General features: G+C 67.8%; 446 protein-coding genes, 2 tRNA genes, 1 other RNA gene and 2 pseudogenes (1 of these 451 cut by a window edge). 217 read left to right on the top strand and 234 right to left on the bottom strand.

What is annotated here, in order from left to right; all coding sequences use genetic code 11:
* The 3 genes in view from BGO82_RS07175 to BGO82_RS07165 are tightly spaced (at most 29 nt apart) and all read right to left on the bottom strand, a layout consistent with a single transcriptional unit that may run on beyond the window.
* Window positions 1-996, bottom strand: the 5' portion of a protein-coding gene (locus BGO82_RS07175) for a hypothetical protein (protein ID WP_291304880.1). The gene continues 507 nt to the left of window position 1, outside the view; the window shows 996 of its 1,503 coding nt (coding positions 1-996); its start codon is at window positions 994-996; its stop codon lies off the left edge, out of view.
* Between the two features lie 12 nt (window positions 997-1,008).
* Entirely contained in the window at window positions 1,009-2,862 is a 1,854-nt protein-coding gene (flgK, locus tag BGO82_RS07170; protein ID WP_291304879.1) for a flagellar hook-associated protein FlgK, read from the bottom strand.
* Window positions 2,863-2,891: 29 nt separating this feature from the next.
* A complete protein-coding gene (locus BGO82_RS07165) occupies window positions 2,892-4,658 on the bottom strand; it encodes a flagellar hook-basal body complex protein (RefSeq protein WP_291304878.1) in 1,767 nt (588 codons plus the stop codon).
* Between the two features lie 227 nt (window positions 4,659-4,885).
* Between BGO82_RS07165 and BGO82_RS07160 the strand changes: the two genes are divergently transcribed.
* Both BGO82_RS07160 and metA read left to right on the top strand, forming a co-directional pair.
* Window positions 4,886-5,761, top strand: a complete 876-nt coding sequence (locus BGO82_RS07160; protein ID WP_291304877.1) for an ATPase — start codon at window positions 4,886-4,888, stop codon at window positions 5,759-5,761.
* Window positions 5,762-5,798: 37 nt separating this feature from the next.
* Window positions 5,799-6,710, top strand: coding sequence for a homoserine O-succinyltransferase (gene metA, locus BGO82_RS07155; protein ID WP_291304876.1), 912 nt, complete (start codon window positions 5,799-5,801; stop codon window positions 6,708-6,710).
* Window positions 6,711-6,723: 13 nt separating this feature from the next.
* Here the strand turns inward: metA and BGO82_RS07150 are convergent, their stop codons facing one another.
* Window positions 6,724-7,152, bottom strand: a complete 429-nt coding sequence (locus BGO82_RS07150) for an SRPBCC family protein (protein ID WP_291304875.1) — start codon at window positions 7,150-7,152, stop codon at window positions 6,724-6,726.
* 182 nt (window positions 7,153-7,334) lie between these two features.
* Here BGO82_RS07150 and BGO82_RS07145 point away from each other — a divergent pair, with 182 nt between their 5' ends.
* Window positions 7,335-8,834 carry a YcjX family protein gene (locus tag BGO82_RS07145; RefSeq protein WP_291304874.1) on the top strand — a complete coding sequence of 500 codons (1,500 nt, stop codon included), beginning with the start codon at window positions 7,335-7,337 and terminating at the stop codon, window positions 8,832-8,834.
* Window positions 8,831-9,859: a TIGR01620 family protein gene (locus BGO82_RS07140; RefSeq protein ID WP_291304873.1), complete on the top strand. Its 1,029-nt coding sequence runs from the start codon at window positions 8,831-8,833 to the stop codon at window positions 9,857-9,859. Before BGO82_RS07145 ends, BGO82_RS07140 begins: the two co-directional genes overlap by 4 nt.
* Here BGO82_RS07140 and BGO82_RS07135 read toward each other — a convergent pair.
* The gene (locus BGO82_RS07135) at window positions 9,856-10,404 is read right to left on the bottom strand and encodes a DUF2269 family protein (RefSeq protein ID WP_291304872.1); all 549 of its coding nucleotides are present in this window, start codon (window positions 10,402-10,404) and stop codon (window positions 9,856-9,858) included. The two genes, BGO82_RS07140 and BGO82_RS07135, sit on opposite strands and share 4 nt — an antisense overlap.
* A 197-nt stretch (window positions 10,405-10,601) precedes the next feature.
* Here BGO82_RS07135 and BGO82_RS07130 point away from each other — a divergent pair, with 197 nt between their 5' ends.
* On the top strand, window positions 10,602-11,177 hold the full coding sequence (locus BGO82_RS07130) for an NAD(P)H-dependent oxidoreductase (protein WP_291304871.1): 576 nt from the start codon (window positions 10,602-10,604) through the stop codon (window positions 11,175-11,177).
* Window positions 11,178-11,289: 112 nt separating this feature from the next.
* On the opposite strand, the gene BGO82_RS07125 is transcribed toward BGO82_RS07130, so the two are convergent.
* From BGO82_RS07125 to BGO82_RS07085, 9 genes are all read right to left on the bottom strand, one after another.
* Complete coding sequence (locus tag BGO82_RS07125; protein ID WP_291304870.1) at window positions 11,290-11,838, bottom strand: DUF2269 family protein; 549 nt, start codon at window positions 11,836-11,838, stop codon at window positions 11,290-11,292.
* A 126-nt stretch (window positions 11,839-11,964) separates the two neighbouring features.
* Window positions 11,965-12,294: a 2Fe-2S iron-sulfur cluster-binding protein gene (locus tag BGO82_RS07120; RefSeq protein WP_291304869.1), complete on the bottom strand. Its 330-nt coding sequence runs from the start codon at window positions 12,292-12,294 to the stop codon at window positions 11,965-11,967.
* On the bottom strand, window positions 12,291-13,319 hold the full coding sequence (locus tag BGO82_RS07115; RefSeq protein WP_291304868.1) for an NAD(P)/FAD-dependent oxidoreductase: 1,029 nt from the start codon (window positions 13,317-13,319) through the stop codon (window positions 12,291-12,293). The genes BGO82_RS07120 and BGO82_RS07115 overlap by 4 nt, the downstream gene beginning before the upstream one ends.
* Before the next feature lie 120 nt (window positions 13,320-13,439).
* Window positions 13,440-14,717, bottom strand: a complete 1,278-nt coding sequence (locus tag BGO82_RS07110) for a phosphoadenylyl-sulfate reductase (protein WP_291304867.1) — start codon at window positions 14,715-14,717, stop codon at window positions 13,440-13,442.
* 203 nt (window positions 14,718-14,920) lie between these two features.
* Window positions 14,921-16,579 carry a nitrite/sulfite reductase gene (locus BGO82_RS07105; RefSeq protein ID WP_291304866.1) on the bottom strand — a complete coding sequence of 553 codons (1,659 nt, stop codon included), beginning with the start codon at window positions 16,577-16,579 and terminating at the stop codon, window positions 14,921-14,923.
* Complete coding sequence (locus BGO82_RS07100; protein ID WP_291304865.1) at window positions 16,566-16,871, bottom strand: DUF2849 domain-containing protein; 306 nt, start codon at window positions 16,869-16,871, stop codon at window positions 16,566-16,568. Before BGO82_RS07100 ends, BGO82_RS07105 begins: the two co-directional genes overlap by 14 nt.
* Window positions 16,872-18,221 (bottom strand): siroheme synthase CysG, encoded by a 1,350-nt coding sequence (cysG, locus tag BGO82_RS07095; protein ID WP_291304864.1) that lies wholly within the window; start codon window positions 18,219-18,221, stop codon window positions 16,872-16,874.
* A 141-nt stretch (window positions 18,222-18,362) separates the two neighbouring features.
* A complete protein-coding gene (locus tag BGO82_RS07090; RefSeq protein WP_291304863.1) occupies window positions 18,363-18,683 on the bottom strand; it encodes a 2Fe-2S iron-sulfur cluster-binding protein in 321 nt (106 codons plus the stop codon).
* Between the two features lie 56 nt (window positions 18,684-18,739).
* Entirely contained in the window at window positions 18,740-19,135 is a 396-nt protein-coding gene (locus BGO82_RS07085; RefSeq protein WP_291304862.1) for an Hpt domain-containing protein, read from the bottom strand.
* Window positions 19,136-19,476: 341 nt separating this feature from the next.
* On the opposite strand from BGO82_RS07085, the gene BGO82_RS07080 reads away from it, so the two are divergent.
* Window positions 19,477-24,585, top strand: a complete 5,109-nt coding sequence (locus BGO82_RS07080) for a hypothetical protein (protein WP_291304861.1) — start codon at window positions 19,477-19,479, stop codon at window positions 24,583-24,585.
* Between the two features lie 69 nt (window positions 24,586-24,654).
* Here the strand turns inward: BGO82_RS07080 and BGO82_RS07075 are convergent, their stop codons facing one another.
* From BGO82_RS07075 to BGO82_RS07055, 5 genes are all read right to left on the bottom strand, one after another.
* The gene (locus BGO82_RS07075; RefSeq protein WP_291304860.1) at window positions 24,655-25,017 is read right to left on the bottom strand and encodes a cupin domain-containing protein; all 363 of its coding nucleotides are present in this window, start codon (window positions 25,015-25,017) and stop codon (window positions 24,655-24,657) included.
* Complete coding sequence (locus BGO82_RS07070) at window positions 25,010-26,203, bottom strand: MFS transporter (protein WP_291304859.1); 1,194 nt, start codon at window positions 26,201-26,203, stop codon at window positions 25,010-25,012. The genes BGO82_RS07075 and BGO82_RS07070 overlap by 8 nt, the downstream gene beginning before the upstream one ends.
* A 163-nt stretch (window positions 26,204-26,366) precedes the next feature.
* Entirely contained in the window at window positions 26,367-27,209 is an 843-nt protein-coding gene (locus tag BGO82_RS07065; RefSeq protein ID WP_291304858.1) for a UDP-2,3-diacylglucosamine diphosphatase, read from the bottom strand.
* A 47-nt stretch (window positions 27,210-27,256) separates the two neighbouring features.
* Window positions 27,257-27,850: a LysE family translocator gene (locus BGO82_RS07060; protein ID WP_291304857.1), complete on the bottom strand. Its 594-nt coding sequence runs from the start codon at window positions 27,848-27,850 to the stop codon at window positions 27,257-27,259.
* 60 nt (window positions 27,851-27,910) lie between these two features.
* On the bottom strand, window positions 27,911-28,999 hold the full coding sequence (locus BGO82_RS07055) for a glycoside hydrolase family 3 N-terminal domain-containing protein (protein ID WP_291304856.1): 1,089 nt from the start codon (window positions 28,997-28,999) through the stop codon (window positions 27,911-27,913).
* A 103-nt stretch (window positions 29,000-29,102) separates the two neighbouring features.
* Between BGO82_RS07055 and BGO82_RS07050 the strand changes: the two genes are divergently transcribed.
* A complete protein-coding gene (locus tag BGO82_RS07050; RefSeq protein WP_291304855.1) occupies window positions 29,103-30,368 on the top strand; it encodes an Hsp70 family protein in 1,266 nt (421 codons plus the stop codon).
* 3 nt (window positions 30,369-30,371) lie between these two features.
* Here BGO82_RS07050 and BGO82_RS07045 read toward each other — a convergent pair whose 3' ends face one another.
* Both BGO82_RS07045 and acs read right to left on the bottom strand, forming a co-directional pair.
* Complete coding sequence (locus BGO82_RS07045) at window positions 30,372-32,075, bottom strand: bifunctional diguanylate cyclase/phosphodiesterase (RefSeq protein WP_291304854.1); 1,704 nt, start codon at window positions 32,073-32,075, stop codon at window positions 30,372-30,374.
* An 85-nt stretch (window positions 32,076-32,160) separates the two neighbouring features.
* A complete protein-coding gene (gene acs, locus BGO82_RS07040) occupies window positions 32,161-34,104 on the bottom strand; it encodes an acetate--CoA ligase (protein WP_291304853.1) in 1,944 nt (647 codons plus the stop codon).
* Between the two features lie 157 nt (window positions 34,105-34,261).
* Between acs and BGO82_RS07035 the strand changes: the two genes are divergently transcribed.
* Complete coding sequence (locus tag BGO82_RS07035) at window positions 34,262-34,882, top strand: GNAT family protein (protein ID WP_291304852.1); 621 nt, start codon at window positions 34,262-34,264, stop codon at window positions 34,880-34,882.
* 575 nt (window positions 34,883-35,457) lie between these two features.
* On the opposite strand, the gene BGO82_RS07030 is transcribed toward BGO82_RS07035, so the two are convergent.
* The 6 genes from BGO82_RS07030 to BGO82_RS07005 all read right to left on the bottom strand — a co-directional run bounded on the left by BGO82_RS07030 (window position 35,458) and on the right by BGO82_RS07005 (window position 41,071).
* Window positions 35,458-36,783, bottom strand: a complete 1,326-nt coding sequence (locus BGO82_RS07030; RefSeq protein WP_291304851.1) for a polysaccharide biosynthesis C-terminal domain-containing protein — start codon at window positions 36,781-36,783, stop codon at window positions 35,458-35,460.
* Window positions 36,780-37,877 carry a GNAT family N-acetyltransferase gene (locus BGO82_RS07025; RefSeq protein ID WP_291304850.1) on the bottom strand — a complete coding sequence of 366 codons (1,098 nt, stop codon included), beginning with the start codon at window positions 37,875-37,877 and terminating at the stop codon, window positions 36,780-36,782. Before BGO82_RS07025 ends, BGO82_RS07030 begins: the two co-directional genes overlap by 4 nt.
* A gap of 187 nt (window positions 37,878-38,064) precedes the next feature.
* Entirely contained in the window at window positions 38,065-38,733 is a 669-nt protein-coding gene (locus BGO82_RS07020; RefSeq protein ID WP_291304849.1) for a TerC family protein, read from the bottom strand.
* 107 nt (window positions 38,734-38,840) lie between these two features.
* Window positions 38,841-39,104, bottom strand: a complete 264-nt coding sequence (locus BGO82_RS07015) for an EscU/YscU/HrcU family type III secretion system export apparatus switch protein (RefSeq protein WP_291304848.1) — start codon at window positions 39,102-39,104, stop codon at window positions 38,841-38,843.
* Complete coding sequence (locus tag BGO82_RS07010) at window positions 39,101-40,924, bottom strand: flagellar hook-length control protein FliK (RefSeq protein ID WP_291304847.1); 1,824 nt, start codon at window positions 40,922-40,924, stop codon at window positions 39,101-39,103. The genes BGO82_RS07015 and BGO82_RS07010 overlap by 4 nt, the downstream gene beginning before the upstream one ends.
* Window positions 40,925-40,995: 71 nt before the next feature.
* A tRNA-Lys gene (locus tag BGO82_RS07005) sits at window positions 40,996-41,071 on the bottom strand.
* Between the two features lie 116 nt (window positions 41,072-41,187).
* Between BGO82_RS07005 and BGO82_RS07000 the strand changes: the two genes are divergently transcribed.
* Window positions 41,188-42,054 carry a mechanosensitive ion channel family protein gene (locus tag BGO82_RS07000; protein WP_291304846.1) on the top strand — a complete coding sequence of 289 codons (867 nt, stop codon included), beginning with the start codon at window positions 41,188-41,190 and terminating at the stop codon, window positions 42,052-42,054.
* A 7-nt stretch (window positions 42,055-42,061) separates the two neighbouring features.
* Here BGO82_RS07000 and BGO82_RS06995 read toward each other — a convergent pair whose 3' ends face one another.
* The 4 genes from BGO82_RS06995 to BGO82_RS06980 form a co-directional block, all read right to left on the bottom strand.
* Window positions 42,062-42,829, bottom strand: a complete 768-nt coding sequence (locus BGO82_RS06995) for an aldolase/citrate lyase family protein (protein WP_291304845.1) — start codon at window positions 42,827-42,829, stop codon at window positions 42,062-42,064.
* Window positions 42,830-42,834: 5 nt separating this feature from the next.
* The gene (locus BGO82_RS06990) at window positions 42,835-44,406 is read right to left on the bottom strand and encodes a 2-isopropylmalate synthase (RefSeq protein WP_291304844.1); all 1,572 of its coding nucleotides are present in this window, start codon (window positions 44,404-44,406) and stop codon (window positions 42,835-42,837) included.
* A 129-nt stretch (window positions 44,407-44,535) separates the two neighbouring features.
* The gene (locus tag BGO82_RS06985) at window positions 44,536-44,661 is read right to left on the bottom strand and encodes a hypothetical protein (protein ID WP_291304843.1); all 126 of its coding nucleotides are present in this window, start codon (window positions 44,659-44,661) and stop codon (window positions 44,536-44,538) included.
* Between the two features lie 72 nt (window positions 44,662-44,733).
* Entirely contained in the window at window positions 44,734-45,162 is a 429-nt protein-coding gene (locus BGO82_RS06980) for a hypothetical protein (protein ID WP_291304842.1), read from the bottom strand.
* Window positions 45,163-45,221: 59 nt separating this feature from the next.
* On the opposite strand from BGO82_RS06980, the gene BGO82_RS06975 reads away from it, so the two are divergent.
* Window positions 45,222-45,677, top strand: coding sequence for a GNAT family N-acetyltransferase (locus tag BGO82_RS06975; protein ID WP_291304841.1), 456 nt, complete (start codon window positions 45,222-45,224; stop codon window positions 45,675-45,677).
* 5 nt (window positions 45,678-45,682) lie between these two features.
* Here BGO82_RS06975 and BGO82_RS06970 read toward each other — a convergent pair whose 3' ends face one another.
* Together BGO82_RS06970 and BGO82_RS06965 are read right to left on the bottom strand one after the other, a co-directional pair.
* The gene (locus BGO82_RS06970) at window positions 45,683-46,570 is read right to left on the bottom strand and encodes a PhzF family phenazine biosynthesis protein (protein ID WP_291304840.1); all 888 of its coding nucleotides are present in this window, start codon (window positions 46,568-46,570) and stop codon (window positions 45,683-45,685) included.
* A gap of 66 nt (window positions 46,571-46,636) precedes the next feature.
* Complete coding sequence (locus BGO82_RS06965; RefSeq protein WP_291304839.1) at window positions 46,637-47,134, bottom strand: heme-degrading domain-containing protein; 498 nt, start codon at window positions 47,132-47,134, stop codon at window positions 46,637-46,639.
* A gap of 189 nt (window positions 47,135-47,323) precedes the next feature.
* Here BGO82_RS06965 and BGO82_RS06960 point away from each other — a divergent pair, with 189 nt between their 5' ends.
* Window positions 47,324-47,497 (top strand): DUF1127 domain-containing protein, encoded by a 174-nt coding sequence (locus BGO82_RS06960; protein WP_291304838.1) that lies wholly within the window; start codon window positions 47,324-47,326, stop codon window positions 47,495-47,497.
* 63 nt (window positions 47,498-47,560) lie between these two features.
* Here the strand turns inward: BGO82_RS06960 and BGO82_RS06955 are convergent, their stop codons facing one another.
* From BGO82_RS06955 to BGO82_RS06945, 3 genes are read right to left on the bottom strand one after another with little or no spacing between them, the layout of a single operon-like run.
* A complete protein-coding gene (locus BGO82_RS06955; protein WP_291304837.1) occupies window positions 47,561-48,283 on the bottom strand; it encodes a hypothetical protein in 723 nt (240 codons plus the stop codon).
* A 47-nt stretch (window positions 48,284-48,330) separates the two neighbouring features.
* Window positions 48,331-49,350 (bottom strand): ketol-acid reductoisomerase, encoded by a 1,020-nt coding sequence (ilvC, locus tag BGO82_RS06950; RefSeq protein WP_291304836.1) that lies wholly within the window; start codon window positions 49,348-49,350, stop codon window positions 48,331-48,333.
* Between the two features lie 11 nt (window positions 49,351-49,361).
* Window positions 49,362-50,015 (bottom strand): TetR/AcrR family transcriptional regulator, encoded by a 654-nt coding sequence (locus tag BGO82_RS06945; protein WP_291304835.1) that lies wholly within the window; start codon window positions 50,013-50,015, stop codon window positions 49,362-49,364.
* 212 nt (window positions 50,016-50,227) lie between these two features.
* Here BGO82_RS06945 and BGO82_RS06940 point away from each other — a divergent pair, with 212 nt between their 5' ends.
* The gene (locus tag BGO82_RS06940) at window positions 50,228-51,319 is read left to right on the top strand and encodes a Xaa-Pro peptidase family protein (protein ID WP_291304834.1); all 1,092 of its coding nucleotides are present in this window, start codon (window positions 50,228-50,230) and stop codon (window positions 51,317-51,319) included.
* A 131-nt stretch (window positions 51,320-51,450) separates the two neighbouring features.
* The gene (locus tag BGO82_RS06935; RefSeq protein WP_291304833.1) at window positions 51,451-52,203 is read left to right on the top strand and encodes an SH3 domain-containing protein; all 753 of its coding nucleotides are present in this window, start codon (window positions 51,451-51,453) and stop codon (window positions 52,201-52,203) included.
* Here the strand turns inward: BGO82_RS06935 and BGO82_RS06930 are convergent.
* From BGO82_RS06930 to BGO82_RS06910, 5 genes are read right to left on the bottom strand one after another with little or no spacing between them, the layout of a single operon-like run.
* Window positions 52,200-53,162 (bottom strand): acetylxylan esterase, encoded by a 963-nt coding sequence (locus BGO82_RS06930; RefSeq protein ID WP_291304832.1) that lies wholly within the window; start codon window positions 53,160-53,162, stop codon window positions 52,200-52,202. The two genes, BGO82_RS06935 and BGO82_RS06930, sit on opposite strands and share 4 nt — an antisense overlap.
* A gap of 47 nt (window positions 53,163-53,209) precedes the next feature.
* Entirely contained in the window at window positions 53,210-54,322 is a 1,113-nt protein-coding gene (locus BGO82_RS06925; protein ID WP_291304831.1) for an NAD(P)-binding domain-containing protein, read from the bottom strand.
* Entirely contained in the window at window positions 54,319-56,337 is a 2,019-nt protein-coding gene (locus tag BGO82_RS06920) for an FUSC family protein (RefSeq protein ID WP_291304830.1), read from the bottom strand. The genes BGO82_RS06925 and BGO82_RS06920 overlap by 4 nt, the downstream gene beginning before the upstream one ends.
* A 10-nt stretch (window positions 56,338-56,347) precedes the next feature.
* Window positions 56,348-57,280, bottom strand: a complete 933-nt coding sequence (locus tag BGO82_RS06915; protein WP_291304829.1) for an aminoglycoside phosphotransferase family protein — start codon at window positions 57,278-57,280, stop codon at window positions 56,348-56,350.
* Between the two features lie 50 nt (window positions 57,281-57,330).
* On the bottom strand, window positions 57,331-58,593 hold the full coding sequence (locus tag BGO82_RS06910; RefSeq protein ID WP_291304828.1) for a DUF763 domain-containing protein: 1,263 nt from the start codon (window positions 58,591-58,593) through the stop codon (window positions 57,331-57,333).
* 122 nt (window positions 58,594-58,715) lie between these two features.
* Here BGO82_RS06910 and BGO82_RS06905 point away from each other — a divergent pair, with 122 nt between their 5' ends.
* The 3 genes from BGO82_RS06905 to BGO82_RS06895 are packed head-to-tail and all read left to right on the top strand — an operon-like array spanning window position 58,716 to window position 60,058.
* The gene (locus BGO82_RS06905) at window positions 58,716-59,093 is read left to right on the top strand and encodes a metalloregulator ArsR/SmtB family transcription factor (RefSeq protein ID WP_291304827.1); all 378 of its coding nucleotides are present in this window, start codon (window positions 58,716-58,718) and stop codon (window positions 59,091-59,093) included.
* Window positions 59,086-59,568, top strand: coding sequence for an SRPBCC domain-containing protein (locus BGO82_RS06900; protein WP_291304826.1), 483 nt, complete (start codon window positions 59,086-59,088; stop codon window positions 59,566-59,568). The genes BGO82_RS06905 and BGO82_RS06900 overlap by 8 nt, the downstream gene beginning before the upstream one ends.
* Window positions 59,569-59,596: 28 nt before the next feature.
* On the top strand, window positions 59,597-60,058 hold the full coding sequence (locus BGO82_RS06895; protein ID WP_291304825.1) for a VOC family protein: 462 nt from the start codon (window positions 59,597-59,599) through the stop codon (window positions 60,056-60,058).
* A 200-nt stretch (window positions 60,059-60,258) separates the two neighbouring features.
* Here the strand turns inward: BGO82_RS06895 and BGO82_RS06890 are convergent, their stop codons facing one another.
* On the bottom strand, window positions 60,259-61,581 hold the full coding sequence (locus BGO82_RS06890) for a PQQ-dependent sugar dehydrogenase (protein WP_291304824.1): 1,323 nt from the start codon (window positions 61,579-61,581) through the stop codon (window positions 60,259-60,261).
* A gap of 159 nt (window positions 61,582-61,740) precedes the next feature.
* On the opposite strand from BGO82_RS06890, the gene BGO82_RS06885 reads away from it, so the two are divergent.
* The 3 genes from BGO82_RS06885 to BGO82_RS06875 all read left to right on the top strand — a co-directional run bounded on the left by BGO82_RS06885 (window position 61,741) and on the right by BGO82_RS06875 (window position 64,216).
* Window positions 61,741-62,865, top strand: a complete 1,125-nt coding sequence (locus BGO82_RS06885; RefSeq protein WP_291304823.1) for an NADH:flavin oxidoreductase/NADH oxidase — start codon at window positions 61,741-61,743, stop codon at window positions 62,863-62,865.
* Window positions 62,866-63,006: 141 nt separating this feature from the next.
* Window positions 63,007-63,687 (top strand): hypothetical protein, encoded by a 681-nt coding sequence (locus BGO82_RS06880; RefSeq protein ID WP_291304822.1) that lies wholly within the window; start codon window positions 63,007-63,009, stop codon window positions 63,685-63,687.
* 94 nt (window positions 63,688-63,781) lie between these two features.
* Complete coding sequence (locus BGO82_RS06875) at window positions 63,782-64,216, top strand: hypothetical protein (protein WP_291304821.1); 435 nt, start codon at window positions 63,782-63,784, stop codon at window positions 64,214-64,216.
* Window positions 64,217-64,228: 12 nt separating this feature from the next.
* On the opposite strand, the gene BGO82_RS06870 is transcribed toward BGO82_RS06875, so the two are convergent.
* The 5 genes from BGO82_RS06870 to BGO82_RS06850 form a co-directional block, all read right to left on the bottom strand.
* Window positions 64,229-66,148 carry a potassium transporter Kup gene (locus tag BGO82_RS06870; RefSeq protein ID WP_291304820.1) on the bottom strand — a complete coding sequence of 640 codons (1,920 nt, stop codon included), beginning with the start codon at window positions 66,146-66,148 and terminating at the stop codon, window positions 64,229-64,231.
* Between the two features lie 439 nt (window positions 66,149-66,587).
* Window positions 66,588-67,190: an NAD(P)H-dependent oxidoreductase gene (locus BGO82_RS06865; RefSeq protein ID WP_291304819.1), complete on the bottom strand. Its 603-nt coding sequence runs from the start codon at window positions 67,188-67,190 to the stop codon at window positions 66,588-66,590.
* A 237-nt stretch (window positions 67,191-67,427) separates the two neighbouring features.
* Window positions 67,428-68,183 (bottom strand): pyridoxine 5'-phosphate synthase, encoded by a 756-nt coding sequence (locus tag BGO82_RS06860; protein WP_291304818.1) that lies wholly within the window; start codon window positions 68,181-68,183, stop codon window positions 67,428-67,430.
* A gap of 189 nt (window positions 68,184-68,372) precedes the next feature.
* Window positions 68,373-68,927 carry an acetolactate synthase small subunit gene (ilvN, locus tag BGO82_RS06855; protein WP_291304817.1) on the bottom strand — a complete coding sequence of 185 codons (555 nt, stop codon included), beginning with the start codon at window positions 68,925-68,927 and terminating at the stop codon, window positions 68,373-68,375.
* Complete coding sequence (locus BGO82_RS06850; RefSeq protein WP_291304816.1) at window positions 68,927-70,696, bottom strand: acetolactate synthase 3 large subunit; 1,770 nt, start codon at window positions 70,694-70,696, stop codon at window positions 68,927-68,929. Before BGO82_RS06850 ends, ilvN begins: the two co-directional genes overlap by 1 nt.
* A gap of 265 nt (window positions 70,697-70,961) precedes the next feature.
* Between BGO82_RS06850 and BGO82_RS06845 the strand changes: the two genes are divergently transcribed.
* Window positions 70,962-71,831, top strand: coding sequence for a 50S ribosomal protein L11 methyltransferase (locus BGO82_RS06845; protein WP_291304815.1), 870 nt, complete (start codon window positions 70,962-70,964; stop codon window positions 71,829-71,831).
* A gap of 67 nt (window positions 71,832-71,898) precedes the next feature.
* Here the strand turns inward: BGO82_RS06845 and BGO82_RS06840 are convergent, their stop codons facing one another.
* Entirely contained in the window at window positions 71,899-72,033 is a 135-nt protein-coding gene (locus BGO82_RS06840) for a hypothetical protein (RefSeq protein WP_291304814.1), read from the bottom strand.
* Window positions 72,034-72,178: 145 nt separating this feature from the next.
* Between BGO82_RS06840 and BGO82_RS06835 the strand changes: the two genes are divergently transcribed.
* Window positions 72,179-74,008, top strand: coding sequence for an aminopeptidase P family protein (locus BGO82_RS06835; RefSeq protein ID WP_291304813.1), 1,830 nt, complete (start codon window positions 72,179-72,181; stop codon window positions 74,006-74,008).
* A 139-nt stretch (window positions 74,009-74,147) separates the two neighbouring features.
* On the opposite strand, the gene BGO82_RS06830 is transcribed toward BGO82_RS06835, so the two are convergent.
* From BGO82_RS06830 to BGO82_RS06770, 13 genes are all read right to left on the bottom strand, one after another.
* Entirely contained in the window at window positions 74,148-74,651 is a 504-nt protein-coding gene (locus BGO82_RS06830; protein ID WP_291304812.1) for a hypothetical protein, read from the bottom strand.
* A gap of 237 nt (window positions 74,652-74,888) precedes the next feature.
* The gene (gene ligA / locus BGO82_RS06825) at window positions 74,889-77,075 is read right to left on the bottom strand and encodes an NAD-dependent DNA ligase LigA (protein ID WP_291304811.1); all 2,187 of its coding nucleotides are present in this window, start codon (window positions 77,073-77,075) and stop codon (window positions 74,889-74,891) included.
* Entirely contained in the window at window positions 77,072-78,742 is a 1,671-nt protein-coding gene (gene recN, locus BGO82_RS06820; protein ID WP_291304810.1) for a DNA repair protein RecN, read from the bottom strand. The genes ligA and recN overlap by 4 nt, the downstream gene beginning before the upstream one ends.
* Window positions 78,743-78,835: 93 nt before the next feature.
* Window positions 78,836-79,735, bottom strand: a complete 900-nt coding sequence (locus BGO82_RS06815) for an outer membrane protein assembly factor BamD (protein ID WP_291304809.1) — start codon at window positions 79,733-79,735, stop codon at window positions 78,836-78,838.
* Window positions 79,736-79,819: 84 nt separating this feature from the next.
* Entirely contained in the window at window positions 79,820-80,794 is a 975-nt protein-coding gene (lpxC, locus tag BGO82_RS06810; RefSeq protein ID WP_291304808.1) for a UDP-3-O-acyl-N-acetylglucosamine deacetylase, read from the bottom strand.
* A gap of 102 nt (window positions 80,795-80,896) precedes the next feature.
* Entirely contained in the window at window positions 80,897-82,543 is a 1,647-nt protein-coding gene (gene ftsZ / locus BGO82_RS06805) for a cell division protein FtsZ (protein WP_291304807.1), read from the bottom strand.
* 160 nt (window positions 82,544-82,703) lie between these two features.
* Window positions 82,704-84,017 carry a cell division protein FtsA gene (gene ftsA, locus BGO82_RS06800; protein ID WP_291304806.1) on the bottom strand — a complete coding sequence of 438 codons (1,314 nt, stop codon included), beginning with the start codon at window positions 84,015-84,017 and terminating at the stop codon, window positions 82,704-82,706.
* Window positions 84,014-84,985, bottom strand: a complete 972-nt coding sequence (locus tag BGO82_RS06795; RefSeq protein WP_291304805.1) for a cell division protein FtsQ/DivIB — start codon at window positions 84,983-84,985, stop codon at window positions 84,014-84,016. Before BGO82_RS06795 ends, ftsA begins: the two co-directional genes overlap by 4 nt.
* Window positions 84,973-85,893, bottom strand: coding sequence for a D-alanine--D-alanine ligase (locus BGO82_RS06790; RefSeq protein WP_291304804.1), 921 nt, complete (start codon window positions 85,891-85,893; stop codon window positions 84,973-84,975). The genes BGO82_RS06795 and BGO82_RS06790 overlap by 13 nt, the downstream gene beginning before the upstream one ends.
* Window positions 85,894-86,086: 193 nt before the next feature.
* Window positions 86,087-87,091: a UDP-N-acetylmuramate dehydrogenase gene (murB, locus tag BGO82_RS06785; RefSeq protein WP_291304803.1), complete on the bottom strand. Its 1,005-nt coding sequence runs from the start codon at window positions 87,089-87,091 to the stop codon at window positions 86,087-86,089.
* Entirely contained in the window at window positions 87,088-88,512 is a 1,425-nt protein-coding gene (gene murC, locus BGO82_RS06780; RefSeq protein WP_291304802.1) for a UDP-N-acetylmuramate--L-alanine ligase, read from the bottom strand. Before murC ends, murB begins: the two co-directional genes overlap by 4 nt.
* Window positions 88,509-89,603 carry an undecaprenyldiphospho-muramoylpentapeptide beta-N-acetylglucosaminyltransferase gene (murG, locus tag BGO82_RS06775; protein WP_291304801.1) on the bottom strand — a complete coding sequence of 365 codons (1,095 nt, stop codon included), beginning with the start codon at window positions 89,601-89,603 and terminating at the stop codon, window positions 88,509-88,511. Before murG ends, murC begins: the two co-directional genes overlap by 4 nt.
* Window positions 89,600-90,766: a putative peptidoglycan glycosyltransferase FtsW gene (locus tag BGO82_RS06770; RefSeq protein ID WP_291304800.1), complete on the bottom strand. Its 1,167-nt coding sequence runs from the start codon at window positions 90,764-90,766 to the stop codon at window positions 89,600-89,602. The genes murG and BGO82_RS06770 overlap by 4 nt, the downstream gene beginning before the upstream one ends.
* 153 nt (window positions 90,767-90,919) lie before the next feature.
* On the opposite strand from BGO82_RS06770, the gene BGO82_RS06765 reads away from it, so the two are divergent.
* Together BGO82_RS06765 and BGO82_RS06760 are read left to right on the top strand one after the other, a co-directional pair.
* Window positions 90,920-91,162 carry a hypothetical protein gene (locus BGO82_RS06765; RefSeq protein ID WP_291304799.1) on the top strand — a complete coding sequence of 81 codons (243 nt, stop codon included), beginning with the start codon at window positions 90,920-90,922 and terminating at the stop codon, window positions 91,160-91,162.
* Window positions 91,159-91,563, top strand: a complete 405-nt coding sequence (locus BGO82_RS06760) for a type II toxin-antitoxin system VapC family toxin (RefSeq protein ID WP_291304798.1) — start codon at window positions 91,159-91,161, stop codon at window positions 91,561-91,563. The genes BGO82_RS06765 and BGO82_RS06760 overlap by 4 nt, the downstream gene beginning before the upstream one ends.
* On the opposite strand, the gene mraY is transcribed toward BGO82_RS06760, so the two are convergent.
* The 15 genes from mraY to rarD form a co-directional block, all read right to left on the bottom strand.
* Window positions 91,560-92,645 (bottom strand): phospho-N-acetylmuramoyl-pentapeptide-transferase, encoded by a 1,086-nt coding sequence (gene mraY / locus BGO82_RS06755; protein ID WP_291304797.1) that lies wholly within the window; start codon window positions 92,643-92,645, stop codon window positions 91,560-91,562. The two genes, BGO82_RS06760 and mraY, sit on opposite strands and share 4 nt — an antisense overlap.
* A 21-nt stretch (window positions 92,646-92,666) precedes the next feature.
* Window positions 92,667-94,073, bottom strand: coding sequence for a UDP-N-acetylmuramoyl-tripeptide--D-alanyl-D-alanine ligase (gene murF / locus BGO82_RS06750; RefSeq protein ID WP_291304796.1), 1,407 nt, complete (start codon window positions 94,071-94,073; stop codon window positions 92,667-92,669).
* Complete coding sequence (locus BGO82_RS06745) at window positions 94,073-95,512, bottom strand: UDP-N-acetylmuramoyl-L-alanyl-D-glutamate--2,6-diaminopimelate ligase (RefSeq protein ID WP_291304795.1); 1,440 nt, start codon at window positions 95,510-95,512, stop codon at window positions 94,073-94,075. The genes murF and BGO82_RS06745 overlap by 1 nt, the downstream gene beginning before the upstream one ends.
* 165 nt (window positions 95,513-95,677) lie before the next feature.
* On the bottom strand, window positions 95,678-97,384 hold the full coding sequence (locus BGO82_RS06740; protein ID WP_291304794.1) for a penicillin-binding protein 2: 1,707 nt from the start codon (window positions 97,382-97,384) through the stop codon (window positions 95,678-95,680).
* Entirely contained in the window at window positions 97,384-97,761 is a 378-nt protein-coding gene (locus BGO82_RS06735; protein ID WP_291304793.1) for a hypothetical protein, read from the bottom strand. Before BGO82_RS06735 ends, BGO82_RS06740 begins: the two co-directional genes overlap by 1 nt.
* Window positions 97,758-98,741, bottom strand: a complete 984-nt coding sequence (rsmH, locus tag BGO82_RS06730) for a 16S rRNA (cytosine(1402)-N(4))-methyltransferase RsmH (RefSeq protein WP_291304792.1) — start codon at window positions 98,739-98,741, stop codon at window positions 97,758-97,760. The genes BGO82_RS06735 and rsmH overlap by 4 nt, the downstream gene beginning before the upstream one ends.
* A gap of 108 nt (window positions 98,742-98,849) precedes the next feature.
* On the bottom strand, window positions 98,850-99,248 hold the full coding sequence (locus BGO82_RS06725) for a type II toxin-antitoxin system VapC family toxin (protein ID WP_291304791.1): 399 nt from the start codon (window positions 99,246-99,248) through the stop codon (window positions 98,850-98,852).
* Complete coding sequence (gene vapB, locus BGO82_RS06720; protein ID WP_291304790.1) at window positions 99,245-99,511, bottom strand: type II toxin-antitoxin system VapB family antitoxin; 267 nt, start codon at window positions 99,509-99,511, stop codon at window positions 99,245-99,247. The genes BGO82_RS06725 and vapB overlap by 4 nt, the downstream gene beginning before the upstream one ends.
* Window positions 99,512-99,573: 62 nt before the next feature.
* An RNA gene (gene rnpB, locus BGO82_RS06715) (RNase P RNA component class A) lies at window positions 99,574-99,948 on the bottom strand.
* Window positions 99,949-99,991: 43 nt separating this feature from the next.
* Complete coding sequence (locus tag BGO82_RS06710) at window positions 99,992-100,708, bottom strand: DnaJ family molecular chaperone (protein WP_291304789.1); 717 nt, start codon at window positions 100,706-100,708, stop codon at window positions 99,992-99,994.
* A 53-nt stretch (window positions 100,709-100,761) separates the two neighbouring features.
* Window positions 100,762-101,634 (bottom strand): hypothetical protein, encoded by an 873-nt coding sequence (locus BGO82_RS06705; RefSeq protein ID WP_291304788.1) that lies wholly within the window; start codon window positions 101,632-101,634, stop codon window positions 100,762-100,764.
* Between the two features lie 132 nt (window positions 101,635-101,766).
* On the bottom strand, window positions 101,767-102,663 hold the full coding sequence (metF, locus tag BGO82_RS06700) for a methylenetetrahydrofolate reductase [NAD(P)H] (RefSeq protein WP_291304787.1): 897 nt from the start codon (window positions 102,661-102,663) through the stop codon (window positions 101,767-101,769).
* The gene (locus BGO82_RS06695) at window positions 102,660-103,619 is read right to left on the bottom strand and encodes a metalloregulator ArsR/SmtB family transcription factor (RefSeq protein WP_291304786.1); all 960 of its coding nucleotides are present in this window, start codon (window positions 103,617-103,619) and stop codon (window positions 102,660-102,662) included. Before BGO82_RS06695 ends, metF begins: the two co-directional genes overlap by 4 nt.
* A gap of 489 nt (window positions 103,620-104,108) precedes the next feature.
* Entirely contained in the window at window positions 104,109-105,230 is a 1,122-nt protein-coding gene (locus BGO82_RS06690; protein ID WP_291304785.1) for a DUF2336 domain-containing protein, read from the bottom strand.
* Window positions 105,231-105,385: 155 nt separating this feature from the next.
* The gene (gene rarD, locus BGO82_RS06685; protein WP_291304784.1) at window positions 105,386-106,330 is read right to left on the bottom strand and encodes an EamA family transporter RarD; all 945 of its coding nucleotides are present in this window, start codon (window positions 106,328-106,330) and stop codon (window positions 105,386-105,388) included.
* A 175-nt stretch (window positions 106,331-106,505) separates the two neighbouring features.
* Between rarD and BGO82_RS06680 the strand changes: the two genes are divergently transcribed.
* Window positions 106,506-106,958 (top strand): host attachment protein, encoded by a 453-nt coding sequence (locus BGO82_RS06680; protein WP_291304783.1) that lies wholly within the window; start codon window positions 106,506-106,508, stop codon window positions 106,956-106,958.
* A gap of 1 nt (window position 106,959) precedes the next feature.
* Here the strand turns inward: BGO82_RS06680 and BGO82_RS06675 are convergent, their stop codons facing one another.
* The 4 genes from BGO82_RS06675 to tam all read right to left on the bottom strand — a co-directional run bounded on the left by BGO82_RS06675 (window position 106,960) and on the right by tam (window position 110,059).
* A complete protein-coding gene (locus BGO82_RS06675; RefSeq protein ID WP_291304782.1) occupies window positions 106,960-107,931 on the bottom strand; it encodes a toll/interleukin-1 receptor domain-containing protein in 972 nt (323 codons plus the stop codon).
* A gap of 67 nt (window positions 107,932-107,998) precedes the next feature.
* Window positions 107,999-108,535: a hypothetical protein gene (locus tag BGO82_RS06670; RefSeq protein ID WP_291304781.1), complete on the bottom strand. Its 537-nt coding sequence runs from the start codon at window positions 108,533-108,535 to the stop codon at window positions 107,999-108,001.
* A gap of 82 nt (window positions 108,536-108,617) precedes the next feature.
* Complete coding sequence (locus BGO82_RS06665) at window positions 108,618-109,124, bottom strand: hypothetical protein (RefSeq protein ID WP_291304780.1); 507 nt, start codon at window positions 109,122-109,124, stop codon at window positions 108,618-108,620.
* Between the two features lie 170 nt (window positions 109,125-109,294).
* Window positions 109,295-110,059 carry a trans-aconitate 2-methyltransferase gene (gene tam / locus BGO82_RS06660; RefSeq protein ID WP_291304779.1) on the bottom strand — a complete coding sequence of 255 codons (765 nt, stop codon included), beginning with the start codon at window positions 110,057-110,059 and terminating at the stop codon, window positions 109,295-109,297.
* 158 nt (window positions 110,060-110,217) lie between these two features.
* On the opposite strand from tam, the gene BGO82_RS06655 reads away from it, so the two are divergent.
* Window positions 110,218-111,597 carry an FAD-binding protein gene (locus BGO82_RS06655; RefSeq protein WP_291304778.1) on the top strand — a complete coding sequence of 460 codons (1,380 nt, stop codon included), beginning with the start codon at window positions 110,218-110,220 and terminating at the stop codon, window positions 111,595-111,597.
* A 74-nt stretch (window positions 111,598-111,671) separates the two neighbouring features.
* Here BGO82_RS06655 and BGO82_RS06650 read toward each other — a convergent pair whose 3' ends face one another.
* The 4 genes from BGO82_RS06650 to mepA form a co-directional block, all read right to left on the bottom strand.
* The gene (locus tag BGO82_RS06650) at window positions 111,672-112,259 is read right to left on the bottom strand and encodes a GNAT family N-acetyltransferase (protein WP_291304777.1); all 588 of its coding nucleotides are present in this window, start codon (window positions 112,257-112,259) and stop codon (window positions 111,672-111,674) included.
* A 4-nt stretch (window positions 112,260-112,263) separates the two neighbouring features.
* Window positions 112,264-113,283: an LLM class flavin-dependent oxidoreductase gene (locus tag BGO82_RS06645; protein ID WP_291304776.1), complete on the bottom strand. Its 1,020-nt coding sequence runs from the start codon at window positions 113,281-113,283 to the stop codon at window positions 112,264-112,266.
* A 122-nt stretch (window positions 113,284-113,405) separates the two neighbouring features.
* The gene (locus BGO82_RS06640) at window positions 113,406-114,893 is read right to left on the bottom strand and encodes an aminotransferase class V-fold PLP-dependent enzyme (protein WP_291304775.1); all 1,488 of its coding nucleotides are present in this window, start codon (window positions 114,891-114,893) and stop codon (window positions 113,406-113,408) included.
* A 115-nt stretch (window positions 114,894-115,008) separates the two neighbouring features.
* Window positions 115,009-115,857: a penicillin-insensitive murein endopeptidase gene (mepA, locus tag BGO82_RS06635; RefSeq protein WP_291304774.1), complete on the bottom strand. Its 849-nt coding sequence runs from the start codon at window positions 115,855-115,857 to the stop codon at window positions 115,009-115,011.
* A gap of 130 nt (window positions 115,858-115,987) precedes the next feature.
* Here mepA and BGO82_RS06630 point away from each other — a divergent pair, with 130 nt between their 5' ends.
* Entirely contained in the window at window positions 115,988-116,623 is a 636-nt protein-coding gene (locus tag BGO82_RS06630; RefSeq protein WP_291304773.1) for an MT-A70 family methyltransferase, read from the top strand.
* A 261-nt stretch (window positions 116,624-116,884) separates the two neighbouring features.
* On the opposite strand, the gene BGO82_RS06625 is transcribed toward BGO82_RS06630, so the two are convergent.
* The 5 genes from BGO82_RS06625 to BGO82_RS06605 form a co-directional block, all read right to left on the bottom strand.
* A complete protein-coding gene (locus tag BGO82_RS06625; RefSeq protein WP_291304772.1) occupies window positions 116,885-117,379 on the bottom strand; it encodes a BglII/BstYI family type II restriction endonuclease in 495 nt (164 codons plus the stop codon).
* Window positions 117,380-119,035 (bottom strand): energy-dependent translational throttle protein EttA, encoded by a 1,656-nt coding sequence (ettA, locus tag BGO82_RS06620; protein ID WP_291304771.1) that lies wholly within the window; start codon window positions 119,033-119,035, stop codon window positions 117,380-117,382.
* A gap of 108 nt (window positions 119,036-119,143) precedes the next feature.
* Entirely contained in the window at window positions 119,144-119,827 is a 684-nt protein-coding gene (locus tag BGO82_RS06615) for a DUF2461 domain-containing protein (RefSeq protein ID WP_291304770.1), read from the bottom strand.
* 105 nt (window positions 119,828-119,932) lie between these two features.
* Window positions 119,933-120,883, bottom strand: coding sequence for a hypothetical protein (locus tag BGO82_RS06610; protein ID WP_291304769.1), 951 nt, complete (start codon window positions 120,881-120,883; stop codon window positions 119,933-119,935).
* A 190-nt stretch (window positions 120,884-121,073) separates the two neighbouring features.
* Window positions 121,074-122,105 carry a hypothetical protein gene (locus tag BGO82_RS06605; protein WP_291304768.1) on the bottom strand — a complete coding sequence of 344 codons (1,032 nt, stop codon included), beginning with the start codon at window positions 122,103-122,105 and terminating at the stop codon, window positions 121,074-121,076.
* Window positions 122,106-122,595: 490 nt separating this feature from the next.
* On the opposite strand from BGO82_RS06605, the gene BGO82_RS06600 reads away from it, so the two are divergent.
* Genes BGO82_RS06600 through ureC form a run of 6 tightly spaced genes read left to right on the top strand, consistent with a single transcriptional unit; the run spans window position 122,596 to window position 126,614 of the window.
* A complete protein-coding gene (locus tag BGO82_RS06600) occupies window positions 122,596-123,471 on the top strand; it encodes an urease accessory protein UreD (protein ID WP_291304767.1) in 876 nt (291 codons plus the stop codon).
* Window positions 123,472-123,774 (top strand): urease subunit gamma, encoded by a 303-nt coding sequence (locus BGO82_RS06595; RefSeq protein ID WP_291304766.1) that lies wholly within the window; start codon window positions 123,472-123,474, stop codon window positions 123,772-123,774. It begins immediately after the preceding gene.
* A gap of 8 nt (window positions 123,775-123,782) precedes the next feature.
* Window positions 123,783-124,088, top strand: coding sequence for an urease subunit beta (locus tag BGO82_RS06590; RefSeq protein WP_291305687.1), 306 nt, complete (start codon window positions 123,783-123,785; stop codon window positions 124,086-124,088).
* The gene (locus tag BGO82_RS06585; protein ID WP_291304765.1) at window positions 124,088-124,498 is read left to right on the top strand and encodes a hypothetical protein; all 411 of its coding nucleotides are present in this window, start codon (window positions 124,088-124,090) and stop codon (window positions 124,496-124,498) included. The genes BGO82_RS06590 and BGO82_RS06585 overlap by 1 nt, the downstream gene beginning before the upstream one ends.
* 2 nt (window positions 124,499-124,500) lie before the next feature.
* Window positions 124,501-124,884: a hypothetical protein gene (locus BGO82_RS06580; protein WP_291304764.1), complete on the top strand. Its 384-nt coding sequence runs from the start codon at window positions 124,501-124,503 to the stop codon at window positions 124,882-124,884.
* A 20-nt stretch (window positions 124,885-124,904) separates the two neighbouring features.
* Entirely contained in the window at window positions 124,905-126,614 is a 1,710-nt protein-coding gene (gene ureC / locus BGO82_RS06575; RefSeq protein WP_291304763.1) for an urease subunit alpha, read from the top strand.
* Here ureC and BGO82_RS06570 read toward each other — a convergent pair.
* Entirely contained in the window at window positions 126,577-127,299 is a 723-nt protein-coding gene (locus BGO82_RS06570; protein ID WP_291304762.1) for a formyltransferase family protein, read from the bottom strand. The genes ureC and BGO82_RS06570 overlap by 38 nt on opposite strands.
* A 132-nt stretch (window positions 127,300-127,431) precedes the next feature.
* On the opposite strand from BGO82_RS06570, the gene BGO82_RS06565 reads away from it, so the two are divergent.
* Genes BGO82_RS06565 through BGO82_RS06535 form a run of 7 tightly spaced genes read left to right on the top strand, consistent with a single transcriptional unit; the run spans window position 127,432 to window position 130,894 of the window.
* On the top strand, window positions 127,432-127,893 hold the full coding sequence (locus BGO82_RS06565; RefSeq protein ID WP_291304761.1) for a DUF29 domain-containing protein: 462 nt from the start codon (window positions 127,432-127,434) through the stop codon (window positions 127,891-127,893).
* Window positions 127,890-128,261, top strand: coding sequence for an MliC family protein (locus tag BGO82_RS06560; protein WP_291304760.1), 372 nt, complete (start codon window positions 127,890-127,892; stop codon window positions 128,259-128,261). The genes BGO82_RS06565 and BGO82_RS06560 overlap by 4 nt, the downstream gene beginning before the upstream one ends.
* Window positions 128,262-128,265: 4 nt before the next feature.
* Window positions 128,266-128,700: an urease accessory protein UreE gene (locus BGO82_RS06555; RefSeq protein ID WP_291304759.1), complete on the top strand. Its 435-nt coding sequence runs from the start codon at window positions 128,266-128,268 to the stop codon at window positions 128,698-128,700.
* A 1-nt stretch (window position 128,701) separates the two neighbouring features.
* A complete protein-coding gene (locus BGO82_RS06550; protein ID WP_291304758.1) occupies window positions 128,702-129,364 on the top strand; it encodes an urease accessory UreF family protein in 663 nt (220 codons plus the stop codon).
* Window positions 129,361-129,792 (top strand): DUF3995 domain-containing protein, encoded by a 432-nt coding sequence (locus tag BGO82_RS06545; protein ID WP_291304757.1) that lies wholly within the window; start codon window positions 129,361-129,363, stop codon window positions 129,790-129,792. The genes BGO82_RS06550 and BGO82_RS06545 overlap by 4 nt, the downstream gene beginning before the upstream one ends.
* Window positions 129,789-130,421, top strand: coding sequence for an urease accessory protein UreG (gene ureG, locus BGO82_RS06540; protein WP_291304756.1), 633 nt, complete (start codon window positions 129,789-129,791; stop codon window positions 130,419-130,421). Before BGO82_RS06545 ends, ureG begins: the two co-directional genes overlap by 4 nt.
* On the top strand, window positions 130,421-130,894 hold the full coding sequence (locus tag BGO82_RS06535; RefSeq protein ID WP_291304755.1) for a GNAT family N-acetyltransferase: 474 nt from the start codon (window positions 130,421-130,423) through the stop codon (window positions 130,892-130,894). Before ureG ends, BGO82_RS06535 begins: the two co-directional genes overlap by 1 nt.
* Here BGO82_RS06535 and glgX read toward each other — a convergent pair.
* The 6 genes from glgX to BGO82_RS06505 are packed head-to-tail and all read right to left on the bottom strand — an operon-like array spanning window position 130,891 to window position 142,128.
* Entirely contained in the window at window positions 130,891-133,059 is a 2,169-nt protein-coding gene (glgX, locus tag BGO82_RS06530; protein WP_291304754.1) for a glycogen debranching protein GlgX, read from the bottom strand. The two genes, BGO82_RS06535 and glgX, sit on opposite strands and share 4 nt — an antisense overlap.
* Before the next feature lie 22 nt (window positions 133,060-133,081).
* The gene (locus BGO82_RS06525; RefSeq protein ID WP_291304753.1) at window positions 133,082-134,713 is read right to left on the bottom strand and encodes an alpha-D-glucose phosphate-specific phosphoglucomutase; all 1,632 of its coding nucleotides are present in this window, start codon (window positions 134,711-134,713) and stop codon (window positions 133,082-133,084) included.
* Entirely contained in the window at window positions 134,694-136,154 is a 1,461-nt protein-coding gene (gene glgA / locus BGO82_RS06520) for a glycogen synthase GlgA (RefSeq protein WP_291305686.1), read from the bottom strand. Before glgA ends, BGO82_RS06525 begins: the two co-directional genes overlap by 20 nt.
* Window positions 136,154-137,425 carry a glucose-1-phosphate adenylyltransferase gene (gene glgC / locus BGO82_RS06515; RefSeq protein ID WP_291304752.1) on the bottom strand — a complete coding sequence of 424 codons (1,272 nt, stop codon included), beginning with the start codon at window positions 137,423-137,425 and terminating at the stop codon, window positions 136,154-136,156. The genes glgA and glgC overlap by 1 nt, the downstream gene beginning before the upstream one ends.
* A 20-nt stretch (window positions 137,426-137,445) precedes the next feature.
* Window positions 137,446-139,638, bottom strand: coding sequence for a 1,4-alpha-glucan branching protein GlgB (glgB, locus tag BGO82_RS06510; RefSeq protein WP_291304751.1), 2,193 nt, complete (start codon window positions 139,636-139,638; stop codon window positions 137,446-137,448).
* A 12-nt stretch (window positions 139,639-139,650) separates the two neighbouring features.
* Entirely contained in the window at window positions 139,651-142,128 is a 2,478-nt protein-coding gene (locus tag BGO82_RS06505; RefSeq protein ID WP_291304750.1) for a glycogen/starch/alpha-glucan phosphorylase, read from the bottom strand.
* A gap of 153 nt (window positions 142,129-142,281) precedes the next feature.
* Here BGO82_RS06505 and BGO82_RS06500 point away from each other — a divergent pair, with 153 nt between their 5' ends.
* On the top strand, window positions 142,282-144,165 hold the full coding sequence (locus BGO82_RS06500) for an acyltransferase family protein (protein ID WP_291304749.1): 1,884 nt from the start codon (window positions 142,282-142,284) through the stop codon (window positions 144,163-144,165).
* Between the two features lie 146 nt (window positions 144,166-144,311).
* Here BGO82_RS06500 and BGO82_RS06495 read toward each other — a convergent pair whose 3' ends face one another.
* Window positions 144,312-146,168, bottom strand: a complete 1,857-nt coding sequence (locus BGO82_RS06495) for a monovalent cation:proton antiporter-2 (CPA2) family protein (protein ID WP_291304748.1) — start codon at window positions 146,166-146,168, stop codon at window positions 144,312-144,314.
* A 50-nt stretch (window positions 146,169-146,218) separates the two neighbouring features.
* On the bottom strand, window positions 146,219-147,469 hold the full coding sequence (locus tag BGO82_RS06490) for an AI-2E family transporter (RefSeq protein ID WP_291304747.1): 1,251 nt from the start codon (window positions 147,467-147,469) through the stop codon (window positions 146,219-146,221).
* A 112-nt stretch (window positions 147,470-147,581) separates the two neighbouring features.
* Here BGO82_RS06490 and BGO82_RS06485 point away from each other — a divergent pair, with 112 nt between their 5' ends.
* The gene (locus BGO82_RS06485; protein ID WP_291304746.1) at window positions 147,582-148,523 is read left to right on the top strand and encodes a nucleoside hydrolase; all 942 of its coding nucleotides are present in this window, start codon (window positions 147,582-147,584) and stop codon (window positions 148,521-148,523) included.
* 196 nt (window positions 148,524-148,719) lie between these two features.
* On the opposite strand, the gene BGO82_RS06480 is transcribed toward BGO82_RS06485, so the two are convergent.
* Window positions 148,720-150,114, bottom strand: coding sequence for a sulfotransferase (locus BGO82_RS06480; protein ID WP_291304745.1), 1,395 nt, complete (start codon window positions 150,112-150,114; stop codon window positions 148,720-148,722).
* A 131-nt stretch (window positions 150,115-150,245) separates the two neighbouring features.
* Between BGO82_RS06480 and BGO82_RS06475 the strand changes: the two genes are divergently transcribed.
* On the top strand, window positions 150,246-150,905 hold the full coding sequence (locus BGO82_RS06475) for a hypothetical protein (RefSeq protein ID WP_291304744.1): 660 nt from the start codon (window positions 150,246-150,248) through the stop codon (window positions 150,903-150,905).
* A gap of 1 nt (window position 150,906) precedes the next feature.
* The gene (locus BGO82_RS06470; RefSeq protein WP_291304743.1) at window positions 150,907-151,524 is read left to right on the top strand and encodes a LysE family translocator; all 618 of its coding nucleotides are present in this window, start codon (window positions 150,907-150,909) and stop codon (window positions 151,522-151,524) included.
* 149 nt (window positions 151,525-151,673) lie between these two features.
* On the opposite strand, the gene BGO82_RS06465 is transcribed toward BGO82_RS06470, so the two are convergent.
* Window positions 151,674-153,053 carry a phosphomannomutase gene (locus tag BGO82_RS06465; protein WP_291304742.1) on the bottom strand — a complete coding sequence of 460 codons (1,380 nt, stop codon included), beginning with the start codon at window positions 153,051-153,053 and terminating at the stop codon, window positions 151,674-151,676.
* Between the two features lie 298 nt (window positions 153,054-153,351).
* Between BGO82_RS06465 and BGO82_RS06460 the strand changes: the two genes are divergently transcribed.
* From BGO82_RS06460 to BGO82_RS06445, 4 genes are all read left to right on the top strand, one after another.
* The gene (locus tag BGO82_RS06460) at window positions 153,352-154,047 is read left to right on the top strand and encodes a helix-turn-helix transcriptional regulator (RefSeq protein WP_291304741.1); all 696 of its coding nucleotides are present in this window, start codon (window positions 153,352-153,354) and stop codon (window positions 154,045-154,047) included.
* Between the two features lie 7 nt (window positions 154,048-154,054).
* The gene (locus BGO82_RS06455; RefSeq protein WP_291304740.1) at window positions 154,055-154,621 is read left to right on the top strand and encodes a DNA-3-methyladenine glycosylase; all 567 of its coding nucleotides are present in this window, start codon (window positions 154,055-154,057) and stop codon (window positions 154,619-154,621) included.
* A gap of 111 nt (window positions 154,622-154,732) precedes the next feature.
* Window positions 154,733-154,990 (top strand): hypothetical protein, encoded by a 258-nt coding sequence (locus BGO82_RS06450; RefSeq protein WP_291304739.1) that lies wholly within the window; start codon window positions 154,733-154,735, stop codon window positions 154,988-154,990.
* 42 nt (window positions 154,991-155,032) lie between these two features.
* Window positions 155,033-155,108, top strand: a tRNA-Ile gene (locus BGO82_RS06445).
* 30 nt (window positions 155,109-155,138) lie between these two features.
* Here BGO82_RS06445 and BGO82_RS06440 read toward each other — a convergent pair.
* From BGO82_RS06440 to BGO82_RS06430, 3 genes are read right to left on the bottom strand one after another with little or no spacing between them, the layout of a single operon-like run.
* Window positions 155,139-155,387, bottom strand: coding sequence for a hypothetical protein (locus tag BGO82_RS06440; RefSeq protein ID WP_291304738.1), 249 nt, complete (start codon window positions 155,385-155,387; stop codon window positions 155,139-155,141).
* A 14-nt stretch (window positions 155,388-155,401) separates the two neighbouring features.
* A complete protein-coding gene (locus tag BGO82_RS06435) occupies window positions 155,402-156,031 on the bottom strand; it encodes a PilZ domain-containing protein (protein WP_291304737.1) in 630 nt (209 codons plus the stop codon).
* Between the two features lie 12 nt (window positions 156,032-156,043).
* A complete protein-coding gene (locus tag BGO82_RS06430; RefSeq protein ID WP_291304736.1) occupies window positions 156,044-157,039 on the bottom strand; it encodes a DUF2336 domain-containing protein in 996 nt (331 codons plus the stop codon).
* 429 nt (window positions 157,040-157,468) lie between these two features.
* Between BGO82_RS06430 and BGO82_RS06425 the strand changes: the two genes are divergently transcribed.
* A complete protein-coding gene (locus BGO82_RS06425) occupies window positions 157,469-158,464 on the top strand; it encodes an AraC family transcriptional regulator (RefSeq protein ID WP_291304735.1) in 996 nt (331 codons plus the stop codon).
* Here the strand turns inward: BGO82_RS06425 and BGO82_RS06420 are convergent.
* Window positions 158,394-159,389, bottom strand: a complete 996-nt coding sequence (locus BGO82_RS06420; RefSeq protein ID WP_291304734.1) for a LysR family transcriptional regulator — start codon at window positions 159,387-159,389, stop codon at window positions 158,394-158,396. The genes BGO82_RS06425 and BGO82_RS06420 overlap by 71 nt on opposite strands.
* A gap of 178 nt (window positions 159,390-159,567) precedes the next feature.
* Here BGO82_RS06420 and BGO82_RS06415 point away from each other — a divergent pair, with 178 nt between their 5' ends.
* The 5 genes from BGO82_RS06415 to BGO82_RS06395 all read left to right on the top strand — a co-directional run bounded on the left by BGO82_RS06415 (window position 159,568) and on the right by BGO82_RS06395 (window position 163,950).
* Entirely contained in the window at window positions 159,568-160,572 is a 1,005-nt protein-coding gene (locus BGO82_RS06415) for a nucleoside hydrolase (protein WP_291304733.1), read from the top strand.
* The gene (locus BGO82_RS06410) at window positions 160,572-161,891 is read left to right on the top strand and encodes an extracellular solute-binding protein (RefSeq protein WP_291304732.1); all 1,320 of its coding nucleotides are present in this window, start codon (window positions 160,572-160,574) and stop codon (window positions 161,889-161,891) included. The genes BGO82_RS06415 and BGO82_RS06410 overlap by 1 nt, the downstream gene beginning before the upstream one ends.
* Window positions 161,892-161,941: 50 nt before the next feature.
* Window positions 161,942-162,814, top strand: a complete 873-nt coding sequence (locus tag BGO82_RS06405; protein ID WP_291304731.1) for a sugar ABC transporter permease — start codon at window positions 161,942-161,944, stop codon at window positions 162,812-162,814.
* Window positions 162,811-163,644: a carbohydrate ABC transporter permease gene (locus BGO82_RS06400; protein ID WP_291304730.1), complete on the top strand. Its 834-nt coding sequence runs from the start codon at window positions 162,811-162,813 to the stop codon at window positions 163,642-163,644. Before BGO82_RS06405 ends, BGO82_RS06400 begins: the two co-directional genes overlap by 4 nt.
* A 66-nt stretch (window positions 163,645-163,710) precedes the next feature.
* On the top strand, window positions 163,711-163,950 hold the full coding sequence (locus BGO82_RS06395; protein WP_291304729.1) for a hypothetical protein: 240 nt from the start codon (window positions 163,711-163,713) through the stop codon (window positions 163,948-163,950).
* Here BGO82_RS06395 and BGO82_RS06390 read toward each other — a convergent pair.
* Entirely contained in the window at window positions 163,947-164,879 is a 933-nt protein-coding gene (locus tag BGO82_RS06390; protein WP_291304728.1) for a LysR substrate-binding domain-containing protein, read from the bottom strand. The genes BGO82_RS06395 and BGO82_RS06390 overlap by 4 nt on opposite strands.
* 237 nt (window positions 164,880-165,116) lie before the next feature.
* Here BGO82_RS06390 and phnA point away from each other — a divergent pair, with 237 nt between their 5' ends.
* Genes phnA through BGO82_RS06375 form a run of 3 tightly spaced genes read left to right on the top strand, consistent with a single transcriptional unit; the run spans window position 165,117 to window position 169,281 of the window.
* The gene (gene phnA / locus BGO82_RS06385; RefSeq protein WP_291304727.1) at window positions 165,117-166,373 is read left to right on the top strand and encodes a phosphonoacetate hydrolase; all 1,257 of its coding nucleotides are present in this window, start codon (window positions 165,117-165,119) and stop codon (window positions 166,371-166,373) included.
* A 10-nt stretch (window positions 166,374-166,383) separates the two neighbouring features.
* Entirely contained in the window at window positions 166,384-167,841 is a 1,458-nt protein-coding gene (gene phnY, locus BGO82_RS06380) for a phosphonoacetaldehyde dehydrogenase (protein ID WP_291304726.1), read from the top strand.
* A 60-nt stretch (window positions 167,842-167,901) separates the two neighbouring features.
* Window positions 167,902-169,281, top strand: a complete 1,380-nt coding sequence (locus BGO82_RS06375) for an aspartate aminotransferase family protein (RefSeq protein WP_291304725.1) — start codon at window positions 167,902-167,904, stop codon at window positions 169,279-169,281.
* A gap of 62 nt (window positions 169,282-169,343) precedes the next feature.
* Here BGO82_RS06375 and BGO82_RS06370 read toward each other — a convergent pair whose 3' ends face one another.
* From BGO82_RS06370 to BGO82_RS06265, 22 genes are all read right to left on the bottom strand, one after another.
* Window positions 169,344-170,867 (bottom strand): alkaline phosphatase family protein, encoded by a 1,524-nt coding sequence (locus BGO82_RS06370; protein ID WP_291304724.1) that lies wholly within the window; start codon window positions 170,865-170,867, stop codon window positions 169,344-169,346.
* Entirely contained in the window at window positions 170,864-171,913 is a 1,050-nt protein-coding gene (locus BGO82_RS06365) for an ABC transporter ATP-binding protein (RefSeq protein WP_291304723.1), read from the bottom strand. The genes BGO82_RS06370 and BGO82_RS06365 overlap by 4 nt, the downstream gene beginning before the upstream one ends.
* Entirely contained in the window at window positions 171,910-172,746 is an 837-nt protein-coding gene (locus BGO82_RS06360; RefSeq protein WP_291304722.1) for an ABC transporter permease subunit, read from the bottom strand. Before BGO82_RS06360 ends, BGO82_RS06365 begins: the two co-directional genes overlap by 4 nt.
* Window positions 172,734-173,651 (bottom strand): hypothetical protein, encoded by a 918-nt coding sequence (locus tag BGO82_RS06355; protein ID WP_291304721.1) that lies wholly within the window; start codon window positions 173,649-173,651, stop codon window positions 172,734-172,736. Before BGO82_RS06355 ends, BGO82_RS06360 begins: the two co-directional genes overlap by 13 nt.
* Before the next feature lie 3 nt (window positions 173,652-173,654).
* Window positions 173,655-174,782, bottom strand: a complete 1,128-nt coding sequence (locus tag BGO82_RS06350) for an ABC transporter substrate-binding protein (RefSeq protein WP_291304720.1) — start codon at window positions 174,780-174,782, stop codon at window positions 173,655-173,657.
* 297 nt (window positions 174,783-175,079) lie between these two features.
* Complete coding sequence (locus tag BGO82_RS06345) at window positions 175,080-177,197, bottom strand: ADP-ribosylglycohydrolase family protein (RefSeq protein WP_291304719.1); 2,118 nt, start codon at window positions 177,195-177,197, stop codon at window positions 175,080-175,082.
* A 26-nt stretch (window positions 177,198-177,223) separates the two neighbouring features.
* Window positions 177,224-178,057, bottom strand: coding sequence for a carbohydrate ABC transporter permease (locus tag BGO82_RS06340; RefSeq protein WP_291304718.1), 834 nt, complete (start codon window positions 178,055-178,057; stop codon window positions 177,224-177,226).
* Window positions 178,054-178,899: a sugar ABC transporter permease gene (locus BGO82_RS06335; RefSeq protein ID WP_291305685.1), complete on the bottom strand. Its 846-nt coding sequence runs from the start codon at window positions 178,897-178,899 to the stop codon at window positions 178,054-178,056. Before BGO82_RS06335 ends, BGO82_RS06340 begins: the two co-directional genes overlap by 4 nt.
* 141 nt (window positions 178,900-179,040) lie before the next feature.
* Window positions 179,041-180,363: an extracellular solute-binding protein gene (locus tag BGO82_RS06330; protein ID WP_291304717.1), complete on the bottom strand. Its 1,323-nt coding sequence runs from the start codon at window positions 180,361-180,363 to the stop codon at window positions 179,041-179,043.
* A 19-nt stretch (window positions 180,364-180,382) separates the two neighbouring features.
* Window positions 180,383-181,384: a LacI family DNA-binding transcriptional regulator gene (locus BGO82_RS06325; RefSeq protein ID WP_291304716.1), complete on the bottom strand. Its 1,002-nt coding sequence runs from the start codon at window positions 181,382-181,384 to the stop codon at window positions 180,383-180,385.
* Window positions 181,385-181,489: 105 nt separating this feature from the next.
* The gene (locus BGO82_RS06320; RefSeq protein WP_291304715.1) at window positions 181,490-181,639 is read right to left on the bottom strand and encodes a hypothetical protein; all 150 of its coding nucleotides are present in this window, start codon (window positions 181,637-181,639) and stop codon (window positions 181,490-181,492) included.
* Window positions 181,636-182,457, bottom strand: a complete 822-nt coding sequence (locus tag BGO82_RS06315) for a polysaccharide deacetylase family protein (protein ID WP_291304714.1) — start codon at window positions 182,455-182,457, stop codon at window positions 181,636-181,638. Before BGO82_RS06315 ends, BGO82_RS06320 begins: the two co-directional genes overlap by 4 nt.
* Window positions 182,458-182,657: 200 nt before the next feature.
* Window positions 182,658-183,569, bottom strand: a complete 912-nt coding sequence (locus tag BGO82_RS06310) for an ATP-binding cassette domain-containing protein (RefSeq protein ID WP_291304713.1) — start codon at window positions 183,567-183,569, stop codon at window positions 182,658-182,660.
* A complete protein-coding gene (locus BGO82_RS06305) occupies window positions 183,562-184,380 on the bottom strand; it encodes an ABC transporter ATP-binding protein (RefSeq protein WP_291304712.1) in 819 nt (272 codons plus the stop codon). Before BGO82_RS06305 ends, BGO82_RS06310 begins: the two co-directional genes overlap by 8 nt.
* Window positions 184,377-185,267, bottom strand: a complete 891-nt coding sequence (locus BGO82_RS06300) for an ABC transporter permease (protein WP_291304711.1) — start codon at window positions 185,265-185,267, stop codon at window positions 184,377-184,379. Before BGO82_RS06300 ends, BGO82_RS06305 begins: the two co-directional genes overlap by 4 nt.
* Window positions 185,268-185,269: 2 nt before the next feature.
* Window positions 185,270-186,247 carry an ABC transporter permease gene (locus BGO82_RS06295; RefSeq protein ID WP_291304710.1) on the bottom strand — a complete coding sequence of 326 codons (978 nt, stop codon included), beginning with the start codon at window positions 186,245-186,247 and terminating at the stop codon, window positions 185,270-185,272.
* A gap of 64 nt (window positions 186,248-186,311) precedes the next feature.
* Window positions 186,312-187,970, bottom strand: coding sequence for an ABC transporter substrate-binding protein (locus BGO82_RS06290; protein WP_291304709.1), 1,659 nt, complete (start codon window positions 187,968-187,970; stop codon window positions 186,312-186,314).
* A gap of 31 nt (window positions 187,971-188,001) precedes the next feature.
* Window positions 188,002-189,027 carry a glycoside hydrolase family 3 N-terminal domain-containing protein gene (locus tag BGO82_RS06285; protein WP_291304708.1) on the bottom strand — a complete coding sequence of 342 codons (1,026 nt, stop codon included), beginning with the start codon at window positions 189,025-189,027 and terminating at the stop codon, window positions 188,002-188,004.
* A 14-nt stretch (window positions 189,028-189,041) separates the two neighbouring features.
* Window positions 189,042-189,527 (bottom strand): GNAT family N-acetyltransferase, encoded by a 486-nt coding sequence (locus BGO82_RS06280; protein WP_291304707.1) that lies wholly within the window; start codon window positions 189,525-189,527, stop codon window positions 189,042-189,044.
* A 106-nt stretch (window positions 189,528-189,633) separates the two neighbouring features.
* Complete coding sequence (locus BGO82_RS06275) at window positions 189,634-190,467, bottom strand: carbohydrate ABC transporter permease (RefSeq protein ID WP_291304706.1); 834 nt, start codon at window positions 190,465-190,467, stop codon at window positions 189,634-189,636.
* Window positions 190,467-191,336, bottom strand: a complete 870-nt coding sequence (locus tag BGO82_RS06270; protein WP_291305684.1) for a sugar ABC transporter permease — start codon at window positions 191,334-191,336, stop codon at window positions 190,467-190,469. Before BGO82_RS06270 ends, BGO82_RS06275 begins: the two co-directional genes overlap by 1 nt.
* 171 nt (window positions 191,337-191,507) lie before the next feature.
* Complete coding sequence (locus BGO82_RS06265) at window positions 191,508-192,830, bottom strand: extracellular solute-binding protein (RefSeq protein ID WP_291304705.1); 1,323 nt, start codon at window positions 192,828-192,830, stop codon at window positions 191,508-191,510.
* Between the two features lie 118 nt (window positions 192,831-192,948).
* On the opposite strand from BGO82_RS06265, the gene BGO82_RS06260 reads away from it, so the two are divergent.
* On the top strand, window positions 192,949-193,560 hold the full coding sequence (locus tag BGO82_RS06260; protein ID WP_291304704.1) for a GNAT family N-acetyltransferase: 612 nt from the start codon (window positions 192,949-192,951) through the stop codon (window positions 193,558-193,560).
* 17 nt (window positions 193,561-193,577) lie between these two features.
* On the opposite strand, the gene BGO82_RS06255 is transcribed toward BGO82_RS06260, so the two are convergent.
* Complete coding sequence (locus BGO82_RS06255; RefSeq protein WP_291304703.1) at window positions 193,578-195,332, bottom strand: glycogen debranching protein; 1,755 nt, start codon at window positions 195,330-195,332, stop codon at window positions 193,578-193,580.
* A 292-nt stretch (window positions 195,333-195,624) separates the two neighbouring features.
* Here BGO82_RS06255 and BGO82_RS06250 point away from each other — a divergent pair, with 292 nt between their 5' ends.
* Window positions 195,625-196,851, top strand: a complete 1,227-nt coding sequence (locus BGO82_RS06250; RefSeq protein ID WP_291304702.1) for an ROK family transcriptional regulator — start codon at window positions 195,625-195,627, stop codon at window positions 196,849-196,851.
* Between the two features lie 3 nt (window positions 196,852-196,854).
* On the opposite strand, the gene BGO82_RS06245 is transcribed toward BGO82_RS06250, so the two are convergent.
* A complete protein-coding gene (locus BGO82_RS06245) occupies window positions 196,855-197,517 on the bottom strand; it encodes a GntR family transcriptional regulator (RefSeq protein ID WP_291304701.1) in 663 nt (220 codons plus the stop codon).
* A 173-nt stretch (window positions 197,518-197,690) separates the two neighbouring features.
* Between BGO82_RS06245 and BGO82_RS06240 the strand changes: the two genes are divergently transcribed.
* From BGO82_RS06240 to hpt, 5 genes are all read left to right on the top strand, one after another.
* Window positions 197,691-199,019: an extracellular solute-binding protein gene (locus BGO82_RS06240; protein ID WP_291304700.1), complete on the top strand. Its 1,329-nt coding sequence runs from the start codon at window positions 197,691-197,693 to the stop codon at window positions 199,017-199,019.
* A gap of 61 nt (window positions 199,020-199,080) precedes the next feature.
* The gene (locus BGO82_RS06235) at window positions 199,081-199,992 is read left to right on the top strand and encodes a sugar ABC transporter permease (RefSeq protein ID WP_291304699.1); all 912 of its coding nucleotides are present in this window, start codon (window positions 199,081-199,083) and stop codon (window positions 199,990-199,992) included.
* Entirely contained in the window at window positions 199,989-200,870 is an 882-nt protein-coding gene (locus tag BGO82_RS06230; protein ID WP_291304698.1) for a carbohydrate ABC transporter permease, read from the top strand. Before BGO82_RS06235 ends, BGO82_RS06230 begins: the two co-directional genes overlap by 4 nt.
* Window positions 200,871-200,876: 6 nt before the next feature.
* The gene (locus BGO82_RS06225; protein ID WP_291304697.1) at window positions 200,877-201,929 is read left to right on the top strand and encodes a mannonate dehydratase; all 1,053 of its coding nucleotides are present in this window, start codon (window positions 200,877-200,879) and stop codon (window positions 201,927-201,929) included.
* A gap of 91 nt (window positions 201,930-202,020) precedes the next feature.
* On the top strand, window positions 202,021-202,560 hold the full coding sequence (hpt, locus tag BGO82_RS06220) for a hypoxanthine phosphoribosyltransferase (protein ID WP_291304696.1): 540 nt from the start codon (window positions 202,021-202,023) through the stop codon (window positions 202,558-202,560).
* A gap of 49 nt (window positions 202,561-202,609) precedes the next feature.
* Here the strand turns inward: hpt and BGO82_RS06215 are convergent, their stop codons facing one another.
* Window positions 202,610-202,903, bottom strand: coding sequence for a hypothetical protein (locus BGO82_RS06215; RefSeq protein ID WP_291304695.1), 294 nt, complete (start codon window positions 202,901-202,903; stop codon window positions 202,610-202,612).
* 223 nt (window positions 202,904-203,126) lie between these two features.
* Between BGO82_RS06215 and BGO82_RS06210 the strand changes: the two genes are divergently transcribed.
* A complete protein-coding gene (locus BGO82_RS06210; RefSeq protein ID WP_291304694.1) occupies window positions 203,127-203,477 on the top strand; it encodes a hypothetical protein in 351 nt (116 codons plus the stop codon).
* A gap of 73 nt (window positions 203,478-203,550) precedes the next feature.
* Here BGO82_RS06210 and BGO82_RS06205 read toward each other — a convergent pair whose 3' ends face one another.
* Genes BGO82_RS06205 through BGO82_RS06195 form a run of 3 tightly spaced genes read right to left on the bottom strand, consistent with a single transcriptional unit; the run spans window position 203,551 to window position 207,095 of the window.
* Window positions 203,551-204,510 carry a substrate-binding domain-containing protein gene (locus BGO82_RS06205; RefSeq protein WP_366246924.1) on the bottom strand — a complete coding sequence of 320 codons (960 nt, stop codon included), beginning with the start codon at window positions 204,508-204,510 and terminating at the stop codon, window positions 203,551-203,553.
* Between the two features lie 57 nt (window positions 204,511-204,567).
* Window positions 204,568-205,575 carry an ABC transporter permease gene (locus tag BGO82_RS06200; protein WP_291304693.1) on the bottom strand — a complete coding sequence of 336 codons (1,008 nt, stop codon included), beginning with the start codon at window positions 205,573-205,575 and terminating at the stop codon, window positions 204,568-204,570.
* Entirely contained in the window at window positions 205,572-207,095 is a 1,524-nt protein-coding gene (locus BGO82_RS06195) for a sugar ABC transporter ATP-binding protein (RefSeq protein WP_291304692.1), read from the bottom strand. Before BGO82_RS06195 ends, BGO82_RS06200 begins: the two co-directional genes overlap by 4 nt.
* A 197-nt stretch (window positions 207,096-207,292) precedes the next feature.
* Here BGO82_RS06195 and BGO82_RS06190 point away from each other — a divergent pair, with 197 nt between their 5' ends.
* Window positions 207,293-208,357, top strand: a complete 1,065-nt coding sequence (locus BGO82_RS06190) for a LacI family DNA-binding transcriptional regulator (protein ID WP_291304691.1) — start codon at window positions 207,293-207,295, stop codon at window positions 208,355-208,357.
* 4 nt (window positions 208,358-208,361) lie between these two features.
* Here the strand turns inward: BGO82_RS06190 and BGO82_RS06185 are convergent, their stop codons facing one another.
* Entirely contained in the window at window positions 208,362-209,801 is a 1,440-nt protein-coding gene (locus BGO82_RS06185; protein ID WP_291304690.1) for an aldehyde dehydrogenase family protein, read from the bottom strand.
* 154 nt (window positions 209,802-209,955) lie between these two features.
* On the bottom strand, window positions 209,956-211,110 hold the full coding sequence (locus BGO82_RS06180) for a fumarylacetoacetate hydrolase family protein (protein WP_291304689.1): 1,155 nt from the start codon (window positions 211,108-211,110) through the stop codon (window positions 209,956-209,958).
* Between the two features lie 175 nt (window positions 211,111-211,285).
* Between BGO82_RS06180 and BGO82_RS06175 the strand changes: the two genes are divergently transcribed.
* The gene (locus BGO82_RS06175) at window positions 211,286-212,011 is read left to right on the top strand and encodes an SIMPL domain-containing protein (protein WP_291304688.1); all 726 of its coding nucleotides are present in this window, start codon (window positions 211,286-211,288) and stop codon (window positions 212,009-212,011) included.
* A 53-nt stretch (window positions 212,012-212,064) separates the two neighbouring features.
* Here BGO82_RS06175 and BGO82_RS06170 read toward each other — a convergent pair whose 3' ends face one another.
* Window positions 212,065-212,889: a sulfite exporter TauE/SafE family protein gene (locus BGO82_RS06170; RefSeq protein WP_291304687.1), complete on the bottom strand. Its 825-nt coding sequence runs from the start codon at window positions 212,887-212,889 to the stop codon at window positions 212,065-212,067.
* Window positions 212,886-213,311 (bottom strand): secondary thiamine-phosphate synthase enzyme YjbQ, encoded by a 426-nt coding sequence (locus BGO82_RS06165; RefSeq protein WP_291304686.1) that lies wholly within the window; start codon window positions 213,309-213,311, stop codon window positions 212,886-212,888. Before BGO82_RS06165 ends, BGO82_RS06170 begins: the two co-directional genes overlap by 4 nt.
* A gap of 177 nt (window positions 213,312-213,488) precedes the next feature.
* On the opposite strand from BGO82_RS06165, the gene BGO82_RS06160 reads away from it, so the two are divergent.
* Entirely contained in the window at window positions 213,489-216,053 is a 2,565-nt protein-coding gene (locus tag BGO82_RS06160; protein ID WP_291304685.1) for an OmpA family protein, read from the top strand.
* Window positions 216,054-216,084: 31 nt separating this feature from the next.
* On the opposite strand, the gene BGO82_RS06155 is transcribed toward BGO82_RS06160, so the two are convergent.
* Together BGO82_RS06155 and BGO82_RS06150 are read right to left on the bottom strand one after the other, a co-directional pair.
* Window positions 216,085-216,414 carry a helix-turn-helix transcriptional regulator gene (locus tag BGO82_RS06155; protein WP_291304684.1) on the bottom strand — a complete coding sequence of 110 codons (330 nt, stop codon included), beginning with the start codon at window positions 216,412-216,414 and terminating at the stop codon, window positions 216,085-216,087.
* 131 nt (window positions 216,415-216,545) lie between these two features.
* Window positions 216,546-217,457 carry an alpha/beta hydrolase gene (locus BGO82_RS06150; protein ID WP_291304683.1) on the bottom strand — a complete coding sequence of 304 codons (912 nt, stop codon included), beginning with the start codon at window positions 217,455-217,457 and terminating at the stop codon, window positions 216,546-216,548.
* A gap of 112 nt (window positions 217,458-217,569) precedes the next feature.
* On the opposite strand from BGO82_RS06150, the gene BGO82_RS06145 reads away from it, so the two are divergent.
* The 11 genes from BGO82_RS06145 to BGO82_RS06095 all read left to right on the top strand — a co-directional run bounded on the left by BGO82_RS06145 (window position 217,570) and on the right by BGO82_RS06095 (window position 229,330).
* A complete protein-coding gene (locus tag BGO82_RS06145; RefSeq protein WP_291304682.1) occupies window positions 217,570-218,298 on the top strand; it encodes a glycosyltransferase family 39 protein in 729 nt (242 codons plus the stop codon).
* A gap of 42 nt (window positions 218,299-218,340) precedes the next feature.
* On the top strand, window positions 218,341-219,063 hold the full coding sequence (locus BGO82_RS06140) for a hypothetical protein (RefSeq protein ID WP_291304681.1): 723 nt from the start codon (window positions 218,341-218,343) through the stop codon (window positions 219,061-219,063).
* Between the two features lie 70 nt (window positions 219,064-219,133).
* Entirely contained in the window at window positions 219,134-220,621 is a 1,488-nt protein-coding gene (locus BGO82_RS06135) for a glycosyltransferase family 39 protein (RefSeq protein WP_291304680.1), read from the top strand.
* Window positions 220,618-222,084 carry a glycosyltransferase family 39 protein gene (locus tag BGO82_RS06130; protein ID WP_291304679.1) on the top strand — a complete coding sequence of 489 codons (1,467 nt, stop codon included), beginning with the start codon at window positions 220,618-220,620 and terminating at the stop codon, window positions 222,082-222,084. Before BGO82_RS06135 ends, BGO82_RS06130 begins: the two co-directional genes overlap by 4 nt.
* A complete protein-coding gene (locus tag BGO82_RS06125; RefSeq protein ID WP_291304678.1) occupies window positions 222,081-223,556 on the top strand; it encodes a glycosyltransferase family 39 protein in 1,476 nt (491 codons plus the stop codon). Before BGO82_RS06130 ends, BGO82_RS06125 begins: the two co-directional genes overlap by 4 nt.
* Window positions 223,557-223,615: 59 nt before the next feature.
* Entirely contained in the window at window positions 223,616-224,134 is a 519-nt protein-coding gene (locus BGO82_RS06120) for a TIGR00645 family protein (protein WP_291304677.1), read from the top strand.
* Complete coding sequence (locus BGO82_RS06115) at window positions 224,131-225,612, top strand: glycosyltransferase family 39 protein (RefSeq protein ID WP_291304676.1); 1,482 nt, start codon at window positions 224,131-224,133, stop codon at window positions 225,610-225,612. Before BGO82_RS06120 ends, BGO82_RS06115 begins: the two co-directional genes overlap by 4 nt.
* Window positions 225,609-227,078, top strand: coding sequence for a glycosyltransferase family 39 protein (locus BGO82_RS06110; RefSeq protein WP_291304675.1), 1,470 nt, complete (start codon window positions 225,609-225,611; stop codon window positions 227,076-227,078). Before BGO82_RS06115 ends, BGO82_RS06110 begins: the two co-directional genes overlap by 4 nt.
* Before the next feature lie 137 nt (window positions 227,079-227,215).
* Entirely contained in the window at window positions 227,216-227,638 is a 423-nt protein-coding gene (locus tag BGO82_RS06105; RefSeq protein ID WP_291304674.1) for a hypothetical protein, read from the top strand.
* A gap of 351 nt (window positions 227,639-227,989) precedes the next feature.
* A complete protein-coding gene (locus BGO82_RS06100; protein ID WP_291304673.1) occupies window positions 227,990-229,039 on the top strand; it encodes an LLM class flavin-dependent oxidoreductase in 1,050 nt (349 codons plus the stop codon).
* Between the two features lie 123 nt (window positions 229,040-229,162).
* A complete protein-coding gene (locus tag BGO82_RS06095; RefSeq protein ID WP_291304672.1) occupies window positions 229,163-229,330 on the top strand; it encodes a hypothetical protein in 168 nt (55 codons plus the stop codon).
* Window positions 229,331-229,345: 15 nt separating this feature from the next.
* Here the strand turns inward: BGO82_RS06095 and BGO82_RS06090 are convergent, their stop codons facing one another.
* From BGO82_RS06090 to rpoD, 5 genes are all read right to left on the bottom strand, one after another.
* Complete coding sequence (locus BGO82_RS06090) at window positions 229,346-229,567, bottom strand: hypothetical protein (RefSeq protein WP_291304671.1); 222 nt, start codon at window positions 229,565-229,567, stop codon at window positions 229,346-229,348.
* Window positions 229,568-229,641: 74 nt separating this feature from the next.
* Entirely contained in the window at window positions 229,642-229,947 is a 306-nt protein-coding gene (locus tag BGO82_RS06085) for an HlyU family transcriptional regulator (RefSeq protein ID WP_291304670.1), read from the bottom strand.
* A gap of 5 nt (window positions 229,948-229,952) precedes the next feature.
* Window positions 229,953-230,159 carry a type II toxin-antitoxin system HicA family toxin gene (locus BGO82_RS06080; protein WP_291304669.1) on the bottom strand — a complete coding sequence of 69 codons (207 nt, stop codon included), beginning with the start codon at window positions 230,157-230,159 and terminating at the stop codon, window positions 229,953-229,955.
* A complete protein-coding gene (locus tag BGO82_RS06075) occupies window positions 230,156-230,359 on the bottom strand; it encodes a type II toxin-antitoxin system HicB family antitoxin (protein WP_291304668.1) in 204 nt (67 codons plus the stop codon). Before BGO82_RS06075 ends, BGO82_RS06080 begins: the two co-directional genes overlap by 4 nt.
* A 10-nt stretch (window positions 230,360-230,369) precedes the next feature.
* Window positions 230,370-232,496 carry an RNA polymerase sigma factor RpoD gene (gene rpoD, locus BGO82_RS06070; protein WP_291304667.1) on the bottom strand — a complete coding sequence of 709 codons (2,127 nt, stop codon included), beginning with the start codon at window positions 232,494-232,496 and terminating at the stop codon, window positions 230,370-230,372.
* A gap of 37 nt (window positions 232,497-232,533) precedes the next feature.
* Between rpoD and BGO82_RS06065 the strand changes: the two genes are divergently transcribed.
* Window positions 232,534-232,845, top strand: a complete 312-nt coding sequence (locus BGO82_RS06065) for a hypothetical protein (RefSeq protein WP_291304666.1) — start codon at window positions 232,534-232,536, stop codon at window positions 232,843-232,845.
* A 327-nt stretch (window positions 232,846-233,172) separates the two neighbouring features.
* On the opposite strand, the gene dnaG is transcribed toward BGO82_RS06065, so the two are convergent.
* On the bottom strand, window positions 233,173-235,107 hold the full coding sequence (gene dnaG / locus BGO82_RS06060) for a DNA primase (RefSeq protein ID WP_291304665.1): 1,935 nt from the start codon (window positions 235,105-235,107) through the stop codon (window positions 233,173-233,175).
* A 111-nt stretch (window positions 235,108-235,218) separates the two neighbouring features.
* Between dnaG and BGO82_RS06055 the strand changes: the two genes are divergently transcribed.
* Window positions 235,219-236,097, top strand: coding sequence for a YihY/virulence factor BrkB family protein (locus BGO82_RS06055; protein WP_291304664.1), 879 nt, complete (start codon window positions 235,219-235,221; stop codon window positions 236,095-236,097).
* Here BGO82_RS06055 and BGO82_RS06050 read toward each other — a convergent pair.
* The gene (locus tag BGO82_RS06050) at window positions 236,094-236,657 is read right to left on the bottom strand and encodes a DUF308 domain-containing protein (RefSeq protein WP_291304663.1); all 564 of its coding nucleotides are present in this window, start codon (window positions 236,655-236,657) and stop codon (window positions 236,094-236,096) included. The genes BGO82_RS06055 and BGO82_RS06050 overlap by 4 nt on opposite strands.
* Window positions 236,658-236,830: 173 nt before the next feature.
* Here BGO82_RS06050 and BGO82_RS06045 point away from each other — a divergent pair, with 173 nt between their 5' ends.
* Complete coding sequence (locus BGO82_RS06045) at window positions 236,831-238,003, top strand: MFS transporter (RefSeq protein ID WP_291304662.1); 1,173 nt, start codon at window positions 236,831-236,833, stop codon at window positions 238,001-238,003.
* Window positions 238,003-239,157 (top strand): MFS transporter, encoded by a 1,155-nt coding sequence (locus BGO82_RS06040; RefSeq protein ID WP_291304661.1) that lies wholly within the window; start codon window positions 238,003-238,005, stop codon window positions 239,155-239,157. The genes BGO82_RS06045 and BGO82_RS06040 overlap by 1 nt, the downstream gene beginning before the upstream one ends.
* A 6-nt stretch (window positions 239,158-239,163) precedes the next feature.
* On the opposite strand, the gene BGO82_RS06035 is transcribed toward BGO82_RS06040, so the two are convergent.
* The gene (locus BGO82_RS06035) at window positions 239,164-239,613 is read right to left on the bottom strand and encodes a GatB/YqeY domain-containing protein (protein ID WP_291304660.1); all 450 of its coding nucleotides are present in this window, start codon (window positions 239,611-239,613) and stop codon (window positions 239,164-239,166) included.
* A 133-nt stretch (window positions 239,614-239,746) separates the two neighbouring features.
* On the opposite strand from BGO82_RS06035, the gene carA reads away from it, so the two are divergent.
* A complete protein-coding gene (gene carA, locus BGO82_RS06030) occupies window positions 239,747-240,952 on the top strand; it encodes a glutamine-hydrolyzing carbamoyl-phosphate synthase small subunit (protein ID WP_291304659.1) in 1,206 nt (401 codons plus the stop codon).
* A gap of 69 nt (window positions 240,953-241,021) precedes the next feature.
* Here the strand turns inward: carA and BGO82_RS06025 are convergent, their stop codons facing one another.
* Both BGO82_RS06025 and BGO82_RS06020 read right to left on the bottom strand, forming a co-directional pair.
* Window positions 241,022-241,381, bottom strand: coding sequence for a hypothetical protein (locus tag BGO82_RS06025; protein WP_291304658.1), 360 nt, complete (start codon window positions 241,379-241,381; stop codon window positions 241,022-241,024).
* A gap of 249 nt (window positions 241,382-241,630) precedes the next feature.
* Window positions 241,631-242,551: a neutral zinc metallopeptidase gene (locus tag BGO82_RS06020; protein WP_291304657.1), complete on the bottom strand. Its 921-nt coding sequence runs from the start codon at window positions 242,549-242,551 to the stop codon at window positions 241,631-241,633.
* 211 nt (window positions 242,552-242,762) lie between these two features.
* Here BGO82_RS06020 and BGO82_RS06015 point away from each other — a divergent pair, with 211 nt between their 5' ends.
* The 5 genes from BGO82_RS06015 (at window position 242,763) to BGO82_RS05995 (ending at window position 248,271) form a co-directional block, all read left to right on the top strand.
* The gene (locus BGO82_RS06015) at window positions 242,763-244,748 is read left to right on the top strand and encodes a bifunctional 2',3'-cyclic-nucleotide 2'-phosphodiesterase/3'-nucleotidase (protein ID WP_291304656.1); all 1,986 of its coding nucleotides are present in this window, start codon (window positions 242,763-242,765) and stop codon (window positions 244,746-244,748) included.
* A 185-nt stretch (window positions 244,749-244,933) separates the two neighbouring features.
* Entirely contained in the window at window positions 244,934-245,452 is a 519-nt protein-coding gene (locus tag BGO82_RS06010; RefSeq protein WP_291304655.1) for a hypothetical protein, read from the top strand.
* A 99-nt stretch (window positions 245,453-245,551) separates the two neighbouring features.
* Complete coding sequence (locus BGO82_RS06005) at window positions 245,552-246,043, top strand: hypothetical protein (protein ID WP_291304654.1); 492 nt, start codon at window positions 245,552-245,554, stop codon at window positions 246,041-246,043.
* A gap of 105 nt (window positions 246,044-246,148) precedes the next feature.
* Window positions 246,149-247,261, top strand: coding sequence for a cyclopropane fatty acyl phospholipid synthase (gene cfa, locus BGO82_RS06000; RefSeq protein ID WP_291304653.1), 1,113 nt, complete (start codon window positions 246,149-246,151; stop codon window positions 247,259-247,261).
* A 5-nt stretch (window positions 247,262-247,266) separates the two neighbouring features.
* Window positions 247,267-248,271, top strand: a complete 1,005-nt coding sequence (locus BGO82_RS05995; RefSeq protein WP_291304652.1) for a ribonuclease — start codon at window positions 247,267-247,269, stop codon at window positions 248,269-248,271.
* Between the two features lie 14 nt (window positions 248,272-248,285).
* On the opposite strand, the gene BGO82_RS05990 is transcribed toward BGO82_RS05995, so the two are convergent.
* Window positions 248,286-248,471, bottom strand: coding sequence for a hypothetical protein (locus BGO82_RS05990; protein ID WP_291304651.1), 186 nt, complete (start codon window positions 248,469-248,471; stop codon window positions 248,286-248,288).
* A 184-nt stretch (window positions 248,472-248,655) separates the two neighbouring features.
* On the opposite strand from BGO82_RS05990, the gene BGO82_RS05985 reads away from it, so the two are divergent.
* The 3 genes from BGO82_RS05985 to BGO82_RS05975 are packed head-to-tail and all read left to right on the top strand — an operon-like array spanning window position 248,656 to window position 251,494.
* Complete coding sequence (locus BGO82_RS05985; protein ID WP_291304650.1) at window positions 248,656-249,441, top strand: ABC transporter ATP-binding protein; 786 nt, start codon at window positions 248,656-248,658, stop codon at window positions 249,439-249,441.
* A gap of 17 nt (window positions 249,442-249,458) precedes the next feature.
* Window positions 249,459-250,982: a permease gene (locus BGO82_RS05980; protein ID WP_291304649.1), complete on the top strand. Its 1,524-nt coding sequence runs from the start codon at window positions 249,459-249,461 to the stop codon at window positions 250,980-250,982.
* Window positions 250,983-251,035: 53 nt separating this feature from the next.
* Window positions 251,036-251,494, top strand: a complete 459-nt coding sequence (locus BGO82_RS05975) for a GNAT family N-acetyltransferase (protein ID WP_291304648.1) — start codon at window positions 251,036-251,038, stop codon at window positions 251,492-251,494.
* Here BGO82_RS05975 and BGO82_RS05970 read toward each other — a convergent pair.
* Window positions 251,485-251,835 carry a DUF6665 family protein gene (locus tag BGO82_RS05970; RefSeq protein WP_291304647.1) on the bottom strand — a complete coding sequence of 117 codons (351 nt, stop codon included), beginning with the start codon at window positions 251,833-251,835 and terminating at the stop codon, window positions 251,485-251,487. The two genes, BGO82_RS05975 and BGO82_RS05970, sit on opposite strands and share 10 nt — an antisense overlap.
* Before the next feature lie 76 nt (window positions 251,836-251,911).
* Between BGO82_RS05970 and BGO82_RS05965 the strand changes: the two genes are divergently transcribed.
* On the top strand, window positions 251,912-252,850 hold the full coding sequence (locus BGO82_RS05965; RefSeq protein WP_291305682.1) for an EamA family transporter: 939 nt from the start codon (window positions 251,912-251,914) through the stop codon (window positions 252,848-252,850).
* A gap of 50 nt (window positions 252,851-252,900) precedes the next feature.
* Here the strand turns inward: BGO82_RS05965 and BGO82_RS05960 are convergent, their stop codons facing one another.
* Complete coding sequence (locus BGO82_RS05960; RefSeq protein ID WP_291304646.1) at window positions 252,901-253,773, bottom strand: aldo/keto reductase; 873 nt, start codon at window positions 253,771-253,773, stop codon at window positions 252,901-252,903.
* A gap of 242 nt (window positions 253,774-254,015) precedes the next feature.
* Here BGO82_RS05960 and BGO82_RS05955 point away from each other — a divergent pair, with 242 nt between their 5' ends.
* The 3 genes from BGO82_RS05955 to BGO82_RS05945 all read left to right on the top strand — a co-directional run bounded on the left by BGO82_RS05955 (window position 254,016) and on the right by BGO82_RS05945 (window position 256,417).
* Window positions 254,016-255,431, top strand: coding sequence for a hypothetical protein (locus BGO82_RS05955; protein WP_291304645.1), 1,416 nt, complete (start codon window positions 254,016-254,018; stop codon window positions 255,429-255,431).
* 47 nt (window positions 255,432-255,478) lie between these two features.
* Window positions 255,479-255,784, top strand: coding sequence for an ATP-dependent Clp protease adapter ClpS (clpS, locus tag BGO82_RS05950; protein ID WP_291304644.1), 306 nt, complete (start codon window positions 255,479-255,481; stop codon window positions 255,782-255,784).
* A 150-nt stretch (window positions 255,785-255,934) separates the two neighbouring features.
* Window positions 255,935-256,417: a hypothetical protein gene (locus tag BGO82_RS05945; RefSeq protein WP_291304643.1), complete on the top strand. Its 483-nt coding sequence runs from the start codon at window positions 255,935-255,937 to the stop codon at window positions 256,415-256,417.
* 12 nt (window positions 256,418-256,429) lie between these two features.
* Here the strand turns inward: BGO82_RS05945 and BGO82_RS05940 are convergent, their stop codons facing one another.
* Window positions 256,430-256,717 carry a DUF2277 domain-containing protein gene (locus BGO82_RS05940; protein ID WP_291305681.1) on the bottom strand — a complete coding sequence of 96 codons (288 nt, stop codon included), beginning with the start codon at window positions 256,715-256,717 and terminating at the stop codon, window positions 256,430-256,432.
* A 188-nt stretch (window positions 256,718-256,905) separates the two neighbouring features.
* On the opposite strand from BGO82_RS05940, the gene carB reads away from it, so the two are divergent.
* Window positions 256,906-260,223, top strand: a complete 3,318-nt coding sequence (gene carB / locus BGO82_RS05935) for a carbamoyl-phosphate synthase large subunit (protein WP_291304642.1) — start codon at window positions 256,906-256,908, stop codon at window positions 260,221-260,223.
* Window positions 260,224-260,242: 19 nt separating this feature from the next.
* On the opposite strand, the gene BGO82_RS05930 is transcribed toward carB, so the two are convergent.
* Window positions 260,243-260,560 carry a transcriptional regulator gene (locus tag BGO82_RS05930; RefSeq protein WP_291305680.1) on the bottom strand — a complete coding sequence of 106 codons (318 nt, stop codon included), beginning with the start codon at window positions 260,558-260,560 and terminating at the stop codon, window positions 260,243-260,245.
* Between the two features lie 36 nt (window positions 260,561-260,596).
* On the bottom strand, window positions 260,597-261,595 hold the full coding sequence (locus BGO82_RS05925) for a methyltransferase (RefSeq protein WP_291304641.1): 999 nt from the start codon (window positions 261,593-261,595) through the stop codon (window positions 260,597-260,599).
* A gap of 170 nt (window positions 261,596-261,765) precedes the next feature.
* Here BGO82_RS05925 and BGO82_RS05920 point away from each other — a divergent pair, with 170 nt between their 5' ends.
* The 4 genes from BGO82_RS05920 (at window position 261,766) to BGO82_RS05905 (ending at window position 265,438) form a co-directional block, all read left to right on the top strand.
* On the top strand, window positions 261,766-262,623 hold the full coding sequence (locus BGO82_RS05920; RefSeq protein ID WP_291304640.1) for a DMT family transporter: 858 nt from the start codon (window positions 261,766-261,768) through the stop codon (window positions 262,621-262,623).
* 118 nt (window positions 262,624-262,741) lie between these two features.
* The gene (locus tag BGO82_RS05915; RefSeq protein WP_291304639.1) at window positions 262,742-263,542 is read left to right on the top strand and encodes a phytanoyl-CoA dioxygenase; all 801 of its coding nucleotides are present in this window, start codon (window positions 262,742-262,744) and stop codon (window positions 263,540-263,542) included.
* 151 nt (window positions 263,543-263,693) lie between these two features.
* A complete protein-coding gene (locus tag BGO82_RS05910) occupies window positions 263,694-264,476 on the top strand; it encodes a sulfite exporter TauE/SafE family protein (RefSeq protein ID WP_291304638.1) in 783 nt (260 codons plus the stop codon).
* 260 nt (window positions 264,477-264,736) lie between these two features.
* Complete coding sequence (locus BGO82_RS05905) at window positions 264,737-265,438, top strand: endonuclease/exonuclease/phosphatase family protein (protein ID WP_291304637.1); 702 nt, start codon at window positions 264,737-264,739, stop codon at window positions 265,436-265,438.
* 40 nt (window positions 265,439-265,478) lie between these two features.
* On the opposite strand, the gene BGO82_RS05900 is transcribed toward BGO82_RS05905, so the two are convergent.
* Genes BGO82_RS05900 through ltaE form a run of 3 tightly spaced genes read right to left on the bottom strand, consistent with a single transcriptional unit; the run spans window position 265,479 to window position 267,921 of the window.
* Window positions 265,479-266,168: a DUF1295 domain-containing protein gene (locus BGO82_RS05900; protein ID WP_291304636.1), complete on the bottom strand. Its 690-nt coding sequence runs from the start codon at window positions 266,166-266,168 to the stop codon at window positions 265,479-265,481.
* Window positions 266,152-266,811 (bottom strand): TetR/AcrR family transcriptional regulator, encoded by a 660-nt coding sequence (locus tag BGO82_RS05895; RefSeq protein ID WP_291304635.1) that lies wholly within the window; start codon window positions 266,809-266,811, stop codon window positions 266,152-266,154. Before BGO82_RS05895 ends, BGO82_RS05900 begins: the two co-directional genes overlap by 17 nt.
* Window positions 266,812-266,859: 48 nt before the next feature.
* Window positions 266,860-267,921, bottom strand: a complete 1,062-nt coding sequence (ltaE, locus tag BGO82_RS05890) for a low-specificity L-threonine aldolase (protein ID WP_291304634.1) — start codon at window positions 267,919-267,921, stop codon at window positions 266,860-266,862.
* Window positions 267,922-268,311: 390 nt separating this feature from the next.
* Here ltaE and BGO82_RS05885 point away from each other — a divergent pair, with 390 nt between their 5' ends.
* The 3 genes from BGO82_RS05885 (at window position 268,312) to greA (ending at window position 270,127) form a co-directional block, all read left to right on the top strand.
* On the top strand, window positions 268,312-268,524 hold the full coding sequence (locus BGO82_RS05885; RefSeq protein WP_291304633.1) for a cold-shock protein: 213 nt from the start codon (window positions 268,312-268,314) through the stop codon (window positions 268,522-268,524).
* Window positions 268,525-268,876: 352 nt separating this feature from the next.
* Window positions 268,877-269,488: a TetR/AcrR family transcriptional regulator gene (locus BGO82_RS05880; protein ID WP_291304632.1), complete on the top strand. Its 612-nt coding sequence runs from the start codon at window positions 268,877-268,879 to the stop codon at window positions 269,486-269,488.
* Window positions 269,489-269,650: 162 nt separating this feature from the next.
* On the top strand, window positions 269,651-270,127 hold the full coding sequence (gene greA, locus BGO82_RS05875) for a transcription elongation factor GreA (protein ID WP_291304631.1): 477 nt from the start codon (window positions 269,651-269,653) through the stop codon (window positions 270,125-270,127).
* Window positions 270,128-270,169: 42 nt separating this feature from the next.
* Here greA and BGO82_RS05870 read toward each other — a convergent pair whose 3' ends face one another.
* Both BGO82_RS05870 and BGO82_RS05865 read right to left on the bottom strand, forming a co-directional pair.
* The gene (locus BGO82_RS05870; RefSeq protein ID WP_291304630.1) at window positions 270,170-271,156 is read right to left on the bottom strand and encodes a methyltransferase; all 987 of its coding nucleotides are present in this window, start codon (window positions 271,154-271,156) and stop codon (window positions 270,170-270,172) included.
* 76 nt (window positions 271,157-271,232) lie between these two features.
* The gene (locus tag BGO82_RS05865; protein ID WP_291304629.1) at window positions 271,233-272,243 is read right to left on the bottom strand and encodes a helix-turn-helix transcriptional regulator; all 1,011 of its coding nucleotides are present in this window, start codon (window positions 272,241-272,243) and stop codon (window positions 271,233-271,235) included.
* A gap of 243 nt (window positions 272,244-272,486) precedes the next feature.
* Between BGO82_RS05865 and trxB the strand changes: the two genes are divergently transcribed.
* Both trxB and BGO82_RS05855 read left to right on the top strand, forming a co-directional pair.
* Window positions 272,487-273,437, top strand: coding sequence for a thioredoxin-disulfide reductase (gene trxB / locus BGO82_RS05860; RefSeq protein ID WP_291304628.1), 951 nt, complete (start codon window positions 272,487-272,489; stop codon window positions 273,435-273,437).
* Complete coding sequence (locus BGO82_RS05855) at window positions 273,438-274,334, top strand: LysR family transcriptional regulator (RefSeq protein WP_291305679.1); 897 nt, start codon at window positions 273,438-273,440, stop codon at window positions 274,332-274,334.
* Here BGO82_RS05855 and BGO82_RS05850 read toward each other — a convergent pair whose 3' ends face one another.
* Window positions 274,335-275,042 (bottom strand): MgtC/SapB family protein, encoded by a 708-nt coding sequence (locus tag BGO82_RS05850; RefSeq protein WP_291304627.1) that lies wholly within the window; start codon window positions 275,040-275,042, stop codon window positions 274,335-274,337. It lies immediately after the preceding gene.
* A gap of 79 nt (window positions 275,043-275,121) precedes the next feature.
* Here BGO82_RS05850 and BGO82_RS05845 point away from each other — a divergent pair, with 79 nt between their 5' ends.
* The 4 genes from BGO82_RS05845 (at window position 275,122) to BGO82_RS05830 (ending at window position 280,030) form a co-directional block, all read left to right on the top strand.
* Window positions 275,122-275,913 (top strand): trypsin-like serine protease, encoded by a 792-nt coding sequence (locus BGO82_RS05845; RefSeq protein ID WP_291304626.1) that lies wholly within the window; start codon window positions 275,122-275,124, stop codon window positions 275,911-275,913.
* Between the two features lie 111 nt (window positions 275,914-276,024).
* Window positions 276,025-276,543: a hypothetical protein gene (locus tag BGO82_RS05840; RefSeq protein ID WP_291304625.1), complete on the top strand. Its 519-nt coding sequence runs from the start codon at window positions 276,025-276,027 to the stop codon at window positions 276,541-276,543.
* Window positions 276,544-276,748: 205 nt separating this feature from the next.
* Window positions 276,749-277,741: a magnesium/cobalt transporter CorA gene (gene corA, locus BGO82_RS05835; protein WP_291304624.1), complete on the top strand. Its 993-nt coding sequence runs from the start codon at window positions 276,749-276,751 to the stop codon at window positions 277,739-277,741.
* 1,149 nt (window positions 277,742-278,890) lie between these two features.
* Window positions 278,891-280,030 carry a hypothetical protein gene (locus BGO82_RS05830; RefSeq protein ID WP_291304623.1) on the top strand — a complete coding sequence of 380 codons (1,140 nt, stop codon included), beginning with the start codon at window positions 278,891-278,893 and terminating at the stop codon, window positions 280,028-280,030.
* Window positions 280,031-280,181: 151 nt separating this feature from the next.
* On the opposite strand, the gene BGO82_RS05825 is transcribed toward BGO82_RS05830, so the two are convergent.
* Entirely contained in the window at window positions 280,182-281,384 is a 1,203-nt protein-coding gene (locus BGO82_RS05825; RefSeq protein ID WP_291304622.1) for a pyridoxal phosphate-dependent aminotransferase, read from the bottom strand.
* 187 nt (window positions 281,385-281,571) lie between these two features.
* On the opposite strand from BGO82_RS05825, the gene BGO82_RS05820 reads away from it, so the two are divergent.
* The 5 genes from BGO82_RS05820 (at window position 281,572) to BGO82_RS05800 (ending at window position 286,121) form a co-directional block, all read left to right on the top strand.
* A complete protein-coding gene (locus tag BGO82_RS05820; protein ID WP_291304621.1) occupies window positions 281,572-281,940 on the top strand; it encodes a hypothetical protein in 369 nt (122 codons plus the stop codon).
* Between the two features lie 87 nt (window positions 281,941-282,027).
* Window positions 282,028-282,453: a CBS domain-containing protein gene (locus tag BGO82_RS05815; protein WP_291304620.1), complete on the top strand. Its 426-nt coding sequence runs from the start codon at window positions 282,028-282,030 to the stop codon at window positions 282,451-282,453.
* 686 nt (window positions 282,454-283,139) lie between these two features.
* Window positions 283,140-283,817, top strand: coding sequence for a Spy/CpxP family protein refolding chaperone (locus BGO82_RS05810; RefSeq protein ID WP_291304619.1), 678 nt, complete (start codon window positions 283,140-283,142; stop codon window positions 283,815-283,817).
* A gap of 148 nt (window positions 283,818-283,965) precedes the next feature.
* On the top strand, window positions 283,966-285,192 hold the full coding sequence (locus BGO82_RS05805) for an aminotransferase class V-fold PLP-dependent enzyme (protein WP_291304618.1): 1,227 nt from the start codon (window positions 283,966-283,968) through the stop codon (window positions 285,190-285,192).
* Window positions 285,193-285,209: 17 nt separating this feature from the next.
* Complete coding sequence (locus tag BGO82_RS05800) at window positions 285,210-286,121, top strand: DMT family transporter (RefSeq protein ID WP_291304617.1); 912 nt, start codon at window positions 285,210-285,212, stop codon at window positions 286,119-286,121.
* Here BGO82_RS05800 and BGO82_RS05795 read toward each other — a convergent pair.
* Window positions 286,096-286,506 (bottom strand): hypothetical protein, encoded by a 411-nt coding sequence (locus BGO82_RS05795; protein WP_291304616.1) that lies wholly within the window; start codon window positions 286,504-286,506, stop codon window positions 286,096-286,098. The genes BGO82_RS05800 and BGO82_RS05795 overlap by 26 nt on opposite strands.
* Before the next feature lie 344 nt (window positions 286,507-286,850).
* Between BGO82_RS05795 and BGO82_RS05790 the strand changes: the two genes are divergently transcribed.
* The 5 genes from BGO82_RS05790 (at window position 286,851) to msrB (ending at window position 290,121) form a co-directional block, all read left to right on the top strand.
* Window positions 286,851-287,456 carry a thymidine kinase gene (locus tag BGO82_RS05790; protein ID WP_291304615.1) on the top strand — a complete coding sequence of 202 codons (606 nt, stop codon included), beginning with the start codon at window positions 286,851-286,853 and terminating at the stop codon, window positions 287,454-287,456.
* Window positions 287,453-287,839: an acyl-CoA thioesterase gene (locus BGO82_RS05785; protein ID WP_291304614.1), complete on the top strand. Its 387-nt coding sequence runs from the start codon at window positions 287,453-287,455 to the stop codon at window positions 287,837-287,839. The genes BGO82_RS05790 and BGO82_RS05785 overlap by 4 nt, the downstream gene beginning before the upstream one ends.
* Before the next feature lie 83 nt (window positions 287,840-287,922).
* Complete coding sequence (locus BGO82_RS05780; protein WP_291304613.1) at window positions 287,923-288,777, top strand: peptidase inhibitor family I36 protein; 855 nt, start codon at window positions 287,923-287,925, stop codon at window positions 288,775-288,777.
* Window positions 288,778-288,927: 150 nt separating this feature from the next.
* On the top strand, window positions 288,928-289,512 hold the full coding sequence (locus BGO82_RS05775) for a peptidase inhibitor family I36 protein (protein ID WP_291304612.1): 585 nt from the start codon (window positions 288,928-288,930) through the stop codon (window positions 289,510-289,512).
* A 198-nt stretch (window positions 289,513-289,710) separates the two neighbouring features.
* Window positions 289,711-290,121, top strand: coding sequence for a peptide-methionine (R)-S-oxide reductase MsrB (gene msrB, locus BGO82_RS05770; RefSeq protein WP_291304611.1), 411 nt, complete (start codon window positions 289,711-289,713; stop codon window positions 290,119-290,121).
* A 102-nt stretch (window positions 290,122-290,223) separates the two neighbouring features.
* Here msrB and BGO82_RS05765 read toward each other — a convergent pair whose 3' ends face one another.
* A complete protein-coding gene (locus BGO82_RS05765; protein ID WP_291304610.1) occupies window positions 290,224-290,571 on the bottom strand; it encodes a YrdB family protein in 348 nt (115 codons plus the stop codon).
* Between the two features lie 47 nt (window positions 290,572-290,618).
* Window positions 290,619-290,822 (bottom strand): DUF2934 domain-containing protein, encoded by a 204-nt coding sequence (locus BGO82_RS05760; RefSeq protein ID WP_291304609.1) that lies wholly within the window; start codon window positions 290,820-290,822, stop codon window positions 290,619-290,621.
* Window positions 290,823-291,310: 488 nt separating this feature from the next.
* Here BGO82_RS05760 and BGO82_RS05755 point away from each other — a divergent pair, with 488 nt between their 5' ends.
* The 7 genes from BGO82_RS05755 (at window position 291,311) to BGO82_RS05725 (ending at window position 298,230) form a co-directional block, all read left to right on the top strand.
* A complete protein-coding gene (locus BGO82_RS05755) occupies window positions 291,311-292,042 on the top strand; it encodes a Crp/Fnr family transcriptional regulator (protein ID WP_291304608.1) in 732 nt (243 codons plus the stop codon).
* Between the two features lie 7 nt (window positions 292,043-292,049).
* Window positions 292,050-292,295: a hypothetical protein gene (locus BGO82_RS05750; RefSeq protein WP_291304607.1), complete on the top strand. Its 246-nt coding sequence runs from the start codon at window positions 292,050-292,052 to the stop codon at window positions 292,293-292,295.
* Window positions 292,296-292,383: 88 nt separating this feature from the next.
* Window positions 292,384-293,541 carry a mandelate racemase/muconate lactonizing enzyme family protein gene (locus tag BGO82_RS05745; RefSeq protein ID WP_291304606.1) on the top strand — a complete coding sequence of 386 codons (1,158 nt, stop codon included), beginning with the start codon at window positions 292,384-292,386 and terminating at the stop codon, window positions 293,539-293,541.
* 355 nt (window positions 293,542-293,896) lie between these two features.
* On the top strand, window positions 293,897-295,270 hold the full coding sequence (locus BGO82_RS05740) for an FAD-binding oxidoreductase (protein ID WP_291304605.1): 1,374 nt from the start codon (window positions 293,897-293,899) through the stop codon (window positions 295,268-295,270).
* 274 nt (window positions 295,271-295,544) lie between these two features.
* Window positions 295,545-296,600, top strand: a complete 1,056-nt coding sequence (cpaB, locus tag BGO82_RS05735) for a Flp pilus assembly protein CpaB (protein ID WP_291304604.1) — start codon at window positions 295,545-295,547, stop codon at window positions 296,598-296,600.
* Window positions 296,597-297,988 (top strand): type II and III secretion system protein family protein, encoded by a 1,392-nt coding sequence (locus BGO82_RS05730; RefSeq protein ID WP_291304603.1) that lies wholly within the window; start codon window positions 296,597-296,599, stop codon window positions 297,986-297,988. Before cpaB ends, BGO82_RS05730 begins: the two co-directional genes overlap by 4 nt.
* Window positions 297,988-298,230: a hypothetical protein gene (locus BGO82_RS05725; protein ID WP_291304602.1), complete on the top strand. Its 243-nt coding sequence runs from the start codon at window positions 297,988-297,990 to the stop codon at window positions 298,228-298,230. The genes BGO82_RS05730 and BGO82_RS05725 overlap by 1 nt, the downstream gene beginning before the upstream one ends.
* A 147-nt stretch (window positions 298,231-298,377) precedes the next feature.
* Here the strand turns inward: BGO82_RS05725 and BGO82_RS05720 are convergent, their stop codons facing one another.
* From BGO82_RS05720 to BGO82_RS05710, 3 genes are all read right to left on the bottom strand, one after another.
* On the bottom strand, window positions 298,378-298,572 hold the full coding sequence (locus BGO82_RS05720) for a dodecin family protein (protein WP_291304601.1): 195 nt from the start codon (window positions 298,570-298,572) through the stop codon (window positions 298,378-298,380).
* Window positions 298,573-298,700: 128 nt separating this feature from the next.
* Complete coding sequence (locus tag BGO82_RS05715; protein ID WP_291304600.1) at window positions 298,701-299,174, bottom strand: tetratricopeptide repeat protein; 474 nt, start codon at window positions 299,172-299,174, stop codon at window positions 298,701-298,703.
* 258 nt (window positions 299,175-299,432) lie between these two features.
* Window positions 299,433-300,533: a helix-turn-helix transcriptional regulator gene (locus BGO82_RS05710; RefSeq protein ID WP_291304599.1), complete on the bottom strand. Its 1,101-nt coding sequence runs from the start codon at window positions 300,531-300,533 to the stop codon at window positions 299,433-299,435.
* A 755-nt stretch (window positions 300,534-301,288) separates the two neighbouring features.
* Between BGO82_RS05710 and uvrB the strand changes: the two are divergent.
* Window positions 301,289-303,430, top strand: a pseudogene (gene uvrB / locus BGO82_RS05705) (excinuclease ABC subunit UvrB); the annotation flags it as partial.
* A 157-nt stretch (window positions 303,431-303,587) separates the two neighbouring features.
* The gene (locus BGO82_RS05700; RefSeq protein WP_291304598.1) at window positions 303,588-303,884 is read left to right on the top strand and encodes a GIY-YIG nuclease family protein; all 297 of its coding nucleotides are present in this window, start codon (window positions 303,588-303,590) and stop codon (window positions 303,882-303,884) included.
* 679 nt (window positions 303,885-304,563) lie between these two features.
* Here BGO82_RS05700 and BGO82_RS05695 read toward each other — a convergent pair.
* Window positions 304,564-305,649, bottom strand: a complete 1,086-nt coding sequence (locus BGO82_RS05695; protein ID WP_291304597.1) for a TIR domain-containing protein — start codon at window positions 305,647-305,649, stop codon at window positions 304,564-304,566.
* A 455-nt stretch (window positions 305,650-306,104) separates the two neighbouring features.
* Between BGO82_RS05695 and BGO82_RS05690 the strand changes: the two genes are divergently transcribed.
* The 5 genes from BGO82_RS05690 to BGO82_RS05670 all read left to right on the top strand — a co-directional run bounded on the left by BGO82_RS05690 (window position 306,105) and on the right by BGO82_RS05670 (window position 308,560).
* Entirely contained in the window at window positions 306,105-306,506 is a 402-nt protein-coding gene (locus BGO82_RS05690; protein WP_291304596.1) for a hypothetical protein, read from the top strand.
* 550 nt (window positions 306,507-307,056) lie between these two features.
* Window positions 307,057-307,320 (top strand): hypothetical protein, encoded by a 264-nt coding sequence (locus tag BGO82_RS05685; protein WP_291304595.1) that lies wholly within the window; start codon window positions 307,057-307,059, stop codon window positions 307,318-307,320.
* 59 nt (window positions 307,321-307,379) lie between these two features.
* On the top strand, window positions 307,380-307,715 hold the full coding sequence (locus tag BGO82_RS05680) for an SH3 domain-containing protein (protein ID WP_291304594.1): 336 nt from the start codon (window positions 307,380-307,382) through the stop codon (window positions 307,713-307,715).
* A 164-nt stretch (window positions 307,716-307,879) separates the two neighbouring features.
* On the top strand, window positions 307,880-308,227 hold the full coding sequence (locus tag BGO82_RS05675) for a hypothetical protein (RefSeq protein ID WP_291304593.1): 348 nt from the start codon (window positions 307,880-307,882) through the stop codon (window positions 308,225-308,227).
* Between the two features lie 108 nt (window positions 308,228-308,335).
* A complete protein-coding gene (locus BGO82_RS05670) occupies window positions 308,336-308,560 on the top strand; it encodes a hypothetical protein (RefSeq protein WP_291304592.1) in 225 nt (74 codons plus the stop codon).
* A 101-nt stretch (window positions 308,561-308,661) separates the two neighbouring features.
* Here BGO82_RS05670 and BGO82_RS05665 read toward each other — a convergent pair whose 3' ends face one another.
* Window positions 308,662-309,102: a hypothetical protein gene (locus BGO82_RS05665; protein WP_291304591.1), complete on the bottom strand. Its 441-nt coding sequence runs from the start codon at window positions 309,100-309,102 to the stop codon at window positions 308,662-308,664.
* 87 nt (window positions 309,103-309,189) lie between these two features.
* On the opposite strand from BGO82_RS05665, the gene BGO82_RS05660 reads away from it, so the two are divergent.
* Entirely contained in the window at window positions 309,190-309,420 is a 231-nt protein-coding gene (locus tag BGO82_RS05660; RefSeq protein ID WP_291304590.1) for a hypothetical protein, read from the top strand.
* Here the strand turns inward: BGO82_RS05660 and BGO82_RS05655 are convergent.
* Entirely contained in the window at window positions 309,371-310,294 is a 924-nt protein-coding gene (locus tag BGO82_RS05655; protein ID WP_291304589.1) for a DMT family transporter, read from the bottom strand. The genes BGO82_RS05660 and BGO82_RS05655 overlap by 50 nt on opposite strands.
* Before the next feature lie 63 nt (window positions 310,295-310,357).
* Window positions 310,358-310,642, bottom strand: coding sequence for a hypothetical protein (locus BGO82_RS05650; protein WP_291304588.1), 285 nt, complete (start codon window positions 310,640-310,642; stop codon window positions 310,358-310,360).
* Window positions 310,643-310,796: 154 nt separating this feature from the next.
* Here BGO82_RS05650 and BGO82_RS05645 point away from each other — a divergent pair, with 154 nt between their 5' ends.
* Entirely contained in the window at window positions 310,797-311,585 is a 789-nt protein-coding gene (locus tag BGO82_RS05645) for an SDR family oxidoreductase (RefSeq protein ID WP_291304587.1), read from the top strand.
* Window positions 311,582-313,459: an excinuclease ABC subunit UvrC gene (gene uvrC / locus BGO82_RS05640; protein WP_291304586.1), complete on the top strand. Its 1,878-nt coding sequence runs from the start codon at window positions 311,582-311,584 to the stop codon at window positions 313,457-313,459. Before BGO82_RS05645 ends, uvrC begins: the two co-directional genes overlap by 4 nt.
* Before the next feature lie 176 nt (window positions 313,460-313,635).
* Here the strand turns inward: uvrC and BGO82_RS05635 are convergent, their stop codons facing one another.
* Window positions 313,636-315,324 carry an MFS transporter gene (locus BGO82_RS05635; protein WP_291304585.1) on the bottom strand — a complete coding sequence of 563 codons (1,689 nt, stop codon included), beginning with the start codon at window positions 315,322-315,324 and terminating at the stop codon, window positions 313,636-313,638.
* 72 nt (window positions 315,325-315,396) lie between these two features.
* Here BGO82_RS05635 and BGO82_RS05630 point away from each other — a divergent pair, with 72 nt between their 5' ends.
* Together BGO82_RS05630 and BGO82_RS05625 are read left to right on the top strand one after the other, a co-directional pair.
* A complete protein-coding gene (locus BGO82_RS05630) occupies window positions 315,397-315,855 on the top strand; it encodes a MarR family transcriptional regulator (RefSeq protein ID WP_291304584.1) in 459 nt (152 codons plus the stop codon).
* A 207-nt stretch (window positions 315,856-316,062) separates the two neighbouring features.
* Complete coding sequence (locus BGO82_RS05625) at window positions 316,063-317,133, top strand: 3-deoxy-7-phosphoheptulonate synthase (RefSeq protein WP_291304583.1); 1,071 nt, start codon at window positions 316,063-316,065, stop codon at window positions 317,131-317,133.
* 78 nt (window positions 317,134-317,211) lie between these two features.
* Here the strand turns inward: BGO82_RS05625 and BGO82_RS05620 are convergent, their stop codons facing one another.
* Window positions 317,212-317,427 (bottom strand): hypothetical protein, encoded by a 216-nt coding sequence (locus BGO82_RS05620; protein ID WP_291304582.1) that lies wholly within the window; start codon window positions 317,425-317,427, stop codon window positions 317,212-317,214.
* 90 nt (window positions 317,428-317,517) lie between these two features.
* On the opposite strand from BGO82_RS05620, the gene pgsA reads away from it, so the two are divergent.
* Genes pgsA through BGO82_RS05600 form a run of 4 tightly spaced genes read left to right on the top strand, consistent with a single transcriptional unit; the run spans window position 317,518 to window position 319,229 of the window.
* Window positions 317,518-318,087, top strand: a complete 570-nt coding sequence (gene pgsA / locus BGO82_RS05615) for a CDP-diacylglycerol--glycerol-3-phosphate 3-phosphatidyltransferase (RefSeq protein WP_291304581.1) — start codon at window positions 317,518-317,520, stop codon at window positions 318,085-318,087.
* On the top strand, window positions 318,084-318,335 hold the full coding sequence (locus BGO82_RS05610) for a MoaD/ThiS family protein (RefSeq protein ID WP_291304580.1): 252 nt from the start codon (window positions 318,084-318,086) through the stop codon (window positions 318,333-318,335). Before pgsA ends, BGO82_RS05610 begins: the two co-directional genes overlap by 4 nt.
* Window position 318,336: 1 nt before the next feature.
* The gene (locus BGO82_RS05605; protein WP_291304579.1) at window positions 318,337-318,789 is read left to right on the top strand and encodes a molybdenum cofactor biosynthesis protein MoaE; all 453 of its coding nucleotides are present in this window, start codon (window positions 318,337-318,339) and stop codon (window positions 318,787-318,789) included.
* Complete coding sequence (locus BGO82_RS05600) at window positions 318,786-319,229, top strand: VOC family protein (protein WP_291304578.1); 444 nt, start codon at window positions 318,786-318,788, stop codon at window positions 319,227-319,229. Before BGO82_RS05605 ends, BGO82_RS05600 begins: the two co-directional genes overlap by 4 nt.
* Window positions 319,230-319,284: 55 nt before the next feature.
* Here the strand turns inward: BGO82_RS05600 and BGO82_RS05595 are convergent, their stop codons facing one another.
* Window positions 319,285-320,175: a branched-chain amino acid aminotransferase gene (locus tag BGO82_RS05595; RefSeq protein ID WP_291305677.1), complete on the bottom strand. Its 891-nt coding sequence runs from the start codon at window positions 320,173-320,175 to the stop codon at window positions 319,285-319,287.
* A 195-nt stretch (window positions 320,176-320,370) separates the two neighbouring features.
* Here BGO82_RS05595 and BGO82_RS05590 point away from each other — a divergent pair, with 195 nt between their 5' ends.
* A complete protein-coding gene (locus BGO82_RS05590; RefSeq protein WP_291304577.1) occupies window positions 320,371-320,823 on the top strand; it encodes a MarR family transcriptional regulator in 453 nt (150 codons plus the stop codon).
* A gap of 21 nt (window positions 320,824-320,844) precedes the next feature.
* Here the strand turns inward: BGO82_RS05590 and BGO82_RS05585 are convergent, their stop codons facing one another.
* The 4 genes from BGO82_RS05585 to BGO82_RS05570 all read right to left on the bottom strand — a co-directional run bounded on the left by BGO82_RS05585 (window position 320,845) and on the right by BGO82_RS05570 (window position 322,848).
* Window positions 320,845-321,111, bottom strand: coding sequence for a YARHG domain-containing protein (locus tag BGO82_RS05585; protein ID WP_291304576.1), 267 nt, complete (start codon window positions 321,109-321,111; stop codon window positions 320,845-320,847).
* 87 nt (window positions 321,112-321,198) lie between these two features.
* The gene (locus BGO82_RS05580; RefSeq protein ID WP_291304575.1) at window positions 321,199-321,540 is read right to left on the bottom strand and encodes a tRNA-binding protein; all 342 of its coding nucleotides are present in this window, start codon (window positions 321,538-321,540) and stop codon (window positions 321,199-321,201) included.
* Entirely contained in the window at window positions 321,533-322,348 is an 816-nt protein-coding gene (proC, locus tag BGO82_RS05575; RefSeq protein ID WP_291304574.1) for a pyrroline-5-carboxylate reductase, read from the bottom strand. The genes BGO82_RS05580 and proC overlap by 8 nt, the downstream gene beginning before the upstream one ends.
* Complete coding sequence (locus tag BGO82_RS05570) at window positions 322,345-322,848, bottom strand: YbjN domain-containing protein (RefSeq protein WP_291304573.1); 504 nt, start codon at window positions 322,846-322,848, stop codon at window positions 322,345-322,347. The genes proC and BGO82_RS05570 overlap by 4 nt, the downstream gene beginning before the upstream one ends.
* Window positions 322,849-323,209: 361 nt before the next feature.
* Here BGO82_RS05570 and BGO82_RS05565 point away from each other — a divergent pair, with 361 nt between their 5' ends.
* Entirely contained in the window at window positions 323,210-324,082 is an 873-nt protein-coding gene (locus BGO82_RS05565; RefSeq protein WP_291304572.1) for a hypothetical protein, read from the top strand.
* Complete coding sequence (locus tag BGO82_RS05560; RefSeq protein WP_291304571.1) at window positions 324,079-324,552, top strand: hypothetical protein; 474 nt, start codon at window positions 324,079-324,081, stop codon at window positions 324,550-324,552. The genes BGO82_RS05565 and BGO82_RS05560 overlap by 4 nt, the downstream gene beginning before the upstream one ends.
* Before the next feature lie 79 nt (window positions 324,553-324,631).
* Here the strand turns inward: BGO82_RS05560 and BGO82_RS05555 are convergent, their stop codons facing one another.
* Window positions 324,632-325,354, bottom strand: a complete 723-nt coding sequence (locus BGO82_RS05555) for a metallophosphoesterase family protein (RefSeq protein ID WP_291304570.1) — start codon at window positions 325,352-325,354, stop codon at window positions 324,632-324,634.
* Entirely contained in the window at window positions 325,351-325,620 is a 270-nt protein-coding gene (locus BGO82_RS05550; protein ID WP_291304569.1) for an accessory factor UbiK family protein, read from the bottom strand. The genes BGO82_RS05555 and BGO82_RS05550 overlap by 4 nt, the downstream gene beginning before the upstream one ends.
* Window positions 325,621-325,705: 85 nt before the next feature.
* Between BGO82_RS05550 and lgt the strand changes: the two genes are divergently transcribed.
* The 9 genes from lgt to BGO82_RS05505 all read left to right on the top strand — a co-directional run bounded on the left by lgt (window position 325,706) and on the right by BGO82_RS05505 (window position 332,373).
* Window positions 325,706-326,521, top strand: a complete 816-nt coding sequence (lgt, locus tag BGO82_RS05545) for a prolipoprotein diacylglyceryl transferase (RefSeq protein WP_291304568.1) — start codon at window positions 325,706-325,708, stop codon at window positions 326,519-326,521.
* Entirely contained in the window at window positions 326,514-327,584 is a 1,071-nt protein-coding gene (locus tag BGO82_RS05540) for an SAM-dependent methyltransferase (RefSeq protein WP_291304567.1), read from the top strand. Before lgt ends, BGO82_RS05540 begins: the two co-directional genes overlap by 8 nt.
* Window positions 327,584-328,351 (top strand): peptidoglycan editing factor PgeF, encoded by a 768-nt coding sequence (gene pgeF / locus BGO82_RS05535; protein WP_291304566.1) that lies wholly within the window; start codon window positions 327,584-327,586, stop codon window positions 328,349-328,351. The genes BGO82_RS05540 and pgeF overlap by 1 nt, the downstream gene beginning before the upstream one ends.
* Window positions 328,352-328,414: 63 nt before the next feature.
* Complete coding sequence (locus tag BGO82_RS05530) at window positions 328,415-329,368, top strand: ribose-phosphate pyrophosphokinase (protein ID WP_366246939.1); 954 nt, start codon at window positions 328,415-328,417, stop codon at window positions 329,366-329,368.
* A 79-nt stretch (window positions 329,369-329,447) separates the two neighbouring features.
* The gene (locus BGO82_RS05525; protein WP_291304564.1) at window positions 329,448-329,807 is read left to right on the top strand and encodes a YciI family protein; all 360 of its coding nucleotides are present in this window, start codon (window positions 329,448-329,450) and stop codon (window positions 329,805-329,807) included.
* A gap of 89 nt (window positions 329,808-329,896) precedes the next feature.
* Window positions 329,897-330,247, top strand: a complete 351-nt coding sequence (locus BGO82_RS05520) for a YciI family protein (protein ID WP_291304563.1) — start codon at window positions 329,897-329,899, stop codon at window positions 330,245-330,247.
* A gap of 89 nt (window positions 330,248-330,336) precedes the next feature.
* Window positions 330,337-330,690, top strand: coding sequence for a YciI family protein (locus BGO82_RS05515; protein ID WP_291304562.1), 354 nt, complete (start codon window positions 330,337-330,339; stop codon window positions 330,688-330,690).
* On the top strand, window positions 330,687-331,928 hold the full coding sequence (locus tag BGO82_RS05510; RefSeq protein WP_291304561.1) for a DUF6596 domain-containing protein: 1,242 nt from the start codon (window positions 330,687-330,689) through the stop codon (window positions 331,926-331,928). Before BGO82_RS05515 ends, BGO82_RS05510 begins: the two co-directional genes overlap by 4 nt.
* A 55-nt stretch (window positions 331,929-331,983) precedes the next feature.
* Window positions 331,984-332,373: a VOC family protein gene (locus tag BGO82_RS05505; protein ID WP_291304560.1), complete on the top strand. Its 390-nt coding sequence runs from the start codon at window positions 331,984-331,986 to the stop codon at window positions 332,371-332,373.
* 51 nt (window positions 332,374-332,424) lie between these two features.
* Here the strand turns inward: BGO82_RS05505 and BGO82_RS05500 are convergent, their stop codons facing one another.
* Window positions 332,425-333,096: a hypothetical protein gene (locus BGO82_RS05500; protein WP_291304559.1), complete on the bottom strand. Its 672-nt coding sequence runs from the start codon at window positions 333,094-333,096 to the stop codon at window positions 332,425-332,427.
* A gap of 255 nt (window positions 333,097-333,351) precedes the next feature.
* Between BGO82_RS05500 and BGO82_RS05495 the strand changes: the two genes are divergently transcribed.
* The 10 genes from BGO82_RS05495 (at window position 333,352) to BGO82_RS05450 (ending at window position 339,557) form a co-directional block, all read left to right on the top strand.
* Window positions 333,352-334,035, top strand: coding sequence for a 50S ribosomal protein L25/general stress protein Ctc (locus BGO82_RS05495; RefSeq protein ID WP_291304558.1), 684 nt, complete (start codon window positions 333,352-333,354; stop codon window positions 334,033-334,035).
* 54 nt (window positions 334,036-334,089) lie between these two features.
* Complete coding sequence (gene pth, locus BGO82_RS05490) at window positions 334,090-334,833, top strand: aminoacyl-tRNA hydrolase (RefSeq protein ID WP_291304557.1); 744 nt, start codon at window positions 334,090-334,092, stop codon at window positions 334,831-334,833.
* Between the two features lie 113 nt (window positions 334,834-334,946).
* On the top strand, window positions 334,947-335,204 hold the full coding sequence (locus tag BGO82_RS05485) for a hypothetical protein (protein WP_291304556.1): 258 nt from the start codon (window positions 334,947-334,949) through the stop codon (window positions 335,202-335,204).
* Window positions 335,191-335,652, top strand: a complete 462-nt coding sequence (locus BGO82_RS05480; RefSeq protein ID WP_291304555.1) for a PIN domain-containing protein — start codon at window positions 335,191-335,193, stop codon at window positions 335,650-335,652. Before BGO82_RS05485 ends, BGO82_RS05480 begins: the two co-directional genes overlap by 14 nt.
* A gap of 8 nt (window positions 335,653-335,660) precedes the next feature.
* Window positions 335,661-336,758 carry a redox-regulated ATPase YchF gene (gene ychF / locus BGO82_RS05475; RefSeq protein WP_291304554.1) on the top strand — a complete coding sequence of 366 codons (1,098 nt, stop codon included), beginning with the start codon at window positions 335,661-335,663 and terminating at the stop codon, window positions 336,756-336,758.
* 5 nt (window positions 336,759-336,763) lie between these two features.
* Entirely contained in the window at window positions 336,764-337,186 is a 423-nt protein-coding gene (locus BGO82_RS05470) for a hypothetical protein (RefSeq protein WP_291304553.1), read from the top strand.
* Between the two features lie 52 nt (window positions 337,187-337,238).
* Window positions 337,239-337,727 carry a MaoC family dehydratase gene (locus BGO82_RS05465; RefSeq protein WP_291304552.1) on the top strand — a complete coding sequence of 163 codons (489 nt, stop codon included), beginning with the start codon at window positions 337,239-337,241 and terminating at the stop codon, window positions 337,725-337,727.
* A complete protein-coding gene (locus BGO82_RS05460; protein ID WP_291304551.1) occupies window positions 337,724-338,281 on the top strand; it encodes a MaoC family dehydratase in 558 nt (185 codons plus the stop codon). The genes BGO82_RS05465 and BGO82_RS05460 overlap by 4 nt, the downstream gene beginning before the upstream one ends.
* A 4-nt stretch (window positions 338,282-338,285) precedes the next feature.
* A complete protein-coding gene (locus BGO82_RS05455) occupies window positions 338,286-338,669 on the top strand; it encodes a hypothetical protein (protein WP_291304550.1) in 384 nt (127 codons plus the stop codon).
* A gap of 54 nt (window positions 338,670-338,723) precedes the next feature.
* Window positions 338,724-339,557: a DMT family transporter gene (locus BGO82_RS05450; protein ID WP_291304549.1), complete on the top strand. Its 834-nt coding sequence runs from the start codon at window positions 338,724-338,726 to the stop codon at window positions 339,555-339,557.
* A gap of 14 nt (window positions 339,558-339,571) precedes the next feature.
* On the opposite strand, the gene BGO82_RS05445 is transcribed toward BGO82_RS05450, so the two are convergent.
* From BGO82_RS05445 to petA, 5 genes are all read right to left on the bottom strand, one after another.
* Complete coding sequence (locus BGO82_RS05445; protein ID WP_291304548.1) at window positions 339,572-340,102, bottom strand: adenine phosphoribosyltransferase; 531 nt, start codon at window positions 340,100-340,102, stop codon at window positions 339,572-339,574.
* A 106-nt stretch (window positions 340,103-340,208) separates the two neighbouring features.
* The gene (locus BGO82_RS05440; RefSeq protein ID WP_291304547.1) at window positions 340,209-340,400 is read right to left on the bottom strand and encodes a hypothetical protein; all 192 of its coding nucleotides are present in this window, start codon (window positions 340,398-340,400) and stop codon (window positions 340,209-340,211) included.
* Window positions 340,401-340,515: 115 nt separating this feature from the next.
* Complete coding sequence (locus tag BGO82_RS05435) at window positions 340,516-341,367, bottom strand: cytochrome c1 (RefSeq protein ID WP_291304546.1); 852 nt, start codon at window positions 341,365-341,367, stop codon at window positions 340,516-340,518.
* 18 nt (window positions 341,368-341,385) lie between these two features.
* Window positions 341,386-342,663, bottom strand: a complete 1,278-nt coding sequence (locus tag BGO82_RS05430) for a cytochrome b N-terminal domain-containing protein (protein WP_291304545.1) — start codon at window positions 342,661-342,663, stop codon at window positions 341,386-341,388.
* A 14-nt stretch (window positions 342,664-342,677) separates the two neighbouring features.
* Entirely contained in the window at window positions 342,678-343,202 is a 525-nt protein-coding gene (gene petA, locus BGO82_RS05425; RefSeq protein ID WP_291305676.1) for a ubiquinol-cytochrome c reductase iron-sulfur subunit, read from the bottom strand.
* Between the two features lie 233 nt (window positions 343,203-343,435).
* Between petA and BGO82_RS05420 the strand changes: the two genes are divergently transcribed.
* The 3 genes from BGO82_RS05420 to BGO82_RS05410 are packed head-to-tail and all read left to right on the top strand — an operon-like array spanning window position 343,436 to window position 345,000.
* Window positions 343,436-343,906, top strand: a complete 471-nt coding sequence (locus BGO82_RS05420) for a tRNA (cytidine(34)-2'-O)-methyltransferase (RefSeq protein ID WP_291304544.1) — start codon at window positions 343,436-343,438, stop codon at window positions 343,904-343,906.
* The gene (gene hemF, locus BGO82_RS05415) at window positions 343,903-344,760 is read left to right on the top strand and encodes an oxygen-dependent coproporphyrinogen oxidase (protein WP_291304543.1); all 858 of its coding nucleotides are present in this window, start codon (window positions 343,903-343,905) and stop codon (window positions 344,758-344,760) included. Before BGO82_RS05420 ends, hemF begins: the two co-directional genes overlap by 4 nt.
* A gap of 60 nt (window positions 344,761-344,820) precedes the next feature.
* Window positions 344,821-345,000, top strand: coding sequence for a DUF1059 domain-containing protein (locus BGO82_RS05410; RefSeq protein ID WP_291304542.1), 180 nt, complete (start codon window positions 344,821-344,823; stop codon window positions 344,998-345,000).
* Window positions 345,001-345,008: 8 nt separating this feature from the next.
* On the opposite strand, the gene BGO82_RS05405 is transcribed toward BGO82_RS05410, so the two are convergent.
* The 3 genes from BGO82_RS05405 to BGO82_RS05395 all read right to left on the bottom strand — a co-directional run bounded on the left by BGO82_RS05405 (window position 345,009) and on the right by BGO82_RS05395 (window position 347,563).
* A complete protein-coding gene (locus BGO82_RS05405) occupies window positions 345,009-346,202 on the bottom strand; it encodes a CCA tRNA nucleotidyltransferase (RefSeq protein ID WP_291304541.1) in 1,194 nt (397 codons plus the stop codon).
* Window positions 346,199-346,828, bottom strand: a complete 630-nt coding sequence (locus BGO82_RS05400; protein WP_291304540.1) for a CoA pyrophosphatase — start codon at window positions 346,826-346,828, stop codon at window positions 346,199-346,201. The genes BGO82_RS05405 and BGO82_RS05400 overlap by 4 nt, the downstream gene beginning before the upstream one ends.
* Window positions 346,829-347,002: 174 nt before the next feature.
* Window positions 347,003-347,563, bottom strand: coding sequence for an N-acetyltransferase (locus BGO82_RS05395; protein WP_291304539.1), 561 nt, complete (start codon window positions 347,561-347,563; stop codon window positions 347,003-347,005).
* A 266-nt stretch (window positions 347,564-347,829) separates the two neighbouring features.
* Between BGO82_RS05395 and BGO82_RS05390 the strand changes: the two genes are divergently transcribed.
* Entirely contained in the window at window positions 347,830-348,786 is a 957-nt protein-coding gene (locus BGO82_RS05390) for a glutathione S-transferase family protein (RefSeq protein ID WP_291304538.1), read from the top strand.
* A gap of 102 nt (window positions 348,787-348,888) precedes the next feature.
* Here BGO82_RS05390 and BGO82_RS05385 read toward each other — a convergent pair whose 3' ends face one another.
* Window positions 348,889-349,371, bottom strand: coding sequence for an NUDIX domain-containing protein (locus tag BGO82_RS05385; protein ID WP_291304537.1), 483 nt, complete (start codon window positions 349,369-349,371; stop codon window positions 348,889-348,891).
* Between the two features lie 96 nt (window positions 349,372-349,467).
* Between BGO82_RS05385 and BGO82_RS05380 the strand changes: the two genes are divergently transcribed.
* Genes BGO82_RS05380 through murD form a run of 3 tightly spaced genes read left to right on the top strand, consistent with a single transcriptional unit; the run spans window position 349,468 to window position 352,986 of the window.
* Window positions 349,468-350,361, top strand: a complete 894-nt coding sequence (locus BGO82_RS05380) for a metallophosphoesterase (protein WP_291304536.1) — start codon at window positions 349,468-349,470, stop codon at window positions 350,359-350,361.
* Entirely contained in the window at window positions 350,358-351,686 is a 1,329-nt protein-coding gene (locus BGO82_RS05375; protein WP_291304535.1) for a hypothetical protein, read from the top strand. The genes BGO82_RS05380 and BGO82_RS05375 overlap by 4 nt, the downstream gene beginning before the upstream one ends.
* Complete coding sequence (murD, locus tag BGO82_RS05370; protein ID WP_291304534.1) at window positions 351,676-352,986, top strand: UDP-N-acetylmuramoyl-L-alanine--D-glutamate ligase; 1,311 nt, start codon at window positions 351,676-351,678, stop codon at window positions 352,984-352,986. The genes BGO82_RS05375 and murD overlap by 11 nt, the downstream gene beginning before the upstream one ends.
* On the opposite strand, the gene BGO82_RS05365 is transcribed toward murD, so the two are convergent.
* Window positions 352,987-354,732: a hypothetical protein gene (locus BGO82_RS05365; protein WP_291304533.1), complete on the bottom strand. Its 1,746-nt coding sequence runs from the start codon at window positions 354,730-354,732 to the stop codon at window positions 352,987-352,989.
* 282 nt (window positions 354,733-355,014) lie between these two features.
* On the opposite strand from BGO82_RS05365, the gene BGO82_RS05360 reads away from it, so the two are divergent.
* The 3 genes from BGO82_RS05360 (at window position 355,015) to BGO82_RS05350 (ending at window position 359,666) form a co-directional block, all read left to right on the top strand.
* Window positions 355,015-355,449 carry a hypothetical protein gene (locus BGO82_RS05360; protein ID WP_291304532.1) on the top strand — a complete coding sequence of 145 codons (435 nt, stop codon included), beginning with the start codon at window positions 355,015-355,017 and terminating at the stop codon, window positions 355,447-355,449.
* 479 nt (window positions 355,450-355,928) lie between these two features.
* Window positions 355,929-357,350 (top strand): MFS transporter, encoded by a 1,422-nt coding sequence (locus tag BGO82_RS05355; RefSeq protein WP_291304531.1) that lies wholly within the window; start codon window positions 355,929-355,931, stop codon window positions 357,348-357,350.
* A 90-nt stretch (window positions 357,351-357,440) separates the two neighbouring features.
* On the top strand, window positions 357,441-359,666 hold the full coding sequence (locus tag BGO82_RS05350) for an EAL domain-containing protein (protein WP_291304530.1): 2,226 nt from the start codon (window positions 357,441-357,443) through the stop codon (window positions 359,664-359,666).
* 12 nt (window positions 359,667-359,678) lie between these two features.
* Here BGO82_RS05350 and BGO82_RS05345 read toward each other — a convergent pair whose 3' ends face one another.
* The gene (locus BGO82_RS05345; protein ID WP_291304529.1) at window positions 359,679-360,668 is read right to left on the bottom strand and encodes a DNA topoisomerase IB; all 990 of its coding nucleotides are present in this window, start codon (window positions 360,666-360,668) and stop codon (window positions 359,679-359,681) included.
* 19 nt (window positions 360,669-360,687) lie between these two features.
* The gene (locus BGO82_RS05340) at window positions 360,688-360,855 is read right to left on the bottom strand and encodes a hypothetical protein (RefSeq protein ID WP_291304528.1); all 168 of its coding nucleotides are present in this window, start codon (window positions 360,853-360,855) and stop codon (window positions 360,688-360,690) included.
* Between the two features lie 134 nt (window positions 360,856-360,989).
* On the opposite strand from BGO82_RS05340, the gene BGO82_RS05335 reads away from it, so the two are divergent.
* On the top strand, window positions 360,990-362,624 hold the full coding sequence (locus BGO82_RS05335) for a CocE/NonD family hydrolase (protein ID WP_291304527.1): 1,635 nt from the start codon (window positions 360,990-360,992) through the stop codon (window positions 362,622-362,624).
* A 166-nt stretch (window positions 362,625-362,790) separates the two neighbouring features.
* Here the strand turns inward: BGO82_RS05335 and BGO82_RS05330 are convergent, their stop codons facing one another.
* The 11 genes from BGO82_RS05330 to uraH form a co-directional block, all read right to left on the bottom strand.
* Window positions 362,791-364,938 (bottom strand): malate synthase G, encoded by a 2,148-nt coding sequence (locus BGO82_RS05330; protein WP_291304526.1) that lies wholly within the window; start codon window positions 364,936-364,938, stop codon window positions 362,791-362,793.
* Window positions 364,938-366,248: a guanine deaminase gene (guaD, locus tag BGO82_RS05325; RefSeq protein ID WP_291304525.1), complete on the bottom strand. Its 1,311-nt coding sequence runs from the start codon at window positions 366,246-366,248 to the stop codon at window positions 364,938-364,940. Before guaD ends, BGO82_RS05330 begins: the two co-directional genes overlap by 1 nt.
* Window positions 366,245-367,468: a urate hydroxylase PuuD gene (locus BGO82_RS05320; RefSeq protein WP_291304524.1), complete on the bottom strand. Its 1,224-nt coding sequence runs from the start codon at window positions 367,466-367,468 to the stop codon at window positions 366,245-366,247. Before BGO82_RS05320 ends, guaD begins: the two co-directional genes overlap by 4 nt.
* Before the next feature lie 204 nt (window positions 367,469-367,672).
* Complete coding sequence (locus BGO82_RS05315) at window positions 367,673-368,764, bottom strand: BMP family ABC transporter substrate-binding protein (RefSeq protein ID WP_291304523.1); 1,092 nt, start codon at window positions 368,762-368,764, stop codon at window positions 367,673-367,675.
* Between the two features lie 32 nt (window positions 368,765-368,796).
* A complete protein-coding gene (locus BGO82_RS05310) occupies window positions 368,797-369,729 on the bottom strand; it encodes an ABC transporter permease (protein WP_291304522.1) in 933 nt (310 codons plus the stop codon).
* Window positions 369,726-370,826, bottom strand: a complete 1,101-nt coding sequence (locus tag BGO82_RS05305) for an ABC transporter permease (RefSeq protein WP_291304521.1) — start codon at window positions 370,824-370,826, stop codon at window positions 369,726-369,728. Before BGO82_RS05305 ends, BGO82_RS05310 begins: the two co-directional genes overlap by 4 nt.
* Window positions 370,816-372,393: an ABC transporter ATP-binding protein gene (locus BGO82_RS05300; RefSeq protein WP_291304520.1), complete on the bottom strand. Its 1,578-nt coding sequence runs from the start codon at window positions 372,391-372,393 to the stop codon at window positions 370,816-370,818. The genes BGO82_RS05305 and BGO82_RS05300 overlap by 11 nt, the downstream gene beginning before the upstream one ends.
* Entirely contained in the window at window positions 372,386-373,240 is an 855-nt protein-coding gene (gene xdhC / locus BGO82_RS05295) for a xanthine dehydrogenase accessory protein XdhC (protein ID WP_291304519.1), read from the bottom strand. Before xdhC ends, BGO82_RS05300 begins: the two co-directional genes overlap by 8 nt.
* Window positions 373,241-373,407: 167 nt before the next feature.
* On the bottom strand, window positions 373,408-375,747 hold the full coding sequence (xdhB, locus tag BGO82_RS05290) for a xanthine dehydrogenase molybdopterin binding subunit (protein ID WP_291304518.1): 2,340 nt from the start codon (window positions 375,745-375,747) through the stop codon (window positions 373,408-373,410).
* Window positions 375,747-377,213, bottom strand: a complete 1,467-nt coding sequence (gene xdhA, locus BGO82_RS05285) for a xanthine dehydrogenase small subunit (RefSeq protein ID WP_291304517.1) — start codon at window positions 377,211-377,213, stop codon at window positions 375,747-375,749. The genes xdhB and xdhA overlap by 1 nt, the downstream gene beginning before the upstream one ends.
* Window positions 377,213-377,569 carry a hydroxyisourate hydrolase gene (gene uraH, locus BGO82_RS05280; protein ID WP_291304516.1) on the bottom strand — a complete coding sequence of 119 codons (357 nt, stop codon included), beginning with the start codon at window positions 377,567-377,569 and terminating at the stop codon, window positions 377,213-377,215. Before uraH ends, xdhA begins: the two co-directional genes overlap by 1 nt.
* A 158-nt stretch (window positions 377,570-377,727) precedes the next feature.
* Between uraH and puuE the strand changes: the two genes are divergently transcribed.
* Both puuE and BGO82_RS05270 read left to right on the top strand, forming a co-directional pair.
* Window positions 377,728-379,149, top strand: a complete 1,422-nt coding sequence (gene puuE, locus BGO82_RS05275; protein WP_291304515.1) for an allantoinase PuuE — start codon at window positions 377,728-377,730, stop codon at window positions 379,147-379,149.
* 27 nt (window positions 379,150-379,176) lie between these two features.
* A complete protein-coding gene (locus BGO82_RS05270; protein ID WP_291304514.1) occupies window positions 379,177-379,872 on the top strand; it encodes a glutathione S-transferase family protein in 696 nt (231 codons plus the stop codon).
* A gap of 17 nt (window positions 379,873-379,889) precedes the next feature.
* On the opposite strand, the gene BGO82_RS05265 is transcribed toward BGO82_RS05270, so the two are convergent.
* Window positions 379,890-380,069 (bottom strand): hypothetical protein, encoded by a 180-nt coding sequence (locus BGO82_RS05265; RefSeq protein ID WP_291304513.1) that lies wholly within the window; start codon window positions 380,067-380,069, stop codon window positions 379,890-379,892.
* Between the two features lie 176 nt (window positions 380,070-380,245).
* On the opposite strand from BGO82_RS05265, the gene BGO82_RS05260 reads away from it, so the two are divergent.
* The 6 genes from BGO82_RS05260 to BGO82_RS05235 all read left to right on the top strand — a co-directional run bounded on the left by BGO82_RS05260 (window position 380,246) and on the right by BGO82_RS05235 (window position 385,202).
* Window positions 380,246-381,067, top strand: coding sequence for a bifunctional allantoicase/(S)-ureidoglycine aminohydrolase (locus BGO82_RS05260; RefSeq protein WP_291304512.1), 822 nt, complete (start codon window positions 380,246-380,248; stop codon window positions 381,065-381,067).
* Window positions 381,068-381,078: 11 nt separating this feature from the next.
* Window positions 381,079-381,570 carry an ureidoglycolate lyase gene (locus tag BGO82_RS05255; protein ID WP_291304511.1) on the top strand — a complete coding sequence of 164 codons (492 nt, stop codon included), beginning with the start codon at window positions 381,079-381,081 and terminating at the stop codon, window positions 381,568-381,570.
* A 64-nt stretch (window positions 381,571-381,634) separates the two neighbouring features.
* Entirely contained in the window at window positions 381,635-382,399 is a 765-nt protein-coding gene (locus tag BGO82_RS05250; RefSeq protein WP_291304510.1) for an META domain-containing protein, read from the top strand.
* Complete coding sequence (locus BGO82_RS05245; RefSeq protein WP_291304509.1) at window positions 382,399-383,022, top strand: nucleoside deaminase; 624 nt, start codon at window positions 382,399-382,401, stop codon at window positions 383,020-383,022. Before BGO82_RS05250 ends, BGO82_RS05245 begins: the two co-directional genes overlap by 1 nt.
* 7 nt (window positions 383,023-383,029) lie before the next feature.
* Window positions 383,030-383,593, top strand: coding sequence for a dihydrofolate reductase family protein (locus BGO82_RS05240; RefSeq protein WP_291304508.1), 564 nt, complete (start codon window positions 383,030-383,032; stop codon window positions 383,591-383,593).
* Between the two features lie 115 nt (window positions 383,594-383,708).
* Window positions 383,709-385,202: a class I adenylate-forming enzyme family protein gene (locus tag BGO82_RS05235; RefSeq protein ID WP_291304507.1), complete on the top strand. Its 1,494-nt coding sequence runs from the start codon at window positions 383,709-383,711 to the stop codon at window positions 385,200-385,202.
* On the opposite strand, the gene BGO82_RS05230 is transcribed toward BGO82_RS05235, so the two are convergent.
* Window positions 385,199-385,474, bottom strand: coding sequence for an acyl carrier protein (locus tag BGO82_RS05230; RefSeq protein ID WP_291304506.1), 276 nt, complete (start codon window positions 385,472-385,474; stop codon window positions 385,199-385,201). The two genes, BGO82_RS05235 and BGO82_RS05230, sit on opposite strands and share 4 nt — an antisense overlap.
* An 88-nt stretch (window positions 385,475-385,562) precedes the next feature.
* On the opposite strand from BGO82_RS05230, the gene BGO82_RS05225 reads away from it, so the two are divergent.
* Window positions 385,563-386,906, top strand: a complete 1,344-nt coding sequence (locus tag BGO82_RS05225) for a hypothetical protein (RefSeq protein ID WP_291304505.1) — start codon at window positions 385,563-385,565, stop codon at window positions 386,904-386,906.
* 289 nt (window positions 386,907-387,195) lie between these two features.
* Here the strand turns inward: BGO82_RS05225 and BGO82_RS05220 are convergent, their stop codons facing one another.
* From BGO82_RS05220 to BGO82_RS05160, 13 genes are all read right to left on the bottom strand, one after another.
* Complete coding sequence (locus BGO82_RS05220; RefSeq protein WP_291304504.1) at window positions 387,196-387,435, bottom strand: hypothetical protein; 240 nt, start codon at window positions 387,433-387,435, stop codon at window positions 387,196-387,198.
* Between the two features lie 90 nt (window positions 387,436-387,525).
* Window positions 387,526-388,038, bottom strand: coding sequence for a hypothetical protein (locus BGO82_RS05215; protein ID WP_291304503.1), 513 nt, complete (start codon window positions 388,036-388,038; stop codon window positions 387,526-387,528).
* Between the two features lie 89 nt (window positions 388,039-388,127).
* Window positions 388,128-388,919, bottom strand: a complete 792-nt coding sequence (locus BGO82_RS05210; RefSeq protein ID WP_291304502.1) for a molybdopterin-dependent oxidoreductase — start codon at window positions 388,917-388,919, stop codon at window positions 388,128-388,130.
* 1 nt (window position 388,920) lies between these two features.
* Complete coding sequence (locus tag BGO82_RS05205) at window positions 388,921-389,766, bottom strand: cytochrome b/b6 domain-containing protein (protein ID WP_291305675.1); 846 nt, start codon at window positions 389,764-389,766, stop codon at window positions 388,921-388,923.
* A gap of 477 nt (window positions 389,767-390,243) precedes the next feature.
* Entirely contained in the window at window positions 390,244-390,891 is a 648-nt protein-coding gene (locus BGO82_RS05200) for a ThuA domain-containing protein (RefSeq protein WP_291304501.1), read from the bottom strand.
* Window positions 390,892-390,974: 83 nt separating this feature from the next.
* Entirely contained in the window at window positions 390,975-391,613 is a 639-nt protein-coding gene (locus tag BGO82_RS05195; protein WP_291304500.1) for a class I SAM-dependent methyltransferase, read from the bottom strand.
* Between the two features lie 66 nt (window positions 391,614-391,679).
* Window positions 391,680-391,931: a GlsB/YeaQ/YmgE family stress response membrane protein gene (locus BGO82_RS05190; RefSeq protein ID WP_291304499.1), complete on the bottom strand. Its 252-nt coding sequence runs from the start codon at window positions 391,929-391,931 to the stop codon at window positions 391,680-391,682.
* Window positions 391,932-391,985: 54 nt separating this feature from the next.
* Window positions 391,986-393,032 (bottom strand): Gfo/Idh/MocA family oxidoreductase, encoded by a 1,047-nt coding sequence (locus tag BGO82_RS05185; protein ID WP_291304498.1) that lies wholly within the window; start codon window positions 393,030-393,032, stop codon window positions 391,986-391,988.
* A gap of 21 nt (window positions 393,033-393,053) precedes the next feature.
* Complete coding sequence (locus BGO82_RS05180; protein ID WP_291304497.1) at window positions 393,054-393,863, bottom strand: ThuA domain-containing protein; 810 nt, start codon at window positions 393,861-393,863, stop codon at window positions 393,054-393,056.
* Window positions 393,864-393,996: 133 nt separating this feature from the next.
* A complete protein-coding gene (locus BGO82_RS05175; protein WP_291304496.1) occupies window positions 393,997-395,007 on the bottom strand; it encodes an ABC transporter ATP-binding protein in 1,011 nt (336 codons plus the stop codon).
* A gap of 5 nt (window positions 395,008-395,012) precedes the next feature.
* Window positions 395,013-395,840, bottom strand: a complete 828-nt coding sequence (locus tag BGO82_RS05170; RefSeq protein WP_291305674.1) for a carbohydrate ABC transporter permease — start codon at window positions 395,838-395,840, stop codon at window positions 395,013-395,015.
* Between the two features lie 38 nt (window positions 395,841-395,878).
* Complete coding sequence (locus BGO82_RS05165; protein ID WP_291304495.1) at window positions 395,879-396,859, bottom strand: sugar ABC transporter permease; 981 nt, start codon at window positions 396,857-396,859, stop codon at window positions 395,879-395,881.
* Window positions 396,860-396,936: 77 nt separating this feature from the next.
* Window positions 396,937-398,199, bottom strand: a complete 1,263-nt coding sequence (locus BGO82_RS05160) for an ABC transporter substrate-binding protein (RefSeq protein ID WP_291304494.1) — start codon at window positions 398,197-398,199, stop codon at window positions 396,937-396,939.
* Window positions 398,200-398,649: 450 nt separating this feature from the next.
* Between BGO82_RS05160 and BGO82_RS05155 the strand changes: the two genes are divergently transcribed.
* A complete protein-coding gene (locus BGO82_RS05155; protein WP_291304493.1) occupies window positions 398,650-399,660 on the top strand; it encodes a LacI family DNA-binding transcriptional regulator in 1,011 nt (336 codons plus the stop codon).
* 9 nt (window positions 399,661-399,669) lie between these two features.
* On the opposite strand, the gene BGO82_RS05150 is transcribed toward BGO82_RS05155, so the two are convergent.
* From BGO82_RS05150 to BGO82_RS05135, 4 genes are all read right to left on the bottom strand, one after another.
* The gene (locus BGO82_RS05150) at window positions 399,670-400,761 is read right to left on the bottom strand and encodes a DUF1513 domain-containing protein (protein ID WP_291304492.1); all 1,092 of its coding nucleotides are present in this window, start codon (window positions 400,759-400,761) and stop codon (window positions 399,670-399,672) included.
* Window position 400,762: 1 nt separating this feature from the next.
* Complete coding sequence (locus BGO82_RS05145; protein WP_291304491.1) at window positions 400,763-401,836, bottom strand: imelysin family protein; 1,074 nt, start codon at window positions 401,834-401,836, stop codon at window positions 400,763-400,765.
* On the bottom strand, window positions 401,836-403,347 hold the full coding sequence (locus BGO82_RS05140) for a di-heme oxidoredictase family protein (RefSeq protein ID WP_291304490.1): 1,512 nt from the start codon (window positions 403,345-403,347) through the stop codon (window positions 401,836-401,838). The genes BGO82_RS05145 and BGO82_RS05140 overlap by 1 nt, the downstream gene beginning before the upstream one ends.
* A gap of 89 nt (window positions 403,348-403,436) precedes the next feature.
* Window positions 403,437-404,693 carry an imelysin family protein gene (locus BGO82_RS05135; RefSeq protein WP_291304489.1) on the bottom strand — a complete coding sequence of 419 codons (1,257 nt, stop codon included), beginning with the start codon at window positions 404,691-404,693 and terminating at the stop codon, window positions 403,437-403,439.
* Window positions 404,694-405,779: 1,086 nt separating this feature from the next.
* On the opposite strand from BGO82_RS05135, the gene BGO82_RS05130 reads away from it, so the two are divergent.
* Genes BGO82_RS05130 through BGO82_RS05105 form a run of 6 tightly spaced genes read left to right on the top strand, consistent with a single transcriptional unit; the run spans window position 405,780 to window position 410,977 of the window.
* On the top strand, window positions 405,780-406,883 hold the full coding sequence (locus BGO82_RS05130; RefSeq protein ID WP_291305673.1) for an ABC transporter substrate-binding protein: 1,104 nt from the start codon (window positions 405,780-405,782) through the stop codon (window positions 406,881-406,883).
* Window positions 406,873-407,811, top strand: a complete 939-nt coding sequence (locus BGO82_RS05125; RefSeq protein WP_291304488.1) for an ABC transporter permease subunit — start codon at window positions 406,873-406,875, stop codon at window positions 407,809-407,811. The genes BGO82_RS05130 and BGO82_RS05125 overlap by 11 nt, the downstream gene beginning before the upstream one ends.
* Window positions 407,808-408,599, top strand: a complete 792-nt coding sequence (locus BGO82_RS05120) for an ABC transporter permease subunit (RefSeq protein WP_291304487.1) — start codon at window positions 407,808-407,810, stop codon at window positions 408,597-408,599. Before BGO82_RS05125 ends, BGO82_RS05120 begins: the two co-directional genes overlap by 4 nt.
* Before the next feature lie 2 nt (window positions 408,600-408,601).
* Complete coding sequence (locus BGO82_RS05115) at window positions 408,602-409,672, top strand: ABC transporter ATP-binding protein (protein ID WP_291304486.1); 1,071 nt, start codon at window positions 408,602-408,604, stop codon at window positions 409,670-409,672.
* A gap of 2 nt (window positions 409,673-409,674) precedes the next feature.
* Window positions 409,675-410,511, top strand: coding sequence for a 3-mercaptopyruvate sulfurtransferase (gene sseA / locus BGO82_RS05110; protein ID WP_291304485.1), 837 nt, complete (start codon window positions 409,675-409,677; stop codon window positions 410,509-410,511).
* A 7-nt stretch (window positions 410,512-410,518) separates the two neighbouring features.
* On the top strand, window positions 410,519-410,977 hold the full coding sequence (locus BGO82_RS05105; protein WP_291304484.1) for a GNAT family N-acetyltransferase: 459 nt from the start codon (window positions 410,519-410,521) through the stop codon (window positions 410,975-410,977).
* Window positions 410,978-411,026: 49 nt separating this feature from the next.
* Here the strand turns inward: BGO82_RS05105 and mmsB are convergent, their stop codons facing one another.
* The 3 genes from mmsB to chvE all read right to left on the bottom strand — a co-directional run bounded on the left by mmsB (window position 411,027) and on the right by chvE (window position 415,017).
* A complete protein-coding gene (gene mmsB, locus BGO82_RS05100; RefSeq protein ID WP_291304483.1) occupies window positions 411,027-412,325 on the bottom strand; it encodes a multiple monosaccharide ABC transporter permease in 1,299 nt (432 codons plus the stop codon).
* A complete protein-coding gene (gene mmsA, locus BGO82_RS05095) occupies window positions 412,322-413,854 on the bottom strand; it encodes a multiple monosaccharide ABC transporter ATP-binding protein (RefSeq protein ID WP_291304482.1) in 1,533 nt (510 codons plus the stop codon). The genes mmsB and mmsA overlap by 4 nt, the downstream gene beginning before the upstream one ends.
* Window positions 413,855-413,964: 110 nt before the next feature.
* On the bottom strand, window positions 413,965-415,017 hold the full coding sequence (chvE, locus tag BGO82_RS05090; protein WP_366246938.1) for a multiple monosaccharide ABC transporter substrate-binding protein: 1,053 nt from the start codon (window positions 415,015-415,017) through the stop codon (window positions 413,965-413,967).
* Between the two features lie 443 nt (window positions 415,018-415,460).
* Here chvE and BGO82_RS05085 point away from each other — a divergent pair, with 443 nt between their 5' ends.
* The 9 genes and pseudogenes from BGO82_RS05085 (at window position 415,461) to BGO82_RS05045 (ending at window position 425,834) form a co-directional block, all read left to right on the top strand.
* Window positions 415,461-416,255, top strand: a complete 795-nt coding sequence (locus BGO82_RS05085; protein ID WP_291304480.1) for a FadR/GntR family transcriptional regulator — start codon at window positions 415,461-415,463, stop codon at window positions 416,253-416,255.
* Window positions 416,256-416,333: 78 nt separating this feature from the next.
* Window positions 416,334-417,293, top strand: coding sequence for a sugar-binding transcriptional regulator (locus BGO82_RS05080; RefSeq protein ID WP_291304479.1), 960 nt, complete (start codon window positions 416,334-416,336; stop codon window positions 417,291-417,293).
* 155 nt (window positions 417,294-417,448) lie between these two features.
* Window positions 417,449-418,750, top strand: a complete 1,302-nt coding sequence (locus BGO82_RS05075; RefSeq protein ID WP_291304478.1) for a sugar ABC transporter substrate-binding protein — start codon at window positions 417,449-417,451, stop codon at window positions 418,748-418,750.
* Between the two features lie 278 nt (window positions 418,751-419,028).
* Window positions 419,029-419,901, top strand: coding sequence for a sugar ABC transporter permease (locus BGO82_RS05070; RefSeq protein ID WP_291304477.1), 873 nt, complete (start codon window positions 419,029-419,031; stop codon window positions 419,899-419,901).
* A gap of 160 nt (window positions 419,902-420,061) precedes the next feature.
* A complete protein-coding gene (locus BGO82_RS05065) occupies window positions 420,062-420,889 on the top strand; it encodes a carbohydrate ABC transporter permease (RefSeq protein WP_291304476.1) in 828 nt (275 codons plus the stop codon).
* A gap of 11 nt (window positions 420,890-420,900) precedes the next feature.
* On the top strand, window positions 420,901-421,908 hold the full coding sequence (locus BGO82_RS05060; protein ID WP_291304475.1) for an ABC transporter ATP-binding protein: 1,008 nt from the start codon (window positions 420,901-420,903) through the stop codon (window positions 421,906-421,908).
* A gap of 11 nt (window positions 421,909-421,919) precedes the next feature.
* The gene (locus BGO82_RS05055; protein WP_291304474.1) at window positions 421,920-423,401 is read left to right on the top strand and encodes a mannitol dehydrogenase family protein; all 1,482 of its coding nucleotides are present in this window, start codon (window positions 421,920-421,922) and stop codon (window positions 423,399-423,401) included.
* A 165-nt stretch (window positions 423,402-423,566) separates the two neighbouring features.
* Window positions 423,567-424,202 (top strand): annotated as a pseudogene (locus BGO82_RS05050) (HAD family hydrolase); the annotation flags it as partial.
* 54 nt (window positions 424,203-424,256) lie between these two features.
* Window positions 424,257-425,834, top strand: coding sequence for an FGGY-family carbohydrate kinase (locus BGO82_RS05045; protein WP_291305672.1), 1,578 nt, complete (start codon window positions 424,257-424,259; stop codon window positions 425,832-425,834).
* Window positions 425,835-425,837: 3 nt separating this feature from the next.
* On the opposite strand, the gene BGO82_RS05040 is transcribed toward BGO82_RS05045, so the two are convergent.
* A complete protein-coding gene (locus BGO82_RS05040; protein ID WP_291304473.1) occupies window positions 425,838-426,326 on the bottom strand; it encodes a nuclear transport factor 2 family protein in 489 nt (162 codons plus the stop codon).
* 161 nt (window positions 426,327-426,487) lie between these two features.
* Here BGO82_RS05040 and BGO82_RS05035 point away from each other — a divergent pair, with 161 nt between their 5' ends.
* The 8 genes from BGO82_RS05035 to BGO82_RS05000 all read left to right on the top strand — a co-directional run bounded on the left by BGO82_RS05035 (window position 426,488) and on the right by BGO82_RS05000 (window position 435,198).
* Window positions 426,488-429,817 (top strand): transglutaminase family protein, encoded by a 3,330-nt coding sequence (locus BGO82_RS05035; RefSeq protein WP_291304472.1) that lies wholly within the window; start codon window positions 426,488-426,490, stop codon window positions 429,815-429,817.
* A 12-nt stretch (window positions 429,818-429,829) separates the two neighbouring features.
* Window positions 429,830-432,241 carry a circularly permuted type 2 ATP-grasp protein gene (locus BGO82_RS05030; protein WP_291304471.1) on the top strand — a complete coding sequence of 804 codons (2,412 nt, stop codon included), beginning with the start codon at window positions 429,830-429,832 and terminating at the stop codon, window positions 432,239-432,241.
* 167 nt (window positions 432,242-432,408) lie between these two features.
* Window positions 432,409-433,287, top strand: coding sequence for a transglutaminase family protein (locus BGO82_RS05025; RefSeq protein ID WP_291304470.1), 879 nt, complete (start codon window positions 432,409-432,411; stop codon window positions 433,285-433,287).
* 172 nt (window positions 433,288-433,459) lie between these two features.
* A complete protein-coding gene (locus BGO82_RS05020; RefSeq protein ID WP_291304469.1) occupies window positions 433,460-433,627 on the top strand; it encodes a hypothetical protein in 168 nt (55 codons plus the stop codon).
* 31 nt (window positions 433,628-433,658) lie between these two features.
* A complete protein-coding gene (locus BGO82_RS05015) occupies window positions 433,659-433,814 on the top strand; it encodes a DUF3309 family protein (protein WP_291304468.1) in 156 nt (51 codons plus the stop codon).
* A gap of 176 nt (window positions 433,815-433,990) precedes the next feature.
* The gene (locus BGO82_RS05010; protein ID WP_291304467.1) at window positions 433,991-434,434 is read left to right on the top strand and encodes a hypothetical protein; all 444 of its coding nucleotides are present in this window, start codon (window positions 433,991-433,993) and stop codon (window positions 434,432-434,434) included.
* A gap of 4 nt (window positions 434,435-434,438) precedes the next feature.
* The gene (locus BGO82_RS05005; protein WP_291304466.1) at window positions 434,439-434,882 is read left to right on the top strand and encodes a hypothetical protein; all 444 of its coding nucleotides are present in this window, start codon (window positions 434,439-434,441) and stop codon (window positions 434,880-434,882) included.
* A gap of 82 nt (window positions 434,883-434,964) precedes the next feature.
* Window positions 434,965-435,198 carry a hypothetical protein gene (locus tag BGO82_RS05000; protein ID WP_291304465.1) on the top strand — a complete coding sequence of 78 codons (234 nt, stop codon included), beginning with the start codon at window positions 434,965-434,967 and terminating at the stop codon, window positions 435,196-435,198.
* Between the two features lie 58 nt (window positions 435,199-435,256).
* On the opposite strand, the gene BGO82_RS04995 is transcribed toward BGO82_RS05000, so the two are convergent.
* Together BGO82_RS04995 and BGO82_RS04990 are read right to left on the bottom strand one after the other, a co-directional pair.
* Window positions 435,257-436,204 (bottom strand): diacylglycerol kinase family protein, encoded by a 948-nt coding sequence (locus BGO82_RS04995; protein ID WP_291304464.1) that lies wholly within the window; start codon window positions 436,202-436,204, stop codon window positions 435,257-435,259.
* Window positions 436,205-436,258: 54 nt separating this feature from the next.
* Complete coding sequence (locus BGO82_RS04990; protein WP_291304463.1) at window positions 436,259-436,951, bottom strand: Crp/Fnr family transcriptional regulator; 693 nt, start codon at window positions 436,949-436,951, stop codon at window positions 436,259-436,261.
* Between the two features lie 205 nt (window positions 436,952-437,156).
* Between BGO82_RS04990 and BGO82_RS04985 the strand changes: the two genes are divergently transcribed.
* Complete coding sequence (locus BGO82_RS04985) at window positions 437,157-437,531, top strand: hypothetical protein (protein WP_291304462.1); 375 nt, start codon at window positions 437,157-437,159, stop codon at window positions 437,529-437,531.
* 5 nt (window positions 437,532-437,536) lie between these two features.
* On the opposite strand, the gene BGO82_RS04980 is transcribed toward BGO82_RS04985, so the two are convergent.
* Both BGO82_RS04980 and BGO82_RS04975 read right to left on the bottom strand, forming a co-directional pair.
* Window positions 437,537-438,085 (bottom strand): RNA polymerase sigma factor, encoded by a 549-nt coding sequence (locus tag BGO82_RS04980; RefSeq protein WP_291304461.1) that lies wholly within the window; start codon window positions 438,083-438,085, stop codon window positions 437,537-437,539.
* Window positions 438,086-438,271 (bottom strand): NepR family anti-sigma factor, encoded by a 186-nt coding sequence (locus BGO82_RS04975; protein ID WP_291305671.1) that lies wholly within the window; start codon window positions 438,269-438,271, stop codon window positions 438,086-438,088.
* 170 nt (window positions 438,272-438,441) lie between these two features.
* On the opposite strand from BGO82_RS04975, the gene BGO82_RS04970 reads away from it, so the two are divergent.
* The 6 genes from BGO82_RS04970 to BGO82_RS04945 all read left to right on the top strand — a co-directional run bounded on the left by BGO82_RS04970 (window position 438,442) and on the right by BGO82_RS04945 (window position 443,788).
* Complete coding sequence (locus BGO82_RS04970) at window positions 438,442-439,236, top strand: response regulator (RefSeq protein WP_291304460.1); 795 nt, start codon at window positions 438,442-438,444, stop codon at window positions 439,234-439,236.
* Between the two features lie 114 nt (window positions 439,237-439,350).
* Window positions 439,351-440,142, top strand: coding sequence for an amino acid ABC transporter ATP-binding protein (locus BGO82_RS04965; protein WP_291304459.1), 792 nt, complete (start codon window positions 439,351-439,353; stop codon window positions 440,140-440,142).
* 89 nt (window positions 440,143-440,231) lie between these two features.
* On the top strand, window positions 440,232-440,987 hold the full coding sequence (locus tag BGO82_RS04960; RefSeq protein WP_291304458.1) for a transporter substrate-binding domain-containing protein: 756 nt from the start codon (window positions 440,232-440,234) through the stop codon (window positions 440,985-440,987).
* A gap of 58 nt (window positions 440,988-441,045) precedes the next feature.
* Window positions 441,046-441,903, top strand: a complete 858-nt coding sequence (locus BGO82_RS04955; protein WP_291304457.1) for an ABC transporter permease subunit — start codon at window positions 441,046-441,048, stop codon at window positions 441,901-441,903.
* On the top strand, window positions 441,900-442,652 hold the full coding sequence (locus BGO82_RS04950; RefSeq protein ID WP_291304456.1) for an ABC transporter permease subunit: 753 nt from the start codon (window positions 441,900-441,902) through the stop codon (window positions 442,650-442,652). Before BGO82_RS04955 ends, BGO82_RS04950 begins: the two co-directional genes overlap by 4 nt.
* Entirely contained in the window at window positions 442,649-443,788 is a 1,140-nt protein-coding gene (locus BGO82_RS04945; protein ID WP_291304455.1) for a succinylglutamate desuccinylase/aspartoacylase family protein, read from the top strand. Before BGO82_RS04950 ends, BGO82_RS04945 begins: the two co-directional genes overlap by 4 nt.
* A gap of 74 nt (window positions 443,789-443,862) precedes the next feature.
* On the opposite strand, the gene ugpC is transcribed toward BGO82_RS04945, so the two are convergent.
* Together ugpC and BGO82_RS04935 are read right to left on the bottom strand one after the other, a co-directional pair.
* Entirely contained in the window at window positions 443,863-444,921 is a 1,059-nt protein-coding gene (ugpC, locus tag BGO82_RS04940; protein ID WP_291304454.1) for a sn-glycerol-3-phosphate ABC transporter ATP-binding protein UgpC, read from the bottom strand.
* Window positions 444,922-445,158: 237 nt separating this feature from the next.
* Window positions 445,159-445,773 (bottom strand): trimeric intracellular cation channel family protein, encoded by a 615-nt coding sequence (locus BGO82_RS04935; protein ID WP_291304453.1) that lies wholly within the window; start codon window positions 445,771-445,773, stop codon window positions 445,159-445,161.
* 71 nt (window positions 445,774-445,844) lie between these two features.
* Here BGO82_RS04935 and BGO82_RS04930 point away from each other — a divergent pair, with 71 nt between their 5' ends.
* Together BGO82_RS04930 and BGO82_RS04925 are read left to right on the top strand one after the other, a co-directional pair.
* The gene (locus tag BGO82_RS04930; RefSeq protein ID WP_291304452.1) at window positions 445,845-446,465 is read left to right on the top strand and encodes a hypothetical protein; all 621 of its coding nucleotides are present in this window, start codon (window positions 445,845-445,847) and stop codon (window positions 446,463-446,465) included.
* Window positions 446,462-447,388 (top strand): acetamidase/formamidase family protein, encoded by a 927-nt coding sequence (locus tag BGO82_RS04925; RefSeq protein ID WP_291304451.1) that lies wholly within the window; start codon window positions 446,462-446,464, stop codon window positions 447,386-447,388. The genes BGO82_RS04930 and BGO82_RS04925 overlap by 4 nt, the downstream gene beginning before the upstream one ends.
* The last annotated feature ends 165 nt before the right edge of the window (window positions 447,389-447,553 follow it).

Below are 447,553 nucleotides of genomic sequence, written 5' to 3'. Positions count from 1 at the left end.
GCTGGTGGCGTGCGCGAAATCCGGCGTGCCGTCCACCCGCTGCACCGGCTGGCCCTGGCCGTTGAAGAAATTGTTCGCCGCCTCGTTGTTCGATGCCGCGACCAGCGTCGTCTGCGCGTGCTTTTGCAGCGCGCTCTGCAGCGCCGTGCTGAAATTGGCCGCCGTCGTCGCCGCATCGGCGCCGATCTGGAACTGGCCGACGTCGGGCGTCCCGGTCACCGCCTTGAGCACGATGCCGTCCGACGTGCCGTCGGGCAGCGTCAGCCCGATGGTCACGCTGTCGCCGGCGAGCGGCACGCCGGTGAACTGCACGTTGAGCGATTGCGGCGGCGTCCCGCCCGGGGTCGTCAGCGTCACCGCGGCGCTGCTGGCGCTCGCCGTGCTGAGCTTGAAGCCGAACGGATGGTTGCCGTCCTCGGTCAGCGATACGTTCGGCGCCGTGCCGCCGATCGTCAGCCGCCCGAGGCCGTCGCCCACATCGGCCTGCTGCCGCTCCGAGGCGACCTGCTTGAACCCGGCCTTGCCGGCCGAGCCGTAGAGGATGCTGTTCATGTCGGCGACCGGCGCCTTGTCGGTCACGCTGCCGCCGAACAGATAGCGGCCGTTGATGTCGCTGTTGAGGATGTTGATGACTTCGTCGAGGCTGCTCGCCGCCTGCACCGGCACGGCGCCCAGCACGATGTCCTGCGAGCCGTAGCTGTTGGGCGTGATCAGCCCGCGCGCATCCTGCTGCAGCGTGCTGAGCCGGGTGGTGAGCTGGTCGAACATGTCGAGCCGGCTGTTCACCACCGTGATGTTGGTCGCATAGCCGTCGAGCCGGCTGATGCGCGAGCGGATCGAGAGGTCGAAATAGCGGTCGCTGCCCAGCTCCGCCAGGTTCGACGCCTTCTGCCCGGTCGACAATTGCGTCTGCAGCGAGGTGAACTGGTTCTGCATGCGCGTGATCAGGTCCATGCTGGTCTGGACCGGATACATCGTGCGGCTGACGACGGACATGCCAGTGACTCCTTACAGATCCAGCAGCTTGGACATCAGGTCCTGCACTGCCGAGATGACTCGCGCATTGGCCGAATAGGCGTTCTGCAGCTCGAGCAGCCGCGCCATCTCTTCATCGACATTGACGCCGTACTCGCTGTCGAGCCGCTGGTTCAGCGCCTGCACTGCCGTCTGCTGCGTGTCGGCGCTGCTCTTGGCGTCGGCGGCGACATTGCCGGTATAGTCCATCGTCTGCGAGATCAGATCGCCGACCGAGCCGGACAGGCGGAACGCCCCGAGGTCCGACACGTTCGATTGCGGCGTGGCAAACCGCATATTGCTGAGCTGGTCGAGCAGGTAGTTGGCGCGGTCGTCGTCGCCCATCGAGCCGCCGGCCTGGTACTGCACCAGGTAGCGGTTGTCGGCGAGAATGGCGCTGTTGATGGTGATGCGCGCCGCGAACCCCAGCTTCTGCCCGCGCCCGCCGAGGCTGTCGGTGTAGGGGGCATCGCCATTGTCGACGAACAGGTTGAGCGCCAGCGCGTTGGCGCCGCCCTGCAGCGAGGTCACGGTGGCGTGGCTGGTCATGCCGTTGACATCGGTGGTGCCGGTCGAGCCGTCGTCGAGCACCTGCACGCCATTGGCCGTCGCCGTCACCGCGAAGCCGCCGCCGAGCGCCCCGCGCACCGACTGCGCCACCTGGGCCATGCCGCCCGAAAAATCGACGCCCACCACATGCGCGCCATTGGCGTCGTAATAGTCGAGCGGCCGCTTGCTGGGGTCATCGACCCGCACGAAACGATAGGTCTGCGTAACGCCGTTCTTGCCGACATCGACAGTAAAATCGTTGCCGTCCTGCAGCGCGCTGAGATCGAGGCTGTAGCCGCTCGGCGCCCCCGCCGAGCCGGCGGGCGTCCCCTGCGTCGTTACCGTGTTCATCGCCTGCGCCAGCGACGCGGCCACCTGGTCGAGCTGGCTCTGCGCCGACACCAGCGATTTGTCGCGCAGATCGGTCAACGCCTTGAGGTTGCCCGACTGCAGCACGTTCTGCTGCACCAGATCGAGCGTCAGCCCCGACGAGCTGATCAGCTTGAGGCTGCCCACCGCGCTCTTGGCCGGGTCGGTGCTGCCGAGCTTTTCCGCCGTCAGCGTCCCCGCGGGGTCGAACTCGAACGTCGCCGCCTTGACGTCCAGCAGGCCGACGCCGGTGCGCGTCATCAGCGCCACCGTACCGTCGTTGCGATACGTCGCCTGCACGTCGATCTGTTCCGAGATCTGCGACACCAGCCGGTCGCGCTGGTCCATCAGCGCCGAGCGCGCCGCCTCGTCGCCCGACTGGCTGGCGAGGTGCTGGTTGATCTGCGCCAGCGATTGCAGCGACTGGTTGAGCACCGTCACGCTCGCCTGCATCTGCGTTTCGGTCGACTGCCTGAGGCTCTGGATGTTGCTCGACAGCGAGTTGAGCGTCGACACCAGGCTCTGTGCCTTCGACACCACCGTGGCGCGCGTCGCAAAATCGTCCGGGCTGGTGCCCAGCGCCTGCAGCGCGTTCATGAAGCTGCCGAACATGGTGTCGAGCGACGCATCTTCGCCCGGCTTGCCGAAATAGGTCTGCAGCTGGTCGAGCACCGCCGACATCGTGGACGTGTAGCCCGAGTTCGACGTCGCCGAATTGTAGTTCGCCTGCAGGCTGGCATCGAAGGCGCGCTGCACCCCGCCCGTCCGGGCGAAGATGGAGTTGACGCCCATCGTGTCGATGACGCTGAGCGACTGCTTGTGGTAGCCGGGCGTGCCCGCGTTCGCGACATTGCGCGACACGACGTTGAGGCTGGCCTGGCTGGTGGCCATGCCGGTCAGCGCGTTGGCGAGCGAAATGCCGAGACCCATGGACGCTTAACTCCGAACCGCCGCGCCGCTCAGCGCAGCATGTTGAGCGCCTGCTGCAGCATCTGGTCGGCCGTCGACACGATCTTGGTGCCGGCCGCATAGGCCTGCTGCGTCACGATCAGCTTGGTGAACTCCTCCGAGATGTCGGTGTTGGAGCTCTCGAGCGACGATCCGATCACCCCGCCGCTGCTGTTGATGATCGGCCCGCCCGAATCCGCCGTCGCCTCGAAGGTGCCGCCGTCGAGCCGCTTCAGCTGGTTGGCGGCATTGAAATTGGCCGTCACCACCTGCGCCGTCTCGACCGTCTGGCCGTTGTCGTACGACACCACGACGCGGCCGTTGTCGTTGATCGCCACCGACGTGTACTGCCCCGCCGGATAGCCGTTCTGGCTCAGCGCCGTAACGCCCGCCGTGCCGTTCGGATCGTTGAACTGGGTGATGCCGCCGGTGCCGAAATTGAGCGAGATGTTGCCCAGCGACACGCCGTCCACCGTCACCCCCGACAGGTCCGTTTCGGTCAGCGCCGGGCTCAGCGCGCCGTCCGAGCCGAAGGTGTAGTCGGTGCCGACGTTCTTCCACATCGTGGTGCCGCCCGTCGCACTGCTGTCCGACAGATAGTAGAGGTTCCACCGGTCGACGCCGCCCACATCGCTGCTGGCGATCTTGGCCCAGCGCAATTGCACGTTGGCCGGCGCGCCGTTGCTGGCATAGACGGTGATGGCGCCGCCCGAGATCGACTCGTTGATGAACTTGTCGGAATCCTGCGCCTTGATGGTCCCGGCGCGCGACGACAATTGCAGCGTCTGCGACACGCTCGGCGAGCTCGAGCCGTTGGTGAAGCCCATGCCCGTCGTGGCGCCGGTGGTGTTGTCGGTGATCGTCAGATTGTTGGTCGTGCCCGCTGCCGTGGCGACGATCTTGCCGCCCGACAGCGAGAAGGTGACGCCCGGCACTGCCGCGTTGAGCGCCGTCAGCACGCCACCCACCGTATTGGTGGTGGTGAGGTCGATATTGGTGCCGGTCGTGGCCGCGCCGGTGTTGGTGAAGGTGATGGTGACGGGCGTGCCCGGCGATGCCGTGGTCCCCACCTGCACCACCAGCGAGTCGCCGTCGCTGGCGATATTGGTCGAGGCATCGCCGGTGGCCGCCGCGGCGCCGGTCGTGCTCGCCGACGTATCGTTGCCGATGCTGCTGTCGAAATCCTGCGGCTTCAGCAATTCGCTGCCCGAGGTCTTGGACTCCTGGTACTGCCCGTTTTTGGGAAGCTGCGGCAGGTTGAGCTGGTAGCTGACGCGCGTCGTCGGCGCCGCCGGCAGGAACGAATTGGAGATGCGGATCACCTGCGGCAGCGAGCTCGAAATGTTGTGCGTGGTCGGGTCGATCGGCAGGCCCTTGAGGTAATAGCCCGAGCCGTTGACCAGATAGCCGTTCTTGTTGATGTCGAAATCGCCGCGCCGCGTGTAGTAGTTCGAGCCGGCGAACACCGAGGCGCCGTCCGTCTGCCCGATCGCCGGCTCGACCACGAAGAAGCCCGAGCCGTTCACCGCCATGTAGGTGGCATTGCTCACCGTCTTGACGTCGCCCTGCTGCGTGTTGGTCGCCTGCGATTGCGCGATCACCGAGCCCGACGTCTGGATCTTGGTCGGCTGGTCCGGGATCATGTCGAGGAAGTCGGTATCGACGCGCTTGAACCCGGTGGTCTGCGAATTGGCGATGTTGCCCGAGATGTTCTCGAGCGCGAACGACTGGGCGCGAAGCCCCGTGACCGCGGTTGAAAGAGCCCCGTAGATACCCATTGCACGTCCCCAATTGCCTGCGGCGGCTCGCGCACGCCTGTTCGGGCTCAGCGATGCAAGCCGGGTGCCAGACTCTCATCTCGTTGAATTTGCAGCATTTCCGGCCGCCGCGCGCCGGCGCGCCCGGCAAATGCGTCCGGGCTGGGCGGCAGATTCTGCCGCCATGCTTGTGCCTTCCCGGCGCTTCCTCTAAACGCGTCAACCGACCCCACCAGGCGAAAAACCCGATGCTGTTCAGGACGCCGGACGAATTTCATGACGCGCCACGTCACGCCGTGACGGTGTTCGGCATGGCCGGCGTCGGCAAGACGCGGCTGGCGGCGCTGCTGCGCCGCTCGCAATGGTTCCACTATTCGGTCGATTACCGCATCGGCACCCGCCACATGGGCGAGTTCATCGTCGACAACTTCAAGGCCGAGGCCATGAAGGTGCCGTTCCTGCGCGATCTGCTGCGCACGGATTCGATCAAGATCGGCTCCAACATCACCTTCGCCAATCTCGATCCGCTGTCGACCTATCTCGGCCGCCCCGGCAACACCGCCAGGGGCGGCCTGCCGCTCGACGAATACCGCCGCCGCCAGGAACAGCACCGCCAAAGCGAGATCGCCGCCCTGCTCGAAGTGCCGCGCTTCATCCAGCGCGCCCACGACCTCTACGCCTACGACAATTTCATCGCCGACACCGGCGGCTCGCTGATCGAGGTGGTCGATCCCGACGACCCCGACGATCCGGTGATCAGGACGCTCGCCGGCAGCACCGCCCTGATCTACATCCGCGGCACCGAAAAGGATGCCGACGAGCTGGTGCGCCGCTTCACGGCCTCGCCCAAGCCGATGTACTACCAGCCGCCCTTCCTCACGAAAAAATGGGCCGAGTTCAAGAAGCTCAACAAGGTGGCCGACGACAACAAGGTCGATCCCGACAAGTTCGGCGCCTGGGGCTTCGAGGCGCTGCTGCACGACCGCCTGCCGCGCTACCAGAAGCTCGCCGACAAATACGGCTACACCATCGACGCCGCCGACCTCGCCACCGTCCGCGACGGCGAGGAATTCGTCGATCTCGTCGCCACCGCGATCAAGGGCCGAATGCGTGAGCTCACCTGAGCCGCCGCCGTTCGCCCCCTAATCTCGAGATCGCCTCATGCCCATCCGCATTCCCGACAACCTCCCCGCCCGCAAGACCCTCGAAGCCGAGGGCGTCGTCGTCATGGATTCGAGCCGCGCTGCGCGCCAGGACATCCGGCCGCTGCAGATCGGCCTCCTGAACCTGATGCCCAACAAGGAGCGGACCGAAACGCAGTTCTCGCGCCTCATCGGCGCCACGCCGCTGCAGGTCGACCTGACGCTGGTGCGCGTCACCGACCACCAGTCCAAGAACACCTCCGAGGACTACCTCAAGACCTTCTACTCGACTTGGGAACAGGTGCGCGCGCGAAAATTCGACGGTTTCATCGTCACCGGCGCGCCCATCGCCCACCTCCCCTTCGAGGAGATCAAATACTGGTCCGAGATGGTCGAGATCATGAAATGGACGCAGACCAACGTCCACCGCACCATGTTCATCTGCTGGGGGGCGCAGGCGGCGCTGCACTACTTCCACGGCGTCCGCCGCTACCGCATGCCGCACAAGGCCTTCGGCGTGTTCCGCCACAGGATCGTCAACCCGCGCTCGGTATGGCTGCACGGCTTTTCCGACAGCCCGATGATCCCGGTCAGCCGCTACAACGACATCGATCGCCAAAGCCTCGGCCCCGACCTCGAGATCCTCATCGACAACGCCGACATCGGCGTCTGCTGCATCGACGACCCCAGGCACCGGGCCGTGCACATGCTCAACCATCTCGAATACGACCACCGCTCGCTGGCCGACGAATATGAGCGCGACGTGAAGGCCGGGCTGAATCCCGCCCAGCCGGTCAACCTCTTTCCCAACGGCGATCCGGCGATCGAGCCCGAGAACCGCTGGCGCAGCCACGCCCATCTGCTGTTCCAGAACTGGATCAACGAGATCTACCAGACCACGCCGTTCGATATGGACCGGATCGGCGCCTGAGCGGGCTTCGGCCCTATTTCGCCTCGGCGGCCCGCTTCAGGCCGTCGAGCATCATCGCCCAGTTCTTGCGGAACTCCGCTCTGGTCTTGTCGTCCACCGGCTGCGTCTTGCCGCGGCCGAACTGCGCCAGCGTCACCCGGCTGCCGTTTCCTTCGGGCGCGATGCGCACGCGGACGGCGTTGTAGCTCTCCGGCGCCTCCTCCGTCTTCGACCAGTGCGTGAAGCTCAGCTCCCGGCCAGGCTCGGCGGTTTCGATCTCGCCATAGTCGGTGAACGCAGTGCCGTTCCAGTCGCCATGCAGGGTGTAGCGCGACCCCGGCGTCCAGTCCGACTCCATGGTTGCGCCCATGAACATCGGCGATTGCCGGTTGGTCATCGCCGACCACACGGTCATCGGGTCGGCGTCGATCGTGGTCTCTACCTCGACAATGGGGTCGGCCATCCTGTCCTCCTCGGTTGGCGCTCCAACGCCTGGCAGGGGCCTGGAGTTGCGGCAGGCCTCCGCTATGGCCACCGCGCCGGCTCGCGACAAGGGCGGCGGACCGGCCGCTGTCTTCACTGTCCGTCCCGCGCCTTGCAATGGCAGGCCGAAAGCCTATTTTTCGAGGCTGGAACGAGGGCCAGATGCCGCAATCGCCAACCACCATCACCGACGAGATCGGCATCGCCCTCGCCAATCTCGCCGACGCCGCGTCCGGCAGCTTCACCCCGACGCTGCGCCTGGGCGTCACCGGCCTCAGCCGCGCCGGCAAGACCATCTTCATCACCGCGCTGATCCACAATCTGCTGACCGGCGGGCGCCTGCCCGGCTTCGCGCCGCTCACCGAAGGCCGCTTCATCGGCGCGCGCCTGGCCGAATCCCCCGACGCCGGCGTGCCGCGCTTCGCCTACGAGCAGCACCTGCAGTCGCTGACGGGCAGGACTCCGGGCTGGCCCGAAAGCACCCGCCGCATCTCGGAATTGCGCATCAGCCTCAAATACCAGTCGCAGCGCTGGTTTTCCGGCTGGTCGGGCCCGTCGACGCTCAATCTCGACATCGTCGACTATCCCGGCGAATGGCTGCTCGACCTGCCGCTCTTGTCGCTGAACTTTGCCGAATGGTCGGCCAGCGCCATCGACCGTGCCCGCCGCCAGGGCGCGCCGGCCGAGGCGGCGGCGTTCATCGAGGCTCTCGCAGCGGCCGACGCCACCCGGCCGGCCACCGACCCCGACGCGGAACGCCTCGCCGCCGCCTTCACTGCCTATCTGCGCGCCAGCCGCGCCGACGCGCACGCCCTCTCCACCCTGCCGCCGGGCCGTTTCCTCATGCCCGGCGACCTCGAGGGCTCGCCGGCGCTGACCTTCGCGCCCTTGCCGCCGCCCGCCGCCACGCCGCGCGCCGGCAGCCTCTACGCCATGCTCGAGCGCCGCTACGAGGCCTACAAGGACATCGTCGTCCGCCCCTTCTTCCGCGATCACTTCGCCCGCCTCGACCGCCAGATCGTGCTGGTCGACACGCTGCGCGCCCTCAACGCCGGGCCGGCGGCCGTCGCCGATCTCGAAACCGCCCTGACCGACATCCTCGCCTGCTTCCGCCAGGGCGACTCCAACCCGCTCACGCGTCTCGTCTCGCGCCGCATCGACCGCATCCTGTTCGCCGCCACCAAGGCCGACCACATCCATCACACCAGCCACGACCGACTCGAAGCCATCCTCAACCGTCTCGTCGCCCGCGCCGCGCGCCGCGCAAAATTCGCCGGCGCCGATGCCGCCTCCGTCGCGCTCGCCGCCATCCGCGCCACGCGCGAGGGCCGCGTGCACGATCTCGACGTGATCATCGGCACGCCCGAGCCGGGCGAAACCCTGGACGGCATCACCTATGACGGCCGGACCGAAATCGCCTTGTTTCCCGGCGACTTGCCGGCATCGCCGGATTCGGTCTTTGAAGCCGGCAGCCCCGGCGACTGGCCGAACGAGCCCGCTTCGGGCCCGGATGGACCGAGCACAAGCAGGCAGGTCGATCTCAAATTCCTGCGCTTCCTGCCGCCGCAGAAGCTCGAGCGCAACGCCGAGGGCGCGCCGGTGCTGCCGCATATCCGCTTCGATCGTGCCCTCGACTATCTGCTCGGAGATCGGCTGAGATGAAGCGCCCCGTCGCCATTCCGCTCAATGCCGCAGGCAGCGTGCCCGCCGTCGAGCTGCGCGCCCCCCGTGCCTTCGCGCCCGACGACGTGCAGGCCGAAAGCGATCGCGTCGATTCCTTTTCCGATCCCCTGCCCGATCCGGCGGACCTGCCGGTCGTGGCGCCGCGCCTCGGCTGGCTGCCGCGCCTGCTCTGGGGCACCGCCGGACTGCTCGTCTCGCTCGGCCTCGGCCTCGCCGTCGACGCCCTGATCCGCAACCTCTTCGCCACCACGCCCTGGCTCGGCTGGCTCGGCCTCACCGTGCTCGGCCTGTTCCTGCTGGCGCTGGTCGCCATCATCATCCGCGAGGCCGCCTCGCTCTGGCGCCTGCGCACCCTCGACCATCTCAAGGCCCAGGCCCTCGTCGTCTTCGGCACCGACAATTTCAAGCAGGCGAGCGCCGTCACCGGCGAATTGCGGTCGATCTACACCGGCCGCCCCGACATGGCGCGGGCCCTCGCCCACTTCGGGACCGACCGGCCGCAGATCTTCGACGGCGGCGAGTTGCTGCGCTTTTCCGAACGCGTGCTGCTGGCGCCGCTCGACGCGCGGGCGCGCAGCCTCACCGCCGCCTCGGCCCGCCGCGTGGCGCTGGTCACCGCCGTGTCGCCGCGGGCCCTGGTCGACATCGCCTTCGTCGTCTGGGAAAGCGTCCGCCTCGGCGGCGCCATCGCCCGCCTCTATGGCGCCCGCCCCGGCCTGTGGGGCACCTGGCGGCTGTTCGGCGCCATCCTCGGCCACCTCGCCGTGACCGGCGGGCTGGTGCTCACCGACGGCGTCGTCGAGCAACTGCTCGGCCAGGGTCTCGCCTCGCGCCTGTCGCAGCGGCTGGGCGAAGGCGTGGTCAACGGCCTGATGACCGTGCGCGTCGGCATCGCCGCCATGCGCGTCGTCCGGCCGCTGCCCTTCACCACCGAGCCGCAGCCGATGGTCAGGGACTTCCTGCCCGAGCTCGCCAATGTGGCGAAATCGGCCGAAAAGCCCTAAGCCACGGCCGGCTTGCGGAACGCCGCCGGCAGCCACGCCACCGCGGCCGCGACCAGCAGCACCGCCATCACCGCCAGCGTCACCCAGTCGCCGGCCTCCGGTTTCAGCACCATGTCGGCCACCACCACGAACAGCAGCACCATGTCGAATTTGGCGATGGTCAGGATTTCGCGGCCGATGGCGACGATCGCCGGCGTCACGCCGCTCGCCGCGTGACCCGCCTCGACCCGCTTGGCCCGCGGCGTCAGCGCCAAGATGCCGATCGCCATGCTCACCGCCACGCCGACCAGCCCGAGGATCACCCACAGCGTCGTCCAGAGTGTGCCCAGCGTCGCGGCGATGACGCCGAACACCAGCGTCGCCACGCTCGCCGGCACATAGACGCGTTCGGCCGCCCAGGCGACCTGCCGCACCACGCCGACGATCTCGGCATCGTTGCGCGCCCGGTCGGCCCGGGCGCCGAGCACGACCATCACGAAGGCGCCGCCGATCCAGATGACCGCCGATGCCACATGCAGGAATTTGACGAGTGCATACCAGTCCATAGCCGCATCCCCCTCAGGCTGTGTCGAACCGATAGTGGGCGGGGAGACTGAACCGTCCTCCCCGCGAGGGCAAGCACCGTTGCGCGCTCGGTGAACAGCCTGTTCGTCAGGCTGCAAACTGTGCCGTCTTGCCGAACCCGCAATCCAGGCACATCTAGTGTCTCAGTCACAAACAGTTACCAACGGGACGGGGTATAATGTACAAGGTTGCGGTTCTGGTCGGCAGCATCCGGCCGAACTCCTCAAATCTGCAATTCGCACGCGCCATCGAGAAGCTGGCGCTCGGCCGGCTGCAGTTCGATTTCATCGATCTGGGCAAGCTGCCCTTCTACGACGAGACGCTGTGGGACGATCCGCCCGCGAGCGTGCTCGACCTCAAGCAGCGGATCGACGCCGCCGACGCCGTGCTGTTCGTCACCCCGGAATACAACCGCTCGATCCCCGGCGTCCTCAAGAACGCCATCGACTGGCCGTCGCGACCGTTCGGCAAGAGCGTCTGGGAGGGCAAGCCCGCCGCCATCGTCGGCGCCACCGCCGGCCAGTCCGGCACCGCCGCCGCGCAGGCGCATCTGCGCTCGATCCTGGTGATCCTCGGCCTCGCCGTGATGGGCCGCCCGGAGGTCTACCAGGTGCTGAAGCCGGGGATGATCGACGAGAACCACCTGATCACCGACGAGCGCACCCGCGACTTCCTCAACCGCTGGGTCGACGCCTATGTCGCCTGGATCGGCCGCTTCGCGGCCCCGCAGCAATTGCGCATCGCCGCGGAATAAGTCCCGCTAAGACAATCCCCCGTCCGCCGACCGAGCCCTCGGTGCCAGCCCTCCCACCCCACGCAGGAGCGCCGGCAGCCCCATCGGGCGGACGGGGGTTCTCCCGGTCCGATCAAGCTGCGGCTGGAGTCCGCGCCAGGATCGGCCCGAGGAAGAACACGGCACCGGCGATCACCGCCACCGCCATCACGCCGAGCACGGCGACATCGCCCGGCCCCGGCTTCGCCACCATGTCGACGATCACCATCAGCATCACGGTGTAGTCGAACTTGCCGACGGTCATCAGCCGCCGGCCGCCCGCGATGGCGCCGGCCATGTCGCCGGCCTCGACCAGCGCGCCGATCCGGCGCCCTTCCGGCTCGAGCAGCAGCAGCCCGGTGAGGAACGTCGAGGCGAAGCCGGCGAGCCCCAGGATCACCCACAGCTCGCCCCACATGCCGCCCAGCGTCGCCACCACCGCGCCGAACACCACCGTCAGCAGCGACGCCGGCACGAACCAGGTCTTGCCCAGCCGGTTCATCAAATCGAGCCCGGCCATCAGCCCCGCATCGTTGTTGGCGCGGCTCGCCAGCAGGCTCGCCACCAGCAGCGTCATGCCGCCGCCGACCCAGGCCAGCGCGCACAGCACGTGCAACAGTTTGAAGATCGTATAGAAATCCATTCGTATCTCGCCAGAAGCCCCCCGCGAAGACGGGCGGCGAGATAGAGCGGCGTGCCTGAACGGCAAATGAATGCCGGAACGCCAGGGCTGCTGGTCGTTCGCAGTGGAACGATCGTTCCGGCGCGTCTACGCCCCGATGGTCTTGCTGGCGCTCGGCGTCAGCGTCAGCTTCAGCCCGTCGAGCCCGTCGTTGAGGATGATCTGGCAGCTCAGCCGCGAATTCGGCTTCTGGTCGAGCGTCGAGTAGATCAGATCCTCCTCGTCGTCGCTCGGCCCCGGCAGCCGCCCGGCCCAGTCGGGGTCGACCCACACATGGCAGGTGGCGCAGCTGCAGGCGCCGCCGCATTCCGCCTTGATGTCGAGCCCCCAGTCGCGCATCACCTCCATCGCCCGCCAGCCCTCGAGCCCCTCGAGCTCGTGCACCTCGCCGGCCTGGTCGGTGACGACGATCTTCATTCCACCACGCCCAGCTTGCGCTGCAGCTTGGTGCTCGACGTCGTGTACTGGAACACCACTCTTTCGTCGGGGCTGACGATCTTCTTGGCCGCCTGCGCCATCAGCGCCGCCTCGTGGAAGCCGGACAGGATCAGCTTCAGCTTGCCCGGATAGGAGTTGATGTCGCCGATCGCAAAGATCCCCGGCTCCGACGTCTGGAACTTCTCGGTGTCGACCTTGACCACGCTCTGGTCGAGCTGCAGCCCCCAATCGGCCACCGGGCCGAGCTTGATGGTCAGCCCGAAGAACGGCAGCATGCGCGTCGCATGCACCATCGCCTCGCCCGAATCCATGGCGAAATGCACCGCGGAGAGCTGCCCGTCGGCACCCTCGAGCTTGCTGATCTGGCCGAGCAGGAAGTTGATCTTGCCCTCCATCACCAGCTCCTTCATGCGGTTGACCGAAGCCGGCGCCGCCTTGAACGCGTCGCGCCGGTGCACCAGCGTCAGGCTCCGCGCGATCGGCTGCAGGTTGAGCGTCCAGTCGAGCGCGCTGTCGCCGCCGCCGACGATCACCACGTCCTGGTCGCGGAAATCCTCGATGCGGCGCACCGCATAGAACACCGACTTACCCTCATAGGCCTCGATGCCGTCCACCGGCGGCCGCTTGGCCTGGAACGAGCCGCCGCCCGCCGCGATCACCACCACCTTGGCGAGGAACGTCGTCTCGGCGTCCGTCGTCAGCAGGAACCGCCCGTCCGGCTGCCGCGCCAGCGTGTTGACGATCTGCCCAAAATGGAATTGCGGCCCGAACGGCGCGATCTGCTTCAGCAGATTGTCGACCAGCTCCTGGCCGGTGACGATCGGAAAGCCCGGAATATCGTAGATCGGCTTTTCCGGATAGAGCTCGGCGCACTGCCCGCCCGGCCGGTCGAGGATGTCGATCACATGGCATTTGAGGTCGAGCAGCCCCAGCTCGAACACCGCGAACAGCCCCACCGGGCCGGCGCCAACAATCACCACATCGGTTTCGATCGGATCGGTCATGCAGTTCCACGTCCCACAAAGTGTCATCCCCGCGAAAGCGGGGACCCGTCTCTCCACCGGAGCCAGCACAGGCTTGGGTCCCCGCTTTCGCGGGGATGACACCGGGGAGAGGAAATGCTCCTACACCGTCTCCGGTGCTTTGCGCAAAAAGGGCCGCGTTCCCACCGGCACTTCGGCGCTGCCGATCGGCTGGTAATAGCGGTTCACCGTCACCAGCGTGCCGGTCTCCAGCGCCTTGCGCGTCGCCGGATGCACCACGACGAACGCGGTGATGCCGCAGCGCCGCATCAGCGTGATCTGGTCCATCAGCACGTCGCCGACGGCCCGGAGCTCCCCCGCATAATGGTAGCGCTCGCTGGCGAGCCGCGCCGTGGTGTAGCCGCGTCCGTCCGAGAATTTCGGGAACTCCACCGCCACCGACGCGAAGCGCCCGAGATCGGCCGCCACCTCCTCGATGGCGTCTCCCGCCCGGATCAGCAGCCCGTTCGGGTGCGGATTACCGAGCACCGCCGCGCGGTTGGCGACGAACATTTCGAGCGGAATATGCGTATAGCGCACCGCCGCCGGATCGTCCCCCTCGGCCCAGGCGCGGAACGGGTCGGCAATGAACTTGCCGTCTTTGAACAGGGTCTTTTCCACCGCGGCCACCGGTTTTGCGATCGCTCCATTGAAGTCGAAATGGATGCCGCACTCCTTCTTGTTGAGTCCGCGCCAGCGGCCGGCGCGTGGGTCCTCGCCCTCGGCGACGACGGTCGTGCACGGGGCACAGCCGATCGACCGGTAGCCCTTAGCGAACAGTGGGTGCTCCGGCAACCCGTGCGCCCGCTTGTAGGCGTTGACGTCGGCGTCCGAGAAATACGCCAGCGGGTTGACCTTGATGCGGTCGTCCGAGGTCAGCTCGAAATGCGGCAGCACGCCGCGCTCGGCCGTCTGATAGCGCTTCCTGCCGGTCACCCAGCCGCCGAAATTGGCGATCTCGGCGTCGAGCGGCTCGGTCTTGCGGATGTGGCAGCACGAATCGGGATCGCTCTCCCACAGCTCGCCGCGCGGATCGAACCGCGTCACGTCCTTGGGGTCGGGCCTGAGCCAGCGCACATTGGCGAGCCCGAGATGCCGTGTCAGGGTTTCGACATAGGTCAGCGTCTCGGGAAAATGCTTGCCGGTTTCGAGGAAATACACCGGCAGGCGCCGGTCGATCAGCGACACCAGATGCAGCAGCACCGCCGAATCCGCCCCGAACGACGACACGATCGCCACATCCTCGCGCAGCACCTCGCTCACCGCATGCCGCAGCACCCCCTCGGCATCCATCTCGTCGAACAGCCCGTTGAGCGCCACGATCTGCAGCGCCCGCCGCGGTGCGGACTCGGGAACGTCGAACGCAAGGTTAGTGGACATGACACACCCTGACGGCAGCCCTCGCAGTCGGGACTCCTTCTCCCGCGTGCGGGGGAAGGTGGCGGCGAAGCCGACGGAAGGGGGCGGCCACGAGCACGGAGCAAGCGGCCTCCCCCTCCACCACGCTGACGCGTGGTCCCCCTCCCCCGCAAGCGGGAGAGGAACGCCGACTGCTCCATCTCATCGAACTGCCGACCGCGACCTCACGCATTTCCATACAGCGCCTCCTTGAACGGCGCGTCGCCCACCCGCCGATACACCTCGATGAACGGCTCGTCCGCCGTCTCGCGCCGCGCGATATACGCCTCCACCAGCCGCTCGATCGCCGCCGGCACCTCGTCGGCAACGAAGCCGTGGCCGAGCGTGTCGCCCAGCGCCGCCGCTTCGGTGGCGTCGCCGCCCACCGTGATCTGGTAGAGCTCGGTGCCCTTCTTCTCGACCCCGAGGATGCCGATATGGCCCACATGGTGGTGGCCGCAGGCATTGATGCAGCCCGAGATCTTGATCTTGAGGTTGCCGATCTCGCGCTGCCGCTCGGGCGCCGCGAATTTGTGCGAGATCGCCTGAGCGATGGGGATCGAGCGCGCATTGGCCAGCGAGCAGAAATCGAGGCCCGGGCAGGTGATCATGTCGGTGATCAGCCCGGCATTGCCGCTCGCCAGGCCCGCCTCGACCAGCCGGTCGTAGACCGTCCGCAGGTCGGCGATCCGCACATGCGGCAGAACCAGGTTCTGCTCATGCGTCACCCGGATTTCGTCGAACGAATAGCGCTCGCCCAGCTCGGCCACCGCCTCCATCTGCTCGGCCGTGCAGTCGCCCGGCGCACCGCCGATCGGCTTCAGCGAAATCGTCACCGACACGTAGCCGGGGTGCTTGTGCGAATGGATATTGCGCTCCAGCCATTCGCCATAGGGCGCGTCGGCTGCCTTCTCCTTCACCACGTCGATCTGCGTCGCGTTCACCAGCTCGAACGGCGGCTCGGCAAAATAGGCGCTGATGCGGTCGAGCTCGGCCTGCGGCAGCGTCAGCACGCCGCCCTTCATCTGCGCATATTCGGCCTCCACCTCGTCGCGCAGCTTGTCGATGCCGGTCTCGTGCACCAGAATCTTGATGCGCGCCTTCCATTTGTTGTCGCGTCGGCCGTAGCGGTTGTAGACGCGCAGGATGCTCTCCAGATAGGCGAGCAAATTCTCGTGCTCGACATAGCCGCGGATCATCTTGGCGATCATCGGCGTGCGTCCCAGCCCGCCGCCGACCCAGATCTCCCAGCCGATCTCGCCGGCCGGATTGGTCACCGCCTTCATGCCGATGTCGTGGAACTTGATCGCCGCGCGGTCGTTCGCCGAGCCGGTCATGGCGAACTTGAACTTGCGCGGCAGGTACGAGAACTCCGGGTGCAGGCTCGACCACTGCCGCAGGATCTCCGCCATCGGCCGCGGATCGATGATTTCGTCCGCGGCGGCGCCGGCGAACTGGTCGGTCGAGATGTTGCGGATGCAATTGCCCGAAGTCTGGATCGAATGCATCTCCACCTCGTTGAGATGCTCGATCATCTTCGGCACATCGCTCAGCCGCGGCCAGTTGAACTGGATGTTGGTGCGCGTGGTGAAATGCCCGTAGCCGCGGTCGTAGGCGCGCGCCAGGAACGCCAGCTTGCGCAGCTGCTTCGAGCGCAGCGTGCCGTACGGAATGGCGATGCGGAACATATAGGCGTGCAATTGCAGGTAGAGCCCGTTCATCAGCCGGAGCGGCCGGAACTGGTCCTCGTTGATCTCGCCGCGCACCCGCCGCATCACCTGGTCGGTGAACTGCGCCGTGCGCTCCTGCACGAACGCGGCGTCGAACTCGTCATATCGATACATGGTCGTCCTGTCCGAGGTGCTGCCGGTCGAAGCGCGGCGCCGTGGGCCCCGCGGCGCGGATGCGCTCGCGGATGCGGTCGGGATAGATCGTGCCGTCGCGCAGTTGCACCGTCTCGATCTCCAGCGAATTGATGCGCATGGTGTTGCGGCTCGCGTCCAGCGCCGCGTCGCGCGCCTCCGCCTCTTCCTTGAGGAAGACGCGCGCCTGCTGCAAATCCTCGACCCAAAGGCCGCTTCTGCTCAGATAGACCGTCGCTCCACTGACCAGCTCGTTGCCGGTGAGAATGTCCATTCATGCCACCTTGAATTTCGCGACCGCCAAATCTTCCGCCGCGGCCCAGTCGCCATGCGCCACCGCCTCGCCGATGAAGATCACCGCCGGCCCGTCTGCCATGTCGGCGCCATCCGCGGCGATGTCGCCCAGCGTGGCGCGGTACAGCGAGCGATTGCGGCGCCCGGCGTTCGCCACCACGCCCACCGGCAGATCCGGCCGCATGCCGCGCCGAAGCAGCTTGCCGGCGGTTTCCATGGCGATCGACTTGCCCATGTAGAGCGCCAGCGTCAGTCCGGCCCCGGCCAGCGCCGCCCAATGGTCGAGCTCGGCGCTGTCGGCGCCGTGCGCGGTGGCGAAGATCACCCCCGGCGATACCCTGCGCAGCGTCACCGGGGTCGCCGTATCGGCGGCTGCGGCCAGCGCCGCGCTCACCCCCGGCACGATCCGATAGCCGATGCCGGCCTTGCGCAGCGCCGCGATCTCCTCGCCGGCGCGCCCGAACACCATCGGGTCGCCGCTCTTCAGCCGCGCCACGCGCTTGCCCTGCCGCGCCAGCCGTACCAGCAGCGCATTGATCTGGGCCTGCGTGAAGGAATGGTGCCCCTTCTTCTTGCCCACGCTGATCCGCTCGGCGTCGCGCCGGCCCATCTCGATCACCGCGTCCGGCACCAGCTGGTCGTGGACGATCACGTCCGCCGCCTGCAGCAGCCGCTGCGCCCTGAGCGTCAGCAGGTCCTCGGCCCCCGGTCCCGCCCCGATCAGCCACACCTCGCCGGCCGCCTCTCCCGCATGCGCGTCGAGCAGCGCCTCGGGCTCGCCGACGCCCGTCACCAGATCCTCGTAGAACCGCCGCGCCTGCAGCTTGCCCAGCGTCGCCGCCACCCGCCCGCGCAGCGATCCGGCGAGCCGCGCCAGCCGCCCGGTGTCGGGCGACAGCATCGCCTCGATCTGCGCCCTCACCAGCCGTGCCAGCACCGGCGCGTCGCCCTCGGTCGACACCGCCACCGTCAGCGGCGCGCGCTCGACGATCGAGGGCACGTAGAAGTCGCACTCGTCCGGCGTATCGACGACGTTGACCGGGATGCCGCGCCGCCGTGCCTCGGCCTTCACCGCGTCCGCGACGGGACTCTTTTCCGCGACGAACACCAGTGCTGCCCCCTCGAGCGCACCGAACCCGCGATGTCCTGACACAAGTTCGTGGTCGATGCCGTCGAAGGAAACGGTCGCTTCGTCCGAAATAATCACGACTGAAGCAGTCGTCTTAGCGGCCAACCGGGCTTTGTTGAGGGCTTCTTCTCCACCGCCGACCACGACGATGCGCTGACCCTTGACCTTGTAGCTGACGGGGAATGTGTTGAGTTCACCCATTCGCGGCCTTTCGCGCCGCGGTATAGTCGACTTTGGACTTTTGCTACAAGCTATTGAAATACAATAGCTTTTATTTTTCCTCGCCGGCCGTCGGGCGCGCCAAACCGTTCTGCCGCCCGACCCGGCGATGGAACGAAATCGCTAGCCCTGCCGCGACGGCACGCGCACGATCAGCCCGTCCAGTTCCGGCTTCACCTTGATCTGGCAGGTCAGCCGGCTGTTGGGCTTCACCTCGAACGCGAAATCCAGCATGTCCTCCTCCATCATCGATGGTGGACCGACGATTTCCATAAAGGAATCATCGATGTAGCCATGGCAGGTAGCGCAGGTGCAGGCCCCGCCGCACTCCGCGATGATGCCCGGCACGCCGTTCATGATGGCGGTTTCCATCACCGTGGAGCCCACCTCCCCCTCGGTCTCGTAGGTGGTTCCGTTGGCTTCGATGAAGGTGATTTTCGGCATGGCGCCGCATATAGCGGTGCCCCTTGCGGGCCGCAAGCCGAGCCTCGGAACGCCGGCTACGCCGCGTCCTGCTGCCGCAGCCGCTGGGCGATGAAGGCCGAAAGCTCCTCGACCGCAACATGCAAATCGTCGATCCGCTCGGGATTGACCGGCGCGCCGGCCCTGAGCTCGCTTTCGGTCACCCGCGCCAGTTCCGCCAGCCCGAACGCCCCGATCCCGGCCGCCGCGCCCTTGAGCGTATGAAGGTTGGTCAGCAGGTCCGGCACCGTGGTGCTGGTTTCGAGCCGGCCGTAATAGACGTGGCTCATCTCGTCGAACAGGCGCAGCACTTCGAGTTCGAGATTGTGGTCGCCGAGTGTCTGACGGCTCAGATGGGCCAGGTCGATCGGACCCCGAATCTGTGCCTGCGGATTGGACGCTTCCGCGGTTTTCGCCGCACTTTGTCCACGCATTTCTGGCCTCACGCACGAATACTGATGACCCTTCGGGGCCGCATGAAAGCCTAGAGCGGCCGGGTGAACAGGCCCTTAAGCCGATCGCTCGCACTGCATCGACCGGCGCCCCGCGCCACCAATCCGCCCAAATTAACCTTTGCTTAAGATACCGCTCGGTTTGCCTCAAATTGAATGTATGGTGAGGCTTACCCGGCGCGCGGCGGCAATGGGGCGGGTCTGGGCGGGCATTTGAATCGCTTTTTACCCAAATGTACCGGAGACCTGAAAGGGCCACCGGTCCATGACAACTCTGATGCCGCCCCTTGTCGCAACAGCCGACGTGAGAGTTGTAGAGAGTTATGGCGAAGAAATCGAACACTCAGGACGATCCCGCAACGCTGGCCTTTTCGGCGGTCGAGGACGCCCTCAAGGACTCCGTTTTCGGGGGTCCCGCGCCGGCCGAACCCGAGGCTCAGCCTGAGCCCCTGATCGCTCCCTCCCGCCCGCAGCAGACCGGCGGCCGCTCCGACCGCGCCCGCGTCGCCGACAAGCAGGCCTCGATGGCCGGCTCGGTCGCCAATGACGATCGCTTCCAGGGCTCGCGCATCCTCTACGGCCTGCAGTCGCGTTCGTCGTCGACGCCCAACCTCGTCGCCATCCTCGTTGCCGCCGCCTGGGTTGTCGCCATCCTCGCCGTGGCGCTGATCCGCAATGGCCGCGATTTCGGCAGCCCGGCCTTCTTCGGCTCCAACGATTTCATCGGCCTCGTCGCCCTCGCCGTCATTCCGGTGCTCGGCTTTTTCGCCATCGCCACCCTGATCCGCCGCGCCCAGGATCTGCGCAACGCCGCAACCGCGGTGACGCATGCCGCCATCCGCCTCGCCGAGCCCGAGACCACCGCGTCCGAGAAGGTCGCCTCGGTCGGCCAGGCCGTGCGCCGCGAGGTCAACGCCCTGGGTGACGGCCTCGAGCGCGCCTTGAGCCGCGCCGGCGAGCTCGAAGTGATGATCCACAACGAGGTCACCGCTCTCGAGCGCACCTATTCCGACAACGAATCCCGCATGCGCGCGCTGATCCAGGAACTGGCCAGCCAGCGCGAGGCGGTGATCACCAATACCGAGCGCGTGCGCGAGGCCATCACCGAGAGCCACACCGGCCTTGTTTTCGACTTGGACATGATCAGCCAGCGCATCGCCGGCACCATCGTGGAATCGGGCGGAAATCTGACCAAGGCGCTCGAAACCGCCGGCAATTCGCTCAACGGCGCCTTCGGCGAGCGCACCGAAAGCTTCGTGTCGCTGATCGACCAGCGCACCAGCCATCTGCTGAGCGCGCTGGACGACAGCGCCAGCCGCCTCAACATCACGCTCGAGGACCGCGCCGGCTCGATCAGCCAGGCCTTCGAGAACCGCACGATGGAGCTGAGCCAGGTCATCGACGCGCGCACCAACGGCCTCACCGAAGCGCTCGACAACCGCGCCACCACCCTCGCCGAAGCCATAGAGAATCGCACGTCCTCGCTGGCGAAGTTGCTGAGCCAGGGCGGCATCACGCTGCTCGACCAGCTGCGCGACCGCGGCCATGAGGTGTCGTCGGCGCTCGACATGATCGGCTCGCGCATCTCCGCCGACATCCAGCAGCGCAGCCGCGAGGCCGAAGCGCTGATGGGCAGCCTGACCAAGCAGCTCGACGAGCAACTCTCGATCCAGATCAACTCGATGGAGAGCAAGCTCCAGACCTCGATGATCGAGCTCGCCGGTGCCCTCGACGACACCACCGAGCGCGCCCGCGTCACCCTGATGGGCGCCGGCTCGCAGAACCTCACGCAGTTCGATGCCCGCCTCGACGAAATCGCCGTGGTCATCGACACCCGCCTGCAATCACTCGACGGCGTCGTCGGCGACAAGGGCGACAAGCTCATCGCCGCGCTCGAAAAGCACAATGCGAGCTTCGCCGCCCGCGCCAACGTGCTGGAGATGGCGCTCGACGAAAAGTCCGGCCATTTCAACGACATTGTCAACCAGCGCACGCGCGAGATGATCGAGACGCTGGGGCAGCGCTCCAAGCAGATCACCGAAGTCATCGGCAACCGCTCACGCGAGATTTCCGACGCCCTCGAGGGCCATTCGCAGATTCTCGCGGACGCCCTCGACAGCCGTACCCAGACCCTGACGGAGTCGCTGCAGTCGCGCACCACCGACCTGGTCGACGCTTTGCAGTCGCACAGTACCGACATGGTCGACGCTCTGCAGTCGCGTACCACCGATCTGGTGGACGCCCTGCAATCGCGCACCGGTGAGATGAGCGACACCCTGCTCGGCCGCGCCCAGGAGATCAACGAACTGCTCGCCGGCCGTACGACGCTGCTCGACAATGCGCTCAACACCCACGTCGCCAACATCGGCACGGTGATGGAGACGCGCTTCTCCAATATCGACGAGACGCTGACGCAGCACTCCAACGCGCTGTCCGCTACGCTCGACCAGCGCACCCAGCTCCTCGCCTCGACCGTGGGCACCCGTTCGTCCGAGCTCAGCGAGGCGCTCAACGCCCGCACCCAGCAGCTCGCCGAAGTCCTCGGCACGCACACCGCGGCCATCGCCGGCGCCATCGGCGACCGCACCATGGAGCTGGCCCGCACCATCGACGCCCAGGGCACCCAGGCCCGCGACAAGATCGACGCCTCGCTGCGCTCGGTCACCGACGTCATGGCCGACCGCGCCACCGCCGTCACCGCGCTCATCGCCAGCAAGGTCGGCGAGGTCAACGACAATCTCGGCCGCGGCATCGACTCCGCCATCCTGCGCATCGCCGATGCCGAAAGCGGCGTGACCGCCCGCATCGACGGCGCCGCCGCCACCGTGGGCGAAAGCGCCCGCAAGGCCGCCGACATCATCGAAACCGGCGTCAACTCGGCCCGCAAGGCGATCACCGACATGGTCGACCAGCGGCTGGGCACCCTGCCCGAAGCGATCACCGCGCGCGCCGACATCACCGCCGAGCGTCTCGCCTCGCTCAACACCGCGATCAACACCGCGCTGGTGCAGTCGATGGCGGATCTCGAGGCCGGCGCCGACCGCATCGAGGAGACCATCTCCAAGCGCATCGTTGCCGCCACCGCCAACATCACGCTCGATGTGGCTGAGACCGCCGACCGTATGGACACCCATGTCCGCCAGGCGATGGAGCAGATCCATTCCGCCTCGCGCGCCATCGACGAGCTCATCTCGATCAAGGCCGTGGCTGCGACCGAAGCCATCGAGGGCCGCGTCAACGCCCTCAACCAGTCCGTGACGCAGCAGACCAACGACCTTGCCGGACTCATCGCCCGCCAGGGCGAGCAGTTCCACGCGGTGGTCGCCGGCCAGTCCGACAGCATCACCTCGCTGGTCGCCGAGCAGGCGCAGAACCTCGCGGCCGTGGTGGCGCAGCAGTCCGACAACATCAACGCCGTGGTCACGCAGCAGACGCAGGGCCTGAGCTCGGTGGTGGCCCAGCAATCCGACAACCTCAGCGCCGTGATCGCGCAGCAGACCCAGGGCTTCAACGCCGTGGTCGAACAGCAGACGCAGAGCGTCAACGCCGTCGTGGCCGAGCATTCGGCGAACCTCAGTTCCGTGGTTGCCCGCGAGACCGAGGCACTCAGCTCGGTGGTCAGCCGCGAGACGCAAACCCTGGGCTCCGTGGTCACCAGCGAAACGCAGAGCCTCGGCTCGGTGATCGCCCGCGAGACGCAGAACCTCGGCGCCGTCGTCGCGCAGCAGGCCGACGCCATCAGCAACGTCGTCACCGAGCAGTCCGGCAGCATCACGGCACTGGTCGGGCAGCACGCCGACACGCTGGCATCGACCGTCGCCGACAGGGCGAGTGCCCTCGAAAACGCACTGCGCACGCACGGCAACATTCTCAACGAGGCCCTCGCCGCCGCCGCGTCGCAGACCGAGCAGATGATGCACACCACCTCCGAACGCATCCAGTCGGATGCGATCGAGGCGTTCACCCGGCTCAACCGCGCCAACGAGATCCTGCAGCAGGTGCTGGAAGGCGCCAACCGCAACCTCACCGAGCTCGAAACCAACGTGGCCAGCCAGACGGCGACCTATTCGTCGACGGTCCGCGACGCCGTTGCCTCGACCGAACAGGCCGGCAACATGGTCAGCGAGCAGGTCAGCGGCCTGCAGTCGACGGTCCGCGGCATGATGGACGAGTTCAGCTCGCTGCTGGGCAACATCAACAGCGAAGTCGCCGCAATCGACCAGGCCGCCGCCTCGCTCAACCAGGCCGGCACGCAGTCCCTCACCCAGCTCGAGGAACGCCGCGCCGCCATGGATGCGCTGTCGCAGAGCTTCACCACTCGCGCCGACGAGATCGACGAGCGGATGCGCGGCTTCGCGCAGTCGATCGCCGACACCATCAACGCCACCGAGCGCCGCCTCCTCGACGCCCGCGCGCAGATGGAGCAGATCCTGTCGGGCTCCGGCGACCAGGTGAATTCGGCGCTCTCCACCGCCACTTCCGAGCTCACCAGCCGCCTCGGCGACTTCCGCGAGGCCGCCGGCGCCGAGACCGAGAAGGCCTCCGACGTGCTGCGCCAGACGCAGGCGACCATGATCCTCGAGATGCAGCAGGCGCTCGAGGAGGCCACCCGCCGCTTCACCGAGACCGCCTCCGCCATGCGCGAGACGGCCAAGGAAGTGGGCACCGAGCTCGAAGCCACCCGCTCCGAACTGGCCCGCGGCGTTATGGAACTGCCTGAGGAAACCAAGACCAGCGCCGCTGCGATGCGCCGCGTCGTCGCCGAGCAGATCGAAGCCCTGAGCGAGCTCAACGCCATCGTGCGCGCCCAGTCGGCCACCCACGACCTGACCGAGCGCCGCTCGGCCCCGCGGCAGGAACCGCGCCCCGAGCCGGTGCGCGCCGCCGAGCCCCCGGCGCCGCGCCCTGCCCCGGTGACGCCGCCGCCGGCCCCGCGCACCGTTACGGTCGCCGAGGCTCCGACGCTCCGGCCCGCGCCGGTTGCCGAGGCGCCGAAGCCCGCCCCGGCCCGCACCGCGGACGATGCGAGCGGCGGCTGGCTGCGCGACGTGCTGCGCAATGCCAACAGCCCGGCGGCCCCGGCCGCTGCGCCGCAGCAGAACCTCACGGCCCTCACCGACGAGATCGCACGCTCGATCGATCCGAGCGCTCTCGGCGACGCTTGGACCCGCTACCAGATGGGCGAGCAGAACGTGTTCTCGCGCCGCATCTACACGCTCACCGGGCAGTCGACCTTCGACCAGGTGAAGCGCCGGCTGACCGCCGACGCCGACTTCGCCAAGAATGCCCAGAGCTATATGAGCGAGTTCGAGCAATTGCTGCAGCGCGCCGCCAGTGGCGCGGACCCGGTCAACGAAACCCGCGCCTATCTCACCTCCGACCGCGGCAAGGTCTACACCATGCTGGCGCACGCCAGCGGCCGCCTCGGCTGAGGCGCCCCGCTTCAGAAGAGAATCTCCAAAGCCCTCTGGCCCCGCTTCGGCGGGGCCTTTGTTTTGGCTTCAGGCCCAGACGTCGTTTGCCGCGGTGCGCTCGCCGCCCTGGTCGCCGGTATTGACCGTGCCGCGCGGCTCGATCAGCAGCAGCTTGACCTCGTGTTCGGCGAACGGCTTGTGCTCGACGCCCTTGGGCACGACATAGAGCTCCCCGGGCCGCACGATCACCTCGCCGTCGCGCAGGTCGATCCTCAGTTCGCCTTCGAGCACGAAGAACGCCTCGTCGGTTTCCGGATGGCTGTGCCAGACGAAATCGCCCTCGATGCGCGCCACCTTGAACTGGTAGTCGTTCAGTTCCGCGACGATGCGGGGCTGCCACTGCTCGGCGATGTGTTCGAGCTTCATCAGCAGATTGATCGATTCAGGCATGCGCTTGCGCTCCCTGGCTCTTGGGCGCCATCAGGCGCATCGAGATGAAGATAAGCACCGCGCCCAGCGCTGCAAACGCCGCCGAGGCGAAATAGGCGCGCACCCCGAGCGGCCCGGCGATCCAGCCGAAGGCCGTCAGCGTCAGCACCGACATCGCCTGCTGCAACACCTGGAAGAAGCTCTGCGCCTCCGCGGCGATGTCCTCGCTGGTCCAGTTGGCGATGAAGTGCACGCAGCCCATGTAGCCCATGGCGAAGGTCACCGAGTGCAGCAATTGCAGCGGCACCAGGATGGCGACGTCCGGCGCCAACGCCATCGCCGCCCAGCGCAGCACCGCGACCACCGCCGAGGCGAGGATCACCAGGCGGGCCGGAAACCGGCCGACGAAGCGCTTGAACACGAACATCATCGCCGCCTCGCTGGCCGCCCCGAGGGCGATCAGGATGGCGATGGTCAGGTCGGGGATGCCTTGCCCCTTCCACAGCAGCGCCTGGAAGCTGTTGAGCACCAGATGCGTCGCGAACACCATCGACCAGCCGACCAGCGGCAGCAGGAACCAGGGCTTCATGACCTCGCGCATCCGGCTGGCCCCGGGCGCCCGGGCCAGGGTCTGTTCGTGTTTCGGCGCCCGGAAATTGGGCAATTGCAGCGCGGCCATGCCGCGCAGCAGCGCCAGGGCCACGAAGAACGGCAGGAACGTGCCGCCCCCGAACCAGGTGACGATCTGCCCGGTGGCAATGGTCATCGCCATGTACCCGACCGTGCCCCAGGCGCGGATGAAGCCGAAATCGGTGCCGTTGCGATTGGTCATGCGCAGCGCCGCCGCGTCGGCCACGGGTCCGATCGCCGCCACCGGAATTGCCGCCAGCGTCCACACCAGCAGGATGCCGGCGAAATCGTGCACGAAGAACAGCCCGATCGGAATGCCCCCGCCCAGCAGCGCGCCGATGACGATCACCTGCCGCCAATCCTGCGCCCGGTCGGCGATCCGACCGACGACCAGGTTCAGCACCAGCATGATGAACACCGGCAGCGAGCCGAGCAGCCCGATTTCGCCCGGACTCAGCCCCTGGTCCTGGAACCAGATGCCGCCATAGGCCGCGGCCGCGCCCGAGGTCATGAAGACCGTGAAATAATAGAGCGTCGCCCGCAATTCCGGCGACCACCAGCGCCGCGCGTCAGCCATCGAGCGCCTCGCCGCGCGACACGCCGCACAGGCAAGGCAACATGCCCTTCGCCCGCTTCGACCAGCTCATTCGGGAAATGCTCCGGAAGCGTGAATCCGCTTCGCCATCAGGATGGACGGAACCACCAGCGAAAACAAGAATGTTGGCGCCGCACCGCGATCGCTAGGGCGACGCCGTTCCGGCGTCGGTGGGCGCCTTGGCCCGCCGCAGCAAGCCGGTGCGCTTCGGCCTGGGCGGCACCGGCGTCTGCTTGTCCCATTTGATCAGCTCGAACTGGCCGTCATGCGTCTCGCAGACGGCGGTGCAGCTCTCCACCCAGTCGCCGGTGTTGATGTAGTGGATGCCCAGCCGGTCGTGCATGTCGGCAAAATGAATATGGCCGCAGATCACCCCGTCGACGCCGGTGTCGCGCGCCTCAAGCGTCAGCGCTTCCTCGAAGCGGCCGATGACGCTCACCGCGTTCTTCACCTTGTGCTTGGCCCAGGCGCTGAGCGACCAGTACGGCCGCCTGAGACGGCGGCGCACCCAGTTGATGAAGATGTTGACCCTGAGCGCCATGCGATAGGCCCAGTCGCCGACGTGGGCGAGCCATTTGGCGTGCGCCACCACCACGTCGAACTGGTCGCCATGCATCACCAGATACGTCCGGCCCAGCGCCGTGGTGTGCACGGTGCGATCGACGAATTCCACCTCGCCGAAATAGGTGCCGAGATATTCGCGCAGGAATTCGTCATGGTTGCCCGGCAGCACCACGATGCGCGTCCCGCGCGCCGCCTTGTCCAGCAGCACCTCGACGAACTCGGTGTAGAGCGGCGGCCAGTACCAGGCCTTGGCCAGCCGCCAGCCGTCGAGAATGTCGCCGATCAGATAGATCGTGTCGGCCTCGTGGTGGCGCAGAAAATCGACGCACTGGGCGATTCGCGTGGGCCGCATGCCCAGATGCACGTCGGACATGAACAGGGTCCGCACGTGTCGTGTCTCTGGGGTGGCGACGGAATCAGCCATCGAACCTCCGGCCGCAGTGAAGGGAGGTCGAACTTACCCTCATCCGCTCACAGAAAGAAGAGAACCACGGAGGCGACGACCAGCACCGCCATGACGATGCCCAGATAGCGCTCGCCGCCGGTGCGCCTGAGCAGCTTTTCCAGCCGTTCGCCGAACACCATCCAGGTCGGCGACGAGGCGGCGCCGATGACGAGGCAACTCGCGCCGAGGATGGCGATCCCCAAGTACCGCCCCGGCCCCGGATCGACCACCATGGCCACGAAACTGACCGCCAGCGCCCACGCCTTGGGGTTGATCCACTGGAATCCGGCGCCCTCAAGGAAGGTCAGCGGCCGCTGCCCGGCCCCCTGATCCTTGATCTTGAGCCCGATCAGCGTCCAGGCGAGGTAGAGCAGGTTGATTGCCGCCAGCACCTTCAGCACCGGCTCGAGCCACGGCAGGTAGCGGAACACCTCGCCGAGCCCGACGCCGACCAGCACCACCATCACCGCAAACCCAATGGTGACGCCGAGCCCGTGCGGCAGGGTACGGCGGAAGCCGAACTTCGCACTCGAGGCCATCAGCATCAGATTGTTGGGTCCGGGCGTGAAAAAGCCCGGGATCGCGGCAACGACGAAGGCCGTGAGGGTGGTCCTGTCCATGGTGCGCTCAATTTAAGTCAGCACCACTGTCCCGGTATCACCAGACCTGTGGGTGGGCAACTACTTCCCGATGCGCGCCTTCATGGCCACGATCCGCGCATAGCTCGCCTCAATCCGCGCCTTGAACGCCGGATCGGCCGCCGCTTCCGCCACCAGGATGCCCCGCACCTTGTCCGAGAGCTTCGGATCGTAGGCGGCGGTGTTGGAGAACAGCAACACGTCGACGCCTGCCTTCACCGCCCGCACCACCGTGTCGTGCAGGTCGAACTGCTTGCGGATCGCCCCCATCTCGAGGTCGTCGCTGACCACCACGCCGGCGAATTTCAACTGCCCGCGCAGCACCCCCTCGATCCAGTCCGGCGACAGCGACGCTGGCAGCTTGGCGCCGTCCGTGCCGGTATAGTCCTTGTGGTAGAGGTGCCCCACCATGACGAAATCGTCGTAGCCGTCGGCGAACAGCGCCTTGTAGGGATCGAGTTCCACCGGGCTCCAGGTCTTGGAGATGTCGACGAAGCCGGCATGGCTGTCCGCCGTGCTCGAACCGTGGCCGGGAAAATGCTTGAGGGCCGTCAGCAGGCCGGCATCGTGATGGGCGTTGATGAAGGCCTCGTCGTAGGCCGTCACGGTCTTGGCGCTCTTGCCGTAGGAGCGGCCGAATTTGGCGATGATCTGGTTCTTCGGATTGACGTTGAGGTCGGCCACCGGGCCGAAATTGACGGTAAAGCCCTCGTCCTTGATGCCGCGCGCCATCTTCGCATAGGCAGCCTCGGCCTGCGCCGGGCTGTCGCTGGCGGCGATCGCCTGCGCCGTGGGCATCTCGGCGAAACCCACAGCGGATGTCAGCCGCTCGACCGCGCCCCCCTCCTGGTCCAGCGTGATGAAGGGCGGCAGGTCCGGCGATGCGGCGCGCAACGCAGAGTTCATCGCCTTTACCGCGGCGAGGCTCTTCACGTTGGTCTTGAGGTACATGACACCGCCGAGCGTTCCCGCAGCGACCTCGTCGCGGACGGCCTTGAACGAGGCATCGCCCGCATCGTCGCCCTTGAAGCCCACGATGATCATCTGCCCCGCCATCTGATCGAGCGACTGGGCGGCCGCCGGGCCGGCAAACAGCCCGGCCAGCAGCAGGGAAACGACGAAACGGATCACGAAGCACCTCGGGCGGGAATCGGCCACGAGCCTTCTCACGCTATTGCGGCGAAACTGCAAACGCCGCTATAGACGCCGCTCCCCGCCAACCCCGAGTTCCGCCATGCCCGATCCATTGCGCCATTGCGGCCTCGACTTCGGCACGTCCAACACCACCCTCGCGGTGGCCCGCGGCAACGCCGCCGCTCGCCTGCTGCCGCTCGAGGACGGCAAGCCGACCATTCCCTCTACCATCTTCTTCGATTTCGACGAGGACCGGACGCTGTACGGCCGCGCCGCCATCGCCGAATATATCTCCGGCACCGACGGCCGCATGATGCGCTCGCTCAAATCCATCCTCGGCTCGTCGCTGGCCGAGGAGAACGTGCGCATCAAGAAGCGCATCGTGTCGTATCTGCAGATCATCGGCGGCTTCGTCGGCGAGCTGAAGGACCGCGCCGAGGCCGATCTCGGCGAGACGCTCGACAGCGTCGTCGTCGGCCGGCCGGTCCACTATGTCGACGACGATCCGCTCGCCGACCGCGAGGCGCAGCAGCAGATGGAGCGTACGGTGCGCTCCAAGGGCTACCGTCACATCGCCTTCCAGTACGAGCCGATTGCCGCCGCGCTCGACTACGAGCAGCAGGTGTCGGGCGAGGAACTGGGCCTCGTCGTCGACCTGGGCGGCGGCACCTCGGACTTCTCGGTAGTGCGCGTCTCGCCGCAACGGGCCGCTGCCGCCGATCGCCAGGGCGACATCCTGTCGACCGCCGGCGTCCATGTCGGCGGCACCGATTTCGACCGCCTGCTGTCGCTGCGCGCGGTGATGCCCGAGCTCGGCTACCAGACGCCCACCGCCGACGGCAAGCGCCCGCTGCCTTCGGCGCCCTATGTCGACCTCGCCACCTGGCACCGCATCAACCAGCTCTACGATCCGGCGATGCTGCGCCAGCTCCGCCATACCGAGCGCGAGGCCCGCGACCCCGAGCGCGTCGACGCGATGATCTCGATCGTCACCCATCGCGACGGGCACCGGCTCGCCGGCGCCGTCGAGGACGCCAAGATCGCGCTGACCGACACCAGCGAGGTCCGCCTCGACTTCGTGGGCGAGGAGGTCGAGCTGCATCCGCTGATCGCGCGCAACGTGCTCGCCGCCGCCATCGCCAACAGCATCGACCGCATCGAGGACAAGCTGCGCGAGGTGGTCGCCATCGCCGGCCTCACCGCCGATCGCATCGACACGCTGATCCTCACCGGCGGCTCGACGCGCATTCCGATGATCCTCGAGCGCCTGCGCCGCAACTTCGCCAACGCCCGCTTCGTCGAGACCGACGCCTTCGGCAGCGTGGGCCTCGGGCTCGCGCTCGACGCGCGGCGCAAATTCGGCTGACGCCTACCCCGCGATCCGGTCCGTCGCCGATTTTTCGGCGAGCATCGCGCGCATTTCCGCCGCCGTTTTCGGCCGGCCGAAATGGTAGCCCTGCCCGACCTTGCAGCCCATCATCTTCAGCATCCACGCCTGGTCGGCGGTCTCGATGCCTTCGGCGATGACGATCTTGTCGAGCGCTTCGCTGAGCATCATCACGGCGCGGACGATCACGCCGGCCTGCTGGTCGCCGGGCAGGCGCTTCACGAAGCTCTGGTCGATCTTGATCTTGTCGATCGGCAGCCGCCCGATATAGCTCAGCGACGAATAGCCGGTGCCGAAATCGTCGAGGGCAATGCCGACGCCGAGGTTACGCAGCCGCTGCAGCGCGTCGGTGACGGCCCGCGCGTTCGACATGAAGATGCCTTCGGTGATCTCGACGTCGAGCCGATGCGCCGGCAGGCCCGAACGGGTCAGCGCCTCCTTCACCTCCCCGACCACGTCGACCAGCTCGAACTGGATCGGCGAAACGTTGACCGAGAGCTTCAGATGCCCCGGCCAGCCGGCAACCTCGCGGCACGCCGCTTCGAGGATCCAGCGGCCGAGCTCGACGATCTTGCCGGTTTCCTCGGCCACCGGAATGAAACGCTCCGGCGACACCGACCCGAGCTCGGGATGCACCCAGCGCATCAGCGCCTCGACGCCGATGACCGTGCCGTCGTCGAGAGAGGCCTGCGGCTGGAACATCAGTGAGATTTCGCCGCGCTCCATCGCCTGCTGCATAGCGGTCTCGAGCTCCTGGCGGGCCCGGAGGCCGGCGTCCATCTCGGGCGAGAACGAGGCGTGCCCCCGGCCCGCTCCCTCGCGGGCGATCGACAGCGCCATGTCGGCGTGGCTCAGCAGGCGGTCGGGGTCGAAGCCGGAGACGCCCGAATGGCTGATCCCCACTTCGGCGCCGATGATCGCCCGGTGCGGGCCGAGCTGGTAGGGCAGCGTCAGGCGGTCCTGGATCAGCTCGCAGAACTGGATGGCCTCGCCACCATCGAGCCCGGGATGTGCCACGGCAAAGCCATGTCCGCCGAGCCGCGCCACATAGGCGGCGCCGGTGGCGCGCAGCCGGCCGACCACCTGCTTCAGCAGCATGTCGCCATGCGCATGGCCGAGCGCGTCGTTGACCGGCTTGAAGCGCGCGAGGTCGATGGCCAGCACCGCCAGCCCTTCGCCGCGTCCGCGTTCGGTCTCGAAGCGCTGGTTGATCGCCGCGCAGAGCCCGGTGCGCGACAGCGCCCCGGTGAGCGGGTCGTGCGAGGCGAGAAAGCTCAGCCGCTCTTCCGCCCGCCGCCGTTCGGTCACGTCCCAGAAATTGAGGCAGGCGATGCGGCCAGAGTCCACCTCGCTGGCGGTCACGGCGTATTGCAGCACCAGCCGGTCGTCTTCGCCCTCGCCCCGGCGGATGACCGCCAGGGCCAGCTCGGTGCTGGCCACGGCGCCGGCGAGCACCTGCTCGATGGCGTGCCGCATGTCCGGCGGCAGCGCCTGCCGGATGCCGTGCCCATCGAGCGGCCGGCCGCCATTGAGCAGGTCGGAGGCGATGCGGCTCGCGGCGACGATGACGCCGCCCGACTCCACCACCACCATGCCGGCGAAATTGTCGCTGACCACGCGAGCGAGGGTGGCTGCGGACGCCCGGCCGCGCAGTGTCCGCCACCCCGCGCCAATCGCCGACGCCAACCGCATCTTCGTCCCTCTCGACCGACCCGCGCCGATTATGCGGGGCCGGCCGGTGAGGAAAGATTAACGGCGCCCGGCGGGGGGCCTATTTGTTCTGCCGGTTCTCGATCAGATCCGACACCACCGTGGGATCGGCCAGCGTGGTCGTGTCGCCCAGCGAGCCGTACTCGTTCTCGGCGATCTTGCGCAGGATGCGGCGCATGATCTTGCCGGAGCGGGTCTTGGGCAGGCTGGGCGCGAACTGGATCAGATCGGGCACCGCATGCGCGCCGATTTCCTTACGCACCCACGATTTGAGCTCGGCCTTGAGCGCGTCGTCGCCCTTTTCGCCGGCCATCAGCGTGACGTAGCAGTAGAGCGCCTGGCCCTTGATGTCGTGCGGATAGCCGACCACCGCAGCCTCGGCCACCTTGGGATGCGCCACCAGCGCGCTTTCGACTTCGGCGGTGCCGATGCGGTGGCCGCTCACGTTGAGCACGTCGTCGACGCGTCCGGTGATCCAGTAATAGCCGTCCTCGTCGCGGCGGCAGCCGTCGCCCGAGAAATAATAGCCCTTGTATTGAGTGAAGTAGGTGGCGACGAACCGGTCGTGGTCGCCATACACCGTGCGCATCTGCCCCGGCCAGCTGTCCTTGATGGCGAGCACGCCCTCGGCCTTGGTCGACTCCTGCACGACGCCCTCGGGCGACAGCACCACCGGCTGCACCCCGAAGAACGGCACCGTCGCCGACCCCGGCTTGGTGGCGATGGCGCCGGGGAACGGCGCGATCATGTGCCCGCCCGTCTCGGTCTGCCACCAGGCATCGACGATCTCGCAGCGATCCTTGCCCACATGCTTGCGGTACCACAGCCACGCTTCGGGATTGATCGGCTCGCCCACCGAGCCGAGCGTCCGCAACGTCGGCATGGCGTATTTGTCGGGGAATTGCGGCCCCGCCGCCATCAGCGCGCGGATCGCCGTGGGGGCGGTGTGGAAGATGTTGACCTTGTGCTTTTCCACCACCTGCCAGCAGCGGCCGGCATCGGGATAGCTCGGCACGCCCTCGAACATCAGCGTCGTCGCGCCGTTGGCGAGCGGCCCGTAGACGATATAGGTGTGGCCGGTGACCCAGCCGACGTCGGCGGTGCACCAGAACACGTCGCCGTCGCGGTAGTCGAAGCTGCGCTCATGCGTGAGCGTGCCCCAGACCAGGTAGCCGCCGGTGGTGTGCAGCACGCCCTTGGGCTTGCCGGTCGAGCCCGACGTATAGAGGATGAACAGCGGGTCCTCGGCGTTCATCCGCTCCGGCGGGCAGTCGGTGCCCACCTTGGCCGCGAGGTCGTGGTACCAGAGGTCGCGCCCCGGCGTCATGTCGACGCTGTTGCCGGTGACCTTGACGACGATGACGCGGGTCACGCCGTCGGCCTTGGCCAGCGCTTCGTCGACGTTCTTCTTGAGCGGGATCAGCTTGCCGCCGCGCCGTCCCTCGTCTGCCGTGAGCACGATCGTGCTGGCGCAGTCGTTGATGCGGCCGGCGATCGAATCGGGGGAAAAACCGCCGAAGATCACCGAATGCACCGCCCCGATGCGGGCGCAGGCGAGCATCGCCACGGCGGTGTCGATCACCATCGGCATGTAGATGGTGACGCGGTCGCCCTTCTTGACGCCCTCGGCCTTGAGCACGTTGGCGAAGCGGCACACCCGCTCGTAGAGCTCGCGATAGGTGACGCGCGCGTCGGTCCCCGGCTCGTCCCCTTCCCAGATGATGGCCGTCTGGTCGCCACGGGTCTTGAGGTGCCGGTCGAGGCAGTTGTAGGCGGCGTTGAGCTCGCCATCCTCGTACCATTTGATCGAAATGTTCGGGTAGGCGAAGCTGGTGTTCTTGATCCTGGTCGGGAACTTGAACCAGTCGAGGCGCTTGGCCTGCTCCGCCCAGAAGCCGTCGGGATCCTTGATCGAGCGGGCGTAGAGCTCGTCATACTGCGCCTTGGTGGTCAGGGTTCGCGCCTTGGCCGCCTCGCTCGGTGGAAACAAAAGATTGTCCGACATCGGCTCCTCCCAATTCTTTTGCGAACCGGTTTAGCCACTGGCCTGCCCGCGGGCAAGAAGACCACTTGTCCCCGTTAACCGCACGGACGCTCTGTTGTGTGGCTGCGCCGCCGCCGGGAGTATCCTTTGCGGCAAATTTCTGATGCGAGCTTGACCGATGGCTGACCTGACGCTGACCTCCGCTGCTCCGACCCAGACCGACGCCAAGGCGACGCCGCGCTTTGCGACCCGCGCCGCCACGCCTGCCGATCTCGACCTCATCCACCACGAGCTGATGCTGGTGATCGACGAGAGCCCCCATTACAATGCCGAGTTCAAGGCCTGGGAGAAGGCCCGGCTGACCAAATCCTACCTGCGCACGCTGCAGCGCCAGGACCCCTGGCACGTGATCGCGCTGCTGTCGGAGGGCAAGGTCGGCGGCGCGCTGATCTCGGGGCCGGAGTTCGGCGCCGTGTTCCGCTACTGGAGCTGGATCTTCCCGGCCTTCCGCCAGACCCGGCTGGGCATGCACGGCATGCGCGCCTTCGACGAGCATTTCGACAACGGCAGATTCCACAAGGCCTACACCTTCGTGCGCCCCGAGAACGAGGTCGCCCTCGCGCTGCTCCGCCGCTACGGCTACGTCGAAACCGCCGTGCTCAAGCAGCACATCTTCGGCCAGGACTATTGCGTGATGGAAAAGCCCTACACCAAGCTCACGGAGGGCTACGACCACGGCATCGCCCAGGGCCGCGTCGGGCGCGCCATCGCTCACCTCAACGCACTGCTGGGACGCTGAGTCGCAGCTTCAGGATTGTGGGCGAGCGGAAGCCTCCACCGGCCCGACCGGCGATGTCAAAGAGCAGCGCCGCCTGTGACATGCGGCATGGCGAGGCTCCGCTCCCGGAGCCGGTAGACGGCGTGTAATGAGACCGGAGCCTCGCCACGCGACCGGGGTTTATGACCAGGTCCTGCCTTCGACCAGCCTCTTGACTGCGGCGCGCGGAGATTTCGTCGAGATGCGGGGTCTTGCCGAGTTGGCCCCACAGCTCCGAGCCCCTCGGATGGCAACACCCTCGGGGCGATCCCCGGACCCTGGGTGCAGGATTTGGCTCACCCATGGTTCCCGGCAGAACCGGCCCGAATGGGGTCGACACCCCACCCACACCGATCTCCCCCCGCCGACCGTTCGTCGCGACCTCGCAATCGCGAGGGGATGGGGTGGAGAGTACACCCGGGCGCAAAGGGGGTGGATTGGCGGACGGTGGATTTGTTGCAGGGGATTGTGGGGGAAGGGGAAATTGGCGGTGACGTGGGGGATAGAGGTGTCGGGGCACCGGTCTCGCGCGTTCTCACCGACTGCAGGGACGCCGGCTATTCGGCGGTTTTTACCGTGAGCGCCATGGGGCGGGTGAGGCGGGCGCGGATGGAGACGTCGACGCCGGAAATCTTCAGCGCCGTGAACCACATGGCGGCGGACCACACGGTCATGGCGATGAGCGCCGCGAGCGAGGCGCCGAGCAGGCCCAGATGCGGCACCAGGGTCAGGTTGGCGGCGACCAGCGTCGCCATCGCGGCGGCGACCGCCGGCAGGCTGGCATAGGGCCGGTTGTGCACCGACAGCACCACCGACGCGGGACCGAACACCGAGCGGATCACCAGCCCGACGCAGAGGATGGCGAGCGGCACGACGCCGGCCTGGAAGGTCGAGCCGAACAGCATGAAGGCCAGCGGCGAGGCGACCAGCACCAAGAGCAGCAGCACGACGGACAGGCCCGACGCGACGAGGTTGGCCTCGCCGATCTTGCGGTGGAAGCCGGCACGGTCGCGCAGCGCCTCGCTCTCGAACATGTCGGGCATGGTGACCGCGTAGACCGCCCCGACCCCGAACGCCACCAGCGAGAAGACGCGGGTGCACACGCCGAACACCGCCAGGTCGGTGCGGCTCATATGGCCCGACAGCAGCAGCAAATCGATGTCGAAGAAGAAGTCGCCGGCGACCGCCAGTGCGATCCACGGCACGGCGAAGCGCCACCAGCGGCGCCATTCGCCGGCGCGCGGCGTCTCTTCCAGCGGAATGCGCGTGGTCGTCACCAGCAGCAGGCCGAACTGCAGCAGCGCCACCGCGGCATAGCCGACCGACAGCACCCACAGGATGGTCGTCACCGCCTGGGTTGAGCCGGTGTTCAGCGCCACCGCGAAGCCGGCGAGCGCCAGCATCGGCCGGAACAGCGTTTCAGCGAAGAAGCCGGCGAAGGGCCGCTTGAGCCCGACCAGCATGGCGCCCGAAACCAGCACCATGGCGGTGGCGATGGTGAGGATCGCCGCCGGCAGCCAGTGCGCCGCGAGCGCCCTGCCCGGCTCGCCGAAGAATTGCGCCAGCGGATAGCCGGCGAGGATCAGCAGCAGGCCGGTGGCGGCGGTGTGTCCGTAGGCGCGCAGCATGAAGCCGCGCAGCAGCCGGCCTTCGCCGCGGGCGCGGTACTCGGCGGCGAAATAGGTGCCGATGGTCTCGAAGCCCAGCGGCATCACCACGGCGATGATGTTCACCGCCGCCATCACCAGGATGTAGTCGCCCAGCGCCTGCGGACTGATGAAGCGGGCGATCGCCACCTGCACCAGGAAGGTGAGGCCGGCGCCGAAGATGCGGGCGCCGAAGATCACCGTCGATTGCGACAACAGGCGGTGCAGCAGGCTCATTCGGCATCGCCCGCGCCGGCGCGCTTCTGGTCGGGCCGGGCATGCGCCGAGCGCAGCCAGTCGAGCTGGCGCAGCGCCGCGCTCGCGAGGTCGCGGCCCTTGAAGGCGGCGTTGCCCACGAGCCGCGGCCACGGATGCGCCGCGTAATTGGCGACGGGCGGTACCGGCTGGATCACGCCGGCCTCGCCGACCATGCCCTTCTTGAACTGGTGCAGCCCCTGGAAGCCGTCGGTGCCGCCGAGGTCGTACCATTTGGCCTCGGTGTTGTCGCGCAGCCAGCGAATGATGTTCCAGTGCATGAAATAGCCGGCGCGCAGCGGCAGCGCCCGGTCGTTGGTGGCGCCGTAGAGATAGACGGCGCGGTCGCCGGCCTTGAAGATGATGGCGCCGGCGATCACCTCGCCGAGGTGACGCACGAAGAACAGCTCGGGCCTGAGCCGCTCGCTCTCCATCGCCATCAGCGCCGGCACCGTCTCATAGGCGGAATGGTCGGCGAAGCGCTTGCGGTCGAGCATCTTTTCGTAGAGCGCCGCGAACTCCGGCAGCCGCGACGCCGGGGCGTGCTCGAAGCTCAGCCCCGCCTTCTCGGATTTGTTGAGATGGTAGCGCCATTTCTGCAGGAAGCTCTTGCGCTGCTCGGCATCGCCGAGCCGCAGGTTGACGATGTAGCGATTGGGGAACGGCAGCTCCGAGCCGTGCGAAAAGCCGCGATGGATGAGGTGGTCGTATTCGGCATTGAAGGCGGTGAGCGAGGCGCGCGGCAGGATGGACAGCATCAGCCGGCGCGTGACGGCGTAGTCGGCCACCAGCACGTCGATCATCTCGCGGTAGAGCTCGAGGCGGTCGGGCTGGTCGGCGCGCGCCAGCATCGGGCCCCATTTGGCCACCGCCAGCGCCCCGGTCTTCAGCGGCAGCGGCTGGATCATCATCAGGCTGCCGCCGACCACCTCGCCGCCGCGCCAGAACAACACCGGCTCGTGCCGGACATGCGGCCAGCGCGTGCGGGCGAAGACGTGGAGCTGTTCCTGGCAGACCTCGTCGAACTGCGCGATGGTGCGGTCCCACAATTCCGGCGCCACGATCTGCGTGGTCATCGTGGCGGCGCTCCTGGGCGCAAGGCTCCTGGGCGCGGGCCGGCTCATGTCGTCCGTAACGTCGTGCACTGCAATGGACACCGTGAATTCTCCGCTCGACTGGCCGTCAAAATAGGCCGTCGCGCGCCGGAAATCCGTTCAGAAACAAGGTAAATGCGCGCTATTGCGCGACAAGGTTACCAAGCCGTCATGCCAAATGCGGCAGCGGCAGGCCGGGGATGTTCGGCAGATGGTCGGCGAGCACCTGGTCGAGCCCTTCATAGACCATGCGCAGCGCCACGTAGAGGATCACCACCAGCCCGACCCAGGCGATCCAGCGGAAGCGGTTGAGCAGCCCGGCGATCAGCGACGAGGCGACGCCCATCATCAGCACCGACAGCGTCAGCCCGAAGATCAGCGCCTCGAAATGCCGCTGCGCCGCCCCGGCGACCGCCAGCACGTTGTCGAGCGACATCGACACGTCGGCGATGACGATCTGCATCACCGCCTGGCCGAGGGTCTTGCGCGCCCCGGGCGGGGCGGCTTCGGCGGCGTGCATCGCCTGCTCGGTCTCGTGGTGGTCGTCGGCGCCGCTGCGCAGCTCCTGCCACATCTTGTAGCAGACCCACAGCAGCAGCAGCCCGCCGGCCAGCAGCAGGCCGGTGAAGGCGAGCAGCTGCGTGGCGATGAGGGCAAAGCCGATGCGCAGCACCGTCGCCGCGCCGATGCCGATGAGGATGGCCTTGCGCCGCATCCCCGGCAGCAGCCCCGCCGCGGCCATGCCGATGACCACGGCGTTGTCGCCGGCCAGCACCAGATCGATGACGATCACCTGCAGGAAGGCGCTGAACGAGCCGGGGGAAAGGATCTCTAGCAAAGGCGAACGCTCGACGGCGAAAGGGGCCGATCAGCCTATCTAGTCAATGCGTTGCGCGGTTTCACCCCCGCCGGGCCAGAAATTCGCCGCCGGATGCGGCGACGGCGCTACGACTTTCGGCTGGTCCGGAGCACGAAGCCGATGACCTCGGCCACCGCCTGGTAGAGTTCGTAGGGGATCGCCTCGTCGAGCCCGACGCCGCTGAGCGCCTCGGCCAGCATCGGATTGGCCTCGATGGCGACGCCGTTGTCGCGCGCCGCCGCCAGGATCGCCTCGGCGACGTGGCCGCGCCCCTTGGCGACGACCACCGGCGCCTGCCGCGTGCCCGCCTCGTAGTCGAGCGCGACCGCGAGCTTGCCGTCGGCGCTCATGAGACGCTGTCCAGCAGGCGCCCGGCCAGCGGCCGCGGCGGGGCGGCCGGCACGCCGTGGCGGATTTTCACGGCGCCGGGGGTGAGACCGGCAGCGTCGAGCGCGCCGGTGAGCTCCGGCAGCGCCGCCTGCATGGCCGCGGCCGTTTCCGGCTCGGCGGCCCAGAGCGACACCGTCACCGCCTTGCCGAGCACGCCCACCTCGGCGCCGACCTCGCCGGTGGCCGAATAATCGAGCGCGAAGCGCAGCGTCCAGCCGCGCTTGCCCTCGCGCCGCTCGCGCCGGCTGCCGTCGGGGCCGATCTGCATCTGCGCCATCACCAGCTCGTGCCCGACGAGGAACGGCAGCTCGAGGCGCAGGGCCGGCGGCACGGGCCGGGCCGGATCGCTGCTGTCGGGCAGCGAGGCGAGCTGCATCAGCTTCAGCCGCGACACGGCGGCGTCCGCCTGCTCGTGCAGCATCCGGCCGGCGTCGCGCGCCACATCGGGCAGCGGCGGCGCATCGACCGGCGCGGCGCGGAGCGGCAGGCCACGGATCGGCGGCGGCGCCGGCTCGCGGACGGGCGCGGTGGGCGCGGGCGCGCCGCCGAGCCACTTCACCAGCGCCTCGCGCAGCGCCAGGAGGCCTGCCTTGGCGTCGCGCGGCTGCGGCTCGCCGCGCAGCAGCGACGCCTCGAGCGTCACCCCGGCGCGCGTCACCGCCTGCTCCAGCGCCGGCGCCGGCACCTGGCCGTCGCGGACCACGAGGCGCTGCGCCAACACCCCGAGCGCGGCGCGCAGCACCGGCTCGGGCAGCAGCGCCGGCATCTGCACCGCGGCCGCCAGCGACGCCAGCAGCGGCCCGGCGGAGTTCTGCCGACCGAGGGCGTCGGGCAGCATCTGCGCCAGCGCCGCCTGCGGCGTCGGCGGCGGGGCCGACGGCTGCGGCGCGGCCTGCGGCGGTCCCGGGATCGGCGCAGGCCGCGGCAGGTCCGCGACATTGGCCGGCGGACGCGGCGCCGCCTGCGCCAGCAGCAGCGGATTTGGAGCGGGCTCTGCGGGATCGCCGGCCGCTGCGGCGGACGGCGCCGGTTGCATCGGGGATGGCGGTGGTGCGGCGGGAGCGGGCGGTGTGGTCGCCGGCGCTGGCGGAGCCGGCTGGGCGGGGCTGGACGGCAGCGGGCGGACGAGCGGGCCGGCTTCGGCCTGGGTCGGCTGCGCTGGGGTGGCAGCGGGAGCCGCTGCCGGATTTGGCCGCGCCTCGGGCGTCGATGGCGGAGCGGCTTGGAGTTGCGCGGCGGGAGAGGCGGCCGGCGGGCGGAGCGTCGGCTCGGCGCGCAAGACGGGCTCGGCAGACGCCGATGGCGGCGTGGACGCGGCTGGTTGCGACCGCGCCGGGGCTGACTCGGGCTGCGAGCTCCGGGGCGCAACTGCCGGTGTTGACTCGGCTTTCGGCTGCGGGAGCTGCGGCTGTGGCGGGACCGACGCCGGCGCGGCCGGCTCGCCTGGCGCCTGCGGCAACACGGCTGCGGGGGGCGGCGTCGCCACCGGCCGCGCCGCCTGGGCGGGGGGCTGCACGCTCAGCACCTGCAGTTGCGGCGCGCTGCCGGTGGCCTTGACCTGCAGCTGCACGACGCTGCCGGCCGTCAGCGCGAGCTGCGGCAGCCTGGCCGTCACCACGTGCTCGCCGATCTTGAGCGCCGTCGCGCCGTCGGCGGCCTTGCCCACGACCAGCGCTTCGAGCACCTGCCCGACCTTCAGCACCATGGCCTCGGCCAGCGCCACGCGGGCGGCGGCGACGGCCTGGGCGGCATTGGCGATGGCGGGGGCGGCGACGGGCATTGCCAGACCCTGCCGGATTCGGGTTAACGTCCGTTAACCGCGGCGCGGGCAATGCAACGATGCGAAGGGATTGGTGGGCGGCCGGGGACTCGAACCCCGGACCCAGCGATTAAGAGTCGCTTGCTCTACCAGCTGAGCTAGCCGCCCGATCCGGGCGGGTCACTAGCAGAGGCATAGGAGCGTGTCCAGCAGCGCTTGGCACTTTCTCGCCGCTGCGGCAATGATGTCGGGCGTTGCGTCGAAACGGGCCCCGGAAATTCTTCATGCACCTTCCCTTTTCGCTTGAGAACCCAGCCACCTGGACCGGCTTCCTGCTGCCGATTCTCGGTGCCGCCGCCGCCCTGGCGGTGGGGATTTTCGTGGCCGGACTGGCGCAGCACGCGGTGCGCTCGTGGCTGCCGCGCATCGGCGCCCCCTCGATGGTCACCCTGGCGCCATTGCTCGGCCAGACGGTGCGCTACGCCATCCTGATCGTCGCGGCGATCACCGCGCTCGGCTTCGTCGGCGTGCCCACGACCTCGATCCTCACGGTGATCGGCACCACCTCGCTGGCCCTGGCGCTGGCGCTGCAGAGCACCCTCAGCAACGTCGCCGCCGGCATCATGCTCGCCTGGATTCGCCCGGTGGCGGTGGGCGAATACATCAAGGGCGACGGCGTCGAGGGCGAAGTGGTTGAGATCGGCCTGTTCGGCACGCGGCTGCGCTCGACCAGCGGGCTCTACGTCTTCACCAACAACAACCGGCTGTGGAACGGCCCCATCACCAACCACAGCCGCGAGCCGCATCGACGCATCGACGTCGACGTCACCATCCCCGATTCCGCCAATATCAGCCGCGCCCGCAAGACCCTGCTGGCCATCGCCGCGCACGACAGGCGCGTGCTGCCCGACCCGGAGGCGACGGTGTTCGTCGACGGCTTCGGCACCGCCACGGTGACGCTCAAGATGCGCGTCTGGGTGAAGACGCCGAACTACCGCACCGTGCTGCGCGACCTAACCGAGGCGGCCAAGCTCGGCATCAACCGCATGCTGGCCGAAGGCGACGGCGGCGTCGCCGAGGTGAAGGAAGCCTCCGACCCGCACGTGGCACTCACCGGCACGCAGGCCCCGGACCTGCCGGCCAGCAAATAGCCGGGGGTTATTTCGCGAGCTCGCCCAGCCGCGCGGCCATGCCGGTGGCGACAGTGTGGAGGTCGCCGGCCACCGCGGCGAGCGTGAAGCCCTCGGCGAGCAGCGTCCTGGCGCGCTCGTCGAAGAACTGGAAGCCCGAGGCCTTGCCGGCCTGCCGGATGGCGCGCCCTGCCCCCGACACCGCCGCGATCACGTCGGGATGCCGGGTGTCGCCGAGATGGCCCATATTGGCGGCGAGATCGTTGGCGCCGATCAGCATGGCGTCGACGCCGTCGATCCTGCCGTAGGCCGGGATGTTGGCGATCGCCTGTGGCGTCTCGATCTGGATGATGACGCAGACGTCGTCGGCGTAGCTTGTGAGATAGCCGGCGTCGCGGCCGTAGCGGTTGGCCCGCGTCGCGCCGGAAAAGCCGCGGATGCCGGCGGGCGGATAGCGCGTCGACCGGACCGCCAGCTCCGCCTCGGCGACGGTCTCGACGAACGGGAACATGAAGCTGCGCACGCCCGCATCGAGCAGCCGCTTCGCCAGCGCCGCATCGAGCGAGGGAAGGCGCACCACCAGCTCGGCGTCGCCGCCGTGGCGGGCGGCCAGCACATGCCGCTCCACCGTCTCGTCGGTGTAGACGGCGTGCTCCATGTCGAGGAGCAGCCAGTCCCAGCCGGCGCCGGCGGCCATTTCGGTGAGCGGCAGGCTGTTGAGGCTGAGCCAGAAGCCCAGCGCCGGAGTGCCGGCGCCGAGCCGCTGCTTCAGGCGGTTGTGCGGATAGGCCGCCAACGCGATCAGCTCGCCGCGCTTTCCATGGCGCCCTGCGCCGCCGCGCCGCGCTCGATCATCAGCCGATTGACGGCGTTGAGATAGGCGCGCGCCGAAGCGACGAGCGTGTCGGGCTCGGCGGCGTTGCCCGAGGCGATGCGGCCATTGTGCTCGAGTCGCACATGCGCGCTCGCCTGCGCGTCGGTGCCGCCGGTGACGCCGTCGACGGCGTAGAGCACCAGATGCGGGTCCATGCCGACGACCTGCTTGACGGCGTTGAAGATGGCGTCGACCGAGCCGGTGCCGTCGAAGCTCACCGTCCGCCTGTCGCCGTCGATCATCACCGTGAGGGTGCAGCGATGCACGCCGCCGGTCTTGCTGACCACCTCCATGTCGACCAGCTTGATGCGGTCGTCGACCGACCCCGCTTCGTCGTCGACCAGCGCCACGATATCGGCGTCGTAGACGTGCTTCTTGCGGTCGGCGAGATCCTTGAAGCGCACGAACGCCTCCTGGAAGGCGTTGTCGCCGAGGTCGTAGCCCAGCTCGCGCAGCTTGTCCTTGAACGCGGCGCGGCCCGAATGCTTGCCCATCACCAGCGTCGTTTCCTTGATGCCGACGCTGGCGGGGGTCATGATCTCGTAGGTCTCGGCGTTCTTCAGCATGCCGTCCTGGTGGATGCCGCTTTCATGCGCGAAGGCGTTCTTGCCCACGATCGCCTTGTTGTACTGCACCGGGAAATTCGCCGCCGCCGAGACGATCTTGCTGGCCCGCGCCAGATGCGTCGACTCGATGCCGGTATTGTAGGGCATGGCGTCGGCGCGGGTGCGCAGCGCCATGACGATCTCCTCGAGCGCGGCATTGCCGGCGCGCTCGCCGAGGCCGTTGATGGTGCATTCGACCTGCCGCGCCCCGGCCCTCACGCCGGCCAGCGAATTGGCCACCGCCAGCCCGAGATCGTTGTGGCAATGCGTCGACCAGATCACCTTGTCGCCGCCCGGCACCGTCTCGCGCAGCGTCTTGATCAGCGTGAAATATTCCTCGGGCACCGCGTAGCCGACGGTGTCGGGGATGTTGATGGTGGTGGCGCCGGACTTGATCGCCAGCTCGCAGCAGCGCCTGAGATAGTCGATCGGCGTGCGCGTCGCGTCCATCGCGCTCCACTCGATGTCGTCGATCAGATTGCGCGCCTGCGTCACCGTGGCGCCAATGATCTCCAGCACCTCCTCTTCGGATTTCTTCATCTGGTGTGCGAGGTGGATCGGCGAGGTGGAAACGAAGGTGTGGATGCGGCCCTGCCGGGCGTGCCGCACCGCTTCGCCGGCGCGCGCGATGTCGGCCGGGATGGCGCGGGCGAGCCCGGCGACGACCGAATTTCTGACCTGCTTGGCGACGGCGACCACGGCCTCGAAATCGCCGTTGGAGGCGATGGGGAAGCCCGCTTCGATGATGTCGACGCCCATCTCGTCGAGTGCTTCGGCGACCTGCAGCTTCTCCTCGAGCGTCATCGTGGCGCCCGGGCTCTGCTCGCCGTCGCGCAGCGTGGTGTCGAAGATGAAGACGTGGTCTTTGTTGCTGTCGGTGGTCGTGGTGGTCATCTCGGTCTTCCTATCCCGCGGCCGGGGCGAGCCTCTGGCTCAAACCCAAACGGCCGGACAAATCACTTGTTCGGCTCTCAGTCGTGCTCCCCTGACCACCCGTCCGCGCCTAGGGCGGACCGCCGGTACTCAGGGGCCAATAAGAAGGAGAAGAAGCAGCGCGGGAAGCAGCAGCAGGCCAGCCGCCAGCAGCAGACGGGCCTCACGGGCCTGCTGTTCTGCCTGGGCGATGGCAATGGCGCGAGCGCGCTTCATTGGCTGGGTTCCTAACTAAGCCCATACTGCGTGAATCGAATTGCTTTGGCAAGCCGCCCGTCGCAAATGCCTCTAATTGAAGGCGAATACGGCGCAGAGCAGGACGCCCAGCAGCAGCACGACGCCGATGGCGCTCAGCATCGGCATGCGCCGGCCCGCAGCCCGGTCGCCCGCCTCGGCGCGCCTGGAGGTGAGGCCGGCGACGATCAGCAGGATCAACAGCAGCAGCACCAGCGCCATCTTGGCGCCGAACCACGCCATCGACGGAGCGTTGCCGTTCCATTTGAGCCAGAACAGCAGCAGGCCGGTGACCAGCAGCACGCCGAACCCGGCGCGCCCGAGCGAGGTCAAGCCGCGCGCCACCGTGAACAGCACCGGGCGGGTCTCCGCCGTCGCCATGGGCATCTGCCGGCCGACCACCGGCAGCCCGAAGGTCGCGACGCCGCCCAGCGCCAGGCCGGCGAAATGCAGCCAGAACAGCAGGTTGTTGACGATCTCCATGCGAGTCTCCCCTCCGCGGCGGGCGGATACTAGGCTCGCCGCCGCCGAACGGAAAGCCGATGCCCCTGCTCCGCCCCGCCACAGCCGCCGACATCGACGCCGTCGTCGCCCTGATCGACGCCGCCTATCGCCACTACGTACCGCTGCTGGGCGGCCGGCGGCCGCGCCCGATGGACGACGATCAAGCGGCCCGCGTCGCCGCGAGCGAACTGTTCGTGCTCGAGGAGGACGGCCGGCTGCTCGGGGCGATGACCATGCAGATCGAGCCCGAGGCGGTGCACATCTTCAACCTCGCCGTCGCCCCCGAGGCGCAGGGGCACGGCCTGCTGCATGCGCTGCTGGATTTCGCCGAAGCCGCGGCGCGCCGCGAGCGGCGGCCGAAACTGACGCTCTTCACCAATGTGGCGATGACCAGGAACCGCGCCCTCTACGCCCATCTCGGCTTCGTCGAGGTGGCCGAACAGGTGACGCCGGCGGGCTACCACATCGTGTTCCTCGAACGGCCGGTGGCCTGACGGGCTCAGTCGTCGAGGTCGAGGCTCCCCTGTCCGACGATCACCGCGTCGCCGCCGATGCCGCCATGGGTCAGCGTGTCGCCGTCCTTGCGGATCTGGATGGTGATGCGGCTGGGCCGGCCCATCTCGCGGCCCTGGCGCAGCACATATTCGGTCTGGCCGCTGGCCGCATCCTGCGCCAGTTCGCCGATCAGCGCCGCAGCGGCGGCGCCGGTCGCCGGATCCTCGCCCAGCCCCATGCCCGGCGAGAACATGCGCGCCGCGAAGTCGACGCCGTCCTCGTCCACCGCCTCGGTGTAGGCGTAGACGGAATGGTGGCCGAGCGGGAAGATTTCGCTCCAGCCGCGCGGCTGCGGCTGCAGCCGCGCCAGCACCGCCGGCGAGCGCACCGGCACCAGGTAGAAGATGACGCCGGCCGAATACACCGACGGCTTGTGGAAGCCGAAGCCGATCTCGTCCGGCTCGATGCCGAGGCTCAGCGCCAATTGCGTCCTGTCGGGCGGCGTGCCGGCGGCAGCCGGCAGATGCGGCAGGGCGAAGCGGGCGTGGCCGCGATGCTTGTCGATCCGCTCGATGACGCAGGTGATGACGCCGATCTTTTCCTCGATGCGGATGGCGCTGCTGCGCGTCTCGAGCCCGAGCACCACCGCGGCGCCGACCGTGGGGTGGCCGGCGAAGGGCAGCTCGACCTTGGGCGTAAAGATGCGCACTCCGGCGCTGTGCCGTTCGGCCCGCGGTGTGCCGATGAACACCGTCTCGCTCAGGTTGAACTCGGCGGCGATGCGCTGCATCTGGTCGTCGAGCAGGCCGTCGGCGCGCAGCACCACGGCCAGCGGATTGCCGTGCAGCTTGTCGCGCGTGAAGACGTCCAGCAGCAGATAGTCGAGTTTCATCGCGTCGCTCCCCCGGAGGCATAGCGGGTGCGGCAAGCACCGGCCGCTGTCAAGCAAGCCTTTCGATCAAAGCGGCGGCAGGGCGAGCGCTGTCCGATCCAGCCCGAGCTCGTCGCAGAGCGCCTCGACCACCAGCCGGTGGTCGTCGCGCTCGTGCAGGCCGGACACGGTGACGGCGCCGATCATCCCGGCGCCCCTGACGCGGATCGGGAAGCTGCCGCCGGCGAGCGCCATCTCCCGGTCGTCGAAGGCGCGCCGCGGCGGGAAGGTGTCACCCTCCCAGGTCTTTTCGAGCACCACCCGGTACGAGCTCTTGGCCACCCGCTGCACCAGATTGGCCTTGCGCCGCACCCAGTGCGGATTGTCGCCGGTGGTGCCGGGCAGCGCCATGTAGAACAGCGGCCGTTCCCAGGTGCGGACGTCGGCGACGATGCCGAGGCCTTGGGCGAGCGCCGTGTCGCGCAGCGCCGAGCCGATGCGGAAGGCCACCGCCTCGTCGAATTCGGTGAACACCAGCGCCTTTTCCTGCTCGATCACCAGCCGGACGTCGTCTTGCCTCGACATGCTTGCTCCCCTGTTCGTGCCGCGCCGTGATAGCACGGAGCGGGCGGCGCGAAACGACGTTCTTGCGGCGTTTACCGGGCGTTAAGCCTGTAGCGGGTGCGTTCATGCCGCGTTCATCGGTCGATGCGCATAAGCCGCGCCATCGATCGCCGGGGTGGCGATCCTCCCCTCCAGCCAGGACGACGCGAAATGAACCTGTTCTCTTCGCTTTTCCGCCGTTCGGAAAAGCGCCGTACCTATGCCGACCTCTTGCAGTTCGACGACCGCATGCTGCGTGACATCGGCGTCTCCCGCTCCGACCTCAAGCAGATGATGTTCGGATCGCGGACCGCACACGGCCGCGGACACCGTACGCATGAGTAGTCCCCGCCTTACCCGCGGGACACGCATCTGAAGGGCTCCGCAGCAGCGGGGCCCTTCGCCTGTCTAGGGCCCGAAGCGGCTGGCGGCGACGGCGTCGACGATCTCGCCGACATAGGGCGGGAACGGGCCGGCGGCGGCGAGGTCGGCGGTGGTGCGGACCACCACGATATCGGCCAGCTCGCGCTCGAGCTGCGCCGCGAGATTGGCGCGGACACGCGCCGCCAGCTCTGCCGCCGGCAGCGGGAAATGCAGGGCGCGCGCCACCGAGATGCGCGGCCCGTCGAAGATCGCGAAGCTGGCGCCGGCTTGCGCCTCGGCGGCGACGAGGCCGGTTTCCTCGCCGAGCTCGCGCGCCAGCGACGCGAAGACGTCGACCCGCCCGTCGACGATGTCGCCGGGCTCGAGCGAGCCGGCGGGCGGATAGATCTGGCCGGCATTGGCGGTGGTGCCGCCCATCCGGCCGAGCAGCACCGCACCGTCGGCGGAGATCACCACGGCCGAGCCGAAGAGGTTGCGCAGCCCGATCTCGGGCCAGCCGAGGTCGCGCCACGCCATGAAGGCCGAAAAGCTGTCCTCGCGCGCCTCGCCGCGCAGCACCCCGCTCGCATCGACCCGCGGCGGACCGCCGCCGACGCCGGAGACGCCGAGGATGCGGCCGTCCCACAGATGCGGATTGGCGGCGACGAGCCGCGCCCAGATCGCCGGCACCTGGGCGCGCAGCGCCGCGGGCACCGGCCACGGTTCCGCGACGAAGCGGATATCGACATCGGTGACGGGAACGAGCATCGCGAGGCGGTGGCGGCCGGGGACGACCCGGCCGCCCTGCCGTTGGCTCAGTTCTTGGACTTGTCGACCAGCGCGCCGGCCTTGATCCACGGCATCATGCCGCGCAGCTTTTCGCCGATCACCTCGATCTGGTGCTCGTCGGCGAGGCGGCGGGTCGCCTTGAAGCGCGAGGCGCCGGACTTGTATTCCTGCATCCACTCGGAGGTGAACTTGCCCGACTGGATGTCCTTGAGCACGCGCTTCATCTCGGCCTTGGTGTCCTGCGTGATGATGCGCGGACCCGAGACGTACTCGCCCCACTCGGCGGTGTTGGAGATCGAGTAGTTCATGTTGGCGATGCCGCCCTGGTAGATCAGGTCGACGATCAGCTTCACCTCGTGCAGGCACTCGAAATACGCCATCTCGGGCGCATAGCCGGCCTCGACCAGCGTCTCGAAGCCGCCGCGGATCAGCTCGACCAGGCCGCCGCACAGCACCACCTGCTCGCCGAACAGGTCGGTCTCGCATTCCTCGCGGAAATTGGTCTCGATGACGCCCGACCGGCCGCCGCCGATGGCCGACGCATAGGCAAGCGCGATATCGTGTGCGTTGCCCGAAGCATCCTGATCGACCGCGATCAGGCACGGCACGCCGCCGCCCTTCTGGAACTCGCCACGCACGGTGTGGCCAGGTCCCTTCGGCGCGATCATGATCACGTCGACGCTCTTTTTGGGCTCGATGAGATTGAAATGCACGTTGAGGCCGTGCGCGAAGGCCAGCGCCGCGCCGTCCCGGATGTTGGGTTCGATCTCGTTCTTGTAGACATCGGCCTGCAGCTCATCAGGAATGAGCATCATGATGACGTCGGCCCATTTGGCGGCATCGGCGATGGACATCACCTTGAGCCCCTCGCCCTGCGCCTTCTTCGCCGAGGCGCCATCGGGCCGCACCGCCACCACCACGTCCTTCACGCCGGAATCGCGCATGTTGAGGACGTGCGCATGGCCCTGCGAGCCATAGCCGACCACCGCGACCTTCTTGGATTTAATGATGTTGAGATCGGCATCCCGATCGTAGAAAACACGCATGGTCATCTCCCTTAGCGTTGCGCCCTGTCGGGCTTGTTGGCGGGGACCCCGTACAGGGTCAGGAACTGGTCGGTGGCCCGCTCGGCGTCGGCCTCAATCTCCTTGAGGGAGAGCGCCAGCTTGTCGCCGAGCAGCAGGCGCACCTGCACGTCGCGGAGCACCAGGCCGAAGAAGGTCCGGAACGCCGTTTCGGAATTGTCGAATCTGAGCATGCGCGCGTCGCGCCCGGCCTCGAGCAGCGGCTTCAGCCGCTTGCCCATGGTAAAGCGGCCATTGTCGAGCACGATGGCGCCCAGCCCGTTGTCCTCGGTCGCATGGCTGATCGCCAGCCGGTTGAGCGCCACCGAGGTGGCGCCGGAGATGGTGGCGAGCAGATCGCGCGCGAACTGGTAGATGCTGGCGCGCAGCGAGTCCGGATCGAGCGAGCGGCGGTCGACCAGCGGCACGCGTACCTTGGCGGCCTGCCACTGCACCGTGGCGGTGAGCAGCCCGTCGCGGTCGCCGAACCATTTGTAGAGCGTTTCCTTGGAGCAGCTGGCGCGGCGCGCCACCGCCGTCATGGTCAGCCCGTCGCCCGCCTCGACCAACAGGTCGAGCGCCGCCGTCAGCACAGCCTGCTGGCGCGGCGTGAAGGTTTCCGAGGTTTGCCGGATGGCGACCGTCATGACTGGCTCCGAAAGGCTGCCCGGCAGGCGGCACTGCCCCGCCTCCGGCCACGGCCATCGGCGCCTGCGCCCATTCCCGTCGGCAGGCCCGCCCATGGCCGCCGGATGCGTACCGTACGGTACGGTTCGGTGTCAAGATGGCGGCGCTTCCCTCTGGCGCCGGTGCCCGCGCTGCGCTACCTGCACGCCCGAACGCATCGCACGAGGACACCATGAACGAACAGCGCCTGGCTCGCCTGCGGCGGCGGATGGCCGAAACCGGCACCGACCTGGTGGTCCTCGGCCCCTCCTCCCATCTCGTCTGGCTTGCCGGGCTGCGCCCGCATGGCGACGAGCGCCCGGTGCTGCTGCTGGTCAGCGGCAAGGGCGCGGCGATGCTGATGCCGGCGCTCAACGCCGACAGCCAGCGGCCGCTCACCACCGTGCCGTTCTTCACCTGGGCCGATGCCGACGGTCCGAAGGCGGCGCTTGCCGACCTGCTCAAATCGCTGACCCTGCCCGGCAAGCGGCTCAACGTCGTGCTCGACGAGACCATGCGCGCCGATTTCGCCCTGCTGGTGCTCGACACGCTGGGCGATGTAGAGCGGCGTTTCACCGAAACCACCGTCGGCGCCCTGCGCGCCGCCAAGGACGAGGCCGAATTTGCGGCGCTGAAGCGCAACGCGCTGATCAACGACCAGGTGATGATGGCGGCCTTCGAGGCGCTCCGCCCCGGCATCACCGAGGACGAGCTCGCCGGCCTCATCCGCGACGGCTACAAGAGCCGCGGCGCCCGCACCGAGTTCATCTCGGTCTGCTTCGGCGAAGACGGCGCCTTCCCGCACCACACCTCCGGCAGCCGTGCCCTGCGCGACAGCGACGCGGTGCTGCTCGACATCGGCGGCCGCTCCGAGGGCTATCCCTCCGACATGACGCGCGTCGGCACCTTCGGCGCGGCGCCGGCCGAGTTCGACGCGGTGTGGAGCATCGTCAACCGCGCCGTCGAGGCGGCGCTGGCGGCGGTGAAGCCTGGCCATCCGGCGAAAGTCGTCGACCAGGCGGCGCGCGACGTGATCGTGGCTGCCGGCTATGGCGACCGCTTTCCGCACCGCACCGGGCACGGGCTCGGCATCGACGTGCACGAGACGCCGTATATGACCGGGACCTCGGAGCGCCCGATCGAGGTGGGCAACGTATTTTCGATCGAGCCCGGAATTTATCTGCCGGGCCACTTCGGCATCCGGCTCGAGGAGATCGTGATCGTGCGCGAGCACGGGCCCGAGATCCTGTCCGAGCTGCCGCGCACCGCGATCCGGCGGAAATAGGCGCCTGCGGCCGGCGATTTGCCCCGGCCGCGGCGTTAACCCTTTCGGCATTCAGGGCCCGTTCATCTAAATCACAGTGTCGTTGGAACCGTGACAGGGGCTTCAGCTTTTGCTGAAGTGGAGACGGTCCAATGTTCAGACGCACGCGTTTCATTGCTGTAGCGACGGTCCTCGGTGCGGGGCTGGTGGCGCTCGCGCTCATTCCCGGCGACGGCAGCCCGGGCGGCAATCCCGACGCCAACGTCGCGCTGGCCAGCGTCTCCTCGCCCAACCCCGATTTGCTCGCCCGCCTCGACGCCGAAGTGTCGCCGCCCCCGCCGGTGCAGGCCAAGCCCGAGGCGGCCCGCGTCGCGGTGCAGTCCGTGGCGCTGCGGCCGGCCACCGACATCGCGACACCCGCCATGCCCGACGCCGCCGATCCCGACCTCCACCCCGCCACCATAGGCGCCTCGGCGGTGAACATGCGCGCCGGCCCGTCGTCGTCGGCGCAGCAATTGTCGGTACTGCAGCCGGGCGAAGCGGTGCAGACCGGCCAGAGCATCAATGGCTGGATCAAGGTGACGCGCGCCGACGGCTCCAGCGGCTGGATGTATTCGTCCTATCTTTCGGGCAACGCCCAGGCGCAGGCGGCGGCCTCCGACCCCGCGCCGGCGAAGGTGGCCGAGGCACAGCCGCCGCGCGCCACCATCAAGGGCGGCGACGGCGATCTGCGCGACCGCATGGCGCGCATCGGCTCGGAGCTCCCCGCCTATGACCGGCCGGGCGGCTCGGCCCGCGCCATCTTCACCTTCTCGCCCGGCGAACGCGTGCGCATCGCCGAGGTGCGCGGCGACTGGCTGCGCGTCGAGACCAATGACGGCACCTCGGCCTGGATCCGGCGCTAGAGAACGTCCCTGAGAAACGCCAGCTGTTCCCGCTCCTGGAACACGCCGCCACCTTCGTGGTCGTTGAAGCTGTACGAGACGATGCGCTTGTCGCCGCCATAGGCGTTGTAGGCCGCATAGACGGTCGAGGGCGGGCAGATGGTATCCATCAGCGCCACCGAAATCAGCGCGTTCGCCCGCGCGTTGGGCACGTGGTTGACCACGTCGAAATAGTTGAGCGTGGCGAAGGCGGTGCCGACCATGTCGCGATGCACCGCGAGGTAGCGCGACACCTCGCCATAGGGGTCGCGCGGCGCAAGCCCGATGGCGCGCGGAAAATCGCACAGGAACGGCACGTCGGCGACCACCGCCTTGACGCCGGGATCGAGGCTCGCCGCCGCCAGCGCCAGCGCGCCGCCCTGGCTGCCGCCGGCGGTGGCGATACGCGCCGGATCGATCTCGGCACGGCTGCGCAGCGCCTCGATGGCGCGCACCGCGTCGGTGAACACCCGGCGGTAGAAATAGCCCGCAGGGCTCGCGATGCCGCGCGTCATGAAGCCGGCATGCGCCGGATCGGAGCCGACCGGGTCGGGCGTGTCGCCCACCGTCCAGCCGCTGCCCTGCCCGCGTGTATCCATCACCAGCACCGGACGGCCCGAGGCCGGCCACAGCAGATGCTCCTGCGGGAAGCCGCGCCCGCCATTGTAGCCGATGAACTTGACCACAGCGCCGGCCTCGGCCTTGCCGCCGCGCGGGCGGATGTACCAGCCCTTGATCGGATGGCCGCCCCAGCCGGCGAAGGTGACGTCGAACACCTCGACCAGCGGCAGGCCGACATCGACCGGCTCGAAGCGCGCATCGAGCGGCAGCTCGCGCGCTTCGGCGAGCGTGCCCGACCAGAAGGCGGAAAAATCGGTCGGCGGCACGACGCTGCTGCGATAGCGCGGCAGGTCGGCGGCGTTGATGTCGAAGAACGGCATTGGACTCCCCCAGGCAATTGCCGCCGCAGTCTTAGCGATTCAGCCGCCTAGCGGCCAGCGGCAACGTCGCCGCGCGTGAGCCCGAGCGTCGCCATCAGCTCGCTCGCCGCCGCGGCGCCCGCGCGGTTGGCGCCGATGGTCGAGGCCGACGGCCCGTAGCCGACGAGATGCACGCGCGGATCCTTCGCGACCTCGGTCGCGAGCCGGCCGGTCATGGTAATGCCGCCGCCCGGCTCGCGCAGCAGCAGCGGCGCCAGATGGTCGAGCGAGGACCGGAAACCGGTGCACCAGAGGATGACGTCGACGGCGAGCGTGCGGCCATCGGCCCAGCGCACGCCGGTCTCGGTGATCTCGCTGAACATCGGCTGCCGCACCAGCACGCCGCGGGCGCGCATCGCCTCGACCCGCTCGTTGACCGGCAGTCCGGTGACCGACACCACCGAATTGGGCGGCAGGCCGGCGCGCACCCGCTCCTCGACGCGCCGCACCGCCGCCCGCCCCGCCTCCTGGTCGAACGGCCCCTGGCGCCAGCGCGGCGGCGTGCGCGTCACCCAACTGGTGCGTGTCACCTGCGAGATTTCGTCGAGCAGCTGGATCGCCGAGATGCCGCCGCCGACGATCAGCACATGCTGGCCGCGAAACGCCTCGGCGGTGCGATAGTCATGCGTGTGGAGCTGGCGGCCGCGGAACAGCGTGCGCCCGGGATAGTCGGGGATGAACGGCGATTCCCAGGTGCCCGTGGCGTTGATGAGGCCGCGGGCCGAGAACGTCTCGCGATCGGTCTCGATGCGGAAGCGGCCGGCGCGCTCGCACACCACCTTCACCGTCACCGGACGATAGACCGGCAGCGCGAAGCGCCGCTCGTATTCGGCGAAATAGCGCGGCACCGCCACCGCCGCCTCGACGCTGTCGCCGGCGTCGGGCACCGCCTCGGCGAACCCCAGCCCCGGCAAATCGTGGATGCGGTTGACCGTGCTCAGCGTCAGCGACGGCCAGCGATGCTGCCAGGCCCCACCTGGAACCGGATTCTGGTCGAGCACGACGAAGCCACGGCCGGGCTGGAGGCCGCGCTGCCGCAAATGGTAGGCCGAGCTCAGCCCGGCCTGGCCGGCGCCGATGACCGCGATCTCGGTCTTGATGGCGACCTGCACCGCGCTCACGGTGAGTTTTCCGGTGGCACCGCGGGCGTGGCGCGCCGCAGCAGCGCGGCGATGATCTCGAGCACCAGCGCCGGATCGGCCTCGTCGGAGATCGGCACCGGCGGCCGCGGCTTCAGCGCCTCGGCCTGTTGCTCGTCCGGGCGGTCGAAATAATGCGCCTCGATCGCCGTCGCCGCGCCGATGCGCGCCGTGACCTCGGCGGCCGTTTCAACGATGCGCTGCTGCTGCGCCGGCGCCAGCACCACGCCGGACGGCAGGCTGCGCGCCAGCACCCGCGCCCAGTGCACGATGCCGCTGAGCAGCAGCAACCGCGCCCGCACCTCGCCGAAGCGCGTCACCGCCGCCCACGGGCCGCCGATCGGCCGCACCGCCGCGGCGAGGTCGGTGTAGGCGCGGTCGAGCAGCCGCGAGCGCGCCAGCAGGTGCAGCGGCTCGGCCTCGCCCATCGCCCGGCCGCGCGCCGCCTCGACCAGATCGGCCAGCGCCTTGAGGTATTTGTCGAGCGCGGCGCCGATGCCGGTGGCGGTGCGGGCCGGAAAGATCAGGAACGCCACCAGCGTGCCTGCCGCCGCGCCGATCACTGTCTCCTCGAGACGAAGCAGCAGCAGCTCGGGCGTGAAGCTGCCGGTGAGGCCGTAGAGCAGCGCCAGCGCGATGGTGATGAAGAAGATCATCACGCTGTAGCTTACCTGCAGATAGTAGAAGGCGAGGAAGAACGCGACCGGCATCAGCGCCGCGGTGGCCACCGGCTGGCCATGCAGCAGCGTGGCGATGATGGTGCCGCCGACGAGCCCGGCCATGGTGCCCAGCGAGCGCTGCAAGGCGCGCTGCGCCGTGTCGGCGCGCGACTTGGTGTTGTTGAACACAATGAAGGCGGTGATCACCGCCCAGTACCAGCGGCTGGGCGAGGTGGCGAGCCCGAGCGCCATGGCGATGGCACAGGCGAGCGTCACCTGCACCGCCGTATGCAGCTCCGGCCGCTGCCACCAATGGTCGACCACGATCGATTTGGCGGCGCTCGGCGCCGGCCCCGCGGCCGAGAACGGCGATGGCGTGGCGCTGAGCGCCGCGTCGATCTGCGCCCGCGCCCGCCCGAGACGCAGCAGCAGATGCGCCACGACGCTCTCGTTTTCGGGCAGCGGCCGACCCTCGAGCATCGCCCCGAGCAGCGCCGCGGGGGGGCGCTCCACATAGCTCGAGCGCACCAGCCGCTCGGTCGCCAATTGCACGTCGAACAGCGCAATGGCGAGCTCGGAGGCCGGGCCGCGCGCCGCGAGGCCGCCTTCGTCGCCCTGCGGGATCAGGCCCTCGGCCATCATCACGATGTCGCGCAGCCGGTTGAGCTGCGCCTGCAGCTTCGGCCGCTCGATCTGCGGCGCCGTCAGCAGTTCGCGCAGGATGGCCGCGACCCGCTGGTCGAGGCTCGCCAGCGCGCGGACGAAATCGCCGCGCGGCTCGTCGCGCAGCAGCACATTGGTCACCAGATGCGTGACCGCGAGGGCCAGCGCGATGGCGAGGGCCAGCCAGGGCAGGTCGGCAGGCACCGGCCGCGTGTAATTGCCCATGAAATACGCCATCACCCCGATCATGCCGACCGCAGTCCAGCGCGGCCCGAAGCGGCGGACATAGACGGCGGCGAAGATCACCGCGAGGAAGGCGAGGTCGCCGACCAGCGGCCACGGCGCGAGCAGGCTCGCAACGGTCACCGCCGCGCAGGCGCCGAGCCCGGCATAGGCCCGCGTGACCGCCTGCGCCCGGGCCCCCTTGTCGCGCACCGCCAGCGAGCCGTTGAACGACAGCACGAAGGCGAGGCCGTAGGCGGTAAACGGCAGCGCATGCAGCTGCGCGAGGCCGAGCAGCAGCGCGACGTTGAGCGCCAAAGCCAGCAGCGCCCGCGAGGCGAGGCGCAGCCGCGAAAATGCCGGATCGGAGGCGCCGAGCCGGTCGCGCAGCCGGCGGAGCGGGCGCAGCCACGCTGCCGCTGGGGATGTCGGTTGCTCGGCCAGTGCAGTCATCGGCGGAAGCTTACGCTGCGTCCGGTGCCGGCGACACCCCCGCGCGATGCTCGGCGATGACGGCCTCGATCACCGCCCGCGGCGGCGTTTCGTTCGGGTTGACCACGAGGTCCCGGGCCAGCATCAGCGCCGCCTTCCACAGCGCCCAGGCGCGGGCGCGCGCCCACATCGCCTCGTCGGCGGGCACCGACAGGCGGAAGGCGTCGCGCCCGGGGCCGTCGAGGAACACCCAGGCGATCACCAGGTCGCAGGCCGGATCGCCCACCGCGCAGCAGCCGAAATCGATGACCCCGCCGAGCCGCCCGTGCTCGACCAGCAGATTGCCGATGGCGATATCGCCGTGGAGCCACACCGGCGGCCCCGCAAACGGCGCGGCGACGGCGGCATCGAGCACGGCGTGCGCCGCCGGCACGTCGATGCGGCCGGCCAGCGCGTCGACCGACTGCCGCGCCTCGGCGCCATAAGCCTGCATCGGGTCGGCGCCACGGAAATAATTATGCGGGCCGGGCGGCGGGCCGCCGGTGGCGTCGATGCGCTGCAGCGCCGTGAGGAATTTCGCGAGGTCCCAGCCGAACTGCACGGGGTCGTCCACGCGCTCGCGGGTCGCCGGGTCTCCCTGCAGCCAGCCGCTGACCGACCAGCACCAGGGAAAGCCCTCCCCGGGCTGGCCGAGCGCGAGCGGCGCCGGGATCGGCAGCGGCAGATGCCGCGCCAGCTTCGGCAGCCAGTGCGCCTCCTTCTCGGCCTGCTCGGCGTAGCCCGCGGCGCTGGGCAGCCGCACCTTCATGCGGTCGCCCAGGTGGAAGGTCCAGTTGTCCCAGCCGTCGTGCTCGACCGGCCGCACCGGCAGGCCGGCCCACTGCGGAAACTGTGCGGCCACCAGCCGCTCGACCAGCGGCACGTCGACGTCGAACTTGCCGGCTTTGAGCTTGTCTTCGCGCATCGCGTCCCCGGATCAAAGGACGCGCAATCGACCCCGAAACGCCGCGCCGGTCAACCGGCCTTCGCCCATTTCGGCAGCGGCAGGCCCTTGTCGCGCGCATCGTCCATCACCGTGCGCCCACCATACTCCTTGCTGCGCCGCCATTCTTCGTCGACATAGCCATAGAACGACGGTCCAGAGACCTTGCCCTCCACCGCCCGCGCCTGCGCGTCGAGACGCTTGATGGCACCCAGCTCCTCGCTGGCGCCGAGCCGGGCCTTCACCACCGCGTATTTTAGCACCTTGATGGTCTCGTCATAGACCTTGAGCGGCACCGGGAACGGCGCGCCATCCTTGCCGCCCTTGCTCATCGAAAACCGCGCCGGGTCGGAGAAGCGGTGCGGCGCGCCGTGGATCACCTCCGCCACCATCGCCAGCGAGCGCACGGTGCGGGCGCCGACGCCCGGCACCAGCAGCAGATCGGCGAAATCGCGCGGCGCATTGTCGGCGGCGGCACCGAGCGAGGCATGCAGGCGGCGGAGCAGCACGTCCTTGGGGCGCACGTCGTGGTGGGCGGGCATCACGAGGTGCGGCAGCAGCGGCTCGACCTCCTCCTCGGGCGGGCGGCCCTCGAGGCGGCCGATTTCGCGCACGATGCCGTCCGGACCGAGGCTGCCGAGGAGGTCGACGGAAGCGGAGCGCGCCCGGTCGGCGCGCCGGTCGGTGAGGTTGACGATGGTCCCCTGCCCGACTCCCTCGATCGCCGCATGTGGTTGTTCGACAAAGCTTTTGAGGCCTTCGCTCTGCCAGTGGTAGCGGCGGGCGGTGGAGGTTTCGTCCTTCATGCCCTGCTGCACCACCACCCATTTGCCGTCGTCGGCGACGATGAAACCGTGCAGATAGAGCTCGAAGCCGTCCTGCACGGCGGCGCTGTCGACCTTGGCGACGAGACGGCTGGCCGCGGCCAGAGCGGCGCCGTCGAAGCCGACGCGACCACCGATCTCCACCAGCTCCTGTGGTGTTTTGCGCGAATGCCGGCCGCGGCCGCCGCAGACGTGGAGGCCGAGCTCGGATTCGAGCGGCTTGAGGCCGCGCTTCAGCGCGCCGATGACCGAGGTGGTGATGCCCGACGAGTGCCAGTCCATCCCCATCACCGCGCCAAAGCTCTGGAACCAGAAGGGGTTAGCGAGCCGGCTCAGAAATTCGTCGCGGCCGTATTCGGCCGTGATCGCCTCGGCGATGATGGCGCCGAGCCTGGCCATGCGGCCGGCGAGCCACTCCGGAACGCGGCCGCCATGGAGCGGAAGGTCGGCGCTGCCGCCGCGTTGAGCCATGACACTCTCCCAGGTTATCGCGGGTTCGTAGCACAGAACAAACCGGAAACAAAGAAACCCGATTGACTCCAGACTCACAGCAATGCATAACCATACCATTCTATAACGTTTAGGTTATGTAGATGCCTAGTCCCTCCGAACAGCTCGACGCCACCTTCATCGCCCTCGCCGATCCGACGCGGCGCGCCATCCTGGTGCGGCTGATGCAGGGCGAGGCCTCGGTCAACGAACTGGCGGCGCCGTTCGAGATCAGCCAGCCGGCGATCAGCAAGCACCTGAAGATCCTGGAACGCGCCGGCCTCGTCAGCCGTTCGACCGCCGGCACCCGCCGCCCGGTCAGGATCGAGGCGGCGCCGATGAAGCAGGCCGTCGACTGGCTCGAGACATACCGGACGTTCTGGGAGACGAGCTACGGCCGGCTCGATGCTCTGCTCGCCGAGCTGCAGACCCCCGTCAACACCGACACCCCCCGCAACAGGAAGGACGACAGCAATGCCTGAGCCGCTCACCATCACCACGCCCGGCGACCGCCAGATCGTCGTCACCCGCAGCTTCGATGCGCCGCGCGACCTGGTGTTCCTCTGCTACTCCAGGCCCGAGCTGCTGCGCCGCTGGTACGGCATGCCCGACTGGACCACGCATGTGTGCGAGATCGACTTCCGCGTCGGCGGCAAATGGCGGCTCGGCCAGCGTGCGCCCGACGGCTACGAGCTGGTGAGCCAGGGCATCTACACCGCCATCGTCGCGCCCGAGCGCATCGAGCAGACCGAAACCTACGACGACAACTGGACCGGCGGGGAGACCACCAACTCCATCGTCTTCACCGAGACCGATGGCGTCACCACTGCGGTGACCACCGTCACCTATGCTTCGCCCGAAGCCCGCGCCGCGGCAGCGGCCTCGCCGATGGCAACCGGGATGGAGATCGGCTTCAAGCGGCTCGACACGCTGCTTGCCGCCGAACAGCATCACTAGAACGACACCTCACACACGGAGAACGATCATGTCGCAGAAGATCACCCCCTGCCTGTGGTTCGACGACCGCATCACCGAGGCCGCCGACTATTACGCCCGTGTCTTCAAGGGCAAGGTGACCGGCAGGAGCCACTATCCCGACGGCCGCATGCTGACTGCCAACGTCGATATCCTCGGCACCACTTTCACCCTGCTCAATGGCGGGCCCGACTTCAAATTCTCCGAGGCCATCTCGTTCTACATCGACTGCAAGGACCAGGCCGAGATCGACTATTACTGGACGACGCTGACCGCCGAGGGCGGCGCCGAATCCATGTGCGGCTGGGTGAAGGACAGGTACGGCGTGAGCTGGCAGATCGCGCCGATGGCGGCGATCGAGCGCACCCTCAACGGCCCCGACGCCGCCGGCCGGCAGCGCGCCATGACGGCGATGATGCAGATGAAGAAGCTGGTGATCGCCGAGCTGGAGACGGCGTACGCCGGGAAGTAGCTTGAATGCTCGGCGAACTCTGCCCCCTCCCCGCAAGGGGGAGGGGGGCCTGACTGAGGCGCCTGGGATTGCGGGGCCATTGCTCCCCTCCCCCTTTTGTGGGGAGGGGCCTGAATGAGAGAATGCAGTTCTATCGCACCCCTCCCCCTTGCGGGGAGGGGCCGGGGGTGGGGGTCGCAGGCACCAAAGCGCGAGACGCCTTACTGCTTGCTCACTTTCCAGATGGTGCCGCTGCCGTCTTCGGAGAAATAGAGGTCGCCCGCCTTGTCGAAAGCGACGCCCACCGGGCGGCCCCAGACGTCGTCGGCGCTGAGCACGAAGCCGGTGACGAAATCGGTGTAGCTGCCGGTGGGCCTGCCGGCCTTGTCCATTTCCAGCCGCACGATCTTGTAGCCGGTGCGGGTGCCGCGGTTCCACGAGCCGTGCAGCGCCACGAAGGCATCGCCCTTCACCTCCGGGCCGAGCCCGTCGCCGGTCTCGAAGGCGATGTTGAGCGGCGCCGAATGCGCCTGGAACAGCACGTCGGGCACGGTGACCTTGCCCTCGAGGTCGTCGCGCGGCGTCGCGCTCCAGCGCGGGTCGGGATGGTCGCCGATATAGAACCACGGCCAGCCGTAGAAGGCGCCTTCGGTGAGCGCCGTGGCGTAGTCGAACGGAACGTTGTCGCCGAGCGCGTCGCGTTCGTTGACCACGCACCACGGCCGGCCGGTGGCCGGCTGCAGCGTCATGCCGGCGCAGTTGCGCAGGCCGGTGGCGAAATAGCGCTCGTTGCCGCCGTCGGGATCGGTGGCGAGCACGGCGGCGCGGCGCTCCTCCTCGCCCCAGGCGGCGCCGAGCGGATGGCCGGCGATCCACGCATCGAGGCCGCCTTTGGGGGTCCTGCCCATGGTGCCGTCGCCGACATTGCTGCCCGAGCCGACCGAATAATAGAGCGTCTTGCCGTCGGCCGAAAACACCACGTCGCGCGTCCAGTGGTGGCCGGGATCGATGCCGGTGATGATCGGCTCGCCCTTGCCCGTGACCTGCATGTCGCCGTCCTTGTACGGATAGCGCCGCAGCCCGTCGCTCTCGGCGATGTAGATCCATTCGGGCCTCTCGGCCGGATAGAACGCGAGTCCGTAGGGCTGCTTGAGGCCGTCGATGAAGGTCTGCGGCGTGCCCGCCTGCCCGCCCTTGAGCACCAGCACCTGGCCGTCGTCGGAATTGGCGATGAACAGGTCGCCATTGGGCGCAAAGCGGATGGCGCGCGGGTTGTCGATGCCCTTGGCCACCAGCGTCACGGCGTAGCCGTCCGGCACCCTGGGCAATTGTCCCTCGGGCATCGGCACCGGCTGCGCCGTGTTGGAGGCGCTGGGGCTGACGAAGGGCGGCTCGAGGTCGCCGGCGGTCAGGTGCCGCGTGGTGCCGGGCGCGTCATGCGTCCAGCCGCCGAAGGCCGCCTTGCCGGTCAGCACCGTACCCTGCGCCAGGGCCGGAGCCGACAGCAGGGCCAGGGCGAGGGCGGCCAGCGGGAACATGCGCATGAAAAATCCTCCGTTCTGTCAGCAACGCCGCTGGGCGCCCGTGGTGTCGCGGCCGCCGAACACGCGTCCGTGAGCCGGGCCGCCGGGTTCATCGTCTCTTGCCGATGAAATGCTTATACGCCACACTGGCCGCCTTCCTCCACGATCCCCAGCAGATTGATGTCCCTCCTGTTTTCTCCCCTCACCCTGCGCGAGCTGACGCTGCGCAACCGTGCCGTCGTCGCGCCGATGTGCCAGTACTCCGCCCGGCACGGCGTCGCCAATGACTGGCACCTGGTCCATCTCGGCCGCTTCGCGCTGGGCGGCTTCGGCCTGGTGATCCTCGAAGCCACCGGCGTGACGCCGGAAGGCCGCATCTCCTATGGCGATCTGGGGCTGTGGACCGACGAGCAGGTCGGGGCGCTCAAACGCATCGTCGATTTCCTGCACCAGGAGGGCGCGGCCGCCGGCATCCAGCTCGCCCATGCCGGGCGCAAGGCCTCGACGCCGGTCCCGTGGCGCCGCGACTTCAACGAGACCGAGGCGGAAAAGGCCGAGCTCGCCTTCGAATCGTGGACGCCGATCGCGCCGAGCCCGATCCTGCAGCCGACCAGCGCGCCCGGCTACACCACGCCGCGCGAGATGACGCTCGCCGACATCGCCGCCACCGTCGAGGCCTTCGCCGCCGCGGCACGCCGCGCCGACGCGGCCGGCTTCGACACGGTCGAGATCCACGGCGCGCATGGCTATCTGATCAACCAGTTCCTGTCGCCCATCGCCAACCACCGCACCGACGCCTATGGCGGCAGCCGCGACAACCGCATGCGCTTCGCGCTCGAGGTGGCACGCGCCGTGCGTGCCGCCTGGCCGGCAGGCAAGCCGCTGTTCATGCGCATCTCGGCCACCGACGCGGCCGAAGGCGGCTGGGACCTCGACGATTCCATCGTGCTGGTCGGCGAGCTCACGGCGCTCGGCGTCGACGTCATCCACGTCTCGTCGGGCGGCGTCGGCGCCTACGGCATGACGCCGGCGCCGCTCTACCAGGTGCCGCTGGCCGAGGCGATCAGGCGCACCGGCGCCACCACCATCGCCGTGGGCCTGATCGACGATCCGCGCGACGCCGAAAACATCCTCGAGCGCGGCGAGGCCGACATGGTGGCGTTCGCCCGCGGCGCGCTGGAGGACCCCAACTGGGCCATCCACGCCCACCACGTGCTCGACGGCGCCCAGTACGAGCTGTGGCCCAAGCAGGCCCGCGACCGCATCCGCGGCAAGGACAAGCTGCTGGGGCTGCGGCAGGGGTAGCGCCGCGGGCGGGCGAGACCTTCTGCATCGGCGGGGCGAGAACGACGCCGGGCCACGCGCCGGTGGTTGCCCGCCGGCGCTCATCCTGCGTTCAGATTGGCGGTGCCATGTGCGCGGCGATCATTCGCCTGGGAGCTCCACATGACATTCAAGCCATTCGCCGCGCTGCTCGCGCTGCCGCTGCTGGCCGCCTGCGCGCCGGAGGTTGCATCCACCGTCTATCTCGCCGACGTGCAGAGCGCGCTCGACAAGGGCGAAGCCGTGTCGGTGCCGGCGCTGCTGCGCATCCCGCAGGGCGGCGAAGACGATTGCAAGAAGGGCCTCGCCGCGCTGGTCGAAAAGCTGCGGGCGCTGGCGCCGGTGAGCGGCAAGGCGCAGTGCATCTCCAAGGACCAGCACGGCCAGGGCACGCAGCTCGCCGAGGTCGAAACCGCCGTGCAGATCGTGCCGGCGGGAAAGGCCGTGCCGGGCCCCAACCTCTTCGTCATCGAGGCGGCGCCCAGGGACGGCAGCACGCGGCTGAGCTTCAGGATGCTGAAGCCGATCGGCGAGGTCATCAAGGCGGTGCAGGCCGAAGATTCGATGCAGGTCGATTTCGACCCGTCCTTCTTCCTCCTCAGCCTCAACAATGACGGCGCCGGCGCGGTGAATGTCGATCTCGCCAACGTCTATGTCGACGGCAAGCCGATGCTGCCCGAGAACGCCAGGCCGGTGACGCTGGAGCGTCGCGGCGCGGTGGAGATCCGCTTCTCCGACGTGGCCTCGAGCTATGTCGAGGCCGGCAATTCTTACTTCTTCGCAAGCTATCGCCCTAAAGCGTGAGCCGCCCGCATTTTCGCCGTGTTTGGCCGCAGACACTTGCAACCGCGCGCGGGGCTCCCCACGTGCGGTTGACGTTCGAGCCGGGAGAGACGCCATGACCAGCAAAGCCGCCCTGTTGACGCTGCTGACGCTGTGGGGCGTCGGCGCCGCGGTGCCGCATCAGGCCTGGGCCGACGAGACCTCGTCGGAGCAGGCGACGGACACCAAGGACGAGCCGGGCGATCTCACCAACCGCGTCTGGGTGAAGGCCGGCGACGACGCCGCCCTGCCCGGCGTCATCAAGATCTTCCTCTCCGACGGCACGCTGGTGCAGGATTCCTGCTGGGAGACGCACCGGCTGTCGCCCTGGCAGATGACCGACGCCAAGAGCCTCACCTGGAACGAGGACGGCATGGACATCAAGGCCGACATCGTGACCCTCACCGCCGACGAGCTGGTGCTGTCGCTGAAGCTCAAGGGCGGCGACGTCGAGGAGCATTACACGCCCGCGCCGGTGCCCTCGGTCTGCCCGGACATGCCCAAGGGCTGATCCGCCGATCCGCTACAGCAGCACCTGCGTGCCGATCTCCACCACGCGGCCGGTGGGGATGTGGAAATATTCGGTGGCGTCGGTGGCGTTCTTGGCGAGCGCGATGAAGATGCGGTCGAGCCACACCGGCAGGCCGCGCGTCGACGGCTTCAGCGAGCGGCGGCTGAGGAAGAAGGAGGTCGACATGATGTCGAACTTCCAGCCGAGCTTGCGCGCCAGCGCCAGCGCCTTGGGAATGTTCGGCGTCTCGATGAAGCCGAAGGTCACGATGACGCGGTAGAACAGATCGTTGTACGCCTCGATCTTGACCTTCTCGTCGTCGGGCACGCGCGGCGTCTCGGCGGTCTGGATGGTCAGGATGACGTTGTGCTCGTGCAGCACCTTGTAGTGCTTGAGGCTGTGCAGCAGCGCCGTCGGCGCGCCGGTGATGTCGGAGGTGAGGAACACCGCCGTGCCCGGCACGATGGTGGGCTTCTTCTTGGCGAGGTTCTCGAGCAGGAATTCGAGCGGCACCTCGTCGCGGCGGGTCTTCTCGCTGAGCCGCTTCCGGCCCTGGATCCAGATGGTCATGATCGCCGCGGCGACGCCCGCGACCAGCACCGGCACCCAGCCGCCGTCGAGGATCTTGAAGGCGTTGGAGACGAAGAAGCTGAGGTCGACGATGAGGAACGGCGTCATCACCACGACCACCGCCGCGGGGTGCCATTTCCACTTGCGCCACATCACCATGGCGAGCAGCGAGGCGGTGCCCAGCATGACGCCGCTGACGGCGATGCCGTAGGCGGCCGACAGCGCCGCCGAGCTGCCGAAGGCGATCACCAGGACCGTCACCAGGATGTAGAGGATGCCGTTGATCTGCGGCACGTAGATCTGCCCGCTCTGCGTCTCGGAGGTATGCAGCACCGTGAGGCGCGGCAGGAAATTGAGCGCCGTCGCCTGCTGCGCGAGGCTGAACATGCCCGAGATCACCGCCTGGCTGGCGATCACCGTGGCCGCCGTGGTGAGGATCACGAAGGGCAGCTGGAACCACGCCGGCTGCATGGTGAAGAACGGATTGCCGGCAGCGCCGACGCCGTTCTGGATCAGGTACGCCCCCTGCCCGAAATAGTTGAGCAGCAGCGCCGGGAACACCAGCCCGAACCAGGCGATGACGATCGGCTTGCGGCCGAAATGGCCGAGATCGGCATAGAGCGCCTCGGCGCCGGTGACGGCGAGGAAGATGGCGCCGACCACGACGAAGGCGGTGTCGCCATGCCGCACCAGGAACAGGATGCCGTTGGCCGGATTGATCGCCCACAGCACCGAGGGATTGCCGGCGACGTGGATGAGGCCGGAGATGCCCAGCGTCAGGAACCACACCACCATCACCGGCCCGAACAGCACGCTGACGCGCGCCGTGCCGAAGCGCTGCAGCACGAACAAAAAGAGGATCACCACCACGGTGATCGGCACCACCCAGGTGGCGAGCGAGGGCTGCACCACTTCGAGGCCTTCGACGGCCGACAGCACCGAGATCGCCGGGGTGATGATAGCGTCGCCGAAAAACAGCGCCGCACCGACCACGCCGACCGCGACGATCCAGCCGCCATGGTGCTGCAGCGTCGAGCGCACCAGCGACATCAGCGCCAGCGTGCCGCCCTCGCCCTTGTTGTCGGCGCGGGTGACGAAGAACACGTATTTGACCGAGACCGTGATGGTCAGCGCCCAGATGATCAGCGACAGCAGGCCGAGGACGTCGGTGCTGAGGTCGCCCGGCGTGCCGCGGTCGGCGAACGCCTGACGGAACGCATAGATCGGGCTGGTGCCGATGTCGCCATAGACGACGCCCAGTGCGCCCAGAACGAGAGCGGGCAGATGTTTGTCAGCGTGGCCGGCCGAAGTGGTCGCAACGGTGCCGGCGAGTGGAGCGCCGGTCGCGTTCGTCTGCGTCATAGAGCCTTCATAGCCCCTTTATGAGGCGGGCGGGTGCATACACCCATGGGAAGACGCATTCAACCCGTGCGTAACGGGCGACGGCAGGTGCAGTTCCCTCGAACGCGCCGGGATCGGCAGGCCCTCACCCGCCTCGCTGCCGCGAGGCACCCTCTCCCCGGAGGGGAGAGGGGAGGAGGCGCTGGCGGTTCAGTCGAGCTCCCCTCTCCCCAAGGGGGAGAGGGTGGCGCGTAGCGCCGGGTGAGGGCCGTGCGCGCCGCCCTGGCTTCCGGTCCCGTCAGAAGAAAGGGCGGCGCCTTGCGGCACCGCCCTTCGCGTTCGGGGGGAGAAGGAGAAAAGCCCCGAGCGAGACTTTCGACCCGGCGAATCGCTGCAACGGCAGGCCCTCACCCGCCTCGCTGCGCGAGGCACCCTCTCCCCGGCGGGGAGAGGGGAGCCGTCAGGCGGCCTTGGCGGCCTGCTCGTCCTGCTGGCGCGCCGCCCTGGTGGCGTTGGTCCACCACAGCAGATTGTCGAACAGATCCTTGGTGTAGGGCACCTGGTTGGGCAGCACCTCGGCCCAGGTCTTGTGGCCCATATAGACCGCGCCGAAATCGGCGCCGCCGATGTGCAGCCCGTGCCGGACGGACACCGCCTGCACCTCGACCATGATGTTGCGCAGGTGCTCGACGGCGCGCGCGCCGCCCACCGAGCCGTAGCTGACATAGGCCACGGCCTTCTTGATGAACGGCTTGTAGGCCCAGTCGATGGCGTTCTTGAGCGCACCCGGCACCGAGCGGTTGTACTCGGCGGTGACGATGATGAAGCCGTCGAATTCGTTGAGCTTGGCCTGCCATTTGGCGGCGATCTCGTTGGTGGTCGGCATCCAGAAATCCGAGGCGGGAGCGTCGAACAGCGGCAGCGGATAGTCCTTGAGGTCGACCAGCTCGACGTCGAACGCGCCATAGGCCCGGGCCTGCTCGACCACCCAGGTCGCGACCTCCGCGCCCTTGCGATTCGGGCGGATGCTGCCGAGGATCACGGCAATCTTGGGTTTGCTCATTCTTTCTGCTCTCCAGTAACAAAGTGTAACTGACGCTTGATATGTGCCTGCGGCGCCATCCTGCAAGCAGGCACGCTTCGGTCACGCGCCGACATCGCCGTAACTGCGTTAAACCGCTGTCGCTCAGTTACATTCTTGTGCGCATAGGTCGCAGGCGGCATAGCCGGGAGACGTGCGGCGGCCGAGCTCGGTTCCACCGCGATCGGTCACTGTTGGGTGTCGAATTGTTCGCGTTTGCTAAACAGTCAGCGCCTGGATGTATTTCCGCACCGTCTCGGCAAACCCGAATTTCAGGGCGTCGGCCGTGAGCGCATGGCCGATCGAGCACTCGTCGAGGTCGGGAATCGCCGCCAGCAGCGCCGGCAGGTTGTCGAGCGTCAGATCGTGCCCGGCATTGACGCCGAGCCCGGCGCCGCCGCGCGCCGCCCTGAGCCCGGCCTTGCGGCAGGCCTCGGCGGTGGCCCTGAGCCTCGCCAGCTCGGCGGCGGTGTCGCCCCTGGGGTCGCCATAGGGGCCGGTGTAGAGCTCGACGCGGTCGGCGCCGATCTCGGCGGCCAGCGCCGGCATGGCCGGATCGGCGTCGATGAACAGCGATACCCGCATCGCCCCGTTCTGCAGGCGCTCGGTGATTTCGGCCAGCATCGCCGCGTGCGTCGCCAGGTCCCAGCCATGGTCGGACGTGGCCTGGTCCGGATCGTCCGGCACCAGCGTCACCTGGTCGGGCCGCACCACCTCGCACAGCTTGAGGAAGGCCTCGGTGGGATAGCCCTCGATGTTGAGCTCGCGGTCCGGCCATTCGTCGCGCAGCAGGTCGTTGAGCTCGAACACGTCGGTGCGCCGGATGTGCCGCTCGTCCGGCCGCGGATGCACGGTGATGCCCCCTGCCCCCGCGCCCAGCGACAGGCGCGCCATTTCGGGCACGCTCGGCCACGGCAGGTTGCGGCGGTTGCGCAGTTGCGCGACGGCATTGAGATTGACGGAGAGCTTGGCCATGGCGGCTGCTTACACGAAGCCGCGAACGGCCAACACCCCCGTGATGGCGCGGCGCGATAGATAGAGTCCGGCACGGAGTCCGGTGGTTGCGGCCCCCACCCCCGTCCCCTCCCCGCAGGGGGGAGGGGGGCGATGGAACCGCATTCGCAAGGCTTCAGTCGGGCTCCCCTCCCCCAGGGGCGGCGTGCGCTACATTCCCTCCGGGCCGCGGGCGATGGCGGCGAGGCCGGTGCGGACCACTTCGACCAGCCCGAGCGGCACCATGATGGCGATGAACGAGTCGATCTTGGATGGCTTGCCGGTGATCTCGAACACGAAGCTTTCGGTGGTCGCATCGACGATCTGGGCGCGGTAGGCGTCGGCGAGACGGAGCGCCTCGGCGCGCGGCTCGCCGCTGCTCGCGACCTTGACCAGCGCCAGCTCGCGCTCGAGCGACTTGCCCTCGTCGGTGAGGTCGTGCACGCGGTGCACCGGCACCAGCCGCTCGAGCTGCAGCTTGATCTGCTGCAGCACCTTCGGCGTGGCCACCGTGACCACGGTGATGCGGCTCAGCCCCTTCTCGTGCTCGGTCTCGGAGACGGTGAGGCTGTCGATGTTGAAGCCGCGCGCCGCGAACAGGCCGACGATGCGGGCGAGGATGCCCGGCTCGTTGTCGACCAGCACGCTCAGCGTGTGCCGCTCCGGCGTCTGCGTCTCGGGGACCAGCGAATAGACCGACCCGGTCGGTTGCAGCAGTGCGTTCATCAGACCAGCTCCCGTCCCTTGGCGTCGATCACGGCGCCGACGTCGCCCGCGAAATCGGGCAGGATCATTTCGTTGTGCGGCTTGCCCGAGGGGATCATGGGCAGGCAGTTCTCGTGCTTTTCGACGAGGCAGTCGAACAGCACGGGCTTGGGGCTGTCGATCATCTCCCTGATCGCGGCATCGAGGTCGGCGGGGTTGTCGCATTTGATGCCGTGCCCGCCATAGGCTTCGGCCAGCTTGACGAAATCGGGCAGCGATTCCGAATAGGAGTGGGCGTAGCGGCCGCCATGCAGCAGCTCCTGCCACTGCCGCACCATGCCCATGCGCTCGTTGTTGAGGATGAAGATCTTGACCGGCAGCCCGTACTGCACCGCGGTCGACATCTCCTGCATGGTCATCTGCACGCTGGCCTCGCCGGCGATGTCGATGACCAGCGCCTCGGGATGCGCCACCTGCACGCCGATGGCGGCCGGCAGGCCGTAGCCCATGGTGCCGAGGCCGCCCGAGGTCATCCAGCGGTTGGGCAAGTCGAACGGGAAATGCTGCGCCGCCCACATCTGGTGCTGGCCGACTTCGGTGGTGACGTAGACGTCGCGGCCCTTCGTCGCCTCGTACAGGCGCTGGATGGCGTATTGCGGCTTGATCACGCTGCTCGAATTGGCGAAGCCGAACGAGTTCTTCGCCCGCCAGGTCTCGATCTCGGCCCACCACGGCGCCAGCGCCTCGGTGCGCGGCTGGTTGGTCTTGCTGCGCCAGATGCGCACCATTTCCTTGAGCACGTGCCCGACATCGCCGACGATCGGCAGATCGATGACGATGTTCTTGTTGATCGAGCTCGGATCGATGTCGACGTGGATCTTGCGGCTCTGCGGCGAGAACGCATCGATGCGGCCGGTGATGCGGTCGTCGAACCGCGCCCCCAGATTGATCATCAGGTCGCAATCGTGCATCGCCATGTTGGCCTGGTAGCTGCCGTGCATGCCCAGCATGCCCAGCCATTGCGGCGACGAGCCCGGGAAAGCGCCCAGCCCCATCAGCGTCGAGGTGACCGGAAAGCCGGTGAGCTCGGCCAGCTCGCGCAGGTGCTGGCTCGCCTCCGGCCCGGCATTGATGACGCCGCCGCCGGTGTAGAACACCGGCCGTTCGGCGCGCAGCATCATGTCGACCGCCGCCTCGATCAGCCGAATGTCGCCCTCGAGCTGTGGCCGGTAGCTCTTGTGCCGCGTCGCCTCGATCTCGGTCGGGCCGTAATAGGTGCCCATGGCGAACTGCACATCCTTGGGGATGTCGATCAGCACCGGGCCGGGCCGGCCGGAGCGCGCGATGTAGAACGCCTCGTGCAGGATGCGCGGCAGGTCGGCGACGTTCTTCACCAGGTAATTGTGCTTGGTGCAGGAGCGGGTGATGCCGACGGTGTCGCATTCCTGGAAGGCGTCCGAGCCGATCAGCGGCGTCGCCACCTGCCCGGTGAGGCAGACGATCGGGATCGAATCCATCAAGGCGTCGGTGAGGCCGGTGACGGCGTTGGTCGCGCCCGGGCCGGAGGTGACCAGCACCACGCCGACCTTGCCGGTCGAGCGGGCATAGCCCTCGGCCATGTGCGTCGCGCCCTGCTCGTGCCGGACGAGGATGTGCCGCACCTTGTCCTGCTGGAAGATCGCGTCGTACATCGGCAGCACGGCGCCGCCCGGATAGCCGAAGATATCGGTGACCCCCTGGTCCTTCAGCGCCTCCACCACCATTTCGGCGCCCGTCATCTGCTGGGGCATGTTTCCAGTCCTTCCTCACCAAACCCAACGCCCGGGAATTTCGGGCAATAAAAAAGGCCCCATTCGGGACCTGTCTGCGCGCATCAGCCTATTCCCGCGGGGACCTACCCCACGTGACCGATGCGCCCCACCACTACGAGAATGCTCCGCACGAGCTGCTCCCAGGAAAAGTGCGGGGAAGCTACGCCCCGCCGGCGAAAGCTGTCAACCCTGTTGTCGCCGCGGCGAGAATTGACAACCGCCCCGGCCCCGGCAACAAACCGCCATGAGCCTCAGCCAGATTTCCGCCCCGTTGAGCCGCGAGCAGGCCTATGCGCTGGTCGACGCCGTGATGGAGCGCGACGACCTCGCCCTCACCGCCTCGGCGCACGAGGATGCCGACACCGGCGAATGGGTGTTCGAGGCCACCACCGAAATGCTGCCCGACCTCTACGCCTTCGAGGATTTGGCACGCGCCACGCTGGGCGGCGAGGTGGATTTCGCCATCGCCCCGATCGACCCCGAGGTGAACTGGGTGGCGAAATCGCTCGAGGGGCTGCAGCCGGTCGAGGCCGGCGGCTTCTATATCTATGGCAGCCACGAGGACGCGGTGCCGCCGCCCGGCACCATCCCCATCCGCATCGATGCGGCGGAAGCCTTCGGCACCGGCCATCACGAGACCACCACCGGCTGCCTCGAAGCGATCACCATGACGCTGAAGCGCCGGCCGTTGCGCAAGATGCTCGATGTGGGCACCGGCACCGGCGTGCTCGCCATCGCGCTCGCCAAGCGCACGCATCTGCACGTGCTGGCCAGCGACATCGATCCGGTGGCCACCAGAACGACGCTGCAGAACGCCCGCGACAACGGCGTCGGACCATTGATCGAGGCGGTGACCGCGGCCGGCCTCGCGCATCCGGTGATCGCCCGCTCCGGGCCCTACGACCTGATCGTCGCCAACATCCTCGCGGGCCCCCTGGCGGCGATCGCGCCGGCCATCGCCCGCGCCGCGGCGAAGCGCGCCACCATCATCCTTTCGGGGCTGCTGCGGGCGCAGGCGGCGCGGATCGTCACGGTCTATGCCAGCCAGGGCATCGTGCTGCGCCGCAAGCTCGAGCGCGGCGACTGGGCGACGTTGATCCTTGAGAAACCATAAGTCTCAAAAGCAAAATCCCCGGAGCTGGTCCGGGGATCTGGCGACGTCTGCATGGGACGTGGAGGAATTAGTTCGGCCGCTTGGTCAGCGCTCCGAGCAGCAAATGCTCGTTGCGGCGCTCGAGCTGGCGGGTGGCTTCGCGGGTGCGCGCGCCAACGATACCGTCCAGGGCTCTGCGAAAATCGGGTCTGCTCGTGGTCATTTCAGTCGTGTTTCTGTTCGGAGTCGAGAATCTGGCCGCTTTCTGCGGTCGATGTGTAGATAGTCGCCCTGCCGCCGCCCGAGAAGGCGGCGTCCGGCAACCCAGCCATGCCAATGCCGCAACCCGGCTTAACAGCAGATGAACCATGCCGAACCCTGATTTCGCCCCTGCCCGCTTCCAGACTTTCGCCCCGCTGACCAGCCCGACGACCGTCGCCGCGCGCCTCAAGGCGCTGCGCGCCGCCATCGCCGCCGCCGGGCTCGACGGCTTCCTCGTGCCGCGGGCCGACGCCCATCGCGGCGAATCGGTGCCGGCAGGCGAGGCGCGGCTGGCCTATGTGACGAGCTTCACCGGCTCCGCCGGCCTCGCCGTGGTCGGGCCGAAGAAGGCCGGGCTGTTCGTCGATTCCCGCTACACCCTGCAGGCGCCGCTCGAGACCGACACGAAACTGGTGACGGTGCTCGAAAGCGCCCAGGTCGGCACCGACCCGCGCATCGCCGATTTCGTGCCCAGGGGCGGCAAGCTCGGCTTCGATCCGTGGCTGCACACACCCGGCGAGATCAAGGACCTCGGCGACAGGCTCGCGGGCAAGGCGACGCTGGTGCCCAGCGCCAATCTGGTCGACCGCATCTGGGACGACCGGCCGCCGCCGCCGGTGACGCCGGTCGAATTCCTCGGCCACAACCGCGCCGGCCGCACCGCGCAGGACAAGCTCGCCGAGCTTCGCCGCACGCTGGCCGAGGAGAGGGCCGACGTGGTGGTGCTGACCCTGCCCGAATCCATCAACTGGCTGTTCAACATGCGCGGCCGCGACGTGCCCAACGTGCCGGTGGTGCTGGGCTTCGCGCTGGTGCCGCAAAAGGGCCAGCCGACGCTGTTCGTCGACAAGGCCAAGATCACGCCCGAGCTCAGGAAGGGCCTGAGCGGCATCGCCCGGGTGGCCGACAAGGCGACGCTGATGGCGGAACTGCGCAAGCTCGGCGCCGCCGACAAGCGCGTCTGGCTCGACCCGGCGACGGCGCCGCTGGCGGTGGTGTCGGCGATCAAGGGCGTCTCGGACGCGGTGCTGATCGAAAAGCGCGACCCGGTGCTGCTGCCCAAGAGCCGCAAGAACGACGCCGAGATCGGCGGCATGAAGGAGGCGCACAAGCTCGACGGCATCGCGCTGGCGAAATTCCTCGCCTGGTTCGACGCCGAGGCGCCCAGGGGCAGGCTGACCGAGATCGGCATCGTCGAGGCGCTGGAAGATTTCCGCCGCGAGGAGCCGAGCTGCGTCGACGCCAGCTTCGACACCATCTCGGGCGCCGGGCCGAACGGCGCCATCGTGCACTACAGCGTCGACGAGCGTTCCAACCGCACGCTCAGGCCCGGCGAGCTGATGCTGCTCGATTCCGGCGCGCAATATCTGAGCGGCACCACCGACATCACCCGCACGCTGTTCACCGGCAAGGCCAGCGCCGAGCACAAGGACCGCTTCACCCGCGTGCTCAAGGGCATGATCGCGCTGTCGATGCAGCGCTTTCCGCGCGGCACGTCCGGCGCGCAGCTCGACGTGCTGGCGCGGCAGTTCCTGTGGCAGGACGGCATCGCCTACAACCACGGCACCGGCCACGGCGTCGGCGCCTTCCTCGGCGTGCACGAGGGCCCGATCGGCTTTTCGACGCGCTACCCGCAGCCGCTCGAGCCGGGCCAGATCATCTCCAACGAGCCCGGCTACTACAAGGCCGGCGGCTACGGCATCCGCATCGAGAACCTCGTTCTGGTGGTGGAGAGCGCGGTGGGCGACGGCAAGTTCCTCGAGCTCGAAACGCTGACCCTCTGCCCCATCGATCTGCGGCTGATCGACGACACGCTGCTGCTGCCGCACGAACGCGACTGGCTCAACGCCTACCACAAGCGCGTCTGGCGCGAGATCGGCCCGTCGCTGAAGGGCGACGTGAAGGCCTGGCTGAAGGAGGCGACGCGGGCGATTTGAGGGGGCCGGATTTCGACCTCGTCACATCGTCATTCCCGCGAAGGCGGGAATCCAGACCGGGTTCACGGACGTCCGAGGACTCCGCCTGGATTCCCGCCTTCGCGGGAATGACGATGTGGATGGAGCGCTCGCCCGGGCACTAATCCACGCCGAAGGGGTCGTATTGCAGCAGCCAGCTGTAGAGCCAGTGTTCGCCCTGGCCGAGCGAGGCGACGTCGTCGACGGCCCAGCCGCCGGCGGTCTTGACCAGCGACAGCGCCAGGAGCGTCGAGCGGTCGAAATTGTGGAAGCTCACCGTGACCATGGCCTTGTCGCTGACCACCACGGGCTCGCCGATGCTCAGATCCATCAGCAGCGACTGCTGGCCGTTGATGAACGGGTTGAACCCCAGCACCGGGGCGACGTCGCCGGTATCGGTGCCGACGTTGGAACTGCTGAGCAGGTCGGCGGCGGCCTTGGCGGCGTGGCCCGACACCAGACCGCGCAGCCGCTCGCTGTAATATTGCGCCGGATCCTGCTGCGCCGCCTGCCCCGGCGTCTGGTAGGGCGCATAGATCGCCGTGACCAGCGCCTTGGGATCGTCGAAGGCCAGCGCCGGCGCCGCGATCAGCGCCAGCACGAGGCCGATAAGCAATGCCCGCATGGGTCGTCCCCCCGTGTCGATCGGGGCAGCACTAGTGTCGGCGTGCGGCAGAAACGCGGCGGCGACATTACGCTGCGGTAAGGGTCGCAATAGGCCGCAGACCGGACCCAGTGGTCGTGGCCCCCACCCCCGGCCCCTCCCCGCAAGGGGGAGGGGGGCGATGGAACCGCGAGCCTGATGGTGCAGTCGGGCCCTTGGGGGCAGCGGCCACCGGTTTCGATCGCTCCGGTGCCCCCTCTACCGCTTCGCCAGCTCCAGCCACTGGTCTTCGTCGAGCACCAGGATGCCGAGCTCCTGCGCCTGCTTGAGCTTGCTGCCGGCGCCGGGGCCGGCGACGACGATGTCGGTCTTGGACGAGACGCTGCCGGCCACCTTGGCGCCCAGCCGCTCGGCCATCGCCTTGGCCTCGCCGCGCGTCATCTTCTCGAGGCTGCCGGTGAACACCACGGTCTTGCCCACCACCTCGCTGTCGGCGGAGACGGCGAGCACATAGTCCCTCGGCGTCACATACGAGAGCAGGTCGTCGAGCACGGCGACGTTGCGCGCATTGGCGAAGAACGAGGTCAGCGCCTTCTGCACCGTCTCGCCGATGCCGTGGATCGAGGGGAACTCGACCGCGCCGGTGCCCGCCGCGCGAAAGTTGCCGATGCTGGTGAAGGTCTTGGCCAGCAGCGCCGCCGTGGTCTCGCCGATATGCCGGATGCCGAGCGCGAAGATGAAGCGGTCGAGCTCGGGGGCGCGGCGCGCCTCGATGTTGGCGAACAGCTTGTCGAGGCCCTCATAGGTGCGCTCCTCGGCCGACAGCACCTTCTTGCGCCGCGTGCCGCTCTGCTCCTCGCGCAGCCGCGCCTGCTCCTCGCGGCGCTTGTGGATGGCCGCCTCGACCTCGGCGCGGCGATTGTGCAGCCGGAAGATGTCGGCGGAGGTCCTGACCAGGCCCTCGGCGAAGAACAGCTCGATCTGCTCGGTGCCCAGCCCCTCGATGTCCATGGCGCCGCGCGCCACGAAATGCTTGAGCTGCTCCACCGCCTGCGCCGGGCAGATCAGCTCGCCGGTGCAGCGGCGGCGCGCGTCTTCCTTGCCGGTCTTCTCGTTGACCTCGCGGATCGCGGGCGAGCCGCAGACCGGGCAGGTTTCGGGGAACACGTAGGGTTTGGCGGATTTCGGCCGCTTGTCGAGCAGCACGCGCACCACCTGCGGGATGACATCGCCGGCGCGCTGGATCACCACCGTGTCGCCGATGCGGATGTCGACGCCGTCGCGGATCGGCTCGCCGAAGCTGTCGACGCCCTTGATGTAGTCTTCGTTGTGCAGCGTGACGTTCTCGACCGTCACCCCACCTACCGTCACCGGGTCGAGCCGGCCGACCGGCGCCAGCGTGCCGGTGCGCCCGACCTGGATGTCGATCTGCCTGAGCGTGGTCGACGCCTGCTCGGCCGGGAATTTGTGGGCGATGGCCCAGCGCGGCTCGCCCGAGCCCATGCCCCAGCGCCGCTGCAAATCGAGCCGGTCGATCTTGTAGACGACGCCGTCGATGTCGTAGCCCAGCGAAGAACGCTGTTCTTCGATCTTGCGGTACTGCGCCAAGAGCTCCTCGACCGAGGCGGCGCGCACCATCAGCGGATTGACCTTGAAGCCCCAATCCTTGAGTTTCTGCACCGCGTCGTATTGCGTCGGCGCCGGGTCCTCGCTGGCAAAGCCCCAGGCATAGGCGAAGAATTTGAGGTTGCGGCTGGCGGTAACGCCCGGGTCCTTCTGGCGCAGCGAGCCGGCGGCGGTGTTGCGCGGATTGACGTAGTCCTGCCCGCCGACCGCCGCCGAACGCGCCTTCAGCGCCTCGAACTCGGCATAGGTCATGTACACCTCGCCGCGAATTTCGATGATGTCGGGCCAGCCCCTGCCCTTGAGCCTGTGCGGGATGTCGGCGATGGTCCTGAGGTTCTCGGTGATGTCCTCGCCCACCGTGCCGTCGCCGCGCGTCGCGCCGCGCACCAGCTCGCCGTGCTCGTAGCGCAGCGACGCCGACAGGCCGTCGATCTTGGGCTCGGCGGTGAAGCTGAACGTCAGGTCCTTGTCGCGCTCGAAGAAGCGCTTCGCCCGCTCGGCGAAATCGACCACGTCCTGGTCGGTATAGGCCTTGGCGAGGCTGAGCATCGGCACCTCGTGCCGCACCTTGGCAAACCCCTCGGCCGGCGCCGCGCCCACCTTGCCGGTGAGGCTGTCGGGCCGCCTCAGCTCCGGGAACGCCGATTCGATCGCCTGGTAGCGCAGCTTCAGCGCGTCGTAGGCGGCGTCGGTGATGGTTGGAGCATCGTTCTGGTGATAGGCGATGTCGGCATCGGCGAGAAGCTTCTGCAGGCGCGCGAGCTCGGCCCGCGCCTCGTCCTCCGACAGCCCCTCGACTTCGCTATTGGCGGTGCTCATGCCACGTCCGATAGCAGCTTGCCGGCGGCGGCGCGAGCCTCCTCGGTGATGCGGGCGCCGGCCAGCATGCGCGCGATCTCTTCCTTGCGCGTCGGCCCGTCGAGCGGCCTGACCTCGGTGCGCACGAACGCGCCGGCGGCGATCGACTGCTTCTCGATGAACAGGTGCGTGTCGGCCCGCGCCGCGACCTGCGGCGCATGCGTCACCGTCAGCACCTGCACCTTGCCCGAGAGCCGCTTCAGCCGCCGCCCGATGGCATCGGCCACCGCGCCGCCGACGCCGGTGTCGATCTCGTCGAAGATCAGCACCGGGGCGGAGCCGCGATCGGCCAGCACCACCTTGAGCGCCAAGAGGAACCGGCTGAGCTCGCCGCCCGACGCCACCTTCAGCAGCGGCCCCGGCAGCGTGCCCGGATTGGTCCGCACGTGGAACGCCACCTGGTCGAAGCCGGTGGACACCACCCGCGTCTCGTCCACCTGCTGGTCGACGATGAATTTCGCCGCGCCGAGCTTGAGGTCGGGCAGCTCCGCCTCGACCGCCTTGCTCAGCGCCTTCGCCGCCCTGGCGCGGCCGGCGCTGAGCTTGCGCGCCGCCTTGCGGTAGGCCTCGCGCGCCACCTCGACATCGGCCTCGAGCTTGCCCAGCGTCGCCTCGCCGCTCTGCAGCGCCGCGAGCTCGGCCCGGTATTTCGCCAGCACCTCGGGCAGTTCGTCGACGACGACGTGGTGCTTTCGCGCCGCGGCGCGCAGCGCGAACAGCCGGCTCTCCACCTGCTCGAGCTCGGCCGGATCGAACGCCATTTCGCGCTTCAGCCCCTCGACCGCCTCGGCGGTGGCATCGAGCGCGTCGAGGCTGTGGTCGAGCGCCTCGATCAGCGGCTGGAACACCCCCTGCCCGCTGTCGGCCTTGCGCATCAGCCGCCGCATCAGGCCGCTGAGCGCCGGCGCCGGAGCGTTGGGGCCGCTCAGGATCTCGTCGGCGTCGCGGATTTCGTCATGCGCCTTTTCGAGCTGCATCAGCCGCTGGCGCTTGTCGGCGAGCCCCTCCTCCTCGCCTGTCTCGGGCGCCAGCTCCGCCAGTTCCTCGACCACGTGCCGGGCATAGTCCTCGCGTGCCGCCGCCTCGGCGATCAGCGCCCGCTGCGCACCGACCCGCGTTTCGGCCGCGGCCAGCGCCGCATGCGCGAGGCGGGTCGCCTCGGCCTCCGTTTCGAGCCCGCCGAAGGCATCGAGCAGCGCCCGGTGCGTCGCCGCATCGACCAGCGCCCGGTCGTCGTGCTGGCCGTGGATTTCCACCAATTGCCGGCCGATGGCCTGCATCAGCCCGGCGCCCACCGGCTGGTCGTTGATGAAGGCGCGGGTGCGGCCATCGGCATATTGCACCCGCCGCAGGATCAGATCGGCATCGTCGGCGATCTCGCTGTCGCGCAGCGTGACGCGCGCCGGATGATTGTCGGGCAGTTGCAGCACCGCCACGACCTGCCCGCTCTCGGCGCCGTTGCGCACCAGCGAGGCATCGCCGCGGCCGCCCAGCGCCAGCGCCAGCGCATCGAGCAGGATGGACTTGCCGGCGCCGGTCTCGCCGGTGAGCGTGGTGAGGCCCCGATCCAGCGCGATATCGAGCTGGTCGATGAGCACGATGTTGCGTACCGAAAGCGCGCTGAGCACGTCGACATCCACCTCTGGCGGGATGTGAACAAACTAGCAACAAACGCGGGGAAAATCCACCCCGCGCTCGCCCTTGTCACAGGCTCGGGCGCCTCACAGCTTGGGCGGCGGCACCGGCTTGTTGCTCGGCGGCGTCTTGCTCGGCGGCATCGCCTTGGTGGTCACCGCCGTCGCCAGCGTGCTCTGGGTGTTGACCTTGGGCTCGAGCCCCTGCTGCTGCAGCAGGGTATAGGCGCGCTGGTACCAGTCGCTCGAGGGGTAGTTGTGCCCGAGCACCGCCGCGGCGGTCTGCGCCTCGGCCGTCAGCCCCAGCGCCAGATTCGATTCGGTCAGGCGGAACAGCGCCTCCTCGATGTGCGTCGAGGTCTGGTAGTTGTCGACCACGGCGCGGAAGCGGTTGATGGCGGCCGCGTACTGGCCGTTGCCCTCGTAATAGCGGCCGACCGACATCTCCTTGCCGGCGAGCTGGTCGACGGCGATCACCATCTTGTCGCGCGCATCCTTGGCGTAGTCGCTCTTGGGATAGTTGGCGATCAGCAGCGTGTAGGTGTCGATGGCGTTCTGCGCGATCGACTGGTCGCGGGTGATGTCGGTGATCTGCGCGAAATACGCCGTGCCCTTGAGGAACAGCACATAGGCCGTCTGCTCCGACGAGGGGAACAGCGCCATGTAGCGGTCGGCGGCCAGGATCGCGTCGTCGAACTTGCCGATGCGGTAATTGGCGTAGACCTCCATCAGCTTGGCCTTCTCGTTGTACTCCGAATAGGGGTGCTGCCGCTCGAGCTTCTTGAGGTTCTCGATCGCCGAATTGTAGCGCTGCGCATCCATGTCGCTGAGCGCGCTCTGATACAGCGTATCGGGCGGAACGATCGCCTCGTCCTTCAGCTTGGTCTGGCCGAACATGCTGCAGGCCGCCAGCATCGCCGCGAAGGTGCCGATCGCCACAACGCGCGCCAGCCGGGTCGCCAGCGCCGCAAAACCACTCTCTGTCACGAAATGCCCCGCCCTATCGTTTGCAGCATGTGTTTAGCACCGTCGAGCGGCCTAGACAGCAAATCCATCAAAACTGTGACGCGGTTAACCGACCGTGCGCAGATACGGCCGGACTTCCAGCCCTTCGGGCATGTCGTTCAGCGCGTCGTAGCCGAGCGGCAGGTCTTCCGCATACACGACCTCGTAGTTCGCCTCGCTGGCAAACAGCCCGTGCAGCACCAGCGCGTTGAGCGCATGGCCGCCCTTGTAGGAGCGGAACCGGCCGTAGATCGGCAGGCCGCACAGCGCCAGGTCGCCGATCGCGTCGAGCAGCTTGTGGCGCACGAATTCGTCCTCGAAGCGCAGGCCGCCCGGATTGAGCACGCGCTCCTCGTGCGGACCGCGGCCCTCGCCGATGGCGACCGAGTTCTCGAGCGACGAGCCGAGCGCATAGCCGGCCTGGCGCAGCACCTTGGCGTCGCGCTCGAAACCGAAGGTGCGGGCCCGCGACACGTCGGACAGGTATTTGCGCGGCGTCCAGTCGAAGATCATGCGCTGCCGGCCGATGACCCGGCTGTCGAAGTCGATCTCGACGTCGAACTGCCGGCCATTGTACGGCTCCAGCGCCGCCGACGCCTCGTTGTTGCGCACCAGCACCTGGCGCAGCACGCGGATGTAGCGGCGCGACTTGGCCTGGATTTCGAGCCCGACCTTGAGGATGCCTTCGGCGAACGGCGCCGCCGAGCCGTCGAGCACCGGGAATTCCGGGCCGGTGATGGTGAGCAGCGCATTGTCGACGCCGAGGCCCGAAAGCGCCGAGATCACGTGCTCCACCGTGGCGACGGCGACACTCTCGCCGAGGTCGATCGTGGTGCACAGCGTCGTGCGCATGACGCGGGCGAAATGCACCGCCACCGGCCCGACGATGGAGCCGTCCTCGAATCTGCGCTGGATCTTGTAGCCGCTGTCGGCCGGCGCCGGCTCGATCTTGAGGGTGACGGGCTGTGCAGAATGCACGCCGATGCCGCTGTACTCGAGCGCACCGCCAAGGGTGCGCTGGCGCGCCGACAGGTTCTGCATGAAGGTAGTTCTCCGACCCAAAGACCCGACGCAAGTCTTAACCAAAAAGAAACCGGCGCGAAAGCGCGCCGGTTGGTGTGGAAATCCCCGACGGAGGGAAGCCTAGCCGTGCTTCCTGAGGAAGGACGGGATCTCGATATGCTCCTTCTGCGGCAGCGCCCTTCCGTGCGGATCGAGCTGCCCGGCGGCGCCGTGCGAGGCCGCCGAAGCCCCGGAATTCCGGCCTGCACCGGCCTCTATCGCGGCCCGCGCGTCGACATCGCCGGCCGCCGGAAACTGCGGTTCGGCCAGCCCGGGATGCTGCTGCGGGCGCAGTCCGAGGCCCACATTGGAGGCCAGGCGCTTGAACAGGGCCCGGGCATTGCGGGGCTCCTGGTCATGTCGTTCTTCCGCCACCAGTGTCTTCCGGGCAACAGCCGGAAGTTCCTCGGTACGGGGCATGCGGCGCTGCCCTTCCGGGCGCTCGGCATGCGAGGGCACGTAGACGCTCGGCATCGGCTGCTCAACCGCCCGCACCGGCTCCTCGATCGCATCGAGCGTGGCGGCGGGGATGTAGGGCTCGACGGTGATGCCGTCGTCGGTGTCGCCATACTGCTGAGTCGGCTCGTAGGTGATGGCCTCGGCCACCGCCTGGCGGACGTCGGCTTCGAACTGCTGCGCGTGCACCGGTTCCTCGGCGGCCGGCGCCGGCTGCGGCGCCTGCTCCATGGCGCGGCGCACGGCCGTGGCCTGCAGCGGCGCCCGCGTGGTCGACGCCTTCATCGGCTCCAGCGCCTGCACCATGGTGGCATCGGTGCCGGTGGCCACCACCGAGACGCGGATCGAGCCGGTCATGTCGGCATCGTAGGTGGCGCCCAGGATGATGTTGGCGTCGGCGTCGACCTCCTCGCGGATGCGGCTCGCGGCCTCGTCGACTTCGTACAGGGTGAGGTCGGGGCCGCCGGTGATCGAGATCAGCAGGCCGCGGGCGCCGTGCATCGACACGTCGTCGAGCAGCGGATTGGCGATCGCCGCCTCGGCCGCGTGCCGGGCGCGATCCTCGCCCTCGGCCTCGCCGGTGCCCATCATCGCCTTGCCCATGCCGCGCATCACGGCGCGCACGTCGGCGAAGTCGAGGTTGATGAGGCCTTCCTTGACCATCAGGTCGGTGATGCACGAGACGCCGGAGAACAGCACCTGGTCGGCCATCTTGAAGGCGTCGGCGAAGGTGGTCTTCTCGTTGGCGACCCGGAACAGGTTCTGGTTCGGGATGACGATCAGCGTATCGACGTGGCGGTGCAGCTCGTCGATGCCGTCCTCGGCGAGGCGGGCCCGGCGGTTGCCCTCGAAGGTGAACGGCTTGGTGACGACGCCGACGGTCAGGATGCCCTGCTCGCGCGCCGCGCGGGCGATGACGGGGGCCGCGCCGGTGCCGGTGCCCCCGCCCATGCCGGCGGTGATGAACACCATATGCGAGCCGCTGAGGTGGTCGTTGAGCTCGTCCCAGCTCTCTTCGGCCGCGGCGCGCCCGACCTCGGGATGAGAGCCGGCCCCGAGTCCCTCGGTGACCGAGACGCCGAGCTGGATGATGCGCTGCGATTTGCTGAGCGCGAGGGCTTGCGCATCGGTGTTGGCGCAGACGAAATCGACGCCGTCCAACCCCTGCGAAATCATGTTGTTAACGGCGTTTCCGCCAGCACCGCCGACACCGAAAACGGTGATGCGGGGCTTCAATTCCTGGATGTCGGGGATAGCGAGGTTGATCGTCATGAAGGGCCCCATGGCACTGGTATAGGCCCATTGTTAGTCGCCAATTCGTTAACCGGACCCTAACAATTGGCACCGATCCGTTAACGAAGATGCAGAATGCGACGCCCCGGCCTCGGCAATTTTACGGAGCGTTAACCACGCGAGCCGGCCGGAACCTTGCTCAGAAGCTGGTGCGCAGCCAGTTACCGACTCGCGCCAGATAGCCGTCGGTGCCGGTGAGTCGGGCGGCCTGCCGCGGCTCGCCGAATTCCTGGGCGCAGACCTGCGGATAGATCAGCATGCCCGAGACCGTGGCGAAGGCCGCGCCGCGCGCCATTTCGGGCAGCCCGGCGATGCCCATCGGCCGGCCGTTGCGCACGTTGCGGCCGAGCAGCCGGCGCGCCACTTCCGGCAGGCCGGTGAGCTCGCTGCCGCCGCCGGTGAGCACGAAGCGGCGGCCGCTGAGGTCCATCATGCCGGTGGCCTGCATGCGGTCGCGGATGGCGGTCAGCACCTCCTCGACGCGCGGCCTCAGGATGCGGGTGAGGTGCGAGCGCGGAATCAGCCCCGGCGCCTCGTCGGCCCCGGCCCCGACCGGCACGATCGAGATCATCTCGCGCTCGTCGGCCTGGCCCGGCAGCACGCTGCCATAGACGGTCTTCAGCCGCTCGGCGTCGGCGATCGACACCGAGAGCTGGCGCGCGATGTCGAGCGTCAGGTGATGGCCGCCGATGGCGAGCGCGTCGCAATAGATCGGGTGGCCGTCGGCGAACACCGCGACGGTGGTGGTGGCGCCGCCGAAATCGACCACGGCGACTCCGAGCTGCCCCTCGTCGTCGACCAGCGTCGACATGCCCGAGGCATAGGGCGTCGCCATCAGCGCCTCGATCTGCAGATGGCAGCGGTTGAGCACCAGCTCGATGTTGCGCATGGCGAGGGTTTCGGCGCTGATCACCGCCACGTCGATCGACAGCTTTTCGCCGACGAGGCCGCGCGGGTCCTTGACGCCCTTCTGCCCGTCGATGGCGTAGCCGATGGGCAGCGCGTGGACGATCGAGCGCTCCGGCCGCACCGAGCGCTCGTTGACGGCGCGCAGCACGCGCTGGATGTCGGCCTTCTCGACCTCCTGCGCCCCGAGGTTGACCGTGGCCGAGAACGTCTCCGAGCCGAGCCGGCCGGCGGTGACGTTGACCACCACCGACTGCACGGTGAGGCCGGCGGCGCGCTCGGCCATGCCGACCACGGTGCGGATCGCCTGCTCGGCCTGGTCGAGGTCGGTGATGACGCCGCTCTTGATGCCGCTCGAGGCGCCGTAGCCGAAGCCGATGACTTCGGCGACGTGCGTGCGGCCCTTCAGCGCCTTGCCCTCGGGCCGCGGCGTCAACCGGGCGATGACGCAGCAGATCTTGGTCGATCCGATGTCGAGCACCGAGATCAGGGAGCTGCGGCCCGGCTGCAGCGGCTTCAGCCGCGCGGTCATCATGTCGGTGATCATTGCGGTTTTTTCTCCGCCGCGCGCTCGGCCGCGGTCTCGTATTCGGCGTCGCCGCCCTTGCTCACATGCTTGTTCTTCTTCTTGAAGTCGGCCCACGCCTTGGTGGCGAGGTCGCCGAGCTTCAGCGACAGCATTCCGGGCACGCGCATGTCGATGACATCGACGTCGCGCTCCAGCAATTGGTGGTCGGTCTCGTAGCTGTCGAGCTGCGCCAGCGCCTGCGCCACGCCGTTCTCGGGCAATTGCACGCGCAGGCCGGAATAGAAGATCAGATCCCAGCGCCGCTCGCCGATGCGGCTCAGCGCCGCCAGGTCCTCGGTGATCTGCGGGTAGCGGTCGAGCGAGCGGATCATCACCATGGCGTCGGCCGCGGCGCCCTCCCCCACCACCAGCGGCAGCGAGCGGAAGCTGCCGTCGTCGGCGACGATCGGGCTGCCGCTCTCGTCCACCAGCCAGGTCTTGTCGCCGATGCGCCAGCGCGCCATGGGCTGCTTTTCGACGATGCTGACGGCGAGCCCGCTCGGATACACCTTGCGGATATTGGCGGACTGCACCGAGGGGATGGCGTCGATGCGCTTGAGCGCGGCGTCGGCGTCGAAATTCAGCGTCGAGGTGGCCGAGCCGATGTCGAGCGCCTTGAGGATGGTGGCTTCGCTGGTCAGCGTCTGGCCGCTGATGTTGATCGAATTGATGCCGAAGCCGGCCCTGGCGAACTGCCCCTGCGCCAGGCTGTAGAGCGCGGTGACGCCGGCGGCAACCTTGTCCTGCTCGGCCATGAGGCCGGCGGCGGCGACGAGGACGATGGCGCCGGCCACGCCGCGCACGATCAGCTTCTTGTGCAGGATCCAGGCGCGGCCGAAGCCGAGCCGCGCCCGCCGCGGCAGCGCCGCGAACGGCACAGGCACCGGAAGCTGGCGCGGGTCGACCGCCTGGGCAGCGGCGAACCCCTTTGCGCCTACCTGTTGCAACTCGCGTCCTCCACCATCCAGGTGACCAGATCCTCGAACGAATGCCCGGCATGGCGGGCCTGTTCGGGGGCCAGGGAAGTCTCGGTCATACCCGGTTGGGTGTTGAGCTCGAGGCAGACCAGCTCGCCGTCCTCGCCCGCCTTGTCGTTGAAGCGGAAATCCGTCCGCGACACGCCCCGGCACCCAAGCGCAGCATGCGCCTTGAGCGCCATCTTCTGCACTTTGTCGTAAATTTTCGGTTGAATCGGCGCCGGCAGCAGGTGGCTGGAGCCGCCTTTGGCGTATTTCGCCTCGAAATTGTAGAAGCTGAGGTCGGTCAGGATCTCGGTGACGCCCAGCGCCACGTCGCCCATCACCGCGCAGGTGAGGTCGCGGCCGGGGATGTAGCGCTCGACCATGACCTCTTCGCCGGCGTTCCAGTCCTCGCGCAGGATCTCCTGCGGCGGATGGCTCTGCTCGGCCTTGACCACGAACACGCCGACGCTGGAGCCGTCGGCGATGGGCTTGACCACATAGGGCGGCGCCATCACGTGCTCGCGCGCCACCTCGGCGCGGGAAACGATCAGGTGGTCGGTGACGGGGATGCCGGCCGATTTGAAGAACATCTTGGCGCGGTGCTTGTCCATGGCCAGCGCCGAGGCCAGCACGCCCGAATGCGTGTAGGGGATGCGCAAAAATTCGAGCACGCCCTGCACCGTGCCGTCCTCGCCATAGCGGCCGTGCAGCGCGTTGAACACCACCTCGGGCCTGATCTCGCGCAACCGCTCGGCGATGTCGTAGCCGACATCCAGCTCGGTCACCGTGAACCCGGCATTGCGCAGCGCCCGGGCGCATTCCCGCCCCGAGCTCAGCGACACCGGCCGCTCGTTGGAGAGGCCGCCCATGAGGACGGCGACGTGCTTGGTCATCGGTGCGGGTGCTCCCATTGCACGGTCGGTTCAAAGGACCGAAGGTCTGGCGCGCGTGGCCCCCACCCCCAGCCCCTCCCCGCAAGGGGGAGGGGGGCGATGGAACCGCAGGCGCCGATGATGCAGTCGGGCTCCCCTCCCCCTTGCGGGGCGGGGGCGGGGGTGGGGGCCACGAGCACCAAGGTCAGCGCCATCACACCGCTCCCGTGAACGGCGCGCCGTCGAGGAATTCGCGCACCTCGCGGCCCGGCACGAAATAGCCCATGCGGCGGACTTCCCAGCTGAGCTCGATGCCGTGCGTGTCGCGCACCTTCTGGCGGATGGTCTCGCCCACGGTCTCGACCTCGTAGGCGTCGGCCTCGCCGGTGTTGATGAGGAAGTTCGAGTGCATCTCGCTCATCTGCGCGCGGCCGAAGGTGAAGCCGCGGCCGCCCGCCTCGTCGATCAACTTCCAGCTCGACTGGCCCTCGGGGTTCTTGAAGGTCGAGCCGGCGGTCCTGGCGCGCGTCGGCTGCGAGCTTTCGCGGCGCTCGGTGACGGTGCGCATCTCGGTGAGGATGGTCTGCGGATCGCCGGCAAACCCCTGGTACAGCGCCGAGACGAACACCGCGCCGCGCGGCCCGTTCGACTTGCGGTAGCGGTAGCCCATGTCGGCGTTGCCGAGGGTGACGATATCGCCGTTGCGCAGCACCGCGCGCAGCTCGACCATGCGCTGCATGGTCTCGGTCTTGTAGCAGCCGGCGTTCATGTAGAGCGCGCCGCCGATGCCGCCGGGAATGCCGCGGTAGAACCAGAGTCCATCGATGCCGGCTTCCGCCGCCGCGGTCGCCACCTTGACGTCGGGCACCGCGGCGCCGGCGCGCACCCGGTGGCCGTCGAGAATGTCGATGCCGCCGAACCCCTTGGCCGGCAGCCGGATCACCACGCCGTCGAGGCCGCCGTCGCGGATCAAAAGGTTCGAGCCGAGCCCGATCACGGTGACGCGGATGCTCTCGGGCAAATGCCTGAGGAAGAAGCTGAGGTCGGCCTCGTCGGCCGGCCGGAAGAACAATTGCGCCGGACCGCCGACGCGTAGCGTCGTCATCTCGGCGAGGATCTGGTTGGGAACGAGCTGACCGCGCACATCGGCGGTCCACGCGCCGAGCGTCGGCAGAAGGTCGGGCCAGAGCGGCGTTCCGGGGGGCGGCGCGTCGCTCATGGCAGCTCGGGCTCCTTGCCCAGCAGCTTGCCGAGCTCGGCCGGCAGCGCCGCCGCCCATTGCGTGATGTTGCCGGCGCCCAGCATGACCACGTAGTCGCCCTCGGCGACGCGGCTCGCGAGCAGCGGCGCGATCGCCTCGGGGCGGTCGACGACGCGGGCGTCGCGATGGCCGCGCGCCTTGATGCGCGTCACCAGCTCCTCATGCGTCACCCCGTCGATCGGCGCTTCGCCGGCGGCGTAGATCGGCGCCACCACCACGGTGTCGGCGTCGTTGAAGGCCGTCGCGAACTCGTTGTAGAGGTCGCGCACGCGCGAGTAGCGGTGCGGCTGCACCACGGCGATGACGTCGCGCCGCGTCGACTGGCGGGCGGCGCGCAGCACCGCCGCGATCTCGACCGGATGGTGGCCGTAATCGTCGATCACGGTGACGCCGCCGACGATACCGGTGCGGGTGAAGCGGCGTTTCACGCCGGAAAAGCCGAGCAGCCCCTTGCGGATCGCCTCGGCCGGCACCTTGAGCTGGTCGGCCACGGCGATGGCGGCGGTGGCGTTGAGAGCGTTGTGCTCGCCCGGCATCGGCAGCGTCAGCCCTTCGATGCGAAGATAGGTCTGGCGGATGCGGTCGCGGATCTCCACCGCGAAATGACTCTGCCCGTCATGGATGTCGAGGTCGACCAGCCGCACGTCGGCCTGCGGGTTGCGGCCATAGGTGATGACGCGGCGGTCGCGCACCAGCCCGACCATCTCCTGCACCACCGGATGGTCGGTGCACATCACCGCAAAGCCGTAGAACGGCACGTTCTCGACGAAGTTGAGGAAGCCCTGCTTGACGCTCTCGAAGTCGCCGTAATGGTCGAGATGCTCGGGATCGATGTTGGTGACCACCGCCACGTCGGCCGGCAGCTTGACGAAGGTGCCGTCGCTCTCGTCGGCCTCGACCACCATCCACTCGCCGTCGCCGAGCCGGGCATTGGTGCCGTAGGCATTGATGATGCCGCCATTGATCACCGTCGGATCGAAATTGGCGGCGTCGAGCAGCGTCGCGACCAGCGTCGTGGTGGTGGTCTTGCCATGCGTGCCGGCGATTGCGACGGCGTTCTTGAAGCGCATGATCTCGGCCAGCATCTCGGCGCGGCGCACCACCGGCAGGCCGCGCGAGCGCGCCGCGGCGAGCTCGGGATTGCCCTTCTTGATGGCCGAGGAGATCACCACCACGGCGGCATCGCCGAGGTTGTCGCCGGATTGCCCGACCTTGACGTCGATGCCCATGGTGCGCAGGCGCTGCACGTTGGCGCTCTCGGCGCTGTCGGAGCCGTGCACCTTGTAGCCCTGGTTGTGCAGGATCTCGGCGATCCCACTCATGCCGATTCCACCGATGCCGACGAAATGCACCGGGCCGATATTGCGCGGCATCTTCATGCTGTTTTTCCCCCGCCTGCGCCGTCCACGAGGTCCGCAAGCTGTTCGACTGCCCTGGGTTGCCCGAGCGCCCTGGCCGCTGCCGCCGCGGCCGTGAGCGTCGCCGGCTCACCGAAAAGTGAGGCCAAGCGATTGGCGAGCGAAGGTGGCGAAATGGTGGCCTGCTCGACGATCCAGCCGCCACCGGCCGCATCGACCACGAGCGCGTTGTTCTTCTGGTCGCCGTCGATCGAGCCCGGCAGCGGCACCAGGATCGCCGGCCGCCCCAGCACCGTGAGCTCGGCCACGGTCGAGGCGCCGGCGCGGGCGATCACCAGATGCGCCGCTGCCATGCGTACCGGCAGGTCGGAGAAGAACGGCTGCAGCTCGACATTGACCTTGGCCTGCCGGTACGCCTCGGTGACGCGCACCAGGTCTTCCGGCCGGCACTGCTGCACGATCCGCAGGCGGTGGCGCAGCGCCTCGGGCAGCTCGGCGATGGCCGGCGGCACGAGGTCGGCGAAGGCGCGCGCCCCCTGGCTGCCGCCGAACACCACGAGCTGCAGCGTCCCGTCGGCTGTCAGCGGCGGATAATCCACCAGCGCCTCGGCCCGCACGCTGTCGCGCACCGGATTGCCGGTGAGCACCGATTTGCCGGCGAACGGCTCGGCGTAGTGCGTGCGGGCAAAGCTCAGCGCGATGCGCGAGGCGTAGCGGCCGAGCGCGCGGTTGGCGCGCCCCATCACCGCGTTCTGCTCGTGCAGTACGCCCGGAATGCCGAGGAGGCGCGCCGCGAGGAAGGGCGGGAACACCGGATAGCCGCCGAAGCCGACGACGACGGCGGGCCGGATGCGCCGCAGCTTCAGCCAGGCGACGGCGATGCCGTAGAGGATCTTGAACGAGGCGGCGACCATGCGCAGCGGGTTGCGCACCGACGGCGTCGCCGACGGCACGACGTGGATCTTGCTGGCGGGGAAGTCGCCATAGGCGCCGACGCGGTGGTCGGTCATCAGGTGGATGGTGTGGCCGCGCCGGCGCAATTCCTGCGCCAGCGCCATCGCCGGGAAGAGATGTCCTCCCGTGCCGCCCGCCATCAGCACGATGGTGCTCATTCGGCGGGAACGACCGTGGTGCTCGGCCGGTACGCCGGCAGCCCGGTCGCCATGCGTTCCTCGGGCTTCTTGCGGGTCAGCGCCAGCATCAGCCCCATGCCGAAGGCGATGGCGATCATCGAGGTGCCGCCATAGGAGACGAACGGCAGCGTCATGCCCTTGGGCGGAATGAGGTTGAGGTTCACCGCCAGGTTGATGGCGCATTGCAGGCCGAACTGGATCGCCAGCGTCGATACCGCCAGCCGCGCATAGAGCGATTGCTGCTGCTGCGCCCCGGTCATGGCGCGCAGCACGATGAACACGATCAGCGCCACGAGGCAGAGGCAGAACAGGATGCCGAACTCGCCCGCCGCCGCCGAGAACACGTAGTCGGCATGGGCGTCGGGGATGACTTTCTTGGCCAGCGACTCCCCAGGCCCGCGCCCGAACCAGCCGCCTTCGAGCAGCGAGTTGAGCGCCTTGTCGACCTGGTAGGTGTTGCCGCCGCCATCGGGATTGAGGAAGGCGTCGACGCGCTTCGAAAAGTGCGGGAACACGTAATAGGCGCCGAACAGCAGGCCGACGGCGCCGCCGGCGAGGCCGATGATCAGGAACCACGAAATGCCCGACAGGAACAGCAGCGCCGCCCAGGTGGAGAGCATCAGCGCGGTCTGTCCGATATCGGGCTGCAGCAGCAGGCCGCCGACGATCGCCATCATGAGCAGCGTCGCGATGGTGCGCGGGAAGACGCCGCGCTGGTGCATGCTTTCCGAGAACAGCCAGGCGGCGAGCACCGCATAGGCCGGCTTGACGAACTCCGACGGCTGGATGGTGTTGCCGGCGAACGACACCCAGCGGCGGGCGCCCTTGACCTCGACGCCCAGCTTGAGCGTCAGCCACAGCAGCACGATGCTGACGCACAGCACGCCCAGCGCCGCGATGCGCGCCTGCCGGTGGCTGAGGAACGAGGTGCCGATCAGCACCGGCAGCGCCAGCAGGTCGAAGACCGCGTGGCGGATGATGAAGTGCCACGGGCTGAGGCCGAGGCGCTCGGCCACCGGCGGGCTCGCGGCGAAGCTCAGCACCATGCCCACCGCCATCAGCAGGATCAGCGCCGACAGCAATTGCTTGTCGACCGTCCACCACCACTCGGCGATGGGTGTCTTGCGATCCCGTGCGAACATGTCACTCGTCCCGCCCTGCCCGGCGGTCCCTTACGCTACTCGGCGCAAGTGTAGCCCGCCGATGGTTAGCAAGGTGTGAGCGGGGCTTGCGTTCTGCGAGTCGGGTTGCCGGACAGTCGGCGGTGGCTTATTTTCCGGCAAGGAGACGCAGCCATGAACAAGGTCATCTCGATCGATGAAGACGAGCGGCTGAAGCGCCTGCTGGCAGCGGCGATGCCCGGAGAGCAGTTTGAGCTCACTCTGGATGGCAAGATCGTAGCCAAGGTCATCCCGGCCGCCAAACCCACCGACAGCGCGCACGTGCAGGCGGCGATGGATCGCATCGCCAAGATCGCGGCAAGGCAGACGCTTGGCGGGCTCAGCATCAACGACCTCATCAACGAGGGGCGCAAGTGATCGTGATCGATGCGTCGATCACGCTATCCTGGTTCTTCGCTGACGAGGCCCTCCCTGCCCGCCGGGCCGTGCTGGAGCGCGTCCTTGCAGAAGGAGCGACGGCCCCGCATCAATGGTTGATGGAGGCGGCGAACGTGCTCGTCATGGGCAGGCGGCGCGAGCGTCTCGACGACGCCGGTCTGGCCGCCTCTCTCGCGGCGATCATGTCGCTGCCCGTTCAGACTGAGAGCAACTCCGTCGACGTGGTGCAGGCGGCCGTCGAACTGGCTGAGCAGCGAAAGCTGACCGTCTACGATGCTGCTTATCTTGAACTTGCGCGACGACGGAAACTTCCGCTCGCGACGCTGGACGAGGAGCTGGCGGCCGCAGCGCGCGCCGAAGGGGTCGCTGTCCTGCCTTAGCGCAGCTTCAGCTCGCTGAGGCCGATGAGCGCGAGGACGAAGGAGATGATCCAGAAGCGGATCACCACCTGGCTTTCGGTCCAGCCCAGCATTTCGAAATGATGGTGGATCGGGGCCATCTTGAAGACGCGCTTGCCAGTGAGCTTGAACGACAGCACCTGCACGATCACCGACACGGTTTCGAGCACGAACAGGCCGCCGACGATGGCCAGCACGATCTCGTGCTTGGTGGCGACCGCGATGGTGCCGAGCGCGCCGCCCAGGGCGAGCGAGCCGGTGTCGCCCATGAAGATCTGCGCCGGCGGCGCGTTGAACCACAGAAAGCCGAGCCCGGCGCCGATCAGCGCCCCGCACACCACCGCCAATTCGCCGGTGCCCGGGACGTTGTTGAGCAGCAGGTATTCCGAGAAGGTGGCGGAGCCCACGAGGTAGGCGATCAGCCCGAAGGTCGCGGCGGCGATCATCACCGGCACGATGGCGAGGCCGTCGAGCCCGTCGGTGAAGTTCACCGAATTGCCGGCGCCCACGATGATGAAGCCGGCGAAGATGTAGAAGAAGTACCACAGCGGCAGCCCGTGTCCCTTGATGAACGGGAACATCAACTGCGTCGCGATCTTGGGGTCGGTCACCGAGGCGACGATGTAGGCGGCGATCAGCGCCACGATGGCTTCGATGACCAGGCGCTGTACGCCCGAGAAGCCCTTGTGCGACATCTTCTTGACCTTGAGGTAGTCGTCATAGAAGCCGATCGCGCCGAAGCTGACGGTGACGAACAGCACCGCCCAGACATAGACGTTGGAAAGGTTCGACCAGAGCAGCGTCGAGATCACCGCGCCGGCGAGGATCATCAGCCCGCCCATGGTGGGCGTGCCCTTCTTGGTGATCAGATGGCTCTGCGGCCCGTCCTCGCGGATCGGCTGCCCGCCGCCCTGCCGGATGCGCAGCGCCGCAATGATCTGCGGGCCGAACAGGAAGACGAAGAACAGCGCCGTGACCACCGCGCCCGCAGTGCGGAAAGTGATGTAGCGGAAGACGTTAAACGCCGTGACATTCTCGCCCAACTGGCCGAGGTAGTAGAGCATTCGCGCGCCGGACTCCGTCCCTCAAACAGCACCGCCAAAACGCTGCTTGATCTTGTCGACCAGCGCGGCGAGGCGAACGCCTTTGGACCCTTTGACCATGATTGCATCGCCCAAGGCAAGGCTTTGCAGGATCGGCTCCATCAGGTCTTCGATGCGCCGCGCATGGCCGGCGACCCGCTCGGCGCCGAGCGCATCGCGCAAAGCCTCCATCGCCGCGCCGACCAGAAATATCCTTACGGCACCGGTCTGTAGCACCGCTGTCTTGAGCGATCGGTGCAAGTCTGGGCCCTGCGGGCCGAGCTCCAGCATGTCGCCGAGCACCAGCACTTTCTTGCCGCGCGACGGGGCGACGGTGGCGAACACCTCCATCGCGGCGGTCATCGAGGCGACGTTGGCGTTGTAGCTTTCGTCGACGAGGAGCAGCGGGTCGGCCTCGGGCCCGAGACGGGTCGTTTCGCCCCGCCCCTCGGCGGCAGTGAAGGTCTCGAGGGCGTCGACCACGAGGTTGCGCTCGAGCCCGGCGACGCGGGCGACGGCGAGCGCCGCGGTGGCGTTGGCGATCATATGGCGGCCGCGCACGCCCAGATTGAGGTCGTACGTCTCCTTGCCGTGCGTCACCCGCGCGAAGGTGCGCGAAGCGGCAGTCTCGGAGGCGCCGATCCGGTAGTCCGCCTCGGCGTCGTAGCCATAGGTGACGATGTTCTCGACACGCGCCTCGCGGGCCCTGGCGAACAGCACGTGCACATAGTCGTGGTCGGTATTGAGCACCGCCGTGCCGCCCGCCTCGAGCCCGAGGAAGATTTCGGCCTTGGCCTCGGCGATCTCGGTGACCGACCTGAAGAATTCGAGGTGCGCGGCGGCGACATTGGTGATCACTGCGATGTGCGGCCGCACCAATTGCACCAGCGGCGTGATCTCGCCGGCATGGTTCATGCCGATCTCGAACACGCCATAGGCGGCCTCGCGCGGCAGGCGGGCCAGCATCAGCGGCACGCCCCAATGGTTGTTGAAGCTCTTGATCGAATAGTGCGTCGGCCCGGCGGCGGCGAGCACGGTGCGGATCGCTTCCTTGGTGGTGGTCTTGCCGGCGCTGCCGGTGACGGCGACGATCGTCGCCTTGCTGCGGGCGCGCGCGGCCCGACCGAGGGCGCGCAGCGCCTCCAGCGGATCGGGCACGACGATCAGCTTTTCGCCGCCATGCGCCCGGAACCAGTCCTCCGACACCAGCGCCGCCGCGGCGCCCGCCTCCAAGGCGGCCGTGACGAAATCGTGGCCGTCGCGCGCGTCGCCCCTGATGGCGACGAACAGCGCGTCGGGCTCGATCTCGCGGCTGTCGATGGAGACCGACCCCAGGGGGCCGTCGGACAGCGTCTCGGGCCGCCCGCCGGTGGCGGCAACCGCTTCGGCAACAGTCCACAGCGGTGTCATCAGAGCCCTTTCAGCGTCTCCGCCACCACCTCGTGATCGGAGAAATGGTGCTTGGTGGCGCCGACGATCTGATAGTCCTCGTGGCCCTTGCCGGCAATCAGCAGCACGTCGCCCGGCTTCAGCGCCTTTATGGCGGTCTCGATGGCCGTGCGGCGATCGGCGATCTCGCGGCTGCCGGGCGCCGCCGCCATGATCTCGGCGCGGATGGTCGCGGCGTCTTCGGTGCGCGGATTGTCGTCGGTGACGATCACCCGGTCGGCCATGCGCGCCGCGATCTCGCCCATCATCGGCCGCTTGCCCTTGTCGCGATCGCCGCCGGCGCCGAACACCACGTGCAGCTTGCGGCTGGCATAGGGCCTGAGCGAGGCGAGCGCCGTTTCGAGCGCCACCGGCTTGTGCGCGTAGTCGATGAAGATCGCCGCGCCATTGTGCTCGCCCACCAGCTCGAGCCGGCCGCGGGCGCCCTTCAGCTTGCTCAGCGCCTTGAGGGCCTTTGTCGGCGGCGCGCCGGTGGCGACGGCGAGGCCGAGCGCGACGAGCGCATTGCTGACCTGGAACGCGCCGGTGAGCGGCAGATGGAAGCTCACCGGTTCGCCGACCATGCGGCCGGTGACCTTCTGGCCGTAGCCGTCATTGACGATCGACTGGATCTCGAACCAGGCCCCGCCGACCCCCACGGTGAGCAGCGTCACGCCGCGCGCCAGCGCCGCGAACATGAAGGGCTCGTGCTCCGGATCGTCGACATTGACCACGGCGGCGCCGCCCTCGGCGATCAGATCGGTGAACAGCCGCACCTTGGCGTCGCGATAGGCCGCCATGTCGGCATGGTAGTCGAGATGGTCGCGGCTGAGATTGGTGAAGGCGACGGCGCTGAACGTGACGCCGTCGACGCGGCGCTGGTCGAGCCCCTGGCTCGACGCCTCCATCGCCACATGGTCGATGCCCTGCGCCTTGAGCTGGCCGAGGTCGCGGGCGATGGCCAGCGCGTCGGGCGTGGTGAGTTCGCCGGGGATCAGCGCTTGCTTGGTCTCGATGCCGACGGTGCCGATGCTCGCCGCGTCCATGCCGCAGGCCGTCCAGATCTGGCGCACGAAGGAGACGATCGAGGATTTGCCGTTGGTGCCGGTGACCCCGACGATGATCTCGGGCTGCGGCGAGAACTGCCGCGCCGCGGCGCGCGCATAGGCGGCACGCACGTCGGGCACCACCACCACCGGCATGCCCGGATCGGCCGCCGGAGCGCGGTCGGTCACCATGGCCCTGGCGCCATTGGCCCGCGCCTGCGCCGCGAAGGCGTCGCCATGCGTGTGCAGCCCCGGAATGGCGAAGAACGCCTCCCCCGGCCTGATGGCGCGGCTGTCGGCGTTGACGCCTTCGACCTTGAGCCGGGGCGGCCTGGCGCCGGTGCCTTTCAGCAACTCTGCGAGCGCAAACGACACGGCGGTCCCTTCCTCGGTCATATCCGGTGGGTGCGGCCCCCACCCCCTCCCGGCAAGGGGGAGAGGAGGCGATGGGACCGCAACCGCCGTGATGCAGTCAGGCTCCCCTTCCCCTTGCGCGGAGGGGGCGGGGGTTGGGGCAAGGTGCACCGCGCGATGCATTTCTTAGCGCAGCTCGGGCGGGAGCAGCTTGCTGTCCAGCATCGGATCGAAGTTTGGGGTGATTCCCAGCATCGGCGCCACCCGGGCGACGATGCGGCCGGTCGCCTCGCCGGCGTTCCAGCCGGCGGTGTGGCCGCCCTGCCCCGGTTCGGTGTGCGGGTTGTCGACGAGGATCATCATGGCATAGCGCGGCTGGTCGAGCGGGAACACCGAGGCGAACAGCGACAGCACCTTGCTCGAATCGTAGCGCCCGTTGATCACCTTTTCGGCCGTACCCGTCTTGCCGCCCGCGCGGTATCCCTGGGCGAATTTGTTCATGCGCGTGCCGGAGCCCTCGAGCGCATTGAGCCGCATGATGTAGCGCATCTCCTGGCTGGTCTTTTCCGACACCACCTGCTCGTAGGTCTTCTGCGCGTCGGCGAGACTGGTCTTGTAGAGCGTCGGCTTCACCATCTTGCCGTCATTGGCGAAGGCCGCCATGGCGCGCAGCATGGCGACGGGCGACACCGACAGGCCGTGGCCGAACGACGCGGTGGCCGCGACGATGTCGGAGAAGCTCTTGGGCACCACCGGGTTGCGGCGCTCGGGCAGCTCCAGCGGCTCGGGCACGTCGAACTGCATCTTGTGCAGGAAGGCGCGGAAATTCTCCTTGCCCCAGGCCTGCATGACGTGGATGGCGCCGACGTTGGACGAGTATTTGTAGATCTCGGGCACCGTGAGGATGCGGTGCTTGCCGTGGAAATCGTCGATGGTGAAGCGGCCGAAGCGCACTCCGAAACGCGCATCGAAGCTGTCGGTGATCTTCACCTTGCCGCTGTCCAGCGCCCCCGCGATGGTCACCGACTTCATGGTCGAGCCGAGCTCGTAGATGCCGGCGGTGATGCGGTTGAAGCTGTCCTTCTGCAGCGCGGTGACCGGATTGTTCGGATCGAAATCGGGCAGCGAGACCAGGCCGAGCACCTCGCCGGTCTTGATGTCCATCATGATGCCCGAAGCGGAGTCGGCCTGGTAGCGGCTGAGGGCGTCGACCAGCACGTCGCGCATCACGTGCTGCACGCGCAGATCGATCGACAGATTGACCGGCGCCAGCTCGTTGCCGCGGGCGAGGCCCACCTGCTGCAGCAGCGCCACGTCGTCCTCGTCGATGGCCTTCTCGATGCCGGCGATGCCCTGGTTGTCGATGTTGACCGCGCCCAGGATGTGCGACGCCTCCGGCCCGCCCGGATAGAAGCGCTTGCTCTCGGTGACGAAATCGAGCCCGGGGATGCCGAGCTGCATGATCTTGTCCTCGATGGCCGGCGTCAGCTCGCGCTTGATCCACACGAAGCCCTTGTCGCCGGTGAGGCGCTGGCGCAGCCAGTCGATGTTGAGGTCGGGCAGCACCGAATGGATCGCGTCGGCCGCCTCGTCGACGTCGATGATCCGGCGCGGCTCGGCAAACAGCGACGGCACGCGCACGTCGACCGCGAGCTCGAGGCCGTTGCGGTCGAGGATGGCGGGGCGCGTGGCGGTGATGAGGTCGCGCGTCTGCCCTTCGATGGTGTTGTCCTGGACGACGAGGCCGAGCTGCACCAGCCGCGCCGCCACGGCGCCGAAGATGAGGATCAGCACCACCACGACCCAGCGGATGCGCGCCTTGGTGAGGTGGCGGCGCAGCTTGCGGGCGCCGTCGAAGGCGATCGGATCGGCACCGGCGTCGAGCGCAGCCATCAGTTGGACTCCGAGATGATCTGCTGGATCGGATCGACGCCCGAATTGAGCGACTCGAACAGCGAATCGAGCGCCTGCGTGTCGGGGGCCTTGAGGCGCATCGGCAGGATGTCGAGGCCGCCGAACTGGTCCTGCGACAGCGTCTGCAGGTTGAGCTCGGCGATGTGGCGGTTGACGATCGGCGCGACGTTGGCCGGCTGGTTGAGATAGGCCCAGTCGGCCTTGAGCAGCGACAGGTCCGCCTGCTGCCGCTCGATCTGGCGCTGCAGGCCGAGCTTTTCGGCGACGACGTCCTCGACCGAATATTTGAGCGCGTAGACCGCCACCAGCGTGCAGATGGCGGTGCAGACGAGGACGATGTTGAGCGAACGGATCATGCGGCGCCCCTGACGCGCGGCACGCCGAGCCGCTCGATGTTCGCCGCCCTGGCCGGCGCGCTGCTGCGGCGGGCCGCGCGCAGGATGGCCGAGCGGGCCCGCGGGTTGCGCGCCGTCTCCGCCGCCCCCGGCTTCACCGCCTTCGCCACGTCGATCCAGCGCGGTGCCTCGACGACGACCTGCGGCAGGTGCCGCGACTGCGTCGGCGCGCCCTTCTCCGGATCGAGGAAGCGCTTGACGATGCGGTCTTCGAGCGAATGGAAGGTGACGACGGCGAGCCGGCCGCCCTCCCCGAGCAGCCGCTCGGAGGCGAACAGCCCGTCGACCAATTGCCCGAACTCGTCGTTCACCGCGATGCGCAGCGCCTGGAAGCTGCGCGTCGCCGGATGCGCATCGCCGGGCTTCCTGCCGATGGCCTTCTCGATGAGCCGCGCCAGCTCGGCGGTGGTGCGGATCGGAGCGCTGGCGCGCGCCGCGACGATGGAGTGTGCGATACGGCGCGATTTGCGCTCCTCGCCATAGGCGAACAGCAGATTGGCCAGCGTCGCCTCGTCGAGGCCGTTGACGAGGTCGGCCGCGCTCTCGCCCTCCGCCGCCATGCGCATGTCGAGCGGGCCCTCGCGCATGAAGGAGAAGCCGCGCTCGGCCTCGTCGAGCTGCATTGAGGACACGCCGATGTCGAGGACGACGCCGTCGACCGGGCCGGCGGCGAGCTCATCCAGCTCGGCAAAGGCGCCGGCCACGAAGCTGAATCGACTCGGAAATTCTGCGCTGAGCGCGGCGGCGAACGGCCGCACGCGGGGGTCGCGGTCGATGGCGACGACGGCCGCACCGGCCTGCAGCAGCGCCCGCGAATAGCCGCCGGCGCCGAACGTGCCGTCGACGATGCGCGCTCCGGCGAGCGGCGCCAGCGCCTCGAGGACCTCGGCCAGCAGCACCGGGACATGCGGCACGCTCTGCTCGCTTACCGGCTTGGCCATGTCCGAACTCAACCCCATCCCGGCCTGTCGCCGGCACACAAACATCGCCCGACTTTGTCGGAACGCGGTTGAGATTCCATTAAGCAAACATGGCCGCAGAACGGCGGCTCAGACCCAGTTTTCGACCGTAAGGCCGGGCATGCGGTCGAACTCCCGCCGGTTGTTGGTGACCAGCGTCAGCCCGAGCGACCGGGCGTGCGCGCCGATGAGCATGTCATAGGGGCCACAGGGCGTTCCCGCTCGTTCGAGATGCGCGCGAATTTCCCCGAAATGCGCCGCCGCCGCGGCATCGAAATCGGGGACCTTCAGGACGCTCAGGAAGTCTTCGACCGCCAGCCGGTTGGCGAGTTGCCGAGACGATTTGGCCGCGCCGAAAAGCAGTTCGCCGACCGAGATGCTGGAAACGAACAAATCACCCGCGTGCCTGTTGGCGCGAAGCGCCAGCCCGTCATCAGGCCGCCCCATCATGTAGATGCAGATGTTGGTATCCAGCATGTACCCCGTCAATCGAGAGGCTCGCGCTCTTCTGCAACCCCCTGATCGCGGTCTTCCAGGAAATCATCCGACACATGCGGGCCGTTGGCGAAATAGGCCGCCCAGTCGCGGCCCGCGGGCCTGATCAGCAGCCCGCCGCCTTCCGCCGGCGTGATGGTGACCTTCTTCACGTCCTCCGGGAAGGCCAGATCCTTGGGGATGCGGATGGCCTGGCTGCGGTTCGACTTGAATACCGCAGCTTCGCGCGCCTTGGGCGGCGGCTCGTGCTTGTTCATCGCCATCTCCGTGTATATCCCATGGGATATACATACGCCTCCCGAGGCTCACGCTCAAGGCGAGCGCCAGTCGACCTGTAAGCCGGGTTCTGTAGGGCCTGCATCCTGCGATGCAGACGTGGTGGCCATTCCTCTGGGAGACGCGTTGCCGCGCCTCTCGAGCAACCAACCCGGACGACTGGCCTCGAAACCGGCCCGGGGCGAACCCCGCGTCATCCCTATTTGGTCTTGCTCCCGGTGGGGTTTGCCGTGCCGTCCCGGTTGCCCGGTCCGCGGTGCGCTCTTACCGCACCCTTTCACCCTTACCTGCCGAGGCAGGCGGTCTGCTCTCTGTGGCACTTTCCCTGGGGTCGCCCCCGGCGGCCGTTAGCCGTCACCGTATTTCGATGGAGCCCGGACTTTCCTCGCCTTGTGAGCGCGGCCACCCGGTCGACTGGCCGGCGCTATGTGCGGGGGAACGGCGTCCGCGTCAAGCCGCCCTCACGCCGCCGATCTGGGCGGCGGCAGCTTGATGATCTTGTTGTAGGCTTGGTTGATCGCCTGCATGCGGGCGGTGGCGACGTCGATCAGTTCCTCCGGCACGCCCTTGGCGATGAGCCGGTCGGGGTGATGCTCGGCCACCAGCAGCCGGTAGACGCGCCGCACCTCGTCGCGGTCGGCCCCCGGCAACAGCCCGAGCACCACATAGGGGTCGACGCCGCTGTCGAGCACCACGTGCTGGGCCGCAATCTGCTCGAAGCGCGCATCGTCGAAGCCGAAGATGTCGCTGACGCGCTTGAGGTAGTCGAGCTCGCTCTCGTGCACGAAGCCATCGGCGGAGGCGATGTAGAACAGCCCGTCGAGCACGTGCTCGAGCGTATCGGGGCTGTTGGCGAAGAAGCGGCGGACCTTGCGGGCATAGGCCTCGTAGCCGGCGACGTCCTGCTGCGCGAGCTTGAACAGCCGCTCGACCTGCTGCTCGTTGCCGGGCGGGATGTCGACGGTGCGATGGAAGGCCCGCACTTCGGAGGCGGTGACCACGCCGTCGGACACCGCCATCTTCGCCGACAGCGCGATCAGCGCCAGCGTGAAGGCCGCGTCCTTGCCGCCGGGCAGCCAGGTGTCGGGGTCGAGCAAATTGACGATCGAGCCCACCACGCCGGTGCGCTCGCCGGCCGACCCGACGATTTCGCTAAGGCGCTGCCAGACGGACGCCATCACCCTGCTCCCAAATCACGGCGCGGACGATATACGCGGGCGCGGCGCCGGGGTCAAAACAGGGTGAAGCCGTATTCCTGCTCGTCGTCGTCCTGGAGCATGCGCTCGATGCGGGCGCGCCGCGCGGCCCGGGAATTGTTGGGGCCGTCGCTGAGGTAGAAGCCGTCGGGGTCGTAGTTCGACGACGGCCGCTGCACCACGGTGACCGAGGCGCTGGAGCGGCCATCATCGGAAGCGTCGTCGACCAGCCCGTTCTGTTCGAGATAGCGCGACAGCCGGCGCTCGCGGGCGGTGCGCCAATCGTCGGCGATCCCGACCGGCGGCACCGGGCCGGCGTCGACGTCGAGCTGGTTCGGCATGCTGGTGGTGGCGCGCGGCGTTGCGAGCGCCTGCTCGTCGACGATGACCGCGGGCTGCGCCGGAGCGGTCGCCTTGGGCAGCGCCGGGCGGATGATATCGGGCGGCCGGCGCGGGAACGGCACCGGCGCGACGATGGTCGCCGGATCGACCGTCGCCACCTGCGTCGGCTGCGGCGCGGTTGCAGCGCCGGCGCCCGGCGCCGTCACGGCGGGAGCAGCGTCTTTGCCGGAAATGTAGTCGGGCAGCTTCTTGCCGGATTTGAGCAGCTTGTCGACCGGGTCGAGCAGCGGCGCGCCAGAGGCGGCGACCTCGGTGGTCGCGGCGGGCGCATTGGGCACGATGGTCACGCCGGTCCTGGTGATCCTGGTGGTGACCGAAGCGGTCTTGACGGCAGCCTTGCCGTCGGCCGCCGCCGGCCGCACCGGCTCGGTGGTCGAGGTCAGCACCGCGGCCGTCGCGGCCTTGCCGCCGAACTGGCGGGTCAGGTAGTCCGCCGACGGAACCGCCAGCACCACGGCGAGGCCGGCCCAAGCGAGGCCCCAGGTCAGTTTCGAGTTGAGTCCCATCTGCTGTATCCGCTCACTCACCGCCCCCGTCCCCGCGCCGCTTGGAGGCGAAAAACATGGCCATACTGTGAAACGCGGCCAGCCTCGCGACGGTGCGCCGCACAAGCTGAACCTCGGCTGAACGGCGCCGCCTCAGTCCGGCCTTACTCCCAGCAGGCGGGCCAGCGCCAGGACGAGATTGGAGCGGTTGAGCGTCAGGAAATGAAACTGCGTGATGCCGGCATCGACCAGTTCCAGCACCTGCTCGGCGGCCACGGCCGATGCGACCAGCGCATGCGTCTCGGGATCGTCGTCGAGGCCGTCGAAGCGCTCGGCCAGCCAGTCGGGAATCGAGGCGCCGCATTTGGCGGCGAAGCTCGAGATCTGCCTGAACGAATGGATCGGCTGGATGCCCGGCACGATCGGCGCGCGGATGCCCGTCTTGGCGCTGCGCTCGAGCAGCTCGAAATAGTGCTGGTTGTCGAAGAACATCTGGGTAATGGCGCGGCTGGCGCCGGCGTCGAGCTTGCGCTTCAGATTGTCGATCTCGACGTCCCAGTCCGGCGATTGCGGATGCTTTTCGGGATAGGCCGCGACGGAGATGTCGAACTCGCCGATCCGGCGGATGCCGGCGACCAGCTCGGCGGCCGACCGATAGCCCTCGGGATGCGGCACGAACGGCTTGCCGGGCCCCTCCGGCGCGTCGCCGCGCAGCGCCACGATGCGCGTGATGCCGGCGGTCTTGTAGGCATGCACCACCTGGTCGACGTCGGCCTTGCTGGCGCCGACGCAGGTGAGGTGCGCGGCGGCGTCGACGCCGGTCTCGGCCTTCACCTGGCTCACCATGCGCAGCGTGCGCTCGCGCGTCGAGCCGCCGGCGCCATACGTCACCGAGACGAAGCGTGGGTTGAGCGGGGCGAGCTTGTGCACGCTCTCCCAGAACCGCTCCTCCATGACGTCGGTCTTGGGCGGGAAGAATTCGAACGAGAGCTCGAAGGGCTGTCGCCCGCCGGTGTTGCGGCTGGGACGCTGGTCGCTCGGCACGTTCATCTGGAATCCTGTTCTGTAGTCAGCCGCCAGAGGCACACGGTGAGCCCTGCGGCGTCGTGGCTCGGCGGGAAGCTGGTGAGGCCGGCGACGGCGAGTCCGGCGGCGCGCGCCCAGCCCAGCACCTGCCCCTCGGAGAGGCCGAGGCGGCGATGCGCGTGTTCGCTGCGCAGAAATTCGAGGGCGTGCGGCGCGAAATCGACCACCAGCATCTCGCCGCCCGGCTTCAGCGCCCGCCGCGCCTGCGCGATGGCGCGGCCCGGGTCGTCGAAATAATGCAGCACCTGGTGGATGACGATGAGGTCGGCCTGCCCGACGCTGCCGTCGAGATCGGCGATGTCGCCGAGCCGAACCTGCGCGTGGCTGATATTGGCGGCGGCGAGCTTGGCCCGCGCCACCGCGATCATTTCGCGCGACGCATCGATGCCGATGGCGCGCCGGTAGTGGCGCTGCAGCAGCTCGAGCATGCGCCCGGTGCCGGTGCCCAGATCGATCAACAGGTCGACGACGCGGCCAGCGACGGCGTCGAGGATCGCCGCCTCCACCGCCTCTTCCGGCACGTGCAGCTGGCGCAGCTCGTCCCAGCGCGGCGCCACCTTGGCGAAATAGGCGGCGGCCTGCGCCTGCTGGCTGGCGCGCACCGCCGCGAGCCGCAGCCGGTCGCGACTGCGGTCGCTGTCGTCGCCGTCGAGCCGCTCGACCAGCCAGCGGCCAAGCTCGGCGGCGGCTTCGCTGTCGGCGAGGCGGTAATAGGCCCAGGCGCCCTCGGCGTTGCGGGTGACGAGCCCGGCGTCGGCGAGCAGCTTCAGGTGCCGCGAGACGCGCGGCTGGCTCTGGCCGAGAATTTCCGTGAGGTCCTTGACCGAATGCTCGCCTTCGGCCAGCAGAGCGAGGAGTCGCAGCCGGGTCGCCTCCCCCGCCGCGCGCAACGCCCCCACCAATGTCGCGGCATCCGCCAAATCCGACCTCCGATGAGATATAAAGATATCTTTATATCCGGCCCGGCGCAAGGGTTTACGTGTCATGGTGGGTGGGGATGACGCGTGGTGGTTATGGATCGATCGTGCGATTCCTCCCTATCGTCACTCCCGCGCGGGCGGGACTCCAGACCGGGCTCATGGGCGTCCGGACACTCCGCCTGGATTCCCGCTTTCGCGGGAATGACGATGTGGGAGGAGGCGGGAATGACGATGCGGAAAGAGGCGGGAATGACGGTGGGAAGCCGGGCCGCGATGGGGTAGTCGGGTCCTTCTCCCGCGCGCGGTGCTTGGGGCCGCCCCCTCCACCACGCTGCGCGTGGTCCCCCTCCCCCGCAAGCGGGAGAGGATCGCCGACTGCGGGCTTCAGGGCGCTGCCCCGGCGTCGGCATCTCCGCGCTTTGTCTGTCGCAAAAAAAACGGCGGCCGAGGCCGCCGGGGAGGGTTTGGAGGTAGAACAGTGATTCAGGGTCAGGCGACGCGTTCCTCGCCGGTGGTGCGGCGGCGGAAGGCGTGGGTGCGCCACAGCTCGAAGATGCCCTGCGCTTCCTCGGTGGTGAGCGCCTCGAAGCGGGTGCGGACATTGGTCTTGTCGGCGTCGGTGGGCATGTCGCGCCACGGCATCACCGAGATCAGCGCCTCGAACAGGTCGGGGGACACGCCCATGGCGCGCAGCGCCACGGTGATCGCCACATAGTCCTGTGCGGCAAGCCATTTGACCATGACCTCCGGCTGCACGCGCAGCATCACGGTGAGCGCGGCGGCGGCGTGGTGGCCGTAGCCGAAGCGCACGAAGCGCAGCAGCGCCCGCTCGTCGAGCTGCTGCCGGTCGGCCAGCGCCTTGACCTGGTTGTAGGCAACCTTCCAGTCGTGCGACGAGAAGCCGACGGCATTGCGCATGCGGTTGTAGACCACGGCGCTGACCTTGCCGGCGGTCACCGGATCGACGGCGCGGCTGTCGCCGAGCGTCTCCAGCACCTTCTGGTTGGCGTCGGAAATCTGCGTGCGCAGCGAATTCCAGTCGATGTCGGTGCGGCCGCGCAGATTGCTGGCGAGCGCCGTATCGGTGGAGGCGCGCACCACGAGGCGCTCGACGGTGGCCGGCGTCAGCTCGGCCTGCTTGTTGGCGGCGAGGCGGACCACGGAGGGCGAGCCGCCATGCTCGACGATGGCTTCGCCGACGCGCTCGGGCACGGTCGGGCGGCCGGCGATGGCGACGCGATGCGCTTCCGAGCGGGTGGAGACGATGTCGATGAGATCGTCGTCGCTCAGCACGTTGGAGAATTCGAGCAGCGGCTGCGCCACCTCGATCTCGTCATTGGCGAGCTTGTTGACGACATTGCCCGGCGCGCGTTCCAGCGGCGCGAGCAGCTTGGCGACATGCGTGCGCGCCTCGACCTCGACCAGCTCGGCGAGCTGGCACAGCACCTCGTCATACTGCGCGACCTGCTCGTCGTCGCAGCGATCCGAGACGTAGGAATAGAGCTGCGCCATGTTGCGGAACAACTGGTCGCGCTCGGTGATGTTGGCATCGCCGTTCAGGACCCTGAAGGTCGAAAAGGCGCGCTGGCCGTCTTCCATTTCCTGAGACATGTTTCTGACACTCCCCGGCTTCTGCCGCTACGAGGCAAGGAAAGCACGGCGGGGCCCCGCATCGCCTCAAGGCAAGCGGACGCATTTGAGTAAAATTGTATCGAGTTTCCGCCGCCGCCAACCGACCGCAACAGGGCCAGGATTGTGCCGGCGGATCAAGGGCTTGGTTCGGCCGGCCCGACACGCGCCGGGCTGCGGCGGCGCGCCACCGAATCGGCGGAATAGATGATCAGCGACACCCAGATCAGCCCGAAACTCAGCCATTGCGTGGCGTTGATCGACTCGCCCAGCACCAGAATGGCAAGCAGGAACTGGATGGTCGGGCCGACATATTGCAGCATGCCGGCGGTGGTGAAGCGCAGCCGCTGCACCGCGAAGGCGAACAGCAGCAGCGGCACCGCCGTCGCCGGGCCGGTGAGCGCCAGCAGCCAAAAATAATAGGGCTGGGCGAGAACGCCCGGCCCGCCCTGCTGCCACAGGGTCCAGCCGATCCACAACAGCGCCAGCGGGCACAGGATCAGCGTTTCGACGAACAGGCCGCTCGCCGAATTGACCCGCGCGGTCTTGCGGAAAAAGCCGTAGAAGCCGAAGGTCAGCGCCAGCCCCAGCGCGATGAACGGAATGCGGCCGACGCCGATGGCCTGGATGGCGATGGCGACCACCGCCACCGCGATCGCCACCCATTGCCAGCGGTTCTGCCGCTCGCCCAGGAACAGCACGCCGATGGCAACGTTGACCAGCGGGTTGATGAAATAGCCGAAGCTGGATTCGAGCACCTGCCCGGCATCGACCGCCCAGATGTAGATGAGCCAGTTGCCTCCCAAAAGCAGCGTCGAGATGAACATCGAGCGCAGCGTCGCCCGGTCGCGGAGCGCCGCCCTGACCTCGCCCAGCCGCCGACTGGCGACGATGACGACGCCCACGAACAGCAGCGACCACAGGGTCCGGTTCGCCACCACCGTGACCGAACCGACGCCGTCGAGCAGATGGAACAGCAGCGGCAGGAAGCCCCACAGGGCATAGGCGCTGAACCCGGCGACGAAGCCCGCGCGGGTGCGCGCAGCGGCAGGTTCGGCAGTGGCGGGGGCGATGGCGGACACGCGCGAATGGCCCGGACCCCGGGCGCTCCTCAACTATGAGCAGCGTCGTAGCAGCCAACGCCCTGCCCGGCCAATCAGAGTTTGTGATCGGCAGGTGCCGGGCCGCTGATGCGCCGCGCCAACCAATCGCGCGCCGGGGCGTTTAGCCTTGGCATGCAGCAAAGGAGCGCAAGCGATGAAGCCGACGAAAACCTGGATCGTGGTGGCGGATGGAGATCAGGCCAAGATTTTCGAGCATGACGGGCCGGGACGCGGCCTGCACGCCGTCGACGGGCTGCAGCTCGAGCAGGAGCGGCTGAAGGCGCAGGACATCATGGCCGACAAGCCCGGCCGCTCGTTCTCGTCGGCGGGGCCGAACACCCGCTCGGCGGTCGACTATCGCACCGACCCGGTGGAGGCGCGCGAGCGCCGCTTCGTCGAGCGGCTGGCCGATCTGCTCGAGGCGCGGCACGCCGCCGGCGATTTCGACCGGCTGGTGATCGCCGCGGCGCCGGCGGCGCTGGGCGATCTGCGGCCGGCGCTGAGCGAAAGCGTGCGCGGCGCCATCCTTGCGGAACTGCCCAAGGACCTGACCAACATCCCGACGGCGCGGCTGGCCGAGCATTTCGACGGGCTGCTCGCGGTGTAGCTCAGCGGCGGGTGTCGCGGATCGATTTCAGCACCGGATCGGCAAGGCTGTTGCGGATCGCGACGTCCGCCACCGAGCTCACGAACAGCACCTGCACCGAGCCGAAGCCGGGGCCGGAATAGTAGAAATTGACGAACGCCGCCTGCCCCTGATTGGTGAATTCGATGAAGCGCCAGGGCATGCCGTCCACCGTCAGCGCGCCGTCGCGGACGATGGCGATGCGGGCGGGATCGCCGGCGATCCGCTGCGCATTGTGCACGATGGCGTCGCGGAAGGCCTGCGCGGTCAGCACGTCCGGGCCGCCGATGATGCGGAACTGCACCTGCGCATTGGCGCTGTCGTACTGGTAGGGCTCGACATTGGTGGGAGTCCACTCGGCGGTGACGCAGACGCTCATCGGCACGCCGCTGACCGCCACCGTCTCGCCGGCGCAGCCGCCCGCTCCCGCCGGCCGCAGTACCCACCAGCCGGCCCCGGCCAGCAGCAGCAGCCCCACCACCGCCAGCCCCGCGAACAGCCAGCGGCGGCGCGGCGCTTGGCGCGGCGGCGGGCGCGGCGCGGACGGCGACGGCGGCGCGCCGACCAGCTTCTCCACGGCGCCGAGGATTTCGCGAAAGGCGGGCGCGGCGGGATCGCCGTTCCAGCCGCTGAGGTCGATGGCATGCAGCGCCCGGAACACCAGCGGCAGATCGTCGACGGCGACGGCATCGATCAGCACCGGCACGGCGGTGCGCGCCACCCGCGCCACCTCCGCCTCCGCCCGCACCCAGTCGGAGGCGAGCGAGGATTTGGACCACAGCACCAGCACCGCCCTGGCCGCGCGCAGCGCCGACTGGATCTCCTCCTCGAAGCGCTGGCCGCCGACCAGCTCGGCGTCCCACCAGACGCTGTAGCCGGCCTCGGTCAGCCGTTCGGCCAGCCGCGCGGCGGCCGGACGTTCGGTGCGGCTGTAGGAAATGAAAACCTGGGTCATCGGCGCCCCCTCGCCTCGACCGGACCGGGATGGGCGGCGATCCCGCCGCCGCCCACGACGCCTGCGGCTAGTTGGTCACGGTGACGGTCGGCATCACCTTGCCGGCGAGCTCGGTGCTGGTGCTGCCGGCGTCGTCCGGCAGGCTCCAGAAGATGAACTGCGCCGAGCCGAGGCCCTGCTCCGAATAGTAGTAGTTGAGGAATTCGAGCTCCTGGCCCTGCACCTTGACGTTGTAGTGCATGCTGCCCCAGTCCTTGCCGTTGATGGTGGTGGTGGCGTCGTCGTACGAGGTCACCGGCGCCGCGGCGCCCGACTGCTTGCTGGCAAAACCCAGGATGGCGTCGTGATAGGCCTTGAGGTCGACCGAGGGCTCTTCGGTGACGACGGCGAGGCCCGCTTTGCCGTCCTTGGAGAAGTACACGAATTCCTGGTCGCCGGTGCCCTGCCCGGCCTCCCAGACGGCGGGATCGACGCAGGCTTCGAGCTTGAGCTTGGCGCTTTTGATCAGGTTGGCCGACCCGCAATCGGGATCGGCGGCGAGCGCCGGCAGCGCCCCCAGCGCGACGCCGAGCACGGCGCCGACGAACAATGACTTGATGGGCATAAGACGTTTTCCTCTGAACAAGGATCATGCGGCGTCCGCCCGTCGGCGACGGGCCGGCCACCGGCATGCCGGTAACGATGCGCTACTCGCCGACCTTGACGGTCGACGCGAAAACGCCCGCCTTGTAGGCGGCGACGGTCGAGTCTGTAGCGAGGCTATACGACAGAATCTGGACCGACCCGAACCCCGGCTGCGAATAGTAGAAATTCTGGAACAGGATCGGGTTGCCGTTGTTGGCGACCTGGTACTCGATGACGTTGAACGGCTTGCCGTCGATGTTTTCGATACGCTCGGAGTCGATGGACACGTCGTCCTTCTTGTCGCCGACGCCGTGGATGGCGTTGGCGATGATGGCGTCGCGGAACTTGGCGATGGGGAAGGTCTCGGCCTCGGTGATGACCATCAGGCCGAAATTGCCGTCGGCGGTGGCATAGACGAACTCCTGCGCGCCGGTGCCCTGCCCGGCCTTCCACTCCTCGTCGACGCAGGCGCTGAGCTTGACGGTCTTGCTGGAAATGTCGGTGCAGGCCCAGGCCGGCGTGCCGACGGCCAGCGCCAGGACGGCGCCGATGATGATGGAACTACGCATGATGATGAAACCCCCGGACGGATGAAAGGTCGCCGCGCCGGAGTGGGGCACGCCGGCCGCTCCGGCGCAAGAGGGAACGCGCAGGCGTGACCACGTGCCCGGGATGGCGGAATTGGGCCGGAAATCGGCCGGAATCGGGCGAAACCGCGGGGGCCGCGCCGGACGAATCGCTAGCGCACGGCAACGATGAACAGGCGGGGGAAGCGCAGCAGCACGCGGCCGTCGATGGTGGGCGGATAGGCGCGGGCGATGCGGCCGGTGTAGTCGGCGAGGAAGGCGGTGCGCTCGTCGGCGCTCAGCGGCTCGAGGAACGGCCTGAGCCCGGTCGACTTCACCCATTCGACGATGGCCGCGGCGTCGGCCAGAACGTGGTTATAGATGCTGTGCCAGAGCTCGATGCGGCGGGCGAACGGCTGCAGCGCGTCGTAATAGACGTGCGGCGACGGCAGCGGCAGGCGCGCCGCGCCCTCGAGGCGCTCGGCCCACGGCCCTTCGGCCGCCACCTCGCGCATCAGCCGATGCGTCGGCTCGGCGAGGTTGTCGGGCATCTGCACCGCAAGGCACGCCCCCTCGTCCAGCGCCGCCAGCACCTCGGGCAGCACCTCGAGATGGTTGGGCAGCCATTGGTAGATGGCGTTGGCGAAGACGAGATCGGTGCCGGGCTCCGGCCGCCAGACATTGGCATCGGCCTGCGCGAAGCTCGCCTGCGGCAGGCGCTTGCGCGCCTCCTCCAGCATGGCCGGCGAGCTGTCGAGGCCGAGCACCGACGCTGCGGGCCAGCGCGCGACCAGAAGCTCGGTGGAATTGCCCGGCCCGCACCCCATGTCGACGATGCGCCGCGCTGCATCCAGCGGCACCTGCGCGACGAGATCGCGCGCCGGGCGCGTGCGCTCGTCCTCGAAACGGGCATAGAGGGAGGGAGACCAGTCGGACATCGGCGCACTCGCGAAAGGATGGCGGGTGGTAGGCGTCGTCCGATGGGACGTCAAGGACGCGGGCTCGGAGGGCGTGTCTCGACACTGACCGGCCCGTTCAGACAGCGTTCAGCGCGGCGCCAATAGAGGCGCGGCCCTTCGCAAAACGAGTTTCCGACATGGACAAGATTTTTCCGCTCGCCGACCAGATCGAGATGCTGGGCTCGGCGCTCAAGGGCCGCGTCGTCGGCCCCGCGCATCCCGACTACGAGGCGCTGCGCAGCGTCGTCAACGGCAAGTACGATTGCCGCCCCGCCGCCGTGCTCCGGCCGGCCAACGCCGCCGACGTCGCGGCCGCCGTCAATTTCGCGCAGGCGACCGGCCTCGAGCTGGCGATCCGCAGCGGCGGCCACTCGATCACCGGCGCCAGCGGCACCGAAGATGGGCTGCTGCTCGACCTGCGCGACTTGACCGGCATCGACATCGACGCGGCGGCGCGCACCGCCTGGGTCGGCGCCGGCCTCAGCACCGGCGAGATCACCCGCGCCGTCGAGGCAGAGGGGCTGATCGTCGGCTTCGGCGACACCGCCTCGGTCGGCGTCGGCGGGCTGACGCTGGGCGGCGGCATCGGCTATCTGGTGCGCAAATACGGGCTCACCATCGACTCGCTTCTGGCGGTCGAGATCGTGACCGCGGCCGGCGACATCCTCGTCGCCGACGAAGCGCACCATGCCGACCTGTTCTGGGCGCTGCGCGGCGGCGGCGGCAATTTCGGCGTCGCCACCCGCTTCAAGTTCCGCCTCTACCCGCTGCCCGCCTTCACCGGCGGCGCGCTGGCCCTGCCGGCGACACCCGAGGTGCTGGCCGGCTTCGCCGCGGCGGCCGAGGCGGCGCCCGACGAGCTGTCGAGCATCGTGCTGGTGATGCCGGCGCCGCCGCTGCCGGTGCTGCCGGCCGCGGTGCACGGCAAGCTGATCGTCGTCGCCCTCATGGCGTTCGCCGGCGAGCCAGCGGCGGCCGAGGCGGCGCTCGCGCCGTTCCGGGCGCTGGCGACGCCGCTCGCCGATCTGGTGCGGCCGGCGCCCTATTCCAGCCTCTACGAGCTGGCGCCGCCCGAAGTGGGACGCCCGGCAGTGACCATGCGCAGCCGCTTCGTCGATGGCTTCAGCCTCGAACAGGCGCGCGCCATGATCGCCGCGCTCGAGACCTGCACGGCGCCGATGAAGATGGCGCAGTTGCGCGTGCTCGGCGGCGCCGCGGCGCGCGTGCCGGCCGACGCCACGGCGTTCGCACATCGGGCGAGCCGCGTCATGGTGGCGTTTATGTCGATGTATGGCGGCGCGCCGGACGTGGTGGCCGCGCAGGAAGGCTGGGCCGACGCCGCGATGGCGCCGTTCGCGGGCCACGAGACCGGCGCCTATGTCAACTTCCTCGGCCCCGAGGGTGCCCGCGGTCTGGCCGCCGCCTACCCGGCCGCGACGCTGGCGCGGCTGCGGCAGGTGAAGCGCCGCTACGACCCGGAGAACCTGTTCCGGCTCAACCAGAACATCGTTCCGTAGAGATCGGCCGGGCGGTCGCAGGGCCGCCCGTCTGCCGTCGGCGGCTGGAGGTCAGCGTCGACGATACCTGGCGCTCAGGGCGATCGACCGCTGGCAGCGCGCACGGTCTTGCGTACCACCCATTTGTTCTTGCCGATCTGCCGGTCGATGCGAAAGCCGGCCTTTTCGAACATGGCCAGCGTGCCGGCGTGGAGGAAGGTCGGCGAGACAAGCTTGCCGGCGGTGTTTTCGGGATAGGCCTCCACCACGCCGCCGCCGAGCCGGGCGATCTGCTGCAGCGCCCCCTGCAGCGCGGCAGCGGCGACCCCCTGCCGACGGCGATGGCGATCGACGAAAAAGCAGGTGAGCCGCCACGGCGGCGGCTCACCGGTTTGCGTTGCCGCGTAGTTTTTCTTGTTCTTGATTTCGGGCAGCTCGGCGGGCGGGCCGAACTGGCACCAGCCGACACACGCCTCGCCGTCGTAGACCAGCGCGGCATGCGCGCGGCCGGCGGCGACGAGCGCCTGCTTGGCATCGCGCCGCTGCCCGTAGTCGAGGCCGACGACCTTCGCGTGAAAGCCAAGGCACCAGCAGCCGCCGAACACGCCATTATGCGCGTCGACCAGCGCGGCGAACGCCGGCCAGGTGTCGACGGTCAGCGGCTGCGTGCTGTAGCCGGCCACGGCCTCAGCGCCAGCCGAGGCCGGGCGCCACCAGCTTCACCACCGAGTCGATGACATGGGCGTTGTAGTCGACGCCGAGCTGGTTGGGCACGGTGAGCAGCAGCGTGTCGGCCTCCTGGATGCCCTCGTCGCCGCGCAGCTGTTCGATCAGCCGGTCGGGTGTGTCGGCATAGGAGCGGCCGAAGGCGGCACGCTTGGTCGGCTCGATGTAGCCGAAATGATCCTCGCTGGTGTCGCGGCCGAAATAGGCGTGGTCGAGATCGTTGACCAGCGGGAAGATCGAGCGGCTGACCGAGATGCGCGGCGTGCGCGTGTGGCCGGCCTCCTTCCACGCCGCCTTGTAGGCGCGGATCTGCTCGGCCTGCTGCACGTGGAACGGCTTTCCGGTTTCGTCGAACACCAGCGTCGAGCTTTGCAGATTCATGCCCATCTTCGCCGCCCATTGCGCCGTCGGCGTGCTGGCGGCGCCCCACCAGATGCGATCGCGCAACCCGTCCGAGAACGGCTCGAGCCGAAGCAAGCCCGGCGGGTTGGGGAACATCGGCCGCGGATTGGGCTGCGCGAAGCCTTCCCCGCGCAGCAGGTCGAGGAACACTTCGGCATGGCCGCGCGCCATGTCGGCATCGGTCTGGCCTTCGGCCGGTACGTAGCCGAAATGCCGGAAACCGTCGATCACCTGCTCGGGCGAGCCGCGCGAGATGCCGAGCTGCAGCCGGCCGCCGGCAATGAGGTCGGCGGCGCCGGCGTCCTCGGCCATGTAGAGCGGGTTCTCGTAGCGCATGTCGATGACGGCGGTGCCGATCTCGATCTTCTTGGTGCGGGCGCCGACGGCGGCCAGCAGCGGGAACGGCGAGCCGAGCTGCCGGGCGAAATGGTGCACGCGGAAATAGGCGCCGTCGGCCCCCACCTCCTCGGCCGCGACGGCGAGGTCGATCGACTGCAGCAGCGCGTCGGAGGCGCTGCGCGTGCCCGAATGCGGCGACGGATTCCAATGGCCGAAGGAGAGAAAACCGATGGACTTCATGTGGGCGATTCCCGTGGGTGGAGTGCGTTATAGCGGCAGGTGGGGAGGCCCGGGCGAACTTTCGATGCGCAACGAAGCGACCGATTGTTCACGCTTGTCGAACAGCGGCGGAACGGCGCGGCTCAGCCGCCGTCGCGGATGACGCGGCAGGTTTCGATGTCGAAGCTCACCGCGCCCACGGCGAGCGCCGTCTGGTCGCGGAAGCCGGCGGCGAAGTCGAGGAAGCGCTCGACATCGGCGAAATTGCTGACGGCGCCGAGCGACACGCGGATGGCGCCGGCGCTCTTGCCGCGATGCTGCACCACGGTGAGGAAGCGCGGCAGCGTCAGGTCGGGGCCCAGCGCATCGGCCGCCCGCATGTCGTCCTCGGTCAGCCCCTCGGCGGTCTCGCCGGCCCCTGGATTGCAGAAGCAGCCGGTGCGCAGCGAAATGCCCTGCGCCCCCGCCAGCTCGTCGATGCGGCGATAGTCGAGCAGATGGCCGTCGGGATCGTAGAAATTCATCGTCACCGTGCCGCCGCGCATCTCGCAGGTGGCGGGGCCGTAGAGCCGGACCATCGGCCGGCCGTTGCCGTGGCGAAGCTCGAGCAGCCGGCCGAGCAGCCAGTCGGTAAGGCAGCCGATGCGCGTCTGGATGGTCTCCATGCCGAGCTCGGCGAGGCGGCGAAGGCCGATCTCGACGGCGGGGATGGCGAGGAAGTTGAGCGTGCCGTCCTCGAACGCCGCCTCGCGCGGCGCGAGGACGTGGCGGCGATCGAGCACCGAGGCGAAATTCACCGTGCCGCCGGCGAACCAAGGCCGCTCCAGCCACGGCAGCACGTCGTTGCGGATGAGCAGGCAGCCGACCCCGGTGGGATAGCCGAACATCTTGTAGAACGAGACCACGACGAAGTCCGGCGACACCGCCGCGAGGTCGAGCCGGTTGCCGGGCACGAACGCCGCCGCATCCAGCAGCACGTGCCAGCCGCGCGCCTGCGCCGCCCCGACCAGCGCCAGCGGATGCTTGACGCCGGAAAAGTTCGACTGCGCCGGAAAGGCGAAGAGGCGCGGGCCGGCGCCGGGCCGACCGAGCTCGGCCATGAGCGTCGGCTGGTCGATGCGCAGCTCGGGCACGGTGAGCGGCGCGTAGTCGACGGCGGCGCCCTTCGCCGAGGCGAATTCGCGGATGCCGTTGACCGAATTGTGGTTGTCGGTGGTGAGCAGATAGCGCCCGCCCGGCGCGAACGGATAGGCCTCGCCCACCAGCTTCAGCGCGTTCGAGGCATTGAGCGTGAACACGCAGGTGTAGGCGCCGGCGCCATTGAACCAGTCGAGCACCCGCGCCCGCGTCCGCTCCACCGCCGCCGTCGCCGCCGACGAGCTGGGGCTGGCCGAATGCGGGTTGCCGAACACGGCATTGGCCAGTTGCTCGGTGTGCTCGCGCATGTGTGAGGCGGCCGGGAGGCCGGCGCCGGTGAAATCGAGATAGACCGACTGGCTGTCGTCCAGCCGGGCATAGTCGGCCGCGCGCAGGGCATCGAGGGCGCTCGTGCCGGCATAGGCCGGATAGGCCGCAAGGAAGCGGTCGCGGGACGACGACCGGCCGGGGGCGATGTCGAGATCCAATGCCATTGCCCAAACCTAGACGAATTTGGAACAAATGTCCATCGTCACGGCGTTTTCTAGCACATGATTGCGTATTGCGATAACAATGCGCAACTTTGTTGCAGATGACTGCGGCGGCGGCCTATTTCGCCGCCAGCACGGCCCGGCATTGTTTCGGCAGGTCGGCCAGCGTCAGCGGCGGCGCCGGCGGCGTGGTGCTCGGCTTGTAGGGCGCGTCGGTGAACCAGTAGTCGAGCTCGGCGCCGCAGCCGTCGCCCTCGGGCGGCGGGTCCTGGTCCTTGCAGAACTGCGCCCCCGCCGGGCAGTCGAGCCGCACGTGGAAATGGTCGTCGTGCCCGTACCAGGGGCGCAGCTTGCCGAGGAAGCTGCGGTCGCGCCAGGTGATGCCGCACATCGCCCGCTTGATGCCCGGCGCGACGAAAATGCGCGCCACCCCGGGGATCTGCGCCGCGCGATAGAGCAGCATGCGCTGCGCCTCGCCGAAGCGTTTGGGATCGACGTCGCGCGTGCCCTTTTTCAGCACCGAGCTGGCCGACAGGGTCTCGCGCTGCTTGGCGCTGAGCGTGTGGCTGGGCATCGGCTGCAGCCAGAGGTCGACGTCGAGCCCGATCTGGTGCGAGGCGTGCCCGCTCGGCATCGGCCCGCCGCGCGCCCCGCCCATGTCGCCGACCAGCAGCCCCGGCCAGCCATCCTGCGCCGCCGACGCCGCGAGCGATTCGATGTAGCTGACGAGCTGCGGCGTCCCCCAGCGCCGATCCCGCGACAGCCGCATCGCCTGCCAGTGGTCGCCATCGGTGGGAAGCTGCACCGCGCCAGCGAGGCAGCCCTTGGCGTAGGAGCCGATGGAGATGGCGGGGCCGCCGGTGGGCGTGTGCACGGCGCCGAAGAGCTGGCGGGCGGGAGGATCGGCCAGCGCGGGGGTGGCGAGCGCGAGGGCGAGGAGGATGGGGAGGAGATGGCGAAGGGGCATGGTGAGGCTCGCTAGACGTGGATAATTCCCGCGTGGGTGAGACTCAGGATAGTCGTGGATGGTAGCAAGAGATTAACCCTCTTGTTCTACTTTTGTTCTCGCGCTACGGTTCGTGGTGTCGGAGGTGGCGGTGAACCTGCACATCAGCAACACGATCCTCGATCTGACGGGCAAGACGCGCGGCGAGAAATACCGCACGCTGCTGGCCGATCCGCCATGGCGCTTCACCAACCGTACCGGCAAGGTGGCGCCCGAGCATCGCCGGCTGACGCGCTACGAGACGATGTCGACGGACGACATCTGCTCCATGCCGGTCAGCGAGATGGCGGAGACGACGGCCCATCTTTACCTCTGGGTGCCCAACGCGCTGCTGCCGGAGGGCCTGCGCGTGATGGAGGCATGGGGCTTCCAGTACAAGGCCAACATCGTCTGGCACAAGGTGCGCAAGGACGGCGGGTCCGATGGCCGCGGAGTCGGGTTCTACTTCCGCAACGTCACTGAGCTTCTGCTGTTCGGCGTGCGCGGCAAGAACGCGCGCACCGAAGCGCCGGGCCGCAGCCAGGTGAATTACATGTCGTCACGGAAGCGCGAACATTCGCGCAAGCCGGATGAGCAATATGAATTGATCGAGAGCTGCTCGCCCGGCCCGTACCTGGAACTGTTCGCCCGCGGCACCCGCCCCGGCTGGACCTATTGGGGCAACCAGGCGAACGAAGACTACCGGCCGACGTGGGAGACCTACGCTTATAACTCGGCGGCGGAGTAGTTTCCGCCGAACGAGACGACAGCATCCGGGATTCCGATGAGCACGAGTGGGCATGGATTGCCCACACCCCGCAAAACTCGATCCTGCAGCTTTCGCCAATGTGTCGTTGCTTCCCCGAATTTGTCGCTGGCGAATACGTCCACCCAAGCCTGACGAAAGTCGCCGAGTCGTTGGGCGCGCTCCTCGATCATGCGCCGCTGTCGACGGGTCGGATTGTAGCCGAAGGCATCCAACTGCCCAAGATCGCCAAGATTTATCGCATCAGCGAACTTCCGCAGAAATTGCCGGATATTCGACTGGAGCGACGTTCCTCGCGTAATGATGCCTCCGATCGAAAATTGCCCCCTCGGAGTGTAGGCGCTTGAAGTTTTCAAGATCGCGATCGAAGAACGGGTCTTTGTTGTTCCACTCAATCTCGAGCGCAAAGACCTTCTCATCCCCAAAGATCTTCACATGGTCGATCTCATGGGAGAGCGAGGCGATTTCACGCTCCTTGTCCGCGTCGCCCCACTTCACATATTTGCGTACGGTGACGTTACGTTTCGTCCAGCCGCTTTCGGCGAGGCCGCGGCGCATCCGCTGTGTCCCCTGAGTCTCGCCGCCACCGCCCCCGACAAGTTCAGTGATAGGGATCGCCAGGTCCAAGAGCACACGCTCAAGATCCGTCGCGGCCTCCTGCATATCGTGCGTGATGATGGCTTCGGCATGATGAAGGGTCATGACCTCGAAGCCCTTGGCTTTGAGCGCTTCGAACATCTACCGCTCCAGCGGCTTATACGTCACCTTCTTCGGGTTGACGCTGTCCGGCCCCAGTCGCCGGACCTTGTCCGCCTCGTAATCCGCGAAATTGCCCTCGAACCACTCCACGTGGCTGTCGCCCTCGAACGCCAGCATGTGGGTGGCCAACCGATCCAGGAACATGCGGTCGTGGCTGATGATCACGGCGCAGCCGGCGAATTCTTCCAGGGCCTCTTCCAGGGCCGCGAGGGTTTCGGTGTCGAGGTCGTTGGTGGGCTCGTCCAATAGAAGGACGTTCGCGCCGCTCTTCAGCATCTTGGCGAGGTGCACGCGGTTGCGCTGGCCGCCCGAGAGGTTGCCGACCTTCTGCTGCTGGTCGGTGCCCTTGAAGTTGAAGGCGGAAGTGTAGGCGCGCGAATTCATCTCGCGCTTGCCCAGCATCAGGATGTCGTTGCCGCCGGAAATCTCTTCCCACACGGTCTTGTTAGGGTTGAGGCTGTCGCGGCTCTGGTCGACATAGCCGAGGTGCACGTTGTCGGCGACGGTGATCTTGCCCCTGTCGGGCTTTTCCTGGCCGGTGAGCATGCGGAACAGCGTGGTCTTGCCCACGCCGTTGGGGCCGATGACGCCGACGATGCCGCCGGGCGGCAGCTTGAAGCTGAGGTCGTCGATCAGCAGCCGATCGCCATAGGACTTGCTGATGCCCTCGATGTCGATGACGTTCTGGCCGAGCCGTTCGCCGGGTGGAATGATGATCTGCGCGGTGTTGGACTGGGTGCGCGCCTCGTTGATCTTGACCAGTTCGTCATAGGCCTTGATGCGCGCCTTGGACTTGGCCTGCCGCGCCTGCGGCGACTGCCCCATCCAGTCCTTTTCCTTCTGCAGCACCTTGAGGCGCGCCGCGTCCTCGCGCTCTTCCTGCGCGAAGCGCTTGGCCTTGGCGTCGAGATAGGCCGAGTAATTGCCCTCGTAGGGCACGCCGCGACCGCGGTCGAGCTCGAGGATCCAGCCGGTGACGTTGTCGAGGAAGTAGCGGTCGTGGGTGATGATCAGCACCGCGCCGGGGAATTCGCGCAGGTGCTTTTCGAGCCACGCGGTGGTCTCGGCATCGAGATGGTTGGTCGGCTCGTCGAGCAGCAGCAGGTCGGGCTTCGACAACAGCAGCGCGCACAGCGCCACCCGGCGCTTCTCGCCGCCCGACAGCTTGTCGACCGAGGCGTCGCCCGGCGGACAGCCCAGCGCCTCCATGGCGACGCCGACCTGCGCCTCGAGGTCCCACAGGTTCTGCGAATCGATGAGGTCCTGCAGCCTGGTCGCCTCGTCGGCGGTCTCGTCGGAATAGTTCATCATCAGCTCGTTGTAGCGATCGACGATGTCCTTCTTTTCCTTGACGCCGGTCATCACATTGCCGAGCACGTCGAGCGCCTCGTCGAGCTGCGGCTCCTGCGGCAGGTAGCCGACCTTGGCGCCCTCGGCGGCCCACGCCTCGCCGGTGAAATCGGTGTCGATGCCGGCCATGATGCGCAGCAGCGTCGACTTGCCCGAGCCATTGGGGCCGAGCACACCGATCTTGGCGTCGGGGTAGAAACTGAGATGGATGTTGTCGAGGACCTTCTTGCCGCCGGCATAGGCCTTACTCATTCCATGCATGTGATAAATGAACTGGCGCGCCATCTCGGTCTCGGGTTTGGGCTGGAAATCGCGGCCGTATGTAGGGCATGGCCCCGATGGGGGCAACAGCCGGCGACGGTTTGAAGCGGCGGCGCTGAGCGTCGGCCGGGGCTACCCCGCCACTTCCTCGAGCAGCCATTGGCCGATGGGCCACATCTTGCGGTAGTGGCCGGCGAGCAGCCTGACCAGCGCCGGGTCGGTGGCGGTGGCCGGCGGCAGGCGAAAGCTGGTGTAGAGGCCCTCGTGCAGCAGGTATTGGGCGCGGTCGGGGTCGGCGTCGAAGCCGCGCGGCAGGAGCTTGCGCGTCCGTCCGCCGAGCTCGTAGGCGCCGGCCTTGCCCACCCTGGCCACGGCGGCGCGCAGCGCCGTGAAGGAGCGTGGATGGATCACCGACTGGCGGTAGGCATCGAGCTGCGCCTTGCCGAAGCCGTGCATGCCGACGCCGAGCTGCAGTCCCTCGCGGCCGAGGCTGAACCAGAAGCCGGGCGTGTCCCAGCCCTTGCTGTCGCCGTGCCAGAACCAGAGGTTGAGGTGCTCCTTGTAGGGCCGCTTGTCCTTGCTGAAGCGAATGTCGCGATTGATGCGCTGCAGCGAGCCGTTGACCTTGGGCGCGAACTGCACGGTGGGCGAAATCTTGCGCAGCTCGGGGCCGAGCGCCTCGACCAGGGCCCGCGCCGGCGCCACATAGCCGGCCTCGTAGAGGGTGCGATGCGCGTCGAACCAGATCTTGTCGTTGTGCGCGGCGATGCCGTCGAGAAAGCTCAGCGTGTCCCTGGGAAAGCCGGCGAAGACCATGATGCGCCCGTTGCGAAAGCCGGCGCAGTGTAGCCGAGCGCGGCGCAAAGAAAAGCGGCGCGGGGCGAAGGCCGCGCGCCGCATGCGTTCACGGGAGGCGATGGGCTACATCACGTAGACGACGAGGGTGCGGCCGGATTTGTCGACCGCCACCACGTCGCGGGCGGAATGCCCGGCCTGCGCGAGACCCGCCTTCAGCGCCGCATTGGCGTCGATATAGGCCTGCAGCCGGCCGATACTGGGCCGTGCGGCGAGACCCGGCACCGCCGCCGGACAGACGCCGATGTCGACGATCTTGAGGCTGGCCACGCCCTTCCAGCCGGCGAACGTCGCCGCAGTGTAGTCGTGGCGGGCCGCCAGCTTCGCCACCTGCGCCGCGTCGGGCGTGAAGCAGGCGCCGGTGGTCTTGTCCAGCGAGGCGGTCTGCAGGCGGAGGCCATTGCTGCCGCCGGCGCCGCCACTGCCGATGCCGATGCCGGTGCCGCCATTGCCCGACGCGCCGGAGCCGCCGGGGCCACCGGTGCCGCCGCTGCCGGTTCCGCCCGAACCGCCGCTGCCGCCCGGCCCGAACAGGTCGAGCAGCACATCGGCATTGGCGCCGTCATTGCCGCCGAGCAGGCCGAGCCCGGTAACGCCGGTGCCGCCATTGCCCAGGGTGACGCGGGCGTTGGGATTGTCGACGCCGCCGGACGGCCCGAACAGATCGAGCAGGACATTGCCCTTGGTGCCGCCGCCCAGATCGACATTGGCGGTGGCCGGATCGTCGCCGGAGCCGAACAGGCCGAGCACCCGGCCGGTGCCGCCGCTGCCGCCGAGATCGACATTGGCGGTCGAGCCGCCATTGCCGAGCAGGTCGGTGTTGACCACGGCGTTGCTGCCGCCGCTGCCGTTCCCCGCCGCGCCGCTGTTGACCGTGGCGTTGGTGCCCGATCCCGACCCGCCAAGACCGAGCAGGCCGTCGCCGCCGCCGAGATTGAGCGTGAGCGCCGCGGCGGGGGACGCCGCCAGCAGCGCCGTAAGTGTTGCGATCGCAGAAATTCGGAAACCAGGTCTCACTTGCTTCTCCTTTTTTGGAGTCGCCTGTGACGCTCGGCGTGTTGATTGCTGTTCCACCGCAGGCCGACTTGTGAGGATTGCAACAGCCACGGCCGTTGTTCGTTTCGGCGGGCGCATCGGCACGGTTTCCGGCAGGTGAAGAGGGGCAGCGCAATTTGCGTCACCCCTCTCCGGGCGCGGGGCCGGGACCTCAGAGCATGTAGAGGACGGGCGTACCGTTGCGGGCGATGTCGATGCCGATCACCCGGTTGAGGTCGCGCAGGTCGAGCGCCTGCCGCTGCGACAGGCTGCGGCAGTTGGCGAGGAGCTGGCGCAGCGTCGCGATGTCCTCGGCATATTGCGGCAGGGCGGCGTTGAGGCCCGCCCAGTCGCGCCGCGGCAGCCAGCCGGAAATCTCGGCGGTGCCGAACTTGGCGAGGCAGATGGCGCGGCCATTGACCATGCGGATCCAGTCGCGCTGCGCCAGCACCGCGAGGATGGAGCGCAACCGGCTCGAGGCATTGCCCGGGATCACGACGACGCCATTGCTGCCGCCGAGCCCATTGAAGCCGTTGTAGCCATTGTATCCGTTGCTGCCGCCGAAGCCGTTGAAGCCGTTTGCGCCGCTGCCGCCGGGCAGTCCGGGCGCTCCCGGGGCCCCGGGCGCACCGGGGGCGCCGGGGGCTCCCGGCGTTCCGGGCGAGCCGCCCGAGCCGCCGAGGCCGGGCAGCGACACGTTGAGGCCGCCGCCATTGCCCAGCAACCCGAGCGGGTTGGTCGACAGGCCGGCACCGCCGCCGCCGAGCAGGGAGACGCCGACCTCGCTGCCGCCGCCATTGCCCGCGCCGATGGACACTTCGGCGACGCCCGGCACGCCGACACTGCCACCGCCGCCGAGGAGGCCGCCGCCATTGCCGCCGCCGCCGAGGAGGCCGCCGCCGCTGCCACCACCGCCACCGCTGCCGCCGTTCCCGCCGCCACCGGTCAGGCCGCCGACCAGCCCGCCGACCGCGCCGCCACCACCGGCATCGCCGCCGGTGAGGCCACCCAGATTGACCGACACGCCATTGCTGCCGCCGACGCCGATCGAGCCGTCGGAACCGGTGGAGAGGAGGCCGGGCCCGTTGCCCGAATCCGATCCGGTGGTGATGAGGCCGCCGAGCAGCGAGGCGGCGGGCACCGGGGTTGCCGCGAACAGCGCGAGGATGACGCCGGCCGCAGCATAGCCATGAAGCTTGTGCATGTTTGTTCTCCCTGTATTGGTCGTCAATTCGACCTGCAGGACAACAACGCGCCGATGCTTATAAAAACAAGCTAACGACAAATACAAACTGGCGCCGCGGCGAACGCGATATTTCGCGACGATTACGCGCTTTGTAGTAGAGCGAGCAAAATGGCTCCGGAAGTCTACGTATCCAAAAGGAAAGCGCGGGACCGAAGTCCCGCGCCCCTTCGGTTTCGCCCATAAGGGAGCGTCAGCCCTTACAGACGTCTGCCGAACCGTCGGCGCCATCGCGCCGGTCTGTTAAAGCGTGTCGGCTCCGCCGAGCCTGTTGCTGCCTTAACGGAGCGGATCGTGAAAAGTTGCGGCAATTCAGACATCAAGCGTTGGCTGGTGGCGCCGCCGCGACGGACGCAGCCATCTCCTGTCGGCGCCAATGCCCAAGATTTGGGCATCCCGACGCCGTGACTACGATCTGGACTTTCGCGCGAAAATCGCCGACGACATTGCTGTGATCGATGCCCTGCAGATCTCCTCAATCGGCGCCGCGCCCGCCCCCATGGGTACGGCCGCCGGCGCGCCGGCCGAGGCCCCTGCCCTGCAGCGGGCCCGCGGCGAGGGCCGGCTGACGGCCACGCTGCGCGACGGTCGGACGCGGATCGCCGGCCTCTACCAGGAGGGCTGCGCCAAGATCCGGCTGCCCAACACGCACCATCGCGGCCTCGAGGCGGTGCTGATGAACACCGCCGGCGGGCTGACCGGCGGCGACCAGCTGCGCTGGCGCGCCACGGCGGGCGCCGGCACGCGGCTGGCGCTGACCACGCCGGCCTGCGAGCGCATCTACCGCTCGCTCGGCGGCGATGCGGTGGTCGAGACCCGGCTGGCGGCGGAGGCCGGCGCACATCTCGACTGGCTGCCGCAGGAAACCATTCTGTTCGAAGCCGCGCGGCTCGACCGCCGGCTGGAGGTCGATCTTGCCGATGGCGCGACGCTCACTGCGGTGGAGGCGGTGCTGCTCGGGCGCGAAGCCATGGGCGAGGCCGCAACGACGGCGCGGCTGCGGGAGCATTGGCGCATCCGCCGCAACGGCCGGCTGCTCCACGCCGAGGCCACCGAGCTGTGCGGCGACCCGTGCGAACGCGCCGCCGCCTCGCTGCTCGACGGCGCCCTCGCTTTCGCCACCGTGCTGCACGTCTCGCCGCTGGCCGAGCGCCGGCTCGCGGCGGTGCGCGCGCTGCTGCCGGCGAGCGGCGGCGCCAGCGTCGCCGGCGAGCGGCTGACGGTGCGGCTGCTCGCCGCCAGCGGCCTCGCCTTGCGCCGGTCGCTTTCGCCCATTATCGCTCTGCTGGCCGATGCGGGGGGCGTGCCCCGCCTCTGGAGTTTGTAGATGAACCTGACGCCCCGCGAGAAGGACAAGCTGCTGATCGCCATGGCGGCGATCGTGGCGCGCAAGCGGCTCGAGCGCGGCGTCAAGCTCAACCACCCCGAGGCCATCGCGCTGATCACCGATTTCGTGGTCGAGGGCGCGCGCGACGGCCGCTCGGTCGCCGAACTGATGGAGGCCGGCGCCCAGGTGGTCGGCCGCGCCCAGGTGATGGAGGGCATCGCCGAAATGATCCCCGACGTGCAGGTCGAGGCCACCTTCCCCGACGGCACCAAGCTCGTCACCGTGCACCAGCCGATCCGATGAGCGCGACCATGGTTCCCGGCGAAATCATCACGCAGGCGGGCGACATCGAGCTCAATGCCGGGGCACCGGTGGTGACGCTCGAGGTCGCCAATGCCGGCGACCGGCCGATCCAGGTCGGCTCGCATTATCACTTCTACGAGACCAATGCCGGCCTTCGGTTCGATCGCGACAAGGCCCGCGGCATGCGGCTCGACATTGCGGCGGGCACCGCCGTGCGCTTCGAACCGGGACAGTCGCGCGAAGTGCGGCTGGTGCCGCTGGGCGGCAAGCGCATCGTTTTCGGATTTCAGCAGAAGATCATGGGTAAGCTCTGATGGACGACCGCGACGCCGTATTTCGCGACAAGCTGGTTACGCTGATGCGTGATCTCACCGCCGGCGAAGGCCGCGACAAGAAGCTGCGCCGCACCATCGGCATGTATTCGGACAAGCTGGCGAAGGATGCCGGGGCACGCGACTGGAGCGACCTCAAGGAGCGCGCCGACGGCCCCACCTACGATTCGCTGCTGCAGTTCTTCCAGGCGCAGACCGCCATCATGCTCAAGCACCATGACACCGAGGGCGCCCGGGCGCTCGAAGTGCTCGCCATTTCGATGATCGCGCGCCGGCAATATGCCGAGGACCTGCAGCCGGGTATCGACTTCCTCGACCGCTACATCGCCGAATGCGCCAGCAATGCGCGCAAGCGCGGCGCGCACGTGCTGCCGGCGACCGGCAGGCGCTGACCGTGGCCGAGGCCGCCTTCATCGCCGGTTTCCATGACGCCGTCGACCGGCTCGACCGCACCGCCCGCCACGACCACGAGACCATGTGGCTGCTCGGCAGCCTCGCGGCGCGCCTGGTGCGCGAGGCGGGCGCCGACAACTGGACCGACCTCAAGCTCAGGATCGGGCCGACGGCGCTGACCGAGCTGGTGACGACGCTCACCGCCCAGGCCAACGCGCACGCCGCCGCGGGCAGCGCCAGGGCCGCCTACGTGGCGCACCTGCTCGCCTCGTCGCTGGTCGCCGGCCGCATCGCCGACGCCACGGTGCGCCAGCGCGACCAGATGCTCAACACCTTCATCGACACCGCCGCCACCGTTTTCCGCCAGAGCCACAGCGCCGCCTAGCGCGGCCACGGGGGACCGCCATGCCCGCTCGAATTTCCCGCGCCGTCTATGCCGACATGTACGGCCCGACAACCGGCGACAGGGTGCGCCTTGCCGACACCGATTTGATCATCGAGGTGGAACGCGATTTCACCGTCTACGGCGAGGAGGTGAAGTTCGGCGGCGGCAAGGTGATCCGCGACGGCATGGGCCAGAGCCAGGCGACGCGCGCCGAAGGCGCCGTGGACACCGTCATCACCAATGCGCTGATCGTCGACCACACCGGCATCTACAAAGCCGATGTGGGGTTGAAGGACGGCCGCATCGCCGGCATCGGCAAGGCCGGCAATCCGGACACGCAGCCGGCCGTCAGCATCGTCATCGGCCCCTCGACCGAGATCATCGCCGGCGAGGGCCGGATCCTCACCGCCGGAGGCATGGACGCGCACATCCATTTCATCGCGCCGCAGCAGATCGAGGAAGCGCTGATGAGCGGCGTCACCACCATGCTGGGCGGCGGCAGCGGCCCGGCGCATGGGACGCTCGCCACCACCTGCACCGGCGCCTGGCACATCGGAGTGATGATGGGCGCCTTCGAGGATTTTCCGATGAATCTGGCGCTCGCCGGCAAGGGCAACGCCAGCCGGCCGGCGCCGCTGGTCGAGATGGTCGAGGCCGGCGCCGCGGCGCTGAAGCTGCACGAGGACTGGGGCACGACGCCCGCCGCCATCGACACCTGCCTCGCCGTCGCCGACGACCACGACGTGCAGGTGATGATCCACACCGACACCCTCAACGAGAGCGGCTTCGTCGAGGACACCATCGCCGCCTTCAAGGGCCGCACCATCCACGCCTTCCACACCGAAGGCGCCGGCGGCGGGCATGCGCCGGACATCATCCGCGTCGCCGGGCTGCCCAACGTCATCCCGTCGTCGACCAACCCGACGCGGCCCTACACGGTGAACACGCTGGCCGAGCATCTCGACATGCTGATGGTCTGCCACCATCTGTCGCCCGCCATCGCCGAAGACGTGGCCTTCGCCGAAAGCCGCATCCGCAAGGAGACCATCGCCGCCGAGGATATCCTGCACGACATGGGCGCCTTCTCGGTGATCTCGTCGGACAGCCAGGCGATGGGGCGCGTCGGCGAGGTGATCATCCGCTGCTGGCAGACCGCCGACAAGATGCGCAAGCAGCGCGGCCGCCTGCCGGAGGAGAGCGGCGACAACGACAATTTCCGCGTCCGCCGCTACATCGCCAAATACACCATCAACCCGGCAATCGCGCACGGCATGAGCCGGCACATCGGCTCGGTGGAGGTCGGCAAGCGCGCCGATTTGGTGCTGTGGCATCCCGCCTTCTTCGGCGTGAAGCCGGAGATGGTGCTACTCGGCGGCGTCATCGCCGCAGCGCCGATGGGCGATCCCAACGCCTCGATCCCGACGCCGCAGCCGATGCACTACCGCCCGATGTTCGGCGCCTATGGCGTTGCCAGGCGCACCAGCAGCGTGACCTTCACCTCGCAGGCGGCGCTCGCCGCCGGCATCGGAGAGAGATACGGGCTGCACAAGACGCTGCTGCCGGTCGAGAACACCCGCGGCGGCATCGGCAAGGCGGCGATGGTCCACAACAGCGCCACGCCGAGGATCGAAGTCGACCCCGAGACCTACGAGGTGCGCGCCGATGGCGAGCTGCTGACCTGCGAGCCGGCGACTACGCTGCCGATGGCACAGCGGTATTTTCTGTTCTAGCGGCGGGCGCAGGCTCGGCGGCCTCGGGCGGCTCGAGGCGGAAGCGGTAGCCGTGCAGCGTCAGCGTCGGCGTGAGGCCGAACGGGCTCCGCGCGAAGGCGGCGACGCGCCGGTGCAGTTCGGCCGGGTCGATGTCGGGATCGATGGCGCACATCGCCTCGGTGCTCTGCCGCGTGCTCTTGCGCGGTCCCCAGGCGATGCCGAGCTCGGCGAGCGGCGCATCGCCGACCAGCGCCGGCGACAGGTCCCAGAACAGCTTTGCCAGATGCTGGAACGCCAGCGTCTCGAGCCCGTCGAGCGTCGGCGGCTCGGGCATGGCGAAATCGGACATGGCGACGATCGGGCCGGCGTCGACCGCCTCGACCATGCGGTGCACCGTGGCGCCGAACCGCCGCGCCCCGTCATAGAGCGCGAACTGCGCCGGGCTGAGGCCGGGATAGCCGGGCGGTCCGGGATGGAAATTGTAGGCGCCGTGGCCGAGCCCGGCGAGCACCTGGCCCGGAACGATCACCGATGTGACGAAGGCGATGAGGCGGCTTTCGGCGAGCGTTTCGGCACCGAGCGCGGCGAGATCGGCCCGCGAGCCGGCGGCGATGATCCGCATGTCCGGCCGGAACGCGGCCAGCCGCGCCGAGAGAATGGCCCGTTCTCCCGGGCCGGTCAGCAACACCACGGACTTCAGCATCGAACTTCTGGTCGAAACGCATCGGCGCCTTCTGCGCCGGCCGCCCTTCTACACCGGCAGGCGTCGCCAATTCGCTAACGCCGGCACGCCCGGCCGATTTGCGCGCCTCCCGGATGCGGGTATAGTCGGCGCATGAACAGGATCGACCTCAAACGTCTCGCCTCCTACGACGAGGATTTTGCCCTCTGGTCGGCCGAGCAGGCCGCGCTGCTGCGCGCCGGCAAGCTCGAGCGCGTCGATCTGGAGAATGTGGCCGAGGAGATCGAGAGCCTGGGGAGAAGCGACAGATACGAAATCGACAGCCGCATGGAGGTCCTCATCCAGCATCTGCTGAAATGGCAGTTCCAGCCGGAAAAGCGGACGAATAGCTGGAAGGCGAGCATTCGGGAGCAGCGCATGAGGATCGCTCGCCTCATTGCGGAGAGCCCCAGTCTGAAGCCCTATCCGGCGACATCGGTGGCCGGCAGCTTCACCATCGCTCTCGACAAGGCAATCAGCGAAACGCAGTTGCCGGAGTCGGCCTTCCCCGCAACTTGCCCCTACACGGCTGCACAAATCCTAGACGATACGTTCTGGCCAGGACCAAGCAAATGAATCGCCTCCTTTTCGTCATCTGCCCGCTAGTCGCCGCCCTCGCCTCCCCCGCTTTGGCCGATGTCAGCATCGGGGTGGGGCTCAGCGTCACCGGCGATGCCGAGGTGAAGGTCACCAAATACGATTGCCCCGGCCACGATCCGCTGACGGTGCAGTACCTCAACGCCTCGCCGAACTTCCTGGCGCTGATCCCGATCAACGGCGAGACGCTGATCTTCGTCAACACCCTCTCGGCCTCCGGCGCCAAGTACGAATCCGGCCAGTACATCTGGTGGAACAAGGGCGCCGACGCGACGCTGTCCGACATCACCGAGGGACTCGACGCCGCGCCGGTGATGAGCTGCTCGGAACTCAACGACACGCCATAGCTCCATGATCCGCGCCACCGCCGCCCTGCCCGCCAACCACGGCAAAGGCAAAGCCTTCGCCCAGCTCACGCTGCCGTCCGACCAGCGGCGGCTGCGCCGCAAGGTGCTGGCGGTGAAGGGCGAAGAGGTGCTGGTGGATTTCGCCGAGCCGGTGACGCTCGACCATTTCGGCGGGCTGCTGCTCGAGGACGGACGCATCGTCGAGATCGTCGCCGCCCCCGAGCCGCTGCTCGAGATCACGCCGCGCGGCAGTGAGCACCTGGCGCAGCTTGCCTGGCATATCGGCAACCGGCACATGGCAGCGCAGATCGAGAAGAAGCGCATTCTGGTGCCGCGCGATCATGTGGCCAAGGCAATGCTGGCCGGCCTCGGCGCCGAGGTGCGCGAGGTGACCGAGCCGTTCCTGCCGATGCAGGGCGCCTATCACGCGCCGCATTGAGATGGCCGACGGCGTCGTCCTGCAGCGCCTGCTGACCTGGCTGTCGCCGGCCTTCCCGGTCGGCGGCTTCGCCTGGTCGCAGGGGCTGGAGACGGCGATCGCCGACGGGCGCATCGCCACCGGCGCCGCTCTCGCCGCCTGGCTCGACGGGCTGCTGACGCATGGCGGCCTCAGGACCGACGCCATCGTCCTCGCTCACGCCCATCGCGGAAATGGCGACCCTGCGGCGTTGCGCGAGCTGGCCGAGCTGCTGCTGGCGCTGACCGCAGCCGCCGAGCGGACCGAGGAGACGACCCTGACCGGCGGCAATTTCGCGCTCGCCGCGCGCGCCTGGCCGTCCGACGTGTTCGCGCGGCTGCCCGACCCCTGCCCCTATCCGGTGGCGGTCGGCGCCATCGCTGGCGCGCAACGGATCGGGCTTGGCGAGACGCTGCTCGCCTACCTCACGGCGGCCGTGCAGGCGCAGGTGTCGGTGGCGGTGCGGCTGGTGCCGCTCGGCCAGACCGCCGGATTGCAGGTGCAGGCGGCGCTGGAGCCGGCCATCGCCACGCTGGCCGGCGCTGCGGCATCGGCGTCACTCGACGCCATCGGCGGCATCGCCTACGCCGCCGACATCGCGCAGATGCGCCACGAAACGCTGGAACCCCGGATCTTCCGCTCATGAACATGCTGGTCGGATCGCTGACCTTCCTGCCGCTCTTCACCGTGGCTTTCGCCCACTACCTCTGGGCCTTCGGCAACACCTGGCCGATCCGCAACGAAGCGCTGCTGGCGCAGACCGTGGTGGGGCGGCCGGGGGTCACCCGCATGCCCAACCGGCTCGTCACGTTCCTGGTCGCTACGGCGCTGATCGCCGCCGGCCTGGTGGCGCTGTCGCTGGCCGATCCGGTAGCGGGCGGCACAGGGCTGACGCTGCTCGGCGTGCTGCTGGCGCTGCTGTTCATCGGCCGCGGCGTGCTCGGCTACACGCCGGGCTGGCGGGCGCGCTTTCCCGCTGAACCTTTCGCGTCGCTCGACCGCAAGAACTATTCGCCGCTCTGCTTCTGGATTGGAGCGGGATTCCTGATCCTCGTGCTGATGAGATTGCTATGACCGCAATGAATGGCCCGCTCCGCATCGGCATCGGCGGCCCCGTCGGCTCGGGCAAGACCACGCTGTGCGAGATGCTGCTCAAGGCGATGCGCGACCGCTACTCGATGGCGGTGGTGACCAACGACATCTATACGCGCGAGGATGCGCTGATCCTCAACCGCGTGCAGGCGATCGCCGAGGACCGCATCGTCGGCGTCGAGACCGGCGGCTGTCCGCACACCGCCATCCGCGAAGACGTGTCGCTGAACCTCAACGCCATCGCCGACCTCACCCGGCGCTTCCCCGACCTCGACATCGTGCTGATCGAAAGCGGCGGCGACAATCTGAGCGCGACGTTCTCGCCCGATCTCGCCGATGTGACGCTCTATGTGATCTCGGTGGCCGAGGGCGAAAAAATTCCGCGCAAGGGCGGCCCGGCGATCACCCGCTCGGACCTGCTGATCATCAACAAGGCCGACCTCGCGCCCTACGTGAACGCCAGCCTCGCGGTGATGGAAGCCGACACGCTCAAGGTGCGCGACGGCCGGCCCTATGTGTTCACCGATTTGCTGCGGCGGCAGGGGCTGGACGAGGTGATCGCCTTCATCGAAAGGACCGGCGGGCTGCGGCCGGCCGCCGCGGCGGAATAGTGCCGGCCTATGTCCGGATGCGACGCGACCTTGCCGCACCGATCGTGCCGGCACCGCCGCCTGCCGGAATTTCGCTCCAGCAGTACGGCGAGCAGACGGCACGCGCCGCGCGCGAGATGATGCGACGGGTCTATCCGGAAGGCCTCGGCGACAACGGCATATCGTTCGAGGGGTTCTGGGACTGGCTGCGCGCCGATCCGGACTACGATGCGGACCTGATGTTCGTCGCCGCGCTTGGTGGCGATGTCGTGGGGCTTTGCCATTGCTGGCGCAGCGACTTCATCAAGGATCTCGCGGTCGACCCGTCGTTTCGTAACCGGGGGCTTGGGACCTTCCTCCTCACCCACGCGCTCACGGCCTTCGCGCGACGCGGGGCGCCAAGCGTCGATCTGAAGACCGAGCTCGACAATGTGAAAGCCCAGTCGCTTTACCGGCGGCTGGGCTTCGAGATCGTCGAGCGGGTGAACGGCTAGGCCGTTTTCGGCGCCGGCACTTCGCCGGGGAATTGCGGCGGCGGCGCTTCGGCCGGCGGCGGGGCCTGTTCGGGCGGGCCCGCGGGCGGCACGCCTTCGGGCTCCTTGGCGGGCGGCGGCTCCTTGTCGGGCGGCACCTCGCTGGGGTCCTTGTCGGGTGGAATCTGGGTGCGCAGCAGCGCCACGACCGAACGTGGCGGCAGCGTCACCACGCCGCCGGCGATCGGCAGTTCCTCCTTGTCGTCGGAGACGAAGCCGACCTCCCACGCGCCCTCGGGCAGGCGCGCCGGCATGGTCTCGGCGTGCCGGTTGAACCACACCAGCACCTCGTCGTCGGTGGTGCGCAACTGCATGCCCAGCATCGACTGGCCGGCATTGTTCCAGTCGCCGTCGTTCATCTCGCGGCCGTCCTGGTGCCACCACACCACGTCGCGGATGCCGTGCTTGCCCTTGCCGTCGAGGAAATGGTCGTGCGTCAGCGCCGGGTGTTCCTTGCGGAAGCGGTGCGCGGCGGCGACGTAGTCGACCAGCGCGCCGTCGGCGTGTTCCCAGTCGAGCCAGGTGATCTCGTTGTCCTGCGCATAGGCGTTGTTGTTGCCCTGCTGCGTGCGGCCCATCTCGTCGCCCTGCTGGATCAGCGGCATGCCGCGCGACATGAACAGCGTCGCCAGCAGCGCCCGCACATCGCGCTTGCGCGCCATGTTGATGCCCTCGTCGTCGGTCGGACCTTCCGCGCCGCAGTTCCAGGACTGGTTGTTGTTGTTGCCGTCGCGGTTGCCCTCGCCATTCGCCTCGTTGTGCTTGTCGGCATAGGAGACGAGATCGGCCAGCGTGAAGCCGTCATGCACGGCGAGGAAGTTGACCCCGGCGCTCGGCTTGCGGCCGGCGAAATTGTAGATCTCGGCCGAGCCCGCGACCTTGCCGGCCAGCGCCCCGATCTTGCCGGGCTCGCCGCGCCAGAAGCCGCGCACCTCGTCGCGATAGGTGTCGTTCCACTCGCGGAACTCCTTGCCGAACTGGCCGACGCCATAGCCGCCCGGACCCGGATCCCACGGCTCGGCGACGAGCTGGCACTTGCTCAGCACCGGGTCGGTCTTGATCATCTGCAGCATCCTGGCGTCCGGGTTGAAGCCCGGCTCGCGCCCGAGCACCGTCGCCAGGTCGAAGCGGAAGCCGGAGACGCCGGTCTCCTCGACCCAGTAGCGCAGGCTCTCGACCACCAGCCGCTGCACCGCCGGATGGTCGCAGCGCAGCGTGTTGCCGGTGCCCGAATCGTTGACCAGCACCTGCTTGCCGTCGATTTCGACGTGCCGGTAATAGGTCCTGGCGTCGAGCCCCTTGAGGCTCAGCACCGGTCCGAACGCATCGCCCTCGCCGGTGTGGTTGTAGACCACGTCGAGAATGACTGAAATGCCGTTCTTGCGATACAGGTCGGTGAGGAACCGCAATTCCTGCGGCCCGCGCGGTGCCAGCCGCGGATCGATGGCGAAATAGCTGACCGGATTGTAGCCCCAGGCGTTGGTGAGCCCCAGCGCCGGCAGATGGCCGTCGTCGATGAAGGCCGCGATCGGCATCAGCTCGACGCAATCGACGCCGAGGAATTTGAGATGGTCGATGATACGCCGGGTGGTGAGCCCGGCGACGGTGCCGCGCAGCGGACCCTGCACGCCCGGATGGCGCATGGTGTAGCCGCGCACATTGAGCTCGTACATCAGGCTCGGCGCCTTGCGCCGCGGCGTCTGGTGCTTGTTGATCTGCGGCGACAGCACCACGGCCTTGGGCACCAGCGGCGCGGTGTCGACGGCATCCTCGCGCGGCAGCCTCAGCCGCGGCGAGCGCACGAACACCCGGTCGATGCGGCGCGCATAGGGATCGACCAGGAGCTTGTTGGGATCGAAATGCAGGCCCTGATCGGGATCGTAGGGACCATCGGCCCGAAGGCCGTATTTCACCCCCGGACCGATGCCGGCGATCAGCCCGTGATGGATGTTGTCGTCATGCCCGTCGAGCTCGAAGCGCTCGATCTCGCTGTCGGCCTCGTTGTAGAGCGACACGTAGAGCGCCGACGCCGTCTCGGAATAGACGGCGAAGTTGATGCCTTCGGCGGTGACGGTGGCGCCGAGCTTTTCGGCGCTGCCACCATGGGGGACCAGTTGCGGTTTCACGACTCCGGCGATCTCGGGCGGTTCAGGTGATGACGCTCGGCGCGTCACGGCCGGTCCGCTCGCGAATCTGGGCGATTCGGTCGGCAAGGGAAATGAGGAACGAGAGGGCGGATTGGGTGTCGAGGTCGTGCTGTCCATGCGCAGGTTCGTACCGTTCGAGGTACAGGCGCAACGTTGCGCCCACCGTCCCGGTTCCACTCAGCCGCAGCACGATGCGGCTGCCGTCGGCAAACCCGATGCGGATGCCCTGGTGGGCGCTCACCGACCCGTCCACCGGATCGTGGTAGGTGAAGTCGTCGGCATAGGAAACCTTGAGCCCGTCATAGGTTGCATTGGCGATCGCGGGAAGTTGCGCCCGCACATCGTCCATCAGCTTGTTGGCGACGGCGGCGTCGACCTCTTCGTAATCGTGCCGGGTGTAGTAGTTGCGGCCGTAGATGGCCCAGTGGTCGCGCACGATCTCGTCGACCCCCTGCCCGCGCGCCGCGAGGATGTTGAGCCACAGCAGCACGGCCCAGATGCCGTCCTTCTCGCGCACATGGTTGGAGCCGGTGCCCGAGCTCTCCTCGCCGCAGATGGTGACGCGGCCGGCATCGAGCAGATTGCCGAAGAACTTCCAGCCGGTCGGCGTCTCGTGCATCTCGATGCCGAGCTGCTCGGCGACGCGGTCGGCGGCGGCGCTGGTGGGCATCGACCGCGCGATGCCGGCGATGCCGTTGGCATAGCCCGGCGCCAGCGGCGCATTGGCGGCAAGCAGCGCCAGCGAATCCGAGGGCGTGACGAACCGCTTCTTGCCGATGATGAGATTGCGGTCGCCATCGCCATCCGATGCCGCCGCGAAATCCGGGCCGGCGTCGGTCATCATCAGATCGTACATGTCCTTGCAGTAGACGAGGTTCGGGTCGGGGTGGCCGCCGCCGAAATCGGGCAGCGGCGTGCCGTTGACCACGCTGCCCCTGGCGGCGCCGAGCATGTCCTCGAAGATGCGGTGCGCGTAAGGGCCGGTCACCGCATGCAGCGCATCGAAGCGCATGGTGAAGCCGCTGGCGAACATCGCCCTGATGGCATCGAAATCGAACAGCGTCTGCATCAGCGCGGCGTAGTCGTCGACGGAATCGATGACCTCGACGGTCATGTCGCCGCATTTCTGCGTGCCGATGGTGGCGAGGTCGATGGCCGGCGCGTCGCTGATCAGATAGCGGTCGATCACCTTGGAGCGCGCGAACACCGCCTCGGTGATCTTCTCCGGCGCCGGCCCGCCATTGCCGACATTGTACTTGATGCCGAAATCGCCCTGCGGGCCGCCGGGATTGTGGCTGGCCGACAGGATGAAGCCGCCGAACGTCTTGTAGTGGCGGATGATGTTCGAGGTGGCCGGCGTCGACAGGATGCCGTTCTGCCCCACCATCACCTTGCCGAAGCCGTTGGCGGCGGCCATGCGGATGATGGTCTGGATGGCGACGTCGTTGTGGTAGCGGCCGTCGCCGCCGATCGCCAGCGTCTTGCCCTTGACCCCGTCGAGGCTGTCGAACACCGACTGCACGAAATTCTCGACATAATTCGGCTGCGTGAACACCGGCACGCGCTTGCGCAGGCCGGACGTGCCCGGCCGCTGATCGTCGAACGGCGTCGTCTTAACCGTCTGCGTCGCCATTGTCGTTTACCCCCAACAGCTTCTTGTAGAGCTTTGCGTATTTTTCGGCACTGGCATCCCAGCTCACGTCCGACTTCATCCCCCGGCGCTGCATTTTGCGCCAGAGCTTTTCGCGCCCATGCAAATGCATGGCGCGGTTGACCGCGTCCATCAGTGCCTGCGGCGTCGCCGGCGCAAAAACGATTCCGGTGGCGACGCCCGCCTCCACCGCCGCCTCGTTGGCGTCGATCACCGTGTCGGCGAGGCCGCCGACACGGCTGACCAGCGGCACGCAGCCATAGCGCAGGCCGTAGAGCTGAGTGAGCCCGCACGGCTCGAACCGCGACGGCACCACCATCACGTCGGCGCCGCCCTGGATCAGATGGCTGAGCCCCTCGTCATAGCCGCGGATGAACCCGACCTTGCCCGGATGACGAAGCGCCGCACCGGCGAAGCCGTCCTCGAGGTCCTGGTCGCCCGAGCCCAGCACCGCCAGCTTGCCACCGGCCGCGACCAGCGGGTCGATCAGCTCGACCAGCATGTCGAGGCCCTTCTGCCGCGTCAGCCGGCTCACCACCGAGAACAGCGTACCGGGCGAATCGTCGAGATCGAAGCGCAGCTCCAGCGCGCGCCGGTTGCCATGCCTGAGCTCGGTGGTGTTGTGGCCGAAATTGGTGTGCAGCGCCGGATCGGTCTGCGGGTTCCACGCCGCTTCGTCGATGCCGTTGGTGATGCCGGTCAACACGTCGGCGCGCGCCTGCAGGATGCCCTCGAGGCCCATGCCGTAGTCCTGCGTCTTGATCTCGAGCGCGTAGGTGGGGCTGACCGTGGTCAGCGCATCGGCGACCTGCAGCCCGCCCTTGAGGTAGTTGATGAGGCCGTAATACTCGATGGCGCTCTCGCGCGCCGCCCGGTCGTCCATGCGGAGCTCGGCGAAGATGTCCCAGCCGAACAGGCCCTGGAACGCGATGTTGTGCACGGTCTGGATGGTCTTGGCGCGCACGCCGCCGTTGAAGCGCGCATAGACCGGCACCAGCCCGGCCTGCCAGTCGTGGCAGTGGAGGATGTCGGGATTGATGCCGTCGACCATGCCGCGCCCGAGCTCGTAGGCGGCATAGCTCAGCGCCGCGAAGCGCCGCCAATTGTCGGGCCAGTCCTTGCGGTCGGGCCCCAGATACGGATTGCCCGGCCGGTCGTAGAGGTGGTCGGCGCGCAGCGCGATGATGTCGAGCCCCTTGGCGCGGCCGGCGACGAGCTCGGCCATGCCGCCGAAGAACGCCGGATAGGTCGCCAGCACCTGCGGGTTCTCGATCGCCCCCAGCACCGCCGGGTAGCCCGGCAGCAGGGTGCGCATCGTCACGCCGTGGCTCTGCAGCGCGCCCGGCAGCGCGCCGGTCACATCCGCCAGCCCGCCCGTCTTGACCAGCGGGTAGGCCTCCGACGCGACGGAGATGACCTCGATCATTTGTTGGCCAGATAGTGGTCGATCATCGGCTGCGTGATCAGCGTGACGCCGTCGTCGGTGCGGCGGAACCAGCGCTTGTCGAAATCCGGATCCTCGCCGACCACCAGCCCTTCGGGCATGACGACGCCGCGGTCGACCACCACCTTGTGCAGGCGCACGCCGCGGTTGATGGTGCAGTACGGCAGCACCACCGCCTCGTGCAGCAGCGAGTAGGAGTGGACGCGCGAGCCGGTCGACAGCAGCGTACGCTCGAGCCGGCCGCCCGACACGATGCAATCGCCCGAGACCAGCGAATTGACCGCCTCGCCGCGCCGTCCCTCGAAATCGTGCACGAACTTGGCCGGTGGCGTGATCTCGGCGAAGGTCCAGATCGGCCAGTCGCGGTCGTAGAGGTCGAGCTGCGGGTTGACGTCGGTCAGATCGACATTGGCTTTCCAGTAGGCATCGATAGTGCCCACGTCGCGCCAGTACGCCACCTCTTCGTTGGCCGAGCGCACGCAGGAGCGCGGGAAGCGGTGCGCCCAGGCCGAGCCGTTCTTGACGATGTAAGGGATGATGTCCTTGCCGAAATCGCGCGCCGAACCTTCGGTCGCGGCGTCGCGGCGCAACTGCTCCATCAGGAAGCGCGTCTCGAACACATAGATGCCCATCGAGGCGAGCGCGTAGTCCGGGTTGTCCGGGATGCCCGGCGGGTCCTTCGGCTTTTCGACGAAATCGACGATCCGGTCGCGGCCGTCGACATGCATGACGCCAAAGCCGGTGGCTTCCATGCGCGGCACTTCGAGGCAGCCGATGGTCACGTCGGCGCCGGTGTCGACGTGCTGGCGCAGCATGATCTCGTAGTCCATCTTGTAGATGTGGTCGCCCGCCAGGAGCACGATGTAGCGCGGCCCGTAATCCTCGATGATGTCCATGTTCTGGTACACGGCGTCGGCGGTGCCCTCGTACCATTGCGTTTCGCTGACCCGCTGGCTCGCCGGCAGGATGTCGAAACTCTCGTTGCGCTCGGTCCTGAGGAAGTTCCAGCCGCGCTGCAGATGGCGGATCAGGCTGTGCGCCTGGTATTGCGTCGCCACCGAGATGCGGCGGATGCCCGAGTTCAGCGCGTTGGACAGCGCGAAATCGATGATGCGCGACTTGCCGCCGAAATACACCGCCGGCTTGGCGCGCCGGTCGGTGAGATCGTAAAGCCGCGTGCCGCGCCCCCCGGCGAGCACATAGGCCATCGCCTCGCGCGCCAGCGGCGATGGGGTCCGGTAGTCTGCCATGGTCTCCCTCCTCGCCCGGATCAGTCCGGGTCGTATTTCAGATACAAGGTTGCCAGCGGCGGCACGTAGAGATCCGCATAGGCCGGCATCCAGCTATTCCCCTCGCTCGGCCGGGCCTCCACCTTTCCCTGGTTGCCCGAATTCGACCCGCCATACCAGCCGGCGTCGGTGTTGATGCGCTCGCTCCACTGGCCGGCACGCGGCATCGGCACCCGATAGGTCTCGCGCGGCACCGGCGTCAGATTGGCGATCACCACCACCGGGCTCGCCCCGTCCGAGCGCCGCGTCCAGGCGAACACCGAATTGGCGTGGTCGTTGCCGATCAGCCATTCGAAGCCTTCCGGCTCGTTGTCGCGCCCATGCAGGGCCGCGAGCTCGCGATAGGCGCCGTTGAGGTCCATGATCAGCCGGCGCACGCCCTCGTGCATGCCGGCATCGAGCAGCCACCAATCGAGCCCCTTGGACTCGTTCCATTCCTCGCGCTGGGCAAATTCCTGGCCCATGAACAGCAGCTTCTTGCCCGGCCAGCCCCACATGAAGGCGTAGTAGGCACGCAGCGTCGCAAACTGCTGCCAGTCGTCGCCGCTCATCTTGGCGATCAGCGAGCCCTTGCCGTGCACCACCTCGTCATGGCTGAGCGGCAGCACGTAGTTCTCGCTGAACGCATAGAGCGCCGCGAACGTCATGTCGTTATGGTGGTAGCGCCGATGGATGGGGTTGCGCGCCATGTAGCGCAGCGTGTCGTTCATGAACCCCATGTTCCACTTGAAGCCGAAGCCCAGCCCGCCCGCATGCACCGGCGCCGACACGCCGCTCCAGGCGGTCGATTCCTCGGCGATCATCATCACCCCCGGATGCAGCCGGTAGACCTCGGAATTGACGCGGCGCAGGAACTCCACCGCCTCGAGATTGTGGTTGCCGCCGAACTGGTTGGGCACCCACTCCCCCGGCTGGCGGGAATAGTCGAGATACAGCATCGAGGCCACCGCATCGACGCGCAGGCCATCGACGTGGAACTCCTCGAACCAGTAGAGCGCATTGTTGACGAGGTACGATGCGACCTCCTTGCGCCCGAAATTGTAGATCGCCGTATTCCAGTCCGGGTGGTAGCCCTGGCGCGGATCGGCATGCTCGTAGAGCGCCGTTCCGTCGAACTGCGCCAGCCCGTGCTCGTCGGTAGGAAAATGCGCCGGCACCCAGTCGAGGATGACGCCGAGGCCCGCCTTGTGCGCCGCATCGACGAAGCGCTTGAACGCCGCCGGCTCGCCGAAGCGCGAGGTGGGCGAATAGAGCCCGGTCGGCTGGTAGCCCCAGCTCGGATCGAACGGATGCTCGGAGATCGGCAGCAGCTCGAGATGGGTGAAGCCCATGTCCTTGGCGTAGGGCACCAATTGCTCCGCCAGCTGGTCGTAGCTCATGAACTGGCCGTCGGCGCGCTTGCGCCACGAGCCCAGATGCACCTCGTAGATGGAGACCGGGGCGCGCCGCCAGTCCTTCTTGCCGCGCGCCTCGAGATATTTGCCGTCGCTCCACTCGAACGGCGTCGGATCGGCGACGATCGAGGCGGTCTTCGGCCTGAGCTCCGACTGTCGCGCGAACGGGTCGGCCTTCAGCGGGCGGAGCGTGCCGTCGGGCCCGACGATCTCGTACTTGTAGATGGTGCCCGGCCCGATCGCGGGGATGAACACCTCCCACACGCCGGTATCGATGCGGTTGCGCATCGGATGGCGGCGGCCGTCCCAGTCGTTGAACGGCCCGACCACCGAGACGCGCCGCGCATTGGGCGCCCACACGGCGAAATGCACGCCGGGCACGCCCTCGAACTCCATCGCATGCGCACCGAGCTTGTCGAACAGCCGCAGATGCGTGCCCTCGTTGATGTAGTAATCGTCCATCGGCCCGAGCACCGGACCGAAGCTGTAGGGATCGAACACGTCCCACTCGCCGCCCTCGTTGCGGGCGCGGTAGCGGATCGGCTGGCGCTGCTCGACGTCGACCCGACCCTCGAAGAAGCCGGCCTCGTCGCGGCGCAGCAGCTGCCCCAGCGGCCGGCCGTCGCGGGTGAACGCCTCGACCGATTGCGCATGCGGGATGAAGGTGCGCGCCACCCAGATGCCGTAGGGCTGCTGCAGGCCGAGGATCGCGAAGGGGTTCGCGTACTGCCCCTTGACGATCTGCTCGACCTCGTCGGGATGGGCCTGCCACTTCTCCACCGGTTACGCCCCTTACGCCTGACTGACCGGCACGCCCCAGATGTCTTCGGCATATTGCCGAATGGTCCGGTCCGAGGAAAACCAGCCCATATGGGCGGTGTTCCTGATGGCCATCGAATACCATTTGCGACGGTTCTGCCAGATACCGTCGACCTGCTTCTGCGCCGCAGCATAGGCGTCGAAATCGCGCGCCACCATGAACCAGTCGTGGTCGTAGAGGCCGCCGATCAGGTCGCGGTAGCGGTTGGGATCGTCGGGCGAGAACACGCCCGTCGAGATCATCTCCAGCGCCTCGCGCAGCGCCGGCGAGGCGTCGATCGCCGACCGCGGCACCTCGGTGCGGGCGCGCTTGGCCGTGACCTCCTCGGCGGTGAGGCCGAAGATGATCATGTTGTCCTTGCCGACCGCGTCGAGCATTTCGATGTTGGCACCATCGAGCGTGCCGATGGTCACCGCGCCATTGAGCGCAAACTTCATGTTTCCGGTTCCGGAAGCTTCAAGTCCCGCCGTCGAGATTTGTTCCGACAGGTCGGCCGCCGGCATGATGATCTCGGCCAGCGACACGTTGTAGTTGGGCAGGAACACCACCTTCAGCAACTCGCGCACGGAGGGATCGTTGTTGATCACCTTGGCGACGTCGTTGATCAGTTTGATGATGAGCTTGGCGTTCCAGTAACTGGGCGCCGCCTTGCCGGCGAACACCTTGACCCGCGGCACCCAGGTGAGTTCGGGGTGCGCCTTGATCGCCTGGTACTGCGCCACCGCCTGGATGACGTTGAGCAGCTGCCGCTTGTATTCGTGGATGCGCTTGACCTGCACGTCGAACAGCGCCTCCGGCGACACGACGAAATCGAGCCGGTCCTTGATCACCTCGGCGAGCCGCTGCTTGTTGGCGAGCTTGACGGCGGCGAACTGCTCCTGGAAGCCCGGATCGTCGGCGTGCTTGTCGAGCCGCGCCAACTGGTCGACATCGTCGAGGAAGCCCGGGCCGATGCGCTCGGCAATCAGCCGGGTGAGGCCGGGGTTGCACTCCATCAGCCAGCGCCGCGGCGTCACGCCATTGGTCTTGTTGTTGATGCGTTCGGGATAGAGCTTGTGCAGCTCGGCGAACACCGTCTTCTTCATGAGCTCGGTGTGCAGCGCCGACACGCCGTTGACCGAATGGCTGCCGACGAAGGCAAGCTGTCCCATGCGCACGCGGCGGCTGCCGTTCTCGTCGATCAGCGAAATGGCGGCGATCTGCTGGTCGTTGAAGCCGGCGCGGGTGCGCGCTTCGGCCAGCACGTCGGCGTTGATGGCGTAGATGATCTGCATCTGCCGCGGCAGCAGCCGCTCGAGCAGCCCCACCGGCCAGGTCTCCAGCGCCTCGGGCAGGAGCGTGTGGTTGGTGTAGCCGAAGGTGCCCTTGACCAGCGGCCAGGCCTGCGCCCACTTCACCCCGTGGACGTCGATGAGGATGCGCATCAGCTCGGCGATGGAGATCGCCGGATGCGTGTCGTTGAGCTGAATCGCCACCTTGTCGGGCAGCGAAGTGAGGTCGCCATATTGCTGCAGGTGCCGGCGCACGATGTCCTGCAGCGAGGCGGACGAGAAGAAGAACTCCTGCCTCAGCCGCAATTCCTGCCCCGACGGCGTCGAATCGGCGGGATAGAGCACGCGGGTGATCGCCTCGGCGCGGGCGCTTTCCTCGAGCGCGCCGATGTGGTCGCCGGAATTGAACTTGTCGAGAAAGATCGGGTCGACCGGCTGCGCGCTCCACAGCCTGAGCGTGTTCACCCGCGCCCCGCGCCAGCCGACGATAGGGGTGTCGAACCCCACCGCGAGGAAATGCTCGGCCGGGCGCCATTCGAGCCGGGTCGAGCCGTCCGGTTCGGCAATCGGCACCACCTGCCCGCCGAAGCCGATCTCGTAGGTGGATTCGCGCCGCTCGAACTCCCACGGATTGCCGTGCGCCAGCCAGTCCTCGGGCAGCTCGACCTGCCAGCCCTCGCTCATTTCCTGGCGGAACATGCCGTTGGCGTAGCGGATGCCGTAGCCATAGGCCGGGATTTTCAGCGTCGACATCGAATCCATGAAGCAGGCGGCGAGCCGGCCGAGGCCGCCATTGCCGAGCGCCGCGTCGGGCTCGAGGTTGATCAGGTCGCCGAGGTCGACATTGAAGTTCTTCAGCGCCTGCCGCACCGGCTCCATGATGCCGATATTGCTCATCGCGTCGCGCATCAGCCGGCCGATGAGGAATTCGAGGCTCAGGTAGTAAACGCGCTTTTCCGAAGTGCGCCACGTCTTGCGGCTCGATTCCATCCACAGGTCGATGACGCGGTCGCGGATGGCGAGGATGGTGGCCCGAAGCCAGTCATGGGGGCGCGCGACGATGGCGTCCTTGCCGACAGAATATGTAAGTTTTTCAAGGATTTCGGCTTGAATGGCCTCAGCCGTGACGGCACGTCTCTCCGGCGTAGGGGCGTCCAGGACGATAGGCTTTTGCGGCATGACGCAATCCGATCAGCATGACGATGTATTCCCCTCTAGTTCGAGCACCATTGCATCAATCCAAAGCGGTTGGAAGCCCCGCGCCCGCCGCTTTGCCGGACCCGCCGATCCGGCTATGAGCATGCGGGGACACCAGATTTCGAGCCGGAACGCGTGACTGAGGGCCTGCCCAGGGAACGGGAGATCGACGGGCTGCGCAGCCTCGCGATCATCCCGGTGCTGCTCTACCATTCCGGCTGGGGCGGCATGCCCGGCGGCTTCGTCGGCGTCGACATCTTCTTCGTCATCTCGGGGTATCTGATCACCCGGCTGCTCGCCGCCGAGATGGCCGGCGGCCGCTTCTCGCTCTGGCGCTTCTACGAGCGGCGGGCGCGGCGCATCGGGCCGGCGCTGCTCGTGGTGATCGTGGCGACGGCCATCGCCGCGCTGCTGCTCATGGTGCCGCAGGACCTCGAACGCTTCGGGGATTCGCTGCGCTGGACGGCGCTGTTCGCCTCCAACATCTTCTTTGCCGTCAACACCGGCTATTTCGCCGCGCCGGCCGAGAGCTACCCGCTGCTGCATACCTGGTCGCTGGCGGTGGAGGAGCAGTTCTACCTGTTCTTCCCGCTCTTGCTGCTGGCGCTGGTGCGATGGCTGCCGCGGGGAACGGTGGCGGTGATCGCCGTGCTGGCGGCGCTGTCGCTGGCGCTGAGCGTGCTCGCGAGCCCGGTGCAGCCGAGCTATGCCTTCTACCTGCCGCTGACCCGGGCGTGGGAATTGTGGCTCGGCGCGCTGCTGGCGCTGGGAGTGGCGCCGGACCTGCCGCGCTGGGCCCGCGAAGTACTGGCGATCGTTGCGGTTACGGCCATCGGCTGGACCGTTTTCGCCCTGCCCGCCGGCATGCCGTTCCCCGGCTGGATCGCGCTGCTGCCGACGCTGGGCACGGCGCTGCTCATCCGCTACGCCCCGGGAACCGCGGTGGGCGCGGTGCTGCGGACGCCGCCGCTGGTGGGCGTCGGACTGGTCTCGTACTCGCTGTATCTGTGGCACTGGCCGCTGCTGTCGCTGGCGAGCTACTGGCTGCTGCGGCCGCTGACGACCAGCGAGGGCATGGTGCTGGTATGGCTGTCGGTGCCGCTGGCGGTGCTGAGCTGGAAATATGTGGAGCAGCCGTTCCGTAGCCGGACTTTCCTCACGCGCCGCATCATCCTCGCCGGCGCGGCCGCCGTGACAGTGTCGCTGGTTATCGCTGGTCAGGTTCTGCTGATGAGCGGCGGACTGCCAGGGCGGCTGCCGACCGAGGCGGCGCGGCTCGCCGCCTTCGCCGACGACATCTCGCCGCGCCGCGACGACTGCCACGAGCTCAACGCCCCGATCCCGCCCGACCAGGCCTGCGTGCTCGGCGCCAAGGCGGCCCCGACGATGGCGGTCTGGGCCGACAGCCACGGCGTCGAACTCGCCTATGCGCTGGGCGAGATCGAGGGCGCCGGCGGCGGCTCGGTGGCGGAATTCACCAGCTCCGCCTGCTCGCCCGGGCTCGGCTACAATCCGCCCGGCCGGCCGAACTGCGCCGCGCACAACCAGGCGGTGCTGGCGCACCTTCTCGCCCATCCCGAGATCCGCACCATCGTGCTCGCGGCGCTGGTGATCGCCGACGACGCGGCCGAGTTGAACGACGTTCTCCCCGGCCTCGCCGATGCGGTGGCGCAGCTGCGGGCGGCGGGACGCACGGTGGTGCTGCTCTACCCGGTGCCGACCGTCGACGGCATCGTGCCGACCCGGCTGGCGCGGCTCGACTGGCGCGACGGCACATTCGATCCGGTGTCGTACCCGCTTGCGACCTACGAGCAGCGGCTCAAGGGCACGCTGGCGGGGCTCGACGCCATCGTTGCGCACACCGGCGCCATCGTGGTGCGGCCGACGGACCTCTATTGCCCGAACGGCACCTGCCTCACCTACCGCGACGGCATCGTGCTCTATTTCGACTTCCACCATCCGACGCTGAGCGCCGCGCGGCTGCTGGCGCAGCAGGTCGTTGCGGCGGCCGGTCGTTGAATCGGTTCTCGACGGTTCGAGGCGACAGCGCTTGTGGCCCCCACCCCCATCCCCTCCCCGCAAGGGGGAGGGGGGCGATAGAGCCGCATTTTGCGGTGCTTCAGTCGGGCTCCCCTCCCCCTTGCGGGGCGCCAGCGTGGACGTGGCTAGTTGTCGGCCTTCTGCGGGGCGGGGTCGAGCATGACCGGCTCGGAGGGGCCGGTGACGGCGCCGCTTTCGCGCGCCTGCTCCTCGGCGTTGGAGAGCAGCAGGTCGCGGCCGGCGCGCAGCCCGCCGACGAGCTGCGCCGCGAAACGCTGGCGGTCGCGCTCGCGCACGCCATCGAGCACGTCGGCCACCTCCTCGTCGGACGAGCCGAGCAGCCGCAGCGCCTCGCCGCCGAGCACCAGCGCGGATTCGAACATTTCGCGGATCTGGTAGTCGACGCCCGCCTTGACCAGATCGAGCGCGGCGCCGCGGTCGAAGGCGCGCGCCATCACCTTGACCAGCGGAAACTCCGCATGGATCAGCTCGGCGATCCTGAGCGCATCGGCGCGCTTGTCGACGGCGATGACCACCAAATCGACCTTTTCGATGCCGGCGGCGCGCAGGATGTCGAGCCGCGTGCCGTCGCCATAATAGACCTTGGCGCCGAACTGCGCGGCGACGCGGATCATCTCGGTGTCGGTGTCGATCAGGCTGAGCTTGTGGCCCCTGGCGAGCAGCGCCTGGCTGGTGATCTGGCCGAAGCGGCCGAAGCCGATGACCAGCACGTCGCCGCTGAGCCCGTCGGGCTCCTCGACGCCGTCCATCGACTGCGCCGGCCGCGGCAGCAGGCGCAGCGCCTGGATGGTCAGCGGCGTCAGCACCATCGAGATGATGACGGTGGCCGAAAACACCGCCTGCTGGTCGGCGCTGATCAGGCCGGAGGCGGCGGCGGTGGTGTAGAGCACGAAGGCGAACTCGCCGCCCTGCGCCATCAGCAGCGCCCGCTCCAGCGCCTCGGCGAAGCTCGATTTCAGCAGCCGCGCCAGGACGAAGATCGCCCCGCCCTTGATCGCCATGTAGGCGACGACCGTGACGATCAGCATGCGCCAGTTCTGGGCGACGATGGTGACGTCGAGCGACATACCGACGGCGAGGAAGAACAGTCCGAGCAGGATGCCGCGGAACGGCTCGATATCGGCCTCGAGCTGATGCTTGAAGGTCGAGGTGGAAAGCAGCACGCCGGCAAGGAAGGCGCCCATCGCCATGCTGAGCCCGCCGAACTGGAACAACAGCGCCGCGCCCAGCACCACCAGCAGCGCCGCGGCGGTCATCACCTCGCGCGCCTGCGCGTTGGCGAGAATGCGGAACAGCGGGTTGAGCACCCAGCGGCCGATGAGGTTGAGCGCCGCGACGCAGCCGACGGCGATGAGGATGGCGAGCCACACCGGCGTCGCCCCGGCGGCGTCGGCGGCGCGCGGCGCCAGCAGCGCCACGACGGCCAGCAGCGGCACGATGGCGAGGTCCTCGAGCAGGAGGATGGAGACGATCCGCTGCCCGGGCGGCGACGCCAGCTCGCCGCGCTCGGTCAGCAGCTGCATGACGATGGCGGTGGAGGTCAAAACGAACCCCATGCCGGCGACGAACGCCACCGCCGGCGCAAAGCCGAGCAGCACCCCTGCCCCGGTGAGCAGCGCGCCGCACAGCGCCACCTGCAGCACGCCGACGCCGAAGATCTGCTTGCGCAGGCTCCACAGCCGGCTCGGCTCCATTTCGAGCCCGACGATGAACAGGAACAGCACCACGCCGAGCTCGGAGACGTGCAGGATCGCCTCGGGGTCGGCGATCAGCCTGAGGCCGAACGGTCCGATGGCGAGGCCGGCGGCGAGATAGCCGAGCACCGAGCCGAGGCCGGCGCGCTTGAAGATCGGCACGGCGATGACGCCGGCCGCCAGCAGCGCCACGACCTGCACCAGATCGATGCTGCTGGCCGCCGCCACCGCGATTTCGGTTCCGTGCGCAATCGCCTCGCCGGCCATGCCCGCCTCGTTTGCTGGGGCTCAAGACATGCGTGGCCGGCGGGCCGCGGTCAAGGCGTGGGGAGACTAGCTGCCTTTCGCGCCACGCGCTTCCTGCGCGGTGCCGCACCGTCGGCCGGGGCCTTGCGCTGGGGCTCGGCGGGAGGCGGCGGTTCCGGCTCGGCCGGCGCGGCGATGGCCGCCGCACGCGCCTCGAGCTTGCGGGCGACGATGCGCGGCAGGTTCTGCGTGGTGGGGAAGATGTGCATGACCAGCGACTGCAGCACCAGCAGCGTCGGCACCGCGATGAAGCCGCCCATCGGCCCCCAGATCCACAGCCAGAAGGCGATGGAAACGAAGATGATGAACGGGTTGAGGGTCAGCGCCTTGCCCACCAGGTGCGGGAAGACGATCTGGTCGGCGGTGAGGTTGATGGCGGCATAGACCACCACCGGCAGGATGATGCCGGCAAGGCTCGACTGCGTGCCGAGCCCGACCGCGAACAGCACGACGAACATCACCGCCTGCCCGACATAGGGGATGAAGTTCATCACCATGGCCAGCGCGCCCCACAGCAGCGGCGACGGCAGGCCCAGCAGGTAGGTCGCGGCCGCCGTGGCGATGCCGACGCCGAAATTGATCAGCGTCGCCGAGATCAGAAAGCGCGACACCTTGAGCTCGACGTCGCGGAAGACGTGCGCGGCGCGCCAGCGCATGCGGCGCGAGAAGCACAGCGACATCACCGAGATGCGGATGTTGTGCCGGGTGGCGAGGAAGAAATACAGCCCGGCGAGGAACAGCAGCGAGTCGGCGAGGATGGCCGGCGCCATCAGCGCCACGTCCTGCACCGGACCGCCGTCCTGCACCTTGACCGTCATCGCCGCGTCGGCGCCGAACACGCCCTTGAGCTGGTCCTGGATGGCGCCCAGCGCCTCGAACGGGGCGCGGAAATTGACGAGCTGCGCCTGCAGCTTTTCCCACAGCATCGGCCCGCGCGCGATCCAGTAGCTCAGCGGCTGCGCGAACATGGCGGCGGCGCTGGCCAGCACCGCGAGGAACAGCAGCACCACGACGCCCGCCGACAGCGCCGGCGGCACGCCGCGGCGCTCCATGGCGTCGGCCACCGGGCCGAACATCAGCCCGACCACCACCGCGAGGGTGATCGGCGCGAGGATCGCCCGGCCGAGCGCGAGCGCCAAGATCAGCGCCAGCGCGCCGACGATGAGCAGCGCGAACCGCGCCGAAACGCTCATCACCCGATCGAATTGCGGGCCCGACATCGATTTGGGAATGGCAGCCTGACGTGACGCTTTGGTGGCCAAGATCGTCCTCCAGCCCACAAGAAGGCCCGACCGCCGGTTTCGTTCCCTCGCCGCGCCGGCCCGGTATATGCTCCGCGCCGGAATCAGCACATGAACCACAGAGGCTAAGCCCATGCGCCGCAAGATCATCATCGACACCGACCCCGGACAGGACGACGCCGTGGCGATCCTCCTGGCGCTGGGCTCGCCGGCCGAGATCGAGGTGCTGGGCATCGTCGCCGTCGCCGGCAATGTCGGATTGAAGCAGAACGCCAGGAACGCCCTGCAGGTGGTGGAATTGTCGGGCAGGACCGACATTGCGGTCCATGCCGGCTGCGAGGGCCCGATGCGGCGCAAGCTCGTGACCGCCGAATACGTGCACGGCAAGACCGGGCTCGACGGCCCCACCCTGCCCGAGCCCAAGATCAGGCTGCGCGAGCAGCACGGCGTCGACTTCATCATCGAGACGATCCGCCGCGAGCCGGCAAAGACGGTGACGCTGTGCGCCCTCGGGCCGCTCACCAACGTCGCCATGGCGCTGGTCAAGGCGCCCGACATCTGCGAGCGCGTGCAGGAGATCGTGCTGATGGGCGGCGGCCTGTTCGAGGGCGGCAACGTCACCCCGGCCGCCGAGTTCAACATCTATGTCGATCCCGAGGCGGCCGACGTGGTGTTCCACTCCGGCATCCCGATCACCCAGGTGCCGCTCGACCTCACCCATTCCATGCTGACCACCCGCGCGCGCATCGAGCGCTTCCGCGGGCTGGGCAACCGCACCGGCACCGCCACCGCCGAGATGCTGGAGTTCTTCGAGCGCTTCGACGAGCAGAAATACGGCTGGGACGGCGGCCCGCTGCACGATCCCGTCGTCATCGCGTATCTGCTGAAGCCGGAGCTGTTCCAGGGCCGGCACGTCAACGTCGCCATCGAGACCGGCAGCGAGCTGACGCGCGGCATGACCGTGGTCGACTATTGGGGCGTCACCGGCCGCACCCGCAACGTCAACTATCTGCGCTCGGGCGACGCCGACGGCTTCTACGAACTGCTGTTCGAACGGCTGGCGACGCTGGCGTGAGCTTCCGCCGGGCTGACGCTGGGGGCTGACGCGATATTCGGCGTCTGCGGCCCCCACCCCCGGCCCCTCCCCGCAAGGGGGAGGGGAGCCCGACTGAAGCATTGCGTATGCGGTTCCATCGCCCCCCTCCCCCTTGCGGGGAGGGCTGGGGGTGGGGGCGGCAATCACCGGACGTGCGTCCGCCAAACGTGAACTGCTACGCGCCAGCCGCCTCGGCATCGATCCACGCCCGGCCGCCCATCGCTTCGATCATCGGACCGAGCCACGGCTCGTAGCGGCGCCAGCGGCCGAGCGAGTGCGTGTTGATCGGCTGGCGCACCTGCCACTGGCTGGCGGTGAGCACGCTGCGCCCGTCCTGCTCGGGGCGGAGGCAGGCTTCGGTCCAGTCGAGCCCGGCGAAGGCGACGAGGCGGCGCGCCTCGGCCTCGGGGTCGCTCACCAGCTTTTCGTACCGGACGTCGAGGATCGGCAGGTCGAGCGCCGCCTTCCAGATGGCCATGGAGTCGGCGACCTGCCGGGTGCGCGCCCCGATCCAGTCGAGGCGGGTGGAGAACCCCTGCCCGGCCGAAAAGCGCTGGAAGAAATTGGACACCCCGGTGTCGAGCGGATGGCGCCGCACATGGACCACGCGGGCATGCGGAAAGAAGCGCCTGATGAGGCCGAGCCGCACCGCGTTCTCGGGCAGCTTGTCGGTGACCACCCTGAACGGCCGCCGGGCGCGCGTGGTGACGTAGCTGAGCCAGGTCTCGGCATTGGCGCGCAGCCAGTCGCGGTCGAGCCCGAGCATCATCTCGTGCCGGCCGCCGTCGCGCCGCGAATTGGCGATGCGCGAAAAGCCGACATATTCGAGCTCGGCCATGAGCGAGGATTCGCCCAGCGCGAACACGTCGGGATGGCGCGCCAGGATCGCCTCGACCAGCGTCGTGCCCGAGCGCGGCATGCCGACGATGAACAGCGGCGCCGTCGACGGATGGCCGCTGTCGCGGGCGCGGCGGAAGGCGCCGAGCGCGGCGAGATCCCGGAGCTGGTCGAGGGCGCGGCCCTCGGCGCCGAGGTCGAACGGCCGGGCGCCCAGCCGGTTCGCCGCCATCGCATAGGCCATGGCGCGGTCGGGGATTTCGAGGTCGTCATAGACCTTGGCGAGCGCGAAATTGAGGAATTCGCGCCGCGTCTGGTCGAGCCCCGGATCGGCGTCGAGCGCCACCATGGCGCGCACCAGGTCGGTCTCGGCGGCAAAGCGCCGGTTCTGAGTCAGCCCGTAGAAGGCCAGCGTATCGTCGGGCTTGATCGCCAGCGCCGCCTCGAACTGCGCGGCGGCGCCCTCGACATCGCCGGCCGAGGCGTAGAGCGTCGCGAGATTGTGCCGGATCGAGGCTTCCGCCGGGGCCAGCGCCACGGCACGCTGGATTTCGGCCAGCGACACCGCGATGTCGCCGTCGGCCTTCCAGAACGCCATCGCGTGGCAGGCGAGCGCCGAGACATTGTCGGGAAACCGCCTCAGGATCGCCGCCGCCTGCTGCGCCGCCTCGGCGAACCGTTGCTGGCTCAGCAGGTGCCAGGCGTGGTCGAGCTCGGGCAATGCAGCGGGCATGTGCCATCCTAATCTACGCCCCGCCGGTGCGCACATTACGCATTGGTAATGGCCGGCGGTTGTTTCCCGATGGCGCTTCACAGCCGCTTGCGAAACGCACTAGTGTCGCCGCCCGTTCTTTGGAGTCGACGATGCGCGCCACGCTGTGCCTGACCCTTGTTGCCCTTGCAAGCCCCGCCGTCGCGGCCCCCTCCATCGCCGACCAGGCGCAGCAGGCCTATGCGGTGTTCGCCGGCGGCCTGTCGCAGCAGGAGTTCCTGATGGCGCATGTCGGCGACAAGACCTTCAGCCGCATCGCCGGCAATTGGGTGCGGCTCAACGGCCCGCAGCCGGGCACCGGCATCGAGACCTACGGCGCCGATACCGAGAAATTCTGCAAGAGCCCGGCGGCCGTGACCCTGGCCTCGGCCGATCCGCTGACGCTGACCGTCAGCACCAATTTCAGCGGCACGAATTTCTCGCAGCAATATACGCTGATCGCCGGCTCCACCTTCGGCGAGCACACCGACCCGCAATCCTATCTCGGCGCCGTCGGCCTCGGCCCGGACAAGACCGGCGACGCCGCTGACCAGCAGCGCGCCTTGCTGCTCAGCCTGACCAACGGCGTCGTGCAAATTTATCGGGCTTCCGAAGATATTCTGGTCATCACCCGCGAGCGCGGCTACCCCATCGTGCTGGCGCGCTGCCCGGCAGCCCCGCCGGCGCCGGCCGGCACGCCGGCTGCCGACGCTTCGTCCTCGTCCTCGTCCTCGTCCTCGTCTTCGTCTTCGTCTTCATCGGCGGCGCAGTAGAATGAGCCTCTTCACCCTGTTCGCCTTCACCGTCGCCTATGTGGTCGCGGTGCTCGTCCCCGGACCCGGCGTCGCCGCCATCGTCGCCCGCGCGCTGGGCGGCGGTTTCGCCAGCGCCGTGCCGATGATCGTCGGCATCCTTGTCGGCGACCTCCTCTATCTGGTGTTCGCGCTGTTCGGGCTCGCCGCCATCGCCACCTATTTCGGCCCGATCTTCGTCATCGTGCGCTGGGCCAGCGCCGCCTACCTGCTCTACATCGCCTGGCAGTTCTGGACCGCCAAGCCCGGCAGGGAACAGCTCGGGCCGCGCCAGCGCGAACCCTGGGCGCGCACCTTCCTCTCCGGCTTCGCCCTGACCATGGGCAACCCCAAGACCATCGTGTTCTACTTGGCGCTGCTGCCCACGGTGGTGCCGCTCGACCGCCCGATCACCCCGCTCGGCTTCATCGAGCTGACCGGCATCGTGGTGGTGGTGCTGCTCGCCATCGGCTCGGGCTACGCCGCGCTCGCCGCCTGGGCGCGCGAGCTGTTCACCAGTGCCCGCGCCATCCGCCGCATGAACAAGACCGCCGGCATCATCATGGCGAGCGCCGCCGCGTTCGTCGCGGCACGGGGGTGAGGTTCTCTGGTCCGGTGGCTGAGGCCCCCACCCCCGGCCCCTCCCCGCAAGGGGGAGGGGGGCGATGGAACCGCTAATATGGTGTTTCAGTCAGGCTCCCCTCCCCCTTGCGGGGAGGGGGCGGGGGTGGGGGCAGCAGTCGCTGAACTTTATCGCACCACCCGCTTCGCCGCGTCGAGGCCCCAGGCGAGCAGTTCGTCGGCGCGGTCGGCGGTCGCCGCTTCGGTGTAGCAGCGCAGCTCCGGCGCGTTGCCCGAGGGGCGATAGTGGATCACGTCGCCGCTCGCCATCTGGAACCGCATTCCATCGAGCGTCGAGACTGCGGCGATCGTGCCCTGCGGCGCGAGGAAGCCGGCGGCGTCGCGGCTGAGCAGGTCGAGCAGCGCCGCGCTCTTGTCCTGTGGCACGTGCTCGAGCCGGTCGGCCCGCGCCACGCGCGGCGGCAGCGTTGCCACCAGCTGCGACAGCGTCTGCCGCGCCCGCCGCGCCGCGCCGAGCACGGCGAGGATGGGCAGCAGCGCGTCGCGCGTCGGCATCGCGGTGAGCGTGCTGCCGTTCATCGTCACGTCGCTGCCCAGCAGCACCCCGCCATTGGCCTCGAAGCCGACGACGATGCCGTCGCCCTCGCCCATGCCGGCGATCACATAGGGCGAGCCGACCCTGGTGCGGATGACGCGCCGGAACGCGCCGGTACCCTCGATCGCGGAATTGGAGGTGACCGGCGTCACCACCGTGTCGGCGCCGACAAATCTCGCCGTGAGGATGCCGATGGTGTCGCCGCGCACCAGCGCGCCGGTCTCGTCGACCAGGAGCGGCCGGTCGGCATCGCCATCGGTCGACACCAGCGCGTCGAGCTGGTGCGAGCGCACCCAGCCGGCAAGCTCGGTGGCGGTATCGGCGCTGACCGCCTCGGTATCGACCGGCACGAAGCTTTGCGAGCGGTTGAGCGCCACCACCTCGGCATCGTAGTGGTCGAGCACGTCGATGAGCAGGTCGCGCGCCACCGACGAATGCTCCCACACGCCGACGCGCCAGCCCTTCAGCACGCCGTGCGGCAGCAGGCCGGCGTAGCGCGCGCGATAGCGGCGCAGCGCCTCGGGCTCGGCCCTCGCCTGCCCTTCGCCGCCGCGGTCGGGCACCAGCGCCGCGAGGATGCCGGCCTCGTCGGCTTTGTCGATCTCGCCGCCGGCGGTGTAGAATTTGAGGCCGTTGCGGTCGGCCGGGATGTGGCTGCCGGTGACCATGATCGCCGGCGCCTTGCGGCGCAGCGCCTCGTAGGCCAGCGCCGGGGTGGGCAGCTCGCCGCAATCGACGGCCGCAACGCCGCTGCCGGCGATGGCCGCGATCACCGCGGCGGCGATCTCCGGGCTGCTGGCCCTCAGGTCGCGCCCGACCAGCATTTCGGCCACCGGCCCGCGCGTCTTGAGACAGTCGACGAACGCGGCGGCGTAGCGCCGGCTCTCGGCGCCGACGAGGTCGGTGGCGAGGCCGCGCAGGCCGCTGGTGCCGAATTTGAGGCTGCTGGGCATGACAGGCTCCCTCCTGGGGACGCTCTGCTTGTCACGGCAGGCCGCTGCCCGCAAGCTTTGCGGGCGTGCTCCGGCGCGGCCCGCATTCGCGTTGGCGCGCCAGCGGCGGCTTGCGGCGGGAATGTGCTGCGATTTCAGCCACGAACCCGGCGCGGCTGACCCTGTCCTGCAAGTCCCGCCCCGTGAAAAATCGCCCTGTGATTTTTGCCGGGGCCGCCATGACTGCGGCGCAATGCCGGGCTTAGGCTGGCCATGGTTGAGACGGAGCCGTCCGGGTGGCCGGACGGCGTTGATCAGGATGCTCGAGCTCATCGAGGGCCCCCTCAAGGCGCTGGGGGCGGCGCGCAGCGATGCGGACATCGTCCGGGCCGTCGGACAGGCGGCGATCCGCTTCGGCTTCCGCAGCGCCTATCTCGTCGACTACGCCGCCCGGGCGGCGGCGGCGCCGCGCGTGCTCGACACCGAACCCGCCCGCCGCGCCTGGTGGAGCAGCCCGCTTGCCGGCGACCTCAGGCCGGCGCCGCGCGATCTTGCCCGGACCGTCGGGAGCAGCGGCATCGTGCGCTACGATGCCGGCCGCTTCGGCCCCGGCGCCGAACGGCTGCGCGCCGCCTGCGCCGCCAACGATCTGGTGGATGTGACGGCGGTGCCGATCCGCGAGGGCGGCGAGCTCGCCGGCATCGTCGGCTATTGCGGCGCGCCGCAGCGCGACCCGCAGCACGAGCTGGGGCTGCAGCTCGTCGCCTACAGCGCCTTCGCGCATCTGCGCGCCGCGCGGCTGTCGACGCCGGAGGAACGGGCGGTGGCGCTGACGCCGCGCGAGCGCGAGGTGATGCAGCTTTCCGCCGCCGGGCTGACCTCGGTGGAGATCGCCGCCCAGCTCGGCGTGTCGGCGCGCACCGTGAACCAGCATGTGGACAACGTCGCCGACAAGCTCGGCACCCGCAATCGCGCCCACACGGTGGCCGAGATCGTGCGCCGCGGCCTGCTATAAGCCCGCCATGGCCACTGCTTCCCTCATGCGATTCCTCGACCGCGAGGCCGCGCTCGTCGCCCCGGCGCTGCTCGGCGCGAAATTCCTCGTCGACGGCGTCGGCGGGCAGATCGTCGAGGTCGAGGCCTACCACCCCACCGACCCGGCCTCGCATTCCTTCCGCGGCCCGACGCCGCGCAACGGCGCCATGTTCGCCGGGCCGCCGCGCGTCTATGTCTATCGCTCCTACGGCATCCACTGGTGCATCAACATCGTGTGCGCCAATGCCAGCGCCGTGCTGCTCCGCGCGCTGGAGCCGACCGACGGCATTGCCGCCATGCGGCAGCGGCGCGGCCTCGAGGATGTGCGCACGCTGTGCTCGGGCCCGGGCAAGCTCTGCGCCGCGCTCGGCGTCACCGGCGCGCTCGACGGCCACATGCTCGACGCGCCGCCGTTCACCCTGGTGCTGCCGCGCGGGGCGGCAGCGGCGGTCGCCATCGGCCCGCGCATCGGCATCAGCAAGGCGATGGAGGTGCCCTGGCGCTTCGGCGTCGCCGGCTCGAGATTTCTGAGCAAGCCGTTCCCGAAAGCCTGAGGGCTTGCGCCATGGGCGCGCTTGGCTATGGTCCGGCGCCAGTGCCCCTGAGGGAAAGGAACCGTCGTGCAGGTCGATCAGCTCGTTGCAGAACTTCTGGCCCGCGGAGACATGAACGACGAGACCACGCTCGAGCTCAACCAAATGCTCGAGGCCTGGCGGCAGGGCAAGCTCGATTCCGAGGACGAAGCCTATATCCGGGCGCTGCATGCGCGGCTGATGAACCGTACGCCCGAGCCCGACGAGGCGCCCGCCGCCCCCCTCGCCGCTGCCCGGCTCGACGGCCTCACCATCGAGGACTGGCGCGACCGCGCCCTGCGGGCCGAGGCCGAGCTGGCCCAGATCGAGGACGCCACCCGCAACGGCTGATTTCGTTTGCCCTTAACCGGCCGCCTGCTATGAGGCGCCCCGGGGCCTGTAGCTCAATGGTCAGAGCCGACCGCTCATAACGGTCTGGTTGCAGGTTCGAGTCCTGCCGGGCCCACCAACGCTTTTTCTTCGTTTAGTCTCACCACGCCTAAGGTGCGGCGGGGTCATGCCGTTGCCTGGGCGGGGCGTTTTCCTCCTGCGCCAGGGCGTCCAGTTCGGCGAGGGTGAGCGTGCGCCAGGCGCCGTCGGGCCGGTCCTCGCGGATGACGATGTCGCGCATGCCGAGGCTCCTCATGCCCATGGCCACGGCCAGCGCGCGGGCGGCACTGTCGAGTGTGCCCGTGGGGCCGGCCCAGGTTGCGATGCCGGTCCAGGTGACGACGAAGGTCGACTTCATATGATGCGTGGCGCCTATGGTGTGGTCGGCCGGGCGCCGATGCTGGCCTCGAGCCCGCTCTGCTGCTGCGTCGCCTGGAAGCGGATTCCGAATCCGGTTTCCGTGTGGCGGACCACCACGCCGGGCAGCTCGCCGAGACGGACGGGCGTGCCGATTGCGGGCACGACCCCGCCGGAGATGGCGGCGCCGGACGCCGAGACATCGACGATGAAGCACGGATGTTCCGAGCCATCGTCGAGACAGAAGACGCCCTTGGGATTTTTCGGACGCCAGCGCTTTGCATCGCGCGCATTGTCCGCCTGGTTGTGGCGGTGCTTCTTGAGCCAGTTGATCTTCGCCGCGAGCTTCTCGCGCTCCGCCGCGGTGGCCGTGATCGCGACGTGCAGGTCGGCCTTCGCCGAGCGCGAGACGGTGCCGCGGATGAGCCCGATATGGTCGAGCATGAGCACGATCTGGCGGCCGGCGGGGGCAACGACCGGAACCGTCAGCACGGCGTTGGTCGGCGACAGGCTGACCGCGCGGCAGGCGTAGATTTCGGCTTTTCCCGCGTCGGGGCCGTCGGCCGGTGCGAGGCTGTAGCGGCCGCCGATGGGGCCGACATAGCGGATGTCCTGCGGGGCGGCGAATCGCGTTCGAGGGGGCATGGTCGACCTGCGCTAGCCGGCGGCCACGTTGGCGCGAACCTGGACGAAGCGCACGCCGCGCCGCGCGGTCGCGACGTCGAGCCTGCCATATTGCTCGAGCGATGCCGCCGGCACCTCGCGGCTGAGCCGCATGCTTTCGCGGCGCATGCCCTCCGCGATCCGGTACGACGCCGGGGTCATGTCGAGGGCTTTGCAGACGAGCGCGAGCGGTTCGGCGCTGAGCGAGATCACCGCGTTGGCGACCTGCCGTTCGGGCAGCGCTGCAACCGACGACAGGCCGAGGGCGAGGTCGAGCGGCCGGTTCTGGGACGCCAGATCCGCCACGAAGGCATCGAGGCCGAGCGCCCCCGACGCGACCCGCTGCGCCATGGCCTTGATCGCCAGCCGCCGGCGCGCCCGCTCGGCGCGTTCGACCGCGAGCGAGGTGCCGGCCTGCGCCATGACGCCGCTCAACTGCTCGTTGCCGCTCTCGAGCAGCAGCTCGGCGCGTTCGCGCGCCTCCTCGCTGAGCAGCGGCATGATCCGCTGCAGGATCGATTGCGGGACGTCGTCGCGGCGACAGAGCTTCTCGCGCAGCTCGGCGATGTTTTCGGCGTGGCCGGCGAGCTTTTTCATGCCGGCCGGCGAGGTCCGCGCCGTCTGGTTGTCGAGCAGCGACAGCATCACCTCGGTCTCTTCGAAGTCGATCAGGACATCGGTGACGCGCGCACTGACGTGCTCGCGCCTGGAGATCGCCAGGCGATGGCCGGTGCCTTTGGAGCTCGCGATGGAAATCAGGTCGTCGTCGGTGAGGACCGGCGACCGCCCGAGAACCGGAGCGGCGACCACCGCCGTGTCGCCGGCGAGCCGCAGCGCAAGATCGCGCGGCGTGCGCGGATCGGACGCGACCCGATCGGAGAATTCCTCGCGATGCTCTTCGCTCATGTCCTCGAGGGCGCGGCCCACGACATCGGCGAACAGCCTGACCTCGCTCTCGGCGATGTGGTCGCGGCCATTGTTGTAGAACATATCTGCTATGCTTCTAAGCAAGTCGCGACGGCTGTCGCTGTCGGCTTGCGCAGCGAGATCAATTAATCGTTCGAGCATAGCTGTTTGTGAGGAGTTGTTGACGCGAGCCCACGGTAGCGTTTCCGGCGTAAATGAAATGTTTCGGGCCTGGCGCGACAGTCCTGCAGAAACGGCATAACTTCACCGCAGGACCGAGCGAGTTCATATTTCAGGACACAACCTCGGCGAGCCAAGCAAACATGGTCGGTCAGATTGATCTGACGCATCCCGTTCTTGCTGTCGCGTGGATAGAGTTCGGCGCAGGTGCCCACGACGCGAAGGAGTCGCGCTCGGCCGGGCATCGCCGCGAGACGCACCGGACCATCTGCATTGAATTTTGCCGCGAGACGCCGACGACGCGCCAAGGACCGCTACATCCGCAGCACGATCATGTACGGCTTTGCGGACCTCGTGCGCGCCCGCGGCGGCGATCCGATCGAACTCGTGCGCGACGCCGGGCTCGACCCGTCCTGCCTCACCGACGGCGACCAGTTCATCTCCTGGCGCAGGCTGGCCATGGCGCTGGAACTCGCCGCCGATCGCCTCGCCATGCCGTCCTTCGCCCTGACCTGGTCGGGCACGCTGCCCTCGGACTTCCCCAATGCGGGGCCCATCATGCTGATGGCGGCATTCAGCGAGACGTTCGAAGAGTGGTTCAGGCTCGGGCTGCAATACTGGCGCCTGCACACCGACGCCTACAGCCTGCAATTGATCAACGATCCCGCCCAACCGCACGTGATCGTCCGCTACCGGACGGACGATTCGGAATTCTCCCCCAGGCAGGTCATGGAACTGAGCGTCGCCAATTGCGTCAGGCTCGCCCGGGGCGGGACCGGCATCGACGCCGAGCTGATGGCGGTGCGGTTCCGGCACTGTGCGCCGGCAGACGTCACGCCGCACCGGACCCTGTTTCGCTGCGAGGTCGAGTTCGGCGCCGAGCACGACGAGGTGCTGCTCGACAGGGCGTACCTCGCGGCGCAGGCGGGCGGGCGGCCGAGGCCGGTGCGCGGACTGGTCTCCCGCTATGTGCGGCGGCGCATCGGCCAGACGCCGATCTACGACCAGACAATTCGTGCCACCGTGGCGCTCGCCATTCCGAGCGTGATGGGAACCGGCTATTGCAATCTCGACTTCATCGCCAACTCGCTCGGCCTCAGTCCGAAAAAGATGCAGCGGCTCCTGCAGCAGGAGGGCACGTCGTTTTCCGAAGTGCTCGAAAAGGTCCGCCAGGACATGGCGACGCGGATGGTTGGAACCTCCAACGCTCCGATCGCCAATGTCGCCGGGCTCCTCGGCTATTCCACGTCGCCGCCGTTCACCCTCGCCTTCCGGCGCTGGACCGGGACGTCGCCCCGGGAATTCCGGAAGGCCGGGCGCGGCCAATAGCCGATCGGACCGGTCCCTGGCCGTCGGCCTCGGGAACCCCGGCCAGCCCTTGCGCTGCCGACCGCTGCATCTCGTGCTGGAACCATCGTGCGATGGTATTCATGGTCGATCCGGCGCGGTCGCTGCGCCAGGCGAGGAACCATCGGCCCGGCCGGCTGATCAGCCCGAGCGGGGCGACGAGGCGGCCGTGCTGGAGCGCGTCCCACACGGCGGGGCCCGGTCCGATGGCGACGCCGAGCCCGGCTTCTGCCGCCTGCACGCTGTAGGTCAGCGTATCATACCAGATGGTCTCGCGCGGCGGCAGCACATGGCCGGCCTCGCGCGCCCAGTTGGTCCACATGTCCGGGGGCCAGCGAATGTCGAGGCGGGGGAGCGACCACAGATAATCCGCGGTGACCTCGTGATCGCGCAGCAGCATCGGGCTCACCACCGGACCGAAGGTTTCCGCGCCGATCTCGATCACCGTCAGGCCGGCGATGTCGAGCAGCGGGCCGACGCCGACATAGACGTCGATCGACCGGTCGGCCGGATTGATCTCGCGCGTCCACGTCGTCAGCCGCACCGACTTGCCGCCCAGCGCGGCATCGAGGCTGTTGAGGCGCGGCACCAGCCAGCGCAGCAGAAACGTGTCGGGCGCCGTCAGCATGATGGTGGATTGCCGGTAGGCGGCGCGCAGGTGCTCCACCCCGCGCGTCATCGAGGCGAAGGCTTCGGTGATGGTCGCGGCGAAGGCGGCGGCCTCGGGCGTGAGGCGCAACGACCTGTTGCCGCGCTCGAACAGCTGGATGCCGAACTCGGCCTCGAGGTTCTTGATGTGGCGGCTGACGGCGCCGCTCGTCACGCGCAGCTCCTCGGCGGCCTTGCTGACGCTCCCCAGGCGTGCGGCGACCTCGAAGGCGCGAATGGCGTTGAGCAGATGCAGCATTCAATCGTTGAATAAAAGTCAACTGACCGGCCAAATTTAGGCTATTGGGCGCGGCACGTCCATCCTACCGTTGCCCCTTGAAATTTGGACTTTTGGCCGCCGCCGGGGAGCCAAAACGGACCTCGGACGGAAAAAGTCCCGGCAGTTTTACTGGATCATCCGAGCAGGCAGGACAGCAATGGCGGAAGCTCCCGAACGGGTCATCATCGATTGCGACCCGGGACATGACGACATGGCGGCGATCCTGCTGGCGGCCTGGCACGACCGGATTCGGCTCGAGGCCATCACCACGGTGTGCGGCAACGCCTCCCTCGCCAACACCACCAACAATGCGCTGCGCATCGTCGAGGCGTTCGGCCTCGACGTGCCGGTCCATGCCGGGGCGGTGCAGCCGCTGCTGCATCGCTACGACTTCCCCGCCGCCTTCCACGGCCCGAGCGGCCTCGACAGCGCCGGCGCCGACCTGCCGCCGGCGACGCGCGCGGCGCAGGGGCAGCATGCCGTCGACGCCATCATCGAGCGGGTCGAGGCGCATCCGGGCGAAATCACCCTGGTGGTCATCGGGCCGATGACCAACGCCGCGCTGGTCCTCGCCAAGCGACCGGACCTGGCGGGCAAGATCAAGCGCCTCGTGTTCATGGGCGGCTCCAGCACCGAGGGCAATGTCACGCCGGCGGCCGAGTTCAACATCTGGGCCGATGCCGAGGCGGCACGCATCGTCTTCAGGTCCGGCGTGAAGCTGGTGATGTTCGGCCTCAACGTCACGCACCAGACGCGGCTGGCGCAGGCGGCCATCGACGCGGTGCGGGCGGCGCAGCCGGGTCCCAATCCCGCCGCCGATATCATGCAGTTCTACTGCGGCACCTATCATGCCTTTGCCGGCGCCGATCCGCGCGGCGCCCCCCTGCACGATCCATGCACGATCGCCTATTTGATCGAGCCGGACATCTTCGCCGTCGAGCCGCGGCCGGGCGAGGTGATCGTCGCCGATTGCGAAAGCTACGGCCAGACGCTGATCGATCTCAGGCCGCAGGATCGCAAGCACGACACGCGCACGATGAATGTCGATGTCGCCATGAGCGCCGACACCACGCGGTTCACCGACCTCGTCACCCAGGCGCTGATCTGGGCGGCGAAGCGCTACGCCACCACGTCCAAAACGCGAACCCAAGGGGCTGCATGATGAAGATGATCTGGAAGACTGCGGCAATGGCCGGCCTTGCTGCCGGCCTGCTCGCCACCTCCGCACTGGCGGCGGACAAGACGCTCAACATGATCGTGATCGAAGGTGGCGACACCACCGCGATGCAGGCGGTGGCCGACAGCTACGAGGCGGCCCATCCCGGCATCAAGATCAAGCTGCAATCCTATCCGTTCGCCCAGTTCTTCCAGGTGGCCGAGCTGCGGCTGCGCTCCAAGGACAAGGGCATCGACCTCGTCTATGTCGATGCGCCGCTGGTGGCGAGCTATGCGTCGCGCGGCTTCCTGTCCAAGATCGACCAGGGGATCGACACCTCCACCCTGGTGCAGGCCAGCGTCGATGCCGGCAAGTATGACGGCACGCAATACGCCCTGCCGATCAACAATTCCGCGCAGGTGCTGTTCTACAACAAGGCGCTGTTCAAGGCCGCCGGCATCACGCCGCCGGACGGGCTGACGGCCGGGCAGTCGGCGAGCCAGAAGCAGGTCGACGAGCTGGCCTCGAGCAAGCGCTGGACCTGGGAGCAGATCGCTGATGCGGCCAGGAAGCTGACGGTGAAGGACAATGGCCGCACCACGCAATACGGCTTCAGCGTCGAGCAGTTCGCCGAGCTCTACCAGTTGCAGCCCTTCGGTGAATCGCTGGGCACCGACGTGATCGCGCCCGACGGCGTCACCGCCGAGGGCTATCTCGACAGCCCCGCCTGGACGAAGGCCGCCACCTACTGGTCCAACCTCTACAACGAGTGGGGCGTGAGCCCGAAGGGGCTGGGCTATGGCGAGGCGGCGCAGCTGTTCACCACCGGCAAGCTTGCGATGTTCGTCGGCGGCACCTGGAACCTGCCGATCCTCAGCGCCACCAGCGTCGATTACGGCGTTGCGCCCTACCCCTATTTCGCGGGCGGCAAGGTGCTGACCCCGACCGGCAGCTGGTATGTCGGCGTCAACGCCGCCTCCGCCGACCAGCAGGACGCGTTCGACTTCGCCAAATATCTCACCACCTCGGACGAGGGCACGCGCGTCTGGTTCAAGGCGCTGAACCAGTTGCCCGTGTACAAGCCGCTGCTCGACGAGATCAGCACCTCGCCCGCCTTCGACACCTTCCCGCAGGACGTGTTCCGCCTGGGCGTCTATGACTCGCTCAATACCGCCAAGGCGCGGCCGGTGACGGCAGCCTATGGCCAGTTGCAGGATGCCTTCCGCACCGCCTTCACCGACATCTCCAACGGCGTGCCCGTTGCCGATGCCCTCAAGAGCGCGGTGCAGAAATTCGAGGCCGCCGCCAAGCGCGTCGCCCAATAGGCCCATCGCCCTCCCGCTTCGGCGGGAGGGCTCCGCCCCCGGAGCCTTGCATGACGACACGCCGAACCCCCGTCTTCTTCGCCGTGCTGTGCCTTGCGCCGGCGCTGCTCGGCCTGGTGGTGTTCCGGCTCTATCCGATCGCGCTCGCCGTCTCCGACAGCCTGTTCAACGTCGTCAGGGGCGACACGATCTTCGTCGGGATCGGCAATTATCTGGCGCTCGCCGCCGATACGACGTTCTGGAAATCGCTGCAGGTGACGCTGTGGTTCAACCTGCTGATGAACCCCATCCAGATCGCGCTGGCGCTCGGGCTGGCGCTGCTCTACGTGCAGAAGTTCCGCGGCATCACCCTCTACCGGGTGCTGTTTCTCATTCCGATCGGCGTGTCGCTGCCGACCGCGGTGATCATCTGGCGCATCATGCTGACGCCGGACGGGCTGGTGAACGGCCTGCTCAATGTCGCCGGGCTGCCGGCGCAACCTTGGCTGACCTCCGAAGGCCTGGCGCTCTATTCGATCATCGCCATCGCCACCTGGAAGGGCATCTCGTACTGGATGATCTTCATCGTCGGCGGCCTGCAGAACATTTCGCCCGAAATCTACGACGCGGCGCGGATCGACGGCGCCCGCGCCTGGCAGCGGCTGGTCTATATCACGGTTCCACTGCTGCGGCCGACGCTGCTGTTCGTGCTGGTGGCCGACGTGTCCATCAATTTCCTGCTGTTTGCCCCCATCTTCATGCTGACCCAGGGCGGCCCGGCGGATTCCACCAACGTGCTGATGTACGAGGCCTACAAATCCGGCTTCATCTTCGGCGACATGGGACGGGCGATGGCGATCATCGTGGTGCTGGTGCTGCTGTTGCTGCTGATCGTCGGCCTGCAGTTCCGGCTGCTCTCCCGCCGCACGGAGGCAGCATCATGAAGCGCGGCGCTGCCCTCGGCCTCAGGCACCTCGCCTACATCGCCATCGCCTTCGTGTTCGTGCTGCCGCTGTGGTGGGCGATCGTGTCGTCGCTGCGGCCGAACAGCGAAGTCTTCGCCGACCTTTTCCCCTTCACTCCCAAGGCGCTGATCCCCGTGCCCTTCTCGCTCGAGGCCTATAGCGGCATCCTCGACCAGGGTTTTGGCCTCATCATCGCCAATACCCTGCTGGTCGCCGTGGTGACGGTGATCGCCGGGATCGTCGTCAACGGCGCCGCCGGCTTTGCCTTCGCGCTGTTCGACTTCAAGGGCAAAGGCCTGGTGCTCGCCTTCGTCATCGTCAGCTTCATGCTGCCATTCGAGGCCATCGCGCTGCCGCTCTATTCGGTGACGCTGCAACTGGGCTGGGTCGACAACATCGCCGCCCTGATCGTGCCCAGCGTCGCCAACGGCCTTGCGGTGTTCCTGTTCTACCAGTTCTTCCGGCAGGTGCCGTCCGACTATCTCGAGGCGGCCCAGATCGACGGCGCCACCTGGTTCGACATCCTGTGGCGGATCTATGTGCCGCTCTCGATCCCCACCTGCATCAGCGCCGGGCTGCTGCTGTTCGTGTTCCAGTGGGAGGCCTTCCTGTGGCCGCTGCTGGCGATGCCGAGCCAGCAGTTCAAGGTGATCCAGGTCGGGATGGCCGCCTTCCAGCAGCAATACCAGACCTTCTGGAACCAGCTCTTCGCCGTGGCGGTGGTCACCGCGCTGATCCCCATCGTGCTGCTGCTGCCGCTGCAGCGCTACTATGTGCAGGGCCTGTCGTCGGCGGGCATAAAGGGCTAGGACGGGCGGCATGACGCGCGACGACATTGCGGCGCTTCCCAAGGTGGAGCTGCATCTGCATCTCGATTGCTCGATGAGCTTGGAGAGGACCACCCCATCGATCGCCTGCGCCGGCTCGGCGTGGCCCTGAGCGTCAACACCGACGCCCGCGGCCCCACCGACCTGACCCTCGCCGACGAATACGAGCGCCTGCACAAGACCTTCGGCTGGGGAGCGGACGAGTTCGCCGCGGCAAACCGCAACGCCCTCGCGGTCGCCTTCATTCCCGCCGAAACACGGCAGCGCCTGCTCGAGCGCTTTGCCTAGGCCCGCGCGCTCCTGCTCCTCGCATGGGGCTTTCGGGATGCGGGTTTGACGGCGGTCTCTTCGGAGTCGCGGCTTTCGAGCGCCGTTTCGAAGAAGGCGCGGACCAGCTGGTTGCCGCCGCGTTCGCGCAGGCAGATCAGCCCTTCGTCCATCAGCATGCTCGCCCCGTCGATCGGGATCGCCACCACGCGGTTGTCGGGGCTGAACTCGGCGGCGCAGACGAAGCCGATGCCGCCGCCCGAGGCCACGATCTCGCGCACCGCCTCGCGCCCTTCCGCCTCGATGATCGGCTTCAGCTCGACGCCCTGCGCGCGCGCCGTCTCCTCGAGCCGCTGCCGCGTCATCGAGCCGCGCTCGCGCATCACCAGCGGCTGGCTGGCGAGCTCCTTGAGCGTCGTCCTGCCTTTCTTCGCGATCGGGTGGTCCGCGGCGGCGAAGGCGATGATCGGCGTGGAATGGAGTTTCACCGTGAGGAAGTCGCGGCCGCTCGGGAAATCCCCGAGCACGCCGATGTCGGCCTCGTAGGCATAGAGGCTCTCGACCACCGTCTCCGAATTGCCCGAATGCAGCAGGATGCGCACGCCCGGATATTTGCTGCGGTAGCGCGCGAGGATGCGCAGCAGATGGTGCGGGGCGTCGGCCACGATCCGCAGCGTGCCCAGCCGCATGCTGCGCGATTCCGACAGCAGGCCGAGCGCCTGCTGCTCGACGTCGAACATGCGCTTGGTGACTTCGAACAGGTTCTGCCCGGCCTGCGTCAGCGTCACCTGCTTCTTGAGCCGGTTGAACAGGAGCACGTCGTACTCCTCCTCGAGCTTGCGCACCTGGTCGGAGATGGCCGGCTGCGTCAGGTGCAGCGCCTCGGCGGCGCGCGAGAAGCCGCCGCAGACGGCGACATGGTGGAAGGCCCTGAGCTGAACGTAGCGCAATGTGATCTCCGACGAGCGACGCAGACGATGCCGGTCGGCGGAAACCGGCGCTCTTTCCGGCCCGATCGGCGGCAGCGATCTAGCCGACCAACTATCGGATTTTCCAATCACAAAATATGAAATAACGATTTTACAAATAATGGGACGGCTGCCACCGTCGCTTGAAAATGGAGTTCTGGCCGCTCGCCTCGCCTGGCAGCGGCACGCCGAACGGCTCGGACTCACTGGGAGCGACGCATGAGCGAGCTGGGACGGAACGCCATCACCATCAACGGCCGGAGCTATGACTGGCCGGACGTGCCCGCCATCGCCATCTGCCTCGACGGCTGCGAGCCGGCCTATCTCGACACCGCCATCGCCGCCGGGCTCATGCCCAACCTGGTGGACATCAAGCAGCGCGGCACGGTCCGCTTTGCCCATAGCGCCATGCCGAGCTTCACCAACCCCAACAATCTGTCGATCGCCACCGGTCGCCCCCCGGCCGTGCACGGCATCTGCGGCAACTACCTCTACGATCCGGCCACCGGCGAAGAGGTGATGATGAACGATCCGAGATTCCTGCGCGCGCCGACGCTGTTCAAGGGGTTCTTCGACGCCGGCGCCCGCGTCGCGGTGGTGACCGCCAAGGACAAGCTCAGGGCGCTGCTCGGCCACGGCCTCGCCTTCCCCGATCGCGCGGTGTGCTTTTCGGCCGAACGCGCCGGCGCCACCACGCTTGCCGGCAACGGCATCGACAACGCCTCGGCCTGGCTGGATCGCCCCGTTCCCGAGGTCTATTCGGCGGAGCTGTCCGAGTTCGTGTTCGCCGCCGGAGTGAAGCTGCTCCGCGAGTTCCGGCCGGACATCATGTACCTGACCACCACCGACTACGTGCAGCACAAATTCGCCCCCGGTACCGCGCAGGCCAACGCCTTCTACGCCATGTTCGACCACTATCTGGGCGAGCTGGACGCGCTCGGCGCCGCGGTGGTGGTGACCGCCGACCACGGCATGAAGCCCAAGCACAAGGCCGACGGGACGCCGGACGTGATCTACCTGCAGGACCTGCTGGACACGTGGCTCGGCGCCGGCGCCGCGCGCGTGATCCTGCCGATCACCGACCCCTATGTCGTCCACCACGGGGCGCTCGGATCCTTCGCCACCGCGTACCTGCCGGACTCGGTCGACCGGGCGGCGCTGATCGAACGCCTGCGCGGGGTCGCGGGGCTCGACCTGGTGCTCGACCGCCAGCAGGCCTGCGCCCGCTTCGAGCTGCCCGAGGACCGCATGGGCGATCTGGTGCTGATCTCGAGCGAGAACAAGACGATCGGCACCAGCGCGGCGCGGCACGATCTCGCGGCGCTCAAGGAACCGCTGCGCTCGCATGGCGGGCTGACCGAGCAGCGCGTGCCCTTCATCGTCAACCGGCGGCTTCCCGACCTGCCCGACGCGCCGGTGCTGCGCAATTTCGATGCGTTCTACTACGCCGTGGCCGCCACCCGCGTCGCCAGGTAGCGAGGGACCGATGTCCGAGCCGGCCCGCCACTTCCCTGCCCGTCACCATCCCATGCGGATCGCCGGCCGTTCGGTCGACGCCGATGCGGTGATCGAAATCCGCCACCCCTATGACGACCATCTGGTGGGAACGGTGCCGGCGGGCAGCGCGCGGCACGCCCGCGACGCCTTTGCCGCGGCGGCGGGCTTCCGCGCGACGCTCACCCGCTACGAGCGGCAGCGCATCCTGCTGCGGACCGCCGAAATGCTCGACGCGCGGCGGGACGAGCTCTCTACCTGCATCAGCCTCGAGCTCGGCATCTCCCGGCAGGATTCGCTGTACGAGGTCGGGCGCGCCTTCGACGTCTTCACCCTCGCCGGGCAGGCGCTGATCCACGACGACGGCGAGGTCTATGCCTGCGACCTCACCCCGCATGGGCGGGCGCGCAAGATCTTCACGCTGCGCGAGCCGCTGACCGCGATCTCGGCCATCACGCCGTTCAACCATCCGCTCAACATGGTGGCGCACAAGGTGGCCCCGGCGATCGCCACCAACAATTGCGTCGTGGTCAAGCCGGCCGAGGCGACGCCCATCACCGCGCTGCTGCTGGCGGACATCCTCTACGAGGCCGGCCTGCCGCCGCAGATGCTCTCGGTGGTCACCGGCTGGCCGGCCGACATCGGCGCCGAGATGATCACCAACCCCAATGTCGAGCTCGTCACCTTCACCGGCAGCGTGCCGGTGGGCAAGATGATCGCGGCGACCGCCGGCTACCGCCGCCAGGTGCTCGAGCTGGGCGGCAACGATCCGCTGATCGTGCTCGACGACCTCGACGATGCCGACCTGGCGCGGGCGGCCGATCTCGCGGTCGCCGGCGCGACGCGGAATTCCGGGCAGCGCTGCACCGCCGTCAAGCGCATCCTCTGCCAGGAGCGCGTCGCCGACCGCTTCGTGCCGCTGGTGCTGGAGCGCGCCCAGGCGATCCGCTTCGGCGATCCGCTGCTGCCCGACACGCAGCTTGGAACGGTGGTCAACCAGAAGGCGGCGGCGCTGTTCGAACGCCGGGTCGAGATGGCCGCCGAACAGGGCGCCGAGATTCTCTACCATCCGGGACGGACGGGCGCGCTGCTGCCGCCGATCGTGGTCGACCGCGTGCCGCATGCGAGCGATCTCGTGATGCAGGAGACGTTCGGTCCGATCGTGCCGATCGTGCGCGTGCCCGATGACGACGCGGCGCTGATTGCGCTCTCCAACTCCACGCCGTTCGGGCTGTCCTCTGGCGTTTGCACCAACGATTTCCGCCGCATCCAGAAATACGTCGCCGGCCTCCGCGTCGGCACGGTGAACATCTGGGAGGTTCCCGGCTATCGCACCGAGATGTCTCCCTTCGGCGGCATCAAAGATTCCGGCAACGGCTTCAAGGAAGGCGTCGTCGAGGCCATGAAGAGCTATACCAATGTCAAGACTTTTTCCCTGCCCTGGGCCTAGCGCCCGGCGTACCGGCGCGCGGAGCCCGTGTGCCGCGTGCCTCGAACCCCGAGATTGCACATGCGTGTAGGCGAACGCGACACCGGCATCGTCCACGCCGAGGGGGAGTCCAACACCTCGGCCGCACGGCAGTCGTTTGCGCGGCGCGAACAGCACAACGCCACCCGCGCGCTGCTCGAACGCGACGCCGACGCCTTCCTGCACCAGAGCCTGTCGAGCCCCTGCGTCTCCACCATCGCCAAGGCGGAGGGCATCTGGATCGAGGACACGGCGGGCCGCCGCTACATGGATTTTCACGGCAACAGCGCCCACCACATCGGCTACGCCCACCCCCGGCTCGTCGCCGCCATCAAGCAGCAGCTCGACACGCTGTCGTTCGCGCCGCGCCGCTTCACCTGCGAGCCCGCGGTGGAGCTCGCCGAGACATTGGGCAAGCTCGCCCCCGGCAATCTGGACAAGGTGCTGTTCACCACCGGCGGTTCCGACGCGATCGAAGTCGCCATCAAGCTCGCCCGGGCCGCCACCGGCCGCTTCAAGACGGTGTCGTTCTGGGATGCCTTCCACGGCGCCGGCTTCGCGGCCGCGAGCGTGGGCGGCGAGGCGACCTTTCGCTCGCACATCGCCGGCCCGCTGATGACCGGCACCGAGCACGTCGCGCCGTTCGCCTGCTATCGCTGCCCGTTCAAGCACGCCGGCCCGGAGAGCTGCGGCCTCGCCTGCGCCGACATGGTGTCGTACGTGCTCGAGAAGGAGGGCGACGTCGCCGCGGTGATCGCCGAGCCGATGCGGGCCATCCCCTATCTGCCGCCGCCCGGCTATTGGCGGCGCGTGCGCGAGGCCTGCGACCGGCACGGCGCGCTGCTGATCTTCGACGAGATCCCGACCGGGCTGGGCAAGACCGGCCGCTTCTTCGCCTCCGAGCACGAGGGCGTCGTGCCCGACATCATGGTGCTCGGCAAGGCGCTCGGCGGCGGCATCCTGCCGATCGCGGCGATGATCGCCCGCCACGACCTCGATGTCGCCGGCGATTTCGCGATCGGCCACTATACGCACGAAAAGAATCCGGTGACGACGCGCGCCGCCCTGACCACCATCGAGATCATCCGCGAGGACGGCCTGGTGGAGCGCGCGTCCGAGCTCGGAGCGGCGGCGATGGCGCGGCTGCGCGAGCTGACGACGCGCTCGCCCCATGTCGGCGACGTGCGCGGGCGCGGCCTGCTGCTGGGCGTCGAGATCGTCGAGGATCGCGCCACCCGCGCCCAGGCGCGCGACCGCGCCGAACGCATCTATTATCGCTGCCTCGAGAACGGGCTGAACTTCAAGGTGAGCGGCGGCAACGTGCTGACCCTGTCGGCGCCGCTGGTGATTTCGCGGCAGGACCTCGACCGCGCCCTGGGCATCGTCGAAGACGCGATCCTGGCTGAAACCGGCATGGCCTGATCGCCCGCGGCCGCGAGCCGCGAGCAATGCGGGGCGGCCGCCGAGCCGGAGTCCGGGACCGCTTACGTCTCTTCGAAATAGCGTCCGGCGCGGGCGAGATAGCCCGTAAGCGTCCGCTCCTCGTTGCGCTGCCGCCAGGTCAGCAGCCGGTCGAGCGCCTCGAGCTTCAGGGGACGGGCGGCGGGATCGTCGGCCCGGTTGACCAGCTCGTCCGGATCGTCCTCGAGGTCGAACAGGACCGGCGGCAGGCCTGCGAAGTGCACGTATTTCAAGCGCTCGGTCCTGATCACCTGCAAATTGCACCACTCCGACGGCAACCCGAACTGCTGCTCCATGCGGCGCGTTTCGATGTCCCGGAAATCGGTGCTCCAATGCACCTCGTCGCGCCAGCCGGCCGGCGCCTCCCCGAAGCAGTACGGCAACAGGCTGTGGCCGTCGCAATTGCGCGGCGGCGTGACGCCGATGGCCGTGAGGATCGTCGGCATCAGGTCGATCGATTCGGTGAACTGCTGCACGGTCCGGCCGCGATGCGCCCGCGCCAGCGCGCCCGGATGGCGGATGATGAGCGGAACGTGCGCGGACTGGTCGAAATACCCGGCCTTGCCCAGCATCCAGTGGTCGAACAGCTGCTCGGCGTGGTCGGAGGTGAAGATCACCAGCGTCCGCTCGAGGGCACCGCTCGCCGTCAGCGCCGCGACGATGCGGCCGATGTGATGGTCGACCTCCGCCGCCTGGCCGGCATAGATCGCGCGTATCCGCCGGATCATGTCGTCGCTCACGTCCCGCGAGCGCCCGTTGAGGCCGGGGACGAAATGGCCGGCATCCATCTGGTCGTAGAGCGCGGCGATGAAGGGATGCTGCGCGGCCTCGGTCTCGGGCGCCGCGCCCCGCTTCGGCAGCGGCACCTGGCCGACATCGACGAGCGTGTCATAGGGCGGTGCGGCCGCGAACGGCGGATGCGGGGAAATGTAGGAGAGATGCGCGAACCACGGGCGCGACCCGGCGGCCGCAAGCCACAGCAGGAAACGGTCGGTGAGGAACGCAGCCTCGCTGTCCTCGGCGGAAAACAGCGGCGGCTCGCCCGGACCGCGCGCCGCAAACACCGCATCCCGCCCGCCATCCGGGTCGACGTCGTAGCCCTTGGCCAGGAGGTCGGCGAGCCAGGAGACGGCGCGCTCGGTCAGCAGCGTGTCGACATCGAGGCCGGGGCACACATTTTCGTAGTCGCCGCGATCGGGGTCGAGCTCCGGCCGGCCGCGCGGATCGAGGGTGGTGTCGGAATAGCCGAACAGCCGCGGCCGGTAGCCCCCGCGCCGCGCCTCCTTGAACAGCGTGGGATGGCGCGCATCCAGGGGAACGCCGTTCTGGATGCTGCGGTGCTTGTGCGGATAAAGGCCGGTCAGCATCGACGCGCGTGCCGGACCGCAGGGGTAGGCCTGGCAGTAGTGGCGCGCGAACCGGGTGCCATCCGCGGCGAGCGCATCGAGATGCGGCGTGCTGGCGAACGGATGCCCGGCGGCGCCCAGGAGGTCGCCGCGCCACTGATCCGCGGTGATGAGGAGAACGTTGAGGCCCGGCGTCGTCATGGGCGCGCCTCGGGTGCAAAGACGCGGGCGTCGGCCGGATCGACGTAGAGCCGGACGGTGTCGCCGGTCTGCACCGACGCCGCATCGCGGCTCGGCCAGTCGGCCCGCAGCCGGATGGGGCCGAAGCCGGCATCGACCGACAGGTAGAAGCGCGTCGTCGACCCCTGGAAGATGCGGCTTTCGACGCGCGCCGGGTGTCCCCTCCCCTCGCCGGCCAGCCGCACGTCCTCGGCGCGCACGAACACCAGCGCCGTATCGGCCTTGACGCCGCTCGGCAGGTCGAAGGCGCCGCCCAGGCGGATCCGCCCGTCCACCACCGGCAGCTCGATGGCGTTGCGGTTGCCGATGAAGCTCGCGCTGAACAGCGTCGCGGGCGTTTCGTAGAGCTCGGCCGGCGTTGCCACCTGCTCGATCCGCCCCTTGCTCATCACCACCACGCGGTCGGCGACCGCCAGCGCCTCCGACTGGTCGTGCGTCACCAGCAAGGCGGTGATCTTCACCTGCTGCTGGATGCGCCGGATCTCGTCGCGCAGATGCAGGCGCACCACGGCGTCGAGGGCGGAAAGCGGCTCGTCGAGCAGCAGCACCGCCGGCGACGGCGCCAGCGCCCGCGCCAGCGCCGTGCGCTGCGCCTGCCCGCCCGAGAGCTGGTTGGGATGCTGGCCGGCGAACTCGACCAGGTCGACCAGCTCCAGCAATTCGTCGACCCGCCGCTCCACTTCGCTGCCGCGCCGGCCGCGCACCGCGAGCGGAAAGGCGATGTTCTGCCGCACCGTCATGTTGGGAAACAGCGCGTAGCTCTGGAACACCATGCCGATGGGCCGCAGCCGGGTCGGCACGTCGGTGACGTCCTGGTCGCCGAAGAAGATGCGGCCGGCCGAGGGCTGCGTGAGCCCGGCGATGCAGCGCAGCGTCGTGGTCTTGCCGCAGCCGGAGCTGCCGAGCAAGGCGATGAACTCGCCCGCCTCCACCTCGAGGTTGACTTCGTCCAGCGCGACCACCGGACCATAGTGGCGGCTGACGCCGCGCAGCGTGATGCTGCTCATTGCGTTTCCCTTCGACCTGGGTTGGTGTTGGCCAGTTGCGTCGTGGCGCCGCCATTGACGTAGACGACCGCGATCGACAGGACCAGGGTGACGAGGAAGGTCACGCTGGTCATCACCGCCAGAAGGTTGAAATCGGCGTTGGAGCCCTTGAGCAGGTTCAGCATGTAGAGCGGCACCGTCTCGAAGCGGTTGCCCACCAGCATCTGCACCAGGGCGATTTCGTTGAAGCTCGCGCCGAACGCCAGCAGCGCGCCGCTGGCGATGCCGGGGCCGATATTGGGCAGCACCACCCGCCACAGAATGGTCATCGGGCCGGCTCCGCACGTCCGTGCCGCCTCGCTGAGGCGGGCGACGCCTGCCGAGGTCATCGAGCTGTCGACCGCCCAATAGACGAACGAGAACGCCACCGCCGCATGCGCCGGCAGCAGCAGCCACAGCGTACCCTGCAATTGCGGGGCGAAGCGGCCGCTGAGCGCCAGCAGGCCGAAGGCGATCACCACGAACGGAATGGCGAACGGTATCGCCGCCGCCAGCTCGAGGAACGGCCGGATGCGCGGATTGCGTACCTTCTGCCAGTACACCGCGGGAGTGACCAGGATCAGGTCGAGCACCGCGCAGGCGATGGCGAGCAGCAGCGTGCGCACCAGCACCGCCGCGAACCGCGCATCGGTGAAGCCGTCGATCCAGTGCTCGAACGTATAGCCGTCGGGCAGGATGTTGCTCGTCCAGCGCGTGGCGAAGGAATAGAGCAGCACCGCCACCATCGGCAGGATGATGAAGATCGCCATCAGCACGATGGGGATACGCTGCGCGAGCCGAGCTACACGAGCCACTGCATCGCCCTCCTGACGATCAGCCGGTAGGCGAGCAGCGTGATCGTGGCGATGACCATCAGGATCACGGCATAGACCGGCACGTGGTTGACGCCGAACAGCGAGCCGACCATCGACTGGCCCATTTCCACCGTGATCAGCCGGAAGGCCCGCGGCGCGCTGCCGACCAAGGCGAGCGGCAGGCCGTACATGCCCACCGACCAGGTGAAGATCAGCAACCAGTCGGCCAGCATCAGCGGCATCAGGATGGGGAGCCCGATGTGGCGCCAGAACTGCCAGCGGGTCGCCGACGCCGTCTGCGCCGCTTCCCACCACTCGTCGCGCAGCAGGCTCATCGCCGGCAGCGACAGCAGCACGAACAGCGGGATGTTGCCGTATTCATAGGCGATCACCATGCCCCAGAACGAGCTCTGCGACACCGGCGAGAACGGCAGGCCGAGCGCCTGCATGGCAAGGGTCACCATGCCGTAGGTGCCGAGCGCGGCGACGAAGGCGAAGCCGAGGCCGATGCCGCTGAAATTGGCCGCCACGTTGAGCAGGCCGAGGCTGAAGGCGCGGCCGAGCCGCAGCATGCGCGACACCTGCCACGACAGCGGGCCGCCGATGATCAGCGTGATGGTGGCCACGGTGACGCCGAGCAGCAGGCTGTTGCCGATGGCACGCTGGCTCGCGACCGAGCCGAGCGTGTCGCTCCAGTTCACCAGCGACATCTGGCCGTTGCCGTCGATGAAGCTGCCGGCGAACATCGCCACCATCGGCGCGACGAGCATCAGCGCCGACACGATCAGCAGCGGCAGCGCCATCGACCAGTCCGCCAGCCACACGAGCAGGCGGCTGGCGAACCGGCGCAGATGGCTGCTTCGGCCTCGCGTCGAGGCCAGGCCGAAGCTGAGCTGGTCGGCCATCCCTCAGCCGCCGGCCACTTGCGACTGCCAGACTTCGGCAATCCGCTGCAGGCTGACCTTGGACCAGTCGGGGATGTTCTTGACCTGGGCGTACATGCTGTCGGGCAGCCAGTTCGCCTTGGCGTCGTCGGGCAGCGTCAGATCGCCGAGCGCGACGCGGATCGGGTGTGCGCCGAAGCGGGCGAACGCCGTCTGTCCCTCGTCGCTCAGCACGAAATCGAGCATGAGCTTGGCGATGTTCATTTTGGCCAGGTTATATTTGTTGGCCATGATCGCATAGGGCGCATAGATGGAGACGCCCGGCACCACCACGTCGGAGCTGATGCCCTTGTCCTTGAGCCGCTTGGCGGCGGCGATGGCGTTGTAGTCGCATTGCAGCTGGATGGGCACCTCGCCCTTCTCCAGCGTCTGGCCGTTGGCCGACACCGCGCTGAACTGGCCCAGCAGCTTCTTGGCGTACTCCACGGCGCCGTCGAAATTGTTCTCGTCACCCCCGAAGGCGTAAGCCCAGGCGAGGAAGAAGGCGACGTCGGTCGCGCCACCCGCGCTGGGATCGATCGACTGCACCTTGCCGGTATATTCGGGCTTCAGCAGATCTTCCCAGGTCTTGGGCGGGTTCTTGACGACGTCGGTATTGGTGATGATGGTCGGCACGCCCGTGAAGGTTGCGACCCACCCGCCATTCGGCCCCTTGAGGCCGGCCGGCAGGCGCGCTGCGTTCGGCGGCGTGTAGGGCGGCACCACGCCCTTGGCGTCCGCCACGGGCCCGAACAGGATGCCGATGTCGGAGGTGATGGCGACAGGATTGTCCTTCTCGGCGTCGTACTTGGTCACCTCCTCGAGCGAGCTCATGTCGGTGTCGGTGTGATGGATCTGGATGCCCAGCTGGGCCCCGAGCTTCTGCAGCACTTCGCCGTAATTGGCCCAGGTGTCGGGCATGCCGTAGCTCGCATATTCCAGCCCCTCGACCTTGGCCTTTTCAAGGTCCGGCGGCAGCGCCCAGTCCTCCATCGTCGCGGCGTTGGCCGACCCCACCGCCAGCTGCGGCAGCCCGAACGCAGCCAATGCGCCAAGTGCAGTTCCTCCGCGCAGCACGTCGCGGCGCGAGACTCCAGTTCGAATTGATTTCATGATGCATTCTCCCAAGCGGCCCCCGCCCCGAGGACAGGCTCTGGGACGACCGCGATGATAACAGTCTCGCCGGTCGGATCATTTGTAAAATCGACATTTCAAATCTTCTCATAGGAAAATTCGATGCACCGCCGCGCGGGCAAAAGCCCGTGCAAGCGCCCATCGCTTTCCTCGCAATCATGCGCAGCAGGACCGACTGGAACGACGCTCTCCATCCGCACGTCGCGGCTGCCGTCTTCCTCCTGCACCGGACCGGCGACCCGAGGCACAGGATCGCCGGCCGGGACAGTCGCCGGCTCAGCCCGGCGGGAGGCCGGCGACGCGCACCTCGTCGGTCGACAGCGCGCCCTCGGCGATGAGGAGGCCGATGCCGCCGTCGGCGAATGCCTGCTCGCTGTCGTCGCGCGCCGCGAGCGAGACCGACCCGATTTCGGCGCGGATCTCCCTGCCGGTCACCGAGACGGTGCAGCCGATCCGGGTTTCGAACTGCAGCGGGAACGGCGTCGCGGCGAGCACCTCGACAGCGTCGTCGCGCACGCGCACGATCTCGAGCCGGCCCTGCCGGGTCAGGCGGACGTCGTAGCGCCGCCGCAGGCCCTGCACGCGCACCGAAACCCCGCCATAGCTGCCCAGGTGGATGACGATCTCGGTGTCGACGCGATAGTCGGTCCACTGCCGCGTGCCGTGGATGATGAGCCCCTCGCCGCGATCCTGCGAGATGCGGAAGCTGGGCGAGAAGCGCTTGGAGAAAAAGCTCACGCCGTTGACCCAGGCGCGCCGCCAGAAATCGCTGTCGCCGGCCGGCCGGCGCAACGTCACCTGCGGCGCGCCGTCCCAGCGGAGGTAGTCGAGCAGCACCCGGCCATCGGCGCGGCGGCCGTCGGCGGCAAACGCGATGCCGATTTCGCCGATGGGCTGGCCGCCGAACTCCGGCAGCCGCCAGTCGAGGATCGCCGCCTCGCCCGGCTGCAGCACCCGGCCCTCGCCATCGACGTCGCGCAGCTGGTCGTGCTCGTCATAGACGCGCGCCCGCAGCCGCACGACGACGGCGCCGGTGTTCGCCCTGTCGGCGACGACGCGCGCCTTCACCACCTGCCCGGGATAGACGAGCGGCGTCGCCATCAGCTCGTAGGTGCGCATGTCGAGCACGTCGCGCGGCGTGAAGGTGGGCGTGCTCACCGCTGCGATCTGCCCCGGCCCCAGCGCTTCGTAGACGACCGCCAGCGCGCGGCCGCCTTCGAACTCGACATTGGCGGTCCGCACCGAGCGGTTGCCGCCGACGCCGCCGGCCGCGGTGAACCCCTGCACGCTGCCGGGCAGCGAGAAGTGGAACTGCGCCCCCTCCTTGGGCAGCGCCATCGCGCTGGCGCCGGAGAGGCGCAGGCCGATATTGGTGAGGTAATAGGCGGTGCGCACCGCATCGTTGATCGAGCTGCCGCCGTCGGCCGACGAGATCAGCAGGCGGTCGGCGATCGGGCCGCGCCAGTCCGGCCCCGTTTCCAGCCCGTCGAGCCCCTGCATCAGCCCGATCAAGCAGCCGACATTGCCGGCATTGCAGTCGGTGTCCCAGCCCGAGGTGTTGACGATCATCTGCGCCTTCTGGAAATCGTCGGGCGCATAGAGCACCGCCATGATCATCAGCGCGTGGTTGGGCACCACGTGGCAATTGCCCGGATATTTGTCGTAGCCGTACCGGTTCTCGATCTGCTGGCGCGTGTCGCGCCAGTCGGGATATTGCCGGCGCCAGGCGCGCACATCGGCGATCAGCCGGGCGATCAGGCCGTCCGCGGGAATGACCGACAGGCCGGTCTCGAGCAGGTGCTCGATATCGCTCGACACGAACGCCTCGGCCTCCATCGCCGCCCACAGCATCGCCGCATGGACGGAGTCGCCGTCATGGCTGACGCTGCCCGCTTTGCGCGCAAGCTCGGCCGCGAGCTGCGGCTGCCCCGGCGCGACCATCGCCCAGCCGTCGATGAAGATCTGCGCGCCGATCTGCTCGGCGACCGTCGCGCCATTGGTCGCGATCGCCCCCGATTGCGGTGCCGGGATGCCCTTCTTGAGGTTCAGCCAGGCGGTGTGCTCGGTCGAATTGCCGTTGCCGCCCCACCACAGGATGGAGCGCTCCTCGACGATGTAATTGAGCCAGGCCTTGCCGATGTCCTCGGCGCTGAGATCGGGCGAGATGCCGTAATCCTCCAGCGCTCGCACGAAGGTGAAGGTGCCCGCCACGTCGTCGTCGGTGACCACCAGCGGCTGGCCCAGCCGCTCGTGCACGTAGTACTCGATGGGGCCGAGCTCCTGCATGATCTTCTGGTAGGTCCAGCCCTCGAACGGCCGGCCGAGATAGACCCCTATCAGCTTGCCGAGCACGCCGGCATAGACCCGCTCGAGATAGTCGTTCGGAATCGGCACGTCTGGTCTCCCGTTTTGCCCGCCGTTCAGCCCTTGACCGAGCCGCCGGCCATGCCCTCGATGAAGCGCCGCTGCATGAACAGGAACAGCACCACCACCGGCAGCACGATCAGCAGCGCCGCCGCCATGATCTCCCCCCAGTCCGACGAATACTGGCCGGAGAGGAGGTTGAACGCCACCACCGCCGTGTTCTTGTCGGCCCTCTGCAGGAAGGTCGTCGCGATCAGAAACTCGTTCCAGGAATAAAGCCCGATGATCAGCGCCACCGTCAGGATGCCCGGCGACACGATCGGCAGCATGACCTGGGTGAACACCTGCCAGTGGCTGGCGCCGTCGACCAGCGCCGCCTCCTCGAGCTCGCGCGGCACGGCGAGGAAATAGGTCCGAAGCAGCATGATGGCGAAGGGGCTGTAGAGCGCCGTGTAGATCAGCGACACCGCCGGCGGGTTGTTGACGAGGCCGAGCCGCGCGAAGCCGAAATACAGCGGGAACAAAAAGAGCTGGATCGGCGCGGTGGTCGTCGCCATCAGGTAGAAGGTCCAGATCTTCCAGCTCTTGATCTTGCGCCGCGCCAGCACATAGGCGGTGAGCGAGCCGGTGGTGCAGACCAGCACGATGGTCAGCGCCGTCAGCACCGCCGAATTGACGAAGGTCTGGCTGAAATGTGCGTCGCGCCAGGCATGGACGAAATTGTCCCAGTGGATGGTGGTGGGCAGCGACAGCGGGCTCACCACGATGGCGGCGGCGGGCTTCACCGAATTGATGACCAGCAGCGCAATCGGCAGCAGCGCGATGACAGCGCCGATGCCGAGCACCACATAGGTGACGATCATGGTGAAGCGGCTTTCGACCCGGTTCACGACTGTTCCTCCCGGGTTTGCACGCGGATGTAAAAGAAGGTGGCGACCAGCCCGAAGCACGAGATGATCAGCGCTACCGCCGCCGCCTGGCCGACATTGAGGTCGTAGAAGGCGTGGCGGTAGGCCAGCGTCGACAGCACCTCGCTGGAGAAGGCCGGCCCACCCTGCGTCAGGATGTAGACGAAGTCGAAGGCGAGGAACGACCAGATGACGGTGAGGATCATCATCAGCGTGATGGTCGGGCGGATGCCGGGCAGCAGCACGTAGCGCAGCATCTGCCAGTAATTGGCTCCTTCGAGATGCGCGGCCTCGATCTGCTCGGCCGGCACCTGGCGGAGCGCGGCAAAGAAGATGACGCACAGGAACCCCCACCAGTGCCAGAGATCGACCGTCGCCACGCCATAGAGCGCGGTGGAGGTGCCGGCGAGCGGGTTGCCGAGCTGCAGGCCGTTCTTGGCGGCGAGGCCGAAGAGGCCGGTGACGGGGCTGTAGATCATGCCCTGCCAGACGCGTGCGGTGATCGCGGTAGCGATGATGACCGGCAGGAAGTAGACGACCTGGAAGAACGTCCGCGCCCGCCGCGCGATCAGCAGCATGGTCGCCGCCAACAGGCCCATCGCGATCGGCACGGTGAGGAAGATCGCCGTCCAGATGAGGTTGTTGCCGAAGGCCGTCCAGAACACGCCGTCGCTGGTAAGCGCGGTGAAATTGTCGAGCCCGATGAATTGCGGCGCCGAGATCCCGTCCCAGCTGAAGAAGGCGAGCGCGATGGTCAGCAGCGCCGGCACCAGGATGATGGCGAAATTGATGGCGAGGGTGGGAACCAGATAGAGCAGGTGCACGCGGCTCGGCGCCCCCGCGCCATCGGCGGCGACGCGCGGCTGCGGCTCGGCCACCGCCAGCGTCTCGGCTTGCATCGTCATGGGCTCCCTCCTTTCCCGGTAGCTGGCGCGGCCGCGTATCCCCGCGGCCGCGCCGATCGATCAGTTGGCGCGCGGCGGGATCGCCGGCACCTTGCCCTGATCCTTTTCCTGCTTGAAAATGTCGTTCCACTTCTTGAGGTAGTCGGCGGTCTTGATCTTGTTGAGCCACACCTCCTCCATGCCGGAGACCAGATAGGTGTCGGTCGCCGGCGGCAGGAACGTCCACGAGGTGTAGCCGTAGCGGCCGTCGCCCACGGCGGTGGACAGGGTCTTCATCACCTCCTCGTAGAGCGGCGTGACGTTGCCGCCGATCTTGACGCCGCTCAGATCCTTGAGCGGCAGGTTCCACTCGCCCTGCCACACCGAGTTCATCTCGGAATAGAATTTCGGCTGGAAGATCATGTCGAGCACCGCCGCGGCGCCGTCGGCGTTCTGCGACTGGGCGTTGATCGAGAAGGTCGAGCCGATGCCCAGCGCATAGACCGGATCGCCGCTGGCGCTGGGGAAGCCGACGAAGCCCGGCTCGACATTGTTCTGCGGGAAATAGGTGGCGACGTTGGAGAACGCCCAGGTGCCGACCGGCGCCATCGCCGCCTGCCCCTGCGGCACCTGCGCGAAGGCCTGCTCGGTGGTCAGCGAGAAGTAGTTCGGGCCGAAATAGCCCTTCTGCCACCACTCGTTGAGCTTATCGATGGCGGCGACGATCGACGGGTCGGTCCACGGGATCGCCCCGGTCAGCGCCTTGTAGACGTTGTCGGGCCCGGCGATCGAATTGAGCACGATCGAGACGTACCACTCATTGGTCGGCCGCCAGTCGGCATTGCCGGCGCCGAACGGCACGAGGCCCGCCTTCTTGGCCTCCTCGGCCAAGGCTTCGAGCTCGGGAATGGTGGTCGGCGCCTTCCAGCCGTTCTTGTCGAACATGGTCTTGTTGTAGAACAGGCCGAGCGTCTCGTAGGTCTTGGCCAGCGCGTAGAGCTTGCCATTGTACTTGCCGAGATCGAGGAACAGCGGCAGCAGCCGGTCGTTCCAGCCGAGCTTTTGCGCATAATCGTCCAGCGACAGGAGCTGGCCCGCCTGCGCCATCGAGGCGACGTAGCTCGGCCCGGCGGTGAACACGATGTCCGGGCCGCCGCCCGACAGCATGGCGATGCGCATCTGCTTGTCGAGGTCGCTGCCGCGGAAATCGATCGACAGCTCGCTGTCGGGATGCGCGGCGTTGAACGGATCGATCAGCAGCTTCTTGAGATTGTCCTGGTTCGCGGGCGATGCCGATTCGTACCAGAAGGTGATCGGCTTCTTGTCCTGCCCCAGCGCCAGGCGCGTGAGCAGCGGCAGGCTGGCGCCAGCCAGAGCAGCCTTCATAAACAGACGACGTTCCATGGTTTCCTCCTCCTTGGATTCAGGTAGAATTCCGTTCGATCAGCCCGAACGGCATCTCGATGGCGGTGCCCGCCTCGCCGCGCGGCCCGCGCAGCCGGTGCATCAGGATCTGGGCGGCCTTGACGCCCATGTCGCGCTGGAACTGCGTCACCGTGGTCAGCGGCGGCGTCACCAGCTTGGCGGCGGAAATGTCGTCGAAGCCGACGACGGCGATCTCCCCCGGTATCTCGATGCCGCGCTCGCGCAGCGCCTGCATGACGCCGATGGCCATGAGGTCGTTGGCGGCGAAGATCGCCGTCGGCTTGTAGCCGCTGGCGAGCACCGTCTCGGCCGCGCCGAGCCCGCCCGCCTCGCTGAACTCGTCGACGATCACCACATGCGGCGTTCCGCCGGCGGCCAGCAGGGCCGCCTTGTAGCCTTCGACGCGGGTGCCCTGCGGACCGCCGCGCCCCGCCACCATGGCGATCCGCGTGTGGCCGCGCGAGGTCAGATAGTTGGTGACCGCTTCGGCCGCGGCGCGGCTGTCGACATAGATGTCGTCGATGGCGATGGGGCCGCCCTGCTTCTTCGACGATTCGATCCGCACCACCGGCACGCCGGACTCGACCAGCGGCCGGAAGTCGGACGCGCGCAGGGTGAAGAACACGCCGACCACGCCGTCGACGCGGCCCTGCCGCGCCCAGGCGAGGAAGTGGCGCTCGCGGTCCGGCGTTCCGTCGGTGTTGAAGGCGATGAGGTCGTAGTTCTCCCCGTCGGTCACCGACTGCACGCCGCGCATCAGCGCCGGATAGAACGGGTTGCTGATGTCCGGCACGACGCAGGCGATGGTCATCGTCCGGCTGGTCCGCAGCGCCTGGGCGAAGCGGTTGGGCGTGTAGCCGAGCTCGGCCGCCGCCTTGACGATGCGCTCATGCGTTTCGGTGGAGATGGACGGCGACGTGCCGCCGCTCAGCACCATCGACACGGCCGCCTGCGAGACGCCCGCCGCCCTTGCAACGTCCCTCTGCGTCGCTCGCCTCATCCGGATACCGCAATTATACGTATTACTTATACGTATCAGTGCATATTTGCGCGGACAGCGCAAGAGGTCGGACAGTCGACGGAAAACCCGCCGGGACTGGCGCCGTCAGCGCAAAGCCGGCTCCGGCTGCGCCTGTGCGGGACCGGCCCGCTCCGCCTCGCTCGCCGCCACGATCCAGCCATCGACGACCGCCAGACGGCCGGCGAGGTAGTCGCGCCCGGCGGACACGCGGGCCAGCGGGCGCTGCGCCCTCACCGCGTGCCGTTGGTGGCGGTTCTGAGCGGCACTCCCAGGAACGGCGCGTCGCGATAGACCAGTTGCACCACCGTGTAACCGCGCGCCTCGAGCTCCTGCAGCAGGTCGGGCAGCATCTTGGCCGTCCGGGCGTGGATGTCGTGCATCAGGATGATGCCGCTGCCGGTGCGGTCGAGGCCCTTGAGGATGCGCCGCAGCAGCCGGTCGGGGGTCGAGGTGAAATAATCGTCGCTGTCGAGCTGCGCCCCGAGCGCGATCCGTCCCGACAGGGTGAGATCGGCCCGCAGCACCTTGGTCTGCGCCAGATAGGGGAAGCGGAAGAACGGCGACGGCTCCGCTCCGATCGGCGCCAGCGCCTTGCGCACCGCGTCTTCGCCGCGCTGGATGTCGTCGAGCGCCGCATCCGGATCGAGCTTGGACAGGTCCTGGTGGTCGAAGGTATGCGTGCCGACCGTATTGCCCGACAGAAACACTGACCGCACGATGTCCGGATGCCTAAGCGCCATGCTGCCCACCATCAGGAACGTCGCCTTGACCCCGTAGGCGTTCAGCGTCTTGACGATGGAATCGGTGGTTCCCGGCTTCGGGCCGTCGTCGAAGGTCAGGATGACCTCGTGCGGCCGCAGCACGATGTCCGCCGCCGAGCTGACGAGGAGAACCCGCCCGGTGAGCGGCGACGCTCCGTCCGACGGGGGCTCCGCCATATCGGCGGCCGTCGGAGCGCCCGGCGTGTCGTCGATGTCGGTCGTCGCCGCAAATGTCGCGGCCGACGACAGCGCCAGGGCACCCGCCAGCAATCCCAGCAACCAGAGTTTCATGGCGCCCCCAAATGTACGAGACCCGCGCGTAATCCGCCGAGGATGCGCCGTTCTCGTTAACGTCCGGCCAATGCCGGCTCCTTGATGGCGAGGAGCCGCCGGCGTCGGCCGTCGTCCAGCAATAGCAGGCGGCGGGCCGCGCCAACCAGCGTTTCGTTGACTTTCGGCCGGGGCGCTGTCCGAACAGCGAACCGCCCCTGTCACACCCTGGCCGGGATCGGCCGCACGAAATGGCCGGGATGCACCTCTTCGGCCAGCGGTTGCGGCGCGGCGGCCTCGCGGCGGATGCGGTCGATGTCGGCGAGCTCGGCGCCGACGCCGACGCCGGCGCTGTAGGGGCGGTCCGGATCCGGCACGGCCGACAGCAGCAGCCTCGTATAGGGATGCGCGGGCTGGCCGAGCACGCTCTCGGTCGGCCCCCATTCCACCACCTGCCCGGCATACATCACCATGATGTCCTCGGCGACGTAGCGCGCCGTGGCGATGTCGTGCGTGATGTAGAGCACGGCGAGCCCGAGGCCGCGCTTCATGTCGTTGAGCAGGTTGAGGATGCCGAGCCGCACCGACACGTCGAGCATCGAGGTCGGCTCGTCGGCGACCAGCACTTCCGGCCCCACCGCCAGCGCCCGCGCGATGCTGATGCGCTGCCGCTGCCCGCCCGAGAGCTCGTGCGGGAAACGGCCGACCAGCTCGGGATCGAGCTTCACCTGCTCGAGCAGCGCCGCGATCGCCGCCTGCCGCTCCGCCCGGCTCCTGCCGTGGCCGTAAAGGCGCAGCGGCCGGCCGAGATGGTAGCCGATGGTGTGCGCCGGATTGAGCGAGGCGAACGGGTCCTGGAAGATCATCTGCACCGCCTGGCGATAGGCTCGCATGTTGCGGTGCGAGCTGGCGTCGATCGGCGCGCCGCGGAACAGCAGCTCGCCGCTGTCGGGCGCGTATTCGCGCATGATCAGCCGCGCGCAGGTGGTCTTGCCGCTGCCCGATTCCCCGACCAGCGCCAGCGTGCGCCCGGCATTGAGCGCCAGCGACACCGAGCGGGCGGCATGCACCTGCCGGCCCGGCGCGGCGAACGTCTTGGACACGTCGCGCATTTCGAGCAGCGCCTCAGGCATCGCCACCCTCGAGCCGCACGCGCTCGCCGCGCAGCCGCGGCATCGAGGCCCAGAGCTTGCGCGTATAGGGATGGCGCGGCCGCCGGTAGATGCTCTGCGCGTCGTTGACTTCGACCAGCTCGCCCTCGAGCATCACCCCGATGCGGTCGCACATTTGCGCCATCAGCCCAAGATCGTGGGTGATGAACAGCACCGAAAAGCCGAACTGCCGGCGCAGCGCGTCGATGCGCTGCAGGATTTCGCGCTGCACCACCACGTCGAGCGCCGTGGTCGGCTCGTCCATGATCAGCAGTTTCGGGTTGAGCGCGAGGCAGATGGCGATGACGATGCGCTGCCGCATGCCGCCCGAGCACTGGTGCGGGTACGATGCCAGCCGCTCGGCCGGAATGTCGACCAACCGCAGCAGCTCGGCGGCCCGCGCCCGTGCCTCGGCCCGGTTCATGCCCGCATGCGTGTGCAGCACGTCGTAGAACTGCGTTTCGATGCTGAGCACCGGGTTGAGCGAGTTCATCGCGCTCTGGAACACCATGGCCACGTCGCGCCAGCGGAAGCGGCGCAATTCGTCGGCATCGAGGTCGAGCACGTTGCGGCCGCCGACCACGATCTCGCCCGAGCGGATCAGCGCTGGCGGCCTGTGCAGGCGGCTGATGGCGAAGGCGATGGTGCTCTTGCCGCAGCCGGATTCGCCGGCGAGCCCGAAGACCTCGCCCGGCCCGATGTCGAAGCTCACCGCCTTGACCGCATGCATGTCGCTGTCGAGCCCGACATAGTCGATGCTGAGGTCGCGGATGGAGAGCACCGGCTCGCTCACAGCCTGCCCTCCCCGGCCCGCACCAGCCGCGTCCAGCGCTGGATGCGGCTGCCGGTCCTGAGCCGCGGGTTGGAAATCTCGTCGATGGCGAAATTGAGCAGCGCCAGGCCGAGCCCGAGCAGCGCCAGCGCCACGCAGGGCGACAGCAGGTCCCACCAGGCGCCGACCGTCAGCGCCGATGAGTTCTGCGCGTTGTAGAGCATGATGCCCCACGACACGGCGTTGGGGTCGCCCAGCCCGAGGAACTCCAGCGTCGCCTCGGTGATCACCGCGAATATCACGCTGCCGATGAGGTTGATGCCGACGATGGAGATGAGGTTGGGAAAGATCTCGAGCGCCATGATGCGCCACGCCGGCTCGCCCAGCATCTCGGCGGATTTGACGAAATCCTTCTGCGCCACCGACAGCGTTTCCGAGCGCGTGACGCGAGCGCCCCAGGCCCAGGAGGTGAGGCCGAGGATCAGCGCGATCACCCAGGGGCTGGCCTGGCCGATGAACGCCGCCAGCACCAGCAGCAGCGGCAGGTTCGGCACCACCAGCACGATGTTGGTGGCGAAGTTGATGATCTCGTCGACGAGGCCGCGGCGGTAGCCGGCAACGATTCCCAGCACCGTGCCCAGCACCGTGATCATCACCCCGGCGCCGAAACCGACCGCGAGCGAGGTGCGGGCGCCGTAGATCAGCCGCGCGAACACGTCCTGCCCGAGCCGCGTGGTGCCGAGCCAATGCTCGGCCGACGGCGGCTGGTGCGGCCGCCCGACGCGCGCCGTCGGCGCATACTGCGTCAGCCACGGCGCGGCGAGCGCGGCGCCGATGATGAGCAGCAGGATCAGGAGCCCGATGAGCGCCTTGCGGTTGTGCCGAAGCTGCCGGACCAGATCGCGCATCGTCAGGCCTTCTTGAGCCGCGGATCGAGCAGCACATAGCTCAGATCGACGATGAGGTTGGAGACCAGCATGGCGCCGGTCATGATCAGGAGCTGGCCCTGGATCACCGGATAGTCGCGCGCGAGGATCGCCTGATAGAACAGATTGCCGAGCCCGGGATAGTTGAACACCACCTCGGTCACCAGCGAGCCGCCCAGCACCGTGCCGATGGCGATGGCGAGACTGGAGAACGTCGGCAGCAGCGCGTTGCGCGCCGCGTACCAGAACAGCACCCGGCTCTCGCTCAGCCCCTTGGCACGGGCCATGACGATGTAGTCCTCGCCCAACAGGTTGATCATGTTGTTGCGCATGGTCACGGCGAAACCGCCGATCAGCACCGTCACCAGCGTCAGCATCGGCAGCGTGCCGTGATAGACGACGCTGCCGATATATTCGGCCGAAAACGCCGGATCGAGCAGCGGGTCGGCGGAATAGCCGCCGGGGAACCAGTTGAGGCTGTGGCCGAACACGAACAGCGCCACCAGCGAGATCACCACCGCCGGCACCGAGCTGAAAAAGATCGAGAGCATCGACACCACGGTGTCGAACAGGCTGCCCCGCCGCCACGCCGCGAGCGCCCCGAGCAGCGAGCCCAGCGTGAAGCTGACGAGGGTGGCGCTGCCGACGAGGCCAACGGTCCACACCAGCGCTCGGGCCAGCAGCTCGGTCACCGGCAGCGGGAAGTATTTGATCGACACCCCGAGATCGCCGGTGAACACGCTCTGCAGATATTTGAGATATTGCTCCCACATGGGCGCATCGATGAAGCCGAAGGTCAGCTTCAGCGCGTTGAGGTTTTCCATGGAGAGCTGCGAGCCGGCGCTGGCGAACATGATCTGGATCGGATCGCCCGGCATGATGCGCGGCAGGAAGAAATTGACCGTGGCCGCCGCGACGAACGCGACGACGTAGAATGCCAGCCGCCCGAGCAGAAAGCGCATTGAACGTCGGTCTCCGTGCGGCGGGAGGCGGGGCGCACCTGCCGGCGCGCCCCGCCATCGGGACTTACTTCGCGACCGGCTTCAGGTCGAGCAATTGCAGCAGCCGCGCCGGGTTGGCGTTCGACACCACCGGCGAATAGGCCGGATTGTCGGCATTGGCCCAGCCGGTGAAGCGCTTGGTGCTGTACTCGTAGAAGGACGGGCTGTTGTACACCGGGATCACCGGCATCGCCTCGGCCACCTTGAGCTGGATGGCGTCCATCAGCTTCTTGCGTTCCGCCGGATCCTTCTGCTGCGTGTACTTGTTCAGCATGTCCATGACCTCCGGATCGGTCCAGCGCTGCGCCGAAAAGCGGCTCTTGCCGAAATCGTCCGGATTGAACGAGCGGATATACGGGAAGTACGGGTCCGCCGCCGAGGCCAGCGCGTTCAGCGTCATCGAATATTTGGCGCCGATCAAATCGGAGGCCCACACCGCCTCTTCGGGCGTGCTCATCTTGACGTTGAGGCCGGCGCCCTTCAGCGACTCGATGGCGATCTGCACCGCGTCGATCCAGTCGGTCCAGCCGTTCGGCACCTCGATGTCGATGGCGATCGGCGTGCCATCCGGATTGTCGCGGAAGCCGTCGCCATTGGCATCCTTGTAGCCGGCCTCGTCGAGCAGCGCCACGGCGGCGTCCTTGTCGAACTTGCCGTATTTGCCGAACTTCGTCGCCACCTCGGGATTGGCGAACGCCTTGTAGAGCTCGCCCAGCATGGACGGGTCTTCGTTGATCAGCGGATAGCCGTAGCCGGCCACGTCGACGATGGTCTTGCGGTCGATCAGCATGCTGACCGCGCGGCGGAACTTCACGTCGTTGAACGCCTTGTGGTCGTTCGCGTCGGTCGTGGCGAGGTTGAGCGAGAACGACACCAGGCTCGACGGCGTGAACCAGTATTTGTTGTGCTCGGGATCCTTGGCGACGAAGGTGTTGTCGATGTCGGGCACGAAGCTCGTCGCCCAGTCGAGCGTGCCGTCGGCCAGCGCCGCCAGCACCTGCGGGTTATCGGCGAGCTGCGGCAGGCGGATGCAATCGACCGCGAGGTCTTTCGCGTCCCAGTAGTTCGGGTTGCGGCACTGCTCATAGACCTGCGGCGTGAACCGCGTGATCTCGGTCAGCGGCCCCGAGCCCACCGGATTCTCGTTGGCGAAGGTCACCGGATCGTCGACCTTGGACCAGATGTGCTGCGGCACGATCGGCATCGACACGATGGTGTTGGCGATCAGCGAATTGGGCTGCTTGAGGTTGAAGCGCACCGTCTGGTCGTCGACCTTTTCGACCGAGTCCAGCAGCGCCGACACCGAGACGAAGTCGAGCGCCGGGAATTTCTTGATGTAGTCGTAGGTGAAGACCACGTCGTCGGCCGTCAGCGGCTGCCCGTCCGACCATTTGAGGCCCGAACGGAGCTTGAAGGTGATCGACTTGAGATCGTCCGCCAGCTCGTAGCTTTCGGCCAGCCGGAAATTCGGCTCGTTGCCCTTGAGCCGGTTGAAGATCACCAGCGGCTCGTAGATGAACTCCTTGGTCGTGGCGCGGGCGGAGGTCTGCCCGAACGGATTGAAGTTGCGCACCCAGGTGGTAGTCTGCTCCGAGCTGACCGTCAGCACGGTCTGCGCCATGGCCGGTGCCGCCATGGCGAGGACCATGGCCGAAGCGGCCAGGATCGCTTTGCTAGTCAACATTGCATGTCTCCTCTCGTGTGTCGGCACTACGCTACGCAATACCGCTCTCCCTGAAAATCCTCTCGACCTCGGCGTGGACGGCGGGAACGTCCACCCGAAGCGCGCCGCGCCGCGCCTCGGCGCGGGCGATGCGGGCAAGGCTCGCCGCGCCGAGCGGGCGCGCCGCCCCGGCCGCCTCGATATTGGCCGGCATGTCGCCCTTGCTGTAAAGCGCGATATCGTAGCCCGCCGCCAGCGCTCCGCCGACGCGCGAGGCGACGCTGCCCTCGAGCGCCTCCATCGACAGGCAGTCGGTGATCAGCACCCCGTCATAGCCGAGCTCGTCGCGGATCAGCCGGCAGAGCACCGGCGAGACCGACGCGGCGCGCTCGGGATCGATCTGCGTGAAGATCAGATGCGCCACCATCGCCCACGGACAATCGCGCAAGGCGACGAACGGGCGGAAATCGCTGCCGCGCAGATCCTCGAGCGTGGCGTCGACCACCGGACAGTCGAAATGCGGATCGACCGCGACCCGGCCGTAGCCGGGAATGTGCTTGATGACGGGCAGCTCGCCGACCTCCAGCATGCCGTCGACGATCTCGCGTCCCATGACCGCAACGAGGTCCGGATCGTCGCCGAAGGCGCGCTGGCCGATCACGTCATGGGTGTCGCGGCGGGCGAGGTCGATCACCGGTGTGGTGCCGCTGTCGATGGTCAGCTCCGCCATCAGCGAGCCCATCGCCTGCGTCGAGAGGCGCAGCGCACGCTTGCCGAGCTCGAGGTCCCGCCGTGCCAGCGCCCCGAAGGCGCCGAGGCTGCGGAAGCTCGGCCAGCGGCCATTGTCGAGCCGCTGGACGCGCCCGCCCTCCTGGTCGATGAACACCGGCGCATCGGCGCGCCCCACCGCCTCGCGAAACTCCGCCGTCAGCCACCGCGTCTGCTCGGGCTCCTCGAGATTGCGGCGGAACAGGAACAGCCCGAGCGGGTTGGCGTCGCGCAGGAAAGCGGCCTCGTCCGCCGTGAGGCGAAGTCCGGCGACGCCGACGAACAGGGCAAGAGGTGGGGTGGACGACACTGTTCGGTCCTGCGTTACGAGGCCGCCGGCTTCAGCCGCAGCAGCCCCTGGTAGATGTCTTCCCTGTCGGCCGGGATCGGCAGCGCGCCGACGGCGTTGACGTAGAAATCGACCGGCCCGGCCGAGCCGATGACGGCATAGGCGTAGCCGTGCGCTTTCATGGCCATGAGCGTGTGGTAGAACAGCGCCAGCCCGATCTTCCTGCCGCGGGCGCTCTCGGCAACTCCCGTCGGGCCGAAGAAGCCGCGCGCCGTCGCATCGTAGCAGGCAAAGCCGACGAGCTCGCCATCGACGACGGCGACCAGGCAGCCGGGCGGCTGGTGCGCCATCGCCACCGTCGCCTCGCTCACCCAGTAATCGCTGAAATTGGCCTTGATCCAGCCGGCGACGATATGGAGCTCGGGGGGCAGCGCCACGCGGATGGTCGCCGCGACGCCGGCGACCCGCGCCGCCAGCGCGTCGAGCCGGCGCGAATAGAGATTGACCAGCAGATCCGTCATTCGCCTCTTGCCTCGGCCGCGCGGGCGGCGCGCCCCGCCACGACCTTAGCATTACTGGCGGGTGGTCGATCCAGTGCAATTTGACCGAAGCGGGCGGCCCGCGCCCCTACTTCGTCGCCCCCGAGGTCAGGCCCTCGATGAACTTGCGCTGGAAGATCAGGTACACCACCACGATCGGCGCGATGACGATCACCGCGCCCGCCGTCAGCACCGGCGTGTTGATGGTGTACTTGCCCTGGAAGAACAGCGCGCCGATCGGCAGCGTGCGCAGCGAATCGTCGTTGACCAGGATCAGCGGCAGCAGGAACTCGTTCCAGGTCCAGATGAACAGGAACAGCGCCAGCGTCGACACCGCCGGCGCCAGCAGCGGCACGATCACGCGCAGCAGCACCTGCGGCCGCGTCGCGCCGTCGAGCACCGCCGCCTCCAGCACCTCGGTCGGCAATTGCCGCATGGCGCTGGCCATGAAGATGGTGGCGAACGGCACCGACAGCGCGATCTGCGTCAGGATCAGCACCCAATACGTGTTGATCAGGTTGAGATAGAGCATCTCGTAATAGAGCGGGATGATGAAGGCCTCGGTGGGCACCATCATGCCGAAGGTGAGGATGACGAAGATCGACTTCTTGAACGGAAAGCGCAGATAGGCGAAGGCGAATCCGGTGATCACGCCGAGCACGATGCTGACCGCCACCACCGGCACCACCACGATCACCGAGTTGACGAAATAGGTGCCGAACCGCCCGTCGGTCCACGCCGCGACGTAGTTCTCGAAATGCGGATAGTCGGGCAGCGCGAAGGCGCCCTTCAGCACGTCGGCCCGGCTCTTGATCGAGGTCAGCAGCAGCAGCCCGAACGGCACCACCGTGATCAGCCCGAACAGCCACAGCACGATGCGGAACGGCACCGTCGGCGCCGTGGACACTCCCGAGCGCGCCATCAGACCGACGACCTGTCGAAGCGACGCATGCCCTGGTGGATGGCGAAGTTCACGACGAACACCAGCAGCGCCCCGATGATCGCCACCGCCGCCGCATAGCCGTAGCGGTTGAGCTGGAAGCCGAGCTCGTACATGTAGATGTTGGGCACCAGGGTCGCATTGCCCGGCCCGCCACGCGTCATGGTGAAGATCAGATCGAAGCTCTTGATCGAGGCGATGACGGTGAGCAGCAGCACCACCCGCACCTCCGGCATCAATTGCGGCAGCGTGACGTGCCAGAAGCTCTGCCAGCCCTTGGCGCCGTCGGCCCGCGCCGCGTCGAACAGCGACGGGTCGATGCGCTGCATGCCCGACAGGAACACCACCATGCAGAAGCCGAAGAAATACCACACCGCCACCGCGCCCACCGCCGGCAGCACCCAGGTGAAATCGCCGAGCCAGGGCAGCGCGATCTTGCCCAGGCCCACCGCCTTGAGGATCTGGTTGAACGGCCCGAACGCCGGATTGTAGAGCCACTGGAAGATGATGCCGAGCACCGCCGTGGGCATGATGTAGGGCAAGAAGAACAGCGTGCGCAGCACCAGCCGCTCGCGCTGGCCGACCACGCTGATGATCGCCGCGAGGCAGATGCCGATCACCAGCGGCAACACGCAGTAGAACACCATGAATTCGGCGTTGTTGCGCAGCGCGATGTAGAACTCGTGGTCCGAGAACAGCTTGATGTAGTTCTGCAGCCCGACGAAGCTCGGCACCACCAGCCCGTTCCATTCCGTGAGGCTGATCACCACCGCCGCCAGGATCGGCACGAACACGAACACCGCGTAGATCAGCAGGCCCGGCAGCACGTAGAGCAGATTGCCCTTGCCCATGCGGTCGAGGATCGATGCCGGCTCCTCCGGCCGGGCGCGCCTGCGGGTCCCGCCCGGGATACGCCCGCTGTCGCCAATGCTTTGTTCGGTGGTCGCCGCCATCGTCCCCCCGGCCGTTGCGAAAGGCCGCGGCTACCTTGCGGGCAGCCGCGGCCGGTTGTCGAGGGCTTGTTACTTGCCGACGCTCTTCATGTAGGCCTGGTAGTCGGCATCGAGCGCATCCACGAAGGCCTGCGGAGTCATGTCGCCGGCCAGCAGATGGGGCATGTTGTCGTCATAGGTCTTGAGCATCGTCGGGCTCGCCCAGTCGGCATAGTGGCCGAGCGCGTTGTTCTCGGTGATGGTCTTCCACATGGCGAGGCCTTCCTTGAGCAGCGGGCTCTTGACGGCGCTGTCGTCGGTCGGGGTCGAGGACGGGAAGAAGCCCGCCGCCGCCCACACATTCGCCGCCTCGGGCGACACCATGTAGTCCATGTACTGGGCCGCCAGGTCCTGCGTCGCCTTGTCCTTGGCGTTGGAGGTGATCGACCAGCTGAGGTCGACACCGCCCACCGTCAGCGGCTTGCTGACGCCGGCCGGCGCTGGCACCGGCATGAAGTGGATGTCCGGGTTGGCCTGCATGTCACCGAAGTACCAGGTGCCGTCGAGCAGGAAGGCGCCCTGCCCGGCAACGAACAGCTGCACCGCGTCATTGCCGGCGATGCCGGAATAGCCGTCGATGAAATAGCCCTCCTTGGCCCATTTCTGCATGGTGGTCGCCGCATCGAGCGCCGCCTGGGTCTTGAAGGTGCCACCGCGGCCGTAGATCACGTCGTCGAGCGCCTTGCGGTTGGAGGCGTCGATATGGGCCTGCTCCATGCCGGTGAGCATGTGGAGCGCGATATGCTGCTTGGCCGTGCCGATGGCGAAGGCCGGAACGCCCTTGGCGTGCAGCGCATCGGCGTCGGCGAGAAGCTCTTCGAAGGTCTTTGGCGGCGTCGAGATGCCGGCGTCGGACAGCACCTTCTGGTTGTAGAAGAGACCCACCATTTCGCCGAGGCCGGACACGCCATAATAGTGGCCCTCGCCGAACTGGCCGCTGTCGGACCATTGCATGCGCGCCAGCACGCCCTCGCCGAACCGCTTGTCCCAGCCATACTGCTTCACGTAGTCGTCGATGGGCAGCAGCAGCTTCTGCTTGACCATGGTGCCCTGGTCGGCGGCGCCCTGGTTGACCTTGGTCACCTGCGGCCCGTTTCCGGCGGCGACCGTGAGCTTCAGCGTCATCGACAGATCGTCGAAGGTGCGCGCCGTGCGGTTGATGGTGACGCCGGGATGCGCCGCCTCGAAGTTCTTGTTGAGCTGCTCGATCACCGCATTCTGGCCGACATCGGTATAGTCGTCCCAGGTGACCAGCGTCTGCGCCTGCGCGGCGCCGCCGAGGCCGGCGGCAAGCGCCGCTACGGCGATGCCCGCGGCCCCGAGCCGCAGGCGGTTGCTGAGAGTGTCATGCATGAGTCCAGTCTCCCTTTCCGTGGATTGTGTTGATCGTTGTCCCCGCGATCGGGCTTGCGCGACGATCCCGGGAACGGTAGCTCGCTGACGCCGGCCAGGTCCGGCGACAGGATTGACGATGACCAATGAACCGCGTGCGGCGTACCGCATCCGCCGCTTCGAGCCGCACGACATGGCGGCGCTCTACGAAATCTGCCTGCTGACCGCCGACAGCGGCGTCGACGCCAGCGCGCTCTACAGCGACCGCCGGCTGCCCGGCTACATCTGGGCCGCGCCCTATGGCGCGCTGGAGCCGGATTTCGCCTTCCTGCTCGCCGACGGCGACCGCGTGCTGGGCTATGTCGTCGCCGCCCCCGACACCGTCGCCTTCGAGGCACGGCTCGAGCGCGACTGGTGGCCGAAGGTGCGCGCCGAAGTGGCCGGCATGACGCCGCAGAAGCCGCTCGACGAGGGCGTGCTGCGCCGCATCGCCACGCCCGAGCGGCATGAGACGGCGCTGCAGGACTATCCCGCCCATCTGCACATCAATCTGCTGCCCGAAGCGCAGTCCGGCGGCTGGGGCCGCCGCATGATCGAGACCGAGCTCGATGCCCTGCGCCGCGCCGGCGTTTCTGGCGTGCAGCTCGGGGTCAGCCCCGACAATGAACGCGCCAAGGGCTTCTACTCCCATGTCGGCTTCACCGACATCAGCGGCCCCGGCCACGTGACCTACGCCATGACGCTGCGCTGAGCCCGACGTCGCGGCCATCATGACACCGCCTCCGCCGTGCGGCGCACGGATGGCGACTCGTCCAGCGCCGCCGCGCCGTATTTGAGCGCCACCGCCGCCGGCATCGCGCTCCAGCCCTGCAGCGCCGAGCCGCGCCCGAACGGCGGCGAGAAATATTCGACCGCCCCGGCCCAGCCATTGGCGAGGCACATCTCCCACCAGCGCAGCAGCGGATAGCGCGCGCCGCCCAGCCCGCGGCGCAGCCGCTCCTCGGCGTAGAGCCCGTCGAGATAGGGCCAGTCGGAACCATTGTGATAGCGGAACGGGAACGCCGTCTTGGCGCGGATGTCACGCGCGCGCTTGAACGGCGGATAGGCGCACAGCATGCCCCAGTCGCCATAGGGCTGCTCGGTGTTGTGCCGCGATTCCAGCGTACGCTCGATCGAGCGCAGCACCCGCACCGCCTGCTCGTCGGGCACCGCGTCGTAGCGGCTGAGCGTCAGGCTGTCGAGAACGAGGTGATCCTCGACGAAGCCGTCCGGCGTCGCATAATCGGCATAGCCCTGCCGCGCCTCGACCCAGAGCCGCCCGTCGATCGTGCGCCGGGCCCGTGCCGCCGCCTCGCGCGCCCGCGCCGCCAGTACCGGATCGAGCGTCGCGCCGAGCCGCGCCGCCACGTCGAGCGCTCCGACCCACAGGCCGAGGTCGTACGCCACCAGCCCTTCGCGATACACATTGTCGGCCCAGTCGCGGTCGTGCCGCGGCTTCAGCGGCAGCCCGTCCGGCCCCGCCAGCCTGAAATAGCGTTCCAGGATGGCGGCGATGACCGGCCAGTGCCGTTCGGCTTCCGCGCTGTCGCCGGTCTCGCGCACATAGTCGCCGACGGTGAGCACGAAGAACAGCGGGCTGTCGAAATGGTCGCTCCACCAATCCTCCGGCCGCAGGTGATGTTCCTTGTAGCGGTCGGGGTGGTCGCGGAACGCCCGCCACGCCTTCGACTGCGCGCGACCCGACAGGATCACCCCGCTGGGCGCTTCGCCGTCCGGCTGCACCCCCTTGGCGAGCAACCGGATCTGCTCGCGCACCGCGTCCGGCCGCAGCGCCAGCAGCGGCTGCAGCGTCCAGTAGCCGTCGCGATAATAGGTGCGCGCCGGCGAGCTGTAGGCCTGCCCGGCGGCGAGCCCGGCAAAGCCGCCCTGCTCGTCGGCGCGGATGCTCGACAGGGCTGCGTGCACGCCCTGTACGACCATGCTCCGCAGCAGCGGATCGGCCTCCGCCATCAGGTCGCAACGGCGGACATACGCCTCGGCCTCGGCGACGATCTGGTCGGCCGTGAGCCGCATCGCGCGCGCCGCCTCCGCCTGGTCGACGCCCACCGCCAGCAGCAAATCGTCGCCGCGCTGCTCGACCTGCAGCACGCCCCAGGGCAGTTCCATGACGCGCCCGGCGGCGGTCGCCCGCCAGACCGGCCGCGCCTCGGCCGCGGCGATCTCGTGCCACCAGGCGCAGCGACGCGCCGGAAATACCCGCGCGGCGCCGCCACCGCGCACCAGCAGCACCGGCGCCGACTGCGCCACATGGATGCTGCCGTTGCGGCCGATCACCCGGTTCGGCGCATAGACATAGGGACCGGCGAGCGGCGAGAATCGTACCCGGCCCAGCCGGCCGACGCCCCACAATGACAGATCGACGGCGCCATCGGGAAAGACGTCGCCCTGCAGCCGCGGCGCCATCACCGGCAGCAGCACCGGCGCCTCGGCGAGGAGCGCCCCATCGGCGCGCGGCGTCAGCATGATGCCACCCGGACGGGGGCCGACCGGCATGCTGCCGGGGCGGCGCTTCCGCCCCGGTGCAACGGCTGAGCGATGTCAAAGCACGTCGCCATCCTGCCGCCCCCTCTGTCCGCCGGACAGTGTTCGAACCACACGACACTGTGGCGACAGACGCGCCTGTATGTCAAGGACCCGGACAAATTGCGCAAAAATCTGCGTCCGTTCTCGCAATGCGAGCCCGAAACTCACGCCGGCATTTGACGCCGGCCTGCTTATTTGTCAGTGTCCCGGACAAACCAAGAGGCATCGTCGTATGGAAACGCCCGATCCGCCCGTTGCCCGACAAATCTCGCTCTATGCCGTCATCCAGGCCATCCTGGCGCATGGACCGACATCGCGCGCCGATCTCGCCAAGCGCACCGGCCTCAGCAAGCAGACCATCTCCGAGGTGGTGTTCGAGCTCGAGACGGCCGGCTGGCTGAAGCCGCAGGGCCGCACCAGCGGCAAGCCCGGCCGCAGCGCGGTGGTGTACGAGATCGACGGACGGGCCGGCCTCGCCGCCGCCATCGATCTGGGCGGCACCAAGCTCAACGTCGCCATCGGCGACCTCGTCGGCAATGCTCTCGCCGAGAGCCTGGTGCCCACCGATGCGCGCGGCGGCCTCTACGTCGTCGACCAGATCGCCGCGCAGATCGAAACCCTTTCCGGCCAGCTCGGCGTCACCACCCGCGAGCTCCGGATCGCCGTTCTAGGCACGCCCGGCGTATTCCAGTCCGAAACCACGCACATCGATTTCGTGCCCAACATTCCCGGCTTCGGCGAGATCGACGTGCCGACGCAGCTCCGACAGCGGCTCGGCATCCCGGTGCTGATCGAAAACGACGTCAACCTCGCGGCGCGCGGCGAGCAATGGCGCGGCCACGGCGCCGGCATCGGCAATTTCGTCTTCATCGCCTTCGGCACCGGCGTCGGCATGGGCATCATCGCCAACGGCCATCTGCTGCGCGGCGCGCGCGGCGCCGCCGGCGAGATCGGCTATTTGCCGCTTGCCGGCGACCCCTACGACCCGCGCGGCTTTGCGCTGGGCACCTTCGAATCCTCGGTGGGCAGCGCCGCCATCGCCGAGCGCTATGCCGGCTTCGGCGGCCGCCGCGGCCTCACCGTACGCGACATCTTCGCGGCGCTGGCTTCGGGCGATGCCGCCGCCATCGCCACCGTCGAGGAAACGGCACGGCTGATGGCGCTCGCCATCGCCGCCGTCGGCGCCATGCTCGACCCCGAGATCGTCATCCTCGGCGGCAGCATCGGGCTGCGCAGCGAACTGCTCGAGGCCATCCGCCGCTATTTGCCGCGCTGCACCCCCACGCCACCCCGCATCGAGGCGAGCGTGCTGGGCAACCGCGCCGCCCTCATCGGCGCGCTCAGCGTCGCCATGGAGCGCATGCACGACGACCTGTTCGGCGTCGGCGGCCTGCCGATGCCGCCGATGCTGGCGTCGGCCCGCCGCCCGGCAGCCCTCGGCGTCACCGCCGAAAAGTAGGAGCTATCCCAGCACCCGGTGCAGCACGCCCTGCAGGTGCCGGTCGAGCGCATCGGCCGCGGCGTCGGGGGCGCGCGCCTCGACGGCGTCGATGATCGCCACGTGCTCGCGCATCGCCTTGATCGTGCTGCCGGTGTTGACCGCCTCGGGGTTGATCAGCCGCAACAGGTACATCTTGCGCTGCAGCCGCGCATAGACCGACGCCATTTCGGCGTTGCCGAAGGCGCCGATGAAGCTGCCGTGAAACTCCGATTCCAGCGCCCGCACCGGGGCGCGATAGCGCTTCTCGTCATCGACCTCGGTGACGAAGGCGATGATGTCGTCATGCGCCTTGCGGTTGCGCGCCACCCAGCCGGCGGGCGCAGTGCGCGCGAAGCGCCTCAGCCCCTCGCGCTCCAGCATGCCGCGGAACTGGAACGTCTCGCGCACGAACTGCACGTCCGGGTAGAATATCGTTATGCCGATGCGCCGCCGTACCGTCAGCAGCCCCTCCGCTTCGAGCAGCGTCGTCGCCTCGCGCATCGGCGACAGCGAGATGCCCAGGATGTCGCACAATTCGTCCTGCCGCAGCGTCTGGCCGAGGCTGATCCGCCGCTCCACCAGCGCCGCAAAGAACGCCGCATAGCCCGGATGCAGCGCTGTCTCCGCTCGTTCCCGTGCTGCCAATTCACCCCCTGAAAGGCACCGTTTAGCTCGTTGACATCGCTAGGACCGGCCCTTAGCCTCGCCTTTATCGCCCCAATAAATATATTTCAACTGGTGGCGCGCAACCAACCGGCAAGGGGCGGATGCCGGCGAGAGGCCGGCCGGCCGGGGTGCGACCGAGGGAGGAAGACCACATGAGTGAGGCAGACAAGTCCAAGTTGACGCCCTGGACACGGCGCAAGGTGCTGGGCGCTGCCGCGGCGAGCACCGCCGCCGTCGCGCTTGGGGCGGGCCTGGCGGCGCCGGCGCGCGCCCAGGGCAAGAAGCTGACCTATTGGGGCGGCCTGATCTTCTCCGACGACGCCAATAAGCTGCTGGTCGACACCATCAACGATTGGGGCGCCAAGAACGGCGTCGCCACCGAGGTGGTGATGATCAACCAGAACGAGACGACGCAGAAAGTCTCGGCGGCGGTCGCCTCCAACTCCATGCCGGACGCGCTCGACGTCGGGCTCGGGCTCGGCCTGCTGCTCGGCCGGCAGGGCGTCTTCACCACCCTCGACGATCTCTACAAGAAGATCGGCGACGCCCAGGGCGGCTGGTATCCGGGCACCGACAAGGCCAGCGACACCACCGCTGCCGCCGGCGGCCGCATCGGCATCCCGTTCGGCGTCAACGGCAATCTGCTGTTGCGCCGCAAGGACCTGCTCGAGCCCAAGGGCTTCAAGGACGCGCCCAAGACCTGGGCCGAGCTCGCCGAACAGGCGGCCGCCGTCAACGCCCCGCCGGTCTACGGCCTCGGCCTCGCCCTCTCCAATGTCGGCGACGGCAACGTGCAGATCAACGTCATGCAGGCCTATGGCGGCCGCATCGCCGACGACGAAGGCAAGAAGGTCACCATCAAGTCGGAGGAAACGCGCGCCTATCTGCAATGGCTGAAGGACGCCTGGGACAAGGGCGTGTTCCCGCCGGGCAACACCACCTGGGACGGCGCCGGCGACAACCAGGCCTATCTCGCCGGCCAGGCCGCCTTCATTGCCAACACCGGCTCGGTGGGCATCGCCGCCAAGAAGGACGACCCGGACCTGTTCGAAAGCAGCGCCTTCTCCGCGCTGCCCGGCGGCCCCAAGGGCGTGGTCTCGCCGATCGACGTGCAACTGCGCGTGATCCCGAAAGCGAGCCCGATGCAGGATGAGGCCAAGGCGCTGATCGAGTACCTGTCGAACCCCGACTTCATGAACGCCTATTTCAACGTCGCCATCTACGGCCCGGTGCTGAAGGCGCAGGAGAAGCTCAAGGCCTTCGACGGCTCCAACTCCATCCTCGTCGGCCTGCTCGGCCTGGCGCAGAACGGCACGGCGCCGGCCTATCCCGACGTCTACAACGCCGCCTATGCCGACATGTCGTCCAACTTCATCATCCCCAAGATGGCGCAGCGCGTGGTGATCGACGGCTGGGACTTCGACAAGGCGATGGATGAAGCGCAGGCGCAGGCGCAGAACATCTACGACAAGTACAAATAGCCGACGGCCAGGCGGGCGGCTCCTCCCGGCCGCCCGCCCCTTTTTCTCAGACAGCGGACGAATGGCCGAGATCACCCAGTCCCCAGGCGCCCTGCCGGCCCGCCGCGGTGTTTCGCGGCTGACCCTCTTCGCTTATCTGCTGGTGGCGCCGGTGGTGCTGCTGATCGTCGGCCTCGTCGCCTATCCGTTCCTGTTCGCCATCTGGATTTCCTTCACCGACCAGGTGGTGGGCAATGTCGGCAAATGGATCGGCCTCGCCAACTTCATCTATCTCAGCAAGAACTCGACCTTCGTCTCGTCCATCTGGAACACTATTACGATGGTGCTGGTGTCGGACGGGCTGAAGCTGTGCATCGGGCTTGGCCTGGCGCTGCTCGTGCACCAGCACCTGCCGGGCCGCGGCCTGTTCCGCTCGTTCCTGATGCTGCCCTGGGCGATGCCGGCCTTCGTCGCCTTCCTCACCTGGCGCGTGCTGTACCAGCCGATCGGCGGCGGCATCAATCTCATCCTCACCGCCACCGGCATCCATTCCGGCGTGATCGACTGGCTCGGCCAGCGCTCCACCGCCATGCCGGCAGTGATCTTCGCCACCGTCTGGCGCGGCTTTCCGTTCTGGTTCGTGTCGTTCCTCGCGGCCCTGCAGGCGGTGCCCAAGGAACTCTACGAAGCGGCGCGCGTCGACGGCGCCACCGCCTGGCAGCAATTCTGGACCGTCACCATCCCCGGCATCCGCCAGGTGATCATCGTCACCACCCTGCTCTCCTCGATCTGGACCGCCAACGGCTTCGAGAACGTCTGGCTGCTGACGCAGGGCGGCCCGTCCGACGCCACGATGGTGTTTCCGGTGCTCGCCTATTTCGGCATGCAGACGCAGCGCCTCGGCGAGGCCGCCGCGGTGTCGGTCTATACCCTGCCGGTGCTGATCGTGCTGGTGCTCATCGCCACCACGCTGATGCTGAGGGACGAAGATTGACCGCCGAAGCCATCACCGCCCGCAGCGCGAGCCGCGACATCAGCCGCGCCAGCCGCCGGGTCCTCACCGGCCGCATCCTGAGCTATGTGGCGCTGGTGCTCGCCGTGCTGCTGGTGCTGTTCCCCATCTACTGGATGGTCGCCACCTCGCTGAAGGTGCCCAAGGAGATCTTCCGCCAGCCCTCGCTCATCCCGATTGCGCCGACGCTCAACAACTACGTCACGCTGCTGTTCGAAAAGGACTTCCTCGTCGCGGTCAAGAACAGCCTGATCGTCGCCACCACGGTCACCGTCATCTCGGTGCTGATCTCGTCCTTCGCCGCCTATTCGATGGTGCGCTTCCGCTACCGTTTCCGCGGCCTCATCGGCCGGCTGATCCTGTTCGCCTACCTCACCCCCACCTCGCTGCTGTTCATCCCGCTGTCCATCGTCATGGCGCAGCTCCGCCTCGGCAATTCGCTGTTCGGGCTGATCCTGGTCTACCTCACCTTCTCGCTGCCGCTTTCGACCTGGCTGCTGCAGGGCTATTTCCGCTCGGTGCCGCGCGAACTCGAGGAACAGGGCATGGTCGACGGCCTGACGCGCTTCGGCGCGCTGCTTCGCATCGTGCTGCCGCTGTCGGCGCCGGGCCTCGCCGCCGTCGCCATCTTCACCTTCACCGGCGCCTGGAACGAATTGCTGCTGGCGCTGGTGCTGATCACCTCCGACAGCCAGCGCACGGCGCCCCTGGCGCTCAACTACCTCATCACCTCCGACGTGCTGCCCTGGGGTCCGCTGATGGCGGGCGCGGTGCTGTCGTCGGTGCCGCTGATGATCCTCTATTTCGTCGCCCAGCGCTTCATGGTCGCTGGCATGACGGCCGGTTCAGTCAAAGGATAGGACAACATGAAGATCCGCGTTGCGGTGGGCCAGTTTCACGATCTGACCGATGAGCGGTTGCGCTTTGCCGCGCAGATCGGCGCCACGGGCCTGCAGATGAACAACCCCTCTCTCCCCGGCGACGCGCGCTGGGAGGAAAAGGACGTCCGCGCCCTGGTCGAGAAGGTCGAGAGCTACGGCCTCAAATTCGAAGCCATCGAGAACGTCCCCACGCATTTCTATCACAAGGTGATGCTGGGCCTCGACGGCCGCGACGAGCAGATCGAGAACTACCAGGCGACCATCCGCGCCGTGGCCCGCGCCGGCGTGCCGGTGCTCGGCTACCATTTCATGCCCAATTCGGTGTGGACCACCGATCGCGCCGCGGAAACCCGTGGCGGCGCCGTGGCCCGCCAGTTCGACATGGCGGTGGTCGAGGCCAACGCCGGCAATCTCGAGCTTCTGCGCTCCTACATGCCGACGACGCTCGGCCGCGCCTCCTCGATGCCGCTCTTCGGCAAGGACGGCCCGGTGATCAGCGAAGAGCAGATGTGGGCCAATTACGAGTATTTCATCAAGGCGGTGCTGCCGGTGGCGGAACAAGAGGGCATCCGCCTCGCCCTGCATCCGGACGATCCGCCGGTGCCGATGCTCGGCGGCGTCGCCCGCCTGTTCTACCGGCCCTGGGGCTTCAAGCACGCTCACGAGCTGGCGGGCGGCAGCCCGGCCTGGGCCCTCGACCTCTGCCTCGGCTGCTGCTCGGAAATGACCGGCGGCAAGGCCAACGTCACCGAGATGATCGAGTATTTCGCGCCCAAGGGCGCTATTGCCTACATCCATTTCCGCGACGTGCGCGGCACCGTTCCCAACTTCACCGAATGCTTCATCGGCGACGGCAATTACGACCCGGCCGAAGTGATGGTGCTGCTCGCCAGGAACGGCTTCGACGGCTTCCTGCTCGACGACCACGTGCCCAAGATGGACAACGACAGCGACTGGAACCATCGCGGCCGCGCCCACGCCATCGGCTACATGCAGGGCCTGATCCGCATGGGCGAGTATCTCAAGGTCGGCCAGTAGCCGGCATGCCTCACGGCGCCGCGGGCTGACGCGGCGCCGGCGACTCTGCTACCAGTGCGGCGCTATCCTGCCCGGAATTTGTCAGCACGCCATGCCCATCGAGCCCTACGCCGTCGACCAGCTCATTTCGGCCAAGGCGATCGCCGCGCGCGTCGAGGCGCTGGCGGCCGAGATCACCGAGCATTTCCGCGGCACCGACAAGCTGGTGGTGATCGGGCTGCTACGCGGCTCCTTCATCTTCATCGCCGATCTGGTGCGTGAGCTGGACCTGCCGGTCGAGGTCGATTTCCTCGAAGTCTCGTCCTACGGCAACGCTACGGAATCGAGCCGCGAGGTTCGCATCCTCAAGGACCTGCGCGGCGAGATCGAGGGCCGCGACCTGCTGGTGGTCGAGGACATCATCGACACCGGCCGCACCCTCAGGCACGTCCTCGACATCCTCGCCACCCGCCATCCCAACCGCGTCGAGGTCTGCGCCCTGCTCGACAAGCCGTCGCGCCGCGAGGTCGACGTCAAGGCGCGCTGGATCGGCTTCGAGATTCCGGACAAATTCGTGGTCGGCTACGGCATCGACTACGCCCAGCGCAACCGCACCCTGCCCCATATCGGCGCCGTGCGCTTCCTCAAATAGAAAGCGGCGGCCCTGGGGCCGCCGTCGAGTTTGGGCTTCGTCTGTGGTCTTAGTGGTGCTGGCTGGCGATGATGCTGCCCAGGATGCCGCCGAAGATCAGGGCGCCGACCACGAAGGCGGCCGGCGGGAAATAATAGCCCTCGTAGTAACGCCAGCCCGGATGGCGGTGGCGGTCGCCGCGATGGCCGTTGAGGTACGCGTAGTTGCCGCGCTTCTCGAACCGCCATTTGTGCGAGTGGTCGTAGGATCGGCCGTAGGGCGCGGCCTGCACCGGCGCCATCGTTGCGGCCATGGTGCCCAGCGACAGGGTTGCGATGCAGACGGCTGAAATGATCGTCTTCATGTTCATCTCTCTCGATTTTGGGGTTCGAGGGAGCAACGGACGACTGCGCGTGTGGTTTCGAGGCAGAGATTAAAGCTTTTGTCATGGAACCTTTTGGCGTCCGCAAAGGCGGCCTTCCAAGCGGCTCGCGGGCATTTTCGCACGACCACCAAGGACTTCGCCCGTCCTGCCGTCTCATGGGCATCACAACCGCGCGGCCAATCGCGCTGACATGGAGCCTACGATGACCTCTCACCTTCGATCGATCGCCGTCCTGCTGATGGTTGGCGCGGCGCTGGCAGCCAGCCCGGTGCTCGCCGCCGACTCCGTCGACGGCAATCGCGGCCCGGCCGACCGCGGGCTCAACCGCGACGCGCCGATGAGCCTGCCCGGCCCGGTGAGCGCGCAGCCGATGCCGAAGGTCGACGCCGATGCCCTCAGCCGCAGCATTTTCGGCCAGGACGAAGCGAGCGCGCTGGATGGCCTCGCAACGCTCAGCGTCTCCTCCGACGGCGCCACCAGCGAGACCCCCGCCTCAGGCGACCTCCGCGACATCTTCGAGGCCGAAATGCAGGGCCGCAAGGCCGGCAGATAAGGCGCCGCCCCGGACGCAGAAGGCCGCCCGATCGCCCGGGCGGCCTTCCTCATGTCACGTCGAACGCGGCCGATCAGAACGGCGTGTTCGGATAGTCGAACTGCGCCGCATTGTCCTTGGTGATCAGCGTCGAATTGATGATCATCGTGCCGTCGACCTGCGAATTGGCGACGAAGTGCAGCGCCGTGAGGTCGATGGCCGTGGCCACCATGTTCGGGTTGTAGCTGACGTCCACCGGCACCTGCTTGGAACCGGCGGCCACCATCTTGACGATCTGGTTCATGCCGGCGCCGCCGACGAACCACATCTTGTCGTCACGTCCCGCTTCCTTGGCCGCCTTCAGCGCCCCGATCAGCGTATCGTCGTCCTGCGCCCACACCGCGTCGATCTCGGGATATTTGGTCAGGAAGTCCTGCATGACCTTGTAGCCGTCGTCGCGGTTCCAGTTGGCGAACTGGTTGTCGAGCACCTGGATCTTGGTGTCCTTGATGCCTTCCATGAACGCATCGAAGCGCTGCTTGTCGATCGGGATCGGCAGGCCGCGCAGCACCACCACCTTGCCGCCGTTGGGCAGCGCCGACTTGAAGTACGCCGCCGTGGTGGCGCCGAGGCCCGGATTGTCGCCCGCGACATAGAGGTCGGGGATGCCCGGCTGGCTGAGCGCGCGGTCGACGACCGTCACCCATTTGCCGGCGTCCTTGACCTTCTTGATCGAGGCGGTCATCGCGTCCGGATCGCCCGGCAGGATCACCAGCCCGTCGATGTTGCGGGTCGTCACCATGTCCTCGAGATCGGCGGCCTGCTTGGTCGAATCGGGCGCCGTGGCCAGGACGAACTTCAGGTTCGGATAGGCCTTCTGCAGCCGGTCGACCGCCTGCTGCGCGAAGAAATCCACGCCGCCGGTCCAGCCATGGTCGGCCGTCGGCACCGAGACGCCGATGGTGTAGGTCTTGTCCTGGCCGATCGCGCTTCCCGCGACGGTCAGGCTGCCGACGACGAGGGCCGCCAGCGCTGTGGTCTTCATCAGGTTCATTTGCTCGTCTTTCCTCCCGTTGGGGGCCCTTTCGCCGGGCCGTGGTAGAACTCTGGTTCAGTTGGTCGTCTTGCGGGACCGCTGCAGCAGCACCGCAACGATGATGATCGCGCCCTGGAACGCCTGGTTCAGGTAGGGGCTGATCAAATTCTGCAGATTGAGGATGTTGCCGATGAGCTCGAGGATGATCACCCCGACCACGGTGCCCCAGATGCGGCCGAAGCCGCCGCGCAGCGTGGTGCCGCCGATGATCACCGCGGCGATGGCCTGCAACTCCCACAGCACCGCCGTCGAGCTGTTGGCCGAGCCGAATTTCGGCACGTAGAGCGCCGCCGCCACGCCCACCAGGAGACCCTGCAGTACATAGGTCATCAGCCGCACGCGATCGACCTTGATCGCCGAATAGCGCGCCACCTGCTCGTTCGAGCCGATGGCGGCGATGTGCCGGCCGAAGGTCGTCCGCCGCAGCGCCAGCTCGGCGATGATGGCGACCACCGCGAAGATCACGATCGGCAGCGGAATGCCCAGCACGTTGCCCGAATACAGCGGCGAATAGGTGTCGGACGCCTGGAAGTTGAGGTTCAGCGTGCCGCCATTGGCGAGGAAGGTGATCAGCGCCCGGAAGATGCCGAGCGTGCCCAGCGTCACGATGAACGGCTCGATCCGCCCGATGGTCACCAGCGCACCGTTGGCGCCGCCGCCGACGAGGCCGATGGCGAGACCCGCCAGAATGCCGATGCCGACCGACGACCAGCCCGGCCCCAGCGGCCCCACCAGCGAATTGATGATGATGATGATCATGCCGGCGGTGAACGCCGCGAGCGAGCCCACCGACAGATCGATGCCGCCCGAGGTGATGACGAAGGTCGCGCCGATGGCGATGATGCCGATGAACGAGGCGCGGGCCACGATATTGGCCATGTTGGCGATGGTGAGGAAATTGCCGTTGAGCGACGCGCCCAGGATCATCAGCAGCAGCAAGGCCAGGAGCGGCCCGAGCGCGCCGAGCCGCAGCCGTGGCCGGCGCCGCTGCGCCGTCGCCTCTCCGGTGGTCGTGGTCGTCATGCCGCTTTCCCCTCGATGCCCATCTGGTGCCGCACGATCTGCTCCTCGGTGATCTGGTCGCCGACCAGTTCGCCGACGATGCGGCCGAACCGCATCACCATCACCCGGTGGCTGAGGCCGATCACCTCCTGCAGCTCCGACGAGATGACGATGATGGATTTGCCCTCGGCCGCCAGCGCCGCGATGATGTGGTAGATCTGCTGCTTGGTGCCCACGTCGATGCCGCGCGTCGGCTCGTCCATGATGATGATGTCGGGCTCGCTTTCCATGGTCTTGCCCAGCATCAGCTTCTGCTGGTTGCCGCCCGAAAGCTGCCCGACCCTGACCGAGGCGTCGCGGGCCCGGATGTCGAAGCGCCGCGTCGCCCGCTCCAGCGCCCGCGCCTCGCTTGCCGTGTCGAGGAACGGCCCGCGCAGATGCCGCTGCAGCGTCAGTAGAGTCAGATTGGGCCGCAGCCCCATATTGACCAGCAGGCCTTTGCCCTTGCGGTCCTTGGTCATGTAGGCGATGCCCGCCGCCAGCGACTGCGCCACATTGGCGAAGTGCACGGCGCGGCCATTGACCTTGATCTCGCCGCCGCTGCGATGCGTGAGCCCCACCACCGCCTCGGCCACCGCGGTGCGCCCCGAGCCGACCAGTCCGGCAAAGCCGAGGATTTCGCCCTTCCTCAGCTCGAACGATACGTCATCGACGCCGCGCGCGCTGAGATGGCCGACCGACAGCACCGCCGGCGCATCGACGTCCGGCTCGTGCTTGGGCGGATAGAGATTGTGCAATTCGCGCCCGACCATCATCTGCGCCGCCGAATCCGGCGTCAGCGCCCTGGCGTCGACCGTGGCGATCAATTGCCCGTCGCGCAGCACCGTGACCCGGTCGGAAATCCGCATCACCTCGTCGAGCTTGTGCGAAATGAAGATGATGGCGACGCCGCGCGCCGTCAGCCGCTTGATCTGCTCGAACAGCGTCTCGGTCTCGGCCAGCGACAGCACCGCCGTCGGCTCGTCCATGATCAGCACCCGCGCGTCGCGGCTGATCGCCTTGGCGATCTCGACCATCTGCCGGTCGGCGACCGTCAGGCTGTCGATGCGGGCGTTGGGATCGATGCCGACATGCAGCGTTTCGAGCAGCTCGCGCGCCTTGTCGCGCATCTGCCGGCCGTCGAGCAGCCCGAAGCGCTTGAGCTCGCGGCCAAGGAAGATCGAATCCACCACCCGCAAATGCTCGGCGAGGTTCAGCTCCTGGTGGATGAGCACGATGCCGAGCGCTTCCGCCTCGCCATTGGGCGGCAGCGTCACCGCCCTGCCGTCATAGGTGATGGTGCCCGACGTCGGCTGCTCGAACCCCGACAGGATCTTCATCAGCGTCGACTTGCCGGCGCCGTTCTCGCCGATGATGGCATGCACCTCGCCCGGCCGGACGTCGAAATCGATGCTGAACAGCACCGGGATTTCGCCGAACGACTTCGAGATCCTGTTCGCCGCAAGGATCGGCGGCACAGCGGTGCCATCGGGTCCGGACATACGGATCTGCCTCCCATGGACGCGACGCATTTTGACCCTGCGATCTTCGTCCGCGGAAAGATGTAAAGGTTTTCATACGGCATGTAAAGGTTTACACAACCGGCGAAAGGTATAGGTTTGCGCCAGCGTCGCGGCCCGAACCGGCCTGCAGGGGGAAAGCCCGACGCCAAGCCGGATCGCCGCTGGCGGAGCACCAGGTGCTGCAGCAGAAACTCGCCACGATCGAAGACGTCGCGGCCATCGCCGGCGTGTCCATCGCCACCGTGAGCCGCGCCATCAACGAGCCGGCCAAGGTGGCCGACGCCACTCGCCGCCGCGTCAACGACGCCATCGCCCGCACCGGCTACACCACCAACGCCATGGCGCGCTCGCTGCGCATGCGCCGCGCCAACATGATCCTGATCCTGGCGCCGGACGTGGGCGACCCCAACTTCTCCAACATCCTCGTCGGGCTCGAGACCGAGGCCAGCAAGCGCGGCTACGGCGTGCTGATCGGCAACACCCAGAACGACGCCACGCGCGAAACCGACTATCTGCGCTTCATCAGTTCCAACCAGGCCGACGGCCTGATCCTGCTCACCGGCCATCTGCCCTTCGGCTACCAGACCGAGGGCCCTGCCCGGCTGCCGCCGATGGTGGCGGTGAACGAGCCCATTCCCGGCGACCACCACCAGGTGCCGTTCGTCGGCGTCGACAATTTCGAGGGCGCCCGCATCGCCGCCGAGCATCTGATCTCGCAGGGCCACCGCCGCATCGCCTTCATCGGCCGCTCCGCCAGCCGCCTCGTCAACGAGGTGCGCGAACGCGGCTACCGCGCCGCGCTCGGCGCCGCCGGCATCGCCATCGATCCGATGCTGATCCTCGAGGGCGACGGCACCACCGAGAGCGGCCGCCAGGCGGCCGAGCACATGTTCGTGCGCGATTTGCTGCCCACGGCGTTCCTGTGCGTCAACGACGCCACCGCGCTCGGCGTCATGATCGCCCTCAACGCCCGCGGCTACGACCTGCCGCGGCAGTTCTCGGTGATGGGCTTCGACGACATTTCCTATGCGAGCTTCGTCAACCCCTCGCTCACCACCATGAAGCAGCCCCGCTCCAAGATCGGCGAGGCCGCCATGACGCTGCTGCTGGCCATGCTCGAAGGCCGCGAGGTCGAGCGGCGCGAAGTCCTGCTGCGCAGCGAGCTGATCCTGCGCAACTCCGTCGCCCGCCTGGGGCCGGGTGAGCCGGACCTGAGGATTTCCCGCATCCGCCGGTCGTAAGGGACTAGCCCGCCGCCGTGTACGCCGTCTTCACCTGGGTGAAGAACTCCGCTGCGTATTTGCCCTGCTCGCGCGGGCCGTAGCTCGAGCCCTTGCGACCGCCGAACGGCACGTGGAAATCGACGCCGGCCGTCGGCACGTTGACCATCACCATCCCGGCTTCGGCGTTGCGCTTGAAATGCGTCGCGTATTTGAGCGAGGTGGTGACGATGCCGGCGCTCAATCCGAATTCGGTGTCGTTGGCCGTCGCCAGCGCCTCGTCGTAATCCTTGACGCGGATCACCGACGCCACCGGCCCGAAGATTTCCTCGCGGGAGATGCGCATCTGGTTGGTGGCTTCCGTGAACAGCGTCGGCTGCAGGTAGTGGCCCGGCGTCTTGAGCGTCAGCACCTCGCCGCCCGCCGCGAGCTTCGCGCCCTCCTGCCTGCCGATTTCGATATAGTCGGTGTCCTGCTTGAGCTGGCTCGGATCGACCACCGGGCCGATCTCGATGCCCTTTTCCAGCGCATCGCCCACCTTGAGGGCCCGCACCCGCTCGCTCAGCGCCGCGACGAATTTGTCGTGGATGCCCTCGGTGACGATGACGCGCGACGACGCGGTGCAGCGCTGTCCGGTCGAAAAGAACGCCGACTGCGCCACCGTCTCCACCGCCACCTTGAGGTCGGCGTCGTCGAGCACCACGGTCGGATTCTTGCCGCCCATCTCGAGCTGGAACTTGCGCATCACCTTGACCGAGGCGTCGGCGACGCGCCGCCCGGTGCCCACCGAGCCGGTGAAGCTGAAGGCATTGATCTGTTTGGCGTCGAGCATCGCCTGCCCGACCACCGAGCCCTTGCCCATCACCAGGTTGAGCACGCCCTTGGGCAGCCCGGCGCGATGCAGGATGTCGACGATCGCCCAGGCGCAGCCCGGCACCAGCTCGGCCGGCTTGAACACCACGGTGTTGCCGTAGCAGAGCGCCGGCGCGATCTTCCAGCTCGGGATGGCGATGGGGAAATTCCACGGCGTGATGATGCCGACCACCCCGATCGGTTCGCGCGTGATCTCGACGCCGACTCCCGGGCGCACCGACGGAATGGTCTCGCCGCTGAGCCGCAGCGCCTCGCCGGCAAAGAATTCGAAGATCTGCCCGGCGCGCGTCGCCTCGCCGATGCCCTCGGGCAGCGTCTTGCCCTCCTCGCGGCTCAGCAGCGCCCCCAGCTCTTCCTTGCGCGCCATGATCTCATGCGCCGCCTTGCTCAGGATGGAGTGCCGCTCCAATAGCCCCGAGCGCGACCACGCCGGAAACGCCGCCTTCGCCGCCGCGATGGCGCGCTGCGCGTCGTCCAGCGTGGCGCGGGCATAAAGGCCCACCACCTCGTCGGTGTTGGACGGATTGATGTTGGGCACGCCCTCGCCACCGACCCATTCGCCGTCGATCAGATTCTTGTGCAGGTCTTCCATCTTGCAAATCCTTTCGGGCCACGAGCCCGGTCATAAACTAAGAGTGTCATCCCCGCGAAAGCGGGGACCCAACTCACACCTTGTGCCAGCGGGCCGATGGGTCCCCGCTTTCGCGGGGGATGACACGCGGTAGGTGGGCGAGGTCTGTTCGATCTCACAGCAGCCCCGCCTTCGCCAGGTCGCGCATCAGATGGCTCGCGCCATAGGTCCAGGGCGGACATTCGGTAGATAGGCGCACGCGGTTGGCAAGCGCACCCAGCGTCGGCGTCGAGATGGTCACGATGTCGTTGCCCTTGTGGGTGAAGCCCTTGCCGGCGCCGCCGCGATCCTTCACTGGCGCGAACATGGTGCCCAGATACAGCACGAAGCCGTCGGGATATTGGTGATGCCGGCCGATGGCCGAGGCCACCAGCGAGTCCGGCGTGCGCGAAATCTGCCGCATCGACGAGTGCCCGTCGAGCACGAAGCCGTCCTCGCCCTTCACCTCCAGCGCCACCTCGGCGCTCTTGATGTCGTCGAGCGTGAACCCGGCGTCGAACAGCCGGATGAACGGCCCCAGCGAAGCCGAGGCGTTGTTGTCCTTGGCCTTGCCCAGCAGCAGCGCCGAGCGGCCCTCGACGTCGCGCAGATTGACGTCGTTGCCCAGCGTCGCGCCGACGATCCGGCCGCTGCTCGCCACCACCAGCGCCACCTCGGGCTCCGGATTGTTCCATTCGCTGATCGGCAGGATACCGACATCGGCGCCGAAGCCGACGGTCGACATCGGCTGGCTCTTGGTGAAAATCTCGGCATCCGGCCCGATGCCGACTTCCAGATACTGGCTCCACACGCCGCGCGCGATCAGCGTCTGCTTCACCTTCATCGCAGTGTCGGAGCCGGGCACCAGCTTCGATAGATCGGTGCCGATCAGCCCGGTGATCTCGCCGCGCAGCGCCTCGGCCCGCGCCTTGTCGCCGCGCGCCTGCTCCTCGATCACCCGCTCGAGCAGCGACACGACGAAGGTGACGCCCGCCGCCTTCACCGCCTGCAGGTCGATGGGCGACAGCAGCGACGGCGCGCTGTCGGAGACCTTGTCCGCCCAGCTTGCCGCGAGCACCGCCTCCACCGCGCCGAGATCGGTGCCCGTGGCGCCGGCGACATAGGCCGCCGCATCGGGGCGCTCGCAGATATCGCGCGAAGTCGCGAGGCCCGGCGCGGTGATGTCGAGCACGCGTCCATTGCGCACCGTCACCAGGCGCGGATAGGAATATCCGGGAACGCGGGCGCGGCCGAGCAGCAGGCCGTCTTGAGGAACGAGGGGTGCTGACATGTTAGTTTCCTTGCGCGCGCTACCTAACCCGCCCCCGCCCGCACTGTCCAGCAGGGCGCGAGGCACGTGCATCAGCCTTTTGTCCAATTCCGCCCCAAGGATCGTCGATCATCGGGCGTCTTACTCGTGACTGCATCTGCCGGCAGTGTTGCCGGACGACTCAAGGAGACCATCGATGCGCCTCACCACTGCCCTGCTTCCCGTCACCCTCGCCATGGCGATTGCGACCCCCGCCTTCGCTGCCGGCACCATGCAGATGAGCGGGCACGGCGAAGTCATGGCCAAGCCTGACACCGCCTACGTCACCTCCGGCGTGACCTCGCAGGGCGCCACCGCCAAGGCGGCCCTCGACGCCAACACCACCGACATGTCGGCGCTGATCAAGGTGCTCAAGGACGCCGGCATCGCCGAGGCCGACATCCAGACCTCGGGCTTTTCGGTCAATCCCAACTACATCTATTCCGACCAGCGCGACCAGAACGGCTATCAATTGCCGCCCAAGATCGCTGGCTACACCGTCACCAATTCGGTGACCGTGCACGTGCGCGACCTCGCCGCCCTCGGCGCCATGCTCGACAAGGAAGTCAGCGTCGGCGCCAACACCATCAACGGCATCAGCTTCGCCGTCGAAGACCCGTCCGCGCTCTACGACGAGGCCCGCAAGGCGGCTTTCGCCGACGCCCAGGCCAAGGCCAGCCTCTACGCGCAGGCGGCCGGCATCGGCCTCGCCTCGATCCAGAACATCACCGAAAGCTCGGGCGTCATCCAGCCGCCGCAGCCCTACCTCTACAAGGCCGCCGCCGCCGCGCAGGACCGCGCCGCGCCGGTACCGGTCGAGGCCGGCCAGCTCACCTTCTCCATCGACGTGAACGTCACCTGGGAGCTGAACAGCGGAAAGTAGCCGCATCGGCGCGTAGCGAGCAGCGAACAGGGGACGCTCCCTGCGCTGCTCGCTCACCCGCTGATCGCCTTCCAGATCATGTTGAGGCCGACCAGCACCAGGAACACCGCGAACACATAGCGCAGCGTCTTCTGGTTGAGCCGGTGCGCGAGCGCGGCGCCGAGCGGCGCCGTCAGCGCCGCGAAGCCGCCAACCAGCACGAAAGCGATGACGTTCACATAGCCCAGGCTGAGCGGCGGCAGGCCGGCAAGGCCCCAGCCCGAGACGATGTAGCCGATGGTACCGCCGATGGCGATGAACACGCCGATCGCCGCGCCCGTGCCCACCGCCTCGTGCATCGTCGCGCCGAACGCCGCCATCGTCGGCACGCTCAGCGAGCCGCCGCCGATGCCCATCAGCGCCGACAGGAAGCCCACGATCGAGGCGGCCACGCGGTGCGTCGCCGCCGACGATTTGAGGTGCCCCATCAGCCGCTGCTGCAGCGGCGTCACGATGTTGAGCGCGATCAGCAGCGCAATGACGCCGAACACGATGCGCAGCGTCTCGCCGGTGAACCACCGCGCCAGCAGCCCGCCGACCAGCGTGCCGACCAGCACGAACGGCGCCCACAGCCGCAGCGCCTTGGTGTCGACGGCGCCGCGCCGATAGTGCGCCCGGGCGCTCATCGCCCCGGTGGGCATAATGATCGCCAGCGACGAGGCCACCGCCACGTGCTGGGCGATATCGCCGGAAAACCCCATCGCCTCGAAGGCGGTCGACAGGATGGGCACGATGATGACGCCGCCGCCCACGCCGAGCAGGCCAGCGAACACGCCGGACACGCAGCCGCTGACGGACAGGCCGACGAGCAGCGGCCAGTAACTGAGAAGCAGGTTCATGGTGTCTCGCCGATGAGATGCAGCAGCACCTGCCGGCGATGCGGCCGGGCGCGATGCTCGAACAGGTAGATGCCCTGCCAGGTGCCGAAGCCGGGCGCACCGGCGACGACGGGGATGCCGATCGAGGTCTGCGTCAGCGCCGCCTTGATGTGCGCCGGCATGTCGTCGGGCCCTTCGATGCGGTGCACGATCCAGTCCATGCCCTCGGGCACCAGGCGGCGGAAGAAGCCGTCGAGGTCGGTCTGCACGTCCGGGTCGGCATTCTCCTGCACCAGCAGCGATGCCGAAGTGTGGCGACAAAACGCCGTCAGCAGCCCGTCCGAAACCTTAGATTGTGCGACGAAGCGATTGAGATCACGCGTGAATTCGTAGAGCCCGGGACCCCGGGTTGCAATCTCGACCGTTGTCGTCATCTGTTGCATGTGCAAGGCAAGGCGGTAGCACAGCCCCCGACCGGATGGAACCGATCACGGAGCTGTGACGTTGCGGCGCCGAAGCGGGGATTTGTCATCCGGGAAAGGTCTGCCGGCCGTTCAGGCCCGGTTCAGCAGGACAGCGTCACTTCCTCATGCAACTGACTCCAGAATAAGGAACCCCACATGCGACTGCGAAACTGGCTCCTCACCGGTACCAGCGTCACTCTGCTTGCGCTTGCGCCCACCGTGGCTGCGCGCGCCCAGGACACGACCAACGCCGACCTCGTCGCCGCCTACCAAGCCTATGCCGCCGACCAGAATGACGACAACAAGCAGAAGCTGACCGAGGCCTGCATCGCCGCCGGCTTCCAGAGCTTCGACGATTGCGTCGCCGCCATGAGCAGCGCCCAGCCGCCCGCCGCGCCGGCCCCGGCGCCGCAACAGGCTGCGCCCGCTCCCGAACAGCCGGCCCCGTCGTCCGAAGCGCCCGCCCCCGCGCCCGAGCAGCCCGCTCCGGCCCCGGAACAGCCGGCGCCCGCTCCCCAGCAGCCGGCGCCCGCGCCCGAGCAGTCGGCTCCGGCGCCCGAACAGCCGGCTCCGGCGCCCGAACAGCCGGCTCCGGCGCCCGAACAGCCGGCTCCCGTGTCTGAACAGCCCGCCCCGGCGCCCGAGCCCGCGCCGGCGCCGTCCTCCGCGCAGCCGGCCCCGGCCCCCGAACAGAAGCCAGCCGCTCCCGATATCGGCGCCGATCTCAAGGCGGCCGTGCAGCTCTACAACAAGGGGGCCGCCGACATCGGCGCCGGCAAGACGAAGCGCGGCAAGCAGGAGATCGACAAGGCCAGCGGCCAGATCGCGGTCCTGTGCCAGACCGGCGGCTTTGCCGACGCGCAGTCCTGCCTGGCGCAATACGGCCTGACGCTGGATCCGATTCCCGAGGCCCCCGCGCCGAGCTCCGAAGCCCCGGCCCCGGCTCCATCGGCCGAGCCGGCGCCCGCCCCGGCCCCGGCACCTGCCCCCTCGTCCGAGGCCCCGGCCTCCTCGTCGGAACAGGCGGCGCCGACCCCGGCTCCCGCCCCGGCCCCCGCTCCCTCCTCGGAGCAGGCCGCCCCGGCGCCCTCGTCCGAGGCACCTGCCCCGGCCCCGAGTTCCGAAGCGCCGCCGCCCAAAGGCGCCGTGAAGAAGCTCACCGCCGCCGTCGAGCTCTACAACCAGGGCGTCGCCGAGCTCACCGCGGGCGATGCCGCCGGCCAGGCCAAGATCGACAAGGCCAACGCCAGCATCAGCAAGATCTGCACCGATGGCGGCTTTGCCGACACGGCCACCTGCCTCGCGCAGTTCGGCCTGACGCTGAGCCCGCTGCCGGCCGCCCCCGGCGAGCCGGCCGCGTCGTCGGAGCAGCAGCAGGCGGCGTCCAGCGCCGAGCCGGCGCCGCCGGCCTCGTCGGTGCCGCCGATCAGCGAGCAGCCCAACGCCAGCGAAGCGGTGACCCCGAGCGCGGTCGAAGTGCTGCCGTCCGAGGTCAAGCCCGATGAGGCTGCGCCGATCCTCGACAGCGTCAAGGACCAGCAGACGCAGCCGGCCGACCAGGGCCAGCCGTCGCAGCCCGCCGCGTCGTCCGAAGCGCCGCCGCCGCCGGCCACCCCGCCGGCGCCGCCGCCCAAGACCGACCAGCAGGCGCAGGCCGACATCGCCAAGCCGACGCCCGAGCAGCAATCGACGCTCACCGACAAGGGCACCAAATCCAAGGTGCAGGACATCCAGATCGCCCCGCCGCAGGGCAATGGCGACCAGCCGGTGAAGGTGATCCAGCTGCCGCCGGGACCGGGCAACCCGCCCCAGGGCAACCCGCCGCCGAACGGCAAGCCGCCGGCCAACGGCAACCCGCCGCCGCAGCCGCCGCCGGCGCAGAACAACACTGGTGTGATCATCCAGATCGGCGTCAACGTCGTCATCAACAACCCGGAGCAGGAGCGGAGCCGCTACTACGATCCGCGCGAGGACGAGATCTACTACGAGGATCTCGGCCGCGGCCGCACCCGCGAGACGGTCACCCGTCCCAACGGCACCAAGATCGTGACCATCCGCAGCCGCCACGGCGACGTCTTGCAGCGCAGCAAGATCCTGCCCAACGGCCGCGAGATCCTGCTCTCGACCTACGATCCGAAGGACACCGACATCGACACCTGGCGCGATCCGGGCGCCGACCTGCCGCCGCTGCACCTGACCATCCCGGCCAGCGACTACATCCTCGACGCCCGCAGCGCCGACGACGAGGAGGTCACCGACTTCCTCGACCAGCCGCCGGTCGAACAGGTCCGTCGCATCTATACGATCGACGAGGTCAAGCGCTCGGCCCGCCTGCGCGACAGCGTCCGCCGTCTCGAGGTCGGGGGGCTCACCTTCGACACCGGCAAGGCGACGATCGCCCGCAGCCAGGTCGGCGCGCTCAGCAAGGTGGCCGACGCCATGCAGAAGCTGCTCGACCGCAACCCCGGCGAAGTGTTCCTGATCGAGGGCCACACCGACGCGGTCGGCTCGGACATCTCGAACCTGGTGCTGTCGGACCAGCGCGCGGCCACCGTCGCCCGCATCCTCACCGACTTCTACGATATCCCGCCGGAGAACCTGGTGACCCAGGGCTATGGCGAGCGCTATCTGCGGGTGAAGACGCAGGCGGCCGAACCGCTCAACCGGCGCGTCACCATCAAGCGCATCACGCCGCTGGTCACCTACACCGCCGAACGCTGAGCGGGCGGCACACGAACCGAAGGGCCGGAGATCACTCCGGCCCTTTTGCTTTGCCCGATGGTGCCGGCGCCAGCATTTCGAGCTTCACCGCGTCGAACTGCCTGAGCCAGCGCATGGCGATGGCGTTGATCGGCACGGGATTGAGGAAGTGCAGCTTCTCGCGGCCGCGGCGCTGCGTCAGCACCAGGCTCGCCGTCTCCAGCGCCAGCAGGTGCTTGGTCACTGCCTGCCGGCTGATCGGCAGCCCCTGGCACAGCCGCGCCAGCGTCTGCCCGTTGCTGCGCCGCAGGCGCTCCAGCAGGATGCGCCTGTACTCATCGGCCAGCGCGGCAAACACCGCGTCACGCTCGGCCACACTCATGCCATGCCCTCACCGCCCCTGCGGCTGCAGCGTTTCCGGGAAAAGCGGCAACGGATCTCCGGTGCGGAAACGCGACAAAACAACAGTCTGGAGCGGTCCGCCGATTCCGTAAATCGGCCGACCGCGTCCCATCAACCGCCGAATTGCGCGCGAATAAAGGCAGCGATGTCGTTGTACGCAGCCACCGATTCCGGCACCTCCGGGGCGCCGGAATGGTGCACGTGCCACATGCCGTCATAGACCTTGAAGGTCACCTCGACGCCCGCCGCCCGCGCCCGCTCGGCGAACAGCCGGCTGTCGTCGAGCATGGTCTCGTCGCCGCCGACATGGATCAGCAGCGGCGGCAGGCCGGTGGCGTCCGCGAACAGCGGCGAGGCCATCGGGTCGCGCGGGTCGCGCCCGCCCGCATACCACCGGCCGGCCTCCCGCAGCGCCTCGCGGGTGATCACCGGATCGAGCTTGCGCAGCCGCTCATAGCTGCCGCCCGAGACCGACAGATCCGTCCATGGCGACAGCAGCACCGCCGCCCGCGGCATCTTCGCGCCCGCCTCGCGCAGCGCCAACAGCATCGACAGCGCCAGCCCGCCGCCGGCGGAATCGCCGCCGACAACGATCTGCGCCTCCGGCGTTCCCTGCTCGAGCAGCCAGCCATACGCCAGGAGCGCGTCCTTCACCGCCGCCGGAAACGGATGCTCCGGGGCCAGCCGATAGTCCGGCGTCAGCACCCGCGCATGCGCGGCCCGGCTGAGATAGGCGGCCATCTTGCGATGCGTGCGCGGCGAGCCGGCATTGTAGCCGCCGCCATGCAGCAGCAGGAACACCCGCGACTTGTCGATCAGCGGCATCTCCATCCATTCGGACTTGATGCCGCCGGCATCGGCGGGGGTGAAGCGCGACCCCTTGGGCAGCACGTCGAGCCGGCTTTCGGCCTCCCAGTCGCGGCGGTTGCGGTCCACCGGCTTGCCGCCCGGAAACAGCCTTGCCTCGGCGCGCTTCCTGGCAAACATCTCCTGAATGCGCGTCCGCGCTTCCGGACTGATCATCCCGTTCCCCCGTCCCGGCGGCCCGCATAGTAGCGGCGTCGCCTGCGGCTGCAACGGGTGTTTGCCCAACGCCGCCAATGGGCTATGGCTCACGCCATCGTTCGGAGTGGGCATGGCAGCAGAGGGCACGATCGGCCGCGGCCGGCGCGAGATCATCGCGCTGCAGCTCCTGGTGGCGCTGTACCTCGCCCTGCGTGTCTATTTCGACCTCCGCGCCGACCTCGTCAGCGACGAGCCATATTACTGGATGTGGGGCCAGCGCCTCGGCTGGTCGTATTTCGACCATCCGCCGCTGCACGCCTGGCTGCTCCGGCTGATGGACATCGTCTTCGGCTGGCGCCCGATCAGCGTGCGCATCCTCACCTGGTTCACGCTGGCCGGCGTGATGGCCATCTTCTGGGCCTGGGCCAGGCGGCTGTCGCCCGACGCGCCGCAGCTGTGGTTCTGGCGCACCGCCGCGATCTATCTGAGCTCGCCGCTGTTCTTCTGCATCTCGCTGGTCGCCTACAACGACCATCTGCTGATCTTTCTGTGCCTGCTGGCGGTACACTGCTTCGTCGTCTTCACCGACAAGGTCGAGACCGGCCGGCCACGACAGACTCTCTGGTTATATCTGGCGGCGGCGTCGCTCGGCCTTGCGGTGCTGACCAAATACAACGGCGCCTTCCTCGGGCTCGGCTTCTTTGCCGCCTTCCTGCTGCGCCCGAAGCTGCGCGCTTTGCTCAGGACCCCGCATCCCTGGCTCGCGGCGCTGCTCGCGGTCGCCATGCAGGTGCCGGTGATCTACTGGAACCTCACCGAAGGCCTCGCCTCGTTCCGCTACCACCTCAACGACCGCTAGACGACGCCCGGCGCCTTCGACTGGCAGCACCCGGTCAATTTCGTGCTGCTGTGCATCCTGTTCTGGTCGCCCTTCCTCGTCTGGCCGACCATCAGCCTCATCCGCAGCCGTTCGCTCACCCCGGACGAGAGCCGCGCCAAGGCCGTCGCGCTCACCGTCTTCACCGTCTCGAGCCTCAGCTTCCTCGCCATCTCCTGCGTGCTCGACGCCTATTTCTACTGGAACATCGTGGCCTTCATCGGCCTTATGCCGCTGCTCACCCGCTTCATGGCCAACCCCGTCCATCGCTGGGCGCACTACATCGTCGGCCTGCTGCTGATCCTCACCTTCGTCTTCAACTTCACCTGGATGCCGTTCGCCGATTTCATCGGCCGCCGCGACCGCGGCTCGGCCAGCGATTTCGGCTGGACCGAGATCGGCGAGCACATGCGCGCCGCCATCGCCGCACAGCCGGCCGACCTCATCGGCGCCACCCGCTACTCCACCACCTCGCAACTGGGCTTCGTGCTGGGCACCACCGACGTGGTGAAACTTTCGCCCGAGCATTCGCAATACGATTTCTGGCAGGGCGACGGCAGCCAGTATGCCGGCAAGTCGGCGCTGATCCTCGGCGACGAGCCCGACGGCCTCGGCGGCGGCGAACGCCTCGACTGGCTGCGCCGGCACTTCACCACGCTGACCACCATCGACGAGTGGCAGACCGTGCGCATGGGCCACCCGATCTACATCTGGCGCATCTTCCGCGGCGAGGGCTACATCCCGTGAGCGCCGCAGCCCGCATGTTTGCCCGGCGCGCCCGATGGGCTATGCCTCGCGCCGCCAGACGGAACCCGCAATGACCCTCGCCGCCGCACCCCCGCAGCAACGACGCCTCCACCTCGCTCTGCCGCTGGCGGCGCTGCTGTTCCTTGCGCTGAGGCTGTATTTCGACCTCAACGCCGATCCGGTCGGCGACGAAGCCTATTACTGGATGTGGGGCCAGCACCCGGCCTGGTCGTATTTCGACCACCCGCCGCTGCATGCCTGGCTGCTGTTCGCGGTGTCGCACCTGTTCGGCTGGTCGCGCTTCACCGTGCGGCTGACCACCTGGCTGGCGCTGGCGCTGGTGCTGTGGGTGTTCCGGCTGTGGAGCCGGAAGCTCGCCCCCGCCGATCCCGACACCTGGTTCTGGGCGGCGACGGTGCTCTATCTCGCCTCGCCCTTCTATTTCGCCATGACCAGCATCGCCTACAACGACCATCTCGTGGTCGCTTTCGGCCTGCTCGCCCTCCATGGCTTCGCGAATTTCGCCGAACGCTGGGCCGCCGGCACGGCCGGCGCCACGCGCTGGCTCTACGCCGCGGCAATCGCGCTCGGTCTCGCGACCCTCAGCAAATACAACGGCGCCGTGATCGGCCTCGGCTTTGCCGCCGCCCTGCTGCTCCGCCAGGATCTGCGCAGCGCCCTGCGCACTCCGCACCCCTGGCTCGCCGGCCTGCTCGCCGTCGCCATGCAGGCGCCGGTGCTCTACTGGAACCTCACCGAAGGCTTCGCGTCCTTCCGCTTCCACATGCACGACCGCTGGGGCGACCAGCCCTGGCACTTCGCCCTGCTGCCACCGCTCGCCTTCGTCGTCCTCAACATCCTGATGCTGTCGCCATTCCTGCTGTGGCCGCTGGTCAGGATGCTGCGCGGCAGACCGGCCTCGCCGTTCGAAAGCCAGCTCAAGACCGTGTCGGTCGCCACCATGACCATCTCGTCGCTCGGCTTTTTCGCCATGACCATCGCCATCGGCGGCTATTTCTACTGGAACATCCTCGCCTTCGTCGGCATCCTGCCGCTGCTGGTGCGCTGGATCGGAACGCGAGTCCAGTTCTGGCTGCACACCCTCTACGGCCTCGTCTGCGCCGCCCTGCTGGTCTTCAACTTCGCCGTGACGCCGGTAGCGCCCCTGTTCAACTACGGCGACCGCGGCAGCTCCATCAACATCGACTGGCCGACGGTGGCGGCGCACATGCGCGCCGCGCAGCAGGCGCACCCGGCCGACCTCGTCGCCGGCACGCGCTATTCCACCGCCTCGCAGATCGGCTTTGCGCTCGGCACCACCGCCGCCGTGCCGATCACCAGGGAACCCGAGCTCGAATACCAGTACTGGATCGACCGCGCCGCGCTGGCCGGCAAATCCGCCCTCATCCTCACCGACGAGGACGACGGCTCGCCGGTGCTGCAATACCTCGCCCAGAGCTTTACCAATCTCACCATGGTCGACGACTTCACCATCACGCGCTTCGGCCGCGAGGTCTATCACTGGCGCATCTTCCACGGCGACGACTACCAGCCGTGAGCACCAGCGCCCCCATCGCCGCACCGCGCACCCCGCGCTGGGCCACCCCGCTCGGCGCCGGCATCATCGTGCTGCTGCTGACGCTGCCGCGGCTGGCCTTCGCCATCCGCTTCGGCCTCATCGGCGACGAGGCCTATTACGCCATCTGGTCGTTCTATCCGAGCGTCTGGTACTACGACCACTCGCCGTCGGTCGCCTGGCTGATCTGGCTCGGCCGCGCGCTGCTGGGCGAGAGCGAGCTCGCCGTACGCAGCATGTTCTTCGTCGCCGATCTCGTGGTCTGCGCCGCGCTCTACCGCATGGGCGACATCCTGTTCGGCGATCGCCGCATCGGCGCCGCCGCCGCCATCGCCTATTCGGTGACGGTGGCCGTCATCATCACCTTCGCCGTCGCCACGCCGGACGGCCCCTCGACCATGTTCTGGGTGCTGGCCATCTGGGCCGTCGCCGAATTCACCCGCAGCCGCAACGCCAATTGGTGGCTGCTGGCCGGCCTCTGCGCCGGCCTCGGCCTGCTGTCGAAATACACCGTGGTCTTTCTCGGCGCCGGACTGCTGTTCTACCTCGTTACCAGCCGCGACCGCCTCGCCTGGCTGAAGCTCTGGCAGGTCTGGGCCGGCGGCGTGCTCGCCCTGCTCTGCTTTGCCCCGGTCGTCTGGGTCAATTCGCAGCGCGACTGGAACTCGTTCCGCTACCAGCTCGGCCGCTCGAACTTCGCGGACCACGTCGTGCGGCCCGGCGAATTCCTGCGCTTCCTCGTCGAAGAGGGCATCCAGCTCCTCCCCACGCTCTACGTCTTCGTCATCCTCGGCCTCGTGCTGTTCTTCGCCCGCCGTGCGCGGCCGCTCGCTCTGCCGGTGCTCACCGCCACGCCGATGGCCGCCTACTTCCTCGCCGACGCCGTGTTCGGCCGCGTCAATCCGAACTGGACAGCGCCGCTGTTTCCGCAACTGGCGCTGGTCGGCGCCTGGGCGGCGATGACCGTCCGTCCGCGGGCCGGCTGGCTGCGCTGGGCGCTCAACGCCATCGCCGCCCTGCACGTGCCGCTCGGCCTCGCTCTGATGCTCGTCGCCTACCAGTCGATCGAAACCCGCACCCTGCCCGTCCTCGGGCCGGTGAAGGCCTTCGACTTCGTCTATGGCTGGCCGGATCTGTGGAGCAAGGTCTCGGCGCTGGCGCGCGACAGCGGCGCCCGCTGGGTCGACACCACCAACTATTCGCTCAACGGTTGGCTCGGCTATTATGCCCGCATGGCCCACGACCCGCTGCCGGTGTTCGAGACCTCCGAGCCGTTCCGCTACCAGTACATGCCGCCGGCCGATCCCGCGCTCATGGCCGCCCCGCATCTGCTGGTGACGCCCGGGGCCGGGGCGCCGCCGGCCAACGCCACCCTGCTCGCCGCCATCACCCGCGACGCCGCTGGCGATCCGCTCGAGACCTACTCGGTGTATCTCGTCAAATGAGCGCGGCCGCCACCCGCCCCGCGCCGCGCTGGTGGCTGGTGCTGCTCGGGCTGGTGCTCGCCTATCTGCTGGCGCTGCGCCTGTGGTTCGACCTCGCCGTGCCGCCGATGGGCGACGAGGCCTATTACTGGATGTGGGGCCAGCACCTGAGCTGGTCGTATTTCGACCACCCGCCACTCGACGGCTGGCTGCAGGGGCTGGTGGCGGCGCTGTTCGGCTGGAGCAATTTCAGCGTCCGGCTGCTCACCTGGCTGAGCCTCGCCGGCACCCTCGCCGTGCTGTGGCTCTGGTCGAAGCTGCTGGCGCCCGACGACCGCCTCGGCTGGCTCGTGCAGACGGCAGTGCTCTATTTCACCGTCCCGATCATCTTCATGATGTCGGCCTTCGCCTACCACGACCATCTGCTGATCTTCTTCGTCGTCGCCACCACCTACGCCTTTCACAGCTTCGCGCGCGACTGGGAAGCCGGCATCCGGGCGTGGCGCAACCTCTTTCTCGCCGCCGCCCTGCTCGGCCTCGCCGTGCTCACCAAATATAACGGCGTCTTCCTCGGCGTGGGCCTCGCCGCCTGGATCGTCTGGCGCCCGAAGCTGCGCGGGCTCTACCTCACGCCGCAGCTCTGGCTGGCGGTGCTGCTCGCCGTGCTGATGCAGGCGCCGGTGTTCTACTGGAATCTCACCGAAGGCTGGGCCAGCCTGCGCTACCACTTCACCGAGCGCGACCATCTCAACTGGGGCACGCCCAGCCTGCGGCAGGTGGTCGACTTCCTCGGCGCCATGGTGGCCTCGATGTCGCCGGTGCTGTTCCTGGCGCTGTTCCGCCTTCCCTTCCTTCGCCGCCGTTCCGACGACGATGCGCGCAGCCTCAGCCTCGCCGGCATCGTCTATCTGCTGTCGACGCTCGCCTGGGCGATCATCGCACTCTACGTCTACATCTACGTCCACTGGAACATCGTCGCCTATGCCGTGCTCGCCCCGGTGGTCCTCCGCCTCGTCTCCAGCCGGCTGGCGATGCTGCTGCACATCGCCTTCGGCCTCGTGATCATCACCGTCGGCCTCCTCAACTATACAGTCGGCCCGATGAAGCTGCTCGGCTTCGGCGACACCGGCGCCGCGGCGAGCTTCGGCTGGCCCGAGCTCGCCGCCGAAATCGTCGTGCAGCACAAGGCGCATCCCGACGCCTTCCTCGCCGCCGCCCGCTACACCCACGCCGCTCAGCTCGGCTTCCAGTTGCACGATGCCGACATCGCCGCCCTCAACCATCTGCCCTCGCAGGCCGATTTCTGGTGGGACGCCGCCGCCCATGCCGGCCGGGACGCGCTGATCGTCGCCGACGCCGGCGCCGGCTCGACCATCGCCGAGGCGGCGCCGCATTTCGCCGGCGTCGAAAAGCTCGAGGACGTGCCGGTGGTCGTCCGCGGCCAGACCGTCTGGACCTTCGAAATCTGGCTGGGCCGCGACTTTAAGCCCTGACCGGCTTGCCGGATCGCCCAAATTCGCTATTTCCTGTGCGACCAACCGGACGAGGCGTCATGAAGCGACTGGAGCTGTTCATCGAGGGCGTGATCCTGGCCTCGCGCTGGCTGCTGGTGGTCTTCTATATCGGGCTCGGCATCGCGCTGGCGCTGTACGCCATCAGCTTCGGCTACAAGCTGTGGGAATTCGCCACCCATCTGTTCGCCCTCGAGGACTCCGATTCGATCCTCAAGATGCTGGGGCTGATCGACGCGGCGCTGATCGCCAGCCTCGTCGTCATGGTGATCATCTCCGGCTACGAGAACTTCGTGTCGCGCTTCGATGAATCCCGCGACGTGCACTGGCTGGGCGAGATCGACGTCGGCTCGCTCAAGATCAAGGTCGCCTCGACCATCGTCGCCATCTCCTCCATCCATTTGCTGCAGGTGTTCCTCAACGTCGAGCAATACGCCGGCGACAAGCTGATGTGGTACACGTTGATCCACCTGGCCTTCGTGGTCTCGGCGCTGTTCCTCGCCTTCATCGACCGCGTCGCCGCCCTCACCAAGGCCGTCGGCAAAGACGCCAGGAAGTGACCACGCCCCAGCGCGCCACCGACCGCCCGATCGTCGCGGCGCAGATCGTCTTCGGCGTGCTGCTGCTGCTCAAGGTCTACATGGCCGCCACCATGCCGCCCGTCGGCGACGAGGCCTATTACTGGATGTGGGGGCAAAAGCTCGACTGGTCGTATTTCGACCATCCGCCGCTGCATGCCTGGCTGCTCGGCCTGATGAGCCGTCTCTTCGGCTGGAACCTGTTCGCGCTGCGCGCCCTCACCTGGCTGACGCTGGCCGGCACGCTGTGGATCTTCTGGCTCTGGTCGAAGCGCCTGAAGCCCGACGACCCCGCCGCCTGGTTCTGGCCCACCGCCGCGGTGTATTTGGCGAGCCCGATGTTCTTTCTGATGGGCAGCATCGCCTTCCACGACCATCTGCTGATCTTCCTCTGCCTCGCCTCGGCCCACTGCTTCCTGGTATTCGCCGAGCATTGGGAGACGAGCGGCAAAGGCTGGCGCTGGCTCTACCTTGCCGCGTTGCTGCTCGGGCTCGCCGCGCTCACCAAATACAATGCCATCCTGCTGGCACTTGGCCTGGCGATATTTCTCGTGGCACACCCGCCGGCGCGTCCCCTTTGGCGCTCACCGCATCTCTACCTCGCCGCGGTGCTGAGCCTTGCCGTGCAAGCCCCGGTCATCTGGTGGAACGTTGCTCGGCATTTCGCATCCTACGAGTATCACCTCGTCGAGCGCTGGAACGACGTACCGTTCGAGCCCGGTCCGCTCAGCCTGCTGCGCTTCGTCGGCCTGACGGTTTCGCACCTGTCGCCGCTGCTGCTGCCGCCGATCGTCCTGCTGATCCGCCGGCCGCTCGGCGAGCCCTTCGCCGATCGCGCCCGTACCCTGGCGCTGTCGGTCCTCGCCATTTCCTGCGCGATCACGCTTGCAATGTCGCTGTTCGTACAGGTGCTGTTCTACTGGAACATCGTGGCCTTCGTGCTGCTGATGCCGCTGCTGGTGGGCTGGATGAACCGGCGCTGGATGCTCAACGTGCATTTCGGCTACGGCATCGCCGCCATTCTCTTCATGCTGTTCGACATGACGATGGTTCCGGTCGCCAACCTCACCGGCCAATACGACTGGACCTTCTCGTCCATGCGGGGCTGGCCCGAGGTCGCTGCCCGCATAGCGGTCCTCGAGCAGAACGAGCACACGAGCTTCGTGGCCACCACACGCTACACCACCGCCGCACAATTGGGCTTCGCCATGCACGACCCCGAGGTCACCGATCTCTCCAGCCGCCACGACCAATACGGCATCTGGTTCGACGCCGCCGCGCATGACGGCCAGGACGCGCTGGTCGTCTCCGACCCGATCCTCGGCCTCGCCGAGGTCGCTCCGCGCTTCGATTCCCTCACCCCGCTCGAGACCGTGCCCTACACCGCCTTCGGCCAGACCATCTACGCGCCGACGATCTATCTGGGCAGGCACTTCCACGCCGAGGCCAAGGCCAAATGACGTCGCCCGCCTCCGTCGCCTCCCGTCCGGTGCTCGTCGCGCAGGTCTTTTTCGTCCTGCTGCTCGCCCTCAAGATCTACCTTGCCGCCTTCATGCCGCCCATCGGCGACGAGGCCTATTACTGGATGTGGGGCCAGAAGCTCGCCTGGTCGTATTTCGACCACCCGCCGCTGCACCCCTGGCTGATGCGGCTGATGAGCCTCGTCTTCGGCTGGAACCTGTTCGCCATTCGCGCCCTCACCTGGTTCACCCTGGGTGGCACGCTGTGGATCTTCTGGCTCTGGGCAAAGCGCCTGAAGCCCGACGATCCCGCGGCCTGGTTCTGGCCCACCGCCGCCATCTACCTCGCCTCGCCGCTCTTCTGGCTGATGAGCGGCATCTCCTTCCACGACCATTTGCTGATCTTCCTCTCGGCGCTCACCATCCACCTGTTCGTGACCTTCGCCGAACGCTACGAGGCCGGTGCGCCAAATCTGCGCTGGCTCTATGCCGGTGCCGTCGCCCTCGGCCTCGCCGTGCTCACCAAATACAACGGCGTCTTCCTCGGCGTCGGCCTCGTGGTCTTCTTCCTGGCGCACCGGCCGGTGCGGGCGATGTGGCGCTCGCCGCATCTTTACGCCGCCGCACTGGTCGCGGTGGCGATCCAGGCGCCCGTCGTCTGGTGGAATTTCACCGAAGGCTTCGCCTCCTACAAATTCCACCTCTCCGAGCGCTGGGGCGGCTCGCTCTTCACCTTCCACCCGCTCAACGTGCTCGAATTCCTCGTCGTCGCCACGCTGGCGATGTCCCCGTTCCTGGTGCCGGCGCTGGTGGGCATGGCGCGCCGGCCGCTCGGGGTGCCCTTCGCCGATCGCGCCCGCGTGCTGTCGCTCAGCATCTTCGCCGCCTCCTCGCTCGGCATGCTGTTCCTGTCGATGTTCGTCGAGATCTTCTTTTACTGGAACATCGTTGCGATCCTGCCGCTGATGCCGCTGCTCGCCGGCTGGATCCGCCGCCGCTGGGTGCTGCTGCTGCATCTGCTCTACGGAACGCTGCTCGCCGGCGGCTTTGCCTTCGACCAGACCATCGTGCCGGTCGGCAACCTCATCGGCCGCTACGACTGGACGGCGTCGTCGACCTTCGGCTGGCCCGCCGTCGCCGAGCGCATCGAGGCGCTCGAAAAGACGCACACGATCGGCTTCGTCGCCGCCACCCGCTACACCACGGCGGCGCAACTCGGCTTTGCCCTGCACGATCCGGAGGTGACGGCGATCTCGTCGCGCCACGACCAGTACGACTACTGGTTCGATCCGGCTGCCCATCAGGGCCAGGATGCGCTGGTGGTCAGCGACCCGCAGCTCGGGCTCGGCGAGGTCGCGCCGTATTTCGACTCCCTCACGCCGCTCGAAACCGTGCCCTACACCGCCTTCGGACACACCATTTATGAGCCGACGATCTACCTCGGCAAGCGGTTCCATCTCCCCTGATGGAAAAGATAAGCAAACGAAATCAAATGGTTAAAACCGCCTCTTGAGTTGTCCCCAGCGCGCTTGTCAGCACTCGGAACAATTCGGAAAGGCCCGCGTTCTTGCTGCCATACGGTACTCAAACAAAGGAGGTCCCTGTGGCTACCCCAGATCGCGATACCGTCTATACCAATGATGGTACCAACCGGACCATCTACTCTCGCGAGTCCAATTCGACCGGCTGGTTCGTGGGCATCATCGTTGCCCTCGCGCTGCTGGCCATCGCCTACCTGGTCTTCTCGGCCAACTCGCAGCCCTCGACCAGCACCACGGTCAACAATACCCCGGCCGTGACCGATACGACCCCGGCTCCGGCCAACACCACGACGACGCCGATGGCTCCGGCCGACAACACCGGCACCGCGGTGACCCCGCAGGCTCCGGCGACCACGGCTCCGGCCGACAACGGCACCTCGGCCGCTCCGTCGACCGCGCCCGCCAGCTCGGCTCCGGCCACTGAGGCCAGCTCGGTCGCGCCGGCACCGTCTGAAGCCGCCCCCGCTTCGTCGGCGGCGCAGTAAGCGAGAGTCCTCCGCGCTTCAGCCTCCCTCTGAAGTGCCCAGCAAGCCCCGGCTCCCACAGCCGGGGCTTTCGCTTGCGGCAGGCTACGCTTTCGTCCGCCGCATGACCGGCCGCCGCGGCAGCGGTCGCGCCCCCCTCGACATAGCCCGCCTCGGCGAAGGCCCGCGAATGCCGAGGTAAAGGTCGCCCGATCCGCTCCGCGGCCCGGGCTCGACCGATAGGCCTCGGCGGCATCGGCGCCCTGCGTGACCGGCACGATCGACGTCGCGGCCATGGCAGTTACCTCCCTGTGCGTTCTTGTAAGCCCGTTCCGCAGGCGACATCTAGGCCGCAATCACGAGGACATCGTCATGCAAATCGGCCTTTATTCCTTCGCCGAGAACACCCCGGACCTGCTCAACGGCAACCATCTGCAATCGCCCGCCGAGCGGCTGCGCGACCTGCTCGAGGAGATCGAGTTGGCCGACCAGCTCGGGCTCGATTTCTATGGCCTCGGCGAACATCACCGTCCCGATTTCGTCGCCTCCTCGCCGGTGACCATTCTCGCGGCCGCCGCAGCGCGAACCAGTACCATCCGTCTCTCCACCGCCGTCACCGTGCTCAGTTCCGACGACCCCATCCGCGTCTGGCAGCAATTCTCGACCCTCGACCTGCTCTCCAACGGGCGTGCCGAGATCATGGCCGGACGCGGCTCCTTCGTCGAAAGCTTCCCCCTCTTCGGCTACGACCTCAACGACTATGACGAGCTGTTCGAGGAAAAGCTGCAGGAGCTGCTGGCGATCCGCAAGGGCGGCAAGGTCGACTGGCCGGGCTCGGCGCACACCAGGCCGATCCCCGGCATGGAGCTCTTCCCCAAGCCCGTGCAGGACCCGCTGCCGCTATGGATCGCGGTCGGCGGCACGCCCAATTCGGTGGCCCGCGCCGCCTATTTCGGGCTGCCGCTGATGATCGCCATCATTGGCGGCCGGCCGCAGCAGTTCCAGCCGCTGGTGCGGCTCTATCGCGACACCGCCGCGAAGATGAACCACGACGTCGCCGGCCTGCCCGTCGGCATCTCCTCGCACGGCTTCATTGCCGACACCTCGCAGGAGGCCATGGACATCGCCTTCCCCGCGCATCAGGCGGCGATGAGCCGCATCGGCAAGGAGCGCGGCTGGCCGCCCACCACGCGCGAGCAGTTCGAGGCCGGCGCCGGCCCGCAGGGCGCCTATTTCATGGGCTCGCCGCAGCAGGTGATCGACAAGATCCTGATGCAACACGAATGGTTCGGGCACGACCGCTTCGGCCTGCAGCTTTCGGTGGGCACGCTGCCGCACGCCAAGGTCATGCACGCCATCGAGCTGCTCGGCACCGTGGTGAAGCCCGCCATCGACAAGGCGCTGCCGCGCAAGGCCGGTTGAGCCGGCAGCACCCCGCCCAGCGCACTGCCGCGAAATCGCCCCATTCCGGTCGCGGTCGGGCCACGACGCGATCCTAGAAACCTTTTCTTAACGTTCGGCGTTCTGCTGGACGGAGGGCTCGCCATGTCGCACTACGTGCAGCGTTCGGTTCACCGGCTTCGGCGCCTCTGGCTGGCGGAAGCGGCCTTGGTTGCCGCGATCCTGGTGTTCGGCGGCTTCGCCCTGCTCTCGGACGCGCGCATCAGCCCCGCGGAATTCCTCGCCGGCTTCAGCCAGTTCGTCCCGCGCTAACCTACAAGCTAGCGACTATTTCTTGCTGCGCTTGATCGTCTTGATCGCCAGCGGCGGCATTCCCGACTTTTCCGCAATGGCGCGATCCTGCGCCTGGATCTCCGCCTTGGCCGGCTCGTCGCCGTCCAGCCCGCCGAGGATGTCGGCCGGAACCCGTCGGTTCGACCGCTGGCTGCCGTCCTCGTAGATCACGTCGAAGAACACGAATTCGTTGCGCGGCGTCGGTTTCTTGGCCATGGCGAATACTCCTTTGCGGCGCGCTCTACGCGCTGCGCCTCAAGGGCACAAGCCGGCTTGCTGCTGGACAGGCGCTAGTTGCTCTTCGGCCAGGACTGCCTGAACACGCCCTCGCCCTGCTCGTCGATGATCTGCCGGCCCTTGGCCAGCGCAAAGCTCACCGCCTCGTCGCGCGAACTCATCCGGTCGGCGCGCACGAAGCTGTAGCTCTTGGTCTCGCCGTCGATGGTCTTTTCGATGACGCCGGAAAGCTGGTACTCGCTGCCCGCCGCCATCGGCGTCGGCCGGATGGTGAAGCCCTTGTACTCCTCGCCCGCCGCCGGCGCCTCCTCCTTCGCCGCCCCGCCACCGCCGCCAAAGAGATTTTTCCAGAAAGACATGGGCTTTACTCCTGCTCGAGGGTCAGTTGCGCGAGCTTTGCCAGATGGCGCATGAGCCCGAGCTTCAAGGGTTCGTTGCCGTGCACCGGAACGGAGAGCCGGGCATCGACCCCTGCTTTTCCGTAGATATGGTGGCTGCCATTGACCCGTAGCAGGCGCCAGCCATTCCGCTCAAGCAGCTTTGCGAATTGTAGGCCCGAGAGCGGCGTCACAGCGCAATCTCGAGCACCCGCTCTCCGCGTTCCTCGTGCCGATCTTCGAGATCCGCCGAAAGGTAGCCTTCGATGGCCTCGTGGAGATTGCGCAGCAATTCGTCCATGGTCTCGCCTTGGCTGGCGCAGCCGGGAAGCGCCGGGACCTCGCCCCAGTACCCCCCCTCCTCCGCCTCATGCACGAGAACTTTGACTTTCATGCCTGTGCCCTCAATTGTCGAGGAAGCTCCTCAGCTTGCGTGAGCGGCTCGGGTGCTTGAGCTTGCGCAGCGCCTTGGCCTCGATCTGGCGGATGCGCTCGCGCGTCACCGAGAACTGCTGACCCACTTCCTCGAGCGTGTGGTCGGTGTTCATGCCGATGCCGAAGCGCATGCGCAGCACGCGCTCCTCGCGCGGCGTCAGCGACGCCAGCACACGCGTCGTGGTCTCGCGCAGATTGCTCTGGATCGCCGCGTCGATCGGCTGCACCGCGTTCACGTCGGGGATGAAATCGCCGAGGTTGGAATCCTCCTCGTCGCCGATCGGCGTTTCGAGGCTGATCGGCTCCTTGGCGATCTTCAGCACCTTGCGCACCTTGTCGAGGGGCATCTGCAGCTTTTCGCTCAGCTCCTCGGGCGTCGGCTCGCGGCCGATCTCGTGCAGCATCTGGCGCGACGTGCGGACGATCTTGTTGATCGTCTCGATCATGTGCACCGGGATGCGGATGGTGCGCGCCTGGTCGGCGATCGAGCGGGTGATCGCCTGCCGGATCCACCACGTCGCGTAGGTCGAGAACTTGTAGCCGCGCCGGTACTCGAACTTGTCCACCGCCTTCATCAGCCCGATATTGCCCTCCTGGATCAGGTCCAGGAACTGCAGGCCGCGGTTCGTGTACTTCTTGGCGATGGAGATCACGAGGCGAAGATTGGCCTCCACCATCTCCTTCTTGGCGATGGCGGCCTCGCGTTCGCCCTTCTGCACCTTGTGCACGATGCGGCGATACTCGGTGACGTCGAGCCCGGCTTCCGTCGCCAGCGTATGGATCTCGCCGCGGATTTCGCCGACCGTATCGCCCTCGCGCTTGATGAACTCGGCCCAGTTCTTGCCGCGCGAGGCGACGTTCTTGGCCCAGTCCTCGTCCAGCTCGCGCGTGTAATAGGCATCGAGGAAGTCGTCGCGCTTGATGCCGTAGCTTTCGGCCAGCCGCAGCAGCCGCCCCTCGAGCCGCACCAGGCGCTTGTTGATGTCGTAGAGCTGTTCGACCAGGCTCTCGATGCGCGAGGCATTGAGGCTCAGCGACTTCACGTCGGCGATCACCGACGAGCGGAAGCTGTCGACCTTCTTGGTCTCGGCGCCGGTCACCGGCTTCGAGCGGTCGGCGGCGTGCTTGTCCTGCAGCTTGCGCATCTTGCCATAGGCGTCGGCGATGCGGTCGAAGGTCTCGACCACCTGCGGCTTGAGCTCGGCTTCCATCGCGCTCAGCGACAGCGAATTCTCGAAATCGTCGTCGTCGTCCTCGACCGGGTCCTGCGGCGCCTGCGGCTCTTCCGGCACGTAGTCGTCGTCCTCGTCGCCGCCGGCGGCGCGGCGCGGCGCGGGCTTCGGCGCCTCGGCCCTGGCCGGGGCGGCGGGAGCCGCGGCCGGCACCGGCTCGACCGGCACCACCGGCGCGGCCTGCTTGGCGTCGGGGCCGGCATAGGTCGCCTCGAGATCGATGATGTCGCGCAGCAGGATTTCCGCCGCCGCGAGCTGGTCGCGCCAGATGATGATGGCCTGGAAGGTCAGCGGGCTCTCGCACAGCCCCTCGATCATCGTCTCGCGGCCGGCCTCGATACGCTTGGCGATGGCGATCTCGCCCTCGCGGCTCAGCAGCTCCACCGAGCCCATCTCGCGCAGATACATGCGCACCGGATCGTCGGTGCGGTCGCTGCCCTCGCGCGCATTCGACTTGCTGGCGACGGCAGTGCCGGTGCGCTCGGCCAGTTCCGTCGATTCTTCCTCGGCGGTCTCCGGCTCGGCCTCTTCGACCTCGTCCTCGTCGACGACGTTGATGCCCATGTCCGAGAACATCGCCATGATGTCCTCGATCTGGTCGGGCGACACTTCCTCCGACGGCAGCACCGCGTTGACCTCTTCATAGGTCACATAGCCGCGCTTCTTGGCCGTCTTGATGAGCTTCTTGACCGCTGCATCGGACAAATCCAGCAACGGGCTGTCGGGCGTTTCGGCGCTGCCCTCGCCGCCCTTCTCCGCCGCTTTGTCGGTGTCCTTGGTGGCTTTGTTCTGCGCCTTCTGGGCTCCGGCCTTGAGGGGCGGGGCTTTGGTGGCTTTGGGCTCAGTCTCGAGTTCGGTCGTCACGGGCTTGGTGTCTGTCTTTACTTTGGGATGGGTGGTCTTGGCCTCGCCCGTGGGCGCCGCCTTGCTGTTGGTCCTGGGCTCCGCCTTGGCCTTCGGCTCCGGCTTGGGAGCCGCCTTTGCCGCCGGCCTGCTTTCGCTCTTTGCCGCCGGCTTGCCCTCCGCCTTGGGTGACGCTTTGGCGGCCGGTTTCGTTGCAGTCTTGGCCCTGGCCTTCGGCTCGGTCTTCGCTGCGGCCTTCCCCGAGGCCGCCTTGGCAGCGGGTTTTGGCGGCGCCGCCTTCGCCTTCGGCGTGCCCGCCGGCTTCACCGGCGCCGCCTTTGCCTTGGGCTTGGCCGCCGCCTTCGCCTGAGGTTTGACGGCCGTCCTCGGCGCTGCCTTGGGGGCCGTTTTCGTCGCCTTCCCGACCGGCTTGGCCGAAACCTTCGCCGCCGGCTTCGGCGCCGCCTTCGGCTTGGCCGCCACCGGCTTGGACGCGCTCTTGGAGGCTGCCTTCGAGGGGACCTTGCTGGCCATCTGGCTTGTTGCTCCGGTGCCCGGGACGGGCCGAGTTCGGTTCAAATACTGGCAGAGAATGCGATGCGATGGGTGGACCTTATGTGTGGTCCCTGATTCGTTTCCGGAAGAGGCTTATGCAACTGATTCGCCCATAAGCAAAATCGCGCACTCGCGAGCTTGCTCAGAAGCTGCGGGCCGCGCGTCCGGATAACGAACCAAACCCTTCGATCAACGCTTCTGTGCCGTCGACGGTCGTGATCTGATTCTTGATGTCTTGCAGCACCCTGAAGGAGTCCTCGGTCCAATCGACGTCGAGGGCGTTTTCCGCTGCCTTGAGCGCCTTATTTAGCTCAACCGACTTGTAATGCAAGGCCAGCGCATGCCGGAGCCCGATCTCGGCGTCGTTGACCGCGGCATCGGCCAGCACCTGCCACACCCCCTGCCCGCGCAGCAGCGCTTCCATCCGCTCAATCTCGGCGCCGAAGCCGCGCGCCGCCAGCGCGGCCCGCAGGTCGGCCCCGGAAATATCGTGGTCGGCCATGATGATGTCGAGCAGCGCCGCGGCGAGCTTGCGCGCGCCCGGCGAGGCGAAATCGAGCCCGGCGAGGCTCTCGAGCCGGTTTTCCGCCAGCGCCGGGTGGTTGACGAGGCTCATCAGGATCACCGCCTCGCGCGGGCTGGCCTCGCTGCGCGCCGGCTTCAGCAGCCGCGAATTGCGTAGCGTGTCCGACACCACCAGCCGCGGCGATTTGAGCGGCTCCTGGCCATAGCCGCGGCGCATGCCGCTCCGGCGCTCGCCGCGCCGCCCGTCGAAGCGCGACGCCGGCCGCACCGGCTGGAAGAACGCCGCCAGCTTTTCGTCGAACGCCTGCATGTAGTGCCGCCGCACCGACTGGTCGCCGATGCCGTTGGCCCGCTCGCGCAGCCGCGCCTCCAGCGCCGCCCGCGCCTCCGGCGTTTCCGGCACCATGCCGCCGGTTTCGAGGCTCCACACCACGTCGCTGAGCGAGCGCGCCTGGTCGAGCACTTCGGCGAAGGCCGTGCGCCCCTGCTGCCGGATGAGGTCGTCGGGATCGAGCCCCTCGGGCAACGTCGCGATCCGCACCGTCTTGCCCGGCGTCAGCAGCGGCATCACCAGATTGGCGGCCCGCTCCGCCGCCCGCTGCCCGGCCGCGTCGCCGTCGAAGCACAGGATCGGCTCGTCCGTCATCCGCCACAACAGCGCCACATGGTCCTCGGTCATCGCCGTGCCCATCGGCGCGACCGTCCCCTCGAACCCCGCCATCACGGCCGCGATCACGTCGAGATAGCCCTCGACCACGATCACCGGCCGGCCGTCGCGCGCCGCCTTGCGCGCCTCCATGCCGTTGTAGAGCACCAGCCGCTTCTGGAAGAGCTCGGTCTCGGGCGAATTGAGGTATTTCGCCGGCACGTCCGGCGTCAGCGCCCGGCCGCCGAACCCGATGATGCGGCCGCGGAAATCGGTGATCGGGAACATCACCCGGTTGCGGAACCGGTCATAGGTCAGCGGATCGCCCTCGCGCGACGCCACCAGCCCGGTGTCGACCATCTCCTGCGCCGACACGCCATTGGCCGCCAGATGCTCCTTGAGGCCATTGCGGCTGTCCGGGGCGAAACCGATGCGGAAGCGCGTCTGCGCCTGGGCGCTGACGCCGCGCTCGAACAGATAGCCGCGCGCCCGCGCCCCGATATTGTGCGCCAGCGCCGCCTCGAAATACTTCGCCGCCACCTCCATCACGTCGAACAGCGAGCGCCGGGCTTCCTGCCGCGCCTCCTCGCGCTCGTCGCGCGCCGGCATCGGCACCCCGGCCATCCCGGCGAGCTTTTCCACCGCCTCCGGAAAGCTCATTCCCGCCTTTTCCGTGAGGAAGCGGAAATGGTCGCCCGTCACCCCGCAGCCGAAGCAGTGGTAGATGCCCTTGCGGTCGTCGGCATGAAAGCTCGGCGTTTTTTCGCCATGGAACGGGCAGCACGCCCAGAAATCGCCACGCCCCGGCTGGCTCTTGCGCTTGTCCCAGATGACATGCTCGCCCACCACCTGCGAAATCGGCAGGCGCTGCCGGATCTCGTCGAGAAAGCCATCGGAAAAGCGCATGTCACGTAAGTAAGCGCTGGCTGACCCGGAGTCATCGGCCTTCTCCGCAATTCACACGCTGCAACCGCCCGATCCCGACATCGTTTGACTTCCGTATCGGAGGTTCGGCTCATGGCTTTGGTCGCAGCGCAGTCCACCCGCGGCTTTGCGCGCTGGAAGGCGGTTGCGCTCGACGCCATCAAGGTGTTTTTCGATCCCGACACCTCGCCGCGCTGCGCCGCCACGGCGTTCTTCGGCTTCCTGTCGTTCTTTCCGGCCATCGCCACCGTCGCACTGCTCTACGGCATCGTCGCCAACGCGCCGCTGGCCTCGAAAACCGTCAACGCCCTCGCTTATGTGCTCCCGCCCATGGCGCTCGACATCCTCGACGAGCAGTTGAAGATGCTCGCCGCCGCCCCGCCGGCGACCCTCGGGCTGGGCCTGCTGGTCAGCGTGCCGCTGGCCCTGTGGTCGGGCTCGCGCGGCGTCGAGGCGCTGCTCTTTGCCATGTCGCGCGTCCGCGGCGCGCCCGAGCGGCGCGGCTTCGTCGAGGAGGTGCTGGTCGCGGTCGGCATGACCCTGGGCGGCTCGCTGTTCGTCGCCGCGGCGCTGGTGACCGTCGCCGGGCTGCCCGCCCTCATCCCCTTCCCCACCGGCGCCGAATGGGTGGTCCTCGTCGTCCGCTGGCCGGTGCTCCTGCTGATTTCCGCGCTGGTGATGGGCCTGCTCTACCGCTTCGGGCCCGACCGGCATCCGCACAAGCTGCGCTTCATCTGGCCGGGCGCAATGCTCGCCTCGCTGCTCTGGGTTCTCGCCGGCGCGATCTTTTCGATCTACGTGCAGAACTGGGGCAACTACTCGGCGACCTTCGGCTCGGTGTCGGCGGCGGTCGTGCTGCTGCTGTGGATGTACAATTCCGCGCAGGTGCTGGTGCTCGGCGCGGCCTTCAACGCCGCGCTCGAGCATGCGGCCGGCGAAGGGCCGGCCACCGGTGTCGTCACCTCGGCCTAGGCGGAAGCGCTCTGGCCCTTGTAGAGCCGCCACGCCATCGCGAACAGCCCGACCGAGAACAGGATCATCATCACCCCGCCGAAGATCACGAAGAAGATCGCTCCGCTCAGCGGCGCGAACAGCAGCACCACGCCGAACAGCACATAGAGCGCGCCCGACAGCAGGATCGGCCAGATCTTCGCGTACATCGCCCGCTCGCGGATGGCGATGACGATCTCCATCACGCCCACGATGATCGCCTGGATGGCGACCAGGTAGACGACGAACCACACCGTCACCAGCGTCGACAGGATCGGGAACAGCAGGATCACCAGGCCGCAGAGGATGCCCAGCACGTTGCGGATCACGTCGAACCAGAAATTGCCGGTCTTGGCGCCGCCGAAAGTCAGCGCCCATAGCCCGAGCACGCCGTCCACCAGCATGATGACGCCACCGGCGATCACCAGCACGGCCAGCGCCGCTCCCGGCCAGATCACCGCATAAAGGCCGGCGAGCAGCATCAGCAGCCCCCTGAGCCCCATGAGTAGTCCCCAACGCTTCTTCAGGTCAGCCGCCGCCATGTCCAAGCTCCTCGTTCGGTTGGCGGGCCCACTATGACTCACTGAACCCGCCTTTGCATCCGGGCACGGACAACTAGCCACGTCAATCGCGCCCCCGCATGGGCGGCGCGCGCCGCGAGGGCTTGCCGCAGGCGCGGCTTGGTGATCATGTCGCCCGCTCTCCGGGTCACCAAATGCCTCCTGCCGTCTTCGCCCTCGCCCTCGCCGCCTTCTGCATCGGCTCCACCGAATTCATCGTCTCCGGGATTCTGCTCTCGGTGTCGGGCGATCTCGGCGTGTCGATCCCGACGGCGGGCCTCCTGGTCACCGGCTATGCCGCCGGCGTGGCCATCGGCGGCCCGCTGCTCGGCCTGCTGCTGACGCGCATCCCGCTGAAGCCGGCGATCCTGGGGGTGATGACCATCTTCGCCATCGGGCAATTGCTCTGCGCGCTCGCCCCCAATTACGAGCTGCTGCTCGGCGCTCGGCTGGTGTCGGCCTGCGGCCACGGCGTGTTCTTCGGCGTCGCCAGCGTCGCGGTGAGCCAGCTCGTGCCGGCCGAACGGCGCGGCGCGGCGCTGTCGCTGTTCGTCGGCGGCATCACCGTCGCCAACATCCTCGGCCTGCCCGGCGGCACCGCCATCGGCAACGCCTTCGGCTGGCGCATCACCTTCGTGGTCATCGCCGCCCTCGCCGTGCTCTCGGTGGTCGCCGTGTTCATCGCGCTGCCGGCCCAGACCCGGGGCGAGGCGCAGGCCGACGCGCCGCTGCGGCTGCAGGCCCGGCAATTGCTGCACCAGGAGGTGTTCCTCACCTACCTCGCCATCGCCGTGATCATGGTCGGCCAACTCGCCTTCGGCACCTTCCAGGTCGCCATGCTGACCCGCGTGACCGGCATCGCCGAAGCCGCCGTCCCCTACTACCTGCTGCTCGGCGGCGCCGGGGCCGTAACCGGCATCTGGCTGGGCGGCAAGGGCGCCGACTGGAACATCGACGCCTCGATCCTGATCGTCATCGCCGGCCAGATCCTGACCTTCGCCCTGCTACTCGTCGCCGTGTACGACCCCATCGCCGTCGGCATCATGCTGTTCTTTTCGGCGTTTTTCGGTTTCGGCTTTTCGACCCCGGTGCAGTTGCGCATCCTGCACGGCGCCCGCGCCGCCCCGCGCCTCGCCTCGACCATGGTGTCGACCGCCTACAACACCGGCATCGCCGCCGGCGCCGCGCTCGGCGCCGTGCTGCTCAGCGGCGGGCTGAGCTTCGCCCTGCTGCCCGCGATCGGCATCGTCACCAGCACGCTCGCCGGCATCATCGCCCTGATCTCGGTGCGCCTGCCGCATTCCTCCAACCTGGCCGAGGCCGGCTGATGTCGCCCGCCTTGTTCGCGCTGTTCGCCGCCGCCTTCGCCATCGGCACGTCGGAATTCGTCATCGCCGGCATCCTGCCCGCGGTCTCGGGCGATCTCGCCATCTCCATCCCCACCGCGGCGCTGCTGGTCAGCCTCTATGCCCTCGGCGTCGCCGTCGGCGGCCCGGTGCTCGCGACCTTCACCGGCCGCTACCCCAAGAAGCTGCTGCTGCTCATCTATGTCGGCATCTTCGTCGTCGGCTACGCCTTCTGCGCCGTCGCCCCGGGCTTCACCGCGCTGCTCGTCGCGCGCATCTTCATCGCCCTGATCCACGGCGCCTATTTCGGCACCGCCATGGTCGTCGCCACCACCATCGTCGAGGAGAAGCGCCGCGGCTTCGCCGTCGGCCTGATCCTTGCCGGCCTCACCGTCGCCAACATCATCGGCGTGCCGATCGGCACTGCCATCGGCACTGCCTTCGGCTGGCGCATGACCTTCGCCGCCGTCTCCGGCCTCGGTGTCGTCGCCTTTGCGCTGATCGCCTTGCTGGTGCCGGCGACCGGCGCCGGCGATACGCCGCACGGCAACCTCGCCGCCGAGCTGCGCGTGCTGACGCGCGAGCCGGTGTGGAGCTCGATCGCCATCATCATCGTCCAGACCGTCGGCCAGTTCGCGCTCTTCACCTACATCTCGCCGCTGCTCACCACCGTCTCGGGCATCGATATCGGCGTCGTGCCCTGGCTGCTGCTGTTGTTCGGCCTCGGCTCGACCGTCGGCGTGCTGGTCGGCGGCCGCCTCGCCGACTGGAGGCTGATGGCCTCGCTCACCGGCATCCTCGCCGCGCAGGTGGTGATCTACCTGCTGATGGTGCCGTTCGCCGGCATGCCGTGGGCCATGGCGGTGATGGTGCTGGTCTGGGGGGCGCTCGGCTTCGCCTTCGGCGCGCCGGCGCAGACGCGCATCCTCATCAACACCCGCGACGCGCCGCTGCTCGCCTCGAGCCTCATCCCGTCCTCGTTCAACGTGGCGATGGCCTTCGGCGCCTGGTTCGGCGGCACGCTGATCGACCACGGCTCGTCCTACGCCATCCTGCCCTGGATCGGCGTCGTCAGCGCCGCCCTCGCCACCCTGATCTCCGCCGTCTCCTGGGCCCGCGAGAGGCGCGCCGGCTGATCACCCTCAGCCCAGCGCCGCCTTCACCTTGGCGCTCGCCTTGCCGAAATCGATGCGGCCCGGATAGTCGGCCTTGAGCGAAGCGATCACCTTGCCCATGTCCTTGGCTCCGGCGGCGCCGGTCTTGGCGATGGCCGCCGTGATCGCCGCCTCCACCTCGGCCTCGCTCAACCCCTTGGGCAGGAACTCGTTGAGGATGTCGATCTCTTCCTTCTCCACCGTCGCCAGGTCGTTACGGCCGGCTTCGGCATAGATCGCAAAGCTTTCCTCGCGCTGCTTCACCATCTTCTGCAAGAGCGCCAGCACCTCGGCGTCGGTCGCCGGGCCCTTGCCCTCGCCGCGGTTGGCGATGTCGCGGTCCTTGATCGCCGCGTTGATCGCCCGTAGCGTCCGCGTCCGCCGCTCGTCCCGCGCCTTCAGCGCCGTCTTGTAGCTGTCGCCGATCGCGTCGCGCATGGCTGTCATCCCTTAAATTCCAACGATTTGGCCCCATATAGACCGTAACGCGAGGCGCCGCCACTTGCGCCTGCCGCGCCGGGCTTCTATGGGAAGCCCTCAACCCGCATCATCAACCCCTCGGAGACCCGCCATGTCCGGCTGGCAGCCCACGCCTGCGACCGCCCTTCTGATCCTGCAGGACGGGACCCGCCTCGAGGGCCGCGGCATCGGCGCCGTCGGCCACGCCGCCGGCGAGGTCTGCTTCAACACCGCCATGACCGGCTACCAGGAGATCCTCACCGATCCCTCCTATGCCGGCCAGATCGTCACCTTCACCTTCCCGCACATCGGCAATGTCGGCACCAATGACGAGGACATCGAGACCGTCAACATGGCGGCGCTGTCGGGCGTCCGCGGCGTCGTGCTCAAGGCCGACATCACCAACCCCGCCAATTACCGGGCGGCCGAGCGGCTCGACGCCTGGCTGAAGAAGCGCAACATCGTCGGCATCGCCGGCATCGACACCCGGGCGCTGACCGCCATGATCCGCGAGAAGGGCATGCCCAACGGCGTCGTCGCGCATGCGCCCGACGGCTTCTTCCACGAGCCCTCGATCGCCGCCGAGCTCAAGGCCTTCCCCGGCCTCGAAGGGTTGGATCTCGCCAAGGAAGTCACCACCGCCCAGACCTACAAATGGGACCAGACCCCGTGGCAGTGGAACAAGGGCTACGGCACGCTCGAGGACCCGAAATTCCACATCGTCGCCGTCGACTACGGCGCCAAGCGCAACATCCTGCGCCAGCTCGCCGACCAGGGCGCGCGCGTCACCGTGGTGCCGGCGACGGCCACAGCCAAGGACATCATGGGGCACAACCCCGACGGCATCTTCCTCAGCAACGGCCCCGGCGATCCGGCCGCCACCGGCAAATATGCCGTGCCCACCATCAAGGCGCTGATGGAGACCGGCAAGCCGATCTTCGGCATCTGCCTCGGCCACCAGCTTCTCGGCCTCGCGCTGGGCGGCACCACCAGCAAGATGCACCAGGGCCACCATGGCGCCAACCATCCCGTCAAGGACCTCACCACCGGCAAGGTCGAGATCACCTCGATGAACCACGGGTTCGCGGTGGATACGGCGAGCCTGCCGGCCGGCGTCACCGAGACCCATGTGTCGCTGTTCGACGGCTCCAACGCCGGCCTCAGCGTCGACGGCAAGCCGATCTTCTCGGTGCAGTACCATCCCGAGGCGTCGCCCGGCCCGCACGACAGCCACTATCTGTTCACCCGCTTCGTGAACCGCATCCGCGCCGACAAGGGCCTGCCGCCCGAGCCCGAGCGCCCCGCCCCTTCCGCCTGAGCCCCGTGAAAATAGCGGAGGCCGCCCACGTGGGGCGGCCTCCGAACGGTCAGCGTCCGAACGCCGAACTTACGGGTTCGTCGGCGACGAGCTGGACGACATGTCCTGGCTCGACGACGCACCGGTATCGGCGCCGCTCGCGCTGCTGCCGCTATCGGCCTTGTCGCCGGTGATGGCGGCAGTCAGGCCCACCAGGGCGGAGTATTCCGCCTCGTCGAGCTTCTGGTCGCCATTGGCGTCGGCCTTGGCGAAGAGGTCTGGCGTCAGCGTCGAATAGATGCCCATCGCCTCTTCCATCGTCACGAAGCCGTCATGGTTGGCGTCGGCGGTGTTGAAGTCTTCATTGCTGTTGTTCTGGGCGAGGGCGCCCCCGATGCCGACCGACATCAGTGTTGCCGCCGCAGCAGCGAGGATTGCGATCTTCTGCATTGGTCTTCCCTTCAGGATTTACGGTTTTGTTTGAAGCGCCGCGGCGCGCTTGACGCCTGTTGATGGCGTCGACCACAAAACCTCTCGGGCGCACGATGGTTGCGCCTTCGATTGTGACGATTACGGGGAGAATTCGAGACAAAATCCGCGGGTGTTCCGGCCGCGCGCGAAAAACCCGCGGGCCTGCCGCGGGTTTCACTGTAACGTCGCTCTAATCTAGTCGGATGCTGAACTCTTTGTGATTGCCGCTCAGCGCGGAATGCCGGTGTCGCACTGGCTGACGTCGGTCGATTGCAGGCCGGTCTTGAACCACTGCATGCGCTGCGCCGAGGTGCCGTGCGTATATTGCCGCGGCGAGATGGTGTTGTGCGTCAGCGTGTCGTCGCCGATCTGGTTGGCCGCGTTGATCGCCTCCTCGACGTCGCCATTGTCGAGATATTGCTGCTCGCCGCGCGCCCACATGCCGGCGAAGCAGTCGGCCTGCAGTTCCACCTTCACCGAATAGGCGTTGGCCTGGTCCTGGCTCATCGACTGCCGGCGCTGGTTGAATTTCGGCAGGATGCCCAGCAGGTCCTGCACGTGGTGGCCCACCTCGTGCGCGATCACATAGGCCTGCGCGAAATCGCCCGGCGCGCCGAACTGGTCACGCAATTGCTGGTAGAAGCTCAAATCGATGTAAACCTTCTGGTCCTCGGGGCAGTAGAACGGTCCCGAGGCCGCGTCCGCCGTGCCGCAGCCCGATGCGGTCTGGCCCGAGAACAGCACCACCTTGGGGTCGGTATAGGTCGCCCCGTGCTGGCTGAAATAATTGCCCCAGAACGTCTCGGTGTCCTTCACCACCACGCCCACGAACTGCTTGAGCTGCTCCTCGTCGGCGCTGCGCGGCGGCATCGTCTGCGCATTGCCGAAGGGCGAGCTGGTGCCGTCGTCGCCGGTCAGGATGCTGAGCGGATTGATGCCGAACGCCATGGCGATGACGATGAAGATCACGATGACCAGGAGGCCGCCCAGGCTCGATCCCGAACGTCCGCTCGGCAACTGGATGCCGCCGCCGCGCCCGAACGGGTTCGAGCCGAGCCCCCCGCCGAAGCCGCCGCCACCGAGACCGCCTCCGCCTTCGCCGCGGCGATCCTCGATATTCGAGCTCTCCTCGCGTCCCTGCCACTTCATGTTTCGACTCCCAAGCTGAAGGCGAGCTTACGCTGGCCGCCGGCGCAAATCCAGAATTTGACCAACCGGTCTAATTTTGACAGTCTCCCCGCTGCCGGTCATCGCGGCGTCACCTCGAACCGGCAAGACAAGTCGCTCGCCTGCGGCACCTATAACAAGCGACTGCTGCCGCCCGTTCCGCCCGCGAGTCGACCGCAACAGGGAGATCGACATGAATTTTCAGCCTCGTCTGTCCAGACGTGCCTTTCTTGCTGGCTCCGCCAGCGCCGGCGCGCTCATAGTCATGCACCCGTTTGCCGCCATGGCGGCGACCAACCAGGCGCATTTGCGCCTGATGGAGACGACGGACATTCACGTCGCCATCTTCCCCTACGACTACTATGCCGACGCCCCCAACGACACCATGGGCCTGGGCCGCACCGCCGCGCTGATCAACCAGATCCGCTCCGAGGCCACCAACTCCATCCTCATCGACAATGGCGACCTGATCCAGGGCAACCCGATGGGCGACTACGTCGCCTATGAGCGCGGCTTCAAGGACGGCGACGTGCACCCGACCTTTGCTGCCATGAACACGCTCGGCTACGAGATCTCGACGCTGGGCAACCACGAATTCAACTACGGTCTCGACTTCCTGCAGAAATCGCTGGCCGGCGCGCAGTTCCCCTTCGTGTGCGCCAACCTCGTCAACGCCGCCACCATCACCGGCGACGATCCGACCAAGGACAAGACCTTCCTGCCGCCCTTCAAGATCGTCGAAAAGCAGATCACCGACGGCGACGGCAAGCAGCAGACCATCAAGCTCGGCTTTATCGGCTTCGTGCCGCCGCAGATCATGATCTGGGACTCCGCCAACCTCGAGGGCAAGGTGGCGGTGCGCGACATCGTCAAGACCGCCGAGGCCTGGGTGCCGGTGATGAAGGAACAAGGCGCCGACCTCGTCATCGCCCTCGCCCACACCGGCATCGACGGCCAGCAGGGCGATATGATGGAGAACGCCGCTCTGTTCCTGGCCGGCGTCAAGGACATCGACGTCGTATTCACCGGCCACCAGCATCTGGTGTTCCCCAACTCCGGCGACTTCAAGGGCATCGAGGGCGCCGACCTCGACAAGGGCACGCTGATGGGCAAGCCCGCCGTCATGGCCGGCTTCTGGGGCTCGCATATGGGCCTCATCGACCTGCTGCTCGAAAAGGACGGCAACAGCTGGAAGATCGTTTCACACACCTCGGAAGCGCGTCCGATCTGGAAGCGCGACGACGCCACCAAGAAGGTGGTGCCGACCGTGCAGGACGTCGCCGCCGTCGAAGCGCCGGTCGAAAAGGACCACAAGGCGACGCTCGACTACGTCCGCCGCCCGGTGGGCCAGACCGCCGCGCCGCTCTACTCCTACTTCTCGCTCGTCGCCGACGATCCGTCGGTGCAGATCGTCTCCATCGCGCAGATGGCCTACATCAAGGAGAACCTCAAGGGCAGCCAGTGGGAGAAGCTGCCGCTGCTGTCGGCCGCGGCGCCGTTCAAGGCCGGCGGCAAGCCCGGCCCGGACTACTACACCGACGTGCCCGTCGGCCCGGTCGCCATCAAGAACGTCGCCGACCTCTATCTCTATCCCAACACCATCCGCGCCGTGGAAGTCACCGGCGCCCAGGTGCGCGAATGGCTGGAGCGCTCGGCCGGCATCTTCAACCAGGTCAAGCCCGGCTCCAAGGACGCCGACCTCATCGATCTCACCTTCCCGTCCTACAATTTCGACGTCATCGACGGGGTGACCTACAAGATCGATATCTCCCAGCCCTCGCGCTACGACCAGAAGGGCGTGGTGGTGAACCCCGACGCGCACCGCATCGTCGACCTGCAATATGACGGCAAGCCGATCGACGAGACCGCCAAATTCGTCGTCGCCACCAACAACTACCGTGCGGGCGGCGGCGGCTTCTTCCCGGGCGCCGACGGCAAGACCATCATCTTCACCGGCCCCGACACCAACCGCGACATCATCGTGCGCTACATCCACGATACCGGCACCATCAATCCGGCCGCGGACGGCAACTGGTCGCTGGCGCCGCTCCCCGGCACCACGGTGATGTTCCAGTCCGGCCCCAAGGCCAAGGACCATGTCGCCGAGGTCAAGGGCGTGAAGATCGACTATGTGGGCGAGGCCGACAACGGCTTCGGCAACTACCGCATCACGCTCTAGGCGCCCCGGAGCGTTTCCAGGAAAATTGGCAACGGTTTTCCGGTTCGGAAGCGCGACAGAACAAAAGCTCAGGTCAGGGCACCGATTCCATCGGTGACCTGATCTGGCGGCGCCGGCCTGTCGTTTCCGTCAGGTTGGCGCTCCCCGCCGCATGTGGAACTCTCCCGCCGCCTGGGAGCCCCGACATGCCGAAAATCCTGCCCGCCCTCGTCCTTGCCGTCCTGGCCGCCGCCCCGGCGCTGGCCGCCGACGAGCCCGACCGCTGCTACACCACCGCCGATCCGCGCTGCAGCGGCGACTATTGCGGCAACACCTTCTACAACCCCTCGGTGACGCAGAACTGGCTGCAGACGCGCCGCAACGCCGACCCCAAGGTCATGCAGGCGGTGGCCGGCGTCTATTACGGCCAGTTCCCCTCGCCCGACGGCCGCATGTACGAGCAGGTCTACCGCAGCTACGAGGCGAACGGCCTCTGGCAGTACCGCGACCAGACCTGCCCCACCGACAATCTCGGCTACCTGACCTGTTCGCAGAACCAGGGCGCCGGCCTCTGGGCCGCCTACGGCCTCAACGACGGCAGCATCTTCCTGATGATCCATTTCTCCGACCTCAGCCGCTCCAACACCTGCTTCAGCCAGACCATCCGGCTGGGCAATGGCGGCTTTTCCGACGCCGGCAGCGGCGCCTGGCAGCGCGTGCAATAGCCGGCCCTTTCCGCGTCCCGTCCACCGGGTGGTGGACGACACGCGGCGCCCACGGTGCTCTGCTCCCGCCCAGAGCAGGCATCCGAGAAAGGCATCGCCATGACCAGATTTCTCTCCCGCCGCGCCGTCCTGTCCGGCGCCGCCGCCTTCGCCGCCACCGGCCCGGCTCTCGCCGCCTTCGACCCGATAGCGATCAAGAATCAGCTGACGCGCGAGCGCGTCGGCGGCTTGGCCACCCAATTCCTGGGCACGAAAGTCGGCCGCGGCGAATGCACCGATTTCGTCGAGAAGGTGCTCAACATGCTGAATTGCTTTCACAAGGGCTATGTCTGGGGCCTGCCCGCCAACGGCATCCAGCCCGGCATCATCATCCAGTTCTGGGACACCAAATTCACCAGCCCCGACGGCCGCTCGACCTGGGGCACCGCGCCGGGCGGCCAGCACACCGCCATCGTGCTGGCCTGGAGCGGGTCCGTCGCCAAGCTCATCCACCAGAACGACGGCGTGCGCAAAGTGACGGTTCGCGACGTGAACCTGGGCTGGAAGCACACCGGCCGCATGGAATTTTTCCAGCCGCTTTCCCAGACGTGACGATCTGAGGCTCTCCCCGCGCCAGGGCGATTGCCCTATTGACTTGTCGGCCCTGAGCGTTTTGCTTCCCGCCACAATTTTCTGGATGTGCGGGGACGTGAAATCGTGACTGAGAAAGACCGGATCGTCGGATTGCTCAAGGATGCGGGGGTGACCGTCAACGGCCCCAACGCCTGGGACATCCAGATCCACGATGAGCGCGTCTGGACCCGCGTCTTCGCCCAGGGCTCGCTGGGCCTCGGCGAAGCCTATATGGACGGCTGGTGGGATGCCGCCGACCTCGCCGAATTCTTCAACAAGGTGCTGCGCGGCGGCGTCGCCGACAAGCTCAAGCTCACCCCCAATCTGCTCTGGCAGGTGGTGCAGGCCAAGCTGCTCAACATGCAGAGCGTCGAGCGCTCGCGCCGCGTCGCCCGCATGCACTACAACGAGACCGAAGCCTACAAGGCCTCGCTCGACAAGCGCATGACCGGCTCGTGCGGCTACTGGCCGGCCGGCGTCACCAATGTCGACGAGGCGCAGGAGGCCAAGCTCGACCTGGTGTGCCGCAAGATCGGGGTGAAGCCCGGCCAGCTCGTCTGGGACATCGGCTGCGGCTGGGGCGCCTTCATGGGCTTTGCCGCCGAAAAATACGGCGCCCGCTGCGTCGGCGTCACCGTCTCGCCCGACCAGGCCGCCTATGGCCGCGAGCGCTACAAGGACCTGCCCATCGAGTTCCAGGTCAAGGACTACCGCGAGTTCGACGGCAAGACCGACCACATCGTGTCGATGGGCATGTTCGAGCATGTCGGCCACAAGAACTACCGCACCTATTTCGAGAAGGCGCGCTCGGTGATCAAGGACGACGGCCTGTTCATGCTGCACTCGATCGGCGCGCAATGGTCGACCGACACCATCGAGCCCTGGCTCGAAAAATACATCTTCCCCGGCGGCGTCATCCCCTCGATGGCGCAGGTCGGCAAGGCCATCGACGGGCTGTGGACGGTGGTCGACACCCACAATATCGGGCCGCATTACGACAAGACGCTGTGCGCCTGGTACGAGAATTTCGACAAGAAATGGACGCGCCGCAACACGCCCGAGGAGGTCCGCTTCTACCGGCTGTGGAAGTACTATTTGCTGTGCTGCGCCGGCGGCTTCCGCGCCAAGGTGCTGCAGGTCTGGCAGTTCGTGCTGTCGCCGACCGGCGTTCCCGACGGCTACGTCTTCGCCCGGTGACGATCATGCGCTTGCTGGCCGCCATGGCTCTCGCTCTGCTCGCTGCATTCGGCAGCGCCGCACCCTCCACTGCGGCCAGCGCGCAGATGTTCGTCGCCAGCAAGGCCTGCCCCGCCTATCAGTCGATCAAGAAGCAGACCAATCCGGGCGACATCCGCACCGTGCCCGGCGCGAGCTACAAATTCGTCACCACCAACAACACGCCCGCGAGCTTTGACCAGATCATCGTTCCAGACGCCGTGCCGCCCGAGCGCTGGGTGGCGGTGAGCTGCGGCACGCTGACCACCGGCACGCCCGACGCCGCACCGCCGCCACGGCCGGCGCCGATCGCGCCGCCGTCACCGGCGCCCGCGAAAAGGGCCGACTACGTGCTCGCCTTGAGCTGGGAGCCGGCCTTCTGCGAAGGCGTGCCGCGCGCCACCGAATGCCGCCGGCAGACCTCCGGATCGTATGAGGCGACGCATTTCTCGCTGCACGGTCTCTGGCCGCAGCCGCGCAGCGCCGCCTATTGCAGCGTCGCCGCCGCCGACCGCGAGGCCGACAAGGCGCATGACTGGGACGCCCTGCCCGCGGTCGAGCTCAGCGCCGCCACCTGGGCCGAGCTGCGGGCCGTCATGCCCGGCACGCAATCGCGCCTCGAGCGCCATGAATGGATCGAGCACGGCACCTGCTCCGGCGCCGCTCCGGACCTCTATTTCCACCGCGCCGCGCTGTTCGCCGGCACCGTCAACAACACCGCCATCGCCGACCTGTTCGCGCGCAACATCGGCCGCCGCCTCGACGGCGCCGCCATCCGGCAGGCCTTCGATACCGCCTTCGGCAGGGGCGCCGGCGACCGCGTGCGCATCGCCTGCGATCAGGATGGGAGCCGCCGCATCATCACCGAGATCACGATCGGCCTGCGCGGCGACGTGCTCGGCAGCGGCAGCATCGGCGAACTCATCGCCGCCGCTCCGCGCACCGACCCCGGCTGCACCGGCGGCATCGTCGATCCCGCCGGCCTGCAATAGCGGCCGGCGCCGCTTCAGCGCACGGCCGCCTCGGTCAGCGCCGCGCGCTTGACGTCGAGATCGATGTGGCGCGGCTGCGCATTGCCCAGCTCGAAATAGAAGAAAACGCCGCCCAGCAGCAGGGCGACGACCACCAGCAACCCTGCCACGACGGCCATTGCGCCCCCGTCGTCAGCGTCGAAACTCTCGCGATCCATCATCGGTCCTGCTCCGTCAATCTCCTTCCCTTGGCTAATGGCCAAGGCCATGCCGAAGTTCCGCGCCGCCCCGGTTGCAAATTCTTAACCCAAGCAGTTCACGCGCCTTCAATCCGCCGGCGCTAGCCTCCTGCGACTGCCGCGAACTGCGCGCACCCCCGCGCGCAGCCAACAGAAATCACCCGCGATGACCGACTCCGCGCCGCTCGCCCTCGACATCGAGGGGCTCGCCAAGAGCTTCGACCGCCCGGTGGTGAAGGATTTGCATCTGCGCGTGAAGGCCGGCGAGTTCTACGCCCTGCTCGGCCCCAACGGCGCCGGCAAGACCACCATCCTGCGCATGGTCGCGGGGCTGCTGCAGCCCGAAGCCGGCGCCATTTCGGTGTTCGGCATCGACACGCGCAAGGATCCGCTGGGCGCCAAATCGATCATCGCCTGGGTTTCCGACGAGCCGATGGTCTACGACCGCCTCACGCCATACGAATATCTCGAATTCGTCGCCGGCCTCTGGGGCATCGACCCGGCGCGGGCTCAGGCGCACGCCACCGAGCTCATCGGCTGGCTCGGCCTCGCCCCGCACGCCCATCAGCGCTGCGGCGGCTTCTCCAAGGGCATGCTGCAGAAGGTCGCCCTCGCCGGCGCGCTGGTGCACGATCCGAGACTCATCATCCTCGACGAGCCGCTAACCGGCCTCGACGCCGGCTCCGCCCGCCAGGTCAAGCAGGTACTGCTCGACAAGGTGAAGCAGGGCGTCACCGTGATCATGACCACTCACATTCTCGAAGTCGCCGAACGCATGGCCGAGCGCATCGGCGTCATCAACCACGGCCGCCTCGTCGCCGAAGGCACCCTCGCCGAATTGCGCGCCCGCATCGGCCGCGAAACCACGCTCGAGGAGATCTTCCTCGACCTCGTGGCCGAAGAGGAAATGGCCGGCGGCCCGGCCGCCACTGCGGTGGACGCCGCCGCATGAGGCTGGCGCCGGCGTCCATGCCCTGGTTCGCCGCGCACGAAGCGCGGCTGATGTGGCGCGACGGCATCGCCATGCTGACCGGCGGCTATCCCGCCCGCCGCATCGCGCTCACGATCTTCGTCATCGTCGTCGCCATCGTCCTGCATCTGATGGCCAACGCCATCGTCGGCCCCTGGGTCGAACACGGCATCGCCCCCGACAAGGCCACGCTGGTCGCCATCACCGGCACCGGATTCCTGTTCTGGACGGTGATGCTGAGCCAGGCGCTGGAATCGGTCACCCGCGCCTACTATTCGCGCGCCGACCTCGACCTGATCCTGAGCTCGCCCGCCTCCTCGCACACCCTGTTCGCGGTGCGCACCGGCATCACCGCCGCCACCACGCTGCTGCTCGCCTGCCTGCTCGCGAGCCCCGTCGTCGACGTGCTGGTGCTGCACGACGGCGCCCATTGGCTCACCGCCTACCTCGTGCTCGCCGCGCTCTCGGCGCTCTCGACCGCCCTCGCGGTGCTGATCACCGTCGCCCTGTTCCGTCTCGCCGGACCGCGTCGCACGCGCCTCTTCGCCCAGATCATCGCCGCCCTCGTCGGCGCCGGCTTCGTCATCGGCATCCAGGCCATCGCCATCCTGCATTTCGGCAACATGGCCTCGCGCTTCGCGCTGTTCGGCGATCCCGATTTCATCGCCGCGATGCCACCGCTCGACTCTCTCGTCTGGGCCCCGGCCCGTGCCGTGCTCGGCGACTGGCCCTCGCTCGTCGGCGTCGTCGCGCTCGGCGCCCTCGGCCTCGGCGGCACCATCGCTTTCGCTGCCTCGAGCTTCGGCCGCCACGCCATCGCCGCCGCCGGCATCGGCCAGCAGCAGGTGGCGCGCCGCGCCCGACCGGTGCATTTCCGCCCGCGCAGCCAGAAGCAGCAATTGCGCGTCAAGGAATGGAAGCTCCTCGCCCGCGACCCCTGGCTCCTCAGCCAGACGCTGATGCAGGTGCTGTATCTGCTGCCGCCGGCGCTCTACCTGTGGATCAGCTACGGCCAGTCCGCCGGCACCTATGTCGTCGTCATCCCGGTGCTGGTGATGGCGACCGGCCAGCTCTCGGGCGGCCTCAGCTGGCTCGCCATCTCCGGCGAGGACGCGCACGATCTCGTCGTCACCGCCCCCGTCCCGCCGGCGGCGGTGACGCAGGCCAAGATCGAGGCCGTCGCCACCGTCGTGCTGGTGCTGCTCGCCCCCATCATCATCCTGATGCTGTTCGCCTCGCTGCACCTCGCCGCGACCACCGCCGTGTTCGCCGCGCTCTCCTCGGGCTCGGCCACCGCCATCCAGCTCTGGTTCCGCGTCCCCATGCGGCGCGCCATGTTCCGCCGCCGCCAGGTCGCCTCGCGCGTCTCCACCATCGCCGAAGCGCTGAGCTCGATCTTCTGGGCCGGCACCGCCGTGCTCGTCGCCGGCGACCAGTACACCATCGCCGCCCTCCCCGGCACACTCGCCCTCGTCACCCTCGCCATCGCCTGGTGGTTGAGCCCCAAGGGCAGGCGGGTGTAGCACCGGCGCCTGCCGTCTTCCTCGACTCAGCAGTCACCAGTACCAACTGCATCATGCCCGCGCTCACCTACCGCCACGCCACGCCTGCCGACCTGCCCTTCATCATCGGCCTCATCGTCGAGGACAGCGTCATCACCACCAATGACAGCGTCGCCGACGCCGGCCATGCCGATTACACCGCGGCGCTCGCCGCCATCGATGCCGATCCGCACCAGGAGATGTTCGTGGTCGAGGAGGCCGGCACGCCCATCGGCTGCTTCCAGCTCACCTACCTGCCCGGCCTGATGCGCCGCGGCATGTGGCGCGGCCAGATCGAGGTGGTGCACGTCGCCGACGGGGTGCGCGGCCGCGGCCATGGCTCCGAGATGATGCGCTGGGCGGTCGAGCGCTGCCGCGAAAAGGGCTGCGGCATGGTGCAGCTCACCTCCAACAAGAAGCGCCCCGACGCCCACCGCTTCTACGAGCGGCTCGGCTTCGCCAGGAGCCACGAAGGCTTCAAATTCTACTTCTGAGCCGGCGCCCTGAGCGTCTCGCTGGCGCCCAGCCGCGCCAGCACATCGCCGGGAATGCCGTAGTCGCGGATGACCTGCTTCTGGTCGCGCAGCCCGCACAATTCGCGCTGCACGAAGAACGCCCAGACCTCCCGCGCCGCCCTGCGCAGGAGTGCCGCCCGCTGCGCCGGATCGCCGCCCGGCGCCGCGTCGAACGCCTTGAGCGCCGCCATCGCCTGCTCCACCAGCCGCCCGTGATGGCCGAGCGACGACGCCTTTTCGGCGACGATGTCGGCTTCCAGCAGGTCGAAGGCGGCGCCCGGGCGCAGCCGGCTGAAGCGATCGGGCAGGTCGTAGGTCATGCCGAACCCTAATCGGCCCCATCACATTCGGCAATTTCCCTTCCCGCGGCAAATCCGCTAACTGCACGGCATGACCCTGTCGCCCCGCACCGCTACCGGCATCGGCTTTCTCGCCGTGCTGCTCTGGGCCTCGCTCGCCGTGCTCACCGCCGCCAGCGGCGACGTGCCGCCCTTCCAGCTGCTGGCCATGACCTTCGGCATCGGCGGCCTCGCCGGCGTCGCGCTGTGGCTGGTCCGGCCCGCCGCCGCGAAGGCCATCCGCCAGCCCTGGCCGGTCTATCTGCTCGGCGTCGGCGGCCTCTTCGGCTACCACGCCGCCTATTTCGTCGCGCTGCGCCACGCCCCGGTGGTCGAGGCCGGCCTCATCAACTACCTCTGGCCGCTGCTGATCGTGGTGTTCTCGGCGCTGCTGCCCGGCGAACGGCTCAAATGGCAGCACATCGCCGGCTGCATCCTCGCCTTCGCCGGCGCCGTGCTGGTCGTCACCAAAGGCCAGGGCTTCGCCTTCGACACGGCCTATCTTCCCGGCTACCTCGCCGCCCTCTTCGCCGCCATCGCCTGGGGCGTCTATTCCGTCGCCTCGCGCCGCACCGCCCACGTATCGAGCGACGCCATCACCGGCTTCTGCCTCGTCACCGCGCTCCTTGCCGCGCTCGTCCATGTCGCCATCGAGCCCACGATCTGGCCGGCCGGCCCCTGGCAATGGCTCGCTGTCGTCGCGCTCGGCCTCGGCCCGGTTGGACTGGCGTTCTATGTGTGGGACATCGGCGTCAAGCATGGCGACATCCAGGTGCTCGGCGCCGTCTCCTACTCGGCGCCGCTGCTCTCGACCGGCCTGTTGGTGCTGACCGGCTACGCCGCCTATTCCAACACCCTGCTCATCGCCTGCCTCCTGATCACCGCCGGCGCCCTCCTCGCCGCCAGCGACCTGCTGTTCCGCCGCCGGCGAACGGAGGAGGTTCTTCTCAGCGAGTGGAACTCGCCGGAAGACGACGCGGCTTATCGTGATCTCTGATACGGGCAAGTCGCCAAGCGCCAACCCACCACGACGGCCGCTTACCAGCCCTAGAACGTGAAATTCGCCGTCGCCGGGTTGGACCCGGTGCGGCCGGCTTCGCCCTTGTCGAGCCCGGCCATCTGCCGCATCTCGTCGTCGCTCAGCGTGAAGTCGAACACGTCGAAATTCTCGCGCAGCCGCTCGGCATGCACCGAGCGCGGGATGGCGATGTGGCCCATCTGCAGGTGCCAGCGGATCACCACCTGCGCCACGCTCTTGCCGTGCGCCTTGCCGATCCCCTCCACCACCTTGTCCTTGAGCACCTCGCCGTGCCCGAGCGGCGAATAGCATTCGACGGCGATGCCCTTGTGCCTCAGCATCTCCAGCTTGTCGGCCTGCTGGAAATACGGATGCATCTCGATCTGGTCGACCACCGGCGTCACCCCGGTTTCGCCGATGATGCGTTCGAGGTGCTCCGCGTTGAAATTGCTGACCCCGATCGATTTCACCCGCCCCTGCTGCTGCAGCTCGACCAGCGTCCGCCACGCCTCGACATATTTGTCCTGCGCCGGCACCGGCCAGTGGATCAGGAACATATCGAGCTGCTCGAGCCCGAGCGCCGCCATGGTCGCATCGAAGCTCTTCAGCGCCGCGTCGCGGTCGTGCGCGCCATTGCGCAGCTTGGAGGTGATGAACAGCTCGCCGCGCGGCAGCCCGCAACTGCGGATCGCCTCGCCCACGCCGGCTTCGTTGTCGTAGCCTTCGGCGGTGTCGATCAGGCGGAACCCGGCGTCGATGCCGTCGCGCACCACCCGCGCCGTGACCTTGGGGTCGACCTCCCACACCCCCATCCCCAGCTGCGGGATGGAGTTGCCGTCGCTGAGCCGGATATGCGGCACCTGGTTCGGCGTTTCGGTGGCGGCTGCTGCGGTCGCGGGCATGTGAGGCTCCTTTGGCTGAACTTTGCCAATGAACCTGTCCGCGCCGCGAAAGTTCATTCTTTGCCGCCCGGCGACGGCGCGGCTGCCCTCGCCATGCCGTCAACATGTCCGGGCATTACCTTGTTTTCCGCGGCTTCACTGCTATTTTGCGCCGGATTTCGCCGCTAATTGCCTGGACTGCGGAAGAGAAACACTGCCGACCTTGGGCCCCGGGGCCCATTCGAAGCAACCGGAGCAGCCTATTGCGCATCGCGGCCCTAGCCTTCGGAATTCTCGCCGGCCTGGTCGCCTCCTTCATCCTGGCGCTGGGCGGCCTGGACGCGTCAGAGCTGGTGCATTTCGACGCCCGGCAGGCCCAGCTCGTCGCCTTCGTCCTGTTCGTCATCGCCAATCTCGGCGTGCTCGGGGCGGGTCTCGTGCTCGCGGCGCCGATCGCCGGCGCCAGCCTGTTCGTCCTCGGCGCCCTTGGCTGGCTCGCCGCCGCCATCGTGCTGCGCCATGGGCCCGACTACGTGATGCTCACCTCGCCCGCTTTGCTGGCGGTCGCTGCCATCCTCGCCGGAATTGCCGTTTTCCGCCGCCACCGCCGGCCGCCCGTCCGCCCCCGCGCGCGGCGCGACGAGGATGACGAGGATGATGACCGTTACGAGCGCCGGCGTGCCGCTCCGCAGCGCCGCGCCGTCCCGGCCGTCGCCCCCCGCCGGCTGGCCGACGAGGTGGTGGACGAGCCAGACGACGCCGACGAGGCCGCCCGCGAGACCGACGACCGCGGCTCGATCTCGGTCGGCGCCAGCTTTTTCGGCGATGCCGGCACGGCCATGCCGCTGCGCGGCGCCATGCCCTCCCATGCCGACGAGAAGCTGCTGCGCGGTCTCGGGCGCGGCGACCGCCGCTCCGGCGACCCGCATGACTGGCAGCCGGTCCGCCGCCGCGTCGAGCCGCCGCGCCAGAAGCCGATGTTCCGCCCGCCCGAGGACGAATACGAGGACGAGGAATCCGGCCTCTCGCAATTCGCCCGCATCAGCAGCGGCGTGCTGAGCTTCGGCCTCTACGCCACTCTCGCGGTCGCCGTGCTGCTGGTGATCTTCAGCCTGCGCGAAGGGAACGGGCGCGCCACCGCCACCCGCATCGAGGCCTCCGCCAGCACCCCCTCCGCCCCGGCCCCGGTCTCGTCCTCGGCAGCGCCCGCAGCGGCCGCCGAGACTCCGGCCATCGCGCCGGCGCTGCCCGCGGTTGAGCTGCCGTCCGCACCGCCATCGCCGCCGGTCCTCGCCCGCCCGGGCGGCCTCGCGGTCCCCGCCGCCGGCGCCGCCGCGCCGGTGATCGCCACCGCCCCCAGCGTTCCGGCCGAGCTGCGCGCCCCCGCGGCGCAGCCACAGCCAGCGCAGCAGCAGCCGTTCGCCTACCCCGGCGTCGTGGTCGCCGACGGCCCCTCGCTCGACAGCGCCGCCGAACCGCCTCCCGCCCTCGCCCCGGACGACTCCGCCTCCACCGAAACGCCCGCTGACAGCCAGGCCGCCGCGCCGGCCACGACGCCGGTGCCGTTCCCCATGCCCGCCGCGATCGCCGCCCAGCGCGTCGGCCGCTCGGCCGCCCCCGCCGCCCAGCGCAGCCAGCCCGCCCCGCGCGCCGCCACCGGGACCGACACCGGCCTCTGACACTTGCGCCCGCGCGCGTGATACAAATATCTCCGTCGGAGACTCCGATGGCCGAAAGCGACACCAAGACCAGACCGAAGACCCGGACGCGCACGGCACGACCGCCGCTCTACAAGGTCATCCTCGTCAACGACGACTTCACCCCGCGCGATTTCGTCGTCACCGTCCTCAAGGCCGAATTCCGCATGACCGAGGACCAGGCGCTGCGCGTCATGATCACTGCGCACACCAAGGGCAGTTGCGTCGTCGCCGTGTTCACCCGCGAGGTCGCCGAAGACAAGGCGACGCGCGCCACCGAAATGGCGCGCAACGAAGGCTTCCCGCTGCTCTTCACCACCGAGCCCGAGACCTGAGCACGCCGCGCCGGCACAAATCGCCGGCCGTGCTCAACCAAAGCCCGCGCCTTGCGTTAACCCGTCCAGGATTAACCCTCTTGGCTCCGTGCGCTTGCCACATTCGCCCGCTAGGTGCACCCAAAAGCCTCAAGATCCGGGATATCGACCATGCGTCAGCGCACCAAGCTCCTCTCCATTCTCACGGCCGCGCTGCTGGCGGTGTCGGCCATGCCCGCCGTCGCCGGCCCGGCCGAGACCGCCTTCCTGCAGAAGCTCACGGCCAACTGGGTCGGCAAGGGCAAGCTGGTGGGGGCCCAGTCCGGTCCCGTCGCCTGCCGCATCGTCATCACCGCCGGCGGCCAGAGCGCCAAATATCAGGGACGCTGCACCATTCCCGACATGGCGAGCCAGGCCTTCAACGGCGCCATCAGCTACAACGACAAGACCAGGCGCTACGAAATCCGCTCCATCAGCGGCACCGTGCCGGGGGTGAAGCGCGGCAATTCGCTGGTCTTCACCACCAAGGACACCAGCGCGGCCGGCTCGTCCTACTCGACCATGACCCTGTCGCCCGCGAGCCTCTCGGTAAATTTCACCATCATCGACCGGCACGGCGAAAAGACCACCTCGCACATCACCTTCAGCAAATAGGCCGGCGCCGCGTCAGGCCGGCACCCGCTGCTGGTTGGCGAACCTGAGCTTCGAGCGCTCGCGCCGCTTTTCCGCCTCCACCTCGCGGTCGCGCGGCGGCGCGTTGGTTTCGAGCGATTTGAGCAGCTTGCGCACCACCGTCTCGATCTCCTCCACCGCCTCGTGGAACGCCGCCTCGTTGGCCTGCGACGGGTGCGCATAGCCCGAAATCTTGCGCACGAACTGCAGCGCGGCGTCGTGCATCTCGTTTTTCGTCGCCGGCGGCTCGAAATTGAACAACGGCTTGATATTGCGGCACATCCTGGCCTCCCGCAGCGTGGTCTGGCCGATCATCGGCCGCTTCTGCGGCGAGGGCAAGGCGCCTACGCGCCGCCTGCCCTTCCCTTCTCGGCGGCACTCCGCTAGAGAGCCGCCTTAACCTGAAGAATCCGTCCGAGCACGCCCGGCCCCACCGGTCTTTCCGCGCGCGTCAACGCCAGAGCCCAGATATGCCCAAACGTACCGATATCAAATCGATCCTCATCATCGGCGCCGGGCCGATCATCATCGGGCAGGCCTGCGAATTCGATTATTCCGGCACCCAGGCCTGCAAGGCCCTCAAGGATGAGGGCTACCGTATCATCCTGGTCAACTCCAATCCGGCGACCATCATGACCGACCCGGATCTGGCCGATGCCACCTACATGGAGCCGATCACCCCCGAGATCGTCGCCAAGATCATCGAGAAGGAGCGCCCGGACGCCCTGCTGCCGACCATGGGCGGCCAGACCGCGCTCAACTGCGCCCTGTCGCTGCGCAAGATGGGCGTGCTCGACCAGTTCGGCGTCGAGCTGATCGGCGCCGACGCCGAGGCCATCGACAAGGCCGAGGACCGCGAGCTGTTCCGCGACGCCATGAAGAAGATCGGCCTCGAAACGCCGCGTTCCATGCTCGCCCACAACATGATCGAGGCGCTGCAGGCCCTTGAAGTCATTGGCCTGCCCTGCATCATCCGCCCCAGCTTCACCCTCGGCGGCACCGGCGGCGGCATCGCCTACAACAAGGAAGAATTCCTCGACATCGTCGAAACCGGCATCGACGCCTCGCCCACCGACGAGGTGCTGATCGAGGAAAGCGTGCTCGGCTGGAAAGAATACGAGATGGAGGTGGTGCGCGACAAGAACGACAACTGCATCATCGTCTGCTCCATCGAGAACGTCGATCCGATGGGCGTCCACACCGGCGATTCGATCACCGTTGCCCCGGCGCTGACGCTGACCGACAAGGAATACCAGATCATGCGCGACGCCAGCATTGCGGTGCTGCGCGAGATCGGCGTCGAGACCGGCGGCTCCAACGTGCAGTTCGCCATCAACCCGGCCGATGGGCGGATGATCGTCATCGAGATGAACCCGCGCGTCAGCCGCTCCTCGGCGCTGGCGTCCAAGGCCACCGGCTTCCCCATCGCCAAGGTCGCGGCGCGGCTGGCCGTGGGCTACACGCTGGACGAGCTCGAAAACGACATCACCGGCGGCGCCACCCCGGCCTCGTTCGAGCCCACCATCGACTACGTCGTCACCAAGATTCCGCGTTTCGCCTTCGAGAAATTCCCCGGCGCCGACAACCGCCTCACCACCTCGATGAAATCGGTGGGCGAAGCCATGGCCATCGGCCGCACCTTCCAGGAATCGCTGCAGAAGGCGCTGCGCTCGCTCGAAACCGGCCTCACCGGCCTCAACGAGATCGGCATCCCCGGCCTCGGCCTCAACGAGGACGAGAACCGCAACGCCATCCGCGCCGCCGTCGCCGTCGCCACTCCCAACCGCCTGCTCTACGTCGCCGAGGCGATGCGGCTGGGCATGAGCCTCGAGGACATCTACGACGCCTCGCGCATCGACATGTGGTTCCTCGAGCAGATCAAGGGCATCGTCGACACCGAAGCCAAGGTGCGCGAGTTCGGCCTGCCCGACCGCGCCGAGCTGATGTGCCACGTCAAGTCGATGGGCTTTTCCGACAGGCGCCTCGCCGAATTGAGCGGCAAGCAGCCCAGGGACGTGCGCGCCCTGCGCAAATCGCTCGGCGTGCACCCGGTCTACAAGCGCATCGACACCAGCGCCGCCGAATTCGCCTCGCCCACCGCCTACATGTACTCGACCTATGAAACGCCGTTCCTCGGCCAGCCCGCCGACGAATCGCGCCCCACCGACCGCAGGAAGGTGGTGATCCTCGGCGGCGGCCCCAACCGCATCGGCCAGGGCATCGAGTTCGACTATTGCTGCTGCCACGCCGCCTTCGCGCTCTCGGATGCCGGCTACGAGACCATCATGGTCAACTGCAACCCCGAGACCGTCTCGACCGACTACGACACCTCCGACCGCCTCTATTTCGAGCCGCTGACCGAAGAGGACGTGATCGAGATCCTCGAGCGCGAAAAGTCCAACGGCACCCTGCACGGCGTCATCGTGCAGTTCGGCGGCCAGACCCCGCTGAACCTCGCCGACGCCGTCGAGAAGGCCGGCGTGCCGATCCTGGGCACCCAGCCCGCCTCCATCGACCTCGCCGAAGACCGCGACCTGTTCTCGAAACTCATCAACCGGCTCGAGCTGACGCAGCCGCGCAACGGCATCGCCTATTCGCTCGAGCAGGCGCGCATCGTCGCCGAGCGGCTCGGCTATCCGCTGGTCATCCGCCCGTCCTACGTGCTGGGCGGCCGCGCCATGCAGATCGTCCATTCCCCCGCCGAGTTCGAGAACTACGTGCAGGGCACGCTGACCTCGCTGGTGCCGCCCGACATCCTGATCCGCTATCCCAACGACAAGACCGGCCAGATCAACTCCGTCCTCTCCGACAACCCGCTGCTGTTCGACGCCTATCTGAGCCGCGCCATCGAGATCGACGTCGACTGCCTCAGCGACGGCAAGGACGTCTTCGTCTGCGGCATTATGGAGCACATCGAGGAAGCCGGCATCCATTCGGGCGACAGCGCCTGCTCGCTGCCGCCGATGCACCTCGGTCCCGACATCATCGCCGAGCTCAAGCGCCAGACCACCGAGATCGCCCTCGCCCTCAAGGTCGGCGGCCTGATGAACGTGCAATACGCCCTCAAGGACGGCACCATCTACATCCTCGAGGTCAATCCGCGCGCCTCGCGCACCGTGCCCTTCGTCGCCAAGGTCATCGGCAAGCCGATCGCCAAGATCGCCTCGCGCGTCATGGCCGGCGAAAGCCTCGCCTCCTTCCATCTCACTGAAACGCCGCTCCACCACATCGCGGTCAAGGAAGCGGTGTTCCCCTTCAACCGCTTCCCCGGCGTCGACACCGTGCTCGGCCCCGAGATGAAGTCGACCGGCGAGGTCATCGGCCTCGACACCGACTACGCGCTGGCCTTCGCCAAATCGCAGATGGGCTCGGGCTCGAAAGTGCCGCGCGAAGGCACCGTGTTCATCTCCGTCCGCGACGACGACAAGCCACTGATCATCGAGCCGATGCGCCACCTCGAAGCCGCCGGCTTCAAGATCGTCGCCACCGCCGGCACCTGGAAATACCTGACCGAGAACGGCATCGTCGCCACCAAGGTCAACAAGGTGGCCGAGGGCCGGCCGCACATCGTCGACTCCATGAAGAACGGCGGCGTGCAGCTCGTCATCAACACCACCGACGGCGCCAAGTCGATCTCCGACAGCCGCGACATCCGCCGCACCGCGCTGATGGGCAAGATCCCCTATTACACCACCATCCCCGGCGCCGTGGCCGCCGTCGAAGGCATCATCGGCTACAAGGACGGCAACCTCACCGTCCGCCCGCTGCAGGACTATTTCGCGGCTTAGAGCGGTTCACCGAAACGCTCTAAGCTGCGGCGCTCACGCTGAGCTGCACGCCGGTCGCGTCCTGTAGCGCGCTGATGATCGCAAACAGATTGTCCGCACGCGGATTGCCCGACGCGCTGACCATCCGCATCAGGCTTTTGGCGGGCACGCCAGTCACGTCCGCGAGGGTCGCAAACCCGATCGTGGCGTTGATGTAGTCGCGCAGGACCGACTTGCCGGTTGCCATGTCACCGGCGAGGAAAAGGTCGATGACCTCGCTCAGCAGGGCCGCGCGAAAAGCCGCATCGGCCTTGGCTCGAGCCTGCACCGTGTCCTTGAATTCACGAGTCAGCGGCATTCTTTGCGCCATGGTATCGCACAGGATACCACGCATCTATTTCAGCGCCACCAGCGGCATCGTCTCCGCCACCAGCTCCGCCTCGGCGGCGCTGAGCTCCGCCATGGCCCGGTCCGGCTTTCGCACCAGCAGCAGCAGGCCCGGCACCGGTGCGCCGCGGTCGGTGCGCAGGGGCGACGCCTCGCTGGCGACGATCGCGAAGCCGGCGTCGCGGCACGCCGCCAGCGCCGCCGTCTCGTTGTGGGCATAGCGCAGCGACGCCTGCAGCAGCATCGGCTCGGGCCCCTCGTGCCGTTCCAGCGTGAACGCGAACAGCCCGCCCGGCGCCAGCCGCCCGAACGCCGCGCCGAGGATCGGCGCCAGCGCGCCGCAATAGTTCAGCACGTCGGCGGCGGCCATCAAATCCACCCCGCCGGCGTGTCCGGCGAGGAAAGCCGTGAGTTCCGCCTTGTGCAGCCGGTCATAGACGCGCTTGCGCCCCGCCGCCTCCACCATCGCGCCCGACAGGTCGACGCCCTCGAGGAACGACGCCCGCCGCCGCAGCCGCTCGCCCATCAGCCCGGTGCCGCATCCCAGATCGAGCGCGTGGCCGGCCTGCTCCACGCCGCGCCGCCTGAGCTCGGCCTCGACCAGCGCCGCCAGCCGCGCCGGCGCGGTGTAGCCGAGGCCCACCACCAGCTCGCGGTCGAAGCGCCCCGCATAGTCGTCGAACAGCGATTCCACATAGGCGATCTCGGTGCCGCGCGGCGGCGGCGTGGCGCCGAGCGCGGCGAGCTTCAGCCCGGCGCCGAACACGCCGTCGGCGTCGAGCCGCGCCAATTGCTCGTAGGCGGCGATGGCGCCGGCGCTGTCGCCCGCCTCGGCGCGATAGTCGCCGAGCAGGCTCCAGCCGGCCGTCCAGCCCGGCCGTTCCTCCATGGCGCTTGCCATCACCTCTGCCGCCGCCGAAAAATCCTTGTCGCGCGCCAGCGCCGCCGCGAAACCGGCACGACGATCCACGACGAGGTCGCCGGAGGAATTTTGCAGGGGGCGCATGGGAGGGTGGTCTCGGAGGGCGGCGAGCACCTACTCCTTCCAACGGCAAAAGCAAGGGGGATCGCGCGGCCGCTCGCCTTGACGCCAAAGCCGCGCTCCGGCCTAGTCGGTCGACGACACGGGCGGGGGAGACGGCGACGATCAGGACCATCCTTCTCACCGCGCTCTCCATGCTGGCCTTTGCCGCCAACTCCATCCTCGCCCGCCTGGCCCTCGCCACCGCCGGCGCCGAGCCGGCGACCTACACCGGCATCCGCCTCGCCGCCGGCGCCCTCACCCTCGGGCTGATCCTGCTCGTCCGCGACCGCCGGCTCGCCATCGCCGGCTCCTGGGCCGGTGCGGCGAGCCTGTTCGGCTACGCCATCCTGTTCTCCATCGCCTATGTGCTGCTCGGTGCCGGCGCCGGCGCGCTGATCCTGTTCGCCAGCGTGCAGGTCGGCATTCTCGGCTGGGCCGTCTGCAAGGGCGACCGCCCCGGCCTGCTCGAAGCGCTCGGCCTGCTGGTGGCGCTCGCCGGCCTCGCTTACCTCGTCGCGCCCGGCCTCGTCGCCCCCTCGCCGCTCGGTGCCGGGCTGATGGCCGGCGCCGGCCTCGGCTGGGCCGCCTATACGCTGATCGGCCGCGGCTCCGCCTCGCCGCTCGCCGACACCGCCGGCAATTTCATCCGCACCCTGCCGGCCGCCATCGTGCTGATCCTCGTCGGCCTGCTGCTGCAGGCGCCCTCGCCGCTCGCCACCGCCTACGCGCTCGCCTCGGGCGCCATCGCGTCGGGCCTCGGCTACATCGTCTGGTACGCCGTTCTACCCGGCCTGTCGCGCACCCGCGCCGCCATCGTGCAGCTCACCGTGCCCGCCATCGCCGCGGCCGGCGGCGTGCTGCTGATCGGCCGAGCCGCTGACCCTGCGCCTCGCCGTCTCCACCATCCTCATCCTCGGCGGCGTCGCCTTCGCGCTCCTCGCCGGCGACCGCCGGCGCCGCGCCGAGGGTTGACCGCGCGGCCGCCATCGCTATGGTGCGCCCCGCAATGATGATGCTCCGCAACTTCGCAGCCCGCCGCTCCGGCGCCTGACCGGCGCCCTCCCGGGCACTCATCCGAGCGCGGCCGACGCCCCGCTCGCGCCTGCTTGCGAACAACGGATCAATTCCATGCCTGCCGAGACTTTTGCGCTGAGCCCGGCTCAGCTCGACGCCTTCATCGCCGACGGCTTCGTCCGCATCGACGCCGCCTTCCCCCGCGCCGTCGCCGACGACTGCCGCGCCATCCTCTGGCGCCTGACCGGCTGCGACCCCGACGACCCCGCCACCTGGACCAGGCCGGTCGTGCGCATCGCCTATCGCGACGACCCGCCCTTCCGCGCGGCGGCCAATACTCCCAGGCTCCAGGCCGCCTACGACCAGCTCGTCGGCGCCGGCCGCTGGCTGCCGCGCACCAACATGGGCACCTTCCCCATCCGCTTCCCCTCGCACGAGGCGCCGGGCGACGACGGCTGGCACATCGACGTCAGCTTCGGCTGGCAGGAGCGCCCCGACGATTTCATGTCGTGGCGCGCCAACATCGTCTCCAGGGATCGCGCTCTGCTGATGCTGTTCCTCTTCTCCGACGTCGGGGAAGACGACGCGCCCACCCGCATCCGCGCCGGCTCGCACCTCGAGATCGCCCGCGAGCTCGCGCCCGCCGGCGACGCCGGCCTGTCGCTGCGCGACATCTCGGCCGGCGGCTATGCCTCGACGGCGCATCTGCCCGAACTGCTGGCGACCGGCGACGCGGGCACCGTCTATCTCTGCCACCCGTTCCTCGTCCACGCGGCGCAGCCACACGCGGGAACGCGACCGAAATTCATGGCGCAGCCGCCGCTGCATCCGGCGGTGCCGCTCGCGCTCGAGCGGTCCGATGGCGCCTACAGCCCCGTGGAAACCGCCATCCGCCGCGCTCTGGGCCGCATCTGACCCCCGACTCCGGCGCCGCCCTGGCCGCGCCGGAGCACAAATTGGCGCCATCGCGCGCCGGAGCGCCAATTCCTGCTCGCGTCAAGCCCTAGCCATGTCCGGATCGCCCCACTAGGGTCCGCCACATTGCGGGAAGCCTGGGCGGGCCTGTTTGACTCTACCGATCGAAGTTCTCTACGCGCTCTCCGGCCTCGTCGTCGGCTTCGTGGTCGGCCTGACCGGCGTGGGCGGCGGCTCGCTGATGACGCCCCTGCTGATCCTGCTCTTCGGCATCCATCCGGCCACCGCCGTCGGCACCGACCTGCTCTACGCCGCCGCCACCAAGAGCGTCGGCACGCTGGTGCACGGCGTCAACCGCACCGTCGACTGGCGCATCGTCCTGCGTCTCGCGCTGGGCAGCGTGCCCGCCGCCGCCATCACCGTCTGGCTGCTCGCCGCCACCGGCGCACAGACCAGCGCCGCCGCGCACCTCCTGGCGCTGGTCCTCGGCAGCGTGCTGGTGCTCACTGCCGTCAGCATGCTGTTCCGCGGCACCATCGCCCGCTTCGCCGGCCGCCATCGCGAGCTGCCGCCCGGCCCGCAGGCAGCCCTGACCGTAATCACCGGCGCCGTGCTCGGCATCCTCGTCTCCGTCTCCTCGGTCGGCGCCGGCGCCATCGGCGTCACCGTGCTGCTGCTGCTCTATCCGAAGCTCACCGTGCACCGCATCGTCGGCTCCGACATCGCGCACGCCGTACCGCTGACCCTGGTTGCCGGCCTCGGCCACTGGGCCATCGGCGATGTCGACTGGCACATCCTGCTCGCGCTGCTCTGCGGCTCCATCCCCGGCATCCTCGTCGCCTCGCGCCTCGCCCCGCTGATCAACGAGCGCGTCATCCGCTGGCTGCTCGCCTGCATCCTCACCATCGTCGGCCTGCGTTTGGTGCTGAGCTAGAAAGCGGTTGGCCGATCGGGTGCCCTTGCAGCCGATCGACCAGAGCAAAGATAAAACCCCGGTTGGCCGATCGGGCGCCCTCGCGGCCGATCGGACAGAGCACAAACAAAACCGCGGTTGGACGATCGGACGCCCTCGCGACCGATCGGACAGAGCGCAAACAAGCTACCGATCGGACAGAGCACAAACAAAAACCTTGGACCTGCCTGCCGCAGCCGCTAGCTTCGCAACCCGTTTCCCAGCCTCCGTCTTATCCCCGCATGCAGATCAAGGTCGCGTCCTACAACATCCGCAAGGCCGTCGGGCTGGATTGGCGGCGCCGGCCGGCGCGCGTGCTCGGCGTGCTCAACGAGGTGGCTGCCGACATCGTCGCCCTGCAGGAGGTCGACCGCCGCTTCGGCTCGCGCGTCACCGCCCTCGATCCCGAGCTGATCGAGCGCGAGACCGACTACCGCGCCATCAATTTCTCGCCCCGCCCGCAAAGCCTCGGCTTTCACGGCAACGTCATCCTCGCCCGCAAGACCATCACCGTGGCCGCCGCCCGGCCGATGGCGCTGCCGCATCTCGAGCCGCGCGGCGCCGCCGTCGCCGACCTCGACCTCGGCGGCCGCCGCATCCGCGTCGTCGGCATGCATCTGGGCCTCACCAAGAAGTGGCGGCAGCTGCAGACCGAAACCATCGTCTCCGAGCTGCGCGCGCTCGAGGCCAACATGCCCACCATCCTGATGGGCGACCTCAACGAGCCCGACCTCAAATCCGGCGTGCTGCGCGCCTTCGAGCAGCGCCACACCATCGTCACCTGCGGCCCGAGCTTTCACGCCTCGATGCCGGTGTTCTCGCTCGACCGCATCATCGTCACCGAGGACATCGCCATCGCCGAAGCGGGCGTCCACCGCACCGCCATGTCGCGCGAAGCCTCCGACCACCTGCCCATCTGGGCCAGGATCACCCTGCCGGCGTAAGCCGACGGCCGAGGCTGCGTCGCGCCGCGGAGGCGGGTTGCTACCAGAGGAACGGGATCAGCCGCTTGGTCCGCCCTGCATAGGCCGTGAACTGGTCCCCGTAATGTCCGGCCAGGTACCGGTCCAGCATCGGGACGTTGTAGAAGGCGAAAAAGCAAAGCATGAGCAAGGGAATGATGAAGGCCCACAGAGTGTGCGCCAGGATCGCATAAGCCGTGATCCACAGCACGTCGCCGAAGAAATTGATGTGCATGGAAAGACCGAAAAGCCCTTCGGTATAAAGCCGGCCCTTGTTCTCGGGCCGCTTCTTGAAGCGATCGCGCGCCAGTTCGGCGCCGCTGTTCAACACACTGCCGAGCACGAAAAGCCCGATCCCGAAATAGTCCCAGGGCCCGATCGGCGCATCCGCGGGCAGGACCAGCACGGCAAAGCCGACATAGTAGACCGCAAAGGCGATCGGTACGAAGGCGGCCTCTGCCCATGGCAGGCGGCGGTGCATCAGGTAGAACATGGTGAAAGCCATGCGCGCCAGCACCACGACGGAAAATGCGAAGACCACGTAGCGGCGCGCGGGAATACCCTCGGGTGGCGCAAAGTGAAAGATTTGCGCCAGGAGCAGTCCTCCCGGACCGAAAAGTATCCACCCCGACAGCGCCAGGATCGCCAGTTCCAGCGCGGTTGTTGTCAGCTTCTGCGCCAGTGCAGGCGCCTTGTCAGCGTAAAGGTCCATTCTCGCTCTCTCTTGCTGCTTCGGGATCAAGTTCGGCCACCGCCCTAAGAACCAGCCGCCCTTCTCGCTCGGCGAGAAAGGCCAGGGCCTCGCGCGCGGCCGCCTCGCTGCCGGCTCCCTCGCGCACCAGCGTCTCGGCCAGGATCGAAGCGGCCTGCCGGTAGATTTTTGCCGTGCGCTCGCGAAAATCCGGCAGGCGCGACAGGCTGTCGAAAAACAGCGCGAAATAGCGGTTGAGGTCGACCGCTTCCTTGGCGCCCATCGCCAGGATCTCATCGTAGAAGGCGGTAATCGCCGCCTTCTGCGCCGCCGCTGTCAGGGCGGCATGGGCTTGCCAGTCGAACCGCTCGAAGGGCGATGGGAAAAAGCGGGCGATCACCTCTTCATAGAGCGCCTGCTTGCTCTCGAAATGGTGGTAGAACGCTCCCTTGGAGAGTCCGGTCGCGGCCAGGATATCGCTCAGCCCGGCGCCATCGAACCCGCGGGCAAGAAACAGCCGGAACCCGGCATCGAGCAGGGCGTCGCGTGCTGTCATCCCCTCGCCGCCTCCGGCCGGAGCGCCACAGCCATGGCCAGCCCGATCGCGCCGTCGGTGAAGCCGCTTTTCGATGATGATTTTGCGAGAGTTTCCATAACCGCCCATGTACAGACCAACCGGTCGGTCTGCAAATAGGCCGGGCTCAGTTGCCTGTCAACCCTGGCCGGGACTCAGAAACCGCGCCCGCTCGTAAAACCGGTCCGCCGCCGCGATCGCCCGCTCCACCGCCGCGTCGTCGACGTCGAGATGCGTCACCCAGCGCTGCTGCGCCCCACTGGCGCCGGGATAGCCGCCGGTGATGCCGAACCCCTCGCGCGCCAGATAGTCGGTAAACGCCCGGGCGCTGTCCGGCGCCACCCTGACCCAGACGATATTGGTGCACGCTTCCGCCGCCAGCGCCGGGATCCGGCCGAATCCCTCCGCCAGCCGCCGCGCCCTGGCATGGTCGTCGGCCAGCCGCGCCACATTGTGCTCGAGCGCGTAAAGCCCCGCCGCCGCGAGGATGCCGGCCTGCCGCATGCCGCCGCCGACCGCCTTGCGCAACCGCCGCGCCTTGCCGATCAGTTCGGTCTCGCCGACCAGCACCGTGCCCACCGGCGCGCCGAGGCCTTTGCTGAGGCACACCGAGATCGTGTCGAACGGCCGCGCGATCTCGGCCACATCGACATTGCCGGCCACCGCCGCATTGAACACCCGCGCCCCGTCGAGATGCGTGCCGAGCCGGTGCTGCCGCGCCAGCCCCGTCGCCTCGGCCATCCAGCTCAGCGGCATCACCCGGCCGCCGAAGGTGTTTTCGAGCGCCAGCAGCCGCGTCTCGGCGATGTGCGTATCGTCGCCGCCATGGATCGCCGCGGCGATGTCGGCGAGCGCCAGCGTGCCGTCCGCCTGCTGCGGCAGCGGCTGCGGCTGCAGCGCGCCGATCCACGCCGCCCCGCCCTGCTCATGCGCGTAGCAATGCGCGTCCATGCCGGCGATGTAGCCCTCGCCGCGCCCGCAATGCGCCAGCAGCGCGCAGAGGTTGGACTGCGTCCCCGAGGCCATGAACACCGCCGCGGGCTTGCCCAGCCGCTCCGCCAGCACCGCTTCGAGCCGCTGCACCGTCGGATCGTCGCCGAACACGTCGTCGCCCACCTCCGCCTCGGCCATCGCCTGCCGCATGGCGGGGCTGGGGCGGGTCACGGTGTCGGAGCGGAAATCGTCGCGGATCTGGGTCATGGGCTGGGGGTCACAGGCGTGCGAGAGGGCAGAGTTTCACTGGACGCTGCCCCATCGGTGACGTAAACGTCAAATCCTCTTACCGCCCCGGCTGGCGACTCATGCGAGTGGCCGCTGACCGTGGGACTTGGCTCCACAAGAGCCGAACGCGTCGCATCGCAGAAGCTATTTGGCTCCGGACAGCCCGAAACTGGCCCGGCGATTTGTCATGCCTGCGACATATTGTGTCCGTTAACAATTCAGGCTAAAACGCTCCCGTCGAATATTGCGGCCGACTGTCCGTGCCTGGCGACGCCTGAACGCGCCTGCTGACGTCACTACCGAGATTTCGATTGGTGAACTGCCGCCGGGAGGTGGTTCGCCACGGCAGAGACAGCGAGAGGGACTTATATGGCTACCGGCACTGTAAAATGGTTCAACGGGCAGAAGGGCTACGGATTCATCCAGCCCGACGAGGGCGGGGCGGATGTGTTCGTGCACATCTCGGCCGTCCAGCGCTCGGGCCTCAATGGCCTCGATGAGGGCCAGAAGGTCAATTACGAGATCGTCAAGGACAAGCGGACCGGCAAGTCCGCTGCCGACAATCTCTCGATGGCTGGCTGATTAAAGCCAGTCCGTGAACCCGAACAGAAAGGCGTGGCCGCCACCGGCCGCGCCTTTCGTTTTGCCGAAAATACGCCGGACGCGCCGGCTGCCGCTCCGCCGCTGCGCGCAGCGGCGTCATAACGCGATATCCCGAAATTATTTCGCCACAGATAGGCTATATCTGCGAAGCGGTTAGCCGGCTCATGCTAATCCATCGCTTCAACCGGCGGCGATGCCGCCCTGCCGTCGCCCTTGGCCAAAGCTTTCCCACCGCTTATATCCCTGCGACAAACAAAACGCTCGACTAGAACTTTGCTCTAGTCCATGCTGGAAGCAAATTCCAGAGAAATCTTTTAGGAAAGGGAATCAGATGGCTCGCGCCGCTGCCAAAAAAGTGAAGCCCCGCAAGCGCTTGACGGGTGACGAACGTCGCGAATCAATCCTCGAAGCGGCCCTCGGCTGCTTCCTCGAAAAGGGCTATATCGCCACCACCATCAACGACATCCGTGAGGCCTCCGGCGCCACCACCGGCTCCATCTATCACTTCTTCGACGGCAAGGGCGCGCTGGCCATGGCCCTGCTCGAGGATGCCATCGCCGGCTGGTCCGGCGAATCGCAGAGTTCCAGCGACACCGCCGAGGCGGTCGTCCGCGCCGCCGCCGGCGGCCTCGTCACCTGGGGCCTCAAGAATCCCGAGCTGTTCCGCTTCACCGACGAAATCCGCACCCTGGCGGTCACCGCCCCCGAATTCGCCGAGATCGCCGACACTCTCGCCGAGGGCCAGGGCTCCATCCAGTCGTCCTACGCGAAATTCGCCAAGGCCAGGAAAGTCAAGGACTTGCCATGGCCGGCCGCGCATTCGCTGATCCTCGGCCCGGCCTACAATTTCCTGCGCCTCGCCACTGCTGGCCGGGCTCGAATCGCCGCCAAGCGCGCCGCCGAGATCATGAGCGACGCGGCCTGGGCGGCGGTCAAGCCGTAACCCCCGGTTCGGGCGGGACCGCCAGGCCCCGCCCGCCTGCCGGCTGCGGCCCCGCTTGACCGGAACGCGCCGGGCAGGCAGGTTCACCGCAAATCCGAACCTTGCGGTCCGCTCCACGCCGAGGCGAAGCGGACCTTTGATTTTTTGACGACGGAGGCGCCGATGCCCGACAAGATTCCGATGACCCCGGCCGGCCATGCCGCGCTGAGCGAGGAATACCGGCGCCGCACGGCCGAGGAGCGGCCGCGCATCATTGCCGCCATCGCCGAGGCCCGCGCCCATGGCGATCTCAGCGAAAACGCCGAATATCATGCCGCCAAGGAGCAGCAGAGCCTCAACGAGGGCCGCATCCAGGAGCTCGAAGCCCTGCTCGCCCTCGCCGACATCATCGACGTCAAGAAGCTCAGCGGCGACACCGTGAAGTTCGGCGCCACCGTCAAGATCGTCGACGAGGACTCCGAGGAAGAGCGCAAATACACCATCGTCGGCGACGCCGAGGCCGACGCCGGCAAGGGCCGCATCTCCATCTCCTCGCCCATCGCCCGCGCCATGATCGGCAAGGCCAAGGGCGACAGCTTCGAGGTCCCCGCCCCCGGCGGCACCAAGAGCTACGAGATCCTCGACCTCAAATACGTCTGAGCGCCCGCCGCCCAACACACCGCGGCCGATGAGCCCGCCCGGCTACACCGGCCGCGCCTCGATGATCGAGATGTCGGCGCCGGTGTCGACCACGCCGCTGACGGCAAAGCCGTTGGCGGCGAGCAATCGCCGGTAGTCCTCGCGCGTCCGTTGCAGGCTGGCGAACTGCGCCAGCATCACCAGATCGAGCAGCTTGGACCAGTGCGGTTCATTGCCCTCTGGCACCTCCGTCTCGATCACCAGCAGCCGCGCGTCGGCCGGCGCGGCGGCCCGCACCGTGCGCAGGATCCGGCCGGCGGCGGCATCGTCCCAGTCGTGGATCACCTCCATCAGGATCATCAGATCGCCCGCCGGCACCGAGCGGAAGAAGTCGCCGCTCTCGAACGCGAGCCGGCCGGGCTCGCCGGCCGCCCGGGCGGCCTCGATCACCGCCGGCTGGTCGAACAGCACGCCGCGCGCGGCCGGCTCCCGCGCCAGGATCGCCCGCAGCAGGTGGCCCTGCCCGCCGCCGATGTCGACGATGCGCGGATAGGGCGAGAAATCGTACGACGCCAGGATTCCGGCGACCTGCGCCACGGCCTTCGAGCGCATCGCCGCATCGAAAATGCGCGCTTCGTCCGGCCGGCCGGCGTAATAGCCCCATAGCCCGCCCTCGTGGCGCCGCGGAGTCGCCGCCTCCCCCGTCGTGAGGCATTCGGGCACCGCCGCGGCGGCCTGCCACTGCACCTCCTGCGCGAACATCAGCACCAGCGGCCTCAACGACGCCGGATGGTCCTCGCGCAGCAGGCGTGAGGCCTCGGTGTGCCCGACCTCCTCCCCCGCCAGCACGAAGATGCCGCGTGACGCGAGCAGCCGCAGCGCCCGCCTGAGCGCGCCCGGATCGGCGCCGCTCGCCGCCGCCAGGTCGGCGACCTGCGCTGTGCTGTCGAAGCGGTCGGCGACCCCGAGCCGCGCGACGCCGTGCAGCGTCCCCACCAGATAATGCCCGGCGGCCAGTTGCCGCACCATGTCGAATGCCGCTGCATCCATCGTCCCCTCCCCTGCCTTTCGGCCGCGAGGCTAGACCGGAGGCGGCCTCGCCGCTGTCCCCCGATCGGGCGACGCCTCAGCCGGGCGGTTGGATGGAGACGAGAACGCGCACCAGCCCCGTCTGCGTCGCGACCCCCACCTTTGCGAAGATGCGGCGCAGATGGGTGCGGGCCGTCGCCGGCCGCATGCCGCGCTCCCGCGCAAATTCCATGGCCGAACGCCCCTCGACGATGGCGCTCGCCAGGTCCGCCTGCATCGGCGACAGCCCGAAGACCTCGACGGCCGCCGCGATGCGGAGCGCCGACGGGCGCCGATCCTGCAGCGTCACCGCGACCATGCCGGATTCGCCGGTCACCCAGCACAGCTGCATCGCCTCGGCAGCGGCGTAGGCGATCGGCACGCTGGTGCGGATCGACATCAATCCCCTGTCCCGGGCATGGGCCCGCCGGATCGCCGCCTGCAGCCGGATATCGGCCCGGCCGTCCCGGCAACGCAGCCGTCCGGCGCGGACGACGAAGGCATCGCCTGGGGTGAGCAGGCGCTGCGCGTCCTCGCTCACCCATACGATCCTGCCGTCCGCGGACACCTGCACGATCGGCTCGCCACCCAGTCCCGGATCGAGCAGCGCGACGACGACAATTCGCCACGCGCCCTCGGAGCGTTCGAGGATGCGAAGCTCGTCGATAGGGCCGTTCGGACCGCTGGCGCCGAACACCGGCGACAGCCTGTAGGTGCGGCGAAAGCTTGCCCAGGCCATGTCGCCGGCCACCCGGATGGTGAGATTGTCGATCGCCACATCCTCGACGAACTCGCTGAGCGGCCGTGGCAGGCCGGCCATCTCCGCGCGGGCTCGCGGCCCGATCTCGCTCCAGCCGCGGCGCAGCGTCAGCCCGCCATGCCGGGTGAACGCCCAGCGCAGCACATGCGGCGCATGGGCATGGGCGGCCGCGTATCCGTCCCAATCCTTGAACCAGAAGGCGCGATGCTCGGCCTCGAGCACGGCCAGCACCTCGCGCTGCTGCGGTGTCAGCCGCTGTTCCGGCATCGGCATTCCCCCCGCCCCGAGCATGGCACGGGCCGCCGGCATGCGGCTATCGCATGCGGCCCGGAAAATCGGCGTCGCTGACCGCCCGCGCCGGCCCCTGTCCGCCGCCCGGCGCATGGCTCGTCCTCCGAGCGCCGTCCTTTCTGCCCAAAGCCTGGGCAATTGTCGGCCCGATGCTGACATTTCGGTGAGTATGGCCCGCAAACCGGGCCGCTGGCGCCGGCCTCGACTTGAAAGCGCCACGGTCCGGCCCCTACATTGGCGGCCTGTAAGAGGGACTATCAGATGCACTCCAAGGTTGTGATTATCGGGTCGGGTCCGGCCGGATACACGGCGGCCATCTATGCGGCGCGTGCAATGCTCGAGCCGATCATGATCAACGGCACGCAGCCGGGCGGCCAGCTCACCATCACCACCGATGTGGAGAATTATCCCGGCTTCGCCGACGTCATCCAGGGCCCCTGGCTCATGGAGCAGATGAAGGCGCAGGCCGAGCACGTCGGCACCCGCATCGTCAACGACCTCGTCGTCGAGGTCGATTTCGACCGCCGCCCCTTCACCCTCAAGGGCGACAGCGGCACCACCTACACCGCCGACGCCGTGATCGTCGCCACCGGCGCCCAGGCGCGCTGGCTCGGCCTGCCGTCGGAACAGAAATTCCAGGGTTTTGGCGTGTCCGCCTGCGCCACCTGCGACGGCTTCTTCTACCGCGACAAGCACGTGATCGTGGTCGGCGGCGGCAACACCGCGGTCGAGGAGGCGCTGTTCCTCACCAATTTCGCCAGCAAAGTCACCGTCGTCCACCGCCGCAGCGAGTTCCGGGCCGAGCGCATCCTGCAGGACCGCCTGTTCAAGCACCCCAAGATCGAGGTGCGCTGGAACACCGAGCTCGCCGACATCACCGGCAGCCAGATGCCGCCCTCGGTCACCGGCGCGGTGCTCCGCAACGTCGCCACCGGCGACACCGAAACGCTCCCGGTCGACGGCATCTTCATCGCCATCGGCCACACCCCGGCCACCGCCATCTTCCGCGAGAAGCTCGACATGAAGCCGGGCGGCTACCTCAAGGTGAAGCCCGGCAGCACCGAAACCAACATCCCGGGCGTCTATGCCGCCGGCGACGTCACCGACGACGTCTTCCGCCAGGCCGTCACCGCCGCCGGCATGGGCTGCATGGCCGCGCTCGAGGCCGAGCGCTTCCTCGCCGAAGAAAACCTCGCGGAAGCGGCGGAATAGATCATGCTCGACTGGGACAAGCTCCGCATATTCCACACCGCGGCGGAATCGGGGAGCTTCACCCATGCGGCCGAAAAGCTGAACATGAGCCAGTCGGCCGTGTCGCGGCAGATTTCGGCGCTGGAGGACGATCTCAACCTCAAGCTGTTCATCCGCCACGCCCGCGGCCTGGTGCTGACCGAGGTGGGCGAGCACCTGTTCCGCACCGCCCACCGCATGCATGCCGAATTGCAGCAGGTCGAATCGCAGATGTCCGAGAGCCAGGACATCCCCATCGGCCAGCTCATCGTCACCACCACCGTGGGCATCGGCTCCACCTGGCTGTCGAGCCGCATCCACGAATTCCTGCTGCTTTATCCCGACATCCAGATCGAGATTAAGCTCAACGACGCCGAGCTCGACCTCGCCATGCGCGAGGCCGACGTCGCCATCCGCCTGCACCGGCCGAACCAGTCCGAGATGATCCAGCGCAAGCTGTTCACGGTGCACAACCACTTCTATCTGTCGCTCGACTACCTCAACCAGTACGGCGAGCCTTCGACCCTCGAGGATCTCGACAACCACCGCATCATCACCTTCGGCGACCCGGTGCCGTCCTATCTGGGCGACATCAACTACATCGAGCGCCTCGGCCGCCCCGATTCTTCGCCGCGCCGCTCCGCCATGAAGGTCAACGCCATCTTCGGCATGCTGCAGGCCTGCCGCGCCGGCATCGGCATCGCCATGCTGCCCGACTACGTCACCGAGGTCGAAACCGGCCTGAAGCGCGTGCTCACCGGCGTCGAGCTCCCCGCCTACGAGGCCTATTTCGTCTATCCGCCGGCGCTCAAGAACAGCAAGCGCGTCGGCGTCTTCCGCGATTTCCTCGTCGGCAAGGCCCGCGAGTGGCAGTTCTGATCATTCGTCGGCGGTCTCGCCGCCGTCCCAGCGCACGCTGAGCACCCCCGGCCGCTGCGCCATCGTGCGCACCAGCGCCGGAATGCGCGGCTCGCCCGGGTGCGGGCGGAACAGCAGATGGAAGCTCCGCTCCTCGCTGCCGTCGCTGCTGCGCGCATAGGTCAGCCGCGTCACCCGGAACGGCGCCGCCACCATCGCCTCGAGTTCGCCGCCCTCGACGACATGGCTGTCGCTGCGCACCGTCAGCGACGCCCGCCGGTCGCGCGCCACCAGCCGCTCCGCCGCCCGCAGGCCCTGGATCACCATCACGCCGATCACCGTGCCGGCGGCGCCGAGCGCGATCTGCCCGCCCCCGAACAACAGGCCCAGCACCGTCACGAACCACAGCGTCGCCGCCGTCGTCACGCCGATCACCATGGCGCCGCGCTTGAGGATGCTGCCGGCGCCGATGAACCCCACGCCGGTCAGGATGCCGAGCGGCAGGCGCATCAGATCCATCACCCCGAACGAGCTCGGCGTCTTGCCGCCGACCGGCAGCAGCAGGTTGACCTGGATCATCGCGAGGCACGCCGCCAGCGCCACCAGCAGCGTCGTCCGCAGCCCGGCCGCCTTGCCATGCGCGCCGCGCTCGAACCCGATCACCCCCGCCGCCACGAGGGTCAGGACGATGCGGAGGGCGAGGTCGGACGCGGTCGGACTCAACGGCATGCCGGCTAAACGCCGGCGCCGGCCAAAAGTCGCAGCCGGCGCCGTTGCGCGGCGCGCCCGCCTCCGACATCTTCCCCGCATGCTTCGTTCCGTGTTCCGTATCGCCGCGTCCCTGGCGCTGCTCGCCGCCCTCGCCGCTCCCGCCGCCGCCGTGTTCGGCGGCAAGCCGGTCGGCGCCGGCGAAATCGTCGCAAAATCGGTGGCCGCCGTGCTCGACCAGGCGCCGGGCGGCACGCATCTGTGCACCGCGGTGGCCCTCGGCCCGCGCCTGATGCTCACCGCCGCCCACTGCACCGATGGCGGCGCCTCGGCCATCCGGGTGATCTTCGCCACCTCGCTCACCGACGTGCCCGCCGAGCGCCTGCGCAGCGTCACCGCCATCGCCCGCGCCGGCAGGACGCCGGAGGCCAAAGGCAGCTTCGCCTACAACAACCCCGACGATCTGGCCCTCATCGTGCTCGACGCGCCGGCGCCCGCCGGCACCGTCCTCGCCACCCTCACCGACGGCGACGGCACCGGCGCCGTGCACATCGCCGGCTATGGCGCCACCTCCGACCTGCGTCAGGCGGGCTTCGGCAAGAGCCAGCTCGGCTTCGACCGCACCCTGCGCGCCGCCACCACGACGCTCGTCGAAAAGGGCCCGGCGCTGCTCGCCGACCAGTCCGGCGGCGCCGGCATGTGCACCGGCGATTCCGGCGGCCCGGCCTTCACCCTGCGCGGCAAGTCCATGACCCTGGCCGGCATCCTGATCGGCGTCTCCTCGCCCCGCGCGGTCAACGATTACTGCCGCGGCTCGGCGCATTTCGTCAGCATCGCGCGCTGGCGCGCCTGGATCGCCGCCACCGCCGAAAAGCTCGGCCAGCCGCTCTGACAGCTCTGCCCCGTTCCCGAAACGCCGCCGATATGGTCTACAGGCAGTCATATCCGCCGCCGCCGGCGATCCGCGCCGTTCATGTTCAGTCGCCTCGTTTTGGGGAAAATCATGCGTAACCTTGCCGCTCTCCTGCTCCTCGCCGCCAGCCTCGCGCCCCTCCCCGCCGCCGCCGACGACGAGTCCGGCCAGAGGGTGGCGCTGCGCGCCAACGAGATCGGCCAGATCTTCTGCTTTTCCCGCCTCGGCAACGACGAGGCCGTCATCTCCGGCATCCTGACCGCCGGCCTCGCCGCGGCGATCGCCGACGCGCAGCGGCGCAGCGACGCCATCGCCAGCAAGGCGCCCGACGAAAAGCCGCCGCTCGGCGACGGCATCCCCTGGCAGTCGAGCCCCGATTACGCCGACCGCTGCGAGACCGGGCTGGTGTCGCTCAGCAGGACCGACGCCAAGGTCGACATCCGGTACGGCTTCAAGCAGGCGCCCGACGCCGGCTACACCGACGAGCTCATCCTCAAGCGCGTCCCGATCGCGGGCATGGATGTCGGCTACTGGCGCATCGACAACGTCGTCTACGCCGACGGCACCGACCTGCGCGCCGCCCTCGTCCACGCCTTCGACGGCTATTGAGCTCCCGGCAAATTAGCCATTGACCGCGCCGCGCCCGTGGCGCAGGGAAAAGGCGTCCGCGCGCTTCTGGCATGCGGGCATCAGCAAAGGACAAGGACAATGAACCCCGACAGTCGAAGTCGATCTTCGATCTAGCCGGCGGCCCGGTCTCTCCCGAGGCTCGGCGTGCCGGCAAAGCCGGTGCGCGCAAGAAGGAGCCTCTGAAATGCTGCGTGCATATATCCGTAAGGACGATCGCCTCGTCGCCACCGATGTGGATATGGCCGCGCCCGATCTGATGGGCGGCGAGGCCATCTGGTTCAGCCTCACCGATCCGACCAAGGCCGAGGACGCCTTCGTCGAATCGCACCTCGGCATCGACATCCCGACCCGCGCCGAGATGGACGACATCGAGCCCAGCGCCCGCCTCTACAACGAGGACGGGGCCGAGTTCATGACCATCACCGCGCTGTTCAACTCCGAGACCGACGAGCCGCAAAAGACCCCGATCACCTTCGTTCTGCGCCACAATCTGCTGGTCACGGTGCGCTACGCCGACCCCAAGCCGTTCCGCCTGTTCGAGCGCCTGGTCAGCCGCCCCACCAACAACGTCTACACCTCCGGCGAAAAGGTCATGCTCGGCCTGATCGAGGCCATCATCGACCGCCTGGCGCAGCTGCTCGAAACCACCGGCGACGAGATCGACCAGATTTCGCGCGAAGTGTTCCGCAACAAGACCCGCAACGTCACCCGCAAGGCGCGCGATCTGCAGGAGATCATCGAGCGCATCGGCAAGAAGGGCGACGTTCTCACCCTCGCTCGTGAAAGCCTGGTCTCCATCGCCCGCCTGTCGAGCTTCCACCAGACCTACGACAACGGCAACGCCAAGACCGCCCGCGAGCTGCGCCAGGAGCTCAAGGTGCTGCAGCGCGACGCCGCCGCCCTCTCCGACCACGCCGCCTTCCTCAGCAGCAAGATCAACTTCCTGCTCGACGCCACGCTCGGCCTGATCAACCTCGAGCAGAACCAGATCATCAAGATCTTCTCGGTCGCCGCCGTGGTCTTCCTGCCGCCCACCCTCGTCGCCTCGGCCTACGGCATGAATTTCGACGTCATGCCCGAATTGCACCTGCCCTTCGGCTACCCGCTGGCCATCGTGCTGATGATCATCTCCGCCGTGCTCCCCTACCTCTTCTTCAAGCGCAAGGGCTGGCTCTAGCCCCCCGCGGTTGGCCGAACGAGCCCTCCCGGGATCGCTCGGCCAGAGCACAGCGGTTGGCCGAACGAGCCCTCTCGGGATCGCTCGGCCAGAGCACAGCGGTTGGCCGAACGAGCCCTCTCGGGATCGCTCGGCCAGAGCACAGCGGTTGGCCGAACGAGCCCTCTCGGGATCGCTCGGCCAGAGCACAGAGGAAACGACTCGGGGAGCGGCCACCTGCCCCGCTCGAACCCCGATCGCTAGCATCCTAACGGTCATGCGCCGGCCGCATGCCAGCCATGCGGCCGCCCCGGTTGAGGCACGTAACCGAACGGACCTATACGAACGGGGACGTTGCGAGCACTTCTCTCCCTCCTCGCTTGCCGCGTCCCTTTGCGAGAGGGTCTTCCTCTTTCAAACTTTGGCCCTGCTCTCCCCTCGAGCAGGGCCTTATTGTTTCCGCCACCGCGGAAATGCCCATCCAAAACGTTTGGGTTTGGGTCAATCAGGCTGACCTTCCCTGCGCGAGGTGCATAGCTGACATGTCAGCACCTGCCTTGCTGGAATGGGTGGTCGCGCACATATTCAGCCTGTCGCTGAGACGCCCGACCGAATCCTCCTCCCTCGGTCCGGCTGTTTCCCGACACCGGATTTGAGCCGAACCTCCTCCCTCGGCTTTGGTCCAACGGCAAACGGCGTTTCCTCCTCCCTCGTCCGTTTGCCCCACTTTCGATGGGCTCCATCTTCGGATGGAGCCCTTTTTTTACCCGCATCCCCAAACGCCGCAGTCGGTCCCCTCGCCCCTCCGGGGAGAGGGTGGCGCGCTTGGCGAGCGTCGCGAGCCTAGCAAGCCAGGTGAGGGGGCCTTCCCCTCAGTCAGCACCACCATCACCGCATAGCTCGCCTTCCGACTTCGCGTTTGTCGGACTCGGCGCCGCCCCGCATAAGCAGCGCCAAGGGAACTGCGGCCTCTCCTCCTCCTTGGCCGCGTCTCCGTGGTCGCCGGCTTCGGCCGATGACCTGAAGGCCTCGCTCATCCCCTCGAGCGAGGCCTTTTCATTTTGCCGACCGGCAGGAACTGCCGCCCCCGCGCCGGGCGCCGCCCTTGATTTCCCACGCGAAAACCCGGCACGCCGCTTGCATCGCATCGGCTGCAGCCGAGGCCCGCCGATGACCAGCATCTCCGCCACATCGTCCTATTCGCCCTACACCTACACCTATGCGAACGGCGCCTCCGGCACGGCCACCGCCACCGGCTCCGGCACCTCGGGCAGCAGCGCCGCCACCACGCTCACCCTGTCGGACGCGGCGCTCGCCGCCATGAACCAGCCCGGCTTCGCCAGCGTCGTCGCCGCCGCCCGCTCCACCCTCGATGCTTTGCTCGCCAACGGCGCCAAGCCGGCCGATGTCGATCTCGGCCAGCTCGACCGCCGCCAGCTCTACGCCGTCGCCGCCAATGCCGAGGGCAAGTTCAGCGCCGACGAGCAGGCCGCCGCGAAAACCGAGCAGCAGCGCCGGCTCGACGCCACCCTCGCCGGCCCCTTCGCCGTCGCCCGCGTCACCGACGATGTCGAAGGCATCTACACCGCCGCCCTCGCCTGGCTCGACGGCGCCTCGACCGAGGAGAAATCCACCCCCGCCTGGTCCAGCCAGCGCGCCGCCCTGCTCGAGGCGCAAAAGCAGCTCGCCGCCAATCCGGACAAGACCCCGCAGGTCGATGGCGACATCGTCGCCGACTACATCCAGCGCATCACCGCCGGCGACGACCCGACCACGCTGCGCGATTTCTCCGCCGTCGCCTCCGATGCCCGCGCCGCGCTCGACGCCCAATACGCCGCCGCCAGGGCGGCCGGCAAAACCCTGACCTTCTCCGGCACGCAGAAATCCGGCCAGCCCGTCGACTTCTCGCAATTCGACAGCCGCTCGCTCGCCGCCATCGCCCTCGACCAGGACAACAAATTCTCCCCCCAGGAGGTGTTCGCCGCCAAGCAGGCGATGGCGCAGCGCTCGAGCTCGACCATCCTCGCCGGCCTCAGGAGCGCCGCCAGCGACCCGGCCAGCTTTGCCAAGAATCTGATCAGCGCCTACGCCTCGATGAGCCCGGAGGAACGCAGCGCCGCCGGCTGGTCCGACCAGCTCTATTCCGCCGCCGTCCAGAGCTACAACACCGCCGCCAGCATCGCCCAGATCTTCGGCGACTCCACCGCTTCCCCCGGCCAGAGCTCCGCCCTCAGCCTGCTCGACACCCTCAACGCCCAGGACGCCGGCAACAGCACCAGCATGAACCTCGCGAGCTATCTGGGCGGCTGAACCTGCCCCAGGACAGGCTCACCCATCCACATCGTCATTCCCGCGAAAGCGGGAATCCAGACCGAACGCACGGACATCCGAAAACACCGTCTGGATTCCCGCTTTCGCGGGAATGACGTTCTGGTGACTCCGTGTCCGGCCGAAAGGCCCGCTACCGCACGCCTGCCGCGAACGCCTGTATCCGTTCCACCGCCTGCTGCAGCTCGCGGTTCGAGGCCGCGTAGCTCAGCCGCATGTGGCCGGGCAGCCCGAACGCCGTTCCATGCACCAGCGCCACGCCGGTCTCCTCGAGCAGCGCCATGACGAAATCCTCGTCGGTCGTGAGTTTCGTGCCCGATTTCGAGGTCTTGCCCAACAGCCCTTTGATCGAGGGGAACACGTAGAACGCCCCTTCCGGCGTCAGGCAGTCGATGCCCGGCGCCGCGTTCAGCCCCTTGACCACCAGATCGCGCCGCTCCTGGAATTTCGCCCGCCAGCCGGCGAGGAATTCCTGCGGCCCGTCTAGCGCCTCGACCGCCGCCCATTGCGCGATCGACGACGGATTGGTGGTCGATTGCCCCTGCAGCTTGGTCATCGCCGCGATCAGCTCGCGCGGCCCGGCGCAATAGCCGATGCGCCAGCCGGTCATCGCGTGCGATTTCGACACGCCGTTCATCGTCAGCGTCCGCCCCAGCAGCTTCGGCTCCACCTGCGCCACCGTCGCGAACTTGCCGCCGTCATAGACCAGCACTTCGTAGATGTCGTCGGTGAGGATGTGCACGTGCTCGTGCCGCAGCAGCACGTCGGTCAGCGCCTTGAGCTCGTCCGCCGAATAGGCGGCTCCGCTCGGATTGGACGGCGTGTTGAGGATCAGCCATTTGGTCCTGGGCGTGATCGCCGCCTCCAGCGCCGCCGCCGTCAGCTTGAAGCCGGTCGAGGCGTCGGCCGTGGCGAACACTGGAACGGCGTCGCACAGCCGGACGATCTCGGGATAGCTCACCCAGTACGGCACCGGGATCACCACCTCGTCGCCGGGGTTGAGCGTCGCCAGCAGCGCATTGAAGATGATCTGCTTGCCGCCCGAGCTCACCATGCAGTCGGCAGCGCCGACCTCGAGCCCGTTGTCGCGCCTGAACTTGCGCGCCACCGCCTCCTTCAGCTCGGGGATGCCGTCGACATTGGTGTAGCGCGTCTTGCCCTCGGCCATGGCGCGGATCGCCGCCTCGCGCACGTTGAGCGGCGTGTCGAAATCCGGCTCCCCCGCCGCCAGCGAGATGACGTCGCGCCCGGCGCGTTTCATGTCCGCGGCCTTGCGCGAAATCGCCACCGTCGCCGACGGCGCAATACGCAGGATCGCATCGGACAGAAAAGCCATGGAAAACCTCCGGACAAAGCCGGAAGCTTGATAAGAGGCCGCGTCCCGCAAGGCAAGCAGGGCCCCCTCGCACCGCCCGTCACATTTGCGCCGCGCTATGGTCCGCGCATCACCGCAATGGCTACGCCGAATGACCGCATTCGCTTGGCTTTCTCACGCCGTTGTGAACCTCGTGCGTGAGTCGCTTATGTCTGAAACCATCGCCGCCGAATCCATCGCCGAAACCGCCGCCGACTCCCCCGTCGCGGCCGCTGCTCCCGCGGCCGGCACGCCGAAGCGCCGCCGCGGCGACGCCTTCACCACCGCCACCATCGTCTCCTTCTCGCTCACTTTGCTGGGCGCAAGCTTCGCCATCCTGTTCGGGCTGGTGCCCCTGCACGCTGTCAGCCCGCTGACCCGCATCGACATCGGTGCCCTGCTCTTCGTCATGCCGGTCGTCGCCCTGGTGCTCGCCGTCTGCTTCGAGGTCATCCGCATCGCGCTGCACAGCCCCGAACTGCCCGAGCCGCGCCGCCGCCAGGCCGTGCGCTGGTCGCCCGGCCGCCGCGAGGGCTGATCGCTCCCTCAAGGAAAGGACAACCTGATTGTCTTTTCCCGCTTTCGTGATCGGCGCAAACTGCCCGTCCGAGAGGAGGAGAGTACGATGCAAGTCGAGAATATCCTTCAATCCAAGGGCCGGGCGGTGCACACCGTACCGACCGGCGCCACCATCGCCGAGGCGGTCGAGATCCTGAACAGCCGCCGCATCGGCGCCGTCGTCGTCACCGACCGCGGCAAGGTCGCCGGCATCCTCAGCGAGCGCGACATCGTCCGCCACCTCGGCAGCGACTGGGCCGGCCTCGCCACCCGCAAGGTCGGCGAGGTGATGACCAGGGATGTCGTCACCATGGGCCGCCGCGCCTCGCTCGACGAGGTCATGGAGCGCATGACCGAGCGCCGCATCCGCCACCTGCCCGTCGTCGACAATGGCGAGCTGGTCGGCATCGTCTCCATCGGCGACGTGGTGAAGCGCAAGATCGAGGAAACCGAGCAGGAAGCCCTGGCCCTCAAGGAATACATCGCGTCGTAAATCCGCGGAGCGGCAACAGGGGTAGTTTTGCCGGCCACGCGTGAGCAGGCCGCAGAGCCCGCCACCCCCACCGGGTCATTCCCGCTGTCCTTCCCACCGGGTCATTCCCGCCATCCCCACCGGGTCATTCCCGCGAAAGCGGGAACCTCTGTTGGCGGAGCAAGAGATGGCCCCGGTGGACCGTGCCGGGCATCGCCCGGCTCGTCCCCGCCTGCCGACTGCACCCGCAGCAAACCGAGGTCCCCGCTTTCGCGGGGATGACCCCGGTGAATGGAATGGCCGATTTCGCTTCCGCTTCCATCACCCCACGCTGCATCAAGGGCATAGAAGCCCTCACCAGCGCCCTCCACCCACCCACCGGGTCATTCCCGCGAAAGCGGGAACCTCTGTTGGCCGAACGCGGTGTAGGGCACTCAGCATCGTGCCGGGCATCGCCCGGCTCGTCCCCGCCCTGCCGACAGCACCCGCAGCAAACCGAGGTCCCCGCTTTCGCGGGGATGACCCCCGGTGAATGGAACGGCCGATTTCGCTTCCGCTTCCATCCCCCCCCGCGCGGTCGCCCCATCCCGCCACCTTTCCAACCTCACCAAAGCTTCATCCGGCCGCAATCTCCCGGGCAGCTTGGGTCGGCTAGCCTCGCTCGTCATCCGGGATCGTCACGATCCCCTTCGCCAAAGGGAGCCCCCATGAAGACCCCAACCGCCATCGCCGCGCTGGTCGTCGCCTCGATCAGCCTCTCCGCCCTCCCCGCCTTCGCCCAGGACGCCGGCAGCAGCAGCACCCCGCCGCCGCCCGCGTCCACGGCCCCCGCCGCGCCGTCGGCCGCTGCCCCCGACCACGGTCCCGCCGCCGGTCCGCGCGGCCATATGCGCGTACGCGGCCCCATGGCCGGCGGCGTCGCCGGCCGGCCCTTCGCCATGCTGACGCTCGCCTGCTCCGACAAGGGCGCCGGCGCCCTCGAAAAGATGCTCGACCGCAGCGCCAAGCGCCTCGATCTCAGCGCCGACCAGCAGAAGCTGTTCGACGCCTTCCGCGCCAAGGCGCTGGTCGCTGAAACCGGCTTCGCCGACGCCTGCAAGGCCGCCCGGCCCGACCGCACCGCCCAGACCCGGCCCGACCTGCTCGACCGCGTCAAGGCCGGCCTCGCCATCGACCAGGCCCGCCTCACCGCCCTCAACGAGGTCTTCCCGGATTTCGAGGCCCTCTACAACAGCCTCTCCGACCAGCAGAAGCAGCATCTGCTGCCGCGCGCCGGCCACTGGCACAAGCACCATGCCGGCCCCGGCATGCAGCACGGCGGCAAGGGCATGTCGCAGGGCGGCCCCGACCGCAACGGCCCGCCGCCCGCGCCGCAGAAGTCCTGAAGCTTCCCCTGGGCCGGCTCATGCCCTCTTGCCGGCCCCGCGGCGAGCCCGCCGCTCGCCGCCCGAGCTCCCGCTGTCCCCCACAGCGGGAGCTTTCTTTCGCAGGCCCGAACCGCTACGAGAGGTCAGCTACGAAAGGCCTCCGTCCATGTCCCTGCCCCTCGATCCCGCGCGCATCCGGGCCGAGTTCCCTTCCTTCCGGCAGCCCGACCTCAAGGACTTCGCCTTCTTCGAGAACGCCGGCGGCTCCTACACCTCGGCCCCCGTGCTCAACCGCATGCGCGCCTATTACTGGAACACCAAGGTCCAGCCCTACGGCGCCTACCCCGCCTCGCGCGCCGCCGGCGACGCCATGGACGAGGCGCACCGCCGCCTGGCGCTGGCGCTGAACGTCGCCGCCGACTGGATTCATTTCGGCCCCTCGACCTCGGCCAACACCTACACCCTGGGCCGCGCCTTCGAGGCCTGGCTCAAGCCCGCCGACGCCATCGTCGTCACCAACCAGGACCACGAGGCCAATTCCGGCGCCTGGCGCCATCTGGTGTCGCGCGGCGTCGAGCTGCGCGAGTGGAAGGTCAACCCCGACACCGGCCATCTCGACCTCGCCGAGCTCGACAGGCTGCTCGATTCCAAGGTCCGGCTGGTCGCCTTCCCGCACGTCTCCAACATCGTCGGCGAGATCAATCCGGTCGCCGACATCGTCAAGCGCGCCAAGGCCTTCGGCGCCGTGACCGTGGTCGACGGCGTCTCCTACGCGCCGCACGGCCTGCCCGACCTGCTGCAGCTCGGCTGCGACATCTACCTGTTCTCGGCCTACAAGGTGTACGGCCCGCACCAGGGCGTCATGGCCGTGCGCCCCTCGCTCGCCGCCGAGCTGCCCAACCAGGGCCATTTCTTCAACGAGACCAACCCGCGCAAGCGCCTCGTTCCCGCCGGCCCCGACCACGCCCAGATCGCGGCCTGCGCCGGCATCGTCGACTATCTCGAAAAGGTCGCCGACATCGCCGGCATCGGCGTGCAGGGCGCCGGCCCGTTCCGCATCGCCCACAACGCCATGCGCGTGCAGGAACAGACGCTGCTCGCGCCGCTGCTCGACTATTTGCGCAACAAGAACGGCATTCGCCTGCTCGGCCCCGACGATCCGGTGAAGCGCGCGCCCACCGTCTCCATCGTCCTCGACCGCCCCGCCGCGCACGTCGCCGGCATGATCTCGCGCCACAATGTCGGGGTCGGCGGCGGCCATTTCTACGGCTGGCGCGTGCTCGAGGCGATGGGCGTCAACCCGCTGCACGGCGTCTTGCGCATGTCCTTCGTGCACTACACCACGCCCGAAGAGGTCACGCGCCTGATCGCCGCCCTCGACGCCGAGCTCTAGCGCCCGAGCCCGCCCCGATGTCGCGTACCGTCGCCGCCCTGCTGCTGCTGTTGTGCACCCTGCTCTGGGGCATCGCCTTCCTGTTCCAGAAGGGCGCCATGGCGCATATGGGGCCGCTGGTCTTCACCGCCATCCGCTATGCCATCGGCACCGTCCTCGTCGGCCCGCTGGCCATCGCCGAATACCGCCGCCAGGTCCGGAAGGTCGGCCGCCTGACGCCGCGGCAATGGCGCCAGCTCGTGGTGCTGCTGCTGTCCTTCTTTGCCGGCGTCTGGGCGCAGCAGGCGGCGCTGCAGACCACCACCGTCACCAATGGCGGCTTCCTCACCGCCCTCTACGTGATCTTCACGCCGCTGGTGACCTTCCTGTTCGCCCGCATCCGCCCGCACCCCATCATCTATCTGGGCGCGCCGATGGCGCTGGTCGGCATCTACTTCCTCACCGGCGCCGATCTCGGCGCCTTCAGCTTCGGCGATGGCCTCCTGGTCGTCTGCGCCGTCTCCTGGGCCATCCAGATCGCCGTCCTCGCCCCGCTGGTGCAGGAAACGGGCATGCCGGTGACCATGTCGGCCCTGTGCTTCGCCGCGACGGCGCTGTTCTCGCTCGTCGGCATGAGCCTGCTCGAACATCCCACCTGGAACGCCGTCTCCGCCGGCTGGGTCGAAATCCTCTACACCGGCGTGATGTCGACCTCGATCGCCTTCACGCTGCAGGCCATCGGCCAGCAATACGTGCCGTCGGCCAATGCCGCGATCATCCTGTCGGCGGAATCGCTGTTCGCCGCGCTGGGCGGCGCCATCGCGCTCGGCGAACGGCTGCCGCCCCTCGGCTATTTCGGGGCGGCGCTCATCTTCGTCGCCATCGTCCTCGTCGAGGCCGTTCCGGCCCTCAGATCGCGGCGGCCTATTGTAACGCCGGGATCAGCGTGAAGTCGTTGCAGACGACGACATAGGCGCAGCCATGCATCACGAAGTTGACGCCGGGCTTCAGCGTCAGCGTGCCGTTCATGGTGTAGCCCTGCACCGTCATCGAGCCCTTCCAGGTGTTCTTGCCCGATGGCTTGGCGTGGTCGACCACATATTTGCCGATGAACTGATGCGTCTGCGGCGTGTCGGCGTCGCCGCGGGCGGCGGCCAGCGTCACGCACAGCTCCTTGCCGCTGTTGCCGCACAGCGCCAGCGCGAAATCCATCTTCCGGTCGGTGGTCTGGTAGGTCCCCAGCGACTGCGCCGTCGCCGCATAGGACGCGACCGGTGCGAGGCCGCACAGCGCCGCGACGCCGACGCTTGCAATGGTGCGCAACAGATTGCTCATCGAATGATCCCTTGTGTGCTCATTTGGGCGCCCCCCTCGCCGCCGCATCAGCCGGGCCGAATGGGACTGAAGTAAGGCCACGACTCCTAGAGCCTTGTCATCGCGCTGTCACCTGCACGCCCTAGGCTTTCCCATGTCCGGATCGCCCCCGATGATCCGGACCTCCGGCGCCTTCGCAACGCGCCGCACCGCCTCGGGCCGCCGCTCCAACCCGGCCGCCCTGCCGATCCCCATCGGCCCTCGGCCGCCCTCGCCGGCGGCCGTTTTTTGTTCGCCGCCAGCTTCCCCGCTTGTGCCCGCGCCCCCGCCTCGGGCATGAAGGACGCTCGTGTCGCGGAACGCCGATGGCCAAGCTGTATTTTTCGTACTCGACCATGAATGCCGGCAAGTCCACCTTGCTGCTGCAGGCCTCCTACAACTACCGCGAGCGCGGCATGCGCACGCTGCTGTTCACCTCCGGCCTCTACGCCGCGCCGGGGCGGACGACCGGCCGCATCGAATCCCGCATCGGCATCTCCGCCGAGGCCGACCTGTTCAACGCCGGCGACGACCTGTTCGACCGCGTGCGCGAGGCGCAGCAGGCCGGCAAGGTCGATTGCGTGCTGGTCGACGAGGCGCAGTTCCTCACCGAGGAGCAGGTCTGGCAGCTCGCCCGCGTCGCCGACCGCCTGCGCATCCCGGTGATGGCGTTCGGCCTGCGCGTCGATTTCCAGGGCAGGCTGTTCCCCGGCTCCGAAGCGCTGCTCGCCATCGCCGACAGCCTGCGCGAGATCCGCACCATCTGCTATTGCGGCGCCAAGGCCACCATGGTGGTGCGCAAGGACGAGCACGGCCGCGTCATCACCGAAGGCAGCCAGGTGTCGATCGAAAAATCCATCTACGTCTCGCTCTGCCGCAAGCACTGGGAAGAAGAGATCGGCCGCTGGCCGGTTCTGGGACCTGCACCATGACCACATTGTCCGAGCCGAAAGGCGCCCTCACCGTCCGCACCCTCGCCATGCCCGCCGACACCAACCCTGCCGGCGACATCTTCGGCGGCTGGGTGATGAGCCAGATGGACATCGCCGGCGCTATCGCCGCGGTGGAGCGCGCCCAGGGCCGCGTCGTCACCGTCGCGGTCGAGGCCATGACCTTCATCTCGCCGGTCAAGGTCGGCGACATCCTGTGCGTCTACACCTCGATCGAGCGCGTCGGCACCACCTCGATCACCGTCGCCATCGAGGCCTGGGCCCGCCGCAACCGCCTCGACGACCGCGTCAAGGTCACCGCCGGCCGATTCGTCTACGTCGCGCTCGGCGAGGACGGCCTGAAGCGCGTACTGCCGCCCACCTGACGCCGCGCCATCGTCACCGGAACCGGCACGGTGCGGCGCGCGTTGTCTGGTGCCGGCTTACTCATTTCCGAGGGATTATCTTCATGCACAATCGGACCAAGCGAACCCTGCTCCGGGCTGCCACCACCGTGGCCGTCGCCTGCGCCGCGGCCGCTGTCTTCCTGCCGGCCGCGGCGTCGGCGGCGCCCGCCACCACCAGTGGCGCCACCGACATCTACTCCCGGCCCGGCGGCCGGCCCGTCGGCCATCTGTCGGCCGGCACCGCGGTCGATGTCGGCGGCTGCCGTGAAGGCTGGTGCTACATCACCAGCCCCGAGCGCGGCTTCGTTGGCGCCAACGCGCTGCGCTCCGGCGGCGCGGCCCTCCAGCCCAATTTCAACCTCAACTTCAACTTCCCGCAGGGCTCGTTCTCGATCGGCACCGGCGGTGTCTCCATCGGCATCGGCACGCCGCCGCCCCCGCCGCCGCCCCCGGGTGGCGGTCACGGTGGTCCCGGCGGCCCGGGTGGTCCCGGCGGCCCCGGTGGCCCGGGCGGTCCTGGTGGCCCTGGTCCCGGTGGTCCCGGCGGTCCTGGCGGACACGGTCCCGGCTGGCCGGGTGGACCGGGTGGTCCTGGCGGACATGGTCCGGGCTGGCCGGGTGGACCCGGTGGTCCTGGCGGCCCCGGCCCTGGCCCTGGCGGTCCCGGCGGCTTTGGCGACGTCTGCTTCTATCTCGAGCGTGGCTACGACGGCCCCCGCTTCTGCATGGACCGTGGCGACCGCTACTCCGCGCTGCCGCGCAGCGTCGACAACCGCATCTCGTCGATCCGCAACCAGCGCGGCCTCGAGGTCACGGTCTGCCGCGATCCCGGCTACCGCAACTGCCGCGTATACACCACCAGCGCCTCGTCGCTGGGCAGCTTCAACGACGCCATCTCGTCCATCCGCGTCAGGTAGGGACCTCCACATCTGGCACGTTTGACGAGATGGGGCGCTGCGCGATTTGCGCGGCGCCCCTCTGGTTTTTGGGAACTGTGGCAACTGGGCCCTTCCGGCCTCCGCCCCGACCCGCTAGGGTTTGCCGTGATTGCGGTTACCGAGGGTCCGATGTCTGTTCTTGCCCGTCTCGTCGCCGGCGCCATCCTGGCGCTTTCGCTCGCTCTGCCCGCCGCGGCCGTACAGCCTCGCGGCAGCGCCGGCTGGACCACCGATGGCTGGACCAATTACAGCGGCGTGCTCTACCACGGCCCCGGCGTCAAATACCCCGTCACCGGCCACGTCGAGGCCGGCATCCGCATCCGCGTCGACCGCTGCAGCCAGTTGTGGTGCCTGATCCACACCAAATCCGACATCGGCTGGATGTCGCTCGACAACATCAGCTTCGGCCAGGGCCCCTGGCGCGCCTTCGTCAACGTGCCGAAGCTCCCCGTCACCTATGGCGGCGGCGTCTGCTTCTACACCGGCACCAACTACACCGGTGCCGCCTATTGCTACGGCGCCGGCCACACCGTGAAGGACCTCTACCTCGCCGGCGCCGACAACGCCTTCCGCTCGGTCAGGATCACCGGCACCGGCAGCGCGCTGGCCTGCCGCGACCGCAATTTCCGCAGCTATTGCGTCATCCTCAATCAATCGAAGCCCCGCCTCGAAGGCCTGCTCAGCGGCGCCATCTCCTCGATCCGGGTCTACTGACCCCCTACCCCTACCGCGGTTGGCCGAACGAGCGCTCCCGGGCTCGCTCGGCCAGAGCCCGGGAAAAATTCCTGCCGGTGCCGTCAGCACCCGCCTCACCGCCGCCTCCCGACATCCTGAACCGCCGTGTTCGCCGCACGGCGTTTTTATTTGCCCCGGAACTTCCTACATTGGCGGCAACGCAACGGAGATTCCGCGATGGACGCCAAGACCTATCCCGTCACCCACACCGACGCCGAGTGGCGCGCCCGCCTGACCCCCGAGCAGTACTACATCATGCGCGAGCACGGCACCGAGCGTCCCGGCACCTGCGCTCTGCTGGTCGAGAAGCGCCCCGGCACCTTCTCCTGCGCCGGCTGCGACACGCCGCTGTTCGAGGGCAAGGTGAAGTTCGAGAGCGGCACCGGCTGGCCCAGCTTCAACGAGCCGATTCCCGGCGCCACCGAGACCACCTCCGACCGCAGCCACGGCATGCTGCGCACCGAAGTCCACTGCGCCACCTGCGGCAGCCATCTCGGCCACGTCTTCAACGACGGTCCCCCGCCCACCGGCCTGCGCTACTGCATCAACGGCGTCGCCCTGAACTTCACCCCCGCCACCACGAACTAGCAGTCGGGACTCCTCTCCCGCTTGCGGGGGAGGGGGACCAGCGAAGCTGGTGGAGGGGGCGGCCCCACGCACGACACGACCGATTCCAGCGGCGCAACCCCCTCAGAACTGCCTGAACCCCAGCATCCCCAGCACGTTGATCGCCACCAGCGCGCAGAAGATCGAGCCGATGAAGGCCTGCCCGGCCACCACCCAGGCGGCCGTCGCGGCCAGCATCATCGCCATTTTGAACACCAGCAGCGCCGGCATCTTCAGCCGGCGCTTGCCCGCCCGCGGCGCCGCCCACACCGCCCACAGCACGATGGCCACCGCCGGCAGGCCGAGCGCCAGCGCCAGTTTGAGCCACAGCACCGTGCCCACGCTCCAGCCGGCGAAACAGAACGCCGCCAGCATGCCCAGTTCCAGGATGAAGGCCAGCAGCAGATTGCCCTGGCGCAGCGACCGCAGCATCGACGCCCCCTCCGACGCGCCTGCTTAGCAGAGGCGCGGGGGCGGCTCTATTGCTTCTTCGCCCGCGCCGCCGTCGCGCCTGGCTTCGGCGGCGGGGCGTTGACTTCCTGCATCTGCTCCGGCGCCGCCAGGCTCACCTCCGCCCGCGTCCAGAACTCCATGTCGCGTCCCTCCGGCCGACCCGCCTGCTCCCACAATTGGTGGGCGCGCTGCCGGATCGCCGTTTCGTCCTTGTGTCGTGTGCCAACCATCGGCTGCTCCTTGCTGCGCTCTCAACGCGGTGGCGGCCGTTCCCGTTTCCCCCCGCGCCGCCTGCAGCCGCTCGAGCACCATCCGCAGCGCCCGCTCGGTGTCGCGCACCCGGCTGTGCTGCACCACGCTGCCCGGCAGCGTCTGCAGCGTCGCGGCGAAATTCCGCCGCTGCCCCTCGACCAGCGCGGCCAGCACGTCGATGGCCTCGACCAGGCCCGGATCGGACCGCCCGCTCCGCCGCAGGCGCTCCGCCGTCGTGGCGAGGCGCACGCTTTCGGCCTGCCACCGCCCGATCCTGTCGTTGATGTCGCGGACCAGCCGCCCCGCCTCGCGCGCCGCCGTCGTCGCCTCCGACAGCGTGCGCCGGCGCGGCTCGTCTCGATCGTTGCCGTTGTCCATGCCCCGGCATGCCCGCCGCCCGCGCCGGGCACACTTAACAATGTTAGCGCCGCGGAACGGGACGCGCCGTTCTCGCGTTCGACGGCGGATGACCCACCCGTCCCTCGACCGGTTTTTCCGCAAATTGGCGCTGCGCGACGTCATCTCCGCCGCCGAGCGCGACGCGCTCTCCGCCGCGGCCGGCGGCGAGGCCGAAATTCCCGCCGGCGCCGATCTGGTGCGCGAAGGCGACCGCCCCGACCGCTCGACGCTGGTCGTCTCCGGCTTCACCACCCGCTACCGCGTGCTGAGCGACGGCCAGCGCCAGATCACCGCCATCCACGTCCCCGGTGACTTCGTCGACCTGCACAGCTTCGTGCTCAAGGAGATGGATCACTCCGTCGGCGCGCTCTCGGCCTGCCGCATCGTCACCTTTCCGCACCGCGGCCTCACCGAGATCACCGAGCGCTTCCCGCACCTGACGCGCGTGCTGTGGCTGATGACGCTGCTCGACAGCGCCATCCATCGCGAATGGATCGTCGCCATGGGCCGCCGCTCCGCCAGCGCCCAGCTCGCGCACCTCGTCTGCGAGCTCTATGTCCGCCTGGGCGTCGTCGGCCTGATCGACGGCGACAGCTTCGTGCTGCCCATCACCCAGGTCGAGCTGGGCGACGCGCTCGGCATCTCGGCGGTGCACGTCAACCGCGTGCTGCAGGAACTGCGCAGCGAGAACCTGCTGACCTGGCACAACCACAAGATTCACGTCCTCGACTGGCCGCGCCTGCAGCGGCGCGCCGAGTTCGATTCCCGTTACCTGCATCTCCAGCAAGAACCGCGATGAGGACGTCGTGCCGATCTACTTCTTCGACATTCGCGATGATCAGGGCCTGCACCGCGACGATACGGGGCTGGAATTTCCGGATCTGCAGACCGCCGTGCAGGAAGCCCGCCGCACCCTGGCCGAGATGAACCGCGACGCCCTGGCGCATGGCGGCGACCAGGGCCTCGAAATCCTCGTCCGCGACCACGGCGAAGGCCCCGTCCGCCTGTCCCTGTCGCTCACCACCGAAAACCTCGACGGCCGCGGCCGATAGCGCGCCGGCATCGCCGCACTGGACGGAGGTACGTACCTCACTCTAAGCTCCGTGCGGCCGCGGAAACATCGCGGCGGGAGGGGCGACAATGCAGATTACATCGGTCAAGACCGCCGCCAGCAGCGGCCATTGCATGCATCTGTGGGTCCGCATCGAGACCGATGCCGGCATCACCGGGCTGGGCGAATGCGTGCATGGCGGCCACCAGGCGATCGCCATCATCAACGAGCTGGCGCCAAAACTGGTCGGCCGCGATCCCTTCGCCATCGACGCCCTGTTCGAGGAGCTGCGCCGCGGCCTCGTCTTCGAGGGCGGCTTCGCCGGCGCCCTCATCACCGCCCTCACCGGCATCGAGATCGCGCTGTGGGACGTCAAGGGCAAGGCTCTCAGAACGCCGGTCTACGAGCTGCTCGGCGGCAAGTTCCGCGACGACGTCCGCGTCTATTGCGACTGCGAGGTCGAGCCCGGCATGGACATGGACGAGATCCGCCGCGTCATCGACGAGGTGCTCGAGGCCGGCTTCACCGCCCTCAAGATCGACCTCGACATCTTCGCCTATGGCCACCACGGCAGCGAGGTCGAAGGCTTCGAGAAGGACCGCTTCAACATGACGCCCAGCCGCTGGGAGCACGACCGCATGGTCCGCCTCGCCGAGATGGTCGTCGCCGCCGCCGGCCCCTCGATCGATGTCGCCGCCGACCTCCACACCCGCCTCGACAAGCACTCCGCCATCCGCCTCGCCCGCGACCTCGAGCCGCTCAAGCTGATGTGGCTCGAAGAGCCGGTGCCGCCCGAGAACGTCGACACCATGCGCGAGATCACCGCCGCCACCGCCACCCCCATCTGCGCCGGCGAGAACCTCTACCTCCGCCACGGCTTCCGCGACCTCATCGAAAAGCACGCCGTCGACATCATCATGCCCGACATCCCCAAATGCGGCGGGCTGAGCGAATGCCGCAAGATCGCCAACCTGGCCGAGACCTATTACATGCCCTTCGCGCCGCACAACGTGTCGTCGCCCATCGGCACCATGGCCTCCGCCCATGTCTGCGCCAGCGTGCCCAATTTCCTCGTGCTCGAATTCCACTGGTTCCACCGCGACTATTGGAGCACCATCATCACAGACAAGCGCGACATCATCCGCAACGGCCGCATCGCCCTCACCGACCGCCCCGGCATCGGCCTCGAGCTCGACGAAGAGGTCGCCCGCGCCCACCAATACCCCGGCACCACCTGGTTCGAGTAACCCCCGCAATCACCCGACCTCCCCTCTCCCCTCCGGGGAGCCCCCGGCGGTTGGCCGAACGAGCCCCCTCGGGATCGCTCGGCCAGAGCGCAAGAGAATCCCGCAGTCACCCCGGCCTCCCCTCTCCCCTCCGGGGAGCCCGGCGGTTGGCCGAACGAGCCCCCTCGGGATCGCTCGGCCAGAGCGCAAGAGAATCCTGCAGTCACCCCGGCCTCCCCTCTCCCCTCCGGGGAGAGGGTGCCTCGCGCAGCGAGGCGGGTGAGGGGCCGTCGCACGATCTCACGAAAATCTCCCGCTTTGTCGATTTGCCCCCTCCCCGTGCGTCGTATCCACGAACGACCACGAAGGAACGACCATGACCAAGATCGATGATGTCATCGCCGCGCTGCGCACCGGCTTCTCCGGCACCCTCATCCACCCCGCCGATGCGGCCTACGACACCGCCCGCACCGTCATGTACGGCGGCTACGACAGGCATCCCGGCCTCATCGCCCGCGCCCGCACCGTCGCCGACGTGCAGCGCGTCGTCGATGTCGCCCGCGACACCGGCATCGAACTCGCCGTCCGCTCCGGCGGCCACTCCAATGCCGGCCACTCCACCACCGAAGGCGGCCTCGTCCTCGATCTGCGCGACATGACGGCCATCGCCGTCGATCCGGCGCAAAAGACCCTCACCGCCGAGTCCGGCGCCACCGCCATCGCCGTCACCCGGGCCGCCCTCGCGCACGACCTCGTCGTCGGCTTCGGCGACGCCGGCAGCGTCGGCATCGGCGGCATCACGCTGGGTGGCGGCGTCGGCTATCTGGTGCGCAAATGGGGGCTGACCATCGACTCCCTGCTGGCCGCCGAGATCGTCATTGCCGACGGCCGCCGGCTCACCGCCAGCGCCACCGACAATCCCGAGCTGTTCTGGGCCCTGCGCGGCGGCGGCGGCAATTTCGGCGTCGTCACCAGCCTCACTTACGCGCTCGCCGAATTGCCCGCATTCACCGGCGGCATGCTCTGCCTGCCCGCCACCGCCGAGACCCTCGCCGGCTTCGTCGCCGCCGCCGAGAACGCGCCCGACGAGCTTTCGACCATCGCCAACGTCATGCCGGCGCCGCCCATGCCGTTCCTGCCGCCCGAGCTGCACGGCAAGCTGGTGATCCTCGGCATGCTGGCCTTCGCCGGCCCCGACGCCGACGCGCAGCGCGCCCTCGCCCCGTTCCGCGCGCTGGCCAGGCCCTACGCCGATTTCGTCAAGCCCGGCCCCTACACCCAGATGTATCCGCCCGAGGACCCCGACTATCATCCGACGGCGGTGGCGCGGAACATGTTCATGGACCACATCGGTCTCAGCGAAGCCCGAACCATCATCGACCGGCTGGACCAGAGCGACGCCGTGTTCCGTGTCGCCCAGATCCGCGTCCTCGGCGGCGCGTCTGCCCGCGTGCCCGCCGACGCCACCGCCTACGGCCACCGCGAGGCCGCCATCATGGTCAACCTCGCGGCCTTCTGGACCACGCCCGAAGACCAGGCGAAGCAGCAGGCCTGGGTCGACCGCTTCCGCGCCGACCTCACCCAGCAGACGCAGGGCGCCTATGTGAACTTCCTCATGGCCGAGGGCCACGAGCGCATCCGCAGCGCCTATCCCGGCGCCATCTGGGACCGCCTGCGCCTGGTCAAGCGCCAATACGACCCCACCAACCTCTTCCGCCTCAACCAGAACATCGCTCCAGCCGACGCCTGACCCCCGCAGTCAAGCCACCGGCGCTCGCATCTCGGGTTCTTTCATATCGTCATTCCCGTTCTCCACATCGTCATTCCCGCCTGCGCGGGAATGACGATCGGGAAAGACCATGCCCCCCTCCCCTCCCTTAACCACCCCTTTCCGCAATCCCTCAAACTGTCATGGCTTTGGAACCACGACAGTCATTGTTGCGCGCTAGACAGGACGGGTTGGCCGGAACCGGCCTGCGCAGCCGCCGGATTGGTGGGGCGAACGAGCTGCGAGCGAGGGATTGTTGCTTCGGCGGACTGAGACTGTTGCTGCTGCCAAATCCGAGAGCGGACCGCCGCAGCCGGCGCGCTACGACGTCGAGTGGGCGTCGGGCTCGTCGCTCGACCGCCGGCAATCCACCGACCGCCGCCAGACCGAACGGCGCGGCATGGACCGGCTGCGCGCCGAAGCGCTGCAATCGGTCATCGCCCGCGTCGAGGACCGCAATTTCAACGGCCTGCGCGACCGCCTGCACTGGCCGCGCGCCATCCCGCCCAGCCGCCTCGTGCTGATCGGCGTCGCCGTGCTCGCCGCCGGTGCCGCCGCCTTCCTCGCCAGCCAGTACGAGCAGCCGACGCCCGCCGCGGCGGCCACCGCCGTCATGCCGGTCGAGCAGGCCGCCCCGACCACCCGCATCCTCGTCGCCGCCCAGTCCATCGGCACCGGCCAGCGCTTCACCGAAAAGTCGCTGCAATGGCAGGATTGGCCCGACACCGCGCTGCGGCCCGACTTCATCACCGCCACGGCCGACCCCGACGCCCTCGCCAGGACCGAAGGCGCCGTCGCCCGCGTCGATTTCGTCGCCGGCGACCCCATCGTCGCGCAGAAGCTCGCGCCCGCCGGCGGCGGCTTCCTCTCCTCGATCCTCGCCAGCGGCATGCGCGCCGTCTCCGTCACCATCGCCGCCGAGGCGGCGTCGGGCGGCTTCGTCGTCCCCAACGACCACGTCGACGTGGTGCTGACCCGCTCCGCCAATGGCGACCCGGCGACACAGGAATCGCACATCATCCTGCGCGATGTCCGCGTGCTCGCCATCAACACCCGGCTCGGCACCGGCCCCGCCGCGGCCGACGCCGAGAGCCAGGACCCGAGCACGCAGGCCTTCTCCGACCGCGCCATCGCCACCCTCGAGCTCGACCCGACGCAGTCCGAGGTGATCATCAACGCCACCACGCTGGGCCGGCTGTCGCTGGTCCTGCGTCCCGCCGCCGACTCCGCCGCCGCCTCGGAGCAGGCCTCCGATGCCGAGCGCGCCACCAACGCCGCCATCCGGCTCTCCAGCCCCTTCTGGATCAAATGACCGCTCACCGCTTCCTCACCGGACGTCCCCTCGCCCTGCTCTGGGCCCTGCTCGTCCTGTCCTTGGCCACCCTGCCCGCCGCGGCGCAGACCGTCACCTACGACCTCTCGACCACCTCGGTGATGCGCATCAACCTGCCGGTGTCGCAGGCGGTGACCGTGGTCATCTCCGGTCCGGTCGGCAAGGTCGTCGCCGCCGACCCCACCATCGCCGACGCCCAGCCCATCACCGACCGCTCGGTCTATGTCGTCGGCCGCGCCTTCGGCACCACCACCGTCAACCTCTATTCCGCCACCGGCACGCCGGTCGGCCTGCTCGCCGTCGAAGTCGGCGCCGATACCGCCGACATGCAGCGCTCGATCAAGGCCGCCGTGCCCGGCTCCGCCGTCAAGGTGCGCACCGTCAACGGCCGCGTCGCCCTCTCGGGCACCGTCGGCGACGCCAATTCGATGCAGAAGGTGCTCGACATCGTCGCCCAGTACGGCAGCCCGGCGGTCATCAACACCATGACCCTCACCGGCGGCCAGCAGGTCAATCTCGAGGTCCGCATCCTCGAGGCGCAGCGCGACGCCGGCCGCGACCTCGGCATCCAGTGGGGCGGCAGCGCCGGCCCGCTCAACGCCAGCATCAATGGCGGCCCGTCCAATCCCGCCGGCGACGCCGCCTCCTTCTCGTCCTTCATCACCAGCGTCATTTCCGGCGGCATCAGCCTCAACGCCACCATCAACGCGCTCGAGGCCAAGCACGTCGTGCGCACCCTCGCCGACCCCAACCTCACCACCCTCTCGGGCGTCAATGCGAGCTTCCTCGCCGGCGGCCAGGTGCCCATCCGCACCACCGATTCCAACGGCACCGCGGCGCTGAGCTACAAGGATTTCGGCGTCCGCCTCGTCTTCACCCCAATGGTGCTCGACGGCGACCGCATCCAGATCCACCTGACCCCCGAGGTCAGCGGCATCAACGGCTTCACTGCCACCGGCGATCCGGTGTTCAACACCCGCACGCTCGACGCCACCGTCGAATTGCGCGACGGCCAGTCCTTCTCGGTCGCCGGCCTCCTCCAGAACGACACCCAGCTCAGCCAGAACCAGTTGCCCTGGCTCGGCGACGTGCCCATCCTCGGCTCGCTGTTCAAATCCTCGAGCTTCAAGAAGCACGAGACCGAGCTCGTCGTCATCGTCACGCCGCGCCTGGTGCAGCCGAGCCCGCCCGGCCAGGTGCTGGCGACGCCCCTCGACGGCACCGTGCCCGCCAACGACGCCGAGTTCTTCGCCCTCGGCCAGATGGAGGTGACGCCGAAAATGCTGAAGGCTTTCCGGTCCGGCGCCGGCGCCGTCGGCCCCTACGGCTACATCATCGACCTCGGCGACGGGACCAGCACCAATTGATGAAACCCACTCTCACCGCCGCCGCCTTCCTGCTGATGGCCGTCGCCACCGCGCCGCTCGCCGGCTGCGCCTACGACTACGCCCAGCACACCGACCGCGTCTCCTTCCGCGCCGGCAACGCCGTCGCCGCCAATCTCGAGGCCGAAACCATCAACCCCTCGAAGCGCTCGATGCTCTCCACCGCCGGCCTCGGCAGGAACGGCAACGTCCTCGCCGCCCCGGCAAGCTCCGCCGCCGACTAGAACATCAGTCGTCGTCCCCTCCGGGAGAGGGCCGCGGCACGATCCCGCACTCGGCGATCCTCTCCCGCTTGCGGGGGAGACAGACCATGCGAAGCATGGTGGAGGGGGCGGCCACAAACACTGAACGTGGGGCCGCCCGCGCCTCCCCTACTCCAGCGCGAACGCGATCTTCGCGTTGATCCGGTACTTGGTGATCTTGCCGTTCTCGACCGTGGCCTGGAAATTCTTCACGTTGATCGACTTGATCCCGCGCACGGTCTTGGCCGCGTCGGCAACCGCGTTGGCCGCTGCCGCCTCCCAGCTCTTGTCGGACTCGGCGAGGACTTCGATGACCTTCAGCATGGTGGCTCTCCTTTGACCTGCAGCGCGGCTTTGCCGTCGCGCCCTGGGGAGGCTACGCAATGCACTCCGGCAATGAAACCTGAAAATCCGGCCGCCCGATCACGTCGCCGGGAGTCTCGCCGCCGCGCTCACGTCGCCCTGGCGTTCGCCAGCATCGCGAGGTTGTTCGCCACCACCGCATTGTCCGGCGCCAGCGCCTTGGCCTGGCGGAAATTGGCCAGCGCCTGCGTCAGGTTGCCCCGCAGCAGATAGGAATAGCCGAGATTGTTGTAGTACTGCGCCGTGCCGCCCGACAGCCGGTACAGCGACGCATACACCCGGTCCGACAGATCGAACCGCCCGAGCCGGTCATACGAGGCGCCCAGCCCCACATAGCCCTGCGGATCCTTCGGACTCAGCTCCACCACCTTCTTGTACAGGGCGGCCGAGTAGCCGAAATCGTTGTTCCTGAAATGGCTGCGCGCATCCACCAGCGCCGCGTCGGCGGTCATGTCGCCGATGCTCGGCAGGTCGGCCGACGCCACCTTGCCGCTCGTGCCGTAGCTGCTGCCCAGCATCGAGCTGCAGCCGCCGAGCGGCAGCGCCATGAGCGTGAGTGCCATCACCCCGAGAACCGCAGCCTTCATCGTCGCGCCAAGCCCCAAAATCTACGCATCCCTGCGTAAGGGCGGCCTCGCGCCCGCGCAACCGAACTCCGCCGCTGCTCCTAACGCCCGGTGAACGGCATCGCTCGAAACTGACACGCCGCGTTGCGCCGCACCGTCTCCCGGTCGGCGATCCTCTCCCGTCTACGGGGGAGGGGGACCGTGCGAAGCATGGTGGAGGGGGCGGCCACAAGAACCGGCTTCTACGTCTCGCCCCTACCCCAGCGTCGGCGTGTGCACCCCGCTGGCGCCGCTCAGCAGCAGCGCCAGTTCGGCCTGCCGGCTGGTGCCGGTCTTGGCCATCACCGATTTGAGCTGCGTGCGCACCGTCTCGCGCGACAGCCCGTAGGCCGCCGCCATCTCGTCCACCCCCAGCGCCGAGGCCACGCCGCGCGCCACGCGCGCCTCCGCCGGCGTCAGGTCGAACAGCCCGGTCAGCACGTCGGCCATCGGCAGTTCCGGCCGCGTCACGCTGGTGATCATCAGCAGCCCCGCGGCGCGCGCGAACACGTCGTTGGCCGCCCGCCGCACCGGCACCAGATGCGCGATCAGCGCATCGGCGCCGGCGCTGGCCGGGATCGGGATGGAGCGCACGCTGGTCGCCTGCGGCCCGCCGAGCTGGCCGAGCGCCTCGACCAGCAGCTGGTCCGAGCGCGGCGTGCCGAACGACACCCGGTCGAGCGCTCCGATGCGCACCCGCGGCGCCAGCCGCGCGAATCCGGGATTGGCGCTCAGCACCCGCCCCCCGCCGCCGACCAGCGCCGCCGGCAAGCCGATGATCTCGAGCGCATCGGTCGCCGCCCGCGCTGCCTTCAGCCCCAGCCGGTGCGCCAGCAGCGCCGCCCGCGCCAGGTGCGGCCGGTAGCGGTCGAGCCGCTCCATCTCGGCGCGCACGAACGGCCCGTCCGCCAGCCGCTTGGTCAGGTCGAACACCAGCATGTCGGCGCTCGGCGTCAGGATCACCGACCCCGCCGACCATTTGAACCCGTGCTTGGTGATGAAGTCGCGATAGATCAGGTCGGCGTCGAGCTCGTCCTGCGTGAACAGTTCGAGGTCGTGCTGGAAGCCGACATGCCCGCTGGCGATCTGCCGCGCCGGCCGGCGGTTCTCGTACGTCGCGCCGCGGTGCGCGAAATCATCGAGCGCCTCGACGTAGTTCGGCGTCGAAATGTAGCGCGCTCCGTCGGCCCCGAAGGCCAGCAGCGCCGCCGCCGGCGCGTGCGTCTCGTCGGCCATGCTGCGCAAGACCTGCGGCCACAATTCCGGGATCGCGGCAGCCTCGTAGATGCGATCGACAATATCGTCGGAAATAGTCACAAAGTCTCCCTGCCACCTGTGTCCCGCCGGCCGCACGATGTGTCAAGTATATCACGCGCTCTATTGCCGCTTGGCGGCGTTGCCCGCGACACGCGAGACTCCCGTTCCCTCTCCGTTCCGCCTGTGCTAGGAGGGGGGACTCATCGTCCCACTGACATTTTCTGGCGGGGTACCTATCTAAGGTGCCTGCACCGAAAGACCGTCCGCGAGCGCTCCGCATGCCGTCCAGCAAGTCCGAGAACCAGTCCGCCTTTTCCATCGACGACTTCATCGGCGAGATCGAGAAGGCCGAGGACGAGCGGCTGGGCAAGCGCCTGCCGCAGGAGCGGCTGAAGAACAAGCGCGCCCTCGACAACGCCGCCCGCCGCGCCGCCGAAGCCGCCGGCAATCCCGGCAAGCTCACGCCTCAGAAACTGAAGGCGCAGAAGAGCGCCGCGCTCGAACAGGCCGAAGCCGAAGGCCTCATCGTCGACACCGGCAAGGGCAAGCGCTCCGCCGCCACCGGCATGAGCCTCAAATCGCCCAAGTCGAAGGCCAACTCCGTCATCCGCCCGACCAACCTCGACGGCTTCGGCGAACAGCAGCAGGCCGGCTTCGGCCACATGCCCTCGCAAAAAGCCCTGACCGCCCGCGACCTCTCCCGCGCCGCCGCCAAGGACCCGGCGGTGATGGCGCAGATGCGCGGCGCCCTCGAGACCGCGACGACGACCGCGAAGGCCAAAGTTCCCGGCTCCGGCTCGGGCCGCAAGGTGAAGCTCCCCGGCCAGGACCTCAGCAACGCCCAGACCGTCGGCATCTCCGCCACGGTGAAGGCCCTCGAGGACATCATCCTGCACGGCCGCAAGGAGGTCGAGGGCAACACCGCCTGGATGCCGCATCGCCCGGCGCCGCGCGAAAAATCCGAGGGCGGCATCCCGTTCAAGCTGATGTCGCCGCTGGCCCCCGCCGGCGACCAGCCCACCGCCATCGCCGAACTGGTCGAGGGCGTCGGCAATGGCGAGACCGACCAGGTGCTGCTCGGCGTCACCGGCTCGGGCAAGACCTACACCATGGCGCAGACCATCATGCGCACGCAGCGCCCTGCCCTCATCCTGGCGCCGAACAAGACCCTCGCCGCCCAGCTCTACGGCGAGTTCAAATCGTTCTTCCCCGAGAACGCGGTGGAGTACTTCGTCTCCTATTACGACTACTACCAGCCCGAAGCCTACGTGCCGCGCACCGACACCTATATCGAGAAGGAATCCACCATCAACGAGCAGATCGACCGCATGCGCCACGCGGCGACGCGCGCTCTGCTCGAACGCGACGACGTCATCATCGTCGCCTCGGTGAGCTGCATCTACGGCATCGGCTCGGTCGAAGACTACACCGCCATGACCTTCGACCTGCGGAAGGGCCAGACCATCGACCAGCGCGACCTGCTGCGCAACCTCACCCAGCTGCAGTACAAGCGCGGCGACACCGGCTTTGTGCGCGGCACCTTCCGCGTGCGCGGCGACACCATCGAGCTGTTCCCCGCCCACTACGAGGACGCCGCCTGGCGCATCACCCTGTTCGGCAACGAGATCGAATCCATCTCCGAATTCGATCCGCTCACCGGCAAGAAAAGCTCCGACCTGCTCTTCATCCGCGTCTTCGCCAATTCGCACTACGTCACGCCGCGCGCCACCCTCACCGGCGCCATCCGCGAGATCAAGAAGGAGCTGGCCGGCCGCCTGCAGGAGCTCAACGGCGCCGGCCGCTTCCTCGAGGCGCAGCGGCTGGAACAGCGTTCGCTCTTCGACCTCGAGATGATGGAGGCCACCGGCTCCTGCGCCGGCATCGAGAACTATTCGCGCTATTTCTCCGGCCGCAAGCCGGGCGAGCCGCCGCCGACGCTGTTCGAATACCTGCCCGACAACGCCCTCGTCTTCGTCGACGAGAGCCACGTCACCATCGGCCAGCTCGGCGCCATGTATCGCGGCGACCTTCGCCGCAAGGCGACGCTGGCCGAATACGGCTTCCGCCTGCCCTCCTGCATGGACAACCGCCCGCTCCGCTTCGAGGAGTGGAACGCCATGCGCCCGCAGACCGTCTATGTCAGCGCCACCCCCGGCGCCTGGGAGATGGAGCAGGCCGGCGGCGTCTTCGCCGAGCAGGTCATCCGCCCCACCGGCCTCACCGATCCGCCGGTCGAGATCCGCCCGGCCAAGACCCAGGTCGACGACGTGGTCGACGAGATCCGCCAGGTCGCCAAAGCCGGCTACCGCACCCTCGTCACCGTGCTCACCAAGAAGATGGCGGAGGACCTCACCGAATATATGCACGAGCAGGGCATCCGCGTCCGCTACATGCACTCCGACATCGACACCATCGAGCGCATCGAGATCATCCGCGACCTCCGCCTCGGCGCCTTCGACGTGCTGGTGGGCATCAACCTCTTGCGCGAAGGCCTCGACATCCCCGAATGCGCCCTCGTCGCCATCCTCGATGCCGACAAGGAAGGCTTCCTGCGCTCGGAAACCTCATTGATCCAGACCATCGGCCGCGCCGCCCGCAATGTCGACGGCCGCGTCATCCTCTACGCCGACGGCGAAACCGGCTCCATGGCCCGCGCCCTCGCCGAAACCAACCGCCGCCGCGAGAAGCAGCTCGCCTACAACCAGGCGAACGGCATTACACCGCAATCGGTCAAATCCAACATCAAGGAGATCGTCGACAGCGTCTACGAAAAAGACCACGTCACCATCTCCATCGGCAAGGACAAGTCCGGGAAAGAAGAAATCCAGGTCGGCGCCAACCTCGCCGCCGTCATCAAGGACCTGGAGACGCAGATGCGAGAGGCCGCCACGAATCTGGAGTTCGAACGCGCCGCAAGGCTCCGCGACGAAATCAAGCGGCTGCGGGAGATGGAACTGGATACGCTAGAGGGGGCAGAGGACTAGTCCGCCCCCCGCCTGTCATCCTCGCCTCACCCACAACGTCATTCCCGCGCAGGCGGGAATCCACCTCTCCCCACGCACGGTGCCAGGCTCTGGATTCCCGCCTGCGCGGGAATGACGTAGTGTGTGTACCATGAGCGGGAAGCACTTCTTCGTCTACATGCTCGCGAGCAAGCCGAACGGCACCCTCTACATCGGCGTCACCAGCAACCTCGTCACGCGCATCTCCATCCACCGCGACGACCTGGTGCCGGGCTTCACCCGCCGCTACGGCGTGCACCGCCTCGTCTGGTACGAATGGCTCGAATTCGCCGAACCGGCCATCGCCCGCGAAAAACAACTCAAGAAATGGAACCGCGCCTGGAAGATCAGGCTCATCGAACAAATGAACCCCAACTGGGACGACCTCTTCCCCTTGATCGTCCCCTGACCGCCCCCCTCTCAAGGCACCAACCTCTCCACAACGTCATTCCCGCGAAGGCGGGAATCCGCCTCTCTCAACGCACGGACTCCTGGCCGGCACCCTTCGACTGCGAAGAGGACTCCTCCCCGCGACGGCGCCGCCTTCGAAGAGCGGCGGCCACGCTAACCAGCCTCACCTCGTCCAAACTAGCGCACCCCTTCGCTCATCAATTCGACCCAAGTCGGACACAACTGCAGAACTCAGGAGCGGGCAACTGCGATCGCCTCACCAAGTCGTTGCAGGGCATTGAGACGCCGCTTGTATGCGAATATCCGACTGAACATGAAGACCATCTTCCGCGAATCTATCCGCGCCCGCCCATTTGCCGCTTGTAGCATTTCCGAGAGTTCGAAGAGGATGTCACACATGCTGAGGAGGTCGAACGGCGCAACCTCGACAGGCCGCCGAATCCTAGTATGGACAACGCAAGCTTTAGTAGTTTGGCTCGCTCACCTTCGTAGCTATCGAAGCGGGACGCCGCGTAGTCGAGTTGCTTAGATAGTCTTGCACGAGCAGCATCGTCGTATGGGACGCCGCCTGCGGCGACAGCAACCTGCCCGATTTCGAGTAGTGTTTTCCCCACCATATGTCTCCCACGCCGCGCTCTCTGCGCGCCGAACGCAATGCCGTTCTAAATTCGCACTACTTAAGGCTTTCCTAGGCCCCTAAGGGCTTCAAGTATCTTCATGCCCGCATCGAGTTCAATTGAGTCGCCCTGATAGCGCGACTGATATAGCCCCTGCAGATTGGAGGGCAGGTCAACCCCATCTTCGACAACTAAAATGAACTTGTTGTCGTATAGCGCCATGGATGCCCCGATCTCTATCAGCACGTTGGGATTGATTTGGGGGTGGGGTATCCCATTTACATCGGTGAGTATGCCTTCTGACCCGACGTGGATGATTGAGGCCGAGCACCCCCGCATCGCATCCATTACTTTCGACGGAAGCGGCTTCGCTGTTGTTTGTTGTTCCACGGCAACAACAGGGTCGAAGCCGCCCAACGTCACAAGCTTCTTAATCTGCTCCATTATCTTGGTGTTCTTTCCATGTGTGATAAACACCTTGTTGGTTTGAGGCGTCGCCAGGGCCGTTGTCTGCCTGACCTCACCCGTCGGAATGGAATCAACGACGTTTACACGCTCTGCCGGAGCGACGGTTCCATCGCTTGCATCCTCCGGATCAGCAGCCGCCGGAGTGGGTTGGTTAGCACCGTCCAAAGCAACAAATGGGCCTGTCTTGGTTTCCCGGATGAACCCGACATATGTCCCATTCTGCCTTAGCAGCGAGACAAGGTCCGACGCGCGCTCCTTTGGCATGCCCATTCCTACAAGCACGTTCGCAGCAATCTCATCTCGCGGGAATTTTGCCCGGTCATATTGCTTGAAAAACTCTCGAGGAAGCTTTGGCCTCAGCACAGCTTCTTGCCGTGCAGCGGCGTCATCGCCCTCTAATGTTGGGGCAACCATCCGCCGGCCCAACTCTGTCAACGTGATCATAGCGGCATTGTATCCGCCATCCGTGAGGCCATACGCAATTGATGCGCCACAAAGCATTCTCCAACCGCCACTAGTGGGACTAAGTCCCAGTGCCAAGGCGACGTTGTGTGGTGCGGCCCCCTTCCCGGCAAAGTTATCCCATATCGCGAACGCAACCTTCTCGGAGTTCTGCAGGGTCAAACTTGGAATATCTGCCTGACTGACTCTCGATGGCTTAGCGTCTTCCTTATCCAATGCGGCTGGGTGTGCTTTCGCCATAGCTTTTCCTCGGGCGGATCACGATGCTAGATTATCTCTCCCGAGGAGTACGTAGCAAGAACGTCTCGTGATTGAACTGGAACAGTAAGATCACGTGGCGTTTGCATACAGATAAGGCACTGGTATTGCTGTTTTTTTCTTGACCCAACATCTTGTGGATAAGACACGATAAACAGCGGTCTTGAGGTGCTCGGCCAACCTGCCGTAAGAGTTCTTCGCTCACCCTCGGGCCAGTTGCCCCCAAAATCCCTCGCGAAATTCCTCGATCTTCTCGGGCTCCCTCTCGTCCACGCGCGGATGCTCGACCACCCCCCAGCAACATCTGCGGCGTCCTCTGGTCCGCCTCCTATAACCCCGTTCCACCCGCCCGACTTATCCACCCCCTCCCGCACCCGGTGTAAACTCCGTCCCCCACCCCCACGGAGTTTGCCATGTCCAGCTTCGACGACCCGCTCACCACCAGCGTCCGCCTGGTCGATCTCTACACCGCCACCCGCCCGGCGCTCCGGGCGCTGGTCGAGCTGGTCGCGCCGCACGCGAGCCGGCGCCCGTGCGAGCCGGCGGCGCCCGGCCTCGTCGCCGCGGCGCGCCCGCTGCTCGCCACCGCGCGCCGGCTGGTCTCGCGCGAGCCCGGCGGCCGCGGCCTGCTCGAACTGCGCGAGCCGCTCGACTGGGCCGGGCTCGCCGCCAGCCTCGCCTTCGCGCAGGCCGCCTTCGGCCGCTTCGAGCGCGCCTATCGCGACATCGACCGGGCCAGCCTGCGCGGCTATTGGCGCACGCCCGGCGTCGAGAAATATCTGTCCAAACTCAATGGCTTGAACGAAATCCGCTGAAAACTTATCCACGGGGGTTTCGGGCCGGCTTACACTCTGCCCGCGGCCGCCAACACGCGGGGTCCTGACGAGGGGCCGGCGGCCGCGGCGGGCGGGGTGGCGGTCGCGCCGCCCCGGGCCCGGCAGTGGGTCGCTATGGGGCATCTCTTTTCCCCCCATATCCGCCCGGCCGGGCCGAAAATCCCGTCACGCGAGAGCGCTGGGTGTCTCGTTCACACCCAAAACTCCTCGGAGGCGCCCGGCGCTCTCCGTCCGCGGACCGGTTGTGTCCGCGGCAGGCCAATCCCCCGGCGCCGCTGGCGTCCGGGCCCGTCCGCCTGCCCGCGCGCCGCCGGGACATTGCGGGGCGACTTCCGGCTGCCCGCGTGCTAGCCTGATGGCTGTCGAGGGTGAGGGCGGGGCCAGCGCCTCTTCGTCACGCTGTCAGCGTCCGACAATCCCCCTGGATGGGAGCTCCGGGGGGATTTTCTTCCCCCGGGGACGCACCGCCACCGGCCGCGATGCAACCCCGCGCCGCCGCCGGTCATTCTGCCTCCACACGGAGATGCCCATGGCCCGCCCCGAATCCCAGCACGTCAAATCGCTGCGCCGCTTCCGCCAGCGCCTGGTCGACGCCCGCCGCGCCGCCGCCGCCGACCCCGATGTCGATGCCGCGCTCGAGCGCTTCACCCGCGTCGAAACCGCCATCGGCCTCGTCGATCGCGCCATCGACAACGAGCTCGATCTGACGCCGCTGCCGCATGTCGACGACCCCACCGAGCCCGGCGCCTTCCCCGATTCCGATAAGGGCCCGCCGGTCATCGAAACGCTGTGAGCCCCGCCATGCCCGCGTCCACGTCCGCATCGCCATCGTCTGCCGCCCGGAGCGCCCCGATGCCGAAACTGCTGCTTGCCGCGCTGCTCGCCGCCGCCGCGTTCGCCACCCCGGCCGCCGCGGCGCCCATCGCCCGCGCCAGCGGCGTGCTGGTGATGCGCGCCGGCCCCGGCGACATGTATCCGCGGGTCGACCGGCTGGCGAAGGACGAGCGCGTCACCGTCGCGTCCTGCACCCGCTTTGCCCGCTGGTGCCTCGTGCACCAGCTCGATGGCGGCCCCTCCGGCTGGGTGCCGGGCAGCTACCTCGTCGGCTCCGCCGCCAAGAACGCCGTAACGCCGTTCGAGTTCAGCTTCGATCCGCTCGATCCCGGCGGTTTCTTCCGCCGCCGCTAGCGTCGGCATCCGGGGCCAGGCGGCCCCGCCCCGCCGCCACGCGCAAGAACGCCACTCCGCACACAGCCGGCTAAACGCCGCGCTCAGCTTCGGTTCAGCCGGCCGCCGCTAGCGTTCGGGTCAAGGCAAGCGATTGCCCATGTGAAACCCGAAAGGAACCCCCGATGTCCTCGTCCCTCAAAACCGCCGCGATTGCCGGTGTCATGCTCGTCGCCTCGGTCAGCGGCGCCTTCGCGGCGCACTTCAACACCGACACCAAGCTCGTCGATGGCCCCAGCAAATGGGCCAGCACCATTTCCTACGCCGATGCCGGCGACTACGTGAAGGTGCTCAATTGCGGCCCCAATTACTGCCTGGTCAAATATGACGGCGACAAGGGCTACGTGAAGAAGTGGACCATCGATTTCAGCGGCCCCGGCCCCGGCCCGGGCCCTGGCCCTGGCCCCGGACCGTTCCCGCCCTATGGTCCGCATGGCTGCATGTACGGCCCGTTCGGCTACGTCTGCCTCTGACCTCGCCGCCCGTCTTCGCCGCGCCGGTCTCCCCAGGGAGGCCGGCGTTGCCTTTGTCCGCGCCGGTGCCTATCTCAGGCGCCGATGCAGCCGCCGGGAGGATCGCGCATGGCCGCCCCGGGCATGAAGCCCTATCTCAAGCTCGCCTCCAGCCTGGTGCTGGTCGGCACCGGCCTGTTCAGCCTCGAGCAATACGGCCTCGGCAAGCTCGAAGGCCCCGCCCGCTCCGTGCATCTCGACGGCACCGTGCTGTCGCTGCTCGTCCTCGCCCCGCTGCTGCTGATCGCCGCCGGCGCCGTCGTCTTCATCGTCGGCAAAGTCCGGCGGCTCTAGCCACCCGCACCGCCGCCCGCAATCGGCCTCCCCTCCCCCCTGCGGGGAGAGGCCGGGGGTGGGAGCCACACCCACCGCTGTCGGGTCGAACGCCGCCCCGCTCACTCCACCCGCAGCCGCTCGACGTCGATGCCCTTGGCGAGCAGCGGCGCCACCATCTGCCGGCCGAGAATCTCGTTGATGCCGTAGAGTACCAGCGCTCCCACCAGCAGCGCCACGCCGAAGCCGCGCGAGCCGTCCTCGGTCGCCACCAGGATGGCGCCGATCACCGCCACCACCACGCCGCCGAACAACAGGTACAGCCGCCGGTCGCGCTGCACCTTGAGGTTGTGCGCGCTCGACAGCAGCAGGTCGCGCAACTCGGTGTCGCTCATCGCCGCGAGCTCGGGATTGCCGCGCTCGCGCCGGATGGTTTCCATATAGGCCTCGACCCGCCGCTCGGTCATCGCCTGCTTGGCCGCCGCGGCGCGGCCGCGGAACAGATAGCTCACCGCCAGCCCCACGAGCACCAGCACCAGCCCGAACTCGAGCACCACACCCATTTGAAGTCCCTTCCCGGATCAGCCGATGCGGATAAAAGTGCCCATCGGGCGCTTGGCTTTCAAGGGCGCCGGCACCGCGGGAGCAGCATGAACGAGCCATTGTGGATCTGGACCAAGCTGTTCCTGCGCCTCGGTTTTGTGCTGCTCGGCGTCGGACTTATCCCCGTTGCTCTGACGGCGACTATACTCACCGGCATCGATCCCTTGATTCCGGTGATGCTGAGCCTGTCCGTTGCGCCCCTTGGTCTCCTCTGCCTCCTCGCCGCCCTCATTCTTTTCCTGGCAGCGCTGCTTCGGCGGCCGTCGGGACCTTCTTGATGCGTTCGCGCGCCATCACCACCAGCCCCGCCGCCACGATGATGCCGGCGCCCAGCAGCGAGATCGGGTCGATCCATTCGTGGAAGATCACATAGGCGAACAGGATCGACCACGGCAGCGACGTATAGTTGAACGGCTGCAGCGTGCTCGCCGGCGCCAGCCCCAGCGCCACGATCATCATGCCGTGCGCCACGACGCCGGTGACCATGATGTAGCCGATCAGCAGCGCCGTATTGAGGTCGAGCGGCGCCCAGAAGAACACCCCCACCGCGGTGCTGATCACCAGCCCCACCAGCCCCACATAGGCCATGCTGGTGGTGGCGCTGTCGGTCGCCGACACCTTCCGCGTCAGCACGATGTAGAGCCCGTAGCAGGCCCCCGACCCCACCGCGTAGAGCACGCCCAGATCGAGCGGCACCCCGCCCGGCCGCACGATGATCAGCGCGCCGATGAAGCCCACCGCCACCGCCGTCGCCCGGAACACCCCCACCGTCTCGCCCAGCAGCGGAATGGCGAACAGCGTCACCAGCAGCGGATAGACCAGCGTGATCGACTGCACCGCGGCGAGCGGCACGGTCTTGAGCGCCAGCACATACATCCAGATGTCGGCGATCAGCAGTGCGCCGCGCGCCACCTGCGCCACCGGCTGCCGGGTGCGCAGCGTCTCGCGCACCGAGCCCTGGCGCAGCGCCAGGAACGCCGAGAACGCCCCGAACGCCCAGAAGCGCATCATCGTCATCTGGAACGGCGACACCGACTGCACCAGGAACTTGCTCATCGCATCCTGCGTCGCAAAGATCAGGATCGCGACCAGCGCAAGGAAGATGCCGCGCCCCACATTGTCGTGCCGGGCGCCCGCCGCCGAGTCCGTCATGTCGATGCATCCGTCGTCGCAGCACCGGGCCGCGCCACCGCGGCCCGGTCGAGCGCGTTTGTCCTACTTCGCCGTGGCGTTCTTGATGGCGCCGACGATGGCCGTCAGGATGCCGCCGGCCACCAGGCCCGTCACGCCCTGTCCGGCATAGGCGCCGCCGCCGGTGCCGGCCACCATCCCGGCAAGGCCCGGGATCAGGCCGGCGAGCCAGGTGCCGCCGACGCCGCCGATCAGGCCGACGATGGCGTCGACCGTGGGATTGATGCTCACCTGCTTGGCGACCCGTCCGGTGCCGTAGCCGCCGATCGCACCCAGGACGATTTGGATGATAATGCCTACCAGATCCATAGTATTGCACTCCTTCCCAAAGACGGGGCGCGCCCCCGTTCGCCCGTAAAACACTATGCCCCGCACGGCTGCGCCGGAAGGCCAAATTGCCGCCTGTCAACCGGCCATGATCGCCCTTTCGACCGCGCCCTCGGCGTCCTATTTCTAGCCTGCCATGCCATCTGAGCCGAATCGCACCCCCACCGCCATTGCCCTGGTGACCGGCGCCGCCAACCGGCTCGGCGCCGCCATGGCGCAGGCCCTCGCCTCGCGCGGCTACGCCGTTGTCGTCCACCATCGCGGCGGCGAGGCCGACGCGCGCGCTCTGGTCGAGCAGATCATCGCCACCGGCGGCCGGGCCGCCGCGCTCAAGGCCGATCTCGCCGTGCGCCGCCAGCGCGCCGCCCTCGTCGGCAAGGCCGGCAAGCCCTTCGGTCCGCTGACCGTGCTCGTCAACAACGCCTCGTCCTTCGAGCCCGATTCGCTGGCCGACCTCGACGAGACCCTGTGGGACCGCCACTTCGCCGTCCACGTCGAGGCCCCCGCCTTCCTCGCCCGCGATTTCGCCGCGCAGCTGCCCGCCGGCGTGCAGGGCAACATCGTCAACATCATCGACGAGCGCGTCCTGCACCTGACGCCCAATTATTTCAGCTACACCCTCAGCAAGGCCACGCTGCGCATCATGACGCACACCATGGCGCAGTCGCTGGCGCCGCGCATCCGCGTCAACGCCATCGGCCCCGGCCCCACCCTCAAGGAAAAGGGCCAGTCCGACGCCGCCTTCGCCCGCTCGCAGGCGGCGGCGCCCCTCGGCTACGGCGCCGGCGCCGCCGACGTCTGCGCCGCCCTGCTCTATCTGCTCGACGCCCGCGCCGTCACCGGCCAGATGCTCGCCATCGACGGCGGCAAGTCGCTCGACTTCCCGGCGCAGCGCGGCCCGACGCCGCGGAGGCCGGCGCCATGAGTTCCGCCATGGAGACCGGCGCCGACATCATCCGCGCCTTCGTCAAGACCCTGCCCTCCGCGCCCGGCGTCTATCGCATGATCGATGAGGCCGGCGAGGTCATGTATGTGGGCAAGGCCCGCAGCCTCAAGGCGCGTGTCACCAACTACACGCGCCCCGAGGGCCTCGAGGTCCGCCTGCAGCGCATGATCGCCGCCACGCGCACCATGGAGTTCGTGCGCACCGAGACCGAGGCCGAGGCGCTGCTGCTCGAGGCCAACCTCATCAAGCGGCTGAAACCGCGTTTCAACGTGCTCTTGCGCGACGACAAGAGCTTCCCCTACATCCTCATCGCCACCGAGCACGAAGCGCCCGAGCTGATGAAGCATCGCGGCACCCGCCGCCGCCAGGGTCACTATTTCGGCCCCTTCGCCTCGGCCCTCGCCGTCAAGCGCACCATCACCGCGCTGCAGAAGGCCTTCCTCCTGCGCACCTGCTCGGACAGCTTCTACAAGGCCCGCACCCGCCCCTGCATGCTGCACCAGATCAAGCGCTGCTCCGCCCCCTGTACCGGCGAGATTTCGCTCGCCGCCTATGCCGAGCTGGTCGGCGAGGCCCGCCAGTTCCTCTCCGGCCGCAGCAAATCGGTGCAGGACCATCTGCAGGCCGAAATGAACCAGGCCGCCGCAGCGCTCGATTTCGAGCGCGCCGCCCTGCTGCGCGACCGCCTCAGCGCCCTCGCCCTCGTGCAGTCGCAGGGCGATGTCGTCGCCCGCGGCATCGAGGAGGCCGACGTCTTCGCCATCGCCCACGAGGCCGGCCAGTTCTGCGTCCAGGTGTTCTTCTTCCGCGCCCACCAGAACTGGGGCAATTACGCCTACCGCCCCAAGGCCGACCCCACCCTCACCGACACCGAAGTGCTCGAGGCCTTCATGGGCCAGTTCTACGAGGACCGGCAGCCGCCCCGCCTCGTCCTCCTCAGCCACGAGCCCTCCGACCGCGCCGTGCTCGAGGAAGCGCTCACCTCGCGCCTCGGCGCGCGCGTGCACGTCGAAATCCCGCAGCGCGGCGAAAAGCGCGACCTCGTCAACCACGCTCTCAATAACGCCCGCGAGGCGCTCGGCCGCCAGCTCGCCGAAGGCGCCACCCAGCGCCAGCTCCTCGAAGGCGTCGCCGAGCTCTTCGGCCTCGACGAGGCGCCGCGCCGCATCGAGGTCTACGACAATTCGCACATCTCCGGCACCAACGCCGTCGGCGCCATGATCGTCTCGGGCGAGGAGGGCTTCTCCAAGAAGCACTACCGCACCTTCAACATCCGCTCGACCGAGATCACCCCCGGCGACGATTTCGGCATGATGCGCGAGGTGCTGACCCGCCGCTTCTCGCGCCTTGCCAGCGAGAGCGATCCCGAAGCCGAGGACGAGCAGACCGGCATGCCCGACTGGCCCGACGTGGTCTTCATCGACGGCGGCCAGGGCCAGCTCAACGCCGTGCGCGAGGTGATCGGCAAGCTCGACCTGCAGCGCGAGGTCACCTTCATCGGCATCGCCAAGGGCGAGGAGCGCGACGCCGGCCGCGAGAAATTCTTCATGGAGGGCAAGGAGCCCTTCATGCTGCCGCATCGCGATCCGGTGCTCTACTTCGTGCAGCGCCTGCGCGACGAGGCCCACCGCTTCGCCATCGGCACGCATCGCGCCCGCCGCAAGAAGGACATCGTCAAGAACCCGCTCGACGAGATCGACGGCATCGGCCCGACGCGCAAGCGCGCGCTGCTGCAGCATTTCGGCTCGGCCAAGGCCGTCAGCCGCGCCTCCCTCGCCGACCTCGCCGCCATCCCCGGCATCTCGAACGCCATGGCCCAGCTCGTCTACGACCACTTCAACAGGTCGGACTGAGTGTCTTTGAGGAGACGAAAATCCGCTGGTTGCGGCCCCCACCCTCGGTCCCTCCCCGCAAGGGAGGGAGACATTAGAACAACATTCTAAAACGTCTCAGTCAGGCCCCCTCCCCCTTGCGGGGAGGGGGATGGGGGTGGGGGCCACGGCCACTAGTCGGGCCGCCGGCCTGCGGCTTACTCGGCCGGCACGGCCTCAGGCACCGGATCCTTCTTCCGCCTCGACGCCCCGAGCCACGAGGCCAGCGCCGCGCCCAGATACAGCACCAGCGAGATGGTGAAGGCGATCTTGATGCCCACCATGAACGGCCCGCTCAGCAGCTCGGGGAAGAAATGCGGCCCGGTGATCGTCGCCTGCTGCGCCGGCGTCAGCGCCAGCAGCGCCGCATGCGGGATCAGCTCGCCCATCGGATTGTAGCCGAGGAACGCCGCGAACAGGCTGGCCACCGGCGGCTCGTTCGCCACCTGCACCGCCACCGCCTGCGGCAGCCCCTGCGCGATCAGGTGCGTCTCCATCGCCTGCGGCAGGCTGAGCGCGAGGCCGATGATCATCAGCGTGAAGAACACGCCGATCGACAGCACCTGCCCGGCATTCATCGCCGTGGCGCGGATGCCCGAGGCCTGGCCACGTTCCTGCGCCGGCACCGAATTCATCGTCTGCGTCGCATTGGGCGCCGAGAACAGCCCCGAGCCGACGCCGTTGAGGAACAGCAGGCCAGCGAACATCCAGTAGTCGAAATCGGCATGCAGCAGCATCAGCCCGAGGAAGGTCAGCGCCCCCAGGATCATGCCGCCCGCCGCGAACAGTTTTGGCCCGTAGCGGTCGCTGAGCCAGCCCGACACCGGCCCGATCAGCAGCACGCCCACGGTCAGCGGCAGCATGAAGATGCCGGCCCACAGCGGCGTCGATTCGAACGAATAGCCGTGCAGCGGCAGCCAGATGCCCTGCAGCCAGACGATCAGCATGAACTGCAGCCCGCCACGCCCGATCGAGCCCAGCAGCGTTGCCAGCACGCCCGTGGTGAACGGCCGGATACGGAACAGCCTGAGGTCGATCATCGGCGCCTCGGCCCGCGTCTCGATGATCAGGAACGTCACCAGGAACACGATGCCGACCAGCAATTCGCCCAGCACCCGCGGGCTGCCCCACGCCATCAGGTCGCGGCCATAGGGCTGGATGCCGTCATTGATGCCCACCAGCACCAGCACCAGCCCGATGGCAAAGGTGATGTTGCCCCACCAGTCGAGCCGGCCGTGCTTGCGTTCGACCCCGACGTCCTTGAGGCTGACATAGGCCCAGATCGTGCCGATCACCCCGATCGGAACGTTGATCCAGAAGATCAGCCGCCAGTCGAGGTCGGCCAGCAGGCCGCCCAGCACCAGGCCGAGGAACTGCCCGGCGATCGCCGCCATGATGTTGATGCCGAGCGCCAGCCCGCGCTGCTCGTGCGGAAACACGTCGATCAGGATCGCCGTCGACGTCGCCGTCAGCATGGCGCCGCCCACGCCCTGCACCACGCGCATGCCCACCAGATACCAGCCGGCGCCGTCGCCGGTCGGCATGAAGCTCAGTGCCACCGAGGCCAGCGTGAAGATCAAAAAGCCGAGATTGTAGATCTTGGCCCGTCCGAACATGTCGCCCAGCCGGCCGAAGCTCACCACCAGCACCGAGGTCACCACCATGTAGCCCATGATGGTCCATAAGAGGATGTTGGTGTTGCCGGGGTCGAGCGGATGCAGGCCGATGCCGCGGAAGATCGCGGGGAGGCTGATCAGCACGATCGACGCATTGATCGTCGCCGCCAGCATGCCGAGCGTCGTGTTGCTCAGCACCATCCATTTGTGATTTTTCATTTCAGTGGGCATAACTGCAATCCGGGTACGGGGCGGCCAGATCCGCCCCTGAAGCGCCGAACCATATAATTAGGATACTAACTATTGGCAACGGATGACGATGCATACCTGCTGCGCGACCTGACGCGCGACCTGCTGCTGGCGGGCCGCCTCTGGCGCAAGATGGCCCGGCATGCCGCATCCGCCCATGGCGTCTCCGAGGCGGCAGCGGCGCCGCTGCTGTGGATCGAGCGGCTCGGCGAGAACGTCCGCCAGACCGCGCTCGCCGACGCCGTCGGCATCGAAGGCGCCTCGCTCGTCCGCCTGCTCGACGAATTGCAGGCGTCCGGCCTCATCACCCGCGAGCAGGATCCGACCGACCGCCGCGCCAACGCCGTCAACCTCACCGCGCGCGGCCGCATTGTGGTCGGCGAGGTCAACGACACCTTGATTCGCCTGCGGCTGGACGTCTTTGCCGACACCCCGCGCCAGGACGCCGAAGCCGCCCTTCGCGTCTTCAGGACCATCGAGAGCGCCGCGGCGCGCGCCGACGAGGCCTCGTGACAAGCCGCCAAAGCTGCGCTACACAGGCGGCATGACCCTCGTCCGTGCCACGTTCTCGTATTGGTACTTTAGCAGCCGATGCCCGCTGGCAGCCGGAGGGGTGCGTTCGATCTGACATAAGCGAACCGCAGAGTTTTCCCGAAGCCGCCAGCGACTGGCGGCTTTTTTGTCGCCGGTCCAAACCCCAGCCGAAAAGGACCAGCGAAAATGCTCAAATCCACCGACGACCTGCGCATCCGGGACATAAGGGAGCTCCGAACGCCCGCCGAGGTGATGCAGGAGTTCCCGCGCACCGACGCCGCCACCCGCACCGTGCTCGCCGCCCGGCACGCGCTGCACAACATCCTGCATGGCAGCGACGACCGCCTCGCCGTCGTCGTCGGCCCCTGCTCCATCCACGATCCCGCCGCCGCCCTCGACTACGCCCGCCGCCTGCTCGCCATGCGCGAACGCCTCGCCGACCGGCTCGAGATCGTCATGCGTGTTTATTTCGAGAAACCCCGCACCACCGTCGGCTGGAAGGGCCTGATCAACGACCCCGACCTCGACGGCAGCTTCAAGATCGACCAGGGCCTCGGCATCGCCCGCGCGCTGCTGCGCGACATCGCCGATATGGGCCTGCCGGCCGGCTGCGAGTTTCTCGATATGACCACGCCGCAATATTTCGCCGATCTGGTGAGCTGGGGCGCCATCGGCGCGCGCACCACCGAGAGCCAGGTGCATCGCGAGCTCGCCTCGGGCCTGAGCTGCCCGGTCGGCTTCAAGAACGGCACCGACGGCAATGTCCGCATCGCCCTCGACGCGGTGAAATCGGCCAGCCAGCCGCATCATTTCCTGGCCGTCACCAAGGACGGCCGCTCGGCCATTGCCTCGACCGCCGGCAACGACGACTGCCACATCATCCTGCGCGGCGGCAAGGCGCCCAATTTCGATGCCGCCAGCGTTGAAGCGGCGGCCGCCGCATCGGTCAGCTGCGGCATCGTCCCGGCCATCATGATCGACGCCAGCCACGCCAACTCGTCCAAGCGGCCGGAGAATCAGCCGCAGGTCCTCGACGACGTCGGCGCCCAGCTCGCCGCCGGCGACCGCCGCATCTTCGGCGTCATGATCGAAAGCAACCTCGTCGCCGGCCGCCAGGACCTGGTGCCCGGCCGCGAGCTGGTCTACGGCCAGTCCATCACCGATGGCTGCATCGGCTGGGACACGACCGTCGAAACGCTGGAAAAACTGGCCGCGGCCGTCACCCGGCGCCGCAACTGCGCGCAGCAGGTCGCCTGACTCCGCAGTCAGCCTCCCCTCTCCCCGCCGGGGAGAGGGTGCCTCGCGCCGGCGAGGCGCGCTGAGGGCCGTACGATCTCAATCGTAGCGGTTCGCCCCCGGCGGATCGCTGGCCGGAAACGACTCGTCCGACGCCTGGTCCTGCGGCGTCCAGCGCCTCTTTGGGGCGTCCCGCATGCCATCGGGCCCGGCCGGGCGGATCTGCACGTCGCCGTCTTTCGGACCTGGCTTCTGCTTGTCCCTGAACGCCGGGGCAGTCGTCGGAACTTTCGGCCGTCGGGTCGTGGCGGTCATGACAATTCCCTCCGTGCCTGTCATCAACCCGTCGGCATCCGTCCGGTTCCGCCTTGACCCTGCCCTGTCGATCCTGTTCCCTCGCAGCCCATGGACATCCCCGCCCCGCTTCGCCAGCTTCCGAACCAGCTCACCGTCGCCCGCATCGTCGCCGTGCCGGTGCTCTGCCTGTTCATCGGCATGGGTAATGAGTGGCTGCGCTGGCTGGCGCTGGTGCTCTACGTCGTCGCGGCCGTCACCGACTGGCTCGACGGCTTCCTCGCCCGCCGCATGAACATGTCGTCCGACCTCGGCAAGATGCTCGATCCCATCGCCGACAAGCTGCTGGTCGGCTGCCTCATCGTCACCTTCGCCTGGACCCGCGACTTCTCCGGCCTCGACCTCGTGCCCGCCATCGCCATCCTGTTCCGCGAGATCTTCATTGCCGGCCTCCGCGAATTCATGGGCAACCGCAGCGTCTCGGTGCCGGTGAGCTTCCTCGCCAAATGGAAGACCACGGTGCAGCTCGTCGCGCTGTTCTTCGTCATCCTCGCCGGCCTGTGGGTCGGCACCGGGCTCATCGCCAGCCTGCTGCTGTGGCTCGCCGGCATCCTCACGGTCTGGACCGGCTGGCAGTATTTCCTGTCGGTCTGGCCCTATTTCAGCGCCAGGACCGAATGAAGATCCTGTATTTCGCCTGGCTGCGCGAACGCCTCGACCGCGGCGAGGAAGACGTGACGCCACCGCCGGAAGTGCGCACCGTCGCCGACCTCATCGCCTGGCTGCGCCGCCGCGACGAGGCCGCCGACCTCGCGCTGCAGCGCCCGGAAATCATCAAGGCCGCCATCGACGCCAGGATCGTCGCGCACGACGCGCTTATCGCCAACGCCAGGGTGGTCGCCCTCTTTCCGCCCATGACCGGCGGCTAGAATGGCGATCCGCATCCAGACCGAGCCCTTCGACCCCGGCGGGGAGACGAACCTGTTCCTCGAAGCCGCGGCCGGCGCCGGCGCCGCCGTGACCTTCACCGGCCTCGTCCGCTCCGACCCGCGCGATCCGGTCACCGCCCTCACGCTCGAATGCTATCCCGAACTGGCGATCAACCAGATCGGCGACATCGAAGCCATCGCAATTTCCCGCTTCGGCCTGCTGCGCGCCACCATCATCCATCGCTACGGGCACCTGCTGCCGGGCGAGCCCATCGTTCAGGTGATGACGCTCGCGCCGCATCGCCGCGCCGCCTTCGAGGCGGCCGAATACCTGATGGACTACCTCAAGACCGACGCGCCGTTCTGGAAGCGCGAAGCCGCCTCGTCCGGCGATCGCTGGGTCGGGCACAACAGCGACGACGACCGGGCCAGGACCCGTTGGGAGCAACGATGACCGAGCCGAGCAAGCCGCCCTTCACCCTGGTCGGCATCGACCATGTCGTGTTCCTCGTCGACGACCTCGACCGGGCCGTGCGCTGGTACTCGGACGTGCTCGGCTGCCGGCCCGGCTATTCCTATCCGGCGCTCGGCATGGAACAGCTCTGGTGCGGCGCCGCGCTGATCGTGCTGTGGGACATTACGCATCCCGGTGCTGCCAGCGCCGTTCCCCCGGTCGCCGGCGGTCGCAATGTCGACCACCTCTGCATCGCGCTTTCGCCCTTCGACGAGACCGCAATGCGCGCCCATCTCGCCGCCCACGGCGTCGCCATCGAGCGCGAAGCCTTTCACGGCGGCGCCCGCGGCATGGGCAATTCGTTCTACGTGCTCGACCCCTGGGGCAACAAGCTCGAGCTCAAGGGCCCCGCAGTCTATCCCGACGGCCGCGCCAGATGAACAAAGCCCCGCCACACGGGCGGGGCTTCGGCAACTTTGAGAAAGCAGCGGCGCCCTACTCCGCCGCGACCTTCTTGGGCATCACCGCGGCGTTGAACGCATTGATCAGCGCCTCGCAGGCCTTGCCCGGCTTGAAGCTGTTTTCGCCCACCAGCGACACCGGCGTGATCTCGGCGGCGGTGCCGGTCAGGAAGCACTCGTCGAAGCCCTTGAGCTCGTCCGGCATGATGTGCCGCTCGATGACCTTGTAGCCCTGCTCCTTGGCCAGCCCGATCACCGTCTGCCGCGTGATGCCGTTGAGGAAGCAGTCCGGCGTCGGCGTGTGGATTTCGTCGCCCTTGACGAAGAACACGTTGGCGCCGGTCGCCTCGGCGACGTAGCCGCGATAGTCGAGCATCAGCGCGTCGGCATAGCCATTGGCCATCGCCGCGTCCTTGCTCAGCGTGCAGATCATGTAGAGCCCGGCAGCCTTGGCGTGCGACGGAATGGTCTCGGGGCTCGGGCGCTTCCACTTGCTCCATTCGAGCCGGATGCCCTTGAGCTTCTCCTCGACCGAGAAATACGACGGCCACACCCAGCAGGCGATGGCGAGGTGCACCTTGTTGTTGCGGCCGGGAACGGAAAGCTCCTCCGACCCGCGCCAGGCGACCGGGCGGACATACGCATCGGTCAGCCCGTTCTTTTCGAGCACCAGGCGCTTGGCCGCCTCGATCTCGTCGGCCGAATAGGGGATGGTGAAATCGAGCTGCTTGCCCGACCGGATCAGTCGTTCGGTATGCTCGCGCGACTTGAAGATTTCGCCGCCATACGCGCGCTCGCCTTCGAACACCGTGCTGGCATAGTGCAGCCCGTGCGTCAGCACATGGATCTTGGCGTCCTTCCAGGGTTTGAGTTCGCCGTCGAACCAGATCCAGCCATCGCGCTGGTCCATAGGAATAGCCATGATGTCCTCTCGCCTGTCCCTACCGGCCCTCGCAAGGCCGCATCCCCGTGTCCCGATCTTGCACCCCAGTCCCGGCCTTGGCAAACCAGAGGCGGCTGGGCTAACGCTTCGAAACACTGCGATGGGAAAACAATGGCACTCGGCAAAATAAATGTCAACACTACTGACATAAATTCGGAGCTGCCGACCCCGGACGCCATGCCGCTCGACGTCATGGGCCTGTTTTTCTTCGCCTATCGCGACTTCGTCGGCGATGCCGACGCGCTGCTCGAACGCCAGGGCTTCGGTCGCGCCCACCACCGCGTGCTGTACTTCGTGAATTTGAAGCCGGGAATGCCGGTCGCCGACATTCTCGACATCCTGAAGATCACCAAGCAGAGCCTCGCCCGCGTCCTGCGCCAGCTCATCGACAACGGCTATATCGAGCAGAAGACCGGTGACGCCGACCGCCGCCAGCGCCTGCTCTACGCCACCCAGAAGGGCCGCGACCTGTTCGAGGTGCTGTCGGCTACCCAGACCAGCCGCATCGACGCCGCCATCGCCGCGCTGCCGCCTGACGGCAAGCGCACCGTGCTCAAATTCTTCGTCGGCATGGTCGAGCCCCGCGACCGCCCGACCCTCGACCGCCTGAAGCTGACCGAGGACCTGTAGCGCCCCGCGGGCGCCGCCGCCTCAGTTCACGTGGCAGCGCTTGAGCTTTTCCTGCGCCTGGATCTGCGCCACCAGCTTCTGTTCCTTTTTCGACAGCTTCGGGTGCGTCGTCCAGCAATCGTCATTGTCGAACGTCTCCATTCCGAGATCGGTGGAGAAGCAGAAGCCGTTGGCATCGTAGATGGCGTTGCGGGCGTACCAGAGGTCGTAGCACGACGCCGCCATGGCGGCACTCGGCAGCGCCACCAGCGAGGCGGCGGCGAAAACGGCGAGAGCAATGGTCTTCATGTCGGTCCCCAATCCCGTGCTGCAAAACTGCAGCATGGCAGATAAGGGATCGCAGATGAACGGCGGCCGAACGAAATGCGGCGGCCGCTACAGCATCTTCTTGCCGTTCGGCACGGGTCGCTCCGGCTGCGCCAGAACGATCGCGCCGGCCTCGTCCTCGAAGCCCAGCGTCAGCACCTCGGAGCGGAACGGCCCGATCTGCCGCGGCGGAAAATTGACCACGCCCAGCACCTGCCGGCCGACCAGCGTCTCCGGCGTGTAGTGCACGGTGATCTGCGCCGAGGATTTCTTCACCCCGATCTCCGGCCCGAAATCGATGATCAGGATGATCGCCGGCTTCCGCGCCTCCGGAAACGGCCGCGCCTCGACCACCGTCCCCACCCGGATGTCGACGGCGACGAAATCGTCATAGGTCACCTGTTCAGCCACGGCCGAGCTCTTCCGAACGCATCCGCGCCGCCAGCACCGCCCGGTCCATCAGCGCCTCGAGCCCGTCCGGCGCCATCAGCACCGCCAGCGCCGCCGCCGTCGTCCCCTTCGGCGACGTCACGTTCTCGCGCAGAATCGAGACCGACTGCGTATCGGCCTCCATCAGCGAGGCCGCCCCGACCACCGTTTGCCGCGCCAGCTGCATCGCCTGCCCCGGCTCGAGTCCCTGCCGCATCCCGGCCACGGCCAGCGCCTCGACCAGATAGAACACATAGGCCGGCCCGGACCCCGACACCGCCGTCACCGCATCGAGCTTGCTTTCGTCGTCGAACCAGATGAGGTCGCCCGCCGCGCCCAGCAGCGCCTGCGTCACCTCGCGGTCGGCGGCATTGATCTCGAGTCCCACCGCACCGGTGATGCCCTTGCCGATTTGCGCCGGCGTGTTCGGCATGCAGCGCACCGCCCGCGCGGTGCCCAGCCCCTGGCTCAGCGTCTTCAGCGAGATTCCGGCCGCGATCGAGATCACCAGCGTCTGCCGCCCTACGCTGGGTTGGACTTGCGCCATGGCCTCGGCCATCGACTGCGGCTTTACCGCAAGCACCAGCACATGCGTCAGCACATGTTCCGTGCTCTTCAGGAGGCGCACCTGAACCTCTGCCGCAAAGGCCTTCGCGGCATCGCTGGGGAACGGATCGACCAGCACCAGCCGGCTCGGCGGCAGCCCGCCGGCGATCCACCCCCTGGCCAGCGCCAGTCCCATCTTGCCGGCGCCGACCAGGACCACCGGCCCGATGTCGTTGAGGCTCAAGCTTCGCCCACGGTCTCGAACAGCACGCTCTCGAGCGCCTGGCTGGCCGACTTGCCCGCCCACACCACGAACTGGAACGCCTGGTAATAGAGGTCGCAGCTCTCGGTGGCCGAGCTCAGCAGCGCCTCGCATTGCTGCGGCGACACGTCGGCGCCCCCGCTCAGCAGGTGCGAATTGCGGAACAGCACCACGCCTTCATTGTTCCACATGTCGAAATGGCCGATCCAGAGCTGCTCGTTGATCTGCGCGATCAGCTGCTTCACCTCCGGCCGCCGCGCTTCGGGCACCTTGAGGTCGAACGCCGAGGCGATGTGCAGGCTCTCGAGGTCTTCCATCCAGTTGAACGACACGTGGTAGTCGCTCCACGAGCCGCGCACCGAAATCGAGATTTCGTCGGTATCCTGGCGCTCGAAGCTCCAGTCGTTGATGGCCGCGATATGCTCGATGATGTCGACAGGATGGACGGTACGATCGGGCTCGAACTGGTGAAGATGTGTCATCTGGTCCCGCTGGGTGAGCGTGAAAGAAAAACGCTGTACTCAAAGGAACTTACGCACGCAGGTCGCCTACGAATCGTGCCTTGCAGCCAACCTAGATAGGGGACTGAGTCAGGGGAATCCCCCGGCGGCGCGATCGCGGCTTTCTTCTGTGGATGATCCCGCTTCGATTGTTAAAAACATCTTAACCGCCGCCGGCCGCCCCCACGAATTTAGTGTCACAATCGAACACCTCGCGGATGGCTCCCAGTCAGTTTCGGTTCAGGCAGCCGATGCTAGCGGGCGCGCGCTCTTGTCTCCCCGCCCGAAGGACTGCCTCCAACCCATGCGTCTGACTCGTCTTTTCGCAGCCGCGCTCGCTGCGATGTCCCTGTTTTGTGCGTTGCCCGCCCTCGCCGGCGCCCGCTACCTCGCCCCGGCACAGGAATCGGCCAGTGCCAACATCGCCGCCGACTCCAGGGGCGGGCTGCACGCCGCCTTCACCGGCTACGACAAGCCGACCGGCGACGTCGTGTACTATCGCTACTGCGCCGCCGCCTGCGAAGCCGAAAGCAATTGGCGAGAGGCGAGCCTTGAGGTCAGCCGGCCCATCGGCGTCCAGATCGGCGTGACGCCGGACGGCAAGCCCCGGCTGCTGATCACCGGCTTCGGGTCGGGCGCGGCCGGCGCCGGCCGCATGTATTATTACGCCGAGTGCAACGACAGCTGCACCGACCGGACGCAATGGAGTCTCGTTCCGGTCGCCAACAGTGCCGAAGGCACCTTCACCGGCCTGTTCGAATTCAGGATTCCCGAGCACAGCTTCGCCATCGACTCCGAAGGCAATCCGCATTTCGCCTACGTCGATGCCAACTACATCGCCGAGCCCGATCACTACGGCACGTTCCACCTGACCTGCCGCGCCGCGTGTACCGATGCCGAGAACTGGACCGAAACCAATCTCGCCATGAAGCCGAGCCAATACGTTACCGAGCTCTGGGACCAGGTCGCGCTGGCCGTGGCGCCGGGCGGCAAGCTGCGCCTGCTCGCCAAGGTCTACGCCCTCGACAAGGACGGCACGCCGCTTGAAGAGGGGCTGTACTACTACCAGTGCGACGCCGGCTGCGACTCGCTCGATCGCTGGCAGCGCACCCGCGTCATCGACACCGGCTACGGCTCCTACCCCAACCCCACCTGGGACTCGACGTCCTGCCCGACGGTCGCCCGCGCGCCGTACTGTTCGCCGGCTCCGACATGAGCCAGCCGAGCCTCGCCCACCAGCTCATCTATTTCTGGTGCGATGCCGGCTGCGACAGCGACAAGAACTGGAACGGCCACGCCGTGACCGCCACCGGCGACGGCGAAAGCCCCGACCTCGCGCTGACACCCGGCGGCCAGCCGCGCATCGCCTTCCTCGGCCAATATGGCGACCTCGGCACGCTCGCCTGCGACCGCGATTGCGAGTCCGATCACGGCCAATGGACGCTGGCGCTGCAGGACGCCACCGCCGACGCCGCTCGGGACCGCCCCGTCGCCCTGCCCTTCACCTGCGACGGCGAAGTGTGGAACGGCATGCAGCCGCGCATCGCCCTCGCCGGCGGAAAGAGCTGGTTCGCCTACGACCTCGTCGACTCCGGCCGCTGCCTCTACAAGCAGTATGGCGATCCCGTCACCTACGCCGAGTTCCACGAATTGTGGCGGGGCGCGAGGTTGAGCTGGAGCGAGTAGCGGCTCGGTTGCCAGCCTCCCTTCTCCCCGCCGGGCGGAGGGTGGCGCGAAGCGCCGGGTGAGGGCCGAACGACTCGCCTCAAAACAACCCCTCGGCCCCCGCCCAACCTGTCACGAGCGCCTCACGCCATTGCGGGAAGCCGTTGGCTTCGGCCTGGCGGGCGGCGCCGAAATGGTCGTAGGGCACGGCGTGGAACGACGGATAATATTTGCCGTTGCGGCGCTCGATCGTCGCATAGCGCGCGTCCGGCGAGCCGAGGTTCATCTGCAGCCCCACGCTGCCCGGATTGACGATCAGCCGGCCGTCGCGCAGCCGCACCGCGCGCGGCACGTGCGTGTGCCCGCATAGCAGCACCGGAAAGTCGAACCCTTCCGCCTTGGCCGCCACCGTGGCCTCGTCCGGCGTGGTGACCGTGCGTCCGGTCCACCAATCGTCGAGCCAGGGATCCTCGTCCGACGTTGGAGTGCCGTGGCACAGGAACACGTCGTCGAGCAGCGACATCGTCGCCGGCATGTCGTTGATCCAGATGCGGTGCCGCGCCTCCATCTGCGCCTGTGCGAAGCGGTCGACGGGGCCGAGCTTTTCCGGCGGCTTTTCGATCAGCGCGCGCTCGTGGTTGCCCCGCACCGTGGGAAAGTCGAGGTCCATCAGGATATCGGCGGTCCAGTTGGGCTCGAGCGGCCCGCTCACCAGATCACCGAGATTGAGCGTGCCATCGACGCCCTGCCGGGCAATATCGTCGAGCACCGCCTCCAGTGCCAGGCGGTTGCCATGCACATCGGAGATGATGGCGACCTTCACGGCTTCGGCGGCGTGTCTCCAGTGCCCGCGCCCTTCAGCGCGGCAACCTCAGCCTTGAGCGCCCGCAGCTCGGCGCCCTGCGTCTGCACCAGCTCGCGCAGCGCGTCGTAGTCCTCGCGCTTGACCAGGTTCATGTCCATGACGAAGCGCTCGGCCTGCGCCCGCACCATGCTCTCCACCTCGCGGCGCACCCCGTCGGCGACGCCCGCCGCGTCGTTCATCATCCGCCCGACATTGTCGAACAATCTGCTGCTGGCCTGGGCCATCTGGCGCCTCCATTCGGAATTTGCCCCTATTTACGGCCCTCGGCCCCGCTTGACCAGAGTGGGCGGCTGGCCGATAGGTCGCACCATGCCGTTCCCCGACATCAGCCCGATCGCCATCCAGCTCGGCCCGATTGCCGTCCGCTGGTACGCGCTCGCCTATCTGGCCGGGGTGTTCGCCGGCGCCTGGTACGCCACCACGCTGCTCAGGCGCAAAGACCTGTGGGCCAACGACCACCCGCCCTTCGAGCCGGCGGCAATCTGGGATTTCGCCTTCTGGGCGGTCATCGGCATCGTGCTCGGCGGCCGCATCGGCTACGTGCTGTTCTACAACCTGCCCTACTATTCCGCGCATCCCAACGAGATCATCGCCCTGTGGGACGGCGGCATGAGCTTCCACGGCGGCCTCGTCGGCATCATCGCTGCCATGTGGCTGTTCACCCGCAGCAAAGGCGGCAACGTGCTGTCGAGCCTCGATTTGCTCGGCGCCATCGGCTCGATCGGCCTGTTCCTCGGCCGCCTCGCCAACTTCGTCAATGGCGAGCTCTACGGCGCGCCGACCAGCCTGCCCTGGGCGGTGATCTTCCCCACCGACCCCGAAGCGCTGCCGCGCCACCCGAGCCAGCTCTACGAGGCCGGGCTCGAAGGCGTCGTGTTGTTCCTCGTCATCATGTTCGGCACCCGCCGGCTCGGCTGGCTGCATCGTCCCGGCCTCACCGGCGGCGTGTTCGGCATCGGCTATGCGCTGAGCCGCATCGTCGTCGAATTCGTGCGCCTGCCCGACGCCCAGCTCGGCTACCTGCTCGGCACCGGCTGGCTGACCATGGGCCAGGTGCTGAGCCTGCCGGTGCTCGCCGCCGGCCTGGCGCTGGTCGTTTATGCCATGAGCCGTCCCCGTGCCTGAGCTGTCCCTCGCCGAGCAGATCGACGCCCAGATCCGGGCCACCGGCCCGATGTCGCTCGCCACCTATATGGGCCTCTGCCTCGGTCATCCGCACCAGGGCTATTACGCCGTCGGCCGCCCCATCGGCGCGGCCGGAGACTTCATCACCGCGCCCGAGATCAGCCAGATGTTCGGCGAGCTGATCGGCTTCTTCTTCGTCAACCTCTGGCAGCAGATGGGCCAGCCGACGAGCTTCACGCTGCTCGAGCTCGGCCCCGGTCGCGGCACGCTGATGCAGGACGCGCTGCGCGCCGCCAGTCGCGCCGAAGGCTTCGAGAACGCCCTGCATCTGCAGCTCTACGAATCCAACAAGCTGCTGCGTGGCGAGCAGGAGCGCCGGCTCGGCGCCTACTCGCCCTACTGGGCCAGCGAAATCGACGCCGTCAGCGACGACCCGCTGTTCGTCGTCGCCAACGAATTCTTCGACGCCCTGCCGCTCAAGCAGTTCGTCAAGACCGACGACGGCTGGCACGAGCGCCTCGTCGGCCTGCGCGACGGCGTCCGGGCGTTCGGCCTCTCCCCCACCCCCATCGCCGATTCGGCAGCGCCGCCCGAGGTCCACGGCGCCTACGCCGGCGAGGTGCTGGAACTGTCGCCCGCCGCCACCGACGTCATGCAGCGCCTCGGCCGCAAGGTCGCCCTGCAGGGCGGCGCCATCCTCGCCATAGACTACGGCTACGAGCGCACCCAGACCGGCGAGACGCTGCAGGCGGTGAAGGCGCACGCCTTCGCCGATCCGCTCGAGGCGCCGGGCGAGTCCGACATCTCGGCGCACGTCAATTTCGGCGTCCTCGCCGAGGCCGCGAAAGCCACCGGCCTCGCCGTCGCCCCGCTCGCCCGGCAGGGCGAATGGCTGTTGAAGCTCGGGCTCGGCGAACGCGCCAAGGCGCTGGCACGCTCCAACCCGGCGGAGGCCGGCAACATCGCCCGCGCCATCGAGCGGCTCACCTCGCCCGGCCAGATGGGCACGCTGTTCAAGGTGCTGTGCGCCCATTCGCCCGGCCTCCGGCCCGCGGGGTTCTGATGCCGGCGCCCTATACGATCAGCAAGGTCCTCGGCGACGACCGCATCGTCCACGGCTTCTTCGGCCGCGAGGGCGGCCGCTCGATGGGCGAGCTCGCCTCCAACAACATGTCGATCAGCCAGGGCGACAACCCCGACCTCGTCGTCTCCAACCGCTCCAGCGCCGCCTACGCCATGGGTGGGCACGGCATCAAGGATCTGGTGGTGTTCCGCCAGGTGCACTCGACCAGCGTGGTCACCCTCACCGAACGGCCGCAGGGCGTGATCGAGGCCGACGCCATGGTCACCAACCGGCCCGACCTGCTGCTCGGCATCCTCACCGCCGACTGCTCGCCGGTGCTGTTCGCCGATCCCGAAGCTGGGATCGTCGGCGCCGCGCATGCCGGCTGGAAGGGCGCCGCCGGCGGCATCGTACCGGCCACCGTCCGGGCCATGCTGGCGCTCGGCGCCACGTCGCAGCACATCCGCGCCGCCATCGGCCCGACCATTTCGGGGGCCAACTACGAGGTCGGGCCCGAGACCGCGGCGCAGATCGTCGCGCTCGACCCCGCGGCGGCCGGACATGTCGGCATTCCGGCCGGCAAGGCGCGCGAGCATTTCGACATCCCCGGGCTGCTGCAGGAGCAGTTGTTCGCCGTCGGCGTAGGGCTCGTCGGCGATCTGGCGCTGTGCACCTACGCGCTGCCCGAGCGCTACTATTCGCACCGCTGGGCCACCCACCACGGCCAGGCCACCGGCCGGCAGATCTCGATCATCGGCCTGCGCTGATCGTTCATCGATCCGTCATTTGGCGCATTGCGCTCGTGGACTTCGGGGGATAAACAGCCGCCAATTCCAAGGCGCGAGGGCACCATGAAACTGGTCACCGGCAACTCGAACCCCGCCTTGGCCGCCGCGGTGTCCGACTATCTCGAGCTACCGCTCACCGACTGCACGGTCCGCCGCTTCAACGACAACGAGATCTTCGTCGAAATCCACGAAAACGTCCGCGGCGAAGACGTGTTCATCCTGCAGTCGACCTCGTTTCCGGCCAACGACAATCTGATGGAGCTGCTGATCATCGCCGACGCGCTGCACCGCTCGTCGGCGCGCCGCATCACCGCCGTGGTGCCGTATTTCGGCTACGCTCGGCAGGACCGCAAATCCGCCTCGCGCACCCCGATCTCGGCCAAGCTGGTGGCCAACCTGATCACCACCGCCGGCATCAACCGCGTCATCACGCTCGATCTGCACGCCGCCCAGATCCAGGGCTTCTTCGACATCCCGACCGACAACCTCTACGGCGCGCCGGTGATGGTCCGCGACATCCAGAAGCACTACAAGAAGGGCAACGTGATGATCGTGTCGCCCGACGTGGGCGGCGTCGCCCGGGCCCGCGCCACGGCACAGCGCATCGGCGCCGACCTCGCCATCGTCGACAAGCGCCGCCCGCGGGCCGGCGTCTCGGAGGTGATGAACATCATCGGCGACGTGGCCGGCCACGACTGCATCCTGATCGACGACATCGCCGATTCCGGCGGCACGCTGGTCAACGCCGCCGACGCCCTGCTCAAGGCCGGCGCCACCTCGGTCTCGGCCTATGTCAGCCACGGCGTGCTCTCCAACGGCGCCGCCGAGCGCATCGGCGGCAGCAAGCTGAGGGAACTGGTGATCACCGATTCGATCGCCGAGACCGACGCGGTGAAGGCGGCGCAGAACATCCGCCGCATCTCCATCGCCCCGCTGATCGGTGAGGCCATCGCCCGCACCGCCAGCGAGCAGAGCGTCTCCAGCCTGCTCCATTAGTTCGGCCGGCTGTCGAAATCTGCCATCTTCGCGCGACATTGTGCCGAGGGCCGACATTGCCCACGGAAAGGATCGCGCCATGCCCGACTACATGCTGCTGCTGCACGCCGACGAGGCCGCCGGCCAGGCCATCCCGCCCGAGCAGATGGCCAGATGGATGGACAAAATGCACGCCTACAAGGCGGCGCTCGACAAGGCCGGCGCCCATCTCGGGCACGGGGCGCTCGGCCCCTCGACCTCGGCGACCATCGTCAACCTCGACAAGGCCGGCGAGATGCAGGTCCACAACGGCCCCTTCATCGAGACGCGCGAACAGCTCGGCGGCTACTATCTGATCCGCGCCGAAAACCTCGAGGCGGCGCAGCGCTGGGCCGCCCGCTGCCCCGCCGCGATCTGGGGCCACGTCGAGATCCGCCAGGTCAGCGACGGCGGCGACTGAAAAATCCGCGTGCGAAATGTAGAAGATTTCGCGACGCTGCCGTCATTGTGATGCCGGCCCGTCGGTCCGGCGCCACAAAGGAGACCACCATGCAGTTCCTGCTCTTGATCAACGGCGACGAAAGCCGCTTCAACACCGAGCCTCAGGGCGAAACTCCCGTCAGCCCGGAATTCGTCGCCTACACCGAGGCCATGAAGAAAGCCGGCGTCTGGATCGGCGGCGATCGCCTGAAGCCGACCCGCCACGGTGCCCGCGTGCGCGTCCGCGACGGCAAGGCGGTGGTCCTCGACGGCCCCTATGCCGACGCCAAGGAGCAGTTGGGCGGCTACTACATGATCGATGTGCCCAGCCTCGACGAGGCGGTCGAATGGGCTACGCGCTGCCCCGCCGCCAGATACGGCACCATCGACGTGCGCCCGCTGGCCGACATTTCGCGCTGAATCGCTCCGGACCGAGTCGAAATCGGCGTGACCGGCCCGTCATTTGAGCATCGGGACCTGATGGCCCGTCCAACCAACCGGAGACGACCATGCGCTACATGATGCTCATCCACCACGACGAAGCCGCTCTCGCCGCCGCGCCCCAGAAGGAGCTCTGGGCCGACTATGGCGCCTTCAACGAAGCGCTGAACAAGGCGGCCGGCGCGGCCAGCGGCGAACGGCTGCAGCCCAGTTCGGCCGCGACGACCGTGCGCCAGCACGACGGCAAGGCCGACGTGCTCGATGGTCCCTACGCCGACACCAAGGAGCAGTTCGCCGGCTACTTCTTCGTCGAAGCGACCGACCTCGACGAGGCCATCGCCTGGGCCAGGCGCTGCCCGTCGAGCCGCTACGGCTCGATCGAGATCCGTCCCGTCGTCGACGCCGGAGCCAGGGGCAAGTGAGCCATGGCGACGAGGCCGGCCGTGCCGCCGAGCGCGTGGCGCGCGAGAGCTACGGCCGCCTCGTCGCCTTTCTCGCCGCACGTACGCGCGACGTGGCCGGCGCCGAGGATGCGCTCGGCGAGGCCTTCGCCGCGGCCCTCAGGCTGTGGCCGGCCGACGGCGTGCCCGACAATCCCGACGCCTGGCTGCTCACCGTGGCGCGCCGGCGGCAGACCGACGCCATCCGCCGGCGCCAGACCCGCACCGCCGGGGAGGAGCATTTGACCCTCATCGCCGACGAGATCGCGGCGGCCAGCGAAGAAGGCGCCACCCTGCCCGACCGCCGCCTCGCTTTGATGTTCGCCTGCGCCCACCCCGCCATCGAGCGCGGCCTGCGGGCACCGCTGATCCTGCAGACCATTCTCGGCATGACCGCCGAGGACATCTCGGCCGCCTTCTTGGTGCCGCCCGCCACCATGGGTCAGCGCCTGGTGCGCGCCAAGACCCGCATCCGCGACGCTGGAATCCCGTTCCGCATCCCCGACAAGGAAGAGCTGGGCGAGCGCATGCAGGCGGTGCTCGATGCCATCTACGCCGCCTACGCCAAGGGCTGGAACGAGGTCGGCCAGCAGGGCGTGCCCGAAATCGCCGGCGAGGCCCTCTGGCTCGGCCGCCTCGTCGTCTCGCTGATGCCCACCGAGCCCGAACCCAAGGGCATGCTGGCGCTGATGTACTACGCCGAGAGCCGCCGGGCCGCCCGGCGCGCCGCGAACGGCGCCTATGTGCCGCTCGAAGAGCAGGACACAAGCCTCTGGGACGATTCGCAGATCCGTCTCGCCGAACAATTGCTGCACGAGGCCAATGCCGGCGGTCCCACCGGCCGCTACCAGCTCGAGGCCGCCATCCAGTCCGCCCATACCGGCCGGCGCCTCAGCGGCGCCGCCAACTGGCCGATCGTGGTGCAGCTCTACGATCACCTTTATGCGCTGACCAGATCGCCGGTGGTGATCCTCAATCGCGCCGTCGCCCTCGCCGAAGTCGATGGCCCCGCCGCTGCGCTCGCCGCCCTTGCGCCGCTGGCCCAGGACCGGCGCATGCAGGGCTACCAGCCCTATTGGGCCGCCCGCGGCCACCTGCTCGCCCGCACCGGCGCCACCGCCGAGGCGCGCGAGGCGTTCACCGTCGCCCTCGGCCTCACCACCGACGACGCCGTCACCGCCTACCTCAACGGCCAGATGGCCCGGCTTTCCAGCCACTAGCGGGGCTGCGGCACGGCGGCCGCCGTGTTACCCTGCCGCCGGGAGGACAGCACCAATGCCCCTTGGCCAACTCGGCCAGATCGCCATCGCCGTCAGCAACACCGACGCGTCCGAGGCCTTCTACGGCGGCCTGCTCGGCCTCAGGAAGCTCTATCGCTACGGCGATCTCTGCTTCTTCGACTGCGCCGGCGTGCGGCTGATGCTGTCGCCGCCCGAGCGTAGCGAGCCCGTCGAGCCCGGCCAGGGCGCGCTCTACTTCCGCGTCGCCGACCTCGCGCTCACCGTCGCCGACCTCCGCGCCAGGGGTGCCGACATCGTCGCCGAGCCGCATCTGACCGCGCCGATGCCCGACCACGACCTCTGGCTGGCCTTCTGCCGCGATCCGGACGGCCACCTCGTCGGCCTGATGATGGAAGCCCCCAAGGGCTACGCCCCCGCGGCGTAAGGCCGGCGTATCCGCGCGCGCCTCGCGGCGGCGCAAGACGGCTGACCTCGCTCAGGGCGCGCGCTTCAGCGCCTGCATCTTCGGGGCGAAGCTGGTTGCCTGTGGGGTCGGGATGCTGGTTGAAAGCCCGGGCGTCGTCCTCGCTCCCGTGTCGCCTGACGACGGCGTGGACGTCATCGGGGCCTCCATCGCCTTCAGCGCCGGCGTCGTCCTCATCCCCGTCGCCTCACTCGATGACGGCGCGCTCCTGGTGGGGGCCTGGAGCGTCCGCAGCGCCGGCGCCTTCTTCACGCTCGCCAGTGGGTCCGGCGTCTTGACGATTTTCACAGGCGCCTTCGTCATGCCCTGTGCCGTCGCGCCCGGCGTCTTGACGATTTTCGTCGGCGCCTTCGTCATGGTCTTTGCCAGCGGGCCCGGCGAGACCGGCATCTTGAGGATTTTCACCGGCACCTTCACCAGTCGGTGAAAGTGCTTCAGCACAGCGCGCGCCTCGTCGTCCCCGACCTCGCCATACTGGCAGGTAAAGCTGTCTCCCGCTGCCGACGAGTTGAACTGGCAATCGGCATAGCTGCCATCCGGCAGCGTGCAGCGCGTCCCCTGCATCGTGCCGCCCTGGGCCGCGCATTGCTCGGCGAACACGTCCTCGGGGGTCTTCGCCAGGCTCGGCGTGGACGCGACCCCCAACGACAGGGCGGCGACGGCAAAAAGGACCTGGCGAAACATGGGAGAGACCTCCTGATGCTGATGGCGGCCACAGGACTAGCTGCTCCTCGCCGCACCGGCATCATTCAGTTGAATGATTTTCGCACCCAGAAACGCCGCCACGCCCGGCGCCGCGATGCCTGTCCCGGCCTTGCCCAAACCCCCGCTTTCCCCTATAGACCCGCGCCATGAAGCGCCTGTCACCCCTGGAGGACGGGCGCGCGGTGTATTCGGGCTCCGATGCCCCGGCATCGCACCAACCCAAGGATACGTTCCATGGCTTCTGCAGAGCTGAAGGCCAAGGCGCGGAGCGGGGTGGGCAAGGGGGCCGCTCGTGCACTGCGTCGTGAAGGCTGGATTCCCGCCGTTATCTACGGCGACAAGAAAGACCCGACCCCCATCTCGATCTCGTACAACGAGGCGATGAAGTCCATCTATGCCGGCGGCTTTTTGAGCCACGTCATCACGCTGGACGTCGACGGCACCAAGCACCGCGTGATCCCGCGCGACTACCAGCTCGATCCGGTCAAGGACAAGGCGATGCACGTGGACTTCCTCCGCGTCGGCGCCCACACCAAGCTGAACGTGCAGGTGGCGGTCCACTTCATCAACCAGGAGCAGAGCCCGGGCATCAAGAAGGGCGGCGTGCTCAACATCGTGCACCATACGCTCGAGCTGTCGGTGCCGGCCGATGCCATTCCGGAAGCGCTGACGGTCGACCTGACCGGCCGCGATATCGGCGACACCATCCACCTGTCGGCGATCACCCTGCCGGCCGGGGCCTCGGTGCGCACGCACGAGACCGACCTCACCATCGCGACCGTCGCCGCGCCGTCGGCGCTGCGCTCCGATGAGGCCGCGGCGCCTGCCGCCGAAGCCGCCGCGGCGCCAGCCGCTGGCGCGACCCAGGCTGCGGCGCCGGCCAAGGGCGCGACTCCGGCCGCCCCCGCCAAGAAGTAAGTCGGACGGGGCGGCCCCTGCGCCGCCCCTGTCCACCGCCCCCGGAGCGAGGCGATGCATTTGATCGTCGGCCTCGGCAATCCGGGGGACAAATACAGCCGCAACCGCCACAATATCGGCTTCCTCGCCGTCGAGGAGATTGCCCGGCGCCACGGCTTTCCCGCCTTCCGCGAGAAATTCAAGGGCCTCGTCTCCGAGGGCTCGCTCGGTGGCGAGCGCGTGCTCATCCTCAAGCCGCAGACCTTCATGAACTCCTCCGGCGAGAGCGTCGAGGCGGCGGCGCAGTTCTACAAGCTCACCCCTGCCGACATCACAATCGTCTACGACGAACTCGACCTCGTGCCCGGCAAGGCGCGCATCAAGCGCGGCGGCGGCAATGGCGGCCACAACGGCCTGCGCTCGATCGACCCGCGCATCGGCACCGACTATCGCCGCGTCCGCCTCGGCATCGGCCATCCAGGCCACAAGGACCGGGTCATGCCCTGGGTGCTGGGCGATTTCTCCAAGGCCGACCTCGATTGGCTCGAACCGCTGCTCGGCGCCCTAGCCGACAATGCCGAATTGCTGGTCAAGGGCGACGACAACACGCTGATGAACAAGCTCGCCATCGCCGTCAGCGGCGACGCCGCCGACCGCGACGAGCGCCCAACCACCGCCGACCCGACGCGCCAGAAGGCGCCTGCCGGCCAGTCCCACATCCACGCCGCCCGCCCCAGGCCGCGTCCGATCAAGCTGCCGGACGAAGGCCCGATGGCCGCCATGCTGCGCAAAGTGCTGGGCAAGAAGGATGATAAGTGACACGCTTTGTCGTGATCTCTGGATCGTCGATCCTTCCGCCCACGAGTCTTGACCGGCTAGCAGGCGCTCACTATTTCACGAAAACACAGCCTCTGTGATTTTGTGAGTCCGTGATGAAAAATCTGACGATCTCCCTTGATGATGAAACGCACCAGCTTTCCAGAGTTCAGGCGGCCGCCAAAGGCATAAGCATGTCGCGCTTTATTGCCGATTTGGTGCGCGAACGGACGCATGCATCGACGGAGGCCGATGCGGCGGCGGAGCGTCAACGACGGCTCGATGCGCTTCAGCGCGTGTTCGATGCCCCCAAGCTCCAGATTTCGGAGAATGGACGCATGCCGAACTCGGACGAGCGCAATGCCAGGCGCTAGCGTCTTCATCGACAGCAACACCTTTCTCTACACTCTCGATGAAGCTGAGCGCGACAAATGCTCGTCCGCCAAGGTCTGGCTCAACACGCTGACGATAAGGAACAGCGGGGTGACCAACCTGCAGGTTCTCAATGAGGTGACGAACGTCATCACCCGCAAGATCGCGAAGTTCGGCAGCGACGACCCGTTCTTCCGGGTCGATGCCTTCGCTGCCTTCGGTTCAAACCCCCTCACCAACGCGGCGGGCATGAAGGCCCGCGCCCTTTTCCTGCGCTACCGCTACGCGTGGTGGGACTGCCTTCTCCTCGCTTCCGCCCTGGAACTGGGCTGCACCCACTTCCTCTCCGAGGACCTGCAGGATGGCCAGCGCATCGCCATCTCCCCCGAACAGAGCTTGACGATCATCAACCCCTTCGCCCATAGCCCTGAGCAAATTCTTTCCCGATAGGACGATCCATGGGTTTCAAGATGGGGATTGTCGGCTTGCCCAATGTCGGCAAGTCGACGCTGTTCAACGCCCTCACCCGCACCGGCAACGCGCAGGCCGCCAATTTCCCGTTCTGCACCATCGAGCCGAACACCGGCGAGGTGGCGGTGCCGGACGCGCGGCTGGACAAGCTCGCGGCCATCGCCAAAAGCCAGCAGATCATCCCTGCGCGCATGAGCTTCGTCGATATCGCCGGGCTGGTGAAAGGCGCGAGCAAGGGCGAAGGGCTCGGCAACCAGTTCCTCGCCAACATCCGCGAATGCGACGCCATCGCCTATGTGCTGCGCTGCTTCGAGGACGGCAACATCATTCACGTCGCCAACAAGGTCGATCCCATCGCCGATGCCGAGGTGGTCGAGACCGAGCTGATGCTGGCCGATCTCGAAAGCCTCGAAAAGCGCCGCACCGGCGTCGAGAAAAAGGCCAAGGGCGGCGACAAGGAAGCAAAGCTCGCGCTGGACCTCATCGACCGTGCGCTGGCGCTGCTGCGCGAGGGCAAATCGGCGCGGCTGGTCGAGCGCAGTGCCGAAGAGGAGAAGGCGTTCCGCGAGCTGCAATTGCTGACCAGCAAGCCGGCGCTCTACGTCTGCAATGTCGACGAGGCCTCCGCCGCGACCGGCAACGACATGAGCCGGCAGGTGGAGGCGTATGCCAGGCAGCACGACGCCGCCGTGATCGTCATCTCCGCCGAGATCGAGAGCCAACTCGCCCAGCTTCCCGACGACGAACAGCGCGAATATCTGGATACGCTCGGGCTCAGCGAGCCGGGGTTGAATCGATTGATCCAGCAAGCCTACCAACTGCTTGGCCTGCAAACCTATTTCACCGCCGGCCCGAAGGAGGCCCGCGCCTGGACCATCCACAAGGGCGACCGCGCCCCGCAGGCCGCGGGCGTCATCCACACCGATTTCGAACGCGGCTTCATCCGCGCCCAGACCATCGCCTTTGACGATTATGTCGCGCTGGGCGGCGAAGTCCCCGCCAAGGAAGCCGGCAAGGCCCGCGACGAAGGCAAGGACTATGTCGTCAAGGACGGCGACGTGATGCTGTTCAAGTTCAACACCTAGCCTAAATGGAGATTGCTGCAGCACTGTTGAGCCTTTGGGCCCTGCAGTTGCAGCTCTACTTCGTCGTGCCGCTACAGGGCCTCGACCTAAACCACCCGGTGAGCGTGATGTACCTACTGGGGCCGCTTTGCCTGCTCGTTGGAGCCATCTGGGCCCTGCGATCGAGGGACAAGCGGGCACTCTGGTTTGCCGTGCCTGCGACATGGCCGTTCCTGACGCCCCTCGTTCTTGGCGTGGCGGCCGCCCTTTTTGGCATAGTCGGATTGGTCATTGCGCTTGCGTGGTGGGCGCTGGCCTTCGTCGTTCTGCTGGTCTGGATCACCCTGCGGGCCAACACCCGCGAACCGGCGATCCTGCTGGCGATCTTCGTGCTCACCTTCGGAGCCTTCGGCAGCCTGACGGGTTTGGCGGCCATAACCGGCATCTAGAGTGATGCCTCGCTTGCCGCCGCGCCTGTGCTTGACGTATACGTCAACCGTCATGAACCCCGTCACCGTCCACCGCCGCCACTACGAAGATCTGCGCGTGGGCGAGGTGATCGATATCGGCCGCACCACGGTGACCAAGGAGATGATCGTCACCTTCGCGCGCGAGTTCGACCCGTTTCCCTTCCATCTCGATGAAGCGGCGGCGAAGGCCTCGCTACTGGGCGGCCTGGCCTCGTCAGGCTGGCAGACCGCGGCGCTCAGCCTGCGGATGCTGGTCGACAGCTTTCTCAACACCGTCGCCTCGATGGGCGGGCTCGGCTTTTCCGACCTCAAATGGAAGGCGCCGGTGATGGTCGGCGACACCATCGGCGGCACCGCCACCATCGCTGCGCTGCGCCGCTCGCGCCACCACCCCGAGCGCGGCATCGTCACCCTCGATTTCGACATCCGCAACCAGAAGGGCGAAGCGGTGATGTCCATGCGCCTCGCCAACCTCGTCGAGGTGCGCGATCCCTCGGTGCCGCTGGACGGCGCCGCATGACCCGCTGGTTCGAGGACATCGTCATCGGCGAGGTGTTCCCCCTCGGCAGCCACGACTTCACCGAAGCCGAGATCATCCGCTTCGGCCGGCTTTACGATCCGCAATATTTCCACATCGACCCCGAGGCGGCCAAATTCAGCCATTTCGGCGGCCTCGTCGCCTCCGGCTGGCACACCGTCAGCGTCGGCCATCGCCACATGGTCGATGCCTTGTTCGCCGAGGAGGACCGCCTGCGCAGCCTCGGCAAGGAGCCCGGCGTCTCCGGTCCCTCCCCGGGCGTCAACAAGATGCAGTTCAAGGTGCCGGTGCGCCCCGGCGACCGCGTCACCTATACGCTGGTGGTGACCGGCAAGCGCCCATCCAACTCCATCCCCGGCTGGGGCCTGCTGTTCAACACCATCGAGGCCACCAACCAGCGCGGCGAAACTGTGTATCACGCCGAACTGGTGGGGTTCTCCAAGCTGCGCGACTACAAAATGCCACTAAGGCTGCGTTTGCTGATGGCGTTGACGCGACTCCCGGTTTTGGGGAAGTTGCTGTCCCCGACCGGATGAATCGATGCGCCGCTCCGCTCTCGCCCTTGGCCTCGTGCTTTTCGCCACGCCTGTGCTCGCGCAGGATAGCGACGTCTCCGCCCCGGCCGCGCCGGTAACCGTCAGCCCGGCGGAAGGCAATTGGGGCTGCATCGCGCTGGTCGACAACACCAAGGCGGGCCTCCTGACCGTGTTTGCCGGCAGCTATGGCTACGCCTCGGCCACCTATGGCTCGACCGCGTCGGGCACCGGCAATGCCGAAATGGGCTCGGACGGCGTCAAATTCCTCGACGGCAACCTCACCACGGTCGGCATCACCTACGGCCTCGTGGCGCTGGACCAGTCCGGCAATGACGTGCTGACCCTCTACACCCCGGATAAACCGGTCCTGTCCTGCACGCCGCGATAGCCGCCGCCCGCCGCGCGGAGTAACGTTCTACCTCCCGCCGTCCCGGATTCGCGCGTGTCGCTTCCCATCTTCGCCCTGGTTCTCGTCGCCGCCGCCCTGCACGCGCTGTGGAACGCCGTGGTCAAGGGCGCCAGCGACACCCTGCTGACCACCATCCTGGTCGCCGCCTCCGGCGGCCTGATCGGGCTCGTCGCCCTGCCCTTCCTGTCGCCGGTGGCGCCGGCGGCCTGGCCGTACCTCGCCGCCTCCGGCACGCTCGAAGTCATCTACTACACCCTGCTCGCCTTCGCCTATCGCCACGCCGACATGAGCCGGGCCTACCCGCTGATGCGCGGCCTGCCGCCGCTGCTCGTCGCCCTCGCCTCGGCGTTGCTGCTGGGCTCCGCCCTCGCCCCGCTCGAATGGGCCGGCATCGGCCTCATCTCGGCCGGCATCCTGACCATGCTGCTCGGCGGACGCGGCGCCGGCGACCGCCGCGGCATCGTCTTCGCCGCCATCAACGCGCTGGTGATTTCGAGCTACACCCTCAACGACGGCATCGGCGTCCGCCTGTCGGGCGCTCCGGCCACCTACGTCATGTGGATCTTCGTTCTAACCGGCACGCCGCTGGCCCTCTGGGCCCTGCTGCGCCGTCCCGACTTCGTCGGCTATGTCCGCCGCAACTGGGGTTACGGCGCCGTCGGCGGCCTCGGCACGCTCGCCTCCTACGGACTCGTCCTCTACGCCATGACCGAAGCGCCGATCGCGCTGGTCGCGGCACTGCGCGAAACCTCCATCCTGTTCGGCACCGCCATTGCGCTGATCGTGCTCAAGGAAAAGGTGACACCGGCGCGCATCGCCGCCGCCATCATCATCGTTGCCGGCATGGTGGTGCTGCGCCTCGCCTGAGCAGGGCCGTACGCTCAATGTCCGGGAAACGCCACGAGGCTCTGCACCTCGACGCCGAGCGCCCGCAGCTTGTCGGCGCCGCCGAGGTCGAACAGGTCGATGACGAAGCCGGCGTTCTCGACCACCGCACCCGTACGCCGCAGCAGGCCGGCAGCCGCCAGCGCCGTGCCGCCGGTGGCGATCAGATCGTCGATCAGCAGCACCTTGTGCACGCTGGACAGCACGTCGGCGTGGATCTCGATGGTATCGACGCCGTATTCGAGCGTGTAGTTCTGCCCGATCGTCGCTCCCGGCAGCTTGCCGCGCTTGCGGATGGGCACGAACCCCACCCCGAGGGCGATCGCAACCCCCGCCCCGAAGATGAAGCCGCGCGCCTCGATCCCCGCCACATGCGTGATGCCGAGGCCGCGATGCGCCGCCGCCAGCCGCTCGACGCTCTCGCGGAACCCCTCCGGATGCTCGATCAGCGTGGTGATATCGCGAAACAGGATACCCGGCTTGGGATAGTCCGGGATGGTGCGGATCAGCGATTTGAGGTCAAGCATGGGCGGCGGAAGGTGGTGAATGGTGAATGGTGAATGGTGAATGGTAGATCGGCATCCTGCCATTCACCACCTACCATTCACCATTTACTATTCACCATTCACTTCATCACCTTCGCACGATCTTGCGCGCCAGCACCCCGGCGCGAAACGCCGTCTCCAGGGTCGCCTCCGTCGCCATCTCGCGCATCTTCGGGGTCACCAGCAGCGGCGCGGCCTTGACCGCGGCGCGGACCGCCGGATGACGGGCGACCGTAACGGCAACTCCGATGATGGTGGCGGCGGTGCGGATCGGCGACATGGTTGCACTCTAGCACCGGCAATCTGGATGAAAAGAGGCAGGCCGAGCGGCGCAAGATGGAAAGGGGCCCGCCGACGGCAGGCCCCTGTTCGCTACTCGCTGTCAGCTACACGTCTCAGTGCTCGACCTTGCGCCACAGCCGCTGCTTCACCAGCCACATCAGCACGGCGAACAGGATCAGGAAGGTCAGCACGCGGAAGCCCGCCGCCTTGTTGCTGTCGAGGTGCGGCTCGGCCATCCACATCAGGAAGGCGCCGACATCCTTGGAGTACTGGTCCACGGTCAGCGGCACCGTGGCGCCGTCAGCCCCCGCGACATACTGCACCTGTCCGTCGCTCAGCGGCGGCGGCATGCCGATGGCATGGCCCGGGAAGTACTTGTTGTAGTGCTTGCCCTCGGGAAGCTGGAAATCGGCCGGCGCCGGGTCCTCGTAGCCGTTCATCAGCGCGTGGATGTAGTCCGGCCCGCCTTCGGCATAGGTGGTGAAATAGTTGAACAGCCAGTTGGGGAATTTGTCCTCGACGCTGCGCGCCTTGGCCAGCACCGACATGTCCGGCGGCAGCGCGCCGCCATTGGCGTCACGCGCGTCCTGCTCGGTCGCGAACGGCGACGGCCAATTGTCCGACGCCAGACCCGGACGCTTGCCGCCATCGGCGGTCGGATCCTCGATCTCATAGGACGCAGCGAGCGCCTTCACCTGCGCCGCCGAGAAACTCGGCCCGCCCGGCTCCGCCAGGTTGCGGAACGCCAGCAGATGCGCCGAATGGCAGTTGGAGCAGACTTCCTTGAACACCTGGAAGCCACGCTGCAGTTGGTTCTGGTCGAACGTGCCGAACGGCCCCGCGAAGCTCCAGTGCTGCTTGGTGATGGTGTCGTCTTCCGTCGCCGCGCTCTCCTGCGCGATGGCGGCGCCGGCGAGACCGAAGCCGAGCACGGTGGCAGCGAAAATGGTCTTGAGGTTGATCATTCTGGTGCTGTCCCGTGGTCAGGTCGTTGCCGGAGCCGGCTTGGAGAGCACCGACTCGGAGATGGAATTGGGCAGCGGCCTGGGCTTTTCGAAGCGCCCGAGCAGCGGCAGGATCACGATGAAATACGCAAAGTAGTACACCACCGAGAGCTTGCTGACGTCGGCCACCGTGAACGGCCCGATCACCTGCAGCGCCGGCTCCTGCGCGCCGTACCACATCAAGAGCAGGAAGTTCACCACGAACAGCCAGTAGAACCACTTGAACGCCGGCCGGAACGTGCCCGAACGCACCTTCGAGGTATCGAGCCACGGCACGAAGAACAGGATCAGGATCGAGCCGCCGAAGAAGATGACGCCGAGCAGCTTGCTGTCGATGATGAAGTTGAAGTCGATGGCGCGCAGGATGGCGTAGAACGGCAGGAAGTACCATTCCGGCACGATGTGCGGCGGCGTCACCAGCGGGTTCGCCATGATGTAGTTGTCGGCATGCCCGAAGATGTCCGGCGCAAAGAACGCGAACCAGGCGAACGGGATGCAGAACACCACGATCGCGAACAGGTCCTTCATCGTGTAGAACGGATGGAAGGGCACGGTATCGCGCTTGTCCTTCACCTCGACGCCGATCGGGTTGTTGTTGCCCGGCACGTGCAGCGCCCAGATGTGCAGCACCACCACCGCCGCAATGATGAACGGCAGCAGATAGTGCAGCGAGAAGAAGCGGTTGAGCGTCGGGTTGTCGACCGCAAAGCCGCCGCGCAGCAGCTGCAGGATCGGATCGCCGATCACCGGGATCGCCGCAAAGATGTTGGTGATCACCGCTGCCGCCCAGAAGCTCATCTGGCCCCACGGCAGCACGTAGCCCATGAAGGCGGTGGCCATCATCAGCAGGTAGATGATCACGCCGAGGATCCATAGGATCTCGCGCGGCGCCTTGTAGGAGCCGAAATACAGGCCGCGGAAGATGTGGATGTAGACGGCAAAGAAGAACATCGACGCGCCGGTCGAGTGCACCGCCTGGATCAGGCGCCCGCCGTTCACGTCGCGCTTGATCGCCTCGACCGAGTCGAAGGCCAGCGCCGCGTTCGGCGTGTAGTGCATGGCAAGCACGATGCCGGTGACGATCTGCACGCCCAGCATGAACGCCAGGATGCCCCCGAACGTCCACCAGTAATTGAGGTTCTTTGGGGTGGGATAGTCGATGAGGGTGGATTTGGCGAAACCCATGACCGGCAGGCGGTCTTCGATCCACTTGGCGACGGGGTGAGAGGGAACGTAGGTGCTTTCGTGCGATGACATCGAGATCTTTCCCCTCAACCGATCTGAATCTTGGTGTCGGTCAGGAATTTATAGGGCGGCACCACCAGATTCTTGGGGGCCGGGCCTTTGCGGATACGTCCCGAAGTGTCGTATTGCGAGCCGTGGCAGGGGCACAGCCAGCCGCCGTAATCGCCCGACTCGCCCACCGGGATGCAGCCCAGATGCGTGCAGAGGGCAATCATCACCAGCCAGTTGTCATGGCCCGGCTTGACGCGGTCCTGGTCCCGCTCCGGATCCTTGAGCTGATCCATCGGCACGGCGCGCGCCTCGTCGATTTCCTTCTGCGTGCGGTTGCGCACGAACACCGGCGTGCCGCGCCACTTGATGGTCACCGCCGAGCCGGTCTCGATTTTGCTCATGTCGTATTCGACCGAGGCCAAGGCGAGCACCGACGCGTCGGGGTTCATCTGGTTGATGATGGGCCAGGCCACCCCCGCCACACCCACGGCGCCCACCGCGGCCGTCGCGATATAGAGGAAGTCGCGCTTGCCAGTGTCGGGCGTGTCGTCGTGCGCCAAATTCGATTCTGTCGCCAAGGTCGAAATATCCCCGCCTGATGCCTGATTCCGCGCCACTTTACGGAGCCCCCGCACCGCGCGCGCAATAACCACACCCGCCCCTTGAGGGCGTGTGATTTGGTGGTCTTTTTGCACTCTCCTTTGCGCTTGTCCAGCCGGGACAACCGGGCGAAAACCCGTCTGCGACACTATACCCACTGGCCCGTCCGCGGCCCGACGACGAGGAGAACGGCGTGCCCGTCGAACTCGCCCTCTACCAGCCCGATATCGCCCAGAATACCGGCACCTTGCTGCGATTGGGCGCCTGCCTCGGCGTGCCGGTGCACATCATTCATCCGCCCGGCTTCGCTTTCTCGCGGCGCGAGCTCAAGCGCGGGGGCCTCGACTATCTCGACCACGCCGAGATCGTCGAGCACGACAGCTACGCGCATTTCGCGGCCGACCGTCAGGCGCGCGGCCGGCGCCTGGTGCTGCTCACCACCAAATCCAGCGAGTCCGCCTATGCGGCGAGTTATGGCGACACCGACATCCTGCTGCTCGGACGCGAGAGCGCCGGCGTGCCCCTCGCCGTGGCCGATGACGCCGACCTGCGAATCCGCATCCCCATGCGTCCCGGTTTGCGCTCCATCAACGTAGCCGTGGCCGCCGCCCTGATATTGGGCGAGGCGATGCGCCAGACCGGCGCCTTTGCGAGTTTGACATGACCCTGCCTTCCGACATCGACACCAAAAAACCCACCGCCGCCGCATGGTTCCGCCAGGTGCGCGACGACCTCTGCGCCCGCCTCGAGGCCATCGAAGCCGAACATTCGGGACGCGGCGCCAAATTCGAGATCAAACCCTGGACCCGCCCCGAGGGCGGCGGCGGCGAGATGGGCCTGCTGCACGGGCAGGTGTTCGAGAAGGCCGGCGTCCACATTTCGGTGGTGCACGGCACCTTCAGCGAAGAGTTCGCCCGGCAGATGCCGCACACCGAAGCCGGCGCCCAGTTCTGGAGCGCCGGCGTGTCGGTCATCATCCATCCGCGCAATCCGCACGTGCCGGCGGCGCACATGAACACGCGCATGATCGTCACCGGCAATTACTGGTTCGGCGGCGGCGGCGACCTCACGCCGGTGCTCGACCGGCGGCGCACCCAGGCCGACCCCGACAGCGTCGATTTCCACGCCGCCTTCAAGGCCGCCTGCGAGGCCCATCCGCAGATCGACTACAGCCGCTACAAGCAATGGTGCGACGAATATTTCTGGCTCAAGCATCGCAACGAACCGCGCGGCATCGGCGGCATCTTCTACGACCAATTGTCGAGCGGCGACTGGGGTGCCGACTTCGCCTTCACCCAGGACGTCGGCCGCGCCTTCCTCGACATCTACCCTGCGCTCGTCCGCCGCAACGTCGCAACCACATGGACCGACGCCGACCGCAACGAGCAGCTCGTCCGCCGCGGCCGCTATGTCGAGTTCAACCTGCTCTACGACCGTGGCACCACTTTCGGCCTCAAGACCGGCGGCAACGTCGAGGCGATCCTCAGTTCCATGCCCCCGGAGGTGCGCTGGCCGTGACAGGGAACTTGTTCCCTCGCTCGCCCGTTGCCAGATGAGGGCAAGTTCCAGGAGGTTGCGATGAAGCAGTACGAATGCCTGGTGCCGGGCTGTCCGTGGCACACCCAGGCCGACAACGACGCCGAGATCGTGCGCCGTGCGGCAGAGCACCTGCGAGAAGTTCACGGTGAAACCGTGGTGCGTCCGGAGATGGTCGAGCGCATCAAGCAACGCATCCACGACCTGCAACCGGCACAATAGCCTCAGATTCAGTGCTTGAGTTCCGCGAGCAATTCCGCCTTGCCGAGGCGGAAATTGCTCGCGATCCAGCGCTTTTCCAGCCGCTCCAGCGCCATCCCGAGCCCTGGGCCTGGCGCGAGTCCCGCCGCGATGAGATCGTTGCCCGAGATCGGAAAACGCGGCACTTCGATTTCCGCGAGCCGCGCCAGCACGGCTGATTTCCCCGCTCCGGTCCATCCCGCCAGCGCCGCCGCCACCTCCACCGCATCCGCCAGGACGGCTGGATAGCGATAGGCGGCCTCGTTGACCTGGAAATCGACCAGCAGCCGTGCCGCCGCCAGCGTTCGTTCGGCCATCCCGGCCTCGTCGTTCGACAATCGCCAGTGCTCTCGCGGCCATGTCACGCCCAGGCTCGCACTTAGCAGCGCCAGCCGGGCGTTGCGGTTGGGCTGGCGCGCCTGCCGCTCATAGGCGGCCAGCCGCTCCAGCAGATCGGCTGGCAATGCGAGAATGCCGGCCGTCCGCATGGTGGCCAGCGTTCCGGCCACGCGCGGCAGGTCGAGCATGCGCCGCATCTCGGCCCCAACCCGCTCGGCCGACAGCCCGTCGAGCGTCCCAGCAGCACGGGCCACCGCGTCGAGTCCGGTAGGGTCCAGGCGCTCGTGTCCATGGCTCGCCGAAAACCGGAAGAAGCGATAGACGCGCAACCGGTCTTCGGCGATGCGCTGGTCGGCGTCGCCAATGAAGCGCACCACGCCGTCGAGGCAATCCTGCGCGCCGCCCAGGGGATCGAGCAGCGTGCCGTCGGCGTCGGCATACAGCGCATTCAGCGTGAAATCCCGCCGTTCGGCATCGCGCGTCCAGTCCTTCCCGAATTTCACCCGTGCGCGCCGGCCGAAGGTTTCGACGTCCTCGCGCAACGTGGTTACCTCAGCCACAAGGTCGCCGACCCTCAGCGTCACGGTCCCGTGCTCGATGCCCGTCGGATAGACCGGAATGCCGGCTGCCATCGCCCGCTTGGTCACGTCCTCGGGCGTCAATTCCGTGGCGAAGTCGATCTCCGGCGTCTCCCGCATCCGGTTCGCCAGCGCGTCGCGCACGACGCCACCGACGGCCCGGGTACGCCCCTTGGCGCCATCCAGCAGCGCAAATATCGCCTGTGTTTCCGACCGCTGCAGCCATGGCGCCCGCTTCAGCCGATCGAGCGCCGATTGCGGGATCACACCTGCACCTCGGGCTTCAGCACCATCTCGTAGAATTGTCGCGTCAGGTTGGCCGTTATCCCCCAGATCACGAGGCCCTGATGCGCAATCTGCCAGGAGGTGCCTTCCCGGTCCTTGCGGCGGATGCGGAATGTGCCGAAGGTCTCCTCCTTCATCAGCAGCGGCAACGGCACCTCGAACACGGTCTTGACCTCGCCGGGATTGGGCACGAAGTCGCGCCGTGGCGTGACCTCGGCGACCACCGGCGTGATCAGGTAGTTCGACCCCGTGAAATAGGCGGGCATGTAGCCGAGGATGCGGGCGTCGTGCGGATCGAGCGCCACCTCCTCGCTCGCCTCGCGCACCGCAGCGTCGCCCGGCCCGGCGTCTTCCGGATCGATCTTGCCTCCAGGGAAGGCGATCTGGCCCGAATGTGACCTGAGGTCCGGCGACCGCTCGGTGTAAAGCACCGACATCGCATCGCCCCGATGCACCAGGGCGATCAGCACCGCCGCATCGCGCCGCGGCCCTTGGAAGCCACCCTCGGGCATAAAGTCCGGCGCAAGGGTGGCCGTCACCTCCGTGGCCTGCGGCGACGGCAGCAACCGGCGTGCAATTCGCTCGATCAGTTCGTCGGCGGCCGACACGGACACATTCCCTCACAGGCGCATTTCGGGAAAAACAACAGGTCTTCCGCCTCGAAAACGCGGCAAAACAATAGCTTGAAGCAGCCACCGATGCCATGAATCGGCGAACTGCTCCAGACATCCGCGAGCCGGCGGGTTCGCGACCCACCCGCTCTTGTGCAAGAAAGTGCGGCGCTAGGCGTGCTTCTTGGTGCCGAACGCACCGATCCGTCCCTTGAGCCTCGCCGCCAGCGTCTTGTCCTCGGAGTAGACGAGGACGCGGCTGGGATCCACCGGACCCGGCCATTTGACCGCCCCCAATGTCGTCGGCTGCCAGCCGAGCGGGCAATAGTAGTCGCGGTCGCCGATCAGGATGACGAAGCTGCCCTGCCCGCGCGCCAGCGCCAGCCGGGTGACTTCACGCGCCAGCATCTTGCCGACGCCGCGCTTGCGGAAGTCGGGATGTGTAGCCAGCGGTCCCAGCATGTAGCCGTCGATGCCGCCGACGCTGAGCGGCGTCATCCACACCGATCCGCATGGGACTCCGTCGACTTCGGCAATGAGGGAAAGGGAGGTATCGATCGGGAAGCGCTCGCGCACCCGGAAGGCCGTACGGGCGAACCGCCCAGGGCCAAAAGCCAGCGCCTGCAACTCCTCGACGTAAGCACCGTCTTCGGGGGTGGCATGGCGCCAGGTGGGCAGGCTGGGTTGCGGAGGGGCCGACGGCGCCGGGGAATAGACGGATTGGGTGTTCATCGTGACAGTCCAGGACACAAAGACAAAGGACAAACGCGCCGGCGCGGGGCCGGCTCCCGACCTGTTACGATCGTCGGGTCACGTGAACGACGTTCTCCATCCTGGACGCCTCCTGACGTCTAAAGCTGCGCATTACCATTACGGTCCGGGCGCGTAAACGATAAATCATGGGAAACGCAGCGCAATTCAAGAGCCCGGCGTTAACGTTTGGTGATGGCCAGCGGACCTCCTAAGTGGGGCGAGCACATGACTGCAAGGAGACGATTGTGGGACGATTGGTCGAGGGCCGCTGGTCGACCGAATGGTACGACACCAGCAAGACGGGCGGGCATTTCGTGCGCGCCGACTCCCCGTTCCGCAATTGGGTAACCGCCGACGGCTCGCCCGGCCCCTCCGGAAAGGGCGGCTTCAAGGCCGAGCCCGGTCGCTACCACCTCTATGTCTCCTACGCCTGCCCCTGGGCGCATCGCACCCTCATCTTCCGCGCGCTCAAGGGACTCGACGAAATGATCAGCCTGTCGGTGGTCTCACCGAAAATGCCGGACGAAACTGGCTGGACCTTCGCCGATTGGGGGTCCACTGGCGACGACCTGTTCGGCGCTGAGCACCTCTACCAGATCTACCAGAAGGCCGACCCGACATATTCCGGCCGGGTCACCGTGCCGGTCCTCTGGGACAAACAGACCGGCAGCATCGTCAACAACGAAAGCGCCGAGATCATCCGTATGCTGAACTCAGCCTTCAACCAGCTCACCGGCAATGACGACGACTACTATCCGGCCTCGCATCGCGAGCGTATCGACGAGCTCAACGCGCGCATCTACGACACCGTGAACAACGGCGTCTACAAAGCCGGCTTCGCCACCAAGCAGGAAGTCTACGAGCAGAACGTCCAGGCGCTGTTCGACAGCCTCGACTGGATCGAAGGTCTGCTTGGCGAAAATGCCTACTTGGCCGGGGCGGAGGTCACGGAAGCCGACTGGCGGCTTTTCACTACTCTCGTGCGCTTCGACGCCGTGTATTTCGGGCACTTCAAGTGCAACATCCGGCGCCTGAGCGATTACCCCAACATCTCACACTATTTGCGCGGACTGGTGGCGACGCCCGGGGTGCGCGAAACGATCCACATCGACCACATCAAGACGCACTATTACTGGAGCCACACTCGCATCAATCCGACGCGCATCATACCGGTCGGACCGGAGCTGGACTTCCTGGACTAACCTCATGCGGCCACGGTGGGCCTTGAACTCAGCAACGCCGTGCTGACCTTGAGCACCCTCGCGAATTCAGGATTCCCGTTGGTCGCCGGCGCCCTGTGCATCTTACCATTCGGAATCCGGCCTGGTCTTGTCGAAAATCTCGCGCAGCCGGCGGGCCGTGCCCTTGCCGATATCGGGGGGCAGCGCATCGACGTCGAACCAGCGGCATTCGGCGATCTCGAGGTTCGGGGCGAACTCAATCTGATTGCGGAAATCGCGCCAGACATAAACCGCGACATGGTCGCGCCGGCCGCCGGCGACGCGGTTGAGGAACAAGCCATGCAGCGCCGGCCGGCCATCGCAGGCAAAGCCGGTTTCCTCGAGCGCCTCGCGCGCCGCTGCCGTTTCGGCGGTCTCGCCCGGCTCGACTCCGCCGCCCGGAAACTGCCAGCCCGGCACGTAGGTGTGCTTGACCAGCAGCACCCGCCGGCCGTCGAGCAGCACCGCTCGCACGCCCACGGTCATCCGTTTGCGCAACGCCGTGACCAGCAGGTGCAGACGGGTGCGGTATCGCTGCCAGGGCGTCAGTCTCGTTTCATCCGTCATGACCGGTGACGTAGCAGCCCTGCTTCCGGGGCAAAACTACCCAATGCCGCGATGGACCATTTTCTTGCCATGCCGAGCGTGGCATTAGGCCCCTCGATGATCACACTTGCCCATATCTCGGACGTGCACCTGGCGCCGCTACCGCCAGTCAAATGGACCGAGCTCGTCAACAAGCGGGTCACCGGCTATCTCAACTGGCGCTTTCGGCGCCAGGCGACACTGGCTGGCGACGGCCTGACCAATTTGGTGCGCCATTTGCGCGAGCAGGCGCCAGACTTCGTCGCGGTGACTGGCGACCTCGTCAACCTAGGCCTCGAGCCCGAAGCCAACACCGCCTGGAACTGGCTGCAGACGGTAGGCGATCCCTCGACCGTCTGCGTCTCCCCCGGCAACCACGACGCCTATCTGAAGCAATCCTTCGGCTTCAACAATGCGCGTTGGGGCGAATACATGCGCGGCGAAACGCTGGACGCCGCGCAGTTCCCGTTCGTGCGCCGCGTCGGCGAGGCCGCCATCATCAGCTGCAGTTCGAGCGTGCCGACCGCACCGCTGATGGCCTATGGGCGCTTCGGCGCCGACCAGGCCGAGCGGCTGCGGCGCATTCTAAAGCTCATGGGCGACGCCGGCTATTTCCGCGTGGTGCTCATCCATCACCCCCCCAACCAGGAGGCTCGGCATCCGCGGCTGGGACTGCATGGCGCCAAGCGCCTGCGCCAGGTGGTCGCCGAGACCGGCGCCGAGCTGATCCTGCATGGCCACACCCACAAATCGACGATTTATGCCATTCCCGGCCTCAACGGCGACGTGCCGGTGATCGGCGTGGCCGCCGCCGGCGCGGCCCAGAGCGAGGATGGCGGCGAAGATCCGGCCCGTTACAATCTGTTCAAGATCGAGCGCCTCGGGACCGCCTGGAGCTGCACCATGCGCGAATTTGGCTTTCAGCGCCTCAGCCCCGATATTGTGCTGAGGCTGAGTCTGAGAATCTATTGAGCGCCCCCTTTCGCATCGAAACGCCCGCTTACGACGCCACTGCCGGCGTCGGACACTTCGGCTATGCGCTGGGCGATCTGCATTTCACCGAAACGCTGGCTTTCCCGGCCGGCAGCGACGCTGCCGCCGCCGCATCCGACGCATTCGCGCGGCTGCTGAATCTCACGGCAGTGACGCTGGGGGTCAGTTATTTCAAGCTGCTGGCACCGCTCCGGATCGACGTGGATTTTCCGCTGACCGATAAGGGTCGCGAGTTCGCGCTCGACATTTATTCCAACGGCCTCGGCGAATTCTACGCGCGCAACAACCTCAACCACTTCGGCCAAATCGAAATCGTCGCCCCATCGGACACAAGGCGGGCGCCGCCTGCCCCACCGCTGCGGGATCGCGCGCTGCTGCCCATCGGCGGCGGCAAGGATTCGCTGGTTTCGGTGCAATTGCTCGAAGCGGCGGGGATCGACTATGCGCCCTTCGCGGTGAACCCCAAGGGTCCGATCGTCGGCTCGGTCGACAAGATCGGCAGAACGCCGCTCTACGTCACCCGCACGCTCGACCCCGAGATGATCCGGCTCGGCAAGCAGCCCGGCTATTTCAACGGTCACGTGCCCTCGACAGCGATCAATTCGATGATCGCGGCGCTCACGGCCCTGCTGTTTTCCTATGATCGCGTCGTGCTCAGCAACGAACGTTCGGCCAGCGAAGGCAACGTCGTGCATGACGGCCGCGAGGTGAACCATCAATATTCGAAATCGCTCGACTTCGAGGGCCGTATCGCCGGAGTGTTGGCCGAGGCCACCGGCGACGCGCTCGGCTATTTCTCGCTGTTGCGTCCATATTCTGAGGCGAAGATCGCGAGCCTCTTTGCACGCGAAACCCGCTTCGACCACGTGTTCTCGAGCTGCAACCGCAATTTCAGGCTCGCGGGCCATGACGGTCCGCTCTGGTGCGGTGAATGCCCCAAATGCCACTTCACCTTCCTGATCCTCGCGCCGGTGATGGACAAGGAACGGCTGCTCGGCATCTTCGGACAGAACCTGCTCGACAAACCCGGCAACGAGCGCGCCTATCGCGAACTCACCGGGCTCGCCGGACAAAAGCCATGGGAATGCGTCGGCGAGATCGAGGAGGCGGCCGCCTGCCTTTACGCTCTCACCCAGCGCCCGGAATGGCGCGCCGCGGCGGTCGTCGAGACGCTGCACGACGACCTAGTGCAGCAATATGGCCACCCACGCCTGATGCAGGCCCTGCATGACCTGATGATCGAAAATTCCGAGCACCACATCCCGCCGGCCGTCGCGGAAAGGATTGCACCGCATGCGCTTTGACCAGCCCGTCCTGCTTTACGGCGCCGGCCGCGAAGGCCGCTCGACCCGCGCCTTCCTCAAGGCCCGAGCCCCGGATCTCGAGGTTTTCGTCACTGTCGATTCCGGTGACGCCGGCATCGAGGACGCAGAGTTCATCGCGCCGACCGACCTGCAGGCCGCGATCGAGCAGCACCGCTTCGGCACGATCGTCAAGTCGCCGGGCGTCTCGCGCTACAAGCCGATCTTTCTCGTTGCGCGCGAAGCCGGCGTCGCCGTCACCTCCAACCTCAATCTGTGGGGCGAATATTATCGCAACGGCCGCACGGTCATCGCCATCACCGGCACCAAGGGCAAATCGACCACCGCCACGCTGACGCATCTGATGCTCGTCAACGCCGGGCTCGACGCTGGCCTTGCCGGCAATGTCGGCCTGGCGCCGCTCGAAATCGCCGACCGCAACAAGATCGTCGTGTTCGAACTGTCGAGCTACCAGACTGCCGACATGGCGTTCTCGCCCGACGTCGCCGCCGTCACCAACCTCACGCCAGAACATACCGACTGGCATCGTACGACAGAGCGCTACTACGCCGACAAGCTGAACCTCATTGATCGCGATGCGCCCTTCCCCGTGGGCCTCGGCAAGGGCGCCAGGGACAACGAGACCGTGCTTGCGGCGCTGCGCGACCGCTCGCGCCTGCTGCCGCCGATCGCGCCGTTCATCGACGACCGCATCGTTGCGGCGGTGAAGCGAAGCAAGCTCAAGGGCGAGCATAATCTCGACAACGCGCGCCTCGCCGCACAGATTGCGCTGGCGGCGGGCGCGGGCCTCGAGGGCATCGTCCGCGGCATCCAGGCCTTCGAACCGCTGCCGCATCGGCTCGAGGAGCATGCCGTCGGCGATCTTACCCTCGTCAACGACTCGATCTCGACCACCCCCGAGGCGACCAAGGCCGCGCTCGCCGCCTATCCTGGCAAGCGCATCGCACTGATCGCCGGCGGCCACGAGCGCCAGCAGGACTACACCGAATTGGCCTCATTGCTGGCGTCGCGCGGCGTTACGGTGCTCGTCACCCTGCCGGTGACCGGCGACCGCCTGGCCACTGCGACCTACGCGGCCGCGCCGGAGATCGAGGTCGTTGAAGCGGCGACGCTCGAGGCCGGTATCCGGGCCCTCGCCTCTCGCCGCGACAGGTTCGACACCGTGATCCTGTCGCCGGGAGCACCGAGCTATGGGCAGCTCGAAAGGCCCGGTGTCGCCTTCAAGAGCTTCGAGGAGCGCGGCCGCGCCTTCGTTCGCCTTGCGAGCGAACTGTTCGCCTGACTATTGGCGCAGCGTCCCGTCGGCGTTGAACGGCCCGTCGAGCGCCGCCGGTGGAATACCCGCCAGGATCAGCCCCTCGCGGATGCGATCCAGCAGCGCCGGCACCCGGTAGAGGCGCTGAAAGCGCGCCATGATCCCCGCGGCCTCGAACCGCGGATTGCTGAGGATCATCGGCCGGTAGCGGTCGATCAGATCGTTGCGCCCGATCACCGGGGCGGCGGCCACCGCGATGGCGAGCCCCAGTTCCTCGTCGCCGGCCGCCAGCGCCTGCGCCGCATCGATCGCGTCGTAGAAGCGCCGTTGCCGCAATGCCTCAAACGCCCGCGTCATATAGTAGAACGGTGGCGGCGACGGCACCGCGGCGATGGCGCGCTCGCCGGCCGCGCTGCCGCGCTCGAAATTGCCGTTGAGCCACTCCAGCACGCCATAGGTGGCGAGCGCGTCCATCGAGGCTGGATTGAGACTGATGGATTTGCGCAGCGCACCCAGCGCGGCATCGACCAAGCCCTGACGGGCGAGCACGAGGCCCTGCTGCTGATAGGCGAAGCTGCTGTCGGGCATCAGGCTCACCGCCCGGCCGGCCTCGGTCGCCTCGGCCGCGAGCAGCGGGACCGGATCCGCGCTCGCCGGCGCGTCATAGCTGCGCCACCACGCGGAGAGGCCGGCATGCTCCGCGAGTGCCACGGCGTTGTCCGGCGCGGCAGCCAGCACCTGGTTCAGGCAATCGAGCGCCGTCGTCGCCGCATCGGCCTTCCGCACGTCACGCCAGGCCATGTAGGCCAGGGCGCAGACATAAGATGGCGGCGGACTCGGCAGCGTGGCCTGCCGGCCGAACCAGGCCCGATCCGCCGTGTAGAGGGGGCCGCTCGCCGCTCCCAATTGCGCCGCCAACGCCGCGGCCATATCTCCGAGAACCTGGCTGGCCGGGCCTCCATTCGTTGGGGTGGTGATGGTGCTGCTCCAGACGATTCCGTCGCTGCCGTGCTCGGAAATCAACGCCTTGAGCGAGAACTGCTCTGCACTCTGCTGCACCGAGGCACGCACGGTGAAGCGTCCGCCCTGCGGCACCACGCGCAGCAGCTCGAACTTGCCCAGGGCGCCGCTCACCTGCTGGGCGATGCCCGCGATGTCGTCGTCGAACGCCGGCTGGCCGGTGAGGTTGTCGAACGTCCCGATGGTGACGCTGGGAAAATCGGGAATACCGGCGGCGGGCGGCGTTGCCGGCGGAAACGCCCAGCGCAGCAGGAACACGACCAGCGCCACGCCGATGACCATGAAGCAGAACGCCAATAGCGCCGTCAGCGCCAAACGGCTCCGCAACGGCTGCGTCCAGGCCGGCCATTGCGGCACCGCCGCAACGTCCACAGGCGGCGCGGTCGTGCCCGCCTGTGGACGTTGCGTTGGATCGACGCGTGCAAAGTCCGGCACGTAGCGGCCGAGCGGCAGCCGAATCTGCACCTCGGACGCGCTCTTTCCGGAATCGTAGAATTGCTCGAGCAGGGTACGCAGGCGGCGCGCCTGCACGCGAACGATGGGATCGGCCTGCGGGTCGAAATCGTGCGGCCGCCCGAATACATCGACGGCGATGGAGTAGGCTTTGATCGAAGCCTCGTCGCCGGCCAGCGTCTTGTCCACGACGTAGCGCAGCAGCTCGGACAGTTGCGGCGAGCGCGAAATTCCCGGCCAGCCGAGGAGTTCATCCAGGGCTGTGCGGACCTGGGCCGCACTCGGCGCCTCTTGCGGCACGGCAGGCTCCCCCTCCTCCAGCCGCCGGAAACCTGGGCTTTTTACATGTAAAACGCAAGCTCGTTACCTCGACTTAACCCGCGGGAACCTTCCCGGGGCGTACCGAAATCGGCATATGCGTCCTGTTCGCAGCACAGCAATGGCTGGCGTGAGGCACGTATTGCAGCCTCGCCGGCAGGGGCATGGGTCCTCCCTCCCACCCCGTCATTGCTCCAGGGCCACCGAACTGACTTCGTTGTTGACGGCCCCTCTCCTCCCGCGCGGCGCGGGAAAGGAACTGCAATGGTATTGAACTCCCTGAGGCAACCAGCGATCGCGCTGGTTGACGACGACTTTCATTCGGCGCGCCTGATGATGCGCATGCTCGCGGCCCATGGCGGCCCGCATGTCGAACGCCTGGCCGATCCCGACGCTGCGCTCGACGCGCTCACCGCGCTTGCGGCGTTGCCGTCGGCGCCCTGCATGGTGCTGGTCGATCTCAAATCGTCATCCACCGCCACGCACGACTTCATCCTCAAGCTCAAGCATCAGGCGCCCGGCCTGCTGCTCGCGGCCATGTCGCCAAGCCTCGATCGCGATACCCGCAACAGCCTGCTCGATGCCGGTGCGTCGGCGGTGTTCGAGCGTCACGGCGATCTCGATGCCTATCGCCGCGAGGCAGCCAATATCGTCGGGTTCTGGGTGCGCAGCCAGCGCCTCGACGCAGTTGGTACCTGACTCCCCCAAGGACCAGGTACCGCGGGGAGCGGCGTGCTCGACGGCGGGCGACCGTCACGGCATTCCCAACGCCCTCCCCGCACCTCTTCTGCACCCTCCGGTGCAGCCCGCCAATGCCGTGATCCTCCCGACGCGGCAGCACGGCGCCGACGACGGCCATCCCTCTCTGGCCGAACGCGCGCCGCACCAGAGAGCCCGCTTCGCAGGCGGACTGGTCTGGCGACTGGCGACGGCCGCGCCCTCCCTCGCGGCCGTCGCACCTTCGTGGAATTCCGGCGCCGGCGCGCCCTTCTGTCTCTCCGGCATTGCGAGCGTGCCCGGCCGCCACTATGGTGCGCCGCCTGCCGGCGTGCTTCGCCGCCGGCCCGGCAGCACTCCCGACCAAAAACGGTCCGCCGGCGCACCCGCACCGGCCACGGGATCGTGTTGACCTCAACCGCGCTCGGGGACGCTGCGACGCGCCCATTCGAGGATCCACCATGACGACCCAAAACAGCTGGCGCGAGGTGTTTTCCGTGGGCGGCCTGGCCGTCGCGGTGCTGATCGGCGGCACCGCGTTGCAGGCCATGGAAGCCTTCATCACCACCGCCATGCTGCCAACCATCGTCAAGGAAATCGGCGGCATCGAGCTTTTCGCGTGGAACACCACGACCTTCGTCGTCGCCTCGATCCTCGCGACGCTGTTCGCCGCCGTGCGCCCGGCCTCGATCGGCCCGCGCGCCGGCTACATCATCGCCGCCACGGCCTTCGGCCTCGGCAGCCTGCTGTGCGGCCTGGCGCCGTCGATGCTGCTGCTGCTTGCCGGCCGCTTCGTCCAGGGTTTCGGCGCCGGCCTCATCATCGCGCAGTCGCTGGCGATGCTGCGCATCGTGTTTCCCCAGCGGCTGTGGCCACGCGTGATGGCCCTCAACGCCACGGTATGGGGCGTCGCGACGCTGCTCGGCCCCGCCGTGGGCGGCAGCTTTGCGCAGTTCGACCTTTGGCGCTGGGCCTTCCTGCTCATCGTGCCAGCCGCGATTCTCCTGGCGCTCGGGGCCTGGCGGGTGCTGCCCGCGGCCAGCGACGCGCGGCCGCCAACCCGTTTGCCCTACAAGCAAATTTTCCTCGTCACCGTGGCCGTGCTCGACATTTCCGTCGCGAGCCTCCTGACAGAGTCTCCGGATATCGCTGGTGCGCTGGTGATGTTGTGCGGCGTCGATCTGGTGCTGCTCGCCCTCGCCGAGATCTATTCGCGCTCGAAGCTGTTTCCCGCCGGCACGTTTTCGCTGCGCTCGCCCATGAGCAGCCTGTTCGCGCTGATCCTGATCCTCGGCATCGCCGTGACCTCGGACATTTTCGTGCCGCTGTTCCTGCAGCGCCTGCACGGCCTGCCGCCGCTCTGGGCCGGCTACGTGACCGCCTTCGTCGCCGCCGGCTGGTCCATCTCCGCCATCACCACCTCCGGCTGGACCGGGCCGCGCGTGCGGGCGGCGCTGATCGCCTCGCCGCTGGTCCTGCTGGCGTCGACGCTCGGCATCGCCCTGACCGTGGCGCGCGCTTCCGGCACCGCGACCGACCTCGTTCTCGCCAGCATCGCCCTGCTCGGCCTCGGCCTCGGCATCGGCATGGCCTTCCAGCATCTGTCGACGCGCGTCCTCGCCGGCGCGCCCGCGGCCGACAACGACCGAACCTCGGCCGGCCTCGGCATGGTGCAGCTCTTTGCCTCGGGACTGGGCGCTGCCATCGGCGGCGTCGCGGTCAATGCGGCCGGCCTGCCCACCGCGACCACCACCGCGGACGTCGAAGGCGCGGCACGCACCTTGTTCCTGGTGTTCGCCGCCATCATCGCCATCGGCATTCCGATCGCGCTGGTCGTCAGCCGCCGCGACGCCGAGCGGGTGGCGCTGCGGCCGGCCGAATGATCGCGCGCGCGTGACGATCGCAACGGTCCGGTAACCTCTCGGCAAGCCGATTACGACTAGACTCCGCAGAAATTGCAGCAAGGAGAGGTGATGGCCTCTCGTCCGTCCGGTACCCCGCGACGCTGGTGGTACTCAATCGCCGTACTCGGACCGGTGGTCGCCTCGCTCGCGGTGACTGTCGCGGCGACGCTCGCCTTCGTGCTGTGGACCGCCCAGGGGATCGACCAGCGGAGCCTCGATCGCCAGATCGCGCTCGCCCGCCACGTCATCGCCCTGCAACTGGACCGCATTCCGCACGATCAGCAGAGCGCCACCATCTGGGACGATGCGGTCACCCACACCAAGCTCAGTTTCGACCAGACCTGGATCAGCAGCAATCTGGGCGTGTGGATGCACGATTTCTTCGGCCACGACGAAGCCATCGTCGTCGATGACAGGAACCGTCCGATCTACGACATGGCCGACGGCAAGGACACCGACATCGCGCATGCCGAAGCGCAGATGCCCGACCTCATGCCGCTGCTCTCCGACCTCAGGCGCCGCATCGCCGGCGGCGCGCTCGACCAATACGAGGCGCGCACCAGGGCGACGCCGCCCAGCGTCTCCGATCTGGCGACGATCGGCGGCATCCCTTCCCTCGTCAGCCTGACCCCGATCGTCAGCGACACCGGCGCCATCAAGCAGAGCCGCGGCAGCGAGTTCGTCCATATCAGCATCGTCCACCTCGGCACCGCCTACGCCGAGCGCATCGCCGACGAGTATTTCATCCCCGAAGCGAGCTTCACCCAGTACGGCCGGTTCGGCGCCGACGACGCCATGCTGCCGCTGACCAACAGCTCCGGCCGCTTCATCACCTTCTTCAACTGGCAGTTGCAGCGCCCCGGCAGCGAGATGCTGCGCCAGACCCTGCCGGCGCTCGCCATCGCCTTCCTCATCGCCTGTGCCATCGCCACCGGCCTGCTCTGCCAGTTGTGGCGCAAATCGCGCGCGCTCGAGGCGGGGCGCGCCGAAGCCGAGCACCAGGCCCGGCACGACCCGCTGACGCATCTGCCCAACCGCCCGCATTTCGAGTCGGCGGTGGCGCGCGCCCTGGTGCACCTGCCCGGTCGCGACCACCGCACCACCGTTCTCATGCTCGACCTCGACCGCTTCAAGCAGGTCAACGATACGCTCGGCCACCAGGCCGGCGACGATCTGATCGAAGCCGTCGGCCAGCGCCTGCGCCAGTTGATCGGCCCGACCGAGATGGTCGCCCGGCTCGGCGGCGACGAGTTCGCCATCCTGACCGGCGCCGCCGGGCTCACCGAGCCGCTGCAGCTCAGCCAGCGCATCATCGAGGCGGTCGGTAAGCCCTTCGACATCTTCGGCAGCGAGGCGTTCGTCGGCGTCTCGATCGGCATCGCCGCCGCCGACGGCCACGAGGCGGATGCGCGCGAATTGATCCGCAAGGCCGACATCGCCCTCTACGAGGCCAAGACCACCGGACGCAACCGCGCGGTGGTGTTCGAAGAATCGATGAACGAGCTTTTGCAGAACCGCCACGCCATCGAGGCGGAGCTGCGCGAGGCGCTGCGGCGCACCGACCAGATCTCGGTCGACTTCCAGCCGCTGTTCGACGCCGGGCAATTGCGGATCGTCGGCGCCGAGGCCCTCGCCCGCTGGCGCCACCCGCGCCTCGGCCAGGTGTCGCCGGCACACTTCATTCCCGTCGCCGAGCAAAGCGGCCTGATCAGCGTGCTCGGCGAACAGGTGCTGCGCCGCGCCTGCCAGATGGGCGCCGACTGGCCCGGCAAGGTGATTGCCGTGAACATCTCGCCGGTCCAGTTGCGCGATGCGCAGTTTGCCGGCCGGGTTTTCGCGCTGCTGAGCGAAACCGGCATGCGCCCCGCCGATCTCGAACTCGAGATCACCGAAGGCATCCTGCTCGAAGACGCCAGCATCGCCAGCGAAGCGATCCGCGTCTTCCGGTCGGCCGGCATCCGCATCGCCCTCGACGATTTCGGTACCGGCTATTCGTCGCTCAACTACCTCAAGCGCTACCCGGTCGACCGCATCAAGATCGACCGCTCCTTCGTCAGCCAATTGTCGCCGGGCAGCGTGTCGATCGCCATCGTCCAGGCGATGACCACGCTGGCGCATGCGCTCAAGATCGAGGTGACCGCCGAAGGCGTGGAAACGCGCGAGCAGCTCGACGTGCTGACCTCGCTGGGCTGCAACATCTTCCAGGGCTTCCTGCTATCGCCGCCGGTGGCTCCGGCGGCGCTGGAGGATCTGTTCCGCCACGCCGAAACCGCGCCGCAGAGCCGCGTCGCCTGACGGGCCGGCACGTTATCCGGCGGCTTCGAGCACCGCGGCTAGCCGCGCCTCGCGCACCCGCAGGCCATCGTGCCGTTCGGCCGCCGCGGCCCACAACTCGGCGAGACGCGCCTTTTCGAACATCGCGAACAGGCAGGGCGCGATGTAGCTCTGCCGCGTGATGGCCGGCGTGTTGCGGAGGAACGCCGCAACGGTCTTGGCCACGCCGGCCACCTGCCGCCGCCGCGCCGACACGGACGGTCCCGGCTCGAGCTTGGCCAGCGCTTCGGCCGCGAGCGCGCTGGCATGCAGCGTGCGGAAATCCTTGGCGGTCACGCGCACGCCGGAAATCTCGCGCAGATAGCGGTTGATCTCGTCGCTGCGCAACGCGCGCGTCGCGCCCTCGTCGTCGCGATACATCAGCAAGCGCTTGCCCGGGATCGTCTTGATCCGGCCGATCGCCGCCGCAAGCCGCGCATCGCTGAGCGTGTAGTCGGCGAGCTTGCCGCTCTTGGCGGGAAACCTCAGGATCACGTCGTCGCCCCGCACCGCGACATCGCGCCCGAACAGGGTGCCGGCGCCGCGCGTGCCGCGGGCGTCGAGATACCGCTCGCGTCCGATGCGCATGGCGGTGCGGTCGATCAGCGCCACGCCGATCGCCAACGCCAGTGTCCTGCTGCCGGCTTCGGCCTCGAGGTCGGCGGCGACGCGCCGGCGAATGCGCGGCAGGGCGCCGGTCAGCATGGCCAGTTGCCGCTGCTTCTTGCGCTGCCGGCGCAGCTCCCAGTCCGAATGGTAGATGTACTGCACGCGCCCCGCCGCATCCACGCCGCAGGCCTGGATGTGCATCAGCGGCTCGGGGGCGATCCGCACCTCGGTCCAGGCCGGCGGAATCCCCAGATGCAGCGCCCGGTCCCGCAGCTCGCCGCGCGGCCAGGTTTTGCCCTCGGCATCGGTGTAGGCGTAACCCGCACCACGCCGCACGCGGCGCACGGTCAGTGCGTCGCGTGAGACTGTCTTCAATCGCGCCATGTCGGTGCCGCTATGGCGAAACCACGCTGGCCGGCGTGTTGGCGAAGAACACCAGGAAGATGATGGCGAATACCGCCACGATCGCCACGGTCGAGATCACCAGCACCCAGAAATTGTCGAGGGTGCGGTTGGCCTGGCGGACTTCCGTGGTGGTCTTGTGGGCATCGTAGGTTTTCATCTGCCGCTCCCGGATTTCCTTGTTGCAAACCAACGCCTTCGTAACGCTGCGGTTCCGGCGGGGGTTGACCGCGCCGGCCCGCGGCCCAATGTGAGGGCCGGATCGGCGGGGTTTTCGGGACTGGCAGCGGCGCGATGAGCCTTGGGACGTATTTTCTCGCGCGCACCGCCAAACTGCCCAGGCGCCGCTTCAAGGCCCGCCGCGCCCGCGACCTGCGCATCCGAATGCAGGACGGCATCCAGCTCGAGACCGAACTGTTCACCCCGCGCGCCGGCGGCAAGTTTCCCACGCTGCTGATCCGCCTGCCCTACGGCCTGCACGGCTTTTCGACGGCCGCCGAAGCCTATGCCGAACGCGGCTACAACGTCGTGCTGCAGGCATGCCGCGGCACCAGCAAGTCGGAGGGCGAGTTCGACCCGCTGAGCCACGAGCGCGACGACGGCCTCGACACCCTCGCCTGGATCAAGGCGCAGCCCTGGTTCGATGGTCGCCTCGGCACCTCCGGCGCGAGCTATCTGGGCTATGCGCAATGGGCCATCTGCGATGCGCTGCCGAGGCAATCGGCGATGGCGGTGAAGGTCACCAGCGCCGAATTCCGCAGCGTGGTGTTTCCCGGCGGCGGCTTTGCGCTGGGCCTGTGGCTGAGTTGGGTGCAGACCATCGAGGGCATCCGCGACCATCCGCTGCGCTTTGCCCGCGGCATCGGCCGCGGCGCCGTCGAACGCCGCACCCTCAGCGCCTCGATGCAGCTGCCGCTGCTCGACGCCGACCGCCGCGCCACCGGCCACGACGTGCCGTTCTGGAAGCGCTGGCTCAGCCAGTCGATCGGCAATGACGGCTTCTGGGAAAGCCTCGACCACACGCATCGCATCGGGTCGCGCACGCCGCCCACCAGCTTCGTCTCGGGCTGGTACGATTTCATGCTCGACCAATTGCTGCGCGACTACGAGACCCTGACCGAGGCCGGCCAGCGCACCCGGCTCACCGTCGGGCCGTGGTGGCATGTGAGCCCGGAACTGCAATATGAGGGCATGCGCGACACCCTGACCTGGATGCGCGCCGAGCTCTACGGCGATCGCGCCGGCATCGCCGACAAGCCGGTGCGCCTGCATATCGGCGGCCGCGACGAGTGGCACGATTTCGACGCCTATCCGCCCGGCCTGCCCGACACGCAGATCTGGCATCTGCATCCCGACCAGGTGCTGTCGCAGCGCCCGGTCAAATCCAGCGACCCCGAGCGCTACACCTACGATCCGCGCGACCCCACGCCCAATGTCGGCGGCGCCATGTTCGCCTTCGTCGGCGCCGGCCCGCTGGACCAGGCGCCGCTCGAGCGGCGCAAGGACGTGCTGGTGTTCAGCTCGGAGCCGCTGTTTTCCGACACCACGATCATCGGCAATGTGCGCGCCGTGATCTATGCCCGCGCCAATCTGCCGGACGCCGACCTGTTCGTGACGCTGTGCGACGTCGACGCCGCCGGGCAGGCGATCAACATCTGCGACGGCTATGTGCGCAAGACCTCGGCCGACCCGGCGGTGCCCGACGACATCTGGAAGCTCAATTTCCGCCTGCACGCCACGGCGCATTGCTTCCGCCGCGACCATCGCCTGCGCCTGATCGTGGCGAGCGGCGCGCATCCGCGCTATGCCCGCAACACCGGCACGTCGGAGCCGTTCGGCACCGCCACCCGGCTCACCCCGGTGGAGATGGAAATCTTCCACGATCCGGCGCGGCCGAGCGCCATCCATTTGCCGGTGTACGAGCTGTAGGGGAGACTGATCCGCCGGCGGGCGCGGCCCCCACCCCCGGCCCCTCCCCGCAAGGGGGAGGGGGGCGATGGAGCCGCTAGTACGGTGTTTCAGTCGGGCTCCCCTCCCCCTTGCGGGGAGGGGCCGGGGGTGGGGGCCAAGTGCGCTGTCGTTCGCCCTGCCCTGCCTACCTCCGCCGCTCGCCCTCGGCCTTCACCTTCTCGCGCGCCGCATGCAGCAGCGGCTCGGTGTAGCCGGAGGGTTGCTCCGCGCCCTTGAGCGCGAGGTCGAGCGCCGCCTGGAAGGCGAGCGAGCCGAAATTGCCGCTCATTGGAATGTAGTTCGTATCGCCGGCATTCTGCTTGTCCACGACCGCCGCCATGCGCTCGAACGTCTCGACCACCTGATCCTTGCCGACCACGCCGTGGCGCAGCCAGTTGGCGATCGCCTGCGAGGAGATGCGGCAGGTGGCGCGATCCTCCATCAGCTCCACATCGTGGATGTCGGGCACCTTGGAGCAGCCGACGCCCTGGTCGACCCAGCGCACCACATAGCCGAGGATGCCCTGCGCGTTGTTCTCGAGCTCGGCCGCGATCGCCGCTCTGTCGAGCGTGCGCGCGTCGAGCACCGGCATCGAGAACAGCTCGCCGAGGCCGGGGGTCGGCTGGTTGTGCCGCCGCTGCTGCGCCGCGAACACGTCGACCTGGTGGTAGTGCAGCGCATGCAGCGTCGCCGCCGTCGGCGACGGCACCCAGGCGGTGTTGGCGCCGGCATTGGGGTGCGCCCCCTTGCTCGCCAGCATCGCCGCCATGTCGTCGGGCCGCGCCCACATGCCCTTGCCGATCTGCGCCTTGCCCGAGAACCCGGCGTGCAGTCCGATCAGCACGTTGCGATCCTCATAGGCCTGGATCCAGCGCTCGGACTTCACGTCGTCCTTGCGCAGCACCGGGCCGGCCTCCATCGAGGTATGGATCTCGTCGCCGGTGCGGTCGAGAAAGCCGGTGTTGATGAAGAACACCCGCGCCCGCGCGGCGTAAATCGCCGCCTTGAGGTTGGCCGAGGTGCGCCGCTCCTCGTCCATGATGCCGATCTTGATGGTGTTGGGCCTGAGCCCCAGCATCTGCTCGACCGCGCCGAAAATGTCGCAGGCGAAGGCGACCTCGTCCGGCCCGTGCATCTTCGGCTTGACGATATAGACCGCGCCGGTGCGCGAATTGCCGCCCGTGTCGTGCATGGCGCAGAGGGTGGTCACCGCCGCATCGAGCAGGCCTTCGCCGATCGGCGTGCCATCCTTGTCGAGCACCGCGCGCGTCGTCATCAGGTGCCCGACATTGCGCACCAGCAGCAGCGCCCGCCCCTTGAGCGCCAGCGGCTTGCCGTCGGCGCCGGTGAACATCCTGTCGGGGTTGAGCGTGCGGTGCACGGTCTTGCCGGCCTTCTCGAACGTCTCGCTCAGCGTGCCGTCCATCAGGCCGAGCCAGTTGCGATAGACGCCGACCTTGTCCTCGGCATCCACCGCCGCAACCGAATCCTCGCAATCCTCGATGGTGGTCAGCGCGCTTTCGACGATGATGTCGGCGAGCCCCGCCGCATGCAGCGAACCGATCGGGTTCTGCGGATCGATGACGAGGATCGCGTGAAGGCCATTGTGGCGCAGCACGATCTGCCCGGGCGCGGCACCGACGAACTGCGCCGGATCGCGCAGCGCCGTGAGCCCATCGGCATCGCGCATCACCAGCCCGCCATCCGCGACGTCATAGAGCACGATATCGGCATGGCTGCCGCGGGTCAGCGGAAACGCCTCGTCGAGGAACTGCGCGCCGCGCTCGACCACCGCGGCGCCGCGTTTGGCATTGAACCCCCTGCCCGGCGCGAGCTCGCCGTCGCGCGAGATCGCGTCGGTGCCGTAGAGCGCATCGTAGAGCGAGCCCCAGCGGGCGTTCGCCGCGTTGAGCGCGTAGCGCGCATTGCTGACCGGCACCACCAATTGCGGCCCGCAGATGGTCGAAATCTCGGGGTCGAGCCCGCTCGTCTCGATGGTGAAATCGGGCGGCTCCGGCACCAGATAGCCGATCTGCCGGAGAAACGCCTCGTACGCCACCGGATCGCTGCTCACCGGCCCGTTCTGCCGGTGCCATTCGTCGATCTGGCTCTGCATGCGGTCGCGGATCGCCAGCAGCTCGCGGTTGCGCGGCATGAAGCGCTCGACCATGCCGGCGAGCCCGCTCCAGAACGTCTCGGCCGCCACCTCCGTCCCCGGCAGCGCCGCCGTCTCGATGAAGGTCACCAATTGCGTGTCGACCTGAAGGCCCGCTTTGTTGAGATAATTCGCCATCAGTTCAACCCACTCTTCATCGGCTTGCCCGCAACATATGTCTCGACCACAGCACGGTCGTCGCCGCAAGTCTGCAGCAGGAACAATTCGTTCGCCAGCGACTCGACCGCTTCCATGCGCAGCGCCATCTGCGGCGTCGCCCGGGCGTCGAGCACCACGAGGTCGGCGTCGCGGCCGGCTTCGATGCTGCCGATCCGCCCCTCGAGGCTCATCGCCCGCGCGTTGCCCAATGTGGCCATGTAGAAGGAGCGCAGCGGATTGAGCCGCTGGCCGCGCAATTGCAGCACCTTGTAGCCCTCGTCCAGCGTGCGCAGCATGGAATAGCTGGTGCCGCCGCCGATATCGGTCGCCACCGCGATCCGCGCGCCGAGCGCCTGCAGCCGGTCGTGGTCGAACAGACCCGAGCCGATGAACAGATTCGAGGTCGGGCACCACACCGCCACGCTGCGCGTCGCCGCCAGCACCTCGCACTCGCGGTGCGTCAGGTGGATGCAATGGCCGAGCAACGTCTTCGGGCCGAGCAGATGGTAGCGCTCGTAGATACCCAGATAGTCCGGCAGATTGGGGAACAGCTCACGCGCGAACTCGATCTCGGCGAGGTTCTCGTCGACATGCGTCTGGATGTGGTTGTCGGGAAATTCGCGCGCCAGCGCCTCGGCCATTTCCATCTGCTCGTGGCTCGAGGTGATGGCGAAGCGCGGCGTGATCGCGTAGAGGGCGCGCCCCCTGCCGTGCCATTTCTCCAGCAGCGCCTTGCTCTGGTCATAGCTCGATTGCGGCGTGTCGCGCAGCGCTTCGGGCGCATTGCGGTCCATCATCACCTTGCCGCCGAGCATCAGCATGTCGCGCCTGGCCGCTTCTTCGAAGAACGCATCGACCGAGGTGGGATGGATGGTGCAATAGGCCGCGGCGGTGGTGGTGCCGTGCCGGATCAGCTCGTCGAAAAATCGCGAGGCGATGCGCTGCGCATGCGCCGGGTCGGCGAATTTCTGCTCCTCGACGAAGGTGTAGGTGTTGAGCCATTCGAGCAGATTGGCGGCATAGGAGCCGATCACCTGCATCTGCGGCATGTGGATGTGCGGATCGATGAATCCCGGCAGGATGAGGTTCGGCCGGTGGTCGATCACCCGGTGGTGCGCCGCCGCCTTGGGGTTGAACTCCCCCACCATCAGGATCCTGCCGCCGGCGATCACCACGGCGCCATCTTCGATATAGCGGTAGCTCGCCGCGTCGTTCAGGCCCTGCGGCTCGGCGACAAAGCTCAGCACTCGCCCGCGGAGCACCGTGACGTCGGCAGGGGCATGGCTCACGAGTGCGTCGCCTCGCGGTACCAGGTGACGATCAGCGCCCGCTCCGCCGGCGTGATCTCGCTGACATTGCCCGGCGGCATCGCCGTCGAAAAGCCGGCCTGGATGGCGATCTGCTCGGCGTGGTTGGCGATCGCCGCATCGGTATCGAGATGCACGCCCTTGGGGGCTTCCAGCACGCCCTCATAGACCGGCTCGGCCGTGTGGCACATCGAGCAGCGGCCGAGCACCACGTCGCGCACCGCCGGAAAATGCGGGTCGCTGAGGAAGGGCTGGGCACTGGCGGCCGCTATCGCCGCCTCGGCGTCGCCCGGCTTGCCGGCAGCGCTCAGCCACGCGATCACGAGGAAGATCGCGACCGCCGCGCCCCAGGTCCAGTGCGGATTGCCCTTGCGCGCATGCCGGGTGTTGAACCAGTGCCGGATGATCGCGCCTTCGAGAAAGATCAGCGAGGCGATGATCCAGTTCCATTTGGTGGCGAAGGCCAGCGGATAGTGGCTGGTCAGCATGAAGAAGATGACCGGCAGCGTCAGGTAGTTGTTGTGCAGCGAGCGCTGCTTGGCGACCTTGCCGTATTTGGCGTCGGGCACCCGGCCGGCCTTGAGGTCGGCGACCACGATCTTCTGGTTGGGGATGATGATCATGGCGACGTTGGCCGCCATGATGGTGGCGGTGAACGCCCCCATGTGCAGCATCGCCGCGCGCCCGGTGAACAGCAGCGTGTAGATGTACGACATCGCCGTCAGCACCACGAACAGCGCCAGCATCAGCCCGCCGGTGGAATTGCCGAGCGGCGATTTGCACAGCAGGTCGTAGATGTACCAGCCGATGACGATCGAGCCGAGCGAGATCAGGATGCCGGCCCAGGCCGGCACGTCGAGCACGTGCTTGTCGATGAGGAACAGATCGGCGCCGAAATAGTACACCACCACCAGCAGCACGAAGCCGCTGAGCCAGGTGAAATAGCTCTCCCATTTGAACCAGGTGAGGTGCTCGGGCAGGAAGTCCGGCGCCACCAGATATTTCTGGATGTGGTAGAAGCCGCCGCCATGCACCTGCCACTCCTCGCCATGCGCCAGCGGCGGCAGGCTCGGCGTCTTCCTGAGGCCGAGGTCGAGCGCGATGAAATAGAACGACGATCCGATCCAGGCGATGGCCGTGATCACATGCGTCCAGCGCACCGCGAACGACAGCCATTCCCATAGGATCGCGTAGTCAGGCATTTTGGGTTCCGTGCTCGGCCCCTCGCCCGCCTCGCTCCGCGAGGCCCCCTCTCCCCAGAGGGTCGAGGGAACCCGACTGAGGCGTTTGATTCTATCGTCCCCTCTCCCTCCGGGGAGAGGGCGGCGCGTAGCGCCGGCGAGCGGCCGTCAGATCGCATGACGGGAGGCGGACCCGCATCCGCCTCCCCAAAGCATGACCGCGGCTTACGACGGCAGCGAGCCGTCGACGCCTTCGACCAGCCAGTTCATGCCGAGGATGTCGCCATCGGTGGCATGCGCGCCGTCGGCGATCTTGATGTTGCCGGCCTGGTCCTTGATCGGGCCGGCGTAGCAATCATAGGTGCCGTCGATCCAGCCCTGCTTGATCTTCTCGCCCGCCGCCTTGACGTCGTCCGGCACGTGCACGATCGGCGCGATGTCGATGGCGCCTTCCTTGAAGCCCCAATAGGTGTCTTCGGGCTTCCAGGTGCCGTCGACCTTGGCCTTGGTGCGCTGCGTATAGAAGGCGCCCCACAGATCCAGCGACGAGCTCTTGCACATGGTCGGGCCGAACTGGCTCTGGTCGGAGCCCTGGCCGAAGGTGGGCACGCCCTTGCTCTCGCACACCTGCACGGCGGCGGGGCTGTCGGTATGCTGCGTCATCACGTCGGCGCCCTGGTCGATCAGCGCGCGGGCCGCGTCGGCCTCCTTGGCAGGGTCGAACCAGGTGTTGATCCAGATGATCTTGGTCTTCCAGTTCGGATTCACCTTGCGCGCCGCGATGGTGAAGCTGTTGATGCCCGAGATCACTTCCGGCACCGGATAGGTGCCGAGATAGGCGCCGACGCCGGTCTTGCTCAGCATCGCCGCCATGGTGCCGAAGATCGAGCGCGCCTGGTGGAATCGGATGTTGTAGTTGGAGAGATTGTTGTTCGACGACGGCTTGAAGCCGGTGCACATCTCGACCGTGACGTCGGGATAGGCCTGCGCCACCTTCACCGCGGAATCCATGAAGCCGAACGAGGTGGCATAGAGCAGCCGGTTGCCCTGGTTGTAGAGGTCGCGCAGCACGCGCTCGGCGTCCGGTCCCTCGGGGACGTTCTCGACATATTGCGACTGCACCTTGTCGCCGAGCGCCTTCAGCATCTGCTGCCGGCCGGCCTCGTGCGCGGTGTTCCAGCCGCCGTCGTTGATGGGGCCGACATAGATGTAGCCGACCTTCAGCGGATCAGCCGCGGTCGCCTTGCTGGCCATCATCGGCAGCGACGCCGCGGCAGCGGCGCCCCCGATGAAATTGCGGCGGTTCAGTTTGATCATGACGTTGCTCCTGTGTTCGTCATAGACGTTTGTCACGTGGACGGAATGAACGGCTTGCCGAGGCAAGCCGGGGCGTTGCCGCCGCCCGCCTTGCTGGCGGAAATGATGGCCAACGCCACGATGGTGGCAAGGTAGGGCAAGGCCGCCCAGCCCTCCGACGGCAGCAGCGCGGTGAACACCGTGCCCGATGCCTTGGCGTAGAGCTCGAGCGTGCCGAGCAGGCCGAAGAAATAGGCGCCGGCGAGGAGCCGTCCGGGTTTCCAGCCGGCGAACACCACCAGCGCGATGGCGATCCAGCCGCGTCCGCCGGTCAGGCCTTCGGCCCACAGCGGCGTCAGCACCAGCGGGAAGGCGGCGCCGCCGATCCCCGCCATGGCGCCGCCGAACGCCACCGCCGCATAGCGCACCCCGGTCACCGAATAGCCGATCGAATGCGCACTGAGGTCGTTCTCGCCCACGGCGCGCAGGATCAGGCCGGCGCGCGTGCGGTTGAGGAACCACCAGACGAGGCCGACCATGATGAACGAGAAATAGACCAGCGGAGAGTAGGAAAACAGCACCTTGCCAATGCGGTCGTTGGCCAGCCAGTCGGGAAAGATGGTGGTGAAGGCCTTGATGCCGTGACCGGTGAACGACTTGCCCATCAGCGTGGAAAGACCCGTGCCGAAAATGGTGAGCGCGAGCCCCGTCGCCACCTGGTTGGCGCTGAGCGACAGCGTCAGCACCGCGAACACCATCGACACCAATGCGCCCGCCGCGGCGGCCACCACCACCGCGAGCCACGGGTTGCCGGTGAGATCGACGGTGGCGAAGCCGGCGACGGCACCGACCAGCATCATGCCTTCGACGCCGAGGTTGAGCACGCCGCTCTTTTCGGTGACCAGCTCGCCGAGCCCGGCGAACAGGATCGGCGTCGAGGCGCCGACCACGGTGATCAGGACCGCGATGAGGAAATCGACGCTCATTCTGCCGGGCTCCGCGCTGGAACCGCGGCGGGCGCCGGCGCCCCGACCAGGCGCACGCGGTAACGGATGAGGATGTCGCTGGCCAGAAGGAAGAACAACATCAGCGCCTGGAAGATGCCCTTGCTGGCATTGGGCAGTTGCAGCACCGATTGCGCCAGGTCGCCGCCGACATAGGTGATGGCGAGCACGATGCCGGCGAGGATCACCCCCAGCGGGTTGAGCCGGCCGAGGAACGCCACGATGATCGCGGTGAAGCCGTAGTTCTGCGGAAAGCCCAGCGACATCTGCTGGAACGGCCCGGTGACCTCGAAGATGCCGGCCAGCCCCGCCAGCGCCCCCGACAGCAGGAACACCAGCCACACGGTCTGCTTCTGCGAGAAGCCGCCATGCCGCGCCGCGCTCGGGGCCGAGCCGACGACGCGCACCTGGAAGCCCATCAGCGAACGCGACATCAGGAACCAGAGGGCCACGGCGATGATCAGCGTGATCACGATGCCCAGATGCACATAGGTGCCCGGCACCAGGATCGGCAGCATCTGGTCGGCGGTGATCAGTGCCGTCTGCGGGAAGGAAAAGCCCATCGGGTCCTTCCACGGCCCCGTCACCAGCTGGTTCATCAGGTGCACCGCGACATAGGTCAGCATCAGGCTCGACAGCACCTCGTTGACGTTGAAGCGGTTGCGCAGGAGAGCGGGGACCGCGCCCCAGGCCGCCCCGCCCACCATGCCCGCCACCAGCATCAGCGGCAGGATCCACGGCCCGTGCATGTCCTTGGTCAGGATGCCGATACCGGTGCCCGCCAGCGCGCCGACGATGTACTGGCCCTCGGCGCCGATGTTCCAGATCGCGGCGCGGTTGCCCACCGCCAGGCCGACGCCGATCAGGATCAGCGGCGACGCCTTCACCGCGATGTCGCCCCATTTGTAGCTGAGCGCCAGCGGCGCAATGAACACCTGGTACACCGCCCCGAAGCCGTTGTAGCCGATCGCGGTGAAGATGATGGCGCCCACCAGCATGGTGAGCAGCACCGCCCCCACCGGCGTGGCGTAGAGCATGAAGCGGCTCGGCTCGGCGCGCTTTTCGAACTTAAGCCGCACTGGTCGCCTCCGCTCCGAGTCCTGCCGGCACCGCCGGCGCCGCGGCCTGACCGCCCTCGCCGTGGATGCCGCCCATTAACAGGCCGATCTCGTTGATATCGGCCTCCGACACCTTCATCGCCCGGCTCAGCCGGCCGCCATTGATCACGGCCAGCGTGTCGCAGAGCTGCAGCAGCTCATCGAGGTCCTGGCTGATGATCACGATCGCCGATCCGGCCGCCGCGAGGTCGACCAGCGCCTGGTGGATCGCTGCCGCGGCGCCCGCATCGACGCCCCAGGTCGGCTGGCTCACCACCAGCACCTCGGGGCGCTGCAGAATCTCGCGGCCCATGATGTATTTCTGCAGATTGCCGCCCGACAGCGAGCCGGCGGTGGCCTCGGTCCCGGTGGCCTTGACCGAAAAGGTCGAGATCACCTCGCCGGTATATTTGCGCGCCGCGCCCGGCCGGATGATGCCGGAGATCGCAAGCTTCAGCCGGTCGCGCCCGGTGAGCACCGAATTGTCGCTGAGGGTGAAGTCCGGCACCGCCGCGTGGCCGTTGCGCTCTTCCGGCACGCTGGCCAATCCCTTGAGCCGCCGCGCCTTGGCGTCGAGCCGGCCGATGCCGGCGTTGTCGATGCGGATTGCCTGCGCGTCCGGTGTCGTCGTCTCGCCGCTCAGCGCCAAGAGCAGCGCCGTCTGGCCGTTGCCGGCGACACCCGCGACGCCGAAGATTTCGCCGGCGTGCACGCGGAAGCTGATGTTCTGCAGCGGCACGCCGAAATGGCCGGCCGCAGGCACGCTGAGCTCGGTGACCACCAGCTTCTCGCGCCCGAAGCTGCGCCCGGCCGGCTTCTGGATGTCCTTGAGATTGCCGCCGATCATCTTTTCGGCCATCGAGCGCGAGGTCTCGACGCGCGGATCGCAGGTGTCGACCAGCCGCCCGGCGCGCAGGATCGTCGCCGTCTCGCACAGCGCCTTGATCTCGTGCAGCTTGTGCGAAATGTAGAGGATCGAGCAGCCTTCGCTGGCGAGCTGCCTGAGCACCACGAAGAGCTGGTCCACCTCCTGCGGCGTCAGCACCGAGGTCGGCTCGTCCATGATCAGCAGCGTCGGGTCGAGCAGCAGCGCGCGTACGATCTCGATGCGCTGCCGTTCGCCGACACTGAGATCGGCCACCACCCGGCGCGGGTCGAGCGTCAGCCCGTATTGCTGCATCACCTTCCGGATGCGCCCCTCGAGCTCGCGCTGCGGAATTTTCGCATCCATGCCGAGCGCAATGTTCTCGAGCACCGTGAGCGCCTCGAACAGCGAGAAATGCTGGAACACCATGCCGATGCCGAGCTTGCGGGCGGCCCTGGGGTTCTGGATCACCACCCGCTCGCCGTTCCAGAAAATCTCGCCGGCATCGGGCTGCATGATGCCGTAGATCATCTTTACCAGCGTCGATTTGCCCGCGCCGTTCTCGCCCAGGAGCGCATGGATTTCGCCCGGCCGCACCGAAAAGCTGACATCGTCGTTGGCGAGTACGCCCGGAAAGCGCTTGGTGATGCCGCGAAGGCTGAGGCGCGGCGGGGTATCAGTCAACGGCGGCTCCCACACTCGAGTTGGTATCCGGCGCAGTCACTGAAGCTTCCCGCCGCCCAATCTGAACCATAATTTCCGCCGCCGCCAGCGCCGCAATCACTTCCGGCCGTTTATCCACGAGCCCCAGGGCGCCGATCGGCAGCACCAGCCGCGCCAGCGCCGCCTCGCTGCCGCCCTCGCCACGGAACCAGCTCGCAAAGCGGGCGCGCTTGGTGCGGCTGCCGACCATGCCGACATAGGCGGCATCGTCGCGCCTCAGGGCCTCGGCCGCGATCAGGAAATCGAGCGCGTGGTCGTGCGTCAGGATGGCGAAGGCGCTGCCGGGCGGCGCGCGGCGCACCACCGCTTCGGGCATGGGGACGGCCCTGGCCTCCACTCCGGCGGGCAGGCCGGCGAGCTCGTCCGGCCGCGTGTCGATGACGTGCACGCTGAGCGGCAGCGCCGCGAGTGCGATCGCGAGCGCCCGGCCCACATGCCCGGACCCGAACACGTAGACATGCGGGCGCCGCGCTTCCTCGGCCCGCAGCCGCTCGATGAGAGCATGCGCCGTCGCGACATCGATCCGCCGCAGCGACACCTCGACCCGGCCGCCGCAGCACTGGCCGATCTCGGGGCCCAGCGGAATGTCGAGGCCGGCCGGCGCCTGCCCGTCGCGCAACGCCTGCCGGGCGCGGGCGATCACCATATATTCGAGAGCTCCCCCGCCGATGGTGCCGATGAGGCTGTCGGGCGCAATCGCCATGAACGCACCCTCGTCGCGCGGACTCGACCCGCGAACGGCAGCGAGCTCGGCGACCACGGCGGCCGGATGGGACGCGATAAAGGCAGCGAGCTCAGCAGAGCGCATTTACGGCCCCTCACCCGCCTCGCCGCGCGAGGCACCCACTCCCCGGAGGGGCGAGGGGAAAAAACAACCAAACCCTTCCGGAGAACCCTCGTCCCTGTCAGTCGGGACTCCCCTCGCCCCTCCGGGGAGAGGGTAAACGCGAAGCGGCCGGGTGAGGGGCCGGCCGATCATCGAGCGATCTCCCGCTTCATGCGTTCGACGCCCATCAGCACGCGCTCGGGCGTGACCGGCATGTCGAGATTGGGATGCACCTTGTAGTCGGCGACCGAGGCGACTGCCATCGACAGCGCCTCGACGACGGACATCGCGAGGCAGAGCGGCGGCTCGCCGACGGCCTTGGAGCGGCCGATGGCCGGCTCCTTGTTCACCGACCAGTCGGCCAGCCGGGCATTGAATTCGCGCGGCACGTCGGAGGCCACGGGGATCTTGTAGGTCGAGGGTGCGTGCGTCCTGAGCTGGCCCTTGTCGTCCCACCACAATTCCTCGGTGGTGAGCCAGCCGACGCCCTGGATGTAGCCGCCTTCCACCTGGCCGAGGTCGATGGCCGGGTTGAGCGAATGGCCGACGTCCTCCAGCACGTCGGCCCGGTCGAACTGGTACTCGCCGGTCAGCGTGTCGATGGTCACCTCGGCGCAGGCCGCGCCATAGGCGAAATAGTAGAACGGGTGGCCGCGGCCCGAGGCGCGATCCCAGTGGATCTTCGGCGTGGCATAGAACCCGGCCGCCGAAAGCTGCACCCGGTTCATCCAGCACGATTCCGCCAACTGCATGAACGGCACGAATTGCTGGCCGGCGCGGATGCCGCCGAACTCCCACGCCACCTCGCCCGGTTCGACCTCGTAGATGCGGGCGGCATGCGCATGCATGCGCGCCTTGATCTGCTCGGCCGCGTCGAGCGCCGCCATGCCGTTGAGATCGGTGCCCGACGACGCCGCAGTGGCCGATGTGTTCGGCACCTTGCCGGTGTTGGTGGCGTTGATCTTGACGTGGTCGAGCGGCACCCCGAACGCCTCGGCCACCACCTGTGCCACCTTGATGTGCAGCCCCTGCCCCATCTCGGTGCCGCCATGGCTCAGATGGATCGAGCCGTCGCGATAGACATGCACCAGCGCCCCGGCCTGGTTGTGCCAGGTGGCGGTGAAGGAGATGCCGAATTTCACCGGCGTCAGCGCGATGCCTTTCCTCAGCACCGTGTGCTCGCGGTTGAACGCCAGCACCGCCTGCCGCCGCGCCTGGTAGTCGGAACTGCGTTCCAGATCGTCGACGATCCGATGGATGATGTTGTCTTCCACCGTCTGGTGGTAGGGCGTGATGTTGTTGCTGTCGGTGCCGTAGAAATTGGCCTTGCGCACCTCGAGCGGATCCTTGCGCAGCGCATAGGCGATGTGCTCGATCCAGCGCTCGCAGCCGATGATGCCCTGCGGCCCGCCGAAGCCGCGGAAGGCGGTGTTGCTGACGGTGTTGGTGAACAGCGGCAGCGAGTTCACCTTTACTGCCGGATACCAATAGGCGTTGTCGCAGTGGAACAGCGCCCGGTCGGTGACCGGGCCGCTGAGATCGGCCGAAAAGCCCGAGCGCGCCGCGTAGGTGGCCTGCACCGCCTGGATGCGGCCATCGTCGTCGTAGCCCACATCGTAGTCGACGACGAAATCGTGGCGCTTGCCGGTGATCTGGAAGTCGTCGTCACGATCGGGCCGAAGCTTCACGGCACGATGAAAGGTCTTGGCACCGAGCGCCGCGATCGCCGCAAAGATGTTGCCCTGCGTCTCCTTGCCGCCGAAGCCGCCGCCCATGCGCCGCATGTTCACGGTCACGGCGGCATGCGGAATGCCGAGCACCTGCGCCACCATCACCTGGATCTCGGTGGGGTGCTGCGTCGAAACGTGCAGGTAGACCTCGTCGTCCTCGCCCGGAATGGCGAGCGCCACCTGGCTCTCGAGATAGAAATGCTCCTGCCCGCCGATGGTCACCTTGCCCTTGGCCCGGTGTTTCGACTGCGCCAGCCCGGCATCGACGTCGCCGCGCTCGAGCGTCATCGGCTCGGTCACCAGCGCGCCACCCGCTTTCAACGACTGCTCGACCGAAATCACCGCCGGCCGGTCGCGATACTCGATCCTTGCGAGCTTGGCCGCCCGCCGCGCCGCGTCGCGCGTCTCGCCCAGCACGCAGAAGATCGGCTGGCCCCAATAGCGCACCTCGGTTTCGGCAAACACCGGCTCGTCGTGCTTGTGCACGGATGAAACGTCGTTCTCGCCCGGCACGTCCTCGGTCGTCAGCACCCCGACGACGCCCGGCGCCTGGCGCACCGCCTCGAGGTCGAGCGACGCGATCTCGGCATGCGCCCGCGTGCTGAGCCCGAGATAGGCGTGCAGCGTGCCCTCGGGCTCGGTCAAATCGTCGACGTACTCGGCGCGCCCGGCGACCTGCTTGATCGCCGAATCGTGCGGCGTCGCCTCGTGCAGGCGGCCGCCCTTGGTCGATGGCGCGACGATATCGAGCTTGTTCATCACGCCACCGCCCTGCTGAGCCGCTCGGCGGCGCCGGTCGTCTCGAGCTGGAACCGGCGCAAGAGATTCTGCGCCGCCAGCATCCGGTACTCCTTGCTGGCGCGCATGTCGGTCAGCGGCTGGAAGTCTGCGGCGAAGGCGGGCAGCGCCGCCTCGACCGTTGCGGCGGTCCACGGCTTGCCGAGCAGCGCCTCTTCCACCGCCTTCGCGCGCTTGGGCGTCGCCGCCATGCCGCCGAAAGCGATGCGCACCATGCCGACCACGCCGTCGTCGTTGACGAAGATACGGAAGGCGCCGCACAGCGCCGAAATGTCCTCGTCCTTGCGCTTGGACACCTTGTAGCAGGCGAATTTCTCGCCGGCCGGCAGGTATGGAATCGTCACGCTCTCGACGAACTCACCCGGCTGCCGATCCTGCTTGCCGTAGGCGATGAAGAAGTCCTTGAGCTTGACCTCGCGCCGTTCGTTGCCTCGGCGCAGCGTGATGTGCGCGCCGAGCGCGATGAACGGCGGCGGCGTATCGCCGATGGGCGAGCCGTTGGCGATGTTGGCGCCCACCGTGCCGGCGTTGCGCACCTGGCCGCCGCCGATGCGGTCCCAGAGCTCGGCGAGCTGCGGGAAATGCTTCACCACCGCGACGCGCGCCTGCGTGTAGGTGATGCCGGCGCCCAGCGTCAGCGCGCCCTCGGTCTCGGTGATCGTCTGCAATTCGGGCAGATGGCCGATATAGATCATCGGCCCGATGTCGCGCATGAACTTGGTGACCCAGAGCCCGACATCGGTTGCCCCGCTGACCAGCGTGCCGCCGGGATTGGCCGCGTAGATCTCGGCCAGATCGTCGACGCTGGCCGGCACGATCAGCCGGTTCCGACCCTCACCGATGTCGACGGTCCGGCCGTCGCGCAGCGCCTCGAGCCGCGCCACCATCTGCGTGCGATGCAGCAGCAGCGGATCGGCCTCGACCGCGCCGTATTGCGACATCGCCAGCCCGGCCTTGACGATCGGCTGGTAGCCCGTGCAGCGGCAGAGATTGCCCTGCAGCGCCACCTCGATCTCCGGCACGCTCGGCCGCGGCGTCTGCATCCACAGCCCGTAGAGCGACATCACGATGCCCGGCGTGCAGAACCCGCACTGGCTGCCATGGAAGTCCACCATGGCCTGCTGCACCGGATGCAGCGGGCCGCTTGCCGGCGACAGGTGCTCGATGGTCACCACATGCGTGCCGTGCAGCATGCCGACGAAGCAGATGCAGGCATTGACCGTCTCGTAGCTGAGCTCGCCGCCGCGCAGCCGCCCGACCAGCACTGTGCACGCACCGCAATCGCCCTCGGCACAGCCTTCCTTGCTGCCGCGCAGCCGCCTGGTGAGCCGCAGATAGTCGAGCAGCGTCTCGGTCGCCCTGATCTCGGAGATGGCGATCTCTTCGTCGTTGAGGATGAAGCGAAGCATGTTGGTCGCGCCGCTCATCAGCTTCCCCGGTAGGTCGAGTAGCTGAAGGGGGAGACCAGCAGCGGGACGTGGTAGTGCGCCATCTCGCTCAGCATGAAGCGGATCGGGACGAGGTCGAGGAACGGCGTCTCGAGCTCGACCCCGAGCCGTTCGAAATACTGCCCGACGTGAAAGATCAGCTCGTAGCCGCCCAGGTGGAAATGGTCGCCCTCGAGCAGCGGCTGGTCGGCCCGGCCGTCGGCGTTGGTGTTGGAGGTCAGCACATGGTGGCTGTGGTCGCCATGCAGCATCAGCAAATCGAACCGCATGCCGGAGGCAGGCCGGCCGTGCATGGTGTCGAGGACATGGGTCGTGAGGCGCGGAAGCCCGGCCATACCGATCCCTTTCTTCTCAGGTTCGGGCGACTATTGAAAATATTCTGTCACATTCCAAGGGGTGCGGCGCGATAATTTTACCAAACGGTCCACTTTTGCGCCGCTTGTCTCCGCCGCCCCGCCCGCGCATAAAACTTCCGGATTTCTGGAGATTTTGCATGCGCTACCCCCGCAACATGCTTGGCTACGGCCGCACCCCGCCCGATCCGAAATGGCCCGGCGGCGCTTATGTCGCGGTGCAGGTCGTGCTGAACTACGAGGAGGGCGGCGAGAACAATATCCTGCACGGGGACGCCGCGTCCGAGGCCTTCCTCGTCGACGTGCTCGGCGCCCAGCCCTGGCCCGGCCAGCGCCACGCCAATGTCGAGTCGATGTACGAATATGGCGCCCGCGCCGGCTTCTGGCGGCTCTGGCGCTATTTCACCGAGCACGCCATCCCGGTGACCGTCTATGGCGTCGCGACCGCCCTGATGCGCGCGCCGCAGCAGCTTGCCGCCATGCAGGAGGCCGACTGGGAGATCGCCTCGCACGGCTACAAATGGGTGCAGCACAAGGACATGCCGCCCGACGAGGAGCGCCGGCAGATCCGCGAGGCCATTCGCCTCCATACGCTGGCGACCGGCGAGCGCCCGACCGGCTGGTACACCGGCCGCTCGAGCCTGCAGACCGTCGAGCTCGTCTCCGAGGTGGGCGGCTTCGACTACATCTCCGACACCTACGACGACGACCTGCCCTATTGGCTGCCCTACAAGGGCCGCGGCCAGCTCATCATCCCCTACACGCTCGCCGCCAACGACATGCGCTTCGTCACCGCGCCGGGCTTCGACAATGGCGAGGAATACTTCCAGTTCCTCAAGGACAGCTTCGACGTGCTGTACGAGGAAGGCCGCCGCGGCGCGCCCAAGATGATGTCGCTTGGCCTGCATTGCCGGCTCGTCGGCATGCCGGGCCGCTTCGCCGGGCTCAAGCGCTTCCTCGACTACGTCCAGTCGAAGGACAGGGTGTGGATCGCCCGCCGCATCGATATCGCCCGTCACTGGGCGCAGCATCATCCGTACGAGGCGCCGGCGCTGATCCCCTCCGAGATGGACCGTACCGAGTTCGTCGGCCATTTCGGCTCCATCTTCGAGCACTCCCCATGGATCGCCGAGCGTGCCTTCGACGGTGAGCTCGGACCGGCCAACGACACCGCCACCGGCCTGCATTTTGCGCTGCGCACGCAGTTCCGGGCCGCAACCGACGACGAGCGCATGGGGGTGATCGCGGCACACCCCGATCTCGCCGGGAAACTGGCGCAGGCGAAACGGCTGACCGACGCGTCCGCCGCCGAACAGGCCTCGGCCGGCCTCGACGCGCTGACCGATCACGAACGGGGCCGGTTCGAGGAGCTGAACGCGGCCTACATGGCCAAGTTTGGCTTTCCCTTCATCATCGCCGTGCGCGACAATTCCAAGCAGACGATCCTCGAGGCCATGCACACCCGGCTCGGCAACGACCGCGCCAGCGAAATCCGCACCGCCTGCGGGCAGATCGAACGCATCGCGCTGCTGCGCCTGCGCGCCCTGCTGCCCGAACTCTAGCGGCCGGCTGCGCAAGAAAGGGCTTCAATGTACACGCTGCACATCGGCAACAAGAACTATTCGTCGTGGTCGCTCCGGCCCTGGGTGCTGATGCGGGCGGTCGGCATTCCGTTCGAGGAACAGCTCCACCGCTTCCCCGAGGACGGCTCCTCCTCCTACGCCGAGTTCAAGACATTCTCGCCGTCCGGCTATGTGCCCGTCCTCGCCGACGGCGACAGCGGGGACATTGCGTGGGATTCCCTCGGCATCGTCGGCTATCTCGCTGAGCGGCATGCCGCGGTGTGGCCGGCCGCGCCGAAAGAGCGAAGCTGGGCACGCTGCGCCGCCGCCGAAATGCATTCGGGCTTCATGACGCTGCGCAACAATTGCGGCATGAATGTCGGGCTGCGCTGCCGCCGGCCGGCGATCACCCCCGCGCTGCAGCGCGACCTCGACCGGCTCGACGAATTGTTCGCCGAGGGCCTCGACCGCTTCGGCGGACCGTTCCTCGCCGGACGCGCCTTCACCGCCGTCGATGCCTTCTTCTGCCCCGTCGCCTATCGCGCGCTGAGCTATGACCTGCCGCTGTCACGGCGGTCGCTGGACTATCTGGCGCGGCTGCGCGCCCTGCCCGCCATGCAGGACTGGGAACGCGCCGCGCTGGCCGAAACCTTCCGCGAGCCCAATCACGACGCCGAAACCGCCGGCAGTCACGACGTCATCGAGGATTTACGGGCAAAATAGGAATACGCGGCGACAGGCTACAGCGTCGCCGGGCCGCGCGGCTCGTCATGCTCCTCGCCGTCTTCCCAGTCGATGGACGTATCCATCTCCGGCGCGTCGGCGAAGCGGTCGGCGATCCACTCCATGACCATGCGCAGCGTGTCGTGCCGCTCGATGAACTCGGCGATCGGACGGGCCACATTCGAGGTCGCGGGCATGCTCATGCTGCCAGCATGCGCGCGATTCCTTACGCTTTCTTGAACGGCTCGGCGGCCAATTGCGCGCACCTTTTCTCGCAACACCATAAAGTTCGATCCGAGGCGCCGCTGCGCCCACTGGTGCGCAGCGCCCCTTCTGCACTAAGACTCGATTGTCGCAACCAGTCTTCCGAGCCATGGCCTCCACCACCTATGCCAGCCCCGCCGCCGGCCTGCCGCCGCAGATGGCGCTCCACACCAACCGCGCCGTTTTCACCGAGGCCTATGCGCTGATCCCGCACGGCGTCATGCGCGATATCGTCACCAGCGCCCTGCCGCATTGGAGCGCCACGCGGGCGTGGATCATCGCCCGGCCGCTGAGCGGCTTCGCCGAGACGTTCGCGCAATATGTCGTCGAGGTGCTTCCCGGCGGCGGCAGCACCCGGCCCGAACCGGATGCCGGCGCCGAGGGCGTGCTGTTCGTCGTCGCCGGCCAGGCGGCCCTGAGCATCGACGGCAAGAGCCATACCCTGCGGACCGGCGGCTACGCCTATCTGCCGCCCGGCTGCAAATGGACGCTCGCCAACAAGGCCAAGGCGCCGCTGCGCTTCCACTGGATCCGCAAGCGCTACGAAATGGTGGACGGGATCGACGTCCCAAACCCGTTCGTCGCCAACGAGCAGGACGTGCCGATCCGCTGGATGCCCGGCACCCGGGACACCTGGGGCACCACGCGCTTCGTCGAGCCCGACGACCTGTCGCACGACATGCACGTCAACATCGTCACGCTCGAGCCCGGCGCCGTCATTCCGTTCGAGGAGACGCATGTGATGGAGCATGGTCTCTACGTGCTCGAGGGCAAGGCCGTGTATCGGCTCAACCGCGACTGGCACGAGGTCGAGGCCGGCGACTTCATGTGGCTGCGCGCCTTCTGCCCGCAGGCCTGCTACGCCGGACCGGAGCGCTTCCGCTACCTGCTCTACAAGGACGTCAACCGCCATCCGAAGCTGACGCTGTAGCGAGGACGGCGATGCGCATCCTCAACACCGAGCCCCTCACCCGCGACGCCTTCGCCCCCTTCGGCCAGGTGATCGAAGCCGACGGTGCGCAGCATTATCCGATCAACGCCGGCAAATGCGAACGCTACCACGACCTGGCCAAGGTCGAGCTCGGCGGCCTGCATGCCAGAACGCTGATCTCGCTGCTGCGCTCACGGGGCTTCGAGTTGCCACATACGTTCACCCTGGTCGAACGCCATCCGCTCGGCAGCCAGGCATTTTATCCGCTTTCGGGTCGCTCCTTCCTGGCGATCGTCGCCCCCGACCAATCCGGCACGCCCGGAACGCCTCGCGCCTTCGTCACCGGCCCGGGCCAGGGGATCAACATCGCCATGAACACCTGGCACGGCGTGCTGACGCCGCTCGGCCCGGAGGCCGATTTCCTCTGCGTCGACCGCGGCGGCGAAGGCAACAACCTAGAGGAATATCATTACGCCGAGCCCTGGACGGTGGTCGCGGCATAGCGGTCTTACGCCCTCCACATTTGCGCCACACACTCCTCCGGCGAATTTCGCGGAGGATTTGAGAATGCGTTTTTCAATCGCTGTTCTAGCTGCGACCCTATTGCTCGCTACCCCGGCCGTTGCGGCCAGGATCGACCTCGCCGGCCAGGTCACCTACCGCGAACGCATCGCGCTGCCCGATGCGGCCACGCTCGAAATCCAGCTCGTCGACCAGACCTTGCCCAGCCTGCCGCCACGGCTCGACGTCAAGGCGCCGATCGGCCATGGCCAGGTGCCGCTGAACTTCACGCTCAATTTCGACGAAGCCATCATTATTCCGACCCATGACTACGCGCTCATCGCTTCGATCAGCGTCGACAGCGGGCTGCTGTTTCGCAACTTCCAGCCCTACCGCGTCAATCCGCTCGCCCCCGAACAGCCAGTACTGATCGTGACCAACCTCGTCGGCCAGGTGGTGAAGCCCGGCGCCAGCAGCGCCGAGCCGGCCGATCCGCCGCATCCGGCGATCCTCGACAGCGTCTGGACTGCGACGACCCTGGGCGATGCTGCCATCCTGCCGCGCACCAAGGTGACGCTGACCATCGGCGCCGACATGCGCGCGGGCGGATCGGGCGGCTGCAATTCGTGGTTCGCGCCCGCCGAGCTCGATGGCGAGGCGCTGCGCTTCGGCCCGGTGACCGCCACCCTCAAGGCGTGCACGCAGGCCGTCAACCAGCAGGAAGACGCATTCCGGACCGCGCTGGCCGCCGTCGCCACTTGGCAGGTGGACCAGGATCGGCTCACACTGTTCGGTGCCGACGGTCAACCGCTCATGGTGTTCGAACGCTGATGGATACGCCCCGCCTCTTGTCCCGCCTGCTCGATGTCATCGAGTTCGACCTGGCGCCGCTCAGCGCCACCCGCATCCGCGAGGGCGACAAGATCTTCGGCGGCGCCATCCTGCGCAAGGACGATCTGTCGCTGGTCGTCACCGAGACCAACAACGAGACGGCCAATCCGCTGTGGCATGGCGAAATGCACGCCATCAAGCGCTTCTTCGAGCTGCCGGCCGAAACCCGTCCCGCCTCGAAGGACTGCCTGTTCCTCGCCACGCACGAGCCCTGCTCGCTCTGCCTCAGCGGCATCACCTGGTCGGGCTTCGACAATTTCTACTATCTGTTCTCCTACGAGGACACGCGCGACACTTTCGACATTCCGCATGACATCCGTATCCTCAGGGAAGTCTATGCCGTCCCCGATCCGGATCGGAACGCGCCGGCGCCTGGCCGCGACTACTACAACCGCCGCAACGCGTTCTTCACCAGCCACGCCATCACGCAGATGATCGCCGGCCTCGACCGCTCCACCAAGGAGCTGCTGACCGGCCGCGTCGACGATCTCACGGCCCTTTATGCCGACCTGTCCGCGACCTACCAGCGCGACAAGGGCAAGAAGGGCATCCCGCTCGCCTGAGGCCGTCATGCGCCAGCTGATCTACACCATCGCCGTCTCGCTCGACGGCTACATCAACGATCGCAACGGCTCGCTGGGCTGGGTGCCGGTCGACGAGGAATATCACCGTTTCGCCAATGCGCAGCAGGCGGCGACCGGCCTCAGCATCTACGGCACCCGGATGTGGCAGACGATGCGCTACTGGGACACGGCGGCGGACGATCCGCACCAGCCCGACTACGGCCTCGACTTTGCCCGCCTGTGGAAGCCCGCGGCAAAGCTCGTTGCCTCCCGGTCGCTCTCCGACGCCGACATGGCAGCCGGCGCGCAACTGTTCCGCGGCGACATCGTCGAGCATGTGCGCAGCCTGAAACGGCAGCCCGGCACGCAGATGTCGGTGTCCGGCGCCACCCTCGCCTCGACGCTGGTCGACGCCGGCCTCGTCGACGAACTCCAGCCGTTCATCGTTCCGGCGGTGCTGGGCGGGGGAACACCATTCTTGAGCGCGGCGTCGGCCAGCAAGTACCGGCTGGCGGAAACCCGCCGCTTCGCCAATGGCATGACCTTCCTGCGCTGCGCCAGGATCGCCTAGCTATCTTATCATTAGCAGCCCAGCCCTGGGGGTCACGCACGGCGGCCGAGCACGGCGCTTGCCCGCGCCCCGCGGCCTCGTATAGCTTCCCGGCAACGGGCCATGGGAGGGTCAGATGATCTACGACAGGCTGGTCGCCGCCGCCGAGCAGGCACCTTCGACGAGCGGGCTCCGCCAGGGCGAGAGCTTCATTCCCTATCGCAAGGTGGTCGATCGGTCCGCCCACATCGCCAGCGGCCTGATCGCGCGCGGCGTCGCCAAGGGCACGCCGGTCGGGCTGTTGATGATCAACGGCCCCGAGCTGCTGACCCTGGCCTATGCGCTGTTTGCCGCCGGCGCGGTGGTCGTTCCGCTCAATGCCCAGGCGCCACGGCAGGAGCTGGCGGCCACCGCGCGCAAGGCGCATGTCGCCGCCGTCATCGCCTCGCTGCCCTACGCCGAAGTCGCCGAGATGCTGGTGGCGGATCTCGCCGGCCCCGGCCGGCTGCCGCTGTTTCTCTCTGGCGGCAGCGATGACAATTCGGTCGCCGCGCTGGAGCGCTATTCCATCGCCGGCCTGCCCCAGCTCGGCCCCGACGACGCCGCGCTCTACATGTTCTCGTCCGGGTCCACGGGCATCCCCAAGGTGGTGCCGCACACGCACGGCGAGATGGATATCGACATGCAGGGCGCCATCGAGACCAGCCGGCATCAGCCCGACGACATCATGATCAACATGATGCCGGGCAGTCACGCCATGGGCTTCCTGAGCGCCACGCACGTCGCCGCGGCCGGCGCCTCGACGCTGTACTGGCACGATCCCCAGCCCTTCATGCTGTCCAAGGGCCGCTTCGCGAACGCCATCGAGACGGAGGGCGTGACCATCCTGATGGGCGTGCCGTTCATGTTCGACGCCCTCGCCGGCCTCAAGGACGAGGTAAGCTTCAGGCGCCTGCGCCGGGCGCAATCCGCCGGCGTGGCGCTGCGCAAGGAGACCTATGACCGCTTCCTCGAGCGGTTCGGCATCCGGCTGACCCAGGCCTACGGCTCGACCGAATGCCTCAGCATCGCGATAAATGACGGCGACGATCCCGACGTCCCCTGGGATTCGGTGGGCGTTCCCGCGCCCCGTCTCACCTTCGAGCTCGAGCCGGCCGAAAACCCGTTCGGGCCGGAGTGCGGCGAGATCGTCGTCAGCTCGCCCGCCATCACCAAGGGCTATCTCGACGCCCCCGAAGTCAACGCCCGGACGCTGCGCGACGGCAAGTTCTATACCGGCGACCTCGGCACCCAGTCGAAAGAGGGCTACGTCACCATCAAGGGCCGCAGCAAGCTGATCATCGAGGTCGCCGGCCACAAGGTCGACCCGTTCGAGATCGAGGAGGTGCTCGGCACGCACCCCGCCGTCGCCGAGGCGGTAGTGGTGGGCATCCCCGACGCCCGCACCGGCGAGCAGAAGCTCAAGGCCGTGATCGTCAGGGCCGCCGAGGAAAATCCCGACGCGCTGATCCGCTATTGCCGCGAGCGGCTGGCCTCGCAGAAGGTGCCCTCGATCGTCGAATTCCGCGACGAGATCCCCAAGAGCGCCACCGGCAAGATCCTGCGCGGCAAGCTGATGGAGGCGGTTTAGGCGGTGACCGCCCGGGCCGGCGCAGCGGCCCGGCCGAGCCGCTTTTCGACATACGAGATCAGCGTCGCCGGCGATTCGAACAGGTCGGCGCCGATGTCGCTGTCCGGGATGCGGATGGCGAAACGCTCCTCGAGGAACTGGATCAGCCCCACCAGATTGATCGAATCGAGCAGCCCCGTCTCCAGCAGGCCGGTGTCGCGCTCGACCTTGACCTGCGATGCGGCAGCGACCCCCCTGATATGGTCGAGGATTGACTGTTCGATGTCGTTCATCGTTCAACTCCCACAGGCAGATACACGGTCTATACTAGCCAACCTCGCAGCGGGCGGGAATGCTCCTCGGTTGGAACAGGCAGGATAAATGGCGCTTTCAGTCGAGAATCTGGTCGAAACGCGACAGGTCGGCGAGCAGGAGAGGATTTTCCACTACCTGCATATGCTCGGCGGCCTGGTCGCCTCCGGCGCCATGCGCGTCCGCGGCCCCCTGACCCCGCAATTGCTGCAAAACGCCTTCGACTGGCTGCAAAAGCGCCATCCGATCCTCAATTCCCACATCCGCTACCAGGGGATGGCCTACCGGTCCGTGCCGCCCTTCGTCTATCCCGTGCCCTGGTTCGACACCCGCGGCACCGCCCGGATCCCCGTCCGCGTCGTGACCGACCCCGATCCGGAAGCCTGGCGCGGGGTGCTGGCCGAGGAGAACAAGACCCCGATCCCGGTCGACAAGCGCAAGCTGCCGCGCATCCGCGTGGTGCTGGTCCGCACCCATGAGGACGCCGAAATCGGCTATCTGGTTTCGACCATGGACCACTGCATCGCCGATGCGCAGGCCGGCATGATGCTGAACGACGAATTGTTCCGCTATCTCGCCGACCCCGCCGCGATGGAGGCGCTGCCGCCGGTGCAGCTCGGCCTGCCGCCGTCGCTCGAAAGCGGCCTGCCCAAGAAATCCGACAGCGGCAAGAAGCCCTATGTTCCGGCCGTCCGCTTCCCCAAAACCGAGGTGCCCAATCCCGAGCGCGCCAGCCGCTCGGTGTCGCGGCAGATCGGCGCCAATGTCGGCGAAGCCATCCGGGCGGCGGTCCGGGCGCACCGCACCACCATGCACGGCGCCATCGGCGCGGCTTTCCTGGCCGCGACGCGGGAAAAGTTCGGCATGGACGAGATGACGATCCTCTCCACGGTGGAACTGCGTCGGATGATGAAGCCGGCGCTGCCGCTCACCGCCTTCGGCTGCTACATCGACATCCTGCGCACCCATCACGCGCTCAAGGACGATTTCTGGGCGATGGCCAGCGATCTGTCGTTCAAGCTGATCTCGGCCATCGCCCGCGACCAGGAATCCGCCTCGGTGATGAAGCTCGCCACCTGGGACGTCTACAAGCACGAAACCATCCCCACCATGACGCACCGCCGCCGCATCGACGGCATCGCCATCACCACCGCCGGCGAAAGCAATTTCCGCGGCGACTATGGCGCGTTCCATCTCGAAGGGGTCAGCGAGTCGGTATCCATCGACATGTTCGGGCCGTCGCTGTTCATCGTCACCACCGAGCAGGGCGGTGGCATCGACATCCATGTCGGCTATGCCGCCGACGCGCTGTCCAAGGCGGATGTCGACGACATCACCGACCGCGCCGTCGCCGCGCTGGTCGCGGCGGCCGAGCCGGTGCGCCCGGCCAACGCCAGCGCCGGCGTCAAATAAGGAGGCTGGCGCCGCCCAGCGCCAGAACGAGCAGCACCACCGCCAAGAGGATCAGGAGTTGCAGGGGCGTCATCCGAGGGCGGCGGGGGTCACAGCCCCGTGTCGGCGACCTGCGACAGCCCTTCGTCCACCGACGGAATGGCCGACGCCGCGAGGCTGAGAGTGGCCAGCGACAGCACGAACATCACGATCAACGACAGCTTGAGCATCTTGCGCTCCCCAAGAACCATTGGCGCAACAATGCCGGGACCCGGTTGAACGTTCCCGCAAGGCAGCGTTTAGCTGCGGTTCAGAAATCGACCGCAGTGACGGCCGGTCGACCGTAGAACGTGCTGAAGCGGGGACCCGCGAGGCGGTCGGGCGACAGCAGGCTGCGCCCGGCGGGCTGGACGGATGCAGCCTGGGTCACGCCATGCGCGTCGGCACGGGGCAGCACGATCAACAGACCGCCGAAGCCGAGCACGAGCAGCGCGGCGAGCCGCGTCAACAGCGTCCGTCTGTGGCGAAAGAACACCTGCACCTGCGACATCACGCACCTCTGGCGAGGCTGTCTTAGCAGATCGGCAGCCCGGGAGCGCGCTGCACCTTGCGACGTGGTATCGAGATCGCTAACGGCGTTCTACTTGGCGGCCTCGCGCGTCGCCGCGAACGAGGCGATCAGCGGCGCGTTCGACGGGTTGGCCGGATCGGACCGCAGCACCGTGCCCAGGATGGTGTCGGGCTCGTTGCCGCCGACGCCCCATGACGGCATCAGATAGCCGAAATAGTCGTAATTGTAGGCCTTGCCGCCGATCGTGGCGGTGCCGTGCAGGCGCAGCGACGCTCCCTGCTTGGCGGCGTAAAAGGAGTTGCCGACGAGGTCGTAGCTGACCCCCTGCCCGGTCCGCTTGCCGGCGATCTTGCCGCCCTGCTCCATCAGCGACAATTCGTTGAGCCCAAGCGCCAGCTTGGCCAGCGTGTCCTTCGGGCTCGCGCTGACGCCGAAGCTGCGGTACACCCAGGTACCCGTGAACGTCCCCGCCTGCGCCTTGAGCGTCAGCGTCGGCATCCCCTGCGCCAGCACCATGGCGGGAACGGCGAGAGCTCCGACAAGCGCGATGCTCGCGGCAATTTTCTTCCACGTCCGATGCATGTCGACCCCCGCCAGTCCATTTCCGGCAAGACTATCAGAGCGGCGCCCGCCGGTGCCGACAAAGTAAATAAAAGGTTAACGACCTCGGCTCAGATGCCGCCGTACCAGTCGTAGCCGTGGTCTTCCCAATAGCCGCCATGTCCGCCGCCGAACTTGGCGAAGCTGTCGACCAGCTCGACCGTGTGCACATATTTGGCCTGCTTGTAGCCCAGCGCCCGCTCGATCCTCACCCGGATCGGCGCACCGTTGCTGACCGGCAGCGTGGCGTTGTTGAGCCCGTAGGCGAGGATCGTCTGCGGGTGCGTGGCGTCGATCAGGTCCGACGTCTCGTAATAGGCCTCCGGTCCGCTGAACCCGCCGCCCATGGAATCGTAGCAGTGATAGACGACGAAGCGCGCGGCCGGCTTGGGCTTCGCCTGATCGAGGATCGGGCCGAGCCGGGTCCCGGTCCACTTGGCGATGCAGCTCCAGCCTTCGACGCAATCGTGGCGCGTGACCTGGCTCTGCGACGGCATGTTGCGCAGCTCGGCGAGGGAGAAGGTGAGCTCGTTCTCGACGAGGCCCATGACGCGGAATTTGTAGTCGGCGAAATCGTTCGCCTTGAGTGCCAGGTATTCGGCGCTGTTGGGATCGGTCGAGCCGTTCGGCCGCTGCGGCTGGCGAATCTCGCTTTCGGAGAAGGTCCGCGCCAGCGCCTGCTGTCCGCCGAGCAGCCGCTGGGCGTGGTAGGTGAGGCTGTTGGCGCGCTCGAGCACGTCGCGCACCTGGTTGTCGGTCTGGCCCAGAAAGTCGAACTGGTCGCAACCCGAGAGCACCAGGCTCGATACGCCCAGCGCCGAGCCGGTGAGGAAGCGGCGGCGCGACAGGATCAGCTTGCCCATCTCAGCGTTCCTCCCCCTCGCGGCCGCGAACGTTGGTCCGGTAATATCCCGTGATCATCGAGCGCAATTCGTTGATCGGGTTGGCGAGCACCACCATGACGATGTGGACCACGAAAAACAGCACGAAGGCGAGCATGGTGAAAAAGTGGATGGTCCGCGCCGTCTGCCGGCCGCCGAACAGATCGACCAGCCAGGGCAGCGTCGCGTCGAAATTCGGCGACATGGTGAGGCCGGTGGCGATGATCAGCGGAAAGGCGACCACGAACACCGCGAAATAGGCGAGCTTCTGCAGGGGCGTATAGCTGCGGCCATGGGCAAAGCGCAGCCGCAGATGGTCGAGGATGTCCCGCGGCAGCGCCCGCAGGTCGCGCGGTTTGAGGACGATATCGCGCCACAGATGTCCGATGGCCAGCGCGTTGATCAGCCAGATTGCCAGCGTGCCCACCAGCACCCAGGCGAAAAAGAAATGCACCACCCGGCCGGTCGCGAGGTCGCGATAGGAGGGGATCGTCGCCCAGCCCGGAAAGGCCGTGAACACGGGCCGGTCGGCCGCGCCGCTCATGCCCAAGACGCCGGTGGTGTCGAAGGTGTGGCCGAAGAGCTTCGTCTGCCCCGCCGGCCCGTTGGGGCCGTTGACGGCGTAGATGTCGAGGATGGAGTTGTCGAAGCCGAAGCCGGATTGCTGGCCGATATAGAGGTTGGGCCGGGCGTTGAAGATCTGCAGCCCCGACAGCAGCAGGAAGAACATCGCCACCGCCCAGACCCAGTGCGTCAGCCGCGTCAGCCCGCTCTGCCGATAGACCAGCGTGGCGTCGCCGTCGGCCGCCCGGCGGTCGTGGCTGACCATGCCGGTGAAGGCGCCGAGGAAGCCCAGCAGCAGCGGCGCGCCCAGTACCCAGCCGAAACTCTTGAAGCTGATGCAGCCGCAAAGCCAGAACAGCACGCCGATCAGCGCAATCGCACCGCCAAGGCCGAGCCGCGGCACGGCGATGACCCCCCCCAGCAGCATGAACACTGCGCCCGCCGCCAGCAGCGACAGGGTGAGCGCATCGACCGGCCGATCGACGCCCCAGGCCGCCAGCACCGCCGGCGCCGCGAGCAGCATCGCGACGATTGCGGCCCCGGCAAGAGCAGCAACAATACTCAGACCAGCCGCCGCATTGCGGGCACCGGGGTCAAGCCCCGACACACCCTGCTCCATGACCGCCATCTCGCCCTCGTCGCATCCTCACGCAGGCAGAAACGCACCCATTCCTGCCCAGTTTCAAGTCACGTCGGGCAAAAGCCCCGTGAACGTCGCGTGAGACGGCCGGAAAGCGAGGCCTCAGTCGCGCGCCGCCCAGTTGATGCCACGGCGGACCATGGTGGCCATCTCCTTGACCTCGAACTCCGAGGCCCGGTGGCCGAGCGTGCAGTGGAACACCTTGCCGGCGCCGTAGCGGTGCTTCCAGGCGACCGGCATCACCACGCCCTTGGTCCAGGGCGCATGCTCGCCGGAGAAGGTGGTGGTGGCGAGCACCTCCACAGCCGGGTCCATGTGCATGTAGTACTGCTCGGAGTGATAGGGGAACGACGCCGGCAGGCCCTGCATGATCGGATCGTCGGGCCGCGCCACGTCGACGGTGTAGTCGATGATGTTGCCCGGATGCGCGACCCACTGGCCGCCGATCACGAACTGATAATCGACGGAATCGCGGAACGCATCGCTCATTCCGCCATGGTGCCCGCCCACCCCGACGCCGCCTTCCACCGCCTTGGCGAAATTCTGCGCGTGCTCGCGCTCGATCTTGGACATGGTGAAGATCGGCACGATCAGCGACAGATCGTGGATCGAGGGATCGCCGAACACCGCCGTGTCGGTCTCGACCCGCACCGTGAATCCGTCCTCGTGCAGCCAGCGACGATAGATCGCCGCGCACTCTTCGGGGTCGTGCCCGTTCCACCCGCCCCAGACGATCAATGCAGTCCGCATTCGCAACTCCCAAGCAAACGCCGGGGAGCTTACTCAAATCGACCGGCTGCGCCACCCCAAAATCATCGTCGAAAGACGATGCTTCAGGCCGTCCGTGGTTCGAGGAACGACACGAAATGCAACTGCCGGTCGAACAGCCAGCGCGCCGGCGGCAGGTAGATATCGAGCTTCTCGTTGGTCATCAGCGATTGCAGCTTCGACTTGAAGAAGGCGCCCTGCCATTCGGCGCGCGACAGGAAATTGTAAGGCAGCGGCACGCCGTCGCCGATATTGCCGCACCAATCCATGAACGCCAGCGTCGCCTGGGCCAGCCAGCCTTCGCGCAGATGATCCTTGATGACGACGCCGTTGCGCGCGACGCGCGACGCCTCCGACAGTACCACGGTGGCATCGTTGGTGTGGTGCAGCACGTCGACGATGGTGACGTAGTCGAAGCTCTTGTCGGCAAAGGGCAGCCGCGTGCCGTTGTATTGCGACACCGGGATCAGCGTCTTCGGCCGCGCCACCACGTCGACGCCCTCGACCTTGAGATCCGGCCGGAGCTTCATCAGCGCCAGCGCCAATTGCCCGTCGCCGCAACCGATGTCGAGAACGCTGCCGCGCCCAGGGATCGCCTTGGCGAGCTCGCGGGAAAGCACCCAGATGCGGCGGTTGTAATACCACGTGTTGGCGCCGTTCAGCGCCCACGACTTACGATCGAACCTGGCCGTGTTTTTGACCATGGCGCCCCCGAAACAGCTCTGCCCCGGAGGCGAAATAGCAAATCCGCGTGCGGCTGTCAGCCGGTCTCAGCGCGCCCGCACCACCTGCCGCCAGATCAGCAGCACGATGATCGCGCCGATGATCTGGGCGAGGAAATTAGCGCTGTCGCCGGGCCCGTAGAGATGAATGGCCTGGCCGAGAAAGGTGGCGACCACGGCGCCGACGATCCCCAGCACCGTCGTCAGGATGAAGCCGCGCGGATTGGGGCCGCCCGGCGTCACCAGCTTGGCGATGATGCCGGCGAAGAACCCCACGATGATGGCCCAAACGATATCCATGACCTGCCTCCGATTGCGGCAGAAACATGGGAAGCGCCGGCCCCCGATGCAAGGTCAGTGCGTGGCCAGTTCCTTGTGCTCGATGTCCGACGCCATGGCGAAGTCGAGCACCTTCTGCAACTCCGCCGCGTGGCGGAAGTCCGGCTGCTGGTTCTTGCCCGAGCGGACGGCGCCGGCGAAGCGCTCGTAATTGGTCGGCACCGGCGGCACCTCCATCTCGGTCCAGGTGCCGGTCTCGACGTCCTCGCCGAGGCAGACGCGCAGCTTGCTCCAGTCGTGCCGGTGCTGCACCTCGACGCCGCCGCGCTCACCATAGACGCGCAGCCGCAGCTCGTTGAAATGCCCGGTGGCCCAGCGGGTGGCGTGGATAACGCCGAGGGCACCATTGGAGAAATCGACCGCCATGGTGAAGCTGTCATTGGCGTCGAGGTCGTACTCGCCGATCCTGTTGCCCGGCGCCTTGTCGAAGGTCTTGAGGCGGGCGAACACGTGCTCGATGTCGAGCCCCGAGCCGAACGAGGCGAAATCGAGGATATGGACGCCGATATCGCCCAGCACGCCGTTGGAGCCGTGCTTCTTGCTCAGCCGCCACAGCCACTGGCTTTCGGTGCGCCAGTCGCCCCAGGCCTTCGACACCAGCCAGCTCTGCAGATAGCTGGCCTCGACATGCTTGACCGCCCCGATCTGGCCGGAGGTCACGATCTCGCGGGCGCGCTGCAATTGCGCCACGTTGCGGTAGGTCAGGTTGACCATGTTGACGAGGCCGCTCTGCTCGGCGACCTCGACCATCTCGAACGCCTTGTTGGCGTCGGTCGCCAGCGGCTTTTCGCAGAACACGTGCTTGCCGGCACGCAGTGCCGCGATCGAGGTCGGATGATGGATCGAATCCGGCGTGACGTTGGCGACGGCGTCGAACTCGCCCCAGGCCAGCGCCGCATCGAGCGAGGCGAAGCCGTGCTCGATGTTGTGCGCGGCCTTGAACGCCTCGAGCCGCACCGGATCGACATCGACGCCGCCCACCACGGTGACCCCGTCGATCGCCGCGAAGTGCTTGGCATGGTTCTTCGCCATGCCGCCGGTGCCCAGAATCAATAGACGCATGGTTGCAACTTCCTCCGGCGCTCAGCGGGACTTGGACGTCTCGGCCCAATCGGTCGCCGCCTGCATCATCTCCTTGGTGAGATGTGCCCCGCGCTCCTCGATGTGCTCGATGGCCTGCTCCACCGGCCGGTTCGGGGCCTTCAGCAGTTCGGCGTGCCGCTCGGCGTTGTAGGCCCAGTTCACGGCGTTGCGCAGCACCTGCCCCACGGTCTTGTCGTGGTAGGTCGGATAGGTTTCGTGGCCCGGCCGGAAATAGAAGATGTTGCCGGCGCCGCGCCGGTAGGTGAGGCCCGAACGGAACACCTCGCCACCCTGGAACCACGAGATGAACACGGTCTCGAGCGGCTCGGGCACGGTGAACGGCTCGCCGTACATCTCCTCGGTCTCGAGCTCGAAATATTCGGGCAGGCCCTTGGCGATCGGATGCCCCGGATTGACCACCCAGATCCGCTCGCGCTCGCCCGCCTCGCGCCAGTGCAGATTGGCCGGAGCGCCCATCAGCCGCTTGAACAGCTTCGAATGGTGGCCGGAGTGGAGCACGATCAGCCCCATGCCCTGCCAGACCCGCGTCGCCACGCGCTCGACGATGGCGTCGTCGACCTTGTCGTGCGCCGCATGGCCCCACCACACCAGCACGTCGGTGTCGTCGAGCTTGGCTTCGGTCATGCCGTGCTCGGCGTCCTGCAGGGTGACGGTCGTCGCCTTGATGTTCTTGTCTTCGTTGAGCCGCGCCGCGATCTGGGCATGCATGCCCTTGGGGTAATTCTCGGCGACCGCCTTGTTCTTCTGCTCGTGGACGTTCTCGCCCCAGACTGTGGCTCGGATGGGCATGATGGTCTCCTTTGGACGGCCGGATCTCGGGGAATGGGCCCGCGGCCAAAACGGTTTCGAAGCTTCGGCGGCGCCTCAGTGCACCGCCATTGGGGTGAACGCAAGACGTCAGGGGGTGTTCATCGCATGCGACCTATTGGCGTCCCAGCGGCCTGCCTTCGGCGTCGAACCGATGCACCTGCCCGGGTATCGGGCGGATCGAGATCGGCTCGCCCGGCTGGTGCTTTTTGGTGCCGTCCTCGCGGACGACCACCGGCTCATCCGCGCCCATGTCGGCATAGACATAGGAGTCGGAGCCGAGGTTCTCCGAATGGATCACCTTGCCCGTCCAGGCGCCCTCGCCCGGCCCGATCTGGATGTGCTCGGACCGGACGCCGATGGTCTTGGCGCCATAGGGCTCGGCAAACCGCCCGGTGAGGAAATTCATCTTCGGCGAACCGATGAAGCCGGCGACGAAGATCGACTGCGGCTGCTCGTAGAGCTCGACCGGCGTGCCCACCTGCTCGATGATCCCGTCGCGCAGCACGCAGATGCGGTCGGCTAGCGTCATCGCTTCGACCTGGTCGTGCGTGACGTAGATCATCGTCGCGCCATTCATCGAATGGTGCAGCTTGGCGATTTCGAGCCGCGTCGCGACGCGCAGCGCCGCATCGAGGTTGGACAGCGGCTCGTCGAACAGGAACACCTTCGGATCGCGCACGATGGCCCGCCCGATGGCGACGCGCTGCCGCTGTCCGCCGGAAAGCTGCTTGGGCAGGCGCTTGAGATAGGGCGAAATCTGCAGCAGCTCCGCCGCCTTTTCCACCCGCTCCCGGATCTGCTCCTTGCCGGCATGGGCAAGCTGCATGCCGAACGCCATGTTGTCGTACACCGTCATATGCGGATAGAGCGCATAGGACTGGAACACCATCGCAATGCCGCGCTTGGACGGCGCCAGATTGTTGACGATCTGCCCGTCGAAGGCGAGCGTGCCGCCGGTGATCGTCTCGAGCCCGGCGATCAGCCGCAGCAGCGTGGACTTGCCGCAGCCCGACGGGCCGACGAACACCATGAACTCACCCGAATTGATGGTCAGGTCCACGCCCTTGATGACGTCGACCGTACCAAACGATTTCCGGATGTCCCTGAGCTGCAGCTCGGCCATGAAAACTACCCTTTGACGCCGCCGGCGGTGAGGCCGGAAATGATTTTGCGCTGGAAGATCAGCACCAGCACGACGAGCGGCGCCGTCACCAGCACCGAGGCCGCCATGATCGTGCCCCACGGGATCTCGTGCTCGGAATTGCCCGAGAACAGCGCGATGGCGACCGGCACCGTGCGTGCCGAATTGCTGGAGGTGAAGGTGAGCGCGAACAGATATTCGTTCCACGCCGCGATGAAGGCGAGCAGGCCCGTCGTCACCATCGCCGGCCACAGGAGCGGCAGGAACACGCGCCAGATGATGATCCACGGCGTGGCGCCGTCGACGATCGCCGCCTCCTCGATCTCGACCGGCAGGTCGCGCATGAAGGTGGTCAGCACCCACACGGTGAACGGCAGCGAGAAGATGGTGTAGGAAAAGATCAGCGCCCACAGCGTGTTGAACAGATTGTAGAAGCGGATCAGCTCGAACAGGCCGGCCAGCACCGCGATCTGCGGAAACATCGAGACCGCGAGGATGGTCATCAGCAGCACGCCGCGGCCGCGGAAATTCACCCGGCTCAGCGCATAGGACGCGGTCACCGCCAGCAGCAGCGACAGCAGCACCGTCAGCGTCGCCACGATGATCGAATTGGCGAAGTTCTGCAGGAAGGCCGCGCTCTGCAGCACGTTGAGGTAGTTGGCGAAATTCAGCTCGTGCGGCCAGTAGGTGACGATGAAGAGATTGGTGCCGGATTTGAAGCTGGTGAGGATGGCGTAGTAGAACGGGAACACCATCACCACGACGATGAACAGCACCAGCAGGTAGAAGGCCGTCTTCTTGACGAGCTTCCACAGGTCGAACGAGCTCACGCGCTGCACCTGGTCGATCGTGCTCATCGCGTGCCTCCCTCGAAACGCACCTGCCCGATCCAGATGTAGAGGATGGTCATCACCGCGATGATCAGGAACAGCAGGGTGGACTCCGCCGAGCCGTAGGCGAATTTGTCGAAGTCGATGAGGTTCTCGCGGCTGATCACCGACATGGTCTTGGTCTGCGCCGAATTGGGCGTCAGCACGTAGACCAGGTCGAAGATGCGCATGGCGTCGAGCAGACGGAAGATCACCGCCACCATCAGCGCCGGCCGGATCAGCGGCAACGTCACGCGGAAGAAGGTCTTGACCGGATGCACGCCGTCGATGGCGGCCGCCTCGTAGATGTCGCGCGGGATCATCTGCAGCGCCGCGAGGATCAGCAGCGCCATGAACGGCGTCGTCTTCCAGATGTCGACGATGAGGATGGCGTAGAAGGCCGTGTCGGCCGAAGCGGTCCAGGCGATCTTGGTGCTGATCAGCCCCAGATGCATCAGCATGTCGTTGATGATGCCGAACTGGTCGTTGAACATCCAGCCCCACATGCGGGCCGAAACGATGGTCGGGATCGCCCACGGGATGAGCACCGCGGCGCGCACGATGCCGCGCCCGGGAAATTCGGCGTTGAGCACCAGCGCCACGATGACGCCGAACACCGTCTCGAAGGCGACCGACAGCACCGCGAAGCGGAGCGTGTTCCACACCGCGTTCCACCACGCCGGATCGACCAGCACGCCGGACCAGATGACCTTGCCGCTCTTCAGCACCGTCCAGTGCAGATAATTGTTGAACCAGACGAACCTGGCGTCGGCCAGATGCGTCAGCGAGGCGTCGGTCATCGAGAACCAGATGGTCCGCAGCAGCGGCCAGGCCGCGACCACCGCCAGCGCCGCCAGCATCGGCAGCAGGAACCACATGGCGGCACGCACGCGCTGCTTGACGAGATCGGACTCGTCGGGGCGCCGGGTAGCGTTGGCCTTGGCCGGGATCGCGATGTCGCTCATGGGGGGCACTCGATCAAGGAGCGCGGACGGCCGATGGGAATTGGCCGTCCGCGCGAGGGAGGTACTGGTTTCCGAAGTTACCAGCCAGCGCCCTTGAGGTCCGTCAGCTTGGCCTCGAGCTGCTCGAGGTTGTCGGCCGCGGAGCCGTTGCCGCTGAGCGTGTCGTGCACCGCCGACCAGAAGAGGTTGGACACCTCGTTGTACTTGGTCTTGGTCGGGGCCGACGGACGCGGCACGGCATTCTGGAACACCGACTTCCAGTTCGGGATGATCGGCTGCGCCTTGGCCACGTCGGCGTCGTCATAGATCGCCTGGCGGGTCGGCAGCGCGCTGAGGTCGATGGCGCGCTTCTTCTGCACCTCGGCCGAGCTCAGATACATCACCAGCTTGATCGCGGCGTCCTGGTTCTTGGAGTATTTGGACACCGCGAGGTTCCAGCCGCCCAGCGTCGAGGCGGGCTTGTCGCCCTCGGCGCCGACCGGCAGCGTGCTCACGTCGAACTTGCCCTTGATCGGCGAGTCGGCGGCATTGCCGAGCGCGTAGGCATAAGGCCAGTTGCGCATGAAGGCGGCATTGCCCAGCTGCCAGACGCCGCGGCTTTCTTCTTCGCCGTAGGACAGCACGCCGGGCGGTGAGATGGTGTTGACCCAGCTCTTGGCTTCCTCGAGGGCCGCGACGGCCTTCGGATTGTTGATCGAGATCGACCCGTCGGGCTCGACGATCTGGCCGCCGCCATAGGATTTCACCCATTCGAGGGCGTCGCAGGTCAGGCCCTCATAGGCGTTGCCCTGGAACACGAAGCCCCAGAAATCCTTGTTGCCGGCAGCGCGCTCGCCGTCCTGGATGGTCTTGGCCTCGGAGGCCATTTCGGTCCAGGTCTTGGGCACCGGCAGCTTGTACTTTTCGAGCAGGTCCTTGCGGTAGAACAGGGCCGGCGCATCGGTGAAGAACGGGATGGCGACGAGCTTGCCGTTGACCGTCTGGCTTTCGATGATCGACGGGAAGAAGTCCTTGCTGACATCCTTGGCCGCGGTGCTGAGGTCGACGAACTGGTCGGACAGTTGCGGCGCCCAGATCACGTCGGTCTGGTACACGTCGATGTCGCTGTTGCCGGCCGCCAGCCAGAGCTTGTACTGGCCGAACTGGTCGGTGGTCGACGACGGCATCGGCACGATGTTGATCGTGTCGCCCGAGGTCTTCTGGTACTCGTCGAGCACACCGCGCAGCCATTGCAGATTGCCGCCGGTGTCGCCGTTCACAATGCTAAGGGTCGCCGCCGAGGCGGAGCCCGCGAGCAGCGCGCCGAGCAGCAGGCCGCCGGCGATCGATTTCAGGTTCATTGAACATCCTCCCAAGGAACTGATCTTGCAGGAAAAAGCCCAGCACTACAGGCCGCCGGACCCGGCGTTTCCTGACCTCGGCTGAGGAACTCCTCCCTGAAAGCACTTTGAGCCCGAACCTATGTCGCCTGGCCCTCAAAGCGCTTTGACTAGAACCGTATTTGCAAGTGCTCGAAACTGTCAAGCAGGGTGCGAGCAGATGCTGCATTATTTCGGGATCATCCGAATTTTCACATTTTATATCAATGATATAGCCGCATCTCACGCGCGGGCGCGCGGAAAGTCGAGTCAGCGCCATCTGAGGTACGCTCTTCATCTCGCCAAACCCTTGCCCTGGAATTTGAAATCGCTTTGGATACATCGCGCCCGGGCTTGCCTGTGCAAACAGCTGGCCGTCGCGTAAAGCGACGCCAGCCAGGCCGGCACGGTGCGTTGGGAGCGGCAGCGAGGATGAATCTCAAGCAATTGGCGAGCGAGCTCGGCTTGTCGCAGACCACGGTCAGCCGTGCCCTCAACGGCTACCCCGAGGTCAGCGAGGCGACACGCCGCCGCGTGACGGAAGCCGCGGCGCGCCTGGGCTATCGCCCCAATGCCAGCGCCCGCCGCCTCGCCACCGGCCGCGCCGGCGCCTTCGGCTGGGTGCTGCACAACAACGCCTATGGCCCGCACACCGTCGAATTCCTCGGCGGCCTGGCCGAGCGCCTGATTCACGACGAGATCGACATCCTGGTGTCCACCGTGACCACCGAGGACGAGGAGATCGCCGCCTACCATCGCGCCGCGGCCAGCAAGCGCGTCGACGCCGTGGTGCTGGCCTCGCCCTACCCCAACGATCGCCGCATCAGCGTGCTCAACGAACTGAAGCTGCCGTTCATCCTGCACGGACGGTCGGAAAGCGCCCTGCCCCATGCCTGGCTCGATATCGACAATGCCGGCGCCACCGAGCGCGCCACGGCGCACCTGCTCGATCTCGGCCACCGCCGCATCGCTCTGCTCAACGGCCCGCGCGGCATGACCTTCACCATCCACCGCGAGGCCGGCTACCGCGCCGCCTTCGCCGCACGCGGCGAGCCGGTCAACCCGGCGTTCCTGGTCAACAGCGTGTTCACCGATGAAATGGGATTCCGCAACGCCCAGCGCATGCTCGAGCGCACCCCGAGCCCGACCGCCTTCGTTGCCGGCTCGATGATGACCGCGCTCGGCGTCTTCCGCGCCATCCGCTCGGCCGGACTGGTGCTTGGCCGCGACGTGTCGATGATCGCGCACGACGACGTGTTCCCGTATCTCAACGCCGACAACATGGTGCCCTCTATGTCGACCACGCGCTCGTCGATCCGCGCCGCCGGAACGCGCGTCGCCGAACTGCTGACGCAGCTGCTGGCGGGCAAGCCGGCCAGCGAAATCCACGAGCTCTGGCCGGTCGACCTGGTGCTGCGCGAATCCACCGGACCGAAGCTCTAGAGCTACCCTCTAGCTGCGCAATTGCCGCAGATGCTCGTCGAACTGGAAGTCGAATTTCTGCGCCCCGACGGCCGAACCGTCGAGCCCGAGCCACTGCCCGAGCCCGTTGCTGGCGATGAACCCGCTGCTGTCGGTCGCAACGCCGCAGGTCGAAGCCAGCAGCGTCTGCGAGATCGGCGCGGCGCTGGCCGCATCGATGCACAGGATCGTGCCGCCGACCGGCGACGACACCGCCACCGTCTCGAGGTCGGCCGAGATCGCGAGGCCACCGACATAGTTGCGCAGGCCCGCAAGCGCGTCCGGCGGCAGCTCGATCAGGCGGATGTCGCCGTCGAGCGTGGCGTAGCCGACGAGTTGCGGCATGCCCGTATGGCCGCGGAACTGGCAGCCGAACCAGATACGCCCCGCCGCATCCACCACCATGTGCCGGATCGAGAGCTGGTGCAGCTCGGTCGCGAGCCGGAGCTGGCCGACGAGATGGCCATCGCGCGCGTCGACGAAGCTCAGCGACGGGTCCATGCTGTCGAGATTGAGCTCGCTGCGGCCGTAGTCGGGATGCGTTTCGATGCCGCCATTGGCGATGGCGAAGGTCTTGCCGTCGGGGAGCAGGATCACCTCGTGCGGTCCGACGCCATAGGTCTGGAACTCGCCGATACGCCGATAGCCGCCGGCCACGTCGTAGATGCCGAGCACGCCGCGTCCGGCCTCGAAATCGTTCTCGGTGGCATAGAGCAGCCTGCCGTCCGGCGAGAACACGCCATGGCCGAAGAAGTGCCGCCCCTCGACGCTGGCGATGGTCTGCGGCGCCGCCTGTCCCGTCGGGTCGAACACCACCGCGAAGGTGCCGGGGCGGCGGGCGAACACCACCGCGCGCCCTGCCTCGGGCGAGTAGGTCACGTCATGGCCGCGCACCGGCAGCTCGACATCGGCGATGAGCTTGCCGGTCTCGGTGAGCACGCGCGCGCCATATTGGCCGGGCCGCTCCTGCGTCGCGGTGGCGAACACCAGCTCGGCGCGCGCCAGCGCCTCGGCCGGCTGCGGCAGCAGCGAGGCGGCAAAGCCGGCGCCGGCGGCCTTGAGGAATGCGCGGCGCTGCCACATCTCAGTCGCCGTCCAGTGCCGAGAAGCCGGCCGACAGCCCCAGCGCGACGGCCAGGTTTTCGTCCAGCGTGTCGAGCGAGCCGGTGGAGACGTACATCTGCCTGAGGCCCAGCATTCCCTCGGGATCCTTGATCGCCCCTTCCACCGATTGCGGCACTTCCTTTGCCGCCTCGATGGCGCCCTCGAATTCGAAGACTATGCTGCGCCCGACCCACCGGTTGGCGGCATCCAGCGCCGGCTCGAACCTGGCCGCGCGGAAATAATCGAGCAGGCCGGTGAAATTGGCCTCGAGCGCTTTCGCCGTCATCCCCGAGCGCCAGAACAGCGCAGAGCGCGGCTTGGGCACGCCGGTGCTGAGGCTGAGGATCGGCGCGATCCGCTGGTCGCGGATGGCGTCGTTGCCGAAGGTCAGTGTCGCTGCCATCTTGTTGATGACCTCGAGCTCGGTGCGGTAGTCGCTGCTCGCCGGCTGCGGGTTGAGCATGGAGTCGGCGGCGCTGCCGGCGCCGGTGGCAATCCATTCGGCATTGATGGTGTCGGCGATGCCGGCGATCAGCGTGCTGGCCGCCGAGGCGTAGCTGCAGCGATAGGCGCCCGCCGCCGAGGCGAGATCGTTCGCGCCGGTGCCGAACAGCAGGAACTCGACCGCCGCCAGTCCCTGCATGGCAACGCTCTTGCCTTGCAGCGTGTCGGGCGCCGCGGCCGTCGGGTCCTTGCTGCCCAGCGCCGCCTGCACCTGCCTGAGCGCGATGCCCTTGCTGTCGGGCCAGAACAGCAGCCGCTCCTCGCGGTCGCCGATCTGCAGCGGCCCCATGCGCAGGAATTCGGCCTCGGAATAGGCGACCACGGTGGTGCGGAAAGCGTCCTGCGCCTTGTTCAGCGCCTCGGCCGACGGCGCCCTGCAAAGGCCGGCGACGGTGTCGCGCAGCGTTGCGGTCGAAGTGGCGAAGGCCGCGAATTTGGGGCGGGCATAATCGTCGATCATCCCGGCGATCATGTCGTGGAACGGGATGGCGTTGGCGGCCAGCGCCGGCGAGGCGAGCACGGCGAACGCGGCGGCGGCGATCAGGCGCATCAGAGGGATCCCAGGAAGGCCAGAAGATCGTCGCGCGACGATTTCGGCAGGTTAGCGAAGGCGTCGCGCGCCTTCTGCGCTTCGCCGCCATGCCAGAGGATGGCTTCGGTGAGGTTACGCGCCCGCCCGTCGTGCAGGAAGTAGGTGTGGCCCGACACCGTCTGCGTCAGCCCGATCCCCCACAGCGGCGGCGTGCGCCACTCGTAGCCATTGGCCTGCGCCTCGTCGCGGAAGTCGGCGAGGCCGTCGCCCATGTCGTGCAGCAGGAAATCGGAATACGGCCAGATGAGCTGGAATTTGAGCTCGTCGACGCTGGCCCGGCGCGAGGTCACGTATTTGGGCACGTGGCAGCCGATGCAGCCGATGGTGTAGAATGCCTCCTTGCCGCGCAGCACCGCCGGATCGGCGACGTCGCGGCGGGCCGGCACCGCCAGATTCTGCGAGTAGAAGGTCACCAGATCGAGGATCGGGTCGGGCGCCTCCGACACCCCGAGCTGCGGCGACTCGCCATTGGGCATCGCGAGGCAGGCGGCCTCGGCCGCGGTGCAATCGCCATACGGCTTGTTGTTGAGCGGCGTCGACATGCCGATGTCGCCGGCGAACGCTTCCGCCGATTGCGTGCGGATGGTCGGGGCGCCCGCCTTCCAGCCGAAGCGGCCGAGCATGATCTGGCCGCTCTGCAGATCCTTGACCCAGTTGGGCTTGCCGGAGATGCCGTCATGGTTGGCGTCGTCGGGATCGGCGTGGGCGAGGATGTCCTCCTGCGGGATCGCCTCGACCAGGCCGAGCCCGATCATCGGCGGCGCCACCCGCGGGCTGATCTGCACGTCCTTGGCCAGCGGCCCGTAGGCGAGGTCGGCCACGTCGTAATGCGGCTCGCGCAGCGTCACCACCGTGCCGTCGCCCAGCGTCACCGGCAGGTCGGTGTAGCTCACCCGCATCTGCCCTTCGGCCTTGAGGCCGGTGACCGCGAAATTCTGGAGCTGCGTGCCGTAGGTCGGCTCCGGGACGACGTTCTGCTGCCCGCTCGCCAGCGCCTGCTTTTCGGCCTCGGTGCTGGGCGGCACCGAGAGGCGGAGGAACATCGACACGCCGTCGTCGGCCGCCCCCATCGGCGGATGCCCGCGCCCGTCCTTGAGGTGGCAGTTCTGGCAGCCGCGCGAATTGAACAGCGGCCCAAGCCCGTCCGACGCCTGCGTCGAGGCCGGCGCGGCCACCCATTCCTTGCGGAAGAAGCCGTTGCCGAGGCTGAACTTCTCCTGGTCGTCGAAGCTCAGATTGGCCGAGAATTGCGAGAAGATATCGCGGTTGATGAGCTTCTTGGTGGTCGCCGCGCCCGCCGGCAGCGGCTCGAACTGTTCGGGCTTGGTGAAATCGGTGGTCGGCGCCGTGACCTTCAGCACCCGCGCCAGGTCCTTGGGCGTCAGGTCGCTGCGCACCGGCTTGTCGTCGGCAGCGACGATGCCGGCGAACAGCGCGACGATCAGGGCGAGGGTGAGCAGACGGTGCATGGCGAGCGGTGTAGCATATCCCCGGCCGGGAAAGACGAGGGGCCGCGCGGCGGAAGCGCGCAGCCCGGAGTGTCGGCCCGTACGGCGCCTTACTTGAACACGGCGTTCGGGTTGTCGAGGCTGTCGCTGCCTTCGACGGTGACGTCGAGCTTGAGCAGCGCCACAGCACGCTCGATGCCGCGGGTCTGGGCGATCAGGGCGTCGATCGCGTCCTGCACCACCTTGTTGCCCTCGGTGTTGCCCTCGCCGATCATCTGGTCGTACTTCTCGATGGTGTCGCCGCGCGTCTTCATGATGTCGAACTTGGCCATGGTGGCGTCGAGCAGGCCGCGGATTTCGGTGTCGAGCGCCGGGTCGGCGTTGGCCACCACCTCGGACATCGACGGCCCCTCGACCACGCTGCCGTCGACGCGCGTGTACTTGCCCAGATAGACGTTCTGGATGCCCTTGGCGTCGTTCATCAGCGACAGATAGGTGGTGTCGGAGAAGCACTCGTGCTCCTCTTCCGGATCGTGCAGCAGCAGGCCGAGCTTCATGCGCTCGCCGGCCAGCTCGCCATAAGAGAGCGAGCCCATGCCGGTGAGGATGGCCTTGAGGCCGGTCTCCTGCGAGGATTTGAGTGCCGCCCCGCCCTCCTGCCAGTCGCCCACCATCTCCTTGAGGTCGGAGACCAGGAGGTCCACCGCCGATTGCAGGTACTGCGCCCGGCGATCGCAATTGCCGTGCGTGCAGGCCTTGAGGTCGTAGTCGGTGGCCGGACGCTCGCCGGCGCCCGGGCCGGTGCCGTGCAGATCCTGGCCCCAGAGCAGGAATTCGATGGCGTGGTAGCCGGTGGCGACGTTGGCTTCGATGCCGCCCGCCTCCTGCAGCGTGCCCGACAGGAACTCCGGCGTGAGGTTGCTGGCGTCCACTTCCTTGCCGTTGATCAGCACCGTCTTGTTGGCGATGACATTGGCCGTATAGAGCGGGTTTTCATCGCTCTCGGCGCCATAGGAGGCAGTGTCGACATAGTCCATCAGGCCTTCGTCGAGCGGCCAGGCGTTGACCCGGCCCTCCCAGTCGTCGACCACCGGATTGCCGAAGCGGAAGGCTTCGGTCTGCTGGTAGGGCGGGCGCGAGTCGATATAGGCCTGCCGCGCCGCCTTCAGCGTGTCGTCGGTCGGGTTGGCGAGGAACGCCTTGACCGCGGTGTCGAGGTCCTCGGCCTTGGTCAGCGCATCGGAATAGCCGGCAAGCGCGATGGCGGCGTAGTTCTTCATCACCGCCTCGGCCGATATGTCGGCCGCCAGCGCCGGCAGTGCGAGGGCGCACGCCCCCAGGACAACCCCAAATCCAAGCGCTCGCATCGTCACCTCTCCATGCTCGTGAATGTTCGCCCGAAACAATGCGGGCGCGGTAACAAAGCTGAACGGTCGCATCAAGAAATATCGCCCAAGCTTGGAACGGGTCTAAACTGCGGGCGAGCGCGCGCCTCCGGTGGCCCGGTTGCGAGGGCAGTCGGCGCCGCATGTGGTATGCGGCATGGCGAGGCTCCGATCCCGGAGCCGGTAGACGGCGTGTAGTGAGACCGGAGCCTCGCCACGCGACTGGGGTTTACGACCAGGTCCTGCCTTCGACCAGCCTCTTGACTGCGGCGCGCAGGGACCGCGTCGAGATGCGGGGTCTTGCCGAGTTGACCCCACAGCTCCAAGCCCCTCGGATGGCAACACCCTCGGAGCGATCCCGGGACCCTGGGTGCAGGATTGGCTCACCCATGGTTCCCGGCAGAACCGGCCCGGATGGGGTCGACACCCCACCCACACCGGTCTCCCCCCGCCGACCGTTCGTCGCGACCTCGCAATCGCGAGGGGATGGGGTGAGAGTACACCCGGGCTGAAGGGTGGTGGATTGGCGGACGGCGGATTTGTTGCAGGGGATTGTGGGGGAAGGGGAAATTGGCGCTGCGGTGGGGGATAGAGGTGTCGGGGCACCGGTTTCGCGGGGATGACACGTGGTGGGGCGGATCGATGGCGCGGTTCCTTCCACATCGTCATTCCCGCGCAGGCGGGAATCCAGACCGGGCTCACGGACGTCCGAACACTCCGCCTGGATTCCCGCTTTCGCGGGAATGACGATGTGGGACATGCGGGAATGACGATGCGGAAGGAGGCGGGAATGACAGTGTGGAAAGCTGCGCGTCTCGTGCACGCCAGCATCGCTGGCTCCCCATCGACACCGCAGCGCAAAAGAGGCAGTGTCGCGATTGTCACAATCGGACAGGAGGCACGGGCAGCCGATCGCAATGTGACGCCGGCAAGGGACCGGCAGCGCCGGAAAGATGGACGCCGAGTGGCTGTCACGCGGCTGTCATTGGCCGCGACTAGGCAGGCCGCGGCTTTCCACCCTCCTCCTCGAGCACAAGAAAAGCCTATTTCAGGGAGACGTGCATGAACATGAAATCCATCCTCGCCGCTTCGGTGTCGGCGATCGCCCTCGTGGGCGTCGCCGCGCCGAGCTATGCGGCGAACGACCTCGACGCCCTCTACGCGGCCGCCAAGGCCGAGGGCAACCTCACCACCATCGCGCTGCCGCACAATTGGTGCGGCTACGACAAGGTGCTCGACGGCTTCAAGGCGAAGTATCCGGGCATCACCATCAACGAGCTCAACCCCGACGCCGGCTCGGGCGACGAGATCGAGGCGATCAAGGCCAACCAGGGCAACACCGGCCCGCAGGCGCCCGACGTCATCGACGTGGGCCTGAGCTTCGGCCCCTCGTCCAAGGACGCCAAGCTGATCCAGCCCTACAAGGTCTCGACCTGGGACTCGATCCCCGATTCGGCCAAGGACGCCGACGGTTACTGGTACGGCGACTATTACGGCGTGCTGGCGTTCCTCGTGAACGACGACCTCGTCGCCACCCCGCCCACCAGCTGGGCCGACCTCAAGAAGTCCGACTACGCCAACCAGTTCGCGCTGTCGGGTGACCCGCGCTCGTCCAACCAGGCGATCCAGGCGGTCTATGCCGCCGGCCTCGCCAGCGGCGGCACCGCCGGCGCCGATGCCGGCAGCAAGGGCCTCGCCTACTTCGCCGACCTCAACAAGGCCGGCAATTTCGTGCCGGTGATCGGCAAGGCCGCGACCGTGGCGCAGGGCACCTCGCCCATCGTCGCCGCCTGGGACTACAACGCCCTCGCCTGGCGCGACGGCTTTGCCGGCAACCCCAAGGCGCAGGTGGTGGTGCCGTCCGACGCGGTGGTGGCGGGCGTCTATATCCAGGCCATCTCGGCCTACGCGCCGCACCCGAACGCCGCCAAGCTCTGGGAGGAGTATCTGTACTCCGACGAGGGCCAGCTGCTGTGGCTCGCCGGCTATTGCCACCCGATCCGCTTCAACGACCTCGCGGCCCGCAACGTGATCCCCAAGGAGCTGCTCGACAAGCTGCCCGACCCCGCCCTCTACGCCAAGGCGGTGTTCCCGACGCTCGACGAGCAGGCTGCCGCCAAGGACGCGATCACCAAGGGCTGGGACGCGACCGTCGGAGCCAATGTCCAGTAGCCTGGACACAATCGCTGCACCCAATGCTGCCCCGGCTTCGGCCGGGGCCGCTTCGTCACGGGGGCTGCTCGCGAGCTTCCGCGGCGTCCGCCTCGGCGACCTGCTGGGGGTGGCGCCGTTCCTGCTGTTCGCCGTGCTGTTCCTCGTCGTGCCGACGCTCTATCTGGTGGTCGGCGCCTTTCTCGACGCCAAGGGCAGCCTGACGCTGCAGAACCTCGCCGACCTCGGCACGCCGCAGATCCTGAGCTCGTTCTGGATCTCGATCCGCGTCTCGGCCGCCTCGGCGGCGTTCGGCTGCGTCGCCGGGCTTCTGATCGCGCTCGCCATCATCCGCGGCCGCCTGCCCGCCGGCATCCGCTCGACGGTGATGACGTTCTCGGGCGTCGCCTCCAATTTCGCCGGCATTCCGCTGGCCTTCGCCTTCATCTCGACGCTGGGCCGGCTCGGCCTCGTCACGGTGCTGCTCAAGCTCTATTTCGGCGTCGACATCTATCGCGCCGGCTTCAACCTCCTGAGCTTCTGGGGCCTGACCATCACCTATTGCTACTTCCAGATCCCGCTGATGATCCTGATCATCGCGCCGGCCATCGACGGGCTGCGCAAGGAATGGACCGAAGCGGCCGCGACGCTCGGCGCAACGCCGTTCCAGTTCTGGCGCTTCATCGGCCTGCCGATCCTGTGGCCCAATCTGCTGGGCACGCTGTCGCTGCTGTTCGCCAACGCCTTCGGCGCCATCGCCACCGCCTACGCGCTGACCGGCTCGTCGCTCAACATCGTGCCGATCCTGCTCTATGCGCAGATCCGCGGCGACGTGCTCAACAACCCCGGGCTCGGCGCGGCGCTGGCGCTCGGCATGATCGTCATCACCGCGGTGGCCAACATCGTCTACCTGGTGATCCGCACCCGCGCCGAGAGGTGGCTCAAATGAAGCGCGGCAAGCCCTGGGCCTGGATCGTGTTCCTGCTCGGCGCGGCGTATTTCCTGCTGCCGCTGATCGCCACGGTGCAGTTCTCGCTGTCGATCCGCCGCGGCACGCTGAGCCTCGACGCCTACACCAACGTGCTGAACTCGCCGCAATTCCAGGAAACCTTCGTGTTCTCGCTGGTGGTCGCGGTGGCGACCATCATCGTCGGCCTGCTGCTGGTGGTGCCGGCCGCCTATTTCGTGCGCCTGCGCGCGCCGCAGCTGCGCCCGATCATCGAATTCGTGACGCTCCTGCCGCTGATCATCCCGCCGATCATCTTGGTGTTCGGCTATATCCGCATGTACAATTCGAGCTCCATCCTGCCGCTGACCAACAGCACGCTGGGCACCAATGTGCTGTTGACGCTGGCCTATGTGGCGCTGGCCCTGCCCTATATGTACCGCGCCGTGGACACCGGGCTGCGCACGATCGACGTGCAGACGCTGACCGAGGCGGCCAACATCCTTGGCGCCAACACGCCGACCATCCTGATCCGCGTGATCTTTCCCAACATCATCGTCGCGGCGCTGTCGGGCGCCTTCCTGACGCTCGCCATCGTCATCGGCGAGTTCACCATCGCGAGCCTGCTCAACCGCCCGGCTTTCGGCGTCTACATGCAGAACATCGGCGCCAACCGCGCCTTCGAGCCGGCGGCGCTGGCCGTGATCTCCTTCGTCATCACCTGGGCGGCGATGGGCATGATCCAGTTGCTCGCCCGCTTCGCCCCCCGCACCGCCCCGCTCACGGACTGACCATGGCCGACGATTTCCTGCGCATCGACAATCTGGTCAAGAGTTTCGGCGGCAACACCGTGGTCAAGGGCGCCAATCTGGCGTTCAGCAAGGGCGAGTTCGTGACGCTGCTCGGCCCCTCGGGCTGCGGCAAGACCACGATCCTCAGGATGATCGCCGGCTTCGAGCGACCGACTTCTGGCACCATCCTGGTCGAGGGCAAGGACATCTCGCCGCTGCCGCCCAACCAGCGCCAGATCGGAATGGTGTTCCAGGCCTATGCGCTGTTCCCCAACATGAATGTCGAGGACAATGTCGGCTTCGGCCTCAGGATCGCCGGCATGCCCAAGGCCGAGCGCCGCGCCCGCGTCGACGAGATGCTGAAGCTGATCGGGCTTTCCGGCTACGGCAAGCGCTTCCCGTTCGAGATGTCGGGCGGCCAGCAGCAGCGCGTGGCGCTGGCCCGGGCGCTGGCGCCCAAGCCGCGCATGCTGCTGCTCGACGAGCCGCTGTCGGCGCTCGACGCCAAGATTCGCGTGTCGCTGCGCCAGGAGATCCGCGCCATCCAGCGCGACCTCGGCATCACCACCATCTTCGTGACGCACGACCAGGAGGAGGCGCTGTCGATCTCCGACCGCATCGTGGTGATGAGCGCCGGCAATATCGAGCAGGTCGGCACGCCGTTCGAGATCTACAACAAGCCGGCGACGCGCTTCGTTGCCACCTTCGTCGGCCAGCTCAACACGCTGAGCGCCCGGGTGGACGATCCGGCGCGGCGCGCCGTGTCGATCGACGGCCAGCCGGTGGTGGTGCCCTCGCTGCCCGCCGGCGCCCGGGCCGGCGATACCGTGTCGCTGACCATGCGGCCCGAGGCGGTGCAGCTCGCGAACGGCGCGGCGCGCGACATCGTGCTCGACGGCACCGTGGCCGATGTGAGCTTCCTCGGCTCGGTGATCCGCCTCAAGGTCGACCTCGGCCAGGGCAACGCCGTGCACGTCGACACCTTCAACGACCAGCGCACGCCGCCGCCGGGCCGCGCCGCGCCGGTGCAGGTGACGCTGGCCGGCAGCGACATCCTCGTTCTCGGCGACTGAGCATGGACAATCTCTTCGTCACCACCGACTGGCTCGCCACGCATCTGGGCGACGCCGACATCGTCATCGTCGATGCGAGCTGGTTTCTGCCGGCCGCCAACCGCAAGCCGCGCGAGGAGTACCTGGCGGGGCACATTCCCGGCGCCGTGTATTTCGATATTGACGGCATCGCCGACCACGGCACCGATCTGCCGCACATGCTGCTGCCGCCGGCCGAGTTCGCCCGCGCCGTCGGCGCCCTCGGCATCGGCGACGGCATGACCATCGTCGTTTACGACGAGGCCGGGCTGTTCTCGGCGCCGCGCGTCTGGTGGGAGTTTCTCGCCATGGGCGCGCCGGACGTTCGCATCCTCGAGGGCGGCGGCCCGAAATGGCGCGCCGAAGGCCGGCCGCTGGCGCAGGGCGAGACCCGGCGCGCGCCGGCAGTCTTCACCCCGCATTTCCGGCCCGAGCTGGTCCGCTCGCTGCCCCAGATGCAGGCGGCGGTGGCCGCCGGCCAGCAGATCGCCGACGCCCGCCCCGCCAGCCGCTTCGCCGGACGCGAGGCGGAGCCGCGGCCGGGCCTCAGTTCGGGACACATGCCCGGAGCGAAGAACATGCCCGCCGGCGAGCTGGTGGCGAACGGCCGGCTGAAGCCCGTCACGGAGCTGGCGCCGCTGTTCGCGCGGGCCGGCATCGATCTGAGCCGGCCGATCGTCACCTCCTGCGGCTCGGGCGTCACCGCCTCGACGCTGATGCTGGCGCTGCAGCTCGCCGGCGCCAGGGACGTCGCCGTCTATGACGGCTCGTGGGCGGAATGGGGCGGCCGCAGCGACACCGCCATCGTCAAGGACGCCTGAGCGCGCCATGGCCGACACATTGCGGTTCCGGCCGGCGACGCGCGACGATGTGGACGCCATCCGCGACCTGGTGCGCGCCGCCTATGCCCGCTGGGTGCCGGTGATCGACCGCGAGCCGATGCCGATGCGCGTGGACTATGCGGCGGCGCTGGCCGAGCACGATTTCGACCTCCTGTGCGAGGGCGACGAGATCGTCGGGCTGATCGAGACCGAGCACCGGCCGGACCATCTGTGGATCGAGAACGTCGCCGTGCGCGTCGACCGGCAGGGCCAGGGGCTGGGACGCAAGCTGCTGGCCTGGGCCGAAAAGCGCGCCGAGATCGCCGGTACCGGCCAGTTGCGGCTGCTGACCAACGAGGCGTTCGCGGCGAATGTGCAGCTGTACAAGACGGTCGGGTACCAGATCGACCGGACCGAGCCGTTCCATCTGGGTGGAACGACGGTCTATATGAGCAAGAAGATATAGCAGCCGGGATCCCCTCCCCCGCGAGCGGGGAGGAGTCCGGCCTGCCGGATCAGCCCTTGTTCTTGTTGTAGACGTCGAACACCACAGCGCCGAGCAGGACCAGGCCCTTGACCACCTGCTGCCAGTCGACGTTGACGCCCATGATCGACATGCCGTTGTTCATCACCCCCATGATGAAGCCGCCGACCACGGAGCCGGCGACCTGGCCGACGCCGCCCATGGCCGAGGCGCCGCCGATGAACACGGCGGCGATCACGTCGAGCTCGCTGCCGAGGCCGGCGGCCGGCACCGCCTGGCCGAGGCGCGCGGCGATGATCAGGCCGCCCAGCGCCGACAGCACGCCCATGTTGACGAACACCAGCAGCGTCAGCCGGTCGGTCTTGATGCCCGACAGCTGCGCCGCCTTGACGTTGCCGCCCATGGCGTAGACGCGCCGGCCGATGGTGGTCTGCTTGGTGAGGAACACGAACACCCCGATCAGCACCGCCATCACCAGCAGCACGATCGGCACGCCCTTGTAGGTGGCGAACTGGTAGACGAGGAACAGCGCCAGCAGCCCGATCACCACGGTCTTGCCGGCGAACAGCGCCAGCGGCTCGGCCTCGTGCCCGTGCCGCACGCGCGAGCGGCGCGCCCGCAGCCCGAGCAGCACATAGGCGGCGACGCCGACGATGCCGATGATGAGGGTGGTCATGTGCAGCGTCAGGCCGCTGCCGATGATGGTCTTGCCGGCGGCGTTGACGGTGGGCGGGATGAGCTCGAGGCTGCCGACATAATCGGGCAGGAAGCCCGAGCTCAGCGCCTTGAAGTCGTCGGGCAGCGGGCCGACCGACGAGCCGCCGCCGAGCAGCGCCTGGCACCAGCCGCGGAAGATCAGCATGCCGGCGAGCGTGACGATAAAGCTGGGTATTCGGTGATAGGCGATCCAGTAGCCCTGCGCCCCGCCGATGAGGCCGCCCACCGCGAGGCAGATGATCGACACCACCAGCGGGTTGGAGAAGATGCCCAGCGGCCAGATCACCATCATCATCGCCGCCAGCGCGCCGATGAAGCCGGCGACCGAGCCGACGCTGAGGTCGATATGGCCGGCGACGATGACCAGCAGCATGCCCAGCGCCATCACGATGATGAAGCTGTTCTGCTGCACGAGGTTGCTGAGGTTGACCGGTTTGAACAGCGTGCCGCCGGTCGTGTACTGGAAGAACAGCATGATCACGATCAGCGCCAGCACCAGGCCGTAGTCGCGCAGATTGTCGACCAGCGACGACATCGCGAGGCGGCGTCGCGACGCCGCCGGGACATCCTCGGCGACGGTGGTGCGGGGTGACGGAGCGGTTTCGGTGCTCATGAGGCTATTCCTTCTCCCCGAACGATGGCGCGCATGATCTTTTCCTGGCTGGCGTCGCGCGCCGCCATTTCGCCGACCAACAGGCCCTCGTTCATGACGTAGATGCGGTCGGAGACGCCGAGCAGCTCGGGCATTTCCGACGAGATGACGACGATCGCCTTACCCTCGGCGGCCAGCCGGGCGATGATGGTGTAGATTTCGTATTTGGCGCCGACGTCGATGCCGCGCGTCGGCTCGTCGAGGATCAGCACTTCCGGGTTGGCGAAGAGCCATTTGCTCAGCACCACCTTCTGCTGGTTGCCGCCCGACAAATTGCCGGTCTTCTGGTAGACGCTCGACGAGCGGATGTTGGTGCGGCCGCGATAGTCGTTGGCGACGTCGATCTCGCGCAGATCGTCGATCACCCCGGCGCGCGACACGCCGCCCAGATTGGCCAGCGTGATGTTGTGCTTGATGTGGTCGATGAGGTTGAGACCGTAGGTCTTGCGGTCCTCGGTGACGTAGGCGATGCCGCGGTCGACCGCCTTGCCCACCGACGAGATGTCGACCGGCTTGCCGTTGAGCCGCACTTCGCCGGTGATGCGCCGGCCATAGGAGCGGCCGAAGAGACTCATCGCGAACTCGGTGCGCCCGGCCCCCATCAGCCCGGCGATGCCGACGACCTCGCCGCGCCGCACGTTCATCGAGATGCCCTTGATCACCTGCCGCTCGGCATGGATGGGGTGGTACACCGACCAGTCCTTCACCTCGAACACCACCTCGCCGATCTTCGGATCGCGCGGCGGGAACCGGTCTTCCAGCGGCCGGCCGACCATCGAGGTGATGATGCGGTCCTCGCTGATCTCGCCCTTGCCCAGCGTCTCGATGGTCTGCCCGTCGCGGATGATGGTGACGTGGTCGGCGACCCGGTGCACCTCGTTGAGCTTGTGCGAGATGAGGATGGAGGTGAGGCCCTGGCGCTTGAACCCGAGCAGCAGGTCGAGCAGCGCCTGGCTGTCCTTCTCGCTGAGCGACGCCGTGGGCTCGTCGAGGATCAGCAGCTTGACTTCCTTGCTCAGCGCCTTGGCGATCTCGACCAGTTGCTGCTTGCCGACGCCGATATTGGTGATCAGCGTGCGCGGATCCTCGCTGAGGCCCACCTGCTTCAGCAGCTCGCGCGTCCGCGTCTCGTTGGCGTTCCAGTCGATGATGCCGTGCCGGGCATGCTCGTTGCCCAGAAAGATGTTCTCGGTGATCGACAGCATCGGCACCAGCGCCAGCTCCTGGTGGATGATGACGATGCCCATCCGCTCGCTGTCGTGGATGCCCCTGAAATGGCATTCCTGCCCGCGAAAGACGATCTGGCCCTCGTAGTCGCCGGATGGGTAGACGCCGGACAGCACCTTCATCAGCGTCGACTTGCCGGCGCCGTTCTCGCCAACCACGGCGTGGATCTCGCCTTCCTCGACGGTGAGGTTGACGTTCGACAGCGCCTTGACGCCAGGGAACGTCTTGGTGATGCCGCGCATCTCCAGAATGGCAGTGGTCATGAGTGGAAAACCTGCTCCCGGTCAGGCACGCCATGCGGACGATGTTATCGGCGGGGCATCGGAACGAAAAGGGCCCCGCCGGGCGGGACCCTTCAATTCGTGCGACCCGATTACTTCAGGTCTTCGGCCTTGATGTAGCCGGAATCCACCACCAGCGCCTGGTAGTTGGACTTGTCGACCTCGTGCGGCGTCAGCAGGATGGACGGGACCACCTTGACGTCGTTGTTGTAGGTCGTGGTGTCGAGGCCGTCCGGCTTGCCGCCCGAGAGCACCTTGTCGACGAGATCGACGGTGGCCTTGGCGAGGTCGCGGGTGTCCTTGAACACGGTCGAGTACTGCTCGCCGTCGATGATCGCCTTGACCGACGCGGTCTCGGCGTCCTGGCCGGTGACGATCGGCCAGGGCTGGTCGGCGGTGCCGTAGCCGACGGCGCGCAGCGAAGCGATGATGCCGCGGCTCAGCCCGTCATACGGCGACAGCACGCCGTCGACGCGGCTGCCGTCCGAGTAGTTGGCCGACAGCAGGTTGTCCATGCGGGCCTGCGCGGTGGCGGCGAGCCAGCGCAGCGTGCCGACCTTGTCCATGCCCATCTGGCCGGACTTGATCTTGATGGTGCCGTTGTCGATCAGCGGCTGCAGGATCGACATGGCGCCGTTGTAGAAGAAGAAGGCGTTGTTGTCGTCCGGCGAGCCGCCGAACAGCTCGACGTTCCACGGCTTGGTGTTGGGGAAGCGCTCCTTGAGCCCCTTCAGCAGCGAGTTCGCCTGGATCACGCCGACGCCGAAATTGTCGAAGGTGGTGTAGTAGTCGACGTTCGGGGTCTTCTTGATCAGGCGGTCATAGGCGACCACGACGACGCCCGCATCGGCCGCCTTCTGCAGCGCGTCCGACATGGTGGTGCCGTCGATCGAGGCGATGATCAGGGCCTTCGGGCCCTTGGTGATCTCGTTCTCGAGCTGGCTGAGCTGGTTGGGGATGTCGTCCTGCGCATATTGCAGGTCGACGGTGTAGCCCTTGGCCTCGAGCTGCGACTTGACGGCGTCGCCGTCATTGATCCAGCGCTGCGAGGTCTTGGTCGGCATCAGCACGCCGACCAGGCCCTTGTCCTGGGCGAAAGTCGCCCCCGACGTCAGCGCCACGGCGCTGATGACGGCGGCCGACATCAGAAGTTTCATTGCGTTCACGATCGTCCTCCCGGAACGGTGTGTGTTGCGCCGGCGAACCGGCATGCGCCACCTGCAGGCGATGGGGAAGGACGTGCGGCGCCTCGGCGCCGCTCACGGCAAACTGGCCGCCGGGAACCAAACGTTCCCCGCTGCACCCGCCCTGCACCCTCCCGTCACCGGCCCTTGGCGGCCTGTGTGCGCACGATCTTGGCGCGCGGGCCGGACGCTAGAGTAATCAGATATTCCTGTAAAGCTGGAGAACTGGCCGGTCTCTATCGGGAAAGCCGGTCCTTAGTATGATTTTTCAAGGAAACGCTGGGCTGTCAGCGCTTTCATTAAATTTTTGACGGCCCGGTTTTGCCCGCGCCGGCGCCGTGCCGCTCTTTTCTCACGGCAAAAAAGTCGATATGCTTCAAAAGATATCTGACATGTGAGGGGATATGTCCGGTCCGGAAAAGAGCGCTGGCGCACCGCCGCCAACTGCCGCTTCGGTGGTCGCCGAGGCGCTGGCCCAGATGGTGCTGACGCAGATGGCGCCGGGCGCCAGCCTGCCCAGCGAAGGCGATCTGGCGCTGCGCTTCGACGTCAGCCGCCTGACCGTGCGCGAGGCGGTGAAGATGCTCGCCGGCCGCGGCCTGCTCGATGTCGGCCGCGGCCGCCGCGCCATCGTCAGGGAGCCGAGCGGCGTCGCCTTTTCCGACTTCCTGTCGACAGTGATCCGCAACGATCCCAAGGGCCTGTTCGACCTGATCGAATTGCGCATGTCGCTCGAGGTGCAGTCGGCGACGCTGGCGGCGCGGCGCGCCACGCGGGCCGGCATCCTCGCCGCCGAAAGCGCCATGCAGGGCATGCGCGACGCCGCCGAGGCGGGCAAGGCCGGCCTCGATGTCGAGGCCAATGAGGAACGCTTCCACCAGCACGATGTCGGCTTCCACGAGGCGGTGGCGCTGTCGAGCGGCAACCGGCTGATCTCGTACCTGTTCGAGGCGATGGCGACGCCGCTGCGCCGCAGCTTCCATCTGAGCCGCCGCGGCCACGATCTGCGCGGCCACACCGTGGACGACACCATCGCGGCGCACGACGCCATCCTCGCCGCCATCCGCGAGGGCAATCCCAAGGCCGCCGGCGCCGCCATGCGCGCCCATCTCGAGGACACCGAGCGCGACATCCGCACCGGCCTCAACGCCCGTCCGGCCGAGCCCATTCCCTGGGGCCTCGCCGCCGAGGACAGCTGAGCGCTTGCGCCGGGGAAATCTTTGGCCGTAAGACTGGCCCATTCGGCGGCAGGTCCGCCGCCTGGGAACCCGCATCCGATGAGCAGCCGGCAAGATCAGGGCGGGCGACGCCTCGACGACGCCGCACGGGCCGGCTGGCTCTACTACGTCGCCGGCAACAACCAGGAAGAGATCGCCAAAAAGCTCAACGTGTCGCGCCAGACGGCGCAGCGGCTGGTGTCGCTGTCGGTGAGCGAGGGGCTGATCAAGGTGCGCCTCGACCACCCGATCGGCCGCTGCATGGAGCTGGCCGAAAAGCTGCGGCAGCGCTTCGCGCTCGACCTGGTCGAGGTGGTGCCCTCCGATCCGGAATCCGATTCCACCATCATCGGCGTGGCGCAGGCCGCCGCCGCCGAGATCGAGCGGCGGCTCAAATCCCCTGCCCCCATCGTCATGGCCATCGGCACCGGCCGCACGCTGAAGGCGGCCATCGAGCAGCTCTCGCCGATGGAGGCGCCGCAGCACAAGATCGTGTCGCTGACCGGCAACATCGCGCCCGACGGCTCGGCCTCGTACTACAACGTGATCTTCAACATGGCCGATGCGGTGAAGGCGCGGATGTTCCCCATGCCGCTGCCGGTGATCGCCTCCTCGCCGGAGGAGCGCGAGATGCTGCTGCGCCAGCCGATGGTGAAGGAGACGCTGTCGCTCAGCGCCCGCGCCGACATCACCTTCGTGGGCATCGGCGACCTCGGCCCCGACGCCCCGCTCTATGTCGACGGCTTCATCACCGAGCCCGAGCTCAAGGCGCTGCAGAAGGCCGGCGCCGTCGGCGAGATCGTCGGCTGGGCGTTCGATGCGCAGGGCAAGATGATCGAGGGCCTCACCAACGACCGGGTGATGAGCGCGCCGATGCCCTCGCGCGAGCGCTCGTTGGTCGTGGCACTTGCCATGGGCGAGAGAAAATTGCCCGGAACGATTGCGGCGCTGAATCGGCGGCTCGTCAACGGATTGATCACCGACGAGCGCACCGCGACGCGGCTGCTGTCGGCGCGATAACTCCCTGAAACTGCGAATAGTCCCGATCCTGGCCCACCACGCTGGGGCAGGCGCGCTGCGCGGCGCCCGCTGCGACGGCTTGACACACGTTAAGATTTGGTGAGTATTTGCCCACTAGCGGGGCATATGCTCGCCTCGTCAACGGGAGGACATCCATGAAATTTGTTCCGGTACTCGCCGGCGCGCTGCTTGTTGCGCTCGCCTCGTCGGCCTCGGCCGAAACCCTCACCATCGCCACGGTCAACAATGGCGACATGATCCGCATGCAGAAGCTGACGGACGACTTCACCAAGGACAATCCGGACATCCAGCTGCAATGGGTGACGCTGGAAGAGAACGTGCTGCGCCAGAAGGTGACGACCGACATCGCCACCAAGGGCGGCCAGTACGACATCATCACCATCGGCACCTACGAGGTTCCGATCTGGGCCAAGCAGAACTGGCTGGTGCCGCTCGACAAGCTGGGCGCCGACTATGACGTCGACGATCTGCTGCCGGCGATCCGCGGCGGCCTTTCCGTCGACGGCAAGCTCTACGCCGCGCCGTTCTACGGCGAGAGCTCGATGGTGATGTACCGCAAGGACCTGATGGAAAAGGCCGGGCTCACCATGCCCGACGCCCCCACCTGGGACTTCATCCGCCAGGCCGCCGACAAGATGACCGACCGCGCCAACGGCATCAACGGCATCTGCCTGCGCGGCAAGGCCGGCTGGGGCGAGAACATGGCGTTCCTGACGGCGATGTCGAACTCCTTCGGCGCCCGCTGGTTCGACGAGAAGTGGACACCGCAGTTCGACCAGCCCGAATGGAAGGACACGCTGCAGTTCTACGTCGACATGATGAAGGCCGACGGCCCCGACGGCGCCTCCAACAACGGCTTCAACGAGAACCTGGCGCTGTTCCAGCAGGGCAAGTGCGGCATGTGGATCGACGCCACCGTCGCCGCCTCGTTCGTGACCGGCAAGGACTCGACCGTGGCCGACAAGGTCGGCTTCGCTCTCGCCCCCGACAAGGGCCTGGGCAAGCGCGGCAACTGGCTGTGGGCCTGGTCGCTGGCGGTGCCCGCCGGCAGCCAGAAGGTCGACGCCGCCGAGAAGTTCATCTCGTGGGCGACCTCCAAGCACTATGAAGAGCTGGTCGCCTCCAAGGAAGGCTGGGCCAACGTGCCGCCCGGCACGCGAACCTCGCTCTACAACAACCCCGAGTACCAGAAGGCGGCGCCGTTCGCCAAGATGACGCTGGACTCGATCAACGCGGCCGACCCGACCCATCCCACGGTGAAGCCGGTTCCCTATGTTGGCGTGCAGTTCGTGGCCATCCCCGAATTCGAGGGCATCGGCACCACGGTCGGCCAGCTGTTCTCTGCGGCGCTTGCGGGCCAGTCCTCGGTCGACGACGCCCTCAAGCAGGCGCAGGATGTGACCACCCGCGAAATGCAGAAGGCTGGTTACCTCTGAGCCGACCTCCCCGCAGGTCGGGGTCGCCCGGTCCCTCTAGCCGGGCGGCCCCAACGGGGTGAGAACGACTTGAATATCGCGTAAGGGGCCGCCCCTCATCCGTCTCGGCCTTCGGCCGATCCACCTTCTCCCCCGAGGGGGAGAAGGGACGCCGACTGAGAGTTCGCGGTTCCGTAGCCTCCTCCCTTGACGGGAGAAGGTGCCCGAAGGGCGGATGAGAGTGGAGCGGCTGGCGCCGACTGCGAGGGTTCGTGGCGCCGTGGGGGGAGGACGAGAACATGGCGACCCGCCAGACGCGCACCTTGGCGCGCTTCATGATGGCCCCTTCGGTGATCATCCTGTTCGTGTGGATGATCGTGCCTTTGGTGCTGACGCTCTGGTACTCGTTCCAGCGCTACAACCTGCAGCATCCCGACCGCGCCGGCTTCGTCTGGTTCCGCAACTACTATTTCTTCCTGACCGACCCGGCCTTCGTGCAGGCCATCGGCAACACCCTGATCCTGGTGGTGGGGGTGCTGCTGATCACGGTGATCGGCGGCGTGCTGCTGGCGCTGCTGCTCGACCAGCCGATCTGGGGCCAGGGCATCGTGCGCCTGCTGGTGATCGCGCCGTTCTTCGTCATGCCCACCGTCTCGGCGCTGGTGTGGAAGAACATGCTGATGCACCCGCAATACGGCATCTTCGCCTGGCTGGCGCAATTGTTCGGACAGCGTCCCATCCCCTGGCTGCAGGACTTCCCGCTGTTCTCGGTAACGCTGATCACCGCCTGGGAGTGGCTGCCCTTCGCGACGCTGATCCTGCTGACGGCGCTGCAATCGCTCGACGAAGACCAGAAGGAAGCCTCCGAGATGGACGGCGCCAACTTCGTCAACCGCTTCATCTACATCATCCTGCCGCACCTCGCCCGCGCCATCACCGTGGTGATCCTGATCGAGACGATCTTCCTGCTCGGCATCTTCGCCGAAATCTACGTCACCACGCAGGGCGGCCCCGGCTACGCCTCCACCAACCTGCCCTTCCTGGTCTATGTGCAGGCGCTGCTGAACTTCGATGTGGGCGGCGCCTCGGCCGGCGGCGTCATCGCCGTGATCCTCGCCAACATCGTCGCGATCTTCCTGATCCGCATCGTGGGGAAGAATCTCGATGCGTGACATCCGAAACCGACACGTGCAGTCGGCGCCCCCCTCCCCCTTGCGGGGAGGGGCTGGGGGTGGGGGCCACGGCCACCGCCGGTGCGCGCTGCCCCCCTCCCCAGCCCTCCCCCGCAAGGGGGGAGGGAGCCCTGACTGCAACCCCCTCGGGAGGCTCTAGATGGCACGCGCCGCGAGTACGCAACGCAAGGTCACCGTGACCATCGTCGCCTGGGTGGTGGCGCTGGTGATCTTCTTTCCCATCCTGTGGACGGTGCTGACCAGCTTCAAGTCGGAAGGCGATGCCATCAACATCAGCCATTTCTTCCAGACCCCGTGGAGCATCGAGAGCTATTTCGAGGTGCAGAGCCGGTCGGACTATTTCCGCCACTTCTTCAACTCGGTGATCATCTCGGTCGGCTCGACCCTGCTGGCGCTGCTGTTCTCGATCCCGGCGGCCTGGTCGATGGCGTTCGCCCCGACCAGCCGCACGCGCGACATCATGATGTGGATGCTGTCCACCAAGATGATGCCGGCGGTGGGCGTGCTGGTGCCGATCTACCTGATCTTCAAGACCCTCGGCCTGCTCGACAACGCCTGGGGGCTGATGATCGTCCTCATGCTGATGAACCTGCCGATCGTCATCTGGATGCTCTACACCTACTTCAAGGAGATCCCGGTCGACATCCTCGAGGCGGCGCGCATGGACGGCGCGACGCTGGGCAAGGAGCTGGTCTACGTGCTGGTGCCGATGGCCGTGCCGGGCATCGCCTCGACGCTGCTGCTCAACATCATCCTTGCCTGGAACGAGGCGTTCTGGACGCTCAACCTGACGGCGGCCAATGCCGCGCCGCTCACCGCCTTCATCGCATCGTATTCCAGCCCCGAAGGGCTGTTCTGGGCCAAGCTCTCGGCCGCCTCCACGCTCGCCATCGCGCCCATCCTGGTGCTGGGCTGGATCAGCCAGAAGCAGCTCGTGCGCGGCCTCACCTTCGGCGCCGTGAAATAGGGGAAATCGACATGGGTTCCATCCAGCTCCAGCACGTCAACAAATCGTTCGGCGCCCACGCGGTGATCCCCGACGCCAGCCTCACCATCGAGGACGGCGAGTTCGTGGTCTTCGTCGGCCCCTCGGGCTGCGGCAAGTCCACCCTGCTGCGGCTGATCGCCGGGCTCGAGGACACCACGTCCGGCGAAATCCTGCTCGACGGCCGCGACATGACCGCCGCGCCGCCCGCCAAGCGCGAGCTGGCCATGGTGTTCCAGTCCTATGCGCTCTACCCGCACATGACGGTGGCGCAGAACATCGGCTTTCCGCTGAAGATGGCCGGCATGGACAAGGCGGCGATCGACGCCAAGGTGAAGGAGGCAGCGGCGACGCTCAACCTCAGCAGCTATCTCGACCGCCGGCCGCGCAACCTCAGCGGCGGCCAGCGCCAGCGCGTCGCCATCGGCCGCGCCATCGTGCGCCAGCCCAAGGCCTTCCTGTTCGACGAGCCGCTGAGCAATCTCGACGCGGCGCTGCGCGTCAACATGCGGCTCGAAATCTCCGAACTGCACCAGCAGCTCAAGACCACCATGATCTATGTGACGCACGACCAGGTGGAGGCCATGACCATGGCCGACCGCATCGTGGTGCTCAACGCCGGCAACATCGAGCAGTTCGGCACGCCCATGGAGCTCTACCGCACCCCGGCCAACCGCTTCGTTGCCGGCTTCATCGGCTCGCCCAAGATGAACTTCGTCGATGGCGCCGAAGCGGCAAAGCACGGCGCCGCCGCGATCGGCGTCAGGCCCGAGCACATGCAGGTGTCGACCAGCGCCGGCGCCTGGAAGGGCACGGTGGGCGTCGCCGAGCACCTCGGCTCCGACACCTTCCTGCACGTCAATGTCGACGGCCTCGGACTGATGACGGTGCGCACCGAGGGCGAAAAGCAGCTGCATCACGGCGATACCGTGTGGCTCACCCCCGACCCGGCGCGCATCTACCGCTTCGACAAGGACGGCCGCTCGCTCCGGGCCAATTGAGGACTACGCCTATGCCGACCAAACTGTCGCGCCACGCCTTCCGCGAGCTCAGCCGCACGGCCCGGGTGCCGGGCTACGATCCGGCGGGCCTCACGGCGGGGATCGTGCATTTCGGCGTCGGCAATTTCCATCGCGCCCACCAGGCGGTGTATCTCGACGATCTGTTCGGCCTCGGGCTCGACCACGACTGGGCGCTGGTCGGCGCCGGCGTGCGCCCGGCCGACGCGGGCATGCGCGACAGCCTGCTGGCGCAGGACTGGCTGACCACCGTGGTCGAGCAGGAGGCGGATACCTCCGCCGCCCGCGTCACCGCGCCGATGATCGACCATCTGCCGATCGGCGACAGCTCCGCCATCGTCAACCGGCTGGTCGATCCGGCGATCCGCATCGTGTCGCTGACCATCACCGAGGGCGGCTACTACATCGATCCGGCGACGCAGCGCTTCGACCCCACGCACCCCGATATCGCCGCCGACGCCAGGGATCTGCTGACGCAGCCGAAGACGGTGTTCGGGCTGATCCTCGCCGGCCTGAAGCGCCGCCGCGACGTCGGCATTGCGCCGTTCACGGTGATGAGCTGCGACAACATCCCCGGCAACGGCCACGTGACGCAGAACGCCGTGGTCGGGCTCGCCAAGCTGATCTATCCCGAGCTCGCCGCCTGGGTGAGCGCCAATGTCGCCTTCCCCAACGGCATGGTGGACCGCATCACCCCGGCCACCGGCGAGCGCGAGCGGGCGCTGCTGGCGAGCGAGTTCGGCATCGCCGACAACTGGCCGGTGTTCTGCGAGAACTTCCGGCAATGGGTGCTGGAGGACAATTTCCCCCTCGGCCGCCCGGCGCTCGAAAAGGTGGGCGTGCAGTTCGTGCCCGACGTGGCGCCGTTCGAGCACATGAAGATCCGCATCCTCAATGGCGGCCACGCCGCCATCGCCTATCCGGCGGGGCTGATGGACATCCACTTCGTGCACGAGGCGATGGCCGACCCGCTGGTGCGCGGCTTCCTCGAAAAGCTGGAGCGCGAGGAGATCATCCCGATCGTGCCGCCGGTACCCGACACCGATCTCGGCGGCTACTACACGCTGATCGAGCGGCGGTTCTCCAACCCCAAGATCGGCGACACCATCACAAGGCTCTGCCTCGACGGCTCCAACCGGCAGCCGAAATTCATCCTGCCCTCGGCGGCCGACCGGCTGGCGGCGGGCCAGGGCGTGACCGGGCTGGCGCTGGTCTCGGCCTTCTGGTGCCGCTACTGCTACGGCGAGACCGACAGCGGCGCCCCGATCCCGCCCAACGATCCGAGCTGGGACCGGCTGCAGGCGCAGGCGAAGCGCGCGCGGCAGGAGCCGAAAGCCTGGCTCGAGATGACCGACATCTTCGGCGCGCTGGGCCGGAGCGATATTTATGCCGAGGCCTTCAGCCACGCGCTCCGCACCATCTGGGACAAGGGCACCCGCGCGACGCTCGCGGCGTATCTGGACGGGACGCTGTAGGGCCGCGGCGGTCGGCCGCTCTCCCGTTTACGGAAGCGGGAGGCCATGCCAAGCATGGTGGAAAGGGCGGCCACGGTCCCGAGTCCGGGCCCGCCCCTGTCCACCGCCTGACGGCGGTCCCCCTCCCCCGCGTCGCGGGTAAGGCACCGATCGCGAGTTCGAACCATGCCCGCCTCTCCCATCCGCCTCATCATCTTCGACTGCGACGGCGTGCTCGTCGATTCCGAGCCGCTGGCGATGCAGGTGCTGCTGCGCGCGCTGGCCAATGCCGGGCTCGACGTCAGCGCCGAGGCCGGATTCCGCAACTACCTAGGCCGCAGCTTCTCCTCGATCGCGCAGAGCCTCGACGATCTGCACGGGCTGCGCCTCGACGACGCCGCGCTCGAGGCGATGCGGCGCGACCTCGCCGATACCTACCGGCAGGAACTGAAGCCGATGGCCGGGCTGATCGAGGTGCTGCCGCAGCTCGGCGTGCCGTTCTGCGTCGCCTCGTCGAGCCAGATGGAGCGCATCCGGCTGAGCCTCGAGGTCACCGGGCTGCTGGCGCGGTTCAAGCCGGCCATCTTTTCGGCCAGCATGGTCGGGCACGGCAAGCCGGCGCCCGATCTGTTCCTGCTCGCGGCCGAGCGCATGGGCGTCGCGCCGGCCGACTGCGTGGTGATCGAGGACAGCCCGCCCGGCATCATCGCCGCCAAGAAGGCCGGCATGCGCGTCGTCGCCTTCACCGGCGGCGGCCATATCGAGCCGTCGGGGCTGGCCGGCACCATCGCCGCGCTGCATCCCGACGCGGTGCTGTCCGATATGCGCGACCTGCCCGGCCTGCTAGAAGGGCTCGAGGCGAGGGAGAGCAGCGGGATGCGGGACCTGCTGGTGGCAGTCGATGTCGGCACGGGCAGCGCCCGCGCCGGGGTGGTGAGCGCCAGCGGCGTGCTGCTCGGCCGCGCCGAGCACCCCATCGACATGCGTCGCACCGACGCCAACCACGCCGAGCACGACAGCGAGCAGATCTGGCAGGCGGTGGGCCTCGCGGTGCGGGCGGCGATGCGCGCCGCCGCGGCGCGCCCCGAGGACGTCGCCGGCATCAGCTTCGATGCCACCTGCTCGCTGGTGGTGCGCGACCGGAACGGCGTTCCGCTGCCGGTCAGCACCGATGGCGAGGCGCGCTGGGACACCATCGTCTGGCTCGACCACCGGGCGCTGGCCGAGGCCGGCGAGTGCACGGCAACCGGCCACGCCGTGCTCGACTCCATCGGCGGCGTGATGTCGCCCGAGATGGAGGTGCCCAAGCTGATGTGGCTGAAGCGCCACGTGCCCGAGACCTGGGCCGCCGCCGGTCAGATCTTCGATCTCGCCGACTTCCTGACCTGGAAGGCGTCCGGCGCCAATGCCCGCTCGCAATGCACGCTGACCTGCAAATGGACCTGGATCGGCGGCGCCGGCGGCTGGCAGCCCGATTTCCTGGCCGAGGTGGGGCTCGCCGACATGCTGGAGCGCGGCCGCCTGCCCGACCGCGCCAGCCCCATCGGCACCGACCTCGGGCCGCTGACCGAGGCCGCCGCCGCGGCGCTGGGCCTCACCCGGCGCTGCCGCGTCGGGCTCGGGCTGATCGATGCCCATGCCGGAGCGCTCGGCACGCTCGGCGCCTTCGCCGGCGACACCGGCTCCATCCACCGCCATCTGGCGCTGATCGCCGGCACCTCGAGCTGCGTCATGGCGCTGTCGCCCGATCCGCGCCCGATCCGCGGCGTATGGGGGCCGTACGAAGGCGCCGTGCTGCCCGACGCCTGGCTCAACGAGGCCGGGCAGTCGGCGACCGGCGCGCTGCTCGACCATCTGATCCGCTGGCACGGCGCCGGCGGCGAGCCGGCCGAGATGCACCATCGCATCATCGCCCGCATCATGGCGCTGCGCGAGACCGAGGGCGTGGGGCTCGGCCGGCGCCTGCACGTGCTGCCGGACTTCCACGGCAACCGCTCGCCGCTGGCCGACCCCAACGCACTGGGCGTGATCTCCGGGCTGACGCTCGACAGCGGCTTCGACAGCCTCTGCCGCCTCTACTGGCGCGCCGCAATCGGCATTGCGCTGGGCGTGCGCCACATCCTCGATACGCTCAACCGCCACGGCTACGCCATCGGCACGCTGCACGTCACCGGCGGCCACACCCACAACCCGCTGCTGATGGAGCTTTACGCCGACGCCACCGGCTGCACCGTGGTCGAGCCGGCGACCGACGACGCGACGCTGCTCGGCACCGCCATGGTGGCGGCAACCGCCGCCGGCCTCTATGGCTCACTCAGCGCCGCCGCCATGGCGATGCAGCAGGGCGGCACGGCGCGCCGGCCCAACCCGGAGCATCGGGCGCAGTTCGACCGCGACTACCGGGTGTTCCTGGCGATGCTGGAGCAGCGGCAGGCGCTGGAGGCGATCGCGTAGGCGCTACGCCGGCCAGCCCATCTGGCGGTAGAAGCCGAGCATGTCGGCATAGTCCGACTGCGTCGCGAGCTTGCCGTCGCGGAGGCTGAACACCGAGGCGCCCAGCTGCATGAAGCTCTTGCCGGTCGCCGGCCTGCCGTCGGCCCAGGCGCCGCTGTTGGTGCCCGACCGCCGCCATTGCAGCGCCAGCATGTCGCCGGCAACGATCGGCTTGCCCAGCATTTCCCACACCAGGTCCGGCACGGCGGCGAGGTAGGAGGCGATCACCGTGCCGACCACCTTGTCGCGGCCCTGCACCGGATTGCCCGCCGACGGGTCGTACCAGGTGAACTCTTCGCTGAGATACCGCGCCGCCGCCTTGGCGTCGTGCGAATTCCAGGCGCCGATATATTTACGCACCAGCGCCGCCACATCGTCGTCCGCCTGCGCCGGCAGCGCCGGCAGCAGCAGGGCGAGGCCGCCGCCGGCCAGCATCACATCCCTGCGTTTCATCGCATCCTCCGTTTCGCCTTGCGGGCCGGGCTGTCTGCACCGGGTCTGCGGCATTTCGTTGACGACAGGACCGGCTGGCCACCGGGAAGCCTCGACGCGCCGCCGCCGGCTGGCTAAGCTCGGCTCCGGGACGCCCTGGCGCAATAGGACGAGCGACGAGTTTGTCGATCAAAGCCGCGATCTATCACCTGACGCATTACACCTATGACCGTCCGGTCATCCTCAACCCGCAGATCATCCGGCTGAAGCCGGCGCCGCATTCCAAGACGAAGGTGCTGAGCCATTCGCTCAAGGTGTTTCCCGCCGGGCACTTCGTCAACCTGCAGCAGGACCCCTACGGCAACTGGCTGAGCCGGCACGTCTTCCCCGAGCCGGTGACCGAGCTGAAGATCGAGGTCGACCTCGTCGCCGACATGACGGTCTACAACCCGTTCGACTTCTTCGTCGAAGAGAGCGCCGAGACCTGGCCGTTCCAGTACCCGGAGGCGCTGCGCGACGACCTCTCGATCTATATGACGCCGCAGCCGGCGGGGCCGCTGCTGGCGGACTTCCTGCGCTCGGTCGACCGCACGCCGCGCAACACCGTGAATTTCGTCACCGAGCTCAACGCGCTGGTGCAGCGCGCGGTGGGCTATATCGTGCGGCTCGAAACCGGCGTGTTCGAGCCGGAAGAGACGCTGGCGCGGGCGCAGGGCTCGTGCCGCGACAGCGGCTGGCTGCTGGTCGAGGCCCTGCGCCACCTGGGCTTTGCCGCGCGCTTCGTCTCCGGCTATCTGATCCAGCTCAAGCCCGATCTGGTGTCGCTGGATGGGCCGGCGGGCACCGACCACGATTTCACCGACCTGCACGCCTGGTGCGAAGTGTACCTGCCCGGCGCCGGCTGGATCGGGCTCGACCCCACCTCGGGCCTGCTCACCGGCGAGAGCCACATCCCGCTCGCCGCCACGCCGCATTATCGCAACGCGGCGCCGATTTCGGGCGCCTTCTCCGCCATCGGCCCGGTGCACACCGACTTTGCCTTCGACATGCAGGTGAGCCGCATCGCCGAGCACCCGCGCATCACCAGGCCGTTCTCCGACGAAAGCTGGAGCCGGCTCAATGCGTTGGGGCGCCATGTCGATTCTGTGCTCGAAGCGAACGATGTTCGCCTCACCATGGGCGGCGAGCCGACCTTCGTGTCCATCGACGATTTCGAGAGCGGCGAGTGGAACACCGACGCCGTCGGCCCGACCAAGCGCGCCCGCGCCGACACGCTGATCCGGCGGCTGCGCCAGCGCATCGCCCCGGGCGGTTTCCTGCATTACGGCCAGGGCAAATGGTATCCGGGCGAGAGCCTGCCGCGCTGGACCTTCTCGCTGTTCTGGCGGCGCGACGGCCAGCCGATCTGGCGCGACGAAAGGCTGGTTGCCAAGGAGGCCGAGAAAACCGCCGCAAGCGATTCCACCGCCTCGCAATTTCTGCACCGCTTCGCCGAGCATCTCGGCCTCGGCGGCGACACCGTCGATGCCGCCTACGAGGACCCGGGCGAGTGGCTGCTGAAGGAAGCGAGGCTTCCCGCCAATGTCGACCCCTCGAACTCCGAACTCGCCGATGCCGAGGCCCGCGCCCGCATGGCGGCGGTGTTCGACCGCGGCCTCGACCGCCCCACCGGCTACGTGCTGCCGGTGCAGCGCTGGAACGCCATCGCAGCGCAGAGCCGCTGGGTCAGCGAGAAATGGCGCACCCGCCGCGGCAAGCTGTTCCTGACCCCCGGCGACTCGCCGGTGGGCTATCGCCTGCCGCTGAGCTCGCTGCGGCACCTGGCGCCGACCGCCTATCCGCATGTGGTGCCGCGCGACCCGCTGCAGCCGGTGGGCGAACTGCCGCCCGCCGAGGCGATGCTGCGCGCCCGCGAGCAGCCGACGGCCTCGTTCACCGCCGATGCCGGCGGCCAGCAGGAGCGCACCGAGCAAGTGCTGTCCGAGATCGAGGGCAGCGTGCGCACCGCGGTGGCGGTGGAGGTGCGCGACGGGCATCTGTGCGTGTTCCTGCCGCCGGTCGCCGAGCTCGAAGACTATCTCGAGCTGGTCGCGGCGGCCGAGGCGTCGGCGGCTGCGCTCGGCCTGCCGGTGCAGATCGAGGGCTATCCGCCGCCCTTCGATCCGCGCCTCAACGTCATCCGCGTCGCCCCCGACCCCGGCGTCATCGAGGTCAATATCCACCCCGCCGCCAATTGGGACGAGGCGGTGGCCACCACCAGCATCGTCTACGAGGAGGCGCGGCAGAGCCGGCTGGGCGCCGACAAATTCATGATCGACGGCAAGCATGTCGGCACCGGCGGCGGCAACCACGTGGTGATCGGCGGCGCGACGCCCGCGGATTCGCCCTTTCTCCGCCGTCCCGACCTGCTGAAATCGCTGGTGCTGCACTGGCAGCATCACCCGGCGCTGAGCTATCTGTTCTCCGGCCTGTTCATCGGCCCGACCAGCCAGGCGCCGCGCATCGACGAGGCGCGGCACGATAGCCTCTACGAGCTCGAGATCGCGCTGCGCCAGGTGCCGGCGCCGAGCACCGCGCCGCCCCCTGCCCCGTGGCTGGTCGACCGGCTGTTCCGCAACCTGCTGGTCGATGTCACCGGCAACACCCACCGCTCGGAAATCTGCATCGACAAGCTCTATTCGCCCGATGGTCCGACCGGCCGGCTGGGGCTGGTGGAGTTCCGCGGCTTCGAGATGCCACCCGATGCCCGCATGAACCTGGCGCAGCAGGTGCTGGTGCGGGCGCTGATCGCCCGCTTCTGGACGGCGCCGCTGCAGGGCAGCTTCATCCGCTGGGGCACGAGCCTGCACGACCGCTTCATGCTGCCGCATTTCGTCTGGGCCGACTTCCTCGACGTGCTCGCCGATCTGCGTCGGCACGGCTTCGACCTCGACCCCGACTGGTTCGCCGCCCAGCTCGAATTCCGCTTCCCCTTCTGCGGCGAGATCGAGGTGGAGGGCATGACGCTCACCCTCAACCAGGCGCTGGAGCCCTGGCACGTGATGGGCGAACAGGGCGCCATCGGCGGCACCGTGCGCTTCGTCGATTCTTCGGTCGAACGGCTGCAGGTGAAGCTGGCCGGCCCCGATCCGGAACGCTACATCGTCACCTGCAACGGCCGCCGCGTGCCGCTGACGCGCACCGGCATCGCCGGCACCTCGGTCGCCGGCGTGCGCTTCAAGGCCTGGCAGCCCGCCGGCGGCATGCATCCGGTGCTGCCGGTCAACGCCCCGCTGACCTTCGATCTCTACGACACCTGGACCGGACGGGCGATCGGCGGCTGCGTCTACCACACGGCGCATCCGGGCGGCCGCAATTACGAGACCTTCCCGGTCAACGGCAACGAGGCCGAGGCGCGGCGGCTGGCGCGCTTCGTCGCCGACGGCCACACGCCGGGCGCCTATTCACCACCGCCCGAGGAAATCCCCGGCGAATTCCCGCTCACGCTCGATTTGCGCCGACCGATCCACTAAGCACTCTGGGCGATGGACAAGCGGACTCAGCGTCAGGTTCCGAAACCGCCCGGGGACAGCGGCCTGCTCGCCGGCTATCGGCTGCTGCCCGGCATTCCCGACGAGATGATCGATCCGGCCGGCACCGTCCGCCCCGGCTGGACCGAGCTGCTCGCCGGCTTCGACGAATTGGGGCCGGACGGGCTCAACGCCCGCTTCGAGCGCGCCGACCAGTATCTGCGCGACGCCGGCGTGTTCTACCGCAAATATGACGGCGCCGCCGGCAAGGAGCGCGCCTGGCCGCTGGCGCACGTGCCGCTGATCATCGGCGAGGCCGACTGGCAGCACATCACCGCCGGCCTCGTGCAGCGCGCCGAGCTGCTGGAGCGCGTGGTCGCCGACATCTATGGCGGCAACCAGCTGGTGGCGCGCGGCATGCTGCCGCCCGAGCTGATCGCGCAGAACCCCGAATTCCTGCGCCCGCTGGTCGGCCTCGCGCCGGCGAGCGGACACTATCTGCACTTCTGCGCCTTCGAGCTGGGACGCGGCCCCGACGGCGGCTGGTGGGTGCTGGGCGACCGCACCCAGGCGCCCTCCGGCGCCGGCTTCGCGCTCGAGAACCGGGTGGCGACGACGCGCGCGCTGTCGGACATCTATGCTCGCCTCAACGTGCACCGGCTGGCCGGCTTCTTCCGCGATTTCCGCGACAGCCTCAACGCCGCGGCGCGGCACGCCGACGGCCGCGTCGGCATCCTGACGCCGGGCCAGCACAACGAGACCTATTTCGAGCACGCCTACATCGCCCGCTATCTCGGCTTCATGCTGCTCGAGGGCGAGGATCTGGTGGTCGAGGACGGCCAGATGATGGTGCGCACCGTCGCCGGCCTGCAGCCGGTGAGCGTGCTGTGGCGGCGCATGGATTCGAGCTTCACCGACCCGCTGGAGCTGCGCGTCGACAGCCGCATCGGCACGCCCGGCATGGTCGAGGCCATCCGCCAGGGCTCGCTGTCGATGGTCAACGCCATCGGCTCGGGCATCCTCGAGACGCGCGCCCTCGCCGCCTTCCTGCCGCGGCTGAGCCAGGCGCTGCTCGGCACGCCGCTGCATCTGCCCGGCATCGCCACCTGGTGGTGCGGGCAGGATGCCGAGCGCCGGCACGTGCTCGACAATTTCGAGCGCATGATGGTCGGCCCCGCCTTCTCGACCACGCTGGCCATCGAGGACCGCGAGCACACCATGCTCGGCGCCGCGCTCGAGCCCGCGGCGCGCGACGCGCTGCGGCAAAGGCTGCTCGACGATGGCGGCCGCTTCACCGGCCAGGAGCCGGTGACGCTGTCGACCGCCCCGGTCTATGTCGAGGGCCGGCTGCAGCCGCGCCCGATCACGCTGCGCGTCTACGCAGCCCGCACCGCGCGCGGCTGGACCATCATGCCGGGCGGCTTCGCCCGCGTCGGCTCGAGCCTCGACACCACCGCCATCACCATGCAGCGCGGCGGCCAGGCGGCCGACGTCTGGGTGGTGAGCAGCACCCCGGTCGAGCGCGTCAGCCTGTTGCCGCAGGCGGGCGAAAAGCTGCGGCGGCAATCGGTGGGCAATCTGCCCAGCCGCGCCGCCGACAACCTGATCTGGCTCGGCCGCTACGCCGAGCGCTGCGAGGCGACGGTGCGCATCCTGCGCGCCTACAATGCCCGGCTCGCCGAGGTCTCCAATCCGGACCTGCCGCTGCTCGCCGACACCCGGCTCTATCTCGACGGCATCGACATCGACGCCACCGAGCCGCTGCCGCAGGGCCTGCTGGGCGCGCTCGACAGCGCCGTGCACTCGGCCGGCCAGATCCGCGACCGCTTCTCGCCCGACGGCTGGCTGGCGCTCGCCGACCTGCGCAAGACCGCCCGCAATTTCGCCAGCCGCGTGCAGCCGGGCGACGACGCGACGCGCGCCATGACGGTGCTGCTGCGCAAGCTCGCCGGCTTCTCGGGGCTGGTGCACGAGAACATGTACCGCTTCGCCGGCTGGCGCTTCCTCGAAACCGGCCGCCGGCTCGAGCGCGGCATCCAGATGGCCGGCATCACCCGCTGGCTGACGCGCGAGGACGCCCCCGATGGCGCGCTCGACATGCTGCTCGAGATCGGCGACAGCGTCATGACGCACCGCCGCCGCTACAACGTCGCCGCCGGCGCTAATTCCTACATCGACCTGCTGGTGCTCGACCCGCTCAACCCGCGCTCGGTGCTGTTCCAGATCGCCGAGCTGCGCGAGCAGATCGAGAAGCTGCCCGGCGGCATCGCCGACGGCCAGCTCTCGCCCGCCGCCCGCGCGGTGCTGGAACTGCACACCGAGCTGCTGGTGGCCGAGCCGGACGACATGAGCAGCGACCGCCTCGCCGCCCTCGGCAGCGGCATCGCGCGCCTCGCGGGACTGCTGGCCGATGCGTATTTCGTCTAGCGCGGTGATCGCACGGCCCCTCACCCGGCCGCTGCGCGGCCACCCTCTCCCCAAAGGGGCGAGGGGAGGCTGGCCCCGAAGCCTCCCTCGCCTCCCCTCGCCCCTCCGGGGAGAGGGTCCCTCGCGCAGCGAGGGGGGTGAGGGGCCGAACGAGCACGGAGCATTCAATGCTCTATGACGTCCGCCTCGAGCTGCATTACGACTACGAGGGCTTCGTGCATGGCGACCGGCATCTGGTGCGGGTGGCGCCGGCGTCGATCCCCGGCGTGCAGCGGGTGATCGCCTCGTCCATCGCCTTCGACCCCGAGCCCGACATCCAGACCAATTTCACCGACTTCTTCGGCAATCTCGTCACCACCATCGCCTATGCCGGCTATCACGACCGGCTCGACGTCCGCCTCAGCGCCCGCGTCGGCGTCGACGACAGCGCCCCGCCCGCCGACCTGTCGCCCGACCTCGCGGCACTGCAGCGCGAGCTCGGCGCGCTGTGGTCGCTCGACGGCAATTCCCCGCACCATTTCCTCGCCGCCTCGCCGCGCGTGCCGCTGAGCCGGGCGATCACCGACTATGCGCGCCAGAGCCTCGGGCGCACTACCTCGGTGCGCGCCGCGGCGATGGACCTCTGCCTCGCCATCCACCGCGACTTCGCCTACGACCGCAAATCCACCAATGTCGACACCACCCCGCTCGAGGCCTTCCAGCTCCGGCGCGGCGTCTGCCAGGACTTCGTGCATGTGATGATCGCCGGCCTGCGCGGCGTCGGCATCCCCGCCGCCTACGTCTCGGGGTTCCTGCGCACCATCCCGCCCAGGGGCAAGCCGCGGCTCGAAGGCGCCGACGCCATGCATGCCTGGGTGCGCGCCTGGTGCGGCCAGCACGCCGGCTGGGTGGAATTCGATCCCACCAACGCCATGCTGGCCGGCAGCGACCACATCACCATCGGCCATGGCCGCGACTATTCCGACATCTCCCCGATCGTGGGCGTGCTGCGCACCTCCGGCCGCCACGAGACCAAGCAGTCGGTGGACGTGGTGCGGGTGGAATAGCGGCACTCGTCTCGAGACAGCCGCGATCGGGCCAGCCCGACTGCCGATTGCCCCTCTCGTCTGGAACCATCTTCCGCGCCGCCAGTTATCTGGCCAGCGCACCTCATGCGCGACTGTCCAAGGCGGAGACCGGGCCCTCCCTCCCGGTCAAAAGACAAAAAGGATCAAGGCGATGACGCAGATGGAGATCAACGCTCTGGAACACTCGGCCCGCTCCGCCATGGTGTGGTCGGTCGAGGGGTATGACGGGCGCGTACATCTGGGCGCGGTCCTGGGTGCGATGGCTCCGGCGATCGGCATCCTCGCCGTGGCGGCGGCATTCCTGTTCGTCGCCTTCTAGAACGCCAGCGTCCACCAAGGAGTACGCCAAGATGCTCAGCACAATCCTCATCGTCATCCTCATCCTGTTGCTGATCGGCGCCATCCCGAGCTGGGGATACTCCCGCTCCTGGGGATATTTCCCCTCTGGGATTGTCGGCGTCGTGCTCGTGATCGTCATCATCCTCGTGTTGATGGGTCGGATCTGAGCTCTGCGGGTCCTAGGTCGCCCCCCTTTCGACCCGCATAAACCACCCCGGTTCGCACTCCCCCGCGGACCGGGGTGTTTGTTTTCTCTGGTTGCAACGCCGCTGTCGGCGACGGGAACCCGGCCCCCGGCAGCGGCGTTGCAACCAGAGCGTCACCGAACCCAGGAGCATCCACGATGGCCGACACCGACGACATGGCCCCGGGCCGCAGCAACGGCAGTGCCCAGGCCGCATCCTCCACCTCCTCTTCGTCCAGCCGCGGCGCCTCGCGTCCGCGCCGCTCGGCCGCCGCCGGCGCCCGCCGCCGCAGCCGCGTTTCCCCGGCGATCGACGCCGAGACCGACAACCTGCAGGACCAGGTCACGCAGCTGCAGTCGGACCTCAAATCCATCGCCGGCACGCTGAGCCGCATGGGCCAGACCGGCGCCAACGAGCTCAAGAGCACCGCCAGCGCCCGCGCCGACGAGCTCGCCGCCCGTGGCCAGTCGGCGCTCGACTATGCGCAGGACGAATTCGGCGCCTTCGAAAAGCAGATCAAGGACACCATTCGCGAGAAGCCGCTGACCGCGGTGGCGGGCGCCGTGGCGCTGGGCTTCCTGCTCGCCGTCATCACCCGGTAGCGCCATGCTCGCAGTTCTGGCGCCTCTCCTGTCGCTGCTCGGCATCGAGGCGGCGTCGATCACCGCCGGCGTCAAGCGCCAGGCCATCATCTGGGGCCTGATCGGCGCCCTGGGCGTGGTGTTCGCCGCCTTCGTGCTGGTGGCGATCAACACCGCCCTCGCCTACGCCGTCGGCCCGGTGATCGCGCCGCTGATCATCGCGCTTGCGGCGGCGCTGATCGCGCTCGTCATCTTCCTCGTGGCCCACATCCAGGACGGCATCGCGGCCAAACGCGATGCCGAGAAGAAAAAGGGCGCCGAGATGACGGCGCTCGTCACCACCGCCATCATCACCGCCGTTCCGCTGATCCTGCGCTCGCCGCTGTTCAAACAGATCGGCCTGCCGGCGGGCGCCGCGCTGGCCTCGGCGCTGCTGCTCAGGAAGGACGACCGGGAGCGCCGCAAATAGGAACCTGGGCCTGCCCTCCCCCGTTACCTAATGCCCGTCGGCCGCGTCAGGCGGCGGGCGACATGAACCGAGAGGATTTGCCATGTCTCACATCAAACGGCAGATTGTGACGATCCTTAAGGACGACGCTCTTGAGGACAATGAGAAGATCGAAGTCCTGCGCCAGCTCGAGGCCGACTCCCTGAGCAAGGAGCGCAGCGCCACCGAGGGCATGACCCCCATCGATGGCGACGATGGCGAGGATCTGAAGGCCATCGAGCAGGCCCTGCGCAAGCTCGGCCAGCAACCGGTGGAAGCCGGCGCCAACAGCCTCTAGCCCGAGGCAAATCGCAAAGCAGTTTGGAACCCCGTCCGGCCTTCCGGGCGGGGTTTTCTCACGGCGTGCTCAGCGCCGGCGCCAGTGCGTCGTCACTGGCGGGCGGCGCCTCCGCATCGCGCGGCACCAGCACCTTGAGCGCCGCCGGATGGATCCTGAGCTCGACCTTGTCGCTCAGCCGGATCAGCTCGCCGTCGATCACCGCCATGGCGCCCGACGTCTTGCGCGGGAACCGCACGATGGCCTCGCGCGCCTCGCGCTCGATGATCTCGGGCAGGCTCTTCCACTTGCCGCGCAGCATGCCCCAGCCCAGCCCGAGCAGCGCCCGCGGCGTCAGCGGCTTGATGACGTAGATGCCCAGGACGCCGCGATCGAGCGTGTCGGCCAGCGGCAGATGCCCCTCGTCGAACGGATTGTTGCTGACCGAGATGCCGGCGGTGCGCCGCCGCTCCAGCCCGTGCGCGGTGACGACCTCGGCGGTGAAGTTCGGCGGCCGCACCACGGCGCCGATCGCGGCGCGGCTGGAAGCCAGCATCTTGCCGATGCGGCCCTTGTAGCTCAGCGTCTCGCGCAGCTTGACCAGCTTGGGATGCAGCCCCACCGAGAACTGGTGCACGAACGGCCGTCCGTTGGCCGTCGCGATGTCGACCGACTTCACCACGCCCGCCGCCAGCGCCGCCAGCGCCGGCTCGAGCTTCAGCGGCACGCCCAGCGAGCGGGCGAAGAGGTTCATGGTGCCCGCCGGCAGCACCGCCAGCGGGATGCCGCGCCGGTAGGCGATGCCGGCCGCCGCCGAGATGGTGCCGTCGCCGCCGCCGGCCAGCAGCACCTCGGCCGCCGCCGCGGCGCGCTCGAGCTCGCCGATGAGGCTCCGGCCCTCGACCGGCCGCGCCTCGAACTCGTGCCCGGCCTCGGTGAATATGCCGGTGGCCGTGGCCACGAAGGCGTCCATGTCCGTGGTCTTGAAGGTGCCGCCGTCGCGGTTGAAGACGCCGATGATGCGCATGTGTGCCTGCCCCCGAGCCTCGCGCAGCAACGGCCGGCGCGGCGCTTCGTTCCGTCAGATCAGCGGCCGCCGCGCTTCCGGCAGCCCGGTCCAGCCGGCGATTTCCATCAGCCCCGCCGGATCGAGCACCTCGCAGGCCCGGTCGTGCCAGCGGATCAGCCGGCGGTCGATCAGCTTGCGCAGCGTCTTGTTGGTATGCACGATCGACAGCCCGAGCGTATCGGCCACGTGCTGCTGCGTGATCGGAATGAGCAGCGCCTTCTGCTCGACCAGCCCCACCGACGACGCCCGCTGGTAGAGGAAGGCGACCAGATAGGCCGCCCGCTCGATGGCCGACCGCCGGCCGACGCTCAGCAGGTTCTCGTCGAGCATCCGCTCCTCGCGCGAGGCGAGCCAGGTGACGTCGAAGCCGAGGCCGGGATGGTTGCGGAACAGCTCGGCCAGCCGGTCGCGCTGGAACACGCACAGCACCGCCGCCGACAGCGCCTCGACCGAATGCTCCATCGCCCCGATCACCGAGCCCTGCAGCCCGACGAGGTCGCCCGGCAGGCAGTAATTGAGAATCTGCCGCCGTCCGTCTTCCAGCGTCTTGAAGCGGAAGGCCCAGCCGCTGAGCAGGGTGAAGAGCTGCGCGCTATGGGCGCCTTCGGCCAGGATCACCGTGCCGGGCTCGGCCACCAGCTCGCCGCGCTTGAAGCTGGAGACGAAACGCAGTTCTTCCGACGTGAAGGTCCGGAACTGGGCCATTGCACGCAGGGGGCATTGCTCGCAGGGAACTCGTCGCGTTGAGACTGGCAGAATGACGCCCAAATCCTGATCCCTGCTATCATCGCGAGTCCACGAAGCAAACGCCATCGCTTATGTTGAGGTTGCAGGCGCTCTGACATGTCATTGTTAAATGACGATTCAGCGCTTCGGACGCCTTCTGCGGCGTCTTTCTGGGGCCAGTGCAGTGCTGTCGGGCGAGCGTCTTCTGATCGTCGAGGAGGAATTCCTCATCGCGCTGGACATCCAGCGCGTGCTCGAGGACGCCAACGCCAAGGCGGCCGTTTTCGCCAAGAATTACAATGAGCTGGCGGCGCTGGCCGAACGCCTGCACGAATTCGATCTGGCCATCGTCAACCCGCCCGGGCCGAACTCCGGCGAGGTCGCGCTGGCCGAGCGGCTGGTCGCCGTCGGCATCGCCGTGGTGGTATGTTCGGCGTTCCGCGGCGAGCTCGCGGACACGGTTCTCGAAACCGCCGAATTCGTCGGCAAGCCGTTCAGCGACGCCGACCTGCTGGCCGCCTGCCGCCGCGCGCTGGCGCGACGGCGCGAGGCGCAGTAGCCGCCTCAGGTCAGCGAATGCGTGGTGACCTGCGACGACACCGCGTCGGGACCGAAATCGGCCTCGCCGGAAATCTTCAGGATGTCCTGCAGCCGGGTGCGGGCGCGGCTGACCCGGCTCTTCATGGTGCCGACGGCGCATTTGCAGATCTCGGCCGCCTCCTCGTAGGAGAAGCCCGAGGCGCCGATCAGCACGATGGCCTCGCGCTGGTCCGGCGGCAGCGTGTCGAGCGCCTTCTTGAAATCGGCCATGTCGAGCACGCCGTATTGGCTGGGGTGCACCGACATCCGCTCGGTGAAGGCGCCGTCGGTGTCCTGCACCTCGCGGCCGCGCTTGCGCATCTGCGAATAGAACTCGTTGCGCAGGATCGTGAACAGCCAGGCCTTGATATTGGTGCCCATCTGGTAGCTGTCCTGCTTGGCCCAGGCCTTCATCATCGTGTCCTGCACGAGATCGTCGGCCCGGTCGTGGCGCCCGCTCAGGGACACCGCGAAGGCGCGAAGCGACGGCAACGTCGCCAGCAACTCCCGCTTGAACGACGGGGATTCCTGCAATTAGTTGCCCTTCCGCTTCGCGGCCTGTTCGACCTGATCGAGTTTTTCCAGCAGATCCAGGAACTTGTCCGGGATCGGCTGATCCTGCACCGCGCCATAGAAAGCGCGCAGTTTTGCGCCGATATCGGAATTCGGGCCGAGCCCATCATCCGTGCGCCGCTGACGCGGAACACTCATTTCGTTCATCTTGGACTTGTCTTTCACTACCCGGACCTTGAACCAGAGTGACGCTAAGCTCTGACGTGGTAGCATAAATGCGGGTTCGGTCGAAAAGTTCCGCCAACATGGAACGAACTTCGAATCCGTCCGTTAGCTGTGCGGGTTGACCAACAAAAGCGTCAAAGGGAGCCTTCTGAATGACCTTGTCCATGCGGATTGCGCCGCACCTCCCCTATTTGCGCCGTTTTTCGCGCGCCGTGACCGGATCGCAAACCTCCGGTGACGCCTACGTGGCCGCCACGCTGGAGGCTCTGATCGCCGATACGTCGATCTTTCCCGAAGCCTCGAACGACCGCATCGCGCTCTACAAGCTGTTTTCGCAATTGTTCTCGTCCTCGGCGGTGCGCATTCCCTCGCCGCAGCCGCATTTCGTCTGGGAACAGCGCGCCGCGCACAATCTCGCCAATCTGTCGCCCAGGCCGCGCCAGGCCTTCCTGCTGGTGGCGGTCGAGGGCTTCACCAACGAGCAGGCCGCCGAAATCCTCGACGTCTCCGACGCCGAGTTCACCGCGCTGCTCGACCAGGCCTCGCGCGAGATTTCCCGCCAGGTGGCCACCGACATCCTCATCATCGAGGACGAGCCGCTGATCGCCATGGATATCGAGCAATTGGTGGAATCGCTAGGCCACAAGGTGGTCGGCATCGCCCGCACCCACAAGGAGGCGGTGACGCTGTACGGCAAGACCCATCCCAAGATGATCCTCGCCGACATCCAGCTCGCCGACGGCTCGTCGGGGATCGATGCGGTCAACGACATCCTCTCGACCGAGGCCCTGCCGGTGATCTTCATCACCGCCTTCCCCGAGCGGCTGCTGACCGGCGAACGGCCGGAGCCGACCTTCCTCGTCACCAAGCCGTTCAACCCCGACATGGTGAAGGCCCTGATCAGCCAGGCGCTGTTCTTCGACGAAGGGTCGCGGGTGGCGGCGTAAGGCAGCAAGCGACAGGGTCCGGCCGCCGCCCCGAGAGGGGCTGGCGGTCGTCTCGTCCCCGCCCGCCATTCACACCCCTTGCATCCGCCGCGCATTGCCCGCAGTTTGCCGGCCATGACTGCGCCCGCTTCCCGCCCCGCCATCCCGATCGTCGAGCTCGACTCGATCCACAAGAGCTTTGGCGAGGTGGAGGTGCTGAAGGGCGTGTCCATCACCGCCCATGAGGGCGAGGTAGTGGTGCTGATCGGCTCGTCCGGCTCGGGCAAGTCGACGCTGCTGCGTTGCGTCAACATGCTCGAAGTGCCCGACAGCGGCACCGTCCGGATCGCCGGCGAGACCATCGCGCTGGCCGGCACGCCGCCGCATCGCCGCGTCTCCGACGAGGCGCAGATCCGCCGCATCCGCTCCGGCCTGGGCATGGTGTTCCAGCAGTTCAACCTGTGGAGCCACATGAGCGTGCTCGACAACGTCATGGAAGCCCCGATCCTGGTGCAGAAGCGCGAAAAGGCGGAAGTGCGCGGCGAGGCCATGGAGATGCTGGCCAAGGTGGGCATCGCCGACAAGGCGCACAGCTACCCCGGCCAGTTGTCCGGCGGCCAGCAGCAGCGCGCCGCCATCGCCCGGGCGCTCTGCATCAATCCGCGCGTGATGCTGTTCGACGAGCCGACCTCGGCGCTCGATCCCGAACTCGAGGTCGAGGTGCTGCGCGTCATCAAGCTGCTCGCCGACGAGGGCCGCACCATGATCCTGGTCACCCACGACATGGATTTTGCCCGCACCGTGGGCGATCGCGCCGTCTTCCTGCACCAGGGCAAGATCGAGGAGGAAGGCCCGGTCGCCGAGGTTTTCGGCGCCACCCGGTCGCCCCGCCTCCGCCAATTCCTCAGCGCCGGCAGCCACGCCTGATTTGACGCATGCGTCAATTGCGGTAAGCCTAGCTGCCAGAGCCGCGCAGCAGACGCGGCCCATGCGTCGAACGTTAGGAGAGACCCATCATGAACCGGCTGATACTGGCCGCGGCTGCCCTGGCAGCGCTGACCCTTGGGGCACAGGCCCAGAGCTACAAGATCGCGACCGAGGGCAGCTACCCGCCCTACAATTTCACCGACGACAGCGGCAAGCTCGGCGGCTACGACGTCGATGTCGGCACCGAGATGTGCAAGCGCGCCGGCGTCGAGTGCAGCTTCATCGTCAACGACTGGGACAGCATCATTCCCAACCTGCTGGCGGGCAATTACGACGCCATCATGGACGACATGTCCATCACCGACGAGCGCAAGAAGACCATCGCCTTCACCGATCCCTACTTCCCGCCCGATCCCTCGACCTTCCTGACGCTGGCCGACAAGAAGGTGGACTATGCCAACATCAAGGGCATGAAGCTGGGCGCGCAGAAGGCGACCATCCAGGCCAATTATCTCGAGTCCAACCTCAAGGACGGCAACACCATCCTGACCTACGACACGCAGGACCAGGAGATGGCCGACCTCAACGCCGGCAATCTCGACATCATCTTCCTCGACGGCTCGGTCGTGGGCGAGGCGGTGTCGGCGTCGGGCGGCAAGCTCAAGGCCGACGGCCCGGAAATCCTGATCGGCGACGGCGTCGGCGTCGGCATGCGCCAGACCGACACCGAGCTCACCAAGAAGTTCAACACCGCGCTGCAGTCCATGAAGGACGACGGCACGCTGGACGGGCTGATCACCAAATACTTCCCCGACAAGAAGGGCGGTCCGTTCTACAAGAAGTAAGAATTTCGGCAGGCGGAGCTCCGGCTCCGCCTGTTTCCGTTCCGGGGGGCGATAGAGCGTGCTGGTCGATATCCTGCCGCAGGGGCTGAAGGATTTCCTTGGCCAGGATCTCGTGTTCTGGCTGGGCTACATCAGCAACGGCAAGCACCTCAACTGGTACGCCAGCGTCCAGTACACCCTTGCCGCCATGGTGCTGGGCGCCGCCATCGCGCTGGTCGTCGGCCTCGTCGCGGCCGCCGCCCGCAGCAACGGCCCGCTGCCGCTGCGCTGGTTCGCCGCCGCCTACATCAACATCGTGCGCGGCGTGCCCGACGTGCTGTTCTTCCTGTTCTTCCCGCTGGCCTTCGAGCAGGCGGTGGAATGGGTCTATTCGTTCCAGGTCTGCACCCCCGAAACGCTGGCGCTCAACGCCGGCCGCTGGCCGCCCTGCGATGCCGCCAACATCAGCTTTTCGAGCTTCGGCTATCTGATCCTCGCCAGCGTGTCGCTGGGGCTGGTCTATGGCGCGTTCGTCGCCAGCGTCATCGCCGGGGCGCTGCGCGCCGTGCCCGCCGGCCAGCTCGAGGCCGCCCGCGCCTACGGCATGACTCGCATGCAGGTGCTGCGCCGCGTCCACATCCGGCAGATGTGGGTCTATGCCCTGCCCGGCATCGCCAATGTGTGGATGAGCATCGTCAAGGCCACCTCGCTGCTGTCGCTGCTGCAGATCCTCGACTTCGTCGCCTGGGCGCAGCGGCTGGGCGCCGCCAATTTCTCGCGCGCCGCCGGCCTCGTCCACGACGACTGGCGCTGGCGCTATTATTTCGTGCTGCTGGTGTTCTACATCCTCGTGACCTTCGTCTCCGAGAAGATCTTCGGCGCCATCGGCCGCCGGCTGCGCCGCGGCATGCCGCTGGCCGAGCAGAACGCCACATGACGGCCCTCGACGTGCTCATCGGCGAAGTGGTCCGCATGGCGCCCGCCGCGCTGTTCAACATCTACTTCGCCGTGGCGGCGATTCCCGCCGGCTTCGGCTTCGCCATCCTTCTGGCGCTGGGCAAGAACTCGCCCAACCAGATCGTCAACCGGCTGAGCCGGGCCTACATCTATTTCTTCCGCGGCTCGCCCTTCTTCATCCAGCTCTTCGCCTTCTACTCGCTGGTGCTGGCCTTCAACCTCAGCACCTGGAAGCCGCTCGGCATCGACGGGTTCGTGCTGCACCCGCTGTTCCTCGGCCCGGCGATCCTGGCGCTCAACACCACCGCCTACACCGCCGAGATCTTCTACGGCGCGCTGATCACCGTGCCCAGGGGCGAGGTCGAGGCCGCCCGCGCCTACGGCATGAGCCGCCGCCAGCGCTTCTGGTCGGTGACCTGGCCCAACCTCATCCGCATCGCCTGGCCGGCCTACACCAACGAGGTGGTGTTCCTGTTCCAGGCCACGGCGCTGGTGTATTTCACTTTGCCGGTGATCGGCGACCAGCGCGACCTGATGAACCTCGCCGAAGTGCTGTTCCAGCGCGACTACAACGTGTTCCTGCATTTCGGCGTCGCCGCCGGCTATTTCCTCGTCATCTCCTTCGCCATCTTCTACCTGTTCGGCCTGATCTACCGCCGGCTGATGCGGCACCTGCCGCAGGAGCGCCGGCTGAAGTTCAGCTGGCGCCGCGTCCAGGGGCTGTCATGACCTTCCACCTGCACGTGCTGAAGCTGCGCGGCGACACGCCGGGCCTCACCGCCGAACTGCCGTTCTACCGCATCGGTCCCCCCGACGCCCCCGAGAAGGTCTATCTGCAGGCGGCGCTGCATGCCGACGAGCAGCCGGGCACCATGCTGCTGCACCATCTGCTGCCGATGCTGCGCGAGGCCGACGAGCAGGAGCTGCTGCGCGCCCGCTTCACCGTGATCCCCATGGCCAACCCGCTCGGCATGGCCAATCTGGTGCAGCACAAGCACCTCGGCCGCACCGACCTCGACACCGGCGTCAACTACAACCGGCAATGGCCCGACCTGTTCGCCATGGTCCGCACCCAGCTCAGCGGCCGGCTCGGCGACGACGAGCGCTTCAACGTCACCCTGATCCGCAAGACCGTGGCGCAGTGGATCGACAGCCAGCAGCCGCGCACCGCCGCCGAACAGCTCCGGCTGATCCTGCTCAAGGAGGCGCACGACGCCGAATTCGTGCTCGACCTGCACTGCGATTCCGACTCGCTGCTGCACATCTTCACCTCCCCCGAGCTGATGCCCGAGCTCGAGGATCTGGCCGAATGGATGGGCGCGGCCGCCGTGCTCACCGCGGCCGATTCCGGCGGCGGCTCCTTCGACGAAGTGCTGCCGCTGCTCTACCGCAAGCTGGCGCAGAGCAACCCCGGCAAGCCGATCCCGTTGGCCAGCGCCACCGCGACGCTCGAATATCGTGGCCTTGCCGACAGCTTCGACCATTTCGGCGAGCAGGACGCGCTGCGCCTGTTCGGCTTTTTTGCCGGCCGCGACCTGATCGCGGCCGACCCGGGACCGCGGCCCGAGCCAATGGGACTCACCGCGCCGTTCGAGGCCACCGACATCGTCCGCGCCCCGGCGGCGGGGCTGCTCGCCTACCGCGTCGACCTCGGCCAGCGCGTGCACAAGGGCCAGCCCGTCGCCGACCTCATCGCGCTCGACGGCCCCGAAGCCTTCCTCGCCCGCACCCCGCTGGTCGCCGGCACCGATGGCCTGGTGCTGTCGCGCACGCTGCGCAAATACGTGGCGCGCGGCGAGGCGGTGGCCAAGATCGTCGGCACCGCGCCGCTGCCGCAGCGCCGGGGCTATCTGCTCGAAGACTGAGGCCGGCCCACGCCGCCAAGGCAAAGGGCGCCGTCTCGCGACGGCGCCCCGCAAAAAAATCGTCGTGCGGACGCTTACGCCGTGAGGCGGGCGCCGGTCTGGCTGTCGAACAGGTGCACCGCGGTGGGCTCGGGGCGGATGCGGATGCTTTCGCCCGGACGCGCCGTGACGCGCTCGCGGAACGCGCCCATGATCTCCTGGCCGGCAAAGCGCGCCACCACCTGCGTCTCCGAGCCGGTGGGCTCGACCGTCAGGATCTCCGCCGGCAGCCCGGCCGGATCGAGATGCAGATGCTCGGGACGGACGCCCAGCGTCACCGCCTTGCCGGCGGCGCCGGCCGGCGGATTGCTGAGCTCGACGCGCGTCCCGTCGGCGGCGACGAAGGTATTCCCCTCCATCTTGCCGGCGATCATGTTCATGGCCGGCGAGCCGATGAAGCCGGCGACGAACAGATTGGCCGGGCGATCGTAGAGCTCGAGCGGCGAACCGATCTGCTCGATGATGCCGTCATGCATCACCACGATGCGGTCGGCCATGGTCATGGCCTCGATCTGGTCGTGCGTCACATACACCGTGGTGGTGCCCAGCCGCATGTGGTTCTGCTTGATCTCCGAGCGCATCTGCACGCGCAGCTTGGCGTCGAGGTTGGAGAGCGGCTCGTCGAACAGGAACACCGCCGGGTTGCGCACGATGGCGCGGCCCATGGCGACGCGCTGGCGCTGGCCGCCCGACAGGTGCCGCGGATAGCGCTTGAGGTAGGGCTCGAGGCCGAGGATCGCGGCGGCGTTGGCGACGCGCTTGCGCGTCTCTTCCTTGTCGACGCGGGCGAGCTTGAGCGAAAAGCCCATGTTCTGCTCCACCGTCATGTGCGGATAGAGCGCATAGGACTGGAACACCATCGCAATGTCGCGCTCTTTCGGCGGCAGGTTGTTGACCACGCGCCCGGCGATCGAGATCTCGCCCGAGGTGATCTCCTCGAGGCCGGCGATCATGCGCAGCAGCGTCGACTTTCCGCAGCCCGACGGGCCGACCAGGATGACGAACTCGCCGTCGGCGATGTCCACCGACACGCCGTGCAACACTTCCATGTTGCCGTAGTTCTTGCGCACATTGTTGATGCTTACGGCACCCATTCGGTCCCCTCCACGCCGGCGTCCGGCAAAAGAAAAAACTTTGGCCGGCGCGCATGGGTGAACTCCCAAACGCCCGGCGATGGCACACGGTCGGCGACCCGACTACCCCGTGACTACGGCATGTCCACCACTTGCCACGTTGCCGCAAAAATCGTGGGACGTAAAGCGGGATTTCGACGGCATGCAAAACTCCAGCGGCAGAACGCGCTCACGTGTTGGCGATTGCGAGCAACGCGCCTACCTCAGCTCCTTGTCGTAGATGAATTTCGGCATGCCCCAGTTGAAGCGGATGGCCAGCACGCGCAGGCTGAAGCCGATGACGACGGCCAGCACCGTCACCAGATCGTGCATCAGGTTGAGCTGCAGCCCGAGATAATAGAGCGCCCCGGTGACGATCGAGATGGTGGCGTAGAGCTGGCTCGAGAACACCAGCGGGATGTCGTTGCACAGCACGTCGCGCATGATGCCGCCGACGATGCCGGTGATCATCCCGGCGACGATCACGATCACCGGCGATTCGCCCATCTCGATGGCGACGTTGCAGCCGATGATGGTGAACACCACCAGCCCCAGCGCGTCGAGCAGGAGGAACGGCCAGCGCAGATGCTCCATGAAGCGCGCCAGGGCGATGGTCAGCAGCGCGAAGCCGCAGCAGATCAGCAGCAGCGTCGGGTCCGCCACCCAGCTCAGCGGATAGTGGCCGAGCAGCGTGTCGCGCATGGTGCCGCCGCCCAGCGCCGTCACCGCCGCCAGCACGCACACCCCGAACCAGTCCATCTTGCGCCGCCCGGCGGCGAGCGCCGCGGTCATGGCCTCGGCGGCGATGGCGATGATGAAGATCACGTGCAGCATCGGCCGAATCCGGGTTTGCTGGTGGCGGAACGTGCGGCACTCTATCGATGGGGTCGGGGAGAAGCGAGACGATGAAGCCACCGCGCAGCATGCGCGCCCTGGAGGAACTGGGCCGGGTCCGGCTCAGCCGCAACTTCTTCATGCGCGACTTCCTCTATTCCGAGATCGCCAATTTCCACCGCATCCAGAACATCCCCGACGATCCCGACCTCGCCATCATGGCCGGCCGCAAGCTGTGCGAGGAGGCGCTCGAGCCGCTGTGGGACCGCTTCGGCCGCATCTCGGTCCGCTCGGCCTATCGCAGCCCGGAGGTCAACCGCTTCGGCAACCAGCACAATCTCAACTGCGGCAGCAACGAGAGCAATTTCGCCGGCCACATCTGGGACCGCCGCACCGCCAGGGGCGAGATGGGCGCCTGCGCCACCATCATCGTGCATGCGCTGATCCCCTGGTACGAAACCACCGGCCGCTGGGAGGCCATGGCCTGGTGGATCCACGACCATCTGCCCTATGACGAGCTCGAATTCTTCCCGAAATTCGCGGCCTTCAATTACGGCCATGGCGACCGCCAGACCCGCCGCATCCGCAGCTACATCCCCCCGCGCCGCGGCATCCTCACCAAGCCCGGCATGCCGGGTGCTGACGGCGACCATTCCGCCGAGTATGTCGAGTGGCTGGAGACCCTCGAATGACCACCCACCGCTTCGCCCCCGCCCGCTGGTACAACACGCTCGGCAGCCACCCGCCGGCCCTGACCGTCGACAGCGGCGACATCGTCGTCACCGAAACCATCGACGCCAATGGCTGGGACAAGGCCGGCAGCAACGTCATGCACGGCCCCAACCCGATGAACGGCCCCATCGCCGTCAGCGGCGCCGCGCCCGGCGACAGCCTCAGGGTCGACATCCTCGACATGACGCCGATCCGCCCCACCGGCTGGACCCGCGCCGCGCTGGCCGAGAACGTCGTCGACCCCGATTTCGTCGCCCATCTGCCGCCGCGCGACCGTGCCACCTGGCGCATCGACCGCAACGCGCAGACCGTGACGCTCGAGGACGCGCCCGCCGCCATCGCCGGCCTCAGCTTTCCGCTGGCGCCGATGATCGGCTGCCTCGGCGTCGCCCCGGCGCTGGGCCAGGCCATCTCCACCGCCACCAGCGGCGGGCATGGCGGCAACATGGACTATCGCCGCCTCGGCCCCGGCGCCACCGTCTGGTTCCCCGTCGCCATGCCCGGCGCGCTGTTCTTCCTCGGCGACTGCCACGCCGTGCAGGGCGACGGCGAGATCGTCGGCACCGGCGTCGAGACCTGCTTCGAGGTCACGGTGCGGCTGACGGTGGAAAAACGCGCCATCGTCTGGCCGCGCGGCATGGCCGGCGACGACATCTTCACCCTCGGCAACGCCCGCCCGCTCGACCAGGCGCTGCAGCACGCCACCACCGAGATGGTGCGCTGGCTGGCCGAATACGGCCTCGACACCCTGGCCGCGAGCCATCTGCTCGGCCAGGCCGTGCGCTACGACATCGGCAACGTCTTCGACCCCGCCTACACCGTCGCCTGCCGGCTGGACCGGAAGTGGCTGCCGAAAGGCTTAGACCGTTTCACGATGCGATAGACTCCGGTGGTCGGCGCCCCCACCCCATCCCCTCCCCGCAAGGGGGAGGGGAGCCCGACTGAAGCATCGGCGAATGCAGGTCCATCGCCCCCCTCCCCCTTGCGGGGCAGTGTTTACATTAGACTGTGATTGGATTCTTCTTGGGTTGAGGTGATTTTCCCGGAG

Source organism: Devosia sp. 67-54 (assembly GCF_001899075.1).
Classification (GTDB): Bacteria; Pseudomonadota; Alphaproteobacteria; order Rhizobiales; family Devosiaceae; genus Devosia_A.
This window is presented reverse-complemented; position numbering and strand designations above follow the sequence as displayed.

Coding starts and splice junctions, on each gene's coding strand:
- BGO82_RS05360 (WP_291304532.1), top strand. CDS start 355,015: ATGGTATTGAACTCCCTGAGGCAACCAGCGATCGCGCTGGTTGACGAC.
- BGO82_RS07035 (WP_291304852.1), top strand. CDS start 34,262: ATGGCTGACCTGACGCTGACCTCCGCTGCTCCGACCCAGACCGACGCC.
- BGO82_RS05080 (WP_291304479.1), top strand. CDS start 416,334: ATGAGCAGCCGGCAAGATCAGGGCGGGCGACGCCTCGACGACGCCGCA.
- BGO82_RS05245 (WP_291304509.1), top strand. CDS start 382,399: ATGGATACGCCCCGCCTCTTGTCCCGCCTGCTCGATGTCATCGAGTTC.
- BGO82_RS06050 (WP_291304663.1), bottom strand. CDS start 236,657: ATGGCGGCGGCTGACCTGAAGAAGCGTTGGGGACTACTCATGGGGCTC.
- BGO82_RS06415 (WP_291304733.1), top strand. CDS start 159,568: ATGGCGGAAGCTCCCGAACGGGTCATCATCGATTGCGACCCGGGACAT.
- BGO82_RS06480 (WP_291304745.1), bottom strand. CDS start 150,114: ATGCCCGCTGCATTGCCCGAGCTCGACCACGCCTGGCACCTGCTGAGC.
- BGO82_RS07085 (WP_291304862.1), bottom strand. CDS start 19,135: ATGCGTGGACAAAGTGCGGCGAAAACCGCGGAAGCGTCCAATCCGCAG.
- sseA (WP_291304485.1), top strand. CDS start 409,675: ATGGACAATCTCTTCGTCACCACCGACTGGCTCGCCACGCATCTGGGC.
- BGO82_RS05740 (WP_291304605.1), top strand. CDS start 293,897: ATGACCAAGATCGATGATGTCATCGCCGCGCTGCGCACCGGCTTCTCC.
- BGO82_RS04995 (WP_291304464.1), bottom strand. CDS start 436,204: ATGCGCATCATCGGCGTCTTCAACCGCGACGGCGGCACCTTCAAGACC.
- BGO82_RS05725 (WP_291304602.1), top strand. CDS start 297,988: ATGAAACCCACTCTCACCGCCGCCGCCTTCCTGCTGATGGCCGTCGCC.
- BGO82_RS07130 (WP_291304871.1), top strand. CDS start 10,602: ATGTACAAGGTTGCGGTTCTGGTCGGCAGCATCCGGCCGAACTCCTCA.
- BGO82_RS06625 (WP_291304772.1), bottom strand. CDS start 117,379: ATGTTCGAAGCGCTCAAAGCCAAGGGCTTCGAGGTCATGACCCTTCAT.
- BGO82_RS06980 (WP_291304842.1), bottom strand. CDS start 45,162: ATGGAGATCGTCAACAACCTGCTGTTCTGGCTGCATTTCGCCGGCCTG.
- BGO82_RS07025 (WP_291304850.1), bottom strand. CDS start 37,877: ATGACCACGCAGATCGTGGCGCCGGAATTGTGGGACCGCACCATCGCG.
- dnaG (WP_291304665.1), bottom strand. CDS start 235,107: ATGCGCTTTTCCGATGGCTTTCTCGACGAGATCCGGCAGCGCCTGCCG.
- pgsA (WP_291304581.1), top strand. CDS start 317,518: ATGGACATCCCCGCCCCGCTTCGCCAGCTTCCGAACCAGCTCACCGTC.
- BGO82_RS06640 (WP_291304775.1), bottom strand. CDS start 114,893: ATGGCATTGGATCTCGACATCGCCCCCGGCCGGTCGTCGTCCCGCGAC.
- BGO82_RS05520 (WP_291304563.1), top strand. CDS start 329,897: ATGCAGTTCCTGCTCTTGATCAACGGCGACGAAAGCCGCTTCAACACC.
- BGO82_RS06075 (WP_291304668.1), bottom strand. CDS start 230,359: ATGAAAGTCAAAGTTCTCGTGCATGAGGCGGAGGAGGGGGGGTACTGG.
- BGO82_RS05175 (WP_291304496.1), bottom strand. CDS start 395,007: ATGGCCGAGCTGCAGCTCAGGGACATCCGGAAATCGTTTGGTACGGTC.
- BGO82_RS05140 (WP_291304490.1), bottom strand. CDS start 403,347: ATGCACCGTCTGCTCACCCTCGCCCTGATCGTCGCGCTGTTCGCCGGC.
- clpS (WP_291304644.1), top strand. CDS start 255,479: ATGGCCGAAAGCGACACCAAGACCAGACCGAAGACCCGGACGCGCACG.
- BGO82_RS06430 (WP_291304736.1), bottom strand. CDS start 157,039: ATGTTCTACAACAATGGCCGCGACCACATCGCCGAGAGCGAGGTCAGG.
- BGO82_RS05590 (WP_291304577.1), top strand. CDS start 320,371: ATGCCGCTCGACGTCATGGGCCTGTTTTTCTTCGCCTATCGCGACTTC.
- ligA (WP_291304811.1), bottom strand. CDS start 77,075: ATGAGCACCGCCAATAGCGAAGTCGAGGGGCTGTCGGAGGACGAGGCG.
- BGO82_RS05765 (WP_291304610.1), bottom strand. CDS start 290,571: ATGCTGCGGTCGCTGCGCCAGGGCAATCTGCTGCTGGCCTTCATCCTG.
- BGO82_RS05880 (WP_291304632.1), top strand. CDS start 268,877: ATGGCTCGCGCCGCTGCCAAAAAAGTGAAGCCCCGCAAGCGCTTGACG.
- BGO82_RS05310 (WP_291304522.1), bottom strand. CDS start 369,729: ATGAGCGTCGATTTCCTCATCGCGGTCCTGATCACCGTGGTCGGCGCC.
- BGO82_RS07060 (WP_291304857.1), bottom strand. CDS start 27,850: ATGGACAGGACCACCCTCACGGCCTTCGTCGTTGCCGCGATCCCGGGC.
- BGO82_RS05350 (WP_291304530.1), top strand. CDS start 357,441: ATGGCCTCTCGTCCGTCCGGTACCCCGCGACGCTGGTGGTACTCAATC.
- BGO82_RS06900 (WP_291304826.1), top strand. CDS start 59,086: ATGCCTGAGCCGCTCACCATCACCACGCCCGGCGACCGCCAGATCGTC.
- BGO82_RS06790 (WP_291304804.1), bottom strand. CDS start 85,893: ATGACCAAGCACGTCGCCGTCCTCATGGGCGGCCTCTCCAACGAGCGG.
- BGO82_RS06770 (WP_291304800.1), bottom strand. CDS start 90,766: ATGTTCGCACGGGATCGCAAGACACCCATCGCCGAGTGGTGGTGGACG.
- BGO82_RS06310 (WP_291304713.1), bottom strand. CDS start 183,569: ATGCCTGAGGCGCTGCTCGAAATGCGCGACGTGTCCAAGACGTTCGCC.
- BGO82_RS05690 (WP_291304596.1), top strand. CDS start 306,105: ATGTCCAGCTTCGACGACCCGCTCACCACCAGCGTCCGCCTGGTCGAT.
- cysG (WP_291304864.1), bottom strand. CDS start 18,221: ATGGGTGAACTCAACACATTCCCCGTCAGCTACAAGGTCAAGGGTCAG.
- BGO82_RS06020 (WP_291304657.1), bottom strand. CDS start 242,551: ATGAAGTGGCAGGGACGCGAGGAGAGCTCGAATATCGAGGATCGCCGC.
- BGO82_RS06325 (WP_291304716.1), bottom strand. CDS start 181,384: ATGAGGCGAGCGACGCAGAGGGACGTTGCAAGGGCGGCGGGCGTCTCG.
- BGO82_RS06495 (WP_291304748.1), bottom strand. CDS start 146,168: ATGGCCGGCGAGGCGATTGCGCACGGAACCGAAATCGCGGTGGCGGCG.
- BGO82_RS06905 (WP_291304827.1), top strand. CDS start 58,716: ATGCCTAGTCCCTCCGAACAGCTCGACGCCACCTTCATCGCCCTCGCC.
- chvE (WP_366246938.1), bottom strand. CDS start 415,017: ATGTCGGCCGCCGTCATCAGCGCCGTGGCGCTGACGTCGGGGGCGACT.
- BGO82_RS06375 (WP_291304725.1), top strand. CDS start 167,902: ATGCGTGTAGGCGAACGCGACACCGGCATCGTCCACGCCGAGGGGGAG.
- BGO82_RS05995 (WP_291304652.1), top strand. CDS start 247,267: ATGCGCTTGCTGGCCGCCATGGCTCTCGCTCTGCTCGCTGCATTCGGC.
- BGO82_RS05410 (WP_291304542.1), top strand. CDS start 344,821: ATGAAGCAGTACGAATGCCTGGTGCCGGGCTGTCCGTGGCACACCCAG.
- BGO82_RS05150 (WP_291304492.1), bottom strand. CDS start 400,761: ATGTGGCAGCGCCGCGCATTCCTCAAGGCCGCCGGCGCCGGCTTTGCC.
- BGO82_RS04970 (WP_291304460.1), top strand. CDS start 438,442: ATGACCTTGTCCATGCGGATTGCGCCGCACCTCCCCTATTTGCGCCGT.
- xdhC (WP_291304519.1), bottom strand. CDS start 373,240: ATGCGCTCTGCTGAGCTCGCTGCCTTTATCGCGTCCCATCCGGCCGCC.
- BGO82_RS06275 (WP_291304706.1), bottom strand. CDS start 190,467: ATGGCGCGCTCGGGAGTGTCCACGGCGCCGACGGTGCCGTTCCGCATC.
- ftsA (WP_291304806.1), bottom strand. CDS start 84,017: ATGATCACCGACATGATGACCGCGCGGCTGAAGCCGCTGCAGCCGGGC.
- ftsZ (WP_291304807.1), bottom strand. CDS start 82,543: ATGACGATCAACCTCGCTATCCCCGACATCCAGGAATTGAAGCCCCGC.
- metA (WP_291304876.1), top strand. CDS start 5,799: ATGCCCATCCGCATTCCCGACAACCTCCCCGCCCGCAAGACCCTCGAA.
- BGO82_RS05000 (WP_291304465.1), top strand. CDS start 434,965: ATGTCTCACATCAAACGGCAGATTGTGACGATCCTTAAGGACGACGCT.
- BGO82_RS05925 (WP_291304641.1), bottom strand. CDS start 261,595: ATGCGCCCCCTGCAAAATTCCTCCGGCGACCTCGTCGTGGATCGTCGT.
- BGO82_RS04930 (WP_291304452.1), top strand. CDS start 445,845: ATGAAGCCACCGCGCAGCATGCGCGCCCTGGAGGAACTGGGCCGGGTC.
- BGO82_RS04960 (WP_291304458.1), top strand. CDS start 440,232: ATGAACCGGCTGATACTGGCCGCGGCTGCCCTGGCAGCGCTGACCCTT.
- BGO82_RS05220 (WP_291304504.1), bottom strand. CDS start 387,435: ATGTCGCAGGTGCAGGTGTTCTTTCGCCACAGACGGACGCTGTTGACG.
- uvrC (WP_291304586.1), top strand. CDS start 311,582: ATGAGTTCCGCCATGGAGACCGGCGCCGACATCATCCGCGCCTTCGTC.
- BGO82_RS05760 (WP_291304609.1), bottom strand. CDS start 290,822: ATGGTTGGCACACGACACAAGGACGAAACGGCGATCCGGCAGCGCGCC.
- BGO82_RS06870 (WP_291304820.1), bottom strand. CDS start 66,148: ATGACGCAGACGAACGCGACCGGCGCTCCACTCGCCGGCACCGTTGCG.
- BGO82_RS05255 (WP_291304511.1), top strand. CDS start 381,079: ATGCGCATCCTCAACACCGAGCCCCTCACCCGCGACGCCTTCGCCCCC.
- BGO82_RS05065 (WP_291304476.1), top strand. CDS start 420,062: ATGGCACGCGCCGCGAGTACGCAACGCAAGGTCACCGTGACCATCGTC.
- BGO82_RS05260 (WP_291304512.1), top strand. CDS start 380,246: ATGGCCTCCACCACCTATGCCAGCCCCGCCGCCGGCCTGCCGCCGCAG.
- BGO82_RS05650 (WP_291304588.1), bottom strand. CDS start 310,642: ATGGATCTGGTAGGCATTATCATCCAAATCGTCCTGGGTGCGATCGGC.
- BGO82_RS06890 (WP_291304824.1), bottom strand. CDS start 61,581: ATGCGCATGTTCCCGCTGGCCGCCCTCGCCCTGGCCCTGCTGTCGGCT.
- BGO82_RS06150 (WP_291304683.1), bottom strand. CDS start 217,457: ATGATCAGTCCGGAAGCGCGGACGCGCATTCAGGAGATGTTTGCCAGG.
- BGO82_RS05075 (WP_291304478.1), top strand. CDS start 417,449: ATGAAATTTGTTCCGGTACTCGCCGGCGCGCTGCTTGTTGCGCTCGCC.
- BGO82_RS06920 (WP_291304830.1), bottom strand. CDS start 56,337: ATGACTGCACTGGCCGAGCAACCGACATCCCCAGCGGCAGCGTGGCTG.
- BGO82_RS06860 (WP_291304818.1), bottom strand. CDS start 68,183: ATGGCCAAGCTCTCCGTCAATCTCAATGCCGTCGCGCAACTGCGCAAC.
- BGO82_RS05270 (WP_291304514.1), top strand. CDS start 379,177: ATGTACACGCTGCACATCGGCAACAAGAACTATTCGTCGTGGTCGCTC.
- murF (WP_291304796.1), bottom strand. CDS start 94,073: ATGACACCGCTGTGGACTGTTGCCGAAGCGGTTGCCGCCACCGGCGGG.
- BGO82_RS05660 (WP_291304590.1), top strand. CDS start 309,190: ATGAACGAGCCATTGTGGATCTGGACCAAGCTGTTCCTGCGCCTCGGT.
- ilvC (WP_291304836.1), bottom strand. CDS start 49,350: ATGCGTGTTTTCTACGATCGGGATGCCGATCTCAACATCATTAAATCC.
- BGO82_RS05480 (WP_291304555.1), top strand. CDS start 335,191: ATGCCAGGCGCTAGCGTCTTCATCGACAGCAACACCTTTCTCTACACT.
- BGO82_RS05975 (WP_291304648.1), top strand. CDS start 251,036: ATGCCCGCGCTCACCTACCGCCACGCCACGCCTGCCGACCTGCCCTTC.
- BGO82_RS06875 (WP_291304821.1), top strand. CDS start 63,782: ATGACCAGCAAAGCCGCCCTGTTGACGCTGCTGACGCTGTGGGGCGTC.
- BGO82_RS05195 (WP_291304500.1), bottom strand. CDS start 391,613: ATGGTCAAAAACACGGCCAGGTTCGATCGTAAGTCGTGGGCGCTGAAC.
- BGO82_RS05250 (WP_291304510.1), top strand. CDS start 381,635: ATGCGTTTTTCAATCGCTGTTCTAGCTGCGACCCTATTGCTCGCTACC.
- BGO82_RS06225 (WP_291304697.1), top strand. CDS start 200,877: ATGAAGATCCGCGTTGCGGTGGGCCAGTTTCACGATCTGACCGATGAG.
- BGO82_RS05330 (WP_291304526.1), bottom strand. CDS start 364,938: ATGGCGAATTATCTCAACAAAGCGGGCCTTCAGGTCGACACGCAATTG.
- mraY (WP_291304797.1), bottom strand. CDS start 92,645: ATGCTCTACTACCTCGGCCAGTTGGGCGAGAATGTCACGGCGTTTAAC.
- BGO82_RS06595 (WP_291304766.1), top strand. CDS start 123,472: ATGAACCTGACGCCCCGCGAGAAGGACAAGCTGCTGATCGCCATGGCG.
- BGO82_RS05025 (WP_291304470.1), top strand. CDS start 432,409: ATGCTCTATGACGTCCGCCTCGAGCTGCATTACGACTACGAGGGCTTC.
- corA (WP_291304624.1), top strand. CDS start 276,749: ATGCTGCGTGCATATATCCGTAAGGACGATCGCCTCGTCGCCACCGAT.
- phnY (WP_291304726.1), top strand. CDS start 166,384: ATGTCCGAGCCGGCCCGCCACTTCCCTGCCCGTCACCATCCCATGCGG.
- BGO82_RS07050 (WP_291304855.1), top strand. CDS start 29,103: ATGCCCGATCCATTGCGCCATTGCGGCCTCGACTTCGGCACGTCCAAC.
- BGO82_RS05205 (WP_291305675.1), bottom strand. CDS start 389,766: ATGGTCAGCCACGACCGCCGGGCGGCCGACGGCGACGCCACGCTGGTC.
- BGO82_RS07090 (WP_291304863.1), bottom strand. CDS start 18,683: ATGCCGAAAATCACCTTCATCGAAGCCAACGGAACCACCTACGAGACC.
- BGO82_RS06085 (WP_291304670.1), bottom strand. CDS start 229,947: ATGTCTTTCTGGAAAAATCTCTTTGGCGGCGGTGGCGGGGCGGCGAAG.
- BGO82_RS06965 (WP_291304839.1), bottom strand. CDS start 47,134: ATGTCGAGGCAAGACGACGTCCGGCTGGTGATCGAGCAGGAAAAGGCG.
- xdhB (WP_291304518.1), bottom strand. CDS start 375,747: ATGAACAAGCTCGATATCGTCGCGCCATCGACCAAGGGCGGCCGCCTG.
- BGO82_RS06315 (WP_291304714.1), bottom strand. CDS start 182,457: ATGAAACTCTGGTTGCTGGGATTGCTGGCGGGTGCCCTGGCGCTGTCG.
- mepA (WP_291304774.1), bottom strand. CDS start 115,857: ATGCCCCTTCGCCATCTCCTCCCCATCCTCCTCGCCCTCGCGCTCGCC.
- pth (WP_291304557.1), top strand. CDS start 334,090: ATGCATTTGATCGTCGGCCTCGGCAATCCGGGGGACAAATACAGCCGC.
- BGO82_RS06990 (WP_291304844.1), bottom strand. CDS start 44,406: ATGACCACCACGACCACCGACAGCAACAAAGACCACGTCTTCATCTTC.
- BGO82_RS06670 (WP_291304781.1), bottom strand. CDS start 108,535: ATGCCCATCAAGTCATTGTTCGTCGGCGCCGTGCTCGGCGTCGCGCTG.
- carA (WP_291304659.1), top strand. CDS start 239,747: ATGTCCGGCTGGCAGCCCACGCCTGCGACCGCCCTTCTGATCCTGCAG.
- BGO82_RS06570 (WP_291304762.1), bottom strand. CDS start 127,299: ATGCTGAAGTCCGTGGTGTTGCTGACCGGCCCGGGAGAACGGGCCATT.
- BGO82_RS07135 (WP_291304872.1), bottom strand. CDS start 10,404: ATGGACTGGTATGCACTCGTCAAATTCCTGCATGTGGCATCGGCGGTC.
- BGO82_RS05055 (WP_291304474.1), top strand. CDS start 421,920: ATGCCGACCAAACTGTCGCGCCACGCCTTCCGCGAGCTCAGCCGCACG.
- BGO82_RS05745 (WP_291304606.1), top strand. CDS start 292,384: ATGCAGATTACATCGGTCAAGACCGCCGCCAGCAGCGGCCATTGCATG.
- BGO82_RS05945 (WP_291304643.1), top strand. CDS start 255,935: ATGCGTCAGCGCACCAAGCTCCTCTCCATTCTCACGGCCGCGCTGCTG.
- BGO82_RS06405 (WP_291304731.1), top strand. CDS start 161,942: ATGACGACACGCCGAACCCCCGTCTTCTTCGCCGTGCTGTGCCTTGCG.
- BGO82_RS05235 (WP_291304507.1), top strand. CDS start 383,709: ATGATCTACGACAGGCTGGTCGCCGCCGCCGAGCAGGCACCTTCGACG.
- BGO82_RS07030 (WP_291304851.1), bottom strand. CDS start 36,783: ATGAGCCTGCTGCACCGCCTGTTGTCGCAATCGACGGTGATCTTCGGC.
- BGO82_RS05680 (WP_291304594.1), top strand. CDS start 307,380: ATGCCGAAACTGCTGCTTGCCGCGCTGCTCGCCGCCGCCGCGTTCGCC.
- BGO82_RS06355 (WP_291304721.1), bottom strand. CDS start 173,651: ATGGCCGACCAGCTCAGCTTCGGCCTGGCCTCGACGCGAGGCCGAAGC.
- BGO82_RS05135 (WP_291304489.1), bottom strand. CDS start 404,693: ATGCGAGCGCTTGGATTTGGGGTTGTCCTGGGGGCGTGCGCCCTCGCA.
- BGO82_RS05470 (WP_291304553.1), top strand. CDS start 336,764: ATGGAGATTGCTGCAGCACTGTTGAGCCTTTGGGCCCTGCAGTTGCAG.
- BGO82_RS07160 (WP_291304877.1), top strand. CDS start 4,886: ATGCTGTTCAGGACGCCGGACGAATTTCATGACGCGCCACGTCACGCC.
- BGO82_RS07120 (WP_291304869.1), bottom strand. CDS start 12,294: ATGAAGATCGTCGTCACCGACCAGGCCGGCGAGGTGCACGAGCTCGAG.
- BGO82_RS05970 (WP_291304647.1), bottom strand. CDS start 251,835: ATGACCTACGACCTGCCCGATCGCTTCAGCCGGCTGCGCCCGGGCGCC.
- BGO82_RS06255 (WP_291304703.1), bottom strand. CDS start 195,332: ATGCTGACGCCGCGCGCCGATGGGGCGCTCCTCGCCGAGGCGCCGGTG.
- BGO82_RS07010 (WP_291304847.1), bottom strand. CDS start 40,924: ATGCCCGTCGCCGCCCCCGCCATCGCCAATGCCGCCCAGGCCGTCGCC.
- BGO82_RS05130 (WP_291305673.1), top strand. CDS start 405,780: ATGAAATCCATCCTCGCCGCTTCGGTGTCGGCGATCGCCCTCGTGGGC.
- ettA (WP_291304771.1), bottom strand. CDS start 119,035: ATGGCGCGCCAGTTCATTTATCACATGCATGGAATGAGTAAGGCCTAT.
- BGO82_RS05435 (WP_291304546.1), bottom strand. CDS start 341,367: ATGATCAACCTCAAGACCATTTTCGCTGCCACCGTGCTCGGCTTCGGT.
- ugpC (WP_291304454.1), bottom strand. CDS start 444,921: ATGGGTGCCGTAAGCATCAACAATGTGCGCAAGAACTACGGCAACATG.
- BGO82_RS06895 (WP_291304825.1), top strand. CDS start 59,597: ATGTCGCAGAAGATCACCCCCTGCCTGTGGTTCGACGACCGCATCACC.
- BGO82_RS05495 (WP_291304558.1), top strand. CDS start 333,352: ATGGCTTCTGCAGAGCTGAAGGCCAAGGCGCGGAGCGGGGTGGGCAAG.
- BGO82_RS05820 (WP_291304621.1), top strand. CDS start 281,572: ATGTCTGAAACCATCGCCGCCGAATCCATCGCCGAAACCGCCGCCGAC.
- mmsA (WP_291304482.1), bottom strand. CDS start 413,854: ATGACCACTGCCATTCTGGAGATGCGCGGCATCACCAAGACGTTCCCT.
- BGO82_RS05905 (WP_291304637.1), top strand. CDS start 264,737: ATGCAGATCAAGGTCGCGTCCTACAACATCCGCAAGGCCGTCGGGCTG.
- BGO82_RS05455 (WP_291304550.1), top strand. CDS start 338,286: ATGCGCCGCTCCGCTCTCGCCCTTGGCCTCGTGCTTTTCGCCACGCCT.
- BGO82_RS05550 (WP_291304569.1), bottom strand. CDS start 325,620: ATGGCCCAGGCCAGCAGCAGATTGTTCGACAATGTCGGGCGGATGATG.
- BGO82_RS05605 (WP_291304579.1), top strand. CDS start 318,337: ATGGCGATCCGCATCCAGACCGAGCCCTTCGACCCCGGCGGGGAGACG.
- trxB (WP_291304628.1), top strand. CDS start 272,487: ATGCACTCCAAGGTTGTGATTATCGGGTCGGGTCCGGCCGGATACACG.
- BGO82_RS07000 (WP_291304846.1), top strand. CDS start 41,188: ATGCACCTTCCCTTTTCGCTTGAGAACCCAGCCACCTGGACCGGCTTC.
- ureC (WP_291304763.1), top strand. CDS start 124,905: ATGCCCGCTCGAATTTCCCGCGCCGTCTATGCCGACATGTACGGCCCG.
- BGO82_RS05265 (WP_291304513.1), bottom strand. CDS start 380,069: ATGCCCGCGACCTCGAATGTGGCCCGTCCGATCGCCGAGTTCATCGAG.
- BGO82_RS06125 (WP_291304678.1), top strand. CDS start 222,081: ATGAGCGCGGCCGCCACCCGCCCCGCGCCGCGCTGGTGGCTGGTGCTG.
- BGO82_RS06090 (WP_291304671.1), bottom strand. CDS start 229,567: ATGGCCAAGAAACCGACGCCGCGCAACGAATTCGTGTTCTTCGACGTG.
- BGO82_RS05700 (WP_291304598.1), top strand. CDS start 303,588: ATGAGCGGGAAGCACTTCTTCGTCTACATGCTCGCGAGCAAGCCGAAC.
- BGO82_RS05430 (WP_291304545.1), bottom strand. CDS start 342,663: ATGTCATCGCACGAAAGCACCTACGTTCCCTCTCACCCCGTCGCCAAG.
- BGO82_RS05755 (WP_291304608.1), top strand. CDS start 291,311: ATGACCCACCCGTCCCTCGACCGGTTTTTCCGCAAATTGGCGCTGCGC.
- murC (WP_291304802.1), bottom strand. CDS start 88,512: ATGAAGATGCCGCGCAATATCGGCCCGGTGCATTTCGTCGGCATCGGT.
- BGO82_RS05185 (WP_291304498.1), bottom strand. CDS start 393,032: ATGCGTCTATTGATTCTGGGCACCGGCGGCATGGCGAAGAACCATGCC.
- BGO82_RS07165 (WP_291304878.1), bottom strand. CDS start 4,658: ATGGGTATCTACGGGGCTCTTTCAACCGCGGTCACGGGGCTTCGCGCC.
- BGO82_RS07065 (WP_291304858.1), bottom strand. CDS start 27,209: ATGGCTGATTCCGTCGCCACCCCAGAGACACGACACGTGCGGACCCTG.
- BGO82_RS07145 (WP_291304874.1), top strand. CDS start 7,335: ATGCCGCAATCGCCAACCACCATCACCGACGAGATCGGCATCGCCCTC.
- BGO82_RS05830 (WP_291304623.1), top strand. CDS start 278,891: ATGACCAGCATCTCCGCCACATCGTCCTATTCGCCCTACACCTACACC.
- BGO82_RS06710 (WP_291304789.1), bottom strand. CDS start 100,708: ATGGCGTCCGTCTGGCAGCGCCTTAGCGAAATCGTCGGGTCGGCCGGC.
- hemF (WP_291304543.1), top strand. CDS start 343,903: ATGACCCTGCCTTCCGACATCGACACCAAAAAACCCACCGCCGCCGCA.
- BGO82_RS05030 (WP_291304471.1), top strand. CDS start 429,830: ATGGACAAGCGGACTCAGCGTCAGGTTCCGAAACCGCCCGGGGACAGC.
- BGO82_RS06865 (WP_291304819.1), bottom strand. CDS start 67,190: ATGAGCAAACCCAAGATTGCCGTGATCCTCGGCAGCATCCGCCCGAAT.
- BGO82_RS06560 (WP_291304760.1), top strand. CDS start 127,890: ATGAATCGCCTCCTTTTCGTCATCTGCCCGCTAGTCGCCGCCCTCGCC.
- BGO82_RS05960 (WP_291304646.1), bottom strand. CDS start 253,773: ATGCCCGCGACCGCAGCAGCCGCCACCGAAACGCCGAACCAGGTGCCG.
- BGO82_RS05870 (WP_291304630.1), bottom strand. CDS start 271,156: ATGGATGCAGCGGCATTCGACATGGTGCGGCAACTGGCCGCCGGGCAT.
- BGO82_RS05620 (WP_291304582.1), bottom strand. CDS start 317,427: ATGACCGCCACGACCCGACGGCCGAAAGTTCCGACGACTGCCCCGGCG.
- BGO82_RS06015 (WP_291304656.1), top strand. CDS start 242,763: ATGAATTTTCAGCCTCGTCTGTCCAGACGTGCCTTTCTTGCTGGCTCC.
- BGO82_RS06025 (WP_291304658.1), bottom strand. CDS start 241,381: ATGCAGAAGATCGCAATCCTCGCTGCTGCGGCGGCAACACTGATGTCG.
- BGO82_RS06045 (WP_291304662.1), top strand. CDS start 236,831: ATGCCTCCTGCCGTCTTCGCCCTCGCCCTCGCCGCCTTCTGCATCGGC.
- BGO82_RS06585 (WP_291304765.1), top strand. CDS start 124,088: ATGGACGACCGCGACGCCGTATTTCGCGACAAGCTGGTTACGCTGATG.
- xdhA (WP_291304517.1), bottom strand. CDS start 377,213: ATGAGCGGCGCGACCAACATGCTTCGCTTCATCCTCAACGACGAAGAG.
- BGO82_RS06955 (WP_291304837.1), bottom strand. CDS start 48,283: ATGCTCGTTCCCGTCACCGATGTCGATATCCGCTTCGTCGCGGAACCG.
- BGO82_RS05015 (WP_291304468.1), top strand. CDS start 433,659: ATGCTCAGCACAATCCTCATCGTCATCCTCATCCTGTTGCTGATCGGC.
- BGO82_RS07140 (WP_291304873.1), top strand. CDS start 8,831: ATGAAGCGCCCCGTCGCCATTCCGCTCAATGCCGCAGGCAGCGTGCCC.
- BGO82_RS05105 (WP_291304484.1), top strand. CDS start 410,519: ATGGCCGACACATTGCGGTTCCGGCCGGCGACGCGCGACGATGTGGAC.
- BGO82_RS06850 (WP_291304816.1), bottom strand. CDS start 70,696: ATGCCCCAGCAGATGACGGGCGCCGAAATGGTGGTGGAGGCGCTGAAG.
- BGO82_RS06110 (WP_291304675.1), top strand. CDS start 225,609: ATGACGTCGCCCGCCTCCGTCGCCTCCCGTCCGGTGCTCGTCGCGCAG.
- BGO82_RS06735 (WP_291304793.1), bottom strand. CDS start 97,761: ATGATCCGTTCGCTCAACATCGTCCTCGTCTGCACCGCCATCTGCACG.
- BGO82_RS06425 (WP_291304735.1), top strand. CDS start 157,469: ATGTACGGCTTTGCGGACCTCGTGCGCGCCCGCGGCGGCGATCCGATC.
- BGO82_RS05515 (WP_291304562.1), top strand. CDS start 330,337: ATGCGCTACATGATGCTCATCCACCACGACGAAGCCGCTCTCGCCGCC.
- BGO82_RS05085 (WP_291304480.1), top strand. CDS start 415,461: ATGTCCGGTCCGGAAAAGAGCGCTGGCGCACCGCCGCCAACTGCCGCT.
- BGO82_RS06035 (WP_291304660.1), bottom strand. CDS start 239,613: ATGCGCGACGCGATCGGCGACAGCTACAAGACGGCGCTGAAGGCGCGG.
- hpt (WP_291304696.1), top strand. CDS start 202,021: ATGCCCATCGAGCCCTACGCCGTCGACCAGCTCATTTCGGCCAAGGCG.
- BGO82_RS06960 (WP_291304838.1), top strand. CDS start 47,324: ATGAACCTGTTCTCTTCGCTTTTCCGCCGTTCGGAAAAGCGCCGTACC.
- BGO82_RS05730 (WP_291304603.1), top strand. CDS start 296,597: ATGACCGCTCACCGCTTCCTCACCGGACGTCCCCTCGCCCTGCTCTGG.
- BGO82_RS06470 (WP_291304743.1), top strand. CDS start 150,907: ATGAGCCTCTTCACCCTGTTCGCCTTCACCGTCGCCTATGTGGTCGCG.
- BGO82_RS05460 (WP_291304551.1), top strand. CDS start 337,724: ATGACCCGCTGGTTCGAGGACATCGTCATCGGCGAGGTGTTCCCCCTC.
- BGO82_RS07150 (WP_291304875.1), bottom strand. CDS start 7,152: ATGGCCGACCCCATTGTCGAGGTAGAGACCACGATCGACGCCGACCCG.
- BGO82_RS06215 (WP_291304695.1), bottom strand. CDS start 202,903: ATGAAGACGATCATTTCAGCCGTCTGCATCGCAACCCTGTCGCTGGGC.
- BGO82_RS04935 (WP_291304453.1), bottom strand. CDS start 445,773: ATGCTGCACGTGATCTTCATCATCGCCATCGCCGCCGAGGCCATGACC.
- BGO82_RS06475 (WP_291304744.1), top strand. CDS start 150,246: ATGCGCGCCACGCTGTGCCTGACCCTTGTTGCCCTTGCAAGCCCCGCC.
- BGO82_RS06410 (WP_291304732.1), top strand. CDS start 160,572: ATGAAGATGATCTGGAAGACTGCGGCAATGGCCGGCCTTGCTGCCGGC.
- BGO82_RS05900 (WP_291304636.1), bottom strand. CDS start 266,168: ATGGACCTTTACGCTGACAAGGCGCCTGCACTGGCGCAGAAGCTGACA.
- BGO82_RS07110 (WP_291304867.1), bottom strand. CDS start 14,717: ATGTCCACTAACCTTGCGTTCGACGTTCCCGAGTCCGCACCGCGGCGG.
- BGO82_RS06930 (WP_291304832.1), bottom strand. CDS start 53,162: ATGCCGTTCTTCGACATCAACGCCGCCGACCTGCCGCGCTATCGCAGC.
- BGO82_RS06605 (WP_291304768.1), bottom strand. CDS start 122,105: ATGCACAAGCTTCATGGCTATGCTGCGGCCGGCGTCATCCTCGCGCTG.
- rsmH (WP_291304792.1), bottom strand. CDS start 98,741: ATGGCCAAGCCGGTAAGCGAGCAGAGCGTGCCGCATGTCCCGGTGCTG.
- BGO82_RS06365 (WP_291304723.1), bottom strand. CDS start 171,913: ATGAGCAGCATCACGCTGCGCGGCGTCAGCCGCCACTATGGTCCGGTG.
- BGO82_RS05775 (WP_291304612.1), top strand. CDS start 288,928: ATGTCTGTTCTTGCCCGTCTCGTCGCCGGCGCCATCCTGGCGCTTTCG.
- uraH (WP_291304516.1), bottom strand. CDS start 377,569: ATGGCCGGGCTTCCGCGCCTCACGACCCATGTCCTCGACACCATGCAC.
- BGO82_RS05215 (WP_291304503.1), bottom strand. CDS start 388,038: ATGCATCGGACGTGGAAGAAAATTGCCGCGAGCATCGCGCTTGTCGGA.
- BGO82_RS05940 (WP_291305681.1), bottom strand. CDS start 256,717: ATGTGCCGCAATATCAAGCCGTTGTTCAATTTCGAGCCGCCGGCGACG.
- BGO82_RS05020 (WP_291304469.1), top strand. CDS start 433,460: ATGACGCAGATGGAGATCAACGCTCTGGAACACTCGGCCCGCTCCGCC.
- BGO82_RS06055 (WP_291304664.1), top strand. CDS start 235,219: ATGGCTTTGGTCGCAGCGCAGTCCACCCGCGGCTTTGCGCGCTGGAAG.
- ilvN (WP_291304817.1), bottom strand. CDS start 68,927: ATGAACGCACTGCTGCAACCGACCGGGTCGGTCTATTCGCTGGTCCCC.
- BGO82_RS06550 (WP_291304758.1), top strand. CDS start 128,702: ATGGCCGACGGCGTCGTCCTGCAGCGCCTGCTGACCTGGCTGTCGCCG.
- BGO82_RS05240 (WP_291304508.1), top strand. CDS start 383,030: ATGCGCCAGCTGATCTACACCATCGCCGTCTCGCTCGACGGCTACATC.
- BGO82_RS04965 (WP_291304459.1), top strand. CDS start 439,351: ATGACTGCGCCCGCTTCCCGCCCCGCCATCCCGATCGTCGAGCTCGAC.
- BGO82_RS07015 (WP_291304848.1), bottom strand. CDS start 39,104: ATGAGCGCCGACGGCAAGCTCGCGGTCGCGCTCGACTACGAGGCGGGC.
- BGO82_RS06195 (WP_291304692.1), bottom strand. CDS start 207,095: ATGTCCGGACCCGATGGCACCGCTGTGCCGCCGATCCTTGCGGCGAAC.
- BGO82_RS06250 (WP_291304702.1), top strand. CDS start 195,625: ATGGAAACGCCCGATCCGCCCGTTGCCCGACAAATCTCGCTCTATGCC.
- murG (WP_291304801.1), bottom strand. CDS start 89,603: ATGAGCACCATCGTGCTGATGGCGGGCGGCACGGGAGGACATCTCTTC.
- BGO82_RS06545 (WP_291304757.1), top strand. CDS start 129,361: ATGAACATGCTGGTCGGATCGCTGACCTTCCTGCCGCTCTTCACCGTG.
- BGO82_RS05655 (WP_291304589.1), bottom strand. CDS start 310,294: ATGACGGACTCGGCGGCGGGCGCCCGGCACGACAATGTGGGGCGCGGC.
- BGO82_RS05395 (WP_291304539.1), bottom strand. CDS start 347,563: ATGAACACCCAATCCGTCTATTCCCCGGCGCCGTCGGCCCCTCCGCAA.
- BGO82_RS06665 (WP_291304780.1), bottom strand. CDS start 109,124: ATGCGTAGTTCCATCATCATCGGCGCCGTCCTGGCGCTGGCCGTCGGC.
- BGO82_RS05190 (WP_291304499.1), bottom strand. CDS start 391,931: ATGGATATCGTTTGGGCCATCATCGTGGGGTTCTTCGCCGGCATCATC.
- BGO82_RS06040 (WP_291304661.1), top strand. CDS start 238,003: ATGTCGCCCGCCTTGTTCGCGCTGTTCGCCGCCGCCTTCGCCATCGGC.
- BGO82_RS05560 (WP_291304571.1), top strand. CDS start 324,079: ATGAGCCAGCCGAGCCTCGCCCACCAGCTCATCTATTTCTGGTGCGAT.
- BGO82_RS05625 (WP_291304583.1), top strand. CDS start 316,063: ATGCTCAAATCCACCGACGACCTGCGCATCCGGGACATAAGGGAGCTC.
- BGO82_RS06945 (WP_291304835.1), bottom strand. CDS start 50,015: ATGACGGTCGCCATCCGGCAAACCTCGGAAACCTTCACGCCGCGCCAG.
- BGO82_RS05340 (WP_291304528.1), bottom strand. CDS start 360,855: ATGAAAACCTACGATGCCCACAAGACCACCACGGAAGTCCGCCAGGCC.
- BGO82_RS06400 (WP_291304730.1), top strand. CDS start 162,811: ATGAAGCGCGGCGCTGCCCTCGGCCTCAGGCACCTCGCCTACATCGCC.
- BGO82_RS05675 (WP_291304593.1), top strand. CDS start 307,880: ATGTCCTCGTCCCTCAAAACCGCCGCGATTGCCGGTGTCATGCTCGTC.
- BGO82_RS05380 (WP_291304536.1), top strand. CDS start 349,468: ATGATCACACTTGCCCATATCTCGGACGTGCACCTGGCGCCGCTACCG.
- BGO82_RS06975 (WP_291304841.1), top strand. CDS start 45,222: ATGCCCCTGCTCCGCCCCGCCACAGCCGCCGACATCGACGCCGTCGTC.
- puuE (WP_291304515.1), top strand. CDS start 377,728: ATGCGCTACCCCCGCAACATGCTTGGCTACGGCCGCACCCCGCCCGAT.
- BGO82_RS06910 (WP_291304828.1), bottom strand. CDS start 58,593: ATGGCTCAACGCGGCGGCAGCGCCGACCTTCCGCTCCATGGCGGCCGC.
- BGO82_RS06465 (WP_291304742.1), bottom strand. CDS start 153,053: ATGCCCAGCAGCCTCAAATTCGGCACCAGCGGCCTGCGCGGCCTCGCC.
- BGO82_RS05920 (WP_291304640.1), top strand. CDS start 261,766: ATGCTGGCCTTTGCCGCCAACTCCATCCTCGCCCGCCTGGCCCTCGCC.
- mmsB (WP_291304483.1), bottom strand. CDS start 412,325: ATGAGCACCGAAACCGCTCCGTCACCCCGCACCACCGTCGCCGAGGAT.
- BGO82_RS06295 (WP_291304710.1), bottom strand. CDS start 186,247: ATGCGCTTTCTGCTCGGGCGGCTGGCATTCTACGTCGTCGCGTTCGTC.
- BGO82_RS07105 (WP_291304866.1), bottom strand. CDS start 16,579: ATGTATCGATATGACGAGTTCGACGCCGCGTTCGTGCAGGAGCGCACG.
- BGO82_RS05565 (WP_291304572.1), top strand. CDS start 323,210: ATGTCCCTGTTTTGTGCGTTGCCCGCCCTCGCCGGCGCCCGCTACCTC.
- BGO82_RS06885 (WP_291304823.1), top strand. CDS start 61,741: ATGTCCCTCCTGTTTTCTCCCCTCACCCTGCGCGAGCTGACGCTGCGC.
- BGO82_RS06005 (WP_291304654.1), top strand. CDS start 245,552: ATGACCAGATTTCTCTCCCGCCGCGCCGTCCTGTCCGGCGCCGCCGCC.
- BGO82_RS04990 (WP_291304463.1), bottom strand. CDS start 436,951: ATGGCCCAGTTCCGGACCTTCACGTCGGAAGAACTGCGTTTCGTCTCC.
- BGO82_RS05715 (WP_291304600.1), bottom strand. CDS start 299,174: ATGGCACTCACGCTCATGGCGCTGCCGCTCGGCGGCTGCAGCTCGATG.
- BGO82_RS05895 (WP_291304635.1), bottom strand. CDS start 266,811: ATGGGCGGTTATGGAAACTCTCGCAAAATCATCATCGAAAAGCGGCTT.
- BGO82_RS05785 (WP_291304614.1), top strand. CDS start 287,453: ATGACCACATTGTCCGAGCCGAAAGGCGCCCTCACCGTCCGCACCCTC.
- murB (WP_291304803.1), bottom strand. CDS start 87,091: ATGAGCGACGCGCCGCCCCCCGGAACGCCGCTCTGGCCCGACCTTCTG.
- BGO82_RS06840 (WP_291304814.1), bottom strand. CDS start 72,033: ATGACCACGAGCAGACCCGATTTTCGCAGAGCCCTGGACGGTATCGTT.
- BGO82_RS06525 (WP_291304753.1), bottom strand. CDS start 134,713: ATGGCGACGCAGACGGTTAAGACGACGCCGTTCGACGATCAGCGGCCG.
- BGO82_RS07100 (WP_291304865.1), bottom strand. CDS start 16,871: ATGGACATTCTCACCGGCAACGAGCTGGTCAGTGGAGCGACGGTCTAT.
- BGO82_RS06120 (WP_291304677.1), top strand. CDS start 223,616: ATGAAGCGACTGGAGCTGTTCATCGAGGGCGTGATCCTGGCCTCGCGC.
- BGO82_RS06235 (WP_291304699.1), top strand. CDS start 199,081: ATGGCCGAGATCACCCAGTCCCCAGGCGCCCTGCCGGCCCGCCGCGGT.
- ureG (WP_291304756.1), top strand. CDS start 129,789: ATGACCGCAATGAATGGCCCGCTCCGCATCGGCATCGGCGGCCCCGTC.
- BGO82_RS06095 (WP_291304672.1), top strand. CDS start 229,163: ATGTCGCACTACGTGCAGCGTTCGGTTCACCGGCTTCGGCGCCTCTGG.
- BGO82_RS06970 (WP_291304840.1), bottom strand. CDS start 46,570: ATGAAACTCGACTATCTGCTGCTGGACGTCTTCACGCGCGACAAGCTG.
- BGO82_RS04975 (WP_291305671.1), bottom strand. CDS start 438,271: ATGAACGAAATGAGTGTTCCGCGTCAGCGGCGCACGGATGATGGGCTC.
- BGO82_RS06505 (WP_291304750.1), bottom strand. CDS start 142,128: ATGCCGCAAAAGCCTATCGTCCTGGACGCCCCTACGCCGGAGAGACGT.
- BGO82_RS06280 (WP_291304707.1), bottom strand. CDS start 189,527: ATGACGGATCTGCTGGTCAATCTCTATTCGCGCCGGCTCGACGCGCTG.
- carB (WP_291304642.1), top strand. CDS start 256,906: ATGCCCAAACGTACCGATATCAAATCGATCCTCATCATCGGCGCCGGG.
- BGO82_RS05795 (WP_291304616.1), bottom strand. CDS start 286,506: ATGAGCAATCTGTTGCGCACCATTGCAAGCGTCGGCGTCGCGGCGCTG.
- BGO82_RS05720 (WP_291304601.1), bottom strand. CDS start 298,572: ATGCTGAAGGTCATCGAAGTCCTCGCCGAGTCCGACAAGAGCTGGGAG.
- BGO82_RS05120 (WP_291304487.1), top strand. CDS start 407,808: ATGAAGCGCGGCAAGCCCTGGGCCTGGATCGTGTTCCTGCTCGGCGCG.
- BGO82_RS06915 (WP_291304829.1), bottom strand. CDS start 57,280: ATGCGCGAAGACAAGCTCAAAGCCGGCAAGTTCGACGTCGACGTGCCG.
- BGO82_RS05230 (WP_291304506.1), bottom strand. CDS start 385,474: ATGAACGACATCGAACAGTCAATCCTCGACCATATCAGGGGGGTCGCT.
- BGO82_RS05070 (WP_291304477.1), top strand. CDS start 419,029: ATGGCGACCCGCCAGACGCGCACCTTGGCGCGCTTCATGATGGCCCCT.
- BGO82_RS06370 (WP_291304724.1), bottom strand. CDS start 170,867: ATGACGACGCCGGGCCTCAACGTTCTCCTCATCACCGCGGATCAGTGG.
- BGO82_RS06350 (WP_291304720.1), bottom strand. CDS start 174,782: ATGAAATCAATTCGAACTGGAGTCTCGCGCCGCGACGTGCTGCGCGGA.
- BGO82_RS06690 (WP_291304785.1), bottom strand. CDS start 105,230: ATGTCTCAGGAAATGGAAGACGGCCAGCGCGCCTTTTCGACCTTCAGG.
- greA (WP_291304631.1), top strand. CDS start 269,651: ATGCCCGACAAGATTCCGATGACCCCGGCCGGCCATGCCGCGCTGAGC.
- BGO82_RS05155 (WP_291304493.1), top strand. CDS start 398,650: ATGAATCTCAAGCAATTGGCGAGCGAGCTCGGCTTGTCGCAGACCACG.
- ychF (WP_291304554.1), top strand. CDS start 335,661: ATGGGTTTCAAGATGGGGATTGTCGGCTTGCCCAATGTCGGCAAGTCG.
- BGO82_RS06765 (WP_291304799.1), top strand. CDS start 90,920: ATGAACAAGGTCATCTCGATCGATGAAGACGAGCGGCTGAAGCGCCTG.
- BGO82_RS05810 (WP_291304619.1), top strand. CDS start 283,140: ATGAAGACCCCAACCGCCATCGCCGCGCTGGTCGTCGCCTCGATCAGC.
- BGO82_RS05865 (WP_291304629.1), bottom strand. CDS start 272,243: ATGCCGGCGGCCCGTGCCATGCTCGGGGCGGGGGGAATGCCGATGCCG.
- BGO82_RS05505 (WP_291304560.1), top strand. CDS start 331,984: ATGCCCCTTGGCCAACTCGGCCAGATCGCCATCGCCGTCAGCAACACC.
- BGO82_RS05635 (WP_291304585.1), bottom strand. CDS start 315,324: ATGCCCACTGAAATGAAAAATCACAAATGGATGGTGCTGAGCAACACG.
- BGO82_RS05980 (WP_291304649.1), top strand. CDS start 249,459: ATGCCCTGGTTCGCCGCGCACGAAGCGCGGCTGATGTGGCGCGACGGC.
- BGO82_RS06460 (WP_291304741.1), top strand. CDS start 153,352: ATGCTCGAGCTCATCGAGGGCCCCCTCAAGGCGCTGGGGGCGGCGCGC.
- BGO82_RS05180 (WP_291304497.1), bottom strand. CDS start 393,863: ATGCCCATCCGAGCCACAGTCTGGGGCGAGAACGTCCACGAGCAGAAG.
- BGO82_RS05315 (WP_291304523.1), bottom strand. CDS start 368,764: ATGATCAAACTGAACCGCCGCAATTTCATCGGGGGCGCCGCTGCCGCG.
- BGO82_RS05335 (WP_291304527.1), top strand. CDS start 360,990: ATGAGCCTTGGGACGTATTTTCTCGCGCGCACCGCCAAACTGCCCAGG.
- BGO82_RS06145 (WP_291304682.1), top strand. CDS start 217,570: ATGGCAGCAGAGGGCACGATCGGCCGCGGCCGGCGCGAGATCATCGCG.
- metF (WP_291304787.1), bottom strand. CDS start 102,663: ATGAACGTGCCGAGCGACCAGCGTCCCAGCCGCAACACCGGCGGGCGA.
- BGO82_RS06655 (WP_291304778.1), top strand. CDS start 110,218: ATGGACAAGATTTTTCCGCTCGCCGACCAGATCGAGATGCTGGGCTCG.
- BGO82_RS05570 (WP_291304573.1), bottom strand. CDS start 322,848: ATGACACATCTTCACCAGTTCGAGCCCGATCGTACCGTCCATCCTGTC.
- vapB (WP_291304790.1), bottom strand. CDS start 99,511: ATGAACAAGCACGAGCCGCCGCCCAAGGCGCGCGAAGCTGCGGTATTC.
- BGO82_RS06175 (WP_291304688.1), top strand. CDS start 211,286: ATGCGCCTCACCACTGCCCTGCTTCCCGTCACCCTCGCCATGGCGATT.
- flgK (WP_291304879.1), bottom strand. CDS start 2,862: ATGGGTCTCGGCATTTCGCTCGCCAACGCGCTGACCGGCATGGCCACC.
- BGO82_RS05200 (WP_291304501.1), bottom strand. CDS start 390,891: ATGCGGACTGCATTGATCGTCTGGGGCGGGTGGAACGGGCACGACCCC.
- BGO82_RS05670 (WP_291304592.1), top strand. CDS start 308,336: ATGGCCGCCCCGGGCATGAAGCCCTATCTCAAGCTCGCCTCCAGCCTG.
- BGO82_RS05500 (WP_291304559.1), bottom strand. CDS start 333,096: ATGTTTCGCCAGGTCCTTTTTGCCGTCGCCGCCCTGTCGTTGGGGGTC.
- BGO82_RS05125 (WP_291304488.1), top strand. CDS start 406,873: ATGTCCAGTAGCCTGGACACAATCGCTGCACCCAATGCTGCCCCGGCT.
- BGO82_RS05010 (WP_291304467.1), top strand. CDS start 433,991: ATGGCCGACACCGACGACATGGCCCCGGGCCGCAGCAACGGCAGTGCC.
- lgt (WP_291304568.1), top strand. CDS start 325,706: ATGCCGTTCCCCGACATCAGCCCGATCGCCATCCAGCTCGGCCCGATT.
- BGO82_RS06180 (WP_291304689.1), bottom strand. CDS start 211,110: ATGTCAGCACCCCTCGTTCCTCAAGACGGCCTGCTGCTCGGCCGCGCC.
- BGO82_RS05165 (WP_291304495.1), bottom strand. CDS start 396,859: ATGAGCGACATCGCGATCCCGGCCAAGGCCAACGCTACCCGGCGCCCC.
- BGO82_RS06270 (WP_291305684.1), bottom strand. CDS start 191,336: ATGGGCAAGGGCAATCTGCTCTACGTGCTGCCGGGCCTGCTGATCTAC.
- BGO82_RS05805 (WP_291304618.1), top strand. CDS start 283,966: ATGTCCCTGCCCCTCGATCCCGCGCGCATCCGGGCCGAGTTCCCTTCC.
- BGO82_RS06135 (WP_291304680.1), top strand. CDS start 219,134: ATGACCCTCGCCGCCGCACCCCCGCAGCAACGACGCCTCCACCTCGCT.
- BGO82_RS07080 (WP_291304861.1), top strand. CDS start 19,477: ATGGCGAAGAAATCGAACACTCAGGACGATCCCGCAACGCTGGCCTTT.
- BGO82_RS06845 (WP_291304815.1), top strand. CDS start 70,962: ATGAGCCTCAGCCAGATTTCCGCCCCGTTGAGCCGCGAGCAGGCCTAT.
- BGO82_RS05850 (WP_291304627.1), bottom strand. CDS start 275,042: ATGCCGTTGAGTCCGACCGCGTCCGACCTCGCCCTCCGCATCGTCCTG.
- BGO82_RS06010 (WP_291304655.1), top strand. CDS start 244,934: ATGCCGAAAATCCTGCCCGCCCTCGTCCTTGCCGTCCTGGCCGCCGCC.
- BGO82_RS06210 (WP_291304694.1), top strand. CDS start 203,127: ATGACCTCTCACCTTCGATCGATCGCCGTCCTGCTGATGGTTGGCGCG.
- ltaE (WP_291304634.1), bottom strand. CDS start 267,921: ATGACCCAGATCCGCGACGATTTCCGCTCCGACACCGTGACCCGCCCC.
- BGO82_RS07125 (WP_291304870.1), bottom strand. CDS start 11,838: ATGGATTTCTATACGATCTTCAAACTGTTGCACGTGCTGTGCGCGCTG.
- BGO82_RS05915 (WP_291304639.1), top strand. CDS start 262,742: ATGCCTGCCGAGACTTTTGCGCTGAGCCCGGCTCAGCTCGACGCCTTC.
- BGO82_RS06200 (WP_291304693.1), bottom strand. CDS start 205,575: ATGACGACCACGACCACCGGAGAGGCGACGGCGCAGCGGCGCCGGCCA.
- BGO82_RS06260 (WP_291304704.1), top strand. CDS start 192,949: ATGACCAATGAACCGCGTGCGGCGTACCGCATCCGCCGCTTCGAGCCG.
- BGO82_RS05005 (WP_291304466.1), top strand. CDS start 434,439: ATGCTCGCAGTTCTGGCGCCTCTCCTGTCGCTGCTCGGCATCGAGGCG.
- BGO82_RS05210 (WP_291304502.1), bottom strand. CDS start 388,919: ATGGGCAAGCTGATCCTGTCGCGCCGCCGCTTCCTCACCGGCTCGGCG.
- BGO82_RS05985 (WP_291304650.1), top strand. CDS start 248,656: ATGACCGACTCCGCGCCGCTCGCCCTCGACATCGAGGGGCTCGCCAAG.
- BGO82_RS05610 (WP_291304580.1), top strand. CDS start 318,084: ATGAAGATCCTGTATTTCGCCTGGCTGCGCGAACGCCTCGACCGCGGC.
- BGO82_RS05790 (WP_291304615.1), top strand. CDS start 286,851: ATGGCCAAGCTGTATTTTTCGTACTCGACCATGAATGCCGGCAAGTCC.
- BGO82_RS06185 (WP_291304690.1), bottom strand. CDS start 209,801: ATGGAAGACCTGCACAAGAATCTGATCGACGGCGAATGGGTCGGTGGC.
- BGO82_RS05585 (WP_291304576.1), bottom strand. CDS start 321,111: ATGAAGACCATTGCTCTCGCCGTTTTCGCCGCCGCCTCGCTGGTGGCG.
- BGO82_RS06265 (WP_291304705.1), bottom strand. CDS start 192,830: ATGCATGACACTCTCAGCAACCGCCTGCGGCTCGGGGCCGCGGGCATC.
- BGO82_RS06615 (WP_291304770.1), bottom strand. CDS start 119,827: ATGGTCTTCGCCGGCTTTCCCAGGGACACGCTGAGCTTTCTCGACGGC.
- BGO82_RS05845 (WP_291304626.1), top strand. CDS start 275,122: ATGCTTCGTTCCGTGTTCCGTATCGCCGCGTCCCTGGCGCTGCTCGCC.
- BGO82_RS05800 (WP_291304617.1), top strand. CDS start 285,210: ATGTCGCGTACCGTCGCCGCCCTGCTGCTGCTGTTGTGCACCCTGCTC.
- BGO82_RS06830 (WP_291304812.1), bottom strand. CDS start 74,651: ATGCGGGCATTGCTTATCGGCCTCGTGCTGGCGCTGATCGCGGCGCCG.
- BGO82_RS05815 (WP_291304620.1), top strand. CDS start 282,028: ATGCAAGTCGAGAATATCCTTCAATCCAAGGGCCGGGCGGTGCACACC.
- BGO82_RS06330 (WP_291304717.1), bottom strand. CDS start 180,363: ATGGAACGTCGTCTGTTTATGAAGGCTGCTCTGGCTGGCGCCAGCCTG.
- BGO82_RS05145 (WP_291304491.1), bottom strand. CDS start 401,836: ATGCGCCTGATCGCCGCCGCCGCGTTCGCCGTGCTCGCCTCGCCGGCG.
- BGO82_RS05990 (WP_291304651.1), bottom strand. CDS start 248,471: ATGATGGATCGCGAGAGTTTCGACGCTGACGACGGGGGCGCAATGGCC.
- BGO82_RS06290 (WP_291304709.1), bottom strand. CDS start 187,970: ATGTTGACTAGCAAAGCGATCCTGGCCGCTTCGGCCATGGTCCTCGCC.
- BGO82_RS05645 (WP_291304587.1), top strand. CDS start 310,797: ATGCCATCTGAGCCGAATCGCACCCCCACCGCCATTGCCCTGGTGACC.
- BGO82_RS06205 (WP_366246924.1), bottom strand. CDS start 204,510: ATGAACCTGATGAAGACCACAGCGCTGGCGGCCCTCGTCGTCGGCAGC.
- BGO82_RS04950 (WP_291304456.1), top strand. CDS start 441,900: ATGACGGCCCTCGACGTGCTCATCGGCGAAGTGGTCCGCATGGCGCCC.
- BGO82_RS06435 (WP_291304737.1), bottom strand. CDS start 156,031: ATGCCCCCTCGAACGCGATTCGCCGCCCCGCAGGACATCCGCTATGTC.
- BGO82_RS06440 (WP_291304738.1), bottom strand. CDS start 155,387: ATGAAGTCGACCTTCGTCGTCACCTGGACCGGCATCGCAACCTGGGCC.
- BGO82_RS04945 (WP_291304455.1), top strand. CDS start 442,649: ATGACCTTCCACCTGCACGTGCTGAAGCTGCGCGGCGACACGCCGGGC.
- murD (WP_291304534.1), top strand. CDS start 351,676: ATGCGCTTTGACCAGCCCGTCCTGCTTTACGGCGCCGGCCGCGAAGGC.
- BGO82_RS05445 (WP_291304548.1), bottom strand. CDS start 340,102: ATGCTTGACCTCAAATCGCTGATCCGCACCATCCCGGACTATCCCAAG.
- BGO82_RS06940 (WP_291304834.1), top strand. CDS start 50,228: ATGAACGAACAGCGCCTGGCTCGCCTGCGGCGGCGGATGGCCGAAACC.
- BGO82_RS06645 (WP_291304776.1), bottom strand. CDS start 113,283: ATGAAGTCCATCGGTTTTCTCTCCTTCGGCCATTGGAATCCGTCGCCG.
- BGO82_RS05825 (WP_291304622.1), bottom strand. CDS start 281,384: ATGGCTTTTCTGTCCGATGCGATCCTGCGTATTGCGCCGTCGGCGACG.
- BGO82_RS05045 (WP_291305672.1), top strand. CDS start 424,257: ATGCGGGACCTGCTGGTGGCAGTCGATGTCGGCACGGGCAGCGCCCGC.
- BGO82_RS05060 (WP_291304475.1), top strand. CDS start 420,901: ATGGGTTCCATCCAGCTCCAGCACGTCAACAAATCGTTCGGCGCCCAC.
- tam (WP_291304779.1), bottom strand. CDS start 110,059: ATGTCCGACTGGTCTCCCTCCCTCTATGCCCGTTTCGAGGACGAGCGC.
- BGO82_RS06565 (WP_291304761.1), top strand. CDS start 127,432: ATGAACAGGATCGACCTCAAACGTCTCGCCTCCTACGACGAGGATTTT.
- BGO82_RS05440 (WP_291304547.1), bottom strand. CDS start 340,400: ATGTCGCCGATCCGCACCGCCGCCACCATCATCGGAGTTGCCGTTACG.
- BGO82_RS05665 (WP_291304591.1), bottom strand. CDS start 309,102: ATGGGTGTGGTGCTCGAGTTCGGGCTGGTGCTGGTGCTCGTGGGGCTG.
- phnA (WP_291304727.1), top strand. CDS start 165,117: ATGAGCGAGCTGGGACGGAACGCCATCACCATCAACGGCCGGAGCTAT.
- BGO82_RS05465 (WP_291304552.1), top strand. CDS start 337,239: ATGAACCCCGTCACCGTCCACCGCCGCCACTACGAAGATCTGCGCGTG.
- BGO82_RS05600 (WP_291304578.1), top strand. CDS start 318,786: ATGACCGAGCCGAGCAAGCCGCCCTTCACCCTGGTCGGCATCGACCAT.
- BGO82_RS06740 (WP_291304794.1), bottom strand. CDS start 97,384: ATGGCTGCGCTCGACGCCGGTGCCGATCCGATCGCCTTCGACGGCGCC.
- BGO82_RS06935 (WP_291304833.1), top strand. CDS start 51,451: ATGTTCAGACGCACGCGTTTCATTGCTGTAGCGACGGTCCTCGGTGCG.
- BGO82_RS06240 (WP_291304700.1), top strand. CDS start 197,691: ATGAGTGAGGCAGACAAGTCCAAGTTGACGCCCTGGACACGGCGCAAG.
- BGO82_RS06835 (WP_291304813.1), top strand. CDS start 72,179: ATGCCGAACCCTGATTTCGCCCCTGCCCGCTTCCAGACTTTCGCCCCG.
- BGO82_RS05780 (WP_291304613.1), top strand. CDS start 287,923: ATGCACAATCGGACCAAGCGAACCCTGCTCCGGGCTGCCACCACCGTG.
- BGO82_RS05115 (WP_291304486.1), top strand. CDS start 408,602: ATGGCCGACGATTTCCTGCGCATCGACAATCTGGTCAAGAGTTTCGGC.
- BGO82_RS06450 (WP_291304739.1), top strand. CDS start 154,733: ATGAACGACGAGACCACGCTCGAGCTCAACCAAATGCTCGAGGCCTGG.
- BGO82_RS06155 (WP_291304684.1), bottom strand. CDS start 216,414: ATGAGTGTGGCCGAGCGTGACGCGGTGTTTGCCGCGCTGGCCGATGAG.
- BGO82_RS05885 (WP_291304633.1), top strand. CDS start 268,312: ATGGCTACCGGCACTGTAAAATGGTTCAACGGGCAGAAGGGCTACGGA.
- BGO82_RS06880 (WP_291304822.1), top strand. CDS start 63,007: ATGACATTCAAGCCATTCGCCGCGCTGCTCGCGCTGCCGCTGCTGGCC.
- BGO82_RS06555 (WP_291304759.1), top strand. CDS start 128,266: ATGATCCGCGCCACCGCCGCCCTGCCCGCCAACCACGGCAAAGGCAAA.
- BGO82_RS05225 (WP_291304505.1), top strand. CDS start 385,563: ATGGCGCTTTCAGTCGAGAATCTGGTCGAAACGCGACAGGTCGGCGAG.
- BGO82_RS05040 (WP_291304473.1), bottom strand. CDS start 426,326: ATGAAACGCAGGGATGTGATGCTGGCCGGCGGCGGCCTCGCCCTGCTG.
- BGO82_RS05160 (WP_291304494.1), bottom strand. CDS start 398,199: ATGAACCTGAAATCGATCGCCGGCGGCCTGCTGCTCGGCGCGCTGCTC.
- BGO82_RS04925 (WP_291304451.1), top strand. CDS start 446,462: ATGACCACCCACCGCTTCGCCCCCGCCCGCTGGTACAACACGCTCGGC.
- BGO82_RS05930 (WP_291305680.1), bottom strand. CDS start 260,560: ATGCCGCTGACTCGTGAATTCAAGGACACGGTGCAGGCTCGAGCCAAG.
- glgC (WP_291304752.1), bottom strand. CDS start 137,425: ATGGCAGACTACCGGACCCCATCGCCGCTGGCGCGCGAGGCGATGGCC.
- BGO82_RS05485 (WP_291304556.1), top strand. CDS start 334,947: ATGAAAAATCTGACGATCTCCCTTGATGATGAAACGCACCAGCTTTCC.
- BGO82_RS06590 (WP_291305687.1), top strand. CDS start 123,783: ATGGTTCCCGGCGAAATCATCACGCAGGCGGGCGACATCGAGCTCAAT.
- BGO82_RS06160 (WP_291304685.1), top strand. CDS start 213,489: ATGCGACTGCGAAACTGGCTCCTCACCGGTACCAGCGTCACTCTGCTT.
- pgeF (WP_291304566.1), top strand. CDS start 327,584: ATGCCGGCGCCCTATACGATCAGCAAGGTCCTCGGCGACGACCGCATC.
- lpxC (WP_291304808.1), bottom strand. CDS start 80,794: ATGCAGAACCTGTCGGCGCGCCAGCGCACCCTTGGCGGTGCGCTCGAG.
- acs (WP_291304853.1), bottom strand. CDS start 34,104: ATGTCGGACAATCTTTTGTTTCCACCGAGCGAGGCGGCCAAGGCGCGA.
- msrB (WP_291304611.1), top strand. CDS start 289,711: ATGGACGCCAAGACCTATCCCGTCACCCACACCGACGCCGAGTGGCGC.
- BGO82_RS06485 (WP_291304746.1), top strand. CDS start 147,582: ATGCGCCGCAAGATCATCATCGACACCGACCCCGGACAGGACGACGCC.
- BGO82_RS06420 (WP_291304734.1), bottom strand. CDS start 159,389: ATGCTGCATCTGCTCAACGCCATTCGCGCCTTCGAGGTCGCCGCACGC.
- BGO82_RS07075 (WP_291304860.1), bottom strand. CDS start 25,017: ATGCCTGAATCGATCAATCTGCTGATGAAGCTCGAACACATCGCCGAG.
- BGO82_RS06100 (WP_291304673.1), top strand. CDS start 227,990: ATGCAAATCGGCCTTTATTCCTTCGCCGAGAACACCCCGGACCTGCTC.
- BGO82_RS07115 (WP_291304868.1), bottom strand. CDS start 13,319: ATGACCGATCCGATCGAAACCGATGTGGTGATTGTTGGCGCCGGCCCG.
- BGO82_RS06455 (WP_291304740.1), top strand. CDS start 154,055: ATGGCCACTGCTTCCCTCATGCGATTCCTCGACCGCGAGGCCGCGCTC.
- BGO82_RS05355 (WP_291304531.1), top strand. CDS start 355,929: ATGACGACCCAAAACAGCTGGCGCGAGGTGTTTTCCGTGGGCGGCCTG.
- BGO82_RS07070 (WP_291304859.1), bottom strand. CDS start 26,203: ATGGCTGACGCGCGGCGCTGGTGGTCGCCGGAATTGCGGGCGACGCTC.
- BGO82_RS06985 (WP_291304843.1), bottom strand. CDS start 44,661: ATGAAGCGCGCTCGCGCCATTGCCATCGCCCAGGCAGAACAGCAGGCC.
- BGO82_RS06300 (WP_291304711.1), bottom strand. CDS start 185,267: ATGCGCGATCTGGTCCGGCAGCTTCGGCACAACCGCAAGGCGCTCATC.
- BGO82_RS06675 (WP_291304782.1), bottom strand. CDS start 107,931: ATGACCCAGGTTTTCATTTCCTACAGCCGCACCGAACGTCCGGCCGCC.
- BGO82_RS05685 (WP_291304595.1), top strand. CDS start 307,057: ATGGCCCGCCCCGAATCCCAGCACGTCAAATCGCTGCGCCGCTTCCGC.
- BGO82_RS05840 (WP_291304625.1), top strand. CDS start 276,025: ATGCGTAACCTTGCCGCTCTCCTGCTCCTCGCCGCCAGCCTCGCGCCC.
- BGO82_RS06680 (WP_291304783.1), top strand. CDS start 106,506: ATGAAGCCGACGAAAACCTGGATCGTGGTGGCGGATGGAGATCAGGCC.
- BGO82_RS06705 (WP_291304788.1), bottom strand. CDS start 101,634: ATGGGACTCAACTCGAAACTGACCTGGGGCCTCGCTTGGGCCGGCCTC.
- BGO82_RS06165 (WP_291304686.1), bottom strand. CDS start 213,311: ATGCAACAGATGACGACAACGGTCGAGATTGCAACCCGGGGTCCCGGG.
- BGO82_RS06170 (WP_291304687.1), bottom strand. CDS start 212,889: ATGAACCTGCTTCTCAGTTACTGGCCGCTGCTCGTCGGCCTGTCCGTC.
- BGO82_RS05385 (WP_291304537.1), bottom strand. CDS start 349,371: ATGACGGATGAAACGAGACTGACGCCCTGGCAGCGATACCGCACCCGT.
- BGO82_RS05320 (WP_291304524.1), bottom strand. CDS start 367,468: ATGCCTGACTACGCGATCCTATGGGAATGGCTGTCGTTCGCGGTGCGC.
- BGO82_RS05525 (WP_291304564.1), top strand. CDS start 329,448: ATGCCCGACTACATGCTGCTGCTGCACGCCGACGAGGCCGCCGGCCAG.